The sequence below is a fragment of the Telluria sp. B2 genome (assembly GCF_051789535.1).
Lineage (GTDB): Bacteria > Pseudomonadota > Gammaproteobacteria > Burkholderiales > Burkholderiaceae_D > Telluria.
The window spans coordinates 2,604,898-3,061,352 of sequence record NZ_CP196525.1; the positions used below are offsets into that span (position 1 = coordinate 2,604,898).

Genomic DNA, 456,455 nt, shown 5'->3' on the forward strand with positions numbered 1-456,455 from the left:
CAGGTTCAGTTCACCCATCAGCCTGACGAAGTCGGCGCGGCTGCGATTGGCAAGGCGGGCATTGTGCCGTTTTTCCCAGCCGATCGTCGACACGACCTGTCCCTTGTAGTCGTGGCCAGGCCACATCCGGGTCTCGTCCGGCAAGGCGAACAGCTTGTTCGTCACGCTCTCGTAGAGCGCTTCGGCGCTGCCGCCCTGGAAGTCGGTGCGCCCGCAACCGTCGATCAGCAGGGTGTCGCCGGTAAACACATTGCCGCGCCAGGCATAGCTCATGCTGCCCGCCGTGTGTCCTGGCGTGTGCAGGACCAGGATTTCCTCGCCCTCGCCGAAGCGCAGCACGTCGCCGTCCTGGAGCTGGACCGGGGCCGGGGCTATGCCGCAGCCGCCCGGCACCGCCGCGGCAGCGCCGGTCATCTGGCACAGCTTGCCGGCCGAGGTGACGTGGTCGGCGTGCGCATGGGTTTCGAGTACGAAGCGCAGCTTCAGGTTCAGGCGCGCGAGATGCGCGAGGTCGCGTTCCCAGTGGCGCTCGACCGGGTCGATGATGACCGCTTCCGTTCCGCCGGGCGCGGCCAGGATGTAGGTGAAGGTCGACGATTCGGTGTCGAACAGCTGGACAGGGTTCGGGTTCATCGGATTCTCCAAAGGTGTGCTCTTTCATTTTCAGGACAGGGCCCTGGCGACCATGCCGACGGCCACCAGGGCCGACACGGCGGCAAAGGCCTTCTGCAACAAGGGGCCCGCCACCCGCGCAGCCAGTGAACGCCCGCCCAGCATGCCCGCCAGGGCGCCTGCCGCGAACGGGGCGGCGCGGCCCCATTCGATCGCGCCGTGCATGGCGGCCGTGGCGACGCCGCCGGCCGATATGATCGCGATGACCGCGAGCGAGGTCGCCACCGCCGGCTTGACCGGCAGGTCAGTGTAGCGCTGCAGGGCCGGCACCATGACGAAACCGCCGCCCACGCCGAGCAGGCCGGACAGGAAACCGGCTGCCGCGCCGGACATGGCCAGTGCGCGGGCGCAGGGGCGGGTCCAGACGAAGCGGCCGGTGCGCGATGCGCGCACGCATGCGGGAGCGCGCGCGGCCTGCACCGGGCCGGTTCCCGCCGCCTGCCGATAGGTCCTGGCGGCCACGTAGAGCAGGGTGGCGGCGAACAGCAGGCCCAGCCAGCGGCCGTCGACCAGGCGCGCGGCCTTCAGGCCGGCCGGCGCCAGCAGCATGCCGGCCGCGGCCACCAGCAGCGCGGCGCGGTAGCGCACCGCGCCGGCTTTCAGGCCGAGCACGGCGCCCAGCGTGGCCGCCATCCCGACGGCGAGCAGCCCGATCGGGGCGGCCTCGGCCACCTTGACGCCGGTGCCGAACACCAGCAAGGGCACGGCGAGGATGCCGCCGCCGGCGCCGGTCAGGGCGAGGATCAGCCCGACCGCGAGGCCGAGCAGGGCGCTGGTCAGCATGGCGCGCTCCGGTGTGCGCCGGATGCGGCAGAGGCGCCAGGGGCTTGGATGGGGGAGCGCATCGCTCAGGCCTTCAGTCCGGCGCGGCCGGCGGCGGCGCGATCGAGCACTTCGAAAATGCCCATGCCGGCCAGCATGGCGAGTGTGAAGAGCAGCGGCTTGAGGCCGCCGCTAGCCAGCGAGGCCAGCGCCGGACCCGGGCAGTAGCCCGCCAGGCCCCAGCCGGCGCCGAATGCGAGCGAACCGAGCACCAGGCGGCGGTCGATCCGCGTCGCGCTGGGCAAGTGCATGGCCTCGCCCAGCAGGGAGCGCTCGCGCCGGCCGGCGTAGCGGAAAGCGATGCTGCCGACCAGGATCGCGCCGCCCATGACGAAAGCCAGCGACGGGTCCCAGGCGCCCCCCAAGTCGAGGAAGCCCAGGACCTTGGCCGGATCGGTCATGCCGCTGACGATCAGGCCGATGCCGAACACCAGGCCAACGATGAGTGCCATCAGGATGTGCATGTCGTACTCCTTGTTTTGTCCGTCAACCAAGCAGGTGACGCGTGACGAAGACGGTGGCGAAGCCGGCCAGCATGAAGGCCAGGGTCGCGACCAGCGAGCGCCGCGAGCGCCGCGACAGGCCACAGACGCCGTGCCCGCTGGTGCAGCCGGCGCCATAGCGGCTACCAATGCCGACCAGCAGGCCGGCGGCCACGAGGGTGAAGCCGTCGGCCTCGACAGTGACTTGCGGCAGGGCTGCGGCCAGGCCGTAGACCAGCGGTGCGCCGACCAGGCCGGCCAGGAAGGCCAGGCGCCAGGCGACGTCGCCCGGGGCAGGGCGCAGCAGGCCGCCGACGATCCCGCTGATGCCGGCGATCCTGCCGTTGAACAGGGCAAAAGCCGCGGCGGCAAGGCCGATCAGGATCCCGCCGGCAAGCGAGGTCCAGGGCGTGAAATGGGTCCAGGCGATGTTCATGGTTTGACCCCTTCGGTCGGCAGGCAGAACTGCTGGTACAGCACCTGCATGACGGCCAGGGCCTCCGGACTGTCGATCTTGTAATAGATCTGCTTGCCCTCGCGGCGCGTGCTGACCAGGCGCTCTTCGCGCAGCACGCCCAGTTGCTGGGACAGGGTGGGCTGAGTGATCCCGAGCAGGAATTCGAGCTCGCTGACGCAATACTCGCCCTGCGTCAGCTGGCACAGCAGCATCAGGCGGTCGGGATTGCCCAGCACTTTCAGCAGGGAGCAGGCGCGTGCCGCCGCCGCTTGCATGTTTTTCAGGTTCAGGTGTGGTGTGTCGGCCATGTTGGCGCCTCCTTCGATCTGCTGGCGAACATCATATCTGCTCACAATATATCTTTCAATAGATCGTTGTTTTCCGGTCGGCCCGCATGGAGCCGGCCATGACCGCGGTTTTGTCGAGCCGGAATGGGATGAAGGAGCGTGGAGGGGAAGCGCGTGGCGGCGCGTCGGGGCGCGCCGCCACGCGCCAGGGCGAGCCCGCCTCGATGGCGGGCTCCCGATGCTTCAGCGGCGCAGGGCGCGCCTGACCAGCAAAGCGGCGCCCACGAGCGACAGCAGCACCACCGCCAGCGCCACCCAGCCCTCGTGCTCGTGGATCAGGTGCGGCATGCCGGTCTCGTGGGCGGACGCGGGCGCCGCGGCGACGGTGGCAAGGATGGCGGCGGAAGGTGCGGAAAAACGGGCAAGGCGCTGCGGGAGGTGGAACATGTTGACTCCTTCATGAGGTGGAAGAAGGGCGCCATCGCCGGCGCCCGGGAATCGTTCGCCGGTGTCAGGCGCCGCCGCCGCGATGGGCCCAGGCGGTGGTGCGCTTCTCGACGACGGCGAACAGTTCGTACATCGCCATGGCCATCGCGCCGATCACCATCAGGCCGGCAAAGGCCAGCGGCATCTTCATCGACGATCCGGCCGACACCAGCAGGTAGCCGATGCCTTCGTTCGAGGCGTTCATTTCCGATACCGTCGAGCCGACGAAAGCCAGCGTGATCGCCACTTTCAGCGAGGCGAAGAAGTAGGGCATGGCGCGCGGCAGGCCGACCTTCAGCAGCACATCGGTGCGGCGCGCGCCGAGCACGCGCAGGACGTCCTCGAGTTCCGGCTCCAGGGTCGCCAGCCCGGTCGCGATATTCACCATGATCGGGAAGAAGGAGATCAGGAAGGCGGTCAGGATCGCCGGCCCGGCGCCGATGCCGAACCAGACCACCAGCACCGGCACGAAGGCGGCCTTGGGCAGGGCATTGAAGGCGGTCATGAGCGGATAGGCGGCGGCGTACAGCGTGGGCGAGGAACCGATCAGGAAGCCGAGGGCCAGGCCGACGGCGACGGCGATGCCGAAGCCGGCCATGGTGACCCAGTAGGTGCGCCAGGCGTGGGCCGCGATCGGCCCGGCGTATTCGACCAGCGACTCGAGGATCGCGTAGGGGCTGGGGAAGATGAACTCGGAGACCGAGAAAGCGCTGCAGATCAGCTGCCAGGCGAGCAGGATCGCAACCAGCAGCGCCCAGGGCGCCAGGGTGTGGAGGGCTTTGTTGTTCATGCCAGGTCCTGTGATGATGTCAGCATTGATGCGTCAGCTGCCGCGTACGCGGCCGATGTGCCCGCGCAGTTCGTGCACGAGTTCGTTGAAGGCTTCGGTATAGGTCAGTTCCAGCGCGCGCGGCTGCGGCAGGGGATTGGCCTTGCGGGCGACGATGCGCCCCGGGCGCTTGCTCATCACGTACACGGTGTCGGCCAGGAAGGCGGCTTCGCGCAGGTCGTGGGTGACGAGGATGACGTTGAACTTGCGCTCGCTCCACAGGTCGCGCAGCACGCACCACAATTCTTCCCGGGTGAAGGCGTCGAGTGCGCCGAAGGGCTCGTCCAGCAGCAGCATCCTTGGCTCGTGGATCAGCGCGCGGCAGATCGACGCGCGCTGCTGCATGCCGCCGGAGAGCTGCCAGGGGTACTTGTCGGCATAACCGTCCAGGCCGACGGTCTTGAGCAGGGCCAGGGCGCGCTCGACGTGGCGCTCGCGCTCGCGCCGGAAGCTGGCGCGATGGGGTTCGACGATCTCCAGCGGCAGCAGGACATTGTCGAGCGTGGTGCGCCAGGGCAGCAGGGTCGGCGCCTGGAAGGCCATGCCCACGAACTTCAGCGGCCCGGTGACCGGTTGGCCGGCTATGCTGACCCGGCCGCGGCTCGGCGCCTTCAGGCCGGTGGCCAGTTTCATGAAGGTGGATTTGCCGCAGCCCGAAGGGCCGACGATGGCGATGAATTCGCCCGGCCTGGTCTGCAGGGTGATGTCTTCGACAGCGAACTCGTCGGAGTTATAGCCGAGAAAAACGTTTTGGAAATCGACGAAGATGTCGGACATGGAAAGGCTCTTCATGGCGTCCCCGCACAGGCGGGGACTGGTTGGCTGGGAATTATTTCGGGAAGACGGACAGTTCGGCTGTCGAGGGCAGGAAGGATCCGTTCCAGATCGCCTTCGGGTCCACGCGGTTCTTGGTCTGGTAGGTATCCGACACCTGGGAAGCCATCAGCGACATGCGCGCCGCGGACACCTGGCCGAAGCCTTCGGCGCGCGCATTCGGCGTGGCGATCGCGTCGGCAATGGCCATCTTCAGGCGCCGCAGTTCCAGCTTTTCGTCGACCAGGCCATCGCGCTCCTTGACCGCCTTGATCGCGGCTTCCGGATTGGCCATCACGTCGCGGGCCGCCCTGGCGAAGGCGCGCAGGAAGCCTTTCACCGCTTCCGGCTTCTGTTTGGCAAAGGCGTCGGACACGATGATGGCGTTGCCGTACAACTTGACGCCATGCTTCGGGTATTGCAGCACCGCGATGTCTTCATCCTTGATGCCGCGCGCGTTCAGGTTCAGCAGCGAGGTGAAGGTGAAGCCGGTGATGGCGTCGACATCCCCGCGCGCCAGCATCGTTTCGCGCAGCGGCGGGTCCATGCTGATCCAGGTCGCCTTTGCCGCATCGAGCCCGTTGGCCTTGGCGAAGATCGGATAAGCGCGGCGGCCGGCGTCGAATACCGGCGAGCCGAGCTTCTTGCCGGCCAGGTCGGCCGGACGCTTGATGCCGGACTTCTTCAGGGCGATGATCGCGGCCGGCGTGTCGTTATAGACCATCATGACCGCCACCGGCTTGCTCGGCGCGGCCGGGTTGTTGGCGGTGAACTCCATCAGGGCCGCCACGTCGGCGAAGCCCATCTCGTAGGTGCCCGAGGCGACCCGGTTGACCGCGTTCGCCGAGCCGCTGCCGGCATCGATGCTCACGTCGAGCTTTTCCTGGGCAAAGTAGCCCTTGCTCTTGGCCACGAGGAAGAATGCCGAGGGCCCTTCGAAGCGCCAGTCGAGCTGGAACTTGATCTTGGTGTCCTGGGCCAGTGCCGGCAGGCCCAGCATGCACAGCGCGAGGCCGGCGGCGAGTTTCGTTACGCGTGATGACATCATGGTTTTCTCTCTCAAGGGATACGTTGAAATGGCCGGACGCCCCCGTCCGGCAGGAATGCGGCGGCGGGCCGCGATCAGTAGCGGTGACGGATGCCGACGCCGAAGCTCGTCTCGCGCTCGTGGCCCGTGATCCTGTCGTTCATCGCGACCGCATACACGTCGGTGCGCTTGGACAGGAAGTAGTCGTAGCCGAGCGAGAAGGTGCTGCGCGTGCGCTCGGGCGCGCCCGCCACCTCGCGTTCTGTGCGCGCATACGCGGCGAGCACGCTGCCGCCCCCGGTCGGCACCCAGGCGCCGAGGCTCCAGGTCTTGTCGAGCGAGCTGCGCTCGCCGGTAGTGGCCGATTCGTTCTCGTTGCGCTGCGCCGTCGCCGCCAGCTTGAGGACCCGGAAGTCGTAGCTGGCGCCGACGAAGGCGGTCTTCTGCTTGTTGGCCAGGACGGTCGGGTTCGGATTGGAGACGTCGGTGTCGTGGTAGAAGGCGGTGAGGCCGAGCGGGCCGCTGAAGTACAGCAGGTTGGCGCCGACGTTGTTGGTGCCGGTGCTGCCGGGGGCTTCGCCGAACTGGTAGTGCAGGTTGGCGCTCAGGCCGCCGAACTTCGGCGTGCTGTAGACGACCTGGTTGCTCCAGCCGGTATCGGCCGCGTTGGTCGCGCCGCCCCAGGCGCCGCTGCCCGCCATGTCGGCGTGCAGCACCAGCGGCGAGAAGGTGAAGGAATCGCCGAAGGGATTGAACAGCACGGTCGGCAGGAAGTTGGGCGCCAGGCCGCGTCCGAGCTGCACCTTGCCGAAGCTGCCGGCCAGGCCGATGTTGGCGTCGCGCGAGAACAGGTTGTCGCCGTTGAAGCGGCCCGAGCTGCCGGTGTCGCCGCGGAAGAAACCGGTCAGGGCGAATTCCGCGCGCAGCCCGCCGCCGAGTTCCTCGCTGCCCTTGAAGCCGAACCAGGAAGTGGTCAGGCCGCCGCTGCCCAGGACCGTGCTGCGGCTCGGCGCGCCGCTGAACTGGCTCGAGCCGGCATACATGTCCACCAGGCCCATGGCCGTGACGCTGGTCTGCGCCGCCGCGCCACCCGCCACCGCACAAGCCATGGCCCCAAAGCACTTACCCAAAAATAAATGTGTTTTTGGCTGCCATAACCGGCGCGTTGCTGCGTTGGCTCCTGCTTGCAGTGCCCGCACTGCGGCGCACTCGCCGCCTTGCACCGCATCCGGTTCTGTTTGCCAAAAACTCACATTTATTTTTGGCCAAGTACTTAGCATTGCCTTGATTCTTTTCATTCTTATCCTTTAGTTGATGGTGGGGCAGGGTTACTGCGCGTTCGGCTTGCCCAGGGCCGTCCGCAAATCGAAACGCTTTGCCGGGCGCGCCAGCAGCCTGCAGGCGCACTGGCCAAGGTGACGCGTCATCTCTTCCTGTGCGCTGGCCTTGTCTTTCTTCTCGAGCGCATCGAGCACGGCCGCATGCTCGTCGAACGAGCAGGGCTGCTGTCCGGCCGGATTGGTGGCGGAAATCAGGAGCGTGGTGCGCGACACCAGGCGGCGCAGCGCGTCGACCACGAGCGAGTTGCCCGCCAGTTTCGCCAGCTCGATGTGGAACTCGGCGGACAGGCGGATCCATTGCGGGCGGTCGCCGCGCATGTAGGCGTCGCGTTCGCGCCCGACCAGCGCGCGCAGCGCGGCGAAGTCGGCCTGGTTAGACTTGTCGGCCAGCTTGTGCACGACCTGGGTCTCGAGCATCTGGCGCACCTCGAACATCTCGTAGGCTTCTTTTTCGCCCGGGCTGGCGATGTGGGCGCCGCGGTTGCGTGCGAGATCGACGAGGCCGTCGGCGGCGAGCCTGGCGAGCACGCGGCGCACGGTGTGCCGGGCCAGTCCGTAGATCTCGCCCAGGCCCTCCTCGGTCAGCCGGGTGCCGGCCGGCAGCCGGTGTTCCATGATCCCGTCGTAGATTTCCAGGTACATGCGTTCCTCCGGCAGGACCTGCGGGTCGTCTTCGAGGGGAGTCAGGGTGGCGGGTGCTGGCATGTCCATGGCAATGATTTGGAAAGGAATACTCCCTGCCTGAGCAATTAGCGTGCCAAAGTGCAAATATCTTTGTCGACAATCGCTGGGCGGGCCTGTCGCCACCGGCCCGCTTCATTGGGAAATCGCGCCTCGGTTGCCCCGTCCCGGTCCGCGCTGGACGGGCGCCGGCAGGGCCCGCCGCCGCCGGGACCCGGCGGGGATTGTGTACAAACGCGGAGCGCGAAGCTCACCAATTTGATGCGTAGGCGCACCATCGGAAAGCCGGGACCATGACCCGGATCTTTGATACGCAAAAAGAATCACAGGGTATTAATTCATATATTGGACATATCGTTGCTCATCGGGCACCCTGATGCTTTCATTCGCCAGCCGTTTCAGGAGCACCATGCCTACTTACCGTTCCCACACCACCACCCAGGGCCGCAACATGGCCGGCGCGCGCGCACTGTGGCGCGCCACCGGCATGAAGGACGGCGACTTCGACAAGCCGATCATCGCCGTGGTCAATTCCTTCACCCAGTTCGTGCCCGGCCACGTGCACCTGAAGGACCTGGGCCAGCTGGTGGCGCGCGAGATCGAGCTTGCCGGCGGCGTGGCCAAGGAATTCAACACCATCGCGGTGGACGACGGCATCGCCATGGGGCACGGCGGCATGCTGTATTCGCTGCCCTCGCGCGACCTGATTGCCGACTCGGTCGAGTACATGGTCAACGCCCACTGCGCCGACGCCATGGTCTGCATCTCGAACTGCGACAAGATCACGCCCGGCATGCTGATGGCCGCGATGCGCCTGAACATCCCGGTCGTCTTCGTGTCCGGCGGTCCGATGGAAGCCGGCAAGGTGGTCAAGGTCGTCAACAATGACAGGAAGGTCATCAAGCTCGACCTGGTCGACGCCATGATCAAGGCCGGCGATTCCACCGTGTCGGATGCCGACGTGGCCGAGATCGAACGCTCGGCCTGCCCGACCTGCGGTTCCTGCTCGGGCATGTTCACGGCCAATTCGATGAACTGCCTGACCGAAGCCCTGGGCCTGTCCCTGCCCGGCAACGGCACCATCGTCGCCACCCATGCCGACCGCAAGGAACTGTTCCTGAAGGCCGGGCGCCTGATCGTGGAACTGGCCAAGCGCCACTACGAAGGCGACGACTACTCGGTCCTGCCGCGCTCGATCGCCACCCGGGCCGCTTTCGAGAACGCGATGGCGCTCGACGTCTCGATGGGCGGCTCGACCAACACCGTCCTGCACCTGCTGGCGGCGGCGCACGAGGCGCAGGTCGACTTCACGATGGCCGACATCGACCGCATCTCGCGCCAGGTGCCTTGCCTGTGCAAGGTGGCGCCGATGACCGACAAGTTCCACATCGAGGACGTGCACCGGGCCGGCGGCATCGTCGCGATCCTGGGCGAGCTGGCGCGCGCCGGCCTGCTCGATACCTCGCTGCCGACCGTGCACAGCCCGACGCTGGCGGCGGCGATCGAACAATACGACATCCGCGTCAGCGACGATCCGGCCGTGCACCAGCTGTTCCGCGCGGCGCCGGGCGGCGTGCCCACCCAGGTGGCGTTCTCGCAGTCCGAACGTTTCGCCAGCAGCGACCTCGATCGCAGCCTCGGGTGCATCCGCGACCGCGCCCACGCCTACTCGCAGGACGGCGGCCTGGCGGTCCTGTACGGGAACATCGCCGAGAAGGGCTGCATCGTGAAGACCGCCGGCGTGGACGAAAGCATCCTGAAGTTCTCCGGCCGGGCGCGCGTGTTCGAGAGCCAGGACGCGGCGGTCGAGGCGATCCTGGGCACGAATGGAGCAAATCCCGTGGAAGCGGGCGACGTCGTCATCATCCGCTACGAAGGACCGAAGGGCGGTCCGGGCATGCAGGAAATGCTGTACCCGACCTCCTACATCAAGTCCAAGGGGCTGGGCAAGACCTGCGCGCTGTTCACCGACGGGCGCTTCTCGGGCGGTTCATCCGGCCTGGTAATCGGCCATGCCTCGCCGGAAGCGGCCGAAGGCGGCGCCATCGGCCTGGTGGAAGAGGGCGACATGATCGACATCGACATCCCCGCGCGCACCGTCAACCTGCGCGTGACCGGCGAGGAACTGGCCCAGCGGCGCGCTGCGATGGAAGCACGCGGCGCGGATGCCTGGCAGCCGGTCGGCCGCGAGCGCTACGTGTCGCAGGCGCTGCAGGCCTATGCCGCGCTGACCACCTCGGCCGACCGCGGCGCGGTGCGCGACCTGAGCCAGCTCAGGCGCTGAGCGTAACGCTCCGGCCAGGCCGCCCGCGCATGGGCGGCCATGCGCCGGCATCGGGGGCGCCGGCGCCCTCAGGCAAACGCCATCATGCCGGCGCCGGCCAGCGCGACCAGCCCAGCCCCCAGCCGCTGCAGGCGCGTGTTGGCACCAAGCTGCCAGCCCAGCGCCATCAGCCCCATGCTCGTGCAGATCGCGCCGGCCGCGGCCGCGAGACCGGCCACTTCCTGGCCGTGGGCGTTCCCATGTACGACGCTGAACGCGGCGGCCAGGCCCAGGCCGAGGTTCGCCGGCAGCCGCGCCGCGCCCAGGCCCATCAGGCCCGCCACCAGCACGCTTGCCGCCAGCAGCGGCTCCACCGCGGGCAGCGCGACGGGCAGGAGGGCGCCCGCCGCCAGGCCGGCGAAAACCGTGGCGGCCGCCTTGCGCGGGATGCCGGCGACGCAGCCCCACAGGCCCAGTCCCAGCATGGCCAGCCAGTGGTCCAGTCCCAGCAGGGGATGGCCGAGCCCATGGGCCAGGCCGCCGTCGCCGTGGCCGGGGTGGGCCCAGGCGCTGCCGGCGGCCATCAGGACGATCAGGATAGTCGAACGGTTCATGCTGCGTGCCCCTCCCGGGTGGCGTCCAGCAGGCCCTGCTCGCGGATGAAGGCGACGACCTCGTCCACGCCGGCGCCGCTGCGCAAATTGGTGAAGACAAAGGGCCGCTCGCCGCGCTGGCGGCGCGCGTCGGCGGCCATGATGTCGAGATTGGCGCCCACGTGCGGCGCCAGGTCGGTCTTGTTGATGATGAGCAGGTCCGAGCGCGTGATGCCCGGACCGCCCTTGCGCGGGATCTTCTCGCCGCCCGCCACGTCGATGACGTAGAGGGTCAGGTCCGATAGTTCCGGGCTGAAGGTGGCGGCCAGGTTGTCGCCGCCCGATTCGACCAGGACCAGTTCCAGCGCCGGGAAGTCCGCCTGCAGGCGGGCGATCGCTTCGAGGTTGATCGATGCGTCTTCGCGGATCGCGGTGTGCGGGCAGCCGCCGGTCTCCACCCCCATCAGGCGCTCCGGCGGCAATGCCGCTGCGCGCAGCAGGATCTCCATGTCTTCGCGGGTGTAGATGTCGTTGGTGATGACGGCCATGTCGTACTGGTCGCGCATGGCCCTGCAGAGCTGTTCGCACAAGGCCGTCTTGCCCGATCCGACCGGGCCGCCGACGCCAACGCGCAAGGGATTCGATTGCATACTGGTTCCTTTCAATATCACGACCGGTACAGCCGGCCGCTCTGGACTTCGTGGTACATGGAGAGTTGGGCCAGGCCCGGCGCCCAGCTCGACAGGTCGTCGTCGGGCAGGGCGCGCGCCCGGGCGGCGGCCGCTTCGATGGCCGGGCGCAGCGCCAATAGCAGGCGTTGCCCGGCCACCTGGCCCAGCGGGATCGACTTCACGCATACCAGCACCTGGTTCTCGGCCCACGAGAACAGCATCGCTAGCAGCGCTTCTTCATGCGGCACCTGCAGCGCCTCGACCGCCTGCGCCAGCGCGGCGGGGAAGCAGGTGTCGCGGGTGTGGGGTATTGCGCCGCCGGCCGGGACCAGCTGCAGTTCGATCAGCAGCCGGGTCAGCGAAAAGCCCATCTGCACCGTCTCGGCGCGCAGCTCGGCGCTCTCGCGCGAGGCCAGGTAGCGCGCGTTCCACTGCGCGAACGCGGCGCCGTCGCCGGCGCGGCAGGCCGCCAGCAGGCGCCAGAACACGGCGCCGTCCCAGCAGGCCTGCACGTCGTCCAGCTGGCGCGCCAGGTAGCGCGCGGCGCTGTCCGCGCAGCGCACGCGGCCGCGCTCGATCGCCGTTTCCAGGCCCTGGGAATAGCTGTAGGCGCCCACCGGCAGCGAGGGGCTGGCCAGTTGCAGCAGGTGCAGCAGGGCGCTTGCGTTCACGCGCGCTCCAGGTCGCCGGGGCGGTGAATCTTCTGGCGCAGCGGAACCGGGGCGAGCAGGTGGCGCGGTTCATGGTCATGACTGTGCGCGTGGCCACCGCCATAGGCGCCCGGTTCCGGCTGAAAGGCCGCCTGTTCCTCGGTCACGGTGGCGCCCAGGCCGGCGAGCATCTCGCGCAGCACCGGGTCGGCGCGGATGCGCAGGTGGCCGGCGCCGATCTGCACCTGGCCATGGCGGTTGCCGAGGTGGAAGGCGCAGCGCACCAGCGCCTGGGGATCGGGTGCGTCAATGCGATAGGTCGCTTCGGGCGCCGCGCGCACGCGCACCACCGCGCCTTCGGGCCCGGTGAGCAGGTCGCCGTCGCGCAGCACCGAGCCGCGCGGCAGGAACAGCGCGGCCGTCGCGCCCGAGGCCAGCGTGATGCGCAGGCGGCAGCGCTCGCGCTGGTCGTAGGGGAGCACCGCTTCATCGGTCACCTGAGCGGTGGTCCGGTCGGTTCGCTCCAGGCGGGTGTGCAGGGTCAGCATCGAATATTCCTCCTAACAAGCCTCAAAACAAAAAGTAGCGCTGCGCCAGCGGCAGCACGGTGGCCGGCTCGCAGGTGAGCAGCTGGCCGTCGGCACGCACCTCGTAGGTTTCCGGGTCCACCTGCATGACCGGGGTGGCCCCGTTATGGATCATGTCCGCCTTGGACAGCCCGCGGGTGGCGCGGACCGGCAGCACGGTCTTGGTGAGGCCCAGCCGCCCGGCGATGCCCTCGTCGAAGGCCGCCTGCGAGACGAAGGTGACCGACTTGGCGAGGGCGCCGCCGTAGGCGCCGAACATGGGCCGGTAGTGCACCGGTTGCGGCGTCGGGATCGAGGCGTTCGGGTCGCCCATCTGGGCCATCGCGATCATGCCGGCCTTCAGGATCATGGAAGGCTTGGCGCCGAAGAAGGCCGGCTTCCAGATCACCAGGTCGGCCAGCTTGCCGACCTCGATCGAGCCCACCACGTGCGCGATGCCGTGGGTGATGGCCGGGTTGATCGTGTATTTCGCGATGTAGCGCCGGACGCGGAAGTTGTCGTGGGTGGCGCTAGAACCGTCCGGGGCGGCCAGGTGGCCGCGCTGCAGCTTCATCTTGTGCGCGGTCTGCCAGGTGCGCAGGATGACCTCGCCGACGCGCCCCATCGCCTGCGAGTCCGAGGACATCATCGAGATCGCGCCCAGGTCGTGCAGGATGTCTTCGGCGGCGATGGTCTCGCGCCGGATGCGCGACTCGGCAAACGCCACGTCCTCGGCGATCGAGGCGTCGAGGTGGTGGCAGACCATCAGCATGTCCAGGTGCTCGTCGAGCGTGTTGACGGTGTAGGGACGGGTCGGGTTGGTCGAGGAGGGCAGCACGTTGGCCTCGCCGACGGCCGCGATGATGTCCGGCGCATGGCCGCCGCCCGCGCCCTCGGTGTGGAAGGTATGGATGGTGCGGCCCTTGAAGGCGCCCAGGGTACTTTGCAGGAACCCTGCTTCGTTCAGGGTATCGGAGTGCAGCGCCACCTGCACGTCGAAGCGCTCGGCCACGGCCAGGCAGTTGTCGATGGCCTGCGGCGTGCTGCCCCAGTCTTCGTGCAGCTTCAGGCCGACCACCCCGGCGCGGATCTGTTCTTCGATGGGCCCGGGCAGGCTGACGTTGCCCTTGCCCAGGAAGCCCAGGTTCATCGGAAAGGCATCGGCCGCCTGCAGCATGGAGTGGATGTGCCAGGGGCCGGGCGTGCAGGTCGTGGCCGCCGTGCCCACCGCCGGCCCCGTGCCGCCGCCGATCATGGTGGTGACGCCGCTGGTCAAGGCTTCCTCGATCTGCTGCGGGCAGATGAAGTGGATGTGGGTGTCGACGCCGCCCGCGGTGACGATGTTGCCTTCGCCCGCGATGATTTCGGTCGCCGCGCCGATGACCATGGTCACGCCGGGCTGGGTGTCCGGATTGCCGGCCTTGCCGATGGCGGCGATGCGCCCGTCCTTCAGGCCGATGTCCGCCTTCACGATGCCCCAGTGGTCGACGATGACGGCATTCGTGATAACGGTGTCCATGACCTCGGCATGCAGGCGTTGCGACTGGCCCATGCCATCGCGGATCACCTTGCCGCCGCCGAACTTGACTTCCTCGCCGTAGTGGGCGGCGGCGTAATCGTGCTCGATCTCGATGAACAGTTCGGTGTCGGCCAGGCGGATGCGGTCGCCCACGGTGGGGCCGTACATTTCGGCGTAGGCCTGGCGCTTGATGGTCGCCATCTCAGTTCTCCTCCAGGGACAGGGAGGGTAAGGCGCCCATCACCTGGCCGTTGAAGCCGTAGACTTCGCGCGCGCCGGCCAGGGCCACGAGTTCGACCGTGCGGTACTGGCCGGGCTCGAAGCGCACCGCCGTGCCGGCGGCAATGTCGAGCCGCATGCCGAGGGCGGCCGCGCGGTCGAACTGCAGCGCCGCGTTGACCTCGGCGAAATGGAAGTGCGAGCCGACCTGCACCGGGCGGTCGCCGCTGTTGGCCACGCGCAGGGTGAGGCCGGGGCGGCCGGCATTGAGCGCGATGTCGTCCTCGCGCAGCAGGTATTCTCCAGGGATCATCGATTGCGCCTCATACGATCGGGTGATGGACGGTGACGAGCTTGGTCCCGTCCGGGAAAGTGGCTTCGACCTGGATGTCGGGGATCATCTCCGGCACGCCCTCCATGACGTCGCCGCGCGCGAGGATGCGGGTGCCTTCGTACATCAGCTCGGCGACGCTGCGGCCGTCGCGCGCCCCTTCCATGATGGCCGCCGAGATCAGCGCGACCGATTCGGGATAGTTCAGCTTCAGGCCGCGCGCGCGGCGCCGCTCGGCCAGCAGGGCGGCGGTGAAGATCAGCAGCTTGTCTTTTTCTCTTGGTGTCAGGTCCATGTCGGCAGGATGCTAAGGTGGAGTCAGGTGGCCCAATCAGGTCGCCCAGATGCGGGGCAGGAGCGCAGGGCGGCCGATCAGGTGCGGACGCAGCAGCTGCCACATGCCGGTCATCACGCGGCGCGCATGCTCGCTGTCGCCGCACAGCAGGCGCGCGATGAACACGGACTTGAGCTGGCTGGCGCCGAGCGCGGGGTCGAGCGCGCGGATCTGGGCCAGCAAGGCGGCGGGCAGGGCCGGTCCGACCGCGGTGAGGGTGGCGCAGACCGTCGCGCCATCGAGCCCGAAGGGCCCGGCGAGGGCAGCGGAGCCGGCTTCGAGGCGCGCCTGCTCGTACCACAGCAGTTCGCTTCCGCACCAGAGTTCGGAATGCAGGCGCAGCCCGCCGCGTTCGAAGCGCTCGCCGCTGGCCTGGCGGCCGAAGCACAGCACCTCGCAGCCGATGTAGCGGGCCCCGGCGCCAAGCTGGACGACATGGCGCTGCACCGCGCGCGCGCCGTCGAAGTAGATGGTCTCCTGCGGCATCCACTCGAGCGCCGCGCCATTGCCGGCCGTCAGACTTACCGACTGATGGGCATGGCCGTCGTCATCATTGCAGCGATACCACTTGGTCGCGCCCGGCGAGGTCAGGAAGGCATGCGCCCCTGGCCCGACGCTGGCGGCGACCTGCAGCCGGTCGCCGGCGCGGATGCCCGCGGGAGGGTGCACCAGGATCGCGTGGACGGTCGCGGCGCCTTCCGGATACAGCGGCTTCTGAACCCGCAGCGGACCGTGGTGGCGGTTGCGGCCCACGATGCTGGCGCCGTCGCGCAAGGCAATGTCCAGCTCGAGGCTGGCCAGCCAGCCGGCGGGTGAATCGGTGTGGTGGGTTGGTGCATCTCGCATGCCCCGGTACGTAGCACTTTCCGTGCCACTGCAGGGTACATGCGCGTTGCGTGGCGGTGCGCCGCCTGGCGCCGGTGGTGCGCGGCGCACCCCGTTCGGGCGAAACGTATCGGCAGTGCATCCGGCGGGCGGTTTTGGTGCAGCCTCTTGCTGAAGATGCACCACTTTCATGCGCTAGGCTGAGCGAGGCAAGGGCGCCGGCAGAGTAAGAGAAGCAGTGTTTCCGGCGGCGCTCGAGTGTCTAGCAGAGCTGTGGCGATTCAGTGTGGCTTATTAGTTAGGTCGAGAGGGAGGCTTTAGCCAAAGAGATACCGTGGCCGAAAAAATTGGAGCTTTGACAACCAAATTATCACGACAATCGAATCTGCGCGCAACCTGTTTCGAGGAACGTCAGTAGCTAATCTTCTCGTTGGCGCCGCATGGCGTATGGTGGCTGAATCTGACATGATGCGGTCGACGTGCCCACCTTTGTGAATGCTGCCTTGCGCATGCCAGCCAACGCTAATAGATCCTCTCATTCAGGTAATTGCCTCACCTTAACGAGTGGCTCTGCGCTTGTAACAATGCACTCTATGTGTATAGTCTTCTCAGCGTTTCTTAACCGGGTACCGGTAGCGAGAAATGAACCGCCCCGGATTTTGTAGAGGCTCCATTGTTTGAGAGAATGGAGTCATGAAGAAGCAACCCAAGTATTCCCCCGAAGTCATCGAGCGCGCCGTGCGCATGGTCAGTGAGGCCGCCAGCGAGTACAGCTCGCAGTGGGCGGCGATCGAATCCATCGCAACCAAGATCGGCTGCACACCTGAAACGCTGCGTCGCTGGGTACGCCAGCAAGAGCGCGATACCGGCCAGCGCCCGGGGCCGACCACTGCCGAAGAGGAGCGCATCAAGGCGCTGGAGCGAGAAGTGCGCGAGCTGCGCAAGGCAAACGAGATCCTGCGTCTGGCGAGTGCGTTTTTCGCCCAGGCGGAGCTCGGCCGCCACTTCAAGCCGTGAGGGCATTTATCGACCAGTACCGCCATGCCTACGGCGTCGAGCCGATCTGCAAGGTGATGCAGGTCGCGCCGTCTGGCTACTGGCGCTATGCCGCGCAGCAGCGTAATCCTGCGTTGCGTTGCGCACGAGCCCAGCGCGACGACGTGCTGAGCGTCGATATCGAGCGCGTCTGGCAGGCGAACATGCAGGTCTACGGCGCCGACAAGGTCTGGCGCCAACTGCGGCGTGAGGGCACTGACGTGGCCCGCTGCACGGTGGAGCGCTTGATGCGCAAGGCCGGGCTGCGAGGCGTCATGCGTGGCAAGGTCGTGCGCACGACGGTGGCCGATGCGAAGGCGCCATGCCCGTTCGACCGGGTCAACCGCCAGTTCAAGGCGCAGCGCCCGAACCAGTTGTGGGTCAGCGATTTCACCTACGTCTCGACTTGGCAGGGCTTTGTCTACGTCGCCTTCGTCATCGACGTCTTTGCCCGGCGCATCGTCGGCTGGCGGGTGAGCAGTTCGATGCGTACCGACTTCGTGCTCGATGCGCTGGAACAGGCGTTGTACGCGCGTCAGCCCGAACGGAACGAGCTGGTCCATCATAGCGACAGGGGCTCGCAATACGTGTCGATCAAGTACAGCGAGCGCCTGGCAGAAGCCGGCATCGAACCCTCTGTGGGCAGCAAGGGCGACAGCTATGACAACGCCCTGGCCGAGACCATCAACGGACTCTACAAGGCTGAATTGATCCACCGCCGCGCTCCCTGGAAGACACGTGAAGCCGTCGAACTGGCCACGCTGGAATGGGTATCCTGGTTCAACCACCACCGCCTGCTGGAACCGCTCGGCTATATACCGCCGGCCGAAGCTGAGGCAAACTATTACGAGCAACTGAGCAGTCAAGCCATCCCGGCCTGACTCACACCAACCGGCCTCCACGAAAGCCGGGGCGGTTCAAAAAGCCGACAAGCTGAGGGCGTTTATGGTCGCACAGCGCGTTTCGCTCGATGGTGCAATAAGCCCGCCCAGCCGAGAGCAGACGATAATGAAATTGGCCTTACGGTAGATCAGTGGATCCTTGCTCAATCAGTTTAGTGAGACGTTCAAGAGGGCGCACGGTCGAGGCATCTCTTGGTTGGCAGAACGCGAAAGTTGTCAGAATTTGGGCCGACCTCTAGGGCTATGTACGTCAGCTTCGGGGGCGATAGCAGACGTACACGGCGGCAGTCCGGGCGCCAAGAGGGCGGCCGTGTTCGCAGGCGGACCGATGCCATGGCCCAAGCACTTCTCTCCGTAACCCTTCGGTCGCTTATAGGAGCGCGTCTTCCGGCCCACCGTGGATCGCCGATGGGCGGGCGATCGCGCATCAACGATCGTGCGGCCCCTGACGGGAGTTCTGTTTGTCCTCAGAACCGAAATACCTTGAGTACCTGCCGCGTGGGCTTGGCTACGGCAGCGGCATGACGTGCCGGCGTCGCCTGCACGAATGGATGCAAGGAGGTGTTTGGCAGAGCGTCCAAGAGGCAGTCCTGCGGCGACTCCGTGAGCACGAACAGGCCATATGGGATCGGGCCAGCGTCGATCCGGTCCAGGCACGCGCCCGACTACAGGACGGGCCGCCCGCCACGCTACCGCTATAATCGGCTCATCATTCCCTGCCGCGCCAACCCCGCCCGGAAAGCGAGCGACCCGACCCCATGCACTACGCCCTCGCTGCACGCACCTTCCTCTTCAGTCACTATTTCTACACCGGCCTGCGCATCGCCACGGGCATCGTCGGCCTCACCTTCCTGACCTACTTCATCGCCGACCTGCCGACCGCGATCGCCGTGGCGATGGGCGCCCTGTGCACCAGCCTGATGGACCTGCCCAGCCCCTTGCGCCACAAGTTCAACGAGATGCTGGCGGGCGTGCTGCTGTGCTCGGTGGTGGCGCTGCTGGTCAGCCTGAGTTCGCAGGTGGAATGGTTGCTGTTCACCGTCATCGTGCTGGTCTCCTTCCTTGCCAGCATGATGGTGGTCTACGGCAGGAAGGCGATGCCGCTGCAGTTCGCGGCGCTGTTCGTGATGATGCTGTCGTCCGAAGCCCCGGCCACGCCGCTGCAGGCGCTGCGGCATGGCGCGCTCTTCTTTGCCGGCGGCGCCGGCTACATGGCGTATGCCATGGTCGTCGTCTGGCTGCTGCAGCGCCGCCTCAAGCAGCAGGTGCTGGCCGAGGCGCTGTACGAACTGGTGGTGTATACGGGCATCAAGGCCGGCTGCTACGACCTGGCCAACAGCCTGCCCGCGCAGATGGAGAAGCTGGTGCGCGAACAAAGCGTGCTGGCCGAGCGGCAGCAGGCTTCGCGCGACCTGATCCTGCGCGGCAAGCCGGCACCAAGCGAGGCGATCCTGGTGCAGGTGCACTACGCCATGTTCGACCTGTACGAGCTGGTCCTGTCGACCCACACGGACTATGGCGTGCTGCGCCGGCATTTCGCCGGCGGCCCCATCCTGCCGCTGCTGGGCGAGCTGGTCGGCATGGCCGCGCGCGACATCGAGGCAGTGGCGTATGCGATGACGCGCGACCAGCCCTCGCGCTCCACGGTCGACTACCGGGACGCATTGCGCGCGCTCGATGAGGCGCTGCGGGCGCTGCCGGCGCCGCCCCCGGGCGAGGACGAGGAATTCGATGCGCACGCGGCCCTGCGCGCCACGGTCAACAATATCCGCGAGCTGGTCGCGATGATCGGACGGCTGCATGCCGCCAGCCAGGCGCGCGCATCGTCCGAGGGCGCGCTGCCGATGGTGCCGCATTCGGACATGACGCCTTTCCTCACCCAGCAGCGCTACAGCATCGGCATCCTGCTGTCGAACCTGCGCTGGAGCTCGCCGGTCTTCCGCTTCGCGCTGCGGGTGGCGATGGCGATCTCGGTCGGCCTCCTGTCGGCGCGCTGGCTGCCCTATACCTCGCACGGCTACTGGACGGCGCTGACCATTGCCGTGATCCTCAAGCCGAGCTTCAGCCTCACCCGCCAGCGCCGCACCGACCGCCTGGTCGGCACCCTGATCGGCTGCATGCTCACCGCCGTGATCCTGCATTTCGTCCACTCGCCCGCGCTGCTGATCGGCTTCCTGTTCGTCGCGACCGCCGCGGCGCCCACCTTCCTGTCCATCAAATACCGCTACACGGCGGTGGCCGCCAGCGTGCAGGCCCTGTTGCTGATCGGCCTGACGGTGCCGGTCGGCGCCAGCGCCATCGGCGAACGCCTGCTCGATACGTTGCTCGGCACCCTGATCGCCACCTTCTTCAGCTACGTGCTGCCGAGCTGGGAATACCAGAACCTGCCGCGGCTGGTCGATGCGGTGCTCGACGCCAACCGCAAATACATCGATGCGGCCGCCGGCATGCTTTTGAAGCGCACGGGCGACGACGTCCACTACCGGATCAGCCGCAAGCGCTTCATGGACAGCCTCGCCACGCTCAGCGCGGCGCTCGGCCGCATGCTCGACGAGCCGGCGGACAAGCAGCGCGCGCCGGGCGAACTGAACCGCTTCACGGTGCAGAATTACCTGCTGGTGGCCCACATGGCCGCGCTGCGCCTGCTGTTGCAGCGCTATGCGGAGAACCTGCCGTCGCGCGAGGTCGAGGCCGCGCTCGAGCGCATGTTTGCCGAGGTAAGGGCCAGCCTGGGGGCGCCGCCACAGGCCGGGCCGGCGTCGCCGGACGGGCGGATAAGCTGGATGGCGCAGTGGCCCGGCTGGGCGCCGCTGCAGCGGCGCCTGCGACTGCTGCAGCAGGATGCCGCGCGAGTGGCGCAAAGCCGCGCTGCGATCGGCAATGTGCTCGGACGGGGATGAGGACTGTCCTCTCGCGTGAGGACTTGACGCAGCCCGCTTCCGATACATTCGTGGGGTGTTTGATGCGCCGCCCGGCTCGAGCTGTACGAGGCGGTCCGCGACAACGGCGGCGCCGCGCCTGCAGGGCGGACCTCCCGCCGGACACTGCCTACCTCGCCATTCTGGGAGGTACGGATTCTCGTCCGCTGGCGCATAATGCCCGTGTTCCCCAAGGAGGAAGCGGATGCGCGACGCAGTCATCATCGGAGCCGGCCACAATGGCCTGGTATGCGCCTTCTACCTGGCCCGCGCCGGACTGAAGGTCACGGTACTCGAGCAGCGCGAAGTGGTCGGCGGCGCCGCCGTCACCGAGGAATTCCACCCGGGTTTCCGCAACTCGGTGGCGGCCTACACGGTTTCCCTGCTCAACCCCAGGGTCATCGCCGACATGAACCTGGCCGGTCACGGCCTGCGCGTCGTCGAGCGGCCGCTGTCGAACTTCCTGCCGCTGGACGACGAGCGCTACCTGAAGGTCGGCGCCGGCAGGACAGCCGCCGAGGTGGCGAAATTCTCGCAGCGCGACGCAGCCAGGCTGGATGCCTACGCCAGCCACCTGGACGCCGCTGCCGACCTGCTGCGCGAGCTGGTGCTGCAGACGCCGCCGAACCGGGTCGAGGGCGGCTGGCTCGCCGCGCTGCCCGAGCTGATCAAGGCCGGCAGGCTGGGCAACCGGATGCGCGCCTTGCCGCTCTCCAGCCAGCGCGAACTGCTCGACCTGTTCACCAAGTCGGCCGGCGACTACCTCGACGGCTGGTTCGACAGCGCGCCGATCAAGGCCGCCTTCGGCTTCGACAGCGTGGTGGGCAACTACGCCAGCCCGTACACGCCCGGGTCGGCCTATGTGCTGCTGCACCATGTATTCGGCGAGGTCAACGGCAAGAAGGGCGCCTGGGGGCATGCCGTCGGCGGCATGGGCGCCATCACCCAGGCGATGGCGAAGGCGGCCCAGGCGCTCGGCGTGGAAATCCGCCTGGGCGCGGGTGTGCGCGAGGTGCTGCTGGAGAAGGGCCGTGCATCCGGCGTCGTCACGTCAAAAGGCGAGCGCGTCGACGCGCGCGTGGTGGTCTCGAACCTGAATCCGCGCCTGTTGTACACCAGGCTGGTCGAGCCGGGCGCGCTTCCCGCCGACTTCCTGCGCCGCATGCAGGCCTGGCGCTGCGGCTCCGGAACCTTCCGCATGAATGTGGCGCTGTCCGAGCTGCCGAGCTTCAGCTGCCTGCCCGGCACCCAGGCGGGCGAGCACCACGGCAGCGGCATCATCATCGCCCCCAGCCTGTCCTACATGGAGCGCGCTTACATGGATGCGCGCACCGATGGCTGGTCGCGCGAGCCCATCGTCGAGATGCTGATTCCTTCGACCCTCGATCCGACCCTGGCGCCGCCCGGCCAGCACGTGGCCAGCCTGTTCTGCCAGCACGTCGCGCCCCAGCTGCCCGACGGGTCGAGCTGGGACGACCATCGCGAACGCGTGGCCGATCTCATGATCGACACGGTCGACCGCTGGGCTCCCAACTTCAAACGCTCGGTGCTCGGCCGGCAGATCATGAGCCCGCTGGACCTGGAGCGCAGCTTCGGCCTGGTGAATGGCGACATCTTCCACGGCGCGCTCGGACTGGACCAGCTGTTCTCGGCGCGGCCGATGCTCGGCTATGCGGACTACCGCGGTCCCGTCCCCGGCCTCTACACCTGCGGCGCGGGCACCCATCCGGGCGGGGGCGTCACCGGGGCGCCGGGTCACAACGCCGCGCGCGAAGTCCTGCGCGACGTCGCCAGGCGGCGCGCATGAGCCGCCGCGCGTCGTGCGCGGCGCTGTCCGCCGTCCTCGTGCTGGCCTGCGCGGCGGCGGATGCGGCGGCGGGTGCTGTCCGCGCGCCCGCCGACCTGGTCTACCGCAACGGCTTCGTCTACACCGTGGACGAGAAGGACAGCGTGCAGTAGGCGCTGGCCGTGCGCGCCGGACGCATCGTCTACGTCGGCCCGGATGCCGGCGCCGCAGGCTGGATCGGCAAGACCACCCGCGTCGTCGACCTGCAGGGGCGCATGCTGATGCCGGGACTGGTCGACGCCCACATGCATCCGCAATCGGGCGGCAGCCGCCTGCTCAACTGCAGCCTGGATTACCTTCGGCTCACGGTGGCCCAGTTCCGGGCGCGCATCCAGGCTTGCCTCGACCGCGACAGGAACAAGCATCCAAACAGGCCGCTGCTGGTGGTCAACTGGTTCCAGCAGGGCATGCAGCCCGATGGCACGGCGACCAGCGCCGCCACGCTCGATGCGCTCAGGACCACGCGCCCGGTGATCGTGCGCTCCTCGTTCGGCCATTCGGTGCAGATCAATTCGCGCGCGATCGCGCTGGCCGGCATCAAGCGCGACACGCCCGACCCGGCGGGCGGCAAGATCGTGCGCGACGCTAGAGGCGAGGCCACCGGCCTGCTGGAGGACGCGGCGCAGGACCTGGCGATGCGCCTGCTGCCGCCCTTGAGCGCGCGGGAGAACCTGGCGGCGTCAAAAGCGGCGCTGGATTCGATGCGACGCCAGGGCATCACCAGCTTCCTCGACGCCTGGACCGATTTGGAAACGATGACGGCCTTCGCGGCGCTGCAGCGCCAGGGCAGGCTGAGCGCGCGCGCCCACTTCGCGGTGCTGGTCGAATTGGAGAAAGGCGCGACCCCGCAGGGCGCCGTCGCCGCGCTGCTCGCGCAGCAACGGCGTTTCGACCAGGGCCCGACCCGGGCGGCTCCCTCGCTGCAGGTGCGCCACGCCAAGCTCTTCATGGACGGCGTGATCGCGGCGCCCGCGTTTACCGGCGCCATGCTCGAACCCTATTTGGTGAACAAGGGGACCGACGACAAGCCGGACTGGCAGCCCGGCCCCAGCAAGGGGCCGCCGGGCTACTTTTCCGCCCAGGACCTGGGCGCCACGCTGGCGGAACTTGCCCGGGCCGGTGTCGATCCGCACATCCATGCCGACGGCGACCGCGCGGTGCGCGAATCCCTGGACGCCATCGCGGCGCTGCGCGCAACGGACGCGGGGAAGGACGTGCGGCCAGCCATCGCCCACGCCGAGATCGTGGCGCCGGCCGACTACCCACGCTTTGCCGCGCTCGACGTGACGCCCGTGCTGTCCTTCCAGTGGGCCAAGCCGGCGCCGGACACCGTCGACGCCCTGGCGCCTTACCTGGGGCCGGCGCGCTACGCGACGGTCCAACCCCAGGCCGTGCTGCTGGGCGCCGGCGCCCGCGTGGCCTACGGCAGCGACTGGCCTGTCGATCCGCTCGACGCCTGGTTCGCCCTGAAGGTTGCCGTCACACGCAAGGCCGCGCCAGGGGCGGGGGAGCAATACGCCGGCCGCCTGACCGATCAGCCCGGCATGCCGCGCGCCGCCGTGCTGCGGGCGGCGACCATGAACGCGGCCTGGACGCTGCGCCAGGAAACCGTGACGGGATCGCTGGAGGCCGGCAAGCTGGCCGATTTCATCGTCCTCGACCGCAACTTCTTCTCGATTCCGGCAGAGGACATCGCCAACATCAAGGTGCTGCAGACGGTGGTCGGCGGCAAGGTGGTGTACGAGGCGCCGGCGCCGGGTCTGGCTGCAGCGGGCGCGGCAACGGACAACGAGCGCTGATCAATCCGCGTGCGGCGGTTCGCCGACCATGCCTGCCGTGACGGGCCCCGCCTCCTGCGCCAGGTAGTTGTCCTTGAGCCGGACGTAATGCTCGGCCAGGTAGCGTATGTGGGCGAGCTCTTCCGCGGTCAGGGGCCGGGCCTGCCGGGCCGGGCGTCCCAGGTAGAGATAGCCGCTGTCGAGCACCTTGCCCGGCGGGACCAGGCTGCCGGCGCCGAGCATGACCCTGTCGGCGACGACGACGTCGTCCATCAGGATAGCCCCCATGCCGATCAGGCACTCGTTGCCGATGGTGACGCCGTGCAGGATCACCGCATGGCCGATGGTCACGTGGTCGCCGATGACCAGCGGGGTACCGCTCGGATTGTTCTCGTTCTTGTGCGAGACGTGGCCGATGGTGAAGTCCTGGATGTTGGTGCAGCGTCCGACATGGATGTGGTTGACGTCGCCGCGCAGGACCGCATTGCACCAGATCGAACTGTCGCTGCCGATGCGCACCTCGCCGATGACTTGGGCCGACTCGTGCACGAAGGCCCGCGCGCCGATCGCGGGCGTGAAATCGAGGTAGCGGGTAATGGACATTGCCGGACTCCGGAGTGGCCTTGTCAGCTTAGTCAGCAGGATCGCGAATAAGTTCGGTCCGATTGAACGGCCGCACCTCCTCGGTCCGCTTCCCACCTTCCTGCCGGGGCGCCGGCTTTTCCGAATAGCCGGGGTGGTTGCAGATGTCCTTCAGCTGGCCGCTCCGATGGGCTGCGCAGGCAGGACTCAAGCCATGAGCTGCGCGACGATTTCCAGGGACTTGAGCCGCTTTGCCGGATCGAAGACGTCGCACACGATCATCAATTCGTCGGCGCCGGTTTCCGCGACGAGCTTGTTCAAGCCCGCGCGTACGGTGTCGCGGCTGCCGATCACGCTGCAGCCCAGCATCCGTCCCGCCTGGAATTTTTCCGCGGGCGTCCAGTAGGCATCGATATCCTCGACCGGCGGCTGCATCAGTCCGGGCACGCCACGGAAGAGGTCGGCAAACGCCATTTGCTGCGAGGTCGCCAGATAGTGGGCCTCCTCGTCGGTATCGGCCGCGATGACGTTCACGCCTACCAGTGCATAAGGCTGGTCCAGTTGCGTCGAGGGCTTGAAGTGCGAACGGTAATGCTCGAGCGCCTGGTGCAGCATCTGCGGCGCGAAATGCGAGGCGAAGCCGTAGGGCAGGCCCAGGTGGGCGGCCAGTTGCGCGCCGAACATGCTGGAGCCCAGGATCCAGAGCGGCACCGCGGTGCCCGAGCCCGGCACCGCCTCGATGCCCCCGACGGCGCCGTCGGGAGCAAGAAAGGCCTGCAGCTCGAGCACGTCCTGGGGGAAGTTCTCGGCGTTGCCCGGACTGCGGCGCAGGGCGCGCAGGGTGGTCTGGTCGGTGCCGGGCGCGCGGCCCAGCCCCAGGTCGATACGGCCGGGGAACAGGGTTTCCAGGGTGCCGAACTGTTCGGCGATCACGTAGGGCGCGTGATTCGGCAGCATGACGCCGCCCGCGCCGACGCGGATGGTGCTGGTGCCGGCGGCGATATGGGCGATCACGATCGATGTTGCGGCCGTGGTCACGGCCGGCATGTTGTGGTGCTCGGCCACCCAGATGCGGCGATAGCCCAGGCGTTCGGCATGCTGTGCCACGGTCCGGGCTTCGTCCAGGGCGCTGCGGCGGTCGGAACCCTGGCGTACACGGCCGAGTTCAAGAATGGAAAGTGGGGTCATGGTGAGTTCTCGATGGTGGGGTATCCGCGCTGCCGCAGCGGCCGCGCCGCAAGTACGGATGGCCGGGGCAGGGCGGGGCCTGCCCGTGACGATGCCCGCGCACGGGGGCAAGCCCGGCAGCGGCGCTGATGATCACCGGATGATAGTCGATTACGCGCATTTCCGCTGACTCCCGCAGACGACATGGCCGGCGGCCGCTCACCCCTCGGGCCGAACCCTGCGCTGGTCCGCTTTCGTGCCCGCCAGCTTTTCCCAGTAACCCGGACCGTTGTAGATCTCCTTCAGGTAATCGATGAAGTGGCGGATCTTTGCCGGCAGATAGCGCTGCTGCGGGTAGACCGCCTGGATCGGGTAATCGTGGACCGCGAATTCGTTGAGGACGGTGACCAGCTCGCCGCGCTTGAGCTCGGCCTGGATCTCCCAGGTCGAACGCCAGCCGATGCCCAGGCCCTGCTTCACCCAGTCGAACAGCAGTTCGCCGTCGTTGCAGGCCAGGTCGCCGTCGACCCGCACCGCGAACAGCTTGCCCTCGCGGTGGAAGGTCCAGCCGCGCTGCTGGCCGCCCTGCAGGTTGAAGGCCAGGCAGTTGTGGCGCACCAGGTCCTCCGGTACGGCCGGCACGCCGTGGCGCTCGAAATAGGCGGGCGTGCCGCAGACCACCCGGCGGTTGGGAAAGAGCGGGACCGCGACATAGTTCGGGTCGAGCACCTCACCGATGCGGATCGCCATGTCGTAGCCTTCGCGCACCAGGTCGACCACGCTGTCGGTGAAGTTGAAGGACATCTTCAGCTCCGGGTGGATGGCCCGGAAGGCCGGGGCGTGGGGCGCCACGTGCGAGCGGCCGAAGGCCGCCGGCGCCGACACGACCAGGTGGCCGCGCACGGTGCTGCGTCCCGCGCTGATGCTGTTCTCGGTGATCTCGAAGTCGCGCAGCAGCTGGCGGCAGGGCTCGAGGAACTGCTCGCCCAGGGCCGTTAGCGACAGGCCGCGCGTGGAGCGGTGCATCAGGCGCACGCCGAGCCGCCGTTCGAGCGCGTCCAGGCGCCGGCCCATCACCACCGGCGTCACGCCCTCCATCAGCGCGGCCGCCGCGAAGCTCCCTTTTTCGGTGACGAGGACGAAACTGCGGATCTCGGTGTAGCGGTCCATGGCTGCCTCACTCCATACTTTTAGTATCGACAGAGGCAATAGTAGCAGCAATTCAACATTTCCGGACCCGGCGCTATCCTGATTTGGAAGATCCGATCGATCCAAGGCAAGGGAGGCGCATATGGCCCGTATGAGGGCAATCGACGCGGCAGCGGCGGTGCTGCACAAGGAGGGGGTAGGCAAGGTGTTCGGGGTCCCGGGCGCTGCGATCAACCCCCTGTATTCGGCAATGAAGAAGAATGGCGGCTTCGACCACGTGCTGGCGCGCCACGTCGAGGGTGCCTCCCACATGGCCGAGGGCTACACCCGTGCGCGGGCCGGCAACATCGGCGTGTGCATCGGCACCTCCGGCCCGGCCGGCACCGACATGATCACCGGCCTGTACTCGGCCTGGGCCGATTCGATACCTATCTTATGTATCACCGGCCAGGCGCCGCGCGCCCGCCTGTACAAGGAAGACTTCCAGGCGGTCGACATCGAATCGATCGCCAAGCCGGTCACCAAGTGGGCGGTCACGGTGCGCGAACCGGCCCTGGTGCCGCGCGTGTTCCAGCAGGCCTTCCACATCATGCGCTCCGGCCGGCCGGGCCCGGTGTTGATCGACCTGCCTTTCGACGTGCAGATGGCGGAGATCGAATTCGACATCGAGACCTATGCCTCGCTGCCGGTCTACAAGCCGTCCGCCACCCGCGCCCAGGCCGAAAAAGCCCTGGCCATGCTGAACGCCGCCGAGCGCCCGCTCATCGTCTGCGGCGGCGGCGTGATCAACGCCGATGCGGCGGCGAAGCTGCAGGAATTCGCCGAGCTGGTCGGCGTGCCGGTGATCCCGACGCTGATGGGCTGGGGCGCGATCCCCGACGACCATCCGCTGATGGCCGGCATGGTCGGCCTGCAGACTTCGCACCGCTACGGCAACGCCAGCATGCTGGCCTCGGACTTCGTGATCGGCATCGGCAACCGCTGGGCCAACCGCCACACGGGTTCGGTCGAGGTGTACACGAAAGGGCGCACTTTCGTCCACATCGACATCGAGCCGACCCAGATCGGGCGCGTGTTCGATCCCGACTACGGCATCGTGTCCGACGCCGGCGCCGCGCTCGACCTCCTGATCGAGGTGGCGCGTGGCCTGAAGCTGATCCATGGCCTGCCCGACCGCAGCGCCTGGGTGGCCGAGTGCCAGTCGCGCAAGCGCACCATGCTGCGCAAGACCCACTTCGACAGCACGCCGCTCAAGCCCCAGCGCGTGTACGAGGAGATGAACCGCGCCTTCGGGCCGGAGACCTGCTACGTCAGCACCATCGGCCTGTCGCAGATCGCCGCCGCCCAGTTCCTGCACGTGTACAAGCCCCGCAACTGGATCAACTGCGGCCAGGCGGGCCCCCTGGGCTGGACCATTCCGGCCGCCCTGGGCGTGTGCGCCGCCGACCCCGAGCGCGAGGTGGTCGCCATCTCGGGCGACTACGACTTCCAGTTCATGATCGAGGAACTGGCCGTCGGGGCGCAGTTCAGGCTGCCCTACCTGCACGTGGTGGTCAACAACGCCTACCTCGGCCTGATCCGCCAGGCCCAGCGCGGCTTCGACATGGACTACTGCGTGCAGCTCGCCTTCGAGAACATCAACGCGCCCGAACTGGAGAGCTATGGCGTCGACCACGTGGCCGTGGCCGAAGGCCTGGGCTGCAAGGCCCTGCGCGTGCGCCGCGCCGAGGACATCAGGCCGGCCTTTGCCCAGGCGCGCGACTGGATGCGCGAGCACCGGGTGCCGGTCGTGGTCGAGATCATCCTCGAGCGCGTCACCAACATTGCGATGGGCACCGAGATCGATGCCGTCAACGAGTTCGAAGGGTTGGCCGTACAGCGCGAGGATGCGCCCACGGCGATTGCCAACGTTTGAAGGAGACAAGAGCATGCCAAGATTTGCCGCCAACCTGACGATGCTGTTCAACGAGCTGTCCTTCCTCGACCGCTTCGAAGCCGCCGCCAACGCCGGCTTCAAGGGCGTGGAGTACCTCTTCCCCTATGCCTACGACCCGGCAGCCCTGGCCGAACGGCTGGACCGCCTGCAACTGGTGCAAGTGCTGCACAACCTGCCGGCTGGAGACTGGGAAAAGGGCGAGCGCGGGATCGCCTGCCACCCGGACCGCGTCGGCGAGTTCCAGGACGGCGTCGGCCGCGCCATCGACTACGCCCGCCTGCTCGGCTGCAGGCAGCTCAACTGCCTGGCCGGGATCGTCCGCGCGGGCGCCGACCCGGACGTCGTGCACCGCACCTTCGTGGACAACCTGCGCTTCGCCGCCGACAAGCTGAAGGAGGCCGGCATCCGCCTGCTGGTCGAGCCGGTCAACACCCGCGACATCCCGGGTTTCTACCTGAACCGCACCGAGCAGGCCATCGCCATCCTCGACGAGGTCGGCTCCGACAACCTCTTCCTGCAGTACGACATCTACCACGCCCAGCGCATGGAGGGCGAGCTCGGCAACACGATCGAACGCCACCTGGGCCGCATCGCCCACATCCAGCTGGCCGACAACCCCGGGCGCAACGAGCCGGGCACGGGTGAAATCAACTACCCCTGGCTGCTGCGCCACATCGACCGCCTCGGCTACACGGGCTGGATCGGCTGCGAATACAAGCCGGCAGCCGACACCCGCGCGGGCCTCGGCTGGATCCAGGCGCTGGCCTGAACGACAACCAACAAGACATCAAGGAGAACGACATGGCAACGATCGGTTTCATTGGCCTGGGCATCATGGGCACCCCGATGGCAGGACATCTGCTCAAGCACGGACACCGCCTGTTCACCTACACGCGTGGCGAGACGCCGGCCTCGTTGCTCGAGGCCGGCGCGGTGGCCTGCGCCAACAGCGCCGAGGTGGCAAGACAGGCCGACGTGATCATCATCATGGTCCCGGATACGCCGCAAGTGGAAGAAGTGCTGTTCGGTGAATTCGGCGTGGCCGCCGGCCTCTCCGAAGGCAAGGTCGTGGTCGACATGAGCTCGATCTCGCCGGTGGCGACCAAGGATTTCGCGAAGCGCATCCGCGAATTCGGCTGCGACTACCTCGATGCGCCGGTCTCGGGCGGCGAAGTCGGCGCCAAGGCGGCCAGCCTGACCATCATGGTGGGCGGCAGCGAAGCGGCCTTCGACCGCGTGCGTCCACTGTTCCAGCTGATGGGCAAGAACATCACCCTGGTCGGCGGCAACGGCGACGGCCAGATCACCAAGGTCGCCAACCAGATCATCGTGGCGCTGACCATCGAGGCGGTGGGCGAGGCCCTGCTGCTGGCGGCCAAGGCCGGCGCCGACCCGGCCCGGGTGCGCGAAGCCCTGATGGGCGGCTTTGCTTCCTCGCGCATCCTGGAAGTGCACGGCGAGCGCATGGTCAAGCGCAACTTCGCGCCGGGCTTCCGGATCGACCTGCACCGCAAGGATCTGAACCTGGCCTTGACCACCGGGCGCCAGCTCGGCGTGGCGCTGCCGAACACCGCCACCGCCCAGGAGCTGTTCAACACCTGCGCGGCGCACGAGGGCGGCAGCTGGGACCATTCGGCCATGGTGCGGGCGCTGGAGATCATGTCCAACTTCTCGATCGGCCAGGAAGCCTGATGGACGCCGGCCACCGTGCACTGCTGGCGCGCATGTTCGAGGCCGCGGTCGACGCGGCCCAGCCGGCGCGCCGCATCCCGCTCTACCTGCCTGAGCCCCCAAAAGGGCGCACCGTCGTCATCGGCTTCGGCAAGGCCTCGGCGGCGATGGCCCAGGCGCTCGAGCGCCACTGGCCGGGACCGCTGACCGGCCTGGTGGTGACGCGCTACGGCTACGCCGTGCCCTGCGAACGCATCCGCATCGTCGAGGCCGCGCACCCGGTGCCGGACGCGGCCGGCCTGCAGGCAGCGCGCCACATGCTGGAGACGGTGCAGGGCCTGGGTCCGGACGACCTGGTCATCTGCCTGGTCTCCGGCGGCGGCTCGGCGCTGCTGCCGCTGCCGGGAGCAGGCATCACGCTCGAGGACAAGCAGGCCATCAACCGTGCGCTACTGGCCTGCGGCGCCAGCATCGGCGAGATGAACTGCGTGCGCCGCCACCTCTCGAGGATCAAGGGCGGACGCCTGGCGGCGGCCTGCCACCCGGCGCGCGTGCTGAACCTCCTGATCTCGGACGTGCCGGGCGACGATCCGGTCGACATCGCTTCCGGGCCGACGGTGGGCGACGCGACCACCTGCGCGGATGCGCTGGCGATCGTGCGCCGTTACGGCATCGAGCTGCCTCCAAGCGCGCGGGCGCTGCTCGAAAGCGGCCTGGGCGAAAGCATCAAGCCCGACGATCCGCGCCTGGCCCGGGTCACGACCCACCTGATCGCCTCGCCCCAGATGGCGCTGGAAGCGGCGGCGGCGGTCGCGCGCGCCGCCGGCGTCACGCCGCTGATCCTCGGCGACAGCATCGAGGGCGAGGCGCGCGAGGTGGCCAGGGTCATGGCGGGGATCGCGCTGCAGGCGCGCCGCCACGGGCAGCCGGCGGGCGCGCCCTGCGTGCTGCTGTCGGGCGGCGAGACCACGGTGACGCTGCGCGGCGGCGGGCGCGGCGGGCGCAACGTCGAGTTCCTGCTGGCGCTGGGAATCGCCCTGAATGGCGCCGCCGGCATCCATGCGGTGGCGGCCGACACCGACGGCGTCGACGGCGCCGAGGAGGTGGCCGGCGCATTCCTGGCGCCGGACACCCTGGCGCGCGCCTGGGCAGCCGGCATGCCGCCGCGCGACAGCCTCGACGACAACGACGCCCACAGTTTCTTCGGACGGCTGGGCGACGCCCTGGTGACGGGACCGACGCTGACCAACGTGAACGACTTCCGGGCTATTCTTGTCACCTGAGTTGTCACCTGAGGCCCCGTCTCCGCTTTTCTGCTTTCTGTCTTGCAGGTACGAGCCCACGCCCGTGCCTGTCTTTTTTCAGACCACAGGAGTCCCGATGCTACGCCAACGCCGTTCCCGCATCCTCGCCACCCTCGGCCCCGCCAGTTCCAGCCATGAGCGCATACTTGCGCTGGCCCTGGCGGGCGCCGACGTGTTCCGCCTGAACTTCAGCCACGGCAGCCATGCCGACCACGCCGCGCGCTACGAGGCGATTCGCGCGGTCGAGCGCGAAGTCAAGCGCCCGATCGGCGTGCTGATGGACCTGCAGGGCCCGAAGCTGCGCGTCGGCAGCCTGGCCGGCGGCAAGGCCCTGCTGGAAGCCGGCGCGCCCTTCCGGCTCGACCTGGACGCGACCGTAGGCGACGGCACCCGCGCCCAGTTGCCGCACCCCGAGATCTTCGCCGCGCTGCATCCCGGCGCGGAACTGCTGCTCGACGACGGCAAGCTGCGCCTGCGTGTCGATGCCTGCGGGCCCGACTACGCCGACACCACCGTGCTGGTCGGCGGCGTGCTGTCCGACCGCAAGGGCGTCAACGTGCCCGGCGTGGTGTTGCCGATCTCGCCGCTGACCGCCAAGGACCGGACCGACCTCGCCTTTGGCCTGGAGCTGGGCGTGGACTGGGTGGCGCTCTCGTTTGTGCAGCGCCCCGAGGACGTGCGCGAGGCGCGCGCCCTGGTCGGCAAGCGCGCCTGGATCATGGCCAAGCTGGAAAAGCCGGCCGCCATCGATGCGCTGGAGGAAATTGTCGCGCTGTCCGACGGCATCATGGTCGCGCGCGGCGACCTCGGCGTGGAGCTGCCGCCGCAGCAGGTGCCGGTCCTGCAGCGCCGCATCGTGCATGCGGCGCGCGCCGCCGGGCGCCCGGTGGTGGTCGCCACCCAGATGCTCGAATCGATGGTGGCGGCGCCAGTGCCGACCCGGGCCGAAGTCTCGGACGTGGCCAGCGCGATCTACGAAGGGGCCGATGCCGTCATGCTGTCGGCCGAATCGGCATCGGGCCAGTATCCGGTGGAAGCGGTGACGGTGATGGACGACGTGATGCGCGAGGTCGAGCGCGATCCGCGCTGGCGCACCGGCCTGGACGCCAGCCATACCCCGGCCGAGGCGACCACGGCCGATGCGATCTGCTGCGCGCTGCGCCGCGTCGCCAGCCTGATCGCACCGGCGGCCATCGTCGCCTATACCGCGAGCGGAGCGAGCTGCCTGCGCGCCAGCCGCGAGCGGCCCGCCGTGCCCATCCTGGCGCTGACGCCGGACATGGGCATCGCGCGCCGCCTGGCGCTGGCCTGGGGCGTGCACCCGCTGCGCTTCGCGGAAGCACCCACCCTGAACGAGATGGTGGCCGACGGCGTGCGCGCAGCCCGGGAGCACGGCCTGGCCGGGCCCGGCGACGACGTGGTGGTGGTTGCGGGCTTCCCCTCGGGGCATGCCGGCAGCACCAACCTGCTGCACGTGGCGCGGGTGGGTGATGTGAAGTAAAGACCTCGCATCAAAAGCAACGGGCGCCGCGAGGCGCCCGTTTTGTTTCAGTCTTTGCGTCGTAGGGTGGGCACCCCGTGCCCACGCGTTACGCGCGTATCCTTTCTGCGTTGGTCGACACTGATCGCCCGCCAACTTCAACCTCGGCCCGGTCTGCGTCCATCGCACACTTTGCGGGCGAAATATCGCGGCATGTGACTGCCGGCCACGTACGTAACGCGTGGGCACGGAGTGCCCACCCTACGACGCTTCAGCACGGGGTACAAAGAACAACGGGCGCCTCGCGGCGCCCGTTTTGTTCACTCCGTCCGGCTCAGTCCAGCAGATCGAACAGCGTACGCGCGACCACCTTGGTGGCGCGGCGCAGGTCTTCCAGGTCGATGTGTTCGTCGGCACGCTTGGCATTGCTTTCGCCGACCGTGCGCGGGCCGCAGCCGTACAGCACCGCCGGGATGCCGCGCTCGCCGAACAGGCGCGCGTCGGTGTACAGCGGGGTGCCTGCCGCCTCGACCGGTTCGTCGAACACGGCGCTGGCGTGGCGCGACAGGGCCTCGACCATGGGCTGGTTGCCCGGCAGGGGTTGCAGGGCATTGGCCAGCAGCAGGCGGCGGATCTCGATCGAGATGCCCGGGCAGTCGGCCACGGCGTCCCCGATCAGCTTGCGCAGCGCCGCTTCGACCTCGACCGGGTTCTCCTCGGGGATCATGCGGCGGTCGAGCTTGAGCACGACCTTGCCCGGCACCACGTTGGTGTTGGTGCCGCCTTCGATCAGGCCGACGTTCAGGTAGGGGTGGTTGATGCCCTTGACCTGGCTGCGGGTGCCCTTGTAGATGCGGTTCTGCTCGTAGAGCGCGACCAGGATGCGGGTCGCTGCCTGCAACGCGTCCACGCCCGTTTCCGGGACCGCCGCATGGCCCATCTTGCCGTTCACCGCGACTTCCATCTGCAGGCAGCCGTTGTGGGCGGTGACGACCTGGTAGCTGAAGCCGGCGGCGATCAGGAGGTCGGGCTTGACGATGCCCTGCTCGAGCAGCCAGCCCGGACCGAGTTCGCCGCCGAATTCCTCGTCGTAGGTGAAGTAGAGTTCGACGCCGCCCTTGAGCGGGGCGCCCAGGGCTTCGAGGGCGCGGGTGGCGAAGGTGAAGGTGGCGAAATCGCACTTGCTGACGGCGGCGGCGCGGCCATACAGCTTGCCGTCCGCGATCTCGGCGCCGTAGGGCGGATGGGTCCAGCCTTCGCCCGGCGGCACCACGTCGCCGTGGGCGTTCAGGGCCACGGTACGACCCGTATCGTTATATTTTCGGCGCACCACCAGGTTGGTGATGGTCTGTAGGCCGGCCTCCTGCACCACCGGCGCCGGGACCGCATGCTGCTCGGCCTCGAAGCCGAATGCGCGCAGCAGCTCGGTGGTGCGCTCGGCGTGCGGTGCGTTGTTGCCCGGCGGCGTGTCGGTCGGGACGCGCACCAGCTCCTGCAGGAAGCGCACCTCCTCGTCGAAATGGGCGTCGATCCAGGCGTCGAGGGTCTCGTAAGGGCTAGTCGTGGTCATGTCGGGTCCGTGGCAAGTTGGTGGAGGAGGGATTGGAAGGCAAACACGCACAGTTCGGTGTCGTCGTTGGTGACCGCTTCCAGCGGGTTGTGGCTGATGCCGGCGTTCAGGCCGCGCTGGAACAGCATGGCCTGGGGCATGATCTGGTGCAGCATCATGGCGTCGTGTCCGGCGCCGCTCGGCATGCGGAATACCGGCAGGCCGAGGCTGTCGACCGCGTGCTCCCAGCGTTGGCGCAGGGCGGGATCGCAGGGCGCGGCCGCGGCGCGCATCGATTCTTCGAGCGTGAATTCGAGGCCGCGCCGCGCGCAGATCGCGCGCAGGCGTTCCTGGATGTCGCGCGCGCAGGCGTCGCGCACGTCATTCGTGGTGGCGCGCACGTCGAGGCTGAAGCGGCAGCGCCCCGGCACCACGTTGATCGAACCGTTGGGCACTTCCAGCATGCCGACGGTGGCCACCAGGTCGGGGACGGCGGCGCCACGCTCCTCGACGTAGAGCACGAGTTCGGCGGCCGCGGCGGCGGCGTCGCGCCGCATCGTCATCGGCGTGGTGCCCGCGTGGCAGGCGGTGCCGACGATCTCGCCGAAGAAGCGCACGCTGCCGTTGATCGAGGTGACCACGCCCAGCGGCAGGTCGGCGTCGTTCAGCACCGGGCCCTGTTCGATGTGGACCTCGACGAAGCCGAGGTAGCGCGCCGGATCGCGCTTCAGGGCCGCGATGTCCTCGGCGCGCAGGCCGGCCTGTTCGAAGGCGGCGCGCATGGCGATGCCGTCGGCGTCCTGCTGATCCAGCCACGCGTGGTTGAACTGCCCGGTGAGGGCGCCCGAGCCGAGGAACACGGCCTTGTAGCGCTGGCCTTCCTCTTCGGCGAAGGCGACCACCTCGATGCCGTAGGGCAGGCGGCGTCCCTGGCGGTGCAGCTCGCGCACGCAGGCCATCGGCACCAGGATGCCCAGGCGGCCGTCGTACTTGCCGCCGTTGCGCACGGTGTCGTAGTGCGAGCCGGTGAGCAGGCGTTTCGCTTCCCTGTCCGTGCCATGGTAGACCCCGACCACGTTGCCGACGGCGTCGATGTTCACTTCGTCGAAGCCGCAGTCCTCGCGCATCCAGCGCGCCAGTTGCGCCGCGCAGGCGCGGTGGGCCTCGGTCAGGTAGGTGACGCACAGCTCGCCGCGTTCCGCGTAGCCCGGGTCGCTGTGCGCAGCCAACGCTTCTGCCCAGTCCCAGACCAGGTTGCCCAGCACCGGCTCGTGGCCGAACTTGTCGTTCAGGCGGATTTCGGCGATGCGGTGGATGTTGCGCAGGGCTTCGGCCAGCTCGAAGTCGGGCTGGTTGGCCAGGCGGCGTGCGAAAGTCGCGATGATCTCGCGCTTGGGCAGGCCGGCGCCGCGCGGGCCGCGCACGGCCAGGATGAAGGGGAAGCCGAACTTCGCGTTGTAGTCCGCGTTCAGGCGCTGGATGGTGGCGAATTCCTCGGGCGTGCAGTCGGTAAGGCCTGCCTTGTTCTGCTCGTTGGTCGATTCGGCGGTGAGCGACTTCGACACCATGGCCTTGCCGGCCAGCTCGGGGTGGGCCCGGATCAGGCCGAGCTTGGCTTCGCCCGGCGCCGTGCGCACCGCTTCGATGAGGGCGTGCTTGAGCTGCGCCAGGCTGGCGAAGGGGCGGCGCTGCCAGGCGCGCGCCGCGATCCAGGGCGAGTGTTCGTAGACGCCGTCGAGCAGGGCGGTGAATTGCGCCTCGTCGGCGGCGTTGAGACGGTCAAGAGTCAGCATGTCAGGGGTCAGCATGTTACGTCCAGAGAAAGGCCGTAGCCGGGTCGAAGGGATGGGTGCGCTTCCAGTGGCGCGCGATGTCGATGCGGCGGGCGACCCACACGCGCTCGTGCTGGCCGATGTAGTCGAGGAAGCGCTGCAGCGCGAGGAAGCGGCCCGGGCGTCCGAGCAGGCGGCAGTGCATGCCGATGCTCATGATGGACGGACGCTCTTCGCCTTCGGCGTAGTGCACGTCGAAGGCGTCGCGCAGGTAAGAGAAGAAAGGATCGCCGTGCGAGAAGCCCTGGGGCAGGGCGAAACGCATGTCGTTGCAGTCCAGGGTATAGGGCACGACCAGCTGCGGCGCCTCGCTGCCGTCGCTGCGAGGCACGCGCAGCCAGAAGGGCAGGTCGTCGCCGTAGTAGTCGCTGTCGTACTCGAAGCCGCCATAGTCGGCCACCAGGCGCCGCGTGTGCGGGCTGTCGCGTCCCGTGTACCAGCCGAGCGCGCGCTCGCCGGTCAGGCGTTCGATGGCCTCCATGCCGCGCGCCATGTGCTCGCGTTCGGTCGCCTCGTCCACGTTCTGGTAGCTGATCCAGCGCCAGCCGTGGCAGGCGATCTCGTGCCCCAGTTCGCGGAAGGCCGCGGTGACGTCGGGGCAGCGTTCGAGCGCCATGCCGACGCCGAACACGGTCAGCGGCAGGCCGCGCCGTTCGAACTCGCGCAGGATGCGCCAGACCCCGACCCGCGACCCGTACTCGTAGATGCTTTCCATGCTCAGGTGGCGCGCCGGGAAGGCGGCGGGGTTGAACATCTCGGACAGGAACTGCTCGCTGCCGGCATCGCCGTGCAGCACGCTGTTCTCGCCGCCTTCCTCGAAATTCAGGACGAACTGCACGGCGACGCGCGCGCGGCCCGGCCAGTCGGCATGGGGCGCGTTTGCGCCGTAGCCCTGCAGGTCGCGTGGATAGGTTGGGGTCATGGTCGGCTCGGGTTCAGGGTTGATGGGTCAGCGCTTCAGGATCTCGGCCAGGTCGACGCGCTGGGGGTCGAGGTTCAGGTTGTGCTGGACGTTGGCGAGGTGCTTGCCGACCAGGCGCACGGCGGCCTTGGCGTCGCGCCGTTCGAAGGCGTCGACGATGGCGACATGTTCGTCGAGCGACTCCTCGGCCGACTGGGTCGACTGGCGCATCAGCGCGATCAGGGAAGAGCGGGTCAGCAGCTCGTTCAGCATCTGGACCAGCACCCCGTTGCCCAGCATCTGCGCCAGCACGATGTGGAAGTCGGCCAGCAGGCGGGTGCGGCCCGATACCTCGGTGCCGGTCACGGCCGCGCGCTCGAGCTCGAGATGCGCGCGCAGCTGGCGGATCTGCTCGTCGGTGATGGTCGCGCACAGCTGTTTCGTGACCGCCGTCTCCAGGATTTCGCGCACTTCGAAGACGTCGCGCGCTTCCTCGGCCGTCGGCGTGGCCACGAAGGCGCCGCGCGCGGGCTCGAGCACCACCAGGCGATCGCGGCTGAGCTGGTTGAAGGCTTGCCGCACCACGGTGCGCGAGACCTTGAAGATGTCGCCGATCTTCTGCTCCGACAACTTGGTGCCGGGCATCAGGCGGCGGTCGGCGATGGCGTTCGTGATCGCGTCGACGATGCGCTGGGTGGCGCTGGCCGCCGGCGCGGCGGCCTCGTCCTGGGCCTTGAGGGCGTCGGGCGCATCGACCGGCGGCAGGACGATTTTCAGGGGCGGGCGGGGGCGGCTCATGCTCGGTCGGAGGCTCGTTTAAAAGAATAAATTGTTGACATCGTGTCTGAAGTGTATACACTTTTTTCAAAGTTGAAAACAAAAAGTGTATGCAATCCAGCCGCCCGACCAGGGCCGGCCCCATTCAACAAGGAGACTTATGGGACACCTCAGCACCCACGTGCTCGACCTCATGCACGGCTGCCCGGCCGCCGGCATGCGCGTGAGCCTGCAGCGGATCGACGGCGCCGGCGCCGCCGCCACCACCACCACGATCAAGACCCTCGAACTGAACGCCGACGGCCGCACCGATGGCGGCCCGCTGCTCGATGCAGCCGCCATGGCGAGCGGGCGCTACCGCCTGGTGTTTTCGGTGGCGAAGTATTTCCGCGCGCGCGGCGTGGAACTGCCGGAGCCGGCCTTCATCGACGAAGTGCCGATCGAGTTCGGCATCGCCGACGCGGCCGGCCACTACCATGTGCCGCTCCTGGTCAGCCCCTGGGCCTACTCGACCTACCGCGGTTCCTAGGTTAATTTCAAAAAGATAAAAAAACTGTTATGCAAACTTAGCAGGATCGTATACAGTTATTTTCGTCGCCGCGGAGCGCATCGGCACGCGGACCCAGTCTGCCGCCGATGGTTGCGATGATCGCCCCTCACAGAGCCCGCTGTGGTGATGGGACAGTACAGCGTTCATGGACGCCGTACTTCCTTTTCGCTTGAGGCTCTATGGAAACCTACCTGCTCGACTGGGTCAACCTGTTGCTGCGCTGGACCCACGTCATCACGGCGATTGCCTGGATCGGCGCATCCTTCTATTTCGTCTTCCTCGATAACTCGCTGAACAAGCCGACTGCGCCGGACCTGGTGCAGAAGGGCGTCGACGGCGAGCTCTGGGCCGTGCACGGCGGCGGCTTCTACCATCCGCAAAAATACCTGGTGGCGCCCAAGGCCATGCCCGAGAACCTGCACTGGTTCTACTGGGAGAGCTATGCCACCTGGCTGTCCGGCTTCGGCCTGTTCACGGTGCTCTACCTGTTCAATGCCGGCACCTTCATGGTCGACCGCACGGTCCACGACTGGTCGTCCGGCGCCGCCGTCGCCACCGCGCTCGGCTTCCTGGTCGCGTTCTGGTTCGTCTACGACATCATCTGCCGCGCCTTCGGACGCAGGAAGAACGGCGACCTGATCGTCGGCGCCTGTGTGTTCGTCTTCGTCGTCTTCGCCGCCTGGCTGGCCTGCCAGCTGTTCGCCGGCCGCGCCGCCTTCCTGCTGGTGGGCGCCATGCTCGCCACCGCGATGAGCGCGAACGTCTTCTTCTGGATCATTCCCGGCCAGCGCAAGGTCGTGGCCCAGCTCAAGGCCGGCCAGCCGGTCGACCCGATCTACGGCTGGCGCGCCAAGCAGCGCAGCGTGCACAACACCTATTTCACGCTGCCGGTGCTGATCGCCATGCTCTCGAATCACTACGGCTGGCTGTACTCGGGCGAGCACAACTGGGTCGTGCTGGTGCTGCTGATGCTGGCCGGCGCCCTGGTGCGGCACAGCTTCGTCGCCCGCCACAAGGCCCTGGTGCAAGGCAAGCGCGTGCCCTGGGAACATGCGATGGCCGGCGTGGCGGCCCTGGTGGCGATGGTGGTCTGGCTGACGCCCAAGCCCGAGCCGGTCGAGCCGGTCATGGCCGCTGCGCCCCAGGCTGCCGCCCCGGCAGGCGGCGCTGCAGCGGCAGCCCCCGCAGCTGCCGCCGGCGGCGCCACTGCCCACACGGTCAGCTTCCAGCAGGTCAAGGGCGTGATCGACCAGCGCTGCGCGATGTGCCACTCGGCCCAGGTGCAGAGCAAGGGCATCGCCTTCGATTCCCCGGCCTCGATCAAGCGCCACGCACAGCAGATGTACCAGCAGACCGTGGTGCTGAAGGTCATGCCACTGAATAACGCGACCCAGATCACCGCCGGAGAGCGGGACTTGCTCAAGCGTTGGTACGAAGAGGGCGCGCCGGTCGAGTAAGAACCTGGCCCCCACCGGATGGCGGGCCGGTACCGCGCGCGGTACTGCCTGGCCCTCGCCCGGCAAGCAGCATGCATTCTTTGGTTGCAGACATACGTCAATAATAATCAGGAGACAAGCATGAAACATCAAAGCCGCCATCCGGTGGACGAGCGGCTGCCGCTCGGGCGCTTGAGCGCGCTCGGCCTGCAGCACGTACTGGTCATGTACGCCGGCGCCATCGCCGTACCCTTGATCGTGGGACGCGCCCTGAAACTGTCGCCGGCGGAGGTCACGATGCTGATCTCGGCCGACCTGTTCTGTTGCGGCCTGGTGACCCTGATCCAGTCCTTCGGACTGGGTTCCTGGTTCGGCATCCGCCTGCCGGTCATGATGGGCGTCACCTTCGCCGCCGTCGGGCCGATGGTGGCGATCGCGAACGCCGTGCCCGGGGTCGACGGCGCCCGCGCCATCTTCGGCGCCGGCATCGGCGCCGGCCTGCTGGCGATCCTCATCGCGCCCCTGATGAGCCGCATGCTGCGCTTCTTTCCGCCCGTGGTCACCGGCACCATCATCCTGGTCATCGGCGTCAGCCTGATGCGGGTCGGGGTCGGCTGGGCCATGGGCGGCCCGGACTCGGCGGCCCAGACCGTCGACGTGGCGCGCCTGGCGACCATGGTGGACGACGCGAAGGCGGCCGCCGCGGCTTCGGCAGCGGCCATGCCGGAAACCGTCGCGGCCCCCGCACTGAAACTGGCCGGACCGGTCCCGATGACGCCGAATCCCGCCTACGGCGCCCTGGACGACATGGCGATCGCAGCCTTCGTGCTGGTGGTCGTGCTGGGGCTGGTCAAGTATGCGCGCGGCTTCGTCTGCAACATCTCCATCCTGCTCGGCATCGTGGCCGGCTGCAGCGTGGCTTATGCCGCCGGCAAGATGCACTTCGATAAAGTCGGCAAGGCCAACTGGTTCGAGCTGGTCACGCCCTTCGCCTTCGGCATGCCGACCTTCGACATCGTCATGATCCTCACGCTCACCGTCGTGATGGTGGTCGTCATGATCGAGTCTGCCGGCATGTTCCTGGCCCTGTCCGACATGACGGGCAAGAAGATCGACCAGTCGCAACTGGCGGCCGGCCTGCGCACCGACGCCCTCGGCACCCTGATCGGCGGCGTCTTCAATACCTTCCCGCACACCAGCTTCTCGCAGAACGTCGGCCTGGTCGCGGTCACCGGCGTGAAAAGCCGCTGGGTCTGCGTGGCGGGCGGCATCATCATGATCGTCCTGGGCATGCTGCCGAAGATGGCTGCGCTGGTCGAGGCGATTCCCCAGTTCGTGCTGGGCGGCGCCGGGCTGGTGATGTTCGGCATGGTGGCGGCGGCCGGTATCCGCATCCTGACGCGGGTGGACTTCCAGGGCAACCGTTTCAACCTCTACATCGTCGCGCTATCGATCGGCTTCGGCCTGATCCCGCTGGTGGCGCCGCGCTGGGCCCAGCAGATGTCGCACAGCCTGCATCCGCTGCTGGAATCCGGCATCCTCCTGACCGCGGTGGCCGCGGTGACGCTGAACCTGTTCTTCAACGGCACGCGCGGCGTGCCGGCCGCGAGCCATGAAGAACACGGCGGCATGGAACATTCCGTCGCACAGGTGAGCAAGGCATGAAGCGCGCTACCATGAATATCGTCAAGATCGCCGGCATCGCCCTGGGCCTCGGTGCGGCTTGCGCAGTCCAGGCGGCCGACTGGAGCGACACCTCGATCGGCTACCGCACCGGCAAGCGCTTCGCCGAGCCCTTCAATGCCAACGACATCAGCAAGGACATCATCCAGCTGAACCATGTCAGCGGCTACAAGTACGGGACCAACTTCGCGAACCTGGACGTGCTCCTGTCCGACAAGACCGATCCGTCCTCGAAGGGAGCGTCCTCGGGCGCGCAGGAGTTCTACCTGGTGTACCGGCATACGGTCGAATGGGGCAAGGTCGGCGGCACGCCGCTGCGCTTCGGCCCCCTGCGCGACGCCGGCCTGACCCTGGGCTTCGACGTCAACACCAAGAACGACGCCGGCTACAACTCCAAGAAGCGCATGGTGGTGGCCGGACCGACCTTCATGTTCGACGTGCCGGGCATGCTCAATATCGGCATCTACGGACTGTGGGAGAGCAACGCGCCCTACAGCAGCTTCACAGGAGTGGCCACGCCGCGCTACCGCTACGATACCCATCCGATGCTGGGCGTGGTCTGGGCCTTCCCGCTGGCATCAAACAGGCTGTCGTTCGAAGGCTATGCGAACTTCATCGGCGCCAAGGGCAAGAACGAGTTCGGACGGGACACCGCGGCCGAGACCAACATCGACATGCAGCTGATGCTCGATGTCGGCGTGCTGTTCGACGCCAAACCCAAGCGCTTCCGGGCGGGTGTGGCCTACCAGTACTGGAAGAACAAGTTCGGCAACGACAGCCGTACGATCCCCGGTGCCACTGCACGGACGCCGATGGTCAAGGCGCAGTATCACTTCTAGCAAGGCTGACCGCCTGCCGTCAGCTCTCCGCCGTGGCATAATCGTCCCGGGCGCGCACCGCGTGCGTACCCGGGAATTACCAGCAATATCGGCAATATCAGCCATATCAGGAAGGACAGGAGAGCCGATGGTATTCGAGAGCGCAGAAATTCTGATCAAGCCGGGCATGGAGGCCGAATTCGAGGCCGCCGTGCGCCAGGCAACGCCGCTGTTCCAGCGTGCCCGCGGCTGCGCCGGCATGCAGCTCCAGCGCGGCATCGAGAACCCGCGCGCCTACCGCCTGCTGATGCGCTGGGAAACGCTTGAGGACCATACCGTCCACTTCCGGGGCAGCGAGGACTTCCAGGAATGGCGCCGCCTGGTTGGCCATTGCTTCGACGCCCCGCCGAACGTCACCCACCTCGATACCGTGTTCGAAGGTTTCTGATCCGGTTCGTCCCATGTGCGTCAACTACCGTCCGCCCACGCCCGAACAGTTCGGCAGGTTCGGCACCATCGGCGCCTTCAGCGACCTGCCGGCCGACTGGCGCTGGCCGGAAGAAACCTGGAAGGACTACGTCGCGCCCATCCTGCGCGCGAGTCCCGGCAGGCGGCCCGAGGCCTGCCTGGCGAGCTATGGCATGGTCCCGCGGCGCCACATCCCGCCCGAGATCAAGCCCTTCGACACCATGAACGCGCGCGCCGAGTCGCTGGTCGAGCGGCGTTCGTTTGCCCCGGCCTGGCGCCGCCTGCAGCTGTGCGCGGTGCCGATGGCCTGGTTCTACGAACCCTGCTACGAGAGCGGGCGCGCCGTGCGCCATGCGATCGGCATGGCGGACGAATCGCTCTTCTTCGTGGCCGGACTGTGGCGCGACTGGCAGGAACCGGACGGCAGCGTCCAGTCCTCGTTCACCCAGATCACCATCAACGCCGACGACCACCCGCTGATGCGCCGCATGCACAAGCCGGGCGACGAGAAGCGTTCGCTGGTGATCCTGCCGCAGGACGAGGTCGAAGACTGGCTGGCCTGCCGCAGCACCGACATGGCGTACAGCTTCCTGCGCCATTATCCGGCGGAGCGCATGCGCGACTGGCCGGCGCCGGCCGCGCCGCGCGCCAGGGCGCCTGCACCGTCGCCGAACCTCGAGCTGTTCTGATCGCCCTTTACAATCGATGCCGGCTTCGCCCGGCTGCCTGAGCACATGGAGGACGGATGAAGCAACTGAAACGAGGAGAGCGCCTGCCGCTGGCGGACCATGCGCCGGCCGGCGCCCTGCAGGCCGGCCTGTCCGCAACCGGACTGCCGCTCGACTTCGCCTGTTTCGCGCTCGACGCCGGCGGCAAGCTGGTCGACGAGCGCTACATGACCTTCTTCAACCAGCCTGTCAGCCCCTGCGGCGGCGTGCGCAAGGCGGCGGTCGGCGCCGACGGCGAGGGCTTCGCCTTCGAGCTCGGGCGCCTGCCGGCGACGGTGGAGCGGGTCGTCGTCACCGCCAGCGTCGATGGCGGCGGCGTGATGTCGCAGCTGCGCTCGGGCCACCTGCGCCTGGTGGCGCAGGGCGGCGAGTTCGCGCGCTTCGATTTCACGGGCCAGGACTTCGCGGCCGAGCAGGCCGTCATGCTGGGCGAACTCTACCGCAAGGACGGGGGATGGCGCTTCATGGCGGTGGGCCAGGGTTTCAATGGCGGGCTGGCGGCCCTGGTGACGCATTTCGGCGCCGACGTGGAAGCACCGGCATCACCATCACCATCGCCGTCACCCGCCGCGGGCCGGCCGGCAGCTGTCGTCAGCCTGGAAAAGCGCGTCGAGCAGGCTGCGCCCCAGCTCGTCAGCCTGGTCAAGTCGGCCGGCGTGTCGCTGGCCAAGGTCGGGCTCGAGCAGCACCGCGCCCGGGTCTGCCTGGTTCTCGACATTTCCGGCTCGATGAGCACCCTGTACCGCAAGGGACTGGTGCAGCGCTTCGCCGAGCGCATCCTGGCGCTGGGCTGCCGCTTCGACGACGACGGGGAGATCGACGTCTTCCTGTTCGGCAGGAACGTGCACCGCGGCGCGCCCATGGGCCTGGGCAACTGGTCGGACTACGTTGGACGGATGATCGAGCGCCATCCACTGGAAGGCGACACCCGCTACGGCGCGGCGATGGAAGCGGTGCGCCGGCATTATTTCCCGGATTCCCGGGGCGGCGAACGCAAGCAGCCGCTCAAGGCCGCGCTGCCGGTCTACGTCATGTTCGTCACCGATGGCAGCACCTCCGACCAGCCGCTCACCGAGCGCCAGCTGCGCTGGGCCAGCCGCGAACCGATCTTCTGGCAGTTCATGGGCATCGGCAAGGGCAGGAAGTCGAAAGCCAAACGGCTCGCCAGTTTCGCCGACTCCGACTTCCCCTTCCTGGAAAAGCTCGACGATCTCGATGGCCGGCTGGTCGACAATGCCGACTTCTTCTCGGTCGCCAGTCCCGACGAGCACTCGGATGCCGAGCTGTACGACCTCCTGATGACCGAGTATCCCGGCTGGGTGAAGCAGGCGGCGCGGCACGGGCTGCTCGGCTGACGCCTCCTGTCAGGTATCAGCGCGCCTTGACGTCCCGTCTTGCGTCCCGCTCTGCGCCGGCCGCCTCCCGCGCGCCGATCGCGCGCAGCGGCTCCGGTGAAAACTCGATGGTCTGGGCCGGGAAGGCCAGGCCGATGCCGGCCGCTTCCAGACGCTCGTAGATAGCCAGCAGCAGCTCCTCGCGAATGCGCACGCTGTGTTCGAAGTCGAGCACCTCGATGTAGGCGAAAACTTCGATGTTGAAGGAACGTTCGCTGATCCGGCCGAGGTGGGCGCGGGCGCCTTCGCCGATGTACTCGTGTTCCTTCACGATTTGCTGGACGATGCCGATCGCCTCGCGCAGCCTGGCCGACGGCGCCCGGTAGTCGACCGCGATGACGGGGTTGAACAGGAAGCGCTCGCGCGGCGCGAAGTTCTCGATCTGGCGCGCCGACAGGTCGCCGTTGGGAATGGTCACCAGGGTGCGCTCCAGGGTGCGGATGCGGGTGGAGCGGATGCCGACGTCCTCGACCGTGCCGATGATGTCGCCGACCTTGATGAAGTCGCCGACCTGCGCCGGGCGGTCGGCAATCACGGTGACGCTGCCGACCAGGTTCTCCACGGTCTTCTGCGCGCCCAGGGCCAGGGCGATCCCCCCGATGCCCAGCGCCGCGATCCCGGTGGTGACGTCGATGCCGAAGGTGTCGAGGATGCCGATCCCGGAGAACAGCAGCAGGAGCACCTTGGCGGTGCGCCGCAGCAGGGTGATGACGGAGACGACCTGGCGGCGCTGGCGCTGCTGCATGCGCACGATCGCCAGTTCGGCGGTGGCGTCGACCAGGCGCAGACCGAACCAGACGAAGGCGACCACCGAGATGATGCCGGTATAGCGCAGCAGGGTCTGGCGCGCGACGATGGCGACCGGCAGCCGCTCGGCCCAGCCGAAGAACACGAAGACGGCGATCAGGAGGCTCAGGGGCGGCAGGGCCGCCTCGAAGAAGCGGTACAGGCCATTCGTCGCGGGGTCGGCCACCAGGCGCCGCATGACCGCGACCATGAGCGCCGCCACCATCCACAGGCCGCCGAAGATCAGCACGCCGAGACCGATCAGCAGTCCCCAGTCCTTCAGGGGCGCACCGGCAACGGTGAACTCTTCCTGCTGGCCGGCCTGGGCCGCCACGGTGCGCCGGGTCGCCGCGGCGATCTGCTCCATCGTGTCCTGCGAGATGCGCCAGACCTGCTTGCCCTCGTCCTCGCTGCGCGTCAGGAGCACCGGCACGCTCTTACCCTGGATGCCGATCTGGCCGACGTGCTCCTGGTCGATGGGCAGGTCGTCGTCGATGCGGCCCACAAGCTCGTTCGACAGCACGGCGTAGGGCTCCAGCGAACCGCCATTGTCCAGCAGGGCCTGGAAGGCGCGCGCTTGGCTGGCGGCGTTGACGCGCTGCCGGTTGCTGTTCGCGGGCAGGTCGAAATACTGGGCGGCGCGGTCGTAGTCGTGCTCGGCCAGCGCGCCGATCAGGCCCGAGATCATCGAGCGCGGGGTTTCCCGGCCAAGCGGGTCGGGCAGGACGGCGGGAGCGGCCGCGGCGGGGGCAGGCTTCTGGACCACGGGCAGGACGGCGCCCGCCGGCAGGCTCAGTGCGAGCGAAAGGAGAAGGAGGAAGCGGAGAAAAACGGTACGCATGCTTGAAACGTGTCCTTTACAGTGGGGCGCAGGCCGGAAGCGGCGCGGCTGCCTGGGGCCGGGCATGTAGGGAATACCCGCCGGCAGCGGCTGTCCGTCGGGCCTGCAAGGGCAGCCCCTGGGCAAAACCAGATCGCTGCGGATGTGCGCGCAGTGCCGCCGTGCCCGGTGTGGCCGAGTTGGCCGGGTTGGCCGCGTTGGCCGCGCGCGAACCGGCGCCGGCATGCAGCACGGGTCAAGGCTGCCCCGACGAGGGACAGCGGGATGTCTGGCGGCAAAGCTTACCATTCATGGGGCCGCCCGTCTGCACGCTTGCCGCTGGCCTCGCGGCTGCGCAGGGTAGTGCACGGCGCCCGCGTCCGGGTTATTATCACTATCTCATCCAACACAGGAACCGATACGCCATGACCACGTCCAGCTATCCCGATACCCGTCTCCTCATCGCCAACGAATGGTGTGACGCCGCAGGCGGCAAGACCATCTCGGTACTCAACCCGGCAACGGGGCAGGCGATCGGGACGGTGGCCCATGCATCGATCGCCGACCTGGACCGTGCGCTGGCCGCGGCGCAGAAGGGCTTCGAGACCTGGCGCGACGTGCCGGCCGCCGAGCGTGCCGCCACGATGCGCCGCGCCGCCAGCCTGCTGCGCGAGCGCGCTGGCGACATCGCGCGCCTGCTGACCCAGGAGCAGGGCAAGCCGCTGGTCGAGGCGAAGGGCGAGACGCTGGCCGGCGCCGATATCATCGACTGGTTCGCCGCCGAAGGCATGCGCGTGTATGGCCGCATCGTCCCGTCGCGCAACCCGAAAGCCCAGCAGCTGGTGCTGAAGGAGCCGGTCGGCCCGGTTGCCGCCTTCACGCCGTGGAACTTCCCGATCAACCAGATCGTGCGCAAGCTGGGCGCGGCGCTGGCGACCGGCTGCTCCTTCCTCTGCAAGGCGCCGGAAGAAACCCCGGCTTCGCCGGCGGCGCTGCTGCAGTGCTTCGTCGATGCCGGCATCCCGCCGGGCGTGGTGGGCCTGGTGTTCGGCGACCCGGCCGAGATTTCCGGCTACCTGATCCCGCACCCGGTCATTCGCAAGGTCACCTTCACCGGCTCGACCCCCGTCGGCAAGCAGCTGGCCGCGCTGGCCGGCGCCCACATGAAGCGCGTGACGATGGAGCTGGGCGGCCATGCGCCGGTGATCGTCGCCGAGGACGCCGACGTCAGGCTGGCCGTCAAGGCTGCTGGCGCGGCCAAGTTCCGCAACGCCGGCCAGGTCTGCATTTCGCCGACCCGCTTCCTGGTGCATAACGCCATCAAGGAAGAGTTCACGCGCGCCTTCGTGCAGCATGCCGAGGGCCTGAAGCTGGGCGACGGCCTGGCCGAGGGCACGACCCTGGGCCCGCTGGCCAACGCGCGCCGCGTCAGCGCCATGACCAAGGTTGTCGAGGATGCCCAGGCCAAGGGTGCGGTGCTGGCGCTGGGCGGCCAGCGCGTCGGCGAGGCCGGCAACTTCTTCGCGCCGACCATCCTGGCCGATGTGCCGCTGGAAGCGAGCGTGTTCAACGACGAGCCCTTCGGCCCGGTCGCCGCGATCCGCGGCTTCGACAGCCTGGAAGAGGCGATTCTTGAAGCCAACCGCCTGCCTTACGGCCTGGCCGGCTACGCGTTCACGCGCTCGATCAAGAATGCCCAGCTGCTGATGAACCGCGTGGAAGTGGGCATGCTGTGGATTAACCAGCCGGCCACGCCAAGCGCCGAGCTGCCCTTCGGCGGCATCAAGGACTCGGGCTACGGCTCCGAAGGCGGCCCGGAGGCGCTCGAGGCCTACCTGAACACCAAGGCGGTGTCGATGGTCGGCGTGTAAGGGCAGGGGAGAAAAAGACGGTCGGGGCAGCCCGGGGAAGCCCGCCGCCTGCCCCGGAGCGCGCCCTCAGGGCCGCTCGTCCACCACCTGGCTGATCTGCCGCACCGGCACGACGTTGGTGAAGTTGGCGAGGTCGGCCGCCAGTTCCGCGGCGTGCGGTCCCACGCCCGCCATGAGCGCCTCGACCGAGTCGCAATACACGTGACACATCGCGATGAAGGCCGGTGCGCTGCCCGGCGTCACGCCGCTCATTCCCTGGTCGATGCTGTAGCGCCTGCAATGCGCGCCCATGCGCTGCTTCAGCAAGGGCATGTGCACGTCCCGGTAATAGGCGTGGTCGAAGACTGCCTCGGCGCTGTGGGGATACATCACGCTCAGTTTGATCATCTCTGTTTCCTTTTCCTGGTTTCTGAAAAATACGTGACCGCCGTGCTCAGGCGGCCGGTTCACGAAAGACAAACTGCAGGATGGCGTCGATCCGCTCCTTCAGCTGTTGCGGAGACCACGGCTCGTCGATGCCGAGCGCGAGAATGCGCTGGCGCTCGGCGGCGGCCATGGTCAGCGCCAGGTCGGCCGTCATCAGCGGATCCTGCGCCGGACAGAAGTTCTTCCTGCACATGCGTTCGAGCCAGGCGGCCACCTGCTTCAGGCCGTGCTCGTTGCGGCTGAGGTAGTAGGCTTCGCCGATGGCGGGGAAGCGGCTGCGCTCGCGAATTGCCATTACATAGATCCCCACCGCCTGGGGGCCGCAGGCGAAGTTCACCCATTCCTCGAGGAAGCGCGCCAGCACGACGTGCGCATCGGCGGCGCTCGCCACCGGCAGGTCGAGCATGGTCGTGGCCACCCGGGCGCCACGCCGGATGATGTGGCCGATCAATTCTTCCTTGCTGGAGATGACGGTGTAGACGGTGCGTTTCGATACCTTGGCGCGCTGCGCTACCTGGGCCACGCTGAAGTCGGCGTCGGCCGCCTGTTCGTTGAGGATGTCGACCGCGGCGCCAATCAGGCGGTCGAGCACCTGGTCCGGCGTATAAGTGGCGGGCCGGCCGACCTTGGGGCGTTCTTCCTTGCTCATGCTGTCTCTTGTCTACGTTGTTAGTTATTTAATATTGTCAAAAAATTAGGAAACCATGCAGTTTACAAATCTATGCGGGAAGCATATCATACTGTTTGTAAACATTTCTTTAGGTTACTTATGAACACCTCTTCGAGGTCCGGACCGCTGCTGGCGATTACCGGATCCATTTTCATCCTCCTCGGCCTGGCCCTGCTTGGCGGCGGCATCTACCTGGTCAGCCTCGGCGGCTCGGCCTATTATGTCGTGTCCGGCATTGCCATGGTCGCCACCGGCGTCCTTGTGCTCAAGCGACGCCGTTCGGCCCTGGGCCTGATGGCCGCCACCCTGGCCGCCACCGTGATCTGGTCCCTGGTCGAGGTCAGGTTCGACTGGTGGCAACTGCTGCCGCGCCTCGACATCTGGTTTGTCGCGGCCGTCTGGCTGCTGCTCCCCTTCGTCGATCGCCGCCTGGCCAAGCCGGAAGAGGGCGCCGATGCCGGCCGCAAAGCCCTGCTGGCTTCGGTCGTCGTCACCGTGCTGGTCGCCGTGATCGCGCTGTTCCAGGACTACCATGACATCCACGGCGTCGTCGCTGCGGAGAACATGGCCGCCACCGGCACGCACGATGCCGCGGGCGTGGCCGAGAACGACTGGTCGGCCTACGGCCGTTCCGGCCACGGCGACCGCTACGCGCCCGCCGCCCAGATCACCCCGGCCAACATCGGCCAGCTGCAACAGGTGTGGAGCTACCACACGGGCGACTTCAAGGGGGCGACCGACCCAGGTGAAATCGCCAATGAAGTGACCCCGATCAAAGTGAATGGCATGCTGTATATGTGCACGCCGCACAATATCGTGATCGCGCTCAATCCCGATACCGGCAAGGAAATCTGGCGCCACGATCCGAAGATCAACCGCGACGCGGCCCATTACCAGCACATGATCTGCCGCGGCGTGTCCTACTGGGACGCCAACGCGCCGTCGCTCAACGGCGCCCCGCCGCGCGCCGACGCCGCCACCATGGAATGCCCGCGCCGCATCATCGCGCCGACCATGGATGGCACCCTCATCGCTGTCAACGCCGATACCGGCGAATCCTGCAAATCCTTCGGCGAGAACGGCGTGATCGACCTGTACAAGGGCCACCCGGTCAAGACCCGGGGCATGCTGATGCCGACCTCGCCGCCGGCCGTGTCGCAGAACATGGTGGTGATGGCCGCCAGCGTCACCGACAACGAGTCGACTAACGAACCTTCGGGCGTGATCCGCGGCTACGATCCGGTCACCGGCAAGCTGGTGTGGAACTGGGATCCGGCCCGTCCGGACGAGACCAACCCGCTGACCGAAGGCAAAACCTACGTACGCAACTCGCCCAACTCCTGGGGCGTGTCGAGCATCGACGAGAAGCTGGGCATGGTCTACATCCCGATGGGCAACGAAACGCCGGACACCTGGGGCGGCAGGCGCAACAAGAACGGCGAACGCTTCAATAGCGCCATCGTCGCCCTCGACCTGGCCACCGGCAAGCTGCGCTGGGTCTACCAGACCGTGCATCACGACATCTGGGACATGGATATCGGTGGCCAGCCGACCCTGGTCGACATCGATACCCCGAAAGGGAAAGTGCCTTCGGTGGTGGCAACCACCAAGACCGGCCACATCTTCGTGATCGACCGTCGCGATGGCTCGCTGGTCGTGCCGGCGCCGGAAAAGCCGGTTCCGACAACCAACGTCGCTGCCGGCGACTGGGTCTCGCCGACCCAGCCATATTCGGCCCTGAGCTTCCTGCCCGAGCGTAACATCAGCGAAGCCGACATGTGGGGGACCAGCCCGTTCGACCAGCTGGCTTGCCGCATCATCTTCAGGAACCATCGCTACGAAGGCCCGTTCACGCCGCAAACCGTGGGCGAAAAAGGCAAGGGCGCCATCATTTCCCCGGGCCCGCTGGGCATCTTCGAGTGGGGCGGCGCCACCGTCGACCCGGTCCGCCAGCTGTTGATCGTCAATCCCGATTACATGGGCTTCCTGGAGCGCCTGGTACCGCGGGAAAAAGCCAACGCCAAGGGCGGCACCGGCGGCGAGATGGGCCTGCAACCGCAGACCGGCCTCCCGTTTGCAGTCGAGATCAGTCCCTTCCTGTCGCCGCTGGGCTTCCCGTGCCAGGCGCCGCCTTGGGGCTATGTCGCAGCAGTCGACCTGAAGACCATGAAGAAAGTGTGGATGCACAAGAACGGCACCACCCGCGACAGCGCACCGGTGCCGATCTCCCTGCCCCTGGGCGTGCCCAGCCTGGGCGGGATGATGACCACCGGCGGCGGCGTGACCTTCCTCAGCAGCACGCTCGACTACTTCATCCGCGGCTACGATGTCAGCAACGGTAAGGAAATCTGGAAAGCACGTCTGCCGGCAGGCGGCCAGGCTACCCCGATGAGCTACGTGTCGGACAAGACCGGCAAGCAGTACGTGGTCGTCATGGCCGGGGGCCACGGTTCGCTCGGCACCAGGATGGGCGACGAAGTGGTTGCCTTCGCACTCCCCGACGGCGTCGCGGCTGCCGCCGCCAAGCCGGCCAAGCTCAAGTAAGCAGCAGCGCGCGGCGGCCTTGCCCGTCGCGCGCTTTTTATCCTTCCTCATTCCAATACACATCCACGCATGCATGGCGGAGCTCCGGTACCGGCCGGGCCGCCGCATTGCCGGAAACAGCATAGTATGAATACCATCTCGCGCAAGACCACCATCGCGGCCGCCGTCGCCGCCTTCTCCCTGGGCCTGCTGGCGCCCGGGCTGGCCGCCGCGGCCGACGCCAGTCCCTACCTGTTCGGCGACTGGAACGGGCAGCGCAGCCGCCTGGCTGCCGACGGCGTGGCTTTCGATTTCGGCTACACCTCGGAAGTCGCGCACAACACCTCGGGCGGCGCCCGCGACCTGACCCGTTACAGCGACCAGTGGGTGCTGGGCAGCACGCTCGACCTGGCCAGGCTGTGGGGCTGGCAGGGCGGCAGGTTCAAGGCCACCGTCACCAACCGTAACGGCAAGAACCTGAGCAACGACGCCCGGCTCGGCACCTTCCAGCAAGTCCAGGAAGTCTACGGCCGCGGCCAGACCTGGCGCCTGACCAGCTTCTACCTCGAGCAATCACTGCTCGGCGGCGACCTGACCCTGAAAGCCGGCCGCATGGCCATCGGCGCCGACTTCGCCGCTTTTTCCTGCGACTTCCAGAACCTGACGTTCTGCGGTTCGCAGCCGGGCAACCTGGTCGGCAGCTACTGGGCCAACTGGCCGGTCAGCGTCTGGGCTGGCGTCGCCAGGCAGAAGACCACGGAGCAAACCTACGTGCAGCTGGGCGTCTACCAGGTCAACCCGAGCTATGTCGACGATCTCTACGCCGTGCACAAGGGTATGCACCTGGGCAATCCGGGCGGCACGACCGGCGCCTTGATTCCTGTGGAATTCGGCTGGCAGCCGAAGGTCGGCCTGTATAAGGGCTTGCCGGGCAGCTACAAGATCGGCGCCTGGTACAACACGTCCGATAGCGCCGATCTGAAGCTGGACGCGCAGCGCCGTCCGCTGGGTTCCAGCAGCGTAGGCGCCCTCCAGCGCGACGGCGCCTACGGCGCCTACGTCAACCTCGAACAGCAGGTGACCGGCAGCGCAGGCGGCAAGGGCACGACCGTGTTCCTGAACGCGACCCAGGCCGACAGGTTCACCGCAGCCACCGATCGCCAGGTCGCGTTCGGCATGGAATACAAGGGCGCCTTCGACCGTGCGCGGGACATGATCGGCCTCGCCATCGGGGCCACCCACGCGAACGGCCGGCGCGCCAACCATCAGCCCAGCGGCGACGAAGCGCATCCACAAGCACAAACCGCCGTCGGCGACGGCTATGAGTATGCGGCAGAGGTGTTCTACAGCTGGTCGCCACTGCCTTCGGTCAGCATCCGTCCGAACCTGCAGTTCGTGAAGCATCCGGGCGCGAACACACGAAACGCCGATGCCGTGGTGTTCGGCCTGAAGTCCTCGGTCGCCTTCTGATACGCCGCCAGCCCATGCCGTCTCGCACCGGCAAGGCTGGCCGGCGCAGGAGGCCGGCCTCCTGACGCCCGTGGCGGTGGTCCGAGGGACGCCGGCGTTGCCGTATAGTGACACTTGGTCAGCCCATGGTGCTGCTTTCACCCAGGCAAAATTGACGGCGCCGCAAGCCTTGCTCTATGATTTATTGACATAAATTTCACAAAGCGGCATGCGAGACGCCTCCTCCACCCGGTTCATCCGCTTTCATCTCAAGATACGCCACCTCGTGCTGCTGGTCGAGCTCGGGCGCCATGCCTCGATCCTGCACGCGGCCGAGGCCGCCGGCCTGACCCAGCCCGGCGCCTCGAAGCTGATCGGCGAACTCGAGCATGCGCTCGGGGTTCCGCTGTTCGAGCGCCTGCCGCGCGGGGTGGCGCCGACCTGGTACGGCAAGGTCCTGATCCGGCGCGCCAGCGCCGCCCTGGCCGAGATGGATGCGGCGCACCAGGAAGTGATGCAGGGCCAGGCCGGCTTCGGCGGGCGTGTCAGCGTCGGGAGCGTCCTGTCCCCGGCAAGTTCGCTGGTGCCGCAGGCGGTCAAGCTGCTCAAGGAGCGCAACCCGCGCATCCAGGTCGCGGTGTCGGTCGACAACAGCAACGCCATGGTCGAGCAGTTGCGCGCCGGCGAGCTCGACATCGTCATCGGCCGTATCCACGACCCGGCCGCCGGTGTCGAACTCGATTTCGAGCCGCTCGCCGACGAGGTGCGCAGCCTGATCGTGCGCGCCGGCCATCCCTGGCTGGCGCGCACCGACCTGCAGCTCGAGGACCTGGTCAATGCCGCCTGGATCCTGCCGCCGCCGGGCCGCCTGCGCGACCAGCTAATGGCGCTGTTCATCGCCCGCGGCCTGGAGCAGCCGGTCGACATCGTCGAAACCCTGTCGCTGCCGCTGGTGATGCGGCTGCTGATGGACAGCGAGCGCGTGGTCGCGCTGCCACCGGGGCTGGTCCAGGCGGCGCTCGATGCGGGCACGCTGGCGGTGCTGCCTTTCGAGGTCAAGTTGCGCGCCGACGTCTACGGCATCGTGACCCGCAAGCGCCACCACCTGTCGCCCTCAGCCGAAGCGATGCTCGCGGCCCTGCGCGAAGCGGCCGGCCTGGCGCCCCACGCACGTCCGACGAATACGGATTTGGCATACGTCCGGTGAATTTCGTTATGGGAAAGCGCGGCCAGCCGTCCGTATGATCTCATCCATGCAATGCGCGGCCGGTGGCGATATGCCGGCAGCACGAACGACATGGAGCGAGGAAAAGGAGCAAGACATGTGGACATTTCCTGACGCAGCGGCTGCAGGCGAGGGCAGGGCATGACGAGGCTGCCGTATCCGTTGCCGAATCCGCTGCCGACCCTGTTTGCCGGCCTGTGCGCGGCGGCGCTGCTGGGCTGCGTGCACAGGCAACCGACCACGAGTTCGATCGGTAATTTCCCGGACCCCTTCGTGCTGCCCGACGGCGGCGGCTACTACGCCTATGGGACGAACGGCGACGGCATCAACGTGCCGACGCTGCATTCCACCGACCTGCAGTCCTGGCGCGCGCTGCCCGACGCGATGCCGAAGCTGGCGAGCTGGGTGCGGCCCGAGGTGCCGCACGTCTGGGCGCCGGAGGTGCTCAAGCTGGGTGAACGCTACGTGCTGTACTACACGGCGCACGACCTCGCCACCGACCGCCAGTGCGTGGGCGCGGCCGTCGCGGATTCGCCGGCCGGGCCTTTCGTCGACGACGCGGCCAAACCGCTGGTCTGCCAGGCCGAGCTGGGCGGCACCATCGACGCCAGCCCCTTCGTGGACCGCGGCCGCATCTACCTGTATTTCAAGAGCGACGGCAACTGCTGCCAGATGCCCACCCATATCTTTGCCCAGGAACTGAGGCCGGATGGCCTGGCCGTGGTCGGCCAGCCGACCCGGCTCCTCACCAATGGACGTGTCTGGGAAGGCAAGGTGATCGAGGCGCCGACCATGGTGCTGCGCGACGGTAAATACATCCTGTTTTACTCGGCCAACGATTTCGGCGACGGCTCCTATGCGGCCGGGTACGCCAGTTGCGCGGGGCCGCTGGGACCTTGCGAGCCGGTCGGCGACGCGCCCTTCCTGAAGAGCCACGCGGAAAGCCGCCTCTACGGCCCCGGCCACCAGGCCATCTTCAAGGTCGGCGCCCAGGACTACATCGCCTACCACGCCTGGGAACTGCGGGCCGACGGCAAGCGCGGCGAGCGGCGCTTCCTGTATATCGACAGGCTCGACTGGGTGGACGGCAAGCCGGTGGTGCGGGGCCCGACCCTGGTGAAATGAGGCGGGCACCGCGGGCGCGGCGGCGTACCCGGCGCGGGTCAGCCCGGATGCGGGCGATAATAGGGCGCATACGAAGCACGATGGAGCGGCCGGGACAGGCCAGCCATCCGTAACGACATGGAGACAGAGTGGTGCAACGCAGGCGTTTTCTCGGAACTTCGGTCCTGCTCGGCATGCTGGTCGCGCCGACGCTGACGCATGCGCAGGCGCGCGGGCAGGTCGAGGTCAGGATGTGGACGCTGCTCAGCGGTGGCGACGGCGCGCGCATGCGCGCCCTGATCGACGGCTTCAATGCCAGCCAGGGCGGAGTGCGCGTGGTCAGCACCACGCTCAAGTGGGGCGAGCCCTTCTATACCAAGCTGATCACCTCGTCGGTGGTCGGGGAGGGGCCGGACATCGCCACCGTGCACCTGTCGCGCCTGCCCAACCTCGCCGGCGGCGGCGTGCTGCGCCCGATCGGCGAGCGCGAGCTGGCGGCGGCCGGCCTGAAGGGCGGCGACTACTTCCCGCGCCAGTGGGAAAAATCGCGCTATGCCGGCGCCAACTATGCGATCCCGCTCGACCTGCACCCGCTGGTCCTGTACTACAACAAGACCCTGGCCGGCCAGGCCGGGCTGCTCGACGGTGCGGGGCGCCTGAAACCCATCGTCGGCTACGAGGCCTTGAGCGCCGCCTTCCGCGCGGTCAAGGAACGGACCGGGAAGGCGGGCCTGGCGATGGAATCGGGCCAGGGCTCGTATGCAATCTGGCGCCTGTGGCTGTCGCTGCTGGCCCAGCGCAAGGTGCCGCTGATCGAGAACGGACATTTCGCCTACGGCCGCGCCGGCGAGGAGGAACTGGCGAAAGTCAGCGCCTGGTTCACCAGCGGCTATGGCCCGGTGGGCCTGGATTACCCTGCCTCGACCAGCCAGTTCATGGGCGGCGGCGCGGGCTTCATGATCAACGGTGTGTGGGAGGTGCCGGAACTGGTGCGCACCACCAAAGCCGGCACGCTCGGCTTCGAATACGGCATCGTGCCGTTTCCGCGCCTGTACCAGGACGCCAGCGTCTGGACCGACTCCCACGCCTTTGCGATCCCCGCCAACGAAGGCCGGGCCATGCCGCCCGAGAAGGTGAGCGCGGTGCTTGCCTTCATCGCCTACGTCAGCCGGCATTCGCTGGGCTGGGCCGAAGGCGGCCACGTGCCGGCCTATCGCCCGGTGGCCGAATCGCCCGAGGCGCGTGCCCTGATGCCCAACGCCATGTATGCGCAGGCGGCCCAGAACGTGGTCTACGATCCGGACGGCTGGTACATGGGCGCCGCCGGACCGGTCGAGTCGATGGCCTCGAAGTTCATGCCGGGTGCGCTGTCCGGCCAGCTGACGCCGGCCGAGGCCCTGGAGATGTTCGAGAAGGAGGCCTTGCGCCTGCTGCGCAAGAAGCCGCCGCGCTACTGAGCAACTGAGTGAGCAACTGAGTGAGCAACCGGGTGAGTGACCGAAGGAGAAGCCGATCTTGAGACAAGCAGCGAGTCCGACCGAGGCGGCGCTGGCGCCGGCGCGTGCCGCCGGGCCTGTGCCCACGGGTTCCGTCCCCGGCTCTGTTCTGCAGCGTGGCGCGCGCGCCGAAGGCCTGCCCGCCATGCTGCTGCTGGCGCCCTTCGTGCTGGTCTTCCTGCTGTTCTTCCTGGTGCCGGCCCTGCACACCTTCTACCTGAGCCTGACCGAGAGCAGCCTGACGCGCACCAGCGCCTTCGTGGGCCTGGCCAACTATGCGACCCTGGTGCAGGACCCGTCGTTCTGGGCCTCGCTCTGGAACACCTTCTATTTCGCCCTGCTGACCGTGATCCCGCTCACCGCACTGGGCCTGGTGATGGCGCTGCTGGTGCACCGTTTCGTGAAGGCCCAGGCCTGGCTGCAGGGCGCCTTCTTCCTTCCTTATGTGCTGCCGATCTCGGTCATGACCCTGATCGCGGACTGGATGCTGCAGCCCTCGTCGGGCGTGATCAACCACCTGGTCGGCGGCCAGCGCGCCTGGCTGGCCGACGTGCACTGGGCGCTGCCGGCGGTGGCGATCGGCACCGTCTGGTGGACGGTGGGCTTCAACATGCTGATGCTGCTGGCCGGCCTGCGCAACATCCCGGCCGAGCTGTACGAGGCGGCCGCGCTCGACGGCGCGCGCGGCTTCACGCTGTTCCGGGCGATCACCTGGCCGGCCCTCAAACCCGTGCTCGGCACGGCGCTGCTGATCCAGCTGATCGCATCGCTCAAGGTGTTCGGCCAGACCTATATCCTCACCAGCGGCGGGCCCTACAACACCAGCCGCGTGACCCTGCACTACATGTACGAAACCGCCTTCACGCAAAGCGACGCCGGCTACGCGGCCGCGGTCGCGATGGCCTTCATGCTGGTGGTCATCGCCCTGTCCCTGCTGGCGCGCTTGCTGGCAAGGAGGGCTGCATGAGGAGAAATGTATGAGGAGAGGCGCATGAAGCAGCGCTCCCAGCTTGGCTGGACCGTCGTGGCGGTGACCGCGGCCGTGGTGCTGGCGGCCCTGTGGGCCTTCCCGCTGCTCTGGGCCCTGTCGACCGCGCTGCGGCCGGAACACGAGACGGTGTCGGCCGTGTTCCACTGGCTGCCCCAGACCTGGACCCTGGATGCCTTCCGCAAGACCCTCAGCGCCGGCAACATGCCGCGCTGGCTGTTCAACAGTGCGCTGGTGGCGCTGCTGGTCACCGTGGTGACGATGGCGATCAGCCTGATGGCGGCCTACGCCTTCTCGCAGCTGCGTTTCCGCGGCCGTTCGCTGCTGTTCGGCCTGGCCATGCTGGCCTTCCTGCTGCCTTTCGAGGCCTTGCTGGTGCCGCTGTTCCGCACCATGCACCAGCTCGGCATGATCAACAGCTACGCCGGACTGGTGTTGCCGCAGGTGGTGTCGCCGGTGGTGATCTACGTGTTCAAGCAGTTCTTCGACCAGATCCCGGCCGACTTCCGGGAAGCGGCCGTGATGGACGGCGCCGGCCCCTTGCGCGTGCTGTGGAGCGTTTACCTGCCGATCTCCGGCAACATCGTCTGGGCCATGGCCATCGTCACCTTCATCGGCGCCTGGAACAACTTCCTCTGGCCCTTCATCATCGTGACCTCGAACGAGATGATGACGATTCCGCTGGGCCTGACCCAGACCTACGACGCCTTCGGGGTGCGCTACGCCCAGCTGATGGCGGCCGCCCTGCTTGGCGCGCTGCCGGTCGGGCTGGCCTACATCGCGTTCCAACGCCGCGTGACCCAGGGCTTCCTGGCGGCGAGCGGTCTCAAAGGCTAAAAAAACAGGAGCAGACATGGCATCGGTCAGCCTACGAGGCATCAAGAAACAATACGACAACAACAGCGTCATCAAGGGCATCGACCTCACCATCGAGGACGGCGAATTCGTCGTCTTCGTCGGACCTTCGGGCTGCGGCAAGTCGACCCTGCTGCGCATCATCGCCGGACTCGAGGACATTACCGAGGGCACGCTGGAAATCGGCGGACGGGTCAGCAACGACATCGAACCGGCGAAACGCGGCATCGCCATGGTGTTCCAGAGCTATGCCCTGTATCCGCACATGAGCGTGTTCGAGAACATGGGTTTCGCCCTCAAGCTGGCCAGGGTGCCGAAGGCGGAAATCGCGGAGCGGGTGCGGCGCGCCGCCGAGATCCTGCAGATCGGGCACCTGCTGGAGCGCAAGCCCAAGGCGCTGTCCGGCGGCCAGCGCCAGCGCGTGGCGATCGGGCGCGCCATCGTGCGCAAGCCCGAAGTCTTCCTGTTCGACGAGCCGCTGTCCAACCTCGATGCGGCCCTGCGCGGGCAGACCCGCGTCGAGCTGGCGCGCCTGCACCGGGAATTGAAGAGCACCATGATCTACGTCACCCACGACCAGGTCGAGGCAATGACCCTGGGTACGAGGATCGTGGTCCTGAATGGCGGCCGGATCGAGCAGGTCGGCACACCCTCGGACCTGTACGAGCGGCCCGCCAACCGGTTCGTCGCCGGCTTCCTGGGTTCCCCGCGCATGAATTTTTTCGACGCGACGCTCGTCGCGCAGGACCAGCGCGGCGCCACCGTGCAGCTGGCGGGCGGGGCGCGGGTCCAGGTTGCAGCCGACGCCGCGCGCGCGCGGACCGGGGACAAGGTCACTCTTGGCGTGCGGCCCGAGCACCTGCAGATGGCCAGGCCTGGCAGCGGCGAGGGCGGCATCGGCGCCGCCGTGGCCCTGGTCGAATACCTGGGCGATGTGACCCTGGTCTATTTCCAGGTCGATGGGGTCAGCGAGATGGTGGCGGTCAAGTGCGATGCCGATACCGCGCCCCCGGCGCTGGGGAGCAGGGCGGAGCTGGTGTTCCCGGCGACGCGGGCCTTCCTCTTCGACGAGGCGGGCCAGGTGTTCGCCCCCGGCTGGGTGGAAAGCACCGCCGAACCGCTGCGCGCCAACGCGGCGCGCATGCCATGACGTTTTCGGATAGCTCCTGCGTGTTTCGTTATGGGTGACGGCTGGGCTGCTCTTCTAATATGTGTGTTGACACTGGCCGGCAGCGACCGGCAGGCAGGGTGCGATCACATTCATGGAAACCCAGGAGACAAGCATGATCCGACTGAAAGTCAAGCCGATCTGTGCCGCCATCATGCTGATGTCGGCGTACGGGGCGCCGGCGCTGGCGCAAACCACCACCGATAACGCGGGTACGGGCACGGAGGCGCAGGCCGTGCAGCCCGCGGCCGCAACGGGCGCCGAGCCGGCCCAGCCCTCCCAGCAGGCCGCCGCCGATGCCCAGCCGGTCCAGGCGGTCTCTGTGGTCCAGGTCACCGGCCTGCGCCAGAGCCTGCGTTCGGCCGAAAGCATCAAGCGCGACGCGCTGCAGGTGGTGGACGCGATCAACGCCGAGGACATCGGCAAGTTTCCCGACCGCCAGGCCGGCGACGCCCTGCAGCGGGTGGCGGGCGTGCAGGTCGGGCGCGACCGCGGCCAGACCAGCACTGTCATCATCCGCGGCCTGCCGGACGTGGCGACCACAATCGACGGCAACGAGATCTTTACCGCGGCCGCGCGCCGCTTGTCCTACGAGGACCTGCCGGTGCAGGCCATCTCGGGCCTGGACGTCTACAAGTCGGCGACCCCGAACCAGCTCGAGGGCGGCATCGCCGGCGCCGTCAACGTGCGCCTGCGCTCGCCCTTCGATTCGAAAGGCCTGAACTTCACCGGCTTCGTCGAAGACCGCATGCAGAAAACCAACGGCAGCAGCGCAACCGATGACAGGCACAATCCGGGCGGCGGTTTCTCGGTCAGCAACCGCTGGGACACCGGCATCGGCGAAATGGGCGCCTTGCTCGACGTCGCCGTCTTCCGCGAGAACTGGGCCTACCCGGTGCAATGGGTCGACCGGCCCACCAACGTGTTCTCGGTGAGCCCGGACGGCACCGCGACCCGGCTCGGCGATCGCGGGCCGTTCACGCCCGCCGCGCCCGGCGATGTGCTGGGCCAACTGCCCAACATCGGCGGCATCTACAACAGCGGCAAGCGCGAGCGCCAGAGCATCCATGGCGCCTTCCAGTGGAAGATCAGCCCCGAGCTCCAGGCCAGCGCCCAGTACCTCGGCATGGGTTACCAGGGCCGTAATGCGGTCAACTACATCCTCGACATCGTCACCTGGGCGCCGCGCCTGACCAACGTGGTGCTGGCGCCGGGAGGCAGCCACTGCAACACCCCGCAAGGCGTGATCTGCCCGATCATGTCGGCCGACGCGGCGGCGGCACAGTTCGACACCGGCCTCTACGACTGGGACCCGTATACCGCCACCAGCACCTGGGGCCAGAAAGAGCGTACACGGACGAATTACCTGAACCTCGCCCTGCGCTATGCGAGCGGCCCGCTGACGGTCAATACGCATCTGGCCTACACAAGGTCGAAATTCGTCAACGACACCGTCATCGTCGACCAGCAGATCCCGGGCGCCAGCTCCAGCGTGTATGCCGTCGGCGCCGATGGCCACGGCGGCTATAACGCGGTCACGACGCCGGGCAGCGCGAACGCTTTGCGCGACCCGAACCAGTTCGTGCTGCGCGGCCTGGTGCAGAACTGGAACGAGCAGGGCGGCAATCAATTTCAGTGGCGCGCCGACGGCACCTATCGCCTGGGCGGCGACGGCTTCTTCCGCGCCGTGCTGGCGGGCGTGCGCCTGTCACAGCGCAAGGCCAGCTACCACGGCGCCGAACGCGCCTCCGACTTCGATACCGATGTCCGGCCCACCCCGATCGGGCTGTTCGGACCCTCCTTCCAGCAGCTGGTGCCGGGCCTGGACCGCCTGGGCGGGCCATGGTACACGCCTTCGTCCGACTTCCTGATCGATAACGCCGACGTGGTGCGCAATGCCTATGGCCAGCCGAGCGGACGGGTGCCCGATGACCCGACCCGCCTGTTCGACCAGAAGGAGCGCAACGCGACCTTCTACCTGTCCGGGCGCTGGGAAGCCGAGTTCGCCGGCGTGAAGGTGAGCGGCGAGGCGGGCGCCCGCGTGCTGAAGGACAAGCGCAGGCTGCGCGGCCAGAACCGCATCGGCGACGTGGTGACCGATGTCAGCCTGTCGACTTCGGAAACCAATGTGCTGCCGAGCATCTCGGCCATCGTCAACTGGAACGATCAGTGGCAGTCGCACCTGTCGGCCGGCAAGACCCTGACGCGGCCGGGCTTCCGCGAGCTCAATCCCGCGCTCTCGCTGGTGCCGCCGACCGTGAACGCGCCCGGTAGCGGCAATGCCGGCAATCCCTACCTGGAGCCGACCCGTTCGAAGAACCTGGACGCGACCCTCGAATACTATTTCGCGAAGAACGGCTACGCCCAGATCGCACTGTTCCATCGCGACATCGACGGCTACCTGCAGAACTTCACGCTGGACGAATCCATCGGCGGCGTGACCTACCGCGTGACGCGGCCGCAGAATTCGGGCAAGGGCACGCTGCGTGGCGCCGAGCTCGGCGGCCAGAAGTTCTTCGACTTCCTGCCCGGCATGTGGAGCGACTTCGGCATCCAGGCCAACTACACCTGGATCGACGGCGACAATGAGACCCGGACCGACCTGGCCAGCAATGTCTTCACCAGGACCGCCCTGGTCGGCGTGGCCAAGCAGAACTTCAACGTCGCCCTGCTCTACGAGGGCAACGGCATCACCGGCCGCCTGGCGGCAACCCGGCGCGGCGACTATGTCGAGCAGATCGCCGAGCCGCCGTTCAACCAGGACCGCGTGGTCAAGGCCACAACCTTCGTCGACCTGAGCATCGGCTACGAGCTGACGCCCAACGTGTCGCTGCACTTCGACGCGATCAACATCACCAAGGCGAAATTCGAAAGCGAGCTGGGCCCCTACCAGCCGCGCGACATCCGCTATAACCCGACGACGTATGCGCTGAGCCTGCGCTACAAGATGTGAGGAAGAGGTAACGATTCGGAGTAATCGAGTTATCGCGTTGGCGCCAGCCGTCCGTCCATACGGCCGGTTGGCGCCTTCAGGAGAGAAAATTGGCACGAACCTACCAGAACCCGGTGTACCCCGAGATCTTCGCCGATCCCTTCGTGCTGAAACACGAGGGCGTCTACTATGCCTACGGCACCGCGCCCGGCAGCACCAATGGTCGCCAGATCCCGGTGCTGCGCTCACCCGACCTGGTCGACTGGGAGCCGCTCGGCCACGCGCTGGAGCCGACCGGCGCCTTGCATTACTGGGCGCCGGAAGTGGCGTTCCATGAGGGCCACTTCTACATGTACTATTCCTCGGGCTCGGCCGACGAGGGCACCGACCAGAAACTGCGCGTGGCCGTCGCCGACCACCCGGCGGGGCCCTTTGTCGACACCGGCAAGATCCTCGTGCCCGACCAGCCGTTCTCGATCGACGCCCATCCCTACAGGCACACGGATGGCCAGTGGTACCTGTTCTATTGCGTCGACTTCCTGGAGCTCACGGGCGACCACCGGATCGGCACCGGCATCGTGGTCGACCGCCTGCTGGACATGACGACGCTGGCCGGCGCACCGCGGATGGTGGTGCGCCCGCACCAGGACTGGCACGTGTTCCGCAAGGGCCGCCTGATGTACGGGCAGATCTACGACTGGCACACGGTGGAGGGCGCTTCAGTGCAACTGCACGACGGACAGGTCTACTGCTTCTACAGCGGCGGCGCCTGGGAGCGCGAGAACTACGGCGTCAGCTATGTCGTGGCCGATCATCCGCTCGGGCCCTATCATCGCCCGGGGGGCGGGCACGAGGCGCTGCTGATGCGCAGCCGTCCCGGCATCGTCGGCCCCGGGCACAATTCCTTTACCACCTCGCCCGACGGCAGCCAGACCTGGATCGTCTACCACGCCTGGGACACGGCGCAGACCGCGCGGCGCATGTGCATCGACCGGCTGGATTGGGACGCTGGGCGTCCATCCACATCGGGTCCCAGTTCCGGCCCACAGGCGGCACCCGCCAGGTAAGCCTGCCCGTCACCACGCATTCGAACAATCCGGCGCGGCTGTCTGTTGTGAATGGCAGGGCGCGCCTGCAGCGAGCGGGCCGCGGCAGGCGCCTGCGGCGCGGCGGCGTCCCTGCTGGCCGGGTCAGCGCTGGGGCGAGACGACCCTCTCCAGCAAGGCCGCGAGAGTTACGACAGGAACGATCAGCCAGGCCAGGTAGGCCAGCGAGGCACCGAACCAGCGCCGCAAGAGCGTGCGCGCGGCCAGCAGCACCAGGACCGCCAGGCTGGAGAACAGCGCCGCGCGCAGCAGCAGGGGGGGCATTCACTTGTCATCGTCGAACTCGTCGATCAGCTGGCGCAGTTCCTGGATGTCGGCCTGCGACAGCTTGCGCTGGCTGCCGAAGTGCGCGACCAGCGGCGCGATGCGCCCGCCGAACAGGCGCTGCACCAGGCTTTCGCTTTCGCGGGCCAGCCAGGCTTCGCGCTGCAGCACCGCGTGGTAGAGGAAGCGCCGTCCGTCCTTCGTGGCCGCGATCGCGCCTTTCTTGAGCAGGCGGTTGAGCAGGGTTTTCACCGTGGCGGTCTGCCAGTGCTGAGTTTCAAGCAGGGCGACGACGACCTGCTCGGCCACCACCGGCCCGGGCGCGCGCCACAGCACCTCCATGACGTGCGACTCGGCGTCGCTGATGTTGATTCCCGAGGTATTCGCCATGACAGCACCATTTACAGTTGTAATCGAACTCGATGATTACATCTGTAATTTATCGTGTCAAGCGCGCTGCGGAGAGCCCGCCATTGCGAACAGGTCTTTTTTCGTCGAAATGTCTCCCACTGCACGGTTCGCCCCGGATGGTTCCTGCACACTCGGTCCTATGCAAGGCCCCTGGGAAGACGTTTAAAATTGCCACATCGCAAAGGTGAGAGGAAAAAGGATGTCGACATCAAGCATGACCGTGGAACAGGGCATCCAGACAGCCGGGGTCGGCAGGTTCCAGTACCGCCTCTTCCTCATCTTCGGCCTGGTCTGGATGGCCGACGCCATGCAGGTCCTGTCGATCGGCTTCACGGCGCCCTCGATCGCGAAGACCTTCGGCATCGCCATGCCGCAGGCGCTCGAGACCGGGACCGTGTTTTTTGTGGGCATGCTGATCGGGGCTTTCGGCTTCGGCCGCCTTGCCGACCGCATTGGGCGCCGGCCGGTCCTGATGGCGGCGGTGCTGGTCGACGCCTGCTTCGGCGTGGCATCCGCCTTTGCCCCGGATTTCACCTGGCTGCTGGCGCTGCGCTTCCTGACCGGTATCGGCGTCGGCGGCACGCTGCCCGTCGACTACACGATGATGGCCGAGTTCCTCCCGAGCGACCGGCGCGGGCGCTGGCTGGTGCTGCTCGAATCCTTCTGGGCGGTCGGCACCATCCTGCTGGCGGTGCTGGCCCTGGTCGCGCTGCGCTGGGGGAGCGACGCCTGGCGCGTGATCTTCTTCGTCACCGGCATCCCGGCCCTGGTCGGCGTGGTCCTGCGCTTGTCGATTCCGGAGTCGCCGATGTACCTGAACCGCAGCGGCATGCCGGAGCAGGCGCGCGCGGTGCTGGAGCGTGTCGCGCGCGTGAACGGCCGCGTGGTGACGATTCCCGCGCTACGCCCCGAGAGTCCGGTGAAGCATACGCTGGCCGCGTTGTTTTCCAGCGAACTGCGGCGCAGGAGCGTCTGCCTGTTCGCGGCCTGGATGCTGATCTCGATCGCCTACTACGGCGTCTTCGTGTATCTGCCGGTACGCCTGAGCGCGGAAGGCTTCGGCTTCATGCGCGGCCAGGAATTCCTGATCGTGCTGGCGCTGGTGCAGCTGCCCGGCTTTGCACTGTCGGCCTATGGCGTGGAACGCTGGGGAAGAAAGCCGACCCTCATCGGTTTCCTGCTCCTGAGCGCCGTGGGCTGCATGTTCTACAGCTTTGGCAGCGCCACAAGCGTGGTGGTCGGCTCGACCCTCCTGATGAGTTTTGCCCTGCTGGGCACTTGGGGCGCCCTGTATGCCTTCACGCCCGAGGTCTACCCGACCGACCTGCGCGCCAGCGGCATGGGGACGGCCGGCGCGGTGGCGCGCTTCGGCGGCCTGTTCGCGCCGGCCATCGTGGCGCCGGTGATGGCGACCCACTTCACGCTGGCGCTGGCGATGCTGGCCGGGTTCCTAGCGCTCGGCGCGGCCGCCATCGGCTATGTGGACGTGGAGTCGCGCAACCGGGCGCTCGAGTAAGCGCGGCCGCCTCAGCCTTCGTTTGCCTGGCGCGTGGACATCCGGCGGCAAGCCTCGCCCAGCACCGTGACCAGCGCAACGCCGCCCGCCACGGTCAGGGCGCTGCGCAGGTCGGGCTGCAGCGCGCCCAGCGCGAACAGCAGGGTGGTCGCCTCGGCCGGTGGATGACGCGCCTTTGCCGCCGCCTGCAGGCCCATCGACAACAACACCGCCAGCACGGCGGCGGCCAGGCGCGGTCCGGACAGGGCGTGGGCGTCGGTCACGCTGGGAAGATCGACGGCGCCGGCGAGATGGACCGCCGCGATCCCGCAGGCCAGGCCGATCAGGTGGCCGGCGAACACGTTCCACGGCCTGGCGCTGGGCAGCGCCGGCGTGCCGGCCTGGATCGCGACGGTCGGCCCGAGGCTGGGGAACATCCAGGGCACGCCGGCCGCGATGGCGCCCAGCCCGACCAGGCCGAGCACGAGGGCGGCTGCAAGGGGCGGGGCGGCCGCGCGCGCGAGCTTGCCCGCGTCCATCAGGACGGCACGACCAGGGTCTGCGGCGCTGCTTGCCGGATCCGGCCGTGCAGCCACTCGAGCTGGCGCTTGTTCTGGTGGCGGGTGGTGGTAATCGCAGCTTCGAAGTCCTTGTCGTGCAGCGAGCGCGCGGCCTGTTCCAGGATGTCGAGCGAGATCATGCTCTCGTTGACCAGCAGCCAGAGGTCGTGCAGGTCGCGCAGCATGTCGAAGCCGCCCTGCTTGCGTTGCACCAGCAGGGCCTCGTCCAGCCGCTTCGGTTCGCCCTCGCGGCGCTCGCCGTAGTGCTGGACGAAGGGCTCGAGCGCATCGGCCGAGGCGCCCGACCACTGCGCGAACACGTGGCACAGCGGACCGATGTCCGGCTCGTCGGGGTGGGTGGTGCGGATCTGGTCGAAGGCCTTGACCAGGCGCCGCTCGCTGATCTGCAACAGGCCCAGGTAATCGGCGACGTGGGCGCGCAGCGGGCGTGCCTTGTCCCAGCCCTCGACCAGCGCGTCCTTGACCTGCTTCAGTGCATGCACGACGCCGGTCCCGGTCGACGCCGGATCGCTCACCCCGGGCGCGGCCGGGTCCATCCGTTCCGGCTGCGCTGCCGCGGGCGCCGCGATCTTCTCGATGCGCACTGCCGCATACTTGTAATGCGGCTGCTTGCTGACCGGGTCCCACTCGTAGATCGTCAGCTCGTTGGCGGCGCGCGCGCGTCCCGGCTCGTCCCAGTAGCCGAAGTGGAAGGGCACGAAGACTTCGCCGGCGCCGATATCGCCGAGCGTGGCGCGGGCCTCGGCGACGCCGCGGCGTGAGGTGATGCGGACCCAGTCGCCGTCTGCGATGCCGAGGCGTTCGGCGTCCTCGCGCGCGAGCTGGACGAATTCTTCCGGCGCCGCCGCGGCCAGTGCTGGCGCGCGGCCGGTCTTGGTGCGGGTGTGGAAGTGGTAGACCAGGCGGCCCGTGGTCAGGTAGAGGGGATAGTCGGCGTCGGGTTCTTCGAAGGGCGCCATGTGCTCGGCGCCCTTGAGGACGGCGCGGCCCGCCGGATTGCTGGCCCGGTATTCCTTCTCGGGCACTGGCGCGCCGGTGATCAGGTCGTGGCCGAAGCTCTCGCAGTAGTCGGCGTCGGTCGGGAAGACCAGGTCCTGGTAGATGCGCGGCAACCCGTCCGGGTGCGCTTCGTTGCAGGGCCAGGGAATGCCCGAGCCGCCGCTGAGCTTTTCGTAGCTCAGGCCGGTGTAGTCGCAGGGACGTCCGCGTGTGCAGGCCTTCCAGCCTTCGAAGGCTTCTTCGGGGGTGGTCCACTTGACCAGGGGCGCGCCGTCCTTGTCCCTGAAGTCCATGCGGCGCGCGAAGTCGACGAAGATGTCGAAGTCCGAACGCGCTTCGCCCGGCGGCTCGACCGCCTTGTGGCTGATGTGGACGGTGCGGTCGACGTTGGTGAAGCAACCGGTCTTTTCTCCCCACAGGGCCGCAGGCAGGACCACGTCGGCCATTTGCGCGGTCTCGGTCAGGAAGGCGTCCTGCACGACCACGAACAGCTCGGGATTTTCCAGGATCCTGCGCACGCGGTTCAGGTTGGGCAGGGACACGGCCGGGTTGGTGGCCTGGATCCACAGCATGCGGATCGATCCGGTCTCGCAGTAGCGGAAGATCTGCATCGCATGGGTGGGCGGGGTCCAGTGCGGGATGATGGCCGGGTCGACGTTCCAGACCCGCGCGAGGTCCTCGATGTGTTCGATGTTGTTCCAGTTGCGGAATCCCGGCAGGTCGCCGTCGGCGCCGGTTTCCCGGGTGTTCTGGGCGGTCGGCTGGCCGTTCATCTGCATGATGCCGCAGCCGGGGCGGCCGATGCGTCCCAGGACCAGGTTGATGTTGTTCACCTGGACCGCCGCGGCGGTGGCCTGGTTCGACTGGTAGACGCCCTGCAGGCAGCTCGAGAGCAGCATGCGCGAGGCGCCGATGATCCCGGCCGCGCGGCGCAGGTCGGCGGCCGGCACGCCAGTGATTTTCTCGACCCGTTCGGGCGGATAGGCCTCGACCAGCTTCGCCAGATCGTCGAAGCCCGTGGTGTGCCGGTCGACGAAAGCGCGGTCGGCGTGGCCGCCGGCGATCAGGAGGTGCAGCAGGCCATTGAGCAGCGCGACGTTGGTGCCGATCTTCGGCGCCAGGTGCAGGTCGGCTTCGCGCGCGGTCATGGTACTGCGCGGATCGATGACGATCAGGCTGGGTGGGTTGGCGGCGCGGCGCCGGTCCAGCACCCGCATCCACAGCACGGTATCGGTATTCGACATGTTGTGCCCGACCATCAGGATGCAGTCGGTGCTGTCGACGTCGTAGTAGGAGCCGGGCTGGCCGTCGCTGCCGAAGCTTTCCTTGAGCGCGGCGGCAGCGGTGGCGGTGCACAGGCGGGTATTGCCGTCCATGTGGGGCGTGCCCAGTCCGGCCTTGCCGATCATGCCCAGCGTGTAGTATTCCTCGAGGAAGAGCTGGCCGCTGGTATAGAAGCCGATCGCCCCGGCCGTGAAGTCGCGCTTGACCTGCCTGGTGCGCTCGACGATCAGTTCCATTGCTTCCTCCCAGCTCGCCCGTTCCAGGCGGCCGTGACGGCGGATCATCGGGTGGGTGAGGCGGTCCGGGCTGTTGTTGGCCTCCCAGCCGTGCAGTCCTTTCGGCCCCAGGCGGCCGCGGTTGACGACATCCTGCGCGCGTCCGCGCACCCCGACAATGCGTCCATCCTTCACGCCGATGTCGCAGCCGCAGCCGTTCGAGCACAGCACGCAGGCCGATTGCACCCAGCGCTCGGGCTCCTCGAGCGTGCGCTGGTCGACCCGCACGGGCCAGTCGCCTTCGCCCGCATATGGCGTGCGCTCGCCCCAGATGTCGGCAACGCTGTTCCTCGATTCCATGCTTCTCCTCCTGAATGAACCGTCCGGGCGACAAGCAGAGGCGCTGGCGCTCTCCGAGCGTGCGATCCGGAAAAACATTTATAGAAAAGTACTTGTCAATCCAGCATAGCCCTCCTGGCAAAGATGAGGCGCAAGATAGATGCAGCGTTCGTCGTCTGCGCGGCCTCCTTGCAGGTCGCGGAGTGGGGAGGGCGGCTTGCGACAGCGCCTGGCGCCATGCTGTCGGCCACCTCGTGGTCGCGTGGAACGCTGCCGGTGTCCGATGCTTTCTGCGCTGTCCGACCGCTCGACACGCGTGAATCCGGCATGTCGCATGTTCCATAACAAGGGGCTTGCGCGACACCCCGGCGGTTTGCTATAGTTCGCCTCCGCTTCGGCGCTGACGTAAAACATCAACGAAATCAGGTAGTTGATCTTGCAACAGCAAACTCAGGAAACTGAGCTGAAGCAAACGAGGGGTTGACGAGTATCGCAAAACATCGCATAATCTCACTTCTCTGCTGCTGACGAACAAAACGATTCGCAAGCGCAGCAAGGTAGTACAGAACAACGGTTCTTTAACAATTAACAGTCGATAAGTGTGGGCGTTTGATGAAGGTGCCAGCTGACTTGTTCAGCTGATTACTTAAAATATCAAATGTTCGCACAAAGTATTAAACGTTGTCTCAGCAATGGGATGACGGTCAGTATTTTGAGTGAGCGACTCCGCTAGCGATAGCGGATGACTCGAAAGAGTCAACAAACAGAGATTGAACTGAAGAGTTTGATCCTGGCTCAGATTGAACGCTGGCGGCATGCTTTACACATGCAAGTCGAACGGCAGCACGGGCTTCGGCCTGGTGGCGAGTGGCGAACGGGTGAGTAATACATCGGAACGTACCCAGAAGTGGGGGATAACGTAGCGAAAGTTACGCTAATACCGCATACGTTCTACGGAAGAAAGTGGGGGATCGCAAGACCTCATGCTTTTGGAGCGGCCGATGTCTGATTAGCTAGTTGGTGAGGTAAAGGCTCACCAAGGCGACGATCAGTAGCTGGTCTGAGAGGACGACCAGCCACACTGGAACTGAGACACGGTCCAGACTCCTACGGGAGGCAGCAGTGGGGAATTTTGGACAATGGGCGCAAGCCTGATCCAGCAATGCCGCGTGAGTGAAGAAGGCCTTCGGGTTGTAAAGCTCTTTTGTCAGGGAAGAAACGGTAGGAGCTAATATCTCTTGCTAATGACGGTACCTGAAGAATAAGCACCGGCTAACTACGTGCCAGCAGCCGCGGTAATACGTAGGGTGCAAGCGTTAATCGGAATTACTGGGCGTAAAGCGTGCGCAGGCGGTTTTGTAAGTCTGACGTGAAATCCCCGGGCTCAACCTGGGAATTGCGTTGGAGACTGCAAGGCTGGAGTCTGGCAGAGGGGGGTAGAATTCCACGTGTAGCAGTGAAATGCGTAGAGATGTGGAGGAACACCGATGGCGAAGGCAGCCCCCTGGGTCAAGACTGACGCTCATGCACGAAAGCGTGGGGAGCAAACAGGATTAGATACCCTGGTAGTCCACGCCCTAAACGATGTCTACTAGTTGTCGGGTTTTAATTAACTTGGTAACGCAGCTAACGCGTGAAGTAGACCGCCTGGGGAGTACGGTCGCAAGATTAAAACTCAAAGGAATTGACGGGGACCCGCACAAGCGGTGGATGATGTGGATTAATTCGATGCAACGCGAAAAACCTTACCTACCCTTGACATGTCAGGAATCCTCGAGAGATCGGGGAGTGCCCGAAAGGGAACCTGAACACAGGTGCTGCATGGCTGTCGTCAGCTCGTGTCGTGAGATGTTGGGTTAAGTCCCGCAACGAGCGCAACCCTTGTCATTAGTTGCTACGCAAGAGCACTCTAATGAGACTGCCGGTGACAAACCGGAGGAAGGTGGGGATGACGTCAAGTCCTCATGGCCCTTATGGGTAGGGCTTCACACGTCATACAATGGTACATACAGAGGGCCGCCAACCCGCGAGGGGGAGCTAATCCCAGAAAGTGTATCGTAGTCCGGATCGCAGTCTGCAACTCGACTGCGTGAAGTTGGAATCGCTAGTAATCGCGGATCAGCATGCCGCGGTGAATACGTTCCCGGGTCTTGTACACACCGCCCGTCACACCATGGGAGCGGGTTTTACCAGAAGTAGGTAGCTTAACCGCAAGGAGGGCGCTTACCACGGTAGGATTCGTGACTGGGGTGAAGTCGTAACAAGGTAGCCGTATCGGAAGGTGCGGCTGGATCACCTCCTTTCTAGAGTAGCACCGGAGCTAACGCTCGGCATCAAGCGCCTACGCTTATCGACTGTTGATCAGAACTATATTTAGCTGAAGCGAAAGCTTGAGCTAAGTGTAGTTTGCGTTCTTTAACAATCTGGAAGAAGTAAAGTTTTTTTAAGCGTGTAAGCGAATCAGGAATGATGAGTGAGCACACTTAGGGTAGTAATCAAAGTATCAACAAACATGCAATAACGCTGTACTCTTGATCCTGTAGCGTTCCCTGTTGTCAGCAGGGGCTAACGTTATAGGGACAAGCGAATAAGTGCACATGGTGGATGCCTTGGCGATTACAGGCGATGAAGGACGTAGTAGCTTGCGATAAGCTGCGGGGAGTGAGCAAACACACTTTGATCCGCAGATTTCCGAATGGGGAAACCCGGCCCTTTGGGTCATTGCATGCTGAATACATAGGCATGCAAAGCGAACGCGGCGAACTGAAACATCTAAGTAGCTGCAGGAAAAGAAATCAACCGAGATTCCCAAAGTAGTGGCGAGCGAAATGGGAAGAGCCTGTACGTGATAGTCGATCGGATAGTGGAACAGATTGGAAACTCTGGCCATAGCGGGTGATAGCCCCGTACACGAAATCCGGACGGTGGTACTAAGCGTACGACAAGTAGGGCGGGACACGAGAAATCCTGTCTGAACATGGGGGGACCATCCTCCAAGGCTAAATACTCGTAATCGACCGATAGTGAACCAGTACCGTGAGGGAAAGGCGAAAAGAACCCCGGGAGGGGAGTGAAATAGATCCTGAAACCGTGTGCATACAAACAGTCGGAGCGGACTTGATCCGTGACGGCGTACCTTTTGTATAATGGGTCAGCGACTTACATTCAGTGGCGAGGTTAACCGAATAGGGGAGCCGTAGAGAAATCGAGTCCGAACAGGGCGACAGTCGCTGGGTGTAGACCCGAAACCAGGTGATCTACCCATGGCCAGGATGAAGGTGCGGTAACACGCCCTGGAGGTCCGAACCCACTAATGTTGAAAAATTAGGGGATGAGCTGTGGGTAGGGGTGAAAGGCTAAACAAACCTGGAAATAGCTGGTTCTCTCCGAAAACTATTTAGGTAGTGCCTCAAGTATCACCATCGGGGGTAGAGCACTGTTATGGCTAGGGGGTCATTGCGACTTACCAAACCATTGCAAACTCCGAATACCGATGAGTGCGAGCTTGGGAGACAGACGTCGGGTGCTAACGTCCGGCGTCAAGAGGGAAACAACCCAGACCGCCAGCTAAGGTCCCAAAGATTGGCTAAGTGGAAAACGAAGTGGGAAGGCTAAAACAGTCAGGATGTTGGCTTAGAAGCAGCCACCATTTAAAGAAAGCGTAATAGCTCACTGATCGAGTCGTCCTGCGCGGAAGATGTAACGGGGCTAAGCCAGTCACCGAAGCTGCGGATATATTTCTCGTGATTTATCACTTGATCTATATGGTAGGAGAGCGTTCTGTAAGCCTGCGAAGGTGTCTTGTAAAGGATGCTGGAGGTATCAGAAGTGCGAATGCTGACATGAGTAGCGATAATGCGGGTGAAAAGCCCGCACGCCGTAAGCCCAAGGTTTCCTGTTCAACGTTCATCGGAGCAGGGTGAGTCGGCCCCTAAGGCGAGGCAGAGATGCGTAGCTGATGGGAAGCAGGTTAATATTCCTGCACCGTCGTATGATGCGATGGGGGGACGGATCGCGGAAGGTTGTCCAGCTGTTGGAATAGCTGGTTCTTGACTCATAGAAGGCGCTTAGGCAAATCCGGGCGCGGAATTCAAGGGGTCGAGACGGGTGGCCATGCGCCACGAAGCAATCGGAAGTGGTTCCAAGAAAAGCCTCTAAGCTTCAGTCATACGAGACCGTACCGCAAACCGACACAGGTGGGCGAGATGAGTATTCTAAGGCGCTTGAGAGAACTCGGGAGAAGGAACTCGGCAAATTGGTACCGTAACTTCGGGAAAAGGTACGCCCCGGTAGCTTGATCACTTTACTGTGTGAGGGCGAAAGGGTTGCAATAAACTGGTGGCTGCGACTGTTTAATAAAAACACAGCACTCTGCAAACACGAAAGTGGACGTATAGGGTGTGACGCCTGCCCGGTGCTGGAAGATTAAATGATGGGGTGCAAGCTCTTGATTGAAGTCCCAGTAAACGGCGGCCGTAACTATAACGGTCCTAAGGTAGCGAAATTCCTTGTCGGGTAAGTTCCGACCTGCACGAATGGCGTAACGATGGCCACACTGTCTCCTCCCGAGACTCAGCGAAGTTGAAATGTTTGTGATGATGCAATCTACCCGCGGCTAGACGGAAAGACCCCATGAACCTTTACTGTAGCTTTGCATTGGACTTTGAACCAATCTGTGTAGGATAGGTGGGAGGCTTTGAAGCGGGGACGCCAGTTCCCGTGGAGCCATCCTTGAAATACCACCCTGGTTTGTTTGAGGTTCTAACCTTGGTCCGTTATCCGGATCGGGGACAGTGCATGGTAGGCAGTTTGACTGGGGCGGTCTCCTCCTAAAGTGTAACGGAGGAGTTCGAAGGTACGCTAGGTACGGTCGGACATCGTGCTAATAGTGCAATGGCATAAGCGTGCTTAACTGCGAGACCGACAAGTCGAGCAGGTACGAAAGTAGGACATAGTGATCCGGTGGTTCTGTATGGAAGGGCCATCGCTCAACGGATAAAAGGTACTCTGGGGATAACAGGCTGATTCCTCCCAAGAGTTCATATCGACGGGGGAGTTTGGCACCTCGATGTCGGCTCATCACATCCTGGGGCTGTAGCCGGTCCCAAGGGTATGGCTGTTCGCCATTTAAAGTGGTACGTGAGCTGGGTTTAAAACGTCGTGAGACAGTTTGGTCCCTATCTGCCGTGGGCGTTGGAAATTTGAAGGGGGCTGCTCCTAGTACGAGAGGACCGGAGTGGACGAACCTCTGGTGTACCGGTTGTCACGCCAGTGGCATTGCCGGGTAGCTAAGTTCGGAAGAGATAACCGCTGAAAGCATCTAAGCGGGAAACTTGCCTTGAGATGAGATTTCCCGGAGCCTTGAGCTCCTTGAAGGGTCGTTCGAGACCAGGACGTTGATAGGCTGGGTGTGGAAGTGCAGTAATGCATTAAGCTAACCAGTACTAATTGCCCGTACGGCTTGTCCCTATAACCTTAGCAGGTACAGGTCAGGATACAGCGCTGTTTGTTGATACAGTTGCTACCCAATACTTCTTCCAGATTCAGAGTGGCGCTCGCATGGGTGAGCGAAACTCGTACAAGTCATGCCTGATGACCATAGCAAGTCGGTCCCACCCCTTCCCATCCCGAACAGGACCGTGAAACGACTTTGCGCCGATGATAGTGCTGCAACCAGTGTGAAAGTAGGTTATCGTCAGGCTAGTTAATTAGCAGTAAGCAAAAAACCCCGCAGAGTGATCGCTGCGGGGTTTTTTGCTTTTGGACTTTCGCTACGGGTCCTCGAGGCTTCCAGAAATGATCTTCATCTGACCTTCATGTATGCAAGCCTGCGCCAGCCCACGGCGCGGTCTTCGCCGCATGTGCTCAAGCTGCGCCGGTCCTGCCGTCCTTGATCTCCGTGTACAGCTTTTCCGTCAGTTTCAGCAGTTGGCTGCCCGGTCCTCCGCGGTGGTAAAGCTCTTGCCAGATCAGCTGCAATTCGCGCATCGCTTCCCGGGTCGACTTCTTTCTTGCGGCGATCAATGCCCGGCCATAACGCCCATATAACTGCCCGATCGAGACGCCTTCGTTTTCCACCAGGCGTTGGAAACGCAGTTCTGCTTCTTCCAGACACCTCCTTCGCTCATCCGCAAGCGTGCCCGGTCTCCTGCCTGTCTTTTCCAGTTCCTCCCGGCTCGGCTTTGCGTCCCCGGTGTTCCCTGGCTGTGACTTTCGCGGTCCGTTTTCTTCGGCGGCCTTTTTGTTCAGATCGTCTTCTTCCTTATCCAGAAGCGAGGCGGTCGCCATCAATGCAATCCCGATCCGCGGGCTTGTCTGGTATCCGTTTCCCTCGCCGCCGTAGTCTTCCGCGAAAGCCTCGGCCTTGCGGTAGTGTTCAAGCGCCCGCTTCGGTTGCCCTCGCATATGAAAATAGTCGCCTTGCATCATTTCGGTTCGCATACGGATCCATGGCGATAGCGGAGCAGGTGAGTGCAGCTTTTCCAGGCATGCCTCGGCTTCGTCCCACTTTTCACGCGCGCACTCGATACGGGCGCGCCAACAATGCGCCAGGGCGCGTAAATCAGGATCATCCTGTCGGGCCAGCGCTTTCTCGCCCTCGTCAATCGCAGCAATCGCCTCGTCCAGCATCATCTCTTCCGTTTGAGTCCAGGCCAGTGCATCGATCCTTAATAGCGCTGCAGTCGAGGCGGCCTGCTTTTGCTCGTCATCAGGCAGACGCTTGTTGTTGGCTTTCTGGTCGAGCATACCGATCGCGGCCACCAGCATCGCCTTGCGCTCATCATTGAGAAAGCGGCTATCCATATAGTGGGTCAGGACCATGGCGAAATCGACGATACGGCGATCGCCGCCGACCTCGCGCACCACATGCTTGATGATGCGCCAGTACGGGTCGACCTGCGACATCTCGTCTCTGACCAGCGCGTTCCAGTACTCGGGAATGATGACTTCCTTCCCGTCGATCACCGCTTTCGTCCGTCGTATGACGTTCTCGTCCTTGAGGAACTCGAGCAGGCGATTCGCCAGTCGCTCTTTGGCACCGCCTGGCCCATCCTTCAGGCGCAGGCGCAGTGCTTCCCTTGTGAGCCGGTGCAGGGTGTAGGAAGCGTCGGCCCCGTCGCGCTCCAGCAGTCCGGCCTTGACCAGGATTCCGGCGGCTTCGGCAAAGCGTGAACCGGGCATGCCTTCTCCCCCTGCCGCAAGGTGGAGCAGGCGTGAGGGAGCTGGCTCGGACTCGGGGAAAGCCAGCATGGCGGTCAGAATGGGCAGCGTGCCGGTGTACGCCTGCGAGGACGCCAGGAAGTCGACGGTGACATTCACAAGCGTGGCGAACACCTGGTCGATGTTCCTGCACGGATCCCCACGGAGCGGTTCCAGGGCTGCGCACAGATCTTCGATCGACTGGCGCATACAGGCGCGGACATGTGAACGGAAGGCCTTGGCGCTACGGGGCGGGGCTCCCGTGGAGTGGTCCGCCGAGGCTGACGGCTGCGCTTCGTCAGGTTCGTCCGGACGCTCCCTGCTGCATGCATCGAACCTCAGACTGATCAAGCCCAGGCCGAGCTTGATCGCCTGGGGGTTTCCAAAGCCGAAACGTGCAAGAATGTCGACCGCTTTCGTCGCCAGGCGGTTGTGAAGCACCTTGAGTTTGACCGCGTTTGCCTGCTCGAACGCGACATGCTTTGCCTCCGGCGGCTTCAGCTCTTCCAGTTGCACCACGAAGTCGTCGAGGATGAGACTGTGCGATGTGATCACAATCTTGCTTTTCGGGTGAGAAAAGATACGCAGGTTTTCCAACCACTTTGCGATCCTGCCGAGTTCGGAATCGGTACGCTCGAGGTCTTCTATCACGACCAGGACTCTTTCGTGCTGCAGAAGCCGCGTCACCTCCTGCATTTTGATGAACTCGCGCGCCGCCGCATTGCTGACCTCACTGGGCCGCTGCGCGCCAGGTATCATCGAGGCGGTCTGTATCGAGCTGGAGATCGCCCGCAGGATGCGGTCGAGCGTATGTCTGCAAGGATCCTTGCCTGTACCATTGCCTGGATCTGCCCGGATCCACACCGCGCAGGCAAATCCCTCGCACGCAAGCATATCGCTGCGGCTGCGAATCGCGTTCGCAGCTGCCGCAGCCACGATGGCGGTCTTTCCGATGCCTGGTTCTCCCTTCACGATCACCACCGGGAACTCGGAACGCAGACCGTCCTCGATCCGCTGCAAGGCTTCAATTCTCACCAGCGAACCCTTATGTCGGGGAATCTCGAAATTGTCGCCAACAATGAATTTTCTTTCCCGTACGAAATACTTGCGCCGCTCATAGTTGTGAAGCGCGAGCGCGAAATGGCGCAGCCACTCTTCTATCTTTTCGCTGGCCCCGGGTTTCCCGGGCTCCGCATCGATCTCGATCGCCTTGACACCTCGCCGCTTGAGGGCCGCAACCGCAAGCTTCGATGGCCTCAACTGCAGCGAGAACAGCAGAGGGCGTGTTGCACCGGATTGGGATGCTACCTTTCCGAGGATCATGCCGAGATCGATATCGCTGAAGCTATAGCCCAGGAACAGGACGGTACGGGTCTGGAGCTCCACTTTCAGCAGGTCGGCCACGGCCGGATTCCTGGTGAAGTAGCTGTAATAGTCGCCCGCCGTAAAGACGAGGGAGGAAGAGTCGTTGAGATCGCCATGTAACTTGACGATCGACAGCTTCGAGTTGTCGGACAAGCCGACTTGCGAGGCGTTCGCGATGACTGTCCGGTTCATCCCTTGCCGGTGAGAGGCCTGTTCCAGGAGGTCGTCGAAATTTGTCGTGTAGATCCGCTGCACCGGGAGACACACGATCAGTTCGTGCACCCGGGTGAGCTGGAACCGGACATCACCAAGCATCTTGCGCAAATGATTCTCCAGTTCCGATCGCCCGTAGAGCGTTTCGTAGAGATCCGCGACCTCCAGATACGACATGCATGGATCAATGCCCTTGCCCAACTGTCGTCGAAGTGGATCTATCAGCTCGCTCCAGAGGGGCATGCCTGAGCCTGAGGAAATTCCGGCGCCGACGAAAATCGTGCCGTTGCCACTGGCGAAGCGCTCAACAAGAACGGGGTCGATATCAGGATCGGCGGGCATACGGGTTCTCCTCCACAAAACCAAATATCGACTCCTTGCTCAGCCTAGGAGCCCGGCCGGGTCGATACTTGAGATGAATCAAACGTTTTATGACGCGACCGTGCTAGGGAGTAAGTTTCGCTGATGTGTCCGTGCTCCCGCCCTCGCGTAGAATACAGCGTCGTCCATTCGTACAGTTCGCCCTTGCATTCCGCCCTCAAGCCCATCATTCGCGCCGCCTTGTATTACCTGCTGTCGGTCCTGGCGATCGCACTCGTGCTCCTGGCGGGCAGTTACCTTGTCGATGGCATCAAGGGCGCGCTGTCCTCGCGTGACCGTCTCGCGCTGATGGCCGGCGTCCAGATCCAGGTGGATGCTTATCGGCAGGAACAGGTAGCCAGGCTGAGGATGCGACTTGGGGAGGCCAGGTGGCTGCCGCTGACCGCGGTCGACGACCGGATCCGCACCGTCACCAGGGAATTGGCGGAAACCAGGCGGGAGGAAGCCGGCGAACTGGCTTTCCTGCTGGACGCGGGCCCCGAACAGTATGCTGCGCAGCTGGCTTCGCGCTACCAGGCCAGGCTCGCGCGCGCCCTCCTGACGCAGGAACTGGGCTACCTCCAGCAAGTGCGCGCCCATCTCTTTGCCGTCCAAAGCCGGCAGGCTGCGCTGGATGAGCTGGGCCGGCTGCTGGAGCGGCACCGCGCCGTCTACGCCAGGCTGCTGCAGAAGCGCCAGGAGGTCGACCGGCTCGGCTGGGTCGATGCCCGGCGCATGCAATACCCCTGGGCCAGGAGCCCGAAGCTGGACAGGCTGGCCGCCGAAGTGCGCAGCCTGACGGCGGAGAACAACAGGGCGGCGGCTGCCTACCGCGCCCAGGCGCTGGCCCTGCGCCGCATGCAGACGGTGTCGGACCTGGGTGAATTCGCGCCCGACGGGCACGCGCTGGACCTGGCCCTGCGCCCACTGGCGGTACAGGTCGCCGAGGCGCGTGCGGCCGTTTCAAGCGACGTGCTGTCGCGGCTGGCCGCGCCGCTGCGCCAGGTCTTGCCCCTCGCCGTGGGCATTCTCGTTGCCGCCATTGCCGGACGCGCCGTGATCCGGGCCTTCTTCTATTTCGTGCTGGCGCCCCTTGCAACGCGCGGCGCTCCCGTGCGCCTGGACCGGGCGCAGCTGGGTCTGCAAGCCGGGCAGGGCGGGCAGGCGCCGCCTGCAGTGGCGCTCCTGTCGCCGTCCGCCGTCTCGCAGACCCTGCGGCTCGCGCCGGGAGAAGAGCTGCTGGTGCTCCCGAGCTACCTGCAAAGCGCTCCTGTCGGCGCCGCCCGCAGCACGCGCTGGCTGATCAGGGACAGGTCGTGGGCCAGCCTGAGCGCGGGCATGGCGATGCTCACCTGCGTCCGGACCCGCAACGCCGGAGAAGAGGTCGTGCTGTCGGCCAGCGACGACGGGCTGAGCGAGATCGCGCTGCTGCGCATCCCGGCCGGCCAGGCCCTGGCGATCCAGCCGCGCGCATTGGTCGGCGTGGTCGCGAGCCATGGCGGAGCCATCGACATCGGCTGGCATTGGCGCCTGGCTTCCCTGCACGCCTGGCTGACCCTGCAGTTACGCTTCTTCGTGCTGCGCGGGCCGCTCACGCTTGCGGTGCAGGGCAGGCGCGGGGTGCGGGCGCAGGAAGCGCGGGCGACACAGGCGCTCAGGCAGACTGCGACGCTCGGCTTCTCCACCGGGGTGGCCTATTCGGCCGTACGCAGCGAGCCCTTCCTGCCTTACCTGCGCGGACAGGCGCCCCTGCTGTACGACCGCTTTGGCGGCGCCGGCATCTACCTCTACGATGAGACACCCGGCGCCGGCAGGCCGGGCCGGGTGCGTCGCGGACTCGAAGGGGTGACCGATGCGCTGCTCAGGCTGGTCGGGTATTGACCCTGCGCCATCGGCTTGCTCCATGAAGTCGTGCCTTGCCGGCCGAACCTGCCCGACCGTGCTGATCATCTAGAAATGTAACTAACCAACATATAAAAACAAGATCGGAAAAACAACTCGACGCCGCGGACTGCGGCCAGAATCACAACACGCCACCAGGCCTCCAGGGCGGGGGGCCAGGGCGTCCGCCACGCAGCCAAACCTGAACGAGAAGTGGCGGCACGCCTGACCCGGCGGAGGAGAGAAGAGAGCACACCCGAATCGTGCAGATGCCTCTTCGGGACGCAGGAAGGCGGAGGCGAACGAACCGGCCGGAACGCTAGGGCTTGTCCTTGGGCTCGCGCAGGAGGCGCCTGAGCAGCTCGAGGTCGATCGGCTTGGTCAGGTGATGATCGAACCCGGCTTCGAAGGCGCGTTCGCGGTCCTTCTGCTGCCCCCAGCCGGTGGTGGCGATCAGTTTCATGGAAGGGCCCTCCGGCAGCTGGCGCAGGCGCCGCGCCAGTTCGTAGCCGTTCATGTCCGGCAGGCCGATATCGAGCAGGGCCACCGTCGGACGCGTGGCCGGCACCAGTTCGAGCGCATGGGCGGCCGAATGCGCGACCGCGACTTCGCAGCCGGAGGCCTCGAGCGCCATGGCCAGCGTCTCGGCCGCGTCCTGGTTGTCGTCCACCACCACGACCCTCGCCTGGGCCTGCACGGTCTCGGGCGAAGCCGGCGCTGACGGGCAGTCCGCGCCGGCGGCCAGCGGCAGGCGCACGATGAAGGTGCTGCCCTGGCCGGGCCCAGCGCTTTCGGCTGCGATGCTCCCGCCATGCAGTTCGACGATGCCGCGCACCAGGGCCAGCCCGATGCCCAGCCCGCCCCTGGAGCGTTCCAGCGCCGGTTCGAGCTGGGAGAACATGTCGAAGACGGTGGCGAGCGCCGAGGCCGGAAGCCCGATGCCGTTGTCGCGTACCCGGATCTCGGCAAGCGCCGGCTCGCAGTGCAGGTGCAGTTCGATCAGCCCGCCGTCGGGCGTGTACTTGGCGGCATTCGTCAGCAGGTTGAGGACGACCTGGGCCAGGCGGGTGGCGTCGCCGTCCACCATGACCGGACCATCGGCCACGAACAGGCGCAGGGTGTGGCCGGCCGACTGCATCGTCGCCGCCAGGTCCTGCGCCGCGCTGCGCACCAGCGCCGACAACTCCACCGGCTCGCGCCGTAGCTGCATGCGGCCCTGGGTGATCCGCGACATTTCCATCAGGTCGTCGACCAGGCGCGTCAGGTGGCGCAACTGGCGGTCGAATACCTGCAGCAGGCGTCCGTCCGTGGTCTGGCCGAAGCGCAGCGTGAACACGTCGAGCGCGCTGCGCATCGGCGCCAGCGGATTGCGCAGCTCGTGCGACAGGGTAGCCAGGAACTCGTCCTTGCGCCGGTCGGCCGCCGACAGCTGGGCATTGAGGCGGGTCAGCTCGGCTTCGGCGCTGCGCCGCGCCTCCAGGGCGCTTTCCGCCGCCTGGCGCGCCGCCAGCAGTTCACGCTCGTAGGCGCGGCGCTCGGATGCCTTGAACAGGGCCCAGTGGTAGACGGTACGGCCCGCGTGCTCGCGGCGCACGATGTTGATCAACATGGGCAGGCGCACCTGGTCCCGGTTGCGCAGGTCGACCTGGATCTCCGCCACCGAGCCTTGTACCTGCAGCAGGGGCTGGCAATGCGTGTGATAGAAGAGGCGGGCGCCCACGGGCAGCAAATCCTGCATGCGCCGCTTGCCGACGAGTTCGTCCTGTTCGTAGCCCAGCCAGGTGCAGGCCGGGCCGTTGACCCGCAGGATCACTCCGTCGGTGGTAGTCAGGAGCAGGGCGCAGGCGGCATCGTCGAACAGCGCCTCGCCGCCGGGCGAAGGATCGCTCACGGCCTCAGCGCAGGGTTTGCGCCAGGAAGGCGTCGATCGCGCGCGAGCTTGCGGTCGGTGCGCTCATGTGCGGGCAGTGGCCGACGTTTTCGATGACATGCAGGGTGCTGACCGGCAGGTGGCGGTGCAGGAAATCTCCCACGGCGCGGGGCGCCACGAGGTCGTCGCTGCACTGCAGGATCAGGGCAGGAACGGTCGAATGCGCCACATCCGCGCGGTGGTCGGACAGGAAGGTGACGCGCGCGAAGTGCTTGGCGATCGTGGGATCGTTGCTGCAGAAGCTGCGGGTCAGCTCCTCGCGCAGCTCCGGGCGGCCGGGCACGCCCATGATGGCCGGCGCCAGGCTGCTCGACCAGCCGAGGTAGTTCGAGTCCATGGTCTCGAGCAGCTCGTCGATGTCTTCGCGGCTGAAGCCGCCGACATAGTCGCCGTCGTTGATATAGCAGGGCGAGGGGCCGACCATGACCTGGGCGACGAAACGCTCCGGCGCCTTGATCGTGGCCAGCATGCCGATCATGGTGCTGACCGAATGGCCGACGAAGACGACCGGGCCAGTGGCGAACTCGTCGAGGATCTCGAGCAGGTCGTCGGCATAGCCGTGCAAGGAGGAATATTTATCGCGGTCGTAGGCCGACAGGTCGGAATTGCCGCTGCCGACCAGGTCGAATGCGATCGTGCGAAAACGGTCTGTATAGGCCGGGGCGAGGAAGCGCCACATGGTTTGATCGCAGCCAAATCCGTGGGCGAACACCATGGTTGCGGAACCATCGCCAGCGATACGGACGTTGTTACGTGCTTGTATGCGCGACATGAAAGATGCTCAATTGAGAATTTAACAATCGGATTATACATGATTAATTGTTGAGCAGGATTGTGCGTGCATATGTCGATCCTGCAGCACTGCTGGCTCCGGCAGGCCTGCACCTGTTTCGGGTTCTGTGCGCGGTCGGAAGGGCGGCGCTGTGGCGCGATTACATCAGGACAAACTGTATCGCTGTATCAGCCAGCACCAGGCTGCGGCGATTGCCCTCCTGAACGAGCAGGAAACACCGCAGTGGCGCAAGATGCGCGCCGAACTGCTCGACCTGCTCAAGGCGAAGAAGGCCGAGGTCGAGGTGACCAAGGCGGAACTGGTCGCCAGGACCGAGCGCCTGCTCGTGCTCAGCCTGGTGCTGGCGGGCTGCGCGATCGTCGTCGGCGCCGCTGTCGCCTTCTGGCTCACGCGCAACGTCATGCGCCAGCTGGGCGGCGAACCGGAGTATGCCGCCGCGATTGCCGGCGCCATCGCGGCCGGCGACCTGACCGCACGCATCGCGGTCGACGACCGCAACGGCAACAGCCTGCTTGCCGCCATGGCGCGCATGCAGCAGGGCCTGGCTGTCCTGGTGCGCCAGGTGCGCGACGGCACCGATGCCATCACCACCGCATCCGGCGAAATCGCCAGCGGCAACCTCGACCTGTCGAGCCGTACCGAAGAGCAGGCCAGCTCGCTGGAGGAAACCGCGGCGTCGATGGAAGAACTGACCTCGACGGTGCAGCAGAACGCCGCCAGCGTCCAGCAGGCCAACGCACTCTCGGCCAAGGCCTCGGCGGTGGCGAGCAAGGGCGGAGAAGTGGTGCAAGAGGTGGTCGCGACCATGGACTCGATCAATGCCTCGGCCAGGCGCATTGTCGACATCATCGGCGTCATCGACGGCATCGCCTTCCAGACCAACATCCTTGCCCTGAATGCGGCGGTCGAAGCGGCGCGCGCCGGCGAACAGGGCCGCGGCTTCGCAGTCGTGGCGTCCGAGGTGCGCAGCCTGGCCCAGCGCAGCGCCACCGCGGCCAAGGAAATCAAGGTCCTGATCGACGATTCGGTCGGCAAGGTCGATGCCGGCAGCAAGCTGGTGAACGTGGCCGGCGAGACCATGCAGGAAGTGGTAGCGAGCGTGAGGCGCGTATCCGACATCATGGGCGAGATCACCCACGCCGGCCACGAGCAGAGCGCGGGCATTGCCCAGGTCAACCAGGCGCTGTCGCAGATGGACCAGGTGACCCAGCAGAACGCCGCGCTGGTCGAGGAAGCGGCCGCGGCGGCCGATTCGATGCAGGCCCAGGCGCAGCAACTGCTGGCCGTGGTCGGCACCTTCAGGCTGGCCGACGGCACCGACGCCGCGCCCGGCGCCGGCTACGCCGGGCCGCGCCTTTCCCCGGGCCGTGCGCCGGCGCTTGCCGTCGAGGACTGACGCACCGGCGCCGGCCGCGGTCCCGCCCTGGCGGCTGCATGCGCGGCCGGCCCGGTCATCAGGGCCGCCGGCTTCCCGCTGGTCGCGCCGGTTGTGCTAGAGTGCCAGGCTCGCCGGGTTGCTTGAAACTCAGCCCACTTCCAAGCGAAGGCGCCGGCGCGTGCAGGGGCAAAGCCGGTGCACGCGCGCCTTCACGCTCAACTCCAAAGTCAGAGAAAACATGAGTAACACTACCGCCAGCCCGGAATTCTGGCAGCGCGTCGACGCCGTCATCAACCTGGTCAACGACCAGTCCGAAGCGAGTTCGCCGAGCGAAGCCGGCGCCTCCGCACTGTTCGCCGCGGCCCGCTTCAACGCCTTCCTGCTCGCGCAAGGCACCGGCAGCGCCGAGAACATGGCGCTCGAAAAAGAGCGCGCACTGGAGTATTTCACGGGCCAGTTCCGCGACATGCTGGTCGCGAATATCGACAACTTCATCGAGAACTACGCGACCTTCATGCAATCGAACCAGCAATAAGGCGGCTGGCCAGCAGTGCTGGCCTAGCGGTGCTGGCCTGTTACTTACTCGAACCAGGAAAAGCCGTCGCGCGCCAGCAGCGCGAACGAGGCCGCCGGTCCCCAGGAACCGGCCGCATACTGCTGCGGTTTCTCGCCCAGGGTCTTCCAGCCTTCGATGATCGGGTCGGCCCATTCCCAGGCCGCTTCCAGTTCGTCGCGGCGCATGAAGTGGGTCAGGCGCCCGCGCACCACGTCGATCAGCAGGCGCTCGTAGGCTTCGGCGCGGCGCTGCTGGAAGGCCGACTGCAGGTCGAGGTTCAATGCCACCTGCTGCATCTGCATGCCGCTGCCGGGCTGCTTGGCCATGATCTGCAGTTTGATCGCTTCTTCCGGCTGCAGCTCGATCACCAGGCGGTTGGTGACGCCGCCCGGGTTCTCCGGGAACAGCGGGAAGGGGGGATTCGCGAACTCGATCACGATCTTCGAGGAGCGGCGCGCCATGCGCTTGCCGGTGCGCAGGTAGAACGGCACCTTCGACCAGCGCCAGGTATCGATGTGGGCGCGCAGGGCAACGAAGGTCTCGGTGCGGCTTTCCGGCGGCACGTTCGCTTCTTCCAGGTAGCCTTTCACTTCCTCGCCGCCGGACACCCCGTGGCTGTACTGGCCGCGCACGGTGTCGCGCGCGATGTCGGCCAGGCTGAAGCGGCGCAGCGAGCGGATCACCTTCAGCTTCTCGTCGCGCACGGCGTCCGGCGAGAGCGAGGTCGGCGGCTCCATCGCCACGATGCACAGCAGTTGCAGCAGGTGGTTCTGCACCATGTCGCGCATTGCGCCGGTGCCGTCGTAGAAGCCGGCGCGGCTGCCCACGCCCACTTCCTCGGCCACCGTGATCTGCACGCTCGAGATGTTCGGCGCGCGCCAGATCGGCTCCAGGATCGAGTTCCCGAAGCGCAGCACGGTCAGGTTCTGCACCGTTTCCTTGCCCAGGTAGTGGTCGATGCGGTAGATCTGCGACTCGGCGAAGTGACGGCCGACGGCCTCGTTGATCTCCACCGCCGAAGCCAGGTCGCGGCCCAGGGGCTTTTCCAGCACCACGCGCGCATGCTTGTCGACCAGGCCGGCGGCGGACAGCTTGTCGCAGATGGTGGTGAACAGCGAGGGGGCGGTGGCCAGGTAGAACACGCGCTGGGCGCCGGCGCGCGAGGCCTCGGCCAGGGCGCCGAAGCTGGGCGCGGCCTGCACGTCGAGACGCACGAACTCGAGCAGGTTCAGGAAGCCGTGCCAGGTGTTCTCGTTGAAGTTCTCGCTGGCGATGAAGGGCCGCGAGTGTTCGCTGACATGGGCCAGGTAAGCCGTACGGTCGAACTCCTGGCGTCCGGTCGAGAGGATGCGCGTCGCGTTCGGCAGGTTGCCGTGCAGGTAGGCCATGTAGAGCGCGGGCAGCAGCTTGCGCATCGCAAGGTCGCCCATGCCGCCAAAGATGACCATGTCGAGAGGGAGTTCGGTGTCGGGAGCAGGTGTAGGCGTCATGTCGGCATTCTTCGTGTGGTTGAGCAGCCGCCCCTGTGTAGCAGGCAACGGCCATGGTGCAATGAGGCCGTAGGATATCACTAGCCCGGCGCTTCTACCGGACCTGCTTCTTTGCAGCACCTTGGTGCGACGCAGCGTCGATTACGATATAAAGCGCTATTGCCTTGGGGTGGCTCAATAAACATGCTGTTTAACCGGGATCTTTTTCAACGGATATTGCTTGGCAAACAGCAAGACCGTATGATCGTCCATCGTCCCGGAACCTGAAGGCGTGCTCATGCGATTTGATTTCTTTCAGCGGATATCACGCGCTCCGACCAATCCCCGTGTAGCGTCGAAGCCGCGCGAGTTCGACGTCGCCGACCTCTACCGCGGCCCGATCGCCGATACGGCCAGAGAAGACCTGCCGCTACGCGCCCTGGACGAAAAGCTCAGGCAAGCCTATTTCTGGATCGTCAACACAGCGATCATCAGCCCGCACTACGACATCGAGTACAACGACGGCCCCGCGCAGCGCTATGTTGTCGGCGACGCCAAGCGCTCGCTCACCCTTCCTTCGGCGCAAAGCTACTCGAGCTTCATTCTGCTGCCGCTACTGACCTTCGCGACGCGTCGCAAATGCCTGTTCGTGGGCGGTCCGGGGCGCGGCAAGACTGCCAGCGCGATCCTGATGGGCGTGCTGTCCGGCGCCTCGGTGCGCGACGTACGGCGCGCGATGCAGCACGGGCACCCGCAGATGACGGTGGCCGACCTGCTCGGCAATCCGCTACCCGCCGACCTGGTGGCCGCGCAAAGCATGAACGACATTCGTATCGCCTGGCGTTCCTGGTTGTCGATGCGGGTCAAGATCGTCGACGAATACAACCGCATACCAACTCGCACGCAGAGCGCGTTGCTGACCGTGATGGGTGATAACTATGCCGAGGTGTTGGGCCAGGTCTTCGAGTGCCCGCAATCGGCCTGGTACCTGACCGCCAACGACGAAGAGGGGGGCGGAACCTTCCAGGTGATCGAGGCGCTGCGCGACCGCATCGACGTCATCGTCCAGGCGCTCGCCTTCAATCCGCGCTTCCTGGGCGAACTGCTGCTGCGCATCGAAGAGAACGTGCGGCCCGAGGAGTTGATGCCGCGCGAGTTGATCTTCACCGACGAAGAAGTCGACGAGATGGGCGGTGCCATCCGCGACATCGAGGTGCCCGAGCAGGTCCGGCGGCGCCTGGAATTCTTCGCCAGCCAGTTCGAGCTGTGCGAGCCAGCAGCAGGCCAGTTCGAATACATGACCAAGGACACCGCACGGCTGGCGGGCACTCCCTGGCACGAACTGGCAGCCGCCGAGAACGGGCGCGACCGCCTGGCGGACCTGGGCTGCCAGACCCGGAATGGCCTGTCGGTGCGCAATCTGACGACCTTGCTGGTGTATGCCAAGGCGCTGGCCTGGTTCCGGGGCAATGCGCACGTCGAACTCGAAGACCTGCGCCAGGTGCTGCCGTTCGTCCTGCACGACAAGCTGCGTCCCGACCTCGACGCGCCGTTCTTCGGACTGCCGGAGAATGCCGCTTACCGGTCGGACCGCGTCGGCTGGCTACGCCGCCTGTTCGATCTCGCCAACGACGAATACACCCGCCTCGGTCTGGAACGCGACGACCCGGTTGGCGACCTGGCGGCGCAGTTCGCGCATGGCCTCGATGGCCTGTCCGAGCGCGAAACGCGCGCGCGCCTGGTGAAGATCGAAAAGCTGATTGCCGAAAAGGTCAAGGGCCGCAAGCTGTATGGCCACCTGTACGACGACCTGCTCAAGCTGAAGTACCTGCATCAACGCTACACGAATTACCTGACCTGGCTGCGGGCGCAATAAGATGATCTCTCCAGCCCTTGCCGGCGCCCTCGCTGCGCGGCGCGCCGATTTCAACCGCCGTACCCATGAGGCGCACCGGCGCTACCAGCAAGCTTTCGACGAGGCGGCGTTTACTGCTTTCCTGGTCGTCGAAGTCGACGGCGTGGTGCAGGCCGCCGCTCGCCTCGCAGAGGACCGGGTGCACGCGGTGGCATCGGCCGCCTACGACATCGCGCTGGAATTGAACGGCCTGAGCGGCGCGGCTGGAGCCGGAGGGGCGGCGTTCGTCTCGCAGGTGTGGCGCGAGCTGGCGCCGGCGCTGGCGCGCCTGGTGGCACTGCATCCGGAGCAGGTGCTCGGCATGTTGAGCAACGCCGCGCTTCATCTGACTTCGCTCGCCGGCGCGCGCAGCGCGCAGTGGCTGGATGAGATGATTGCGCTGGCGCCCCGTATAGAGACGCCCGCCGAGCTGCGCGCCGTCGGGCAGGTCCTGGCGTGGCGCGCCGGCGCCGCGCACTTCCGTGTGGGAGCGCTGGCCGCAGCGGATGGCTTGCCGGAAAGCCTTGCTCTGGCCGCATTTCCAGGGTACGGCGAGCAGGACTGGCGGGCGCTACGTTCGCGCCTGCAGGCCGACCCCTGGCACCGGCCAGGGCACGAGGGTGGGTGCGAGATCGGCGGCTTTACCGGACTGGGCGGCACTTTCGCAACTCCGCCGCAAGTGCGTGCCGGTGTGGACTGTTTCGTGGTCGAGTCGGGCGAGCGCCACTTCCTGTTGCTGGCCGATGCCTACGGTGCGATGCTGCTGACGGCAACCCCCGAAGAGTTCGCGGCAGCCGACCAGGACGCGCAGCAGCCCGGTGTCGAGGTCGCGAGCAATATGCTGCTCGTCGGACGACAGGCCATCGCGATCGACCTCCCGGCAGCAGGACTCAAGGCCTGCGCAACGGCAGCGACAATTGCCATTACCTCCCCCTATACGCATGCGATCCGGCTGGTGCCCCGCGAGGCTGGGCATGCTTGAACCGGGCCTGCATTCCACCGACGCCTTGCTCGAACGGTGGCGCCAGGCCTGGCCGCAGGCGCTGGCCTGCTGGAGCCGCTACACGCGCCTGCACGACGCGAGGCTGTGCGCCACCACGGTCGAGGCGGCCCAGGAAGGACTAAGCGGCAGTTTCGCCATGATCCGCCTCGCCGACCAGAGCGTCGTCATCGACTTGCAGGCAATCGGGGCGCTCGGCTTGCAGGAGCATGCGGTCGAGATCCTGGCCCACGAGATCGGCCACCACGTCCTGGCGCCGGGCACCGCGACCAGCCACTTCCGCATGCTGGCCCGGGTGCGGCGCGCGCTGCCTACCCTCGAGCGCCATGCCGCGATGGTCGCGAACCTGTATACCGATTTGTGCATCAATGATCGCCTGCAGCGCCAGGCCGGCCTGCGGATGGCGGAGGTCTACCGCGTGCTGGCGGCGAGGCAGGATGCCAGGGACGAGGCCGGCAAGCCGAAGGAGCAGGGAGCCGTCTGGACGCTCTACATGCGCATCTACGAGCACCTGTGGCGGCTGGACAAGGGGAGCCTTGGCGGCGCGCGTGGCGACGACGCGCTCGAGACCGACGCTTGGCTGGGCGCGAAACTGGTGCGCGTGTACGCTAACGACATGATGACCGGGGCCAGCAGGTTCTCGGCCTTGCTGCTGCCTTACCTGGTGCAGGACCCCGAGCAGCAAGGCCTGGAGAAGCATGTGCTGGACACGGGCGAAGCGGGCGCCGGCAGTTCGCCCGGCGGCCTGCATGAGCTCGCGCCAGGCGAAGGGGACGAGGCGATCCATCCGGCTGAGGACCGTCTGATCACGGACGCCGGGGGCGAGGCCAAGGGCGAACCGGTTGACGAGAACGAGGCGGGAAGCGCAGGGGGGCAGACCCGCGAGCCTTTCGAGTATGGCGAGATACTGAAGGCGGGCGGGGTCGAACTCAGCGACCACCAGATCGCAATACGCTACTACCGCGAACGAGCGCTACCTTATATGATTCCTTTTCCGCGCAAGCGCGTGGCCCAGGCCGCCGAGCCGCAAATGGAATCCGTGGAGACCTGGGACATCGGTGAACCGTTGGACGAGATCGACTGGATGCAGAGCCTGATGCTGAGTCCGACGCCGGTACCGGGCCTGACCACGGTGCGCCGTGTGTACAGCCGCGACACCGCAAACGAGTCCGATCCCTTGCCGGTCGACCTCGACCTGTACGTCGACAGTTCCGGCTCGATGCCGAATCCGCAGATCGCCACCTCCTGGCTGGCGCTGGCCGGCGCCATCATCGTCCTGTCGGCGCTGCGCGCGGGCTCGACGGTGCAGGTGACGCTGTGGAGCTCGAAGCAGGAGGTGCTGCGCACGAACGGCTTCGTGCGCGACGCCGACGCCGCTCTGCACGTGCTGACCGGCTTCTTCGGCGGCGGCACCTGCTTTCCGATCCATCGTCTGCGCGACACGTATGCGCACCACAATGCAAGCGGGCGCCAGCGTCCGGTGCACATCCTGATGATCTCGGACGACGGCATCACGACCATGTTCGACCAGGACGAGCGCGGCGCCAGCGGCTGGGACATCGCCGCCGCTGCATTGGCCGCAGGCGGCGCGGGCGGCACCATGGCGCTGAACCTGCCGGAAGACTGGGAAACCGGCGACCGGACCTGGTTCGGGCACGTGGCGCGCGACCTGAAACGTGCACGCGACGAGCAGGGCTGGCAGATCCACGCCGTTTCCGACATGGCCGGGCTGGCCGCGTTCGCGCAAGCCTTCGCGCGGCGCCATTACGGCGACACTGGCCAGCCTGCCACCCGTTCCCACATGTGAGTGCCAGATGAAGCATGATGGTCCCGACCTCGAACGCCTGACGCGGCGCCTTGCCGACACCCCGGTGGATTTCCTGGCCGAGCCGGCTATCGGTACCCGCGGCGGGGTTGCCGTTGCCGCGCTGGTAAACGACCTGCTGGCCCTGTACGGCGCACGCGCCTGCGCCGGTACCCTGGCGCGCTTCGAGGGATGGGATGCGCATGCCGACCGCAACCGCCTGGCGCTGGCGATGATCGTGGTGTGGCTGCTCGCCGACGAGTGGTTCCGTGACGCGCGGCTGGAGCAGCCGGCGCTGGTCGCCGTGCTGGACGAGACGGTGGCGGAGCTCGCCGGCGCCGCTCCCGCACACCGTTTCGTCAACGACCCCGAGCGCCGCGAAGAACTCGCGCGTTCGGTCCTCGCAGCGATCGACTACCGGCCGCGCGGCGAAACGCCGGAACAGGCCGGCGACCGCCTCGCAGCGATGAGCGGCACCGCACGCCGCAAGCTGATCGAGGCCAGCCGCGGATCGGAAAAGCGTGCCCGCGCCATCCGCGAGGCGCTGTTCAGGAAGGCGGCCGAGGAATCGGCCGACAAATGGACGCGCGAGTGAGCGAAACGGTATCGAACGACGCGCGCATGCATCGCGAGCGTTTCCCGACCTTGACGCCGGCCGGTCAGCGCATGCTCGATTTCATGCTCACGCATCCGCATGCCCCGATCTATCGCAACGCCAGCGGCAACCGCCTGCAGGCGTCGGAAGTGGAGATGGTGCGTGCATTCGAGCGCGAGACTGCTCGCGCCCATGTCGGCTGGACGCCCGATGCAATACCGGACTGGGCCTCCGGATTTGTCGCCGACACCTTCGCCACTGTCCCGTACTATCGCGCGCTCGGCTCGCCGCCGCTGCGCTTCAGCGATATCGCCCCGGTGTCGCGTGCCGATCTTGCGGCCGATATCGCACGCTTTGTGCCCGACCATGTCGATACCGGTCGCCTGATCAACTTCCAGACCACCGGCACTACCGGCCACCCGCTGGTGGTGGCCTCGCATCCGCTGGTGGCGGCGAAATACGCCGCCTTCCACAAGCGCGCGCTGCGCCGCCGCGGCATCGTTCCCCAGCATGGCGCCGGGCAGGTCGGCGTCGTCCTGCTCGGCTACCAGAAGCGCTGCTTCACCTATGTGTCGGTGAACCCGACGATGGACGAGTCCGGCCTGGCCAAGATCAACCTGCATCCTGGCGACTGGCGCGATCCGCACGACCGCGCGCGCTACCTCGACGCGCTGGCCCCGGAGATCGTCGCTGGGGACCCGATCTCGTTCGGCGAATACTTGGAACTGTCATTGACCACGCGGCCGCGCGCCCTGATTTCGGTGTCGATGATGTTGCATGCCGGCCTGCGCGCGCGACTTGAGGAACGCTTCGGCTGCCCGGTGCTGGATATCTATTCGCTCAACGAGGTCGGTCCGGTCGGCGTGTTCGACGCGGGGCTCGGCGGTCACCTGCTGTTGCAGCCGCGCCTGTTCGTGGAAATCCTCGACGCACAAGGAAACCCGTCCACGCCCGGCGTCGCGGGCGAGATCACAGTCACCGGCGGCTTCAATTTCTGCCTGCCCCTGCTGCGCTACCGTACCGGCGACTTCGCCACGCTGGCCCACGGGCCGGAGGGGCCGGTACTGGTCGGCCTGTCGGGGCGCCGTCCGGTGCGCTTCTTCGCGCGCGGCGCCTGGATCAACAACGTCGACATCACGCACGCATTGCGGCCGTTGCCGATCTCGCATTTTTCGTTTCACCAGGAAGCGGACGGAACTGTCATACTCGCGCTGGCCCGGAGCGCGATGGCGTACTCCGGGCCGGCACGTGCGGCACTGGCGCCCCTGTTCGGCGAACAGCAGATATGGGTGGTGGAACTCGTGGCCGACGACAAGACCTTGCAATATACCTCGACACTGGCAGGCGCCCACTCATGATCGGACCACTCGAAATTACCGCCAACGCCGCCGCCACGGCGGCGATCCTCCTGGCCGGACGCAACAGCATTCATACCTGGTGGACCGGCATCGTCGGCTGCCTGCTGTTCGCGCTCCTGTTCTTCCAGGCCAAACTGTATGCCGACGTGGTTCTGCAGGTCTTCTTCGTGGTCTCGAGCGTGGCCGGGTGGCGGCTGTGGCTGCGCGGCGAGCGGGGACAGGCGCTGGCGGTGTCCTCGGCGGATGCCCGCACCCTGGCATGGATCGTCCCGTTCGGCCTGGCCTGCGCCGCTGGCTACGGCGCACTGCTGCATTTCTGGACCGACGCCTATGCACCTTTCGCGGACTCGATGGTGCTGGTATTCAGCGTGATCGCGCAACTGCTGCTGATGCAGCGCCGCATCGAGAACTGGCCGTTCTGGCTGCTGGTGAATTCGATCGCGGTGCCGCTGTACGCCAGTCGCGGCCTGTACCTGACCGCCTTCCTCTACGCCGTTTACTGGATCAACGCCATCGTCGCCTGGATGCGCTGGCGGCGCCTGGCGCGGCAGCAGAAGCAGCAGCAGGCCGGCGCGCTGGCCGAAGCATGAGACGCTACCGCCGCGGCCTGGTGGTCGGCAAGTTCTGTCCGCTGCACCGCGGCCACATGCACCTCATTCAGAGCGCGCTCGATGCCTGCGAGGACGTGCTGGTCATCAGTTATACGAAGCCCGGGTTCGGGCGCTGCGATACCGAAGCGCGCGACGGCTGGCTTGGCGCCCTGTTTCCGCAAGCGGCGCGCCTGGTCGTCGACGATGCGCTGCTTGCCGCAGCTTTCCGCGGCGGGAAGATCGACCATCCGGCCGCGCTTCCGGCGAATGACGCGCCTGCCGACGTGCACCGTGCGTTCTGCGCCTGGCTGTGCTGGGCTTTCTGGGGTAGGGAAGTCGATGCGGTGTTCACCAGCGAGGATTACGGCGACGGCTTTGCTGGCGCCCTGTCGCAATACTTTTCGTCCCGGCTGGGACGCGCACATCATGTGCGTCATGTGTGCGTTGACCTGGGACGTGGCGCGGTGCCGGTATCGGGCACGCAGGTCAGGAGCGATCCTTCGCGTTACCGTCCCTTCCTCGATCCGCTGGTGTATGCTGATTTCGTCGACCGGGTCTGCATCCTGGGCGGAGAGTCGAGCGGCAAGACCACAGTGGTCGAGGCGCTCGCTGCCGCACTCTGCACGACCAGCGTTCCCGAAGTAGGGCGCACGCGCTGGGAAGAAAAGGGCGGCAAATTCATGTTCGAGGACATGCGCGCCATCGCCGAGGATCAGGTCGCCCTCGAGATTGCGCTGGCTCAGGAAACGCGGGGACCGCTGATCTGCGACGGCAGTGCGCTCACCACGGTGTTCTACAGCGAGGATGGGTACGGCCGGGTAGATCCGGTCGTTGCACGGCTGGGACGCCGACGTTATACGCATACCTTCCTTTGTGCGCCGGACTTTCCTTTTGTCCAGGACGGAACGCGACGCGACGCTGCTTTCCGCCAGCGCCAGCATGATTGGTACCGGCAGACGCTGGACATGGCGGGCATCGCATACACATGCCTGCATGGAACGCTTCCGGCGCGACTCGGTCAGGCCCTGGAAACGCTTGGCTGTCCCGGCGGCCCATACGACGTTCAGCGTCGGGTGGCCCTGGGGTGAACAAGCCCACACCGACTATTGTGTCTTGGCAAGGTGGACGTCGGAGGCGGCGCTGGAGTTGGCTGGTCCCGCGCGGAGGGCCGCGCCGGGACACATCCACTGTGCCATGGCATGACTTCTGCCTATTACCGCCCCTCGGGGCGGGTGCCCGTGCGCGGCAAATTTATTGTCGCTGCAGCTGCACTGGCAGCGCTGCCAATGGCGGGGCTGCATGCATGGGCGAGCTTTCATGCGGAACTCGGGGTTAGCGTGTTCACCGTGATCGTGGCGAGCAGTTGTCTGGCTTTGCTTGCCAAGGAGGCGGCGGCGCGGGGGAAGATTCGTAATCCGCGCTGGATGGGCGGTGCCGGCATGCCCGGGCGGCGAGTCCTTCGTCACGGTTGCCAATTGGGTAGCGGCTGCGCCGGTTAACGAAGCACAGCGCGGAACCGCGAAGATGCCCGCCATGCCGCCCGAGAAGGTGGGCGTTGTCTACCAGGCCGACGAGCCGGTGGTCGAGTTGTTGCGGGTGTCGGCCGAGGGAACCAGCCAGCTTGTCCGGCGTTGGGAAGAGACTGTACCCGCCCTGGTGCCTGAGGGCGGCCAGGCCGGCGCGAGGCAAGGTGGAGCGAGAACATAGCGGCAGCGCTCAGCCCTTGTACCGGATCGCCTCGATCACCAGCCCCAGCGCCCGCGACGACTGCCTGCGGCTCGGGTAGTACGCGAACAGCCCCGGAAAGCGCGGGCACCAGTCCTCCATCACGCTCACCAATCGTCCCGTGCGCAGGTGGGGTTCGGCCATCTCCAGCGGGATGAAGCCCAGGCCGCAGCCGCTCAGGGCCGCTTGCAGGATGTGCGGCGCCGTGGTGCACACGACCTGGCCGCGCACCCGCACCTCGAGGTCGCGGCCTTCGTGCCGCAGTTCCCAGGCATACAGACCGCCGCTGCTGGCCAGGCGCAGGTTGATGCAGTTGTGCTTCATCAGGTCCTGGGCCGAGGCGGGCGCGGGACGGTGCGCGAAGTAGGAGGGGGCGGCGACGATCGCCATCGGCATCTCCTCGGTCAGGCGCACCGCGATCATGTCCTTGTCGACCTGGTCGCCGTAGCGCACGCCGATGTCGAAGCGCTCGGCGGCGATGTCGACCAGGCGGTAATCGGAACTGAGCTCGACATGCAGGTCGGGGTAGAGCGGCAGCAGGGGCGCCAGGCGCGGCCACAGCAGGCTTTCGATCACGTGGTCGATGGCCGTGATGCGGATGGTGCCGGCCGGCTTGTCGCCCAGGTCGCTCACCGCCGTGATTTCCGCCTCGATCTCTTCCAGTCGGGGACCGACGTTCTGCAGCAGGCGCTCGCCGGCTTCGGTGGGCGAGACGCTGCGCGTGGTGCGGGTCAGCAGGCGCACCCCGAGACGCTCTTCCAGGCCGCGGATGATGTGGCTGAGCGCCGACTGGGTCATGCCCAGCTTGCTGGCGGCGCGCGTGAAGCTGCGTTCGCGCGCGACCGCGAGGAAGACCAGGATGTCGTTGATGTTGTCACGGGCCATGGATGGAATCTCGAAGAATGGGAAGCGGCCGACGCCGTTTGGTACGATAGTTTATGATACAGCGCACCGAATCGATGCGTCGATTCATGAGTCTGGCTCATAAGGGCATGCAATTTCGCCTTCGTTCTGCTTGCCCGTTTGCCAGTACCATCTCCCCCTGTTTCGACCTCGCGCCTGCTTGTCGCCAAGCCCGCGCCAGGTCTGCATAGCAACCATCCAAAGGACTCCACCATGACCGTCAAAGCCTACGGCGCCCACGCCGGCGACCAGCCCCTCGTTTCCCTCGACATCACCCGCCGCGAAGTCGGCGCCCACGACGTGCAGATCGACATCGCCTTCTGCGGCGTCTGCCACTCCGACCTGCACCAGGTACGCGGCGAATGGGCCGGCACCCTGTATCCCTGCGTGCCGGGCCACGAGATCGTCGGCCGCGTCGCCGCGGTCGGCGCCCACGTCAGCCGCCACAAGGTCGGCGACCTGGTCGGCGTCGGCTGCATGGTCGACAGCTGCCAGCATTGCGCCGACTGCGAGGACGGCCTGGAACAGTACTGCGACAGCATGGTCGGCACCTACAACGGCCCGACCGCCGACGCGCCGGGCCACACCCTGGGCGGCTACTCCGAGCAGATCGTGGTGCACGAGCGCTTCGTGCTGCGCGTGAGCCACGCCGAAGACCAGCTGGCCGCCGTGGCGCCGCTGCTGTGCGCCGGCATCACGACCTGGTCGCCGCTGCGCCACTGGAATGCCGGCCCCGGCAAGCGCGTCGGCATCGTCGGCATCGGCGGCCTGGGCCACATGGGCATCAAGCTGGCCCGTGCGCTCGGCGCCCACGTGGTCGCCTTCACCACCTCGGAATCGAAGCGCCAGGATGCGCTCGCCCTCGGCGCGCACGAAGTCGTGGTCTCGCGCGACCCGGGCGCGATGGCCGAGCAGGCCAAGTCGCTCGACCTGATCGTCAACACCGTCGCCGCCCCGCACGACCTGGACGCCTTCCTGACCCTGCTCAAGCGCGACGGCACCATGGTGCTGGTCGGCGCGCCGTCGACGCCGCACCCGTCGCCGCAAGTTTTCAACCTGATCATGAAGCGCCGCGCCCTGGCCGGCTCGATGATCGGCGGCATCCCGGAAACCCAGGAGATGCTCGACTTCTGCGCCGAGCACGGCATCGTCGCCGACATCGAGATGATCCGTGCCGACGACATCAATGCGGCCTATGAGCGCATGCTCAAGGGCGACGTCAAGTACCGCTTCGTGATCGACAGCGCCACCCTGGCCGCGTAATCCAGGAAAGGCAGCACCGTTTCATGGAACTTCGTCTCCCCGCCGAGATCGACAAGGCCGCGACTGCGGCCGCCCCCTCCGCCGGGCAGCGCCCGGCGGCCTGGGGCGCCGTCTTCGCCCTGTCGCTCGGCGCCTTTGCCCTGGTCGCCTCCGAGTTCATGCCGGTCAGCCTGCTGACGCCGGTGGCCGGCGACCTGGGCATCAGCGAAGGGCAGGCCGGCCAGGCGATCTCGGTCTCCGGCGCCTTTGCCCTGCTCACCAGCCTGTTCATGGCGCCGCTCGCCGGACGGCTCGACCGCAAGGTCCTGCTGCTGGCGCTGACGGGGATGATGATCGTATCAAGCACGGTCGCCGCCTTCGCGCCCAACTACACCTTGTTCATGGTCGGCCGCGCCTTCATCGGCGTGGCCATCGGCGGCTTCTGGTCGATGTCGGCGGCCACCGCCATGCGCCTGGTCCCGGTGGAGAAGGTGCCGCGTGCGCTCGCCGTCCTCAACGGCGGCAACGCGCTCGCCACCGTCGTCGCCGCACCCCTGGGCAGCTACCTCGGCGGGGTGATCGGCTGGCGCGGCGCCTTCTTCTGCCTGGTGCCGGTGGCGACGCTCGCCCTGGCCTGGAAGTGGCTGACCTTACCGCCCATGCATGCGGAAGGCGGCCAGGGCGTCGGCGCGGTGTTCCGCCTGCTGCGGCGTCCGGCCATCGCGCTGGGCATGGCCGGCGTCAGCCTGTTCTTCATGGGCCAGTTTGCGCTCTTCACCTACCTGCGCCCTTTCCTCGAGAGCGTGACCCACGCCGGTGTGACGACCCTGTCGCTGCTCCTGCTGCTGGTGGGCGTGGCCGGTTTCGTGGGCACGACCCTGATCGGCGCCTTCCTGAAGACCCAGCTCTACCGCACCCTGACCGTGATCCCGCTGGCGATGGCGGCCATTGGCGTGGGCCTGATGTTCTTCGGGCAGTCGCTTGGCGCGACCGCCGTCCTGCTCTGCCTGTGGGGCCTGGTCGCCACCGCGGCGCCGGTGGGCTGGTGGACCTGGCTGGCGCAAAGCCTGCCGCGCGACGCCGAAGCCGGCGGCGGCCTGATGGTGGCCGTGGTGCAGCTGGCGATCACGGCCGGCGCCACGCTCGGTGGCCTGCTCTTCGACAGCCGCGGCTACGTGGCCACCTTCAGCCTGAGCGCGGCCATCCTCGCCGTCGCCGCGCTGCTGGCGCTGCTGGCCGGGCGCGCCGCGCGCCGGGAGGGGTAAGCAGGCTTTTCTCTCCACTCACCCGAAGGACGTAAAGCTTCCTGGATGCCAGCTCGAGCTGCCCTCCGATGTATGGATAATGCTTCGCCGTAGTATGTGCGCAAACGCAGGTCGATCCCCTACATCCGAGAACAGGAGCTTGCCATGTCCAACAAACGTTCATTCTTCGCCACGCTGGCTGCGATTGCCTGGTCCTTTGTCGGCCTGCGCCGCAAGAAGGATTTCGACGTCGACGCCGACGGCGCTTTCAATCCGGTCTACGTGATTGTCGCCGCGCTGCTCGGGGTGGCTGCTTTCATCGGCTTGCTCAGGCTGGCCGTGCACCTGGCGGTTTCCTGACCCCGGCGGCTGGATCATTACATGAACATGCTGTTAAACGAAACCCTGGTTGCCTGGCTCGATGCGCATGCCGAGGCGCTCGATGCCGAAACAGGCTGCGGCGAAGAGCTGTTGCAGGTGCTGGCGGGAGCAGGCCTCCTGCGTGCCGGCGTGCCCGAAGAATGCGGCGGCACTGGCGGAACGACCAGCTCCGCGATCGCGGTGGTGGCGGAACTGGCCGGGCATTCGCTCGGCGCCGCCTTCGTCTACTGGGCCCAGCGCGCCGTGATCGAATGCCTGCTGGGAAGCCCGAACCGTGATCTGGCAAACGGGCTTCTGCCGCGCCTGATGGACGGCAGGCTTGCCGGTGCGCCGGGACTGTCGAACGCCATGCGCGCTTTGACCGGCTTCGACCGGCTGCAGATTCATCGTACTCCGGAAGGACTTGCCGGTATGGTGCCATGGGCAACCAACCTGCACCGGGAAGGCGTCGTCATCGCGGTGGCGGCCGATCCTGCCGGCGGCAGCCCGGCTGTGTATGCGATTCCGGGCAATGCGCAAGGCCTTGCGATACATCCGAATGCCGACCTGGCCGGCCTGCGCGCAACCCGGACCGGTTCCGTCCGGCTCGACAGGGTGGCGGTTGCCGACCGCTGGCTGGTCGACCAGGATGCCAGAACCTTCCTCCCGCGGCTGCGCCCCGCCTTCATCGCCTTGCAATGCGGGTGGGGGCTCGGCCTGGCGCGCGCCTGCCTGCGCTCGGCGCGCAGCGCGATCGGCGCAGCGCCATCGATCCTGCTGCCTGAGATCGACCAGCTGGAACAGGCGGTCGAAGACTACTGGTCCATGCTGTCGGAGCGCATCGATGGCGACGCCTTCGGCGGGCGCGCCGGCGACCTGTTCGCGGCGCGCCTCGGGATGGTCGACCTGGCGATCAGCGCCAGCGACCTGGAACTGCAGGCGCTCGGGAGCCGGGCCTACTCGCGCACAGCCGGCCAGGCATACGCGCGCCGCCGGCGCGAAGTGGCTTTTCTTCCCATCGTCACGCCGAGCATGGTGCAGTTGAAGACGGAGCTGGCCAGGTTGCGCGCATGAGCGCGCACCGGCAGCGCCGGCAAGCCCGGCGGCTCAGCGCCGGGCTTGCGGCTCGCGCATGCATACATGAACGGTCACGCAAGCCAGCAGCGCCGCGACGGCGGCCGCCAGGAAGGCATGCGCAAAGCCGGCGGCGAATCCGGCGCGGACGAGGACCTCGAGTCCGGGTGGCGCCGCCCCCGCAGCGGTCCCGGCAGCAGCCGCGGCATGCGACAGGTCGCCGGCCACGAGGCGTTCGATCCTCTCCGGCGACGCCTGCAGGCCAAGGCGCTCCACGCCATCGAGCAGCGTGCCGCGCACGCCGCCGGCCAGCAGCGAACCCAGGCCGGCGAAACCCAGCAGGATGCCGCTGAAGCGCGAGGTCGTGCTGATGCCCGACGCCATTCCCGCGCGCTCGGCCGGGACCGCGCCCATGATGGCTTTCTGGGTCTCGCCGTTGAGCAGGCCGCCGCCGGACCCCAGGATCGCCATCCCGAGCGCCGCCAGCAGGGGCGCGTCAAGCAGGTGGGCCGACCACATCATGACCAGGTTGCCGAGCGCAACGATGGCCAGCCCGAGCGCCAGGATCTGGTAACCGGGCATGAAGGCGGCCAGCCGCCGTCCGACCTGGGGCAGGAGCAGCATCGCCAGCGCGAACGGCAGCATGCCCACGCCGGCCTCGAGCGCGGTGGCGCCGTGCGCGTTCTGCAGGTAGAGTGGCAGCAGGGACGCCATCACCTGCGCCGACGCGGCGTAGGCCAGCATGGCGACGACGGCGCCGACGAAGCGCCGGTTCCCGAACAGCGCCAGGTCGAGCATTGGCGCCGCTGTTTGGCGTTCGACCGTGACGAACAGCGCGAACAGGCCGATCCCGGCCAGGAAGCGCAGCAGCACCGGAGCGCTGGTCCAGCCCTGCGCCGGACCGGTGATCAGGGCCCAGGTCAGTGCGAACATCGCCGCCGCGAACAGCACGATGCCGGGGAAGTCGAGCACGCGGCGCTCGGGATTGCGCGAGTCGGGCACCCAGCGAGCAACCGCGAGCGCCAGCGCGGCGCAGACCGGCAGGTTGATGTGGAAGGCCCAGCGCCAGCCCAGCCAGTGGCTGATGATGCCCCCGATCAGCGGCGACAGCACCATCGTGCAACCCATGATCGCGCCCCACACGGCCCAGACCCGGGCCCGCTCGCGCTCGCCGTGGAAGGCGTGTCCGATCACCGCCAGCGAAGGCGCGAGCAGGAAAGCGGCGCCGGCTCCTTGCGCCGCACGCGCCAGGTACAGCGCCCTGGCGGTCGGCGCGGCGCCGCATGCCAGGGAAGCCAGGGCAAAGATCGCCAGGCCGGCCAGCAAGACACGTTTGCGCCCGCTGCGGTCGGCGATGGCGCCGGCGGGCAGCAGCAGGGCCGCAAAGCATAGCAGGTAGGTGCTGACCACCCACTCGATGTCGGCAAAGGAGGCCTGCAGGTCGGTGGCGATGGTCGGCAGCACGATTCCGACCAGGTTGGTGTCGAGCACCGTCACCGCGCAGCCCAGGGAAGCGGTCAGCAGCAGCGGGGTGGTGGAGCGGGGCGCGGCTGTGGAATCGAGGGAAATGTGGCGTGTGTGCATCCGACAGTCTCTTCGTTAATTGACAACTACCATTACACTCGATTCCGGTATTTGTTTCATTAACCATAAAAGCTAAAATAATTCGGTTAGAGCGAATACTGACCAATACTGGCGATCTGGAGGTGGTGCTTGGAACTGCGGCATTTTCGTTATTTCGTGGCGGTGGCCGAAGAGCTGCATTTCGCCCGCGCCGCCGAACGGCTGGGCATCGCGGCGTCCACGCTGACGGTGCAGATCCAGGAGATCGAACGCGCGCTCGACGCCAGGCTGCTCCAGCGCACCAAGCGCAGCGTCAGCCTGACCGCTGCCGGCGAGCTCTTCCTCGACCAGGCGCGCGCCAGTCTGGCGCAGTTCGAGCGCGCGCTCAGCGTCGGGCGGCGGGCGGGGCGGGGCGAACTGGGGCGCGTCGAGCTCGGCTATGTCGGCTCGGCCGCCTTTGCCGGCATCCTGCAGCAGCACATGATGCGTTTTCGTGCAGCCTGGCCCGAGGTCCACGTGCAGACGAGGGAAGTGCGGATGGGGATGTTGCCGGGCCTGGTCGCCGACGGCCAGATCGATATCGGCTTCCTGCGCCTGCCGATGGCGCTGCCGGATGGACTGTGCGCGCAGCTGCTCCAGCGCGACCGCTTCTGCCTGGCGCTGCCCGACGACCACCGGCTGGCCGGGGCGAGCTCGCCGATCGACCCGGGCGCGCTGGCGCAGGACGGTTTCGTCGTGCCCGAGCAGGAGCTGGGGACGCAGGAACTGGGCCGGCGCGGAAGATTCACGCCGCATGTCGTGGCCACGCCGGGCAACCTGCTGGCGGTGCTGACCGAGGTCTCGATGCGGGTGGGCATCGCGGTCGTGCCGGATGTCGTCAGCGCGACCGTCCTGCTTCCCGGCGTCGTCTTCAAGCCGCTGGCGGGCGAGCCGATCACCTCCGAGCTCGCCGCCGTGTTTCGCCGCAACGAGCGCTCGCCCGTGGTGAGGAACCTGATCCGCCAGCTGGCGTCGGCAAGCTAGCGCGCCCGTGCGCCCGGCGCTGCCGCCTGTGCGGCCGCCGGCGCCGGTTCCCACCGCTGCGGCGCCACCACGTGCGAGGTGGCCGGCTCCTGCATGAAGTGCGGCGAGGTCATCTGCACGCCGTTCAGGTTGAAGACGTCGACGATCCGCCCGTGCAGGCGGCTGCGCAGCTCGACATGCTCGCGCGGCGAGGCCGCGCCGCCCTGGGCCACCAGCCGGTATTCGATATAGAAGTCCGACAGCGCCGTCTGCAGCACGAAGGGCGCGGGCTCGGGCAGGATGCCCTCGGTCTCGCGCGCCGCCTGCTGCAGCATGGCGTGCACCTGGCGCCAGGGCGTGTCGTAGCCGATCGCGACCGCCGCCTCCAGCGTGAACGCGGTGTCGCCGCCGGCGCGGGAGAAATTCTTCGTCGTGTTCGACAGCACCAGCGCGTTCGGCAGCGAGACCTCGGCGCCCAGCCCGGTGCGCAGGCGCGTCTCGAACATGCCCAGTTCCACCACCACGCCCTCGGCCTCGCCGATGCGCACGTATTCTCCCTTGCGCAGCGCGCGCGTGTACATCAGGATCAGGCCCGAGGCTCCCTGCGCGACCAGGCTGGAGCCGCCGATCGAGACCATCAGGCCGGCCAGCACGGTCACGCCCTGGAAGGCCGCCGTGTGCGAACCGGGCAGGTAGGGGTAGGCCATGGCCAGGGCGAACAGGACGATGGCGACGTTCACCAGGCGCCGGGTCGGCGGCGCCGTGTCCTGGTCGAGCCAGCCCACTTCGAGTTCGCCGCGTTCGACGCGCTTGAGCACCGAGCCGGCGGTGAGGATGGCCAGGCGCGCCAGCGCCGCGATCACCACCACCACGACAAGGCCCGGCAGGGCGCGGCCGATGCCGCCGGCGACGTCGAAGGCGGTCGCCGCCAGGTAGCCGCGCAACTGCTCGCCCCAGTCGTGGAAGTAGGGGATATGCCCGAGCAGGAAGGTCGCCCACAGGAAGGTGGCAAACAGGCGCGCCGACCAGACCAGCACGCTGGACGCCTGGCGGATGAAGCGCACGACGTGTTCGGCGTCGAGCAGGGCGACATTGCGAAAGCGCACCTGCTCGATGCGGCGGCCGACCGCGCGCTTGGTGTAGGCGCGCACCCGGCGGTGCAGCAGGCCCAGGCCGCGCAGCACCAGCCAGTAGGCCAGCGTCGCCGCCAGGCACCAGGCCCCGGCCACCAGCAGGTAGCGCGGGCTGCCCTGTTCGCGCCGCTCCTGCAGTACCTTGTCGAGGACCTGCGCGGCCTCCTGCGCGGCTTCCTCGGTGGTGTCGCCGGCCAGCATGTTGACGTCGCCCGGGGTCACCAGGAACAGCAGGCGTCCGTCCAGCAGCACCTGGGTGCCTTCGGCGATGGGATGGGTGGCGGTGCGCTGCGGGCCGCCCAGGGCGATGGCCTTGTCCAGGCGCTTGCGCGCGCCCTCGGCCCGGTCCTGGGCGGGAAAGCCGGCCAGGCTGGAGCGGAACACGAAAATGGTGCGGGCGCCGACGCTCAGCTGGGCTGCCGCGGCCGCCGCGGTTGCAGGGGCCGGCTGGACCGGCGCGCCCTGCGCGAAGGCGCCGAGCAGGAGGAGGATCAGGAGAACGAGAAGACGAACCGGGGCAAGCATGCGAATTGCTGATGGGTTTCTAATGGGAAAGCCCGCCATCATGCCATGCATCGCCCCGGCTGTCTGTGGCGTGAACGCCTTTCAGTCCGCATGCGCGATGCGCAGGCCGCCCTTGTTGTCCGGGAGCCAGACCTCGGCGAGGTCGGAACTGACGTCGAAAAAGCCCAGTCCGTGCTTCGCGGCGAGGCCGTACACCGCCTCGTGGGCCTGGTCGATCCTGTCCCAGTCGGAGAAGGAAAGATAGATCAGCGCGCGCCCGATCGTGTAGTCGGTGCCCGTTGCATCCTCCGGCGCCGTGGCCGCCAGTGGCGGGAACACGGCCGCCAGGTCGGCATAGAAGGCCTGCAAGGCGGGCGTGGCGACGGCGGGATCGTCGTAGCCGTGGTCCTCGTCCCACTCGGTCTGTTCGTCGTACCAGTCGAGGAAGGCGGGGCGTTTTTTCGGGGCCGCGTCGGGCGCGAATACCATCAGGTCGTAGCTCATGGATTCAGCGCGGCTGGCGGTCGAGGAGCGCGCCCAGGTTGTCGAGCGAGATCATGTGCGCGTACAGGCGGCTCATGATGCCCTTGCCGATCAGCATGCGCAGGTCGTCGGCCCGCAGGCGCTCGAGCAGCTGCTCTTCGACCCGGTACATGCCGGCCAGGTTGGTGATGGCGCCGTTCTTCGCGATCGCCTGGGCGCCGAAGGGGCGCAGCACGTCGAGTTTCCTGAGCAGGTCGCACATCTGCTGGGTGCGGATCAGGTCGGCTTCGTATTCGAGCACCAGGTGGCGCTGCGATTCCCACCACGGCTGGTTGGTCGTGCCGTCGGCTTCCAGCAGCGGCAGGCCATTCGCAGGGTCCAGCGCTTCGCTGGCCACGCAGACGATGCGCTCGTCCTGCTGCTGGCCGCCGCGGCTGACGGTCGCCATGCAGAAGGGATAGCGGCGCAGGTAGGCCGGCAGGTAGACGCCGTCCTGCCAGCGGCCCTCGGGCGTGACGAACAGGTTTTCGTTGTTCGCCAGGCCCACCAGCGCGACCACGCCGAAGCTCTGGCCGTTGTCGGCGCTGGCGAAGATGATCGGGTAGTGGCGGCTCGCGGGACCGATTTCGGCCATCGTCACCGGAACCGCATTGGTGCGGCGCAGGGCCGGCGGCACCATGCCGGTGGCCGGGCGGATGCGCTGGGTGTTGAGTACGGGTACGACTTCGCCGTAGCCGAAGGGAGGGGTGATCGAAAGCGAATTCATTTCTTGAGGCATATCGTTATCCTGAAAAAACTCCGGCCCCACGCAGGGGCCGGAGAGATCCTCACCTGGAGGAGGATGCGCCAGGTTTATTCTTCGGTGACGCCGTCGCGATTGCGGCGGTCGTTCTCCGAACCTTGCGCAGCGGCCTGGCTGCCGTCGGCAGCGTCGTTGCGCACCATGTTAACACCGTTACCGTCCATGAACAGTTTGCCGGTGATCTGTGTGCCGCGCACCGCCGGACCGCCTTCGCCGCCCAGCGCCGCCGGACGCGCGCCGGTCGACGTGTCCTGCACCACCTTGTTCATGTTCTGCAAGGTGTTGTCGGTGCGGTCCAGGTAACGGTCCACGTTGCTTGGCGGAACGATCAGGGTCGCCACGCGGCCGGTCGGCACGCTCCACGCACTCATCTTCGGATCGTGGTAGATGGTGTTGCCCGTGGTATCGAACACCATCTTCACGTCGCCGAGGTTGAGGCGGCCGTTGCCGGCCACGTGGATTTCGCCGGTGTGCTGCAACTGGCTGGCCCAGCCGTCCATGCCCGGCACGCAGGTGTCGGCCGGCGAACCATTGGTCCATGCTGAACGGTCGAACTCGCCACCGAAGCTGAGTTCGGCGCCCTGGGTCACGAACTTCTTCAGCGTGGACATGACATAGTTCGTGTCCGAAGTCGCATCGAAGTCCTTGTCCGAGTGCACGCCGATGATCCGGCGGGTGTCGAACGAGGACAGCTGCACGTGGCCGTTGCCGCTCGACAGCTTGAACGTCGCGTTGTCGGTCAGCTGGTCCGAGATCAGCTTGACGTCGGCGCGCGCGCCGCTGCCGGCCTGGGCGTCGATGGTGCCGTCGAGTTTGAGCTCGGTCGGCGCCGCCAGCGAGGCCAGCGCGTTGCCGCTGCCGCCCGCCACCACGTTGGCCGTCACATCCTTGGCCGTCACGGCGTTGCCGCGCACCGCGATGGCCGCGTTGCCCGTGCCGCCGGTGACGACCGACTTGACGGTGTCGTTCAGCACGACTTCCGAGTTGCAGCAGTTGCCTGCCTGGATGTCGATCGTCGCGTCGCCGGCATTGCCGAAGCTTGCCGCGCCGATGGTGGCGCCAGCTTCCTGCGTGATCGTGCTGGTGGTCGTGCCAGCTGCGGCGCCCTTGCCGGTCGTCTTCAGCGTGATCGAGGCGCTGCCTGCCGCAATGCCCAGGCCGAGGTTCTCGGCGCCGAGCTTGCCGTTCACGGTCATCGTGTTGCCGGCCTGGGCCAGCAGCGCTGCCGCGCCGCCGCCCTGGGCCTTCACAGTGACCGGACCGAGCTTCGCGTCGCCGGCCTGGGCCAGCAGGGTCGCTTGCGCGCCAGCCGCGTCGCCGCTGCCGGTGTTGCCGACCTCGACCGTGGCGCCGGTCGTATCGAGCGAGCCGGACGCCTGCAGCAGCAGGTTCGCGCCGCTGGCGTGGTCGGCGTTGCCGATGACGGTAGCGTTGCCGTCCAGGCTCAGGTCGCCGTTGCGGGCAACGATGACCGCGCCGGCCGACGCTTCGCCAGCGCTGACGGTGAAGTCGTGCACGCTGCCCGATGCGCCGGAGATTTCCAGGCTCGAGCCGCCCATCATGTCGATGGCGCGCAGCGTGCCGTCGAGCTTGAAGGCAGCGCTGTCGGCGGCATTGTCGCCGGCACCCGCTTCGACCGACAGGCGGGCGGCGCGGCCGACCGCTTCGATCGTGCTGGCCTTGTCCTGGGTGACGCTCGAACCTGCGCCGCCGGTGGTCGTGATGCCGACCAGGGCCGCGCCGGTGTGTGCGCCGTCCACGTCGCCGTTGGCGGTGGCGGCGGCAACGATGTTGCCGTTGATCGCCATCGCGCCATGGCTGGCCAGGTCGACCTGGGCCACGCCGTTGGTCGCGCCGCTCTTGATCACCGAGCCGGCGGCCTGGACCAGCGAACCGTCCAGTGCGCGCAGGTCGATGTTGGCATTGTGCGACGCCAGCGCGCTCAGCTTGCCGTCCAGGGCAAGCTTGCCGTTCGTTGCCGCCAGGTCGATACCCGCATCGGCGCCGGTAGCGGCGAGCTTGCCGTTGACGGCCAGGCCCTGTTCGCCGGTCACGTGCACGCCGGCCGCGCCATTGACCGCTGCCGCGTCCACCGTCGCATTGGCCGCGATGGCGGCGGCGCCGCCGGCAGCCAGGTTCAGCTGTGCGTCGCCCGCTACCGCGGTGGCCGAAAGGGCGCGCGTCACGTCCAGCTTGCCGCTGGCCGAAGCGTCCAGGGCAGCGCTGCCGCCCGTGACGCTGACATTGCCCAGCACGCTGCCGCCATGGTGTGCAAGCAGTTCGGCCGATGCGGCGCCGTCCAGGTTGGTGACCGACAGGTTCGCAGCGCGCGTGTCGAGCGAACCCGAGGCGGCCACCTGCAGGCCGGCGCTGCCGGCGTTGCCGATGACGAGACCGTTACCGTCGAGCGTCAGGTCGCCGTTGCGGGCGGTGATGACGGCATGCGCCGAAGCGTCGCTTGCGGTGACGGTGAAGTCGTGCACGCTGCCCGATGCGCCTGCCACTTCCAGGCTCGAGCCGCCGAAGGCGTCGATCGCACGCAGCGAACCGTCGAGCTTGAAGGCAGCGCTGTCGGCGGCGTTGTCGCCGGCGCCCGCTTCGACCGACAGGCGGGCGGCGCGGCCGACCGCTTCGATCGTGCTGGCCTTGTCCTGGGTGACGCTCGAACCTGCGCCGCCGGTGGTCGTGATGCCGACCAGGGCCGCGCCGGTGTGTGCGCCGTCCACGTCGCCGTTGGCGGTGGCGGCGGCAACGATGTTGCCGTTGATCGCCATCGCGCCATGGCTGGCCAGGTCGACCTGGGCCACGCCGTTGGTCGCGCCGCTCTTGATTACCGAGCCGGCGGCCTGGACCAGCGAACCGTCCAGTGCGCGCAGGTCGATGTTGGCATTGTGCGACGCCAGCGCGCTCAGCTTGCCGTCCAGGGCAAGCTCGCCGCCTGCCGCCGTCAGGCCGATGCCGGCATCGGCGCCGCTGGCCTTTACCTCGCCATCGACGGTGACGCCCCGGTCGCCCTGGACGTCGACGCGCGCCGCACCGTTGAATGCGGAGGCGTCCACGGTCGCGTTGGCGGCGATGCTGGCTGCGTCGCCGGCGCTCAGGCGCACTTCGGCCTGGCCTGCGCCAGCAGTGGCCGAGAGAGCGCCGGTCACGTCCAGCTTGCCGCTGGCCCTTGCATCGACACTGGCCGTGGCGCTGCCGGTAACGCCGAGCTTGCCCAGCACGCCGTCCCGGGCGACCAGTTCAGCCGTCGCGCCGGCGCTACTGCCGCCATTGTGGTTGCTCACGACCAGATCGGCAGCGCTCGTGTCGAGCGTGCCCGCGCTGCTCAGCGCAAGCCGGGCGCCATCGGCGCTGTCGGCGTTGGCGCCGATAGCGCCCTTGCCGTTCAGGCTGACGCTGCCGTCGGCGGCCAGACCGGTGATCGTCACCGATGCCGTGCCGGCGGCCGAACGGGCGCTGAAGTCGCCCACCGTGGCGCTGGCCGCGGTGAGGTCGATCGCGGCGCCACCGAACATGCCTTCGGCCTGGAGCGTGCCGCCCAGCACGAGGTCGGCGGCGGTCGGTGCGTCCGTCGCGCCGTTGCCCGCAGCGGCGACGATCATGCCCTGGTTGCCGCTGGCAAGAACGGTGGTGCCCGCAGCCTGGACGATGTCCGCGTCCTTGCCGCCGGTGGTGACCAGGTAGACGGCGGCGTCGCCGGCCGTCGAGGTGGCGCTCAGGTTCGCCGGCAGGGTCAGGGCGGTGTTTGCCGCGGCGACCAGCGTGGCGCTGCCGCCGAAGGCGCTGGCGCTGGTCTGGCCGATCGTGGCGGCGCCGGTTTCGGCCACCAGGATCGCTTCCGCGCCTGCGCCCGGATTGGCGCCGCTGCTGCTGACCGCGACGGTCGCGCCGCTCGTGTCGAGCGAGCCGCCGGCCTGCATGCGCAGGCTGGCGCCGCCGGCCAGTTCGCCGTTGGCGGCGACGAGGCCGGCGCCGTCCAGCGCCAGGTCGCCCGTGAAGGCGGCGATGGCGGCGCTGGCCTGGCCGTTGGTGGCGCTGACGGTGAAGTCATGCACGCTGCCCGCGGCGCCGCTGACGAGCAGGCCGGCGCCATCGGTATCGCCGGCGGCGCGAATGGTGCCGTCGAGCTCGAAGGCGGCGGTGTTGCCGTTGCTGCGGCCCGGTTCGCCGTTGCCCGCCGCGATCGATACGCGTGCCATGCGGCCGGTCGCCTCGATCGTGCTGGCGCCGTCCTGTGTGATGGCGGCATCGGCGCCGCCAGTGGTGACGAGGTCGATCCGTGCCTCGGCGCCGGCCGCGGCAAAGACCTTGCCGTCGACCGTCATCGCGCCCTGGCTTTCGAGCGCAACCTGGGCTGCGCCTTCGGTCGAGCCGCTGCGCAGCGCCTTGCCCGCAGCTTGGGTGAGCTTGCCGCCCAGTGCGCGTCCGCTGATGCCCGCATTCCGGCTTGCCTGGACCGTCAGGTCCGCGTTCAGGTCGACGTCGCCGCTTGCCGCGGCCACGTCGATGCTCGCATCCCTGCCGCTTGCGTTCAGGTTGCCGTCGACGGTGACGCCCTGGTCGCCCGTGACGTTCACGCTGCCCCAGCCATTGCCCGCCATGGCGTTCACGAGGCTGTCGGCGGCGATGCCGGTGTTGCCGGCCGCACCCACGCTGACCCTGGCGCTGCCGTAGAGCGCGTTGGTGGTGGCCGACAGCGAGCGGGTCACGTCCAGGTCCTTGCCGGCGGACGCGTTCAGGTAAGCCGTGGCGTTGGCGCTCACGTTCATCTCGCCGAGCACGGCGTCGCGGCCAGCGTACAGGTTCGCCGACGCGCCGGCCATCTCGCCGCCGTTGAGGTTGGCAACGGTGAGGGTCGCCGCGCTCGTGTCGAGCGCGCCGGCGCTGCTCACCGTCAGGTAGGCGCCGGTCGAGTCGTCGGCATTGGCGACCACGCGGCCGCTGCCGTCGAGGACGATGCCGGCATCCGGCGCCAGGCCTTCGATCGTGGCCGAGGCCAGGCCGCCGGCCGATTCGGCGCTGAAGTCGTGCACGCTGCCGCCGGCGGCGCTGATGGTGATGCTGGCCGAGCCGAGGGTGCCGCGGGCCTGGACGTCGCCGCCCAGCGCGACAGCGGCAGGGCCACCGTACTTCTGGCTGCCGGCGCTGATGCTGACCGCGCCGCGGTTGCCGTGCGCGGCGATGGTGACGCCGGCGTCCTCGGTGATGGTGGCCGATGCGTCGCCGGAGGTGCTCAGGTCGACGACCGCTTCGCCGCCGCGGGCCGTGGCGCGCAGGTCGGCAGGCACGCTCAGGCCCTGGCCCGCCGATGCCGACAGGTAGGCCGAGCCGCCTTCGGCGTTGACCGTGGTCTGGCCGAGCTTGAGGCTGCCCCCGTCGGCGCGCAGGTTGACGCGGGCATTGGCCGACGCGCCGCTGCCGGTGTTGGCGACCGTGACGGTAGCGCCATTGGTGTCGAGCGAACCGCTGGCCTGCGCATGCAGGTTCGCGCCGAACGTGTTGTCGGCCTGGCCGGTGATCCCGACCGTGCCGTCGAGGGCCAGGTCGCCGTTCAGGGCGCTGACCACGGCGATCGCAGGCGCCCCGGTGGCGCTGAGCTGCAGGTCATGCACGGTGCCGGTGGCGCCGGCGATCTCCACGCTGGCGCCGCCGTTGGCGCCGGCGGCGCGCACGCTGCCGGCGAATTCGAACGCGGCGGCCTGGGCGATGTCGTCGGCCGGACGGCTGGCGCCGGCACGCAGGATCACGTTGGCGCTGTCGCCTGCGGCCTCGATGACGGCGTCCTTGTCCTGCGTGATGGAGGCGCCGGCGCCGCCGGTGGTGGCGACGTCGATCAGCGCCATGCCGCCCGGCTGGCCCATCGGGTCGCCGGCGATGGCGTGGATGCCGCCGTCGAGCGCCATCGCGCCGCTGCTGTTGATCTGTACCAGGGCCAGGCCGCCGTTGGCGCCGGCGCGGATGGCCGTATCGGCTGCCTGGGCCAGGGCGCCGTCGGGCACGCGCACGCCGACGATGGCCTGGCGGCCGCCGAGGGCGCTGAGGTTGGCATTCAGGGCGATGTCGCCGGCGCCCGCGTCCAGGTTGATGCCGGCGAGGTCGCCTGCGACGGCGCTCAGGTCGGCGTCGAGGTCGATGCCGCCGCTGCGGGCCAGCAGGTCGATGTTGGCCTGGCCGCCGATGCCGCTGGCGGTGGCGTTGAGCTGGCCTTCGACGGCCAGGTGCTGGTCGCCCGCGATGCTGACGTGGGCGAAGCCCTGCTGGTTGCCGGCCGTGGCGTTCACGGTGGCGCCCGCGGCGACCGTGGCGGTGCCGGTGGCGGTCAGGACCGCCTCGGCGCGGCCCACGGCGCCGCTGGCGTTGACCGACAGCGTGCTGCCGGCGTCCAGGTCGGCGCCGGCTTCGGCGTTCAGGGTGGCGCTGGCGCCGCTGACGGACACGTTGCCCAGGACGTTGTCGCCGCCGGTGGCGTTCAGGGTGGCCTGTGCGCCGCCCTGGTAGTGGTTGTTGATGACCGAGATGTCGGCCGCGCTGCTGTCGAGCTTGCCAGCACCGGCCGCCCAGAACGAGGCGCCGCCGTAGCTGTCGCTGTTGGCCGTGGCGCGGCCACTGCCGTCGAGCACGAGCTTGCCCTCCGCGGCCGTGGCGCCGATCATGACCGATGCGCTGCTGCCGTTGGAATCGGCGCTGACGTCGTGGACCGTGCCGCCGGCGCCATTGATGGTGACGCTGGCGCTGCCCGCGTTGCCGCGTGCCTCGACCGTGCCGGCCAGCGCGAGTGCGGCGCCGCTGGCGGCGTCCGGCCAGGCCTGGCCGGCATTGATCCGGACGCTGGCCATGTTGCCGCTGGCGCGGATGCTGGTGTCGGCAGCCTGGGTGATGGCCGCCGCGCTGCCGCCGCTGGTGCCCAGGTTGGCCTGTGCATTGCCGCCCATCGCGACGGCCGTGACGTCGCCGTTCAGGGTCAAGCCCTTCTCGGCGTTCAGGGTCGCGTCGGCCGCGCCGCCCATGCCGTTGGCGCTCGCAGTGAGGCTGGCGCCGGTATCGAGCAGCAGCTCGCCGCCGATGCTCGCCAGGCTGGCCTGCGCCACGCCGGCGGGACCGGACTGGGTGGCCGCGAGCGAGTCGTGCGCCGTCAGGTCGCCGCTGGCGATCACGTTCAGGGTGGCGTCGCGGTAGCCGCTGGCCAGGCCGCTGCCGGCCAGGTCGAGCGCGCCATTGGACGCGTTGATGTGGGCGGACGCCGTTCCGGCGCTCGAGACGGCGCTGAAGTCCTGGACCGTACCCGATTTGCCCGAGACGTCGACCGAAGCCAGGTCCGAGGTGCCGCGTGCCTGCAGCGTGCCCTGCAGGTCGAAGGCGGCGTCGCCGTTGCCGGCGCGTACGCCGACGTTGCCTGCGGCGCCGCTGGCCAGGATGAGCGTGCCGGCGTCCTGCTGGATCTGCGCGTCGGCGCCGGTGCTGTTGACGTTCACGCCGGCCGCGCCGCCCTGGGCGGACGCCGTGAGGTTGCCGCCGAGCTCGACGCCGGTCGCGCCCGTCAGGCGCACGTTGGCCGTGCCGCGGTAGCCGCCACTGGTGGCCGCTGCCGAGCCGGAACCGTCGGCAACCGTGAGCTTGCCGTCCGTGCCGAGGTTGATGTCGGCGCTGCCCGCATTGGCGTTGGCAGCCAGTGCGCCGCCGGCCAGCAGGTCGCCGGTCGCGCTGGCGAAGACGGTGGCGGTGTTGTAGGCGCCGACGCTGATGGCGCCAAGCGCGGCGTCGCCGTTGTCTGCGCTGAGCGCAGCGCGCGCGCCGGCGTTGGCGCTCCAGCTGTCGTTGCGCACCGCGATCTTCGCGGCGCCGGCGTCGAGCGTGCCGGCGGCGTTGATGGCCAGCGATCCGCCGAGGGCGTCGTTGGCGTTGCCGGCGATGGTGCCGGTGCCGTCGACGACCAGCGTGCCGGCGGCATCGAAGGTGTTGACGGTGACGGTGGCGATGTTGCCGGTGGAGCTGGCGCCGAAGTCGTGGACGGTGCCGGAAGCGGCGTCGATCGTCACGCTGGCCGCGCCGGTGCTGCCCTGGGCCGCGACGCTGCCCTGGAGGGACGCGACGGCCGCGTTGGCGGCGTTCGGCGAGATGGCGCCGGCGTCGATGTCGACGGTGGCCGTGCTGCCCGCCGCCAGGATGCGGGTGCCGGCATCCTGGGTGATGGCGGCCTGCGCGCCGCCGGTGGTGGTCAGGACGACGTTCGCCGCGCCGTTGCGGTTGGCGACGATGGCCTCGACGTTGCTGCCGAGGTCCATGGCGCTGTCCGCGCTGAGCGTGGTGCTGGCCGAGTAGGTCGGCACCGACAGGTAGCGCGAATAGCTGTTCGAGACGAAGGTGTTGCCGGAGGCGGTGGCGCCCACGGTCTTGCCGTCGGCGGTGTCCAGGCGCTTGCCGGCGCCGCTGGCGGCCACGTTGACGGTCGCGGTCTTGTAGCCGCTGGCCTTGACGTCGCCGCCCAGGTCGATGTCGCCGTCCGTGCTTTGCACGTCGATCGAGGCGCTGCCGCCGTCGACCGTGTAGTCGTAGCCGTAGTTGTAGTAGCCCGACACGGTGTTGAGCCGCTGGTGGGTCGACGAGGCCAGGATGTCGCCGGCCTTGATGTCGGTGCCGGCCTTGAAGGCGATGGCGGCCACGCCGGCGCTATCGGGTCCGGTGACGGTGGCGCTCGATGCGCCGTCGACCGTCAGGCTGTCGGTGGCGGCGACGTCCAGGTAGGCCGAGCGGCCGCCCGAGACGGCGATGCTCTCCAGGTGCACCTCGCCGTTGTCGCTGCGGATGCTGGCGCGGCCATCGTGGCCGTTGTAGGCGTTGGTGACGACAGCCGGGGCGTCCGCCATGTCGACGTCGCCGTCGTAGTTGCGCACGGTCAGGCTGACGTCGGCGCTCTTCGCGCCGATCACGTTGACACCGCTGTCGATGGTGATCAGGCCATTGCCGGTGGCGCCGCCGGCGCTGCCGGCGGTGACGCTCATGGTGGCGCCGGCCAGCGAGTTGGAAGCGGCATTGAGCAGCGGGTGCTCGGCGACGACATCGTAGCTGGTGCCGCCGTTCAGGTTGACCGAGGCATTGTCGCCGGCCGCGATGTTGGCGCGCGCGGTCGAGGTCGATGCGGTGTAGTTGGTCGAGAAGCTGTCGTAGTAGTCGGTCTCGGCCTTGTACGAGGTGAATTTGTCGCCGGTGTTGTTCAAGCCGTCGGCCGTGTCCTGGTGGCCCCAGAAGGCGTCGGTGAAGGAGCCGCTGCCGGTATTGGAGCGGTTGGTCGAACGCACTTCCATGCCGTTCATGCTGACCGAACCGGTGGCCTTCACGTCCAGGGCTGCGCTCATGCCTTTCACGCCCGAATACTGCATGCCGGTCGTGGTCCAGCCGCCGGACGAGTCGGTGTAGGTGGAGATGTTCGGGCTGTAGGTCGAGGTGGCGCCGTTGATGACGGTATACGGGCCGAACTGCCAGATGTAGCGGTCGCCGCCGGCGCCCTTGACCGAACCCTTCAGGTTGTTGTAGGTGTTGACGGTCCGGTGCTCGGTCGAGCGGCCCTCGCGGTCGTAGGTATAGGTGAGGACGGTCTGGCTGCCGCTGGTGTAGTTGAAGTTGTTCACCATGTTGCGCCAGGATTCGGTTTCCGAATAGGCGGCAACGGCGTAGCCGTCGGCCTTGACGCGGGTTGCGCCCGTGATCGACACGTCGCCGCCGGCATTGATGCTGCCGGAGGCTTCGGTGCCGGTCGGGCGCCAGAAGTTGTGCCGGGTCGCGTTCGCGGTCTGCCAGTAGCCGCCCACGCTGGTGTCGAACACGGTGTTCTTGTCGGTGGCAAGGACGTTGACTTTGGCGGCGCTGACCGAGCCCTTGGCCTGGATGTCGAGCAGGGCGACGATCGGGTGGTCGGCCTGGCTGACCAGTGTCCACGGCTGCTGGCCGTAGTAGCTCGGGGCGGCATTGCCGGCCGTGGTCCAGTTGTAGTTGTAGTAGCCCAGGCCGGTGGCGTTCGAATTGACGGCGCCGCCGACGCTGACGCTGCCGTTGTCCGCGCGCAGCGACACCGAGGTGGTGAGCGCGCCGGCCGAGGTGTTGGTGATGTCCAGGTTGACGTCGCCGTCGACGGCGAGGTCGCCGCCATGGGCGCGCGCCGCGATGCCGAAGCTGGTATCGGACTGGGTGCCGATGGTCCTGGCGACGCTCAGGCCAGCGGCGCGGATGCTGCCCGACTCGAGGTCGATGCGGGTGCCGGCTTCCAGTTGGCCGACGTCGATGGCGCCGCTGACGATGTCTTCGCCGTAGCCGGTGGACATGGCGATGCCGCCGTCGACCTTGATCTTGTTGCCGCGGTTGGCGAAGCTGATGGTCGGGTTGCCGCTGCCGGAAGCGCGCAGGCTGAGCGAACCGCCGGCGCCGCCGTTGGAGCCGTCGAGCACGCCGTCGCTCAGGCTGGAAACGGTGATGCTGGCGTCCTGGCCGATCGCGGTCAGGTTGACGTTACCCGTGCGCAGCTGGGCTTCCAGGTTCTGTTCGTAGATGGTGCTCTGGTCTTCGGCGTTGGCGCCGGCGCCGTCGGCGATGGTGATCGCGGTCGGGTCCAGGGTCAGGGTGCCGAGCTCGCCGTTCGGCGCGCGCAGGTCGACCAGGCTGCGGTTCAGGACCTTGTTGCCCGACAGTTCGACCTGGCCGCCGTCGCCGCCTTCGGCGCCGCCGCGCGCGGTGATCTGTGCGCCTTCCTTGTAGCGGTTGGTGCCGTCGGCCCAGGTCATGACCGAGCCGGCGTCCGAGGTGCCGCTATCGGCGCCGCTGACGTCGATACTGCTGCCGGCTTCATGGGCGATGTCGCCGCTCGCGCGGATCTCCACGTGGCCGCCGTTGGCGCCGGCCTGGGCGCTGGCGTCGATGCCGCCGCTGTTGGCGACACTGCCGCCGCTGCCTTCGAGGTAGATGGCGCCGTCGCGCTCGACCGTGCTGCGGGCCTGGATCAGGCCCGAGTTGTTGACCACGGTGGCGGCGAGGTCCTGCGCCACCTCGGCGGTCATGATGACGCGGCCGCCGTTGGCCAGGATCTGGCCGCTGTTCTCGACGCCGGCCAGGTGGGCGACGGTGGCCTTGTCGACCTGGTAGTTGATCAGGCTGCTGCCGGCCATCTGCAGGGTCAGGGCGTCGCCCGAAGCCAGCAGGACAGTGCCCAGCTGGGCCGAGACCAGGCCCTGGTTGGCGACGTAGTCGCCGGCCAGCACGACGTAGCCGCCGCCGGCGTTGAGCGTACCCTGGTTGACGACGGTGGCGCGCTCGGGCGCGTTGGCGCCGCGCGCGAAGCGGTAGTCGCCGCGCATGAAGTCCTCGTCCTTGATGTCGAGGGTGGTGGCGACGATGCCGGCGACGTCGACCACGGCGCTGTGGCCGAAGAAGATGCCGTTCTGGTTGACCAGGAAGATCTGGCCGTTGGCGCTCAGGTGGCCGAGGATGGCCGAGGGGTCGGAACCGACCACGCGGTTCAGCGCGACCGAGTTGCTGTCGCGCTGGATGAACTGCACGTGGCCGCCCTGGCCGATCGAGAACGATTGCCAGTTGAGGACGGCCTTGTCCGAGCTTTGCTCGATGACGGTGTGGCTGCCGTCGGGGTTGGTGATGGTCGCGGCGCCGGCGACGACCTTGCCGCCGGTCGGCATCTGGGCCAGCGCCAGGGCCGGCATGGCGCCCAGCGCCAGCGCCAGCGCGCTCGGACGCTGCGCCCAGCTCATGATCGAGCGGACCAGGGGTTTTAGTTGCGGCAGGGCTGGCGACGACGTTTCGGTATGTTTGCTCATGGTTTGCTAATGCAGGTTGTTCTTGTGCGTCAGGATGCGGTAAGCGGTGGCGCTCTTCAGAAGCGGGTGGTCAGGTTGACCCAGACGCGGCCGTTCTTGCGCATGTCGCTGGGATCCAGGCTGCTGGTCGGCTTGGCGGCCAGCACTTCGAGCTGGGTGCCCTTGGTCGGGAAGAAGGTCGCGCCGATACCGGCGCTGCCGATCGCGTTCGACTTCGGCTGGCCCTCGACCGCCTCGACGCGCGAGACGCGGCCGCCGTCGGCGAAGACGCCGAACCAGCCCGGGGCGCCGAACAGCGTCGTGCGGTAGCGCAGTTCGACGCTGGCGAAGGCGCCGCGGTCGCCGCGCACGTCGGCCGACGGGTAGCCGCGCACCGAGGTCGGGCCGCCGAGGCTGAATTTCTCGGCGTCGGCCAGCGTGTCGGGCGTCCACTGGGCGGCGCCGGCGAGTTTCACATTCCAGGCAGGCGTCAGGTTGTAGAGGTAGGAAACCTCGCCGTCGATCTTGAACTTCTGGCCGACGTTCGAATGGTCTTCCTTGTAGCCATTGAAGTTGCTGCTGACGCGCAGGCCGGCGGTCGCGACGTTGAAGTCGTCGTCGATGTGGTTCCAGGCGGTGCCGGCTTCGAAAACCGAAACGCGGCTCTTCGACAGCTCGACGTCCAGCGCAGACTGCTCGCCGGCGAAGCTGCGCACGGCGAAGGTGCCGTACAGGTTTTCCTGGGCGCTGCGCAGGAACGGATGGATCACGGTGGCGCTGGCGAGCTGGCTCTTGCCCTTGATGTCGAGACGGGCCAGTTCACCGCTGATGCCGTAGTTGATGTGGGTGTAGCTCAGCGCCAGGCGGGTGCCCTGGACGTTCAGCGGCAGACTGTAGTTCAGGCCGCCCAGCTTGAGCAGGCCGTGCTCGGACACGCTGGTGCGCACGCCCAGCTGGTCGCCGATGCCGAAGGGGTTGTTCAGGTTGGCGCTGGCGTCGACGCGGGTGCGGCCGATTTCGGGACGGCCGTAGTTGTTCACGCTGACTTCGCCGTCGTAGGCCTTTTCGCTGACCAGGAATTCGGTGGTCGTGGTGCCGTATCCGAGGCCGGGAATCAGGACCGCGCGGGTAGTCAGGCCCGGCAGGTCGTTCAGGGTCAGCACACGCTCTTCCAGCGGCTCGACGCGCACGGCCTGGCCCAGCAGGGGGGCGCTCCAGCGCTGCAGGAAGGGCTCGCTGTAGAGTTCGTTTCCGGTGAAGGTGGTGCGGTCGATGCGGCCCTCGATCACTTCGATGGTCACGTTGCCGTCCTCGACCCGCTGCGCCGGAATCACGGCGCGCGCCACCGGGAAGCCCTGCTTGCGGTAGAAATCGGTGACCAGCCGGGTGATCCTGTGCAGCTCGAACAGGTTGAGCGGCTTGCCCGCTTCGGCATCGACCAGGCGGTGCAGGGTGGCGGCGTCGATCTCCTTGTTGCCGACGATGCGGAAGGCCTTGACCAGGGTGCGGGGCGCGTTCGGGTCGAGCTGCTGGCCATCGGCGGAACGCGGCAGGACCAGGCCGCTTTCCTTTTTCGGCGGCGGGATCGGGGACTCGGCGGCGCGGGTGGATTCGAGGACCGCGCCCGGCGTCGGCACGCTTTGTACAGGTACCTGGGATTGGGCGGCGGCGTCGAGCGCGAACATGCCGCTCAGGATCAGGACGACGACTTCGGCGATGACAGTTCGCTTGACCGGCGCGGAACGTGAAACGGAGGAAGAGAATTGCATAGTAGTGGCAAAAGGAGAACGAAATCGCACGCGCTTTTTGTTGGGCGAGCGAGGCCAGCGCGTAGCGTCGTACGCGAAAAAAATCAACTACCGGAATGAAGAGCCTGTGGTGAGGAGGACTTTGGCTGCTGCGAGCAAGGATCCAGGTCACCGTAGGACGAATCCTACCAAGTTCATTGAGATTCCATACGGAAACTTTCTACAGGCATAAGAATCTCCTGCAAAGAAAGAGGGCCTGTCTCTTTTTGTACACACAATGTTGCAGCGCATGCAATGCCGCAGCCGGTTCTTGTAGAGATGCCAAGACCGGTGCGGATGAGGCTGGCCAACCGGTGGCGGCAGCGTGGCGGCCCGGCGCGTTACCGTTTTTACCTCGAACGAGAGACGGGAAGATCGGCTTTGCCGCGGTGTGCGCGTACGTGGCGAACTGCGCTGGAAGCCGATGCGAAAGCGCGGAGACGGGGCAGTAAGTTGCTGCATCGCGCAACAGACCCTGCTACTTTTGAGAAAACAATCTACAACTTGGTGTTTCTTCGTGGCTACTATCGTATCTTCCAATTTAGTAGGATCAGTCCTACGCAAATTGAGGAGTAAACGAGCATCGTTTTGACTCCTGCTGAAAGCGGACTGATTCAAAGTGCCATGCCGGGGCGAAATTGCTACACATAATGTCCAGAAACTCCCACGCGCTGGCGCAATCATCTATTTGTTCGAGCGCAAATGACGGAGCGATGCCCGAGTTTGCTCAAACAGGTATGGACCAGGCAGCGGATCATCGGCTTATTCCCGCACCACCAAGGGTGCCGGGCTGCTTTTTCCTACCTGGAGGAATACATGCTTCGCGTTCAAGGAAACCCCCGATCCGGCGCCAAGGCGGCGTGGCGGCTGCCCTGCCTGTTTTTCGCGCTCGCCGCCGCCGCGGCTGTGGCGGAGCAGGCGAAGGCTACGCCCGGCGTGGACGACCAGTATGCTCCCGCGCACGCCAGCCGCACGACTTACCGCGTCGTCAACCTGGCTTCCGGCCCGCTCAGCACCATACCGAAGATCAACGCCAAAGGGCAGGTGGTATTCTCGATCAATCCCGGCCCGGCGTCGCGCGGCTACTTCTACGATGGCGCGGCCGTGCGGGACATCGGCACGCTGGGCGGTTCGGATACGCGCGCGTACGACCTGAACAATGCAGGGCAGGTGGCCGGCGGCTCGACCCTGCCCGATGGGCGCGAGCACGCCTTCGTCTGGACCGCGGGCGGCGGCATGATCGACCTCGGCGTCGTTCCGGGGGCCTATAACTCGCGGGCGCAGGCGATCAACAACCAGGGTGTCGTCGCCGGCGTCTCCGAGGCCACCTTTTTCGTGCGCGCCTTCCGCTGGAGCGCGGCGGACGGCATCGAGGATCTGGGGGCCTTCACTTCCGGCTTGGCAAGTTTCTCTAACGCCACCGCGCTCAACGACGCCGGCCTCATCGTGGGGAACTCGGATACCGCCGACATCGAGACCCAGATCTTTGCCTGGACACGCGCCAGTGGCCTGGTCAACATCGATACGCTCGACAGCAGGTATTCCGATGCCGTGGCGGTGAACGCGAGGGGGGAAGTAGTCGGCGGCCACATTCCCGCCGGCGATACGCTGCTATACCGCGCCTACATCTGGAGGCCCACGGACGGCATGCTCGACCTGGGAACGGCGGGCGGCACCGAATCGTTCTCCATGGCGATCAATGAGCGCGGCCAGGTTCCGGTCCTCGTCAATTATGCCGATGAGACCCAGCGCTCGATGTCGTGGACGCGCTCGGGCGGCATGCGCGACATCGGCACCCTCGGCGGACGCTTTACGCGCGCGTTCGAGCTCAACAACAAGGGCCAGATTGTCGGCTCTTCCAACAACAGGGCCGGCGAACGCCGCGCATTCGTCTGGTCTGCCGGCACCGGCATGGTCGACCTGAATACCCGCCTGCGCCATGCGCCCCCCGGCCTGGTGCTGGACGACGCCCTTGCGATCAACGACAGCGGCGCGATCGTCGCGACGACCAATGCCGGACTGGTGCTGCTCAAGCCGGGCCATGGCGGCAAGGACGGACACGCCGTCGGCCCCATCAAGGCGCCGGCACTGGTCAAGGTCGGGACGCCGCTGCAGGCGTCGGTGGCCTGGGTGGACGAGGACCGCGTCGGCACTCGCAGCATCGACTGGTCATGGGGTGACGGCAGCGGCGGCGCGAGCAAGATGCGCGAACTGGACGGGGTGGGCAGCGCCAGCGCCAGTCACAGCTATGCGGCCCCGGGTATCTATCCGTTGACGGTGACGCTGGTCGACCGCGTGGGACGCAGCACGGCGGTCCGCCTGGATGTCGTGGTGGCGGCGCCCGGCGGCGTCGCCGGCAGCGGCGCGGTGATGTCGCCGCCGGGCGCCTACGCGAAATCGCCGCTGCAGGCCGGCAAGGCCAGGTTCAGCCTGGTCGCGCCCGCCGCGGACGGCACGCGTGCGCAGGGCGGCCGGGGCCGGCTGCAGTTCGACCTGCCCGGCCTGAACCTGCGCAGCGACAGCCTGCGGCTGGTCGGGCGGCAGGGTGCCCGGCAGGTGTTCGAAGGCAGCGGCAGCATCGCCGGATCGGGAAACTGGCAGTTTCGCCTGGCGGCCACGGCCGGCGGACCGGCGGGCGCTCGGGGTAGCGCTCAGGGTAGCGGTCATGGGCGCTTCGCGATCAGGATCTGGCGCACCGATCCGGTGACGAAGGCCGAGGTAGTGGCCTACGATAACCAGCGCGCCGGCCAGGAAGCCGCTGCGCTGGTGGAGGGAGGCATCGTGAGCGAAGCCGCCGACTGAGCTGGGGCCCTGGCTCCGGGCGCCGGCGCCCGGCGGAAGCCGGAAGCCGCGCGTCCTCATTGCAGTCGATTACTGCACCTGCTCCTGCTCCACCGCCTCGATGCGCCGGATCGCCACCTTCGCGATGCGCCTGTCCTCGACGGCCAGCACCTCGTAGCGCAGGCCGTCCAGTTCGATCGCCTGGCCCGGTGCGGGCAGGGTCTCGAACCGGGCGAGCAGGAAGCCGGCCAGCGAGGTGTAGTCGTCGGCATCGATCACCAGGGCGTCGGTCTCCAGCACCTGCTCGAGCAGGTGCAGGTCGGCCGTGCCGTCGACTTCCCACAGCCCCGGCCCCTGGGGCCGCACTGCCGGCTGTTCGTCCTCGTCCGGGAATTCGCCGGCGATCGCTTCCAGGATGTCGACCGGGCTCAGCAGGCCCTGGACCGTGCCGTATTCGTCGGCCACCAGCACCAGCTGGCCATGGGCGCGCTTGAGCGTGTCCATCGCCTTCAGGACCCCGGCCGTCTCCGGCAGGATGATGGGCGCGCGCATCGGGCCGGCGTCCGGAGTGGCGATGGACCGGCCCTGGAGCAGGGCGCCCATCAGGTCCTTGGTGCGCGCGATGCCGACAATATTGTCGAGCTCGCCACGGCAGACCGGCATCAGGCTGTGCGGCGTGGTCTGGAGCTGGGCCAGGATCTCGCCCGGGTCGTGCTCGAGGTTCACCCAGGACATCTCCGAGCGCGGCGTCATGACCGAGCGGATCGAGCGGTCCGCCAAGCTCAGGACGCCGCTGACCATGTGGCGCTCCTCGGCCGCGAAGGCCTGCTCGGCGCCCGGGCCTTCGTCGGTCTCGGGCGCCGGTTCGCTGCGCTTGCGTTCGCCCAGCAGGCGCAGGACGCGCTGGGCGGTGCGCTCGCGCAGGGGAACGCGGGCCTCGTTCTTCATCAGGTTGCGGCGCGCGAACTGGTTCAGGGTCTCGATCAGGATCGAGAAGCCGATCGCGGCGTACAGGTAGCCCTTCGGGATGTGGAAGCCCAGGCCTTCGGCGACCAGGGCCAGGCCGATCATCAGCAGGAAGCTCAGGCACAGCACGACCACCGTCGGGTGGGCATTCACGAAGCGGGTCAGCGGCTTGGACGCGAGGATCATCACGCCGATCGAGATCACCACGGCGGCCATCATCACGCCCAGCTCGTCGACCATGCCGACGGCGGTGATGACGGCGTCGAGCGAGAACACGGCGTCGAGCACCACGATCTGGGCCACCACGGCGCCAAAGCCGGCGTAGACCTTCGATTCGCCCGGGGTGTGCGTCACGCCCTCGAGCCGCTCGTGCAGTTCGACCGTGGCCTTGAACAGCAGGAACAGGCCGCCCAGCAGCAGGATCAGGTCGCGCCCCGAGAAGTCGAAGGACCCCAGCGAAAACAGCGGCGTGGTCAGCGTGACCAGCCAGGACACGATCGTGAGCAGGCCCAGGCGCATCGCCATCGCCAGCGACAGGCCGAGCAGGCGCGCCTTGTCGCGCTGGTGCGGCGGCAGCTTGTCGGCCAGGATCGCGATAAAGATCAGGTTGTCGATACCCAGGACGATCTCCAGGAGTACCAGTGTCAGCAGGCCCACCCAGATGGTGGGGTCGAATAGCCATTCCATGTAAAACACCTCTTCAATTCAACACATGCGCGGACCGAATTCCAGGCAAGGCCATGTGCGGCTCGAGGAGCGGGCAGGACAGGGCTGGAGTCGGGCGACGAAGACCGGTCTTGCGGCGGCGCGGCATGCGGGACGCGCCGGCGAAAGCGGACCGGTTTCAAGGCCGCCGGGGCGGCGTCAGGCCGCGCGCGGCGGACGCAGGGGAGGCGCAATGGCGTGGCAGGGCCGGCGCGCATCGTGCGGCGCCGTGGCGACGGCGCGTAGCGCGGCCAGGCGCCGGCCGGCGTCGATGTTGACGATGTCGTGCAGGTCGATGCCGGGAGGCGGCTCGTCCGGATCGAGGTCGGAGGTGGTGTCGATGTCCAGGGCGGCGCCGCAGGCCGGATCGGCATGGGCGGCCGACAGCGTGGCTTGCGGTGTCGGGGCATCCTTTCCGGCCGTGGAGACAGACAGGGACAGCGCCAGCACGTTCAGGGGAAACAGCAGAACCAGGAAGAGGACGAGAAATCGTCTCATACGTTATCGGAAGACATGACGATGCCAGTATAGCATGCGGCTCCCGGGGGCCCTGCGAGAGGCTGGTCCTATGCGGACGGCATGAAATGCTCGGGAAGTGTTAATCGACGATATCTTTATGCTAAGGTGGCGGCTTGACTTGCTAAGGAGGCAATGCGCGCCGCTTTTCCCTGCTACCCGCTGCTCTTGCCATCCTCGTGTTCGGGGGCTGCGGCAAGAACGAAGGGGGCGGGACGCAGACCGCCGGCGGCGCATCCACGACGGCGGGGAAGATCGACTACTGGCCCATGCTCGGGCCGCTGCTGGCCGGCAGCTACACCGGCGGCTGCATGCGCCTGCCGCAGTCCGAGGTCTTGCGCGGCGCCGCGATCGTCCTGGGCGAGGACGGCAGGCTCAGCGCGCCTGACATCGGCGTCGATATGCGCGGTGCGCAGATGATACAGCTGGCCCGGGAGAGCAAGGCCGGCACGGTCAAGGTCAGCGCCATGCTCTCGATCGATGCCGCCAACGGCCCGGTCCTGAGCCTGAGCGACGAGGGCAGGCCGGATGGGGCCAGCGCGGTGATCATGCAAAGCGAAAGCCAGATCAGCTGCGGGAAGGGGGCACCGCTGGCGAAGCTGCGCGGCCAGCCGCTGTACAAGGTGGCGGCCAGGATCATCGAAGGCTCCGGGCGCACGCTCAAGTGCGGCAACCTGAAGACCAGGATGGAATGGAAGGATACCGGGTTCAAGGTGGCAAACGGGATCGTGACCCTGGGCGCCGAATCCTTCGACCTGCGCCTCGCCGGCAAGGAAAGCCTGATGCTGACCGCCGAGGAAAGCCAGCTCGCCTATTCCTTCAGCCTGCCGGGACGCCCGCTGATGTATGTCTTCTACGACGCGGCCGGCCAGGTGATGAGCGTCGAGGGGCGCACCGAGCATGAGACGACGCATGCCTGTCATATCGATGCCTGACTGAGCGACGCCTGACCGAGGACCAGCGCACGGCGCGCCCAGGCGCCTGCACCGGCCGGCACCTGCCGGCGCGGGGTCCGCCGTTCCTCAGTTTCCCTTATTGCGCGTCCGACTGCACGTCCGGCCGCGCATCCGCGAACGCCGCCAGTTGCGCGCAACGTGCGTCGATCGCGAGCAGGGTCGGGTAGCCCGACAGGTCGCATTCGAAGCGGCGCGCGTTGTAGAGCTGGGGCACCAGGCAGCAATCGACCATGGTCGGGGTGTCGCCATGGCAGAAGCGGCCGGTGGCCGGATCGCCGGCCAATTGGCGCTCGAGGGCTGCCAGGCCGAGCGCGACCCAGTGGCGGTACCAGGCGTTCTTCTGCTCGGCGCTGACGCCCAGTTCCTCGCCCAGGTACTTCAGCACGCGCAGGTTGTTGATCGGGTGGATGTCGGCGGCGATCGCCTGGCTCAGGGCCCGCACGCGGGCGCGGCCGCGGGCGTCCGCCGGCAGCAGCGGCGCGCCGGGCCGGGTCTCGTCGAGGTACTCGATGATGGCCAGCGACTGCGGCAGCACCAGGCCCTCATCCTCCAGCACCGGCAGCAGGTGCTGGGGATTGATGCTGTCGAAGGCGGCGCCGAACTGCTCGCCGCCGTTCTTCGAGAGGTGGACGTAGTATTCCTCGGCGGCCAGGCCTTTCAGGTTCAGGGCGATGCGCACCCGGTAGGAGGCCGAGCTGCGGTAGTAGGTATGAAGCTTCATGGGTGTCAGTTGTTGGTGGTGGGTTGGAGCGGCATCAGCGGCGCGGTCTCGCTTGCGGCCGGTTCCGCCGCCGGCTCGGCCCGGCCCTGCAGCCGGCCCATGGCCAGCAGGGCGAAGGCGGCCAGCACCGCGGGGACGGCGAGCATTAGGAAGATCGCCTGGTTCGACAGTTCCGCCGCCAGCAGGGCGCCGCCGACCATCGATCCCAGCACCGAGCCGCTGCGGCCGATCGCCGAGGCCCAGCTCACGCCGGTGGCGCGGCTGGTGGTCGGGTAGAAGGCCGCGGCCAGGGCGTTGGCGCCGACCTGCGAGCCGCTCACGCCGAAGCCCACGCCGAACACGGCCAGCACCAGCAGCGGCACGTTGTCGGTGACGATACCGACCGCGCCGATGCACAGGGCCGCGCAGCCATAGGCCAGGGCCAGCACGCGGTGCGGGCGGTAGCGGTCCATCCAGCGGCCCAGCATGATGGCGCCGGCGGTGCCGCCGATCTGGAAGGCCGAGCTGATGAAGGAAGCCTGCGACAGGCTGTGTCCTGCGCCGTTCAGGATGGTGGGCAGCCAGCTGGAGAGCAGGTAGATGATGAGCAGGCTCATGAAGAAGGTGGTCCACAGCAGCAGCGTTCCGCCAATCAGGCCGGGGCGGAACAGCTGGCTCACCGGTGAACCGGGCAGCTTGACGTCGCTGACGGTCAGCGGCGGCACGGCCCTGGCGCCGCCCGCGACGCCGCCTGCAATCTTCGCTGCGATGGCGCTGCCGTCGCGTCCGCGCAGCACCATCCAGCGCAGCGACTCGGGCAGGGCGAACAGCAGGACCGGCACCAGCACCAGGGGCAGCGCGCCGCCGATCATCAGGATGCCGCGCCAGCCGACAGTCGCCAGCAGTTGCGCGGCCACCAGGCCGCCCAGGGCCGAGCCGATCGTGAAGCCGCAGAACATCAGGGTCACCAGGCTGGCGCGGCGCGCCTGCGGGCAGTATTCGGAGGTGAGCGTGATCGTGGTCGGCATCGCCCCGCCCAGGCCCAGGCCGGTGAGGAAGCGCAGCACCAGCAGGGTCGTCATGTCGGTCGCGAACGAGGACAGCAGCGACGTCAGCCCGAAGAAGGCCACCGAGAGGATCAGGATCGGTTTGCGGCCGTGGCGGTCGGCCAGGGGGCCGAGCAGCAGGGCGCCAGCCATCAGGCCGAACAGGCCGGCGCCGAACAGCGGCGCCAGGGCGGCGGCGCTCAGCTGCCACTCGCCGCGCAGCGCCGGCGCGATGAAGCCGATCGAGGCGGTGTCGAAACCGTCGATCGCCACCACCAGGAAGCACAGCACGAGCAGGCGCTTCTGGAGTGGGGAAAAGGGATGCTGGTCGATGAACTGCTGGACGTTCTGGGCTTGCATGCTGGTCTCCTGGTGTGTCCATGCGGCCGCGCCCTGCGCCGGGGCGCTTGCGGCCGTCCTGTCTTACGCGGTTTACGCGACTTTCACGCTGATCGGCGTGAGTCCGTCGACTTCGCCGACCATGGTCTGGCCGCGCTGGACGGCGCCCACGCCTTCTGGCGTCCCGGTCATGATCAGGTCGCCCGGCTGCAGCTCGAACAAGGTCGAGAGCTGGGCGATGGTCTCGTTCACGTTCCAGATCAGGTGGGTGATGTCGCTCTTCTGCACGGTCTTGCCGTCGACCGTCAGTGCGATGGCGCCGGCGTTCACCGCGCCGCTATTCTCCAGAGCGGTGATGGGGCCGATCGGCGCCGAGTAGTCGAAGGCCTTGCCGATCTCCCAGGGCCTGCCCTGTTCGCGCATCCGCATTTGCAGATCGCGCCGGGTCATGTCCAGGCCGACGGCGTAGCCGAAGATGTGCTGCTGCGCGTCTTCCGGATCGATGTTGCGGCCGCCCTTGCCGATGGCGACCACCAGCTCGATCTCGTAATGGTAGTTCTCGGTGCGCGGCGGGTAGGGAATCTCCACCGTGGCGCCTGCCGGGACCGGGACGATCGAATGGGCGTCGTTCGGCTTGCAGAAGAAGAAGGGCGGTTCACGGTCCGGGTCGAAGCCCATCTCGCGGGCGTGGGCGGCGTAGTTGCGGCCGACGCAGTAGACGCGGCGCACCGGGAAGACCGCTTCGCTGCCGTTGACGGGCAGGCCGACGACGGCCTGGGGCGGGAAAATGTAGTTGTCGCTCATGATGGTCTCTTTCGTTTGCGTTATTCGGGGAGGAGTTCTTCGCGCAGCAGGCCGATGGCTTCCAGCACCGGACGGTCGGAAAAGCTGAACAGCACCACGTCTTCGGGCGCCTCGAAGCGCAGCGTGGCCCAGGACGGCACCACGAAGGTGTCGCGCGGCGAGAAAGCGTAGCGCTCGTTGCCGATGATGGCCGTGCCGCTGCCTTCGACCACGCTGTAGACCGTGCCGTCGGTGCTGCGGTGGGCCTGGCCCTTGAAACCGGCCGGGAGCAGCTGCATGCAGGCGCCGATGGTCGGCATCGGCGCGCCGCCGGTCAGCGGATTGATATAACGGAGTTTCACGCCGACCCAGGGGTCGATCTCCTGCTGGCGGCGCAGCGTTTCCAGGGCCTCGCGCGAGCGGGCATAGGGATAATTGAAGATCGGCGAGCTGGCGCGGGTGTGCAGCTGGCGTACCGGCGCCATGTTGTAGCCGTAGGCGGCCAGGCTGCGGCCCTCGGGGCGCGCCACCTGCTGGCTCGATTCTTCGCCGTTCTCGGCGAAGCCGCCGCTGAAGAAACGCGTGGTCGGGATGTCCAGGCCGTCGAGCCAGACCACCGGTTCGGCCACGCCGTCGATGCCGGGATTGCCGTGGTCATGCCAGGCCCAGGACGGCGTCAGGATGAAGTCGCCCGGGTGCATGGTGGTGCGCTCGCCGTCCACCGCCGTGTAGGCGCCCTTGCCCTCGACGATGAAGCGCAGCGCCGACTGGGTGTGGCGGTGCGCCGGCGCCACTTCGCCCGGCAGGATCAGCTGCAGGCCGGCGTACAGCGAGTGCGTGATCGAGGAGCTGCCCGGCAGCGCCGGGTTTTCCAGGATCAGGACGCGGCGCACGGCTTCCTCGGCCGAGATCAGCTCGCCTGCGCGCTGCAGGTGCGGGACGATGTCCCGGTAGCGCCACAGGGCGGCGTCGTAGCCCGGCGTGGGCTGCTTCGGCACCAGGGTATGCAGCGACTCCCACAGCGGGGTCAGGTGCAGGGACTGCATGTCCTGGTAGAGGGCGCGGCGTGCGCTTTGCAGATCGTTGTGCATCGTGTTCTCCTTGCTGTTCTTCTCGTAGCCGCTCACGCGGCCAGGCAGTTGTCCGCGTTCCAGCCGTACAGCCATTGCAGGGCGTCGTAGAAGCCGTCCTGGCCGCGGCCCTTCCACAGGTCGTTCCTCACCAGGCGCTCGACGCCGTGGGCGTGGTACAGCCGTCCCATCTCGCGCGCCGACAGCACCACGCGCGCGGTGCGGGCGATGCGCGACTGCTGGTACAGGGAAAAGGCGGCTTCCATGTCGTAGCCGCAGTGCCGGACCGCCGCGCCCAGCGTGACCGCGTCTTCCAGCGCCATGCAGGCGCCCTGGGCCAGGTATTGCAGGGTGGGGTGGGCGGCGTCGCCGAGCAGGGTGATGCGGCCCTGGGTCCAGTTGTCGACCGGGTTGCGGTCGGCGGTGCTCCAGCGGCGCCAGCTCGAGGGGCAGTGCAGGAGCTTCCTCGGCAGGGGATCGATGCCGGTGAAATAGGACAGCACTTCTTCCTTGCTGCCGTCGCGCACGTCCCAGACTTCCTGCTCGCGGCTGTGGAAGGTGACCACCAGGTTGTACTGGTCGCCGCTACGCAAGGGGTAGTGCACCAGGTGGCAGTTGGGACCGGCCCAGACCACGGGCGCGTTCCAGCGCAGTTCTTCCGGCATCTCGGCGGCGGGCACGACGGCCCGGTAGACCACGTGGCCCGAGACCCGCACCGGGTCGCCGACCACGACCTCGCGGGCGACCGACTTGATGCCGTCGCAGCCGATCAGGTAGTCGGCCTGGTAACGCCGTCCGTCGCGCGCCAGCACGGTGACGCCGCGCCCGTCCTGTTCGATGGTGTCGATGTGGCAGGAGGTGACCAGCTCGATGGCCGGGTTGTCGCGCACGTGTTCGAGGATGGCGGTGTGGATGTCGGCGCGGTGGATCACCGCATAGGGATTGCCGAAGCGCTGGCGGAAGGATTCGCCCACTTCGAAGGCGCCGACCTCGCTGCAGTCGACCGCGTCCATCATGACCAGGCGTTCGGTGAACACGGCGCGTGCGCGCACCGCTTCGCCCACGCCCAGCGCGTCGAGCGCGGCAAAGGCGTTCGGTGCGAGCTGAAGGCCGGCGCCGATCTCGCCCAGCGTGGCGGACTGTTCCAGCACCGTCACGGCCAGGCCGAGGCGCGAGAGCGAGAGCGCGGTGGCGATGCCGCCGATGCCGGCGCCGGCCACGATGACCGACGGTTTGCGCGCGCTCGCTGGGCAGTTAGTTGATTCCATGACGGTCTCCATACATCGCGTGAATGAACTGTAGTCTGCCGAAACGCGCGTATGCTGGATACTGATCGTTACCGATTGTTATAATCAGATTTTTCAATAATGGTGGCGGCCATGAAGCGTTTCGATCTCGAACTCCTGCTGATCTTCGACGAGATCTACAAGACGAAGAACGTCACGCGCGCGGCCGACAACCTCGGCCTGCCTCAGTCGACCGTGAGCCTGGGCCTTGGCAAGCTGCGCGAGCATTTCAACGATCGCCTGTTCAGCCGCACGGCGAAAGGCATGGAGCCCACTCCGCGTGCCGAAAACGCCATCGAGGACGTGCGCCGCGCGATCCAGGCCCTGCAGCACGCGCTGGCCGACCAGCCCGTGTTCGACCCGGCCGGCAGCAACCGCGAGTTCCGCATCTGCATGACCGACATCAGCGAGATCGTGCTGGTGCCCCGTTTGCTGAACTACCTGCGCGAGCATGGGCCCGGGATCCGGGTCGACATCTCGAAGATTTCGCCGGACAGCCCGCAGGAACTGGCCGACGGCACGGTCGACCTGGCGGTCGGCTTCATGCCCCACCTCGAGGCGGGCTTCTACCAGCAGGTGCTGTTCGACCAGCACTTCGTCTGCCTGGTCGCGAAACACCATCCGCGCGTCCGCGACAGCCTGGGCCTGGAAGCGATGACAGGCGAGGGCCACGTGCTGGTGCGCTCCTCCGGCACCGGCCATGCGATCGTCGACAAGACCCTGGCGGGCGCAGGCATCGGGCGGCGCGTGGTGCTGCAGCTGCCGAGTTTTCTCGGCGTGGCGCGCATCGTTGCCCAGACCGAGCTGCTGGCCATCGTCCCCTACCGCTATGGCGCGTCGATGATGGCCAGCGAAGAGGTCCGCATGCTGCCGGTGCCGCTCGAGCTGCCCAGCTTCCAGGTCAAGCAGCACTGGCACGAGCGCTACCATGCGGATTCCTCGAACCGCTGGCTGCGGCAGACAATCGCGGAGCTGTTCTCGTAAGCCCCGGCGATCGGTTATGCTTGTGGCAATAACGAAGAACCGACAAGGAGACACCATGCAATCGACCATCCTGAACCGCCGCGACATCGACTTCCTGCTCTACGAATGGCTGGAGGTGGAAGGCTTGAGCGCGCGCGAACGCTACGCCGACCACAGCCGCGAGACCTTCGACGCCGCCATCGACAGCGCCGCGCGCATCGCGACCGACCTGTTCGCGCCGCATAACAAGAAGAGCGACAGCCAGGAGCCGCATTTCGACGGCGAGAAGGTGACGATCATCCCCGAAGTGAAGACGGCGCTGGAAGCCTTCTGCTCGGCCGGCTTCATGGCGGCGGCCCAGGACTACGAGTACGAGGGCATGCAGCTGCCCTATGTGGTGGACCGGGCGATCGCGGCCTGGTTCACGGCGGCCAATGTGGCGACCTCGGCCTACACCTTCCTCACCATGGGCAATGCGAATACCCTGCTGAAGACGGCGACGCCGCGCCAGGTCGAGCGCTTCGTGCGCCCCCAGCTGGCCGGGCGCTTCTTCGGCACCATGTGTTTGTCCGAGCCCCAGGCCGGCTCCAGCCTGTCGGACATCACGACTCGCGCCGAACCCGATCCGGTCGAGGGACCCGAGGGCGAGCGCCAGTACCGCCTGCGTGGCAACAAGATGTGGATCTCGGCCGGCGAACATGAACTGGCCGAGAACATCGTGCACCTGGTGCTGGCCAAGATCCCCGGCCCCGACGGCAAGCTCATTCCGGGCGTGAAGGGCATTTCGCTGTTCATCGTGCCGAAGTACCTGGTGAACGAGGACGGTAGCCTGGGCGAGCGCAATGACATTGCCTTGGCCGGCCTGAACCACAAGATGGGCAACCGCGGCACCACCAACTGCCTGCTGAACTTCGGCGAGGGCAAGCACCAGCCGGGCGGGCGCGCCGGCGCGGTCGGCTACCTGGTGGGCGAGCCGCACAAGGGCCTGGCCAACATGTTCCACATGATGAACGAGGCGCGCATCGGCGTCGGCCTGGGCGCCACCGTGCTCGGCGTGACCGGCTACCTGCATGCCCTCGACTATGCGCGCAACCGTCCCCAGGGCCGCCATCCGGCCGAGAAGGACCCGGCCAAGCCGCAAGTGGCCATCATCGAACACACCGACGTGCGCCGCATGCTGCTGGCGCAGAAGGCCTATGCCGAGGGCGCGCTGGCGCTGATCCTCTACTGCGCGCGGCTGGTCGACGAGCAGCGCACCGGCGAGACGCCCGAGGCGCGCCAGCACGCCGGCATGCTGCTCGACTTCCTGACGCCGATCGCGAAATCCTGGCCGTCGCAGTGGTGCGTCGAGGCCAACAGCCTGGCGATCCAGGTCCACGGCGGCTATGGCTATACGCGCGAATACAATGTCGAGCAGTTCTACCGCGACAACCGCCTGAACCCCATCCACGAGGGCACCCACGGCATCCACGGCCTCGACCTGCTGGGCCGCAAGGTGGCTATCCAGGACGGCGCGCTGTTCAAGGCCGTGTCGGGGGAAGTCGCGGCCAGCATCGCGCGGGCGCGTGCGCTGGACAAGACGGACCTGGCCGCCTGGGCCGGCCGGCTGGAAGCGCTGTGGGCGCGCATCGGCGAGGTCACGGCAAGGCTCTACGGCGCGGGTGACATGAACAAGACCCTGGCCAACGCCAGCCTCTACCTGGAAGCGGTCGGCCACGTGGTGGTGGCCTGGATGTGGCTGGAGCAGGCGGTCGTGGCGGCGAAGCGTCCGGAAGACGATTTCTACCGCGGCAAGCTGCAGGCCTGCCGCTATTTCTTCAACTGGGAACTGGCGAAGGTCGATCCCCAGCTGGACCTGCTGGCGAGCATCGACACGACGACGCTCGACATGCAGGACGCCTGGTTTTAAGTAAGTGAATAGGTAAGTGAATCAGTAAGTGGATGTTTGATGGCAGACAGTTTTGAAATAAGCGACCAGCTCACGCTGAACGACATCGAGGTTGGCGCGCGCCTGGTCGAGGCCCTGGTGCACCACGTGAGCAGGAACGGGGCGGCGACGCTCTCCTATCCCGACTTGCTCGAGCTGGGACGCTTCCTCGATCCCAAGGATGCCGCCATGGCGCGCGCCGAGCCGCTGGGCACCGCGATGAAGCTGCGTTTCGTGGCCGAGTACTGCAAGGCGCAGGGCGCGCCGAACCTGGCCTGCCTGGCGGTGCATCCGGCAAGCGGGCGTGCGGCCTTCGCTTGCGCGGAGGACGTCGAGGCCGAACGGCAGGCGGTGGCCGCGTTCGACTGGCCGCAGGCGTTGGCCCGGCTTCCCGACTACGTGCGTGCGGCGCAGGGCCGCGTGCCGGTGCGCCTGAAACCGCGCAGGGAGCGGCCCGCCGAGGTGTCGTGGTACGCCTATTTCACGGCGCACCGCGAGGCCTGCAAGGGCGTCACGTCGGCGGACAAGAAGGAAGTCGTCAACCTGGTGATGGGCGGTCTTGATCCCGAGACGGCGCTGCGCCGCTTCCTGTCCGCCAAAGCCGCCTATGAAAGTGCGGCCGTCTAGCGCGCAGGGCTGCAAAAAATACCACGGCCCTGATGTACGTTTCTGGTTTGGTGTATCCTTCGCGCCGCATAACCTCCGCATTCAATTCCTGCGCCGGAGGGGAGCGTTGAAGAAGACAAACCAGAAAGACATACCGTGAAACAGAAACACCTGCAGTTCATGATCGCGCTGGCCCTGGCCGGCATTACCGCAAGCGCCGGCGCGTCCGGCTACCGCTTCGGTTCGCAAAGCGTCTCGGCGCAAGGCACCGCCGAGGCGAATGGCGCCGAAGCCGCCGACGCTTCCACCGTGTTCGCCAATCCGGCGGGCCTGTCGCGCCTGGAAGGCCGCCAGTTCGTCGGCGGCGTCACCGCCGTGCTGCCGCATTCGAGCTACCAGGATGCCGGCTCCACCCGCTTTACCGGCAGCCCGACCGGCGGCAAGGCCAGCCAGGACGACTACGCGCCGAGCGCCGTCGCCGCACCCTCGCTCTACTACAGCCATCGGATCGACAGCCGCTGGACTGCCGGTTTCGGCGCCTTCGTGCCCTTCGGCACCGACCTCGACTACGATCGCGACTGGGCCGGCCGTTATTCGCTCACCAGCATCAAGCTCGAATCGCTGACCCTGAATCCCTCGATCGCCTTCAAGCTGAACGAACAGCACGCCTTCGGCTTCGGCATCGACATCGACTACATGAAGGCCAGCCTGTCCCAGGCGGTCGACGTGCCGGGTACGATCCAGGCGGCCCAGCACAGCGGCACCGGCGCCGTCCTGGCGCGCCAGATCGCCACGCTCGGCGGCAACCCGGCGCTGCTCGCAGGCGCGGGCGACGCCTATGCAAGCGTGAAGGGCAAGGACTGGGGCGTGGGCTTCAACCTGGGCTACCTGTTCACGCTCGACGAGCACACCCGCTTCGGCATCGCCTACCGCTCCTCGATCAAGCACGAGCTGACCGGCAGCGCCGCCTGGGACTTCTCGACCGTCACTTCCGACGCCGTGGTCAACGGCGTGCTGCAGGGCGCCTCGCGCCGCCAGAATTCCGACGCCCGCGTCGCGCTGCGCACCCCGGAAACCCTGTCGCTGTCGGCTTTCCACCAGTTCGACCCGCGCTGGGCCGGCATGCTGGATGTGACCTGGTCGCGCAACTCGCGCATGCAGGACATCGACATCGAATTCGTCGGCACCGACGAAGGCGACGAAGTGATCCGCCAGCAGTGGAAGAACACCGTGCGCGTGTCGCTCGGCGCCAGCTACAGGCTGAACGACAACCTGACCCTGCGCGGCGGCCTGGCCCACGACAATGCGCCTGTGCGCAGCACCGAACTGCGCCATGCCGCGCTGCCTGACGCCGACCGCAACCAGCTGTCCTTCGGCGCCAACTGGAAGCTGAGCCCGACCTCGTCGATCGACCTGGCCTACAGCTACCTCGACTTCAAGGACGCCTCCGGCAGCTACACCAACAACTGCAACCCGGTCGCCGTCGGCTGCACCGGCAATGGCGAAACCACCCGCGGCACGTGGAAGACCCACATGCAGCTGCTGGGCGTGGCCTACAACCAGCGCTTCTAAGCTTCATCCCCTGGATGCGCAAAAGCCGGCGTTCCCGCAAGGGGCGCCGGCTTTTTCTTTACCCGTAGGGTGGGCGCCCCATGCCCACGCGTGACGCCTGCGTCGTGTTGGGGTTCAGTAGAGGCCGCGTCTGCTCGTCGTTTCAGTAGAGGCCGCGTCTGCTCGTCGTTTACGCGTGGGCACGGGGCGCCCACCCTACGGACCTTCGATGCATCGGAGAGTGGCAGACGGCGGTAGGGCGCCCGGCGCCCACCATATGGTAGCGCGAGGCGCGGCAGGAATTGGCGGAAGGCAGAAAGAGTCGAACTTACAGGAGAGCGGCTGACGCCCCCCACCGGGTTTGAAGCCCGGCCCCATCACCGGATGAGAATGCCTTCCATGGATTGGCGGCCCGATGCCGCCATGTTGTACGCCGCTAGCTGCCGGCGGGTGCGCTTGACACTGCCGGCGGCTCGGGCCAGCTGGCCTGCGGCCTCGGCAGGTGGGTATTGCGGACCCGGCGAGTATAGCCGACGCGGTCGAAAAACTCCAGAATCTGGATCGCCCGCTTGCGTCCCAGGCCGGTCGCGTCGCGGAAATTCGCCGCCTGCGCATCCGGCAGTTCGGCCACGATGCGCGCCAGTTCCGCCAGCGGCGCCGGATGGTAGAACAGGTCGTGCACCACCTGGCTGAGCTGGCCGGCGCGCGCGAGCTTGCGCAGCAGGGCGCGCACCGTGTCCTCGGGCAGGTTGTACTTGCCCGCCAGGTCGCGCACCCAGGGCGGATCGTAGCGCCCGGCCTGGATCGCCGGCAGCAGCCGTGCGGCGATGGCTTCCTCCGCCGGCGTCAAGGCCACGCTGTGCGAGGGCAGGCGCAGGCTGGCGCCGCTGCGCGCCAGAAGGTTGGCGTCGAGCATGCGCGTCACCAGCGCGCTCCAGATCGCGTCTGGCAGTTCCGGCGCCACCATGCGCTTCAGGCGCCACAGTTCCAGGCCCGGTTCGTCCGGCTGGCGCGCATGCCAGCCCGCCAGGCCGTCGAGCACGCGCGCTTCCAGCGGCGCGAGCATCTCGGGGGCCACCAGCAGGCTGTCGCCGCCGGCCAGCGGCAGGCGCAGGAACAGGTCGGGCAGGCGCAGCGCCTCGGGGGCGCTCCCGCTCAGGCGCACCAGGCTTGATGCGGCGAGGCCGGAAGGACTGGCGCCGACCAGCCGCGCTGCGTCGCCGTCGAGCAGCCAGGCTTCCAGCGCGGCCAGCCAGGCCAGGCGCGCCGGGCTGCGGCGCTTCCTCGCAGGCCCGAAGGGATCGAGCACCAGGCCGCCGCCGATGGTCTGGGTGGCCTGGGCATTGCGCACCACGAAGCGGTCGCCAGGCGCCGCATGCAGCGGCGCGTCGAACACCAGTTGCACCCGGGCGTGGCTGCCCGGCGCGAGCTGCTCGCCTTCGAGCGGCACCAGGTGGGCCGTATGGTGGGCCGCGCCGATGTGCACGTGGACCGGCGCCCAGGAGCCAAGGACCGGTGCGTCGGGCAGCAGCGACAGGATGGCGTCGAAGCGCTCGGAGCAGGCCGAGATGCGCGGATCGACGACCCAGCTGCCGCGTTCGATATCGTCCTTGGCCACGCCGGCCAGGTTCAGCGCCAGGCGCTCGCCGGCCTGGCCGCTCCCGGCGGCTCGGCCCTGGGCGTGGATCGCGCGCACGCGGGCCTGCTGGCCGCCGGGCGCGAGTTCGAGCAGGTCGCCGACCGCCACCCGGCCCGCGAGCGCGGTCCCGGTCACCACCGTGCCCTGGCCGGCGACCGTGAACACGCGGTCCACGCCGAGCCGGAACAGGCGCTCCTCGCCCTGGTTCGGCAGCGCGGCGGCCACCTCGGCCAGGTGGGCCAGCAGCGCCGCCACGCCGGGGTCGCCGGGGACCGTGGCCGCGGTCGGGAAGCGCGGCGCCCCGGCGAAGGGCGTGCCCTCCAGCAGGGCCGCGACTTCGCCTTCGACCTCGCGCAGGCGCGCTGCATCGACCCGGTCGGTCTTGGTCAACGCCACGCAGGCGCGGCGTACGCCGAGCAGTTCGAGGATGGCCAGGTGCTCGCGCGTCTGCGGCATGATGCCGTCGTCGGCGGCGACCACCAGCAGGGCCAGGTCGATGCCCGTGACGCCCGAGGCCATGGTGCGGATGAATTTTTCGTGACCCGGTACGTCGATCACTCCGAGCGTCGCGCCGCCGGGCAGGGGCGCATAGGCGTAGCCCAGCTCGATCGAGATGCCGCGCGCCTTTTCTTCCTTCAGGCGGTCGGTGTCGACCCCGGTCAGGGCGCGCGTCAGGGTGGTCTTGCCGTGGTCGATGTGGCCTGCGGTACCGACGATCATGCTGGCCTGTTCTCCGCTAGCTGCGCGAGTTGTTCGATGAAGGCGGCGACCTGATCCTGCTGCAGGCAGCGCAGGTCCAGCCACAGGGTGTCGTCGGCGATGCGGCCGACCACGGGGCGCGGCAGGGCGCGCAGGCGCCGCTCCAGTACACCGAGCGGATTGCCGCGCACGCCAGGCAGGGCGCGGACCGCCAGGCCGTAACTCGGCAGCAGTTCCACCGGCAGGGCGCCGCTGCCGATCTGGCTGTTCATCGGCGCGGTGGCCACCGTGTAGGCCTGGCCCAGGGCGGCCTGCAGCGGCGCGGCCAGGCTTTCCGCCAGTGTGCGCATCTCGGCGGCGGGGCGGGTCAGCAGGCGCAGCGTGGTCAGGCGCTGGGGCAGCAGGTCGGGCGCGCGGTACAGGTTCAGCACCGGCTCGAGCGCGGCCAGGGTCAGTTTCGAGACGCGCAGGGCGCGCTTCAGGGGATTCTTCTTGATCGCGGCGACCAGGTCGGCGCGGCCGGCGATGATGCCGCACTGGGGGCCGCCGAGCAGCTTGTCGCCGCTGAAGGTGACCAGATCCGCGCCGGCGGCGATGGTTTCCTGCACCGTGGTCTCGTGCGGCAGGCCGTAGCGTTCCAGGTCGACCAGGGTGCCGCTGCCCAGGTCCACGGCCAGCGGGATGTTCCGTTCGCGCGCCAGCGGGGCCAGCTCGGCGACCGTCACTTCCTTGGTGAAGCCGGTGATCGCGTAGTTGCTGCAATGGACCTTGAGCAGCATCGCGGCATTCGCACCGGCATATTCTTCGTAGTCGTGCAGGTGGGTGCGGTTGGTGGTGCCGACTTCACGCAGGGTGGCGCCGGCGCGCGCCATGATGTCCGGAATGCGGAAGGCGCCGCCGATCTCGACCAGTTCGCCGCGCGAGACGATCACTTCGCGGCCCGGGGCGATCGCGTTCAACATCAGCAGCACGGCGGCGGCGTTGTTGTTGACGACCGTGACCGCCTCGGCGCCGGTGAGGGCGCACAGTTGTTCCTCGACCAGGCTGTCGCGGTCGCCGCGCTTGCCGGTGTCGAGGTCCCATTCCAGGTTCATCGGCCAGCGCAAGGCGTCGACCACGGCCTGCACCGCCTCGTCGGGCAGCAGGGCGCGGCCGAGATTCGTGTGCAGGACCGTGCCGGTCAGGTTGAATACCGGACGCAGGCGCGACGCATTCGCGGCCAGCAGCCGTTCGCCGAGCCGGGCGACGATGCCCTCGGCCGAGGTGTCGGCCGGGGAGTCGGCCGGGGAGTCGCTCGCGGCGCCCGAACGCAGGCTGGCCCGCAGCTCGTCGAGCAGCACGCGCAGCGCCGCCACGGTCTGCTCGTGGCCATACTCGGCAAGCAGGTCCTGGCAGGCCGGCGCGCCCAGCAGGGCGTGCACGGCCGGCAGGCGCAGCGATGGTACGGCCGCTTCGCTCACGCGTCTTCTTCCTTCAGCCAGAGCAGGGGATTGCCGCTGGCGCGCGCATAGCCCGCCTCGGAGACGAGGACGTCGAGCAGCATGCTGGCCAGGTCGTCCGCCACAGGTTCGATGTGGAAGTCGTGCTCCTGGTTGAAGATCTTGCGGTAGGTCCAGCAGTCGTCGCAGGTCTCGGCGCGCGCGACCTTGGTCGGGTCGTTGGCCTTGTCCAGGGTCTTGCCCTCGGCGGCAGCGGCGACGTTGGCGGCCTGCGGGTCGGCATGCCTGTCGACCAGGCCCTGGTAGGCGACCTTGCCGTTCGCTTCGCAGCACGAGCATTTCACGCGCACCATGTGCCACTCGCTCTCGCAGCAGCTGCAGTGCAGGTAGCGGTAGCCCTGCGACTGGCCGCCGATGCGCACCGCGCTGGCGACCGGCTGCGAGCCGCACACCGGGCACAGGGTGCCGGTGACCAGGGGCTGGGCCCAGGCCGGGTCGAGCTGGGCGGCCATGATCGACCAGCTCACCTGCAGGGCGGCGGCCACGAAAGGCGCGCGCAGCGGGTCGATGCCGTCATGGTAGCCGCCGAGGATGGCGTCGGCCAGGCCTTCGAGTTCGGCCTCGCTCATGGCGCGCAGGTGTTCCAGCGCGGCGCCCAGTTGCGGCGAGGTGCTGGCAGCGGCGGTGACAGCGCCCTCCAGATGACCGAGCAGGCGGTCGAAGACGCTGCGCCACTCGGGCGGCCTGCTGCCGGTGACAGGCAGCGGCGGCATGTTGTGGTCGTGCGCCAGCTTGAGCGCCGCCTGCTCGGGCAGGGAGACGCCGGTGGCGCCGAGTTCGGCCACCACGGCTTGCTGGGCGTCGGCGACATGCGCCATCAGGCCCAGGTAGCCGCGCAGCGCGTCCTCGACGGGAATGCCCGGCACCTCGCCGGCCGCCAGTTGCCGCAGGCGCGCGGCGCGCGCGGCGAACAGGGTGGCGGGGTGAGGCAACAGCAGGCGGGGAATGGCGTTGTGATCGAGTGCCTCGATCTCGCCCGGTTGAAGTAGACGTTGTACCAACAGAATCTCTCGAAAAAGCAAGGCCGGGTCGCGCGTAGCGAACCCGGCCTATTTTAATGGAAGCTGAAAAAACGCGTCAGCGACGGGTCTTGCGCATCACTTCCTCGAACCAGCGCGGATGGTGCTTGCGCACCCAGCCGTAGGTCACGGTGCCGCGGGTCATGGCGCCCATGGTGCCCTTGACCCAGATACCGGCATACACGTGCACGATGATCGCGACGATGATCACGAAGGCGAAGAAGGCGTGCAGCAGGGCCGACACGCGGATCAGGCCGATCGGGAAGTAGCCCGAGAACCACTGGCGCCAGATCACGACACCGGTCAGCAGCAGGAAGGCCATCGCGACCACCAGCGTGAAGAACAGCATCTTCTGGCCGGCGTTGTAGCGGCCCACCTTTGGCAGCTTCTCCTCGTGGTTGGCGAGCACGTCCGGAATCTGGCGCAGCCACTGGGTATCTCCCGGCTCGAACTGGTTGTGGTGCCAGAAGCGCACCACCAGCACCGCGAACGAGGCGAACATCACGACACCGAAGAAGGGGTGCAGGATGCGGGTCCACTGGCCGCCGCCGAACAGCGCGGACAGCCAGGCCATGACCGGATGGAACATGGCCAGGCCCGACAGGCCGGCGAGGACGAAGCAGATCGCGGTGATCCAATGGTTGCTGCGTTCGTTCGCGTTGTAGCGCTCGATCAGCGGGTTGCCATCCTTATCATGCTTCATGCTTTTCCCCCTGCAGCTTGCGTGCCTCCGCCAGGGCCTCGGCTTCTTCTTCCTTGCTGACCTCGTTCGGACCGACACGGGTGTAGTGGAAGAAGCCCGCCACGGCGGCAGCGGCCATGCCCACCAGCGCCAGCGGCTTGGTCAGGCCCTTCCACAGGCCCACGGTCGGGCTGATGCTCGGGTTGTCGCGCAGGCCGCTGTACAGCGAAGGCTTGTTGGCGTGGTGCAGCACGTACATGACGTGGGTGCCGCCGACGCCGGCCGGGTCGTACAGGCCGGCGTTCTCGTAGCCGCGTTCCTTCAGGTCCTCGATGCGGCTGGCCGCCTGGATCTTCATGTCCTCCTTGGTGCCGAACATGATGGCCCCGGTCGGGCAGGTCTTGACGCAGGCCGGTTCCTGGCCGACGGCGACCCGGTCCGAGCACAGCGTGCACTTGTAGGCGCGGTTGTCCTGCTTCGAGATGCGCGGCACGTCGAAGGGGCAGCCGGTCACGCAGTAGCCGCAGCCGATGCAGTTTTCCTGATGGAAATCCACAATGCCGTTGGCGTACTGCACGATCGCGCCCGGCGACGGGCAGGCCTTCAGGCAGCCCGGGTCTTCGCAGTGCATGCAGCCGTCCTTGCGGATCAGCCACTCGAGGTTGCCGTCTTCCTTCTCGTGCTCGGCGAAGCGCATCACCGTCCACGACTTCGGGGTCAGGTCGATCGGGTTGTCATACACGCCCGAGTTGACGCCGACTTCGTCGCGGATGTCGTTCCACTCCATGCACGCCGTCTGGCAGGCCTTGCAGCCGATGCACTTCGATGCGTCGATCAGCTTGGCGACGCTGCCGCCGACCGGGGCTCTAGCGCTGGGCGGAGGCGTCGTCGTGGCCGACACGCGTTTGATATCCAAAGATTGTAGTGCCATTTCTTTTCTCTCCGGTCCTTAAGCCTTCTCGACCTTCACGAGGAAGGACTTGAATTCCGGGGTTTGCGAATTGCCGTCTCCGACCACCGGGGTCAGCGTGTTGGTCAGGTAGCCCGGCTTGGTCAGGCCCTTGAAACCGAAGTGCAGCGGAATGCCCACGGTGTGGGTTTCCTTGCCGTCGATCTGCAGGGCGCGGATGCGCTTGGTGACGATGACCTTGGCGACGATGTGGCCGCGCTTGGACGAGACTTTCACCTTCTCTCCGCTGGCCACGCCGATCTGCCTGGCCAGCGCCTCGCCGATCTCGACGAACTGCTCCGGCTGGATGATCGCGTTCAGGCGTGCGTGCTTGGTCCAGAAGTGGAAGTGCTCGGTCAGGCGATACGTCGTTGCCACCACCGGGAACTCCTCGGCCGTGCCCATCTCCTTGCGGTCGTTCGGGAACACGCGGGCGCCCGGATTGCTGGTCGCGCGCGGGTTGTTCGGGTGCATCAGGTTCTTGCCAACCGGATTCTCGAACGGCTCGTAGTGCTCGGGGAAGGGACCCTCGTTCATCATGCCGCGCGCAAAGAAGCGCGCCACCCCTTCGGGGTTCATGATGAATGGGTTCATGCCGTTGGCCGGATCTTCATCCAGCTTGAAGTCGGGCACGTCGGCGCCGGTCCAGCCCGCGCCATTCCAGCGTACCAGCACGCGTTTCGGATCGAAAGGCTTGCCCTTGGTGTCGGCCGAAGCGCGGTTGTACAGCACGCGGCGGTTCGCCGGCCAGGCCCAGGCCCAGTTCAGCGTATTGCCGATACCGGTCGGGTCGCTGTTGTCGCGGCGGCCCATCTGGTTGCCGGCCTGCGTCCAGGAACCAGCGAAGATCCAGCAGCCCGAGGCGGTCGTGCCGTCATCGCGCAGTTGCGCGAAGCTGGCCAGCTGTTCGCCTTTCTTGACGATGAGCTTGGTCGGATCCTTCGGATCGTAGACGTCGGCCAGCGCCTTGCCGTTGAATTCCATCGCCAGTTCTTCCGGCGTCGGGCTGTGTGGCTTGGCGTAGGGCCAGGTCAGGTTCAGGATCGGGTCCGGGAACTTGCCGCCTTGCGTCTGGTACGACTTCTTCAGGCGCAGGAACAGTTCCGACATGATCTCGATGTCCGAACGGGCCTTGCCCGGCGGTTCGGCGCCTTGCCAGTGCCACTGCAGCACGCGCGAGGACGAGACGAGCGAGCCGCGTTCTTCGGCGAAGCAGGTGGTCGGCAGGCGGAACACTTCGGTCTGGATCTTGCTCGAATCGACGTCGTGGAATTCGCCGTGGTTCTTCCAGAACTCGGCCGTTTCCGTTTCCAGCGGATCCATGACGACCAGGTACTTCAGCTTCGACAGGCCGGCCAGGACCTTGGCCTTGTTCGGCGCCGAGGCAATGACGTTGAAGCCCTGGCAGATGTAACCGTTCATCTTGCCCTGGTTCATCAGCTCGATGGCCTGCAGCAGGTCGTAGGGCTTGTCCAGCTTCGGCAGGTAGTCGAAGGCGTAGTTGTTGCCCTCGTTCGCCGCATCGCCCCACCACGACTTCATGAAGGAGACGTGGAACTTCTTGTAGTTGCTCCAGTAGCTGAGCTGGTTCGGACGCATGGCCTTCGGCGCGCGCGCGCCGATGTAGGCGTCGAAGTCCTGTTCGGCTTCGTTCGGCAGGGTCATGTAGCCCGGCAGCAGGTTCGACATCAGGCCGAGGTCGGTCAGGCCCTGGATGTTCGAGTGGCCGCGCAGCGCGTTCATGCCGCCGCCTGCGATACCGATGTTACCCAGCAGCAGCTGGACCATGGCGCCGAGGCGAATGGTCTGGGCGCCGGTCGAGTGGTGGGTCCAGCCGAGCGCGTACAGCACGGTCGCGGCGCGGCCAGGCACGGCGGTCGAGGCAAGGGTCTCGGCCACTTTCTGGAACTGCGCAGGCGCGACGCCGCAGATCTTCTGCACCATTTCCGGCGTGTAGCGGGAGTAGTGCTTCTTCATCAGCTGGTAGACGCAGCGCGGATGCTGCAGCGTCGGGTCGACCTTGGCGTAACCGTCTTCGCCAATTTCGTAGTTCCAGCTCGATTTGTCGGTGTACTTGCCGGCTGCTTCGTCGTAGCCGGAGTAGATGCCGTCATTGAACGCGTAATCTTCGCGGACGATGAAAGGCATGTCCGTGTAATTGCGGACGTATTCGTGTTGAATCTTGTCGTTCGTCAGCAGATAGTTGACGATCGCGCCCAGGAACACGATGTCCGTGCCGGTACGCGTCGCAACGTAGTAGTCGGCGACGGACGCAGTTCGGGTAAAGCGTGGATCGACCACGACCAGCTTGGCTTTGTTATGCGCCTTCGCTTCGGTTACCCACTTGAAACCACAGGGGTGTGCTTCGGCGGCATTACCGCCCATGACGAGGATCACATCGGCATTCTTGATGTCGACCCAGTGATTCGTCATCGCTCCACGGCCAAACGTCGGGGCAAGACCTGCCACCGTCGGACCGTGTCAAACACGCGCCTGGTTATCGAACGTGAGCATGCCCAAAGACCGGATGGTCTTGTGGGTGATGTAACCTGCTTCATTGCTGCCGGCCGAAGCGGCCAGCATGCCGGTGGTGAGCCAGCGGTTGACGGTCTTGCCGTCGGCGGTCTTCTCGACGAAGTTGGCGTCGCGGTCTTCCTTCATCAGCTTGGCGATGCGGTCGAGCGCCTGGTCCCAGGAAATCTTGGTCCATTCGCTGGAACCCGGAGCGCGGTATTCCGGCTCGAGCAGGCGGCTCGGGCTGTGGATGAAGTCCACCAGCGAAGCGCCCTTCGGGCACAGGGTGCCGCGGTTGACCGGGTGGTCGGGGTCGCCTTCGATGTGGATGATCGAGGCGGCGGCATTCTTGGCGCCATCGCCAAGGCCGTACATCAGGATGCCGCAACCGACGGAGCAGTAGGGGCAGGTCTGGCGGGTTTCAGTCGTGCGTGCCAGCTTGTACTGCCGGACTTCGGCGAGCGCCGTAGCCGGAGCGAAGCCAAGCACCGCCAGGCTGGAGCCCGCGATGGTGGCGCCTGAAACCTTCAGGAACTGGCGCCTTGACATCTGGTTCATTAACAATCCTTCTTAAAGGAAACGACGGTTTTCGAAGTTTAACACTTATAGAAGACTCGGGTCAGTGCTAAAATTTTCCAAAACCTAGAATTCACGCTCGAAAATGTGGTTTGTACGTATAAATTGTTAAATCTGGCGAAATGGCGCGTGATGAAAATAAACAATCGACAACGAAACGGCGATAGCGAGAGCCTTCCCCTAACGGCCGGATCCCGCAGCGTCTTGCGCATGCGGCAGGACGTCCTGACGCAGGCCGAGGACTGGGTGGTCGAGGAAGCGGCGGTGGCCCTGGTCTACAACGGCATCTCGCATGCGGTGATGATGGCCAGCCCGGCCGACCTGGAGGATTTCGCGCTCGGCTTCTCGCTCAGCGAAGGCATCATTGCCAGTCCCGCCGAGTGCTACGGCATCGAGGTCGAGAACACGCCGGCCGGCATCACGGTCCAGCTCGAGGTCGCCAGCCGCGCCTTCATGGAACTGAAGGAACGCCGCCGCACCCTGGCCGGACGTACCGGCTGCGGCCTGTGCGGCGTCGACAGCCTGGACCAGGTATGCCGTCCGCAGCGCACCCTGGCCCCCGCGCGCGGCTTCCATGTGGACGGCGTGCGCCGCGCCCTGGCCGCGATCGGCGCCGAGCAGATCCTCACGCGCCAGACCGGCGCCGCCCATGCCGCCGCCTGGTGCGCGATGGACGGCAGCCTGCAATTGGTGAGGGAAGACGTCGGCCGCCACAATGCCCTCGACAAGGTGATCGGGGCGATGGCGCGCAGCCAGGCAAAGCCGGAGGAAGGCTTCTTCCTGATTACCAGCCGGGTGAGTTTCGAGATGGCGCAGAAGGCGATCCAGGCCGGCGTTTCCGCCCTGGTCGGCATGTCCGCGCCGACGCTGGCGGCAGTCGAGCTGGCCGAGCAGGCCGGCATGACCCTGCTGGCCTTTGCGCGCGGACGCGACTTCGTCTGCTACAGCCACCCGCAACACCTCGGCCTGGACGGAAACGGGCAGGGCGCATGAGCGAGCATCTCTGGACCTGGCTGGCGGCGCGCCGCAACCATCCGCCGCGGCGCCTGCTGGCCCCGGGGCCCGATGCGGCGGCGCTCGATCGTATCTTCGAGGCGGCGGCCCAGGCGCCGGACCACGGCCAGTTGCGGCCGTGGCGCTTCGTTCTCGTTCCGGAGGGTCGCCGCGCGGATCTCGGGGCGGTATTCGAGCGGGCGCTGGCCGAGCGCGATCCGGGCAGCGACGAGGGAGCGCGCACCCGGGCGCGCGAGAAGGCCTTCCATGCGCCCTGCCTGATGGTGGCGGTGCTGGACGACGCCCCCAAAGGACCTGTCCCGACCGCCGAAAAGCTCGTGTCGCTGGGCTGCGCGGTCCAGAACATGCTGACCGCGGCCCAGGCGCTGGGCTATGCCAGCGGCCTGGCCAGCGGCGCGGCGATGGACAGCGCCGGCATGCGCGCATTGCTGCGCCTGGCTCCTCAGGAGCAGGCGATCTGCTTCATCGCTTTCGGCACCTCATCAGCGCCGCGGCCGCCGCGCGAACGGCCGCGGCCCGAGGAATTCGTTTCCGTTCTCTGATCCATGAGACCGCCTGGCGACGCGGCCCGATCACCGCATCGGGGAATTGCTGCGCATCACTGGATATCGGCCGGCCATGCTTTGCCGTCAAGATAAGCTCAAGTCCAGACCGAGCCTCCTGGCCAGGGCAAAGGTGCCGAGCACCAGGCCCACGAGCAATAGCACGAAGAGTGCGGTGATCTTGACGGTCGCGCGCAGCACGGCGCGCGTCTCCTCTTCCTTCCTCATTTCCTTCCTCTTCTTTTTCCCTTGATCGTAGTGCCACTTGATGGCGAAGAACATGCCCGTGCCTAACACGAGAAACTTGAACGTAACGGCGACGATAGGGAACCAGTCCATGATGTTGAGTATTTCCGGTGATTTGCCGAATGCAGATGAGAGGGGAAAAAGCGTCAGCGGCAGCCATGCAAGGATGGTGTTGCTGTACGCTCTGAGGCATACTACTTTAAAAGCAATTTCCATACATTGAGACAAAATGTCCCAGTTGAAAGCCATACAAGATGAGGAGCTGCCAATCTGGCTGCCGCGCCTGGCCGGGAACAAGGGGCCGCGTTTTCTGCAGATTGCCGATGCCTTGCAGGCGGCGGTGGCAGAAGGATCGCTGAAACCGGGCGACCGCCTTCCGCCGCAGCGCCTGCTGGCAGCACAGCTGCAGGTCGACCTGACGACGGTCACGCGCGCCTACGACGAAGCCAGGCGCCGCAAGCTGCTGGAGGGCCGCGGCGCGCGAGGCACTTATGTCGCGGCGCCGAAAGTCGAATTGACCTCGATCCTTGACCTGAGCATGAATACGCCGCCACCACCGGATGGCGTGGACTTCGACGACATGCTGAAACAGGGTCTGTCCCAGGTACTGATGAGGGCGGATAATGCATCGCTGATGACTTACCACCTGGGCGGGGGAAGCGACTCCGACCGCAAGGCTGGCGCCAAATGGCTGGCGCCGATGTGTGGACCCCTGGATTCCGGGCAGCTCGTTGTCTGTCCGGGGGCGCAAGCGGCGATCGCCGGATTGATCCTTGCGCTGACGGAGCCTGGCGATGTGATCCTGGCAGAGCCAATGGCCTATCCCGGCTTGCGTGCCGCAGCGACCCAATTCGGCCGGCAGATCATTGCGGTGGAAGCGGACAGGCACGGAATGCTGCCCGGGCTGCTCGAGGAGGCGTGCTGCCGGCACAAGCCTGCTTTGGTCTACCTCAATCCGACCTTGCAGAACCCGACCGCCATCACCATTCCGGAACACCGGCGCAGGGAGCTCGCCAGCATCGCGAAGCGCTGCAATGTACGCATCGTCGAGGACGATCCCTACTGGCTCCTTGCCGATGGCCCGCCACCACCGATTGCCACGTTTGCCCCGGAACAGGTGGTTTATATCTCGACCCTGTCGAAATGCCTGACGCCCGGCTTGCGGGTCGCCTTCGTGCTCCTGCGCGACCCGCACGAACGGGAACGTTTCCTGGCCGCGCTTAGATCATTTGCGCTGATGGTCGCTCCCTTGAGCGCCGCGCTGGCCACCCAGTGGATCCTCGACGGTTCGGCCGGCGGATTATTGGCGGGCGTACGCAAGGAGGCGCGCCTGCGTCACCGGATGACGCGGGATATCCTGGCGGGGCGCTACAGCGGCGCGGAAGACGGCCTGCATGTATGGCTCGAGTTGCCGGCGTATTGGAATTCCTCGCAGCTTGCGCGTGCAGCCGACAGCTATGGCATCGCCGTCACGCCGGCGGAGGCATTCGCAACAACCGGCAGCGGATCCGTGAATGCAATCAGGATCTCTTTGGGCAGCATCAAGGACCGTGGACGCCTGCAGGCGGGTCTTCAACGACTGTCTCATCTGCTTGCGCGGCCGCCCGGGTCATTCAGCGCTGCCGTGGTTTGACTGACCAGCAAACGCCGCGCTTCACCCGGGAGTTGCCGCCATGCGGTCGCACACTTGCATACTGCTGTTGGCGGGCGCCCCGGGGTTTCAGCGTTCCTCGTCGCGGTGGGTCTCGGTCGGCTCGGGCCAGCGCGCCGTCGGCAGGTGCCAGCCATGGTGGATCGCCGCCAGCCGCAGGCCCAGGCAGAGCGCGGCGCCGCCACAGGCAGTGATCGTCGTCGGCCAGCCCAGCACATGGCCGACCGCCACCACGGTGGCGCCGGCCAGGGCCGCCACCGCATAGATGTCCGACCTGAACACACCGGGCACGTTCGACAGCAGCACATCGCGCGCGATGCCGCCGCCGATCCCGGTCAGCATGCCGAGCAGGGCGGCCATCAGCGGATCCAGTCCGAACACCAGCGCCTTTTGCGCGCCCGCCACGCAGAACAGGGCCAGACCGACGGCGTCGAAGAACAGCACCGGGCTTTGCAGGCGGTTGATGACCGGATACCAGAAGAAGATCACCACGCCGGCCAGCAGCGACACCGCCAGATAGCGCCAGTCGCTGATCGCCGCCGGTGGCGTCGCGCCAATCAAGAGGTCGCGTACGATGCCGCCCGAGTTGGCGGCAACAAAGGAGAGCACCAGCACGCCGAAGATATCCAGCCGCCGGCGCGCGCCGGCAGTGGCGCCCGAGAGGGCGAAGACGAAGGTGCCGACCAGGTCGAGCGTGAGGACGAGGGTCTTGATCGCCGCGTCGACGTCAAGCGAGAGAACATTGAACACTTGTTTGGCCTTGGATTGCGGGGGAGGGCGCGGCGCGGCGGGCGCCGGCGGCCTGTACGGACAAGAGTGCAATGATAGCGCAAGGGCTCGGTATAACGGAAACGCGGACGCCCTGACGGAACGTGGATCGTAGGGTGGGCACCCCGTGCCCACGCGGAAGCGTGCTCGATGTTGGCGCATGACTCGTCGAGCACAACGCATTCACGCGGCGTGTCGAAAGCGCCCCGCGAACGCGCATTTGAACCCTTGGCTGGTTTGGTGTTGCGACTGCGGCCACGCCGCGGAGCGAATCGTCGCGGCAGCGGACTACGGACGAACAGGTAACGCGTGGGCACGGCGTGCCCACCCTACGGTCAGCGTCGTCGTCATAAAAAATGCCGGCGGCGATGCATGTCGCGGCCGGCGTTTTCAAACCGACGCTTTTAGAACGCGGCGATGCCGGTCTGTGCACGGCCCAGGATCAGGGCGTGGATGTCGTGCGTGCCCTCATAGGTGTTGACCACCTCGAGGTTGACCATGTGGCGGATGATGCCGAATTCGTCGGAGATGCCGTTCCCGCCCAGCATGTCGCGCGCGACGCGCGCCACGTCCAGCGCCTTGCCGCAGGAATTGCGCTTCATGATCGAGGTGATTTCCACGGCCGCCGTGCCTTCGTCCTTCATGCGGCCCAGGCGCAGGCAGCCCTGCAGGCCCAGTGTGATCTCGGTCTGCATGTCGGCCAGCTTCTTCTGCACCAGCTGGTTGGCCGCCAGCGGCTTGCCGAACTGGTTGCGGTCCATGGTGTACTGGCGCGCGGTATGCCAGCAGGCTTCGGCGGCGCCCAGTGCGCCCCAGGCGATGCCGTAGCGCGCCGAGTTCAGGCAGGTGAACGGACCCTTCAGGCCGCGCACTTCCGGGAAGGCGTTTTCTTCCGGGCAGAACACGTTGTCCATCACGATCTCGCCGGTGACCGACGAGCGCAGGCCGAACTTGCCGTGAATCGCCGGCGCGCTCAAGCCTTCCCAGCCCTTCTCCAGGACAAAACCGCGGATCGCGCCTTCGTCGTCCTTGGCCCAGACCACGAACACGTCCGCCACCGGGGAGTTCGTGATCCACATCTTCGAGCCGGTGAGCGCATAGCCGCCATCGACTTTACGGGCGCGGGTGACCATCGAGCCGGGGTCGGAACCGTGGTTCGGCTCGGTCAAACCGAAGCAGCCGATCCATTCGCCGGTGGCCAGCTTCGGCAGGTATTTCTGTTTGGTGGCTTCGTTGCCGAACTCGTAGATCGGGACCATGACCAGCGAGGACTGCACGCTCATCATCGAGCGGTAGCCCGAGTCGACGCGCTCGACTTCGCGCGCGATCAGGCCGTAGGCGACGTAGTTCATGCCCGGGCCACCGTACTGCTCGGGAATGGTCGGGCCCAGCAGGCCGAGCTCTCCCATTTCACGGAAGATCGAGGTGTCCATGGTCTCGTGGCGGAAGGCCTCGAGGATGCGCGGCTGCAGCTTGTCCTGGCAGTAAGCGGCGGCCGCGTCGCGCACCATGCGCTCTTCGTCGGTGAGCTGCTGGTCCAGCAGCAGCGGATCGTCCCAGTGGAATGCGGTTTTCTTGCTCATGTTGGTCTCTTTATTCAGGTTGATTTACATGTTCGGGTAGTTCGGCCCGCCGCCACCTTCCGGCGTGACCCAGACGATGTTCTGGGTCGGGTCCTTGATGTCGCAGGTCTTGCAGTGCACGCAGTTCTGGGCATTGATCTGCAGGCGGTCCTGGCCTTCGTCCGTCTTCACGAACTCGTACACGCCGGCAGGGCAGTAGCGCTGCTCGGGGCCGGCGTATTTGGCCAGGTTGACCTCGACCGGAATCGTCGGGTTCTTCAGCGTCAGGTGGATCGGCTGGTCTTCCGCGTGGTTCGTGTTCGAGATGAACACCGAGGACAGGCGATCAAACGTGAGCTTGCCGTCCGGCTTCGGATAGACGATGGGCTTGAAGTCCGAGGCAGGGCGCAGGCACTCGTGGTCGGCATGCTTGTGACGCAGCGTCCACGGGGCCTTGCCCTTGAACAGGATCTGGTCGATGCCGGTCATGATGGTGCCGAGATACAGGCCCTTGCTCATCCACGGCTTGAAGTTGCGCGCCACGTGCAGTTCCTCGTGCAGCCAGGACTGCTTGAAGGCTTCCGGGTAGCTGCTCAATTCGTCGTGCTGGCGGCCCGCTGCCAGCGCCGCAAAGGCCGATTCCGCGGCCAGCATGCCGGTCTTGATCGCGCCATGGCTGCCCTTGATGCGCGACACGTTCAGGAAGCCGGCGTCGCAGCCGATCAGGGCGCCGCCCGGGAACACGGTCTTCGGCAGGGATTGCAAACCCCCGGCCGTGATGGCGCGCGCGCCATACGAGATGCGCTTGCCGCCTTCGAAGTAGCCGCGGATCGCCGGATGCGTCTTGTAACGCTGGAATTCCTCGTACGGGGACAGGTAGGGGTTCTGGTAAGCCAGGCCCACGACATAGCCGACTGCGACCTGGTTGTTCTCCAGGTGATACAGGAAGGAGCCGCCATAGGTATCCGAAGGCAGCGGCCAGCCGGCGGTATGGATCACCAGGCCCGGCTTGTGCTTGCTCGGGTCGATTTCCCACAGTTCCTTGATGCCGATGCCGTAGCTCTGCGGGTCGGCATCCTTGTTCAGGTCGTACTTGGCCATCAACTGCTTGCCCAGGTGGCCGCGCGAGCCTTCGGCGAAGAAGGTGTATTTCGCGTGCAGCTCCATGCCGAGCTGGAAGTCCGAACCCGGCTGTCCGTCGCGTTTCACGCCCATGTTGCCGGTGGCGACACCCTTGACCGAGCCATCCTCGTTGTAGAGGATTTCCGCTGCCGGGAAACCCGGGAAGATTTCCACGCCCAGGCTTTCCGCCTGCTGGCCCAGCCAGCGCACCACGTTCGCGAGCGAGACGATGTAGTTGCCGTGGTTGGTCAGCATCTTCGGCATCATGAAGCCTGGCGTACGGATCGCCTTGGTTTCGGTGAGGAAGAGCATCCGGTCCTCAAGGACCGGCGTATTCAGCGGCGCGCCGAGCTCCTTCCAGTTCGGGAAGAGTTCATTGAGCGCGATCGGGTCCATCACCGCGCCCGACAGGATGTGGGCGCCGACTTCGCCGCCTTTTTCCAGCACGCAGACCGAAACTTCCTGGCCTTTTTCAGCCGCCAGTTGCTTCAGCCGGATGCTTGCTGCCAGGCCGGCAGGCCCGCCACCGACGATCACGACGTCGTACTCCATCGACTCGCGCGGGCCGTATTCTTCAATTAAGCTCATGTCGTCAGCTCCAGGATCTCAGCGCGCAAAGTACAGGTCGTGCAGGTGGTCGAGGCTGACCTCGGAGGCCGGCTGCGACAGCACCACTTTACCGCTTTGCATCAGGTAGACGTGGTCGGCCACGCCCACCGCGCGGTGGGTATTCTGCTCGACCAGGATCATGGTGCGCCCATCCTGCTTCAGGCGGCCCAGGATCTCGAACAGTTCGTTGACCATCACCGGCGCCAGGCCCAGCGACGGCTCGTCGATGATCAGGACCTTGGGGTCGCTCATCAGGCCGCGCGCCATCGCCAGCATCTGGGCTTCGCCGCCCGAGAGCGATCCTGCCAATTGCTTGCGCCGCTCGCGCAGGCGCGGGAACATCTCGTAGGAGCGCTCGAGGTTGGTCGAGGCGCCGGCCCGGTGCTGGGGCGCAAAGGCGCCCATCATCAGGTTTTCCTCGACCGTCATGTCGCGAAACACCATGCGGCCCTCGGGAATCATGGCCATCGAGACCTGCATCATGTCCCAGGTCGGCTTGCCGTTGAGCGGCTTGCCGTCCAGGACGATCGCGCCCTGCGACACCGGGATCAGGCCCATGATGGCGCGCAGCAGGGTGGTCTTGCCGGCGCCGTTCTGGCCGATGATGGTGGTGAGCTTGCCCGGCGCGATGGACAGCGACAGGTCCCACAGCACGTTGATGGCGCCGTAGCCCGCGCGTACGTTTTGAATCTCCAGCATCTCAGCCTCCGGTATAGCTCTTGATCACGGCCGGGTCGTTGAAGACCTCGGCCGGGGTGCCTTCGGCGATCAGGCCGCCGAAGTTCAGCACGGCCACGCGCTTGCACAGGTTGCTGATGGTCTCGATGTCGTGCTCGATGATGACGATCCCGACCGAGAATTTCTGGTGCAGGTCCTTCAGCATGTTCATGAAGTTGCGCTTGCCGTTGGTCTCCAGGCCGGCCAGCACCTCGTCCAGCAGCAGCAGCTTGGGATTGGTCGACAGGGCCTTGGCCACTTCCAGCGCCTTCAGTTCGGTGAGCGCCAGGCCGGTCGAGGCATCGCGCTCGGCCTTGGCGGTGAGGTTGGTGAAGGCCAGGATCTCGTCGATGCGCTTCCTGTCGACCGACCCGGTGCCGAAGCGCTGGGCCACTTCCAGGTTCTGGCGCACCGTCAGCTCGTGCATCGGCTGCGGGATCTGGAAGGTGCGGCCGATGCCCATGCGGGCGCGCTGGTACATCGGCGCGCGCAGCACGTCGGTGCCGTTGAACACGATGCGGCCAGTGGTCGGGCGCACCAGGCCCGAGATCGCATTGAACAGGGTGGTCTTGCCGGCGCCATTGGCGCCGACCAGGCCGACCACGTCGCCGGTGCCGACCGACAGCGTGACATCGTTGACCGCCGTGAGGCCGCCGAAGCGGACCGTGACGTTTTCAAGCTGCAGCATCTTTTTTCCTCATGAACTTGCGGAACAGGCCAAGCAGGCCGTCCGGGCTGGCGATGATCATCACGACCAGGACCAGGCCGAGCACCAGCTGGTGGCCGGTCGGCATGATGTTCTTCACGAACAGCTGGTCGACCAGGTAGACCACGACCGCGCCGATCAGGGGACCGGTGATGGTGCGGTAGCCGCCGAAGATGGCCGCCACGATCGGGATCGTCACCCACAGCGCGCTGAAGGCGTAATCCGGCTCGAGGAAGTTGATGTAGTGGGCGTTGAAGGCGCCGACCACGCCGCACATGAAGGCCGACACCAGCAGCATCAGCGCTTTCAGCAGGGTGTTGTTGACGCCCACCACGCGGGTCGCGTCCTCGCTGTCGTGCATGGCGCGCAGGGCCAGGCCATGCGGGCTGCGGCGGATGCGGTCATAGATCCAGGCGAACACCAGCACGATGGTCAGGATCACCAGGTAGTTGCCGATCTTGCTGGCGAAGTCGAAACCGAACAGGGTCGGCAGCTGCGGGATGCTGGCGATGCCGGCCGAGCCGCCCGTCACCGATTCCCACTCGGTGGCGAGGATGCGGAAGATGTGGGCATAGGCCAGGATCGCGAGCGCGAAGTAGGGACCGCGCAGGCGCAGCACCGGCAGCATCAGGATGGCCGAGACCACCGCGCCGACGCCGCCGAGCAGCAGGCCGAGGAAGATCGGCACGCCATGCTGCATGCTCAGCACGGCCGAGGTATAGGCGCCGACGCCGAAGAAGGCCGCGTGGCCGAAGCTCACCATGCCGCCCAGGTTGCCCAGCAGGGCCCAGGACAGGGCGATGCCGCCGATGACGAGCGAGGCGATCACCAGGCTCATCACGTAGGCGTCACCGCCCAGGAGCACCGGCACCAGGATGTAGGCCGCCACCAGGACGGCAAGCAAAAGTTTATTGGTTTTCATCCACGCCTCCGTACAGCACCGAACAGGCCGTTAGGCATGACGAACAGGACCAGCAGGAACAGGCCCATGCCGGCGAGTTCTTGCAGGGCCGAGCTGGCCAGGGTGACGGTGAGCGATTCGGCCACGCCCAGCAGGACAGCGCCGATCAGCACGCCCGGGATCGAGCCGATGCCGGCCAGGACGGTGATGATGAAGGCCTTCACGGTCAGCACGCTGCCGTAGGCCGGGGTGATCACGCCATAGCTGAACAGGGCGACGCCGGCGAAGGCGGCCAGGATGCCGGCCACGATGAAGGACACCAGTTCGGTCTTGCCGGGGTTGATGCCCATGAGCTTGGCGGCGTCGCGGTTGCTCGAGACGGCGCGCACGGCGCGGCCATACCAGGAGCGCGAGAGCCACCACCAGAGGGCGACGATCAGCACGATGCTGACGCCGAAGAACAGCACTTCGGAGCGCATCGAGTACAGTTCGCCGACGACGAAGGCTTCCTGCATCCAGCTCGAGCTGGTGGCGCGCACGTCGGCGCTCCAGATCATCAGGACCAGGTTGGTGAGGATTACGCCGACGCCATAGGTCAGGGTGAGCGAATTGATTTCGCGGTTGGTGCGGATCTTGCCGACCACGAAGTACAGCAGCGCCGAGGTGATCGTCACGACGATCACGGCCACCGGGATGGCGGTCAGCGGGTTCCAGCCAAGTTTCGATTCCACCGTGTAGGCGATATACGCCGCCAGCAGTACCAGTTCGCCGTGTGCCAGGTTGATCACTTTCATGGCGCCGAAGACCAGCGCCAGGCCAAGTGCGATGAGGGCGTAGGAGCCGCCCTGCAACAACCCGGAATACACGGCTTGTAAGATCAAGTCCGTCATTTATGCATTCCCATCGCTCAGTTCCCATCAAATTCATGCGGGCCGGGGAATCCGGCCCGCCTACTTCATGCTGCTGTCTTACCAGGGCACGCCCGGGAAGACCGGCTTGGCGGTTGCCGCTTCCTTCGGCCACACCAGTTCGACCTTCTTGCCCTGGTGCTGACCCATGCGCTGGGTGAAGTTCTTGTTGTCGCCGTTGGCGTCGAACTGCACGCGGCCGATCAGGGTCTGGCGGTCGGTCTTGCGCATTTCCTCGATCACGCCGCCCTTCTTGATGGTGCCCTTGTCGGCGGCGCGTGCGATCGCTTCGAACAGCAGCATCGACTGCACGTAGCCGAACTGGCCCAGGTAGTCGGGTTCCTTCTTGTGCAGCTTGGTGTAGGCGTCGCCGAAAGCCTTGCCGTCGGCGGTCGTGAAGTTCACCGGGAAGGGCAGGACCGCGGTGCCGTACACGTTCGGCATCAGGTCCGGGAAGTCAGCCGCCATCTTCGGGGTGGCCAGCGACCACACGCCGGCGATGGCCTTGACGGTGTTCGGCTTGAGCACGCGGGCGGCGCGCAGGATGCCGACGTACTCGTTCTCGTAGCCGACCATGGCGATGAATTCCGAGCGGTCGCGCAGCTTGACCTTGTTCAGGATGGGCTTGAAGTCGGTGATCGCCGGGTCAAAAGCGTGCATCGCGACCTTGATGCCCTTGGCGGCCAGGGTCTTCTCGACGTCCGCGGCCAGGCCGTGGGTGGCGTCCTTGGTCGAGTAGATGATCGAGACTGACTTCACGCCGAGGTCGCCGATCAGGCCGACCAGGGCCTTCTGGTAGCCCTCGGTATTATTAATGCGGAAGAAGTTCTTGCGGCCGGCTTTCACCAGGCCGTCGTCGACGCCGCCCGAGGTGATGTAGGCCAGGCCCAGCTTGTTCGCCGCGTCCGAGGCCGGCGAGATGTTGTTCGAGCCGTAGCCGCCGGTGACGGCGACCACGCCCTGGCTGGCCAGCTTCTCCACGGCAGCCACGGCTTTCGCCGGTGCCGATTCATCGTCCACGGTGACCAGCTTGATGGTGTGCTTGCCGTTGGTCTTGTTGAAAACCTCGGCCGCCACGCGGATGCCTTCCTGGGTGCCCATGCCGACGCGCGCCAGCGGGCCGGTCAGCGGGATCTGCACGCCGACCAGGAATTCGTCGGCGTGCGCCGAACCTGCGCTCATTGCTGCGCTCAGTGCTGCACCTACCGCGAGGGCGATTGTCTTTGCCTTGCTCATTGTCTCCACCTTTTCAGATTGTTGTCGATACTGGCTCCGTCGCCGGAACCCCTTCCTTGTGCCGTCGGGCCGGTGGCCCTCCGTCATCCGTTCTGCAAAATCGATGGCAAGCCGGGGGCGTTCACGCCCTGCGGGATGCCTGGCGTGCCTTTCCTTTCTTGCCGGGTCAGCGGGGCGTGGCCCCGCTTAATGTATGTGGCGGCCCATGCTCGTTTCCACGTTGCGCACCAGTTGCACCAGGCGCGGGCCCAGGTCCTCGAGCAGCTTGTCCTTCGGGAGCAGGAAAGCCGGTCCGCCGCAATTGAAGGACGTCGTCTTGGCGTTCTCGGGGTCGACCAGGGGCACGCCGACGGCGCTGATGTTCACGTCCCATAGACCCGAGGACAGCACGAAACCGCGGTCCTGGTAATCCTTGAAGCCTTGTTCGATGTCGGCCTTGATCTTCGGCCAGTTGGTTTCCGCATGCAGGCGGATGTGGTCCATCAGGAAGTCGCGGTCGGCCTGGGGCAGGCCGCACAGATAGGCTTTGCCCATCGCGGTGGTGGCCAGCGGGATGCGCGAACCGGCGTCGCGGCGCAGGCTGACGGCGGCGCTGCCGCGGCAGGCTTCGACGTACACCATGTCCAGGCGGTCGCGGATGCCGATGGCGACGCTGCACTGGGCGTATTCGGCCAGTTCCTGCATGGCGGGACGCGCGAGCTTGCGCACGTCGATGTTGGCGAGCAGGGTGTAGCCGAGGGCGAGCACGGGTGCGCCGAGCTGGTAGCGCCCCGCATCGGGCGAATAGGTCAGGTAGCCGAGCTTGGTCAGCGTATAGGTCAGACGCGAGATGGTCGGCTTCGGCATGCCGGTGCGCTTGGCCATCTCGCTATTGGTCAGTGAGGCCTCGCCGGGCCGGAAGCTGCGCAGGATCTCGAGCCCGCGCGCCAGGGCGGTCACGAATTGACGGTCCTTGGCGTTGTCTTCCTCAGTGAATGACTGAATTTCGTCCATCTCGATTGTCTCCATTGCCCAGCATCTGTGGCTGAGTCTGGAATTGATGATCACACACGAAAAACGGCAGTGTCAACTGTTTTGTGAAATGGTGGTTCGCACTGCGAAATGGCGAATATTTACGCTCCCATGAAACACGGGCAAAAACCGAGAAAAACGGTTTTTCGCGGGCCGAAATGGGTCGCGTCAAGACGTTTACATTCCCGCCAAAAATCGGTTATCGTTGACTTCGCTGCAAAATGCAAAACACAATTTCGCACAGCGAACCAACTACAAGACAAGGAGACAGGATTCATGAATTCCGGCGCAACTGCCCAGGTCGTGCGTGAACGGCATGGCGACATCCTTCTGGTAACCATCGATAATCCGCCCGTCAATGCCCTCGGGGTGGACGTGCGTCGCGGCCTGATGGAGGCAATCGAAGCCGCCGACGGCGACGCCGGCGTCAAGGCCATCGTGCTGGCCGGCGCGGGCCGCAACTTCCTGGGCGGAGCCGACATCCGCGAGTTCGGCAAGCCGCCGATGCCGCCGGCGCTGCCGGATGTCTGCAACCGCATCGAAGCCTCGGACAAACTGGTCGTCGCCGCCATCCACGGCGCGGCCCTCGGCGGCGGTCTCGAGATCGCGCTGTCCGCCCATTACCGCGTCGCACTGCCGAGTGCCAAGCTGGGCCTGCCGGAAGTCGCGCTCGGCCTGCTGCCGGGCGCCGGCGGCACCCAGCGCACGCCGCGCCTGGTCGGCGCCAAAGCCGCGCTCGACCTGATGCTCTCGGGCCGTCACGCCAGCGCCGCTGAAGCCGCCAAACTGGGCCTGGTGGACCGCGTCGCGCAGGGCGTCGCACATGGCGAGGATGCGGCCGCCGCCGGCATCGCCTATGCCAACGAGCTGCTGGCAGCCGGTGCGCCGGTGCGCCGCACCAGCGAAGCGAATGCGCTGTCGAACCGCGAAGAGCAGCAGGCCGTCATCGACGCCGCGCGCACCGAGACTGCCAAGAAATCGCGCGGCCTGTTCTCGCCCCTGAAGATCGTCGATGCGGTGCAGGGCGCCCTCGACCTGCCTTTCGACGAAGGCCTGGCCCTGGAACGCAAGCTGTTCCTGGAATGCCTGGACAGCCCGCAGCGCGCCGGCCTGGTGCATGCCTTCTTCGCCGAACGCGAAACGGCCAAGTCGCCCGAAACCCGTGACGCCAAGCCGCGCGCAATCGCCAGCGTCGGCATCGTCGGCGGCGGCACCATGGGCGCCGGCATTGCCGTGGCGGCCCTGGACGCCGGCCTGCCGGTGACCATGATCGAACGCGACGAGGAAGCGCTGGCGCGCGGCCGCAAGAACGTCGAGAAGGTCTATGACGGTCAGGTGAAGAAAGGCCGCATGACCGAGGAAGCCAAGGCCGCCGTCATGGCGCGCTGGTCCGGCAGCACCCAGTACGATGCGCTGGCCGGGGTCGACCTGGTGATCGAAGCCGTGTTCGAAGAGATGGGCGTGAAGAAGGCCGTGTTCGCGGAACTCGACCGCGTCTGCAAGCCGGGCGCCGTACTGGCCACCAACACCTCCTACCTCGACATCGACGAGATCGCCGCCAGCATCTCGCGTCCCCAGGACGTGATCGGCCTGCACTTCTTCTCGCCGGCGAACATCATGAAGCTGCTCGAGATCGTGGTGCCGGCCAAGGTATCGAGCGACGTCGTCGCCACCGCCTTCGAGCTGGCCAGGAAGCTGAAGAAGACCCCGGTGCGCGCCGGCGTCTGCGACGGCTTCATCGGCAACCGCATCCTCGCCGTCTACGGCCAGGCGGCCCACTACATGATGGAAGACGGCGCCTCGCCCTACCAGATCGACAAGGCCCTGCGCGACTTCGGCTACCCGATGGGTCCCTTCCAGGTGTCGGACCTGGCCGGCGGCGACATCGGCTGGGCCACCCGCAAGCGCCGCGCCGCCACGCGCGACCCGAAGGCCCGCTACGTCCAGATCGCCGACCGCCTGTGCGAGCGCGGCTGGTTCGGCCAGAAGACCGGCCGCGGCTACTACCTGTACCCGGACGGCGCCCGCACCGGCACCCCGGACCCGGAAGTCGAAGCCATCATCGAGCAGGAGCGCCAGCGCGCCGGCATCACCCCGCGCACCTTCACCGACGAGGAAATCGTGCGCCGCTACCTGGCCGCGATGATCAACGAGGGCGCGAACGTCGTGCACCAGAAGATTGCCCTGCGTCCGCTGGACGTGGACGTGACTTTCGTCCATGGCTACGGCTTCCCGCGCTACCGTGGCGGTCCGATGAAGTATGCCGACACCGTCGGCCTGCCGAAGATCCTGGCCGACATCCAGGAATTCGCCAAGGAAGACCCGCTGTTCTGGAAACCGTCGCCGCTGCTGGTGGAGCTGGTCGAGAAGGGCCAGGACTTCGCCAGCCTGAACCAGCTGAGCAAATAAGCTGAGCAAATAAGCTGAGCAGGCCAGGTGTATAAGCCTGGCAAATAAATCGACAGTTTAAATAAGTTAGTCTTATAAATCAGGAGACTCGCCATGCGCGAAGCCGTCATCGTTTCAACCGCCCGTACGCCGCTGACCAAGGCGCACCGCGGCGAATTCAACATCACTTCCGGCCCGACCCTGGCCGCCTTTGCCGTGCGCGCCGCCGTCGAGCGTGCCGGCATCGACCCGGCCCTGATCGAGGACGCCATCCTCGGCTGCGGCTACCCGGAAGGCACGACCGGCCGTAACGTTGCGCGCCAGGCCGTGATCCGCGCCGGCCTGCCGATCTCGATCGCCGGCACCACCGTGAACCGCTTCTGCGCGTCCGGCCTGCAGGCCATCGCCATCGGCGCAGGCCGCATCGTGGTCGACGGCGCTCCGGCCGTCATCGCCGGCGGCGTGGAAAGCATCTCGCAGATCCGCACCCGCGAAAAGGGCGACTCGGGCATCGACCCATGGATGCTCGAGAACAAGCCCGAGCTCTACATGCCGATGATCGAGACCGCCGACATCGTCGCCGCCCGCTACAACATCAGCCGCGAAGCCCAGGACCGCTTCTCCTTCGAATCGCAGCGCAAGACCGAGGAAGCGCAGCTGGCAGGTCGCTACAAGGACGAAATCGTCTCCTGCACCACTACCATGCAGGTCACCGACAAGGAAACCGGCGCCGTCTCGCAGCGCGAAGTGACGATCGACCAGGACACCTGCAACCGCCGCGGCACCACCTACGAGGGGCTGGCCAAGCTGGCGCCCGTGAACGGCCCGGACAAGTTCATCACCGCCGGCAACGCTTCCCAGCTGTCGGACGGCGCTTCGGCCTGCGTGATGATGGAGGCAAAAGAAGCCGAGCGCCTGGGCCTGGCCCCGCTGGGCGCCTTCCGCGGCATGGCCGTCGCCGGCTGCGAGCCCGACGAAATGGGCATCGGCCCGGTGTTCGCGGTGCCGAAACTGCTGTCGCGCTTCGGCCTGACCGTGAACGACATCGACCTGTGGGAGCTGAACGAAGCTTTTGCATCGCAGGCCATCTACTGCCAGCAGCGCCTCGGCATCCCCGACGAGCGCCTGAACGTGAACGGCGGCGCGATCTCGATCGGCCACCCGTTCGGCATGACCGGCGCCCGCCTGGCCGGCCACATCCTGTTGGAAGGCAAGCGCCGCGGCGCCAAGTACGCCGTGGTCACGATGTGCATCGCCGGCGGCATGGGCGCGGCAGGCCTGTTCGAGATTTACTGAGGATAGTCATGGACCTGAATTTCACCCCCCAAGAAGAAGCATTCCGCGAAGAAGTCCGCGCCTTCCTGGCCGAGAAGCTGCCGAAGCGCCTGAGCGACAAGGTTGCCAACGGCAAGCACCTGACCAAGGCCGACATGGAAGAGTGGCACGCGATCCTGAACGCGCGCGGCTGGCTGGCCAACCACTGGCCGGAAGAATACGGCGGCCCGGGCTGGACCGCCGTCGAGAAGTTCATCTTCGAGAACGAATGCGCGCTGGCGAATGCGCCGCGCATCGTGCCTTTCGGCGTCAACATGCTGGGCCCGGTCCTGATCAAGTACGGCAACGAGGCGCAGAAGCGCTACTGGCTGCCGCGCATCCTGGACGGCTCCGACTGGTGGTGCCAGGGCTACTCGGAACCGGGCGCCGGCTCCGACCTGGCAGCGGTCAAGACCACCGCCGTGCGCGGCACTGACGCCGACGGCGACCACTACATCGTCAACGGCCAGAAGACCTGGACCACGCTGGGCCAGCACGCCAACATGATCTTCTGCCTGGTGCGCACCAACCGCGAAGCCAAGAAGCAGGAAGGCATCAGCTTCCTGCTGGTCGACATGAACAGCCCGGGCGTCGAAGTGCGTCCCATCATCACGCTCGACGGCGAGCACGAAGTCAACGAGGTCTTCTTCACCGACGTGCGCGTGCCGGCGGAGAACCTGGTCGGCGAAGAGAACCGCGGCTGGACCTGCGCAAAGTACCTGCTGACCTACGAACGCACCAACATCGCCGGCGTCGGCTTCTCGGTGGCCGCGCTGGCGCGCCTGAAGCGCATCGCCGCGACCCAGACCCGCAACGGCAAGCCGCTGCTGGACGATCCTTCGTTTGCAAGCCGCCTCGCCCGCGTCGAGATCGACCTGGAAAACATGAAAACCACGAACCTGCGCGTGATCGCGGCGGTGGCCGGCGGCGGCGTGCCTGGTGCGGAAAGCTCGATGCTGAAGATCCGCGGCACCGAGATCCGCCAGGAGATCCTGTCGCTGACCCGCCGCGCGATGGGCGTGTATGCGCGTCCGTTCACCCAGGACATGCTCGACGCGGAGTACAGCGGCGAAGCGTTCGGCCCGGACTTCGCAGCCGCCGCGACGGCGCAGTACTTCAACAACCGCAAGCTGTCGATCTTCGGCGGCTCGAACGAAATCCAGAAAAACATCATCTCCAAGATGATCCTCGGACTGTAAGGGGAGACACATGAACTTCGAACACACTGAAGAACGGCGCATGCTGGCGGACAGCCTGAACCGCTACATCGCCGAACAGTACGACTTCGAGACGCGCAACCGCATCGCCGCGTCCGAACAGGGTTTCTCGCTTGAAAAGCTGGAGAAATTCGCCGAACTGGGCGTCATCGGCGCGCTGCTGCGCGAAGAAGACGGCGGCTTCGGCGGCGGCGGCTTCGATGTCGCCGTGGTCTTCGAAGCCCTGGGCCGCGGCCTGGTGCTCGAACCGCTGCTGGGCAGCGCCGTGCTGGCGGCCGAGGCGATCTCGTTTGCCGGCAATGCCGAACAAAAGGCCGTGCTGGAAGAAATCGCGGCGGGCGCCACCATCGCCGCCTTTGCCCACGACGAGCCGAACACCCATTACGAACTGGCGCGCGTGCAGACCACGGCCCGCCGCGAGGGCGAGGCCTGGGTGCTGGACGGCGTCAAGGCCGTGGTCCAGGCCGGCGAGCAGGCGAATGTCTTCGTCGTCTCGGCCCGCACCTCGGGCAATATCGACGACGAAGCCGGCATCTCGCTGTTCCTGGTGCCGAAGGACGCGCCTGGCGTTTCCGTGCGCGGCACCCCGACCATGGATGGCGGCCGCGTGGCCGACGTCAGCTTCGCCAACGTGCAGCTGACCGGCGCCGCCCTGCTGGGCGAAGAGGGCAAGGGCTATGCGGCGCTGGAACGCGCCGTCGGCCGCGGCATCCTGGCGCTGTGCGCCGAGGCCCTGGGCGCGATGGAAGCGGCCAAGGCTGCCACCCTCGACTACCTGCGCACCCGCAAGCAGTTCGGCGTGCCGATCGGTTCCTTCCAGGCCCTGCAGCACCGCATGGCCGACCTGCTGCTGGAAATCGAGCAGGCCCGTTCGACCGTCATCAACGCCGCCGCGGCCCTGGAGCTTGACCGCATCACGCGCGAGCGCGCCCTGTCGGCAGCCAAGATGAGCATCGGCCGCATCGGCACCCTGGTGGCGGAAGAGTGCATCCAGCTCCACGGCGGCATCGGCATGACCTGGGAACTGCCGATGGCCCACTTCGCCAAGCGCCTGGTGATGATCGACCACCAGCTCGGCGACGAGGACCATCATCTCGAGCGCTATATTGCGCTGGGTCGGCAACATCAGCGCGAGTCGGCCACGGCATGAGCGCCGCCGTGCTGGTGCGTACCGAGGGCGCCGTGCGCGTCCTCGTCAACAGCAATCCGGCGGCCCGCAATGCGATCCGGCCGGAACTGTACGACGAGTTGCCGGCCGCGCTGGATGCGGCCGCGGCCGACCCAGGCATCGGCGCCATCGTGCTGGTCGGCGACGGCGACTTCTTCTGCGCCGGCGGCGACCTGCGCCAGCTGGCCACGCGGCGCGAACTGCCGCCGCACGAACGCCGTGCGAAGATCGAGCGCCTGCATGGCCTGGTCCGCGCGATCCGCGCCTGCCCGAAGCCGGTGATCGCCGCCGTCGAGGGCGGGGCGGCCGGCGCCGGCATGTCGCTGGCCCTGGCCTGCGACATGCTGGTCGCGGCGCGCAACGCCTTCTTCGCGATGGCCTATGTGAAGGTCGGCCTGAGTCCGGATGGCGGCGCCACCGCTTTCGTCTCGCGTTTTCTTTCGCCGCAGCTGATGATGGAGCTGTGCCTGCTGGGCGAGCGCCTGGGCGCCGAACGCATGCATGCGCTGGGCGGGGTCAACCGCCTTGCCGAGCCTGGACAGGCGCTGGCCGAAGCCGTGGCGCTGGGCGCGCGCGTGGCCGAGGGACCGGCGAACGCCGGTGCACGCATCAAGCGCCTGTGCCAGAATGCCGGCGCTGCGACGCTGGAAGAGCAGCTCGACCTGGAGGCGGAGCTGATGGCCGAGTCCCAGGGCGACGACGAAGCGCAGGAGGGCATCGCCGCCTTCTTCGCCAGGCGCGCGCCCGATTTCGCGGCCTTGCGCTCTGGTGCTTCGAGGCAGGAACAAGAATAGCCATGCCGGCGCCGCGCGACAATGAGATCGCCGGCGCCGGCAGGCAGAGAAAAGTGGAGTGTATTGTGACTAGCAAATCGAATCTGCCGCTGGCTGGCGTGCGCGTGCTCGACCTGTCGCGCGTGCTCGCCGGTCCCTGGTGCGCCATGGTGCTCGGCGACCTCGGCGCCGAAGTCATCAAGGTCGAGCACCCCGAACGCGGCGACGACACGCGTGACTGGGGCATGCGCATCGGCTCGACCGAGACCGCCTATTTCAACAGCGTGAACCGCAACAAGCGTTCGGTCTGCCTCGACCTGAAGACGCCGGAAGGCCAGGAGATCGCGCGCGAGCTCGTGAAGAAGAGCGACGTCGTGATCCAGAATTTCAAGTTCGGCGACGTCGAACGCATGGGTCTCGGCTACGACGAGCTGAGCAAGGAACAGCCCGGCCTGATCTACTGCTCGATCACCGGCTACGACCGCACCGGTCCGGAAGCCACGCGTCCCGGCTACGACCTGGTGATCCAGGGTGAATCGGGCCTGATGGCCCTGAACGGCGAACCGACCCAGCCGCCGCTGAAGTTCGGCGTCGCGGCGGTGGACATGATGACCGGCATGTACGCGGCCCAGGGCGTGCTCGCCGCGCTCTACGAGCGCGAAAAGACCGGCACGGGACGCCATGTCGGCATGGCCCTGTTCGACTGCGGCCTGATGATCACGGCCTACTATGGCCTGGAGGCGCTGCTGCGCGGGAACGACCCGCCGCGCTTCGGCAACGGCCATCCCTCGATCATGCCGTATGGCGTGTACGAGGCCGGGGACGGTCCGCTGGTCATCGCGGTCGGAAACAACAGCCAGTTCCTGCGCTTCTGCACCGAGGTGATCAACCGCCCCGACATCGCGGCCGACGAACGCTTCAAGACCAACCTGACGCGCACCCAGCACCGCGACGAACTCATGCCGGAACTGCGGCGCGAGATCGCCGCCCGCAAGCGGCGCGACCTGCTCGATGCGATGAGCCGGGTCGGCATTCCCTGCGGCGAGGTGGCCGGCCTGCACGAGGCGCTGACCTCGCAGCGCGCCGTCGAGGGCGGCCTGGTCCAGACCATGCCGCACGAGGAAGCCGGCAGCGTGCAGATCCTGGCCTCGCCTTACCGTTTCAATGGCGAGCGCCTGCCGGTGCGCCGCGCACCGCCGAAGCTGGGCGAGGGCACCAGCGCGGTGCTGGCCGAGCTGCTCGGCCTGTCCGAGGACAGGCTGGCCGGGCTGAAGGAACGCGGGGTCGTGTAAGCCGGCTGCTTGCGGGCTGCCGGGTCCCCCCCGGCCGCTCGGCAGCAGGAACCCGGAGGCTCGAATCGCGCTCCAATGCCTTTGGCGGCGTATCACCGCGCCGCCCTTGGCTCTGGAGGAGCGCCAAATGAATCCGCTATCGAAACGTCTATCGCTTGCGGCACTGGCCGTGCTGTTGAGTGCCTGCGCGGCGGTCACCCCGCGCCAGGACCTGGTCGGCTCCGCCGCGCCGCCCGAATCCGCCACCCGTACCGTCACCATCACGCCGGACACCCGCCACGTCGACGTCGTTGGCGGCGATGTGGTGCGCTTTGCCGCCGGCGGCAAGGTCTTCGCCTGGGATTTCAATGTCAGCCCCCTCGTCACCGTGTTCGCACTGAACCAGGTGGCGCCGCCGGGCACGCTGGACCATGAGGTGCTGGTGTATGTGACGCCCGACCCGCGCTATTACGAACCGAGCCAGATCCCTGCGCTGAGCAGGCTCGCGAACGAGTAGGCCGGGCCGGTTTTGGAAGAGCGCCTGACAGGATGCCAGGCGCTCCCGCTCAGCCCGGGTCGGCCGACAGGCCCGCGGCATCTCCCGCCGCGGCCCTGGGCTCGCGCATGCGCAGCATGGCCACGAGCGAGACCGCCTTGACCGCGATCGCGATCCAGAACACCAGCAGGAAGCCGAAGTGGTGCGCCAGCACGCCGCCGAGCAGGGGGCCGGCGGCCATCATCAGGTGCGAGGCCGTGTCCGACACCGCGATCAGCATCGGCAGTTCCTGGTGGGCGCCGAACTCCAGCACGAAGTTCTGCGAGGCGAGCTGGTAGCCGCCCAGGCCCGCGCCCAGGCCGCAGAAGGCCAGCACGAAGAACGCCAGGCTGGTCGAGAACATCAGCGCCAGGGTCGAGAGCAGCCACAGGCCGACGCTGAGCAGGAACACCAGCCGGTAGCCGCGCGCGTCGGCGATGCGGCCCCAGAGCAGGTTGCTGGCGGTCTGGGCCAGGAGGAAGGACAGCGACAGGTAGCCGAGCGTGGCGCCCGAGAGATCGATGAAGCCGCCGGCGTGGATGGCGTAGAAGGGCGCCGCCGCCATGCCGAAGGCGGCCAGGGCGCGCGCGGTGAAGAAGCGCGCGAACTGGCGGTCGCCGCGCAGCATGGCGGGTACCTCGCGCAGGCGCTGGGCCAGGCTGGAGGCGGCGCGCACGGCCAGCGACTCCGGCTCGCGCAGGAAGCTCAAGGCCGAGATGCCGATGCTGGTGAGGATGAAGGCGACCATGAAGGTCGCCGCATAGCCGTTGCCGAAGGCGTTGGCCTCGACCAGGTATTTGCCGCCCAGCCAGGCCACGGCGGAGGCCGACAGGCCGCCGAGGAAGTTGCGCATGCCGCCCAGCTGGCCGCGCCGGTTGGCGGGGATGACTTTCGCGATCACGAAATTGAAGCTGACCGCCTGCATTCCCCAGAAGAAGCCGAACAGGGCCAGGAACACGCAGACCGCGACCAGGGCCGCGTCCCCTTCGAGGAAGAAGCCGGACAGGGCCAGCCCCAGCACCTGGGCGCGCATCAGCCAGCCGACGCCGAACACGACCGGCATCACGCGGCGCCGGTGTTCGATCAGGGTTGCGCTCCAGATCGAGGACAGCGCCATGCCGAGCGACTGGCCGGCCAGCGCCAGGCCGACCGTCAGGTTCGATTGCGACAGCAGGTAGATATAGGCCGGCACGAAGGTCGGCGCCGTCACCAGCCGGAAGCCTGTGACGCCGAGGAAGCCGTGCACCAGGTTGGCGGCGTAGTTGCGCGGCAGGTCGCGCGCGACCTGGGCGTCGTAGGCGGCCTGCGCGCCCTGGGCCTGCTCCTGTGCGGCCGCGTCGAGCGCCGGCGGCCTTGCCGTCATGCCGGCGTCTCCGGGCGGGTCATCGCTTGCCCATCCGCTCAGCCGCGCGTGCGCGCGACCGACAGGTCGGCGATGCGCTCCCACTGGGCCGCCACGTCGTCGGCGCTGGCCTGCGGGCCGAGCTCGACCCAGGGGCTTTCCATGATGGCGGCGAGGCTGAAGCTGCCGCCGGCCGCCTGCAGGATGGCGCCGCTGGGCGCGCCTTCGCTGCACAGGTAGACCACGCCCGGAACGATGTGTTCCGGTCCCAGCCTGTCGAGCTGCTCCTGCGGCATCAGCCCGGCCGTCATGCGCGTGGCCGCGACCGGCGAGATGGCGTTCACATGGATGTGGCGCTTGGCGCCTTCGATCTTCAGGGTGTTCATCAGGCCGACCAGGCCCATCTTGGCGGCGCCGTAGTTGGCCTGGCCGAAGTTCCCGTACAGGCCGGAAGGCGAGGTGGTCATCACGATGCGGCCGTACTCCTGTTCCATCATGACCGGCCACACGGCCTTGCTGCAGTTGAAGGCGCCCATCAGGTGCACGTCGAGCACGGCCTGGGCGTCGTCGAGTTCCAGCTTCATGAAGCTCTTGTCGCGCAGGATGCCGGCGTTGTTGACCAGGATGTCGATGCGCCCGAAAGCCTTCATCGCCTGCTCGACCATGGCGGCGACGCCCTCGCGGTCGGTGACGCTGGCGCGGTTGGCGATCGCCTCGCCGCCCATGGCGGCGATCTCGGCGACCACGGCGTCGGCGGCGGTGCCGGCGCCGCGCCCGTCGGCTGCGCCGCCCAGGTCGTTGACGACGACGCGCGCGCCGCGGCGGGCGAGTTCGAGCGCATAGCAGCGTCCGAGACCGCCGCCGGCGCCGGTGACGATGGCTGTTTTTCCTGCGAAGCTGATCATGGGTCTGGCCTTTTTTAGTGGTTGCGGTATGTCTTCCCGAAAATCATAGCACGGCAGACCGGGCTGGAAAAAGGAAGATGCGTCATTTTTAGAAAAGACAGTCTGTCCTGTTCGCAGTGCGGAATCGGGCGGTTTCCACAGGCGGGGCCGGGCTATAATGCCCGCTGCTCAACTGTCCCGGTGCCGCCATGGAAGAACCCGTCAACGCCAGCCGCATGACGCAACGCTATGCGAAGAAACGCGAGGCCATCCTGCACGAGGCGGCGCGCCTGTTCAACCGCAGCGGCATCAAGGGCGCGACGCTGTCGGACGTGGCTGGCGCCGTGGGCCTTTCCACCAACAGCATCACCTACTACTACAAGAAGAAGGAAGACCTGGTCGTCGCCTGCCTGCTGCGCTCGATCGAGACCGTGAGCGGCATCATCGCCAGCGCGGCGCACGAGCCCACCCCCGAACAGCGGGTGCGCAGCTTCGTCGTCCTGTTCCTGGCGCGCCTGGCCCGCACCGCAGCCGGCCAGGACGGCGAGATGATGACCTTCCGCGACGTGCACGTGCTCGGAAGTCCCCATTCGGAAGTCGTCTTCGCGGCGTATATCGAGATGTTCCGCGCCTGCCGGCGCCTGCTCGCAAGCGGCCCGATCAGGCCGGGCCGGCGCGTCGAACTCAATGCGCGCACCCACCTGCTGCTGACGCTCACGCTGTGGACGATGTCCTGGAGCGCGCGCTACGACCCCGAGGACTTCGCGCTCGCCGCTGACCGCATGGGCGACATCCTGGTCCAGGGTATCGGGTCGGCGGCCGCGCGCTGGCGGATCACGGCCCTCGACGAGGCGCTCACGGCGGCCCCGGGCGCCGGCGACAGCGCGCAGGACGCATTCTTGCGCGCCGCCACGGCCCTGATCAACGAGGCCGGCTACCGCGGCGCCTCGGTCGAACGCATCTCCGCCCGCCTGAACGTCACCAAGGGCGCCTTCTACCACCACAATCCCAGCAAGGAAGAACTGATCTCGGCCTGCTTCGATCGCAAGTTCACGGTCATCCGCGAGATGCAGCGCATCGCCATGGCGAGCCGGGCGTCGGGCTGGGACAAGCTGTGCGCCGTGTCGCGCGCCCTGGTGCGCTACCACTTTTCCGAACACGGGCCGCTGCTGCGCACCTCGGCCTGGAGCGAACTGCCCGACGAGATGCGCGAAGCCAAGCTGCTCGCCACCGCCCGGCTCGACCAGCGCTTCGTCAGCCTGCTGGTCGAGGGCATGCAGGACGGATCGATCCGCCCGCTCGACCAGGCGATCGCCGGCGCGCTGGTGAGCGGGATGGTGAACGCGGCCGTGCTGCTGGACCGCTGGGTGCCGGACGTGAACGGGGAGAACGCGATCGAGCTGTTCGTGAGGCCGCTGTTCGAGGGACTGCTGGCGCGGGATTGAGCTGCCCTTTCCAGCGTTTCGGGGTTTCGGTATTTCGCTGTGCGAGCCAAGGGCGGGCGCTGCTACATTTTTTCGTAAAAGGGGTATTGCACAGCCCGCGAATGCGCGATACCGTAGGGTGGGCGCCCCGTGCCCACGCGTGACGCTCGTATGGTGTTGGCGCATCAACGGGCCAACAATGTTCATCGTTCACGCGTGGGCACGTCATTGATGCCCCCGGCATCAATGACCCCACCCTACAACAGCACGCATAGCCGTGCCATTCACCAAGGAGGAGACACATGTCATTGTTCGACCTGAGCGGTAAAGTCGCCATCATCACCGGTTCCTCGCGCGGCATCGGCCGCGCGATCGCCATACGGGTGGCGGAGCAGGGGGCCAAGGTGGTCGTTTCGTCGCGCAAGGAGCAGGCCTGCGCCGAAGTCGTCGCCGAGATCAACGCGGCGCAGGGCGAGGGCAGCGCGATTGCCGTGCCGGCCAACATCTCGTCGAAGGAAGACCTGCAGCGCCTGGTCGACGCCACCAATGCCGCCTTCGGCAAGATCGACATCCTGGTCTGCAATGCGGCCTCGAATCCCTACTATGGCCCGATGTCGGGCATCAGCGACGAGCAGTTCCGCAAGATCCTCGACAACAACGTGCTGGCCAACCACTGGCTGATCGGCATGGTGGCGCCGCAGATGATCGAACGGCGCGACGGCGCCATCGTCATCGTGTCCTCGATCGGCGGCCTGCGCGGCTCGCCGGTGATCGGCGCCTATAACGTGTCGAAGGCGGCCGACATGCAGCTGGCGAGGAACCTCGCCGTCGAATTCGGTCCGCACAACGTGCGCGTCAACTGCATCGCGCCGGGCCTGATCAAGACCGACTTCGCGCGCGCCCTGTGGGAAGACCCGGAGCGCCTCAAGGAAGTCAACGAGCGCGCGCCGCTGCGCCGCATCGGCGACCCCGACGAGATCGCCGGTACCGCCGTCTACCTGGCCTCGCGCGCAGGCAGCTTCGTCACCGGCCAGAACATCGTGGTCGACGGCGGCGTGACCATCTGAGGAGGCGGCATGGACGAACTGCAGGCATTCCGCCGGGAGGTACGCTCCTGGCTGGAACAGAACTGTCCGCCGGAGATGCGCGTGCCGGCAAGCGGGGACGCCGACATCGTCTGGGGCGGGCGCAAGATGCAATTCGGGTCCGAGGCCCAGCGCCTCTGGCTCGAGCGCATGGCGGCCAGGGGCTGGACCGTGCCCGAGTGGCCGGTCGAGTACGGCGGCGGGGGCCTCTCGCGCGAGCAGGCCAAGGTGCTGCGCCAGGAGATGGCGGCCCTGGGCTGCCGCGTGCCGCTGCAAAGCTTCGGCATCTGGATGCTGGGGCCGGCGCTGCTCAAGTACGGCACCGAGGAGCAGAAGCGCGAACACCTTCCCCGCATAGCGCGCGGCGAGATCCGCTGGTGCCAGGGCTACTCGGAGCCGAACGCGGGCTCCGACCTGGCCTCGCTGCAGACCCGGGCCGAGGACCGCGGCGACCACTTCATCGTCAACGGCCAGAAGGTCTGGACCTCCTACGCCGACAAGGCCGACTGGATCTTCTGCCTGGTGCGCACCGACTTCACGGCCAGCAAGCACAAGGGCATCAGCTTCGTGCTGTTCGACATGGACAGCCCGGGCGTCTCGACCCGGCCGATCACCCTGATCTCGGGCAAGTCGCCCTTCTGCGAGACCTTCTTCGACAACGTGCGGGTCGAGAAGCGCAACCTGGTGGGCGAACTGAACGAGGGCTGGACCATCGCCAAGTACCTGCTGACCCACGAGCGCGACATGATCGGCGCCATGGGCGAGCGCGCCCGTCCGCCGGCGCTGGGCCAGTTCGCGGCCCGTGCGGTCGGCCTGGACGCGGCCGGCAAGCTCGACGATTCCATGCTGCGCACCGATGTCGCCCGTTTCGAAGTCGACGAGGCGGCCTTCCGGCTGCTCCTCGAGCGCAGCGGCGACCTGGCGCGCCAGGGCAAGGCGCATCCGGCATTCTCGTCCGTGCTGAAGTATTACGGTGCGGAGCTGAACAAGCGTCGCTACGAACTCCTGATGGCAGGTGGCGGCAGCGACGCGCTGGAGTGGGAGGGCGAGCGCAGCGGCGACGGCGAGCTGGCGCGCACATGGTTGCGGTCCAAGGCCAATTCGATCGAGGGCGGCACCAGCGAGGTGCAGTTGAACGTCATCGCGAAACGCATCCTCGGCCTGCCGGGCGCCTGAGCCCACACTTTTGGAGCGCATTCGGAGAACACTATGGCACTTGTACTGAACCAGGAACAGGACATGCTGCGCGAGAGCGCGCTGCAGTTCATGAAGGAGAGCGCGCCGGTGGCCCAGCTGCGCGCGCTGCGCGACGGGCGCAACGACGACGGCTTTTCGCGCGCGCTGTGGGCGAGCTTTGCGGAGATGGGTTTCACCGGCGTGCTGGTGCCGGAAGCCTACGGCGGGCTGGGGCTGGGCATGGTCGAAGCCGGCGCCATCATGGAGGCCATCGGCCGCAACCTGACGGCGGCGCCGTTCTTCTCGACGGCAGTGCTGGGCGCCAGCCTGCTGGTGCGGCACGGGAACGCGGCCCAGAAAGCGCGCTGGCTGCCGCCGCTGGCGCGCGGCGAACTGCTGGTGGCGCTGGCAGTCGACGAGGCGGCGAAGCACCGGCCCGAGCGCATCGGCCTGCGCGCCGAGCGCGACGGCGACGCTTACGTGCTGAGCGGCGACAAGCTGTTCGTGGTCGACGGCCACGTGGCCGACCTGCTGCTGGTGGCGGCGCGCACCGAGGACGGCGTCACGCTGTTCCTGGTGGAGGGCGATGCGGCCGGACTGCGGCGCGAGCGCAGCAGCATGGTCGACGCCCACAATGCGGCGCGCCTGGCGTTCGGGGGCGTGCGCGTGGGGCCTGATGCCGTTGTCGGCGAAGCCGGGCAGGGCGGCGCGCTGCTCGAGGGTGTGCTCGACATCGGCCGCGCCGCGCTGGCGGCCGAGCTGCTGGGCATCGCCGACGAGGTCTTCGAGCGCACCCAGTCCTATCTGAAGGAGCGCCGCCAGTTCGGCCAGATCATCGGCGAATTCCAGGCGCTGCAGCACCGTTCGTCCATGCTCTACTGCGACATCGAGCTGACCCGCGCGATCGTGCTCGGCGCCCAGCAGGCGCTGGACGAGGGCAGCCCGCAGGCGGCGGCCCTGGTCTCGGCGGCGAAGTCGCGCGCCGGCCTGACCGCGACCACGGCGGTGCAGGAAGGCGTGCAGATGCATGGCGGGATCGGCATGACGGACGAGTTCGAGATCGGCTTCTTCATGAAGCGGGCGCGGGTCGTCGAGGAACTGCTGGGCGATGCGCGCTATCACGCGGACCGGTGGGCGAAGCTGAGCGGGTATTGAGGTTACCGCCGTTTCGCTTTTTCGTAGGGTGGACACCTGTGTCCACGCGGTCGTGCTTCGGCATACAGCAAAGTCTCTCCATGCTGGCGTGCTCGGGTTGGAATGGCTATAGAAAACGCCGAAGCCGTACAGCGTGGACACAGGTGTCCACCCTACAAAGTCAACATCGAAAAGAAAAAGCCCGCTACTGCTTCCAGTAGCGGGCTTTTCATTTACCGGACGGCCAGGCAGGCCGCCCCGATCAATCACTTCGCCGCATTCAGCGCGCGCAGGAACTGCCCCTTGATCTTGCCGCCCTCCACGGTGCCCAGGATCACGTTGGCGATGGTGCCGCCCTTGGCGTCCAGGCCGTCGATGTCGTTCGGGTTGTACATCGCCGGCAGAGTGGTGTAGGCCTTTTCCATCTGGGCGCGGATCTTCTCGGCGTCGGTCGTGGTGCCGGCCAGCTTCATGGCGGCCACGGTCGCGTGCACGGTCGAGTAGTTCAGGCTGATCTCGGTGCTCGGATCCTTGCCGGGATTGAGCTTGCGGTAGCGCTGGGTGAAGGCGACCGCTTCCGGACGGTCGTCGTTCGCCAGCGGCATCACGCCGATCGAGCCTTCCAGCGGAGCGATGCCGCCGACCACCTTGGCCATCTCGTCGATCTTGGCCTGGTCGAGGATGATGAAGCCGCCCTTGAAGCCCAGTTCGCGCGCCTGCTTGGCCACCAGCGCGGTCGGCTCCGAGGCGCCGCCGATGAACATGACGTCCGGCTTGGCCTGCATGGCGCGGCTCACGCCGCTGTAGAAGTCGGTCGCCTTGTTGTAGGACATCGGGTTCTCGGCCACGATCTTGCCGCCGTTGGCTTCCCACACCGGCTTGAAGGCGGCCGCCCAGGCTTTCGCATAGTCGTGGTCGGCCTGGACCATGGCGACGTTCTTGCCGTGCTTGGCCATCATGGCCTTGGTGAACGGGGCGATGTAGCCGGTGAAGTCAGGCGGAATGCGGATGGTCAGCTTGTTGCCGCGCTCGGTCACCTGCGGCAGGCTGGTGTAGGCCAGCAGCAGCACCTTGGACTTCTCGTTGAAGGCCTGGACCGCGAACACGCCGCCCGAATGCGGCACCAGCACGGCGGCGGTCTTGTGCTGCTGGACCAGGCGCTGCACGTTGATGGCGGTTTCCGACGGATTGTACTTGTCGTCCAGCGCCACGATCTCGACCTTGTAGCGCTTGCCGCCGATTTCCAGCGGCTTGGCGTTGATCTCGGCGGCGGCCATTTCCATGCCGGACAGGACGTTCTTGCCGTACAGGGCGGCGCCGCCGCTCAGCGGTCCGGAGAAACCGATCTTGATGGTTTCCTGGGCGTGGGCGACGCCGCCGGCCAGGGCCAGCGTGGCGGCAGCGGCTGCCAGAAGGGTGCGGCGGGTCAGTTTGGCTTGCACTTTCATGGGGTGTCTCCTTGGTTTTGCTTTGTTGTGGGTGCTACTGTCGAATACTCCGTCGATACATGAAAACAGCTCAGGCGCCGCTCAGGCTCCGATGTAGGCCTTGCGCACCTGCGCATTGTTCAGCAGTTCCTCGCGTCCGCCTTCCATCACGATCCGTCCCTGTTCGATGACGTAGGCGCGGCTGGCGATGTTCAGGGCGGCGTAGGCGTTCTGCTCGGCCAGCAGCACCGTGGTGCCGGCCTTGTTGATGCGGGCGATGATCTCGAACATCTGCTTCACCACCAGCGGGGCCAGGCCCAGCGAAGGCTCGTCGAGCAGCAGCGCTTTCGGCCGGCCCATCAGGGCGCGTCCGATCGCCACCATCTGCTGCTGGCCGCCGCTGAGCGATCCGGCCGGGCTGTCCTTCTTCTCGTACAGGATGGGGAAGAGCTCGAACACTTCGTCCAGCGTGCGCTGGGTGCCACGGCTGTCGCCGCGGTGCACGTAGGCGCCCAGGGTCAGGTTCTTCAGCACCGACATGCCGGGGAAGAGCTTGCGGCCCTCCGGGCAGTGGATCAGGCCATCGGCGACGATCTGCGAGGGCTTGCGGCCGACCAGGTTCTGCGAGCCGAAGCGGATCGTGCCCGAGGAGGCGCGGTTCAATCCGCTCATGGTCAGGAAGATCGAGCTCTTGCCGGCGCCGTTCGAGCCGAGCAGCACCACCAGTTCGCCTTCGTCGGCGTGCAGGCTGACGTCGTGCAGGGCCCGGAAGCTGCCGTAGGAAAGGTTGACTTTGTCGAGTTTAAGCATGTTCGCTCCCCAGGTAGGCTTCGATCACGACCGGGTTGGCGCGGATCTCGGCGGGGGTGCCCTCGGCGATGCGCTCGCCGTAGTTCAGCACCAGGATCTTGTCGGCCAGGTTCATGATCATGTCCATCTTGTGCTCGATCAGGCAGACCGTCAGGCCGCTGTCGGCCATCTTGCGGATCAGGCGCGCCAGGCCCTCGGTCTCTTCCGGATTGACGCCGCCGGCCGGTTCGTCCAGCAGCAGCAGGCTCGGGTCGGTCGACAATGCCAGGGCAAAGGCGACCCGCTTCCTTTCTTCCTGGGAGATGTCGCCGGCGATGCGCGCTTCGATGTGCGACAGGCCCACGAAGTCGAGCGCGGCGCGCGCCTTCTCGCGGCAGCGGCGTTCCTCGTCTTTCAGGCGGCGGGTGCCGAGGATGGCGTCGATCAGGGTCGAGCCGGTGCGCAGGCGGTGGCCGACGATCAGGTTGTCCAGCACGGTGGCGGTGTCGAACAGGGTCGTGGTCTGGAAGGTGCGCGCCATGCCGAGGCGCGCCACCTGGTCGGCGCGCAGGCCGGTCACGTCCTTGCCGTCGAAGATCACCTTGCCCTCGGTCGGCGCGATCGCGCCGCTGATCAGGTTGAAGAAGGTGGTCTTGCCGGCACCGTTCGGGCCGATGATGGCATTGATGGTGCCGCGCGCGAAATCGGCGCTGACGTCGTTGACGGCTGCCAGGCCGCCGAAGCGCTTGGTCAGGTGGTCGATCTTAAGCATGCGAGGCTCCTTTCTTCGTCGCGATGGCGGGTTTGGCGGCTGGCGCCTGCGTCGGTGCGGCCTGCGCCGGTGCGGCCTGCGCCGGAGCCGCCTGCAGCGCCGCCTTCCTGCGCTGGCGGTTCTGCCAGGTGCCGACGATCCCGTACGGCAGGAAGATGACCAGCAGGACCAGCACCGGGCCGAACACCACGAAGCGGTATTCCTGCAGCACCTGCAGGTACTGGGTCAGCCACGGTACGGAGATGGCGCCGAGCAGGGGGCCGAGCAGGGTGCCGATGCCGCCCACCAGCATGTACATGGTCATGTCGAAGGTGTGCTCGACGCTGGCCACGCCCGGGCCGAGGAAGCGCACATAGCCGGCGTACAGGCCGCCCGCCAGGCCCGAGAAGAATACCGACAGCATGAAGGCCAGCAGCTTGTTGCGCATCAGGTTGATGCCCAGCGCCTGGGCCAGCTCGTCGCCGTTGCGGATCGCCATGAAGGTGCGGCCCAGCAGCGAATGGACGATGCGGTGCATGATCCACAGGCTGGCGACCAGGAAGAACAGCACCAGGTAGTACTGGGTGCGTGGTTCGGAGAAGTCGAGCGAGCCGATGCTCTCAGGTGCCGGGATGCCCATGATGCCGACCGTGCCGTGGGTGAAGCTTTCCCACTTCTCGATCACCAGGAACATGATGTAGCCCACGCACAGGGTGAAGATCGAGAAGAAGTGTGTCTTCAGGCGCAGCGACACGATGCCCACGAAGAAGCCGAGGGCGGCCGAGACCACGCCCGACAGCGCGAAGGCGACCCAGAACGAGACGCCGTGGTCGACCGTCAGGATGCCGACCGTGTAGGCGCCGACCGCCATGAAGCCGCTGTGGGCGAGGTTGTACTGGCCGGTGTAGCCGGTGATCAGGTTCAGGCCGATGGTGGCGATCGCGTAGATGTAGGCGGTCGACATCACGGTCAGGTGGTAGTCGTTACCGGCCATGAAGGGGAAGGCCAGCGCCAGCACCAGCAGCAGGCCCCATCCGGTTTTTGCGTTGATGAGCTTCATCAGTGTGCTCCTTTCGCGAACAGGCCCTGCGGACGCAGCGACAGGATCAGCACCAGCAGCGCAAAGGCGATGATGTCCTTGTAGTCGGTCGAGATGTAGAAGGCGCCGAAGGCTTCGGCAAAGCCGATGATCAGGCCACCGACGATCGCCCCGGGCACGCTGCCCATTCCGCCCAGCACGATGATGACGAAGGCCTTGGTGATCACCAGGTGGCCCATCGATGTGTAGACCAGGTTGATCGGTGCGTACAGCACGGCCGCCATGCCGGCCAGGGCGCCGGCGATCGCGAAGGTCAGCATCGCGACGCGGTTGGCGTCGATGCCGACCAGGGCCGCGCCCTCGCGGTTCTGGGCCATGGCGACGATGGTGGCGCCGGTCACGGTCTTCTTCAGGAACAGCTGCAGCAGCACCACCAGCAGGAAGGCGGCGCCGATGATCAGCAGGCGCTGGGCCGGCATGGTGATGTCGCCGAAGGTGAGGATCTGGTTATAGGGCGTGGCCATGCGGTGGAAGTCCGCGCCCCAGATGGCCTGGGCGCCGGCTTCCAGGAACAGCAGGATGCCGATCGAGGCGATCATGTGGTGCAGGTAGGGCGCCTTGCGCAGCGGGTGGAACACCAGGCGCTCGGACAGGACGGAAATGAGCGCCACGGTGACGGCGGCGCCCGCCATGCCCCACCAGTAGTTCAGGCCAAGCCTGTCGATGATGAAGAAGGCCGAGTAGGCGCCGGCCATGTAGAAGGCGCCGTGCGCGAAATTGGGTACGTGCAGGATGCCGTACACCAGCGTGAGCCCCAGCGCGACGAGGCTGTAGACGCCGCCCAGGGTGAGTCCGTTGAGGACCTGTTGCAGGAAAAGCTCCAAAATCTGTCTCCAATATTATTTGTGTGGTCGTGCTGCTTTTGGATGCCGTGCGAGGTGCGTGGTGCTCAGTCGAACATGATCACCCCTCGTGCATTGCGTCCTTCGGCCAGGTCGGCAAAGGCCTGCGGCGCTTCGTCGATGCGGTAGCGGCGCGTGATCAGTTCATCGAGCTTGAGGCGCTTCGCGCGGTACAGGGCCAGCAGGCGCGGGAAGTCCTGGCGCGGGCGGGCCGAACCGAAGTAGCTGCCGGTCAGCGTCTTCTCTTCGAAGGTCAGGCTGCCGGTGCGCACCGTGGTCGTGTCCTTCGGGTGGGCCACGCCGACCGCCACCGCCTTGCCGCCCTTGGCCAGGACGCCATAGGCCTGGGCCACGATTTCTCCCTTGCCGACGCATTCGAAGGCGTAGTCGGCGCCGCCATTGGTGAGTTTGCGCAGGACCTTGATCAGGTCGGGCGTGCCGGCGTTGACCGTGTGGGTCGCGCCGAACTCTTTCGCCAGCTCGAGCTTGGCGTCGGACATGTCGACCGCGACGATCATCGCCGCGCCGGCGATGCGGCAGCCCTGGATGGCGTTCAGGCCGACGCCGCCGCAGCCGAAGACCACGGCGATCGAGCCCGGCTCGACCTTGGCGGTATTCGTGGCCGCGCCGACGCCGGTCATGACGCCGCAGCCGACCAGGCAGGCGCGGTCGAGCGGCACGTCCTGGGCGATCTTCACCACGTTGTCGACATGCAAGGTGGCGTATTCGGCCATCACGCCGCAGCCGGAAAAGATGTTCAAGGGCTGGCCGTCCAGTCCGCGGGTGCGCACGGTGCCGTCGGGCAGGGAGATCGCCGCTTTCGCGGCCTGGTCGCACAACTGGGGGCGGCCGGTCTGGCACCAGCGGCATTTGCCGCACATGCTCACGAAGGAACTGAGCACGTGGTCGCCGACCGCGTATTCGCTCACGCCTTCGCCGACGGCCACGATCACGCCGGCGCCCTCGTGGCCGAGCACGAGGGGAGCGGGCATGGGAATCGTGCCGTTGGTGGCGGACAGGTCGCTGTGGCAGATGCCGCAGGCCGCCATCCTGATCATCACCTCGCCGCGCCGCGGGAACTCGACCTCGATCTCCTCGACCACCACCGGTTCCCCGGTGGTGCGGCAGACCACGGCCCGGGCGCGCTGGTACTTCGTATCACTCATGAATGCCATCCTCCTTGGAAAAAACGCGGGCGCGTCAGGCGCGGCGCGGCGTCCCGCATTGCCGGGATCGTGCGGTGGATGGGAAAACGGACGGGAGACCCCGGCCGTATGGTTGCTTCGTGCTCGACGAAACCTGAGCTGTAAACATGCTTCTGACTCCTGTGCGTGGGTTCCGGAGAACCCATGGTATTCAGATCATTCGTTTTGCTAGGTGAAACAAAGCGGTGTAAAATGGAACAAAAAAAGGATACGACACTTTTGCATCGGTAGCAATGATTTGTTCAGCAGTCACGTGGAACTGCATGGAACTGCACCTTGCCGGCGATGTGGGGACAAAAACGAAGTGCCGCTGGCTCAGGACCGCCTTGTGTTTGCGCAATGGTTCAGCCAGTTTGCCATGCGAAATCCATCTCGGAAAGAGCCTTTGCTGCAATAGCAGAAGAATTCGTATTCCTGCCGCGTATTCCTGCGGCCTTCATATCTGGGGTAAGCCATGCAACTGAGCGAAATGAACCGCAACACGGACGATGCCGAACCGGGCGAGAGCCCGGATGCGTCGAAGAACAACGAGGACCGCTACTACATCACGGCCCTCGCGCGCGGGCTCGAGGTGCTGGCCTGCTTCCGCTCGGCCGACAAGGGCCTGACCAACCAGCAGATCGCCGAGCGCTGCGGCCTGCCGAAGTCCACGGTCACGCGCATCACCTATACCTTGACCCGGCTCGGCTACCTGGTGCAGGAAACCGGCGGGCGCTACATGCTCGGCACCGCGACGCTCGGCTTGGGCAGCGCGATGCTGGCGCGCCTCGACATCCGCCAGCTGGCGCGGCCGATGATGCAGGAGCTGGCCGATTTTTCGGGCACCACGGTGTCGATCGCGATGCGCGACCGGCTGTCGATGATCTACGTCGAGGTCTGCCGCAGCACGGCGGCGCTGTCGCTGTCGCTGCAGGTGGGCTCGCGCATGCCGCTGGCGGTATCGGCCATCGGCCGCGCCTACCTGGTCAAGGCTTCCGAGCAGGAGCGCAAGGACATCCTGAGCCGCGCGCTCGAACTCGACGAACTGGCCTTCACCGCCATGAAGGAGGGACTGGAGCGGGGGCTGCGCGACTACGAGCAGTACGGCTGCACTACCTCGTTCGGCGAGTGGCAGAAGGACGTCAACGGCATCGCGGTCGGCTTCTTCCCGATCGGCGGCAGCCAGCTCATGTCGGTCAACTGCGGCGGGCCGTCGTCGAGCGTGTCGCAGGAGTTCCTGCTGGGCGAAGTGCGGCCGCGGCTGATCGAGATTGCGTCGCGGCTGGAGTCGTGAGCGCACCGGCATGCACGCAGGCCTGGAATTCCTGCATGCACGGGCAACGCGGCGGGCGCGGAAGGCCCGGAAACTAATCCGCTAACAAGGCAAAATAGATGCTGCCATATGCCAGCGCCGCTGCGAGCGTGGCCAGGCAGATGCCCAGTAGCGGATACCAGTTGATGGCGGATGTGGCTGGGGTGTCAACCTGAGGCTGATCGGAAACTTCTACTGCTTTAACTGCGGTCATGCGTGTGAGCGTGCTGACATAAAGACGTAAATTCTAACGGGTAACAATTTCCTTTTGGAAGAAATGTTTATAGAGAGCAATCTCTACCGCGTCTGCCAAGCTGGCGGCGCAGGCTTTCCTTCCCCTGACGAATCCTATGAATAAATCCATCCTGATCACCGGCGGCGGACGCGGCATCGGCGCGGCCTGCGCCACCCTCGCCGCCGAGCGGGGCTACCGCGTCTGCGTCAACTACCTGTCCGACGACGCGGCCGCCGCCGCTGTCGTCGACGCGATCGCCAGCCGCGGCGGCGAGGCCTTTGCGGTCAAGGCCGACGTCGCGGACGAGGAGCAGGTCGAGCGCCTGTTCCGCGCCGTCGACGAACGCTTTGGCCGCCTGGACGCACTGGTCAACAATGCCGGCGTGCTGTCGCAGCAGATGCGTGTGGAGCAGATGTCCGCCGCGCGCATCCACCGTATCATGGCGACGAATGTCGTCGGCAGCATCCTGTGTGCGCGCGAGGCGGTGCGGCGCATGTCGACCAGCCACGGCGGGGCGGGCGGCGCCATCGTGAATGTGTCCTCGCGCGCCGGCGTGCTGGGCGCGGCGGGCGAGTATGTCGATTATGCGGCTTCCAAAGCCGCCATGGACGCGCTGACGATCGGCCTGTCGAAGGAGGTCGCGGGGGAGGGGATCCGCGTGAACGGCGTTCGCCCCGGCCTGATCGAAACGGACATGCATGCGAGCGGAGGCGAGCCGGGACGTGTAGCGCGCCTGGCCGCCTCGGTCCCGATGGGACGCGGAGGCCAGGCCCTTGAAGTGGCGCAGGCGGTGCTGTGGTTGCTCTCGGACGCCGCCTCGTACACGACGGGGTCCTTCATCGAGGTGTCGGGCGGGCGTTGAGGCAAGCCGTCCGGTTCAGCCGACGCGCCCCATGAACGGCACCACGCCGAAGAGAAGCGCCGCCAACAGCATGATCAGCGAACCAGCGATGGCCCACAGCAGCGTGAAGCGCTGGTGGTCGCCGAACTCGACCTTGGACATGCCGACCAGCAGGTAGGTCGATGCCACCAGGGGGCTGAGCAGGTGGACCGGCTGGCCGATCAGCGAGGCGCGGCCGATTTCCGCGGCGCCGATGCCGTAGACGGCAGCCGCCTTGGCGAGGATGGGCACGATGCCGAAGTAGAAGGCGTCGTTCGAGATGAAGAAGGTGAAGGGAATGCTCAGCACCCCGGTCACGATCGCGAGATAAGGCCCCATCCAGTCTGGCACGGCGGCGATGACGCTCAGCGCGATCGCGTCCACCATCCTGGTGCCCTGCAGGATGCCCACAAAGATGCCGGCGGCGAAGATCAGCGAGACGACCGGCACCACGTTGGTCGCATGGTGGGCAATCCTTTCCTTCTGCTGCTCCAGGCGGGGATAGTTGAGCATCACCGCGACCGCGAAGAAGATCATGAACAGCACCGGCAGCGGCAGGACGCCCGCGACCAGCAGGACCAGCAGCAGCGCGGTGAGCAGGGCGTTCACCCAGATCAGTTTTGGCCTTGCGAGCGCCGGATCCGTCACGCTCACGTCCGGGTCCTGATCGGCGCCGCCGGCGACCGCGCCGCCGTCCTGCGCCACAAGGCCCGCCTGCACGACCCACTGGCCGGTGGTGCCATCCATCTCGCCGGCGGCGGCATGCCGGGCCCGGGCAGGCTGCAGGACGCTGACGTTCGATGCCGGGCGGGCGCCGGCATGCGCGGCCAGCTGCACCGTGCCGATGCGCTTGCGCTCACGCTTGCCCAGCACGTAGGCGACGAAGAGCACCCAGGCGATACCGGCGAGCATGGGCAGCAGCATGGGAACGAACAGCTCGTGCACCTCGACCCCGAGGGCGCTGGCCGCCCTGGCGGTCGGCCCGCCCCAGGGCAGGATGTTGAAGACGCCGCCGGCCAGCATGATGACGCAGGCCAGGATCAGCTGGTTCATGCCGAGGCGCCGGTAGAGCGGGAGCATGGCCGACACCGTGATCATGTAAGCCGTGGCGCCGTCGCCATCGAGCGAGACCAGCATGGCCAGCGCCGCCGTCCCGACCACGATTTTCATCGGGTCGCCGCGCACCATCTTCACCAGCCTGCGGATGACCGGGTCGAACAGGCCGGCATCGATCATGATGCCGAAGTAGAGGATCGCGAACATCAGCATGACCCCGGTCGGGGCCAGGTTCTTGATCCCGGTGAGCATCATCGGCCCCAGTTCCTTGCCGAAGCCGCCGATCAGCCCGAAGGCGATGGGCACGACGATCAGGGCGACCATGGCCGGCAGGCGCTTGGTCATGATCAGGAACATGAAGACGATGATCATCGAGTAAGCCAGGATGGTCAGCATGGGAATTCTCCTCACAATGCCCGCGGTCTCCCCGTGGGAGCGCAAGCGTCACTAAATGGTGTTACGGCGCGATGCCGCGGCGTGGGGTTGCGGGCGCGCGATGCGCCGCAGTCCGGTCGGAACCGGGCTGGATCAGGCGGGGAAGCGCGGCCGGGAACGCGCGCGCGAGGGCTGGCTGGTCATGTGGTCTCCGAATGTTGTCATCGTTATGTGCTGCTTGTGCTGCCGACTATAGGCGGGCGCGGCTTTCAATTAGCTTTCAGCGCGCCCGCGCGCGGCCCGGACGATCAGGTTCGGATGCGGGAAAGGCGGGACGCCGGGAGCGGCCCTGGCCGGGTCAGGCGCCCTCGGGCGGCGCGAACTGCACGCTCACCTTCAGCCCGCGCCCGTCCTCGCCCTGGCCGAGCGCAAGAACGGCGCCGTGCATGCGGGCGATGTCGCGCACGATGGCCAGCCCCAGGCCGGTGCCGCCGGGATTGGCCTCCAGCGTCGCCTGGGCGCGGTAGAAGGGCGTGAACACCTTGTCGTGCTCGGCGGGAGCGATGCCGGGACCGCTGTCCCGCACTTCCAGCAGGACGCCCGCAGGACGGCGTCCCACGCGCAGCTGCACGCTGCCGCCGGCCGGCGTGTAGCGGATCGCGTTGTCGACCAGGTTCGCCACCAGCTCGTGCAGCAGCAGCGGGTCGCCGTCGACGGTCGTGTCGCCTGCGCTCCCGCCGCCCTCGACGTCCAGCGCCAGGTCGATCCCTTTCTGCACCGCCGGCAGGGCCAGTTCCAGCCCGACCTGGCCCGCCACCGCCGCCAGCGCGACCGGGCTGGCCTGGATCCTGCCGCCGCCATGCTCGATGCGCGCCAGCGTCAGCAGGCGGTTGGCGAGGTGGACGGCGGAGTCGGTGGTGAGCGCGACCGAGCGCACGATCTCGCGCATGGCGGCCGGGTCGCTTTCCCTCAGGGCCAGCTCGGCCTGGGTCTTGAGCACAGTGAGCGGGGTGCGCAACTGGTGCGAGGCGTCGGCGATGAAACGGCGCTGGCTGGCGATCAGGTCCTGCATGCGGGTCATGGCGCCGTTCATCGCCACCACCAGCGGGCGCACTTCCTTGTGCACCAGCGCCGGATCGACGTCGGACAGGTCGGACAGCGAGCGCGTCTCGACCTCGTGCTTCAGGTCCATCAGGGGCCGCAGCACCAGGCGCACGGCGAACCAGACCAGGGTCGCCACCGCCAGCACCATCAGCGCCTGGCGCAGCAGGGTGCCCAGCAGGATGCGGCGCGACAGGGCGCGGCGCGCGTCGAGCGTCTCGCCGACCTGGATCAGGGCGATGCCGCGCATGCTGTCGTCGAAGACCGGCTGCAGCAGGGCCGCGATGCGCACCGGTTCGCCGTTGTACTGCGCATGGTAGAAGCGCACCAGGGCCGGATACAGGTCGGAACGCGGCACGTTCTTCGGCACCGGCGGCAGGTCGTCGTAGCCGGACACGGTTTCGCCGCGCAGCCCCGTGACCTTGTAGTAGATGCGGCCCAGGGTGTCGGTCTCGAAGCTGTCCAGGGCCACGTAGGGCACGTCGGCCACGACTTTGCCGTCGCGCACCGACACCCGCTCGGCCAGCGCGCGTGTGGAAGCGAGCAGCGAACGGTCGTAGGCGATGTCGCCGGCCTCCAGCGCGTCCTGGTAGAGCGACACCGCGTTCAGGGCGACCAGCGCGACCAGGGGCAGGATCAGCCAGCGCAGCAGCTGGTTGCGCAGGCTGCCCGGCGGGCGGGCAGCCTTCAGGGCCATGGCGCCGGTTTCAAGCGGGTTTTTCCTGCAGCAGGTAGCCGATGCCGCGCAGGGTCACGATGGCGGTATTGCCCTCGGGACGGCGTTCGAGCTTCTTGCGGATGCGGTGGATGTAGAGCTCGATGGCATCGAGGTTGGCGTCGTCCACCAGTGCGAACACCTCGTCGAACAGCTTTTCCTTGGACAGCGCGCGGCCCGGGCGGGCGATCAACGCTTCGAGCACGGCGTGCTCGCGCGGCGTCAGGGCCAGCGGCTCGCCGCAATAGTGGAACATGCGCGCGACCGTGTCGAAGCTGAGCTGGCCGCAGCGGTGCACCAGGGCCTCGTTGCCGCTGCCGTTGCCGAACCTGCGGCGCAGCAGCGCCTTGACCCGCGCCTCGAGTTCGGCCAGTTCGAAGGGCTTCGCCAGGTAGTCGTCGGCGCCCAGGTTCAGGCCCTGCACCTTTTCCTCCAGGCCGCCGCGGGCGGTCAGGATCAGCACCGGCGTGCCGCCGCGCGCTCCGCCGCGGGCGCGCAGGCGGCGCAGCACGTCCAGGCCGTCCATCTTCGGCAGCGTCAGGTCCAGGATCACCAGCGCGTAGTCCTGGGTGTGGAGCAGGGCGTCGGCGTCGGCGCCGCTGGCCGCGCATTCGACGGTGAGCTTGGCGTCGCGCAGCGCCCGGGATACCCAGTGCGACAGCTCGACATGGTCTTCGACTAACAGGATTCTCATCGCGCCAGTGTAAGCGCAAAGCTCGTCCTTCGGAAAGGCCGGGCGCGAGCGATTTTCCACAACGCCGCCCCAGGCCGCGCTGAAAGCGAACTGAAAGCTCGGCCCGCATATAGTCGGTTTCATAAGGCAGTAGCAGGCAGTACATAACGATGACAGTACCGGAGACAAGATGAAGAAATCGGCCCTCGCGCTCGCCGTCCTGGCAGCGCTTTCCCTGAATTACTCCGCCCAGGCGCAAACCAATGTGCAGGTCTATGGCCTGGTCGACGCCGGCGTGGAGAGCGTCAACCATGCCGCTCCCGACGGCGGCAGCCTGGTGCGCGTGGTCTCGGGCGGCAAGAACACCTCGCGCTGGGGCCTGCGCGGCAGCGAAGACCTCGGCGGCGGCCTGAAGGCCGTCTTCAACCTCGAGGGCGGCATCCTGATGGATACCGGCGCCTCGGACGGCCCGCTGTTCAAGCGCCAGGCGAACGTGGGCCTGGAGGGCGGTTTCGGGCGTGTGGTCGTCGGCCGCTCCTTCACCACGACCTACGACCTGGTAATCAAGTTCGACCCGATGGGCTTCGCCCCGAACTACTCCTGGGCCACCAGCGGCGGCGCCACCGGGCCGTCGAAGTACGGCATGACGACCGCCTTCGACAACCTGGTCAAGTACAGCGGCCGCAGCGGCAACTTCAGCTACGGCGCATCGGTCGGCCTGGGCGAGCAGGCGGGCAGCTCGGCGGACGGGCGCAAATACGCGCTCGGCGGCTCCTGGTCCGCCAACGGCCTGGGCCTGATGGCGGCCTGGGAGCAGGTCAGCGGCGCCACCCCGGCGGCGGGCGGGGAGCGCGACCGCACCAGCGCCCTGCACCTGGGGGCGGACTACCAGAGCGGCCGCTGGCGCTACACGGCGGGCCTGCGCAGCTACAAGTTTGACTCCGGCCGGGCCGCTAGCGCCGACCTGCGCGGCGACACCTGCTGGGGCGGCGTCACCTGGGCGGTCGACAAGATCACCCTGACCGGCGCCGTCTACCACATCAATACCCGGGAGCTGCCGGCGGCCCAGGATGCCGACCCGACCATGTTCGTGGCGCGCGCGATGGTTAACCTGTCCAAGCGCACCTGGCTCTACCTGTCGGCGGCCCACGCCAGGGCCGATCACGGCCAGCTGGTCGGCCTCTCGCGCGACGACGCGGGCTTTGCCGACACCCAGACCGGCGTCACCGCCGGCATCCAGCACCGCTTCTGAATTCGGCCTTAGAGCGCATCCCGGCCCGGGCGGCTATCATGCACACATGAGAATGCCGCGCACCTTCCTGATTTCGCTGCTGTTGCTGCTCGCGCCGTCGCTGGTGCTGGCCGCGCCTGGGGCCGCCGCCGCGGCGGGCGAGGCTGAATGCCTGGTGCCGTCCAAGCCGGGCGGCGCGATGGACCTGACCTGCAAGCTGGCCCGCGAGGCCTTGCGGGGCCAGCCCGGCGCGCCGCCGATGAAGCTGAGCTACATGCCGGGCGGCGTCGGCGCGGTGGCCTGGCATACCCTGGTGTCCCAGCGCCGCGCCGAGCCGAATACCCTGGTCGCGTTTTCCGGCGGCTCGGTATTGAACCTGGCGCGGGGCAAGTTCGGCAAGGCCAACCTTGAAGACGTACGCTGGGTCGCCGCCTTCGGCGCCGACTACGGCATGGTCGCCGTCCCGGCCGATTCGCCCTACCGCACGCTGGGGCAGCTCCTCGGCGCCCTGAAGCGCGACCCGCAGCGCGTACTGGTCGGCATGTCGGGCACCATCGGCAGCCAGGACTGGATGAAGATGGCCCTGCTGGTGAGCAAGGCTGGCGTCGAGCCGCGCAAGATGCGCTTCGTCGCGCTGGAAGGCGGCGGCGAGCAGTTCGTCGCCATGCAGGCCGGCTACGTGCAGGCCATTTCGGGCGACACCTCCGAGGCCCTGCTGTATGCGGGACGCGGCACGGTACGGGTGCTGGCGGTGCTGTCCGAACGGCGCCTGCCCGGCGTGCTGGCCGGGGTGCCGACCGCGCGCGAGCAGGGCTACGACGTGGTGTGGCCGGTGATTCGCGGCGTGTGGATGGGGCCGGGCGTGAGCGAGCGGGACTACCGGCGCTGGGTCGCGGCGTTCGACGGCGTGGATGCCAGCCCCGAATTCGCCCGCCTGCGCGAGCAGGCCGGGATGTATCCGTTTTCGCTGACCGGAGAGGCGCTGACCGGCTACATCAGGCAGTCGATCGCGGACTACAACCGGCAGGCCGCGCAGTTCAATCTGGTGCGCGAGCGCTAGCCGGCGGATGCATGCGGCGGCCGTTCAATACAGTCCGACCGGTTCGTTAAGAAACCAGGTGCTGGTCGACGAGCGGCGCGGCCAGCCTGGCGTGCGTGCAGCCAAGGTCGTGGTCGGCACCGGCGAACACGTGCAGCTTCGCTCGCGGAAGCAGGGCAGCCAGGCGCTCCCCGACCTTCACCGGACTGATCGGGTCCGCATCGCCCCAGAGAAGCAGCGTCGGCATATGCAGCGCGGGCAAGTGCGGCGTCAGGTCCTCATGGTAGCTGGTGAACCAGTCCGGCAATCCGGGATGCGCCGCGCGCATGGCCGGGCGCCAGTCCTCGGCGCCGAAGGGGCGCAGATCCATCCCGCCTGAGGTCACGGTCAATACCAAGTGAGTGACGAGCTCGGGCCTGCGCAGCGCGGCAAGCATGGCGACGACACCTCCCATCGATTGGGCAATGATGGCGCTGGGCTGGTCGAGTTCGGCAAGCACCCTGGACGCCAGGTCGTCGATGCCGCGAACGTCCGGGTCTCGCGGAACGCCGTTGGGCTCCTGTCCACAATCCTCAGTAGCCCGCCGCCAGCTGCTCCGGCGTCAGCGCATTCATCACCGCGAATACACCGCTGGCGCGCAGGATGCGCCGCGATCCCACCTGCAGGAAGCAGTTCGCGAACGCCACGCGTCCGCCCAGCTTCTGGATGTCGACATGCGCCTCGACCCAGTCGCCCGGGCGGGCCGCGTCGACGAAGTCGGTGCTGAGGTTGACGGTGACGAAGGACTGGCGCCCCTCGCAGTGCATGGTCAGGCCCAGGCCGAGCGCCGAATCGGCCAGGCTGGCCAGCATGCCGCCGTGGGCGATGCCGCGCATGTTGGTGTGCTGTTCGGTGATGCGCATCGCGATCACGGTGACGCCGTTCTCCCGGCTGCAGTACAGATCCCCCAGGTTGGCCATATAGGGGCCGCCGCGTTTCAGGCGCTCGAAGCCTGGCGGCACTTGTGTGTTGTTGTCGTGTGATGTCATGGTTATGCCTGTGTGCGCCGTTCTATAGTCGGCATGTGGATTTTGCACAGTAAAACACGCAAGGGTATGTGTCAACCCTGCAATACAGTGCGCAGGTACACACGTTTCGCTGCGCGGAAGGGTCATTTACTTCCATTTTCTCGGCTGCTACACTCGACCGGAGTAAAACGTGGTTTTACTGTGCGGTACATACAGACAAGAACAGGAGACATATGGCTTTCCAGTTTTCCGAACGCGCCCTCGAACTGCAGCGGCGCGTCAAGCATTTCATCGACACCGAGATCGTCCCCTGCGCGGCCGCCTACAAGGAAGAGGTCGATGCCGGGCGCAAGGCCGGCAACGCCTTCATCGTACCCCAGACCATGGAGCGCCTGAAGGCGAAGGCGAAGGAAGCCGGCCTGTGGAACCTGTTCCTGCCCGAGTCGGAACTGGGTGCGGGCCTTACCAACCTCGAATATGCGCCGCTGTGCGAACTGATGGGCCGGGTGCCGATCGCGTCCGAAGTCTTCAACTGCTCGGCGCCCGATACCGGCAACATGGAGACCCTGGTGCGCTATGCCTCGCCGGCGATCCAGAAAACCTGGCTCGAACCGCTCCTGGCCGGCGAGATCCGCTCGGCCTTTGCCATGACCGAGCCGGAGGTGGCGTCCTCGGACGCGACCAACATCACGGCCAGCATCGTGCGCGACGGCGACGAGTACGTGATCAACGGTCGCAAGTGGTTCACCTCGGGCGCGGCGGACCCGCGCTGCAAGGTGATGATCTTCATGGGCAAGACCGATCCGGACCACCCCGAGCGCCACCGACAGCAGTCGATGATCGTGGTGCCGACCGACACCCCGGGCGTGACCATCGTGCGCGACATGCACGTCTTCGGCTACGACGACGCGCCGCACGGCCACGCCGAGGTGCTGTTCGAGAACGTGCGGGTGCCACGCGACCATATCCTGCTCGGCGAAGGCCGCGGCTTCGAGATCGCCCAGGGCCGCCTGGGGCCGGGCCGGATCCACCACTGCATGCGCCTGATCGGGCGCGCCGAGATGGCGCTCGAGGCGATGTGCCGGCGCACGCTCGAGCGTGTCGCCTTCGGACGCAAGGTCGCCGACCAGGGCGTCTGCCGCGAGCGCATCGCCGAGTCGCGCATCCTGATCGACCAGGCGCGCCTGATGGTGCTGAACGCGGCCGAGATGATGGACAAGGTCGGCAACAAGGTCGCCGCGCGCGAGATCGCGATGATCAAGGTGATCGCGCCGAACATGGCCTGCAAGGTGATCGACTGGGCGATCCAGGCCCATGGCGGCGCCGGCGTCAGCCAGGACTTCGGCCTGGCCCAGGCCTATGCCAGCGCGCGCTCGCTGCGCCTGGCCGACGGTCCGGACGAGGTACACCGCAACGCGATCGCCAAGCTGGAACTGGCGAAGTATCGTTGAACCTGCGGCTGAACCGGACAGTAGCGGAGCGGTTCGCGCCGCCCGCATTACACAGGATGCAAGAAGGAGACAAGATGTCTGAGCGCCACCTGCCATTCTGGCCCACGGGCCTGCCGCGGCACCTCACCGTGCCGCAAACGAATCTGTACTACAACCTCGAGGTATCAAGCACGCGCTACCCGGACAAGACCTTCGCGATCTATTACGACACCCCGATCAGCTACCGCGAGTTCAGGGACGAGGTCGACGCCATCGCCGGTTTCCTCCAGAGCGAGTGCGGCGTGGAGCAGGGCGACCGGGTGCTGCTCTACATGCAGAACAGCCCGCAGTTCATCCTGGCCTATTACGCGATCCTGCGCGCCAACGCGGTCGTGGTGCCGGTCAACCCGATGAACCTGACCGAGGAGCTGCGCCACTATGTGAGCGATACCGGCGCCACCACCATCTTCGCGCCCCAGGACCTGTATGAGCAGGTGCAGCCGCTGGTCGGCGCCGGCCTGCGCCACGTCGTGGTCGCGGCCTATTCCGACTACATCGAGCGCCCCACCGACCTGAAGGTGCCGGACTTCGTGGCCGCGCCGCGGCGCGCGATCGCGGGCGAGGGCGTGGTGCTGTGGAGCGACATGCTGGCGCGCGGCTGCCGCCCCGGTCCCCTGAAGGCCGGCCCGGACGACCTGTGCTGCATGCCCTATACCTCGGGCACCACCGGCAACCCCAAGGGCTGCATGCACACCCACCGCAGCGTGATGTACAACACCGTGGCGGGGGTGCAGTGGTTCGGCGCCCAGCAGGACTCGGTGGCCCTGTGCGTGCTGCCCTTCTTCCACGTGACCGGCATGCAGGGCGGGATGAACGGGTCGATCTTCATCGGCGGCACCGTCGTGGTGCTGTCGCGCTGGGACCGCGACACGGCGGCCGAATGCATCCGGCGCTACCAGGTGAATTCGACCCAGCTGATCTCGACCATGGTGGTCGACATGCTGTCGAGCCCACGCGTGGCCGAATACGACCTGTCGAGCATCCGGCGCATGAGCGGCGGCGGCGCGGCGATGCCGGACGCGATCGCCCAGCGCATGCAGGATCTCATGGGCGTCAAGTACGTCGAGGGCTACGGCATGTCCGAGACCATGGCGCCGACCCACATCAACCCGGGCGAGCGTCCCAAGAAGCAGTGCCTGGGGATTCCGATCTGCGATGTCGACGCCCGCGTGGTCGACCCCGAGACGATGCGCGAACTGGCGGTGGGAGAGGTCGGCGAGATCATCGTGCACGGGCCGCAGGTGATGCAGGGCTACTGGAACAATCCGCAGGCGACCAGCGACACCTTTGTCGAGATCGACGGCAAGCGCTTCCTGCGCACCGGCGACCTTGGACGGGTCGACGAGGACGGTTACTTCTTCATGGTCGATCGCCTGAAGCGCATGATCAACGCCTCGGGCTACAAGGTCTGGCCGGCCGAGGTCGAGGCGCTGATGTACCGGCATCCGGCGATCCGCGAGGTCTGCGTGGTGGCGGCGCAGGACGAACGGCGCGGCGAGACCGTCAAGGCCGTGGTGGCGCTGAAGGACGGCTTTGCCGGCAGCGTGAGCGAACAGGACATCATCGACTGGTCGCACGCGAACATGGCGGCCTACAAGAGCCCGCGCATCGTGGAGTTCTGCGAGACCCTGCCGAAGTCGGCGACCGGGAAGGTGCAGTGGCGGGACTTGCAGGCGAAGCGGGCGGCCGTCACTGGATAAGGTAGGGATACACGTAGGGTGGGCGCCCCGTGCCCACGCGTGACGGCTGCTTCGTGTTGGCGTTCACAATGGGCCGCGTCTGCTCGTCGTCCACGCGTGGGCACGGGGGCGCCCACCCTACGCAACAATAAAAAAGCCGGCTGGGTGCAAACCCAGCCGGCTTTTGTTCGTCCCGAAGGGCGATCAGAACATGTGCATGATACCCACGGTCAGGCGGTTCGCCGAATCGCTGCCCACGGCGACGAAGCCCTGGGCCAGGTTGATGTCGGTTGCCTGCACGATGCGGTCGGTCGCAGCGTGGCCGTAGGAGAAGTAGGCGGTGCTGCGCTTGCTCAGCGCGTAGCGGGTGATGAAGATGTACTGCTGCGAGTCGTCCTTCAGGTCGCCCGAGCGGCGGGTGTTGTAGAAGGCGCCGGTCAGGGTGATGGCCGGTGCGACCGGGACGTCGACGCCGGCGCCGAAGACGCTGATCTTGCGGCCGGTGCTGTCGAGTTTGTTTTCCGAATAGGTCGACTTCAGCACGGCGCGCGACATGGTGTACTTGACGCCGATCGCATGCGAGTGCAGCAGGTCGGGACTGACCGCGATGTTCGTCGGATTGTTCTTCATGCGGGCATAGGCGCCGTACAGGTTCAGCGGACCGGCATTGTAGAAGGCCGAGGCGCCCACGTAGGAGTTGCGCTGCGAATCGCCCGCCTGCTCGCCGAAGGCGCGCATCAGCGCGAAGCCGAAGCCGCTGAAGGACGGCGAGACGTAGCGGATCGAGTTGTTCTGGCGCAGCGCGGTGCCGCTGCCGTTGGCGCCGTAGGCGCCGTAGACGCCGGCGTGGTTCATCGCGGAGAACAGCACGTTCGGGCTGGTGGCGGCGAAGGCCAGGCCCATCGGGTCGGCCATGCCGACCGACAGCACGCCCAGGATGTTCTGGCGGCCGAAGTCGATCGAGCCGAAGTTGCCGGTCAGGCCGACGGTGGCTTCGCGGTCGAACAGGCTGGTGGTCGGCGGGTTGCCGGTACCGACGCCGGCGGCGCCGGTGTCGTTGAGCAGGGTGCCTTCCAGGCCGAAGCGGGCCTTCAGGCCGCCGCCCAGGTCTTCCACGCCCTTGAAGCCCCAGCGTGACACCTGCATCTGGCCGGCTTCGACCGTGGTGCGGCCGCCGTTCGGGCCGTCATTGTTCACATGGGTGATACCGGCATCGACGATACCGTAGATGGTGACACTGGTTTGCGCCGACGCGGCGGACATGCAGGCGGCGAGCGCGGCCATTGCGATGATGTGCTTCTTCACTGATGCTGTCTCCTCTTTTTATGATGGTCGACCCCGGCGAGGCCAATCGCACTAAAGCTGCATAGCGGCACCGTTTCTCTTGGTGGAACTCAGCCGTCTATAGTGAAACTCTATTTTCATGTGACAACACTGTCAACAATTATTAATGCATCTACGATAGACAGTGTGGCTGAGCCGTATTTTTGTCTCGCGGCATCCACACGAATGGGAGAAAAGCCTCAGGATGAGGGAAAAAGGCGGGAAAACCGTTCTGCTGTGCGAAACTGCACGATGAGCTGTCGATGCACGCACATCGGCGTGGGGCGATGTCGGCGCCGGCGGCCGGGTGCGGCCGGCCCGCTTCAGGCGCCGGGCGCGCCGAGGAAGTCGCGCACGAGGCGCAGGACGAGCGCGGGCTGCTCGCGGTGGGGAACGTGGCGGGCGCCGGCCATGATCTCGACGTGCGCCGCCCCCGCGGCGAGCCTGGCCAGCGTTTCGGGGTGGCGCACCGAGCCGAATTCGTCGTGCTCGCCGTGCAGGGCGAGCAGCGGACAGCGTACCTGAGGCAGCACGCCGTCCAGCGACCATCCCGCGAACCCCGGGCCGAGCCAGGTTTCGGTCCAGGCATCGAGCACCCAGCGCGCCTTGTCGCCGTGGTAGCGGACCAGGCGCCCGAACTGGTCCGGATCCTGGAAACCGAGCCTGGCTTCGCGGATGCCGGCGTGGGTGCGCTCCTCGACGAAGGCCTGGGCCGATTCCGTGACCAGGGCGACGCAGTCATCGGGATGCAGCGCCGCGCAATGGACGGCCATGCCGCCGCCGACGCTGTGGCCGAAGGCGATGAAGCGGCGAAAGGCCAGTGCCCGCTGCAGCGCCGGCAGGACGAGCCTGGCTTCCTCTTCGATGAAACCCGGTGCGAGCGCGCCGCCGCGCGGATCGGAGCGGCCGAAGCCGAGGCGGTCGTAGGCGATCACGCGCCGGCCCAGCACCTGCGCCAGCGCGGCCGGAAAGTCGCGCCACAGTTCGACGCAGCCGAGGGAATCGTGCAGCAGCAGGAGGGGCGCTTCGCCGGCCTGGCCCTGGGCGTGCTGCGCCGCATGCCAGCTGCGCACGAAAAGGCGGCCTTGCGGGTGATCGACCCAGGTATCGCTGACCTGGATTGGGGTGTGCTCGGTAACTGTCATGAATGCGCGTGAGGCTGGTTCGACGTTGCGGGCGCGGGCGCCACGCCCCGATCATAACCCAGGCGCGTACAGCACGGTCCAGGCCGGCGTGGCCGGGCCCGGAAGCCGCACAGGAAGCAGGGACGGAAAAAAGCCCCTGCATGCAGGGGCTTTCGAGAGTACTACCGACCGGGGCGGCTTATTTCTGCGCCACGGTCTGGGCGGCGGCCTGGGCGACCACCGTTGCGGCTGCCGGCTCGTCCAGCGTGATCGCCTTCAGGCCCAGCGCCTCGCTGCTGTAGTGGCGGATGCGGTTGGCCAGGGCCGGGTCGTTGTTCAGCTTCTGGCCGTAGGACGGCACCATTTCCAGCATCTTGGCCTTCCAGGCCGGGGTTTCCAGCGTGTCCTTGAAAGCGGACTGCTTGAGCACCTTCAGCATGATCGGCGCGGCGGTCGAGGCGCCCGGCGAAGCGCCGAGCAGGGCCACGACGCTGCCGTCGGCCGAACTCACGACTTCGGTACCGAACTGCAGGATGCCGCCGTCTTTCGAATCCTTGATGATCTGCACGCGCTGGCCGGCGGTGGCCAGGGTCCAGTCTTCCATCTTCGCTTCCGGCAGGTAGTCGCGCAGCGAGGCCAGGCGGTCTTCCGGCGTGAGCATGACCTGTTCGATCAGGTACTTGGTCAGCGGGATGTTGTCGATACCGGCCTGCAGCATCGGACGGACGTTGCTGGTGCTGATGGCGGCCGGCAGGTCGGTCCAGGAACCGTTCTTCAGGTACTTGGTCGAGAAGGTCGCGAACGGTCCGAACAGCAGGGTGCGCTTGCCGTCGACGATGCGGGTGTCCAGGTGCGGCACCGACATCGGCGGCGAACCGACCGAGGCCTTGCCGTACACCTTGGCCAGGTGGGCGTTGACCAGCGCAGGGTTGTTCGTCATCAGGAACTGGCCGCCGACCGGCATGCCGCCGTAGCCTTTCACTTCCGGGATGCCGGTTTTTTCCAGCAGCGGCAGCGCGCCGCCGCCGGCGCCGATGAACACGAACTTGGCGCGCACGGTCTCGACCTTGTCCTTGGCGAGGTCCTTGATGGTGACGTTCCAGATGCCGTCGGCGCCGCGCTTGATGTCCTCGACCTGGGTGCGCAGGTGCAGGGCCACGCCTTTCTTCTCGGTCAGGTTCTTGACCATGGTGCGGGTCAGGGTGCCGTAGTTGACGTCGGTGCCGATGTCCATGCGGGTCGCGGCGACCTTCTGGTTCTTGTCGCGGCCGTTCATGACCAGCGGCGCCCACTGGCGGATCTCGTCATGATTTTCGGTGTACAGCATGCCCTTGAACAGGTTTTCCTTCTGCAGGGCCTCATGGCGCTTGCGCAGGAAGTTGACGTTGTCGTCGCCCCAGACGAAGGCGATGTGCGGCACGTTGTTGATGAAGGCGCGCGGGTCGGGCAGGTAGCCGTGCTTGACCTGGTAGGCCCAGAACTGCTTCGAGATCTCGAACTGTTCATTGATGTCGACCGCCTTCTTGGTCTCGACCTTGCCGTCCGGGCCTTCCGGCGTGTAGTTCAGTTCCATGAAAGCCGAGTGGCCGGTGCCCGCGTTGTTCAGCGTGTCCGAGCTTTCGGCGGCGACCGAGTCGAGCCGTTCGTACATCTCGACCTTCAGGTCGGGCTGCAGTTCGGTGAGCATGGTGCCCAGGGTGGCGCTCATGACGCCGGCGCCGATCAGGACCACGTCGACGGGCTTGTCGTTCTTGGGAGCCGGGGCCTTGCCGCATGAGGCGAGGAGCAGGCCGGAGAGTGCAACTACGAGTACTTTACGCATGGCGTTATTTCAGGATCAAAAAACTCAAAACTACGGTTGCCCCTGCCTGGGTGGACAGGGGTATTGCAAATTGGCGCTCAGGAGCGCCCGTTCAGGTTGGCCAGCAGCCGGGAATACAGGTCGGACAACTGGCGCAGTTCATCGGGGCTGAAGTCGTTGCAGGCCTCGATGACCATGTTCGACACCTCGGGGATGGCCTGTTCGGCCAGCGCGCGGCCACGTTCGCTCAGCTTGATCATCACGGCGCGCCGGTCGCCCGGCTTCGGGCAGCGCTCGACCAGGCCGCGCGCCACCAGTTCGTCGCACACGCGGGTGAGGTTGGCCGGCTTTTCGTGGCAGGCTTCGCTCAGTTCCGAGGCGCTCGAGCTTTCGTCGACGCAGCCATACAGGATGGCCAGCACGGTATAGCTCGAATCGGCGAGGTCGTATTTCTTGACCAGGGCATTGGTGCGGTCGCGGAAGGTCTTGTGCAGGTGATTCGTCATCCGGACCAGTCGCATCGCGTCCACGGGAAACCCTGGCATGCGCGCCTCGACGCGACGCAAACGTTGATCGGTTGGCCCAAAGTCACTCATCGTTATTCCTTGCAGAAAAGACAAAGAACGGATTGTAATCCGGGCGCAGGGGGCTCAGGGAGCTGCGGTGGCCGCGGTCGCGGCGGCAGGAGCGGCTTCGACCACGCGGGCCGATGCGCGGGCGCTGCGGTCGACCGGCAGGTTTGCGTAGTGCGCTTCGGTGATCGGGTAGGAGCCGTCGGCCTTGGCTTGTTCGAGTTCGGCCAGGACGCGGGCGCGCACCGGGTCGTTCGAGCTTGCAGGGCTGGTCGATGCGCAACCGGCCATCAGGGAAAGCAGCAGGGTAGGGATCAGGATTTTCGTGATCATTTTGTTCGCCAAATATCGTTGGATTGAAAGTTTGGCGGGCCGCCATCGGTCCGTCAGGACTAATTTTATCACTGAATAGTACATTCCTGAACTAAGTGATTCTACGCATTCTTGCCTGGCAAGAACATGTGGTCGAAATCGGAAAGCGATCCGGGCCCCGTGCGGAACGGGAACCCGGCGCGGCTGGCGCGACCGCCAGCCGGAAGGAAGACAGCGCTTGCGCGCCTCAGTGCGCGGCGGCCTCGTGGCTGTCGGGCAGGAACCAGTTCAGCAGCACGGCGCAGATGCCGCCCGTGGCCACGCCCGACTCGAGCACGTTGCGGATCGCGGCCGGCATGTGCACCAGGAATTCCGGCACCTGCGACACGCCCAGGCCCAGGGCCAGGGAGACGGCGATGATCAGCAGGGCGCGCCGGTCGAGCTGCACGCTGGCGAGGATGTTGATGCCGGCCGCGGCGACCGCGCCGAACATCACCATGGCCGCGCCGCCCAGCACCGGCTCCGGCACTGCCTGGATCACGCCGGCCACGCTCGGGAACAGGCCGAGCACCACCAGGAACAGCGCGATCCAGACGCCGATGTGGCGGCTGGCGATGCCGGTCAGCTGGATCACGCCGTTGTTCTGCGCGAAGATCGAGCTCGGGAAGGTGTTGAAGACGCCCGCCAGCAGCGAGTTGGCGCCGTTGAGCAGCACGCCGCCCTTGATCCGCTTCATCCAGACCGGGCCTGCGACGGGCTCGCGCGAGATCTTGCTGGTCGCGGTGACGTCGCCGATGGCTTCCAGCGAGGTGACGAGGTAGATCACGATCATCGGGATGAACAGCGACCACGAGAAGGACAGGCCGAAGTGCAGCGGCACCGGCACCTGGAAGGCCGGCGCTTCATGCATGCCGGTGAAGTCCAGGCGGCCGAGCCAGGCGGCCAGCGCGTAGCCGACCGCCAGCGCGATGACGATGGCGCTGCTCCTGAGCCAGACCACCGGAATGCGGTTCAGGATCACGATGATGGCCAGCACCACGCCGGACAGCAGCAGGTTCTCGCCGTTCGCGAAGCTGCCGTTGGACATGGCCGCAAAGCCCCCGCCCATGCTGATCAGGCCGACCTTGATCAGGGTGAGACCGATCATCAGGACCACGATGCCGGTCACCAGCGGCGTGATCATGCGCTTCACGAAAGGCAGGACGCGCGAGACGCCCATCTCGACGAAGGAGCCGGCGACCACGACGCCGAAGATGGCGGCCATCACCGCTTCCACCGGGGTGCCCTGCTTGACCATCAGCGAGCCGCCGGCGATCAGGGGGCCGACGAAGTTGAAGCTGGTGCCCTGCACGATCAGCAGGCCCGCGCCGAGCGGGCCGAAACGGCGGCACTGGACGAAGGTGGCGATGCCGGAAATGACCAGCGACATCGAGACGATCAGGTTGGTGTCGCGCGCCGAGACCCCGAGCGCCTGGCAGATCAACAGGCCCGGCGTGACGATCGGGACGATGATGGCCAGCAGGTGCTGGAGGGCGGCGAGCATGCCGACCAGGGGGCTGGGGCGGTCTTCGAGACCGAGGACGAGGTCGGCGCGAACCTGGGCCGAGGCGGGGACGGAGGGGGAAGCGGAGGCGGGCAGCTTGGGTTGGGTAGTCATGCGCGGGCACCGGGCAAAAACGCGATTTTACGCTGTTGCGCTTTCCATGGCTCATTTTTTGTCGCGGCCTGCGCCCTTCAGCCCGAGAACAGCTTCGCGAGCACCCCCCGGATCCACATGTTCGCCGCGTCCTTGTGGTACTTGCGGTGCCAGTGCTGTTTCAGGTCGAAGTTCGGGATCTCCAGCGGCGGCTCGATCAGGCGAATGCTGGCGATCTTGGCGAAGGATTCGCCGACCGCGTAGGGGACGGTGACCAGCAGGTCGGTGGAAGCGATGATGAAGGGGATCGACATGAAGTGCGGGGTTTCGAGCACGATGCGGCGCTCGATGCGGTGGCGCTTGAGCAGCTGCTCGAAGATTTCCTGGCTGCGTCCCTCGGCGCTGATGACGGCGTGGCCGATGCGCAGGAAGTCGTCCATCGAAATGCGGCTTCCCCTGATGCGGTGCCTGGCGTTGAGCAGGCTGATGAAGGAGTGGGTGAACAGGCGCTGCTGGAAGAAGTTGCGGGCCTTCAGGTCGGGGAAGTAGCCGACCGCCAGGTCGATCTCGCCGGCCTCGAGCCCCTCGGCGACTTCCTCGGGCGACGCCGTCACCGAGCGCATCCGCGCGTTCGGGGCATGCGCCTGCAGGTAGGCCAGCAGCTTGGGCAGGAAAGTCATCTCGCCGATGTCCGACAGCGCGAAGGTGAAGCGGCGCGTCGTCGTGGCCGGATCGAAAGCCGCGCCCGAGAGGACGTCGGTCTTCACCCGCAGCAGGATGTCCTTGGTCGGGGCGATCAGGGCCTCGGCGCGCGGCGTCGGCGCCATGCCGTGCGAGCCGCGCACGAACAGCGGATCGCCCAGCGCCGCGCGCAGCTTGTTCAGGGCGATGCTCACCTTTGGCTGGCTCCAGCCGAGACGGTTGGCGGCGCGGCTGACGCTGCGCTCCTCGGCGATCGCCAGCACCACCGGCAACAGGTTCAGGTCGAATTCGGTGTCGCTGTTCATATTTCGTTTTCGAATAAATGTTATGCGGCGAATTATCTTGAGAGATAACACAGCTTCACTATGATGGCAAACACGGTCGCTGGACAACAAGCCGACAACGATACCTACAACAGACAAGGAGACAGGCATGAATCGCTTCCCGATGGCGTCATGGTGCATCGCTTTATCCCTCGGCGCCGTGGCGGCGCACGCCAGCGCCGGCGCCGATACGATCAAGATCGGCGTCATCACCTCGCTCAGCGGACCGGCCGCCGAGAGCGGCGCCCAGATGAAGGCCGGGATCGATACCTGGCTGCGGATGCACGGCGCCACGGTGGCCGGCAAGCGCCTGGAGGTCATCTACAAGGACGACACCGGCACCCAGCCCGACATCGCCAAGCGCCTGGCCACCGAGCTGGTCACGCGCGACCGGGTCGACGTGCTGGCCGGCTTCGTCTTCACGCCGAACGCCATGGCCGCCGCCGGCATCGCCGACCAGGCCAAGAAGCCGATGGTGGTGATGAACGCCGCCGCCTCGGCCATCACCGCCCGTTCTCCTTATGTGACGCGGGTTTCCTACACCATCGCCCAGTCGGCCAAGCCGCTGGCCGAATGGGCCTACAAGACCGGCGCGCGGCGCGTCTATACCGTGGTGGCCGACTATGCGCCCGGCGTGGACGCCGAAGCCTGGTTCAACAACACCTTCACGGCCCTCGGCGGCAAGATCGTCGGCTCGGTGCGCATGCCGCTCTCGAGCGTCGACTACGGCGCCTTCGTCCAGCGCATCAAGGACGAGAAGCCCGATGCGATCCATGTCTTCCTGCCGAACGGCCAGCCGATGGTCTCCTTTACCAAGGCCTACCGCGAGAAAGGCCTGGACAAGGCGAATATCCGCTTCCTGGGCGGCGAAGGCTGGGGCGACGAGGATGTGCTGAAAGCCGGCGGCGATTCGCTGGTCGGCATCTATTCCTCGGGCTTCTATTCCTATACCCGGCCCGGTCCCGAGAACGCGAAGTTCGTCGAAGCCTTCGGCAAGACCGTGAACGGCAGGATGCAGCCGTCCTTCCTTGCCGCCGCGTCCTACGATGGCATGGCGCTGATCGCCAAGACCCTGGCCAGGACGAAGGGGGATGCCAGCGGCCCGGTCTTCATGGCGGCGCTGAAGGGCTACTCGAGCAGCAGCCCGCGCGGCACGGTGGCCATCGATCCCGCCACGCGCGACATTGTCCAGACCATGTACATCCGCCGCATCGACAAGCAGGGCGCCAGGCTGGTCGCGACCGAGATCGACCGCTTCGATGCGGTCAAGGACCCGGGCAAGGAAGCCAAATGAATCAACACGAGGAGCCGATCATGTTTCCACTGAACCGATGGTATGTCGCGGGCTTTGCCTGGGAATTGCAGGACAAGCCCCTGGCGCGTACGCTGCTGAACCACAAGGTCGTGATGTTCCGCACCGGGTCGGGCGAGGTCGCGGCGCTCGAGGACCGCTGCTGCCACAAGTCGCTGCCGCTGTCCTGCGGCACGGTCGAGGACCGCGGCGTGCGCTGCGGCTACCACGGCCTGCTGTTCGCGCCGAACGGCGCCTGCCTGGAGATTCCGGGCCAGGAACGCATCCCCGCCAAGGCCTGCGTCAAGTCCTTCACCCTGGTCGAGAAGGACCAGATCCTGTGGATCTGGATGCCCCAGGAAGCGGGTGCGGCGCCGACCACCGAGCCGCCCTCGTACTGGGTGCACAGCGACCCGCGCTACCGCTTCCGGGGCGACGTCTTCCATTACGACGCGCCTTACCAGCTCATCCACGACAACCTGCTGGACCTGAGCCACCTCGGCTATGTCCACCTGAAGACCATCGGCGGCAATGCGAAGGTGCACATGAACGCGGACCTGCGGGTCGAGGGCAGTGGCGAGCAGGTCAGGGTGCTGCGCTACATGCCGGATTCGGCGCCGCCGCCGACCTACCTCGGGGCCTGGCCGTTCAAGGGCAATATCGACCGCTGGCAGGAGGTCGAGTTCAATGTCAGTCACCTGAACATCTGGACCGGCGGTGCGGACGTGGGCACCGAGGACCTGGACGACCCGCAGCGCGGCGGCTTCCACATGCGCGGCTTCCACGCGATCACCCCCGAGACCGAGCACAGCGCGCACTACCTGTGGACCATGGCTTCGAACAGCCATCCGGACAAGCCGGACGTGAGCGACCTGGTGTACGAGCAGACGGCCCTGACCTTCTACGAAGACAAGGTCGTCATCGAAGCGCAGTACCAGAACATCCTGCGCTTTCCCGGCGCGCCCCAGGTCGACATCCACGTCGACGCCGGCCCGAACCGGGCGCGCCGCATCGTCGAGCGCCTGCTGAAGCAGCAGGCAGGCGGCGTCGCGCCACTGGCTGCGGTTGCGGCGCCGGCGCGCTGACAGCGGCGATCCAGCACGCATGCCGGCCGCGCCGCAGGATGCGCGGCCGCATGCCCGAAACGAGGACGAGAATGAGGATGAAAGCGTCATGAACATGCCATCGCCGCTGCGCGTCACCGTCCTGGCCAGGCACAGCGAGGCGCAGGACATCGTCGGTCTCGAGCTCGGTGATGCCGGCGGAGCGCCGCTGCCGCCGTTCACGGCCGGCGCGCACATCGACGTGCAGCTGGGGCCGGGCCTGACCCGCCAGTATTCGCTGTGCAATGCGCCGTCCGAGCGGCACCGCTACCTGATCGCGGTGCTGCGCGATCCGCGTTCACGCGGCGGCTCGCGCGCCATCCACGACAGCGTGCGGGTAGGCGACAGCCTGCAGATCAGCGCGCCGCGCAACCACTTTCCGCTGGTGCAGGCCAGGCGCTACCTGCTGTTCGCGGGCGGCATCGGCGTCACGCCCATCCTGTGCATGGCCGAGCGGCTGGCGCAGCTGGAGGCGGACTTTACGATGCACTATTGCACCCGCGCGCCCGAGCGCACGGCATTTCGCGAGCGCCTTGCCGGCTCGTGCTTCGCCAACCGGGTCCGCTTTCATTTCGACGCCGGTACGGAGCCAAGGCTGGACATTGCCGCAGCGCTGGACGCGGCCACGCCGGACACCCACCTGTACGTGTGCGGGCCGGCAGGCTTCATCGAGGCGGTCACGAGCGCGGCAGGAAGACAGGGCTGGTCGGGCGAACGCGTCCACGTCGAGCATTTCGGCGCCGCGCCCGCCGCAGACGCGGGTGCGGCGCCCTTCGAGGTGAAGATCGCCAGCACGGGCCAGGTGTGCAGGGTCGGCCCGGGCCTGAGCGTCACCCGGGCGCTGGAAGAACAGGGCATCGTCATCCCGGTCTCCTGCGAGCAGGGCGTCTGCGGCACCTGCGTCACGCGCGTGCTGCAGGGCGCGATCGAGCATCGCGACCAGTATTTCACCGACGAGGAGCGGGCGCTGAACGACCAGTTCACGCCCTGCTGTTCGCGCGAACAGGGCATGCTGGTGCTCGACCTCTAGCTTCCCGGGGCCGCGCGCTGCGCCTCCAGCCAGTCGAAGATTGCCGGCCAGATGCGCGCATGGGCGCTGCGGCCCACGAGCACGCCGACGTGCTGCAGGTTGACGCCGACGTCGCCGCCGTATTCGAGCAGGAGCTTGGCCGGGCTGGACGCGGCGTCGTGGAAGGGCAGCACCGACTGCGGCGGAATCACCTTGCTGCGCGGGTCGGCCACGCTCACCAGGGGCGTGCACAGGTCCTTCGGCCCGATCCTGCGGCTACCGACGCTCAGCTTGCCCTGCATGAGTTCGTCCTTGCGGTAGAGCGATTCGACCAGGTCCACGAACAGCTGGCCCGGCAGCGGGAACTCGTCGTGGGTCCAGCGCTCGACCCGCATGTGGGTGGCCATGGCCTGCGGATTGAAGAGCGACATGCTGCGGTCCAGCATGCGTTCCCACTGGAAGGCCTGGGGCTCGGCCATCGCGCTCATCATGTTCAGGAATACGCCCGGGACCTGGCCGAAGGTGTCGGCGATCTTGCGTGCATCGGGCACCTGCTTGATGAGCGGCGAGAAGCAGCAGGTGCCCGGCTCGAAGTGCAGCGGCGCCTCCAGCAGCACCGTGGCGCGCAGGGCCTCGGGGTGCAGGCAGCTGTGGATTGCGGCCAGGATGCCGCCCAGCGAATGGCCGGCAAGGTAGACGCGCTGTTCGCCGCTGTCGGCCTCGATCACCCGGCGGGCCTCCGTCAGCAGGCGGTCGCCGTAATCGGCCAGTCCATAGTCGAGCGTGCTGTCGGCCAGGGGCACCCATTCGGCCAGGTAGACCCGGTAGCCGCGCTCGCGCCAGCGCCGCACGACGCTGATGTCCGGCGCCAGGTCCCAGATGTAGGAACGCTTGATCGGCGCCGGTACCAGCAGCACGGCCGGGCCATCGTCGTCCGCGTCGCCGTAGCGGCGTACCTGCATGCCGGGCTCGGTGTGCAGGATGGTGTGGGGTGTTTCCTGTGGTCCGTAGCCGGCGCGGTCGTACATCTGGCCGCGCGCCTGGCGCGATCGGTCCATGTTCTTCAGGGTCGTTGCCCCGAGTGTCGAAAAGCTGCTCCAGTTCATTGCGTGCATGGCGTCCTCAACGGGTTTGGGTGGCAGCACTCTACGCCAGCTTGGGTGCGCTTCCAACCGTGTTCCAATTGAACCGGCGCTGCCTTTGCGCCGCGCTAAAGGCGCCGCCGCAGCAGGAGGTTCCTTGTATCGACATCAGCTTACCGCAAACAGGGATCCGTTACGGCGAGACCGGCAAGGCCGGTCGACGGCGCGCGGCGCGGGCCCCGCGTGGCGGTCCCGCGCCTGGCCGTTCGGGCCATATCACGCCTTGGCGCGCCGCTTCTGCGCCTCGGTGATGGTCCAGTAATAGATGGTGCGGCCGTCGACGGTTTCGGTCTTCTCGGCCGGCCATTCCGCGCCCATGTCGAAGGCATGGGACACCACCCGCGAGCCGACCTTGAGCTGCTGCCACAGGCGCGGCCGCAGCTTGGTATTGATGCTCGGCAGCAGGTAGAGGGTTACCACCGAGGCGTCCGACAAATCGGCCTCGAACAGGTCGCCCACCTTGAAGTTCACCTGTTTCTCGACGCCGGCCTTGCGCGCGTTCGCCCTGGCCTCGGCGATGCGGTTCGGGTCGAGGTCGATCCCGGTACAGCGCGCGCCATACTCCTTGGCCGCGGTGACGACGATGCGCCCGTCGCCGCAGCCGAGGTCGTAGAGCACGTCGTTCTTGCCGACCTTGGCCAGCGCCAGCATGCGGTCCACCACCTGCTGGGGCGTGGGCACATAGGGCACGTCGAGCGCGGGCGGGGTGGGGGCATCCTGGGCGAGCGGGCCGGGTCCGGGAAGCAGGCTGAGCCCAGTGGCGGTGGCGCCCAGGAGCAGGACATTGCGACGGCTGGTGGGGTGGTTCATCGACATTCTCCTTTGATGGACAAGGCGGAACAAGGCGGGACAGGCGGAACAAGGGGGGATTCGCGGGTCAGGGCGGGGTGGAGGCCCCTGCGCCGGCCTGTTTGCCGCGCAGCAGCGGCAACAGCAGCAGGCCGAGGGCGAGCACCGCCACGCCGATCCAGGCCGCGTTCAGCCCGCCGAGCGACTGGCTGAACACGTAGGACAGGCTGGACCAGAGCATCCAGGCGCAGGTGGCGCAGAACAGCAGCGGCACCAGGGGAAACAGGGGAACCTTGAAGGGCCGGGGCAAGTCCGGCTCGCGCCGGCGCAGCACGAACAGCGAAGCCCCGGCCAGCAGGAAGAACAGCCAGAACACGGGCGCCGTGAACTCGACCATGGCCTTGAAGCCGCTGCCGACCGCGCTGCCGATGCCGACCAGCACCAGGGCGGCGACGCCCTGCACCAGCATCGCGGCGGCAGGCGAACCGCGCTCGCCGTCCCAATATCCGAGGCGGCGCAGGCGCGGCCAGTCGCAGCCCATGGCGTAGCCGGTGCGGGCGCCGACGATCATGGTGGCGTTGATGGAGGTGAGGGCCGAGACGGCGACCAGCAGGGCGATCATGGTCTCGCCGATCGGCCCCAGGGTGGCGCGCATGACGTCGGCGGCGAGCGCCTCGGACGCGGCCATCCCCTGCATCCCGAGCACATGCCAGCAGGCCCAGGTGACGAGCAAATAGAGGCAGGTGATGACCAGGATCGACAGCGTCAGCGCCTTCACCATGCAGCGCCTGCCGTCGCGCACCTCGGCGCTGATGTAGGCGGCTTCGTTCCAGCCGCCGTAGGTGAGCAGGACGAAGACCATCGCCATGCCGTACGAGGCGCCGGCGCCGTTGGCCGGGCTTGATGCGGCTGCGGCGGGCGCGGGATCGGCCAGGAAGGCGGCGGCGCCGGCGATCAGCAGCAGGCCGCCGACCTCGAGCAGCGTGAGCCAGCCCTGGGTGGCGGTGCCGGTGCGGATGCCGCGCAGGTTGAGCAGGGTGAGCACCACGATGACGGCGCAGGCGTACAGCGTGGAACCGGTGCCGCGCGCCACGCCCGGCAGGGGCAGGGCCTGCTGCAGGTAGTCGCCGAACACGAAGCCGAGCAGGGCGATCGAACCGGTGGTGATCACCGAGAAGCGCGCCCAGCCGAACAGGAAGGCCACCGTGCGCCCGTAGGCGCGGCGCAGGAAGTGGTAGTCGCCGCCCGCGTGCGGATAGGCCGTGGTCAGTTCCGCGTAGCACAGCGCGCCGATGAAGGAAACCAGGCCGCCGAGCGCCCACAGCGCGAACATCGCCGTTGCGCTGCCGCTGAGGGAAGCGACGATCGCGGGCGCCTTGAAGATGCCTGCCCCGATGACCACGCCGACGATCAGTGCGACGGCCGCGCGCAGGCCGATGGTCGGCCTGGGTTGGGCCGCTCCGGGAGGTGCTGCGATGCGTACCGCTTCACTTGGGTCCATGGCAATCATGCTCGGCAAAGGAAGTTCGACCGCCCGATGCACGCCGAGTTCGCATTGTGCCGGACCGGATTGCGTGCGGTTCCGGTGCGCACCGCCCTGGCCGACGGCGGGCCCAGTATGTCATGAGGATTGCGTGCGCCCATCTGGACGCGCACTGGACGCGGCGTTTCCTGGATCGTCGGGGTGAGAGCGTCGCGGGGCCGCAACACCCGCCGGCTACGGCTCGCTAACGGCGTCCCACCAGGTGGGCGTGGAACAGTTCGCGGTCGGCGCCGGGGTTCATGGGGTAGCCGATCTTTCCGGCAATGATGTGGGCGACCGGCAGGCCGTCGCGAAACAGGATGCGGTTGCCGCCCAGCGCAGGCACCTTGTCGCCCGGCAGCAGGGTGCCGCAGAGGTTCAGCGGATCGATGCCGGACAGGCAGACCAGGGCGCCGTCGTGGGGGCGGCGCCGTACTTCGCGCAGCAGCGGGATCGCCTCGGGCAGCGCGAACTGTTCGCCCGAGAACCCGGCGACGAAGCGGCCGCCGCGGATCTCTCCCCGTGCTTCGAGCCGGTGGTAGACCGGCAGCAGTTCGCGCCAGGAGGGCAGCCAGGAGGCCTCGCGTTCGAGCAGGCGCCAGAACATCACGCCATAACGCCGCAGCAGGGTCATGGCGACGTATTCCAGGGTGTCCGGATCCAGCCGGCGCCGGCGCGGCGGCGTACCCGCGTCAGGCGGCGTGTCGTTCTCCATGCCCGCACGCCGCACCAGCGCCCAGCGCCCGGCTTCCTCCATGCCCGGGCCGGCGCCGCGGCGACGCTTGCGGTCCATGCTGGTGCGCTTGGCGGCCGGTTGCAGCATGGCGCGCATGCCGGCGAAGCTGTCGGCGTTGGCCAGGCCCAGGGTCACCAGTTCGCCCAGGGCATTTTCCAGTTCCACGGGCAGCATGCGCACCTCGTGCACCAGTTCATCGAAGAACAGCGCGCCGTGGCGGCGCAGGGCGTCGAGCACCCCGACCGCGCGCGGCGACACCTCGGGCGGGCCGGCCGGCTGGGGCAGGGCATGCCAGAGCGCCGTCTGGCGCCGCGGCAGCAGCACGATCGGGGTGCTGCGCACCGGGCCGCCGTTTGCCGAGCGCGGCGCGTCGATGCGGGTCCAGACCAGCTTGCCGGCGCGGCAGAGGTCGTCCAGCCACAGGATCGAGTAGTCCGGCATGCGCAGGGCCAGCAGGTCCGGCTCCCACGACCCGGCCGGCGCCGGATAGCCTTCGAGCTGGGCCAGCAGCCGGGGCAGCGCCTCCTGGCCCTGCCACCGGGTATCGGGCGTCAGGTGCTGCCAGTCGAACAGGAAGCGCATGAAGTCCTGCAGCGCGACCGGTTCGATCTCGCGCCGCAGCCGCCTGATGGTGTAGCGGTGGATGCGCGCCAGCAGGTGGCGCTCGCACCACTCTTCCTCCGCCGCGCCGGGCGTGAAGCGGCCGCGCATCACGTAGCCTTCGCTCTCGAGCTGCGCCAGGGCGATGGCGACGCTGCCGGCCGGCAGGGCAAGCGCGGCGGCGATGGCGGCGAGCGGCTGTGGCCCGCTCCCCGAGAGGCGGGCGCGCACCAGTTCCACCAGCGCGGTATCGAAGGTCCAGGGCTCGCCCTCGTTGCCGCGGTGGCTTTCGGGCACGACGAGCGGCGGCGCGATGGCGGCATCGGGATAGACCGCCTGCAGGCAGTCGAGGCGTTCGAGCGCCACCCAGAGGTCGACGGGACCGGCAGCGCCGCCCGGGCCGTGCATGCGCGTGGCGCGGCCGGCGTCCGCCAGCGCCTCCAGCCAGGCCGGCCAGCCTTCCTGGCGCTGCGCTTCCTCCTGCGTGATGCAGCCCAGGGCCACCAGCGCTTCCTGCACCTCGTCGGCGCTGCGCGCCTGGGGCCAGGCTTCCTCGGCCACGCCGGCGATCGCCTCGGGGTCGAGCGCGCCCAGGTCGTCGGTCGACGCCGGGTCGCTCCAGCGCCGGTTCAGGACCGCCTGGGTACGGCGCTCCTCCAGCGGAGCGTCGTCGAGGAAGGCATAGGGCCGGGCATTCAGGATCTCGGCCGCCAGCGGCGAGGGTGCGGGCAGGTCGCGCGCCAGCAGGCGGACCTCGCCCGCCTCCATGCGCCGCAGCAGTGCGAGCCAGCCCTCGCTGTCCATCGCATCGTGCAGGCAGTCGTCCAGGGTCTGGTCCACCAGCGGATGGCTGGGCAGCTCGCGCTCGCCGACGATGTTCTCCAGGCAGGCGGCCCCGTCCGGGAAAATGGTGGCCAGCAGGTCGTCGCTCTTCATGCGCTGCAATTGCGGCGCCACCTTGCGCCCGCCGGCAAAGCGCGGCAGGGCCAGGGCGGTCGTGGCGTTCCAGCGCCAGCGCACGTTGAACAGCGGCGCATCGAGCAGGGCCTGCACCAGGATCGGCTCGGCCGTGTTCGAGCGCAGGTAGCGCCAGACTTCGTCGAGCGGAAAACTGTGGCTGGTCGAGAGCGAGAGAATGATCGCGTCCTCGGTGGCCGCCGCCTGCAGCTCGAAGTTGAAGCTGCGGCAGAAGCGTTTTCTCAGCGCCAGGCCCCAGGCGCGGTTGATGCGGCTGCCGAAGGGCGTGTGCAGCACCAGCTGCATGCCGCCGGATTCGTCGAAGAAGCGCTCCATCACCAGCGTGTCCTGGGTCGGCAGGGCGCCCAGCGCCGCGCGCGCACGGGCCAGGTAGTCGACGATCTGGCTGGCCGCGTCTTCGTTCAGGGCCAGGTGTTCGACCAGCCAGCCGACCGCCCGCTCCAGCGCTGCAGTGTTGTCGGCCGGCGCGGCGGCCTTTCGTCGCCCGGCAGCCGGCTCCATCAGCTGACGCTCGACCTCGGCCCGCAGGCGCGCCACGCCGGCGGATAGTTCGTTGCTGCGCCCGGGCGCCTCGCCGTGCCAGAACGGGATATTCGGCGCCGCACCCTGGGCGTCCTCGACCCGCACCTTGCCCGACTCGATCTTCATGATGCGGTAGGAGGTATTGCCGAGCTGGAACACGTCGCCGGCCAGGCTCTCGACCGCGAAGTCTTCGTTGACGGTGCCGACCGACAGGCCCTGCGGTTCGAGCAGGACACTGTAGTCGGCATTCTCGGGTATCGTGCCGCCCGAGGTGACGGCCGCCAGCTTGCCGCCGCGCCGGCCGCGCAGGGAGCGGGTGGCGGCGTCGCGGTGGATGTAGGCGCCGCGCACGCCGGCGCGCGTGGTGTAGCCCTCGGCCAGCATGCGCAGCAGGGCGTCGAAGCTGCGCCGTTCCAGTTCCGCGTAGGGCTGGGCGCGCCGCACCAGCTCGAACAGGGCGTCCTCGCCCCACTCCCGGCAGGCCACTTCGGCCACGATCTGCTGGGCCAGCACGTCGAGCGGCGCGCGCGGGATGCGCAGGGCATCGAGTTCGCCGCGCCGCACGCAGTCGAGCAGGGCCGCGCATTCGACCAGGTCGTCGCGCGAGGTCGGGAACAGCCGGCCCTTGGGCGTGCCGCCGACAAAATGGCCCGAGCGCCCGACGCGCTGCAGGAAGGCCGCGATGTTGCGTGGCGAGCCGACCTGGCAGACCAGGTCGACGTCGCCGATGTCGATGCCCAGTTCCAGCGAGGCCGTGGCGATCAGCGCCTGCAGTTCGCCGCGCTTGAGGCGCTGCTCGGCGTCGAGGCGGTACTCCTTGGCCAGGCTGCCGTGGTGGGCGGCGACGTGGCCGGCGCCGAGGCGCTCGCCCAGGTGGCGCGCCAGGCGCTCGGCCATGCGGCGCGTGTTGACGAAGATGAGCGTGGTCCGGTGCAGCACCACCAGTTCGGCCATGCGGTCGTAGACCCGCTCCCAGACTTCGTTGGGCATCACGGCCTCGAGCGGCACCGGCGGCAGTTCCAGCCCCAGGTCGCGTGCGCGCACGTGGCCGACGTCGACCACGGCGCAGGTTTTGCCCTGGCCGACCAGGAAGTCGGCCACGGCGGACAGGGGTTTCTGGGTCGCCGAAAGACCGATGCGCACCGGCGCGGCGTTTCCGGACTGCGTCCCGTGCTGCGCGCACAGGGCGTCGAGGCGCTCCAGGCTGAGCGCCAGGTGGCTGCCGCGCTTGCTGCCGGCGACCGCGTGGATCTCGTCGACGATCACGGTGCGCACGGTGGAGAGCATGGCGCGCCCGCTGTCCGAACCGAGCAGCACATACAGCGATTCGGGCGTCGACACCAGGATGTGCGGCGGGCGGCGGCGCATGGCGTTGCGCTCGGCGGTCGTGGTGTCGCCGGTGCGCACGGCGCTGCGGATGCCATGCGGCGGCAATCCCATCGCCGCCAGTTCGCGGGCTATGCCCTCCAGCGGCCCCTTCAGGTTGACACGGATGTCGTTCGACAGGGCCTTCAGGGGCGAGACATAGAGCACCCGGGTCTCGTCCGGCAGCGGGCCCCTTACGCTGTCGCGCACGAGGGCGTCGATCGCTGCCAGGAAGGCGGTCAGGGTCTTGCCCGAGCCGGTCGGCGCCGCGACCAGCGTGGCGCGGCCGGCCTGGATCGGTGGCCAGGCACGCAGCTGGGCCTCGGTGGCGGCGGGAAAGCTGGTGGCGAACCAGGCGGCCACCGCCGGGTGGAAGTCGTGGCGCAGGCTGGCGGGGAGGGCGAGATCGTTCATGCGTAGCAGATGGGGTTGACCGGGCCGATGGCAAGATTATCCATCAATTGTTCCCCCGGCACGGCCGGCAAGGTGGCTACTTTCCAGTATCACCGATGGTTATCTTACCGAACTGTCACCGTGCTCGCCACCCTCGACGCGCAGCAGGACATCGTGCTCTGGAACCGCTGGATGACGGTGCGTTCCGGCCGCTCGGACGTGCGCTGCGCCGCGCCTAGCGGGCGCAACTGCGTGGTGGCGGACGGCGATGCCGTGCAGGCTTGAGGGCCGGTTAGTCCTGCGCCTTGGCACTGGCGCAGGCCAGCATGGCCTCGGCGATGGCATCCTGGCCGCCCGTGTGCAGGGCCCCGGCCGCGCCCCGCAGGTCGCGCACTTCCTTGTTCTGGCTGAGCTTGGACTTGCCTGCCAGGCGCGTGATCTCGATTTCGATGCCCACGATGGCCCCGAGCAGGGTATCGATGAATTCCCTTGGGCTGTCCGACATCTTCCAGGGCGCCGGCTGCGAGGCTTCATGGGTCTTCGTCAGCCGTCCGACCAGGGCGCGCACGAAGCGCTCGTCGTCGTGCACGCGGATGCGTCCGTGGGCATGGACCACCATGTAGTTCCAGGTCGGCACCTGCCTGTGCTCTTCGTGCTTGGACGGATACCAGTTGGGCGAGATGTAGGCGTCGCCTGCCTGGAAGATCACCAGGACTTCGTCGCCGTCCTTTACCTCGCGCCAGAGCGGATTGGCGCGCGCCACGTGGGCGCGCAGGACGCCGGGTGCGCCGGGCTGCGCGCTCAGCTCGAAAGGAAGATGGTTGGCGTCCAGGCCCTGGGCGCCGTGCGTGACCAGGGCGCCGAGAGGGTGTTGGCGAATCAGCGCATGCAGCGCGTCGAGGCGCGGTTCGTCGAAATGGGCGGGTAGGTACATGTCGGGTTTCCCTGGTTGCCGGAACGTCGATTATCGCGGTTTTCCTGCCCCGTGTGTCCGCGTGCCGGCTGGCGCCGCCATGCGCCCTTGCGCCACACTCCCGCCGTGCGACACGCAGACGAATCACGGCAACACCAGCCCAAGCCGCATCGCCCAGCCACACCATGCATGAGCGCGCCAGCATGGACGCGGCGCGCCCGCTCGCCGATACTCTTCGTCCGCGCAGCATCGCCGATATCGGGTATGCGCCTGTGCCGCGCCGGCGCAGGCATTACTTCGGCTGGTAGATCTGGTCGAACACGCCGCCGTCGGCGAAGTGGGTCTTCTGCGCGTTGGCCCAGTTGCCGGCGACGTCGACGATCGTGAACAGCTTTACCTGCGGGAAGCGGCTGGCATAGGCCTTGGCCGCCTTCGGCGTGGCCGGACGGTAGTAGTTGTTGGCGATGATGGCCTGGGCCTCGTCGGTGTAGAGGTAGTTCAGGTAGGCCTCGGCGACCTTGCGGTTGCCGTGCTTGTCGGCGTAGCGGTCGACCACGGCCACCGGGGGCTCGGCCAGGATGCTGACCGACGGGGTGATGATGTCGAACTTGTCCGGGCCCAGTTCCTTTACCGCCAGGTAGGCTTCGTTTTCCCAGGCGATCAATACGTCGCCGATGCCGCGCTCCACGAAGGTCGTGGTGGCGCCGCGTGCGCCGGAATCGAGCACCGGCACGTTCTTGTAGAGTTTGCTCAGGAATTCCTTCGCCCTGGCTTCGTTGCCGCCCGGCTGGCGCAGGGCATAGCCCCAGGCGGCAAGGTGGTTCCAGCGCGCGCCGCCCGAGGTCTTCGGGTTCGGCGTGATCACCGAGACGCCCGGTTTCACCAGGTCGTTCCAGTCCTTGATGGCTTTCGGGTTGCCCTTGCGCACCAGCAGCACGATGGTCGAGGTGTAGGGCGCGCTGTTGTGCGGCAGGCGCGCCTGCCAGCCGTGGCGCAGCAGGCCCTTGTCGACCAGGGCGTCGATGTCGTAGCCGAGGGCGAGGGTGACGACGTCGGCTTCCAGGCCGTCGATCACCGAGCGCGCCTGCTTGCCCGAGCCGCCGTGCGACTGCTTGATCTTGACGTTGTCGCCGGTTCGCGCCTTCCACGACCTGGCGAAGGCGGCGTTCACGTCCTGGTAGAGCTCGCGCGTCGGGTCGTAGGACACATTGAGCAGGTTGATGTCGGCGGCGAAAGCGGGTTGCAGCAGCGCGGCGGTGGCGAGCAGGGTCAGCAGTTTCTTCTTGATCATGGTGGTTCCAAAATGGTCATCAGGTAAGCCATACGTTAATGGCTCGCCGCACTGATGGGAACGAAGCTTTTGCTACATGCGTATCTGTTTTCCGTATATGGCCGACCAGCACCTCGATTTACGCCAATGCGTGCGCTACACTGCGCGCTTTGACCGAAACGAACCACACCATGGCCCTTCCGACCGAGCTGCGCGCGGGCGCGCTGGCATCCCTGCTCGAAACCGATCCCGCGGCGAAAACCCGCATGGTCGCGGAACTTGCCGAGCTGCACCGCAAGGGCGACGTGCAGGTGAGCAATACCGCATCGTTACATCCGGCCGGGGCGATTCCCGGCCGTCCAGACAAGCCCGAGCTGGTGCCGCCGCGCCTGGTCGGACGCCGCTCGATGGCGACGAACGAGGGACGCGCCATGCTGGTCCACGCGCTGGCCCACATCGAATTCAATGCGGTCAACCTGGCGCTGGACGCGCTGTGGCGCTTCCCCGGCATGCCGCACGATTACTACAGCGACTGGCTGCGCGTGGCGAGGGAAGAGGCCTGCCACTTCGCGCTGCTCTCGAACCACCTGGCCACCCTCGGCTACGCCTACGGCGACTTCCCGGGCCACGACAGCCTGTGGGAGATGGTCGGCAAGACCAGCGGCGACGTGCTGGCGCGCATGGCCCTGGTGCCGCGCACGCTGGAGGCGCGCGGCCTGGACGCGATTCCGCCGCTGCGCGCGAAACTCGCCCAGGCAGGCGACCAGGCGGCCGCACAAATCCTCGACATCCTGCTGCGCGACGAGGAGGGTCATGTGGAGATCGGCAACCGCTGGTACCTGTACCTGTGCGCCGAGCGCGGGCTGGAACCGGTCTCCACCTACGACGAGCTGACGGTGCGCTACAAGGCGCCGGTCCTGAAGGGGCCGTTCAACCTCGAGGCGCGCCGGCGCGCCGGTTTCAGCGAAGCGGAGCTGGCGCGCCTGGCCTGAAGAGCTGCGCCGAACCGAAAAGGCCCTACGCCGTTTCGCGCAGCGCCCTTGCGCTGGCCAGGTATTCGGTAACCCAGTAGAGCAGGGCGGCGCCCGGCAGGGCCATGCCCAGCAGCAGGACCGCATGCCAGCCGTACTGCGAAAACACCCAGCCGCCCGCCGCCGAACCGACCGCGCCACCGACGAAGAACAGGGAAAAATAGATGCCGTTCAGGCGGCCGCGCACTTCCGCGCCGAGGGCGAAGATCGCGCGCTGGCCCAGCACCATGTTCGCGGCCACGCCCATGTCGATGATGACGGCGGCGACCACCAGCAGGGCCAGCGCCAGGTCGCGCGAGGCCGGCGCAAAGAGGGGCAGGGCGAAGCCGGCGATCGCCAGCAGCAGGGCGCAGGCGGTGGCCGGCAGCGTATGGCCGCGGTCGGCCAGCTTGCCGGCGATCGGCGAGGCCACGGCGCCGGCCATGCCGACCAGGGCGAAGACCGCGATGCCGGTCTGCGACAGGTGGAAGGCGGGCCCGGCCAGCATCAGCGGCGTCACGGTCCAGAACAGGCTGAAGCAGCCGAACATCGCGGCCTGGTAGGCGGCGCGCCGGCGCAGCACCGGGGTAGCCGCGAATAGATGGCGCAAGGACCCGATCAGGGACCCGTAGGAGAGAGGCGACTCTGGCTGGCGCGGCGGCAGGCGGCGGCGCAGCACGAAGGCGAGCACCAGCACGATCAGGGCGGCGGCGCCGAACACGCTGTGCCAGCCGGCGTGGTCGGCCACCAGGCTGGCCGCCGGGCGCGCCAGCATGATCCCCAGCAGCAGGCCGCTGACGACCCGGCCGACGTTGTAGCCGCGCGTGTCGTCGCGCGAAAAGTGGGCCGCGAAGGGCACCAGCACCTGGGCCGCCACCGAGCCCAGGCCGATGCCGAGCGAGCTGGCGAGGAAGAGCCAGGCCTGCTGGCTGAAGGCGGCCGCCGCCAGGGCCAGCGCGGTGCCCAGCAGCAGGACGAAGACCAGGCGCCGGTTTTCCAGCAGGTCGCCGAGCGGCACGATGAAGAACAGGCCGAGCGCATAGCCGATCTGGGTGAGGGTGACGACCAGGCCGGCGGCGCCCGCCGACAGGCCGGTGGCGGCGGCAATCGGCCCGACCAGGGGCTGGGCGTAATACAGGTTGGCGACGATCAGGCCGGCGGCGACGGCCAGCAGGCGCACCAGGCCGGGTGCTATGTCGGCGGATGCAATGTCGGGGATGGGCGCCGACGCGTGCTTCATGGATTCTCCTGTGGACAGGCGCCGGATCGGCCTGTCATACAATGCATCTTATCCGATTGCGCAGCGAACCGTGCCGGGCCGACCCTTGTCGAGGCCGGCGCTGCGTGATTCCACCTGGAGTCAAGCATGAACCAACACATCCAACCCGTCGCGTTAGACAAGGCCTATCGGCTGCTGACCCACGGACCGACGGTCCTGGTCTCTGCCCACCACGCGGGCATCGACAACGTCATGGCCGCGGCCTGGGCCTGCGCCCTCGACTTCGCGCCGCCGAAACTGACCGTGGTGCTCGACAAGAGCACGCGCACCCGCGAACTGATCGAGGCCAGCGGCCAGTTCGTGATCCAGGTCCCGACCGTGCGGCTGCTGCAGCTGACCCATGAAGTAGGCACGCGCAGCCGCGCCAGCGAACCGGACAAGCTGGAGGTGTCCGGCGTCGAACTGTTCCGGCTCGGCGAGACCGGCATGCCCTTCGTTGCGGGCTGCTCGGCCTGGCTGGCCTGCCGCCTGGTGCCGGAGCCGCACAACCAGCAGGCCTACGACCTCTTCATCGGCGACGTGACGGCCGCCTGGGCCGACGAGCGGGTGTTCAGGGACGGGCGCTGGAACTTCGAAACCGCCGGCCTGGAATGGCGCAGCATCCACCACGTCGCCGGCGGACATTTCTATGCGATCGGCGAGCCGATGCAGGCCCAGGCCGACCCGGAAGCCTGAGTCCGGCGCCATAGTCGAATTTTTCGACGATAGGCGGGCAAACTACTCGCTTTCCGTTCCCGCCGCGGCGCCGCATAATGCACTTCATCGACAACACGGCCCCAGCGAAGAACGGTAGCAGCAACCCGCTTTGCGCAGATGTTCGAACACTTCGAACGGCCGATAACAAAGGAGCGTATCATGTTGAAAGTACGTAAAAGCGAAGAACGCGGCGTGGCCAACTTTGGCTGGCTGGACTCGAAGCACACCTTCTCCTTCGGCCACTATCACGATCCGGCGCACATGGGCGTGGGCCCGCTGCGCGTGATCAACGAGGACCGTGTCGCCGGCGGCGGCGGCTTCGATCCGCACGGCCACCGCGACATGGAGATCATCTCCTACGTGCTGGACGGCGCGCTCGAGCACAAGGACAGCATGGGCAACGGCTCGGTGCTGCGCTACGGCGACGTGCAGCGCATGAGCGCGGGCAAGGGCGTGGTGCACAGCGAGTACAACCACTCGCCGACCGAGCAGGTCCACTTCCTGCAGATCTGGATCCAGCCGAACCAGGTCGGCGCCCCGGCCGGGTATGAAGAGAAGCACTTCGACCGCGAATCGAAGCTGGGCCGCCTGCGCCTGGTGGCCTCGAACGACGGCCGCGAAGGTTCGGTGTCGATCCGCCAGGACGCCTCGCTGTATGCCGGCATCCTGGACGGCGACGACGAGGTCAGCTTCCCGCTGGGAGAAAAGCGCATCGGCTACCTGCACGTGGCGCGCGGCCAGCTGAACGTGAACGGCATCGCGCTGAAAGCCGGCGACGCCGTGCGCGTCGACGACGAAGCCGCGATCGTCCTGAACGGCGCCGACAACGCCGAAGTGCTGCTGTTCGACCTGCCGCACTGATTCGGGGACGGCGTGCCCGATCGAACACGCTGATGAAACGACGTAGGGTGGGCGCCCCGTGCCCACCAATTCAACCTACGTTTGCGAACCGGTGGGCACGGTGCGTGTTCAGCACAGAGACATAGGTAACACTTGTCTAGAGACATAGGTAACACCTTTTATGATCATTGCACAGCTAACAAGTGGAGTGTGCGATGCCTTGGAAGGAAAGTTCCCGTATGTCCTCTCGTCTTGAATTTGCCATGCTGGCGGATGCGTCTGACAGCAACATGACAGCGCTTTGCCAGTCTTTCGGCGTCAGCCGAAAGACTGGCTACAAGTGGCTCGATTTGTATCGGAAGCACGGCCCGGAAGGGCTGCAGGAGCGCTCACGCCGTCCTCTGTCGTCGCCCAAGCGATGCGGTGCCGAGTTGGAGGCGGCAGTATTGAACCTGCACGACAAGTATCCCTGCTGGGGTGCCCGCAAGCTCAAAGCACTGCTCCCCGAGACCGCGGGCAAACCGCATCCAAACACCATTGCTGCCATTTTGAGACGGCATGGGCGCCAACTAGTGCCTCATGTCAGCCAGACCAAGCCTGCCAAGGGACGCTTCGAACACGAGGAACCGAACAGCTTGTGGCAGATGGATTTCAAAGGCCATTTTGCCTTGACCAATGCAGCGGCCGGCCGCTGCCATCCGTTGACAGTACTGGATGATCACTCCCGCTTTTCGCTGTGTCTGGCTGCGTGCTCGGGCGAAGACGGCCCGCAGGCAAAGGCTGTGCTTACAAGGACGTTTCAAAAATATGGACTGCCGCAGCGCATTACCTGCGACAACGGTGCGCCTTGGGGAACAGCCGGGCATAAATCCATCTCGCGGCTCGAGGTGTGGCTGGTACGCCTGGGTATCCGCGTCAGCCATAGCAGTCCGCACCATCCGCAAACGCAGGGCAAGGACGAGCGGTTTCATCGAACGCTCAAGCGCGAACTCCTGGAGCGCTACGGTTATGGCTCGCTTGCCGCGTGCCAGGAGGCCTTCGATGCCTGGCGCGACCAATACAACCTGATTCGTCCCCACGAGGCACTGGGACAAAAAGCTCCCGCCACCCGCTACCAGCCCAGTGCGCGCAGTTTTCCATCCCACCTGCCGCCGATCGAATATGACGACGGCGACATCGTGCGTACCGTACAGCGGCACGGCCAGATCAATTTCAAGGGCCGCAGTTACTTTGTGGGTGAAGGTTTGTACCAAGAGCCTGTGGCAATCAGAGCGACGGATCAGGACGGCGTCTTCAACGTCATCTTCTGCCACCAACAGGTTGCACAGATCGACCTCACCAGCAGCTAAAATAGCACCACGCAGTGTTACCCATGTCTCTAGACAGGTGTTACCTATGTCCCTGTGCTAAACAGTGCGCCCACCCTAATGTGATGGACTCCACCCTCCTGATATCGGCATCATTGTGCCAAGCGTGCCAGATTGGGCTGGCACGCTAAAACAAGAGGGGGAGTCACCATGAATGCTAGCGCAAAAGTAGTTGGTTTGGATATTGCGAAGGACGTGTTCTTCGCGGTCGGGCTCGATGGAAACGGCAAACGGGTGTTCAAGAGTAAGCTTTCTCGAGACCAGGTGCTTGCGCAGTTCGCGCAGATGGCTCCGGCGATGATTGGTATCGAAGCGTGCGCGGGTTCGCATTACTGGGCACGCAAGCTCGTCGAAATGGGACACGACGCCAAACTGATTGCGGCCCAACACGTCAGGGCATATGTCACCGGTAACAAGAACGACATGAACGACGCTGCTGCAATTGCCGAGGCGCGCTCGCGTGGGGCAACCAAGTATGTGCCGATCAATACGGCTGCACAGCAAGATTTGCAGATGCTGCACCGCGCTCGCAGCGCCCTGATGACGGAACGGGTGGCGATGATCAACAGGATCAGGGCGTTTGCCGGGGAATATGGCCGGGTGTTTCCCAAGCGCGTGGAAAGATTCCGCGACGGACTGAAAGCATGGCTGAACGATCTGGACAATGGTTTGTCTGGTATGGCCCTGGAGACGTTCCGGGAGCTCAAGGCCCAGCTGGACGACAAGGACGAGAGGATTCAGGCGTACGACCGACGTTTGAACCAGGCAGCCAAGTCGGAACTGGCGAAGAAACTGATGGAGGTGCCGGGTGTGGGGCCGTTGACGGCAACGGCAGTGCAGGCAACCATCGCCGATCCGCGCCACTACAAGAGCGCGCGGGACTTTGCAGCGAATTTAGGCCTCGTGCCACGCGAGCATAGCAGTGGAGGCAAGCAGCGCCTGTATGGCATTACCTGCAGGGGCGACAGCTATCTGCGCACCCTGCTCATACACGGAGCGCGCAGTGCACTGAGAACAGCAAGCGGCAAGCCCGACAAGCTGCTGCAGTGGGCAACAAGGCTGGCAGAACGGCGCAGTTTCAACGTTGCCGCGACTGCGCTGGCCAACAAGATGGCCAGGGTGATCTGGGCGTTGATGGCGCATGGACGCCCGTACGTTCCGGCCTGGTCGAAAGACACGCCCAGGCCGGCCTGAAAAGACTGTCGATTAACTCAGCAACAGCAAGGAGCAACCGCCAAGTTTGCGACGAGAAGAAAGAATGATGCCAACAGGTTGGACCGGCGTCGGGTGAATCCGTAAACTGTAGTGGCCATCAAGGCCGTCACCCTATGAGGATCCTGACGCGCGTATCACATCAGGGCCAGAGCACTGGAAACGCTCAACATACAGGCCGAATAGATACAAGCAAACTCTTCCTAACGGCAGAAATTCAATCTTCTTCTTGCAAATCGGGTGGAGTCCATAGATACAGTACTGGTTGATTGATCGGTCAGCCGCGCGGCAGCATCCTCGACACGGTATCCGACCCGCGCAACCTCTCCTTCCACCACGCCAGCGCCGCCCCTTCCTCGCCGGTGCGCCAGGCCAGGTACAGCGTCTCGTCCGGCTTCGGTTCCTCGACCGTCTTGACGACGAAACGTCCCTGCGCCACATCCTCGCGTACCCAGGCTTCGGGCAGGAAGCCGAATCCCAGCCCGGCGCGCTGGAAGGCGTACTTGGTCTGCATGTCGGGCACGGCCAGGGTGTCCTGGCCGAACAGCAGGCCGACGGTGCGTGCCTGCAGCTGGCGCGCCGAATCGGACACCGACACCGCGCGCCAGGCCGCCAGGTCGGCCTTGGACAGGGGCCGGTCGACTGCTGCCAGCGGGTGCCCGGGCGCCACCACGAAGACGAAGGAAACGGTCGCCACCGGGATTGCACTGTAACCGCCGCCGGAAGGGCCGGCGCCGGCCGCGCCCACCAGCAGGTCGGCGCGGCGTTCGAGCAGGGCTTCCCAGGTCCCGGAGAGTTCTTCCTTCAGCAGGCGCAGGCGGGTCTGGTCGGCTACCTGGCAGAATGCCTGGATGTCGTCGATCAGCCCGCACGGCGCCAGCATCGAGTCGATCGCGATCGTGAACTCGGTCTCCCAGCCGGAGGCGACACGCCGCACGCGCCGCTCCAGGTCTCCCGCCGCTTTCAGCAGGTAGCGCCCTTCCTTCAGCAGTTCCGCGCCGGCCTGCGTGAGCGTCACGCGCGGCCCGAAGCGCTCGAACAACTGCACGCCCAGGTCTTCCTCGAGCTTGGCGACCGTGTAGGAAATCGTCGATGGCACCCGGAACAGCTCCTTGGCGGCGGCCGCGAAGGAGCCGCGCCTTGCGATGGTGTCGACCGTCAGCAGGGCGTCGAGGCTGAGTTTGAGCATGGGCAGGGCGCTGCCGGCATCAGAAGTAGAAGTTGGCAAAGGCGCCGACGTGGTCGCCCTTGAGCTTGCCGCCGTAGCGCTTTTCCTCGTACTCGTCGTTCACGTAGCGCAGGGTCACGCCGATCGAGGGCGTTGCCATGTATTCGAGCTCGGCGACTGCGCTGGTCGTGTTCTTGAACTTGTAGTCGCCGATGTCGCCGGCGCCGCTGCTGCGGAACTCGGCGCCGGTGACATAGCGCAGGCCGCCGCCGACGCGCACCTTCTCGGTGACGTGGTAGTAGCCCAGCAGTTCGAACGGAACGCGCTGGAAGCGCATGTCGCCGTTACGGGCGCTGGCGTCGTCGACGTGGTAGCCCACCGTGGCCTTCAGCGAGAATTCCGGGCTCACGCGATAGTCGATACCGGCCTGCACGGCGACCATGTCGCCGGCGCGCAGGTCGATCTCGTCACCGTCTTCGTAGTAGGCGGTGGCGATCTTGTCGCCGCCGAAGGTCAGGCCGGCGCCGAGGACGAAGCGCAGGGGCTTGGCAGCCACGGGCTGGTAGGCGACAGGCGTCACGACGGCTTCGGTGGTTTGCGCCTGCGCCGCGGCCATCGATGCGAGGGCGAGCGTCAGTGCGAGTGCGATCTTTTTCATGTGTTTTGTTGTGTTTGTTCTCGGGGCGGCACTGCGCGGGCTTGCGCATTCCGTAGGCGTCATTGTAAAGATGCAACTTTCCAATTGCAAACTTTGCAAGCGCAGGGGGGGCGGGAGTGTTGCCGGGGCGCCGCGCATGGGGCGCCCCGGCAGGGCGGCAGCGGCAGGACTGCCGCTGCGCGAGTAGGAGGCAGGCGCGGATGGGCCGCGCCGTGGTGCTTAGAACACGCGCTGCAGCCAGCCGTGGCGGTCTTCCGCGCGGCCGTTCTGGATGTCGAGCAGGGCGGCCTTCAGCCTGGTGGTCACGGGGCCGGCGCCGCCGTCGCCGATGGTGGCTTCGAAGTTGCTGCCCTTGACCTTGCCGATCGGGGTGACGACGGCGGCGGTGCCGCAGGCGAAGGCTTCGGTCAGGCGGCCGCTGGCGGCGTCCGCGCGCCACTGGTCGATCGAGTACGGCTCTTCGCGCACGGTCAGGCCGAGGTCGCGCGCCAGCACGATCAGCGAGTCGCGGGTGATGCCCGGCAGGATGGTGCCGCCCAGCGGCGGGGTCTGGATCGAACCGTCCTCGAACACGAAGAACACGTTCATGCCGCCCAGTTCTTCCACATACTTGCGCTCGACGGCGTCGAGGAACACGACCTGGTCGCAGCCCTGGCGGATCGCTTCGGCCTGCGCGGCCAGGCTGGCGGCGTAGTTGCCGCCGCACTTGGCTTCACCGGTGCCGCCGGGCGCGGCGCGGATGTAGTTCTCGGACACCCACAGCGTCACGCCGGCCGCGCCGCCCTTGAAGTAGGAGCCGACCGGCGACGCGATCACGCAGTACAAATATTCGCTGGCGGGCTTGACGCCCAGCGCCGCTTCGGTGGCGACCATGAATGGACGCAGGTAGAGCGCCGAACCTTCGGCTTCCGGGATCCAGTCGCGGTCCTCGGAGACCAGGGCGCGCACCGACTCCAGGAACAGCTCTTCCGGCAGCGGCGCCATGGCCAGGCGGACCGCCGAATTGCGGAAGCGGCGGGCGTTGGCGTCCGGGCGGAACAGGGCGGCGCCGCCCTGCGGCAGGCGGTAGGCCTTCAGGCCTTCGAAGATTTCCTGTGCATAGTGCAGCACCATGGTCGACGGATCGAGCGGCAGGTTGGCGCGCGCCTCGACCTTGCCGTCGTGCCAGCCACGGCCTTCGGTGTAGCGGATCGTGACCATGTGGTCGCTGAACGCGCGGCCGAAGCCCGGGTTCTGCAGCAGCGCCGAGCGCTCCGCGGGTGGCATGGGGATCAAGGATTTTTCGATCGACAGCGTCGATTGGCCTTCGTTGTTCATACAGTCTCCAGAAACGGCGGAATGGGCGTGGCGACGCCCGCAAAACCGACATTATCGGTCAATTCGGACGATTTGTTGTGCACTTCGTATTTCCGGCCGCAAATGCGGCGCCGTCTGCCGAATATTTTGCGTTGCAGAAAGTAATCCGGATTGGCGCTACAATGGGTTTTCACTTCCAGCATCGTGGCGCACCATGAACGACCAACACGGCAGACCCATCCACGAACTGAGCATGACGGTGCTGATGACACCGGACATGGCCAACTTTTCGGGCAATGTCCACGGCGGCACCATCCTGAAGTTCCTCGACAGCGTGGCCTATGCCTGCGCCAGCCGCTACTCGGGCTCCTATGTGGTGACGCTGTCGGTGGACCAGGTGATGTTCCTGGAGCCCATCCACGTAGGCGAACTGGTGACCTTCCTGGCCTCGGTCAACTACACCGGGACGAGTTCGATGGAGGTCGGCATCCGCGTCGTCACCGAGAACATCCAGCAGCGCACGGTGCGCCATGCGAACAGCTGCTACTTCACGATGGTGGCGGTGGACGAGCAGCGCAAGCCGCAGCCGGTGCCGGCGCTGATGCCGGAATCGGAAGACCAGAAGCGGCGCTTCGCCAAAGCCGAGGAAAGAAAGCGCGCCCGCCAGGCGCTGCACCCGAGGAAGCGCTAGCGCGCCCGGCGCGCCTGTATGCCAGGCGCCTTATTCGAGGTTCTCATGGTGGTCCGCCACACCCTGTTTCCAGTAGGCCGACACCCGCATCGCGTCCCTGGCGATGCCTTTTTCCTCGGCCAGCACGGCGCGCAGCCGGCGCATCGCCGCGGCTTCGCCCGCGCCCCAGGCAAAGCCTGCGCCGTCGGGGAGGGCCAGCGCGCGCACGCGTTCGACCAGGGCATCGTCGTCCTCGACCCAATCAACCTGGACATCCGCAGCCCCGCCGAAGGGCAGGCGGTCGCCGTCGCCCGCCGCGGCGACCACGATGGCGCGGCTGCCCGCCGGCAGTTCCTCGAGGCGGCGGCGCATCGCCGGCAGGGCGGTGGCGTCACCCGCGAGCAGGTACCAGTCGAACGCCATCGGCACGATCATCGAGCCGCGCGGCCCGCCGACGATGGCCTTGTGCCCCGGCCTGGCGCGGCGCGCCCAGTTCGAGGCCGCGCCCTCGCCGTGCAGGGCGAACTCGATCGTGAGTTCGCGCGCTTCCGGGTCGAAGCGGCGCGGCGTGTAGTCCCGCCGCACCTGCGTTCCGTCTTCGCCATCGAACATGAACTTCACGTGGTCGTCGAAGGACAGCGAGACGAAGTCGGCCAGCGCTTCGCCCTGGAAGGTGACGGCGACGAAATGCGCGCCGATCGGGGTCACGCTCGCGACGACCACTTCGCGCATGCGCAACTCATGGCGCACGCGCTGGACCTGGCGGTGATGTTGCTGTTCCATGTTTCACCCAATTAGTTGATAATGTCTCCTATTATGAGAAAACAAGTTGATAAAGTCAATCAAAATCCGTCCGGGCAGCCGTCCGGCACGGTCGGCGACGTGTTCGATGCCATCCATTCGATCATGCACCTCTACCGCTCGCAGCAGTTCCGCGCCTTCGCCGGCGGCGAGCACGAACTGACCCACATGGAGAGCAAGGTACTGCGTTTCTTCGCACGCGAGCCGGGCGCGACGCTGAGCGACCTGGTCGCGCATTCGGGACGCGACAAGGCCCAGCTGACGCGGCTGATCCGCGGTCTGCGCGACAGGGGACTGCTCGATGCGAGCGCGGACGAGGCCGACCGGCGCAGCACGCGGCTCTACCTGAGCGAGACGGGGCGGGCGCTGCATGCGCAGCTCGATGCGATCGGGGCGGCGTTGTCGGAGCAGGGCTTGAGCGGGCTGAGCGAGGGCGAGCGGGAGCAGTTGCATGGTTTGCTGCAGAGGGTAAGGAGCAATCTGGCGCGCAGTGCGGACGTAGCCTGAGCTGACGGTCTACGGCCGCGTCGGCTCGATGCAAAGGGTGAGACAGCGTGGGCACAGGTGCCCACCCTACGAAACCCTGGCGAATTGTGCAGGGTGGGCTCCCGAGCCTGCGCAGAAAGGGGCAGGCAATGATGCCACCGATGTAAGGCTCGCATACAATGCGCGCTATCCGACACGCCACGATCGAAACCAGCCATGGAAATCCTTCGCACTGCCCGTCTGTCCCTGCGCACCTGGCGCGAGGACGACATCGACCAGTTCGTTCGCCTGAACGCCGATCCGGCCGTCTACGAATACCTGCCTGGCCCCGTGAGCCGGCAGCAGGCGTCCGAGTTCGCCGCCATGCAGAACGCCCTGTACGAGCGCCACGGCACCTGCTACTTCGCCGCGACCTTGCACGGCAGCGACGTGCTGCTCGGTTTCGTGGGCCTGAAGCACCAGGCTTTCGACCAGCCCTTCGCGCCCTGTTTCGAACTGGGCTGGCGCCTGGGGACGGCCCACTGGGGACAGGGCTACGCCACCGAAGGCGCCCGCGCCTGCATCGCATTCGGCTTCGACCAGCTGCGACTGGAAGAAATCGTCTCGTTCACCGTACCCGGGAACGTGCGTTCGCGCCGCGTCATGGAACGCCTGGGGCTGCGCCACGACCCCGCGGCCGACTTCGCCCACCCGGCGCTGCCGCCCGGGCACCGGCTGTCGCGCCACGTGCTGTACCGGCTTGCCCGCCCCGCGCCGGGCTGATCGGGTTGATCTGCTGGGCTCGCTTCAGCGCACGGTGTCGATTTCGCGCAACCAGGCGTCGGTCGTGAGCAGGCGCGGGTCCTGGTCGGCGCTGTGCGTGCCAGGGACGTTTTCCATGCCGCCGACCAGCCAGCGGGTGCGGTAGGACGCCAGCGCGCGCGCCTGGTTGCCGCGCGGCCCGGCAGGCAGTGCGATGCGTGTCATGGCGCCAGTGGCGGTGTCGAAGCGCGCCAGCAGGGGCGCGCTGGTATCGGAGACACTCTCGCCGCCCGGGTTCTGCGTGTAGCCGGTGGCGCCGGCGAGCAGCACGGCATTCGCCGCCAGCGGCAGCAGGTCGAGGATGGCGTCGCCGCGATCGACGTCGACCCGGCGCCAGGAAAGCAGGCCGGTTGCGCCGCCCGTGCGCGCGACGTAGCCGTCCCAGCCGCTGCCGTCCGCCGCACGGGTGCTGCGCACCCGGCCTGCGACCAGTACCGTATCGTCGGCCCACCTGAGCGCGTGGACCTCGGATTTGCCGCCGTTGTCGATGGCCAGTGCGCGCGCGCGCATGCCCTGTTCGTCGAGCACGGTCAGCAGCACGCCGTCGGTGAAGCCGGCCGGCAGGGGCTCGTCGAAGGTCTGGCGGTGCGCGAGGGCCAGGTCGGAGCGGCCTGACACCAGTACGCCGACCGCCATGCGCCCGCGTGCGTCCATGTCCATGACCAGCTTCCAGTGATTGTCGACGCCTTCGAACGGGTCGTAGCTGCCGCTCGTCGGGCGGTTGCCGTCGAGGTAGATGCCGGGTTCGACGAGAGTGCGCCAGCGCTGCGTGAAGCGTCCACCGGCGTAGTCGAAGCGGTAGGCGACGACGCCGTTGCCGCCGCTGCGCAGTGCAAGGCCCAGGGCCGTGCCGGCGGGCGCGATGCGCACTGCGTCGCGGGTCTTCAGCGGCGCCATTGCGCTGCGGTCGCGCACCTCGCCCGGGAGACCGAAATACGGATCCTGGGCGAGGCCGGGGTCGCGCACGTCCTGCATCGCCAATTGCCCACCCTTGTCGTCGAGGCGCACCAGCCTGAGCGTCGTCCCGTTCGACAGCACGGCCGAGATCTCGCGCTGCGGATGCAGGGCGAAGTCGACCAGGGTCCAGCCCGGCGGCGGCGTCCACGCATGGGCCCTGGCGCCGGCGGCGTCCGAGATCTCGAGGCGGCGCTCCATGATGGTTTCATCCATGAAGCCGTGCGGCTTCTCGGTCATGGCCACCCAGGTCTCGCCCTCGCTGCGCAGCTTGACCAGCGACAGGCCCGGCAGGGGGATCGCCAGCTTGGCGGGCGGCGGCGGGACAGGCTGGGACGGCGCCGCATCGCCGCCGGTGCCGCCGCAGGCACTCAAGAGGGCCGCGGCGGACAGCAAGGCCAGCGATGCGGGAAGGCGGCGCAGGCGGGAAGGTGTGTCGGTGTCGGTGAGGGCGCGCATGTCGGCAGTCGGTCCAGGAAAGGAAAGCTGGACATTATCGCGAAGAAGCCGGACCGAAGCTTAGTAAAATTGTATTGACATGTCGCGCTCTGTCGCGCCACCCGCCGCCTTTGATGCGGGTCCAGGCCGGCAGGCCTGTCGGCTCGGACTACCGTTCCACGAAGTCGCGCATCGGCCGAGTCACTTCACGAGCCGCAGGTGCAGGATCGGATAGGGTTCGCCGAACCCATCGGTTGGCGAGCGTCCGTGCTGGCGAAAACCCAGGCGTTCGTAGAAGCCGCGTGCCTGGGTGTTGTCTTCGTTGACGTCGACCTGCGTCACGCCGAGCCGGTCGATGGCGAAGCTGGTCAGCAACCGGCCGGCGCCGCCGCCGCGCCGGGCGGGATCGACGAACAGCATCTCGAGCATGGTTCCGCTCGTGCCCATGAAAGCGTAGGCGCTTCCATGCTCGTCGCGGATGCAGTGAATCGGGGAAAAGCCGAGCAGGAGCTCGCGCACGACCGGCGCCAGCTTGATGATTGCCTCCTCAGGCAGGAAATGATGGGTCGCCCGTACCGACGATTCCCATACCTCGTACAGGCGGGAGGCGTCGGCGGCGGTGGCAAGTGCGATCTGCATGGTGCGGGCCGGTGTTCGCCGGGCGTCGGCCTCAGCGCGCCGGCACCCGCTGCTGGCTGCGCAGGTAGGCCAGCAGGTCGGCCACCTGCTTCTCGTTGCTCATGCCCCAGAAGCGCATTTTGGTGCCCGGAACCAGGTCGTCCGGGTCGTCCAGGAAGCTTGTGAGGGTCTTGTCGGACCAGACGATGTTCGAGCGCTTCATCGCCGTCGAATAGCCGTAACCCGGCAGGCTGCCGGCGCGGCGGCCGAAGAGGGCATTGAGCTGCGGACCGAAGCCAGAGTGCGCGGACGGGCCGACATGGTGACAGGACGAGCAGCGCGAAGCGAACAGCCGCTGTCCATTGTTCAGGTCTGCCGCGCCGGCGCCAAGGTGCAGGCCGAGCAGGAGGGTCAAACACAGTTTCTTCATCGTTCAGGTGTTTTTCAATCGGGACGCCGGGCTGCGGCCGGGCGGTAGGCGGCCATGAAGGCGGCCACGGCGCGCTCGGCGGCGCCCTCGATCTGCTCGGAAGATGGCGCATCGAGCGTCCGGTACAGCAGGCGTTCGCCCCATTCGGCATCGAGCAGGGCCTTCAGGTGGCGCGCCGCCAGTTCGCTGCCGGCCACGCGCAGGTGGCCGGCTTCCATGGCGTCGTGCAGCAGGGCCGCCAGCAGCGCGGTGACCCGGCCCGGACCGAGATCGTAACACTCGTTGCCGAGGCCTGCACGCGGCGCCTCGGCCAGAGTGAGGCGCCGCATGGCCAGCGCCTCGGGCGAGCAGGTGAAGCCGAGGAAGCGGCGCCCGAAGTGCGCCAGCGCCGCGCCGAGGTCGGCCACGGGTTCCTCCAGCGCCGCCCGCGCCACCTCGAATTCGGCCTCGGCCGCAACGAGGGCGATGGCAACCAGCAGCTCTTCCTTCGACTTGAAATAGCCGTACACGGTCGCCTTCGAATAGCCGACGCGGTTGCAGATGTCCGACATCGAGGCGCGGTCGAAACCGGACTCGTGGAACACGTCCGTTGCCGCATCCAGGATGGCCTGCCGCCTGGCTTCGCTCTTCTTCATGGGAGTCTCGCTGTCAAAAACGGCTGGTGCGGCAAGGATGGGCAGACGGGCGCTTGCGCGTGGCCTGCTTGCCGCCTTTATTGTTCCCGGCGCACGCGGGCCATGTTGTTCTGGCCGACGACCTGGAAGTACAGCGCGCCGAACATGCCGCGCTTGATGCGTACCTTCGGGTTATGCAGTTGCGGCAGCACGGCCGTGCTGCCGTCGACGATGCGCCAGACCTGGCCGTTGGCCAGCGTGATCCGCGTGTTGCCTTCCCAGCCGTCGAAGTCGCCGACGATGCTGCTCTCGAGGTACTCCGGCTCCTGCTTCTTCGCTGCCTTCTCCATGCCGAAGTTCTGTTCGGCCGCGCGGGCCGGCGCGGCGGCAAGGGCTGGGGCCGGTGCGGTCGAGGCGGCGGCAGGGGAAGCGACGAGCGGCGCGGCGCCGACCGGCATCGCGTCGTAGCAGGCAAGGCGCTGGGCGCTGTCGGGCAGCGCGCGGCATTTCAGGACGGTCGCATCGTCGGCGGCCGTGGCGGCGCCGGATGCGAGCAGAAATAGAGACAGGAGCGGGGACAGAAGCAGGGACGGGGGAAGGTGCGGAGCTTTCTTCATGGGCTTTCCGATAAATGGACGCGCCGCGCCAGATGCACGGCCGAGTCCGATTATATCGGTACGGTGCCCTCCGTGGCCATCGCCGCAACGACGACCACGGATCAGGGACTTTATGGCGCTTCTTACGCCGCGATGGCCGCGGGCGCCGCCTGGCCCTGGGCTGCCAGGTGGCGGTTCACTGCCGACAGCACGGCGCGGAAGGAGGCGGTCACGATATTGCTGTCGATGCCGGCGCCGAACAGGGTCTGGCCGCTACCGACGCGCAGCTCGACATAGCAGGCCGCGCGCGCATTCGCGCCCGAGCCGATCGAGTGTTCGTGATAGTCCATCAGGCGGATGTCCAGGCCGAGGGCGTTCACAAAAGCGTCGATCGGGCCGTTGCCGGCGCCGCGGCGCACGGCCTGCACCCGCTCGTGCATTGCGGTGATTTCGATCTGTACCGGCTGCTCGCCCGTGCTGTCTTCGGTCATGCGATGCGAGATGTAGCGGTAGGGCGCCTCGTTTTCCAGGTACTCGCGCTGGAACAGGGCGTGAATGTCGCTTGCCGCGATCTCACGGCCGCTGCTGTCGGCCAGCTGCTGCACGACGCGCGAGAATTCGATCTGCAGGCGGCGCGGCAATTGCAGGCCGTATTCCTGCTCCAGAAGATACGCCATTCCGCCTTTGCCGGACTGGCTGTTCACGCGGATCACGGCGTCGTAGCTGCGGCCCAGGTCCTGCGGGTCGATAGGCAGGTAAGGGACTTCCCAGATTGCATCGGCTTTCTGCTGGGCGAAGCCCTTCTTGATTGCGTCCTGGTGCGAGCCCGAGAAGGCGGTGAATACCAGGTCGCCGGCATACGGATGGCGCGGGTGCACCGGCAACTGGTTGCATTCCTCGACCAGCTGGCGCACGGCGTCGATATCGGAGAAGTCCAGGCCCGGGTGCACGCCCTGGGTGTAGAGGTTCATGGCCAGGGTCACCAGGTCGACGTTGCCGGTGCGCTCGCCGTTCCCGAACAGGCAGCCTTCGACGCGGTCGGCGCCGGCCATCACCGCCAGCTCGGCGGCGGCCACGGCGGTGCCGCGGTCGTTATGCGGGTGCACGCTGATCACGAGCGAATCGCGGCGTTCCAGGTTGCGGCACATCCATTCGATCTGGTCGGCGTAGACGTTCGGCGTCGCCGCTTCGACGGTCGAGGGCAGGTTGACGATCATCGGGTTCGCCGGCGTCGGCTGCCAGACGGCGCTGACGGCATCGACGATCTGCTTCGAGAAATCGAGTTCGGTGGTCGAGAACGATTCCGGCGAATACTCCAGGCCCCATTGCGTTTGCGGATGGGCCGCCACCAGTTCCTTGATCAGGCGTGTGCCGTTGACGGCGATCTGCACGATCTCGTCGCGTTCCATGCCGAACACCACGCGGCGGAATACCGGCGCCACCGAATTGTAGATGTGGACGATGGCGCGCTTGGCGCCGACGGCGGACTCCACGGTGCGGCGGATCAGTTCATCGCGCGCCTGGGTCAGGACGATGATGCTGACGTCGTCGGGGATGTGATTGTCTTCTACCAGCATCCGCACGAAGTCGAAGTCGGTCTGCGAGGCCGAAGGGAAGCCCACTTCGATCTCCTTCAGGCCGATCTTCACCAGCATCTGGAAAAAGCGCAGCTTTTTCTCCGGGCTCATCGGCTCGATCAGCGCCTGGTTACCGTCGCGCAGGTCAGTGCTCATCCAGATCGGCGGGCGGGTGATGGTCTTGCCCGGCCACTGGCGGTTTTCGAGGGCAATGGCGGGGAAGGGACGGTATTTGGCGGCTGGGTTGCTCAACATGATCGATGCTCCTGCTTGAAAACGATAAAAACGGAACTGCCTCGGAAGGCGGAATGTGGCGGGGGCTGCCGGACGGGCCACGGAACGCTAGGCCCGGCAACCGATCGGTAGGTTTAGCGCGCCCGGCAGGAGGCGCAGTGCAGCCGGCAACAGCAGTGCTGCCTTGCTGGTGAACGAAATCGTGGAGTGGATGAAGACTTGCATCGTACAACTTTCCTCTGACTACTTAGTGAATCCGGCAATGCGCCGGACGCGGCGGCGGTGATTACGCGCGTAGTAGTAGCGACGCTAGCGATAGCGCGCCAGCGGCAGGTAGGGAAGTCGGCAGATGCAGTTGGATAGACATTGACCTGACTGTAGGCCGAATATAGTTCGGTGTCAAGCCTCGGTTTTGTTGAACTGTTGCGTATGGACGAAATAAAGTTCCCTAGTCAGGGGGTAATACCGTTTAGTTAAGCTGGAAATAGCTTGGTTCGGGGAGGCATCGTAGGGTGGGCACTCCGTGCCCACGCGTTACGTGCGCCTCCTTCGTCTGCCGCCAGGAACTTCTCGCCCGCTAAGGTCAATCCTGGCCCGCTTCCATTGCACACTTTGCGGGCGAAATGTGGCCGCATGTGACTGCCGGCCACGTGCGTAACGCGTGGGCACTCCGTGCCCCCCTACGACTACGGTTTAACTGAACGGCATTACTAGCCAGGGGGCAATTGCCGGCACCCCTGGCGCGTTCACGACTGCGGGGGCTGGCTCAGGAACACCCAGGCCACGGTAATCACGACCATGCCGGTCGCCGTGATGCACGACCAGGTGAAGAACCAGGCCGACAGCAGGGTCGCCTGCAGCGCGCGCTCGAGCACGAAGCCGAGCATGAAGTCGAAGGCGGTCAGGAAGGACCAGCGGCGCAGGTAGACCGGCAGGTACTTGCTCATGCGCCGGTTGTGCTGGAAGGCGGCGTGGCGCTCGATGGCGTTGCGTGCCCGGCCGACGTCGGCGAACAGCCAGTCGAAGAAGATGAAGCGGTACAGCAGGGTGCGGAAGGGCAGTTCCGCGACCTGGCCATTCTGAACACCTTGGGCGCCGTGCTGGGGCTCCTGCGTTGTCATGCTCGCCTTTCCGGGACACCCGCGGCTGGCGCCGGGTTCCGACCGATGCGTTGGGGATGAGACGCCAGTATGCCGCAAGCAATGCCATCGCTACCGGGCCGCGTCAAATCGTGCGGAAACAAATGCTGGATGGCAACAGATACGCTGTGCAAGGGCAGGGGCGCCGGCCCTGCGGCTGGGCAAACCCGGCGCTAGCCGTTAGCATGGTGTTTTTGTTCCCAAGCATCAGCATGTTCCTGCACGACCCCATCAACCTCCGATCCATCCGCGAAGACGACCTTGACGCCGTCCTGGCCGTCCAGGCAGCCTGCTACCCGCCCGTCATGCAGGAAGCAAGCGAAGTGGTGCGCTCGCGCATCCGCGCCGCCGGCGCGACCTCGTTTGTCGCCGAGTGTGGCGGCAAGGTCTGCGCCTATGTATTCGCCTACCGCAGCAGCCAGGGCGCGGTCACGCCGCTGGACGCCCACTTCGCGGTGCTTGAAGAGGGCGACACGCTCTACATCCACGACCTGTCGGTATCCCCGGCCGTCGCCGGCCGTGGCCTGGCGCGCCAACTCGTCGAACGGCTGCAGCGGCTTGCGCGCGAAGAAGGGCTGGGTTACTGCGCCCTGGTGTCGGTGCAGGATTCGCAACGCTTCTGGGCGCGGCTGGGCTTTCGCGAGACCGTCTGCGCCGACGAGCCGGCGCGGCTGGCGCTGGCCAGCTATCCCCCGGTCGCCCTCTACATGTGCTGCGCCCTCGGCTGAGGACGCCGCACCCGGATGGCGCATCCTTGCTATAGTTGCTCCTTTCGCGCTCTCGACGCGCAGCAATATCGAACAATGAGGAACCAATGAAGAAGCACGCCATCGCCGCCGCCATCCTGTCCGTCGCCGGACTCGCCAATGCCCAGGAAGTCGTCAGGATCGGCCACTCGGCCGCCGTCACCGGTCCGGTTGCCTATTTTGGCAAGGACACCGAAAACGGCGCCCGCATGGCGGTCGAGGCACTGAACGCGCGCGGCGTGGCGATCGCCGGCAAGAAGGTGCGCTTCGAGCTGGTGGCCGAGGACGATGGCGGCGACCCGAAGCAGGCCACCAACGTGGCCCAGAAACTGGTCGACCAGCGCGTCAACGGCGTGGTCGGCCACGAGACCTCGGGCACCACGATCCCCGCCTCGAAGATCTACAACCAGGCCGGCATCCCGCAGATCTCGCCGTCGAGCACCAGCCCGAAATACACCCAGCAGGGCTTCAGCACGGCCTTCCGCGTGGTCGCCAACGACGTGCAGCTGGGCCAGGCGCTGGGCCGCTACGCGGTCAAGGACATGGGCGCGCGCCGCGTCGCCGTGATCGACGACCGCACCGCCTACGGCCAGGGCCTGGTCATGGAGTTTTCCAGGGGCCTGCGCCAGCAGGGCGCCACCATCGTCGCGCGCGAGTTCACGCACGACAAGGCGAGCGACTTCAGCGCCATCCTGACCAAGATTCGCGCCCAGAAGCCCGACCTGGTCTTCTTCGGCGGGATGAGCGCGGTGGCCGGTCCCATGCTGCGCCAGATGAAGCAGCTCGGCATGAACGTCAGGATGATGGGCGGCGACGGTATCTGCTCGGACGAGATCCACAAGCTGTCGGGCGGGGCCATGGCGGATGGCCAGGTGTTCTGCGCCGAGGCCGGCGGCGTGGATGCGGCCGGCAAGGCGGCGATGGACCGGTTCCGCGCCGACTACAGGAAGCGCTTCGGCATCGATGTCCAGATCAACGCGCCTTACGCCTATGACGCCGTGATGACGATGGCCGAGGCCATGGTCAAGGCCGGCTCCTCCGCGCCCGCGAAATACCTGCCGGTGCTGGCGAAGATCGAAACGAAAGGCGTCACCGGACCGATCGCTTTCGACGCGCGCGGCGACATCCGCGACGGCACCATCACCCTGTACACCTTCAAGGGCGGACGCCGTACGGTCCTGGCCGTCACCAAATAAGCCGGGCGGCCGCAGGCCGGCAAACTGAACTCGGTCTCGCGGCCGGTGGTCGAACACTGTCCGCTGCTGTTTTCGCCACACGTGGCGTCTTGCGCTTTGGTCAAGCGGCCGGCAGCATTACACTGTTCCCGGGCACGGGCGAGACCGCGCGCGCCTGTCGGGGCGTGCCGCGCCCCTGTTCGCCACCGGAGGCTCCCGCATGGACCCGTCGCCAGAGGCCGGGCCGGCCGCTCCCGGGCCGCTGCAGAGCCTGTGGACGCTGGTCGACAACCTCGATGCCTGCTTCTACGTCAAGGACGTGGATGGCCGCTACCTGTTCGCCAATCGCGCGCTCGGGCTGGTCTTCAATGCCGAGCCGTCCGCGATCGTCGGCCGCGGCGACGGCGACTTCGTCGACCTGACGCGTTGCGACACCATTATCGTCACCGACCGCGAAGTGTTCGCCACCGGCGCCAAGCTCGAGCGCGACGAGGTGCTCTACCTGCCCGAGCGGGGACGCCGGGTCTTTCGTACGGTCAAGCTGCCGCTGTTCGACGCCCAGCGCCATGTCATCGGGTTGTGCGGCATCTCGACCGACATCACCGAAGAGCGTCGCACGGTCGACGAGCTCATCAAACGGAACATCCTGTTCGACACGATTCTCTCCAACGTCGACAGCTCCATCTACATGAAGGACCGCGAAGGCCGCTACCTGTATGCGAACCGGCGCGTGCTGGAGATCATGGGTGTCGAGCTCGACGAGCTGATCGGACGCACCGATGGCGACTTCCTGCCACCCGAGATCGTCGGGCCGCTGCAGGAGAACGACCGCGCCGTGCTCGCCGGCCGGTCACAGGCGGTCGAGGAGGTGGTGACGGACGCCCGGGGCAACAGGCACGTGTTCTGGACGCGCAAGATCGTGCTCGACCTGCCAGGGCAACCGGTGTGCGTGCTCGGCCTGTCGACCGAGATCACGGAGCTGCGCGGCCTGCGCCGGCGGCTCGAACACGAGCGCGTGACCGATTCGCTGACCGGGCTGGCCAACCGCTTCAAGTTCGAGAGCACGCTCGACGAGCACCTGCTGGCGGCCGGCCCGGGCGCTCCGCGGCTGGCAGTGGCGATCTTCGATCTGGACCAGTTCAAGTACATCAACAACAACTTCGGGCAGGCGGTGGGCGACCAGCTGATCCGGCTGGTCGCCGCGCGCCTGCAGCAGTGCGGCGTCGGCATCGGCCACCTGGCGCGCCTGTCGGGCGACGAGTTCGCCTTTACGCTCCCGCTGACCGGATCGATCGAGGACCTGGCGCACGAGATCGAGGAGATCCGCGCCTTCCTGTCCCAGCCTTATCCGGTACTGCAGCAAGCCCTGCACCTGACCTTCAGCGCCGGCATCAGCCTGTCTGGCGTGGACGGCAACTGCGCCAACGAACTGCTGGGCCGGGCCGAGGCGGCCATGTATTCCGCCAAGGACAACGGACGCGACCAGTACCGCTTCTACTCGCGCTCGCTCGGCGCCACCGTGGCCGAGCGGGTGGCGCTCGAGCGCGACCTGCGCGCCGCGATGGGCTCGGGCGAATTCACCCTGCACTACCAGCCGAAGATGCGGCGCGACGGCACGGTGGCCGGTTTCGAGGCCCTGATTCGCTGGAACCGTCCCGGCGTCGGCCTGGTCGCGCCGGACCGTTTCATCCCCCTGGCCGAGCAGCTCGGCCTGCTGCTGGGCCTGGGCCGCTGGGTGATCGACGAAGCCTGCCGCCAGATCGCCCACTGGCGCACCGAGGGCATGGGCGAGGTGCCGGTGGCGGTGAACCTCTCGACCAGCCAGCTCACCAGCGCCGAGCTGCCGGACTATGTGTTCGAGACCATCCGCCGGCACGCGCTCGCGCCCGGCAGCCTGGAGATGGAACTGACCGAATCGATGATGATGTCCGATCCCGAACTGGCGATCGACATCCTGACCCGGCTCAGGCGCGGCGGGGTCACGCTGTCGATCGACGACTTCGGCACCGGTTTTTCGTCGATGGCCTACCTGCGGCAGTTGCCGGTGAATTACCTCAAGCTCGACCGCTCCTTCGTACAGAACATCGCCGACGACCCCAAGGATGCGGACCTGTGCGCCGGCATCATGGCCCTGGCCCACAAGCTCGACATGCACGTGGTGGCCGAGGGCGTCGAGACGAGCGAGCAGCACGCCGCGCTGGCGGCGGCCAACTGCGACCTGTTCCAGGGCTTCCTGTTCAGCCGGCCGATGTCGGCGGCGCAGGCGACGGAGTTTCTAAGGCGGTAGCGACGCGGTTTTCGTAGGGTGGGCTCTCGAGTCCACGCGGTCTCACCAGCGGCGAATCGGCGCCTTCATTATTGACCGGCTCGTCGGTGATACCACGGACCGCAAGCTGTGAAACAGCGTGGACTCGGGAGTCCACCCTACGAAGAACCAGGGGCCTCACCGCCTCATGCTCTCACTGACAACTGAAGCTCGCCGCCTCCTCGACGTTGCCGCTGCCCTTGTAGCGCGCCACCTTCGGATACGGGCACAGCGGCCGCGTACGGGTCGCCGACCACGCCGCCGGCAACTCGCCATTCGCGCCGCCGGCATTGCCCGCACCGCGCGCGCTGGCCAGCACGCTGTCGGGCGCCTGGCCTTTTTCGACCCAGTTCACCAGCGGCGTGAGCATGTCGAACTGGTCGGTCGCCGGCCCGCCCGAGCAGTGGTTCATGCCGGGCACGCGGAAATACCGCGCGAAGTTCGAGGCGTCGCCGCCGTTCGTCGCCCGTAGCGCCTCGTACCAGGCCGTGGTGTCGTCGCTCGAGAAGATCGGGTCGCTGGTGCCGTGGTAGACCAGCATCTTGGCGCCGCGGTTCTTCAGCGTGGACAGGTTGGCGCCGTCCGGCGGCGTCATGAAGGAAGTCCCGCTCTCGGTATAGGTGGCATTCGTCGCGTTGGTGCGCGCCAGCAGGCTGTCCAGGTTGGCGTTCAGGACGAAGTCGCGGCCGTTGAAGGTGGCCGGGTCTTCCGGCGGCACCGCCCAGATGAAGGCGACGGCCCCGGAATCGCGGTCGATCGGCGCGCCGAACTTCCAGCTCGCCCAGCCATTCGTGGCCAGGCCGGCGTCGTACGGGAAGCTGGTGTAGATCGTCTTGCCGGATTCGGTCTTCGCGCCCGCGAACAGGGCGGCGATGCCGGTCTTCTGGGCGGCGGACAGGCAGGTGCCGTTGCGCTCTCCGCTGCAGGTCGGCACGTCGCGTTCCAGGTTGAAGGCAGCCTGGCAGGCGCCCGTGTCCTGGACCAGGCCGTCGGCCGCGCCGTCGAGCGCATCGCACTTGCCCAGCACTGCGTTCGACACCAGCGCGCGCTCGGCCTGGGTGAAGCCGGTCGGCAGGTCGCCCGGGGTCGAGGCGAGCGAGGCATAGGTCTTGGCGCCGGCGATGTTGGCCAGCGCCGCCAGCGGCAGGCGGTAGCCTGGATTGCCGACCAGGTAGCCGTCGTACTGCTCGGCGTAGCGCGCCGCCGCCACCATGGTGTGGCGTCCGCCGTTCGAGCAGCCGCCGATGTAGGAGCGGTCGGGCGCCTTGCCGTAGGCGACCCGGATCAGGCTTTTCGCCATCGGGGTCAGCTTGGCGACGGCCTGGTAGCCATAGTCCAGGCGCGCCTGCGGGTCGATGCCGAAGAAGGGCGTCGGTGCGCCGTGGCCGGCGTCCGAGCTGATCACGGCGAAGCCCTGGTTCAGTGCGTTGTCGAGCGGTCCACCGCCGCCCACGGGACCTGCGGCCGTGACCACGCTGCCGTCGACGCCGCCGTTGGCCTGGTAGAAGAAGCGGCCGTTCCAGTTGGCCGGCAGGCGCATCTCGAAGCCGATCGCATAGCTCTTGTTGTCCACGGGGCTGACGCGGCGGAACATCTGGCCCAGCACCTGGCAGTGGGCGGCGACCGGCTTGCCGGCGACGGTCAGGGTGCCGGCCGCGATCTCGTTGGCGGCGGTAATCGTCGTGTCGGGAATGTTGACGCGGGTGACCAGTTCGGTGCAGGCGCCCAGGGTCGCGCCGACCGCCGGCGCCAGCTGGGGCAGTTGGGCGACCGGGGGCGGCTGCTGCGGCGCCGGCACCTCGTGGTCGTTGTCGTTGTCGCTGCAGCCGGCGAGACCGAGCAGGGTGATGGCGGCGACGGCGGCGCCGAGTGTTCTGGAATGCTTGAGGTGCATGTCTGTTCTCCTGTTGCGAACCGTATGAAGGGCGTGATGCGCGAAACGTCGGGACGAACCGGTCCAGCGCAGCCCGGGGACCGGACTGCGGCAGGACCTGCACTACAGGGTAAAAGAGGGAGACGCTTAGTCGGGCATCACGTCCTTGAGGACGCCGATCGGCTGGTTGACCAGCTTGCCGTTGACCTTCTTGACCTCGCGGATGTACATGTTCTGGACGATGTCGCGGGTCTTCGGGTCGATGCTGATCGGGCCGCGCGGGCTGTTCCACTTCATGCCCGACAGGGTCTTCACGGCGGCGTCGCCGGTGACCTTGCCGTTCAGCCTGCGCACGGTCTCGTAGATCATGCCCATGGTGTCGTAGGCGGCCACGGTGACGAAAGTCGGCGCGGGACGGCCCGGATTGGCGTCGGCATAGGCCTTGAGGAAGCTCTTGTTCGCTTCGTTGTCCAGGGCCGTCGAGTAGTTCAGCACCGTCACCGCGCCCAGCGCGCGGTCGCCCAGGGCTTCGAGCGTCGGGTGGTCGCTGGTCATGTCGCCCACGCCCAGGAACTTGATGCCGGCCTTGTCCAGGCCCTTGTCGCTGAAGGCCTTCAGCAGGCCGGCGCCGTCTTCCGCGCCAGGAGCGAAGAAGAACAGGGCGTCCGGCTTCTGGTCCTTCACGCGCTGGACGAACGGCGAATAGTCGGGGTTCGCCAGCGGCACGCGCGAGGAACCGACGATCTTGCCGCCCGCCTCCTGCAGGCCCTTGGCGAACTTGGCCTCGGCATCGTGGCCGGTGCTGTAGTCGGTCACCAGCGAATACACATTGCTGATCTTGTTCTGCGCGGTCCAGGTGCCGAAGGGCTCGGTCATCTGCTGCATCGTCATCGAGGTGCGCAGCATGTAGGGCGACTTCGCGGTGATGCCGGTGGTAACCGCGTTCATGACGATCATCGGCGTCTTGCCTTGCGTTGCCACTGGGGCCACGGCCAGCGCGCTCGGGGTCAGCGAGAAGCCGATCAGGAAGCTGACCTTCTCGCGTCCGATCAGCTCCTGGGCCGCGCGCTTGGACAGCTCGACGTTGCTGCCGCCGTCGTCGCGGTAGATGACCTGGATCTTCTTGCCGGCGACCGTATCGCCGTGCTGCTTCATGTAGGTCTTGATGCCGTCCTCGAAAGGCTTGCCGATGTTGACGAACGGTCCGGTCAGGGCGGCGATGACGCCGATCTTGATGGTGTCGCCATTCTGGGCGTAAGCGCCGCCGCTGGCGAAGGGCAGGAATGCAAGGCCGATGCAGGCCAGGGTCTTCAGTTTCATGTCGTCTCCTCGTTGTAGGTATAGGTGCCGCTAGCTGCTCTCAGTTGCTCACAATGGTCTGAGTCTCCGTTCCGTCGTACATCGCATCGACCAGGGCCGCGCGCCGGTTCAATACCGCGGCCTGGTTGATCGACCCCTTGTCGGTCTGCTCGCGGTGGTCGATCGAAGGCGGCTCGGACAGCAGCAGCATCCGTTCGATCCGCTTCGAGGAGCCGCTGGCGTCGACGTTCAGCGTGTCGAGCAGGCGCTTGAAGTGGCTGCGCACCGGTTCGCTGGCCAGCACCTCGGCGGCAGGCGTACCGGCCGGCAGGCCCGAGAGTTCGGTGCAGTGGTCCAGGCGCGGGAAGACCAGCAGCCCGATCGTGGCGCGGTTCAGGCCCGTCACCACCGCGTCCTGCACATAGGGTGCGCCTTGGCTGATGACGCGTGCGCGCAGCGGCCCGACGCTGACAAAAGTCCCCGAGCTGAGCTTGAAGTCCTCGGCGATGCGCCCGTCGAACATGAAGCCCAGCGTCGGCTGGCTCGGGTCGACGAAGCGCAGGGCGTCGCCGGTGCAGTAGTAGCCGTCCTCGTCGAAGGCCTCGGCGGTCAGGTGGGGCGCACGCCAGTAGCCCGGGGTGACGTGGGGGCCGTGGAAGCGCGCCTCGAGCTTGTCGCCGACCGGGACCAGCTTGACCTTGCAGCCGGGCGCCGGCACGCCGACGTAGCCCGCTTTCACGATCGGCCCGGTGCCGAAGGTGCAGGAGGGAGAGGTCTCGGTCATGCCCAGGCCGGTCATGATGCGGATGGTCTCGCCGCAACGCTTCAATGCCACCGCGTCGAGATGGTCCCAGCAGGCCTGGGACAGGCCGGCGCCGGCGCAGAAGAACAGCTTCACCTGCGAGAAGAAGTTGGCGGCCAGGACGTCGTCGGTTTCGAGCGCCTCGGCCAGCATCTCGAAGCCGGCAGGGATGTTGAAGTAGACGGTCGGTGCGATCTCGCGCAGGTTGCGCAGGGTGCGTCCGAAATCCTGGCGCGTGGCGCGGCCGTCGTCGATGTACAGCGTGCCGCCGTTGTAGAGCACGATGCCGACGTTGTGGCTGCCGCCAAAAGTGTGGTTCCAGGGCAGCCAGTCGAGCAGCACCGGCGGGGCCAGGCCGAGGAAGGGGAAGGTCTGGAGCAGCATCTGCTGGTTACTGCAGAGCATGCCGTGGGTGGTGATCACCGCCTTCGGTTTCTTGGTCGAGCCCGAGGTGAACAGGAACTTGGCGATGGTCGAAGGGCCGACCTGGGCGTTGCGCACGTCGATGGTGGTGGGTTCCGTCTCCAGCAGCGAGGCGAGGCTGGTCGCGCTGCGGCCCGCGACGTCGCCGCCGGCCAGGATCAGCTCCACGCCGTCCGGCAGCACGGCGTCGATGGCGCGCGCAAAGGCCTTGCCGTCCGACGCGTAGATCGCGCCCGGCGTGAGCTGTTCGATCAGGTCGCGCAGCTTGGCCGGATCGGTCGCCACCAGCGAGTAGGCCGGCGACAGCGGCGAATAGGGCACGCCCGCGTACATGGCGCCGAGCGCGAGCTGGAAGTGCTCGAGGTCGTTCCCGGACAGGATGACCAGCGGCCGGTCCTCGTTCAGGCCGCGCTCGAGCAGGGCCTGGCCGATGCGGCGCACGCGCTGCAGCACGTCGGCGTAGGACAGGCGAATCCACTCGCCATCCGGGCCGCGCTGCGCGACCAGGGTGCGGTCCGGGTATTTCTGCGCGCCTTCGACCAGGCGGTCGGTGAAGCGCGGCGGCACGGGCTCGAGCGGCGTGACGGCGTCCACGTGCCAGGTGTCGCCCACCTGGAACGCTGCGACCTCGGGATTCCCGAGCTCGACGTGGCGACGCTTCACACCGCTGCCGCCTGCCTCAATCGTCGATTGGGTCATGGCGGCCTCCGCTCAGATCGGGTAGTGGCGCGGGGTGGTCTGGACCGTGATCCAGCGCAGGTCGGTGAACTCGGCAATCGCCGCCTTGCCGCCGAAGCGTCCGTAGCCGCTGCCTTTCACGCCGCCGAAGGGCATCTGCGCCTCGTCGTGCACGGTCGGGCCGTTGATGTGGCAGATGCCCGACTCGATGCGCTGGGCCACCGCCATCGCGCGGCCGATGTCGCGGCTGAACACCGCCGAGGACAGGCCGTACTCGCTGTCATTGGCCAGGCGGATCGCTTCCTCGTCGGATTCAAAACGGAGCACCGAGACGATGGGGCCGAAGGATTCTTCCTGGTAGACCAGCATCTCGGGCGTGACCTTGTCGACGATGGCCGGCTGCATGATGTTGCCATCCACGCCTTGCTGCGCTTGCGTGACGCTGGCGCCGCGCTCGCGCGCGTCCTGCAGCATGGCCTCCACACGGTTCGCTGCGGCCGGGTCGACCATGCCGGCCAGCGGCGCATCGCTGCGCGCGGCCTTCAGGGTCGCGGTCTTGGCGGCCAGCTTGCGGGTGAACTCATCGGCGACCTTGGCGTCGACCAGGATGCGGTCGGCCGACATGCAGATCTGGCCCTGGTTGAAGAAGGCCGAGAAGGCGGCTGCTTCGACGGCGGCATCGAGATCGGCGTCGTCCAGCACCACGACCGGGTTCTTGCCGCCCAGTTCCAGCAGCACCGGCTTGAGGTATTTGGCGGCGGTCTGGGCGATGATGCGGCCGACCTTGGTCGAGCCGGTGAAGTTCACGCGGCGCACGGCCGGGTGGGCGATCAGGCGCTCCACGACCGTCGGCGCGTCGTCCGGGGCATTCGTGATGAAGTTCACCACGCCCGCCGGGAAGCCGGCGTCGACGAACACCTGGCCGATCAGGCGGTGCAGTTGCGGGCACATCTCGGAGGCTTTCAGGATCACGGTGTTGCCGCAGGCCAGAGGCATCGCCACCGCGCGCGTACCCAGGATCACCGGCGCGTTCCAGGGCGCGATCCCGACCACCACGCCGCAGGGCTGGCGCACGCCCATGGCGAGCGAACCCGGCACATCCGAGGGGATCACCTCGCCGGCGATCTGGGTCGTCATCGCCGCCGCTTCGCGCAGCATGTTGGCGGCCAGGGTCACGTTGAACTGGTACCACACCGGCGCGCCGCCGGCTTCCTCGACGGCCGCCTCGACGAACTGGCTGCGCAGGGCTTCCATCTTGTCTGCGGCTTTCAGCAACAAGGCACGCCGCGCGCCCGGCAGCATGGCCGACCATGCGGGGAAGGCCGCCTGCGCCGCGGCGATGGCGGCGTCGACGTCGTCGAGGGTGGCGGCGGCGGCGCGGGTGGCGACTTCGCCGGTGGCGGGATTACGGCGCTCGAAGCTGGCGCCGTTCGAAGCTGCGCGGGTTTCCCCGCCAATCAGCAGATCGGTCTGGAACATCAGAGGTCTCCTCTGGTTTATCGAATGAGAATGCGCTGGATAGAAGGCGGCCGCACGCAGGACGTGGGCCGCCACCATTATTATTGTTCTGTTATTCGCGTGCGGATTTTTTTCGCTGTTTCAGGCGTTCCGCTTGTAGGTCTGCAGGCCCGGCTTGATGGTCTTGTCGTCCAGGAACTGCTTCAGGCCTTCCTTGCGGCCTTTTTCCGGGTCGCGGTAGTTCGACTGGTCGGTCTTGGCGTAGAGGTAGTCCTCGCCTTGCTCCCAGGTCAGTTCGCGGCAGCGCTTGAAGCCGATCTTGGCGTAACGCAGCACCACCGGGTTCTTTTCCAGCAGCTTGTTCGCCAGTTCGATCACGGCGTTGCGCAGTTCTTCCTTCGGCACGCTCTTGTTGATCAGGCCCATGGCGGCCGCTTCCTTGCCGGTGAAGGTGTCGCCGGTCATGATGTAGTGCAGGGCGTTGCGGTGGCCCATGGTGTCGGCCACGGCCTTGCTGACCAGGTTGCCCGGCGGGATGCCCCAGTTCACTTCCGACAGGCCGAACACGGCGTCGTCGGCGGCAATGGCCAGGTCGCAGGCCACCAGCGGCGAGAAGGCGCCGCCGAAGCACCAGCCGTTGACCATGGCGATGGTCGCCTTGCTGTACATGCGCAGCAGCTTCCACTGCCACTGGGAACAATCGCGGCGGATGCGCTCCTGGGTGATCTCGGGCTTGCCGTCGGTCTCGCGGAAATACTCTTTCAAGTCCATCCCCGCGGTCCAGGCGTCGCCGGCGCCGGTCAGGACGATGACCTGGGCCTCGTCGTCGAGCTCGAGGGTTTCGAGCACGTCGATCATCTCGCGGTTCAGCGTCGGGCTCATCGCATTGCGCTTCTCCGGACGGTTCAGGGTGATCCAGCCGATACCGTTCTCCACATCCACCTTGACGGTTTGCCAGCGCGCTTCGTATTTGGACATACAATGTCTCCTCAGTAGAAATTTGTTATCAGGCTGCCTGATATGTGCCTTATACTATACGCACCTGATTCGCTTTACAAGTAGCTTTTTATGAACACTGCAAAAAAATTATCGGCGCCTATGAAGGCGCCTGGCCCTAGCGGTCTGGCCTACCTGGTCGGCCGTCTCGACCATGTGTTGAAGCAGCGCCTGCGCGACGCCCTGGCGCCCTGCGGCCTGAGCGTGCCGCAGTACACGGCGCTGTCGGTGTTCCGCGCCCACGGCTCGCTGTCGAACGCGCAGCTGGCCATGCGGACGATGACCTCGCCGCAATCGGCGAACGAGATGGTCAAGCAGATGGAGGGGAAGGGGTGGATTGCGCGCACGCCGGACCCGACGCACGGGCGCATCATCCAGATCGGGCTGACCGAGGCGGGCGAGGCGGTGCTGGCCGAGTGCGACGTCCACGTCGCGGACACCGAGCGCCAGATGTTCCCGGACCTGGATGAGGAGCAGAGGGCGACGTTGCAGGCGCAGCTGCGCGGGGCGGTGCGGGCGCTGAGCGTGCAGGGGATCTAAGACGCCTTCATGCCTTTTTTGGCTGGCAGTGCATGGTTCGCCAGTTCATCGGAAGGGAGCACCTTGACACCCTGGACGACAGGAACCGTCCGGACCAGCGCGAGTGCGACAGCCTTCGCCTGGACCGGCACGTAGCGCCCAGGCAGGAACGGCGACAGCAGGCGCGCAAGGGGAGCGGCAATCCTTTCGCCCCAGCGGACCGGCTGCTTCAGGCTGCCCCGATCGCCGAGCAGGAGCGAGGGATGCGCAATCACCAGGGTCGAAAACAGCGGCTCGAGCGCGTCCTCCAGTTCGCCCTTGACGCGGTTATAGAACACTGGCGACTTCGCGTCGGCGCCGACCGCGCTCACCAGGCCGGCGCGCGTGGCGCCTGCCGCGACGGCAGCCCTGGCCACCGCAAGGTTGGCCTCGAGGTCGACCGCCCGGAAGGCCTGCTGGCTCCCCGCGACCCGGATCGTCGTACCCAGGGCCAGGTAGACCTCGTCGACACTCGGCAAGGACGGCAGGGCGGCGAAATCGACGATGTGCACGTGCATCCTGGGATCGGACCGGGGGAGATCGCGCCGGCTGAGCACGTGGATGTCGCCCACGGCCTGGTCGGCGAGCAGGGCCTGGAGAATATGTCCTCCGACCAGCCCGGTGGCGCCGGCGAGCAGGACCCTGCGGGGATGGGGATAGTCAGGCATGCATCTCCTTGTTGGTTGGACTGGGCAGTGCCGGCTTGCCCGGCGCTTGCCGCCAGCTTAATCCATATCCCGGCCGGGCACTGACATTGGAGCCCGACCGTCGATTATGTCGGCTAACTTCAGCTAAACTAGGCGCATCCAGAACGGAGGCGAACGATGAAGACGGGGACACACCTGCGCACATTGAGCCTGATCCTCGCGGCGGCTTGCGCCAGCCCCGCGCCGGGCATGGCGGACGATAGTGTCCAGCGTACCGTCTCGCGTTCCGGCATCCCCGCATTCGACGAAGCCATGCTGTCCCCCGAATTCTGGATCCGCCGCCTGCCCGATCCGGATGCGGTGCTGCTCGACGCGCGCGACACCGCGGCCAAGCGCGCCCGCGTCCATGGTCCGGACGGCGGTTTCGTCGACCTGCAGCGGCTCCCGGCAAACGTCAGCCGCGAGCAGGTGCTGGAATGGATCAGGCAGGCCGGGCAGTCGGTGGTGAAGATCGGCGTCGACGAAGCTGGCAAGCCGGTGGCTGAATCGGCGCTCGCCGCCATCCGCCGCAATACCGCCTCCGATCGCATTGCTGCCCAGACGCCGGCGCGCTACGGCCTGAGCGTGCGCCGCGCCCAGCTGCGCATCCTGCCGACGGAGCGCATCTTCCACGCCGCCGCCGGCCAGCGCGACTACGAGAGCCTGCAGTCCGGCATGCTGTTTCCGGGCGAGCCGGTCGTCATCCTGCATACGAGTGCGGACCGCCACTGGCTGCTGGCGATGTCGAGCCAGGGCCCGGCCTGGGTGCGCGCGAATGACATCGCCGAAGGCCCGAGCAAGGAAGTATTCGGGTATGCGGCCCGGGCGCCCGGCCGGGTCGTCACCGGCGACCAGGTGCGCACCGTCTTCACGCCCGAGGCGCCCGAGGTGTCCGAACTCTTGCTGGACATGGGAACCGCCTTGCCGTTTGCCGATGTCCGCGCCGGAGAACCCGTGAACGGCGCGAGCGCCTATGCGTCCTGGGCCCTGGAAGTGCCGGTGCGCGGCGACGACGGCAGACTCGCCTTCAAGCCCGCCTTGCTGCGCCGTAGCGCCGACAGCGCGCCGGGCTACCTGCCGCTGACCCAGGCCAACATCATCCGCCAGGCCTTCAAGTTCCTGGGCGAGCGTTACGGCTGGGGCCACCAGTTCAATGCGCGCGACTGCTCCGGCCTGACGAGCGAGGTCTACCGCAGCATGGGGCTGCTGTTGCCGCCCAATTCGGGCCTGCAAGGTTCGAGCGCGGCTTTCCGGCACCGGCGCTTTACCGATCAGGACAGCCACGCCGACCGGGTGCTGGCCCTGAAGGGGGCGCAGGTGGGCGACCTGGTCGTCGTCCCCGGCCACGTGCTGATGATCATCGGCCACGTCGACGGCGAACCTTACGTGATCCAGGACGTGCCCTATGCGGTATTCAAGGACCCCGGAACCGGCCAGGTCCGCAAGACCAAGCTGAACCAGGTCGCGGTCACGCCGCTGCTGCCGCTCTACGCGGACGACAAGACCCTGTACGTGGATGCGATGACGAGCCTGGTGCACGTGACCGGGCGCTAGGCGCGACCGGGGAGCGCGGCGACGGCCTTGCGTGCCTTGCGCTACAGTCGGGCCATGCCAGCAGCCCAGGAACATCCCCGCACCCCGGACGGACGCTATTTCGTCGTTAAAGGCCGCCTTTGGCGCCTCAGTAACCCGCAGCTCGACCCCGGCCTGCGCCAGCAACTGGTCGACCAGTTGATGCGCGCCCGCCGCCAGGTCGGAATCGCCGTGAAAGCGGGCGACAAGGACGCCGAGCGCCGCGCCCGCGCCGAGGTCGACGCGGCCAAGCACGCCCTGGGCGAGCGCGGCCCCGTGTGGTGGCACGATGGCGCGCCCGACTACAACCGCAGGCTGGTGGCCAACACGCCATACGCCGCATGGTACGCGGCGCTGCCCGCCGGCGACCGCGATTGAGACCGCGGCCGAGGTCCGCTCATTGCGCTCAGCCCGCCAGCCCCAGGTCCGTCGTCATCTGCTCGCGCAGCAGGTACTTCTGGATCTTGCCCGTCACCGTCATCGGGAAGCTCTCGACGAAGCGTACATGGCGCGGGATCTTGTAGTGGGCGATCTGGCCCTTGCAGAAATCGCGGATCTCGTCGGCATCCGCTTCCATCCCGGGGCGCAGGATGATGCAGGCGCACAGCTCCTCGCCGAACTTCGCGTCCGGCACGCCGACGCACTGCACGTCCAGCACCTTCGGATGGCGGTACAGGAATTCCTCGACCTCGCGCGGGTAGATGTTTTCGCCCCCGCGGATCACCATGTCCTTGGCGCGTCCGACGATCGCCGCAAAACCGTTTTCGTCGATCACCGCCAGGTCGCCGGTGTGCATCCAGCGCGCCGCGTCGATCGCCTCGCGCGTCTTTTCCTCGTCGCCCCAGTAGCCCAGCATCACCGAATAGCCACGCGTGAGCAGTTCGCCTTTCACGCCACGCGGCACGATGCGACCCTCGGCGTCGACGATCTTGACTTCCAGGTGCGGGTGCACGCGGCCGATGGTCGACACGCGCAGCGCCACCGGGTCGTCGGTCGAACTCTGGAAGCTGACCGGCGAGGTCTCGGTCTTGCCGTAGGCGATCGTGATCTCGGACATGTGCATGCGGCTGATGACGCGGCTCATCACCTCGGCCGGGCAGGGCGAGCCGGCCATGATCCCGGTCCTCAGGGTCGACAGGTCGTAGTCGGCGAAGTCGGGATGGTCGAGCAGAGCGATGAACATGGTCGGCACCCCGTGCAGGCCGGTGCAGCGTTCGCGCTGCACGGTTTCCAGCACCGATTTCGGCTCGAAGCCTTCGCCAGGAAACACCATGGTGGCGCCATGCGTCACGCAGGCCAGGTTGCCCAGCACCATGCCGAAGCAGTGGTACAGGGGGACCGGGATGCAGAGGCGGTCGCGCGCGCCCAGCTTCATCGCCTCGCCGATGAAGAAGCCGTTGTTCAGGATGTTATGGTGGGTCAGCGTCGCGCCCTTGGGCGAACCGGTGGTGCCCGAGGTGAACTGGATGTTCACCGCTTCGTCGAACTGCAGCTCGGATTCCAGCCGCGCCAGCTGCTCCAGTTGTGCCGGCGCGGGCTCCGCCATCAGCGCGTCGAAGTTGAGCATGCCCGGGGTTTGCTCGCTGCCCAGGCGGATCACGTGGCGCAGATCGGGCAGCCTGGTGGAGCGCAACATCGACGGCCGGGCGTCGCGGATCTCGGGCACGACGTCCTGCACCATGCCGATGTAGTCGCTGGTCTTGAAGCTTGGGGACAGGATCAGGGCGGCGCAGCCGACCTTGCCCAGCACGTACTCGAGTTCGGCGCGGCGGTAGGCCGGGTTGATGTTGACCATGATGAGGCCGGCGCGGGCGGTGGCGAACTGCACCAGCACCCATTCGGCGCAGTTCTGCGACCAGATGCCGACCCGGTCGCCGGGCTGCAGGCCGAGCTTCAGGAGGCCGGCGGCCAGGCGCGTCACGCGCTCGTCGAATTCGCGGTAGGTCCAGCGCACGTCCTGGTGCGGGACGACCAGGGCGTCGTTGTCGCCGTGGCGCGCCGCGATATTCTTCAGGAAGAGGCCGATGGTGTCGCCGATGAGGGGCAGGTCGTGCGCGCCGTGCACGTAGCTGAGCTTGGATTGCATGTTGTCTCCATGTCGTTTTTGTCGAGGACGATGCCAATGAGGAGGCGTGCCCGGGCCGGGCGCTGCCGGGTCCGGGCAAGCGGGCCGTCTTGAAGCGGCCTCTTGCGCTGATGCTGGCGCCTATAGTACCGTTTTTCTCGGTGGAATCGGCGCACTCGGCGGCAATAGCCCTTCGTCCAGCAGTTCTTCCCAGAACACGGCCGGGATCTCGATGTGCAGCAGGGTGGCGTTGCGGCGCAGGTGCTCGGGGCTGCTGGCGCCCGGAATCGTGGCCGAGACCACCGGATGCGCCAGCCCGAACTGCAGGGCCGCGGCCGCCAGGTCGACGTTGTGGCGCGCCGCCACCTGGCGCAGCCGCTCGCGGTGGGCGCGCTGCCCGGGTTTGGCCGGCTGGTAGTCGTAATGGTCGCCGCCGGCCAGGAAGCCCGAGTTGAACGGCCCGCCCACCACCACGCTGGCGCCGCGTTGGGCGCACAGCGGGAAGAAGTCCTGCAGCGGCGTGGTTTCCATCAGCGTATAGCGTCCGGCCAGCAGGAAGACGTCCGGATCCGATGCCTGCAGTGCCCGCATGCAGGGCTCGACCGTGTTCACGCCCATGCCCCAGCCCTTGATGACGCCTTCCTCGCGCAGTTTCACCAGTCCCTCGAAGGCGCCGCCGCGGCCGGCCGCGATGCGGAAATGGTGCTCGAAGTCGTCGCGGCTGAAATGGTCGGGCGAGAGGTCGTGCACGTAGACGATGTCGATGTGGCCGAGCGCCAGGCGCTGCAGGCTGTCCTCGACCGAACGGCGCACGCCGTCGCCCGTGTAGTCGGCGACGCGCCTGAAGGGCATCGCGGACACGAAGGGACTCTGGATTTCGCCGGGGTGGTGGGGCACGAGGAGGCGCCCGACCTTGGTCGAGAGCGTGAATTCCTCGCGCGGACGGCGCCGCAGCGCCATGCCGAAGCGGTGCTCGGACAGGCCGGCGCCGTAGTGCGGGGCGGTGTCGAAGTAGCGGATGCCCGCTTCCCAGGCGGCGTCGACGGTGGCATGGGCTGCCTCGTCGCTCGTCGTGTGGTACATGTCGCCCAGCCCGGTGCCGCCCAGGCCCAGGCGCGTGATCGGTCGATAGCGCTGGTTCACCTTTGGTCCTTTCTTGTTCGGATAGTCGATGAGGGCGTGCCGCCCCGCCGGCTCATGCTACACCGGCAGCGCGGGCGCACGGTTGAAGGGCGAGGGACAAGCGACGCCGTCCGGTATTCATGTCGTACCGGCGGCATGCAAGGGGTATGAGAGAAATTTATCTAGACACTTTTAGCTAGACAATTTATTCTAGTTCGGCCAAGGCAAGAAGTAGCAGCACGCGTCGCCATGCCGCATGCCCGTCAACCCTCGCCGAAGCGCCACGGATGCCACGTATCCTTGTTTCCCTGCTCCTGTGCACCACGATGGCTGCCCACGCGGCCGACACCTTCACATTCACCAGCCCGCCCGGCCCGCACACTGTCGGCGTGAAGGTCGTACAGCAGTATGACCGCTCGCGCCTCTACAAGACGGCAGTCGACCAGTACACCGGCGAGGCGGCGCAGGGCGAACGGGCGCGTCCGGTCCAGGCCATCGTCTGGTACCCGGCCGACGCCGGCGGCAGGCGCCAGACCTTCCGCGACTACCTGGAGACCGGGCCGACCGAGGACGACTTCGCGCGCAGCCGCGCCGAAGTGAAGCGCCGGACGCAAGCCGGCATCGACGAGTGCGCCGGCACGCGCCGCGCCGCGCTGCTGCGCGACCTGTCCCGGCCGATGCTGGCGGTACGCGATGCCCCGGCGAGGAAGGGCAGCTTTCCGGTGGTGATCTATGCGCCCGGCTTTTCCGGAAACGCGTTCGAGAACGCGGACCTGTGCGAGTACCTGGCGAGCCACGGCTACATCGTCCTGTCCAGCGCTTCGCTGGACGAGCACAGGCGCACGCCGACGCTCACGGTCGAGGGCCTGGAAACCCAGGCCCGGGACATCTCCTGGCTGGTCGGCCATGCAGGCGCTCTGCCGCAGGCCGACGCGAGCAGGGTCGCGGTCGTGGGTTTCAGCTGGGGCGGGCTGTCGAACGTGGTCGCCGCCGCCCGGGATCGCCGCATCAGGGCACTCGTCAGCCTCGACGGCTCGCTGGACGGTTACTCGGAGCTCGTCGACGGCGGCAAGGACGCCGCGCGCAACGTGACGCCGGCGCGGGTTGCCGTGCCGCTGCTCTTCCTGGGATCGCGCCCGGCCGTTGGCGCTGGCGCGGGACCCGGAGGCAAGGCCCCGCGCAACGCTACCTGAAGCAAAGCACGCAGCCGCCAGGCGTTGCGGTGCCGTGAGCGCCGGGCGGCGAAGGGCGCCGGACTGGCGGCTTCCGGCGCCCGAAGCGCAGGCCTAGCCGCAGGTATAGCTCGCCGCCAGGTTCGGGTCGCCGCCCGTGTACACCGCCTTGAGCGGATACAGGCAGAGCGGCCGGCTGCGTGGCGTTGGCGCCGTTGCGGCCGTCTGCGCCGTCAGCGTGCCCGGCGCCGTGCCTTTCTCGACCCAGTCGGTGAGCGCCGTATAAAGCTGCTCGCGCGTGGGCAGCGGCACGTTCGCGTCGGGGTTGGCCGTGCCGTTCGAGAAGCCGTGGCCCATGCCGGGCACCAGGTAGAGCCGGTAGAAGGACTGCACGGCGGCGAGCCCGCCCATTTGCGCCAGCACCCGCTCATAGTAGTGGATGGTCCCCTGGGGGAAGATCAGCGGGTCGGCCAGGCCATGGTAGGAAATGAGCTTCGCGCCGCGGTCGCGGAACCTGGTCAGGTCGGGATTATCGGTATTGATGTAGCCAAACGCCGGATCCAGTGCCACGCCGCGCTCGAAGGCGTTCGCCAGCTGCGCATAGCTGAGGAAGCGCCAGCCGTTGGCGCCATTGCCGGTGGCGTTGATCAGTTGCGGTCCGCCGACGGTCGGGTTCTGCAGCTCGATCGCCACCCAGTCGGTCGAGATGGCGAACGGCGTCGGCCCGCCCAGTCCCAGCAGCGAGGTGCCGCGGGTCAGGCCGTACCACTTCTGCCTGTCGGCCAGCGTCGGGGCGAAGCCGTTATCAAGAGCTGGACTCGGCACGCTGCCGTCGTCCGTGATCCCGTACCACATCTTGTTGATCACGTTGGCCTGGACCGTCGAGACGCACGCGGGGCTGGTATTGACGCCGCCGCTGGCCGGGCACAGCACGTCGATGTCGACGGTCGGATCGTAGCGGCACTGGCCCGGATCGGGAATATAGCCCAGGTGCTGGCCGCCGACCACGTCGCAGGCGGCGATGGCTGCGTTCGAGACCAGGTTCAGCTGGGCTGGCGTCATGTTGGCGCCCAGGTCGCGCAATTGGGCAAGCTGCATGTAGAGCTGGGAAGTCTGGAATTTCGACCAGTTCATCGCCGGGGCGCCGGCCAGGATGCCGTCGAAATCCTCGGGATGGGCCTGCGCTTCCTTTATGCCCTGGCGCCCGCCGGTCGAGAAGCCGTCCCAGTAGGCATGGCGCGCGTCGCGGCCGTAGAAGGCCCTGGTGAGCGCCTTGGTCTTGAGCGCCATCTCGTGCAGGCTGCGCTCGGCGAAGTCGCGCCACAGCACCGTGTTGATGGTGCCGTCCGGGTTGATCGCGAAAGAGCCGCCGGGCGAAGCCGCATTGCTCACGTGCCCGGTGTCGGTGCTGGCCGATACCGCGCCCTCGACGCCGGCAATGGCGGCGGCCCCGGCGTCCCCGATCGCGGTAAGCGAGCGCTGGGCGCCGCCGGCCCAGCCTCCGCCGCCCAGCACGTGGATGCGGTTGTTCCAGTTGGCTGTCGTCGGCAGCCAGACTTCGATGCCGATGCCCGGCGAGGTGGACGGAGCGTCCGCCGGGCCTGGATTGCCGGGGCCGACATTGAGCTTGACCAGGCAGATGTCGTTGGCGGCGACCGGGGTGGAATCGGTGGCAGTGCCGGACAGCAGGATGGGATCGCCCTTGCGGAAGGCCTTGACCAGCAGGACGGTGGTGTTCGCATCCGGCCTGAATCCGCTCTTCATCGAGTCGTCGCAGGCCAGCAGGGCAGGCGGGGGAGGCGGCGGTTCGGGCGGCGGGTCGTCGTGGTCGCTGGAACAGGCCGACAGGCCGAGGAGGGCGGAGAAGATCGCGGTAAGCGGGAAAACCGGATGGCGCTTGCTGCCGTTCGTCGTGCGGTGCATGGTGTCTCCAGATGTCTGCGTTGGTCGTGCGCGCCGGAGCCGGCTCTGGGTGTGGCCGTTAGCCGGCGCCCTGCGTGAAGCCTGCGGGTCGGGTCCTCCCTGTCATGGAAAGCGGGCGTGCCGCGCGTCTCGGCGAGACGCGGCTGTCATCGATTCTGGCGCGCAGGTTTTGCGGGCGGAATGCACTTTTTCGTGTATCTCTTGGATTATTCTCGCCGTGCAGCGGCGTCGCTGAGCTGGCGCAAGCGGCGCGCGAGGAAGCTGGAGTGGGGCGCCGTAGGAAGCGGTCGCGGGAGAGCCGGGAAGGGGAGGCGGCCTGTTCGCCCGGATTGTGGGCATGCGTGTCCGGAACCGCCCGTGGACCCGGACGCCGCAGCGTCCGGGAAACCCTGGTTTACTTTTGCGACAGCACCCACTTTGCCAGGGTGTGCGCCTCGGCCTGGCTGACCTGGGGGTTGGCCGGCATCGGGACCGGGCCCCATGCGCCCGAGCCGCCCTTCATGATCTTTTGCACCAGCTTCGTTTCCGCATCCTTCTGGCCCGCGTACCTGCCTGCCACTTCCTTGTAGGCGGGGCCGACCAGCTTGCTCGCGACGGCATGGCAGGCCATGCAGTTCTTCTCCTTGGCCAGGTCGGCCTGCGCGAAAGCGCCGGTGGATGCGAGAAGGGACAGCGCGGGCAACAGCAACAGCGATCGTTTCATTTCTTGTCTCCGAATTTATGGTGTGCAGCCGTGGCTGCCGAGCTCCGATTCTAGCCCGCTCTTCTGACCCCGGGGTAAGTAGGTGGATACTACCAACGAGTTCGCTTTGGATGAAATAATCCGATGCAGGCGCAATAGCGTGACTGGCGCTCTAACAACTACACGGAGACACCATGAACATCATTCCCATTTCGCGCGCCGCCACGGCCTGCGACGAGCCCTCTGGAGAAGTCGTCAAGGTCAATGTCCCCCTGACGCGCCGTGGATTCCTGAAGGGCTCCGCCGTCCTGATGGGTTCCATCGCGAGCAGCAGCGTCCTGTTTACCCTGGCGCCCAGCCCCGCCTGGGCGCTGCCATTGAAACGGTTCACAAAAGACGAGGGCGCTGTGCTGATGCAGATGGGGCGCGTACTTTATCCCCACGACAAACTACCGGATGCGGTGTATGCGCTGCTGGCCAAGGACCTCGACGCCGGCGCCGCCAGGGACGCCGCCATCGCGGCCCAGCTGCGCAGCGGCATCAGGGAACTGGATCGCCTGGCAGGCGGCAGCTTCCTCCAGGCGGACGGCGGCAGGAAACTGAAGGCCGTCACCGACATGGAGGGAACGCCCTTCTTCCATACCGTCCGCGCCCAGGGCGTCACCTCGATCTACGACAACGACATGGCGTATGCGGTGTTTGGTTATCCCGGCGCGTCCTGGGACAAGGGCGGCTATATCACCCGCGGCTTCCAGGACCTGAACTGGCTGCCGGCGCCGCCGGAAGAAGTCAGTCCGCCGCCCTATATGGGGTAGAGGACGGGCTGAACGGCGCGCTGTACTTATATAAATAAATAAAGATCGCGGAGACAGGCATGGCAAAAATCAGTCACAAGGACGACTCGGTCGTCGTCATCATCGGGTCCGGCGCGGGCGGCGGCACCCTGGCAAACGAGTTGTGCCAGAAGGGCATCAAGGTCGTCGTGCTCGAAGCCGGCGCGCGGCAGTCGAACGCCAGTTTCATCAACGACGAATGGAAGGCCTTTGCCCAGCTGTCCTGGCAGGACAAGCGCACCACGTCGGGCAACTGGCGCATCGCCAGGGATTTTCCGAACCTGCCGGCCTGGATATGCAAGACCGTGGGCGGCACCACCACGCACTGGGCCGGGGCCTCGCTGCGGCTGCAGGAGCACGAGTTCAGGGTTCGAACCACCTATGGCGAGCTGCCCGATACGAACCTGCTCGACTGGCCGGTCACGCTCAAGGAGCTGGAGCCCTACTATGCCAAGGCCGAAAACAAGATGGGCGTCACCCGGACCAATGGCATTCCCGGCCTGCCCGGAAACAATAATTTCAAGGTGATGCATGCCGGCGCCACGAAGCTCGGCTACAAGGACTGCCATACCGGGAACATGGCGATCAACAGCGTGCCGCGCGACGACCGTGCGCGCTGCATGCAGCTCGGTTTCTGCTTCCAGGGCTGCAAGTCGGGTGCGAAATGGTCCACGCTGTATACCGAGATCCCCAGGGCCGAAGCGACCGGTAATCTCGACCTGCGTACCGAGTCGCACGTCGCGCGCATCGAGCACAACGCCAGGGGCAAGGTGACCGGTGTCGTCTATTTCGACAAGCACGGCAAGGAACAGCGCCAGAAAGCGCGCATCGTGTGCGTGGCCGGCAATTCGATCGAGACGCCGCGCCTGCTGTTGCTGTCGGCGTCGACCATGTTCCCGAATGGCCTGGCCAATTCGTCCGGGCAGGTCGGGCGCAACTACATGCGCCACCTGACGGGATCGGTCTTCGGCGTCTTCGACCAGCCGGTGCACATGTACCGCGGCACCACGATGGCCGGCATCATCCGCGACGAGGCGGTGCATGACCCGAAGCGCGGCTTTGCCGGCGGCTACGAGATGGAAACCATCTCGCTGGGCATTCCCTTCATGGCCGCCTTCATGAACCCGGGCGGCTGGGGCGGCGATTTCGCCTGGTTCATGGAACACTATACCCATATGGCGGGCATGTGGATCGTCGGCGAAGACATGCCCCGCGAAAGCAACCGGGTGACCCTGAATACCGAGGTGAAGGACCAGTGGGGCCTGCCGGTGCCGCACGTGCATTATGATGACCATGCCAACGACCTGGCCATGCGCGAGCACGCCTTTACCCAGGGCGAGCGCATTTACCAGGCGGCCGGCTCGATCAGGGCCATGCGCACCCCGCCTTACCCGTCGACCCATAACCTGGGCACCTGCCGCATGGGCGACAAGGCGGGTAACAGCGTATGCAACAAGTGGGGCCAGACGCACGATATCGACAACCTGTTCATTTCGGACGGTAGCCAGTTCACGACCAGCGGCGCGGAAAACCCGACGCTGACGATCGTGACGCTCGCGATCCGCCAGGCGGATTACATCCGCGAGCAGATGGCAAGGAAAGCGATTTAAGGGTCACCTCACCCGGTGGCGAACTTCGACACTCAAACTCCCAGGACCTGGATCTCGACCATGTGTGAATTTTTTGTTAGCGCCGACCCCATTCTCTACGAAGCCCGCACCCGCTCGCTGCGTATCCGCGGAATGATCACCAGCATCCGGCTCGAAAACCTGATGTGGGACACGCTGGCCCAGATCGCAGCCGAGGAAGGGCGCAGCACCAATGCCCTGATCACGACCCTGCACGACGAAATCATGAAAGCCAATGGCGAGGTCAGTAATTTTGCGTCTTTCCTGAGGGTGTCCTGCCTGCGTTACCTCCAGCGCAAGCAGCAGATGGGCAATGCGGAACTACCGGCAAAACGCGAGGCATGCGGCGGAGGAAAAACAGTCGTGTCGATTGCCGGGCGCTAGCCGGAGTCGCTGCAACGGCTTCCCGTGTCAGTCGATTTACTTTTACAACCTGAAGAACGAAGGCTTGATCAATGACGTTTAATACCGAAACCCAACCCGGCGTCTGCACCGACCTTGCGCCGGCCACCCGCGGCTTCGCTTTCAATCACTCGATGCTGCGCGTGAAAGACCCCGCGCGCGCGCTGGACTTCTATACGCGCATCATGGGCATGCGGCTGCTGCGCAAGCTCGACTTCCCGGAGATGAAATTCTCGCTGTACTTCCTGGCCCATCTCGACGAGGGCAGCCAGGCGCCCGAGGACGAAGGCGAGCGCACCGTCTGGACCTTCAGCCAGCGCGGCATCCTCGAGCTGACCCACAACTGGGGCACGGAAGACGATCCGGAATTCAAGTATCACGACGGCAACGCCCAGCCGCAAGGCTTCGGCCATATCTGCTTCTCCGTTCCCGATCTCGCCGGCGCCATCGCCTGGTTCGACAAGAACGAAGTCAGCTATGTGAAGCGTCCCGAGCAGGGAAAGATGAAGGACGTCGCCTTCATCAAGGATCCGGATGGATACTGGATCGAAATCGTGCAGCCGGTCCTGATGCAACATGTCGGCAAGCCGGCTGCAACGGATCCCGCCTGATCCCGGAAAGGCGAATCCATGATGCGGCAATCGGCAATCGACAGCGAACACCATGCGGATCATGTCCATGCCCCCAAGGTGCTTGCCATTCCGGCCTTCGAAGACAACTACATCTGGCTGATTCATGACGGAAAACACGGCGTTGTCGTCGATCCCGGCGACGCCGAGCCCGTCATCGAGGTGCTGCGCGCAACCGGGCTGCATCTGTCCGGCATACTGATTACGCATCATCACGGCGACCACACCGGCGGCATCCAGCGTCTGGCCGACCTGTACGGATGCGCGGTGATCGGACCGAAAGGCGAAGACATCGCGGGCCTGACCCGGCGTGTCGACGCCGGCGACGCCGTCGGGCTGCCCGGGCTTGGGCTGGATTTTACCGTTCTGGACGTTCCCGGCCACACCCGGGGACACATTGCCTACTACTGCGCGCAGTTCCGCTGGCTGTTCCCGGGGGACACGCTGTTCGCTGCCGGCTGTGGCCGGCTGTTCGAGGGCACGCATGAGCAGATGTTCCAGTCCCTGTCGCGACTTGCGGCACTGCCGGACGACACCCGGGTCTTCTGCGCCCATGAGTACACCCTGAACAACCTGGCCTTCGCGCTGGCGGCCGATCCGCACAATCCTGCCCTCATCGAGAGGGTGGGCGTGGAGGAAGCGAAGCGAAGAGACGGCCTGCCGACCATTCCGACCACGATCGCGATCGAAAAACGGACGAATCCATTCTTGCGCACGTCCGATCCCGATATTGCCAGGACACTGGCCATGCGCAGGCACATCGAAGCCCACGACCCGGTGGCTGTGTTTGCCGGGCTGAGAGACTGGAAAGACGTGTTTCGGGGATAGGGCGCCATTGGACTGCTCATGCTTTGCGGAGTGGCGAATCGCGGAATGACGCAGGCGGGACCGGAACCTGGCGTACCGAAGCGCAGGCCGGAGGGACCTTGCTTGAGGAGAGTAGCGGCCCCGGTGCACGATGCCGGGATGCGCCGCGCCGCGCGCCAAGGGGCGTCACGGGCGGCGGGGACGTCGGCTTACTTGCCCGGATCCTTCATGTTCGGGAACTGGTCGAATTCCACGTTGTAGGGCTGGCCGTTGACCTTTTCGACCCTGCGCACGTAGACGGTCTGGATGACGTCGCGGGTTGCCGGGTCGATCGTGATCGGGCCGCGCGGGCTGTTGATCTTCATGCCTTTCAGGACCGCCATCGCCTTGTCGCCCTCGATCTTGCCGTTCAGCTTCTGGCTGACCTGGTAGATCGCGTTCATGCCGTCATACGCGGCGACCGCCATGAAGTTCGGGCGTCCGCCCTGCGGGTTGGCGGCGGCGAAGTGCTTCAGGAAGGCGTCGTTCTCGGGCGACTTGTGGGCGGCCGAGTAGTGGAAGGTGGTAATCACGCCGAGGGTGTTGTCGCCCATGGCCGGCAGCACGTGGTCGTCGGTCAGGTCGCCGGTGCCGATCACCTTGACGCCGGCAGCGGCCAGGCCGCGCTCGCGGTAGCCCTTCATGAAGGCGATGCTTTGTTCGCCGGCGGGCACGAAGACGAACACGGCGTCCGGCTTGGCGTCCTTGATGCGCTGGATGAAGGGCGCGAATTCCGGGTTGCGCAGCGGGACGCGGATCGCTTCGACGATCTTGCCGCCGTTTTTCACCAGGCGGTCGCTGAAGGCCTTTTCGGCATCGATGCCGGGGCCGTAGTCGGCCACCACGGTCGCGACGTTCCTGATGTTGTTCTTCAGGGCCCAATCGCCCATCGGCGCCGAGATCTGCGGCAGGGTCATCGAGAAGCGTGCGATGTAGTCCGACTTGGTCGTGATGACCGACGTGGCGGCGTTCATGATGATCATCGGCTTCTTGGCCTGCTGGGCGATCGGCGCCACGGCCAGCGCTTCCGGCGTCAGGCCGAAGCCGGCCAGGAAGTCGACCTTCTCGCGCACCACCAGTTCCTGGGCCAGGCGCTTGGCGATTTCCGGCGAGGGGCCGGTGGTGTCCTTGTAGATCAGCTGGATCTTCTTGCCGGCGACCTTGTCGCCATGCTGGGCCATCCAGGCCTTGATCCCGCCCTGCATCTGCTTGCCGTAGTCGGCGAAGGGGCCCGAGAAGGCGGCGATCACGCCGACCTTGATGGTGTCCTGGGCCTGGGCAGGCAGGGCGAAGGCGCCGGCCACGGCGAGGGCCGCGATGGTCTTGAAAGTCATGCTTGTCTCCTGTTAATTGGTCTGGTGATCAGCCTCGATGCACCTGGGCGGCATCGTGTTGTTGTCGCAACCAGGTCGGCAATCGGCTCAAGCATATTGTTGACAAGGTTCCGTGACAACAATAGTATCGTTTTGGCGTTCGATTAACAACCTCTTGTTCGATAATCGAACGACGTATCGAAATCTGCCCAGTAGCTGATAATAAACCCAAGGAGACAACATGAAGAACATCCTGTCCAGCGCAGCCGCGCTGGTTTGCGGCCTGGCCGCCGCCACGTCCGCCCACGCCCAGACCTCGGTCCAGGTCTACGGTATCGTCGATAGCGGCATTGCCCATCTGACGAACGTCAACAATGCGGGCGATTCCAACACCAAGATTCCCTCGCTGACCAGCTCCTTCCCTTCGCGCATCGGATTCAAGGGCAGCGAGGACCTCGGCGGCGGCCTGCAGGCCTTCTTCGTGCTCGAAAACGGCCTGGCGATGGACACCGGCACCCAGCAGCAGGGCGGCCGCCTGTTCGGCCGGGCCGCCAACGTCGGCCTGAAGGGCGACTGGGGCACGCTGACGCTCGGCCGCCAGCAGAACATGACCTACATCTCGGGCTTGAAGACCGACGTGCTGGGTCCGAACCTGTTTGCCATCGGCAGCATCGACCCCTACCTGCCGAATGCGCGCAGCGACAACGCCATCGGCTACATGGGCAACTTCAGCGGCTTCGTGCTGGGCGCAACCTACAGCTTCGGCCGTGACGCATCCGCCGCGGGCGGTCCGGCCGCCACCAACTGCGCCGGCGAAGTGGCGGGCAATTCCAAGGCCTGCCGCCAGTACACCGGCCTGGTCGGCTACGAAACCAAGCAGTGGGGCCTGAACGCCTCGTACGACCGCCTGTACGGCAATACCGGCGCAGCCGGCGGCCTGACCAGCAGCAACAACGACGACATCCGCACCACCGTCAACGGCTACCTGATGATCGGCCCGACCAAGATCGGCGGCGGCCTGATCGATCGCGAAACGAACGCGATCACCGGCACCACCGAATCGCTGCTGTGGTACCTGGGCGTGAGCCACCCGATCAACAACTTCGTCATCGATGTCCAGGCCGCGGCCCGCAACACGAAGAATTCGGATGACGACGTGACGATGCTGGTGGCGCGCCTGAACTACGCGCTGTCCAAGCGCACCGTGGTCTACACGGCGATCGGCCGCATGGACAACGACGGCAATTCGGCGGTGGCGCTGGATGCCGGCGGCACCGTGGGTGTGGGCAAGACCCAGAATGGCGTCATGGTGGGCCTGCGCCACCACTTCTGAGGAGCGCCGCAAAAACCTTCCATGGCTGCGTTGCCCGGTCTCGCCGTACTAGCGTACTGTCTTCGACCGGGCGCCTTGCCCTGGAAGGTTTGTGCGACGCTCGACACTCTGCCTTTCAGGGCAGGAGCACCGACAGTTCCTGGGCCCCGCGCAGCAGCACCGGCAGGAACTCCTGCTGCATCCGCTCGACGCTGACGCGGCCGGCCTGGGCGCCGACGTTCAGCGCCGCCAGCACCTGGCCCGAGGCGCCGCGCACCGGCACCGAGATCGAGCGCAGGCCCAGTTCCAGTTCCTCGTCGTTGATGGCGTAGCCGTTCTGGCGTACGCCCGCCAGGATCTCGCGCAGGCGCTTCTGCGAGGTCACGGTCTTGTCGGTCAGCGGGCGCAGTTTCGTTTTCGCGAAGTAGGCATTGAGCTCCTCCGGCGGGAGGTGGGCCAGCATCACGCGTCCGAGCGAGGTGCAGTAGGCCGGCAGGCGGCTGCCCGTGTTCAGCGCCACCGACATGACCCGCGTGGCGGCGGCGCGCGCCACGTACAGCACTTCGCCGTCATCCAGCACCGCGAGCGAGCTCGATTCGCCCAGTTCGCGGCTGATGTTGTTCAGGTAGGGCTGGCTCGACACCGTGAGCGGCGTCGACGACAGGTAGGAATAGCCGAGCGTGAGCACCTTCGGGCGCAGCGAGAAGTTGTTGTGCTCGGCGCCGACGTAGCCGAGCTGCTGCAGGGTGTACAGGCAGCGCCGCACGGCCGCGCGCGGGATGCCGGTCTTCTGACTGATCTGGGCGATGGTCTGGGGCTTGCGCGAATCGCTGAAGGCGCGCACCACGGCCAGGCCGCGCGCCAGCGAGGTCATGAAACTGGGGTCGGTCAGGGCGTCGATCTGCTCGGCGATGCTGAGCTCGCGCTCTTCGCCGTTGGCCTCGATTTCCGGGCTGTCGGCCTCGTTTGAAGTGATCGCAGTATTTGTCATGGCGGGATTGTAATGCACGGATGGACGCTTCGATTGGTCTTTTTTCTTGACCTTTCGGCCAGGGTGCCACTACACTTGGTTGGGCGGTAATCAAACATCAGTGCGATTATCGAACAACGGCAACATCATTTCAAGTGCGCCGGCATGGCTGGTCGCACGACAAGGCGGAGACATGATCGACAAAACCTATGAATCGCTGGAACGTGCCGTCGCCGACGTGCACGACGGTGCGACCGTCATGATCGGGGGCTTCGGCAATGCGGGGATGCCCTCGGCACTGATCGATGCCCTCATCGCGCAAGGCGCGCGGGACCTCACCATCGTCAACAACAACGCCGGCAACGGCGACACCGGCCTGGCCGCCTTGCTGGCGGCCAAGCGCGTGCGCAAGATCATCTGCTCCTTCCCGCGCCAGGCCGATTCCCACCATTTCGACGCGCTCTACCGCGCCGGCGAAATCGAACTCGAACTGACCCCGCAGGGCAACCTGGCCGAGCGCATCCGCGCCGCCGGCGCCGGCATTGGCGGCTTCTTCACCCCGACCGGCTACGGCACCCTGCTGGCCGAGGGCAAGGAAACCCGCCTCATCAACGGCCGCCACTACGTGCTGGAGGCGCCGATCCACGCCGACTTTGCCCTCATCAAGGCGCACAAGGGCGACCGCTGGGGCAACCTCGTGTACCGCAAGACCGCGCGCAACTTCGGCCCGATCATGGCGATGGCCGCCAAGGTCACCATTGCCCAGGTAGCCGAGATTGTTCCTCTGGGCGAACTCGACCCCGAGGTGATCGTCACCCCGGGCATTTTTGTGCAGCGCGTCGTGAAGGAGGCAGTATGAGCATCGAACAGCGCTTTACCCGTGACCAGATCGCCGCGCGCGTGGCCCAGGACATCCACGAGGGCGCCTACGTCAACCTCGGCATCGGCCTGCCGACCAAGGTGGCGAATTACCTGCCTGCCGACCGCGAAGTCTTCCTGCACAGCGAGAACGGCCTGCTCGGCATGGGTCCCGCGCCCGCGCCCGGCGAGGAAGACGAGGACCTGATCAACGCCGGCAAGCAGCCGGTGACCCTGCTGACCGGGGGCAGCTACTTCCACCATGGCGATTCCTTCGCCATGATGCGCGGCGGCCACCTCGACATCTGCGTGCTGGGCGCCTTCCAGGTGTCGGAAAAGGGCGACCTGGCCAACTGGCACACGGGCGCGCCGGACGCGATTCCCGCAGTCGGCGGCGCGATGGATCTGGCCATCGGCGCGAAACAGGTGTTCGTGATGATGGACCACCAGACCAAGACCGGCGAAAGCAAGCTCGTGCGCGAGTGCAGCTATCCGCTCACCGGCGTGGCCTGCGTCAACCGCATCTACACCGACCTGGCGGTGATCGATGTCACCCAGGATGGCCTGCGCGTGATCGAGATGGCGCCGGGTCTCACTTTCGAAGAACTTCAGGCTGTAACGGGCGCGCCCTTGTTGGCACCTGTATTGGCCGCCGAACAAGGAGGAAAAGCATGACTGATGCCTACATTTGCGACGCAATCCGCACCCCGATCGGCCGCTACGGCGGCGCGCTGAAGGACGTGCGCGCCGACGACCTCGGCGCCATCCCGCTGCGCGAACTCATGAAGCGTAATCCGGGCGTGGACTGGACCCAGGTCGACGACGTCATCTATGGCTGCGCCAACCAGGCCGGCGAAGACAACCGCAACGTCGCCCACATGTCCTCCCTGCTGGCCGGCCTGCCGGCCGATGTGCCGGGTTCCACCGTGAATCGCCTGTGCGGCTCGGGCATGGACGCGATCGGCATCGCCGCGCGCGCCATCAAGGCCGGCGAAACGCAACTCATGATTGCCGGCGGCGTCGAATCGATGACGCGTGCGCCTTTCGTGATGGGCAAGGCCGAGACCGCGTTCTCGCGCCAGGCCGAGATTTTCGACACCACCATCGGCTGGCGTTTCCCGAACAAGCAGATGAAGCACCTGTACGGCACCGATTCGATGCCGGAGACGGCCGAGAACGTCGCGGTCGATTACAAGGTGTCGCGTGAAGACCAGGACCGCTTCGCGCTGGCGAGCCAGCAGAAGACGGCGCGCGCCTGGAACGAGGGCCTGTTCGCGGAAGAAATCGTCCCCGTGCTGATCCCCCAGAAGAAGGGCGACCACATCCGCTTCGAGCGCGACGAGCATCCACGCGAGACCAGCATCGAGGCCCTGGCCAAGCTGAAGGGTGTGGTGCATCCCGAAGGCAGCGTCACCGCCGGCAATGCCTCGGGCGTGAACGACGGCGCCTGCGCGCTGCTGCTCGCCAGCGGCGAAGCGGCAGCGAAGTATGGCCTGACCCCGCGCGCCCGCATCGTCGGCATGGCCACCGCCGGCGTGCCGCCGCGCGTGATGGGCATCGGCCCGGCGCCGGCTTCCAAGAAGCTGCTGGCCCAGCTCGGATTGAGCATCGGTCAGATGGACATCATCGAGCTCAACGAAGCCTTTGCATCGCAAGCGCTGGCCGTGTTGCGCGAACTCGGCGTTGCCGACGACGATCCAAGGGTGAATCCCTACGGCGGCGGCATCGCCCTCGGCCACCCACTGGGCATGAGCGGCGCCCGCCTGGTGACGACCGCCATGTACCAGCTGCACCGCACCGGCGGCCGTTACGCCCTGTGCACCATGTGCATCGGCGTGGGGCAGGGCATCGCGATGGTCATCGAGCGCGTCTGAAGCCGCCCGGCCATACGATTCATAAGAAGAGAAGCAGGAGACAAACATGCATTATCAACTACACGCACCCGGGAGGCTGCCATGATCGGCAACTTCATCGGCGTGCTCTTCGACGGCATCGCCTACGGCGCCCTGCTGTTCCTGATCAGTGTCGGCCTGTCGGTCACGATGGGCATGATGAACTTCATTAACCTGGCCCACGGCGCCTTCGCCATGGTCGGCGGCTACGTCTGCGTGACCCTGCTCAGCAAGCTGGGCCTGCCTTTCCTGGCGACGCTGCCGCTGGCCTTCGTCGCGGCGGCGGTCGTCGGCCTGGTGCTCGAGCGCACCCTGTACCGCCAATTGTACAAGGCGACCCACCTGGACCAGGTGCTGTTCTCGATCGGCCTGACCTTTATGGCGGTGGCCGGCGCTACCTTTCTCTTTGGCCCGACCCAGCAGCCGGTGCACCTGCCGGACTGGCTGCGCGGCCAGGTCCACGTGCTGGGCCTCGATCTCGGCTCCTACCGCCTGTTCCTGATCGGCGTCGTGATCCTGATTACGCTCGGCCTCTACCTGCTGATCGAGCGCACGCGCTTCGGCGCCCAGATCCGCGCCTCGGTCGACAACCAGACCGCGGCCGAAGGCCTGGGCATCAACGTCAGCCGCGTCTTTTCGCTGACCTTCGCGCTCGGCTCGGGCCTGGCGGGCCTCGGCGGCGGCCTTGGCATCGACGTGCTGGGCCTGGACCCGAGCTTCCCGATCAAGTACATGGTCTACTTCCTGCTGGTGGTCGCCGTCGGCGGCGCCGGTTCCATCAAGGGGCCGCTGATCGCGGCGCTGATCCTGGGCGTATTCGACGTCGCGGGCAAATATTATGTGCCGGAAGTGGGCGCCTTTGTCATCTACACGCTGATGGTCGTGCTCCTGATCCTGTTCCCCTTCGGCCTCGTACGGAGGAAAGCATGAACGCGTATTCCACTTCGGCCATGAAGGCCAAGTCCCAAACCGGCTCGCCGGACGCGCCCGGTGCTTCCATTGACCCCGCAAAGGCTGCCATGAACCACAGCGCACTGCACCTGCCCAACGACCGCTGGAAGCTGATGGAGATCGTCTTCTGGCTGCTGCCGGTCGCCTCCTACTTCTTCTTCCCGGACTACCTGGTGCTGGTCAGCCAGATCATCATCATCGGCCTGTTCGCGATGTCGCTCGACCTGATCCTGGGTTACGCGGGCATCGTCTCGCTCGGCCACGCCGCCTTCTTCGGGCTGGGGGCCTACACCGCCGGCCTGCTGTCGGTGCATGGCTGGGGCGAGCCGATCTCGGGCCTGTTCGCCGCCGCCCTGGTGGCGGGCGTGTTCGGCTTCATCGTCAGCTTCCTCGTCGTGCGCGGCCAGGACCTGGCGCGCCTGATGGTCACCCTCGGCATCGGCCTGATGCTGTTCGAGGCCGCCAACAAGGCGGCCTTCATCACCGGTGGCGTCGACGGCCTGTCGGGCATGGCGATGGACCCGCTGTTCGGCGCCTTCGAGTTCGATTTGTTCGGCAAGACCGCGTTCTGGTACAGCTTCGCCGTGCTCTTCATCCTGTTCGTGGCGATGCGCCGCCTGGTCAATTCTCCCTTCGGCCTGTCGCTGCGCGGCATCCGCGAGGGCGGGCGCCGCATGCCGGCGATCGGCGCCAACGTCGACCGCCGCCTGGTGGCCGTGTTCACCCTGGCCGCCGCGATCGCGGGCGTGGCCGGCGCGCTGCTGGCCCAGACCACGCAGTTCGTGGGCCTGGACGTGCTGGGCTTCCCGCGCTCGGCGGAACTCCTGATCATGCTGGTGCTCGGCGGCACCGGCCGGCTGTACGGCGCCCTGATCGGCGCGGCCGTGTTCATGGTCGCCCAGGATTACATCTCGGGCCTGGACCCGGCCTACTGGCAGTTCTACATCGGCCTGCTGCTGGTGCTGATCGTGCTGTTCGCACGCGGCGGCATCCTGGGCGGACTGGAAAAGATTTTCGCGCGCCTGACGAACAAACAGCAGCGCAAGGAGGCAGCATGACCGAAACCCTGCGTACCGAGGGGCTCTCCAAGCAGTGGGGCGGCTTCAAGGCGAACACCGACATCTCGCTCACTTTCGAGCCCGGCGCGCGCCATGCGCTGATCGGCCCGAACGGCGCCGGCAAGACCACCTTCATCAACCTGCTGACCGGCGGCTTCCCGCCGAGCAGCGGCAAGGTCTGGCTGGGCAACGAGGACATCACGAAGCTGGCGCAGCACGAACGCGTCAAGCGCGGCATGACGCGCACCTTCCAGATCAACACCCTGTTCGCCGGCATGACGGTGCTCGAATCGGTGATGCTGGCGATCTGCGAACGCCGCGGCCTGCAGAAGGTGTGGTGGAAGACGGTGGCGAATCACGCCGACGTGGTCGAGGAAGCGATGGCCCTGCTGGCCACCCTGAAGCTCACGAAGGAAGCCAACAGCATCACGCGCAGCATGGCCTACGGCAAGCAGCGCCTGGTGGAGATCGCCCTGGCCCTGGCCACGAAACCGAAGATCCTGCTGCTGGACGAGCCGGCGGCCGGCATCCCCTCGGCCGAGAGCCGCGAACTGTTCGAGGTCATCGCCGGTCTGCCGCGCGACGTGACCGTGCTCTTCATCGAGCACGACATGGGCCTGGTGTTCCGCTTCGCCGACCGCATCACCGTGCTGGTGGGCGGCAAGGTGCTGACCGAAGGGACGCCCGAAGAAATCGCGGCCGATCCGCGCGTGAAGGAAGTGTATCTGGGGGAGGCCGAACATGCCTGAACTGCTGGCTTTGGACAAGGTCACCGCCGGCTATGGCGAGTCGATCGTACTGGAAGACGTCTCGTTCACGATGAACGAGGGCGACAGCCTGGCCCTCTTGGGCCGCAACGGCGTCGGCAAGACCAGCCTCCTGGTGACGCTGATGGGCCTGACGCGCCTGCACAAGGGGAGTATCCGCTGGGCCGGCGGCGACATCGCGCGCGTGCCGACCTGGAAGCGTTCGCGCGTGGGCCTGGGCTGGGTGCCGCAGGAGCGCCACATGTTCCCCTCGCTCACCGTCGAGGAGCACCTGACGGTGGTGGCGCGCCCGGGACCCTGGAACCTGGCCAAGATCTACGAGATCTTCCCGCGCCTGCAGGAACGCCGCAACAACATGGGCAACCAGCTCTCGGGCGGCGAGCAGCAGATGCTGGCCATCGCCCGCGCCCTGATGACCAACCCGCGCATCCTGCTGCTGGACGAGCCGATGGAAGGCCTGGCGCCCATCATCGTGCAGGAACTGGTGCGCGTGATCCGCCGCCTGGTGGCGGACGAAGGCATGTCGGTGATCGTGGTCGAGCAGCACGCGCGCCTGGCGCTGTCGCTGACCTCGCGCGCCATCGTGCTCGACCGCGGGCGCATCGTGCACGATTCGGATTCGGCCAGTTTGCTGGCCGATGGAGAAAAGCTCGACCGGCTCGTGGCCGTCGCGTAACGTAGGGTGGGCGCTTCGTGCCCACGCGTGACGCATGAACATTGTTGACGGCATCAGGACGGCAGAAAACACGCCGACGTTGAGCGCAGTTCACGCGTGGGCACAGGGGCGCCCACCCTACGGGCACCATGCTTTATCAGCTTTCGCTACGCCCACCGATGGGCACACATATAAAAACGAGGAGACAAGATGTCTGAACTGAACACCACCCGCCGCACCATCCTGCTCGGCGCCGCCGTGCTCTCCGCCGGCCTGGCCTCCAGCGTCGCCAACGCCGCCGAGCCCCTGAAGGTCGGCCTCATCGTCCCGATGTCCGGCCCCTTCGCCTCGACCGGCAAGCAGGTCGACGCCGCCGTCAAGCTCTTCCTCCAGCAGAACGGCAACACGGTCGCCGGCCGCCAGGTGCAGGTGATCCTGAAGGACGACGGCGGCGTGTCGCCGGACGTCACCAAGCGCCTGGCCCAGGAACTGGTCGCGCGCGACAAGGTGCAGGTGCTGGCCGGCTTCGGCCTGACCCCGCTGGCCTTTGCCGCCGCGCCGGTCGCCACGCAGGCCAAGGTGCCGATGATCGTCATGAACGCCGCCACCTCGGTGATCCCCCAGCGCTCGCCCTACATCGTGAGGAGCGGTTTCACGCTGGCCCAGGTCACCGCGCCGATGGCCCAGTGGGCGGCGAAGAACAACATCAAGTCGGTAGTTACCTTTGTCTCCGACTACGGCCCCGGCATCGACGCCGAGAAGGTCTTCGTCAAGGACTTCACCAAGGCCGGCGGAAAGATCGTCGCGACGCTGCGCGCGCCGCTGCGCAACCCCGACTACGCGCCTTTCCTGGCGCGCGTGAAGGACGCCAAGCCCGACGCCGTGTTCGTCTTCGTGCCTTCGGGCGAGGGCGCCGCCGTGCTGAAGCAGTTCACCGACCGCGGCCTGGCCGCCGCCGGCGTCAAGCTGATCGCCACCGGCGACGTGCTCGACGACGACCTGATGCCGTCGATCGGCAACGCCGCGCTGGGCGTGGTCAGCAGCCACCACTATTCGGCGGCCCACCCGTCGCCGGAGAACAAGGCCTTCGTTGCCGCCTTCACCAAGGCCAACAAGGGCATGCGCCCGAACTTCCACGCGGTCGGCGCCTACGACGGCATGCAGTTGCTGTATGCCGCCCTGAAGAAGACCAACGGCGACAGCACCGGTCCGAAGCTGGTCGAAGCGATGAAGGGCATGGCGTGGAACAGCGTGCGCGGCCCGGTCAGCATCGACCCGGCCACCCGCGACATCGTGCAGACCGTGTACATCCGCAAGGCCGAGCAGGTCGACGGCGGCATCTACAACGTCGAGTTCGACAAGGTCGAGAAGTTCAAGGACCCGGGCGTGGAGTAAGGAGCAGTCTTCGGGCTCTTATCACCGGAGCCCGGAGCGCTTCCCGTAGGGTGGGCACTTGTGCCCACGCGGATTCAACCTGCCGATAGCAGCACAGGCAACAGCCCCACGTGCGTGTGCGAACGATCTCTGGTGACGACGCCAGTGATCACAAGGTGATACCGCGTGGGCACAGGTGCCCACCCTACGAAAACCGCGACGCCTCGTGGCCGGAAGATTCACGCCCCCCGCGCCACCTTCAACGCCAGCGGCGCCCGGCTCTGCTCGTTATTCTCCCTGACCAATTTCGCCAGCAGCGCCATGAACTGCGCCTGCTCGGCCTCGCTCAGCGGCGCCAGCAATCGATCGCGCAAGCGCTGCGCTCCCGGCACCAGCGCACGCAGCAGCCGCGTGCCCTCCGGCGTGATGTGCAAGGCCCGCTGGCGCCGGTTGTGGGGCAGGACTCTGCGTGAAAGCAGCCCCTTCTCCTCGAGCCGGGCGCAGACGGTGGCCCCGGTCGAGGTATCGATCGCCGCCAAGCCCGCCAGCGACACCTGGTCGATGCCCGGATGCTCGGCCAGCCGGCTCAGGATCGCATACTGCACGGGCGTGAGTTCGTCGCCCATCTCGTCGTAAAACAAGGACACCGAAATCTGCTGCGCGCGACGCAGCAAGTGCCCGGGGTGTTCGTACAAATCGAGCATCGAGCCCTGACTGTCGCGTGCATTTTCTGTCGGCATATTTCTTATCGATACGTGGTGCGGTGCACCATCAAAAAAGTTCGAAAACCCAGTTTACTTTGTCCTGCAAACGCGTGATACTTTTTTAAACATTCAGTGTACTGAATATTAAGCTCATAAATTATAGGAGACAAGGATGTTCCCCAAAAACGCTTGGTACGTTGCCTGCACCCCCGACGAAATCGAAGGCAAACCCCTGGGCCGCCAGATCTGCGGCGAGAAGATCGTGTTCTACCGCGGTGAGAAAGGCAAGGTGGCGGCGGTCGAAGACTTCTGCCCGCACCGCGGCGCGCCGCTCTCGCTCGGCTTCGTCCGCGACGGCAACCTGGTCTGCGGCTACCACGGCCTGGAAATGGGCTGCGAAGGCAAGGCCATCAGCATGCCTGGCCAGCGCGTGCGCGGCTTCCCCTGCATCCGCAGCTATGCGGTGGAAGAGCGCTACGGCTTCATTTGGGTCTGGCCGGGCGACAAGGCGCTCGCCGATCCGGCCACCATCCACCACCTCGAGTGGGCCGACAATCCCGAGTGGGCCTACGGCGGCGGTCTGTACCACATCAACTGCGACTACCGCCTGATGGTCGACAACCTGATGGACCTGACCCACGAGACCTATGTGCACGCGTCCTCGATCGGCCAGAAGGAGATCGACGAGGCGCCGGTGACGACGAAGCTGGAAGGGGAGCAGGTCGTGACCAGCCGCTTCATGGAGAACATCATGCCGCCGCCGTTCTGGCAGGCGGCCCTGCGCGGCAACGGCCTGGCCGACGACGTCCCGGTCGACCGCTGGCAGATCTGCCGCTTCAACGCGCCCAGCCACGTGATGATCGAAGTCGGCGTCGCCCACGCGGGCAAGGGCGGGTACAACGCGCCTGCCGAATACAAGGCGTCTTCCATCGTGGTCGACTTCATCACGCCGGAGACCGAGACCTCGCACTGGTACTTCTGGGGCATGGCGCGCAACTTCAAGCCGCAGGACGCCGAGCTGACCAAGACCATCCGCGAAGGCCAGGGCAAGATCTTCAGCGAAGACCGCGAGATGCTGGAACTGCAGCAGCAGAACATCCTGCGCCATCCGGACCGCAAGCTCCTGATGCTGAATATCGACGCCGGCGGCGTGCAGTCGCGCCGCATCATCGACCAGTGGCTGGCGCGGGAGCAGCAGCAACAGCAGCCGCAACAACAGCAGCAGGGGGCCGTGGCATGAGCACGATCGAGGTGAAGGTCGCGAACCGGACCTGCGAGGCCGACGGCATCTGCAGCTACGAGCTGGTGCGCACGGACGGGCAAGCCCTGCCGCCTTTCGAGGCCGGCGCCCACATCGACGTGCACCTGGCCGGCAACCTGGTGCGCCAGTATTCGCTCTGCAATGCGCCGGGCGAAACCCACCGCTACCTGATCGGCGTGCTGCGCGACACCGATTCGCGCGGCGGCTCCCAGGCCATGCACGACCACGTCGACCTGGGTTCGGTCCTGCAGATCAGCGAGCCGAAGAACCACTTCCCGCTGGTCGAGGCCAAGCGCACGCTGCTGCTGGCCGGCGGCATCGGCGTCACGCCGATCCTGGCGATGGCCGAGACGCTGGCGGCGAGAGGCGCCGCCTTCGAGATGCACTACTGCGCGCGTTCGCCGGAAAAGGCGGCGTTCAAAGAGCGCCTGGCCGGCTGCGGTTTCGCGGCGCAGGTGCAGTTCCACTACGACAGCGGCGAGGCCGCGCAAAAGCTCGACCTGCCCGCGCTGCTGGCCGCGCCGGAGCCCGACACCCACGTCTACGTCTGCGGCCCGCAGGGCTTCATCGACTATGTGCTGGGCACTGCCAGGGCCCAGGGCTGGCCGCCAGCCCAGCTGCACGTCGAATACTTCAGCGCGGCGGCGGTGGACACGAGCGGCGACCAGGCCTTCGACGTCAAGCTGGCCTCCAGCGGCAAGGTCGTGACCGTCCCGGCCGGGAAGACCGTCATCAAGGTGCTGGAAGAGCAGGGCGTCGTGATTCCCTATTCGTGCGAGGAAGGCGTCTGCGGCACCTGCCTGACGCGGGTGCTGGAAGGCGTGCCCGACCACCGCGACATGTACCTGACCGAGGAAGAGCAGGCGGCGAACGACCAGTTCACGCCCTGCTGTTCGCGTGCGAAGACGCCGTTGCTGGTGCTGGATCTGTAAGCGACGACCGTAGGGTGGGCACGGAGTGCCCACGCGTTACGTGCGCGACCTTGCACCCGCGACGGAGAGTCATCGCCCGCAAACATATGCGACTACGATGACGGGATTGCAGGCTAGGGCACAGCGCTGTTCGGGCGCCGGCGTCCCCGGCCCACGCTTGCGAGCGGCCGGCATACGCCAACGGAAGTGGACAGGCGCGTACCGCGTGGGCACGGAGTGCCCACCCTACGCCGGCCGTGTTGCGGTACCCGCGCCGCGCGTGACGTGCAGCATCCGGCTCGGCGCGCGCACCCTGGCGGTATGCCAGACGCCGCGCGGCACCACCACCGCGCCGCTGCCTTCCAGTGCCACCGTGACGATTTCGCCGCCCTGGTCGAGCAGCAGGTCGACCGCGCCGGATAGCAGGTAGACGAACTCGTCGCCTTCCGGATGCATTTCCCAGGTCGGCCAGTCGCGCGTGCAGTCGTACTCGCTGATCAGCCAGCCTTTGCCGTACTGCGCGATCTCGGAAGCGGGCAACTGCCAGAAGCTGTCGCCCGCGACTTCCTGTGCCTTGCCGTCCTCGGCGAGGTGGATATAGGTCTGCCTGGGATGAAGGACCATGGGGACTCCTGTGCCGACGGGAAGAAGTCCCTCATCCTATCATTACGAGCGGCGTGTCAGAGCCCGTCGATGAACGCTTCGACCGCTTGGCCGAAGGCCGCCGGCTGCTCGATCGCGCTCAGGTGCGAGGCCTCAGGCAGCACCACGAGGCGGGCGCCTGGAATGGCGTCGGCCAGGGTCTGGGCCATCGCCACCGGCGTGCCCTGGTCGAGCTCGCCGGCGATGACCAGGGTCGGTGCCTTCAGCTGCGCCAGGCGCGCGGTGGTGTCGACCTGGCCGACGGCATTGCAGCAGCCCACATAGCCGACCGGATCGGTGCTGACGACACGGCGCCGGAAGCGCGCCACGGTTGCCGGCTTCTGGGTCCGGAAGCCATCGTGGAAGTAGCGCCCCATGACCGCATCGGCGATCGCTTCGATGCCCTGTTCGCGCACGGTGGCGATGCGCTGCTCCCAGACGGCGCGCGCCGCCTCCGGATAGCCGCTCGTGGTATTGGCCAGCACCAGGGCCCGGACCAGGGACGGATGGCGCAGGGCCAGCTCCTGGCCGACCATGCCGCCCATCGACAGGCCGACCCAGACCACCGGTCCGGTATCGAGTTCGCGCAGCAGGCGCGCGGCGTCGTCGGCCAGGTCCATCATCGAATACATGGCGTCGGGCGAATCGGAGCTGCCATGGCCGCGGTGGTCGTAGGCGATCACGCGGCAGTCCTGGGCCAGCGCGTTGGCCAGCGCATCCCACATCGTCAGGTCGCAGCCCAGCGCATGGCTGAGGACCACGGTGTGGCGCGGCGCCTTGCCGCTCCTCGGTTCGCGCACGCTGTAGTGCAGCACCGGGCTGCTTTGCGTACGGCCTTCGCGGCCGATGCCGGTGTGGGCCGCGTCGGCAGGCGCGGCCGGTTCCAGCGTGTAGCCGATCTGCCCGCCCACCTCGCGCAGGATCTGCAGCGTGTGCGTGAAGGCGGTGTTCGCGGCCGGCACGCCGGCGTAGATCGCCGACTGCATCAGGATTTCCTTGATCTCGTCGGGCGTGAGGCGGCTGCCGTCCTCGCCCAGCAGGGCGGCGCGTACGTGCAGCTCGAATTCTTCCCAGCGTCCGAGGGCGATGGTGATAGCCAGGACGATCGCGCGCCGGGTCTTGTGGTCCAGGCCCGGGCGGCCCCAGATCTCGTTCCAGGCGTAGCGGGTGATGAAGTTCTGGAAGTCGGCGTTGAAGCCGGTGGCCTTGTCCAGCGAACGGTCGACCCAGGCGTCGCCGAGCACGTTGCGGCGGTTCTGCAGGCCGCGTTCGAAGTCATGGTCCAGGGGATCGAAACTCATACGTGTGATCTACTCGTAAAAAGGGTGGGTGGAGCCGAATGTGGCCATGCTCGCGCGCAGGGCCTGCAACTGGCCTTCGGCGAGACGGCGCGCCGGCGCGGCGGCGGTATACGGATCGAACAGGGAGGCCAACTGCTTCGGATCGACATGCGCGGACAGGCTGGCGTCGGCCTGCACGGCCTCCAGCAGCAGGACGTCCAGGCTGCGGCTGCCGCCGGCGGCGCGTCCGCTCAGGTCCTCGAGCAGGGCGTGCGCCTTCGGACGGCCGATGGCGCCGGCGAGGTAGCTCGAGGCGGCTTCCGCGAACACCAGGCCATGCAGGGAGGCGATATTGCCCAGCATGCGTTCGCGGTCGACCTTCAGGCCGGCCAAGGCTTCGTCCAGGGCGCGCAGGGCGCCGTGGGCCGACAGGAAGAGGTTCGGCCACTCGGCCAGCTCGGCCTGCCAGTTGCCCAGGCCCCGCTCGTGTTCCTGGTTCATGCAGGCGAGCAGGGCGGCCGCATGCTGGGGCGTGCGGCGCGAGGCCGCGATGGTGATCATCGAGGACACCGGATTGCGCTTGTGCGGCATGGCTGAAGAACCGCCACGCCCGCCGCCCGAGGGCTCGGCCAGCTCGGCGACTTCGCCCTGGGCCATCAGGCTCAGGTCGGTCGCGAGCTTGCCCAGGCTGCCGGTCAGGACCGCCACCTCCATGCCGAGGCGCACCCACTCGTCGCGCTGGGTATGCCAGGTGGCGTCCGCCACCTTCAGGCGCAGTTCGCCGGCCATGCGCCCGGCCACGGCCGCGCCGCGTTCGCCCATGACCGACAGCGTGCCCACGGCGCCGCCCAGCTGCAGTTGCAGCGCGCGTGCCGCCGCGGCCCGGATCTGCGCCCGTGCGCGCACCAGCGGCGCGAGCCAGCCGGCGGCCTTGAAGCCGAAACTGGTCACCTGGGCCGGCTGCATCAGCGTGCGCGCCAGTACCGGCGTTGCCAGGTGGCTTTCCGCCAGCCGCAGCAGGTGGCCGCACAGGTCGTGCAGGCCGTCGTCGAGCAACTGCAGGGCGTCGCGCGTGACCAGCACCATCGCGGTGTCGATCACGTCCTGGCTGGTGCTGCCCCAATGGACGTGGCGGGACGCCTCCTCGTCGTAGAGGGCGACGGTGCGGGTCAGCTCCTTGACCAGGGGGATGGCCAGGCTGCCCGCGCGCCGGCCCGCGACAATCAGGGCCGGGATGTCGTAGAGCTCGGCCTTGCACACGCCGGCGATCGCGGCGGCGGCCTCTTTCGGGATCAGGCCCTCCGCGGCCTGGGCCTGGGCGAGGGCCTGCTCGAAGCGGAACATGGCCTGCACGACCGCCGCGTCGTCGAAGGCGGCGATCATGTCCGTCGTGGTCAGGAAACTGTCGAAGATCGAAACGCTCACGCAAAGCTCCTGTTCTGTACCGCTTACGCGTAGTCGAAGAAGACCGTTTCCTTCTCGGTCTGCATCCAGATGTCCCAATGATACTGTCCATCCCCGGTCTTGCGCGCCAGCAGGGTGGCGCGGCGCGCCTGCGGCACCTGGTTCAGGATGGTCGATTCGGAAAGACCCGTGTCGTCCTCGAGGAAGACGGCGGTGAACTGGTGCTTGACCAGGCCGCGCGCGAACACGGTCACGTACATGACCGGCTCGCCGCGCGTGGCCGGCTGGGGCAGCGGGATGCGCATGCTGAATTCGCCGTCGGCGCCGCTGGGCGTGCGGCGGAAGCCCGGGATCAGGTGCTCGGGCTCGAGCGCGGCGCCTGCCGGTGTCCAGGCTTCGATCTGGGCGTCGTTGATCGGGTTGCCGTCGCCGTCGTAGATGACGCCGCTGACCAGGATGCTCGGGCCGTCGATCTTCTGGGCGCCGGGCGCCGAGGCGTCGGACGCCCATTTCCAGGCTTCGTGCGAGAACGGGCCGATGGTTTGCGAGGTGGTGATGTTGCTCGATTCGTTGGTCATGGCGTTCTCCTTACAGGCCCATCGGCGTGGCGTTGCGTCCGCGCAGGACGATATCGAATTCGTAGCCGAGCATTTCGCTGCCGACCGTGTGTTCCAGGCTGAAGCGCGCGATCAGGCGCTGGCGCGCGGCCTCGTCGGGCACGCTCTGGAAGATCGGGTCGTAGTCGAACAGCGGGTCGCTCGGGAAGTACATCTGGGTCACCAGGCGCTGGGCATACACATTGCCGAACAGCGAGAAGTGGATGTGGGCCGGACGCCAGGCCTTGTCGTGGTTGCCCCATGGGTAGGGGCCGGGCTTGATGGTGACGAAACGGTAGCGGCCGTCGTCGTCGGTCAGCATCTTGCCCAGGCCGTGGAAGTTCGGGTCGAGCGGGGCGGCGTGCTGGTCGCGGCTGTGCCAGTAGCGGCCGGCCGAGTTGGCCTGCCAGACTTCGATCAGCGAGTTGCGCACCGGCTTGCCGTCCTCGTCGACGACGCGTCCGGTGACGACGATCTTCTCGCCCAGCGGCTCGGATTCGCCGTGCACGGTGAGGTCGGCGTCGTTCGGCAGCAGGATGCGCGGGGCGGCGACAATGTTCTGCGTCACCGGCACCGGCGCCTCGATGCGCAGGTTCGGCTGCAGGGGGCCGCGCTTGACGGTGGATTTGTAGGCGGGGTAGATCAGTTCCGGCCAGATGCCCGGCTCGATGGTGTCGAATTTCACGGCGTGTCTCCTTGGTTTGGATTGTGCGATGCCGAAAAATGGTAGGGCGTTCGTCAGACCGCCACAAGCATTGGAAGTGCCGAGGCATTCGCTGTGCGCACGAAGTGTGCGATACTCGCACAAATCCTTGAGTTTTTGCTTACATGAGTCTGGAAAACGACGCAGCACCGGATCTTCCCGCCGAACGCGACCTCGTCGCCGGCCTGGAAAAAGGCCTGAAAGTGATCGAAGCCTTCGACCAGGAGCGCTCGCGCCTGACGATAGCCGAGGTGGCCGAAGCGACCGGCCTGACGCGCGCCGCCGCCCGCCGCTACCTGATCACGCTGACCCACCTCGGCTACATGCGCCACGAGAACAAGCTGTTCTCCCTGACGCCGGCCGTGCTGCGCCTGGGCCAGTCCTACCTGCATTCGGCGCGCCTGCCGCGCATCGTCCAGCCCCTGCTGTACCGGCTGGCGTATTCGCTGGGCGAGGCCGCCTCGGTCGGCGTGCTGGACCACGACCAGCTGGTCTGCGTGGCGGCGGTCAGCGCCGGCCAACTGGTGTCGGCCACCCTGCAGCCGGGCACCCGCGTGCCCGCGTATTGCACGGCGAACGGACGCATGCTGCTGGCCAGCCTGCCGCAGGAACAGATCGCGGGTTTCCTGGAGCGCGCCGCGCCCGAGCAGATCACCCAGCACACCATCGTCAACAGGGAGCGCCTGGCGCTCGAGATCGCGCGTGCCCGTTCGCAGGGTTATGCGCTGGTCGACCAGGAACTGGAACTGGGACTGCGCACGGTGGCGGTCCCGCTGCGTAACTTCCGCGGCGAGGTGGTGGCGGCGATGAATGTGAGCGTGCATGCCGGACGGCTGCCGGTGGAGCAGATGGTGGAGCGGTGCTTGCCGGCGATGATCAAGATCCAGGTGGAGCTGGGGGCGCTGCTCTAGCGAGGCGAGGGACTGTGCGCCTGGGGCAAGGCGGCGCGGCGGTTCAGATCCGTTCGTCCGGACGCAAGGTCAGCACCTGCACGCCATCGCGCGTCACCGCCACCGTATGCTCGAACTGGGCGGACAGCCTGCCGTCGCGCGTCGTCACCGTCCAGCCATCGTCATGGTTGTGCACCTCGGGCCTGCCCTGGTTCAGCATCGGTTCGATCGTGAAGACCATGCCTTCCTGCAGGACCAGTCCGGTGCGCGGGCGGCCCCAGTGCGGCACCTGGGGCGGCTCGTGCATTGCGCGGCCGATGCCGTGGCCGCAGTATTCGCGCACGACCGAATAGCCGTGCAGCCTGGCGTGGCGCGCGATGGCATGGCCGATGTCGCCGAGCTGGGCGCCGGGGCGGACGGCCTCAATGCCTTTCCACAGCGCCTCATAGGTCACCTGCACCAGGCGACGGGCTTCCGGGTCCACCTCGCCGACCAGGTAGGTCTTGCTGGAGTCCGCGATGTAGCCGTTCTTCTCCAGCGTGATATCGAGGTTCACGATATCGCCGTCCTCCAGGAATTCCGTCGTGGACGGGACGCCGTGGCAGACGACCTCGTTGCGCGAGGAATTCAGCACATAGGCAAAGCCATACTGGCCCTTGCTCGCCGGCCGCGCATGGAGCTCGTCGACGATGAAGCGCTCGACCAGGTCGTTGACTGCATGGTCGACATGCCGATCAGCTTCAGTCCGTCGAGGTAGCCGAAGACGCTCGCCAGCAGCCGGCCCGATTCCGCCATCAATGCGATTTCTTCCGGGCGCTTGATCATGCGGTCGCCCCGGCAAGCAGGGGCGCCTCGACCCCGGCGGCACGCAGTTCGCGCACGATGATCTCGTTGAAGCTCAGCGTGGGGTTCAGTTCGCTCAGCATGCCGATCTTGATCCAGAAGGCGGCCTGGGCGTTGATGGAGCGGTTGCCCACGGTGCTGGCCTTGCGGACCTGGTCGTGCAGCTCGTCGTCGATGTTCACGATGCCCATTTGTCGCTCCTATATATGATCCATATATGGAGTATATATAGGTGGCGCGCCCCAGCGCAATGCGTTTTCTCAGCCGCCGGGATGTCAGAGTGCGGGGAGGATCCAGTAGATCCAGAGCGTGAGGACGGCGTATGCCAGTAGAGGCGCCGCCAGGGCGAGCACGACAAGCCATTTCATGACAGTTGCGGTACGGGTGCGCAGGCCGGCGTGCCGCCTCACCAGGCGCCTGGACCACAGGGCGCCCGGTCCTGCGACCAGCAGCGCCAACATATAGGTGATACCGAGCACCGCGATCATGAGAAAGGCGTCTGAGCCTCCCGCCGCGCCCTTGTGTTGCTGGGCGTACGCGATGCCGGCGGCAACCCAGGAGGCGGCCATGAGCAGCGGCGCCAGTCCCAGCAGCATGAGGACGTTGGCGAGGTACAGCTTATGTTGGGCGATCATGGTGTGTTCCTCTGGACAGGAGCGTCTTGTGCCGCCATCCGGCCTGCGCCGACGCCTACCCATACAACGACGCACAAGACCGAAAGCGGCGTCAGGAAGACGAGCGGCACCGTCAATTCCGGGCGCCTGGCAGCGACGAAATGGCAACCCAGGTTGACCAGCAGCGGGATCAGGAGCCGCACGGCCGCATAACGGTTCAGGCGCCGCACGGCGTCGTTCGGTCCGTAGTCGACGAAGTTCAGCAGCTTGCGGTCCGGGGCGAAGAACAACAGCGCGGCGACGAAGGCGAAGACCAGGGCGAGGACAAGGAAGATGTCTTGCATGCGTTTGTTCCCCTAGTTGGATGATGGGCGCGCGCTGTCGTCCTGCGCCGCCCCCGCCTGCGTCTGCTGCCTGAACTCCTTCGGCGTCACCTTGACCAGCTTCTTGAACAGCCGGCTGAAGTAGGCCGGGTCCTGGAACCCCAGCTCGTAGGCGATGCTGGCGATCCCCGCGGGCACATAGGTCAGCTTGCGGCAGGCTTCGAGCATCAGGCGGTCCTGGGTGATCTCGAAGGCGGACTTGCCCGACAGTTTGATGCAGAGCCGGTTCAGCCGCGTCGGCGCTACGCGCAGCAGTTCGCAGTACCGGCCGACCTGCCACTGCTCCTTGTAGTGGCGCTCGACCTCGACCCGGAAACGGCTGAACAGCTCGAAGTCGCCGCGTCCCGAGGTATCGGCGATGCGGCGTTCGGCATGCACGCGCACCAGCATCAGCAGGGTGCTGCGCGCCAGCCATTCGAGCATCAGGGTGTGACCCTGGCGCGGCCAGGCCGCTTCCGCAATCAGGTTCTGCAGCAGCGCATCGATGCGCGCGCGCATGTCCGGCACGGACTCCAGGCCGATCGCCAGCGGCTGCACGAACAGCGGCGTGAACAGGTCGCCTTCATGGCCGGCGGCGGCGAACAGCATGTTCTGGTCGATGGTCAGCACGTAGCCGTGCGCCTCCTCCGAGAAATCGAAGCCATGGGGCAGCGAAGGGTGGATGGTCAGCGCGACCGGCGCGGCACACTCCCACAGGGCGCCGTCGATGTTCGCGCGAACTTGCCCGCCGAGTAAAAAAAGTACCTGAAACAAGCCCGCATGGGTATGGGTGTCGATGTGCCAGTCGTATTTGCGGCTGCGTGTCTCGATCAGCTCGATATGCACGCCTTCCGCGTCGGTGCCCCGCGTGAGCTCGCCATACAGGGCGAACTGGGGGATCTGGGCGGGCAGGGCGGCGTGGGGCGTCGGCATGGCTGGGAACGAAGTGTCCGCAAGGGAATGCAAAAATAGTACAAGTTTTTTCGGCTTTCATCCATTCATATCGCATCAGGCGCGCACTAAGCTGTCGATATACAAAACACAAACACGGAGACATATCATGCGCACCCAGGTCGCCATCATCGGCGCCGGTCCGGCCGGCCTTCTGCTTTCCCACCTGCTGCACCTGAACGGCATCGAATCGATCGTGCTCGAATCGCGCAGCCGCGCAGAGATCGAGGCGACGATCCGCGCGGGCGTGCTCGAACAGGGCAGCATGGACATCCTCAACGACGCCGGCGTCGGCGAGCGCATGCGCAAGGAAGGCGCCCTGCACCACGGCATCGAGTTCGCCTTCGGCGGCCGCCGCCACCGGATCGACCTCACCGAGCTGACCGGCAAGGCCATCACCGTTTATCCGCAGCACGAGGTCATCATCGACCTGGTGGCGGCGCGCCTGGCGGCCGGCGGGCAGATCCTGTTCGAATCGCACGAGGTCGCACTGCACGATCCGAGCACCGAGCGTCCCGCCGTGACCTTCGTCCACCAGGGCGAGGCCCGGCGCATCGAGGCCGATTTCGTGATCGGCTGCGACGGCTTCCATGGCGTGTCGCGTCCGGCCATTCCCGAGACCGCCCGGCAGGATTTCCAGCGCACCTATCCCTTCGGCTGGTTCGGCATCCTGGTCGAATCGGCGCCGTCCTCAAGTGAACTGATCTACGCCCAGCACGAACGCGGCTTCGCCCTGGTGTCGACCCGCTCGCCGACCGTGCAGCGCCTCTACTTCCAGTGCGACCCCAAGGACCACGTCGACAACTGGTCGGACGACCGTATCTGGGCCGAACTGCACGCCCGCCTGGAGCACAACGACGGCTGGAAGCTGAACGAGGGCCGCATCTTCCAGAAGGGCATCATCGGCATGCGCAGCTTCGTCTGCGCGCCAATGCGCTCGGGCCGCCTGTTCCTGGCCGGCGACGCGGCCCACATCGTGCCGCCGACCGGGGCCAAGGGCATGAACCTGGCGATCTCCGACGTCAAGCTGCTGTCGCAGGCGCTGGACAGCTACTACAAGAAGGGTAGCGAAGAAGGGCTGGACGGGTATTCGGAAGCCGCCCTGAAGCGCATCTGGCGTGCCGAGTATTTCTCGTGGTGGATGACGCGCATGCTGCATACCTTCGCGGACGCCTCGCCCTTCGAGCGCCAGGTGCAGCGGGCGGAGCTGGAGAACGTGGTGGCCTCGCGGGCGATGAGTACGGCGCTGGCGGAGAATTACGTCGGGGCGTTCTGAGCGGCTCGCCGATTCAACGGTGTGAGCGGTTGGTCGATTGTGGTATCGGTGGGCACGGGGCGCCCACCATGAGGCGCGTCCGCGGTGCTACCGTTCTTCCGTGACGGCGGTCAGCAGCGCCACCGCCTCGTTCGCCCCCATCTTCGCCGCGGCGTCCCGCGCCGACATCCCACCCGCATCGACCGCCAGTGGATCGGCGCCGCGCGCCAGCAGCAGGCGGGCGATGTCGATGCGGTCGAACATGGCCGCGATCATGAGCGCGGTCTTGCCGTTCGGACCGGCCGCGTCGACCTGGGCGCCGCTGTCGAGCAGCAGCGTGGCCACCGGCAGGTCGCCCTTGAAGGCGGCCCCGGCGAGCGGGGTCTGGCCGGCATCGTTCAGCAGTTCCGGATCGGCGCCGTGCTCGAGCAGCACGCGGGCGGCGTCGAGGTGGCCGTGGTAGCAGGCCAGCATCAGGAGGCTGTCGCCGCGCTCGTTGCGCAGGTTCGGCGGCAGTCCCTGGTCCAGCAGGGTGGCCAGCTCCCCGGCGTCGCCGGTCCGCGCGTGCTGGAACACCCGGCGCACGAAGGCCAGGGTGTCTTCGTCGAGTTCGCTCGGGTTGGCGGGGCGGGGCGGTTCCTGCGCTTGCATCGGGTTCTCCTGTTCGGTAAGCCTGCATTGACGACATCGCCCATTACATCACAGGCGCCGCCCGGGCGTCGCCCGCTCCCGCTCAGCGGGCCGGCGTGGTGTGGCGCGCCGGCGCCGCTGTCTTGCGCAGCAGGGGATAGGGATTGATCGCGCCGCCGGTTTCGTAGATGCCGTAGTGCAGGTGGGGCGGCGTGCCCGCCGCATTGCCGGTCGTGCCGACGTAGCCGAGGATGGTGCCGGGACGCACGCGCTGGCCGTTCTCGATGTCGGCGTAGCGGTCCAGGTGGGCGTAGTAGTGACGCTGGCCGCCGGGGCCGAGAACCCACACCACCTGGCCGCCGAGGCGGTTGGTGCCGACGCGCAGGACCACGCCCTCGGTGCTCGCGATCACCGGCGTGCCGCGCTTGGCGAAGATGTCGATGCCCTCGTGCCTGCGGCCGCCGCTGCGCGCGCCGCCCCAGGTGTCGCGCAAGGCCCGCGCCTCGACGCCGCGCACCGGCACCGGCAGGCTGGAAGGCGCCGGGAGCGACGCCAGGCGCATCGCATACAGCATGTTCTTGACGTAGGGGCCGACCAGGGCGTACGCGCCGACGAACAGGACGATCAGGACCAGGCTGCGCAGCAGTATTCGCATGGAGAGTCTCGTTGGCGGCGCCCGGCGCGGTGGCGAGCCGGGACGCAAGAACGCGCAGGCGCGCGGTGGTGGCCGGGCGCCTGCGCCTGTGTGGAGACCGGCGGCGCTGCGCCGCCGGCTGTCCTACTACCTACTACCTACTACCTACTACCTACTACCTACTACCTACTACCTACTACCTACTACCTACTACCTACTACCTACTACCTACTACTAACTGCTAACTGCTAACTGCTAACTGCTAACTGCTTACTACTTACTACTTACTACCTACTACCTACTACCTACTACCTACTACCTACTACCTACTACCTACTACCTACTACCTACTACCTACTGCTCCTTGCCCATCACGTCCTGGTCCAGGCTGCGTCCCGGCGGCCCGCCCTGGGTGGTCGGACGCTGAGAATCCGACGATTGTTGCGAACCGGATTGCTGGGAGCCCGACTGCTGGGACTGCCCCTGCTGGGAGCCGGACTGTTTCGACTGCGACTGTCCGCCCTGCATGTTGCCGGCCGAACCGCGGGTCCCGGTGCCGAGCGCCGGCGTGACATAGTCGTCGTCCGGCTCGGCGGCCTGCTTGTTGCCGGCACGGTTGCCGGAGTCGCGCGCCGAGGGCTTGCCGACGCCGCCGTCGCGCACGCCATCGTTCAGGTTGCCAGTGGTGCCGGTGATGCCCGCGCTGCTGGTGCCGACGCCGCTCAGTTCGTCGAAATTGTTGCCTTTCATGCCATGACCTTTGTTCTCGCCCATACTCGCCTCCCGCGTTCACGTGTCGATGCCTCGATGGTAACTTGCGCACTTGTAGGGACAATAGGAGAGGGGACGATGCGCCTGTAGGAACTGTCGGACGAGAGCTAAATTCAATCCGACGCCACGATTTTTCCGGCCGTGCTAGCCTTTCCTTTTGGCAACTTTTCGGAGGGCAAGCGTGCACACCCAGGTCAAGGATTCAGTGATGGAAGCAATCGGCAACACCCCTGTCGTCCGGCTCAAGCGCGTCTTTCCCGACGCACAGGTGGTCGCCAAACTCGAATACATGAATCCGGGCGGCAGCATCAAGGACAGGATGGTGAGGCACATGCTGCGCGGCATGCCGGCCGGCACCCGCCACGTGGTCGAAAGCTCCTCCGGCAATACCGGCGCCGCGCTGGCGATGGCGAGCGCGGTCTACGGCCTGGACTGCGACGTGACCGTGCCCAGGACCACCAGTTGCGAGAAAACGAAGCGCATCGCGGCTTACGGGGCGCGGGTGCACCCCTGCAGCGTCGATGGCGGGGTCGACTATCACACGGCGGCCGAGGAGATCGCCCGCGACTCCGGCGCCTACTACCTCGACCAGTACTGCTCCGATCTGAACCGCCAGGCCCATTACCGCGATACGGGTCCCGAACTGTGGGGGCAACTGGCCGGCGAGATCGACGTGTTTGTCTGCGGCATCGGTTCCGGCGGCACGATTTCCGGCATCGGCCGCTACCTCAAGGAACAGGACCCGAAGCTGCACGTGATCGGCGTCGAGCCCCTGCATTCGTCCTACCGCCGCCTGGTCACGGACGCCAGGGCCGAGGGCGAGTTCGCCACCGTGATCGAGGGCGTCGGCAAGCGCCAGCCCTCCAGCAGTTTCGACCCGGCGGTGGTCGACGACGTGGTCCAGGTCCCGGACGACGAAGCACTGGAATGGGTGCAGCGCCTGGCGCGGGAGGAGGGCATCCTCGCCGGCGGATCGAGCGGCTGCGTGAGCGCCGGCATCGCCAGGCTGCTGCCGCGCCTGCGCGGTGCGCGCATCGCCACCGTGTTTCCGGACTCCGGCGCGTTCTACCTGTCCAAGTATTTTTGACGGCGAGGGCGACGCGGGACGCCGCGCGCATGCTTGCGCCGGGCCGGTATTTTGCGCGCCGCAGCGTGCTCTACTGGACCGCCCAACCGTAGAATAGCGTTTGCAGCGATGTCTACTTCCCGGAAGGAAATGCCCATGTCTTATATGTTGCTGATCCAGGAGCCCGTCGGCCAGCGCGCCACGCGCACCGAGGCCGAGGGCCGCGCCCTGTACGAACGCATGCTGCGTTTCGGCGACGCCTTGCGCGAGGAGGGCGTACTGCTGGGCGCACAGTCGCTGGCGCCGCTTTCGCAGGCGGCGCGCGTGACGCTCGACGGCGGCAAGGCGCGGGTAATCGACGGCCCCTTCGCCGAGGCCAAGGAAATGATCGGCGGCTTCTATCACGTGAGCGTCGCCACGCGCGAGGAGGCGCTGGCGCTCGCCGCCCGCTGCCCGGCGGCCGAGTGGGCGACCATCGAAGTGCGGGCGCTGGCTCCCTGCTATCAAAGCTGACACCCGAAGCTGAAAAATTTTTTCGCATGACCTGTCGATTTCCGGCCCGCCCGTTCGTCGTGGTGTCGAAAGCCGGTTTTTCACGGGACTATCCGCCCCGGGCCAGGCAATCTTTCACATAGAGGAGAACGAACATGCGCTTCATGATCATCGTCAAGGCCACCCCCGAGTCCGAAGCCGGCGTCATGCCGGGCGAGGAACTGCTCAACGCCATGGCCGACTACCACCAGGAACTGGCGCGCGCCGGCGTCCTGCTCGACGCCAACGGCCTGCATCCGAGCAGCAGGGGCTGGCGCATCCGCTACAACGGCAAGGAGCGCACCGTGACGGACGGCCCGTTCACGGAATCGAAGGAAATGATCGCCGGCTACACCATGATCCAGGCCCGCTCGCGCGAGGAAGCCCTGGAATGGGCGCGCCGCTTCCCGAATCCGCGCGGCGAAGGGATCGATGCCGAGATCGAGGTGCGCCAGGTGTTCGAGCTCGACGATTTCCCCCAGACCGAGGCCCTCGAACGCTTCCACGAGCTGGAAGCGGCCCCGCAAGCGCAGGCCTGAACGCCGCCCCGCCTTCACGCTCAAGAAAGGGAACACCATGCACAAGCAGATTTTCGTCAACCTGCCGGTGAAGGACATCGACAGGACGCGCGCATTCTTCGGCAGCCTCGGCTTTTCCTTCAATCCCCAGTTCAGCGACGACAAGGCGCTGTGCATGGTCATCAGCGAGCACATCTACGCGATGCTGCTGCAGGAAAGCTATTTCCAGACCTTCACCACGAAACCGGTGGCGGACGCGCGGACCAGCACCGAGGTGCTGACCTGCCTGTCCTGCGACAGCCGCGAGGAAGTCGATGCCCTGGTGGCGAAGGCGCTCGCCGCCGGCGGCCGGGCGCCGAACGAGCACAAGGACTACGGCTTCATGTACTACCACGGCTTCGAGGATCTCGACGGCCACGTCTGGGAGCTGATGTACATGGACCCGAACGCGGTGCCACCCCAGGCCTGATGGAAGACCGCGCAGCAAAGGCGATCGGCGCGGTCTGGCGCATCGAATCGGCCAGGATCGTGGCCGGCGTCGCGCGGCTGGTGCGCGACCTCGGCCTGGCCGAGGAACTGGCCGGCGATGCGCTGGTCGCGGCCCTCGAGACCTGGCCCGCGTCCGGCGTCCCCGATAACCCCGGCGCCTGGCTGATGCGCACGGCGAAGAACGCCGCGCTCGACCGCCTGCGCCGCGACAAGGCGTTCCGGGAAAAGCTCCAGCAGATCGGGCCGGACCTGGAAGCGCAGGAGGCGCATGTTGTGCCCGACTTCGTGCCGGACTTCGTCGACAGCCTCGATGCCTCCCGCAACGACCTGGGCGACGACATGCTGCGCCTGATGTTCATTGCCTGCCATCCCATCCTCTCGCAGGAAGCCCGGCTGGCATTGACCCTGAAGCTCGTCGGCGGCCTGGCCACCCACGAGATCGCGCGCGCCTTCCTCGTGCCCGAAGCGACGGTCGCCCAGCGCATCGTGCGCGCCAAGCGCAGCCTCGGCCAGGCGAGGATTCCCTTCGAGCTGCCGCCGCCCGCGGAGCTGGCCGAGCGTCTCGGCACCGTGCTCGAGGTGGTCTACCTGGTCTTCAACGAGGGCTACACCGCGACCGCGGGCGAGGACTGGATGCGCCCGGCCCTGATCGAGGAAGCCCTGCGCCTGGGACGCATGCTGGCCCAGCTCGCGCCCACGGAGCCGGAAGCGCATGGCTTGATTGCGCTGATGGAGCTGCAGGCTTCGCGCGCGAAAGCCCGGGTCGACGCCTCGGGACGTCCGGTGCTGCTGCTCGACCAGGACCGGGCGCGCTGGGACGGCATCCTGATCCGGCGCGGCCTGGCGGCGCTGGCGCGCGCCGAAGGTCTCGGCGGGGAATCGGGGCCGTACGCGCTGCAGGCTGCGATCGCCGCCTGCCATGCGCGGGCACGTACTGCGGACGCGACCGACTGGGCGCGCATTGCCGCGCTCTACAAGGAACTGGCGCGGATCATGCCCTCGCCGGTGGTCGAGCTGAACCGGACGGTGGCGGTCGGCATGGCCGAGGGGCCGGCGGCCGGCCTGGCGCTGGTCGATGCGCTGGCGGGCGATGCAGCGCTGCGCGGCTACCAGTGGCTGCCGAGCGTGCGCGGCGACCTGCTGGAAAAGCTGGGAAGGCGGGACGAGGCGCGCGCCGAGTTCGAGCGGGCGGCGGCGATGACGGCGAATGCGCGCGAACGCGCCTTGCTGGAGGCACGGGCGAGCGCATTGTAAGGGAATCGGGCTGGCGTGCAGCCCGGCGCAGCGATTACTCGCCGTGGTGATGCTTCTCGTACTCGTCGGCTTCCGCCTTGGTCGCGTGGACGATGCCGTCCGGATGTTCCGGCGGGGTGTACAGGGTGTACAGGCGCATCGGCTCGGTCTGCGAAGTGTTGATGACGTTGTGCTCGGTGCCGGCCGGGATGACGACGGCGACGCCGTCTTCCAGCGCATGCTTTTCGCCGTCCAGGATGGCGACGCCTTCGCCCGCTTCCACGCGGATGAACTGGTCGTGGCCGGTATGGTGCTCGGTGCCGATCTCTTCGCCCGGCTGCAGGGTCATGATGACCAGCTGGCTGCGCTCGGTGGTGTAGAGGACTTCGCGGAAGTTGTTGCCCGCGAGCGTTTTTTCTTCGATGTTGATGCTATAGCCCGACATGATTTCTCCAAAATAAGTGGCGGCGCATCCATGGCGCCGCGCCATCTTGATTGTATAGCACGCAAGGAGAGGCCGTCGGTCGCCGCCTTTCCGTGCCGAGCATGGAAGAAACCAGGCCGCGCCCTCAGCGTTTCCAACCGCGTTCGCGGGCCGCGCGCTCGGCCTGGGCGTCGAGCGCCGCGCCCTCGATGCGCTCGTCGATGGCTTCCAGCACCGCCGCCGGCATCTCGCTGGCGGCCTGGCGGTACTCGGTGCCGGCGGCGCCGCCTTCCTCGAACACGGGAATGCGCCAGCCATCGCCTTCGCGGCAGGCCAGGCCGGCGCTGCCCTGGAGCTGGAAGCTGCGGCAATAGCCGCCGTCCTTGGTGGCGAAACTGGTGCCGATCCGCACCGGGCCCTGCGGCTGGGCGCTGGCCAGCTGGTCGCTGAGCGCGCCCGCCAGCGCTGCGCCGGCGACCAGGCGTCCATCCGCATCCGCGCTCACCCAGGTTTTGTCGCCGCCGGCCCCGCCCAGCCAGGCGCTGCCGGCAAGCACGCCGACCACCAGCGAGGCGGCGATGCCTCCCCATTGCAGCCAGGCCGGACGGCGCCCGGCGTTCGGCCTGCCCGAGGTTGCCGCGGCCGCGGCGGCCTGCCTGCGGGCCTCGCGTACGGCGTCGAGCGAGACCACGCCCGGGGCCGGGGGCGGCGCGGGGCGCAGGCGCTCGGGAACAGGTTCGTCCAGCACGCCGGCATAGGCGCCGAACACCTTTGCCCGCAAGGCGCGGTGGCGCTCGATGGCGGCGGCCACCTGCGGGTCTTCGCGCATCGCCCGCTCGACGGCGCTGCGCTGCGGCTCGTCCAGTTCGCCGTCGGCATAGGCCATCAGGGTTTCGTCGGAAAAGTTCATGTCATGGTCCTCGTTTCATCGGACAAGAGTTTCTGCAATGCGTCGCGCGCCCGCGCCAGACGGCTGGTCAGGGTGCCGATCGGGATCTCGAGCGCCTCGGCGGCATCCTTGTAGGACAGCCCGTCGACCAGCACAAGGCCGACCACCAGCCGGTGCTCCTCGGACAGCAGGCTCATCGCCTTCTGCACCGCGAGCCGCTGCTGGTGCGCCTCGGCCGAGTCGTCGCCGACCTGCTCGCCTTCCTCCTCGGGCGCGAAGACCTGGTCGCGGCGCACGCGGCTGCGCACTTCGTCGATCCAGGCGTTCTTCACGATGCGGAACATCCAGCTGTCGAGCCTCGTCCCTTCGGTAAATTGTTCGCTGCGGCCGAGCGCGCGTTCCATCGCGACCTGGACCAGGTCGTCGGCGTCCTCCCGGTGGAAGGTGATGGAGCGCGCGAAGCGGCGCAGGCGCGGCAACAGGGCGGCAAGGTCGGTGGCGAGCATAGGGATCACGTGGTTCACATCGCTGGGTTCACATCAACATAACGACGGCGGGAGGGATTTTATTCCATCGTCCAAACGTTTTTCAGTAAGAAACTTCGAAAGACCATTGAATGTATGATCTCGTCCATGACCCCACGCCGCCTTTTTTCTTCCCTGACGCTCTGCGCCGCGGCCAGCTGGAGTACGCCCGCCGCTGCGCAGTTGCGCCTGCCTTCCCTGGGCCTGCCGCAGATAGGCCAGCCGGGCCAGTCCGGCCTGGACAACCTGACCCGGCCGGCCGAGCGCCTGCTCGACCGCGCCGTCCCGGGCGACCTGTCCAGGCTGCGCCTGGACCAGGTCGGCCAGCTGCTGGAGCGCTACCCGAAGCTGGTCGAGCCCGACCCGCGCGGCGCGCCCGTCGTACGGCGCGAGATCCTGGCCAGTTCGCCCAGCCTTGATGCCTTGCGCGCGGCGCTGGCGCTCGGCATGACGGTGCTGCGCGAGCAGCGTTTCGAGGAACTGGACGAATCGCTGGTGGTGTTGCGCGTGCCCGACGCGCTGTCGACTGCCGAGGCACTGGAGCGCCTGCGCGCGCTCGACCCGGAGGGCGGCTACGACTTCAACCATCTGTATACAGGCAGCGGAGGCGCCGGCGGCGGCGCGGTGCCGGAAGGGGCGGCCAGCGCCGGCGTCGTCGGCCTGATCGACAGCGGCGTCGACACCGGCCATCCTGCGTTCGAGGGCAGCACCATCGAACGCTACGGCTGCGAGGGAGCGGTCCACCCGGCGCCGCACGGCACGGCGGTGGCGGCGCTGATGGTCGGGCGCGCCGGCCGCTTCGAGGGCGCCGCCCCGGGCGCGCGCCTGTACGCCGCCGACATCTATTGCGACAGCCCGGTCGGCGGTTCGGCCGAGCGCATCGTCGCGGCCCTGGCCTGGATGGCGCGCCAGAAGGTCGGCGTCGTCAACATCAGCCTGGTCGGTCCGCCCAACACGCTGCTGGGGCGTTCGGTGGCGGCGATGGTGGCGCGCGGCCACCTGCTGGTGGCGGCGGTCGGCAACGACGGCCCGGCGGCGCCGCCGCTGTACCCGGCCAGCTACCCGGGCGTGGTCGGCGTGACGGGCGTGGACCGCCAGGGCCGCCCGTTGCCCGAGGCGGCGCAGGGCCCCCAGGTGATGTTCGCGGCGCCGGGCAGCCAGATGGTGAGCGCGGCGCCGGGCAGGCCGCCTTACCGCCAGGTGCGCGGCACCTCGTTCGCGGCCCCGCTGGTGGCGGCCCTGTTGTCGACGCGGCTGCCCCAGCCGGACCGCCAGGGCGCGGCGCAGGCGATCGCGGCGCTGGCGCGGCAGGCAGACCATTCCGACCCGGCCGCGCGTCATGCGCTGGGTTTTGGCGTGGTCGGTGCGGGGCTGCGGATGGACCCCGCGCGCTTTCGTTGAAATTTTTTTCCAGGGTGATGGAATAAACGGTCGAGTCCGCTCGTTTTCCTGATAACGGCGCAGGATTGTCCCCGCCACTTACAGGAGAAACGAACATGAAGACCAAAAATATCGCTCGCTACATCGCCATCGCCCTGACCCTCGGCGCCGCAGCCTCGGCCCATGCCCAATTGCTGGGCGGCGGCGGAGGCGGTCTCGGCGGCTCGCTGGGCGGCATGATCGGTGGTGGCGGCGGCATGGGCGCGCGCATGGGCGGCATGGAACAGATGGGCGGCCGCGGTTCCCTGCTGGGCCAGCGCACCATCGAGCGCCAGGTCGAGGCTGGCGGCAGCGGCAGGGCCGAGGGCAGCGGCAGCGCACGCGCCGCGGCGCCCTCGGTGACGGGTCAGCTGGGCGGGGCCCTGGCCCGTGAATCCTCCGGCGCGGCCAGCGCCCCGCGTGACGCGGGCGACGCCGGCCAGGCAGGCGCAATCGCGCGGCCGGCATCGGCCTTGAGCGGCAGGCTCGCCGGCGCAGGCAGCGCGGGCGGCGCCGCCGGCGCGGACAACGCGCCTTCCGCCCCGGCATCCAGCAGGGGCGCACTCGGCGGCGCGCTGGCTGGACAAGCGGGCGCCAGCCGCTCGGCAACGGTCGGCGCCGGCCAGGGCAGTGTCGGCGGCAGCGCCCAGGGGCAGGGCGCGGGCGAGGCCTCGGTCGCATTGACGCCGGGCGTCTCGGCCGGGCAGGCGCGCGACCTGGCCGGTGCTGCCCGCGCCCATGCCGGGGCCGCGGCGGCGCCGGCGGTGGCGGGCGCCCGCAACCAGGCCGGCGCCACCCGCGCCTATGCGAGCGCCACGACGGCGAACGCCCGCGGTGTGGCCAACGGCACGGCCAGCGGCGCCGCCGGCGCGGCCGGTTCCGCGCTCGCAGGCGTGAAGGGCGCCGCGGGAAGCGCGGGCAGCGCAGGCCTGCCGGCTTCGGCCGCGCTGGGCGGCTCGGTCTCGACGGGCGCCAGCGCTTCCGGTTCGGGCGCAGGCGCGGGCAGCGACAGCGGCAGCGGCGCGGGCACGAACTGATCGCCTGGCCGGGCCGTTCGGCGGCATCGGATCGCATCCCGGCGACGCCCCTCCGCCGCCGGGGTGTGGTTTCATTTATAGCAAAGCCGAATGTCTATATAGAAAATTGATCGTTCTTGCTTGCCCGCATATGTCATATACTCCACGGTTCGAAAATTCAGCCGTTGGAGAAGTTCTTGAAAACCCGCCGCACATTCATCGCCTGCGCGATTGCGCTGTCCGCTCAACTGTCGTTCGCAGCGACCGCCCACGCCGACCAGCTGGCCGACATCCGGAAGAAGGGCGAGATCGTCTTCGGCGTGCTCGGCACGGACGAGCCGAACAGCTTCATCGATCCGAAGACCCGCGAACTGGTCGGTTATGAAATCGATATCGCGAAGGCCGTGGCGAAGAAGATCGGCGTCAAGCCGGTGTTCAAGCAGCTGTCGGTGGCTGCCCGCATTCCCGAGCTGCAGCAGGGCCACGTCGACGTGCTGGCCGCCACGCTCACCCACAACAAGGAACGCGAGTCGCAGGTCGACTTCGCGCTGACCCACTTCGTCACCGGCTCGAAAGTCATGGTGCGCGCGGCCAGCGGCATCACGGCGCTGCCCCAGATGGCGGGCAAGAAGGTCGTCACCGTCCGCGGCGGCACCCAGGAAACGAATATCCGCGCCGCCGTCCCGACGGCAAATATCGTCACCTTCGAGAACACCCAGCAGGCCTTCCAGGCCCTGCAGCAGGGCAAGGGCATCGCCTATGTGAACGACGAGTCCTCGCTGCTGGCCGACTACGGCAAGCTGGGCCCTGCGGCGAAGAACTTCACCATCCTGCCGACCAGTATCGGCGTCGAGTCGATCGCCCTCGGCCTGCGCAAGGGCGAGAAGAGCCTGAAGGGCGTGGTCGACGCCACCCTGCGCGAGCTCGAAAGCAGCGGCGCGGCCAACCAGCTCTTCAACAAGTGGTATGGCCCGGGCACCCGCCCGAACATCGCCAAGCGCGCCTTCACTATCCATACCGACAAGATCTGAGCATTGCCCGAGCACTGAGCTTTGACGTTTTTCGATCCCAGTATCCTGCAATCCGGCCAGTACCATGACTGGCTGGTGCAGGGCCTCGTCCTTTCCCTGCAACTGACGGCCGCCAGCTTCGTGCTGGCGCTGCCGTTCGGCGCGCTCCTGGCGCTGATGCGCAGCTCCCCGAACCGCCTGTTGCAGGGCGTCGCCGCCACGGTCGTCGAGGGCATCCGCAACGTGCCCCTGCTGGCCCACCTGCTGTTCTGGTACTTCGCCTTTCCCGAACTGCTGCCCGAACCGCTCAAGATGGCGCTCTACGACAGCAATCCGGAAGCGATCTGCGCGGTGATCGCGCTGAGCCTGTACAGCGGCGTGCACATGGCGGAGGACATCCGCAGCGGCATCCGCGCCGTCCCGCGCGCCCAGGTCGAGGCGGCCCGTTCGCTCGGGCTGGGACGCATTGCCGCCGTGCGCCTGGTGCTGATGCCGCAGGCGATCCGCATCGCCGTGCCGCCGCTGCTGTCGCAGACGGTGAACCTGTGGAAGGACACCAGCGTGGCCACCGTGATCGGCGCGGCCGAGATCATGTACCAGGCCGCGCGCGTGGAGACCGCGACCTTCCGCAGCGTCGAAGCCTTCACCTTCGCGACGCTCGCCTACCTGACGGTGTCGCTCATCATTTCCCTGGCCGCGCAGCTCTACCAGCGCCGCTTCCCGGTACGTACCGTATGAGGCCGGCATGCTCGAACTGATCCAGGAATACTGGCTGTACTTCCTCGTCGGCCAATACCCGAACGGGCCGCTCGGCGGCCTGACGCTCACGGTGCTGCTGTCCGGCGCCGCGCTGCTGCTGGCGATGCCGCTGGGCCTGCTGCTCGGCGTCGCGCGCGTCAGCCCCTGGCGCGCCGTGCGCTGGCCGACCGCCGTGCTGGTGCAGGTGGTGCGGGCGGTGCCGCTGCTGCTGGTCGTGTTCTGGGCCTACTTCTTCCTGCCGGCGGTGACCGGCGTGAAGACCGGGCAGGCCACCACGATGCTGATGACGCTGGTGCTGTTCGACGCGGTGTATCTCGCCGAGATCGTCGCCGCCGGCCTCAAGGCGCTGCCGAAAGGGCAGATGGAAAGCGCACGCTCGCTCGGCCTGAATTACGTGCAATCGCTGCGCCTCGTGCTGCTGCCGCAGGCCCTGCGCCACGTGCTGCCTTCGCTGGTCAACCAGCTGGTGGCGACCATCAAGGCGACTTCGCTGGGCTACATCATCGGCCTGTCCGAGGTGTCCTTCATCGCCACCCAGGTCAACACCCTGGTGTTCACCAAGGCGGTCGAGGTCTACATCATCCTCGCACTGACCTATTTCGTCCTGTGCTTCGGCCTGTCCCGGCTGGCATTCCTGCTCGAGCGCCGCATCGGCTCGGGCGCCCGGTTGTAAAGAAAGTTCGAACGATGATCGTTCTCGATAAAGTCAACAAGTGGTACGGCGACTACCATGCACTGGTCGACGTGACCGAAAGCGTCGCGAAGAACGAGGTCGTGGTCGTCTGCGGTCCCTCGGGCTCCGGCAAGTCGACCCTGATCCGCACCCTCAACCGCCTCGAGGAAATCGACGGCGGACGCATCGCCATCGACGGGCGCGACATCCACGCGCGCGGCCTCGACGTGAACGCGCTGCGCGCGGGCATCGGCTTCGTGTTCCAGCACTTCAACCTGTTTCCCCACCTGACGGCGCTGGAGAACTGCACCCTGGCGCCGATGAACCTGAAGCGTGCGACCAGGGCCGAAGCAAAGGCCTACGCGCTCGAACTGCTGGACGGGGTCGGCCTCGCGCACAAGGCCGACGCCTACCCGCACCAGCTCTCCGGCGGCCAGCAGCAGCGGGTGGCGATCGCCCGCGCGCTGGCCATGCGCCCGCCGATCATGCTGTTCGACGAACCGACCAGCGCGCTCGATCCGGAGATGGTGGGCGAAGTGCTCCAGGTGATGCGCAAGCTGGCCAGGCAGGGCATGACCATGGTCTGCGTGACCCACGAGATGGGCTTCGCGCGCGACGTGGCCGACCGCATCTGGTTCATGAGCGAGGGGCGGATCCTGGAGCAGGGAACCCCCGAGGCATTCTTCAGCAATCCGACCCATCCTCGGGCGCAGCAGTTCCTGGCGGACCGGAACAGCCGATAAACGTAGGGTGGGCACGCTGTGCCCACGCGGAACGCACCACACTGTTGGCGGGTTTTGGACCCGGACCGTGGATCATCGTCGGCGCTTCCAAATGATCATTCGAGCCGTTTCGACATTCCTGTGCCGCGTCTGAAACCGCGCTACCACGCGCCGTCTTCCGCGTGGGCACAGCGTGCCCACCCTACGGTCGCCGCCGCAGGCTTCGATCACGACTTCAACGCGCTCAAATCCAGCTCGACCCAGGTCGGCACGTGGTCGCTCGGCTTTTCGCGTCCGCGCACCTCATGGTCGGTGCCTGCGGCGCGCAAGGCCGGCGCCAGGCTGGGGCTGAGCAGCAGGTGGTCGATGCGCAGCCCGGCGTTGCGACCGTAGGCATTGCGGAAGTAATCGTAGAAGGTATAGATCACCTCGTCCGGATGCATGGCCCGTAGCGCGTCAAGCCAGCCCTGGTTGACCAGGCGGTGGAAAGCCTCGCGCGTCTCGGGCCGGAACAGCGCGTCGTTCACCCAGCGCTCGGGCTTGTAGACGTCGAGCTCGGTCGGCATGACGTTGAAGTCGCCCGCAATGACGACCTTCGCCCCGGTATCGATGAGCTGGGCTGCGCGCGCGATCAGGCGCTCGAACCAGGCCAGCTTGTAGTCGAACTTCGGCCCCGGCGCCGGATTGCCGTTCGGCAGATACAGGCCGCAGACGACGATGTCGTTCACCACCGCCTCCAGGTAGCGGCTCTGTTCGTCGTTCGGGTCGCCCGGCAGGCCGCGCGTGACCTCGACCGGATCCGTCCCGCGCGCCAGGATCGCCACCCCGTTCCAGCTCTTCTGGCCCTGCCAGATCGCGCCGTAGCCGGCGGCGTTGATTTCCGCCAGCGGGAAACGCTCCTGGGGCGCCTTCAGCTCCTGCAGGCAGGCGACATCCGGTTTTGTTTCTTCCAGCCACTGCAGCAGGGCCCCCAGGCGGCTGCCGATGCCGTTGACGTTGAAAGTGGCGATGCGCATGGATTCTCCGATGTGATGAGTTGATGGTGTTGTAGCGCAGCGCGGACTGGACAGGCGCACGGCAGCGTTATCCGCCGTGCATGAGGCCCGGCCGCTAACGCCGAGCGTGCGCGCGAGAATTTGCAAAAAAGATATTATTGGATTTTACACACCACCCATCGGAGATGCTCATGTTTAAAAATACCCTGCGCGCCCTCACTGCTTCCGTGTTGCTGGCCGCGACCGCCCAGGCTTCCGCAGGCGGCTGGGTTTACAAGACCCTCGACGTCGAGGGCGTGCTGGTCGAAGCCGTCGGTCCTTCCGCCCGCTGCCCGTCGAAGTTCGGCGGCACGATCAGCGGCCACGGCGAGAGCGAATTGATGGGCAAGGTGGTCTTCATCGCAACCGACTGCATCACCCCGGCCGGCCCGCTGTTCAACTTCAGTGGCGGCAAGTTCATCGTCATGACCACCTCGGGCGACCAGATTTTCGCCAACTACAGCGGCCAGTTCGTGCCGACCGGCGAAGGCGCGAAATACGTCTTTTCCGGCGCCAGCTTCCAGGTCACCGGCGGTACCGGCAAGTACGCCCGCATCACCGGCGGCGGCACCCTGACCGGCGGCGAAGACATGGCGACCGGCCAGGGCAACATCAAGCTGTCGGGCCGGGTGCTGTACCTGCAAAAATGATCGCGAGCCGGCGCCGCGGCGCGCCGGCAGCGGCCGCCTTTCAGCGGCGCGGGCGCGGCGACGGCGGCGCAACCAGCATCAGGCGCGCGCCGGGCGACTTGGTGCGCGCCTTCAGCCACGCCTGGGCGCGCTCGAGCTCATCGGGTTTGAGCGCGCGCTTGCAGCGGGCGCTCAGGATCGGCACCTGCTGCGCGCTGCCGTCCTCGGCGGCGGTAACCACCACGTTGCCCACCAGTACGTCGGTGCAGTCCGGATACTGGGCGCTCAGCTCGGCGGCAATGTCGGTGGCGGTCTTGTCCCAGGCCGCGCGTTGCGCCAGCTGTTCGCGCAATTGGGCGATCGTGGCGTCGCGTTCGCGCAGCCCGTTCTGGGTGTCGCGGAAGATCTCGGCGAGGATATCGGCTTTCAGCGTGGTCACGTCGACCCGGCTGTCTTCGGCCTGGTGCACGACCAGGCGGGTGCCGGCCAGGCCCGCGTCCGCCAGCTTCTTCTCGATCGCGCCGATGGCTTCGGCGGGCATGCGCACGCCGACCAGGGTCAGTTCGATCTTGCGGTCGAGCGCCGACAGGTTGGTATCGACCACGTGGGTCCGGGCGCCATGGAATTCCTGGCGGATGAACTGGCGGGCGCGGCTGTCGAAGACTTCGTTGTCGACCAGCTGGATCGCCAGGTAGATGCTGGGGAGGGCGGTCAGGGTGACCACCGCGATCAGGGTGCGCTTGACCCGGCGCTCGACGCGCGGGTCGACGAACTTGCGGTGCGGCAGGCGCAGGTATTCGATGACGATCACGGTCGATGCCGCAATGAACACGCAATTGATCGAGAACAGGTAGAAGGCGCCGCCGAACATGGCCCAGTCGCCGTTGGCCAGGCCGTAGCCTGCCGTGCACAGCGGCGGCATGAGGGCGGTGGCGATCGCCACGCCCGGGATCACGTTCGATTTCTCGCGCCGCGTCATGCCGATGATGCCGGCCAGGCCGCCGGCCAGGGCGATCAGCACGTCCCATAGCGTCGGCGTGGTGCGCGCCAGCAGTTCCGATTGCGCTTCCTGCAGGGGGGTGAGCAGGAAGTACAGGGTCGAGGTCGCCAGGCTGATCCCTGCGGCAATGCCGAGATTGAGCAGGGAGCGCCGGATCAGCGGAAAGTCGAAGATGCCGATCCCGTAGCCGATGCCGACGATGGGCCCCATCAGCGGCGAAATCAGCATCGCGCCGATGATCACCGCCGTCGAATTCGTGTTCAGGCCGATCGAAGCGACCAGGATGGCGAACATCAGGATCCACGGCGTCGCGCCGCTCAGTTCGACGCCCGCGCGGATGCTGCGGTCGATGACGTCGTCGTCGGCCTTGTCGTGCAGCAGGCTGAAGCGGTGCGAGACGGTCGGTGGCGGTTCGGGCGGGGAAGCGGGCGAGGCCGTATCGAGCAGGGCCTCGCGGTCGGGATGGCTCATGGATTCCTCCAGCGTGCGCAGGGCGGCACGGCGGAACGACAGGGGAAGAAAAGGACGCGGTACATGGGGGCTCCTTGCAGGCCGGGCGCGCTGACTGCGCCCGGACAACTGAAAAAAGCGATTGTTGCCGAAAGTCTCTATTTGTACAAATCTATTTCACTGGGTTGGTCATGCGAAAAGAGCGGCACTTGCCGGCGCAGGAAGACATCTCTCTCCCGGCGATGCCGCCGCTTCGCCGCTCTTTCACGACTACATTCCTACAAATGTAATTGCATCGTCGGTAATTATTCGCTACAATAACATGGGCGCCCAAGGCTCATGCCGTTCAGTCAAGCTGGAAATGGCTTGCTTCGGGCACGCATCGTAGGGTGGGCATTCCGTGCCCACGCGTTTCGTGCGCCTCCTTCGTCTGCCGGCAGGAACTTCTCGCCCGCTAAGGTCAATCCTGGCCCGCTTCCATTGCACACGTTGCGGGCGAAATGTCGCCGCATGTGACTGCCGGCTACGTGCGTAACGCGTGGGCACGGGGCGCCCACCCTACGAGTTTGTGAACAAATCCACCATGGCGGCGTTGCATCGTCTTGCCGTACGAGCGTACTGTCTTCGACGACGCGCCTTGCCCTGGTGTTTTTTCACAAACTCTACGACTACGGCTTAACTGAACGGCATGAGCGCCCAAGGGCTCCCTTTTTCTTTTCTCCAGACAAAAGCGGTCAGATGACAAAGACGGATCCGGGCGGCGCGCCGCCGGAAAGCGGCGAGCACGCTGCACGCAAGGGCGGGCGCGGGCATGACTGGCGCCATGCGATGCGCTCGGAATTCTCCGACTGGCAGCTATGGTGGGGCAGGGCCGTGGTGGTCGGCCTGGCGGTGCTGTCCGGCCTCGTCATCGTCGGCTTCACGGCGCTGGCGGAGCAGGCCGCGGACCTGTTCGATTACCTGCGTTCGACCTGGTGGTGGAGTCCCTTGCTGTGGACGCCGCTGGTGGCCGCTGCCATCGTCTGGTGCACCCGCCGCTTCGCCCCTGGCGCCGCCGGTTCCGGCATTCCCCAGGTCATGGCCGCCCTCGATTCCGGGGTCGACAGCGGTTCGCGCGGGCTGTTCGTGTCGCTGCGCCTGAGCCTGGCCAAGATCCTGCTGACCGCCGGCGGCCTGCTGGGCGGCCTGTCACTGGGGCGCGAAGGCCCGTCGGTGCAGATCGCGGCCGGCGTCATGCTGCAGGCGCGCCGCCTGATTCCGCAACACCGCAGTATCCACGTGCACGGCCTGCTGGTGGCCGGGGGCGCGGCCGGCATCGCCGCCGCCTTCAACACGCCGCTGGCCGGCGTCATGTTCGCCATCGAGGAACTGGCGCGCGCCCCCGAGCAGCGCAACAGCGGCCTGATCATCACGGCAATCGTGCTCGGCGGCCTGGTCGCGGTCTCGGTGTACGGCAACGCCACCTATTTCGGCGTGATCCGGGTCGCCCACCTGGACCTGGCCCTGCTGTTGCCGGGGCTGGCGCTGACCGTGCTGGCCGGCGTCGCCGGCGGCCTGTTCTCGCGTCTCCTGATCACCTCGCTGCGCGGGCTGGGGCACGACCCGATGAGCCGGCTGCGCGGGCGCCGCCCGGTCGTGTTCGCGGCGCTGTGCGGTCTGCTCGTGGCGCTGATCGGCCTGGTGACCGATGGCGCGACCTTCGGTTCCGGCTACGCCTCGACCCGCGCCATGGTCGAGGGCACGGGCGTGATGCATGTGGCCTATGCGCCTTTCAAGTTCCTGGCGACCTGGCTGAGCACCTGGTCGGGCGTCCCGGCCGGCATCTTTGCCCCTTCGCTGGCGATCGGCGCCGCCCTCGGCAACGACGTCGCGCTCGTGGTCTTCCATACCCAGGTGCCGGCCCTGATCGCGCTGGGCATGGTCGGCTTCCTGGCGGCCGCCACCCAGGCGCCGCTGACCGCCTTCATTATCGTCATGGAAATGGTGAACGGCCATGCCATGGTGCTCAGCCTGATGAGCTGCGCCCTGGTGGCCAGCTTTATCGCCCGCCTGATCAGTCCGCCCCTGTATCCGACGCTGGCGCGGCTGCAGCTCGAACGCATTCCCCGTCCCGCCGAGGCCCAGCCGCCTGCCGAGGCGCAGCCGCGCGCTTGAGTGCGGTCGTGCGGCGAGTCCTACAGCAAGGACGCCCGTGTGCCTATTGCAAGGGTTTGCCGGGCGCTTATCATCTTCGGAACAGCAACGAGACCGGAGATGATGATGTCTACTTCCACCGACAAGAAGGATGTACAGGGCCGTTCCTGGGACCAGATCACCAAGGACGGCACCAGCAGCGCCGGCAGCATGGGCACCGGCGGCACCGGCGACATCGGCAGCATGTCGGGCCAGTCCGGCGCGGGCAGCCAGCAGGATGCGCGTACCGACGACCTGCTGGCCACCGATTCCGACCAGGGCGGCGGCGCCGAGGGCTTCCAGAATCCCGACGGCAAGGGTGAACTGCAGACGGGCATGGAAGGCATCGGCAACCGCACCGGCAGCGGCGCCGGCAACCGCCAGTCCGGCGGCCAGCCGCAGGAAGGCCAGCTGAACCAGCAGGGCTCGGGCGGCATGCGCAGCACCGAGACCGACCGCGACCGGGACAATTCCGCACGCGAAGACCAGCAGAACCGCTGATCCGGCCCCAGGCCCCGGGACGCGCGGGCGGCAGGCTGGTCGTTACACTGGCGGCAGGGCGCAGGCGCCTGCCCGCCTGCGCGTTTCCCACATGTACGAGGAGACCCGCCACATGAGCGAACACATCGCGGAAGACAGCGCGCAACACAGCGTGCAGCACATCGGCATCGTCGCCTGTTCGGCCGAAGGCGCCGCGCTGTGCTACCGCACCACCTGTATCGAAGGCGCGAAGCGGCTCGGCCCGCACGCGCACCCCGAAGTCAGCATGCACACCCCGTCCTTCGCCGATTATGTCTCCTGCATCGAGCGCGGCGACTGGGAAGGCGTAGGAGAGCTGATGCTGTCCTCGGCCGGGAAGCTGGCCCGCGGCGGCGCCGATTTCCTGATCTGCCCCGACAACACCATCCACCAGGCGCTGCCCTTCATCGAGCAGCGCTCGCCCTTGCCCTGGCTGCACATCGTCGACGCGGTCGGCGAGCAGGCGCTGGCGCGCGGTTATCGCAAACTCGGCCTGCTGGGCACGCGCTGGCTGGTCGAGAGCGAGGTCTATCCGGCCAGGCTGGAAGCCCTCGGCATCGAGAGCGTGCGCCCGACGCCCGAACAGCGCGAGGACATCAATCGCCTCATCATGGACGAACTGGTCTGCGGGGTGGTGAACGCGGAGACCGTACCGCGTTTCCAGAGCGTGATCCAGACCCTGGCGGCCGAAGGCTGCGACGCCGTGGTGCTCGGCTGCACCGAGATCCCGCTCGTGATCAACAAGGACAACTCGCGCCTGCCGATCCTCGATTCGACCCGCCTGCTGGCGCGTGCGGCGCTGGAGCGGGCGATCGGGGCGAAGGAGGGCGCGCAGGCGCAGGACTAGACGCTCAGGCGACCGGGCGCGCCGCGCGCAGCGTCAGCTTCACGATCTCGCCCGACCGCCACAGGCGCATGCGCGGCCCCCAGCCGCCGGCGCCGCGGCTGACTACCAGCGACATCGGGCCGACCTGGTACTCGCCCATGTAGCGCGGGAAGCGCCGCTGGACCAGGAAGTTGAAGGGCCAGATCTGGCCGCCGTGGGTGTGCCCGGACAGCATCAGGCCGACGCCGCGCGCGGCGGCCTCCTCGACGACCGGGGTGGCGGGGATATGGCACAGCAGGATGGTGGCCGTTTCGCTTTTTTCAGGGACGACCGTGTCCAGCCCGCCCAGGTATTCGCGGCCGCCGCGCATGCTGCGGCCAATGTCGTCGATCCCCGCCAGCGCCAGGCCCGGCGCCAGTTCCACCTTCTCGTTGCGCAGCCAGCGAACGCCTCCAGCCGCGAATTCGGCGATGGTGGTGTCGGCGTCGCCATAGAACTCGTGGTTGCCGGTCACCGCCCACACGCCGCGCGGCGCTTCCAGGGCGCGCAGCACGGCCGCCAGCTCCGGCTCGCCGAGCGGATTGTCCTCGACCTGGTCGCCCACCATCAGCACCGCGTCCGGCTTCAGGGCGTTGATCTGGGCGACGCGCTCGGCCATCCAGCCGGAGCGGCGCTGGGCGCCCAGGTGCAGGTCGGTGACGGCCACCAGCACCATGCCGTCCAGGTTCGCCGGCAGGTTCTTCAGCGCCACCTCGTATTCGCTCACCGCCGGTGCGCGCACGGCCTGGAAGATGGCGAAGGCGCTCACCAGCACGCCGGCCGCCGCGCCGGCGGCGAGAATGCGCGGCGCCTGCCTGCGCCACCAGAAACCAAAGCCGGTCAGCAGGTCGGCCGCCAGCAGGCACAGGGTCATCAGGAACAGCACGCCGAGCCAGGTCATCGCGAACTGGCCGGGATACCAGCGCCAGTCGATGGCTTCGTCGCCGAGCTGCACGCCCCAGAGGTACACCAGCCAGAGGACCACTGCGCCGATCCACCAGGCGCGCGCCGGCACCCGTTCCCGCACGAAGGGGACGCGGTGAAGACGGTGGGCGACGTAGAAATGGAAGAGGGAACCGATGACGTTCAGGATGATCGAAAACATGCGCACGCTTCGCCGGCGCCGGCCGGCCTTGTCGGATGAATGGCGGCGCGCGAAACCGGGCGCCGGGAATCGGGCGATCTTAACCGATGCGCGCGGGTCCTGCCGGGGGCGCCCGTTTTCGCGGCCTCGGGCCGGCCGCTGCGGCCAGGATCTTGCGAAAGCGCGGGCATTCGAGGTGGCTCTGCGCGGAGCAGACGGCGGCGTGGCGCAGGCCGTCGCGCAGGGCGCCGAGCTTGCGGATGGTCCGGTCCAGGTCATCGGCCTTCGCTTCCAGCATCCGGCGGTCGATGGCGAGGCTGCCGTCGGGGCCGAACATCTGCGCGATCTCGGCCAGCGAGAAGCCCGAGGCCCGCCCGAGGGCAATCAGCGCCAGGCGTTCGATCACGCCCGCATCGAATACCCGGCGCAGGCCGTGCCTGCCGTTCGAGGCGATCAGGCCCTTTTCCTCGTAATAGCGCAGTGTCGACGCCGGCAGGCCGGAGCGCTTTGCCACTTCCCCGATGTCCATCGTTATCCCCTTGACTTCAAGTGCACTTGAGGTGGCACGATGGCATCCATCGATCAACCGGCGCAAACGGAGGCTGGACATGGAAAGCAGGAACGAGCGCGGGCAGGGTGGGCTGTGGAACGGCGGCGCCGGGAATGCCTGGGTAGAGGAACAGGACCTGATCGACCGGATGTTCCGGCCGGTCGAGGACCTGCTGGTGGAGGCGGTCGCGCCGGGACGGGCGCTGCGGGTGCTCGATGTCGGCTGTGGCACCGGCGCGACCACGCTGGCGCTGGCGCGGCGGCTGGGGCCTGGTGCGCACTGCACCGGGATCGATATCTCGGCGCCGATGGTCGACGCGGCCCGCCGGCGCGCTGCCGAGGAAACGAAGGAAGCGAAGGACACTGCGGCGGTGGACTTCGTGTGCGCGGACGCGCAGCGGCATGCCTTCGCGCCGGGGGGCGTCGACCTGGTCGTGTCGCGTTTCGGGGTGATGTTCTTCGACGACCCGGTGGCGGCTTTCGCCAACCTGCGCCGGGCCACGCGGACAGGCGGGGCGCTGCGCTTCGTCGCCTGGCGCGGGCCCGAGGAGAACCCCTTCATGACGGCGGCCGAGCGCGCGGCCAGGCCCTTGCTGCCCGACCTGCCCGAGCGCGTGCCGGACGAGGCGGGCCAGTTCGGTTTCGCGCGCGAAGCGCGGGTGCGCAACATACTCGAGCAGGCCGGCTGGGAAGGCCTGGCATGCGCAGCGGTCGATGTGCGCTGCGGTTTTCCCGAAAGCGAGCTGACTGGCTACCTCAGCCGTATGGGACTGGTCGGACGCGCCCTGGAAGGCGCGGACAATGCGCTGCGCGAGCGGGTGATCGCGCAGGTGCGTCCCGCCTTCGATCCCTTTGTCCACGAGGGCATGGTGTCGTTCATCGCGGCCTGCTGGCTGGTGACCGGGCGCGCAGGAGCGGCATAGGCTGCTCCTGCGCGCGCTGGAAGGCAGCGTCGGCTCAGCCGGCCGCCGCCCGGGCCGTCCCAAGGCCGGCCATGCGCTCGACGAAGGCGGCGGTCACCTCCGGCTGGGTCACCGGCAGCATGTGGCCGCCCTCGACCAGTTCCAGCTGCGCACCCGCGACCTTGTCGACCAGGGCCTGGCCATTCTTCTTCCAGTCCAGGATGGCGTCCTGGCGGCCGTAGAGCACGCCGACCGGGAGCTTCAGCTCGGCGTAGCGCTCCTGGACCGCGGGCATGCGCAGCGGGATCGCCTGCAGGTCGCTGGACGCGGCCAGGAACTGCTTCGGGCGCAGGCTGAGCAGGCCGCCGCCCTTGACCGCGAAGTCGGCGGGCACCGGTTCCGGCGCGAACACGTGCGCCAGGACCTTCTTGCTGCCGGCGATCGAAGCGGGCGTGGCCAGGGTCCAGGCGAACAGCTTCCTTACCCAGCGCGTCTCGATGGTCAGCGCCCTGAAGGCCTCGGGCACGGTGTCCGGCGCGTGGGTGAGCGGCGCCACCAGGGCCAGGGCGCCGACCGCGCCCGGATGCTCCAGCGCCAGCGTGAGCGCAATGGCGCCGCCGAGCGAGTGGCCGACCACGGTCGGGCGCTGCAGCCCCAGTTTGTCGACCAGCACCGCCAGCGCCTCGGCCTGGCTCGATACGTCGGCGCCATGCAGTTCCTCGCGCAGCGAGTGGCCCGAGCCCGGACGGTCGACCACGGCCACGCGGTAGTTGCGCGCCAGGCGCTCGACCAGCCCATAGTCGAAGTGGCTCATCTGGCCGCCCAGGCCGTGCACCAGCAGCACCGCCGGCGCCCCCGCGCCGGCGCTGTCGTGTACCCGCACGTGGAGGCGCCCGCCCGGCACCTCCACGAACTGGCCCTTCGCGGGCAAGTACTGTTCGATGCGGCGCGCGGTGCGGTGGGTGAACCAGGCCAGGCCAAGCAGCACCAGCGCGACCAGGGCAAGGAGGAAGAGCAATGCGTTCATCGGGAAGTCGCTTTCTTCAGGAGACGCCAGTAATTGACCGGCGAAATGCGTTCGAGGAGGGAGACGGCCTTGGCGTCGCTGCCGACCAGGATGCGGGCTTCGCGCCGCTCGATGCCGCGCGCGATGATCTCGCCGGCGGTTTCCGGCGGCAGGCGCAGGAGTTTTTCCGCGATCCTGCGGCCGCGCTCGATCTCGTCCTTCGGCGCGTCAAGCGGCACGCGGGCGCTGCGCGCGATCGAGGTCGCCACGCCGCCGGGGTGGACCACGCTCACGCCCACGGTGCTGCCTTCGAGCTCGTGGCGCAGCGCGTTCGAGAAGCCGCGCACCGCGAACTTGCTGGCCGAGTAGGCGGCCTGGCCCGGCGGCGAGACGATGCCGTAGATGCTCGATACGTTCACCACGCGCGCGTCGTCGCTGCGCCGCAGGTATGGCAGGAAGGCGCGCGTCATGCGCACCACGCCATGGAAGTTGATCTCCATGAGCCACTCGAAATCGTCCTCGGACACCTGCTCGAAGGTGCCGCCGAGCGCCACCCCGGCATTGTTCACCAGGATGTCGATGCGCGCGTGGGCGGCCTGCACTTCCTCGGGCAGGGCGCGCACCGCCTCGCGGTCGGCGACGTCCAGCACATGGGTGGTGACGCGCACGCCCTGGGCGCCCACCATCCAGGCGGTCTCCTTCAGGCCCTCGGCGTTGATGTCGGCCAGCGCCAGGTGGCAGTGGCGGCGCGCGAGCGCGGTGGCGGTGGCGCGGCCGATGCCGCTGCCGGCGCCGGTGATCACGGCGACCCGGTTCGATACGTTCAAGGCATGGCTCCTTTCGATCCGAAACGGATGACGCCGTCGGCGATGCGGCCGAAGCGGATCGTCATCATGTCCTGCAGGTAGTTCTGGTAGACCTGCCACGGGCGGCGCGAGCCCTGCTTCGGCAGCATGGCGGCGGCGCGCTGCACATAGCCCGAGGTGAAGCTGAGGAAGGGTTCGGGCTGCACGCCCGCTTCCGGCTGCACCACCGCGATCGCCTGGCCATGGCGGTCCATGTGGCGCAGCAGGCGGCAGACCCAGGCCGCGGTGAGGTCGGCCTTCAGGGTCCAGGACGCGTTGGTATAGCCGAAGGTCATGACGCTGTTTGGCATACCGGACAGCATCATGCCCTTGTACGACATCGCCTGGCTCGGATCGAAGGGCTGGCCGTCGACCACGATGGCGGCGCCGCCGAGGATGGACAGGGACAGGCCGGTGGCCATGACGACCACGTCGGCTTCCAGTTCCTGGCCGGACGCGAGCAGGATGCCGCGCTCGGTGAAGCGTTCGATGTGGCTCGTCACCACGTCGGCCCGGCCCTTGCGCATCGCCCGGAACATGTCGCCGTCGGGCACGACGCAGACGCGCTGGTCCCAGGGCTTGTAGCTGGGCGTGAAGTGGGTGGCGACGTCGAAGGAAGGCCCGAGCTGGTGGGCCGCCATCTGCACGATCTTCTGCTTGACCAGCTCCGGTCTGGCGCGCGCGATGCGGTACAGCAGCATCGATTCGAGGATCACGCGCCAGCGCGTGGCCCAGTAGGCCGCCTTCGGCGGCAGCAGCTTCTGCAGGCGCCGCGCGAAACGGTATTCGGACGGACGCGAGACGACATAGGTGGGCGAGCGCTGCAGCATGGTGACGTGGGCCGCCTCCTTCGCCATCGCCGGCACCAGGGTCACGGCGGTGGCGCCGCTGCCGATCACGACCACGCGCTTGCCCTTGTAGTCCAGGTCCTGGGGCCAGAACTGGGGCTGGACGATGCGGCCGCGATAGATGTCCTCGCCGTCGAAGGCCGGCCGGTAGGCATGGTCGTAGCTGTAGTAGCCGCTGCACATGTGGAGGAAGCGGGCGCGCAGGATGCGCAGCTCGCCGCTGGCCCGGTGTTCGACATGCACGGTCCAGCAGGCCTGCGCGCTCGACCACTCGGCGCGCACCACCTTGTGGCCGAAGCGGATGTGGCGCTCGATGTCATGCTGGTCCGCGGTCTCGCGGATGTAGTCGCGGATCGAGGGGCCGTCGGCGATCGCCTTCGCGGCCAGCCAGGGCTTGAAGGCATAGCCCAGGGTGTACATGTCGGAGTCGGAACGGATGCCGGGGTAGCGGAACAGGTCCCAGGTGCCGCCGATGGCGTCGCGCGCTTCCAGGATGGCGTAGCGCTTGCCGGGGCAGCGCGCTTGCAGCATGGCCGCGGCGCCGATGCCGGACAGGCCGGCGCCGACGATCAGCACGTCCAGCAGGTCCGGCGCGCCGTCCGTCTCGGGATGGGTATGCATGGTGTCTCGATTATCATTCTAATAAAGTGACACTCTACATTGTCAACATTGGGATGACAAGCCAGAAGTTGCCGGGACGGATAGCCGCTGTGTCAGAATAGCGGCATGACCCCAGAATCCACTCCGGCGCGCGCCTATCGTGGCGTGTCGCTCGATGCGCGCCGCGCACAGCGGCGTACCCGGCTGATCGAAGCGGCGATCGCCGTGTACGGCGAACGCGGCTATCGCCAGGCGACGGTGAAGGCCGTCTGCGAAGCGGCCGGCCTGACCGAGCGCTATTTCTACGAATCCTTCGAAAACAGCGAGGACCTGCTGGTTGCCTCGTTCAACGCCGTGACGTATTCGGTGTTCGGCGAGATCGCGGCAGCCGCCCAGGCGGCCGGCCGTTCGCGCCCGGCTCGGGCGCGCGCCATGCTGAGTGCCTACTTCGGCGCGCTGCAGCGCGACCCGCTGTCGGCGCGCGTGTTCCTGGTCGAGATCCGCGGCGTCAGCCGCGCGGTGGACAAGGCCTTCGATGCGGCGCTGCGCGTGATCGGCGCCGAGGTGGCGCGCCACGTCGCCGGGCCGGACGCGGTGGCCGACGAACTGCTGCAGGCGGGGATCGTGGGCGGGGTCATGCATATCGCCCTGCGCTGGATTGACCAGGGCTACCAGCCCCCGCTCGAGAGCGTCATCGAGACCGCGCTGCGCCTGGGGATGGTGCTGGCCGCGCCGGCGGGCGCGCGCAAGGCGCGCCAGGCCCCTGCGGCGGCTGCCACTTAGGGTGCACTCCTAGTCCTCGGCGAAGAAGTCGGCGTCCAGCACCAGCGCGCGCAGCGGCCGGCATTTTTCCTCGGCCAGCTCCGCCTTGCTGCGCAGGCGCCTGGCCTCGCTGCCCTTGCCGGCAGCGGCCGCCATGTCCGCCATCTGCTGCAACAGCAGGATGCGCTCCTCGACTGCCCGCACCAGGTCCCAGATGCCGTTGTCGATCGCTTCGTTGACCTCGACAAGCAGCGAGGTGGGCGAATACGCGTGGCCGGTATGGCAGCGAAACCGCACCATTCGCCCTTCCTCGATCTGCACGAGTACCCCATGGCATTCCGGACAGGTGTATTTCGATACCTGTCCAAGATTCATTACACCGGCTTGCATTCCGTTTCCCTCCAGGGCGACCAGGTTCTCGACCCGCTGGCCCGCACGCGGCGCATCGTTCCCGGGCAGGCGCCGGGCCGTGGCGACCTCCTCGGCGATCCGTTGCGCCAGCAGATGGGGGGCTCCGACGAGGTCCATTCTAGCGCGCCTGGACGCGCCCCGGCATCCGATGGCAGCCGCACGCGCTTGCACTCCTGGCTGCAAGGCATGGAAAAAAGATAAAATAACCAAAGGTCATCGAAGGATCGGACATGCTCGGTACGTGGAATATGCATAGGTGTAATAGTGGGGACGGGCCGCCGGCGGCCGGCCGTGGTGTGCCCGCCGTCGACGCGGAGGCGGCGGCATCGCCGGCGCTGTTGCCGCGGCTGCGTAAAGTGCTGGTCGTCGACGACGAGCAGGACCTGGCGGACATGGCCCAGGCCCTGCTCGGCGCGCACGGTCTCGCTGTCGTGGTCGCCTACTCGGCCCAGGAGGCCCTGCGCATGCTTGCCAGCGACAACGAGATCGATGCGGTCTTCTCGGATGTCGTGATGCCGGGGATGACGGGCCTGCAGCTGGCCGATGCGGTCACCGAGATGTACCCGAAAATCAAGGTCGTGCTGGCCTCCGGCTACACGTTGCCGGCGCTGCTGGCCGAGCGCGAGCGCCACTACCTGTTCGCCACCAAACCCTACCGGATCGAGACCATCCTCAAGCTGCTGCGCACCTAAAGCAGCCCAGGCGCCGTTCAGGGCGCCGCGCCGATACCGTCGATGACGGCGACCAGCGCGCGCATGTCGACCGGCTTGACGAAGTGGTGGTCGAAACCGGCGCTGCGCGAGAGCACCCGGTCATGCGCCTGGCCATAGCCGGTCAGCGCCAGGTAGAGCGCCGCGCGGTCGCCCTGCAGCGCGCGCAGGCGCCGCACCAGTTCGTAGCCGTCGATGTCGGGCAGGCCGATGTCGAGGATGAAGACCTGGGGCCAGTCGGCCTGGACCATCTCCAGGGCCTCGCGCGAGGATGCGGCGGTGGCCACCACGTGGCCGAAGGCGCGCAGCACCTCGGTAAGCGACTGGGCGGCGTCGAGGTTGTCGTCGACGACCAGGATGCGCGCCCGTCCGGCATGCGCCGCGGGCGCGGCTGCCGGCGCCGCCGTGGCGGGCCTGTCCAGCTTGTTGTCGGCCAGCCTGAGCGTGACGCTGAAGGTGCTGCCCTGGCCGAGTCCTGCGCTGCGCGCCTCGACGCTGCCGCCGTGCAGCTGGACCAGGCTCTTGACCAGGGCCAGGCCCAGGCCCAGGCCGCCCTGGGAACGGTCCGGCGTGCGCTCGGCCTGGGTGAACAGGTCGAACACATGGGGCAGCACGTCGGGCCCGATGCCGATGCCGGTGTCGCGCACGGCGACCGTCACGCTGCCTTGTCCGCGCTGCACCGACAGCGCGATGCGTCCGCCCTGGGGCGTGTACTTGGCGGCGTTGTTCAGGAGGTTGGCGAAGACCTGGACCAGGCGGGTGCGGTCGCCGTCGACCCAGCCGCCGCCCTCCACCTGCAGTTCGAAGGCATGGCCGCGCGCCTCGATCAGCGGGCGCGCCTGTTCGACCGCGCCGGCCACCGCCGCCCCGATGTCGACCAGGGTGCGGTCGAGCTGGACCAGGCCGCGCGTGACGCGCGAGACGTCGAGCAGGTCGTCGACGAGCTCGGTCATGTGGCGCACCTGGCGCCCGATGATCTCGCTCGAATAGCGCAGGCGGCGCTCGTCCAGGCCTGGCATGGCCAGCAATTGCGCGGCATTGCTGATCGGCGCCAGGGGATTGCGCAGTTCGTGCGCCAGCATCGCCAGGAATTCGTCCTTGCGCCGTGCAGCCGCGCGCAGTTCGGCTTCGCCCGTCTTCTGGGCATGGATGTCGGTCAGGGTGCCCATCCAGTCGCTCACCCTGCCGTCCTCTGCGGCGAAAGGCAGCGCGCGGCTGAGCACCCAGCGGTACTGGCCCGTATGGTGGAGCAGGCGGTGCTCGAATTCGAAGGGTATGCCGGCGGCGCGGCTGCGTTCCCACTGCGCGAGCAGGGGTTCGAGGTCCTCGGGATGCATGGCCGCGTGCCAGCCGTTGTCCTGCAGGCGTGCGGCCGGGATGCCGGTGAACTCGCTCCAGCGCTCGTTGAAGAAGAAAGCGCCGCTGTCCACGTTACTCGACCACACCATCTGCGGGATCACGTTGGCGATCGCCCGGAAGCGCCGCTCGCTGTCCCTGAGCGCCTTCTCGGCCGCCACCTGGGCGCTGATGTCCATGTGTGCGGCGACGGCGCCGGTCAGTTCGCCGCGTGCGTTGCGCATGGCGGCGGCGCGCACCAGCACCGTGCGCCGTGTCCCCGGGCTGCCGAAGGGCTCGATCTCGAACACCCCGGCGTCGCTTTCGCGCCCGGCCAGCACGCGCGCCACCGGCCACTCGTGCGAAGCAAGGGGCTGGCCGGCGTGCGGCCCTTCGGTATGCCAGCCCTTCCATACGGCGTATTCGTCGACCGAGCCGGGCTGGGGATACTCGCCCCAGATCGCATCGTTGGCGGCGTTCCCGATCAGCAGGCGGCCTTCGCGGTCGATGTAGAAAATGCCGACCGGCGCCGCTTCCAGCAGCGCGTCGAGGCGGCGCCTGTCGTTCTCGGCGCGCAGCGAGGCCGCCGAGGCCAGCTGCTCGCTCACGCGCAGCGCTTCGGCCTGGGCCTTGCGCTGGCTGATGTCGACCGCGATGCCGGCGAAGCGCCGTCCGCCGCCGGCCGGATCGGCGAACACCTTGCCGCGTGCGTTGACCCAGGCGTCATGGCCGGAGCGCTGGGGGATCCGGTACTCGATGTCGTACAGGGTTTCGGTGCGGATCGCGTGCTCGATCGCCGCCAGCACCCGTGGCCGGTCGTCCGGGTGGATCATGTCGGTGAAGCGCGCCAGCTCGGTGCCGTCGCGCGCCAGCGCCGCGTCGACCTGGAACAGGCGCGCGAAGCGCTCGTCGACATGGGTGGCGCCGGTCGCGAGGTCATAGCTCCAGGTGCCGATGTTGCCGGAAGCTTCGAGCGAGAGCGCAAGCCGCTCCTCGGCTTCCTTGTGGCGCGCCAGGGCCGCCATCTTGTCGCTCATCTCGACCACGGTGCAGATCAGGCCGCGGACCGCGCCCAGCTCGTCGCGCAGCGGGCTGAAGGAGAAGGTGAACCAGGCCAGTTCAGGGTAGCCGTGGCGCTCGAGGGTGACGGCGTAGTCCTCGAAGAAGAACGACTCTCCTTCCAGCACGCGGCGCACATACGGGGCGAGGGCGGGCCAGGACTCGGGCCAGACCGTGGCGTAAGGCGCGCCCAGGGCGGCGTCGGCCTTCTGGCCGAGCATCGGCACGTAGGCGTCGTTGAAAAACAGGGTCTGTTCCTCGCCCCAGGCGAGAAAAGTCGGAAAGGCCGAGCCGAGCACGATGCCAAGCCCGGTGCGCAGTGCCGGGGCCCAGCTCGATACTGGCCCAAGCGGATGGCCGGACCAGTCGCGTCGGCGGATGCGCTCGCCCATCGCGCCACCCTGGTCCAGGAACGCGTGCTGCTTGGTGCTGCTTTCCACGGCTGCCCTTGCTAAAAAATTTGCATTGTACACAGATGCTGGCGGCCATGCCGGCAGGCGGACGGGCGGTGGCGGCGGACATCCAGGGTACCCGATCGGCGGGGCGCAGCCATTCGTTCAGCGCTTGCAGAGCTGTCTTGCGTGGCTCTTGCACTCGCTGCCAACCGTGCGTGCCCGTTACGCACAGTCGCTTCATACTTCCTGGCTCCGACTACTCGCACAGGACCGGTCATGTCAACAGTCAATATGGATGAACTCGAACGGGCGGCCATGATGGTCGAGGATGGTGACGGTACGATCACGGCCCTGGTATCACGCGAAACAGGCATGATCCACCTCTTGAATGATGAGTACATGGACGAGGAGGCGCCCACGCCATCGGCGTCCGGCGGCTACGACGGCTACGTTCCCGTGCCGGCCGCGGGCACGCTCGGCATCGGAGACGGGCTCGTCCTTCGCTTCGCCGCCATCCACTTGGCCGAAGACCAGCATACTGTCCGCGATCTGTTCCAGAACCGCAATACTGAAGGCTTCGCTCGCCTGCTGCAGGAGCGCGGCGCGGCCGAAGCCTGGGAACGTTTTCACGACGAAACCACTCAAAGCACTCTACGGCGCTGGTGCGAAGCGAATGCTTTGCAACTGGCCGAGTGAGGAGGACCAGGTCAGACGGCCCGCATCCGGTTGTTGCCGCGCACGAGAACGTTCAACGGTCCATGGCCCCAGAAGGCACGATAGGTATTCCAGCCAAGCTCCATCACCGTGGATTCCTCGCGAAAGAAGGCGCCGACATTCCCGACCAGTCGGCCGGTCTCCTTTTCCTCGACAGCCCACCATCCGGCCCCATGTATGAGCCATAGTCCCGCCTGTGAACAGAAGATTCGCCATGCGGCAGGGCGGTCGGCCGGGACCAGGTGGGCCGAGCTTACCGGGTCGGCCAGATGCGCTGCGAATACGTCAAAGTCCTCCCGTCGATATTCACGAAGCACGAGCCGTTCCGTGTGAAGGTATGGAACAGAAGTGATGAAGTCGCTATTCATGAGCCAGACTCCATGTAACGGTGCCGGATAAGCCGTCTTGTCGGCTACAAGCTGCGATTCGCGCCAGTTTCCTGCAGGGCTAGGGTAAAACAGCCGATGGGCAGCAGGATCCCGTTTTGCGAGCGGCGCAGGCTCGGATTCTCGTGGTGTGCAAACCGTCGGCGCATTCAGCCGAACAGAAAAAGCCTGGCGAGGTGCTGCGGGACAGTGGTGACATCGGGTTCCCTTGTTGAATCGATGGACCTGCTCATCATCATCCCGTGTTTGCAGTGCGACAACATCTCTATCTGCCCGCGCGGGGCAAACGCTCAGTCCCAGCCCTTGTCGGTCTCGCTGTCGTAGTTCTTCAGGTCGCGCGCGAACATCTCGTTGAGTTCGTCGCGGGCGCGCTTGGCCATCGAGACATACTGTTCGCGGTCCTTGTAGTAGGGGTAGACCGCGTCGACGCTGGCCTTGTTGTGCTCGCGGAACTTGAGGGTGGCCTCGCGCGCGCGGTAGGCGCCGTAGCCGAGCTGGCACAGCACGCGCCGCCCGAGCTGCAGGGCCGATTCGAAGGTCTCGCGCTCGATCACGGTGATGCCGCGGTCCATCAACTGGTAGTAATGGGTGACGTTGCGCGCCCGCGCCAGGATCGGCAGGTCGGGGAAGTCCGCGCGCACCGCGTCGGCCAGCGCCAGGCTGTCGTCGATGTCGTCGATCGCCAGCACCAGGGCGCGCGCCTTGGCCGCGCCGGCGGCATGCAGCAGGTCGATCCGGGTGGCGTCGCCGTAGAACACCTTCAGGCCGAAGCGGCGCAGCAGCTCGATCTGGTCGGGATCGTGGTCGAGCACGGTCAGCCTGACCCGGTTGGCGATCAGGAGGCGGCCGACGATCTGGCCGAAGCGGCCGAAGCCGGCAATGATCACATGGCCCTCGTTGGCGTCGATGGCGTCGGGTTCCCGGCGGTTCTGGCCGCGGTAGCGCGGCTCGAGCACCTTGTCGTGCAGGAGCAGCAGCAGCGGCGTGGAGACCATCGACAGGGCGACGACCGCCACCAGGATGGACCCGGTCTCGGGCGCGAACACGCGCGCGGTGGCCGCCGCGCCGAACACCACGAAGGCGAACAGCCAGCGCTGGCCGCGCGCGATCCCGAAACGGAAGGACAGGGCGAACAGCACCGCCAGCTTGATCGCGAGAAAAGCCAGCACCAGGCCGAGGATCAGCCAGGGTTGCGAGAGGAAGACGCCGAAGTCGACCGACATGCCGACCGCGATGAAGAACAGGCCGAGCAGCAGGCCCTTGAAGGGCTCGAGGTCGGTTTCCAGCGCATGCCGGTATTCCGAATCGGCCAGCAGCACGCCGGCCATGAAGGCGCCCAGCGCCATCGACATGCCGACCCATTGCATCAGCAGGGAAATGGCGATCACCAGCAGAAGGGCAAAGGCGGTGAAGATCTCGCGCATGCCCGACTTGGCGATGATGCGCAGGGCCGGGCGCACCAGGTAGCGGCCGCCGACCACCAGCCCGAGGATCACGCCGCCGACCCGGGCCGCCTGGAGCCAGCCGCCTCCGCCGGCATGGTCCGCGGCGGCCACGCCCAGCACCGGGACCAGCGCGATCATCGGGATCGCGGCGATGTCCTGGAACAGCAGCAGGGCGAAGCCGGCCTGGCCGGCGGGGGGGGCCATCAGGTTGCGTTCGCCCAGGGTGGCGAGCGCGATCGCGGTGGACGAGAGCGACAGGCCGAGCGCGGCGATCAGGGCCACGCGCCACTCGATCCCGGCCAGCAGGGCGGCGCCGAACAGGGCGGCGGCCACCAGCAGCACCTGGGCCGTGCCCCAACCGAAGATCTGGCGCCGCAGCGACCACAGGCGGTCGGGTTCGAGTTCCAGGCCGATCAGGAACAGCAGCAGCACCACGCCGAATTCGGAGAAATGCAGGATGTCCTCGACTTCGCGGATCAGCCCGAAGCCCCAGGGGCCGATCGCCATCCCGGCCAGCAGGTAGCCGAGTACGGCGCCCAGGCCCAGGCGCTTGGCCAGGGGCACGGCGAGGACCGCGGCGGCCAGGTAGATCAGTGCGTTGGTCAGCAGGCTATGTTCCATGGGTGTGTGCTCCTGGTCCCGGCGTATTCAGGAAGTCCGCGAGGCGGGCGCGGAAGGCGGCGACGTGGGCGGCGACGGCTTCCTCGGAAGCGCCGTTGGCCCCATGCAGGATGTGCGGCGCCAGCCAGCGCATGCCGCACAGGGCGGCGGTCTGCTCGAAAGGCGGCAGGAAGTCCTCGAAAGGACGGCCGTGGCGTTCGCCCGGCGCGTAGGCGGCCAGCGGGCTGCCGGTGGTGGCGGCGAGCAGGTAGCCCTTGCCCTTCAGGGCCGTGGCGCCGGGACCGTAGGCCCAGCCGGGCTGGAGCACCGCGTCGAGCCATTCCTTGAGCAGCGAAGGCATGCTGTACCAGCGGATCGGGTGCAGGAAGACGACCAGCTCGGCCTGTTCCAGCAGCGCCTGTTCGCGCGGCACGTCGATGAAGAAGTCGGGGTAGGTTTCGTAGAGGTCGTGCAGGAGCACGCCCTCGAGCGAGCGGGCGGCCTCGGCGAGGCGGCGGTTGATGCGCGAGCGGTGCGGTGCGGGATGGGCGTACAGCACCAGGATGCGTGGATTGGTCATGCTTGACGAGGCTGTGGTGTTGCACAATTGTACAGGCAGGGCGGGGACCGCGTGGCGCTGCGCCCGCGATCGCGCCCGAGGTCTCGCGCGGCGTCCCGGCCGAGAGCGCCTACCAAGACCTCCATGGCTGCATTGCAGCTCCTCACCGTACAGGCGTACTGTCTTCGTCGCCGCGTCGGGTGGCCGTATCCCTTGCCCTGAAGGTTTTGTCAGGCGCGCCAAGATGGGCCGGTCATGGATGCGGCAAGGCAGCACCGCCTGTCGCCTGCTGTGCAATCGCCTGGCACAAAACGATGAGAAATAATCCTGCGGCCGCGCTATTTGCGCGCGCGAAAGAGCGGCTTCCGATCAATATTATTCAGCCAAATCGGCCTTAGCGGAAACGATTATCCGATTTCACATCGATATATCTAGGCAGGAAATTATTTCATTTTCGACATATATATTATCGGCGGATTAATGATGTGAAAAGAAAGATAATATTTCGATTGATTTGCGCCGGGTTTTATATCCTGCGAAACGAAGGATGAAAAAAAACCGGACTGCGCGGGCAGTCCGGTTCCGGATCGATCCGGCCAGTGCTGGCCGGAGTGCGCGTGTGGCTTAGAACGAGTAAGCGACGCCGGCGACGATCTTGGTGACGTCGGTGTCAGGCTTTTGCACTTCCAGGCGGGCGTTGATGACCGGGGTGAAGGCGTAGCCCATGCCGATGCCGTACAAGGCGTTGTTGCTGTGTTCCTTGGTCTTGACGCCGTTGAACTTCTCTTCGCCGTCGATACGGTTGTAGCCGATACGGCCGAACATGCTGAAACCGCCGCTCAGGGGAACGGTGCCGACCAGCGAAACGTCCATCTGGTCCAGGGTGTAGTCGGCGCCGGTGCCGAAGTCGCTGTCGACCAGGCGGTGGTAGCCGGCTTCGACGGCGACGTTCTGGTTGATGTTGTAGCCGACGAAGGCGCCGTAGCCGCCCTTGTCGTCAAAGCCCGACACCTTGGTCGAGGAAGCGTCGACACCGGCGTAGAACGGGGTCGGTGCGGCAGCGAAAGCGACCGACGATGCGGCAGCCAGGGCGGCTGCGATTGCGATTTTCTTGAACATATTTGATGCCTTTTCTTACGGTGATACAAAAGGGCCGAAACGCCATGTTTCGGCCGGGGCCGAATTATCGCACGAACATTCTATTTCTGCAGAGCAGCACGAAAACGCGTGCTCCAAAGCGCCCGAAAATGTTTATCGCGGGCGAGGCAAATAAATACAATCCGATGACATATTTGCCTGATCGACAATTGCAGAAAGAGGCGCTTCGACGGGAGGCATGGAATGCGCAGGAAGGAAGGAATACGGAGAATGCGCAAGTCCCGCATCATTTCCGGATAATCGGCCGTATTTAATTCGTTTAAAGGCTGGAAAAAGGAGAAGTGAAGAATAGGGGCAGGAAAGCGGAGATTGCTCTCCCCACTTTCCTGCCTTTGCAACCGGCGTGCAGAACGCCTCAGATATGCAGCGCGTGGCCGAGTGCGCGCAGCGCCGCTTCCTGGACCGCTTCGCCCAGCGTCGGATGGGCGTGGATGGTGCCGGCGATGTCTTCCAGCGTGGCGCCCAGTTCGATGGACTGGCCGAAAGCGGTGGACAGTTCCGCGACGCCGCGTCCGACCGCCTGCCAGCCGAGGATCAGGTGGTTGTCGCGGCGCGCCACGACGCGGACAAAACCGTCCGTCGATTCGATCGTCATCGCCCGGCCATTGGCGGCGAAGGGGAAGCTGGCGCCGATGGCATCGATGCCGGCCTTCGCGGCCTCATCCGGCGACAGGCCGACCACGACCACCTCTGGATCGGTATAGCAGACGGCGGCGATCGCATTCGGCGTGAAATGGCGGCGCTTGCCCGAAATGATCTCGGCCACCATTTCGCCCTGGGCCATGGCGCGGTGGGCCAGCATCGGTTCGCCGGTCAGGTCGCCGATGGCCCAGACCTTGCGCATCGAGGTGCGGCACTGGTCGTCGATCTTCACCGCGCGGCCGTTCATGTCGAGCTGCAGGCTCTCCAGCCCGAAGCCGGCGCTGCGCGGGCGGCGGCCCACGGCGACCAGCACGCGGTCGGCCGGCAGCACGCCTTCCTCGCCGTTCGCCGTCTTCACGCGTACGCCATCGCCGGCCGCGTTCAGGCCCAGCACGCTCGCGCCCAGGCGCAGCTCGACGCCCAGGCGCTTTAGCGAGGCCGCGACCGGCTTGGTCAGTTCGGCGTCGTAAGCGGGCAGGATGCGATCCGCTGCTTCCACCACCGTGACCTCGGCGCCCAGCTTGCGGTAGGCCATGCCCAGTTCCAGGCCGATGTAGCCGGCGCCGACCACGACCAGCCGCTTCGGCACGTTCTCGGGCGAGAGCGCCTCGGTCGAGGAGACCACCATGCCGCCGAAAGGCATGAAGGGCAGCTCGACGGGTTCCGAGCCGCTGGCCAGCAGCAGGTGCTCGCAGCGCACGCGCAGCAGTTCTCCATCGGTCTGCTTCACCTCGACCGTCTTGCCGTCGAGGATGCGGGCAAAGCCATTGATCACCTGCACGTCGTTCTTCTTGAGCAGGGCGCCGACGCCGCCGGTCAAGCGTTTGACGATGCCGTCCTTCCAGGCAACGGTGCGCTGCAGGTCGATCGCCGGGTTGCTGGCCATGATGCCGAGGGCCGAGCCGTCGGCATAGTGCCTGGCCTTCTCGAATTCCTCGGCCGCGTGGATCAGGGCCTTCGAGGGGATGCAGCCGATGTTCAGGCAGGTGCCGCCGGGTTGTGCAGCTTCGACCAGGATGGTCTTGATGCCGAGCTGGCCGGCGCGGATCGCGGCGACATAGCCGCCGGGACCGCCGCCGATGACGAGCAGGGTGGTACTGATTTGATTCATCGGCTCACTCCACGAACAGGGTTGCCGGGCACTCGAGGTAGCCGCGGATGGTCTGGATGAATTCGGCCGCCACCATGCCGTCGATCACGCGGTGGTCGAAGGACGAGGACAGGTTCATCAGCTTGCGCGCCACCATGGCGCCATCCTTGATGACGGGCCGGTCGATGATGCGGTTCACGCCGACGATCGCCACTTCCGGCCGGTTGATGACCGGCGTCGTGACGATGCCGCCCAGGGCCCCGAGGCTGGTGATCGTGATGGTCGAGCCGGTGAGTTCTTCGCGCAGGGCCTTGCCGCTGCGCGCCGCCTCGGCCAGGCGCGCCACTTCGGCGGCCGCCGACCACGGGTCGCGCGCCTCGGCATTCCTCACCACCGGCACCATCAGCCCGGCGTCGGTCTGGGCCGCGATGCCCAGGTGGACCGGGTTGTAGGTGGTGACGATGTTGGCGTCGTCGTCGAAGCGGGCGTTCACCATTGGATACTTGCGGATCGCCAGCACGACCGCGCGCATGATCAGCGGCAGCAGCGTGAGCTTGGGACGCTGGCCGGCATAGCGGGCGTTCAGCTGCACCCGCAGCGCTTCCAGTTCGGTGACGTCGACCTCTTCCACGTAGGTGAAATGGGGGATGCGGCGTTTTGCCTCCTGCATCTTCTCGGCGATCTTGCGGCGCATGCCGATCACCGGCATGGCCTGTTCGCCCTCGAGCACGGCGTAGCGGCGGTCGCCTTCGGCCGCTTTTTTCTGGCCGCGCGCCACATAGGCATCCAGGTCGGCGTGGGTGATGCGGCCGGCCGGACCGGAGCCGCTCACGTATTGCAGCTCGATGCCCATGTCCCAGGCGCGCTGGCGCACCGCGGGAGCGGCCAGCGGTTTTTCGCCGGCGGCGCGGCCATGGTGCGCAGGCGCGGCGGCCTGTCCGCCAGCCTGGGTATGGGCGGGGGCAGGCGTCGGCGCCGGGACCGGAGCAGGACGGGGCGGCGCGGCATGGGCCGGCGCCGCCGTTTCCTCGCTGGTCACGCTCGTGACGACCGTTTCCGGCTGGGCCACGGTGATCGGCGGGAATTCGTCGACCGTGTCCTTGCCGGGGGCGGCTATCGCCGCGCCGGCGTGCTGGCGCGCGGTAGTGCTGCCCGTGGCCGGAGCATCGCCGCTGTGGTTGCCGGCGCCCTCGACCTCGAGGCGGATCAGTTCCGCGCCGACAGCCATCGCTTCGCCCAGCTTGCCGCCCAGCGCAACGACGGTGCCGTTCACCGGCGAGGGAATCTCGACCGTGGCCTTGTCGGTCATGACGTCGGCCAGCACCTGGTCTTCCTTGACCGTGTCGCCCGGCTGCACGTGCCAGGCCACGACTTCGACTTCCGCGATGCCTTCGCCGAGGTCAGGCATCTTGATGACGTGAATACCCATTATTTCGCCTCCATCGCACGTTTGAACGCGGCGCCGACGCGGTCGGGGCCGGGGAAGTACGCCCATTCCTGCGCGTGCGGATAAGGGGTGTCCCATCCGGTGACGCGCTCGATCGGCGCTTCCAGGTGATAGAAGCAGTGTTCCTGCACCAGGGCGGCCAGTTCCGCGCCGAAGCCGGAAGTGCGCGTCGCCTCGTGCACGACCACGCAGCGGCCGGTCTTCTTCACCGATTCGACGATGGTGTCCAGGTCCAGCGGCCACAGGGTGCGCAGGTCGACGATCTCGGCATCGATGCCGGTTTCCATGGCCGCCGCTTCCGAGACCCAGACCATGGTGCCGTAGGTCAGCACGGTCAGGTCGGCGCCCGGCCTGAACACCGCTGCCTTGTCGAGCGGGACGGTGTAGTAGCCTTCCGGGACTTCACCCAGCGGGTGTTTGCCCCAGGAGACGACAGGGCGGTCGTGGTGGCCGTCGAAGGGACCGTTATAAAGGCGCTTGGGCTCCAGGAAGATGACCGGGTCGTCGTTCTCGATCGAGGCGATCAGCAGGCCTTTCGCGTCGTAGGGATTGGACGGCATCACGGTGCGCAGGCCGCACACATGGGTAAACATCGCTTCCGGGCTCTGGCTGTGGGTCTGGCCGCCGTAGATGCCGCCGCCGCAGGGCATGCGGATGGTCAGCGGCGCGGTGAAGTCGCCGGCCGAGCGGTAGCGCAGGCGCGCCGCTTCCGACACGATCTGGTCGGTCGCAGGATAGAAATAGTCGGCGAATTGGATCTCGACCACCGGGCGCAGCCCGTAGGCCGCCATGCCGACCGCGGTGCCGACGATGCCGCCTTCGGAAATCGGCGCGTCGAACACGCGGGTCTTGCCGTATTTGGCCTGCAGGCCATCGGTGGCGCGGAACACGCCGCCGAAGTAGCCGACGTCCTGGCCATAGATGACGACGTTGTCGTCGCGGCCGAGCATGACGTCCATGGCCGAACGCAGGGCCTGGATCATCGTCATTTGCGTTGTCGTGACCGGTTTTGAATCGTTATCGTCGCGTGCCATCTCACACCCCCAGTTGTTGACGTTGGCGGCGCAGGTGCTCGGGCATGTCCTTGTAGACATCCTCGAACATCGAGGCCGCGCTCGGCACCCGGCCGTCGGCCAGCGTGCCGTACTGTTCCGCTTCCTTCTGCGCGGCCAGGACCTCGGCCTCGAGTTCGGCCTGGACGCGTTCGTGCTCCGCGTCGGACCAGGCGCCGATCTTCGTCAGGTGCTGGCGCAGGCGGGCGATCGGGTCGCCCAGGGGGAAGCGCGACCAGTCGTCCGCCGGGCGGTAGCGCGAGGGGTCGTCGGAGGTGGAGTGGGGGCCGGCGCGGTAGGTCACCCATTCGATGAGCGTCGGTCCGAGGTTACCTCTAGCGCGCTCGGCGGCCCAGCAGGAAGCCGCGTACACGGCCAGGAAGTCGTTGCCGTCCACGCGCAGCGAGGCGATGCCGGCGCCCACGCCGCGCGCGGCGAAGGTCACGCTCTCGCCGCCGGCGATGGCCTGGAAGGTCGAGATCGCCCACTGGTTGTTGACGACGTTGACGATGCAGGGCGCCCGGTAGACGTGGGCGAAAGTGAGCGCGGTGTGGAAGTCCGATTCGGCCGTGGCGCCGTCGCCGATCCAGGCCGACGCGATTTTCGTATCACCCTTGATGCTTGATGCCATGGCCCAGCCCACGGCCTGGGGCACCTGGGTCGCAAGGTTGCCGGAAATCGAGAAGAAACCCTTTTCCTTGACCGAGTACATGACCGGCAGCTGGCGGCCCTTCATCGGGTCGCGCTCGTTCGAGAGCAGCTGGCAGATCATGTCGACCATCGGGTATTCGCGCGCCATCAGGAGGCTTTGCTGGCGGTAGGTCGGGAAACACATGTCCCCGTCCTTCAGGGCCAGCGAGTGCGCGGTGCCGATGGCTTCCTCGCCGAGCGAGGTCATGTAGAAGGACATCTTCTTCTGGCGCTGGCCGATGACCATGCGCGCATCGAAGATGCGGGTCTTCATCATGGTGCGCAGCCCGAAACGGAGCTGTTCGGGATCGATGTCCGGGGCCCAGGGACCGACGGCGTTGCCGTCGTCGTCGAGCACGCGGACCAGGGAGGAAACCAGGTCGGCGGTGTCGCCGAACTGGACGTTCACGTCGGGCCGGCGTACTTCGCCGGCTTTTGATAACTGCAGATACGAAAAATCAGTCTTGCAACCCGGGCGGCCGGTTGGCTCCGGGACATGCAGCGACAGAGGATGACCCTGGCTCATAATTCGCTTTCCCTTTGTGAGGTGATGTGCGGCAAGCGGAAATGATAAATCCTGCAAGCCCGCGCACGAGCATTGCAACGAAGTATTTTCGTGCTGCTGTGCAGCATGGGATGGGGTGAATCAGCCTTTGCCGAGGCGTTCGCGGACGGACTTGTTTCGCCTATCGACGCGTGGACGGCAGAGCCGTCCACCCTACGGGCATGTCGGATACGCTGGCGTCATTCGCCGTGTGCCGGAGGGACGTAGGGTGGACGGGTCCCCGTCCACGCGTCGATCGTTACCATTGGCAAATCGCGCACGCGCCGGCACCCACATCCACCATGAAGCTAGCACGCAGTCAGGCATCCAAAGGCGACCCCGGCCAAACGTGTGCGAATCAGAATTTACTCAAGACACCGCCTGCGCCGACCACCCGCCACCCAGCGCCCGGTACAGCGCGATCAGGTTCTCGATCTGTGTGCGCCGCAACGTGACCAGCGACAACTCCACCTGGTAGAGATTGCGCTGGGCGTCGAGTTGCTCGAGGTAGGAGGCATAACCGGCCTGGTAGCGGTCGCGCGCATAGCCGAGCGAGCGTTCGAGGATGGCGCGCCGCTGCATGGCGTGGCCGACCTGGTCCTGCAGGCGCGGGACCCCGGCCAGGGCATTCTCGACTTCCGAGAAAGCCGTCAGCACGGCGCGGCGGTAGGCGAAGGCCGCCTGGTCGCGCTGCGAGGCCGAGGCCTCGTACTGGGCCGTGAGCCGGCCGGCCGAGAACAGGGGCGCGAGCACGCTGCCGCCCACGCTCCAGATCCTGACCGGGTCGTAGTCGAGGGCGCTGACCAGCACGCTGCCGAGCTGGGCGCTCAGGTTGATCTGGGGCAGGAAGGCCTGGCGGCGCAGGGCCAGCGCAGTGTCGGCGGCCGCCAGCAGCAGTTCGCGCTGGGCAATGTCGGGCCGGCGCGCCAGCAGTTGCGAAGGCAGGGCGTTCGGCACCGGCGGCAGGTGCAGGTCCTGGAAACCCTTGCCGCGCGCCACGGGGCCCGGCAACTCGCCGGCCAGCAGCCGCACCGCGTTTTCCTGGCGCCGCACGGCCAGCTCGAGTTCGGGCACGGCCTGCAGCACCGACTGGTATTCGGACTGGGCCTGGGTCAGCTGGAGCTGGGAGATGTAGCCGACCCGGGCCTGATCAAGCGCGAGACGCAGGGCCTCGGCGCGCGAGGCGACAGTGGCGCGCGTGATGAAGAGCTGGGCGTCGAGGGCGAGCAGGGCAATGTAGTTCTGGGCGGCGCCCGCGGCCACGGCCAGGGCCGCGGCGTCGCGCTCGGCCTGGGTGGCGCGGTATTGCAGGCCGGCGGCGCGTATCTGTTCGCGGATGCGCCCGAAGATGTCGGGTTCCCAGCTGGCCTGCAGCGCCGGCTGGACCGCGCGCGAAGTGCTGGCACCGGTCGCTTCCAGCGAGCGGCCGGCCTGCACGCCCACGGCCAGGTTCAGGGCCGGCACGCGCGCGGCTTCCGCGGCCTCTGCCTGGGCACGCGCTTCGTCGACACGGGCAACCGCGATCAGGACGTCGCTGTTGCGCGCCAGCGCCGCTTCGACCACGGCGCTGAGCTGCGGGTCGCCGAAGCTGCGCCACCATTGCGGGTCGACGTTGGCCGTGCCCGCAAGCGGCTCGCGCCAGGACGCCGGGGCGGCCACGCGCGACAGTTCGGGCGCAGGCCGCAGGGCCGGCATGCAGCCGGCCAGCGCGCCGGCGCCAAGCGCCGCCAGCAGGGCGTGGAAACGGCGGCGCGGCATCCATGGCTTGGTCGTCGAGCGCACCCTCATCGCGCTCCCTCGCGCGGCTGGGCGCCGGTGTCGACTTCCGCCGTCACCGACATGCCGGGACGCAGGCGCCGCGCCAGTTCCTGGTCGGGGTCGATGGCGATGCGGATCGGCAGGCGCTGCACCACCTTGGTGAAGTTGCCCGAGGCGTTATCGGGCCTCAGCACGGAGAACTCGGAGCCGGTGGCCGGCGCGATCTGCTCCACGTGGCCGGTGAGGGTGGCGCCTTCGAAGGCGTCGACCGAGAAGCGCGCCGGCTGGCCGATGCGCATGCGCCAGGTCTGGCCCTCCTTGAAATTGGCCACCACCCAGAGCTGGTCGGGCACCAGGAACAGCAGTTGCGAGCCGGCCGTCACGTACTGGCCGCGCCGCACCGATGCTTCGCTCACCTGGCCGTCGCGCGGCGCCTTGATCACGGTGTTGGCCAGGTCGATCTTCGCCAGCGCGAGCTGGGCCTCGGCCGTGCTGACCTGGGCTTCCAGCCCGCCGCGCGCAACAAGGGTGGACTTGATGCGCTGCTGGGCGATGTCGATCTCGGCGCGCGCCTTCAGGACGTTGGCCGAGGCCAGGCGCGCCGAGGTACGCACCCGGTCGCGCTCGCTGAGCGACACCGAACCGCGTTCGGCCAGTTCGTCGACCCGGCCCTGCTCGGCGCGGGCGCGCGCCTCCTCGGCCTCTGCCGCGGCCAGGTTGGCGCGCGCCGAACCGAGCGAGGCCGTGTTCTGCGCCTGGGTCTGCTCGGCATTGTTCAGTTGGGCCACCGCGTTGGCGAGCTGGCCCTCGGCCTGGCGCACGCGTTCGGCGTAGATGCGGTCGTCGATGCGCAGCAGTTCCTGGCCCGCCTTCACGTACTGGAAATCCTTGACCAGGACCTCGCTGACGTAGCCGTTGACCTGGGGCGAGAGCACGGTGATCGCCCCGCGCACATAGGCGTTGTCGGTGCTCACCCGCGCGGTGTTGAAGGGCCCGATGTGCCAGGCCCACATGATCAGGGCGATGCCGACCGCCGCCACCACCAGCATGATGCCGATCGAGGCCGGCGTGGCGCGGATCTTCTTGGGCGGGGCATCGGGCGCCGGAGCCGGAGCCGGTGCCGCCGGCGGCGGTCCGGGCGGGGCGGCGGGCCGCGGGGGCGCCGCCTGCGCGCCCTGTTCCGGCGCGCCGTCGTCCGAGTCGCCCGGCGGCGGCGGATTGGCTTCGGCTTGCTCGGTTTCTTCTCGGGTCGGATGAGTCGGGTTGTTCATGTTTCTTCTGTCAGCGGTTTGCGGCGCCCGCGGGCGCCGGGTTGGCGGCGGCGGCTGCCTTGCGGTCGCGGATCGCGGCGCGCACCGCCACGAACAGCGACCAGAACAGGAACAGCAGGGCCAGGATGCCGGAGAGGGCAAAGACGTCGTTAAAGGCGCGCACGTTCGCTTCGCGCCGCGTGATCTGGGACAGCAGGGCCGTGCCTTGCGCGGCCCGCTGCACGGGATCGGTAATGATCGAGCGGTAGACCCCCTGCTGCATCTGCAGGCGCTGGGCCACCTGCGGGTCGGCCGGGTTGACGTTGGCCACCAGCTCGCTCGAGTACACCTGCTCGCGGTGCAGCTGGTAGGTGCTGAGCAGGGCCGAGCCGGTCATGGCGCCCAGGGTCTGGGTCATCGACAGCACCACCGTGAAGGTGACCACGTAGTTGGGACCGAATTTCAGCGCCTGGGTGATGCCGAGCAGGACCAGCGGTCCCATGAACATGCCGCTGCCCAGCGCCACCAGGAACTGGCTGAAGTAGAAGTCCTGCGGCCGGTCCAGGCTGGTGCGGCCATAGTCGAGCACCGCCGCCACGCCGAACAGGACGATGGCGGCGATCAGCTGGGGGATCAGGGTCTTGGGACTGAAGGTCAGCGCGCTGGCCAGCATGCCGACGATGGTCCCCACCAGGATCACCGCGAACAGCGGCTGCATCTGGTCCGGACCCATGCCCAGGGTGCGCAGCAGGCCCACCGCGCCATAGGTCTGTTCCGAGGTGAGGAAGCGGATCAGGAAGGCGCCGACGATGAAGCGCAGGATGCTGGGCGTGACCAGCCAGCGCGTCTGCAGGAGCGGATTGGCGCGGTGGTGCTCGACGTACAGCGCGCCGCTGATCAGGACCACGGCGCCCATCAGCAGCCAGGCCAGCCAGGTTTCGTCGAACCACCAGTGCGAATAGCCCTGGGCCAGGACCGCGACCAGCATCGCCGCGCCCGGGGCCATCAGGGCGAAGGTGAGGAAGTCGAGCTTCTCGAAGACCTTGATGTGGGCGCCCGGCGGCAGTTTCAGCACCACCACCGCCGCCAGCGAACAGAGCGCCAGGCCGGCCTCGAACAGATACAGGTTGTGCCACTGGCCGAACACCAGCAGCGTCGGCGAGAGCAGCCAGGCCAGGGGCGTGGCGAGCTGCGGGATGCCGACCCCGATCACGACCATCTTGCCGGTGTAGGCGCGCGGCGCCGCCTGCAGCATGTAGAGCATCGACAGGGTGGTGGCGGCGGCGCCGGCGAAACCGCTGGCGGCGCGCACCACGACCGCCATCGCGAAGCCGCCGACGAAGAGGTGCAGCAGGGTCACCGCCGCGTACAGGCCGAGGCCGATCTCGGTGAACAGGCGCATGCCGAACTGCTGGCGGAACTTGAAGACCAGCATGTTGGCGGTGACGTTGACCATCACGAAGGCGGCCGGCAGCCAGGCGCCCTCCGAAGGCGTCAGGCCGAGCTGGCCCTGGATGGTCGGCAGGTTGGCCGTGACCAAGGCGTTGCCCAGGCCGCCGGTGATCCCGACCAGCAGGGCCACGCAGGCGTAGGCCGCGCGCACCGCCGGGCTGTGATACGGCATCGCCGGCGAACCGGGCAGCGAAGGCTTTTCGTGCTCCTCCCAGTTCGGCGTTGGCTTGAGCAACTGGGCCATGCTAGCGTCTCCGCGCGGGCGCGGCCAGGCCGCCCCTGATCAGCTCGAGCGCGCGCCGCACCTGGGCCCGGCGCTTGGCCGGCGTGCTGCCGCTCAGGGTGGCGCCGAGCATGCCGCAGGCCAGGACGATGTCGCTCGGGCGCAGGTCGGGGCGGCAGGCGCCGCTGGCGATGCCCGCCGCCAGCGGCGCGCGGAACAGCCGCGCCAGGCGCTCGCGCCCGCTTTTCGCGGCCGGGTGGCCGGGCTCCACCGCGCGCCAGTAGTCGGTGACGGCGGGCGAGGCGACGATGCGCTGGGCCACCTGTTCGAGCAGGCCGAACAGGTCGCGGCCGGCGGCGCCGTCCTCCAGGCCCGCGAGCGCGCGTTCGAGCAGCGCGTCCATCAGGACCGCGCGGTCGGGGAAGTTGCGGTACAGGGTGGCGCGTCCGACCCCGGCGCGCGCCACCACCAGTTCGAGCGGCGCGGTCACGCCGTGGCTGGTGAACACGGCGTCGGCCGCGTCGAGGATCTGGTCGCGCCGCAGCGCAGCGTCGGATCTGAGCATCGTCGTCAAGTCGGGACACCTTTGTCCGGTTAATCGGAAGCGGACAATGATGACCGGCCTGCCGTGGCGCAGGGGCGCCGGGGACAGCTGGGGACCGGTTGTCGCTTTGCTACTAGAATACTGCGATGCGGCAGCGCCGAGCGCACGGCTGGATCGGCGCCGCGTCAGGCGGGCGCCCCGAAGCGGCGCTCGAACTCCTCGATCGGGATGGGTTTGCCCAGCAGGTAGCCCTGCAGCACGCGGCAGCCGTGGGCCACCAGGAAGTCGAGCTGTTCGCGCGTTTCCACGCCCTCGGCCACCACCGTCAGGTCGAGGGTGCGCGCCAGCGCCAGGATGGCGTCGACGATGGCGCCGGCGTGGGCGTCGCCCGGCAGGTCCTTGACGAAGCTGCGGTCGACCTTCAGTTCGGCCAGCGGGAAGCGCCGCAGGTAGCTCAGCGAGGAGTAGCCGGTGCCGAAATCGTCGAGCGAAAAGCGGATGCCCTGGGCGCGCAGGGCGTCCATCTTGGCGGTCACGTCCTCGATGTTCTCGGCGAAGACGCTTTCGGTCAGTTCCAGGCAGAGCCGGCCGGCAGGGGCGCCGCTGGCCTGGAGCGCATCCAGCACGCGCTCGGCGAAATCGATCTCGCGTAGCTGGTGGGCGCTGATGTTGACGGCCAGCGTCAGGTCCTTCAGGCGCGGATGGCCTGCCCAGCGCGCCAGCACGCGGCAGGCCTGGTCGAGCACCAGGTTCCCCAGCGGATTGATCAGCCCGCTGGCTTCGGCCAGGCCGATGAATTCGTCCGGCGGGACCAGGCCGCGCTCGCCGTGGCGCCAGCGCACCAGCACTTCGCCGCCTGCCAGCGCGCCGCCCGTATCGAACTGGGGCTGGCAGTGGAGCTCGAAATGCTGGTGGTGGATGCTGTCGCGCAGGTCGTTTTCGAGGTCGATCTGGCGGTCGGCGGCGGCCTGCATGCTGGGGTCGAAGAAGCGCACCGTGTTGCGGCCTTCGGCCTTGGCCCGGTACATCGCCAGGTCGGCCTGGCGCAGCAGCAGGTCGACGCTGGTGGCGGCCGGCCCGAACACGGCCACGCCGATGCTGGGCGTGCTCACGCTCGGGCGGCCCGCCAGCTGGTAGGGGTGCGCCAGGGCGGCGAGCAGCTTGCTGCCGATGACGTGGGACTCGTGGATCGCGGTGGATTCGGATTCGCCCAGGTTCTCGAGGACGACCACGAATTCGTCGCCGCCCAGGCGCGACAGGTGGTCGCTCTCGCGCACGGCGTGGCGCAGGCGTTCGGCCACCTGGCGCAGGAGCTGGTCGCCGACGTCGTGGCCGAGGGTGTCGTTGAGCAGCTTGAAGTTGTCGAGGTCGATGAACAGCAGGGCGCCGTACTGGCGCGAGCGCGCGCCGCGGGTGAGGATTTTCTGCAGCTGCTCGATCAGCAGGCGCCGGTTCGGCAGCCCGGTGAGGTAGTCGAAGTAGGCCAGCTCGTAGATGCGCTGCTCGGCGCGCTTGGTTTCGGTCAGGTCGGTATTCGTGCCCGACAGGCGCAGCGCGCGGCCGCTCGCGTCGCGCAGCACGAAGCCGCGCGCCAGCACCGGCACGTAGTGGCCGTCGCGGTGGCGCAGGCGCATCTCGAAGTGGTAGCTGCGCTCCTGCGACGCCACCACGCGTTCGAGGATGCCGTGCACGCGCGGCAGGTCGTCGGGATGGGTGAGCTGGCGCCAGCCGCTGTCGTCGCCTTCGCGCTCGCCTTCGTCGCAGCCGAGCATTTCCCACCAGCGTGCCGAGTAATACAGGCGGTTGGTGACCAGGTCCCAGTCCCAGGGCGCGTCGGTCGATCCCTGCAGCACCAGGCGCAAGCGCTCCTCGGACTTGTGCAGCGAACGCTCGAGCGCCTTCAGCGCGGTGCAATCGGTGAAGCAGACCACCACCTCCCTGAGCTTGCCGGCGCCATCGAATACGGGGTAGGCATTGCAGATCAGCCAGCGCAGCTCGGCGCCGGGCAGGCCGACCACGACATCGCTGACCATCTCGCCGCCGCGCAGGACGCGCGTGACCGGGTACTCGGCCGGCGGCATGACGCTGCCGTCCGCGCGCAGCACGTTCCAGGCGCCCGAGTCTGCCGGGTGGGTGCGCATCCGGTCGATCGCCTGCCCGAGCAGGCCGAGGGCAAAGCGGTTGGCATAGATGGCGCGCGAGTCGGCCGCGCAGACCACCACGCCGGCCGGGATGTGGTCGAGCAGTTCGTCGAAGCTGCGCTGCCGGCTGCCGTGCTGTGCAGGCCTGGCTTCGAACAGGGTGGCGACATAGTGCGTGGCGGCGCCGCCTGCGCCCAGGGGCAGGATGTGCAGGCCGGCCGGCTGGGCGAGGACGCTGGAGCGTTCGAGCGCCGCGCCCAGTTCGGCCAGGCTGCGGCCGACCACTTCGGCGTATGCAAGGCGGGTGCGCGCGAGGAAGGGCGCGCTGGCGCCCAGCACGCGTTGGCCGGCGTCGGCGACCACGCTGGCGCCGTCTTCCAGTGGTAGTTGTTCGTCAGTCTTCATGCCCGGCTTGCCGAAATGCTCAAGCGGGCATGGTAACCGCTCGCGCCGGCGGGCGGCGCAAGCGAGCCGTGCGCGCTAGCCGACCCGGCGTTGGCGCAGCAGGTAGCCGGCGCCCAGGACCGCCAGCCACACGGGAATCAGGTAGACCGAGGTGCGCAGGCCGGGCGTCAGGTACATGACCACCAGGATTGCAGCCAGGAACACCAGGCACAGCCAGTTCGAGAGCGGATGCAGCGGGCTCGGGAACAGGGTCGCACCCTTGCCCCCCGCGGCGCGGCTGGCGCGAAAACGCAGGTGCACCAGCGAGATCGTGGCCCAGTTGATGATCAGGCCCGACACCGCCAGGCCCATCATCAGCCCGAAGGCTTCGCCCGGCATGACGTAGTTGACCAGCACGCAGGCGAGCGTGGCCGCGGCCGACACGCCGAGGGCCGCGAGCGGCACGCCGCTGCTGGTGAGACGCTTCAGGAAGCCCGGGGCGTTACCCTGGCTGGCCAGGCCGTAGAGCATGCGCGTGTTGGCGTAGACGCCGCTGTTGTAGACCGAGAGGGCGGCGGTCAGGACCACGACGTTCAGGACGGTCGCCACCGCATTGCTGTTCAGGGCCGCGAAGATCAGCACGAAGGGGCTGCCGCCGCTGACCACCTTCTGCCAGGGGAAGAGCGAGAGCAGGATGAAGAGGGCGCCGACGTAGAAGATCAGCACGCGGTAGAGCGCCTGGTTGGTGGCGCGCGGGATGGTCTTTTCCGGATTGTCGGCCTCGGCCGCGGTAATGCCGATCAGCTCCAGGCCGCCGAAGGAGAACATGATCACGGCCATGGCCATCACCAGGCCCTGGACGCCGTTCGGGAAGAAGCCGCCGTGGCGCCACAGGTTGGCCACGCCCGCCTCGGGGCCGGCGCCGCCGGTGGCGAGCAGCCAGCCGCCGAACAGAATCATGCCGATCACGGCCACCACCTTGATGACGGCGAACCAGAACTCGAGTTCGCCGAAGGCGCGCACGTTGAGCAGGCTGAAGGAATTGATGACGAGGAAGCAGGCCAGGGCCGAGACCCAGGTCGGGATCTCGGGCCACCAGTACTGGACGTAGACGCCGACCGCGGACAGTTCGGCCATGCTGACCAGGATGTACATCATCCAGTAGTTCCAGCCGGTGACGAAGCCGGCCATGTGGCCGCCGTACTTGTCGGCGAAATAGCTGACCGAGCCGGCCACCGGTTCGGCCACCACCATCTCGCCGAGCTGGCGCATGATCAGGAAGGCGAACAGGCCGGCGACCGCATAGCCGAGCAGGACCGAGGGGCCGGCCATCTGGATGGTCTGGGCGATCCCGAGGAAGAGACCGGTGCCGATCGCACCGCCGAGGGCGATGAGCTGGATGTGGCGGCCCTTGAGGCCGCGCTTGAGTTGTTGCGTCGCTTCTGCCATTGCCGCTGCGCCAGTATGCAAAAGTCAATGATTCTAATGCATGTTGGCGATGCCGGCATGCAATTCGCGGCAGTGTCGGGGCGGCAGGTACAGGTTGTCCATCAGGGCCCGGGAGCCTGCCGGGCGCTGCGCAACACCCGGAGCGGCCCGCACCGGCGGCCGGCATGGCGCCGGCCCACGCTCATGGGCCGCCTCCTTCGCCCTTGGGACAATATAGCGCGTACAGGGTGCGCATCACCGCCAGCGCTTCCGGACTGGAGATCGTGTAGTGGATCTGCTTGCCTGCGCGGCGGGTCTGCACCAGGCCCTCGTCGCGCAGGACCGCGAGCTGCTGCGACAGGGTCGGCTGGGTGATCCCGAGCGCGGCCTCGAGCGCGCCCACCGCGTGCTCGCCTTCGGCCAGCTTGCACAGAAGCAGCATACGGTCGGGATTCGAGAGCACTTTCAGCAGGCCGCGGGCGCGTCCGGCGGCGGCGCGCATGGCCTGCAGGTCGATCGGGGCGGTGGTATCCATCATGCTTGCTGGTCCTTCATGGTGTGCGGTCGGCCGCTTGATCAATGGTCGTGGCATGGATTGTTGCTTCCCGGGGCCTAGCGCAGGGCCGCGAGGCGCTCGCGCAACTGGGCCGGGGAGAGTTCCCCCATGTGGCGCGCCGCCAGCCTGCCCTTGCTGTCGTAGAACAGCGTGGTCGGGTAGCCATTCACGTCGGTGGCGCGCGCGAAGCTGCGGATGGGGTCGAGCACCACGTTGGCCAGCTTCAGGCCCTCGCCGTCCAGGTAGCGCGAGACGGCCGCCGGCTGCTCGGCCTGGTTCACGAAGACGAAGGTGACGTCGGGATTGGCGGCCTGGGCCGCGCCGAGGGCCGGCATCTCGCGCCGGCAGGGCGGGCACCAGGTCGCCCATAAATTGACCACCATCGGCTTGCCGCCCAGTTCGGGCAGGCTGACGCTGCCGCCGTCCAGGCGCTTGAGCGCGACCGCGGGCAGGGGCGCGGCCGCCGGTCCGGCAAGCCGGGCCGCGAAGCCGGCGCCGGCCCAGACCGCGATGCCCGCCAGCGACGCCGCCAGCAGCGGGCGGCGCAGCGCGGGCTTGCGGCGCACCTGCTCGAAGCCGATGGCGAAGGCCACCAGCAGGCCGGCAAAGGCGACGAAGCCGCCGTCGCGGATGTCGAGCATCGACAGCGGCTGGACGGAATAGGTGTCGAAGTACTTCAGCACGAAGGCGGCGCGCGCCGCCAGGAAGCCCCAGACCAGCATGTGCCAGAGGGCCGGATCGGCGTCGACCGCGCGGCGGCGGCGCCACCACAGCACGGCGAGGTTGGCGGCGGCGACGCCGGCGAGGGGCACCAGTACGCGCACCGGGATGGCCAGCGGCCCGAGATTGACGGCATCCAAGCGTGTCTCCTGGAAAGTGTTTGCCAGGATGGTAACGCAGAAGTATTAACGGATCATTAAGAGCGCCTGACACAAGCTCCATGGCTGCGTTGCATCGTCTCGCCGTACAGGCGTACTGTCTTCGACGCTGCGTCGGGTGGCCGCATCCCTTGCCCTGAAGGCTGTGTCAGGCGCTCTATGGCAGGCCGAGGCGTGCGGCAAAGGGCGGGGCGCCTGCAGCCGCACGACGGCTCAGGAAATCGGCAGCAGCACCGCGCGCGCCGCCTTCACCAGGGCCGCGCCCATCCTTTCCAGGCGCGCCGGCTGGATGCGCCAGGCATGCCAGTACAGGGGCACGTCCACGTGCAACCGTGGCGCCAGGTCGACCAGAGCGCCGGACGCCAGCATGTCGGCGCACTGCTCCAGCGGCAGCATGCCGTAGCCCAGGCCCAGGCGGATCGCCTGCACGTAGGGGTCGCTCGCCGGTACGTAGTGGAAGGGGTAGCTGCCCTCAGGAAGGCCGACATGCTGGAGCAGGAAATTGGTCTGCAGCGTGTCCTTGCGGTCGAAGACCATCACCGGCGCGCGGCGTGCGGCCTCGCGTTCCAGTCCGGCGGGGAACCAGCGGCGCGCAAAGGCGGGCGCGGCCACCATGCGGTAGCGCATCAGGCCGAGCGGACTGACCGTGCAGCCGCGCATCGGCGCGGCCTCGCCCGATACGCAGGCCACGGCCTGGCCCTGTTCCAGCAGGGCAAAGGTATGGCCCTGGTTGTCGAGGACGAACTCGACCAGCAACTGTTCTTCAAGCAGGACCGGCGCCAACACGGGAAGCAGCCAGGTCGCCAGCGTGTCGTTGTTGACGGCCAGCGCGACCCGCACCGGCCCGGCGTCGCTGTCCAGCTCGGCCAGGAATTCCTCTTCCAGCAGGCTGCGCCGGCGCAGGAACTGCAGCAGGCGCATGCCGGGCGCGGTCGGGCGGCAGGGCCGGGCGCGCACCAGCAGCGGCGTGCCCATGTCCTGCTCGAGCGCCGAAATGCGCTGCGACACGGCCGAGGGCGTGATGCGCAGTTGCTGCGCGGCCCCCTCCAGGCTGCCGGTGTCGACGGCGGCGACAAAGGCCTCGCCGCGGCGCCAGTCGATCTGCATCCCGTTCTGCATGGATTAGCTCCGCTTAATCAAGTTTAGAAAGCATTAATATAATTGATGAGAGCCACCGCGGCGTCCATACTTCCGGCTCAAGCAAACAGAGCGGAGCCGGACAGATGTTGTCGATGTTTTCACAGCAGGTATTCATGCAGGGACTGGGACTGGGCGCAAGCCTGATCATGCCGATCGGCGCCCAGAATGCGCACGTGATCCGCACCGGCATCCGCGGGCGCCACGTGGCGCTGACGGTCGCCGCCTGCGTGCTCGTCGACGTCAGCCTGATCGCCCTGGGCATGTCCGGTTTCGGCGCCCTGGTCGAGGCGTCGCCGCGCCTGCTGGCGGCCTGCCGCTGGGGCGGCGCGGCCTTCCTCCTGTGGTATGGATTGCGCTGCCTCCTGAGCAGCTGGCGCGGCGGCGACGCCCCTGCGCTCGCCGGGGAAGCGCAGCCAGGGGGCGCGCACAGGGCGCTGGCCGCCGTGCTGGCGATGTCGCTCCTGAACCCCCACGTCTACCTCGACACGGTGGTGCTGCTCGGCGCCGTGGGCAGCAGCCTGGCGCTGGAGAACCGCAGTTCCTTCGCCGCCGGCGCGATGGCGGCCTCGCTGCTGTGGTTCACCGGACTGGGCCTGCTGGCGCGGCGCTTCTCGGGCGTGCTGGGACGGCCGGCGGTGTGGCGCGGGGTCGAAGCCTTTACCGGGGCGACGATGCTGGTGCTGGCGGGGCTGCTGCTGCGCGGCTAGCGCAAGGGCGCCCGGCTCAGCGCAACGAGCGCGACAGCACCGCGTGGCGGTGCTCGAAGAAGCGCTTCACGAACCAGCCGACCACCGGCTCGGCAAAGCGCGGCGTGAATTCGACGTTGTCGGTGACCACGGTGCCGTCCGGCGAGGGCGTGACGATGCGTTCGTGGCGCCACAGCCGCATCGACAGCAGCGGCGACTGCTCGACGAAACGCCGGCCCGGCTCGAGTTCGACGAAGGTCAGCTTCGACATGTCGATCGGGAACAGCCCGAGCAGCAGGAACTGGCAGCGGCAGATGGGTTTTTGCAGCGTCGTTTCCCTGCCGATGTGGGTCAGGTCTTTCGGGAAGGTCATCTTCAGGATCGGCCACATTTCCGACTTGATGCCCCGGATGGAAGTCGACCACGACCAGGCCTCGTCGACCGAGGCGGGCACGGTGGTCGCAAATGTGAATCGCTTAGTCATCGTCAGGCTCCAGGCGGTAGGTTCCAACCCAGTGTGCGCGGATCCGGAGAATGCTTCTGTTCGCTATCTCGCAATTCGTGTGAGCAAATGCACCATGTGTGAGGGACGCAACGACAAGAGCGGCCGGCGTGCCGGCCGCGTGTCTCAGGCCGTCCCGCCGTCGGCCGCGCGCTCCTCGCTCGGCGCCGGCTCGGGCGGCGGCGGGGTGTGCGTGACGAGCACGCGGTCGATCCGGTTGCCGTCCATGTCGACGATCTCGAACTTGTACTCGCCCCATTCGATGGTCTCGCCGGGTTGCGGGATGTAGCCGAACTGGTAGAGCAGGAAACCGGCCAGGGTGTGGTAGGCGCCGTTTTCCTCGGCGGGGAAGGCGACGCGGGTCTCGAACAGGTCACGGAAGCGGTCGAGCACCATGCCGCCGTCGAGCAGCCAGCTGCCGTCCTCGCGCTGCACGGCGTCCGGATCGTGCTCCTCGCCGATGACGGTGACATCACCCACCAGGGCGCTCATGACATCGGTCATCGTCACCATGCCCTGGATGTCGCCGTACTCGTCGACGATCAGGCCCAGCTCCGTGTTGTTCTTCTTGAACAGTTCCAGCGCGCCCATCGCGCTGACCGACTCCGGCACGTACAGCACGTCCTGCACGGCGGCGTCCACGTCGATCGCCTCGAGCGACCCGCCGCGCACCGCCTGTTCGAACAGGTCGCCGGTATGGATGAAGCCGACCACGCGCGAGCGGTCGCCGCGGCAGACCGGCAGGCGGCTGTACCTGCTCTCGGCGATACAGTGCAGGATCTGGGACCGGTCGCCTTCGAGATCGATGAAATCCATGTCCACGCGGGGCGTCATCAGGGCCTTCAGGTGGCGGTCGTCCAGGCGCAGGGCGCGCGAGACGATGTCGTACTCGGTCTTCTCGAACACGCCGGCGTCGGTGCCTTCCTTGATCATGCCGGTGATGTCTTCCTCGGTCGGCGTCTCGTCCTTGTGGCCGCCGATGCCGATCAGGCGGGTGATCGCCTCGGTGGTCAGGGCCAGGATCTTCACGAATGGCGACATGATCGTCGAGAGCAGGCGCAGCGGCGGGGCGATCAGGGTCGCCATCGCTTCCGGGTACTGCATCGCGATGCGCTTCGGGACCAGTTCGCCGAGGATGATCGAGGCGAAGGTGATGCAGACCACCACGATGCCGAGGGAGAGCTGGTAGGCATAGGGCTGGGCCGCCGGCATCGACTCGAACCAGGGCCGCAGGCGCGCCACCAGCGAGGCTTCGCCGAAGGCGCCGTTGAAGATGCTGATCAGGGTAATGCCGACCTGGACCGTGGACAGGAAGTGGCTGGGGTTGTCCGCCAGCCTCAGCGCCGCGTGGGCGCCGCGGCTGCCTTCCTCGGCCTGCTTTTCGAGGCGCAGGCGCTTGGCGGACACCAGCGCCAGTTCGGACATCGCGAAAACACCATTCAGGAGGATCAGGAAAAGGATGATCAGTATGTCGGTCATGGTGTAAAAGCGAGTCTCCAGCCGGCGGGCCGGGCCGGGTTCCGGGGCGCGGGGAATGCGCTGTTGGCATCATCGCATGACGCGCCGGACTGGCATCGCACCGCAGGAAACGGCCGTCCGACCCTGGCGGGCATGAAGGCCGCGTGCGATGATCGATACGTCGTGGTTCGCCAGGTGGACTGATCTTTTCAAGTGGAAACTGCCGGGTGCAGCCATGGGTCGGGCCATGCGGCGAACCCGGTTTCGGCCGATCCGGCGTTTCCGCGCTGCTAAGGAGAAAGGCAAATATGCCCGCTCGCAAGCTCTTTCGCGCACTGGCCTTCGGCCTGCTCGTGCTTCCGGCAGTCGTGCATGCCCAGCCGGTCGGCGACTTCCACCAGCACGTCTTCAGCGACGACACCATTGCCCTCATCGGTCCCGCAGCCGGCCTGATTCCATTGCGCGCGTACGACCTGGTCGCGCTCCTCGACAGCGCCGGCATCCGCAAGGCGGTCCTGCTGTCCACCGCCTACATGTTCGGCAGCCCGCGACGCCAGGTCGACAACGAATACGCCCGCGTCCGCCGGGAAAACGACTGGACGGCCGCCCAGGCCGCGCAGTTCCCGGACCGCCTGCTCGCTTTTTGCGGCTTCAATCCGCTGAAGGACTACGCGCTGGTGGAACTGAACCGCTGCGCCAGCATCCCGGGCCTGCGCCGTGGGATCAAGCTCCATCTCGGCAATTCGGATGTGCAGCTCGACAATCCGGCCCACGTCGAACGCCTGCGCGACGTCTTCGCCGCCGCGAACGCGAAGGGCATGGCGATCGTGGTCCACCTGCGCGCGAATATCGGCAAGAAGCGCCCCTACGGAGAGAAGCAGGCGAGGGCATTCCTGGAGCAGGTGCTGCCGGCGGCGCCGGACGTGGTGGTGCAGGTGGCCCACCTGGCCGGCACCGGGCCCGGCTTCGAGGACCCGCCGGCGCGCGAGGTGCTGGCCGTGCTGGCCGGGGCGGTGGAGCAGGGCGCGCCGCAAACGCGCAATCTCTGGTTCGACCTGGCCTCCATCGCCGACCGCGGCCTCACCTCCGATGCGGCCGGCCTGATGGCGCAACGCATCCGCCAAGTCGGCGTGGAGAGGGTGCTGTACGGGACCGATGCGGCCCAGGGCGGCAACCTGCGGCCGCGCGAGGCCTGGGCGGCGTTTCGGAGGCTGCCGCTGACCGAGGAAGAGTTCGCGCAGATCGCGCGCAATGTGCCGCCGTATTTCCGGTGATTTCCAGTGAAAGCCTGGCTTCGAACATAAGCATCCATGATCCTGCGGGTTCGCAAAATATGTAACTAACCAACACATGAAAATCAACAACCAAAAAAACACACGCTACGGACTACGGACATACCCATGCCACTCAAACAAGCCGCCAGGAGAGGGGCGGCCTCAGCCGATGACGGTGACGACCACGCGCCGCCGGTGCGGCGCGCTGCGGTGCTCCCATAGATAAATGCCTTGCCAGGTGCCCAGCAGAAGGCGGCCGCCGCCGATGGGCACCGTCAGGCCGGTATCGGTGAGCACGTTGCGCGCATGGGCAGCCATGTCGTCCGGGCCTTCGTCGTTGTGGCGGTAGGCCGGGTCGCCGTCGGGCGCCAGGCGGCCGATGATGGTTTCCAGGTCGCGCCGCACGTCGGGGTCGGCGTTTTCCGTGATCGTCAGCGAGCAGCTGGTGTGCTGCACGAAGACCTGGGCCAGGCCGCACCGGATGCCCGAGTCGCGCACGACCCGGGCGACTTCTTCCGTGATGTCGCGCGTGCCGCGGCCGCGGGTGGCGAAGTCGAGGATTTCCTGGTGCGCCATCGCTGCTCCGTTCAGGGCGTGGTCCGGAAGTTCTTGCGGATCCCGGCCCAGCAGTCCTGGTAGCTGCCCTGCAGTTGCGGCGAGGCGAGGGCCTGGGCGGTCGGGATCAGGACGTTGCGGGTCTCGAACATGAAGGCCATGGTGTCGGCCACCTTGGCGGGCTTGCTGGTGTCGGCATTGCTCGCCTTTTCGAAGGTCGCCGCGTCCGGTCCGTGTCCGCTCATGCAGTTGTGGAGGCTGGCGCCGCCCGGCACGAAACCTTCGGTCTTGGCGTCGTAGGCGCCGTGGACCAGGCCCATGAACTCGCTCGCCACATTCCGGTGGAACCAGGGCGGGCGGAAGGTGTCTTCGCCGGCCAGCCAGCGCGGCGGGAAGATGACGAAGTCGAGGGTGTCCACGCCCGGGGTGTCGGAAGGCGCCTGCAGCACCAGGAAGATCGACGGGTCCGGATGGTCGTAGCTGATCGAACCGATGGTATTGAAGTGGCGCAGGTCGTATTTGTAGGGGGCGTAGTTGCCGTGCCAGGCGACCACGTCGAGGGGCGAATGGCCAATCTTCGCGGCCCACAGGTTGCCGCAGAACTTGGCCACGAGTTCGAAGTCGCCCTCGCGCTCTTCATACCTGGCCACGGGCGTGAGGAAGTCGCGCGGGTTGGCCAGGCCGTTCGAGCCGATCGGCCCCAGGTCGGGCAGGCGCAGCAGGGCGCCGAAATTCTCGCAGACGTAGCCGCGCGCTTCGCCGTCCGGCAAACGGACCTGGAAGCGGATGCCGCGCGGGACCACGGCGATTTCCTGCGGTTCGAGCTCGATCGCGCCCAGTTCGGTCGCGATTTCCAGGCGGCCCTGCTGCGGGACGATCAGGAGCTCGCCGTCGGCGCTGTAGAAGAAGCGATCGAGCATCGGGCGATTGGCCGCGTACAGGTAAATGGCGCAGCCGCTCATGCTCTCGGGCGAGCCGTTGCCGGCCATCGTTACCAGGCCGTCGACAAAGTCGGTCGGGGCCTCCGGCATGGGCAGCGGGCTCCAGCGCAGCTGGTTCGGCGGCGGCGCTACCTCGTGCAGGTTGGCGACGATGCGGCCGTTGCCGATCTGCTCGAAGGGGCCGTGCATCGCCGCCGGGCGGATGCGGTAGAGCCAGGAGCGGCGGTTGTGGCCGCGCGGGGCGGTGAAGGCGGTGCCGGAAATCTGTTCCGCGTACAGGCCGTAGGGGACGCGCTGGGGCGAATTGCGGTGGCGCGGCAGGGCGCCGGGCAGGGCCTCGGTGGCGAATTCGTTGCCGAAGCCTGACTGATACTTCGTTTCGGTTCCGATGTTCTGGGTCATGCGCGTCTCCTCGCAAAGTGCGTCGATTATTGTGTCAATGAGCACTCTAAGCCAGCCGTTGGTATTTTACGACATGAATAGATGAATGTAGACTATTCAGCATATCAATACTGGACCCCTCATGATCGAGCCCCACGATGTCGACCTGAACCTCCTGTCCGTGTTCCAGGAAGTCTACCGCGAGCGTCAGATATCCGGCGCGGCGCGCCGCCTCGGGCTGTCCCAGTCGGCGGTGAGCAACGCCCTGGCCCGGCTGCGACGCCTGTTCGGCGACGAACTGTTTGTCCGCACCGGGCAGGGCATGCAGCCCACGCCGTTCGCGGAAGGCCTGGCCGAGCCGGTCGGCGCCGCCCTGGCCCAGGTGACGCTGGCCCTGAACCGGCGCAGCGGCTTCGATCCGCTCACGAGCAGGCGCCGCTTCACGCTGGCGATGACGGACGTGGGCGAACTGCACTTCATGCCCACCCTGATCGAGCGCTGCCGGCTGGCGGCGCCGCACCTGCAGCTCAGCTCGGTGCGCGCCGGCAGCATCGCCCTGAAGGAGGAGATGGAGAGCGGGCGCGTCGACCTGGCCATCGGCCCCTTCGAGGACATTTCCGAGGCCCTGTACCAGCGCCTGCTGTTTCGCCAGCCCTATGTGACGATGATGCGGCGCGGCCATCCGCTCACTCAGGGCAAGGTCGACCTGGCGCGCTTTGCCGAGGCCGAGCACCTGTTCGTCGACTCGCGCGAGAGCCCCTACGACCGCATCAACCAGCTGCTCGAGAAGGCTGGCGTGGGCGGCTCGACGCGCTTCCGGGTGCCGCACTTCACGGCCGTGCCCTATATCGTCGGCGGCAGCGACCTGGTGGTGACGGTGCCGCAGAAGCTGGCCGAAAGGGCCGGCCCGCCCTTCGGCCTGGCCTGGATCACGCCGCCGCTGGCGCTGCCGCCGCTGCAGACGAACATGTTCTGGCACCGGCGCTTCAACCAGGATCCGGGCAACCAGTGGCTGCGCACGCTGGTCGTCGACTCCTTTGCCCGGTAGCGCCAGCCCATGCTCGAGCTCGTCTATTCCCGGTGGCTTTGATCTGGCGCAAACTCTTTGGCCGAGGACCGGCGATGCTGATGGTTTGCCTGAGAGGAGATCACGATGCACCTGTATCCACGCGCCCGCGCGGCAGCGCTTGCCGCCCTCATGCTCGCCATCGGCGTCCCGTACGCCCTGGCCGACGAGACCTGCAACTCGCCCTACATGGCGAACCTCATCAAGGGACAGGAGGATTACCTCTACGTCTGGACCCTGGGCGTGAAGGGCATGGGCGACGGGTCCGACAAGCTCGTCACGCTCGACGTCAATCCGAAGTCACCCAAATTCGGCCAGGTGATCACCCAGGTATCCGTGGGCGGGCGCGGCGAAGCCCACCATGCGGGCTTCACCGACGACCGGCGCTTCCTCTGGGCGGGCGGGCTCGACGACAGCAAGATCTATGTGTTCGACATCCACAGCGACCCGGCCAGGCCGAAGCTGGTCAACACCATCAGCGATTTCGCCCAGCGCTCCGGCCTGGTCGGGCCGCATACCTTCTATGCGCTGCCAGGCAGGATGCTGATCGGCGCGGTCTCGAACGCCAGGGATGGCGGCGGGACCACCGGCATGGCCCTGTACAACAACAAGGGCGAGTTCATCCGGAAATACGATATGCCCACTGCGCCCACTGCGCCCAACGCATCGACCGCGCCCGGCCTGAAAGGGGCCGACGGCTATGGCTACGACCTGGCGATCAACCCGGCGAAGAACGCGATGCTGAGCTCCAGCTTCACCGGCAAGAAGAACTACATGACGCCGCTCGGCACCCTGATCAAGGACCAGGGAGCGATGAAGCAGTTCGGCAATACCATGGTGGTCTGGAACCTGAAGGCGATGCAGCCCGAGCAGGTGCTCAGCGTGCCGGGCGCGCCGCTCGAAATCCGCTGGTCGCTGCACCCGGGCGGCGACTGGGCGATCACCGCCACCGCGCTCACTTCGAAGCTCTGGCTGGTGAAGAGGGACGCCAGGGGCCAGTGGCAGGCGAAGGACGTCAGCGCCATCGGCGACCCGGCCAAGACCCCGCTGCCGGTCGACATCTCGATGCGCGCCGACGGGAAGGGCCTGTGGGTGAATACCTTCATGGACGGCACTACCCGCTACTTCGACATCAGCAACCCGGAAGCGCCGCGCCAGACTTACGCGAAGAAGACCGGTTCCCAGGTCAACATGATTTCCCAGAGCTGGGACGGCAAGCGCGTGTACGTGAGCTCTTCGCTGCTGGCGAACTGGGACAAGACCGGGGCCGACAACGAGCAGTTCGTGAAGCTGTTCGCCTGGGACGGCAAGGAGCTGAGCGAGAAAATGAACGTCGACTTCTACAAGCTCAAGCTCGGACGACCGCACCACATGAAGTTCGGCGCAAGATCGGGCCAGGTGACGGCGGGCCAGCCCGCGCCGGACACTGGCGCCGTGGACCGGGTAGCGGCCCGGTGAGGACCTGGTTCACCCGCGCAGGCGGGCGTGGCGACGCGGGCAGGGCGCCTGCCGCGCGGTCCGCCGCACTCGGCGCCCTTTTACTGGCGCTCGCCCTGGTCGCGGGTGGGCAGGCGGCCCGGGCAGCCCAGGCGCAGGGGCTGTCCGGCCTGCCGCCGCTCGGCTACCTGCCGCCCGCGCCCGGCACCTACCGCCTGGAGCGCATCATGAAGGCCCCCGAGGGCGTCGTGCTGGAAAGCGACGGCAGCGTGCGGCGCCTGTCGGAGTTTACCACCGGCAGGATCACGCTGTTCTCCTTCATCTACACCTACTGCACCGACGCGAAGGGCTGTCCGCTGGCTTACGCCACCCTGCACAGCCTGAAGCAGACCATCGAGCAGACCCCGACCCTGCGCGGCAAGGTGCGTTTCGTCAGCATGAGCTTCGATCCGGAACACGACACGCCGGTGATGATGCGCAGCTATGGCGGCAGCGAGGCGCGCGACCGGCGCGGCCTGGACTGGCATTTCCTCACTACCCGCAATGGCAGGGAACTGGCGCCGATACTCGACGGCTTCGGCCAGGACGTCTCGGTGGCCGCGCCCCAGGTCCCGGGCCAGCGCCTGCCCGTCCTCAGCCACATGCTGAAGGTCTACCTGCTCGACTCCGGCGGCACGGTGCGCGAGATCTATTCGACCTCGTACCTGCATCCGCAGGTGCTGCTCGGCGACATCAGACCCTGCTGCTGGAGCGCACCCTCGCCGGGAGGCGCTGAAAAAATCGCTTTCCTTTTGCCGGGCGTTCTCGGGTATGCTCCGCCGCGAGCATGCCGATTCGACATCAAAAACCGGACGCGACGCGCGTCGGCTGGCGTATCATTCCGGTCACGTCGAACCGGCCCGGCGCGTGCCAGGCATGCAACAGGGCCGGATCGCATGTTCGTCCGGCCGGCAGCATCATGCCGGCCGCATGGTTCCGCGGCGCTGCGCCCACGAGGCAGGGGCGCCGTCTGGAGGAGATAACAATTGCACCAAGAAGGAAATAACATGGCTGACCTGTTTGAGAATCCGATGGGCCTGATGGGCTTCGAATTCGTCGAGTTCGCGTCCCCGACCCCGGGCCTGCTGGAACCGATCTTCGAGGCGCTGGGCTTTACCAAGGTGGCTAGGCACCGTTCAAAGGACGTCACGCTGTATCGCCAGGGCGAGATCAACTTCATCATCAACAACGAGCCGAAGAGCTATGCGGCCTACTTCGCGGCCGAGCACGGCCCGTCGGCCTGCGGCATGGCCTTCCGCGTCAAGGATTCGCACGCGGCCTACAAGCGCGCCCTGGAACTGGGCGCCCAGGCAATCGACATCCCGACCGGCCCGATGGAACTGCGCCTGCCGGCGATCAAGGGCATCGGCGGCGCGCCGCTCTACCTGATCGACCGCTTCGAGGACGGCAAATCCATCTATGACATCGATTTCGAATTCATCGACGGCGCCCCCCGCCGCCCCTTCGGCCATGGCCTGAAGATCATCGACCACCTGACCCACAACGTCTACCGCGGCCGCATGGCCTTCTGGGCCTCCTTCTACGAGCGCCTGTTCAACTTCCGCGAGATCCGCTACTTCGACATCAAGGGCGAGTACACCGGCCTGACCTCGAAGGCGATGACCGCGCCGGACGGCAAGATCCGGATTCCGCTGAATGAGGAAGGCAAGGCCGGCGGCGGCCAGATCGAGGAATTCCTGCTGCAGTTCAACGGCGAAGGCATCCAGCACATCGCACTCTTGACCGACGACCTGATCAAGACCGTCGACGGCCTGCGCGCCGCCGGCGTGCCCCTGATGAGCGCGCCGCCCGCGACCTATTACGAGATGCTGGACGGCCGCATCCCCGGCCACGGCGAGAACCCGGCCGAACTGCAGGCACGCGGCCTGCTGCTCGACGGCACGGTCCAGGACGGCAAGCCGCGCCTGCTGCTGCAGATCTTCGGCGAACCGCAACTCGGTCCGGTGTTCTTCGAGTTCATCCAGCGCAAGGGCGACGACGGCTTCGGCGAAGGCAACTTCAAGGCCCTGTTTGAATCGATCGAACGCGACCAGATCAAGCGCGGGGCGATCAAGCAGGCGGAAGTGGCGTAAGACGCGGCTTCAGGTCTGGCCCGCGCCTTGTTTCCTACCGCGGCGTCCCGGTGACGCTGCGGCGTGCCCCTGTCGCACCGCGTGGGTTCAAGAACCCACCCTACGAAAACTTGTGGCAGGTGCCGGGCGTTTCGGGCTTGCCGCCGTTGTACCGCGTGGACTCGGGAGTCCACCCTACAAAGGCACAATGCGTCCGCTGGTTCGGTTTCGTAGGGTGGACACCTGTGTCCACGCGGTATGGCACGGTCGATTGCCGACATATCAGCCGTCATGGCGGCCCATGCCTGCTGCTGTCCGGCGCGTGGGTGCAGGCATCACCTACGTGTTAACGCGAATCGGCTTTCGCCGGGTGCGCGGCTATAATGCTGCCCGCTGAAAATCCGCCGCCTTCGCGCCGCCTACGCAGGCCCGGGGTAAATACGTGCCCCCACGCGCGCTACGGCCCGGCGGATTGTCGCGATATCATCCCTACCACGCCATCCATTCGGAGGACCGCCTTTGCTTCCCGCCTTCGCCATCCTGTTATTGTTCCAATGCCTGGGCGAAGGCGTCGTCTTCCTGCTCGGCCTGCCGGTACCGGGTCCGGTGGCGGGCATGATCCTGCTGTTCTGCACCCTCGTCGCCTGGCCGGCGCTGCAAACGCGCATCGAAGCGGCCGCCAGCGAACTGCTGCGCCACCTGTCGCTGCTGTTCGTCCCGGCCGGCGTCGGCATCGTCGCCGCAGCCGGCAGCGGCAGCGGGCACTGGCTGGCGATCCTCGCCTCGCTGGTGGTCAGCACCCTGCTGACCCTGGCCGTCACCGGCTACATCCTGCACAAGCTGGGTCCGGCGCCGGAGAAGGGCGGCGATGCCTAATTTTGCCAACCTCAGCCATTTCTGGGTCTATCTCTCGGCCTCGCCGCTGCTGGGCCTGACGATCACCCTGTGCGCCTACCTCGTCGCGCAGGCGATTTACGCGCGCTGCAAGTTCTCGCCGCTCGCCAATCCGGTGGCGATCGCCATCGCCCTGGTCAGCCTGGTGCTGCTGGCCAGCGACATGTCCTACCAGCGCTACTTTGCCGGCGCCCAGTTCGTCCATTTCCTGCTCGGGCCGGCGACGGTGGCGCTGGCCGTACCCCTGGCGCGCCAGCTTCCGCGCATGCGCCGCGCCTTCCTGCCGCTGGCCTGCGCGCTGGTGTGCGGCTGCGTCACGGCCATCGTGTCGGCGGTGGGCGTGGTCCTGCTGCTGGGAGGCTCGGAGGTGCTGGCGCACACGGTGGGGCCGAAGTCGGCCACCACGCCGATCGCGATGGCGGTGTCGGAGCGCCTGGGCGGCGTGCCGGCGCTGACCGCGGTGCTGGTGATCGGCACCGGGATCTTCGGCGCGATCACGGCGCGTTTCCTGTTCAATGCGATGAAGATCGATTCGCACGCGGCGCGCGGCTTCGCGCTGGGCCTGGCCGCGCATGGCGTGGGAACGGCGCGCGCCTTCCAGGTGAGCGCCGAGATGGGGGCCTTCGCAGGCCTGGGCATGGGGCTGAACGGCGTATTGACCGCCGTGCTCACGCCCTGGCTGCTGCCGATCGTCGTCCGCCTGGTCGGCTGAGGCGTTGCTGCCGGCTCGCGCGAGCCGGCCTTTCGCTTGTTTCGTTCTTCGCTATCCCGCTCAGCCGCCGTGCGGCATCGAGTTGGCGTTGGCCCAGGTGCGGGTGTTACCCATGGGGCTGCCCGGCTTCGTCACGAAAGCGCGCGCGGCGAACAGGGCGCTGGCCAGGCCGACCACCATCGCGGCGGTGCTGCCCGAGAAGCCGACAGCGTGGCTCTTGGCCAGCTTGCCGGCCTTCGGCGCCACCAGCTCCATGCGGCGCCTGGTCATCTGCGAGCCCAGTTCCGACAGGCGCGCCTTGCTCATCAGCGATTCAGCCTGGGGCAGCAGGGTGGTTTCCTCGTCGGCGACGTGGTGGATCACGTCGCGCATCAGTTCCATCATCAGGCGGTCGTGGCGCGGGTCGGAGCCGCTGGTGCGGCGCAGTTCGGCGATGATGCGGCGCATCTCATTGTGTTCCGGTTCGGCCTTGTGGACGAAGGGCTCGCCCTTGTCGAGCTGGCGCATCACCGGATAGAACACTTCCTCTTCCAGCGTCGCGTGGATTTCCAGCGCGGTGCAGATGGTTTCGGCCAGCGCTTTCTTGACGCTGGGCGCCTTGTCTTTCGTGTACTGGTGGAAGGTCACCATCACGTGCGAGTGATCGAAACGGATCATGTCGGTGATGGTCGGGCTGAGTTGGTTCAGAGAAAACATGTTCTTCTCCTAGTTGACGATTGACTAACATGCTAGCCCGTTCCGCTCGACGGTCGCGTAGGACTACGCCGTGTATCGGCGTCGGCGCAAGCCGCGCGCCGAGCAGGAAATCGCTCGACAATCCAGATTTCCGAACTGCAGCTTTCATGCATTCATCTGTGCTTAAAATTGGGCAATGTCGCGCCTGCCTGTACTGATCAGTTCTTAAACTGGATTTACAAGTTGTCACCTTTGTCCTACACGGAGACGGCAGCGCTTCTGATTACTCGAGCGCCAAGGCCTGCGAAGATGAGTCCACGTTCGACTGACGGCGCAAGGCCGTGCAGCCGTGTATGGATGGCGTCGCACGCTGTCGCGTGAACGCTTAGTTTCTATCTATCGGAGGAGTCGGAATGTTTGCACACAACAAGCGACTGCAATATACGGTCCGGGTCGCCGGACCGAACCCGGGTCTCGCGAACCTCATGCTCGAGCAGTTCGGCGGACCCCAGGGCGAGCTCGCCGCGGCGATGCGCTACTTCACCCAGGCCGTATCGGAAGACGATCCAGGCCGCAAGGACATGCTGTTCGACATCGCCACCGAGGAGCTCAGCCACCTCGAGGTGATCGGCCACATCGTCGCCATGCTGAACAAGGGCGCCAAGGGCCGCCTGGCCGAAGCCGTCGACAGCGAAGCCGAGATGTACCGCAGCATCACCGGCGCCGGCAACGACAGCCACATCACCCAGGTGCTGTATGGGGCGGGTACCCCTTTGACCAATTCCGCCGGCGTTCCCTGGACCGCTGCCTACATCGATTCGATCACCGAGCCGACCGCCGACCTGCGCTCGAACATCGCCGCCGAGGCGCGCGCCAAGATCGTCTACGAACGCCTGATCGCCTGTACCGACGACCCGGGCGTGAAGGAGGCGCTGGGCTTCCTGATGACGCGCGAAGTGGCGCACCAGAAGTCCTTCGAGAAGGCCTTGTACTCGATGGAGTCGAACTTCCCTCCGGGCAAAATGCCAGCCGACCCCCGCTTCTCCAGCGTCTACTTCAATATGTCGCAGGGCCCGGGCGAAATGCGCGGCCCCTGGAACCAGGGCGAGAAGTGGGACTTCGTCACCGATCGCGAGAAGCAGATGGGCGTCGACGGCGGCTCGGGCGAGGCCGAAGTCAAGCTGCCGGCCGAGGACGTCGAAGTCCTGAAGCAGATGCAGATGCGCACCATGTCCGATCCGTCCAAGGATCCGACCACCGGCGCCGAACTGGGTCTCGATCCGGCCTCGCCGAAAGGCGCGTCCGCCATCAGCAAGCCGTGACACATCCCGCCGCCAGCAGTGACGCACGTTCCGGTCACGGCGGCGTAGAATCGGCACCGTGATGTTCGACGCCCCGCCTCAGTGCGGGGCGTCGCGTTGGCGGCGCCGCAGAAAGGATTCCCCCGATGGACCCATATCCGCAAAAACTGCGGCAAAAGTCGCGCTGGACCGACGCGCTGGCGCGCGCGTTCACGTTCCGGCGCCTCGTCGGCCTGCTGATCTGCTCGGTGGGCTGCCTCTTGCTGCTCGGGAGCCTGGTCGAGCAGATCATGAACGCCAATCCGAAGATGCACGCGGCCCTGCTGGGCGGCGGGACGGCCGCCGTGGCCACCGCGCTCGGCACCCTGCCGGTGCTGCTGTCGCAGAATTTTTCGAAGCGGACCTATGACAGCTTCCTCGGCTTCGGCGCAGGGGTGATGCTCGGCGCGACCGCTTTTTCGCTGGTGATCCCGGCCCTGGCCGCGGCGAAGTCCGCCGGCGCCGGCGCCTGGGAGGCCAGCCTGCTGGCCGGCGCCGGCATCATGCTGGGCGCGGGCGCGATCCTGCTGCTGGGCCGGGCGATCGAGCCGTCTCATATCCTCGAGCGCGACGACGTCAGCGGCAATTCGCTGCGCCGCGCCTGGATGTTCGTCGCCGCCGTCGCCCTGCACAACATGCCCGAGGGCCTGGCGATCGGCGTGGCCTATGCCGGGATCGACCTGGAGAAGGCCAATTCGCTCACCACCGGGGTCTCGATCCAGGACGTGCCGGAAGGCCTGGTGGTGGCGCTGGCCCTGCGCACCGTCGGCTACAGCCGCCTGAGCGCCGTCGGCCTGGGTGTGCTGTCGGGCGTGGTCGAGCCCATCGCGGCGGCCGTCGGCGTCGCCCTCATCGGCATCTCGGCCGGCATGCTGCCGATCGCCCTGGCGGCGGCGGGCGGCGCGATGCTGTTCGTGATCGTGAACGACGTGATTCCGGAGATGCGCGAAAGCGGCAACGGCACGATGGCGACGATTGCCCTCATCTTCGGCTTCATCCTGATGACGGTGCTCGATACGGCGCTGGCCTAGGAACGGCGCGGCGACCCTACCCCGGATCGAAGTGCCGCACGAACCAGGCGCAGGCCAGCGTGGCGACCTGCTCCAGCGTGCCTTCCTCCTCGAACAGGTGTCCGGCGCCGGGCACGATCGCCAGTTCCTTCTCGCAGCGCAGCGCGGCCAGGGCCTGGCGATTCAGGTCGATCACCACCCCATCTTCGCCGCCGACGATCAGGAGCGTCGGCGCATCCACCTGCGCGAGCGCGGCGCCGGCCAGGTCCGGCCTGCCGCCGCGCGAGACCACCGCCGCTACCCCGCTGCCGCTCTCGGCCGCCAGGCGCAACGCGGCCGCCGCGCCGGTGCTGGCGCCGAACAGGCCCAGGGGCAGGGGAGCGCTCAGGGGTTCGGTCCCCAGCCAGGTCGCAGCCGCGTGCAGGCGCCGGCACAGCAGGGCGATATCGAAGCGGTTTTGCCCGATGGCGTCTTCCTGCGCGGTGAGCAGGTCCAGCAGGAGGGTGGCGATGCCGGCGTCGTGCAACTGGGCGGCGACGTAGTTGTTGCGCGGGCTGAAGCGGCCGCTGCCGCTGCCGTGGGCAAACAGGACCACGCCGATGGGCGTGGCGGGCAACTCGAGCATGCCCTCGAGTTCGACCGGGCCGGCAGGCACGGTCACCTGCATCTTGCGGGTCATGAATCGGGCCTCAGGCAAATATGGAGTTCGACCTGCGCCGGATAAAAAAATTCCGGCGGACTGCTGTCCGCCGGACCTTGTTACTGTGCGAATCTACCGCATATCGCTTACTGTCTTGCCTGCCTGCAGCGGTTCCTCAGTCGCGGATCTCCAGCTTGCGGTTCAGCGACAGCGCCGCCAGCGAGCCGACTGCGCCCGACAGCAGGTAGAGGCTGACATAGCCGAGGCCGAAGTTGGCCGACAGGCCGAGCGCGACCAGCGGGGCGAAGGCCGCGCCGACCAGCCAGGCCAGGTCCGAGGTCAGGGCTGCACCGGTGTAGCGGAAGCGCTGCTGGAAGTTCGAGGTGACGGCGCCGGCGGCCTGGCCGTAGGACAGGCCCAGCAGGCCGAAACCGATTAGGATGAAGGCGTTCTGGCCGGCGACGCCGCCGTCCATCAGCATGGGGACGAAGGCCGAGAAGATCGCGATCAGGGCTGCCAGGGTGCCCAGGGTGGTGCGGCGGCCGACCTTGTCGGCGACCAGGCCGGAGATCAGGATGCAGACGGCCGCGATTGCCGCGCCCCACATCTGGATGTAGAGGAAGTCGCTGATCGGGCGGGTGTCGTAGAGCTGGATCCAGGACAGCGGGAACACGGTCACCAGGTGGAACAGGGCGTAGCTGGCCAGGGCGGCCATGGCGCCGATGACGATGTTGGTGCCTTGTGCGCGCACCAGTTCGCCGACCGGGGCCGGATCGAGTTCATGGGCGTCGAGCAGGCGCGAGTATTCGGTGGTCGACACCAGGCGCAGGCGGGCGAACAGGGCCACGACGTTGATCGCAAAGGCCACGAAGAAGGGGAAACGCCAGCCCCAGACCAGGAAGTCGTCGGTTTGCAGGTTGTCGATCAGGTAGGCGAACAGGCCGGCGGCGATCAGGAAGCCGAGCGGGGCCGAGAGTTGTCCCAGCATCGCGTACCAGCCGCGCTTGTGCTCGGGCGCGTTCAGGGCCAGCAGCGAAGGCAGGCCGTCCCAGGAACCGCCCTGGGCCACGCCCTGGGCGATGCGCATCAGCGCGAGCAGGACGATGGAGGCGCTGCCGATCGAGGCATAGGTTGGCAGGAAGGAAATGACCACCGTGGCCGTGCCGATTAAAAATAGTGCCAGAGTAAGTTTTATTTCACGACTGAAGCGCTGCTGGATTGCCATGAATACAACGGTTCCCAGGGGGCGCGCGATGAATGCGAACGCAAAAATCGTAAACGAGTACAGTGTGCCCTCAAGCCGATCAGCCCACGGGAAAAAAACTGCTGGAAAAACGAGCACCGAGGCGATCGCGTAGACGAAGAAGTCGAAATATTCGGAGGCGCGGCCAATGACCACACCAACTGCTATCTCACCCGGTGAAATGTGCGCATCGCGGGCATTGATGTTGCGGGCTCCGCTGTGCGGGGCCGTGATTGGAGCGGCACCTGCGCCGCCGTACGTCGTCGAGCTTTGCATATCTTCGTCTCCAGGTAGGTCATGTCAACGCCTTCGGATCCCCTGGCCTGGGCAAGGGTGGGACAAAACGTCCAATGTGCAACGAAGGCCGTTAGCAGTACAGTAGCATGTTCTCATTCCCATGTAACGTTAGATACCTAGCATGATTCCTAAAATTGTCCGTCCCGGACTTTCCTTGCTCCTGCTTGCAGTGCTGTCCGGCTGCAACACGGTGGTGATGAATCCCTCCGGCGACATTGCCAAGCAGCAGGCAGAACTGATCACCATATCGGTCCTGCTCATGTTGATCATCATCATCCCGGTGATGATCCTGACCGTCGTCTTCGCCTGGAAGTACCGCAAGGGCGCGAACGCGAAATACGAACCGGACTGGGACCACTCGACCAAGCTCGAACTGGTGATCTGGGGCGCGCCGCTCCTCATCATCATCGCGCTGGGCCTGATCACCTGGATCAGCACCCACAAGCTCGACCCCTATCGTCCGCTGGATCGCATCGACGAACACCGCCCGGTCACGGCCGAGCACAAGGTGCTCGAAGTGCAGGTCGTGTCGCTGGACTGGAAGTGGCTCTTCATCTACCCGGAGCAGGGCATCGCGACGGTCAATGAGCTGGTGACCCCGATCGACACCCCGGTCCGCTTCAAGCTGACCTCGTCGACCGTGATGAACACCTTCTACATCCCGACCCTGGCCGGCATGATCTACACGATGCCGGGCATGGAGACGACCCTGAACGCCGTGCTGAACAAGACCGGCAACTACAAGGGCCTGTCGGCACACTTCAGCGGCGACGGTTTCTCGCACATGCATTTCGCCTACAAGGGCGTGACCGCAGGCGACTTCGACGCCTGGGTGCAGAAGGTCAAGGCTTCGGGCGGCGAACTGTCCCGCGCCGAGTACCTGACCCTGGAAAAGCCGTCGGAAAAGGAGCCGGTGCGTACCTACGGCGCCGTCCAGCCGGCCCTGTTCAACGCCGTCGTGAACCGCTGCGTGGCCGAAGGCGCCGTCTGCATGAACCAGCAGATGCACGCCGACATGCAACGCCACCGCGACGACGTCGCCATCCGCAACCTGCCGGCGGACGCCAAGCGTCAGCTCGCCGCGGCGACTACCGCGGCGGCGATTGCCGAGGGCGAAGTCTGCGAAACCCCTACTAATTCTGTGAAGAAGTAACCATGCAAGACTCATTTGACTTGACGAAGCTAATCTTCGGACGGCTCAGCTGGGACGCGATTCCGTTCCATGAGCCCATCCTGCTCGCTACCTTCGCAGGCGTGCTCGTTGGTGGCCTGGCCCTGCTGGCCCTGATCACCAAGTTCCGCCTGTGGGGCACCCTGTGGCACGACTGGTTCACCAGCATCGACCACAAGAAAATCGGCATCATGTACATGGTGCTCGGCCTGGTCATGTTCCTGCGCGGCTTCGCCGACGCACTCATGATGCGCGCCCAGCAGGCGATCTCGTTCGGCGAGAACGCCGGCTTCCTGCCGCCTCACCACTACGACCAGGTCTTCACCGCCCACGGCGTGATCATGATCTTCTTCGTGGCGATGCCGTTCGTGACCGGCCTGATGAACTACGTCGTGCCGCTGCAGATCGGCGCCCGCGACGTGGCCTTCCCGTTCCTGAACAACTTCTCGTTCTGGATGACCGCCATGGGCGCGGTGCTGGTGATGGCCTCGCTGTTCGTCGGCGAGTTCGCGCGTACCGGCTGGCTGGCCTTCCCGCCGCTGTCGGGCATCCTGGCGAGCCCGGGTGTCGGGGTCGACTACTACATCTGGTCATTGCAGATCGCGGGTGTGGGTACACTATTGTCAGGTGTTAACCTGGTCGTGACCATCATCAAGATGCGCGCGCCGGGCATGGACCTGATGAAGATGCCTGTCTTCACCTGGACCTCGCTGTGCACCAACATCCTGATCGTGGTTTCCTTCCCGATCCTGACCGCCGTGCTGGCCATGCTGGGCATGGACCGCCTGTTCGACACCGCCTTCTTCACGAATGACCGCGGCGGCAACGCCATGATGTACGTGAACCTGATCTGGATCTGGGGCCACCCGGAGGTGTACATCCTGATCCTGCCGGCCTTCGGTATCTTCTCGGAAGTCGTCTCGACCTTCTGCGGCAAGCGCCTGTTCGGCTACACCTCGATGGTGTATGCAACCTGCGTGATCATGGTCCTGTCCTACCTGGTCTGGCTGCACCACTTCTTCACCATGGGTAGCGGCGCGAGCGTCAACTCGTTCTTCGGCATCACCACGATGATCATCTCGATCCCGACCGGGGCGAAGATCTTCAACTGGCTGTTCACCATGTACCGCGGCCGTATCCGCTTCGAACTGCCGATGATGTGGACGGTCTCGTTCATGCTGACCTTCACCATCGGCGGCATGACCGGCGTGATGCTGGCCATCCCGGCTGCCGACTTCGTGCTGCACAACTCGCTGTTCCTGATCGCGCACTTCCACAACGTGATCATCGGCGGCGTCGTGTTCGGCGTGTTCGCCGGCATCAACTACTGGTTCCCGAAGGCCTTCGGCATCAAGCTGAACCAGTTCTGGGGCAAGGTCTCGTTCTGGCTGTGGTCGATCGGCTTCTGGTTCGCCTTCATGCCGCCTTACATCCTGGGCTTCATGGGCGTGACCCGTCGTACCAGCCACTTCGAAGATCCGGAACTGCAGCCGCTGTTCATGATCTCGCTGTTCGGCACCCTGATGATCGCCGGCGGTATCGCCGCGCTGCTGATGCAGATGTTCATGACCTGGAAAGACCGCGAGAAACTGCGCGACCACACCGGCGACCCGTGGGACGGCCGTACCCTGGAGTGGTCGACTTCGTCGCCGCCGCCTGACTACAACTTCGCGTTCACGCCGGTGGTGTACGACAACGACTCCTTCGCCGACATGAAGAAGAACGGCTGGAAGCGTCCGCTGAACGACTACGTGGCTATCCACATGCCGAAGAACACCTGGGCAGGTTTCGTGATCGCCGCGCTGTCGATGGTCGTCGGTTTCGGCATTATCTGGCACATGTGGCTGCTGACCGGCCTGGCCTTCGTCGCCATGATGGTCGCCATCATCGTCCACACGTTCAACTACAAACGCGATTACTACATCTCGGCCGAAGAAGTCACCCGTACCGAGAATGCACGTACTAAATTGCTGGAAGCCCATGTCTAACAATCACGCAACCCTCACTGGCGGCGCCGTCGGCGGCGCCGCCCGCGAATACCACGTTCGCGAGCATCATCCGGAGAACGGCACCCTGCTGGGCTTCTGGATCTACCTGATGAGCGACTGCCTCATCTTCGCCTCGCTGTTCGCGACCTACGCTGTCCTGGGCCGCAACTACGCGGGCGGCCCGACCGGCGCCGAGCTGTTCGACCTGCCGCTGGTGGCCATCAACACGGCCTTCCTGCTGGTGTCGTCGATCACCTTCGGCTTCGCGATGATCTCGGCCCAGGCCAAGAAGCTGGGCGCGGCCCAGCTCTGGCTGGGCATCACCGGCGTCCTGGGCCTGTGCTTCCTGGGCCTGGAACTGTACGAGTTCTACCACCTGATCCATGAAGGCGCAGGTCCGTCGCGCAGCGGCTTCCTGACCGCGTTCTTCTCGCTGGTCGGCACCCACGGCCTGCACGTGCTGTTCGGTATCGTCTGGCTGGTCACGCTGATGTTCCAGCTGGGCAAGCACGGCCTGTCGGCCGAGAACATGCGCCGCCTGTCGTGCCTGTCGCTGTTCTGGCACTTCCTGGACGTCGTCTGGATCTTCGTGTTTACCTTTGTCTACCTGATGGGAGTGCTGCCATGAGCGACCACCACACTCACGACGCCCTCCACGGCCATACCCATGGCGACGAGCCGGGCGTGCATTACAGCCTGAAGGACTACACGACCGGCTTCGTGCTGGCCGTGATCCTGACCGTGATCCCGTTCTGGCTGGTGATGGGCAATGTCCTGCCGCCGGAAACGACCAAGTTCGTGATCCTCGGTTTCGCCGCCGTCCAGCTGGTCGTGCACATGATCTACTTCCTGCACCTGAACGCGAAATCCGAAGGTGGCTGGAACATGATGGCGCTGATCCTGACCATCATCCTGCTGGTGATCGTGCTCTCGGGCTCGATCTGGGTCATGTATCACATGAACGCCAACATGATGCCCGGCATGGGCGACGCCGCCGCCGTGACCGGTCACGGCGCGCACGACATGCAATGATGTCGAAGCACGATCAGGCAGCCATCCGGCCGCGCAGCATGGGCCGGGTGATCCTCGCGATCCTCGGGCTGTTCCTGATCGTGCTGTTCGCGGGGCTGGGAACCTGGCAGGTGGTTCGCCTGCAATGGAAACTGGCCCTCATCGAACGGGTGGAGTCGCGCGTGCGCGCGGCTCCCGTTTCTCTTCCCCCGGCGAGCCGCTGGGCGGACGTTTCAAAAGAATCCGACGAATACCGGCGCGTACGCCTCTCCGGTCACTTCCTCTACGAATACACCACGCCGGTCCAGGCCGTTTCCGAACTGGGCGCCGGCTTCTGGCTTCTGACGCCCCTGTGCACGACCGACGGTTCCGTCGTTTTCGTCAACCGCGGCTTCATTCCCGCTTCCGGCAACACCGCCGCCACCTATCCCGCGCGCCGCGCGAATGGCGACCCGTGCGCTGCCCTTGAAGGCCCGCCCCATGCGCTGACCGGCTTGCTGCGCATCGCCGAGCCGGGCGGTGGCTTCCTGCGCGATAACGATCCTGCGCGCAACCGCTGGTTCTCGCGCGACGTCGCGGCCATTGCCGCCGCGCGCGGACTGTCCCATTCCGCGCCGGACGGCGCTCCCGTCATCGCGCCGTTCTTCGTCGACGCTGCGCGCGGCCAGGACCCCGCCGGGGCCCCGGACCGCCCCGTCGGCGGCCTGACGGTCATCTCCTTTCAAAACAATCACCTCGTGTATGCCGTCACTTGGTATGCTCTGGCCTTGATGGTTGCCGGTGCGTGGTGGTATGTTGCGCGCTTCGGTGCAAAAGGAGAGGCCGCCAGGGCCGGGAACGATGGCAGGAAAGCTTGATCTACTAACAAAAATAACGCCTTCGATCGCGTCCAGCGCCGAAGCCAGCGTCGAATACGCCGCCGGTCACAAGAACATGCTGCAGCTCATCGAGCTGCGCTGGATCGCCGTCGTCGGCCAGGTCACGACCATCGCCGGCGCGATCCTGATCTTCGACATCAACCTGCCGCTGGTACACATGCTGCAGGTGCTGGCCTGCCTGATCGCCTTCAACATCGCCAGCCACCTGCGCTGGCACGAGAAGAAGCCGGTGTCGAACGCCGAGATCTTCATGGCCCTGCTGGTGGACGTGGCCACGCTCACCGTGCAGCTCTATCTCTCGGGCGGCACCACCAATCCCTTCGCCTTCCTCTACCTGCTGCAGATCATTATCTCGGCGGTGCTGCTGGAAGCCTGGTCGACCTGGACCATCGTCGCCATCACCCTGGTCTGCCTGGGCCTGCTCGCGGTCTTTGCCCAGCCGCTCGCGCTGCCCTTCGACCATGCGCGCGGCATCGCCAGCCTCTACGTGCAGGGCATGCTGATCTGCTTCGCCCTGAACGCAGGCCTGCTGGTGATCTTCGTCTCGCGCATCAGCGGCACGGTGCGCGCCAAGGCGGCCCAGCTGGCCGAACTGCGCCAGCGCGCGGCCGAAGAAGACCATATCGTGCGCATGGGCCTGCTGGCGTCCGGCGCGGCCCACGAACTGGGCACGCCGCTGGCCACGCTGTCGGTGATCCTGGGCGACTGGAAGCGCATGCCGGAGTTTCGCAACAGCCCCGACCTGCTGGAAGAGATCGGCGAGATGCAGACCCAGCTCCAGCGCTGCAAGTCCATCGTCAGCGGCATCCTGCTCTCGGCCGGCAAGGCGCGCGGCGAGTCGGCGGTGCGCACGACCATCCACACCTTCCTGGACGGCCTGGCCGAGGACTGGGAGGACAGCCGCCCGGTGAAGGACTTCGAATACGAGAACCGTATCGTCGACGACATTCCCGTCGTCTTCGACTCGGCCCTCAAGCAAAGCATCGACAACCTGCTGGACAATGCGCTGGAAGCCTCGCCCACCGGCTGGGTGAGCCTGTCGGCAAGCGTCGAGGAGGGCATGCTGAACCTGGTGGTGACGGACCGCGGGGCCGGCTTCGCTCCGGCCGTGCTGGCCCAGTTCGGCAAGCCCTACCAGAGCACCAAGGGCCGCGCCGGGGGCGGTCTCGGCCTGTTCCTGGTCGTGAACGTCGCGCGCACCCTCGGCGGGGCCGTGGTGGCGCGCAACCGGGAGGAGGGCGGAGCGGAGGTGACGCTCACGATACCGCTGGCGGCGATCTCCCTGGGCGGGGAGGGCGAACATGTCTGATATGCCTGATGTGTCCGATCCTCCGGTCCTGCTCATCGTCGAGGACGACGAAGCCTTCGCCCGCACCCTCGGGCGCTCCTTCGAGCGGCGCGGCTACAAGGTCCTGCATGCTCCCGGCTACGAGGAAGCGGCCGAGGTCCTCAAGGAGCACAACCCCGGCTATGCGGTGGTCGACCTGAAACTGAAGGGGAATGCCTCGGGCCTCTCCTGCGTGCAGATGCTGCATGCGCACGACCCGGCGATGTTGATCGTGGTGCTGACCGGTTTCGCCAGCATCGGCACCGCCGTGGAGGCGATCAAGCTGGGCGCCTGCCAGTACCTGGCGAAGCCCTCGAACACCGACGACATCGAGGCCGCCTTCGGGCACGTGGCCGGCAGCACCGATGTCGAGGTCACCAACCGCTCGACCTCGATCAAGACCCTGGAGTGGGAACATATCCACGCGGTGCTGGCCGAAACCGACTTCAATATCTCGGAAGCGGCGCGGCGGCTCGGCATGCACCGGCGCACGCTGGCGAGGAAGCTGGAGAAGCAGCGGGTCAAGTGACCGGCCCGTTCGCGGCGGGTAGTGGACATGGGGTCCCGCGCGGCCCGGGTCCACCCTGCATTCACAACGGCAGCCGAACCTTCCGTAGGGTGGGCGCCCCTGAACTGACCCCAATAAGTTAGACACAACTTATTGGGGTGATATGGGTAAGCACACGGAGCAGTTCAAGATAACGGTTGTCCAGGACTATTTGTCTGGTCGGGGAGGCTACCGGGCTGTGGCTCAGCGCCATGGCATGGCCAATCGCTCGCTGGTGGAGCGCTGGGTAACAGCGTATCGACTGCATGGGGATGCTGGACTGCGCAAGAAGCGGAGCAGATATACGGCCGCATTCAAGCTGTCGGTACTACAGTACATGTGGGAAAATCGCCTTTCGATCACCCAGACCGCTGCCCGGTTCGATATCCGCGGTCATTCGACGGTAGGAGTCTGGGAGCGTGCCTATCAAGAAGGGGGGAGCGAGGCATTGGCTCGCCCTCCAACAAGCAGATCCGAGAAGATGATCATACCGACGACAAAGCCGGAAGTAGCGCATGAAGACAAGCGTAGCCGCGAAGAATTGCTGGCCGAGTTGGAGTACCTGCGGATGGAGAACGCCTACCTAAAAAAGTTGAGAGCCTTAGTTCAGGCAAGGCAGGAAGCGGAGTCTGCGAAAAAACCCAAGCGGTCCAAGAACTAAGGCAGCAATATCGACTCGACGGTCTGCTCAAGCTGGCAGGACTTCCTCGAAGCTCGTTCTATTACCGGCTCAAAGCGCAAGCTGCCGATGACAAGTACGGACAATTGAAAGCGACGATCAAGGACGTATTCGAGCGCCACAAGGGACGTTATGGTTACCGCCGTGTGACCTCAGCCATTCGCCAGCTTGGCGAACGCATCAATCATAAAACCGTACAGCGTTTGATGGGGCAACTGAAGTTGAAGTCCCTGGTTCGTCCCAAGAAATACAAGTCTTTCAAAGGCGAAGTGGGCAAGACGGCGCCGAACGAATTGCAGCGCCGGTTCGAAGCAAAGGCGCCAAAGCAGAAATGGGTGACCGACATCACCGAGTTTCATGTCGCAGGTGAAAAGCTTTATTTGTCGCCTGTGCTCGACCTATACAATGGTGAGATCATCGCTTTCGAAACGAACAGGCGCCCTCGGTTCGAACTGGTGACATCCATGCTGACCAAGGCATTTTCAAGACTTGGCCCGGAGGACAAACCAATGCTCCACTCCGACCAGGGATGGCAATACCGCATGCCCGCTTATCAACAGGCACTGACCGAGCATGGGATCGTGCAGAGCATGTCGCGCAAGGGTAACTGTCACGACAATGCGGCCATGGAAAGCTTCTTTGCCGTGCTCAAGACCGAGTTCTTCTACTTGGAAAAAATCACCAGCATCGATCAGCTGGAAGCTGGGATTGATGAGTATATTCGCTACTACAACAATGACCGCGGCAAGCTCAGACTCAACGGGCTGAGCCCTGTACAATTCAGGACTCAGCAATTGGCAGCATAGATCAACTGTCCAACTTTCTGGGGTCAGTTCACCCGTGCCCACCTGGATTGTTATCGGCTCCTGCGCCGGGGGCGACGATCCTGCCCCCAACGATCGACGCGTGGACGGCGCAGCTGTCCACCCTGCGGGTATCGTCGGCAAATTGCGGTGCTTGTGCCCTACAACCCCGCCAGCATCCTGCGCACCGCCTGATGCGCCTCCAGCCAGCCGCTGTCGACGAGCTTCGGGCGGCACTCGTGACACTCCTCGAAGGGATTGCAGGCGTGCGCCAGCTCGATGTACTTCGCACCGGTCACTGGTTTCGCCGCGCGCGCATCGCGCGAGGAGGGCCCGGCAGCCGCGTCCGCGCCGCCGGCCAGCCAGCGCGCGAAGGGTTCCAGTGCAACGCCATCCGGCACGTACCAGCTCTTCCTGGTCGGATTCCATCGTGCGCCCAGCGCCTTGGCTTCGTCTTTTTCCGCGTACGGAACCTTCAATACTTTCATTACCGCCTCATCTTTTGAAGCCGGTATTGTAAGCCCTGGTCGATCCGAGGACGTGTACCGGCCGCGGCTTGCGGCCTGCGCCGTAGACAACAGCATGGTCCCGGCCCGCTTGGCAGCCCTGCACGGCGGCCGCAGGATGTTCCTGCCCACCCACGCCACGCCGGGCGAATACCGCTTTCCCCTGCTGTTCGCGGCACTGTTCAACGGCATCGGCTTCCTCGTGCACCTGCTGCGCTGAGCGCGCCGCTCAGCCGCCCATCTTGCTCAGCGCGAAAGCGCACAGGAAGCCCGCCACCGTGATCAGCCCGGCGAAGTCGCGCGCCTCATCAAAAGCCTCGGGAATCATGGTATCGACCAGCATCGCCAGGATCGCGCCCGCCGCCACTGCGGTCGTGGCCGCCACCACGCCGCCCGACACGCCCTCGAAGGCGGTAAAGCCGACCAGGGCCGCCACGCCCGAGGCCAGCGCGATCCCGCCCCAGATCCCGAAGATGTAGCCGGCCGGGCGCCCGGCCTTCTTCATGCCGGCCGCGCTCGACAGGCCTTCCGGCACGTTCGAGAGGAAGATCGCCGCCACCGCCACCAGGCTGACCTTGCCGCCGCCCAGCATCGACAAGCCGATCACGATCGACTCCGGGATGCCGTCGAGCAGGGCGCCCACGGCGATCGCCAGGCCGCTGCCGCTGTCCTCGGCCTCGCTGGGCTGCTGGCCACCCGAGCGCTTGCGGTGCTTCGCCCCTTGGCGCGAGAGCAGCCAGTTCGCCAGCGTATAGACCGCCGCGCCGGCCAGGAAGCCGAGAGCGGTGGAAGCGAAGCCGCCGGTATGGTAGGCCTCTTCCATGAGCTCGAAGGACAGCGCCGAGATCAGGACGCCACTGCCGAAGGCCATGATCGCGGCGACCAGGCGCGCCGGCACCTTCAGCCAGTAGCCGGCCGCGGCGCCGATCAGGAGGGCCCCACCCGCCACCAGGCCCCAGAAGCCCGCCTGCAGCCATGCCGGAATGCCACCCATGCCACTCTCCCACGTTGTTGTGCTCGACAAAATGCTACCTGCAAGCGCGGGAAGGGCGCGTCCGCCTGCCCCCTGGCAGTTCACCAGGGCGTCATACGGCTGTGGTACATTCGGCACTTTTGCAGGAAAGCACTATGAGATCCAGCTCCCTGAGCCGTTTTGGAGCGCTGCTGCCGGCCGCCGTGCTGGCAGGCTGCGCCAGTTACGCGCCGGTCCCCACCCACACCGAAGCCGCCTTCGTGGTGCTCGGCGAGAACGGCCAGGCGATCGCCCGCGTCATCACCGCGGCGAGCGCCTGTCCGCCGCTGCAGGTCGACGGCCACCTGATGCCAATGCGGGTGCGCGTGCCCTTGTCGAGCATACCGGCGCGCCCCGGCCAGCCGCACACGCCGGCTTCAAACGCGGTGCTGACCTGCGAGGCGCCGATCCCGGCGGGCACATTCAGCGCCAGGGCAGGGGAGCAGGTATTGCCGGTGCCGAAGGCCGAGGCGAAACGCATCGTCGTCATCGGCGACACCGGCTGCCGCCTGAAGGGCAAGTTGTTCCAGGACTGTAACGATCCACAGGCCTTTCCCTTTGCACGGGTGGCGGCCAGCGCCGCCGAATTCAAGCCGGACCTCGTGATCCACGTCGGCGACTACCACTACCGCGAAGACCCCTGCCCAAGCGACCGCCCCGGCTGCGCCGGCAGCCCCTATGGCTACGGCTACGACGCCTGGGCCGCCGACTTCTTCACGCCGGCGCGGAAGCTGCTCGCGGCCGCGCCCTGGGTGCTCGCGCGCGGCAACCACGAGAACTGCTCGCGCGGCGGCCAGGGCTGGTGGCGCTACCTCGATCCGCGTCCCTTCGCGCCCGGCCGCGACTGCGACCTGCCTGAAAACGACGCCAGCGGCGACTACAGCGACCCCTATGCGGTGCCGCTGGGCGGCGGGGCCCAGCTGATCGTCTTCGATACCGCCAACACGAACTGGAAAGGCCTTCCGAAAACCGATCCGCGACGGGCGAAATACGCCGACACCTACCGCAAGGTCGAGCAGCTCGCCCACGGGGCGGCCTACAACATCGCGGTCGACCACCATCCGCTGTTCGCCTTCGGCGCCAACCGCGATGCGAAAACCGGCGCGATCACGCTGTTCGGCGGCGACCAGGGCCTGCTCGACGCCTTCGGCGACGTCGATCCGGGCTATTTCCCGCGTTCGATCAGCATGCTGCTGTCGGGCCACGTGCACCTGTGGGAGCAGCTCAGCTTTGCGAGCCCCCACCCAACCCAGTTCGTGGCCGGCTTCTCGGGCACGGCCGAAGACATCGTCCCCCTGCCGGCCAGCGTCCCGCCAGGACAGGCGCCGGCGCCCGGGGCCGTGGTCGAGGCCATGAGTTCCTGGATCGACGGTTTCGGCTTCATAACCATGGAGCGCAGCGGACCGGATGCCTGGAAAGTCGTGGTCTGGGACCGCGACGGCAAACAGAAGAACAGCTGCAGCGTGAAGGGCCGCCGCTCGCGCTGCGAACTGGCCCAAGTGAATTGATGGTCAATACATTCCAACAAATATAGTTGCCAAGGAAATATATATCGGGCAATATAGAGCCATCGGAGCCGCCGCCACGGTGGCTTTTCGATCAGCGATGAGGCGTTCATTCGTTTCTTTTGAGCCCCCGGCCAGCCCGGGGGCTATTTTTCGCGGGAGGCCCACCGCCCGGTGGTCCATGTCGTGCTCCCGCCCTTCCTGGAGGACACGCATGTTTGACTACTCCGATCTCGGCTTGCAACTCGCCTGGCCGCTGGCGATGACGCTGGCCTGGATGGCCGGCGAACTGATCTACCGCTGGACCGCGCTGCCACGCATTGCCGTCTACGGCCTGGCCGGTTTCGTGTTCGGCAACCTGGCCGCCGGCTACCTGCCGCCGTCCGAAGCCAAGAATTTCATGCTGCTCGCGAACCTGGGCTTCGGCCTGATCCTGTTCGAACTGGGCTACCGCATCAACCTGCGCTGGCTGCGCAACAACCCATGGATCGTCGCGACCTCGCTGCTGGAAGCGGCCTGCACCTTCGCCGCGGTCTACCTGGTCGCCCACCTGTGCGGCATGGATCGCCTGCCCGCCGCGCTGACGGCCTCGCTGGCCATGTCGAGCTCGCCGGCGGGCCTCCTGCGCGTGCTGAACGAGCAGGGCGCGGCCGGCCAGGTCACCGAGCGCGCCATGCACCTGACCGCGCTGAACTGCGTGATGGCGGTGTTCACCTTCAATATCGTGGTCGGCATCGGCGTGTTCCAGACCTCGGGCGACATCGCGCACGCGGCCGGCAGCAGCCTGCTTGTGCTGGCCGCGTCCGCCGGCCTGGGCGCGCTGTTCGGCGCCCTGGTGCCGCTCTGGCTGCGCATGATCGACGCCTCGCGCGACGGCACCCTGGCCTTTGCGCTGGCGGTGGTCCTGCTGGTCGCCATCACCTCGGTGCTGCCGCTGTCGCCGGTGCTGGCGGCGCTGACCTTCGGCCTGGTGGCGCGCCACCGCCGCATTTCGCTCAGTCCCGCGCAGCGCAACTTCGGCGTGCTGGGCGACCTACTGACGGTGTTGATGTTCTTCTTTGTCGCCACCAAGGTCCAGGTCGAGCACGTCAGCGGCGGCCTCGCCCTGGGCCTGCTGCTGGTGCTGGTGCGCGCGGTCGTGAAGGTGGCGGTCTGCACCCTGTTTGCGCGCGTGTCGGGCATCTCGGCGCGCAAGGGGGCGCTGTCGGGCCTGGCGCTCACGCCGATGGCGGTGTTCGCGATCATCCTGATGGAGCAGACCCGCTGGATCGGCGTCGACCTGTTCGACAGCCTGGCGCCGCTGGCCGCCGTGATGCTGCTGCTCGACGTCGCCGGCCCCATCCTGACCCAGCGCGCCGTCGTCTGGGCCAACGAAACCCGCACCGGAAAGGAGGCTTGAGATGGCACTCGAACGCTTCGCCCAATCGCAGTCGCTCACCATGGGCGTCGAACTGGAACTGCAGCTGGTCAGCCTGTCGGACTTCGACCTGGTTGCCGCTTCCCCGGACATGCTGGAACTGCTGGGCCGCGCGCCCTTTCCGGGGAACGTCACGCCCGAGATCACCGAGAGCATGATCGAGATTAATTCGAGCGTGCACACCCACCACGGCGAGCTGTTGGAGGAATTGCGCGAGATCCGCGACACCCTGCTGCGCGCCGGCGACCTGCTCAACGTGGGCGTCTGCGGTGGCGGCACCCACCCCTTCCAGCAGTGGTCGCAACGGAAGATCTTCTCGAAGCCGCGCTTTCGCGAGGTCTCGGCGCTGTACGGCTACCTGGCCAAGCAGTTCACGGTGTTCGGCCAGCACGTGCACATCGGCTGCGGCTCGGGCGACGAGGCGCTGTTCCTGCTGCATGCGCTGAACCGCTACATCCCGCATTTCATCGCCCTGTCGAGCTCCTCGCCCTTCCTGCAGGGCAGCGACACGCGCTTCAATTCGGCGCGCCTGAACTCGGTGTTCGCCTTCCCGCTGTCGGGCCGGGCGCCGTTCCTGCTGAGCTGGGATGCCTTCGAGCGCGACTACTTCACGCGCATGGAGAACACCGGCATCGTGAAGAGCATGAAGGACTTCTACTGGGACCTGCGGCCGAAACCGGAATACGGCACCATCGAGTTGCGGGTCTGCGACACGCCGCTGACGGTGGAGCGGGCGGCGGCGCTGGCCTGCTACCTGCAGGCGCTGTGCCGCCACCTGCTCGAACGAAACGAGCCGCCGCCCCTGGAAGACGACTACCTAGTCTACAACTACAACCGCTTCCAGGCCTGCCGCTTCGGCCTGGACGGCACCCTGGTGCACCCCCAGAGCCACGAGACGGTCTCGCTGCGCGAGGACATCCTGACGACGCTGCGCCACCTCGAGCCGCATGCGCGCGCCCTCGGCAGCGAAGCGGCGCTCGAACACCTGTACAACGAGACCCATACCGGCAGCGACGCCGCCTTCCTGCGCGCGGCCCATGAACGCGGCGGCAGCGCCGAGGCGATCGTCGACGCCGCGCTGCGGCGCTTCCGCGAGGGCATGCCGGAGTAAATCAGGGAAAGGGAGGGGCGCGGCGCAGTCCGTGCCCGCAAGGGTCGGGGTTCAGGGCTGGCCGAGCGGCACCTGGGCGTCGGCCTCGTCCACGCCCAGCGCCGCGATCAGCTGACCCAGGTCGTGTTCCAGGCGCGAGAGGGTGGCCTGGTCCAGGCTGGCCAGGGCGCCGGGCAGCACGCCGGAAAACGGCATCGGCGCGCGCTGCAGCACGGCGTCGGCGGCAGGCAGGGTGCGCAGGGCCACGCCGCGCCGGTCCAGTCCTTCGCGCGCGCTGGCGACCAGGCCGCGTCCGCTCAGGGTACGCACCAGGTTGCTGGCGGTCGACTGGTGAATGTCGAGCGCGCGCGCCAGTTCGGTCACGCCGATGCCGGGCGACTGCGCGATCACGGACAGGGCCCATAGCTGGGCGCCGCCCAGGCCGGCGTCGCGCTCGACCTGGCGAAAGTGGCTTTTCACCGAATTGAAGACGATGCGGAACTGGCGCAGGACGCGCGTTTCGGGGGCGAGCTCGCCAGGGTTGTTCTGTTCAGGCATGCCGACATCATAGCGGAAAGCGGCCCCTCGCAGGGCGGTCGCCTCGCACGTCCGCGCCCTGTGCACGGGCCGTGGTCGGCTATACTTGCCGCATAGAGAACCAATCAGGCGCAAGGACACCAGTGGACCAGGACGAGAAGACCGACAACGAATTACGTCAGCAGGCGAAAAACTTCTTCGGCGGGGCAGGCAGCAGGGCTCAAGCGGGCGTGCGCCGCGCGCACGGCATCCTGCAGGGGCGCCCGCGCTGGGAACAGGCGCTGCTGATCGGCCTGTGGACGGCGGCGGCGCTGCTGCTGGCCCTGCTGGCCTACCTCCTGATCCTGATCCCGCTCACCCCCGGCATCGACGACCTGAAGCAGGCCAGCACCGCGCGTCCGAGCGTGATCGTGTCGAGCGACGGCCGCGAGCTCGGCACCTTCGAGCAGGGCCTGCAGGAGCGCGTCAAGCTGTCCCAGGTTTCGCCGCACGTGGTGACAGCCCTGATCTCCACCGAGGACCATCGCTTCTACGACCACCACGGCGTCGACTTCACCCGCATCGCCGGCGCGCTGCTGGCCAGCCTGAAGGGCGACGCCCAGGGCGGCTCGACCATCACCCAGCAGCTCGCACGCAACATGTTCCCCGAGGAGATCGGCCGCGCGCGCAGCATCAACCGCAAGCTGAAGGAACTGATCACCGCGATCAAGATCGAGAACACCTACAGCAAGACCGAGATCCTGGAAGCCTACCTGAACACGGTGCCCTTCCTGTACAACGCGCGCGGCATCGAGATGGCCGCGCGCACCTACTTCGGCAAGCCCGCCGCGAAACTGGACGTGCTGGAGTCGGCGACCCTGGTCGGCATGCTGAAGGGGACCTATTACTACAACCCGGTCACCAATCCCGAGCGTTCGCTGGGCCGCCGCAACGTCGTGCTGGGACAGATGTACAAGCATGGCGCCTTCAGCGAGGCGCGCTTCAGGGCCCTGACCAAGCGGCCACTGCGCCTGCGCTTCGAGCGCCTGGCCGAGCGCAGCGGCCGCGACAACCACTTCACGGCCTACGTGCGCAAGTGGCTGCTCGAGTGGGCCGACGAGAACGAGTACGACCTGGCGCTCGATGGCCTGGTCGTCGAGACCACGCTCGACGCCGACCTGCAGCAGGCCGCCTTGCGCGCGGTCGAGCGCCAGGCCGGCGCCCTGCAGGCGGTGGCCGACGTCGAGTGGGCCAACTCCTGGCTGCCGAACTCCAGCTCGACCGGCATGTACACGGCGATGCGCGCGAGCGTCAAGCCCTTCGACTACTTCTGGCGCTCGCACGAAGCCCAGCTCGACGCCTTCGTCCGCGAATCGGGCGAATACCGGCGCGCCGTCGACGGCGGCGAAGCGCCGGCCGCCGCGCTCAAGCGCCTGAAGGCCGACCGCGATTTCCTGCGCGAGCTGAAGGAAGCCAAGTCGCGCCTGGAAGCCGGCTTCGTCGCCATGGACCCGACCACGGGCGAGGTCAAGGCCTGGGTCGGCAGCCGCGACTTCGCGCGCGACCAGTACGACCACGTGGCCCAGGCCGCGCGCCAGCCCGGATCGACCTTCAAGCCCATCGTCTACGGCGCCGCGCTGGAAAACGGCATCCCGCCCGAGCAGACCTATGTCGACACGGTGATGGAATTCGACATGGGCAACGGCAAGGTCTGGCGCCCGACCGACATGTCCGGCACCACCGGGCGCCAGATGACGATGCGCGAGGGCCTGGTGCACTCGAAGAACACGATCACGGCCCAGGTGATGCAGGACGTCGGCCTGCCCTCGGTCATCAAGCTGGCGCGCAACATGGGCATCCGCCAGAGCAAACTCGCCTCGGTGCCTTCGCTGGCCCTGGGCACCAGCCCGGTCACGCTGCTGGAAATGGTGAACACCTACGCGACGATTGCCGCCCAGGGCGAGTACCGCAAGCCCGTCTTCGTGCGCCGCATCCTCGACCGCGACGGCAAGGTCGTCGCCGACTTCGGCAGCGTGGCGCCCGAGCGCGCGCTCTCGCAGGCGACCAGCGTGACCCTGATCGACATCCTGCGCGGGGTGATCAACCGCGGCACCGGCACGGGCGTGCGCTACCGCTTCGGCGTGACCGGCGACGTCGCCGGCAAGACCGGCACCACCCAGAACAATGCCGACGGCTGGTTCATCCTGATGCACCCGAACCTGGTGGCCGGCGCCTGGGTCGGCTTCAACGACAACCGGGTGACGATGCGCAGCAACTACTGGGGGCAGGGAGGCCACAACGCGATCCTGCTGGTGGGCGACTTCTTCAGGACGGCGCTCGACGACGGCAAGATCGACAAGGACGCGCTGTTGCCCGGCGGGCGAAAGCCGGAGCCGAGGCGCATCCAGGAAGAGCCCGAGGAAGAGTTCATCGAGCCGGGCGAACTGTACGAAGGCGTGCCAGCGGACGAGGCGGTCGAGGTGCCGACGCCGGTGGAGGACGAGGCGGTCGAGGTCGAGACCGTGCCGGAAGAGGAGCTGTCGCCGCCGCCTCCGCCGCCGACGCCGGTGCCGTCGCCGCTGTTCTGATCGCAGCCTGCGTCGTCAACCGTATCTATGGACTCCACCCGATTTGCAAGAAGAAGATTGAATTTCTGCCGTTAGGAAGAGTTTGCTTGTATCTATTCGGCCTGTATGTTGAGCGTTTCCAGTGCTCTGGCCCTGATGTGATACGCGCGTCAGGATCCTCATAGGGTGACGGCCTTGATGGCCACTACAGTTTACGGATTCACCCGACGCCGGTCCAACCTGTTGGCATCATTCTTTCTTCTCGTCGCAAACTTGGCGGTTGCTCCTTGCTGTTGCTGAGTTAATCGACAGTCTTTTCAGGCCGGCCTGGGCGTGTCTTTCGACCAGGCCGGAACGTACGGGCGTCCATGCGCCATCAACGCCCAGATCACCCTGGCCATCTTGTTGGCCAGCGCAGTCGCGGCAACGTTGAAACTGCGCCGTTCTGCCAGCCTTGTTGCCCACTGCAGCAGCTTGTCGGGCTTGCCGCTTGCTGTTCTCAGTGCACTGCGCGCTCCGTGTATGAGCAGGGTGCGCAGATAGCTGTCGCCCCTGCAGGTAATGCCATACAGGCGCTGCTTGCCTCCACTGCTATGCTCGCGTGGCACGAGGCCTAAATTCGCTGCAAAGTCCCGCGCGCTCTTGTAGTGGCGCGGATCGGCGATGGTTGCCTGCACTGCCGTTGCCGTCAACGGCCCCACACCCGGCACCTCCATCAGTTTCTTCGCCAGTTCCGACTTGGCTGCCTGGTTCAAACGTCGGTCGTACGCCTGAATCCTCTCGTCCTTGTCGTCCAGCTGGGCCTTGAGCTCCCGGAACGTCTCCAGGGCCATACCAGACAAACCATTGTCCAGATCGTTCAGCCATGCTTTCAGTCCGTCGCGGAATCTTTCCACGCGCTTGGGAAACACCCGGCCATATTCCCCGGCAAACGCCCTGATCCTGTTGATCATCGCCACCCGTTCCGTCATCAGGGCGCTGCGAGCGCGGTGCAGCATCTGCAAATCTTGCTGTGCAGCCGTATTGATCGGCACATACTTGGTTGCCCCACGCGAGCGCGCCTCGGCAATTGCAGCAGCGTCGTTCATGTCGTTCTTGTTACCGGTGACATATGCCCTGACGTGTTGGGCCGCAATCAGTTTGGCGTCGTGTCCCATTTCGACGAGCTTGCGTGCCCAGTAATGCGAACCCGCGCACGCTTCGATACCAATCATCGCCGGAGCCATCTGCGCGAACTGCGCAAGCACCTGGTCTCGAGAAAGCTTACTCTTGAACACCCGTTTGCCGTTTCCATCGAGCCCGACCGCGAAGAACACGTCCTTCGCAATATCCAAACCAACTACTTTTGCGCTAGCATTCATGGTGACTCCCCCTCTTGTTTTAGCGTGCCAGCCCAATCTGGCACGCTTGGCACAATGATGCCGATATCAGGAGGGTGGAGTCCATCACATTAGGGTGGGCACCCTGTGCCCACGCGGAAGGCGGCACCGTGATGGCGACTGCAACGATCGAAAGAGAAGCGCCGCGTTGACGCTTCCGAGGCGTTAACGCGGCGCTTCCTTTTCGGTACCGGTCCGGGCCAACACAGATCCAGCTTCCCCGTGGGCACGGGGTGCCCACCCTACGTCCTGCGACCGTTCCTGGCTTACAGAATCGGCGTCCCGCCCGTCACCGCGATCCGCGCGCCCGAGATATAGCTCGCCTGGTTCGAGGCCAGCAGCACGTACACCGGCGCCACCTCGGCCGGCTGGCCGGGCCGCTTCATCGGCACCTGCTGGCCGAAGCTCTCGACCTGGTCCGGCGGCATGGTCGAGGGAATCAGGGGCGTCCAGATCGGACCCGGCGCCACCGAGTTCACGCGGATGCCTTTCTCGGCCAGCAGCTGGGCCAGGCCGGCCGTGAAGTTCGCGATCGCGCCCTTGGTGGCGGCATAGGCCAGCAGGGTGGGCTTGGGATTGTCCGAGTTGACCGAGGTGGTGTTGATGATGGACGAACCCGGCTGCATGTGCTTCACCGCGGCCTTGCAGATGTGGAACATGGCCGTGATGTTGACCTTGAAGGTATAGTCCCACTCCTCGTCCGGAATCTCTTCCAGCGAGTCGTGCGTCATCTGGAAAGCGGCATTGTTGACCAGGACGTCGATCCGGCCGAATTCCTGCACGGCGCGGTCCACGATGGCCCGGCAGTGGGCCGGTTCGGCCAGGTCGCCCGGCACCAGGACCGCCTTGCGGCCGGCTTCCTCGACCAGGCGCGCGGTCTCTTTCGCATCCTCGTGCTCGTTCAGGTAGGCGATCAGCACATCCGCCCCCTCGCGTGCGAAGGCGAGGGCGACGGCGCGGCCGATGCCGCTGTCGGCGCCGGTGATCACGGTCGCCTTGCCGGCCAGCTTGCCGGAACCCTGGTAGCTGGTCTCGCCGTGGTCGGCCTTGGGTGTCAGCTCCTTCTCGGTGCCGGGCGGTTGCTGTTGCTGCGTGGGCTGGTTCATCGAAACATCCTCCTTCGTTCAAACGTGGTTGGAACGGCAGCCCGAAGCGGGCGCCTACGCGCCTTGCGGCAGGCTGCGCAGGGCTGCCGGCGAACGCACCCGGCCCTCGATGGGCAGTTCGGGTGCGGCGTTCTCCGCCGGCTCCTGCAGCAGCAGCTGCTGGGCGCGCGGCGCGCTCGAGATGCCAAGGTCGGAAAGCATCCGCATCGCATCGAGCAGGATGGCCTGCTGGGTGTCCATGAACAGGTCGTAGTTCGCATCGAGCATGGTGTAGACGATCTCGTACTCGATGAAGTTCTGGTCGAATTTGCTCAGGTGGGCGCGGTCGAAGCGCGCCTTGTCGCGCTTGCCGATGATCTCCTTCAGCGCCGGCGGCACCCTGGCGGCCAGTGCCGCCGGCGTTTCCGGGTGGGCGCGCAGGTTGAACACGATGCGGCGCGTTTCCATGCGCTTGAAGTTCGATACCGTGTTCTTCAGCAGGTCGGCGTTGGCGATCACGATCTGCTCGCCGCTCAGGGCGCGGATGCGGGTCGTCTTCAGGCCGACCTTCTCGACCGTGCCCGAGGTGCTGCCCATCGAGATGAAGTCGCCGACCTCGAAGGGTTTGTCGATCGCGATCGAGAGCGAGGCGAACAGGTCGCCCAGCACGTTCTGCACGGCCAGGGCGATGGCGATACCGCCAATCCCGAGGCTGGCGACAAAGGTCGTGACATTGATGCCCAGGTTCGACAGCAGGGCCAGGGCGAAGATCACCCAGACGGTGGTCTGCAGCACCCAGATGATGAGGGTGTGCGCGATCGTGACCTGGGCATCGACGCCGGCCGGCGCATGGGTGCGGAAGTAGCGGCGCGCGGTGACCTTGATTGCGCTGTGCAGGTAGATGGCCAGCTGCAGGCCGAGGGTCAGGAACCACAGGTGGCCGACGCGCGCATTCCAGGGCGGAGGCAGGTCGAGCGCGGACAGGCCGATCAGGACGGCGGTGACGAAGACCACCAGGTTGCTGGTGCGCGCGAGCGTCTTGCGCAGCACTTCGGCGACCGGGCGGTGCGCCCACTCGTCGCTGAGCCGCTCCAGACGGCGGCGGAACAGCACCAGCACGCCGTGGATGGCGAGGAAGGCGGCGACGGCCAGCGCGAGGGCGAACAGGGCGTTGGGCAGGCTGATGTCGAGCGATGCGATAAAGGCGCGGATATCCACATTGGGCTCCTTTCATGAACGGGGGCGCAAGGGCGCGCAGGATGAACCAGGGCCGGGGCCAGGGGCGGCAGGCCGGCGTGGCCGGCCGCCGGTTCCACTGCCGCGGCTTGGGCCGCGGCGCGTGAGGGACGCGCGGGGCGTCCGGAGAGGGCGGAACTTAGTTGCGGCCGAGGTGCTCGCGCACGGCGTTGACCGAAGGGCCAACGGCTTTCACGGCGCGCTCGAGCTCTTCCTTGCTGACGCCGAGGGCTTCGGTCCAGTGACGCACTTCCCATTCTTCGTGCACGTTGATGCGGGAGCGGTCCTGGGCGCCGCGGTTTTCGAGATTGTCGGACATGATAGGCCTCCTATTGACGAGTTTGAAACGAATATGCCACCGGGCACAGGCGTGGTCGGTTAAGCATTTCACCTTGAGTTCGCATTTTCCTGGTGATTTCTTTTGCGCAGCTCTACAGGAAAGTTCCCTTTCATTAGCCCGTCCGTTTGAGCGAACTCAGCTAGTAGCCAATCTGCCGCCGTTTGCTTTCCAGCCGGACTCAGCAGTAAGTTTGGCGTAAGAAGCCCGTCCGAGGATCGATGAGTCGCCTGCGCACTATTTTGGTGCATCTTGGCAACTCATCCTGGAGGCAAACATGAAGATTCGCAAGGGGTACGGGCAGTCGCGCGGGCTTGCGCGCAGCCTTCTGTCCGCCGCGGTCGGCGCGGCCTTGTTGACCGCGTGCCAGTGGCCCGGAGGCGCCGTCGACCAGCTGAACGAGCTGCGCGGCCCGACGCGCGACCTGACGGTGGAACTGCGCGAGGGCACCAACATGGCGGCCGCGCCTTCGCCAGACGGACACCGCATCGTGTTCTCGGCGCAGGGCGCGCTGTGGGTGATGCCGGTGGGCGGTGGCGAGGCGCGCCGCATCACCGACTACCGCCTGGAGCCGACCGCCCCGGTCTGGTCGCCCGACGGCAAGCGCATCGCCTTCCAGAACTATGCGCCTGAAGGCAACTTCCACATCTGGACCATTTCCCCGGAAGGCCATCACGCCACCGAGATCACCACCGGTCCGTACGACGACCGCGAGCCGGCCTGGCTGCCCGACGGCAGCGGCCTGGTGTTCTCGTCGGACCGCAGCGGCGACGGCCAGTACAAGATCTGGAGCGTGGCGCTGGGCGGCGCCGCGCCGGTGCAGCTGACCACGGGCCCTGGCGCCGAGCGCAATCCGGTGGTTTCGCCCGACGGCACGCGCCTGGCCTATGTCGACGGCGCCAACGTGGTCACCGCGCCCGTCGCGGGAGGCGCGCCGACGGTCGTCGCGCCCGGCACCGCGCCGGCCTGGACCCCGGACGGCTCAGGCCTGGTCTACCAGAACGCGGCGCGCCAGCTGGTCGTCGCCGGCGCCCAGGTCACCGCCGATGAAGACATCTTCCCCTTCCCGGTGCGCTTCCTGCCGGACGGGCGTTTCCTCTACACGGCGGACGGGAAGATCCGCACCCGCGACGCGCTCGGATCGAATCGCGCGGACATCGATTTCCGCGCCGAGCTGAAGCTGCGCCGGCCCGTCTTCAAGCACCCGAAGGACCGCGGTTTCGACAACTTCGACACCCGGCCCGTGCGCGGCATCAGCGCGCCGGTGCTCTCGCCGGATGGCCAGAGCATCGCCTTCGTCGCCCTCAACGATGTCTGGATCATGCGCATCGGCGCCGACCCGGTGCGGCTCACCAACGACCCCGACCGCGACGCCAGCCCGCAGTGGACGGCCGACGGCGCCGCCGTCTATTTTTCCTCGGAGCGCGGCAACGCCGGCCAGCTCGCGGTCGACCAGATCGACGTCGCCAGCCGCACCCGCACCCGGCTGGCGGCGATTCCGGGCCGCTCGATGGTCACGCCCAAGCTGTCTCCGGACGGCGGACGCATCGCCTACACCACGCTGTCGGGCCAGCTCGAGATCTGGAACCGTGCAACCAGCACCCCGGAAGTCATCCTGCCCTCGGTCAGCACCCAGGTCAGCACCCCGCAATGGACGCCGGACGGCCAGCGCATCGTCCTGGTCGACAACGAGCGCATCAACAACCGCTTCCGCGAGGGCTACAACAAGCTGCGCGTGATCGACCTGGCCACGCGCAGCGGCACCTTCTACGCCGTGGCGCCGGTTCCGCGCCAGATCTCCGAGCGCGACGAGGGGGCGGCCGCGCTGTCGCCGGACGGGACCAAGGTCGCCTTCATCATGGATTCGCGCCTGCACGTGATGCCGCTCGGCCCCACCGGCGCGCCCACCGGTCCGGCACGGCAGGTCAGCGACGACATGGCCGACCTGCCGACCTGGGGCGGCGACTCGCAGACCATCCTGTACAAGTCGGCCGAGCGCGTGCGCACCGTGCGCGCCGACGGCAGCGCCACCCGGGAGATTCCGGTCACGCTGGCATGGCGCCAGCAGGTGCCGCAGGGCCGCACCCTGATCCACGCCGGCGCGCTGTGGGACGGCGTCGGATCGAGCCTGCGCAACGATGTCGACATCGTCGTCGAAGGCAACCGCATCGTCTCGGTGGCGCCGCACGGCGCGCACGAGGAGGGCGTGCGCGTGGTCGACGCCGGCGGCCTCACCGTCATGCCGGGCCTGATCGAGACCCACCTGCACCCGCTGACCCTGTACCAGGGCGGCCAGTTCGGCCAGATCGCCCAGCTCATGCTGTCCTACGGGATCACCACGGCGCAGTCGGTGGCCGGACCCCTGCACCAGAGCATCGAGATGCGCGAAGCCCTGGAAGCGGGCAACCTGATCGGGCCGCGCCTGTTCGTCTCGCCGCCGCTGTGGGAGGGCAACCGCCTGTTCTACAGCTTCGCGCGCACCCTGCGCACCCCGCAGATCGCGCAGATCGAGATCGACAAGGCCAAGCGCATGGATGCCGACTTCCTGAAGAGCTATGTGCGCGCGCCGATCCCGATCATGGAGCGGATCGCGCAGGGCGCCCTGGACCTCGGCGTGCCCAGCGGGACCCACATGGTGCAGCCGGGCGCGGCGACCGGCCTGGCCGGCACCACCCACCTGTCGGCGACCCAGCGCATGGGCTATGGCTGGTCGAAGTCCTTCGCGCGGGCGATCACCTACCAGGACGCGGCCGACGTCTACGGCAAGGGCGACTTCCACCTGATCGACACCCTGTTCTCCGCCAGCGCCCTGGCCGGGCTCGACCCGGGCATCGTCACCGATCCGCGCTTCATCCTGGTGCCGCCGAACTTCGTGACCGGGCTGCAGAACGCGCAACCGCCGACGGCCGCCCAGATCAGCACCATCGTCAACGACGCCACCCAGCAGGCCAAGGTGAAGGCGGCCGGCGCCCTGGTTGCCAACGGCACCGATTCGCCGCTGGTCGTGCCGGGCATCTCGCTGCACCTGAACCTGCGCGGCGTGGCCCTGGTGCAGGGCAACCTGGCGGCCCTGCAGTCCGCCACGCGCGACGCGGCCCGGATGGCCTTCGTGGGCGATGACCTGGGCACGGTCGAGAAGGGCAAGCTGGCCGACCTGGTCGTGGTGAACGGGAACCCGCTGGCGGACCTGCGCGCCGCCGCCGACGTGCGCCTGGTGATCAAGAACGGACGCGTGTTCACCCTCGACGAGATCCTGGCGCCGGCGCGCACGCCGCAGCAGCTCGCCGCCCGGCGCCTGGCCCTCGAGGCGCAGGAAAAGCTGTGCCGCGACGAGCCGCATCACTGCGAGGAGGCAGGCGGTCATGCGCATTAAATAAACTGCGACGGCAGTACTGGCTCCTCCATGGTGTTTTGAGGTACGCTTGTCGTATCGTTACCATGGAGGAACCACCGCATGACCTATGACACCGCTCAGCCTGAACGGAGCGCCATCGACGCGACGCCGGGCATTGTCGCACTCGACTTCGGCACCAACTGGTGCGGCTACTGCCGCGCCGGCGAGCCGGCCATCGAGACCGCCCTGAAGGATTACCCGCAGGCGCGCCACATCAAGGTCGAGGACGGCCCCGGCCGGCCGCTCGGGCGTTCGTTCCGGATCAAGCTGTGGCCGACGGTCGTGGTGCTGAAGGACGGCGTGGAAGTGGCGCGCGTGACCCGCCCCGACGGCGCCGACGCGGTGCGCGAGGCATTGGCCAAGGCCGTAGTCCAGGCGGCCAACCCATGAGCGCCCCGAAAAACCGCGCGCGCACGGTCCTGTTCGCAAGCCTGATCGGCACCACCATCGAGTTCTTCGACTTCTATATCTACGCCACCGCGGCGGTGCTAGTGTTCCCGAAGCTGTTCTTCCCGGCCGGGGACGCCTCCGCCGCGATGCTGCAGTCCTTCGCCACCTTCGCCATCGCCTTCTTCGCGCGGCCGATCGGCTCGGCCCTGTTCGGCCACTTCGGCGACCGCATCGGGAGAAAAGCCACCCTGGTCGCGGCCCTGCTCACCATGGGCATCTCGACCATCGTGATCGGCATGCTGCCGACCTACGCGGCGATCGGCACGATGGCGCCGCTGCTGCTGGCGCTGTGCCGCTTCGGCCAGGGCCTGGGCCTGGGCGGCGAGTGGGGCGGGGCGGTGCTGCTGGCGACCGAGAATGCGCCGCCGGGCAAGCGCGCCTGGTACGGCATGTTCCCCCAGCTCGGCGCGCCGATCGGCTTCTTCCTCTCGGGCGGCGTGTTCCTGCTGCTGACGCAAACCCTGAGCGAGGAACAGTTCTTCAGCTTCGGCTGGCGCATTCCCTTCCTCGCCAGCGCGATCCTGGTCGGCGTCGGCCTGTACGTGCGCCTGAAGATCACCGAGACGCCCGACTTCCAGGCCGTCCTCGACCGCAACGAGCGCGTCAAGGTGCCGGTGGTCGCGGTGCTGCGCGAGCATCGCGGCGCCCTGGTGCTCGGGACCCTGATGGCGATGTCGACCTTCGTGCTGTTCTACCTGATGACGGTGTTCGCGCTGAGCTGGGGCACGACCGCCCTGGGCTTTTCGCGCACCGAGTTCCTGGTGATGCAGCTGGGCGCCGTGGTCTTCTTCGGCCTGACCATCCCGCCGTCCGCCGTGATCGCCGACCGTTACGGCCGGCGCGCGGCGATGATCGCGGTGACGGTGGCGATCACGGTCTTCGGCCTGCTGTTCGGGCAGCTCTTCGTCTCCGGCCACATGGGGATGGTGCTGCTCTTCATGGTGCTCGGCCTGGGCCTGATGGGGCTGACCTATGGACCGCTGGGCACGCTGCTGGCCGAGCTGTTCCCGCCGGCGGTGCGCTATACCGGCGCATCGCTGACCTTCAACCTGGCGGGCATCCTGGGCGCATCGCTGGCGCCCTACATCGCGACCAAGCTGGCGACCGAGTACGGGATCGCCTCGGTGGGCTGGTACCTGTCGGCCGCGGCAGTGCTGAGCCTGATCGCCCTGCTGCTGACCTCGGGCGGCAGGACGCGCGAGCGCGTGCCCGAAAGCGCGGTGCAGGGCCGCGGATAAGGAAGTACTGTAATAAGGAAGTACTGTAGGGTGGGCGCCCCGTGCCCACCGGAACGATGAGCTATTGCGACGCTGGCATCTGGTGGGCACGGGGCGCCCACCCTACGGGGCAATGCGGGACCTGGAACGACCTTAGAACGAATACACCAGCGTCAGCGACGTCTGCGTATCCGTGTTCTTCTTATCCGTCGGCACATTCGTGTCGTTGCGGGCGCTGAAGGCGGCCTTCATCTGCATGGTGTCGTTGATCTTGGTGCTGAGCGACGACTCGGCGATCGAGTGCACGTTCGAGGTGCCGCGCTCGACGCTGAGGGTCTGGACAAAGGCCGCCGAGGGGCTGACCTGCCAGCGGAAACGCGCCGCGCCGCGCACCGTCACGCCGTTCTCGGTTTCGCCGGTCTCGCGCTGGCCCGTGAAGTAACCAGGACCGATCTCGACGTCGAGCGCCGTGGTGTCGCTGTTGTAGAGCTGCGAGCCATGGCCGACCGCGAACGAGGTGTAGCGCGTGTAGGCGCCGAACTTGTCGTTGACGTGCGAGCCGAGGACAAAGGCGCGGCTGCCTTCCTTCATCAGCTTGTAGGCGGCCTTGGCCGACAGCGCCCAGCGCTCGGCCGAACGCTGGCGGTAGCGTTCGCCGTCATCGTCGGTGATCTCGTCTTCCTTGAAGTAGCCGCTGACGATGTACTCGTTGCTCCAGTCGGCGGTCTCGTGGCGGGCGTCGATCTTGCCCGTGACCGAGGTGCCGGTGGTGTTGCCGGTGGTCGTGATCGCACCCAGCTCGGCCGAGGTGAACCAGCTTCCCTCGGGAATGGTTTCCGGACGCACAACGGACAGGCCGCTGTGGATGCTGCCGATCTGGGGGAGGTCGTCGGCGGCGCCGCCTGCGGCGGCGGCCATGCCATGCGCCGAGGCCAGGAGGACCAGCGCGTACAACGGGAATGATTTCATAAGCATGAGGACGGCTATGGCAAAGGCCCGGCCGGGAGGCCAGGCTTCTGCGCTTCATTCGTTCGGGGAAGGAGCGCCGGTGCACGCCGTGCGGCAAAGGGGCTCGGCCGACATTGTATCCCAGAAGCAGCACGAGCACGCCTTTCCAGGCGAACAGAAACCGCCGCGTGCGGCGCTTACGCGACTCAGCCGTAAGCGCCGCGGCAGGGCGTCGGGTGCCGGCTCAGGTGCCGATGTGGACGATCTTGAAAATGAACAGGGCTGCAATCACCCAGATCACCGGCTTGACTTCGCGCGCGCGGCCGGTGGTGAGCTTCAGGGCGGCGTAGGTGATGAAACCGAAGGCGATGCCCTCGGCGATCGAGTAGGTGAACGGAATCACCAGCGCCGTGATGGCGGCCGGGATGCTCTCGGTGGTGTCGCCCCACTCGATGTCGCCGAGGTCGCGCAGCATCAGGCAGGCCACGAACAGCAGGGCCGGCGCGGTGGCGTAGGCCGGGACCACGCCCGCCAGCGGGGCGATGAACAGGCAGGCCAGGAACAACACGGCGACGGCCAGGGCCGTCAGGCCGGTGCGTCCGCCGGCCTGCACGCCGGCCGCGCTCTCGATGTAGGCGGTGGTGCTCGAGGTGCCCAGCGCGGCGCCGGCGACGATCGCGCCGCTGTCGGCCAGCAGCGCCTTGTTCAGTCTTGCCATCTTGCCTTCGACCAGCAGGCCGGCGCGGCTGGCCACCCCCATCAGGGTGCCGGTGGCGTCGAACAGCTCGACCAGGAAGAAGACCAGTACCACGTTCAGGATGCCGACCGAGAGCGCGCCCGGGATGTCGAGCTTGAGGAAGGTCGGGTCGATCGAGGGCGGCGCCGAGAACACGCCCCTGAAGGTATTCCCGCCGAAGAAGAAGCTCAGCACGGTGACCACGATGATGCCGATCAGGATCGCGCCGCGCACCTTCAGGCGGTCGAGGGTGACGATCAGCAGGAAGCCGACGATGGCCATGATCGCTTCCGGCTTGTGCAGGTCGCCGGCCTTGACCAGGGTCGGCTCGCTGCCGACCACGATGCCGGCGTTCTTCAGCGCGATCAGGGCCAGGAACATGCCCAGGCCGACGGTGATCGCTACCCGCAGCGAGTGCGGGATGCCGTTCACGATGGCGCCGCGCAGGCCCAGCACCGAGACCAGGATGAACAGGCAGCCCGAGATGAACACCGCGCCCAGCGCGGCCGGCCAGGCCACGCCCATGCCCAGGACCACGGCGTAGGCGAAATAGGCGTTCAGGCCCATGCCGGGCGCCATCCCGATCGGGTAATTCGCATACAGGCCCATCACGGCGCTGCCGAGCGCGGCGACGATGCAGGTCGCGACGAACACCGCTTCCTTCGGCATGCCGGCGTCGCCCAGGATCGAGGGGTTGACGAAGATGATGTAGGCCATCGTCAGGAAGGTGGTAAAGCCGGCGAGCAGTTCGGTCCGCACGTCGGTGCCGCTCTCTTTGAGTTTGAAGTATTTGTCGAGCATTGTCGGCTGGGCTCCAGCGGTTGGGGCGCGGCGGCGCCGCGCATGGTTGGGATGGGCGAAGCATACACCCGTCGGGCATGTGTCGTCAGCAATGTTTCCCGACAAGCCCAGCCGAATGGCTATCATTTTCATCCAACGTAAATATTTTCTTTCCTTGATTTATGTTGCAACGTTGGTATCATCGATTTGCTGGCTGTCATGTCGACGGCCGTCAACCTGTGAGCCAGAGATGCAAATCAAGGCCTACCTGTACCTGATGGCTGCGGCAATCCTGGTCCCGGTGATCCTGTTCGCCGGGCTGACGCTGCGCCTGCTCGAACAAGCCGAAACCGAACAGGCGCTGGACGGACTGAGCGCAGCCGCGCGCAGCGTCGCGCTGCTGGTCGAGGACGAGCTGGCCGACGCCGAGACGGCGCTGCACGCATTGAGCGCTTCCCCGGCGCTGGCCAGCGGCAACCTGGCGGCTTTCCGCAGGGAGGCCCTGGCCGCCACGCGCGGTCCGGCCAGCTGGACCATCCTGATGGACGGGGAGGGGCACCAGCTCCTCAACACTCTCGTGCCCGCGGGTACCGCCTTGCCGCACGAGGGGCAGAAGGGCCTGTCCGTCCTGTTCGCGCAGCAGCGGGCGCTGGTCTCGAACCTGATGCCGGGCCGGGTCAGCGGCCGCCTGATGACCTATGTGGGGCTGCCGGTGACGATCGGCGAGCAGCGCTACGTGCTCGCCCAGGGCTTCAGCAACGAACACTTCCGCCGACACCTGGGCGCCGGCGTTCCGGCCGACTGGCAGGTCGACGTGGTCGACCGCGACGGCAGGCTGGTCTCGTCCAACCTCGGCTCGGTGGAGCTGGTCGGCCAGCCGGCGCCGCCGGCCCTGCTCGCGGCTGCGCGCGGCGCCGAGGAGGGCATCCTGGCGGTGCCGCTGCGGCGCAGCGACGAGGGGCGCGCCGCGTTCCACCGCGTCGGCTCCTCGGGCTGGACCGTGATGGCGGCGGCCCCGCTCGAGGCAATCGCGGCCGGGAGCGGGCGCGCCAAACGGATTGCCGCGCTCGGCCTGGTGGCGGCGCTGACCTGCGCGGCGGCGCTGTCGGCCTGGCTCGGCCGGGTATATGCGCGGTCGATGCGGCGCGCGGTCGATGCCGCCGCCGTCCTCGGGCAGGGCGGCGCGCCCGATCCCGGCCGCTCGCGCATCAACGAGATCGACGCCCTGCTGCAGGCCCTGCGCCAGGCCGGCGACGAACTGCGCCGCGCCCAGATGTTTCGCGAACACGCGGGCAACGAACGCCAGCACATGCTCGAGCGCGAACAGCGGGCGCGCCAGATGGCCGAGGAGGAAAACCGGGCCAAGGACCAGTTCCTGGCCATGCTCGGCCACGAGCTGCGCAACCCCCTGGCGCCGATCGCCAGCGCCGCCCAGCTGCTCAAGATGCCGGGGCTGGACCCGCACCGCGCGCGCTATGCCGGCGACGTGATCGGGCGCCAGATCGAACACATGAACCGCCTGCTGGGCGACATGCTGGACGTCTCGCGCGTCACGCGCGGCCTGGTCACGCTCAACCTCGAGGACGTCGACCTGCGCAACGTGGTCGAGCGGGCGGTCGAGCAGACCCGGCCGCTGATGGAAGAGTGCCAGCACCGCCTCGAGCTGCGCGTGCCGGCGCATCCGGTGCTGGTGCGCGGCGACCAGACCCGCCTGACCCAGGTGGTCGCCAACCTGCTGACCAATTCGGCCAAGTACACGCCGCCGCACGGGCACATCCAGCTGGTGCTGTCCGCCGCCGGCGACGAAGCCCAGCTGCAGGTGGCCGACGACGGCGAAGGCATCAGCGCCGAGCTGCTGCCGCGCGTGTTCGACCTGTTCTCGCAGGGCGAGCGCAGGCCCGACCGTCCGCAGGGCGGCCTGGGCCTGGGCCTGGCCCTGGTGCGCAGCCTGGTCCACCTGCACGGCGGCAGCATCGACGCCAGCAGCCCCGGACGCGGCGGCGGCAGCATCTTCACGATGCGCCTGCCGCTCAAGCAGGAGTTGCCGGCCCTGAGCGGCGTCGCCGCAGCGCTGCCGCGCCTGTCCGACGCCGCGCCGACGGGCCTGCGCGTCATGCTGGTGGACGACAACATCGACGCCGCGGTCAGCCTGTCGCTGCTGCTCGAGGCGGCGGGCGACCACCTGGTCTCGACTTACTACGATGCCGCCAGCGCCCTCGAATGGGCCGGCTTCGAGCGGCCCGACGCCTTCATCCTCGACATCGGCCTGCCCGACATGAACGGATACGAGCTCGCGCGGCGCCTGCGCGCGATGCCGCAGTTCGCCACGACCATGCTGATCGCGCTGACCGGCTATGGCCAGCTCCAGGACAAGACGCGTGCGCGCGAGGCCGGGTTCGACCTGCACATCGCCAAGCCGGCCGAACCGGACGAGATCCTGGCGGCGCTCGCGCAGGTGCGCGTAGCCGACATGCGGGTAGCCGACGTGCGCCTGTCCGACATCGAGCGCACCAGCTGAGCAAGGAGCCGGCGCGCGATGGACTGCTGGCGGCGGCGCCGATTTGCTAACATGGCGCCTTCATCACTCAGGATCGACCCCCATGCCGAAAAATAAGAAGCCCGTGCCGCGCAAGGCGGCGGCACCCGCCGAACCCGATACCGACGCGCTGGCCCAGGCCCTGGCCGACCTCGCGCTCGAGGTGGCCGAGGGCGAGGAGGACGAACCCGGCAACCCCGAACTGCTTGCCGCGCGCGAGGAGGAACTGGTGGTCGCGGTGCGCAAGGCGCTGCGCCGCAAGCGCGACGAGGTACTCTACGGCGCCATCGAGATCGCGCGCTTCACCGATCCGCACGCCTGCCGCCTGCTGCGCGGCCATATCGGCGAACAGGCCGCTACCCTGCACCTGCGCCGCGAAGGCGAGCCGGAACGCGAAATCGACGCCTTCCTGATCCCGCTGTTCGTGCGCAGCACCGGCGGCCTGGTGGCCGAGGAAACATTCGCCGACGACGTCGCCTACGAAGAGCTGGCGGCCAGCTTCGTGGCCGGGGACCTCGACAGCAAGGACGCACGGGTGGCGCTGGTGCGGCATGCCTACGACCTGGCCGAGATCGACCATATTTCGTTCAGCACCCTGCAGGAACTGCTGCGCGAGGCCGCTGCGAGCCTGGGGAGCAGGAAGCCGGCGCCGGCGCCGCTGCTGGAGGCCAGCATCCGCGGCTGGACCGGCGAGCGGGTGGCGCCCGACGAAACGGCCATGGAACTGCGCTTCCTGCTCGGTTTCTCGATGAAGCGCGCCGGCGATCCCTTCTACCAGGTGCCGGCTGACGAGATCGGCGCCGACGTCTATTTTGCCGACCGCATGCGCCGCTACCGCGCCTGGACCGAACGCGTGGCACCGCTGGTGCGTCGCTGCCTGGCGCGCGATCCCGAGCGGCTGTCGGTCAATTTCCTCTACCAGGATTTGTTCTACGGGGCGAAGGAGCAGGGCGTGGCCGAACTGGCGATCCTCGGGCTGCTGTCCGAGATCAAGGGCCTGCTGGCGGAAAAGGAGCTCGGGGCCGATGCCGTGCGCGCGGTGGTCGCGCCGGTCGACGGCGGCGAACACATCGTCCTGCGCGTGAACCTGTACGCCCTCGACGGCGGCCCGCCCTGGGGCGGCGTGAGCCGTGCGGTCGACCTGGCGGCCGATCTCGGCGCCGAGGTGGACGAACTGTGCGATGCGCTGACCAGCCTCGGCATCGACGACGTCTCGACCGCCGACGGCTTCAGCGAGGACGGGCATCCCGAGGGCGCCCAGCCCTATCCGGGCGACTGAGTCCGCCTGCGCCGGGCGGCTCTCGCTGCAGCGCAGCATTTCCCTCTGCGCTGAGCGGCCCATTCGTGGCCGCTACGTACCCGTTTCCCTTCCGCTATACCTACAGCCTGTCGCCGCCCTCGCGGCGGCGCCGCGCACACCTCAAACAGCCCCGGCAGCAGGGCAGAGCCGGGGCACACGCTTGCGCACGGCTTCTGTATGGATGAGTTTTCGTAGTTGTTTTTCTTGTATGAACGTAGGACTTTACCTACAGATGAGGCAATGCAACAACGGTCTCTCCTATGAGAGCGGATTTGTCTGGCGCACAAAATCATTTCCCTCAGCCAATGTTGCGATGCATAAATGAAAATAATGATAAATTTGCATGTTACGATTGCCGGGTTCGATGTCGGAAGAGCAGCCGCAGCGCATCGCGCCAGCGCTTTGCCGCCGGACCCCAAGATCAACTAGAACGCCCACGAGGCGAAAGGAAATCAACATGCCGACCCTTATCGTGTTTTGCCACCTGCGCTGGGATTTCGTGTTTCAGCGTCCCCAGCACCTGATGACGCGTCTGGCGGAACACTATGACATCCTCATCGTCGAGGAGCCGGTGCACACCGAAGGGCAGGTACACCTGAAGAAGACGGCCGTCGCGCCGAACATCACGGTGTGCCAGCCGCATACCAATGTCCCGCACCACGGTTTCCATGACGACCAGATCCCGGTACTGCAAAGCCTGCTGGCCGACCTGGTCCCGGAAGACGAGCGTCCGGTTGTCTGGTTCTACACCCCGATGGCGCTGCCGCTGCTGCAGGGCTTCAATCCCTCTCTCGTCGTCTACGACTGCATGGACGAGCTGGCCGCCTTCAAGAACCCGCCGAAGCAGCTGCTGCAGCGCGAATCGGCCCTGCTGAACATCGCCGACCTGGTCTTCACCGGCGGCCCCAGCCTGTACGAAGCGAAGAAGAACCGCCATGCCAACGCCCATTGCTTCTCGAGCAGCGTCGACGCCGCCCACTTCCGCCAGGCCAGGAACGCCGAGATCTCGCATCCGGAGCAGGCCAATATCCCGCATCCGCGCCTGGGCTTCTACGGCGTGATCGACGAGCGCTTCGACACCGAGCTGGTGCGCCGCATGGCCGAAGCCCATCCGGAATGGCAGATCGTGCTGGTCGGCCCGGTGGTCAAGATCGACCCGGCCGAGCTGCCGCGCGCCGCCAACGTCCACTACATGGGCCAGCGCACCTACCAGGAGCTGCCGCAGTTCCTGGCCGGCTGGGACGTCTGCCTGCTGCCGTTCGCGATGAACGAGTCGACCAAGTACATCAGCCCGACCAAGGTGCTGGAGTACATGGCTGCCGAGCTGCCGAGCGTGAGCACCCCGATCACCGACGTCAAGGTGCCTTACGGCGACGTGGTGGCGATTGCCGCGACCCCGGAAGAATACATCGCCGCCTGCGAGCGCATGCTGGCCCTGGGCGCCGACGAGAAGGCCGCGCTGGCCCAGCGCATGCGCGAGGTCGTCGCCAACACTTCCTGGGACAAGACCGCGGCCCGCATGCACGAGCTGATCAGCACCACCGTTCCGGGCAACAAGGCCAAGCCGGCCCCGGTCGCCGCCGAGACCGTCATCCCGGCGCGCGCCGAACCGCTGCCGGTGCAGGCTGCGTAAACCTCCGCTGCTCCAGTCAAACCCGCCCGGCCTATGGCCCGGCGGGTTTTTTCATGTCCATGAATGCACTCGTAGGGTGGGCACTCCGTGCCCACGCGTTTCGTTCGCATCCCTCATTGTTGGCTGAGAGATGCCGCTCGCACCGCCGAGCGTCGCCGGGCGCCATGTCGGATCACCAGTACTGCATGCCGTGCGGACGACACGTCGCCGTTGCGGACGACGGGAACGCGCGTAACGCGTGGGCACGGAGTGCCCACCCTACGTGTCCTGGACCATCGGGTTGTGCGGGCGTGCGCCGCCCCGACAGCTTCCGGTCAATGCCGGAACGAAGCCGGCGGCGGCACCACGGCCGGATGCGGCCGCTGGGCGGCGTCCTGGTCGGCCAGGCGCACGATCGACAGCGGATGGGCGAAGCGGATCTGTTCGCGCTCGAAGCGGCGGTAGATTTCGAGCAGGATCGCCTGCTGGGTGTCCATGTGCTTGATGTAGTCCGGACTCTGGAAGTGGTAGACCACTTCGAAGTTCAGCGACCATTCGCCGTAGTTGAAAAAGTGGGCGCGCTCGAAGGCCGCGCTGGGCTCGCTCGTGATGACCTCGCGGATCAGTTCCGGGACGCGCGCGAGTTGCTGCTCGCTGGTCCCGTAGGCCACGCGCAGCACGAAGGCGACGCGCCGCGTCTCCATGCGCTTGTGGTTGTGGATGCGGCTCTTGAGCAGGTCGCCGTTGGAGAAGATGACCTGCTCGCCGCCCAGGCCGCGCAGGCGCGTGGTCTTCAGGCCGATGTGCTCGACCGAACCGAGCACGTCGCCGACGATGATGAAGTCGCCGATCTCGAAGGGCTTGTCGAGCATGATCGAGAGCGAGGCGAACAGGTCGCCCAGGATGTTCTGCACCGCCAGGGCCACCGCGATGCCGCCGATGCCCAGGCTGGCCACCAGGGCCGTGATGTTGAAGCCGAAGTTGTCCAGCACCATCAGGAAGGCGATCACCCACAGGGCCAGGCGCAGCAGGAAGGTGACGACGGTGCGCGAGGACTTGCGCGGGGCATCGCCATTGGCGAGGTAGCGATCGCGCCAGGCGCGCAGCAGGGTGTCGCCCCAGATCGCCAGCTGCAGGATGATCGCGGTGATCGCCACCCGTGAGGTGATCAGGCGCTGCTTGTCGGTCAGCTCCAGCGCCAGGGCGCCCAGGTAGGCGGACACCGCCAGCATGCCGACGATATAGGTCTTGCGCAGCATCTTGGCCACCAGGTCATCGGCCACGGTATCGGTGCGGCGCGACAGCGCCTGCATCTTGTGCAGCATGAGGCGGCGCAGCCAGTGCAGCGCCAGCGTGCTGCCGAGGGTGATGGCGACCGCGATCGCCCAGCTTTCGAGGTCGTTGTTGAGGAAGGTGAGATCCATTGGGGCTCCGGTGTACCGCCGCTAAGGCAAGGCAAGCTGCCAGTGTGCGGCCCCTGCCGCGGGGAGCGCGCACAGTTGACATCCGGCAGCACGAGGCATACATTGCAATCTTTGCAATCACGCATTGCACTCTCGCCTTCGCCCGTCCTTGCCGCCACCGCCCGCCGAACACACCATGAGCAAATTCACCGTCTCCTGCGGCACCTTGATCGTCGACGGCGCCGGCCGGCTGCTGCTGGGCCACGTCACCGGCACCGCGGCCTGGGACATCCCGAAAGGCATGCAGGACCCCGGCGAGACCAGCCTGGAGGCGGCCATGCGCGAGCTGCGCGAGGAGGCGGGCGTGGCCTTTGCGCCCGAGCGTTTCGTCGACCTCGGCCAGTTCGACTACCGGCGCGACAAGCGCCTGCACCTGTTCCGGGTCGAGGTCGGGACGGAGCTGGGCGACCTGCGCCAGCTGGTGTGCACCAGCTTTTTCCCCCACCATGCCACCGGCCGGCCGACCCCCGAGATGGATGGTTTTCGCTGGGCCGCGCGTGCGGAGGTGAGCCAGTTGTGCTGGCCGCGCATGGCCAGCCTGCTGCTTACGCTGTCGTGGTAGTGGCCGCGCCCGGCGCGAGCGCGGCCGCGATGGCGTCGAGCGTGGCCGGCTTGGTCAGATGGCGGTCGAAACCGGCGCGGGCACTGCGTTCGCGGTCGGCCGCGCCGCCCCAGCCGGTCAGGGCAACCAGGCGTAGCCCGTCGTTGCGGCGGTCCCTGCGAAGCTCCGCCGCCACGTCGTAGCCCGACAGGCCGGGCATGCCCAGGTCAAGGAAGACCACCTGGGGCGCGAAGCCGGGCAGCATGCGCAGGGCCTGGTAGCCGTCGTTCGCCACCGCCGTGGTGTGGCCCATCGAGGACAGCAGGGCCGCCAGGGTGTCGGCGGCGTCGCGGTTGTCGTCGACCACGAGGATGCGCTGGCTCCCGGCATCCTGCGGCGGCACCGTCGCTGCCGAATCGAAGGGCGGGAGTGTCGGCGCGTCATCGAACGCCAGCGGCAGGCGCACCGTGAACCTGCTGCCCGCGCCCGGCCCCGGGCTGGCGGCCGTCACGCTGCCGCCGTGCAGCTCGACCAGGCTGCGCACCAGCGACAGGCCGATGCCCAGGCCGCCCTGGGCGCCCTTGTCGCCGACCTGGGTGAACATCTGGAACACACGCTCGAGCGCATCGGCGGGAATGCCGATGCCGTTGTCCGAGACCGTGATCACCGCGTCGAAGCCATCGCGCGCGGCTGCCAGCACGATCGCGCCGCCGCGCGGGGTGTAGCGGGCGGCATTGTTGAGCAGGTTGCTGACCACCTGGGTCAGGCGCGTCGGGTCGGCGTACAGGCGCACCGGTTCCGCGGGCGGGTCCAGCGTGAACGCATGGCCGGCCGCCTCGATCAGGGGAAAGCTGCTGTCGACCGCCGCCGACAGCACCTCGCCCAGGTCGATCCAGGCGCGGCGCAGCTCGACCTGGCCGCGGTTCACGCGCGCCACGTCCAGCAGGTCGTCGACCAGGTGCACCAGCTGGTCGAGCTGGCGGTCCATGATGGCATGCACGCGGTTGCGCGTGGCTGCGTCCGTGCTCGATTCGGCTCCGGCGCGACGCAGCAGCTGCAGGCCGCTGCGGATCGGCGCCAGCGGGTTGCGCAACTCGTGCGCCAGGGTCGCCAGGAATTCGGTCTTCAGGCGGTTCGCCTCGGCCAGGTCGGCCGCCAGGCGGCGCAGTTCCTCCTCGGCCGTCCGGCGTTCGGTGATGTCCTTGAACAGGACCGCGACGCGCCGGTCGCCGGCCGGGCCGATGCGCATCGCATACAGGTCGAACCAGCGGCCCAGGGCGCGGGCCTCGTTGACGAAGCGCGCCGGCTCGCCGGTCTCGACGACGCGACCGAAGATGTCGAACCAGTGCTGTTCGTGCTCGGGCGCGATGTCGCGCATGCGCCGGCCGACCGCGTCGACCAGCCCGGTCTGGCCGGCGAAGGCGGGGTTGGTTTCGAGGAAGCGGTAGTCGCAGGGACGTCCGCCGGCGTCGAAGATCACCTCGATCACGCACATCGCCTCGTCCATCGCGTCGAACAGCCTGCGGTAGCGCTCCTCGCTGGCGCGCAGCTGCTGCTCGGCCTCGAACTGGCGGGTGGCGTCGATCACCACGCCGGAGACCGAGGCTGGCCGGCCGTCGGGGCCCGCCGCGATCTGGCCGCGCGCGATGATCCAGCGCCAGCGCCCGCCCGGCGCACGCACGCGGAAGGTGGCGTCGTAGCCGGCGCCCTGGCGCAGCGCCGTTTCCAGGCGCGTGCGCGTGGCCGCCAGGTCGTCGGGATGGATGGTCGCGAAATACGCCGCCATCGGGGCTTCGGGCGGCACCACGTCGCCGAAGACCGCCGCCAGGCGCGCGTCGCCGTGCACGCGGTCGTTCATGATGTCCCACTCCCATACCGCGAGGTTGGCGGCGGCGAGGATGGTCTCGAGGCGCTCGCGCGCCGCGCCGAGCGCACGTTCGGCCCGGCGCCGCTCGGCGGCGGTGTTGAAGGCGCCGACATAGAAGCGGGCCTTGGCCGCGAGGATGGTCGGCGACACCGGCTCGTTCAGCACGGCGATGGCGCCGGCCTGGTACATGTCCTCGAGCGGGAAGCCGGGCGCCGAGGGTACGCCGAGCACGACGATCGGGGTATGGCTGGATCGGCGGTTGGCGCGCATCAGGCCGACGGTCTCGAGCAGGCGCGCCGCGTCGCCCGCATAGCCGACCAGGATCAGGGCGAAGTCGGTGGCGCACGCCTGGGCCAGCGCTTCGCTGGCCGAGCGGGCGCGCACGACGTCCTGGCCGAGCTGGGCGCCGACCTGGCCCACGGCCGGATCGGATGCTTCGCGTTCGCAGACGAACAGGATCAGGCCTGCGGGGCGTGGGGTCACCGGCCGGTCTCCGCGGTCGGCAGCGCTGGGGCCGCGGCGGGCGCGGACAGGTGCATGCAGATGGTCATCGATACGCCGCCCGGAACGGCATGGCCGCCGGCAGTCTTGTTGTACTCAGGATAAGAATGTAAAAGCGTCACGCGGAGATGTCAACCTTTCAAAGTTGCCATGCCTGTGCGCTTGCACTGTGACATTGTTTCCACAGGCGAGGCAATCGGCGCCGGCCGACGGTCGCGATGCCGATTTTTTCGGAGTAGCATGGCAAGGCGCCAGTGTGCGCAGGTGCATGCGACGCAGGTGCATCAAGACAGCGAGAACCGAGGAGACAGCAATGCAAGACGGAGCATACAGCGCCGACCCGTACGACGTGGCGACCATCATGGGGAGCCTCTACGGTGACGGCATCATCGCCTGCAAGGACGCGTTCGAACGGCCGTGGGTCCAGCGCCTGGGGCAGGACATCGCCACGCTGTTCGAGGAAGCGCGGCGCCAGCCGGGCGGCGCCCTGGAGCGCGGCCCCAGCCGCTATTACGTCGAGGTCCACCCGGAGCGCATCTCCGGTTTCGCCGACATCATCGGCCACCCCTGGGTCGTCGCGGTCTGCCGCGCGGTGCTGGGACCGGAATACCGCGTGGTCGAGGCCGGCTTCGACATTCCCGGGCCGGGTGCGCTGCACCAGCCCTGGCACCGCGACTTCGCGTCGCCGCCCGAGACCCTGGTCGGGCGCCGCCTGAATTCCCTGGCCTTCAATATCACCACCGTCGACGTGGACGAGGACATGGGCCCCTTCGAGATCGCGCCCGGCACCCAGTGGGACGACCTGGCGGGGGGCGACCCGATGTTCCCGCCGCGCGAGACCTGGCCGCGCTACGAGGCGCGCGCCCAGCGCAAGCTGCCGCGCATGGGAGACATCTCGGCCCGTTCGGCGCTGACCATCCACCGCGGCACGGCCAACGTCTCGGACCGGCCGCGGCCGGTTTTCGTGCTGGGCGTCGACGCGCCGGACGGACACAACGCCGACAAGCACGACCTGCAGCTCACCCGGTCCTATTACGAGAGCCTGGCGCCGGAACTGCGCCGCCACATCACCTGCCGCGTGGTGGACCGGCTCGAGCCCATCGTGCAGGCGCACACCATCGAAGGCCTGCGCATGGGCGTGACGATGTAAGCGCAGCCTGTACAGGCGGTCGTGGTCCGGCAGCGATGAGCAAAAAAAACGCCTGCGCGGCAGGTCGCGGCGCAGGCGCTGGGGAGGAGGGCGGCTTCAGGGCGTGCCCTTGTCCTCGCTCTCCGGTTCGGTGCTGACCGTGTCGGGCAGCGACTCCGTGATGCTGCCGGGCATCTGGCCGACGCGGCGGGCGTCGTCCGACTGCATGTCGAGGTTGACTTCCTCGGCCACCTCGAAGCGGCCGTCCTCGGCGCCTTCCTCGCCCGGCAGCAGGTTCTCCGAGCGGTTCAGGTTGTCGGTCTTGGACTGCTTGTCCTCGGGCTGGCCCTGCTGGTCGCCCTGTCCTGGCGTGGTCATGGTTTCCTCCGTATGCACATTGGGATCATGACTTCATTATCACCGAGACAAGCCGGGCCCGGCGCACGCTCCGTGCGCGGCCTGATTTGCCTACCCTTGCCTGCGTCCTATTTCGCGCGGCAGGTTCTTTTCCAGGATCGCCCAGATGATCAGGCCATAGGCCAGCAGGCGGATCAGGTAGTGCAGGGGCGAATCCTCGCCGCCGTTGTCGTGGACGGCCGAGTACAGGCGGTGCAGGCCTTCGATGAAGAAGGACAGCGCGAAATAGATGAAAAAGCGGTCGCCCGAATTGCGCCAGAAGCGCAGGAAGAACAGCGCGATGACGAGCGAGCCCATGGTGATGGCCCCGGTGAGCAGTTCGGTCATGTCATTCCCGTTCATGTCATTCCTTCTCGTAGATCAGGCCGTACAGCAGCAGGGCGACCGCGACCAGCGCGCTCACTAGGCGGGCGGGCAGGAAGTCGATGTTGGGGAAGACGATCTTGTCGAGCAAGAGGAACAGGTTGTTCAGTGTCATCACCGCGAAGCAGGACCCGCTCCAGAACAGCAGCCGGTGGCGGGTGCGCCGGTAGCTCGCGAACAGCAGCCAGGCGCAGGCCAGCGAGGTCAGGATGCACAGGAGGTAGATCGTTTCCGCCACTTACGAATCCTTTCGCAGTTTGAAGGCGTCGGCGAATTGTTGCGCCTTGCGGTCGAGGGTAGAGTGGATGAGCAGGGTGACTTCGACCAGCTGCCTGGCATACAGGTCGGCCAGCGCGTCGATGCGTTCGCGCAGGTGCTCGGAGCTGGGCTGGTACTGGTAACAGGCTTGCGGCGTGTCGGCGCAGGGACCGACCATGCCCGCACGGCACAGGTCCTCCAGCAGTGCGTGGGCGGTGCGCTCGCGTACGTAGAGGCGCTGCGCCAGCATCTCGCTGTGCCATTGCCGGGCCGGATTGGCGCGCAGCAGCAGCAGCGCTTCGAGGAAGGGTACGGACGGAATGCTGGTCAGCACAAAGCGCCGCAGGTCCTCCGGGATCGGGGCCTTTTCCATTGACGGTCGTTTGTTTCCGTTACGGAATGTTATCAAAAGAGCGCGTATTCTAGAGGATTCCGCTGGACAATGCACAGGCTATCGTGCGCCGGTCCAGCATGCTCGCATCCTGGGCTAGTGTGTGGGATTATGTGTCGGCTACAATGCGGCCCCGCCACACTCTTTCCGCTGCACACATGTTTCTCAGATTCTTCAGCGCCGCCCTCCTGGCCGGCGCGCTGCTCAGCCCCGGCCTGGCCGCCGCCACCGGCTGTCCCGACCACTACGCCGACGGGCGCGCTCCCGAGATCCGCAATCCCAAGCTGGCCACCGCCACCCGCGAGCTGTGCTACGGCGTGTTCGGGGTCATGCATTCCGGCGTCACCCGTACGCCCTTGTGGTCGGCCGAAAACCTGCGCGCCGAGAACGTCGAGTCGGCCCAGGGCATGAAGCGCGACAACGACTTCCACGCCGAATCGCGCCTGCCGCGTTCCCAGCGCGCGGAGCTGTCCGACTATGCGCGCAGCGGCTTCGACCGTGGTCACCTGGCGCCGAACGGCGACATGCCCGACCGCCGCACCCAGCGCGAGAGCTTCACGCTGGCCAACATGGTGCCCCAGGACAGCGACCACAACCGCCATATCTGGGCGCCGATCGAAGGCGCGGTGCGCAAGATGGCGAAGAAGGAAGGGCAGCTGTACGTGATCACGGGCCCGGCCTTCCTCGGCGCCAACCTGCGCAAGGTCGGCAACGTGATCGTGCCCAGCCACCTGTACAAAGTGGTGTACAGTCCGCGCCAGAAGCTGGCCGCCGCCTGGTTCACGGAAAACCGGGCGAACGCCGATATCCACGTGATCCCGGTGGCAGAACTCGAGCGCATCGTCGGCATCGAATTCCTGCCCTCGCTGAGCCAGAAGCAGAAGGAGCGCATGCTCAAGCTGCCGAAGATCCGCCAGAAGAAGGGGCGCTCGTCCTGAGCGCCGTCCCGAGAAAGGAATGCCATGACCGCAAAGAAGAAATCCGAGAAAACCTTCGTGCCGTTCGCGAACGAAGCCGATGTGGTGCACGTCGGCGACCTGATGCTCGAGAACCGCCTCGACCGCATCACGCTGTCGGGCGACGTCGACCTGACCCTGGACCAGGCCGGCCTTGCCCTGGCGCGCCGCCTGCACGCGCTGCTCGGCGAGATCGTCGGCAGGATGGAAGGCGCGCAGTTGCCCGAGCGCCTGCCGCCGCCGAACGTCGAACAGGTCGACAACCCCTTCAACTGATCCCCCTTCCGGGCGACGCCGATGCGCTCGCCCGGCCTCTCTCCGCCGCGGCCATCGTCTCCTCCCCGGGATGCGCCGCGTCCGTCCCGCGCTGGCCCCTCCGTTCCGAACGGCGCCGATCCAGACTGGCGCGGTGCGAAATCCAGTGCTTCAAAACCTCATCCGTTTATAGGGGTCAATGGTGCGCTAGCCCCCGGGTGTTTGGAGTAAGCTGATCTGGTCTCGCGTCAGCGACCTTACGGAGCCCAACCCGATGGCAGGAAACCCGTCAGACCCGACAGCACAGGATCCCTTGCGGATTCCCGTTGTCGCGGAACAGCTCGCGGTCGGCACCCGAACGGTGGACACCGGGCGCGGCGTCCGCATCCACAAGACCGTGGTCGAACAGCCGGTCACCATCGACGAGCGCCTCGGGCGCGAGGAGGTGGAGGTCAGGCACGTCCCGGTCGACCGCCTCGTCGCTCCCGAGGAGGCGCCTACCACCCGCCACGATGGCGACACGTTGATCGTGCCGATTCTCGAGGAAGTGCTGGTGGTCGAGCGGCGGGTACGCATCAAGGAAGAGCTCCATATCACCCGGGTCCGCCGCGAGGAACATCACCAGGAGTCCGTCGTCCTCAAGGCCGAGCAGGTCAACGTCGAACGCTTCGACGAATCCGGGTCCCCGCCAACGAAATGACCAATATATCTGGAGGAATGATCATGCAACATACTCTGATTGCCGTCTTCGACAACCATAACGATGCTACCAATGCGATGAACGAATTGCTCTCGTCGGGCTTCTCCCGCGAGGATGTGCGCCTGTCGCATGGCAACGAGGATCCGTCGATCGCGGCCTCTGGCACCACCACCATGGCCGACACCACCGACGCCGGCACCGAGCCGGGCATCGGGGCCAGCATCAAGAACTTCTTCAGCGATATCTTCGGCACCGACAACAACGAGCACCACGCCAAGTACAGCACGGCGATCGAACGCGGCAACCATGTGCTGACCGTGAACACCGACAGCGAGCCCGAAGTCGAGCGCGCCGCCGACATCGTCGAGCGCTACGGCCCGGTCGACATCGACGAGCAGTCTGAAAAATGGGCCAGCGGCGCCGGCATGGGCGGCAGCATGAACTCGGTCGGCGCGGGCGTCATGGGCGTCGGCGCAGGCGGCCTGCAGGGCTCGCCTTCGATGTCGATGCAATCCGACACCGACCGCCTGCCGCTGAACCAGCAGTCGCTGAACGACCCGAACCCGATGGGCACGACCTACCAGGAACCGATGTCCTCGAACGACGAACTGAGCCGTGGCACCTATGGCTCCGGCAGCGGCAACCTGCAGACCAGCATGGGCAGCAGCACCTCGCTCGGCCAGGGCGGCTCGGCTTCGGCCTCGTCGTCGCAAGGTTTGTCTTCGCAGGCTTCGTCGGCCTCGGGCACCTCCCTGCAGGGTTCGGCGCTCGAAGGTTCGGCCGCCGCGACCCAGGCATCGAGCCTGACCGGCTCCCAGCAGCGCGACACCAGCACCGCAGCGATTCCCGTGGTGCAGGAACAGCTCAAGGTCGGCAAGCGTGAAGTCCAGCGCGGCGGCGTGCGCGTGTTCTCGCGCGTGGTCGAAACCCCGGTGAACGAGTCGATCGGCCTGCGCGAAGAGCACGTGAACGTGCAGCGCCGGGCGGTGGACGAGCCGATCAGCACGACCGACGCCACCGCCTTCAAGGAGCAGTCGATCGAGATGCGCGAAACGGCCGAGGAAGCCGTGATCGAGAAATCGGCGCGCGTGGTCGAGGAAGTGATGGTCAACAAGGAAGTGTCCCAGCGCGAGCAGCAGATCCACGACACGGTGCGCCACACCGAGGTCGAGGTCGAACAGCTCGGCGCCGGTGCCGCCCGCTCGAGCATGATGAGCGACGACGACTACTACCGCAACCACTTCACCAGCAACTACGGCACCACCGGCGCCTCGTACGAGGACTATGCGCCGGCCTACAGCTACGGTTCTGAAATGGCGCGCAACCAGAAATACAGCGGCCGCAAGTGGGACGACGTCGAAAGCGACCTGTCGAGCGACTGGTCGACCCGCGCCGGCAGCTCGACCGGTTCGACCTGGGAAAAGATGAAGTCGGCGGTGCGCCATGGCTGGGACCGCATGACCATGGACGACGACGATTCCTACTACCGCAACCACTACAACGCCACCTACAGCAGCATGGGCGGCGACTACGACCAGTACAAGCCGGCCTACAGCTACGGTTCGCAGATGCGTAACAGCGACCTGTACCGCAACCGTCCATGGGACGAAGTGGAGCCCGACCTGCGCAGCAACTGGGAGAAGCAGCACGCCGGAAGCACCGGTTCGACCTGGGAAAACATGAAGGCGGCCGTTCGTCACGGCTGGGACCGCATGACCTCGTGATCTCCGCTTGAGGCCCGCCAGCCCCGGCTGGCGGCTCAGTGCCAACAAAACGGGCGCCCTCGGGCGCCCGTTTTGTTGGCGGCATGCGTTTCCACGCTTGCCACCTCGCTCAGTTTCGCTCGGTTAGCCGCGCTTACGGAAATTGGATGATCCTTAGCGCGGCTAAACTCGTATCACTCGGCGAAAGCCTGGGCTGCCGGCGTGATCTTCACGTTCTCGGCCTTGATCCCGAGCTTCATGTTGCCGATCGCCTGGTCTTCGTCCAGCACCGCCTGCGGCTTGGCCGCGTCGTACTTGATCGGCGAGAACGCATCCGACACCAGGGCCTGCTTGAGGCCGGCCGCGTCCTTGGTGATGAACACCACGGACAGGTTCGTTGCCGACAGGTGCTTGCGGATCGCCGCGTTGACGTCGGCGACGGTCAGCTTCGCCAGGCCTTCACGCATCATCTGGGTGAATTCCGGCGTGCCGTACCACTGCGAATCGAGGGCGTAGCCGAGGCGCTGGTCCTGGGTCGCGGTCATCACGAACACGTTCTTCATCAGGTAGCCGCGGGTGACCTCGAAGTCTTCCTGGCTCATGCCGTTGTCGACCAGCTTGCCCAGTTCCGACAGCGCCAGGCGCAGCGCGAAGTGGGCGTTTTGCGGCGCCACCGGACGGATCCAGACTTCGAACAGTTGCGCCTTGCGGCCCAGGTTGGGGCGCGGGAAGAAGCCGTACATGCCGCCGGGGAAGGCTTCGATGTAGGCGTAATCGCCGTAGTTCAGGCCGCGCAGTTCGCGCACGCGCTGGTAGAGCTGGCCGCTCGAGGCGCGGTGTTCGCCCAGCCAGGTCTTGGCCAGCCACAGCGCCGGGAAGTCCGGGTGACGGCGCGTTACTTCCAGCGGCAGGCCGAAGGAAATCGCGGTGGCGCGGGTGTTCTTCTCGATGATCTCGACTTCCAGGCCTTGCGGCTTGCGGCCCAGCGGCACGCCGGTGGCCGGCAAACCGCCGCCTTGCGGCAGGCGCGCCAGCCCGGTCTTCAGCGCCGCGATCATGGCGTCGCTGACGTCGCCCGAGATGCCGACGCGTACGGCGCCCTGCGTGTAGGCCTGGCGGTAGAAGGCCTTGACGTCGTCCAGGGTGATGGAGTCGATGCCCTTCACGGTGCCCAGCACCGGATGGCCGTAGCCGCTTCCGGCGTAGACATTGGCCTGCAGGCGCTCCTTGCCGAACTCTTCCTCGTTATTGTCCTTCAGGTCGAGTACCAGGGCGTTCTTCTGGGCGTCCTTCACGCGGCGGAAGTCCTCCTCGCGGAAACCCGGCTCGAGCAGCATCGGCAGCGCGATATCCAGGAATTCGCTCCACTTGTCCTTGTGGATGGAGCCGGTGAAGGTCGTCATTTCCTTGTCGACCTGGTCCGAGAAGCTGCCCGCGAGCGGGAACAGGGACTTGGTGATCTCGTCGATCTTGCGCTCGCGCGAACCGGCTTCGGCGACCATCGAGGCGGTCAGGGCCGCGAGGCCTTCCTTGCCTTTCGGATCGTGCGCGGAACCGGCCGCAAACAGCAGCTTGAAGCGCACCTGCGGCAGCGCCGACTTCTGTACCAGCACGTCGAACTTCGCGTCCGTGGCCTTCGGCGCCAGGGTGGCCAGCTTCGGCAGTGCCTCGATTCCCTGCGGCAGGGCGTCGTGCGCCAGGGTGGTCACGACCATGCCGTCGTCGACCAGGTACTTGCGCGCGGCATGCTGCAGGTCGGCCGGGGTCAGGCTGTCGACCAGGCGGTAGTAGCGGTTCAGGGTGCCGTAGGAACGGTTGAAGTGGACGTAGGAGGCCAGCGTGGCGGCGATCTGCTCGGTGTTGTCGAGCGAGCGCACCAGACCGTACTTGTTGGCCGATTTCGCGTCCGCCAGTTCCTTGTCGCTGACCGGGGTGTCGCGCAGGCTCGCGATCGTCTGCAGGATGGCGTCGCGTACGTAGAGCGCGTCGGCCGGCTTTTTCACGCGCGCGCCGATGGTGGCCAGGGTCGGATCGACGCGGTTCGGGGTGTAGTCGAACAGCTGGTCGACCTTCTGCTCGTCCTGCACCAGGCGCTTGTACAGCGGCGAGGTCGGGCCGAAGGAGAGCGAGAGCAGCATCGAGAGCGCGGCCTGGTCCTTCGCGGTGTCGGAGAAGGCCGGCGCGCGGAAGGCGACGGTCACCAGCGGCAGGGTCGGGGCCGGCCATGGCACATGGCGGTACTGGGCGCCGCGCGGTGCGGGTTCGGCCGGCACCGGCGCGTTGTAGCTGCCTTTCTGCCACTTCGACCAGTACTTCTCGACCAGGGCGATGGCCTTTTGCGGCTCGACGTCGCCGGCGACGATGATGGTGGTCTTCTCGGGGCGGTACCAGCGGTCGAAGAAGACCTTCGAGTACTCGTACTGGTTGGGCATGTCCTCGATGTCCTTGAGGAAGCCCATCGTGGTGTGCTTGTAGGTGTGGGTCGTGAAGGCGGCGTCGCGCTGGACCTCGAACAGCTTCTGCATCGGGTTCGCGCTGTTCTTGTTGTACTCGCCCAGCACGGCGCGCGACTCGGTCTTGAACGCCTCTACGGAATAGGACAGGTGCTGGAAGCGGTCGGCCTCGACCTTCAGCACGGTTTCCAGGTCTTCCTTGGCGAAGGTGGTGTAGTAATTGGTCAGGTCGTCGCTGGTGTAGGCGTTCTGGCGCGCGCCGGCCTGCGTGATGACCTTCTGGTACTTCTCGGGCGGATAGCTGGGCGTACCGCGGAACATCATGTGTTCGAAGAAGTGGGCGAAGCCCGACTTGCCCGGCTCGACCTCGTTGCGCGAACCGGTCTGCACGGGAATCGTCACCGACACCAGGTTCGGGAAGCCGGTCGGCACGACGATGATCTTCAGGCCGTTGGACAGGGTCTTTTCGGCGGCCTTGAAAGGCAGGACGTCGCCGGCGCTGGCTGCGGCGGGCCTGGCCGGCGCGGCCAGCGCCGGAAGCGCGATGCTGGGTGCGGACAGCGCGAGCAGCGCCATCGGGATAAATTTGGACACACTGGCTCCTTGGGAAAAAATCCAGCGCGAAGCATAAGATATTCCCTAAGGAATTAACAGCGTTATCAGGTATGCATGCCGGGCCGCAGGCAAACGGCGCCGCGCCCGGGCGGACCATGCGGCCCGCGCCTCAGACCGGCCCGTGGTCCGGCATCGGCAGGCTGATCCGGTTGCGCCCCAGGTGCTTGGCGCGGTAGAGGGCGGCGTCGGCGATCGCCACGAGCTGGCTGGCGTCGTTGTCCGGGCCGGCGATCGCGGTGGCGGCGCCGATCGACACCGTCACGTGCTGCAGCGGCGCATGGCCCGCCGCGCCGTACAGGGGCACGCGCAGCTGCTCGACCCGGCGCCGGATGCGCTCGGCGACGATGGAGGCGCCCTTGAGCGACTGGTTCGGCAGGATCACGGCAAACTCCTCGCCGCCGTAGCGCGCGACGAGGTCGTTGGCGCGCATCTCGCTGGCCACCGCGGTGGCGATGCGTTTCAGGCATTCGTCGCCGCCGAGGTGGCCGTTGGCGTCGTTGTAGGCCTTGAAGTTGTCGACGTCGACCATCAGCAGCGACAGCGGCTGGCGCTGGCGCAAGGCGCGCTGCCACTCGGCGTTGAGGGTGTCGTCGAAGCAGCGGCGGTTTGCCAGGCCGGTCAGGCCGTCGCGGGTTGCCAGCTTTTCGAGCGCGATCCGGGCCATTTTTTCCTCGGTGAGGTCGCGCAGCGACTCGACCACCGCCTTCAACTGCCCCTTCTCGTCCAGGATCGGGCTGGCGTCCGCGGCCAGGTAGCGGCGCTTGCCGGCGCGCGGCATGTCGCACCAGGTCTCGATCGACAGATGGGACTGCATGTGCGAGGTCTTGCTGTGGCGCGGGTAGATATGGCGGATTTCGTCGGTGCGGTTCTGCAGCACCAGGTCGGCCAGGGTCGGGCGCGGCTGTTCGTAGAAGCTGCGCCAGTGATTGTCGGTGCCGATGATCTCCTCGGCGGGCACGCCGGTGAGGCGCTCGCAGGCCCGGTTCCAGATCAGGACGTGGGCATTGCTGTCCAGCACAAACACCGGGATCGCCAGCATCTCCATTAACTGGTGAGCGAAAGCCAGATCCTTGCCGGGCGAAAGAAGGTTGGGTGTGCTTTCGATCAGGCGATGCAAGGTTGTGCTGGTCATGTGGCGGCCTTATCAGGTATCTGTTGAGCAATCTATTGATTGCTGACAAGAACCGATTCTGCTACCTCAAGTCTTCAGCTCCATTGACTTGCGGCAATAGTCACAGGATTGACTTCTCAGCCGGCCAGCACGCCATGCGGACCGGGTAAAACGATGGCAATCCGGCGGCCGCCACCGCCTCCGCTTTCCACCTGGAGGGCGCCGCCGACGGCGCGCAGGCGCTCGCGCAGGCTTGCCTGGCGGCGCGCGCCGCTGGCGTCGGCGGGGCCGTCGTCCTCGATGCTGAGTGTAATGCCGCCTGCGGCGCGGGTCAGGCGGACCCGCACCTCGGTGGCGCCGGCCGCGCGCGCCAGGTCCGACAGCGTTTCCTGCAGCACACGGTAGAGCAGGGCATCGAGCCCCGGCTCGGACGCGGCGGCGCTGTCCATCGGGTCGAGCTGGAAACAGTGCTCGATGCCGTTGATGCGGGTGAATTCCGACAGTTGCTCGGCGATGGCCCGGGCCAGGTCCTGGCCCGGGGCCAGCGGGCGCAGGTCGCCGACCAACGCGCGCAGCGAGCGCAGGGCCAGGTCGAGGGTGACGATCATCGCGCTCGCTTTCTGGTGGGTGGAGGGGTGGATGCCGCAGCTGGCCACCTGCAGCAGGGCCAGCTCGGCGCGCAGTGCGTACAGGGTCTGGCCCAGGTCCTCGTCGATATCGCGCGCGATGCGGCTGCGCTCGGCGTCGCGCGCGCCTTCCTGCTGGCGCAAGACCCGGGCCAGGATGGCCTGGGTGTCGGCCAGCGTCGATTCGAGGCTGGCGCGGGCTTTCTGCTCCAGGCAGAGCCGGGCGGCCATGTCGCGCGCCTTGTCGTCGAGATCGATGCCATGGCGCAGCAGCAGGCAGGCCCCGCCGGCGGCGGCCAGCAGCCAGACCAGGGCGCCCAGGGTGGACGACGGGAACAGCCCGCCCGGCATGCCGGCCGCGGCCACGCTGGCGCCCAGGATGAGCAGGGCGGGCAGGAAGCCCGCCGAGCGGGTGAGTGCTGTCTTCATGACGATCCTTCCGACGGGTTATCAGAACTTTCCGGCACTCAAGTTACTGCTTGTCGCCATTGCATACCTTGCAGATGGTCAATATGCGTGCTGTATGGCAATTCCAACAGCACCGCCGCTGGCAGGGCCCGGAGGTCGGCAAAGAGCCTTCCGCGCGGTTATAATGGAAGGTTGACGAGAGGCTTACTGTGACTTACAGCATCAAAGAGATTTTCTATACCCTGCAGGGCGAGGGAGCCCACGCCGGGCGTCCTGCCGTGTTCTGCCGTTTTTCCGGCTGTAACCTGTGGAGCGGCCGCGAGGCGGACCGCGCAAGCTCGATCTGCCAGTTCTGCGACACCGACTTCGTCGGCACCGACGGCGAGCGCGGCGGCAAGTTCCGCGACGACGCCAGCCTGGCCGCCGAGATCGACAGCCTGTGGCCGGCCACGTATGCGCCATCGAAGTACGTGGTGTTCACCGGCGGCGAGCCCCTGCTGCAGCTGGACGCGGCGCTGATCGAGGCCATGCACGCGCGCGGCTTCACGATCGCCATCGAGACCAACGGCACCCTGCCGGTGCCGCCCGGCGTCGACTGGATCTGCGTCAGCCCGAAGATGGGCTCGAAGCTGGTGGTCGAGAAGGGCAACGAGATCAAGGTCGTGATTCCGCAGGCGAACCAGGACCTGGCCGCCTACGAGCACCTGGACTTCGAGAACTTCTTTGTCCAGCCGATGGACGGCCCGCTGGCCGCCCAGAACACGCGCCTGGCCATCGAGACCTGCCGCCGGAATCCGAAGTGGAAGCTCAGCCTCCAGACCCATAAATTGCTACAGATACCATAACAGAGTAAAAAGCTGATGCTGACCATTACCCGCAAGCTCGAATTCGACGCCGGCCACCGGATTCCCGACCACAAGAGCCAGTGCCGCAACCTGCACGGGCACCGCTATACCCTGGAGATCACGCTGGTCGGCGCGGTCATCCAGCTCGATGGCAATTCCGACAACGGCATGATCATGGACTTCTCCGACATCAAGGCGCTCGCCAAGGAGCACCTGGTCGACGTCTGGGACCATGCCTTCCTGGTCTACGAAAAGGACGACAGGGTGCGCGAGTTCCTCGCCAGCCTGCCCGGCCACAAGACGGTCGTCATCGACCGCATTCCGACGGTCGAGAACCTGGCCCAGGTCGCCTTCGAGATCCTGAAGGCGGCCTATACCGACCGCTACGGCACCGGCCTGCGCCTGCACAAGCTGGTGCTGCACGAGACCCCGAACTGCTGGGCCGAGATCACCGATGCCTGATACCGTGCCACCGGCAGCGTTCGAGGCGGATCCGGCGCAAGCCCAGGCCGCGCAGCCGGCTGTCGTACAGTCGGCCAATGTGGACTCGGCTGCCGCGCAGCGCGACGCCGCCTTCATGCGCCTGGCGCTGGCCCAGGCCGAGCGCGCCCGCCTCGAAGGCGAGGTGCCGGTCGGCGCCGTTGTCGTCAAGGATGGGGAAGTGGTGGCGGTCGGCTACAACCAGCCCATCGGGCGCCACGACCCGACCGCCCACGCCGAGGTCAACGCCCTGCGCGCCGCCGCCGAAAAGCTCGGCAACTACCGCCTCCCGGGCTGCGAACTCTACGTGACCCTGGAACCTTGCGCCATGTGCTCGGGCGCGATGATGCATGCGCGCCTGGCGCGCGTCGTGTATGCGGCCAGCGACCCCAAGACCGGGGTGTGCGGCTCGGTGCTCGACCTGTTCGCCCACGCGCAGCTGAATCACCATGCCGAGGTCATCGGCGGCGTGCTCGCCGAGGACGCCAGCGCCATGCTGAAAGGCTTTTTCGCCGAACGCCGCGCGGCCGCACGCCGCATCGTGGCATCGTAAACACAGGCGCACGCACGCCTGTGCGAGCGCCGCCGCCGTGCTGAAAATGCTATGCTGGTTCTCGCGCTGCCGCCTGGCAGCGGAAGGAGACCAGCCTTGTCTTTCGCTCTGTCTTTAGCGTTGTTTTCAGCTCCGTGTTCAGCGTTGTCCTCAGCGTTGTCTTCCTTTAGCAAGCGCCGGCGCCGTGCAGGCCTGCCGGCCCAGCCGCCATGCCGACGCTGACCGCCAATGGCATCCGCATCGCCTTCGACACCGCCGGGGACGCCAAGTCCACGCCGGTGCTGCTGCTGCACGGCCTGGGCATGCAGCTCACGAACTGGCCCGACGCCTTCGTCGACGGCCTGGTCGAGCTGGGCTTCTACGTGATCCGCTTCGACAACCGCGATTGCGGCTTGTCCACCAAGTTCGACCGCGCCGGCAAGCCCAGCCTGGTCTGGAGCTGGATCAAGTCGCGCCTTGGCCTGCCGTTCAAGCCGCCTTACGGACTCGAGGACATGGCCGAGGACGCCCTCGGCGTCCTGTCCGCACTCGGGATCGCGCGCGCCCACCTGGTCGGCGTCTCGATGGGCGGCATGATCGCCCAGATCCTGGCTGCCCGCCATCCGCAGCGCGTGCTCAGCCTCACCTCCATCATGTCGAGCAGCGGCCGGCGCGGCCTGCCGGGCCCGACGCCGCAGGCACGCCAGGCCCTCCTGAGCCGGCCGGACGACCCGAAGGACGTGGAAGCCATCATCGACCAGGCGGTCGCCTTGCAGAAGGCGGTCGGCAGTCCAGCCTACCCGACGCCCGACAAGCAGCTGCGCCGGCGCGCCGCGCGTTCGCTGCGGCGCTGCTATTGCCCGGCCGGGGTCACGCGCCAGATGCTGGCCGTGGCGGCCGCGGGCGACCGCAGCGAACTGCTGGCCTCGATCACCGTGCCGACCCTGGTGATCCACGGCGCTTGCGACCCGCTGGTGCCGCTGGCCTGTGGCGAAGACACGGCCGCCCAGGTGCCGGGCGCGCGCCTCGAGGTCATCGAGGGCATGGGCCACGACCTGCCGGCCCAGCTCAACGAGCGGATGCTTGCCTTGATCGACGCCCATGCGCGCGGTAAGATGGCTCCCGACTCAACACCGCGCTTCTTCGTCAAACAGTGATCACCTCCCGACTCGGCGTCGCGATCGTCGCGCCCGCCGGCTACACGCCTGACCAGGCCGCGGTCGCGCGCGGCATCGCCCGCCTCGAGGCCCAGGGCTGCCTCGTCCACAACTATTACAGACCCGACGCCGTGCACCAGCGCTTCGGCGGCACCGACGAGGCCCGCCTCGGCCAGCTCTACGATGCGGCCGACGATCCCGACATCCAGCTCGTGATGGCGGTGCGCGGCGGCTATGGACTCACGCGGCTGCTGCCGCGCATCGACTTCGAGCGCCTGGCCGCCAGCGGCAAACTCTTTGTCGGCTATTCCGACATCACCGCGCTGCAGATGGGCCTGTATGCGAAGACTGGCGTGCTCAGCTATGCGGGGCCGCTGCTGGCGGGGGACTTCGGCGCCGAGGAGCCTTGCGACTTCACCTTGCAACAGTTCTGGGACTGCCTGGCCGGCCCGGCCCACCGCATCGTCGAGCAGGCCTGCGGCAATCCCCAGGTGGATGTTTCGGGCACCATTTGGGGCGGCAACCTGGCGATGCTGACGTCGCTGCTCGGGACCGAATGGTTCCCGCGCATCGACGACGGCATCCTCTTCGTCGAAGACATCGCCGAGCATCCCTACCGGGTCGAGCGCATGCTGCTGCAACTGATGCAGGCCGGGGTGCTGGAGCGCCAGCAGGCCCTCGTGCTGGGCGACTTTTCCGGCTACCGGCTCGGCGCCCTGGACAATGGCTACGATTTCGATGCGATGCTGGCGCATTTGCGCGCAACGCTGTCGATCCCGGTGCTGACCGGCCTGAGCTTCGGCCACGTGCCGCGCCGCGTGACGATTCCCTTCGGCGCCCAGGCACGGCTCCAGTCGGGCGAGACGGGCTTCACGCTCGCGCTGTCGGATTACCCGACGCTGCGCTGCGCCTGAAGCCGGGCAGGTAGGCCGCCTTGCCTTGCGTCCGCGTGCGGCTCGTCCGTTGCCAAGGCGTCCATCTTTTCAGTCCCCGCATCCGCCAGCTGCCTTCCTGGATGGTAAAATAGACGGTTAATCGCAATCTTTGCGCAAACTTCGCTTTAAAGGTTTCTACCCGTGCTCAGTACAGCCAATATCACGATGCAATTCGGCGCCAAGCCGTTGTTCGAGAACATTTCCGTCAAATTCGGCGAAGGCAACCGTTATGGCCTGATCGGCGCGAACGGCTGCGGCAAGTCGACCTTCATGAAGATCCTCGGCGGCGACCTCGAGCCGTCGGCCGGCAACGTCAGCCTCGACCCGGGCGAGCGCCTCGGCAAGCTGCGCCAGGACCAGTTCGCGTACGAGGACGTGCGCGTGCTCGACGTCGTCATGATGGGCCACACCGAGCTGTGGAACGCGATCGCCGAGCGCGACGCCATCTACGCCAACCCGGAAGCCACCGACGACGACTACATGAAAGCCGCCGAACTGGAAGGCAAGGTCGCCGAATACGACGGCTACTCGGCCGAAGCGCGCGCCGGCGAACTGCTGCTGGGCCTGGGCATCGGCACCGAGCTGCACCAGGGCCCGATGAGCGCCGTGGCGCCGGGCTGGAAGCTGCGCGTGCTGCTGGCCCAGGCCCTGTTCTCGGATCCGGACATCCTGCTGCTGGACGAACCGACCAACAACCTGGACATCCACACGATCCGCTGGCTGGAAGACATCCTCAACCAGCGCAACTCGACGATGATCATCATCTCGCACGACCGTCACTTCCTGAACCAGGTCTGCACCCACATCGCCGACATGGATTACGGCACCCTGAAGGTCTATCCGGGCAGCTACGACGACTACATGCTGGCCTCGACCCAGGCGCGCAACCAGCAGCTGGCCAACAACGCCAAGGCCAAGGAAAAGGTCGCCGAACTGCAGGACTTCGTGCGCCGCTTCTCGGCCAACAAGTCCAAGGCCCGCCAGGCGACTTCGCGCCTGAAGATGATCGACAAGATCAAGATCGAGGAATTCAAGCCGTCCTCGCGCGCCTACCCGTTCGTGCGCTTCGAAGGCGAGAAGAAGCTGCACCGCCTGGCGGTGGAAGCCGAGGGCCTGACCAAGTCCTACGACCGCACGCTGTTCAAGAACTTCTCGATCATGGTCGAGGCGGGCGAGCGCATCGCGATCATCGGCGCCAACGGTGCGGGTAAGACGACGCTGCTGCGCTGCATTGGCGGCGCCGACATCACCGGGCTGGACGCCGACCAGGGCCGCGTCAAGTGGGCGGAAAACGCCAACGTCGGCTACATGCCGCAGGATCCGACCGAGGAATTCGCCACCGACGCCAATCTCACCGACTGGATGGGCCAGTGGACGAAAGAAGGCGACGACGACCAGGCCGTGCGTTCCATCCTCGGCCGCCTGCTGTTCGGCGGCGACGAGGTCAAGAAGTCGGTGCGCGTGCTGTCCGGCGGCGAAAAGGGCCGCATGATGTACGGCAAGCTGATGCTGGGCCGTCACAACGTCCTGCTGCTCGACGAACCGACCAACCACATGGACATGGAATCGATCGAGTCGCTCAACATCGCGCTGGACAAGTACGAAGGCACCCTGGTCTTCGTCTCGCACGACCGCGAATTCGTCTCCTCGCTGGCCAACCGCGTCCTCGAAGTGAAGGAAAACGAAGTGGTCGACTTCCGCGGCAGCTACGAAGAGTACCTGAAGAGCCAGGGCATCGATTAAGTACCAGGGTGGACGGCGCAAAACAGTCCACTGGGCTGTTTTCCCGTCCACGCGTCCAACCGGCGTCGGCCTGCCGCGGTGCGGGCCGACGCAAGCATGTGAGATGAATATTCGCATGAACATCCCCATCAAGACCTTCGAATACGACCACCCCCAGGACGGCGCCGCCTGCACCGCCCACGCCTGGGCCAAGGTCCCCGCCACCCCGTCGCTCGAGGAAAAACGCGAACTGAAGGAGCGCATCCGCCGCCTGCTGAAGGAAAAGGAAGCGGTCCTGGTCGCCCACTACTACGTCGACCCCGACCTGCAGGACCTGGCCGAGGAAACCGGCGGCTGCGTCTCCGATTCGCTCGAAATGGCGCGCTTCGGCCGCGACCATCCGGCCAGGACCCTGGTGGTGGCCGGTGTGCGCTTCATGGGCGAGACCGCCAAGATCCTCAGCCCGGAAAAGACCATCCTGATGCCCGACCTGGAAGCGACCTGTTCGCTCGACCTGGGTTGCCCGGCCGAGGAATTCGCGGCCTTCTGCGACCAGCATCCGGACCGCACCGTGGTCGTCTACGCCAACACCAGCGCCGCCGTGAAGGCGCGCGCCGACTGGATGGTGACGTCCTCGATCGGCCTGGACATCGTCAGGCACCTGCACGAGCAGGGCAAGAAGATCCTGTGGGCGCCCGACCGCCACCTGGGCTCGTACATCCAGAAGCAGACCGGCGCCGACATGCTGCTGTGGCAGGGGTCCTGCCTGGTGCACGACGAGTTCAAGGGCATCGAGCTCGACCTCCTGAAGGCCCAGCATCCGGATGCGAAAGTGCTGGTGCACCCCGAGTCGCCGAGCAATGTAGTGGCCCAGGCCGACGTGGTCGGCTCGACCACCCAACTGATCAATGCCGCCCAGACGATGGATGCTACCACCTTCATCGTCGCCACCGACAACGGCATCCTGCACAAGATGCGCATGGCCGCACCGGGCAAGACCTTCATCGAAGCGCCGACCGCCGGCAACAGCGCGACCTGCAAGAGCTGCGCGCATTGCCCGTGGATGGCCATGAACGGCCTGAAGAACCTGGCCGACGCATTGGAAAACGGCGTGGAAAGCGGCACGAACGAAGTCTTCGTCGACACGGAAACCGGCCGCCAGGCCGTGCGCGCGATCGACCGCATGCTCGATTTCGCCGCCGCCAAGAAAGCGAAGGCGCTGCCGCAAGGCGCGCTGGAGAACAATACCCAACTGTTTTCGGGAGTAGGCCCCGCATGACGACCGCATCGACTAATCTACGCAATCCCCACGACCAGTTCGACGAAAAGCTGCAGGCCGCTTTCGAGCAGAACATCCTGGCCGCGCTGCTGGAAGACGTCGGCACCGGCGACCTGACCGGCCTGCTCGTTCCCACCGAGCCACGGGCGAAGGCGCGCGTCATCGTGCGCGAGGAAGCCGTGCTGTGCGGCGCACCCTGGTTCGAGGGCGTGATGCTGGCCATCGACCAGGACATCGAGATCGCCTGGCAGTACGCCGAAGGCGACCTGATGACGGCGGACAGCGTGGTCTGCACCATCGAGGGCTCGCCCCGCTCGCTGTTCACCGCCGAACGCGCCGCCCTGAACTTCATGCAGCTGCTCTCGGGCGTGGCCTCCGCCACCCGCAAGTATGTGGACGTGATCGCGGGGACGAACGCCGCCATCCTCGACACCCGCAAGACCCTGCCGGGCCTGCGCCAGGCGCAGAAGTACGCGGTGCGCGTCGGCGGCGGCAAGAACCAGCGCATGGCCTTGTACGACGGCATCCTGATCAAGGAGAACCACATCGCGGCCGCCGGCGGCGTCACGCGCGCGCTGGAGAACGCGAATGCGCTGAATGCCGGCCGGGGTGCCAACGTTCCGGTGCAGATCGAAGTGGAGACCATCGCCCAGCTCGAGGAAGCGCTGGCGGCCGGCGTGCAGTCCGTCCTGCTCGACAACTTCGACCTCGACATGATGCGCGAGGCGGTCAAGGTGAACGCCGGCAGGGCGCTGCTGGAAGCCTCGGGCGGCATCAATTTGCAGACCGTGCGCGCGATCGCCGAGACCGGCGTCGACCGCATCTCGATCGGCAGCCTGACCAAGGACGTGCGCGCAACGGATTACTCGCTGCGTATCGTCGGCTGAGCGGGCTTCGGCCAGGGACAAGAAAGGGCGGGCGATCCGATGGACGCCGCCCTTTTTTCATTGGCTGGTGAAGCTGCGCCTCAGACCCCGCTTTCCCCGGCCCGCGCCAGGGCCTCGGCGCGCGCGCTGCGCAGCACCACCGGCTCGCCCACCTGGTTCGCAATCGCGTCGACGGCGCGCGCGACCAGTTCCGGATGCGCGTAGTGCACCATGTGACCCACGCCCGGCTCCAGCGTCAGCTCGCTTTCATGGCCTGTGGCCTGCAAGGCCTCATGCAGGCGCTCGGAGTGCTTCGAGCCCCTGACCATCTTGTCCTGGGTCCCGGTCAGGATCTGCACCGGTACGCGCAGCTGGCCGTAGCGCTTCGAGAGCGAGATCGCGGCCGGCGCCATCAGCGCGGCCTCGGCGCCACTCGCACGCAGCTGCTTGGGGCGCAGCAGCATCCAGACCGGCAGCTCCCGGAAACGCTCGGACACCTTCATTGGCGAAAACACGTGCTTCGAGAGCAGCGGCCAGAGCAGGCGCGAGACCAGCGGCGAGATCGTGTGGCGCATGATGTCGCCAAGGACGGGAATGGCCGGCTGCGCCACGATCGGCACGTCGGGGCGCAACGTCGGATAGTAGTAGCCCGACAGCAGCACCAGGCCGCGCACGAAGTCGGGCACCTGCAGGCCCATCGCCATGGCCACCATCGTGCCCCAGGAGTGGCCGACCACGATGGCCGAATCGATCTTCAGTTCCTGCAGCGCGTGATGCAGCAGGCGCACCTGGGCGTCGGGCGTCCACACGGTGGTGCGCGGCCGCTCGCTGTAGCCGTAGCCAGGGCGGTCGAAGGCGATCACCCGGTAGCGGTCGGCCAGGCTGTCGACCACGCCGCTGGTCTCGAAATCGTTGGCGACCACGCCGTTGCCGTGCAACAGCACCACCACCGGGCCGCTGCCGCGTTCGACATAGTGCAGGCGCACCCCGTCGACCGCGACGAAGCGTCCGCGCGGCGGGTTCTGGCGTTCGGCCTGCGCCGTTTTCGCGCGCACGTAGAAACAGGATGCGGCCAGGGCCAGGCCACCGACCAGGGCCTTGCCTTGCCAGTTGCTGCGTTCGGTGCGAGTCGATGTCCTCACAGTTCCCCCTTTTCCTTGATTTCGCTGATCGGCAGCGGCGCGTTATCGGCGCGCAGCAGTTGGGCCACCCGCGGCAGCAGGGCCTCGGCCGACTCCTCGAGCTTCAGGGAGATCAGGTGGTCGGCACGGGTGCGCCCGAGGTTGACGGCGGCGATCGGCTTGCCGCTCTCGGCCGCCAGGCGGCAGAAGCGGAAACCCGAATACACCATGAGCGAGGAGCCGACCACCAGCAGGCCGTCGGCTGCCTCCATTTGGGCCAGCGCGCAGCCCGTGCGCGGCGGCGGTACGTTGTCGCCGAAAAAGACCACGTCCGGCATCAAGGTGCCGTTGCAATGCGGGCACCAGGGCAGGTGGAAATCCTCCAGCGCCTCCGGCTCGACCTGGGCGTCGCCGTCCGGCAGCGGCGTGGCCATGGCGCCGGCCAGTTGCGGGTTCGCCTCGACCAGTTGCTGCTGCACGAAAGCGCGCGGCATGCGGGCGCCGCAATCGAGGCAGACCACTGAATGGATGTTCCCGTGCAGTTCCAGTACCACGTGGCTGCCGGCCTGCTGGTGCAGGCCGTCGACGTTCTGCGTGAGCAGCGAGCCGATGCGCCCGGCGCCTTCGAGCGCGGCCAGTGCCTCGTGCCCGGCATTCGGGCAGGCCTTGGCCAGCACCGGCCAGCCGATCATGCTGCGCGCCCAGTAGCGCCGCCGCACCAGCTCGGAGCGGCGAAATTCGGGGCCCTGGATCGGCTGGCGGCCGCGGCGCACGCCATCGCGGTCACGGTAGTCGGGTATGCCCGAGGCGGTCGACAGCCCGGCGCCCGTCAGGACCAGGGTCTTCGGATGGCGCGCCAGGAATTCCGCCAGCTGATCGGCCAGCCTGCCAGCCGCTTCTGCTGTCCTGTCATGTATCGTGAAACCTTCAGCCATCTTGCTTTCATCCTCCTGTCCGCTGGGATCGTAGCATTCTTGCCGGGTCGGCTAACACACGTTTCCTGTAGGCGAAACCCCGCTTCGGCTGTGGGACAAGCCGCCGCGATCCGGTACTAGCGCGCCGACACCGCGATGCCGCCGACGATCAGGAGGAAGGCCAGCGCATGGTAAAGGTGGGGCGCCTCGCCCAGGAAGCTTGATGACAGCAGGGCCGTGAACAGCGGGGTCAGGTTGATGAAGAAGGAGCCCAGGGTCGGTCCGGCGCGCTGCACGCCCGCGCCCCAGCAGCGCATGGCCAGGATGGCCGGGCCGATCGCCACGTACAGCAGGGCTGCCACCACCTGCCAGCTCCAGGCGACCTCGATGCCGCCGACGAGCGCCTCGGCACCGGACAGCGCGCCGCACCACAGCACGCCATAGCCGACCTGGACCAGCAGGAAGGCGGCCCAGTCGGCGCGCACCGCCGGCACGTCGGGCTGCTGCATCAGGAGCCAGCTGTAGAAAGACCATGCGATCGTCGCCAGGATCATGTAGAGGTCGCCCGCGACCAGGCGCAGCGCCGCGAGCTGGTGGATGTCGCCGCGGCACAGCACCACCAGCACGCCGACGATGGAAAGGACCGCGCCGGCGATCTGGCGCGGCCTGACCTGCACCTTGAAGAACAGCCGGCCGACCAGCAGCATCCAGACCGGCATGCCCGAGGCGACCAGGGTGACGTTGATCGGGGTCGAGCTCTGCAGCGCCAGGTATTGCAGGGAGTTGTACAGGCCGATACCGAACAGGCCGAGCAGGCTGTAGCGGCGCCAGTTCGCCAGCGCGCCGCTGCCCTGGCGCAGGGCGGCGCGCCCGAGCGGCAGCAGGATCACCAGGGCGATGGTCCAGCGCAGCAGGTTCAGCGTCATCGGCGGCACGGCGTCGCGCACCAGGCGCCCGACGATGGCGTTGCCGGCCCAGAGCACGGGCGGCACGGTCAGGAGCAGGGCGGTCGAGGCGGTGAGTCGTCGGTTCATGGGCAGCAGGGAAAACGGCCCGCGGGACGGCGGGCCGGGAAAGGAAGGATACCGGACTTCAGCGCCGCGACGGCGTCAGCACGCTCGGCAGCGCCTTGGGCAGGGTGTCCGGATAATCGCGCGAATAATGCAGGCCGCGGCTTTCGTGGCGCGACAGCGCGCTGTTGACGATCAGCGAGGCGACGTCGACCAGGTTGCGCAGCTCCAGCAGGTCGTGCGTGATGCGGAAGTTGCGGTAATACTCGTCGATCTCTTCCTTCAGCAGCGCGATGCGGTGCTGGGCGCGCTCCAGGCGCTTGGTGGTGCGCACGATGCCGACGTAATTCCACATGAAGCGGCGCAGCTCGTCCCAGTTGTGGGCGATCACCACCTCCTCGTCGGCGTTGGTGACGCGGCTTTCGTCCCAGGGCGGCAGCGTCGGGTTCTCGACCGTCGGCGCAGCCGCGATCTGGCTGGCGCAGGCGCGGCCCACGACCACGCATTCGAGCAGCGAATTGCTGGCCAGGCGGTTGGCGCCGTGCAGGCCGGTGCAGGCCGTTTCGCCAACCGCGTACAGGCCGGGGATGTCGGTGCGTCCGGCCAGGTCCGTCACCACGCCGCCGCAGGTGAAGTGGACCGCCGGCACGACGGGAATGGGTTCCTTCGTGATGTCGATGCCCAGTTCCAGGCAGCGCGCGTAAATGGTCGGGAAGTGCTCCTTCAGGAACTCGGGGCTTTGATGGCTGATGTCGAGGTGGACGTAGTCCAGGCCGCGCTTCTTCATCTCGAAGTCGATCGCACGCGCGACCACGTCGCGCGGCGCCAGTTCGCCGCGCTCGTCGTGGGCCGGCATGAAGCGCGTGCCGGCCGCGACGCCGGCTTCCGCAGGCAGCTTCAGGACGCCGCCCTCGCCGCGGATCGCCTCGGTGATCAGGAAGGATTTCGCATACGGGTGGTAGAGGCAGGTCGGGTGGAACTGGATGAATTCCATGTTCGACACGCGGCAGCCGGCGCGCCAGGCCATCGCGATGCCGTCGCCGGTGGCGGTGTCCGGATTCGTCGTGTACAGGTAGACCTTGCCGGCGCCGCCGGTGGCCAGCACGGTGTGCTCGGCCTCGAAGGTCAGCACCTTGCCGCTCTTTTCGTCCTGGACGTAGAGGCCGTGGCAGCGCGGCTGGCCGACCAGGCTAGGGGTGCCGCCGTGTACGCCCTTGCCGGTGAGCTTGTCGGACGTGATGACGTCGATCGCGCAGTGGTGTTCGAACAGCGTGATGTTCGGGTGCGCGCGCACCTTCTGTTCGAGGGTGACCTGGACCGCGTGGCCGGTGGCGTCGGCGGCGTGGATGATGCGGCGCTGGCTGTGGCCGCCTTCGCGCGTCAGGTGGAAGCCCAGCTCGGCGGAGGCGTCGCGGGTGAAGGGCACGCCCTGTTCGATCAGCCATTCGATGGCCGCGCGTCCGTGTTCGACGATGTAGCGCGTGGCCGCCTCGTCGCACAGGCCGGCGCCGGCGACCAGGGTATCGGCGATGTGCTGGTCGTGGCTGTCGCCGGAATCGAGCACCGCGGCGATGCCCCCCTGCGCCCAGTTGCTCGCGCCGTCGAGCAGTTCACGTTTCGAGATGATCGCGACCTTGCGTGTTTGCGCGAGGTGCAAGGCGACCGACAAGCCGGCCAGACCGCTGCCGACAATTGCGACATCAAATTTCATGACAACTCTACTATTTGTACAGAGGCATCACTATAGTCGATTTGGGCCTTCCGCGTCCTGTCCCTGGGCCGTTTTCAGCCCGGTTTTCGCCGGTGTCTACCAGGAGGTCAGCCAGCTCGCGCTGGCCGCGGCCACGGCTTCGCGCCAGGCGCTGCGGCTGAAGGCGCCGTCGGCGCCGGCGATCTCGACCCGCCGGCAGCGCGCACGCTGCACTTCGAGCAGGCGCGCGCCCTGCTCGACGAGGGGCTCGCCACCGGCCAGGACCAGCAGGATGTGGCCCTCGTAGGCATCGAAGGCGCGCGCCAGATCGGGCGCAAGCGCCGGCCCGCGCAGGCCGAAGCCATGGCGCAGCACCGGCAGGTGGCGGCGCAGCAGGCTGGGAGCGTATTTGCCGATGGTGCGCAAGGTGGCGCCGTTGGCGGGGCGGCCGGCCTGGGCCAGCTCGGGATTGAACAGCGCCAGCCCGGCCACCCGCGGGTCGCCGGCCGCGTACATGGCCGCGCTGGCTGCCGCATCTCCGGCAGCGAGGATGACAGATTCTTTCATTTCGGGTACATGGATGAAAAATTCTTTCATCGCGCTGGCGATGTCGGCGCCGCCATCCTGCTCGCAGGTCCGGCCTTCGCTGTCGCCGGCCCCGAGGCGGTCGAAGCGCAGCACCGCGATCCCGCGTCCCGCCAGCAGGCGCGCGAGCAGGGTGAACTGGCGGTGGCTGCCGGTGCGGTACTGGCGGCTGTCGGCCAGCATCAGGAGGCCGCGCCCGAGCGGCCGTTCGGGCACGTCGACGATGCCGATCAGGGCATTGCCCCCGCACTGGAAGCGCAGGGCGCGTTGTTCGAGTTTCATGGACAGTCTCCCGCGAACAGCATGGTCGTGGCCTCGCGCAGCTCCGGGCAGTCGAGGTGGCCCGCCGTGTTCGCATCAGCGCTCCAGCCAGGGCTGCCGTCGAACTGGCGGTAGTACAGCGCGACGCCGGCCTCGGCCCAGTGCTCCTTCATGCGCGCGGCGCCCGCCTCGGCCCGCTGCGGCGCCGGGCCGCCGTAGCCGAACCAGTGGATGGTGCAGGGCGGCAGCGCGATCTGTGCGGCGTCGCAGGCGTCGATCGCCTTCACCAGCGGCACCGCCACTTCGTAGCCGGCGACCTCGATCACGCCGTGCACCGCGAGCTGGGCGCGCAGGGCCGAAGTGCTGCGCGGCGCGCCCGGGGCCGGATCGCGCAGCTGCTCGGACAGGCGCAGGAACTGGTTGATGCAGGTGCGTCCGCTCAGGTAGGGTTGCCAGAGCAGCAGGCGGCGCGGCTTGAGGGCGGCGGCGACGTCGAGCGCGAGCAGGCCGCCCAGGCGCAGGCCCCACAGGGTCAGCGGACCGGTGCCGCGCTCGGCCAGCCAGGCGGCGGCCAGCTCGAGGTCGGCGCGCCAGATCTGCCAGCGCCCGGCGTTGAACTCGCCGCAGCTGTCGCCGCAGCCGAACAGGTCGATCTGCAGCACGGCGTAGCCCAGTTCGGCAAAGGCGCGCGACTGCATGGCGGCCATGCGCCGGGTGCGATTCAGCTCCTCGGCAAAGGGATGAACATACAGAATGGCGCCGCGCGGCGCGACCTGGGGATTGGGCGCGTGGTACAGGCTGAAACGCGTGCCCGGCTCAGCGTCGAAAAAGAACGGTTCCACGCGCGGCGTGGTCAACAGCGGAGCATTCATGGCGCTGGCGTCTCCTGCACTGGTGCGGCCCGTCGCGGCGGTGCGCGTGTCGAAGCCGGGTTATCGGTGTCACGATCATGCATTTATGTCAATTTGACATGCTGCCCCCGGTGTTGTGTTGACTGACGACAGAGACCTTCAAGCAATATCCATTGACGCTTGTCAATGAACCCGAGGCAGATTTTCTCAATGATGAATCTTTACGCATTGCATCTTTGGAGGAGACATGGCCCAGCTGATCCATGAACTGGTCGAGCAGGCGGCAAGCCGCACACCATCCGCCACCGCCTTGCGCCAGGGCGCGGCGCGCGTCAGCTATTCCGGGCTGGCCGCCGCCGCCGCAGCGGTCTCCGGCGCGCTCGCCGGCGGCGGTGTCCAGCCCGGCGAAAGGCTGGCCGTCTGCCTGGCGCCCAGTCCCGAGGCAGTCGCGGTGCTGCTGGGCGCCTCGCATGCCGGCTGCGCCTTCGTTCCGCTCGACCCGGCGCTCGAACCCACGCGCTGCGCCGCGCACCTGCGCCACAGCGGCGCGCGCGTCCTGGTCACGGGCGCGCGGCAGCTGGCGGCGCTGGCCCCGGCCCTGGGCGACTGCGCGGCGCTGCGCACCGTGGTCGTCCTCGGCGGCGGCGCGCCGCGCGGCCTAACCCAGCGCGCCGTCGCCTGGGAGGAATGGCTGGCCGGCGCCGGCAAGGGCCCTGCGCGCGCCACGGTTCCCGCGCTCGGCGCCTTGCTCTACCAGGCGAACGAGACTGGGGAGCCGGTGGCGACCGCGCTCTCCCAGATCAACCTGATCGCGGGCGCCGCCTCGACCGCACGCTGCCTGGGGATGGTGCCGGGCGACCGCATCCTGGCCGCGCTGGCGCCGCACCATGACTACGGCCTGAATGCGCTGCTGGCGACGCTGTCGGTCGGCGCCACGGCCGTCCTCGAGGCGCCGGACTCGCCGCAGGCGCTTGCGCAGCTTCTCGAGCGCGGCGAGATCACCGGCCTCACGGCGGCCCCCGCCACCTGGGAGGCGTTGGCGGACGCTGCCTTCGGCCGGGCCGCCGACTGCCTGCGCTACATCGCCAGCGCCGGCGGCAGCCCGGGGCGCGCGGCAACCGAGGCCCTGCGCCGCACACTGCCGCGCACCCGCATCCACCTGATGTACGACGTCGGCGACGCCTGCCGCTCGACCAGCCTGATGCCGTCCCAGCTCGACGAACGGCCCGGTTCGATCGGCCGCCCGATGCCGTATTCGGACTGGCTGGTGCTGCGCGGGGACGGACGCGAATGCGCACCCGGCGAAGCCGGCGAACTGGTGCAGCGCGGTCCACTGGTGACGCTCGGCTACTGGAACGACCGCCAGCGCAGCGCCGCCCAGTTCCGCAGCCTGCCGGCCCTGCCGGGCCTGGCGCCGCGCGAGAACGGCCGCTGGCCGGGCCTGGGCGCGCGCAAGGACATGGATGGCTACCTTTACCTGGTCGATGCGCGCAGCGACACCATTACCACCGGCGGCTACCGGGTCAGCCCGCGCGAAGTCGAGAACATCGTGGTCGGCACCGGCCTGGTGGCCGAAGCGGCGGCGGTCGGGGTGGCCCATCCGGTGCTGGGCCAGGTGATCGCCGTGCTGGCAACCGCGCGGCCCGGGGCGCGCCTGGATTCGACGATCCTGTTCGGCGCCTGCCGCGCCCGGCTTCCCCATCACATGCTGCCGGCCATGGTCGACGTGCGCCGCGCACCGCTGCCGCGGGCACACGACGGCCAGATCGACCGCGCCCTGCTGGCAGGCGAACTGGCCCCGCTGTTCGCGGAGACCGCGCCATGAGCGGCCTGTGCGGATGGTTCTCGCGCGAGCCGGCGGCGCTGCCGATCGCCGAGATGGCGGCGCCCCTGCACCGGCCGCCCGCGGCGCCCCTGCACCGGCCGCCCGCGGCGACGGTGCGCTGCGGCGTCCACGCCATGGGGGCGGTGGCGCTGGCCGGCGCCCAGTTGTACCAGGAGGACGGGCTCCTGATCGCGCACTGGGGCGACCGTCCCGACACGCTCGCCCGCCTCTGGCGTACCCACGGCGCCAAGGCCTGCGCCGCGCTGTCCGGGCACTTCGCCTTTGCGATCCTGGACGAGCGGCGCGCCGAGGCCCTGCTGGCCGTGGACCGCTGCGCGACCCGCCCGCTGTACTACCAGATGGTGGGCCGCACCCTGCTGTTCGCCAGCAGCGCCGAAGCCCTGGCGCGCCATCCCGGCGCCGGGCGCGAGATCGACCCCCAGGCCGTCTACGACTACCTCTACCTGCACGCGGTGCCCGGGCCGCGCGCCATGCTCCAGGGCCAGCGCCGGCTCGCGCCCGGCGAATGCCTGCACCTGCGCGACGGCCGCGCCGAGCGCATGCGCTACTGGCGCATGCGCTATACCGAACACGCGCTCGGCACGGCGCCGCAGTCGGAACTGGCCGACGCGCTGACATGCGCCGCCGACGGCGGGCGCGACGGCCCGGGCGCGGCCGTCCTGCTCGGTGGCGGCGCCGGCAGCGCGGCCCTGGCCGGCCTGCTGCAGCGCGCCGGCGGCCAGCCGGTGCGCACCTACGCCGTCGGCTTTGCCGGCGAGGCGCCGGCCGCACTCGAACCGGCGCGCGCCAGCGCGCGCAGGCTGGGCAGCCGCCACGCCGAGGTCATGGTCGGCCCGGCCGACGTCGTCGCCGCGGTGCCGGTGCTGGCCGCTTGCAGCGACGGCCCCTGCGGCGATCCGGCAGCCGTGATGCTGCTGGCGGCGGCGCGCATGGCGCGCGCCGACGGCGCCAGCCAGCTGGCCGGCGCCCAGGGCGGGGCCCAACTGTTCGGTTGCGGCCGGCGCCAGGCCTCGGTCGCCCGGCCGGGGCGTTACGAGCGCCTGCCGGGTGCCCTGCGCCAGCTCGCCATCGAGCCGCTCCTGTTCCGTCTGGCGGTGCGCGTACCCGGGGCGTTCGCGCGCCTGCGCGAACGCATCGAGCTGTCGCTGGCGCCGGTACCGACCCGGCTGCGGCGCGCCAACGCCTTGCTCGGCTATGGGCCCGTGGTATTCGAGCCCTCCTTCCTGGAGCTCGTCGATCCGGAGGCGCCTGCGGCCCTCGAGGCGGCGGCCTGGTGGGGCGCGCAGGCGCGCAGCGCGGTCAACCGCCTGGTCGAGCTGGAAATGCGCATCGACCTGCCTTGCCGCGTGCTGCCGGCGTTTGCCGGCGCCTGCGCGGCGGCCGGCATCGACGCTTCCCATCCTTACCTGAACGACGCGGTGGTCGCAATGGCGGCGCGGCTGGCGCCTCGCCACAAGGGCGCGGACGCGCCGCGCAAACTGTTCGGCGCAGCCCTGCAGGAGCTGGTGCCGGGCCAGAGTTGGCGCAGCCCGGGCGCGCCGGTCCTGCCCTTGGGGCGCTGGCTACAGACCGACGCGGGCCTGCGCGCGCTCGCCTGCGACAGCCTGTCGGACCTGGCGCGGCGGCGCATCGTGCGGCGCGACTTCATCGACCTGCTGCTGTCGCGCCGCCTGCCGGAAGATCCGGTACTGCATGGCCGGACGGTGTGGACCCTGATGATGCTCGAGCAGTGGTTTGCGCGCCAGCGCCACGACGGCTGCGCCCATGGCGCCCGCCAGGACGCCGCCGTACCGCTGGCCGGGGTGCCCTGAGGCTGCGCCGCTCAGGCGCTTGCCGCTCGCGTGCGTCATCCTGCCGGCCCGGCTAGCGTCGCGCCGGCTCCGCCTGCTGCGCCAGCGCGTCGTAGACAGCGATATAGCTGCGCGCCATTGCGGGCAGGCTGTGATGGGCGATCACCTGGCCACGCGCGCGCGCGCCATGGCGCAGGCCCATCTCGGGAATGCGGCAGTAGTCGGCGATCGCAGCGGCCATGACCTCGGGCGACATCGGCGGCACCAGGATGCCGGTCAGGCCGGGCTGGACCAGTTCCTGGTGCACGCCGACCGCGGTCGCCACTACCGGCAGGCCGCTGGCCATCGCCGCAAGCAGGGTGTCGGGCGCGCAGGCGGCCAGCGCGGGCAGGACCATCAGGTCCATCGACCGCATCAGTTGGGCCGTGTCCTGGCGCCGGCCGGGCAGCCAGGCGCGCTCGGCCGCGCCGGCGCGCTCCAGCATGCCGCGGCATTCGGCGCGCATCGGGCCGTCGCCGACGATCAGGAGCCGCAGCCGCTGGTGGGCGGGATGCGGCGACGAGATCAGGCGCAGGAAGGCTTCCACCAGGGTGAGTTCGTTGCTGGCGCCGTCCATGGCGCCGATGCTGCCGATCACAAACGCATCGTCCTGCATGAACCCGGCGGGTCCGACCGCCGCGTGCGGGCCCAGGCGCGGATGGAACTCGACGCTGTCGACGCCGGCGGAGATATGCGTCACACGCGCCGGTTCGGCGCCGACCTGTTCGATCAGCCAGCGTTCCTGCTCCGCGCTGGCCGCGATGAAGTGCTTGACCAGGCCGCGCAGGACGCGCCGCACCAGGCCGGTCCTGGCGCGGCGCGGTAGCGGCGGCGGAAGCAGCAAGGATTCGCGGGCCACTTCGCCGTGCACGCGCAGCCTGACGCCGGCCAGCGCGGCGACCAGTTGCCCGTCCAAACTGCCGGGGCTGCGGGTATGGACCAGGTCCGGACGCAGGGAACGCAGCGCCCGGTACATGCGCAGGTAATAGGCCGGATCGAGCCCCGCACGGCGCTTCAGCTCGACCACTTCCACGCCGCGCTCGCGCAGGTGGGCGTGGAAGGCGCTATGTTCGCCCAGGCACAGGACGGCATGGCGGTAGCGCTCCGCCGGCATATGGGCGATCAGGTCGAGCAGCGCGGCGCCGGCCGCGTCCAGTTGCGGCACCAGGTGCGCAACCAGGCGTGGCGGCTCCAGGCCGGGCGCAATGGCGGCTGCGGCTTGCTTGTCCATGGCATGGTCAGCCGACGCTGGCGACGGAGTGCGCGGCGCCGCCCAGCAGGGCTGGCAGGACCGCCAGCCGGAGCTGCCAGTCGTGCTCGCGCAGGACCCGGGCCCGCGCCGCGCGCCCGACCGCGATCGGGTCGTCGACGCCGGGCAAGCCGGCAGCGGCGCCTTTCCCATGCGTGAGCAGCGCTGCGATGCGCGCGCGGAAGTCGGCGGCGCCGGCCGCGACATAGGCCTCGGGCAGATGGTGGCAGGCCAGCCCGGCGAGCGTGCGCGGCGCGGCCAGCACGGCCTTTTGCAGCGACATCGCGGCCAGCACCTGCAAGGCGCCGACGTGGGAGGTGCCGGGCGGCGCCAGGACCAGGGCGGCGTGCGCGAGCCAGGGCCGCGGGTCGGCGACGCTGCCCGTCACCACCACGCCCGGCACGCGCGCCAGGCTGCGCACGCGCGCATCGGGACGCGGCCCCACCAGGTAGAAAGCCAGCGCCGGGTCGGCCACGCGCAGCGGCGCGAATACGTCGTGCACGAACCACTGCGCCGCTTCGATGTTGATCCTCTCGTCCATGGCGCCGGCCAAGACGATCGCGCGCAAGCCCGGACGATACGGAGAGCGATGCAGGATGTGCGGCGAGTAATAGTCGGGATCGACGCCGCTGGCCAGATGCCGGGCCTTGTGCGCCGACTCCGGCGCGAACAGGCGAAAGCGGGCGACGTCGGCGGCGGTGGCGAACAGGGCGTGGTCACAGGCGGCCCCGGCGGCGCGCTCGCGCGCCAGCAACTGGCGCGCCTGGCGCCGCCACAAGACCGTAGTCGGCCAGCGGCGCGAGGCGCCATGGCGGCGGCGCTGGTCCGATTCCAGTTCGACGAAGTCGATCACCCGCACCGGCCCCGGCGGCAGCGCTTCCAGGTAAGGCCCCATGCCCGCGCCGGCCGCCAGCACCGCCGTGACCGGTTGACGCGCGCACAGGCGCGCGGCCCAGGCGGCCAGCACCGGGTCGACTTGTGCGCCACCGCCGCGTACCCGCTGCCGGAGACCCGGCGGCGCGACGAAGCAGGTTTCATGGCACAGGGCGCGCACGCGCGCGAACTGGCTGCCTTCGCGGGCAGGATCGGCCACGCAGCCCAGGTGCACGCGGAAGTGGCGCGCCAGGAAGCGCAGCATGTGAAACCAGCGCAGGCTTTGCGCGCTCCCGTCCGGCCGCGGCAGGCTGGGCGCGAGCACCAGCAGGTCGCGCGTGGGCATGAGGGGCGCCGTGGACGCGTTCATGAGGCCACCCGTTGCAGGAACGGCGGGTGCGGCCGGGTCGACTGACGGCGGTGATCGAGCTTCATCGCGGAATCTCCAGTGTAAGCCTGGCGGTGGGCGCCCAGCGCGGTGGCGTCTGATGACGCCGTCACATGAGGCTGTCGGATGATTATATGGCCGCGAAAACGATGCATTTTGTTACCCATTTTTTAGTTGACACCCGTCAAGAGTCGGGTGGCGCCGGCCGCGCGGAGACGCTACGCCAGCCGGAAATCGATCAATGCTTGTGGCAAATTTCTCTTGGTTTTGATCTATGTTTAAATGGCAAATATTTTGGATCGAGGAAGGGAACCGCCCTACGGCTGAGCTTGTCTGACTGGCACCGATACCGTTTTCGCCGTCTTCGCCAATATCGGCGCGACGCCACCCAGGAGGAACGAGCATGCTGGTTGATGAAATGCCCATCGCAACATTCGAGAGCGCGGCTGTGACGGCGCGCCCCAATCCACCCCGCCAGGGCGCGCAGCGCGCCCCGGACACCACCCGGCCCCAGCTGTTCAACGTGCGCCTGGCCACCTCAAGCGGCCGGCGCGACGACGCCGGCGTGCTGCTGCGCCGCATGTATGCCTGGCGCGGTTATGCCGTCGAGCCGGGCGAACGCAGCGATGGCGCAAGGGTGACCTTCTACGCCGAGACCGACGGCGACCTGGTCGGCACGATGAGCCTGTGCCTGGACCTGCATGGTCGCCTGCCGGCCGACGAGAACTTCGCCGACCGGCTGGCGCCGCTGCGCCGCGCCGGCCGGCGCCTGTGCGAGCCCTCGCGCCTGGCGATCGACCGGGGCATGTCGAAGCGGGTCTTCGCAGCCCTGATCCACATCTCCTACCTGTATGCCCACAAGCTGCACGGCTTTTCCGATTACGTGATCGAAGTCAATCCGCGCCACGTCGCCTTCTACCAGCGCATGCTGGGCTTTGCCGACTTCGGCGGCGAGCGTCCCTGCAGCCGGGTCGGCGCGCCCGCCGTGCTGCTGCGCCTGCCGCTGTCCCACATGGGCGCCCAGATCCGGGAATGGGGCGGGCGCTTCGACGAGCCCGGCGCCGAGCGCTCCTTCTACCCTTACTTTTTCCCGGTGCGCGAGGAAGCCGGCATCACGGCGCGCCTGGCCGCGCTGTGCGACGGCGAGGAGCGGGCATGAGCAACCTGAGCGAACTGCACGGTGTCGGACACGGGATCGGACCCGGCACGGGACTCGGCGCAGCCCTCGAAGCGATGGCGGCGGTGGTCGGCCCCGTCCACCTGCTGGCCGACGAGGCGACCCTGGCGGCCTACGCGCGCAGCACCGCGGCGCGCGCTGTGCGGCCGCTGGCGGTGGCGCGTCCGTCCAGCGCCGACGAGGTGGCGCGACTGGTACGGATCGCCGGCGCGCACGGTCTGGCGGTCTATCCCGTCAGCACCGGCAAGAACTGGGGCTATGGCGACGCTTGCGCCGTCGGCGCCGGCCAGCTGATCCTCGACATGTCGCGCATGAACCGCATCCTGCGGGTCGACCCGGAATTGGCCTATGCCGTGATCGAGCCCGGCGTGACCCAGCGCCAGCTGTCGGACTTCCTGCGCGCCCAGGGCTATCCGCTGTGGGCCGACTGCACCGGCGCGGGCCCGGATACCAGCTACATCGGCAACATCATGGAGCGTGGCTTCGGGCATTCGCCCTATGGCAACCGGCTGCAGCACGTGGCCGGGATGCAAGTGGTGCTGGCCAGCGGCGAGCTGCTCGAGACCGGCTTCGGCCACTACCGCCAGGCCAAAGCCGCTCATCTCTTTCCCTACGGTGTGGGACCTTTCCTGGACGGCCTCTTCACCCAGTCGAACATGGGGATCGTCACACGGCTGGGCATTTGGCTCATGCCCCAGGCCGAATGCGTGAACCATTTCCTGTGCAGCGTGCCCGCGCATGCCGACATCGCCCAGGTCGTCGACGCCCTGCGTCCGCTGCGCCTGGACGGCACCTTGCGCAGCATCCTGCACATCGGGAACGACATGCGCGTGCTGTCGGGCGGGCAGGTGTTTCCGCGCGAGGCCGTGCCCACGGGGGCGCGCCTGCCGCCCGGACTGCGCTCGCAACTGCGGACGGCGGGCGGCGTCGGCGCCTGGATGGTCTCGGGCGCCCTGTACGGCAGCGACGCCCAGGTGGCGGCGGCGCGCAGCGCCCTGCGGCGGGCCTTGCGTCCGACACGCGCGCGTGCCCACTTCGTCACCGCGCGCAGCCTGGAACTGGGCGCGCTGGCCGGGCGCCTGCTGGGCAAGACGCCGCTCGGGCGCCAGTTGCGCGCCCGGGTCGCGCTCGGCGAATCGCTGTTCGAGATGAACCGGGGCGTGCCGAACGGGCGCTTCCTGGCCGGCGCCTACTGGCGCCGCCGCGGCGGCCTGCCGGCCGCCTTCCCGGAAGCGGCCAACCCCGCGCGCGACAATTGCGGCCTGCTGTGGGTATCGCCGGTGCTGCCGCTGCGCGGCGAAGACCTGCTTGCCGTCCATGCGCTGGCCGAGGCCCAGTTCGAACGGCATGGCTTCGACCTGTTCGCCACCTTCAGCATGATCAACGAGCGCAGCCTCGGCGGCGTGCTGACGATAGCCTACGACAAGGACGATGCCGAAGAGACGGCGCGCGCGCGGGCCTGCCACGACGCGGTTTTCCATGAGATGTTCGACGCAGGCTATATTCCCTACCGCGTCGGCAGCCACTCGATGGCGGCGCTCGACCCGACGGGAGACAGCTACTGGCGTACCGTCGCCGCGCTGAAGACGGCGCTCGATCCGCAGGGCGTCCTGGCGCCCGGGCGCTACCAGCCGGACGTGGCGGCGCAGATGGGGTGAGCCGGGTCAGGCCGCCCTGAGCCGATCCGGCGCCGCGGTGCTTTTCCTCAGAAGCCGATGCGGCGCGCCGGCAGCGTGCGCACCACGCCGCGAAAGTCCACCGTGTGGAGCGTGACCGGCCGCCGCCAGACCCGCTCCATGTACTCGATGACACGCTCGGCCTGCTGCAGGTCCAGGCCGCGGCCGTCGTGCTGGAAGTCGTGGCGCAGTTCCAGGCTGCCGTCCGCGGCGAGCCCGGTGACCGCGATCCACGGGGCGCCATAATTGTACTTGGGCGCCAGGATCGCCTCGCGGATCGCGTGGATGTCGCGGTTGGCGAGGCGGGTTTCGCCGTCGCGGCGCGTTTCGTGGACGAACAGGTCGAGCCGCTCGGCCAGTTCCTCGTCGAGGTAGTTGCGGATGAAGCCGAAGTCGTCCTCCTCGCGCATGATGTCGCGCGCCGCCGCCAGTCCCTTGCGCTCGATGATGTGCTCCCACATCGAAAAGCCGAGATGATAGGGGTTGAGCGAAAGCGCGAGCTGCTGTCCGCTGGCGTAAGGACGCACGACATCGGAATGCGACTTGACGGCCGCAAGATACAGTTCATGCGGCAGGAAGCCGGCTTCGCGCAGCAGGCGCGCATGCCAGTAGGAGGCCCAGCCTTCGTTCATGATCTGGCAGGCGAAGATCGGGTGAAAGCAGAAGGCTTCTTCGCGCACCGCCAGGAAGATGTCGCGTTCCCACTCGGCCAGTTCCGGCCCGTACTGCGCGATGAACCACAGCAGGTCGCGCTCGGGCCGGGGCGGCAGGGGCGAACGCCGCGCGCGGGTGTCGCGTTCCGGCGGAATCGGCTCCCCGGGCAGATGGGCATAGCGGTCGTGGAAGGCGTCGGGCGCCGCTTCGGCCGGCGCGTCCAGGAATTCCGGATAGCGCGGGCGGTGCAGGGGCTGGTCGACGTCGATGTGCGCTTCGAGCGCGAGCGCGGCGTCGAGCACGGCCTCGACCCGCTCCTGCCCATGGGCGGCGAGCGCCGCTTCCAGCCGGTGCGCCCGTCCGGCGCTCTGTTCCAGGATGTGGCTGCCGGCCATGTCGAGGAAGCGCCTGAACAGCGCGTTGTTCTTGGCAAAATCGGCATGACCCAGCACGTGGGCGGTGACCAGGGTGTTCTCGGCCAGAGAATTATGCTCGAGCATGAAGGCGCGGCAAGGCTCGCCCGGGAACATCACCTCGAAGATGCGCGAATGCCCCATGTGCTGGCGCACCAGCTGGTGGATGTAGCGTACGCCGAAGGACCAGTGGCGCATCCGCACCGGTAACCCGTACACGGCGATCTCGAGCATGAAGTTGTGCGGCACCATGTCGAAATGCACGGGGGCGAAATCAAGGCCGAGTTCGACCGCCAGCGCCTCCAGGCGCGCCGCGTAATCGGCCAGCCGGGCGTCCCGTTCGCTCATGCGTGCGCCTCCCCGGCGCCGGCGTGCTCGCCGAAGAAACGGCGCAGCGCGCGCCAGACGTCGTCGCCATTGGACAGGACGCTGGCGCCGACCGGCAGGCCGCGCGTTTCCAGGTCGGAAAACATGCGCCGCATCTCGGTGTCGAGCGAACGGGTGACGCCCGGCAGGGTCTCGACAAAGCCGAGATAGTTGAACATCCCCGCCAGTTCCTTCAGGCTCTGGTGGGTAGCGCCGCGGTCCTCGGTGAAGTTCTCGCCATCGGAAGCGTAGAACAGGTAGAGGTTGGTCTGCCCGGCCAGGCGCTCGCGGCGGACGATGTCGAGCACGAGGCGGAAGGCGCTCGAGGCGATGGTGCCACCGATGCCGCTGACCTGGAAGAAGTCGGCCTCCCCGAATTCCCAGGCCTGGGTGGTATGCGCAACGAAGCGCGCGCCGACCTTCGCATACTGGCGCCGCAGGCCCTGCAGGGCAAAAAAGAAGAAGGATTTGGCCAGCTTGCGCTCGAGCTGGGTCATGCTGGCCGACACATCGACGACGAAAAAGATCAAGGCGTTCGTGGCGGGACGAGGCCGGTTCACGAGCTGGCGAAAGCGGAGGTCCTCGTCGGTGAAAGGAAGCGGATCGTCCTGTACGGCGCGGCGCTTGATTGCCTCCTTGAGCGTGCGCCGCCGGTCCAGGCGCGAGCGTGCGCCGCGCTTGTCCCAGCCCTCGCGCACCAGTTCGGTGTCGTCGATGCCGGGGCTGGGCCGGGGTTTCAGGTCGGGCAGGCGCAGGTCTTCCCACAGCCAGTCCATCACCTCGTCGATCGAGAATTCCAGCAGCAGGCGCACTTCGCCGTCCTCGTTGCCGCCGGCGCCGCCGGCATCGTCGTCGTCCTCGGCCTGGCGCAAAACATCGCCCGGTTCCCCCGGCCCCTGACCGGCGCCGCTCGAGATCCGCCCTTCGGCCAGCCGAAAGCGCGCATGTTCGAGCATGCGCACCGGCACCTGGACGCTGCGTTGCTGCGGCCCGGAAATGAAGTCGGGCCCGGCGATCAGGTCCGGCAGGTGTTCGCGCACCGCCTCGCGCACCTTCTCGTTGTGGCGCAACCAGTCACGCGCGCCGCGCGAGAACAGTTCGTACCACTCGGTGCTGATGGTGAACGCCACGGCAGTGCCTCATTCCTGGGCCAGCAGGGTGGTGACATAGTTCAGCGCCTCGCGCGCGCTGTGCGCATCATAACCGTACTCGTCGACCAGGCGCTTCTCGACGGCCGAGATCTTGGTGCGCACCTCGTCGTCCGGGCGCTTGGCCGAACTGACCAGGCGCAGCACGTCGCGCCTTTGCTCGAACAGGTACTGCTGCACGGCGTCGTTGAGCTGGATATGGCTGTCCAGCCCGAATTTGACGCCGCGCTTGTAGGCGCCCATGGCCTTGCGCACGACTTCCTGGCGGAACGATTGTTTGCCGGACTCGGAAATGTGAATTTTTTCCTCGACCGCGCGCAGGAAACGCTCGTCGGGCCGGCGCTCCTCGTTGGTGATCGGGTCCTTGATGGTGCGGTTGTCGAGCATCGCTTCGACCTCGTCGAGGTATTTGTTCAGCAGTTCGAGCGCTTCCTGCTCGAACGAGACGAACAAGGCCTTGTGCACGTCCTGCTTCACCCAGCGGTTGTAGAAATCCTTGCGGGTCAGCACGAGATAGTCGACCCATTTGCGCTTGCGCCGCGGCTCGATGCGCGCGTCGTTCTCGATTGCGTCCTTCAGGGCCAGCAACACGTCCATCGTCGACAGGCTCTTCTGGTTCGAGCCGATGATCGCGTTCGACAGCGCATTGATGACGAAGCGCGGCGACACCCCGGCCAGGCCTTCGTCGGGCGCCTTGTCCTTTTCTTTGACACGGCGGATATCGGCGCGGTTCACGCCATCGACTTCCTCGTCGGCATGAATGCGCACCTTCCTGACCAGTTCCACCTCCTTCTCGTCGCCGTCCTGGATGCGCGACAGGATCGCGAACACCGCCGCCGCATGCAGCACATGGGGGTCGAGATGGACGTCGCGGAAGGCGGGCGCGGCCGAGGAAATCAGCTTGCGGTAGATGCGTGCCTCCTCGCGGTAGTTCAGGGTATAGGGCACCTGGATGATGACCATGCGGTCGAGCAGGGCCTCGTTTTCGCTCTCCTGCAGGAATTTGCGGAATTCGGCAAGGTTGGTGTGCGCCAGGATGGTCTCGTCGAGGTAGATGAGCGGGAAGCGCGCCACCTTCACGTTCTTTTCCTGGGTCAGTGTCAGCAGGAGGTAGAGGAATTCGCGCTTGACCTTCAGGATTTCGATCATTTCCAGCACGCCGCGACTGGCGGCGTAGACCGCGCCGGACCAGGACCAGGCCCTTGGGTCGCCCTCGTCGCCGTATTGCGCCACTTTCGACAGGTCGACCGAGCCGACCAGGTCGGCCAGGTCGGCCGTGGTAGGGTCGTGCGGCGCATAGGTGCCGATGCCGCTGCGGCCCGCTTCGGAGATGAAGAAGCGCTCGACCGGCATGCGCAGGAAGTCGCCGTCGAACTGGTCCTCAAGGCGTGCGCGGCAGTGCGGGCAGGCTTCGCCGGCGATGTCGATGCCGTAGGTATTGCGGAAGGCCGCCCGCATGGTGTGCGGAATCAGGTGCAGCGGCGACTCGCGCACCGGACAGCCGGCGATGGCGTACAGGGCGCCCTCGTCGGTGTGGCTGTATTCCTCGAGGCCGCGCTTGAGCAGGATGACCAGGGTCGACTTGCCGCCGGAGGGAGGCCCGAGCAGCAGCAGGAGGCGGCGTCCGACCTCGGAGCCGCTCGCGGCCGCCTTGAAGTAGTCGAGGACGCGCTCGAGCGCCTCGTCGATGCCGAACAGGTCGTCCGCGAAGAGGCGGCAGTGGGTCTTGCCCGGTTCGTCGACACAGGTCGCGCGGATCATGTCCCAGATATATTGATGGGAGGTGCGGGCAATGCGCTGCGGCTGCTCGGGCAGGATGCTGGCCATGAACTCGGAGAAGGTGCCGGCCCAGTGGCCGGCCCGATGCTCCCTGGTGAACAGGTCCAGGCTATGCAGGAAGTTGTCGTGCCCGTCCGAATGCGCCGGACGCGCGTCGTCGCCTGGGTGCGTCACGTTTCCTCCGTTTCAAATGTGCGCGAAGAAGCGGCCCGGCCGGCCGCGCGAAGCCACAGTATCGGTGGGCACCGCTTGACGCGCCTGAGGCGCATCAACGTGCGCGACCGAACCTTGGGTGGCAAGACTGGCCTAACAGCGGCCGGGAAGAGCAAGCACTGTGCACGGAACGCGCAGGCGCCGCGGCCGTGGCGTGCTTGCGTTCGCCGCCGCACCGATGATCCGTCCACGGCCGACTAGGATGGCGCTTTAGTCAACTCTCAAGGGAATGCCATGTCCACAACGAACGCCTCCGCCCAGGCTGCCGCGCTGGCCGACAAGATCCGCTCGATGCGCTTCGCGATGTTTACCACCGTCGACGAGCACGGGCACCTGATCAGCCACCCGATGACCAACCAGGACACCGACGAGCAGGGCGGGCTCTGGTTCTACACCTCGATCCATACGCCGCTGTGGCAGAACATCGCGCTGCAACCGGAGGTGAACGTCAGCTTCGCCCAGCCGGACGACAGCCTCTATGTGTCGATCAGCGGCACCGCCGAGCGCGTGGTCGACCGGGCGCGCATCCACGCCCTGTGGAATCCGATGGTCCAGGCCTGGTTCCCGCACGGCCCCGACGACGAGCACGTGGTGCTGGTGCGCGTGGCGCCGCACAGCGCCGAGTATTGGGATTCGAACGACAGCAAGATGGTGCGCCTGTTCCAGATGGCGAAGGCGGCCGTGACGGGCACCACGCCCGACGTCGATCCTGGCGAGCACGGCACCATCAGGCTGGAAGAAGGTCAGTCCGGCCGCGCCTGAGGCGGCGAGCCGGACGGCGTTTCATCGGGAAGCGTCGGTCCGGTCCTGAGAGGCCGGCGGCAGGTCGGCTTCGGACTGGTTGGCGCCGCTTTCCGGCGAACCGAGTCCGGTGCCGGTACCGCCGCCCTGGCCGGAACGGGTGTCGAAAGCGCCGCGGGCGCCGCTTTGCATGCTGCTGTCGTCCGGCTCGGAAGCATTCCCGGCTGGTCCGGCCGGCGCAGAACCCGGAGCCGGGCGCGCGTTCGCGTCCCCAGCCCCGCCCACGTCCTGGTTGGCGGTGAGCTGCTCGCCGCCGCTGCCGCCCGTCTCGCGCTGGGTCTCGTGACTCGGCGTCGCGCCGCTCTGGCCGCTGGTGACGCCGCCGACACCGATCGTGGTGGATGGGTCGTCGCCCTGTTTACCGCTGGTATCCGTTGCTTGTGAATTCATCGTATCCTCCGTTTAAGTCCTGACCCTATTGCGTCCTGAGCCGATTATGCCCACTGGATGAGAGCACGCCATCGGCGGGTTCAGCAAGACCGTGTAGGACCACGCCGCAAGCGTCAGCGGTAGCGCTTGTAAACGCTGGCCGTACCGTCCTTCTTCACCAGCATCACCTCGTATGGTTCGCCATGGGCGGCCTCCATGCCCGGCGAACCCATCGGCATGCCGGGCACCGCCAGGCCCGCGGCGGCCGGACGGGTCGCCAGCAAGCGCTTGATGTCCGAGGCCGGCACATGGCCTTCCACCGCGTAACCCTGCACGTGGGCGGTATGGCAGGAGCCATACTGGTCGGCGATGCCGAATTTCGCGCGATAGTCGCCCGGATCGGCCACGTCCTGAGCCTTGACCGTGAAACCGTTCGCTTCCAGGTGCTTGACCCATTGCTTGCAGCAGCCGCAGCTGGCGGTCTTGTAGACCTCGATGACGGGTTGGGCGGCGCCCGCCGTGAGGGGCAGGGCGATCAGCGCCGGCAGCAGCGCGCGCGAAAGGGGTCCGAACAGCATGGTTTTCTCCAATAAGTGCATCAGGGCCCCGGCCGGGAGCGGCACGGCGGGCAAGACGAGATCCTACACCACGCCCCGGCGCGACGCACGGCTGGACTGTCCCTCGCGACATCAAGCCGCCGCCTGCACATTCGTAGTATCTTTATGGAAACGACACGAAAGCGGCGCAGTTCGCTCGACCTGGAGACTACACATGACCTCGCATCCCAGCGCCGGCGCATCGGGTGCCCCCATCCTGCCCGCGACCAGCCCCGATGCCCCGCTCGACACCGTCATCATCGGCGCCGGCTTCGGCGGCGTGTGCATGGGCGCGGCCCTGCTGCGCGCCGGACAGCAGCGCTTTCTCATCCTCGAAAAAGGGCAGGATGTCGGCGGTGTCTGGCGCGACAACACCTATCCCGGGGCCGCCTGCGACGTCCCTTCGCACCTGTATTCCTTTTCCTTCGCGCCGAATCCGGACTGGTCGCATACCTTCGCCACCCAGCCGGAGATCCATGCCTACCTGCGCGACTGTGCCCGGCGCTTCGGCCTGATGCCGTACATCCATTTCGGCCAGGCCTTGTCCGAGGCCCGCTACGACGAGCGCCGCGCTATCTGGGAGCTGACGACCGGGGACGGCGCCCGCCTGCATGCCAGGATCGTGGTGACGGCGACCGGCCTCCTGAGCCGTCCGGCCATGCCGCGTATCGAGGGCATGGGCGCCTTCCGGGGCCGCGCCTTCCATTCGGCCCAGTGGGACCACGCTTTCGACCTGGGCGGCAAGCGCGTGGCCGTGATCGGCACCGGCGCCTCGGCCACCCAGTTCGTGCCGGCGATTGCGAGCCAGGCCGGGGAGCTGCTGGTCTTCCAGCGCTCGGCTTCCTGGCTGAAACCGCGCGGCGACCGGCCCTATCCGGCCTGGCGCAAGCGGCTGTTCAGGCGCCTGCCGGCCCTGATGCGGCTGCACCGCGCGCTGATCTATACCAGGTATGAATCGCGCGCCCTGGCCTTCACCCGGTTCAAGGGACTGATGCATGTCGCGGTCGGCCGGCCCTTCCGCCGCATGCTGGCGCGCGATATCGCCGATCCGGCCCTGCGCGCGCGCCTGAGCCCGGATTACCCGATCGGCTGCAAGCGCATCCTGCTGTCCGACGATTACCTGTCGGCGTTTGCCCGGCCGAATGTCAGGCTCGTGACCGACGCGGTCGGCGTGTCGTCGCGGACGGGATCGAGACCGCCGACGGCAGGCTGCATCAGGTCGACGCGATCATCTACGGCACCGGCTTTGCCGCCACCGACTTCCTGGCGCCGATGCGTGTCACCGGTCGCGACGGACTGGACCTGAATACCGCCTGGCGCCAGGGCGCCCAGGCTTACCTCGGCACCACGGTGCCGGGTTTTCCGAACTTTTTCATGCTGTATGGCCCGAATACCAACCTTGGCCACAATTCCATTGTTTACATGTTGGAGAGCCAGGTCGCGCACATCATGCGAGCCCTGGCCGCGATGCGCGCCGCGAAAGCGACGAGCGTCGAAGCCAGCCCGGCCGCGCACCGCCGCTTCAACAGCGCGCTCCAGGCGCGGCTGGCGGCAACGGTCTGGAACGGATGCAACAGCTGGTACCTGGACCGTCATGGCCGCAACAGTGCGAACTGGCCCGGATTCAGCTTCAGCTACCGCTGGCTGGCGCGTCATGCCAGCCTGGCCGCCTACCGTTTCGCCGCTCCTTTGCCGGACCACCCCGGCGGACTGCGCATCGCCGCGCCGCGGGCAGTGATGGAACGCCTGCAGGCCGGCTTCCAGCGCGCATTCCTGCGCTGCTGCTTCCGCCCGCTGATCGGGCCGCCCTTCAAGGCCGGCACCCAGCGCGCCATCGTGGGCCTGCTCGCGCCGCTGATGCCGGGCGTGGCTGGCGTACACTGCCGCCGCCAGCGCTACCACGGTGTCCCGGTGGAGATCCTCGCCCCGGAAAGCGCTACGCCCACCCCGGGCCGGCGCGGCGTCATCCTTTACCTGCATGGCGGCGCGTTCTGCCTCGGCAGCCCGGCCACCCACCGCAGCATCACGACGCGCCTGGCGCGCGACGCCGGCCTCGCTGTCTGGGCGCCCGACTACCGGCTTGCCCCCGAACACCCGTATCCGGCCGCGCTCGACGATGTCCAGACCTGCTACGAGGCCTTGCTGGAAAGCGGTGTCGCAGCGCACGAGATCGTCCTGGCCGGCGACTCGGCCGGCGCATCGCTGGCGCTGGCCCTGGCGCTGCGCCTGCGCAATGCCGGACTGGCCTTGCCGGCCGGCCTGGCGCTGGTGTTGCCGGTTGCGGACCCGGGCCTCGATGGCGGAACCGTTGCCGCCAATGCGCGCATCGATCCCATGGTGCGCAAGGCCTGGGTCGCCCAGGGCCTGGCCTGGTATGCCTGCCCGCCGCGGGAGGGCGCCCATGCGCCGCTGGCAAGCGCACTGGATGGCTTGCCGCCGATGCTGGTGCAGGTTGGCGACCAGGAAATCCTGCATGGCGATTCGACACGCCTGGCGGCGCATGCGGGGCGCTGTGGCGTATCATGCCGGCTCGAGGTCTACGAGGAGCGCTGGCATGTGTTTCACCTGCAGGCGTTTTACCTGCGTTCGGCCCAGGACGCGATCGCGCGCCTGGCCGGATTTGCAGGCGATTGCATCGCGCGCGGCGCGGCGCCCGCCGAGAGCAGTGCCGGCCTTGCCGCCCCGGACCAGGTCAAGACACATTGATGCGCGGGCAGGCGGCGGCGACCGCAACTGCACCGTGCACTGCCAGGGGGAACGCACCGCATGATGTACGCATTCGCCGCCGCGGCGGTCCTGTTGCTGCACCTGGCGTTCGTGCTGTTCGTCGTGTTCGGCGCCTTGCTGGTGGCGCGCTGGCGGGGGCTCGCCTGGCTACACCTGCCGGCCGCGGCCTGGGGTTTCTTTGTCGAAGCGAGCGGGCGCGGCTGCCCGCTGACGCACTGGGAAAACCTGCTGCGCATGCGTGCCGGACTGGAAGGATACGGCGAAAGCTTCGTCGCCCATTATCTGCTGCCGCTGCTGTACCCGGGCAGCCTGACACGGGAACTCCAGCTCGGACTGGCGGCCGGAGTCGTGGTCGCCAACCTGTTCTTCTATTCCTGGGCGTTCCTGCGGCCGGCATCGCGTACCGGCCGCCGCCCTTAGCCCGGGGTAACGTGCGGTCGCCACGCCGAGCCGGTGTTATCCTCATCCGGAGGGCAGCGGCCCGGTTCCTGGAGACACCCATGACAATGACGGTAGGCGATTTTGTTCTGCAACGGCTCGACGAGTGGCAGGTCAGGCGCATCTATGGCTATCCCGGCGACGGCATCAACGGCATCCTGGCCGCGATGCGCCGCCAGGACCGCATCGCCTTCGTCCAGACCCGCCACGAAGAGCTGGCCGCCTTCATGGCTTGCGCCCACGCCAAGTATACGGGCGAGGTCGGGGTCTGCATGGCCACCTCCGGCCCGGGCGCCATCCACCTGCTCAATGGCCTGTACGACGCCAAGCTCGACCACCAGCCGGTGGTCGCCATCGTCGGCCAGCAAAAGCGCGCCTCGCTCGGCGGCAGCTACCAGCAGGAAGTCGACCTGGTCACCCTGTTCAAGGACGTGGCCGGCGCCTTCGTGCAGATGGCCACGACGGCAGGGCAGATCCGCCACCTGGTCGACCGCGCGATGCGCACCGCGCGCAGCGAGCGCTGCGTCTGCTGCGTGATCATTCCCTCCGACCTGCAGGATGAAGAGGCCGTGCCGACACCGCCGCGCCAGCACGGCAACGTCCTGTCCGGCATCGGCACGCTGTCCTTTGCCGAGGTGCCGCCCCAGGGGGCGCTGAGGCAGGCGGCCGACATCCTCAACGGCGGCCAGCGCGTTGCGATCCTGGCCGGGGCCGGCGCGCATGGAGCGGCGGACGAACTGGTCCAGGTTGCCGGGCTGCTGGGCGCCGGCATTGCCAAGGCGCTGCTCGGAAAAATGACCGTGCCCGACGAGCTGCCATTCGTGACCGGTTCCATCGGAATCATCGGCACCCGCGCCAGCTTCGACATGATGAACGAGTGCGACACCCTGCTGATGGTCGGCTCGAGCTTCCCGTATTCGGAATTCCTGCCGGAAGAGGGCCAGGCGCGCGGTGTCCAGATCGACATCGACCCGAAGATGGTGAGCCTGCGCTACCCGATGGAAGCGAACCTCGTCGGCGACGCGAAGGCGACGTTGCAGGCCCTGATCCCGCTGCTCGAGCGCAAGCAGGACCGCAGCTGGCAGGAGAAAATCGAACGGAAGGTGCGCGAGAGCTGGCAAACCCTCGAACGCCAGGCGATGCAGGAGACGCCCGAGCTCAATCCCCAGCGCGCCTTTCGGGAACTGTCGCAGCGCCTGCCCGAGGACGCCATCCTGGCGGGCGACTCGGGTTCGACCACCGCCTGGTATGCGCTCGACATCCAGGCCCGTTCGCGCATGATGGGCTCGCTCTCCGGCGGCCTGGCCACCATGGGCTCGGCCATGCCGTATGCCTTCGCCGCAAAGATGGCGCATCCGGAGCGGCTGGTGGTGGCCATGGTCGGCGACGGGGCCATGCAGATGAACGGCATGAACTGCCTGATCACGATCGCGCGGCACTGGCAGGACTGGGGCGATCCGCGCCTGATCGTGCTGGTGCTGAACAACCGCGACCTGAACTTCGTGACCTGGGAGCAGCGCGGCATGGCTGGCGAGCCGAAATTCGAGGCCTCCCAGCGTTTGCCTGACCTGGCCTATGCCGATTACGCGCGCCTGCTCGGCCTGGACGGCGCCCGGGTCGAGCGTCCCGAGGAACTCGTCCCGGCCCTCGAGGCCGCCTTTGCGGCTAAGAAACCATTCGTCCTCGATATTGTCAGCGAGGCGAATATTCCTCCCTTGCCGCCTCACATTACCCGCTCCCAGGCCAGGCAGTACTTCGAGGCCATCGAAAAAGGCGAGCCGGAAGCCGATGCCGTACGGCGGGCGCTTGCTCAACAGGGGTTGACGGAGCAATAATGCGCATGTGCTGGCTTATTGTTATCGCTCGAGACGCACGCGTGTAAGAACGCGGCGGCGAACGGGGTAGGTCGATAGGCGCCTTGCTGCATCGCGGGCGCTTTCTTTTTATCCAGTGATGGCTGTACCGGGTGCCGCCGGCGCGAACCGCAGGCGGAGGAGGGTACGCGTGCGTGTAGCATGGCCGGCGGAAAACAGAAAAGCTGCAGGGAAGCGGGAAAGGCGCGCCGGACACGGACTGGCGACCTTCCGAGAGGAGACGATAATGGATAACCAGGAGAACACGTAGTGAGTATTTTTAGGACGAAAAACCTCGATGCCATGGTGGCGGGCAGCCGCACCCCGGGCGGGCTGAAAAAGGTCCTCGGGCCGATGGACCTGATCCTGATGGGTATCGGGGCGATTGTCGGCACGGGTATCTTCGTGCTGACCGGCACCGGCGCGGTCACGGCCGGCCCGGCGCTGACGGTTTCCTTCATCATCGCCGCCATCGCCTGCGGCTTCGCCGCCCTGTGCTATGCGGAATTCGCTTCCAGCGTTCCCGTCGCCGGTTCGATCTACACCTACTCCTATGTCACCCTGGGCGAAATCGTCGCCTGGATGATCGGCTGGGACCTGCTGCTCGAATACGGCCTGGCCACCTCGACGGTTGCCGTGGGCTGGTCCGGCTACTTCCAGTCGCTCCTGAAGGGCATTGGCATCGTGCTGCCGGAAGCCTTGCGCGCCGCCCCCGGCGCGGTACCGGGCGTGGCCACCGTCTTCAACCTGCCGGCCTTCCTGATCATGATGGTCCTGACCTTCATGCTCTCGCTCGGCGTGCGCGAGTCGGCCCGTGTCAACAACATCATGGTGCTGATCAAGACTGGCGTGGTGCTGCTGTTCATCTTCGTCGGCATGAATTATGTCAAGCCGGACAACTGGACGCCATTCATGCCCTTCGGCGTCGGCAGCGTGATGAGCGCGGCCGCCCTGGTGTTCTTCGCCTTCATCGGTTTCGACGCGGTCACTTCCGCCGCGGAAGAAGTCAAGAACCCGACCAAGGACCTGCCGATCGGCATCATCGGCTCGCTGGTCGTCTGCACCATCCTGTATGTCCTGGTCTCGGGCATCATGACCGGCATCGTGCCGTTCCCGAACTTCAAGGGCGTCGACCACCCCGTGTCGCTGGCGCTGCAGTACGCCGGCCAGGATTGGGTCGCCGGCTTCGTCGACCTCGCCGCCATCCTCGGCATGAGCACCGTGATCCTGGTCATGGCCTACGGACAGACCCGCATCCTGTTCGCCATGTCGCGCGACGGCCTGCTGCCGAAGAAGTTCTCGACCGTGCACCCGAAATACGGCACCCCGTATTTCGCCACCTGGATGGTCGGCATCATCTTCGGCCTGATCGCCGCCGTCGTCCCGCTGGACGTGCTCGCCGAACTAGTCAACATCGGCACCCTGGCCGCGTTCTCGCTGGTCTCGGTGGCCGTCATCGTGCTGCGCAAGACCCGTCCCGACCTGCCGCGCGCCTTCCGTTGCCCGGGCGTGCCCGTCGTGCCGGCCCTGGCCATCCTCTTCTGCCTGGTCCTGATGTCGTTCCTGAGCTGGCACACCTGGTTGGCCTTCGCCATCTGGCTGGTGCTGGGACTGGTCGTGTACTTCGGCTACGCGCGTTCGCGCTCGCTGCTGAACAAGCCGCACTGATCCGCGCCGGCGCCAGCCGGTGCATGCGGGATCGGGAAACCGGCCGCCGGCGATGCCGCGGCCGGTTTTTTTACGCCGGGGTTGCCGTGCCCTGGACTTCGAACGGCGCCGGGGACTCGGTGAAATCGTCCAGTGCCGCGGCCCGGGCCCCGAGCCCGGTCATGCGTTCGATTGCCCGTTCGCCGTCACCTGGAGCGACATCGACGGCGCGCATCGCCTCAGGCACGATGACGACGTCGAAACCGTTCTCGCGCGCATCGATCACCGTGTTCAGCACGCAATAGTCGGTCGCCAGGCCGCAGACGAACACCCGCGTCACGCCGTGCTGGCGCAGATGTTCGGCCAGGGCGGTGCCGTTGAAGGCGGAATAGGCGTCGGCGTCGGCGCTCTCGGCTTTCGAGATGATCACCATGTCGGCCGGGAAGGCCAGCTCTTTCGAAAACGCCGCGCCTTCGGTATCGGCCACGCAATGCGGCGGCCAGGGTCCGCCGCGGGCGGCAAAGGAGCAGTGGTTCCCGGGGTGCCAGTCGCGCGAGGCGTAGACCGGCAGGCCGCGGGCGGCAAACAGGCCCATCAGGGTGTTGACCGGTCCCAGGACCTCGTCCCCACCGGGCACGCCCAGGCTGCCGCCGGGCAGGAAGTCGTATTGCATGTCGATGACGAGCAGGGCGTCGGTCTCGTTCAGCTGGATCGGGTTCATGTGCATGCGCTCTCTGGTTAATTGAAGCATCAATCTTTGGCACCAAACAAAAGGGTAGCACGGCGCCGCCGCAGGCGTATCGCGGATGACCTGCTTTTGCTATACTGTATATTCATACAGTACACATGCAGCACCCATGACCAAATTCATTCCGCTAGACCTCGGCCCAAGCGCTTCCGACGAAGGCGCAAGCGCACCCAGCGGCCGCCTCGACGTCAAGATGTTCCGGGTAGCGGACGACCCGATCACCGAAGCCCAGACCGACGTCGAGATCGCGCGCGAGTTCATCGCCAACGGCGAGCTGACGCCGAAGTCGATCGCCAACTCGCAGAAGGAGCTCTACCGCTTCCTGACCTGGTGCCGCGAAGAAGCGAAAAAGACCTTGTCCCAGCTGAACGTGGCCGACCTCAACGCCTACAAGGAATTCATGCGCAATCCGCCGCCGGACTGGATCTCGAAGACCAAGTGGCCGCGCAGCGATCCGCGTTATCGTCCCTTCACCGGGCCACTGTCCGACCCGAGCCGGCGCCAGGCCATGATTGCGGTCAAGGGCCTGCTGGCTTTCGCCGAACAGACCGGCTACCTGCGCCGCAATCCCGGCGCACTGGTGCGCAATGTGCGTACGCCCACGGCGAGCCGCATCACGCGCTACCTCACGCCCCAGGCGATCGAGCTGGCCATCGCCACCGTCTCCGCGCGCCTCGCCGATTCGCCGCCAACCATGCGCCGGCGCGAGCGCGACCGCTTCCTGTTGATCGCGTTCGCCCAGACCGGCGCACGCCTGAACGAGATCGTCGGCGCCTCCATGGGGTCGATCTACAGCGAGGGAGGAGGGCGCTGGTGGCTGGACGTGGTCGGCAAGGGTAACAAGCCGCGCCGGCTGCCGGTGCCGCCCCAGATGCTCGAGGCCTTCCGGCGCTACCGCGAGGCCTTCGGCCTGCCTGCCGAAACCAACCGCGCCGATCGCATGCCGCTGGTCCTGTCTAGCCGCAGCCGGGCAATCAGCCGCCTTTCCGACGAAGCAGCGGGCGAAGCGCTCAAGGCGGTGTTCGCCGAGGCCGCGCTGCTGGCGGAGCGCCAGGGCGACGGCGACTCGGCGGCAGCCTTGCGCCATGCCTCGGTGCACTGGCTGCGCCACAGCATGCTGACCAACCACGCCAACAACGGGGTACAGCTGAAGACCCTGCAGGACACCGCCGGCCACGCCAACATCGCGACCACGGCCGCTTACCTGCACAAGACCGACAACGAACGTCATGACGAGATCATCAAATCGGGCGGGAACGGTTGATTCCGGGCGAGGAGATCCTGTAGGGCGTGTGCAGGTCGTGGCCCTGGCAAGGCCGGGCAGGGCGCCAGTCCGTGGGGCACGTTCGTCCCCGTCAGGTGGCGTGTGCCCACGATGCGAGCGCGTCAGGGCGGAAGGACACGGCCTCCTGATGTTCGGTATGCCGGCACAGGGTTGGGGCGGGGTCGGCATACCCCGTCTCCCTGAACGCGGGCCTTTGCGAAGGAACGGCGCCAGGGCCATACGCGCTCTCGGCTCGACTGGCAGGAGGGCATGCCGTGGTGTGCTCCCGCGCCTGTTTGTCGCCGGTGGTTTCGCGGCAGCGAGTGCGTTTTCCTTCCGTGGTTGCTGCCGTATCGATGTCGGAAGGCGCAACGCCAACGCGCCGGCGGCCAGGACCAGGCGCCGACGGCCGAGGTCGGACAGCGCGTAACAAACCGTCACAGAGCGCGAATAACCAACTCGACATTAGCATATATATTGTCGAGTTCAGGATCGGGAGGCCGAATCGATGAGGGGAGACACCTGCCCGGCAGGCCGCAGGCAATCCAGTATCGCTTCAGATCCCGGTACATGGTTCTCGACGGCCAGCACTATGCTCCCAGGAGCTTTCACCGATTCCCTCCGCTCCTCGTCCTGGTGCCCGGCCAATTGCCGCGCCCTTCACCCGGCATACAGGCTTTCGCTCGCCTGTTGGTGCCTGCGGGCGGCAGCAGGTCGACACTGGCGAACCACAGTCCTGGCGTGCCGAAACCTGCACCTCGACCAGGCATTCGGAGCGCCACCATGCCCGGGATGCCACAGGCCCCGTTGTTGAGCGGAATCCGGAACGCCTTCCCGGAACGCTGGAAGGCGCTGTAGCGCCTTGCCGCCAGCTTGCTGACGAATGAGGCGACCTAGATCCGGTCCAGGCATTGTGGCCGGATTCGCTCCGTCGACAGTCGATCCTGCAAGCGCTGGCCCTGCGGGACCAGGTGCCCGGACGACTCCGACAAGCACGATCTTGGCTCGGACGCTGTGCGGTTTGCGCCGTGGCCGCTCTGTTTACAGCCCCGGTTTGACGGCGCTGCGTGCCTGTCCAAACTCGGACCAGTGTGCACACGATCGTGGCAAACAGCCGCCGGCACTGCGCGCGCAATAGCTTGCGCCGCTCCTGGATGGCTGCAGGCAGTACTGGCGTGTCAGGGCTGCCTGCAGCAAGGTCAAGTTCGCGTAGCAAGGGTCGCCGCTCCAGGAGGCGACGGCAATTCCCGGAGCCATGCAATTCACCCGCGTCCACGGTACGGCCATTTGTTCTGTAGGCGTAACGTCCGATTGCTGGACGTCCGGCGAACTAAATCTGACACCCCTGTATCCAGGCTAACTACTTGATTTTTCTAGGGTCTTCTGCTCTGATGTCTCAAAATTAGTTCGCTTTGCCGCGAACTAATTTTGAAACTTCGCGAACGCGCGAACTAATTTTGGGACTCGCCGATGCTTATGGTTGGCGGGCCGCTGCAGCCTGGACCGTTCCAGCGGCATGCGGGCCAGCTGAAAGGGTCTGTATGCGTTGTTCGAGCGTTTCAGGCAGCACTCTTCATAACGATCCCTCCAGGTTCGAGGCCATACACCCAAGGTACTTCACTCTGGCCATCTTGCGCAGCCTCAATCGCGCGACTCGCAGACTTCTCAACCTAAATGGAATGTGACGATCTTAGATTGAGACGATCAAACGACCATGTTGGCGGGTCGATGCGGTCGCGCGAAAATGATCTGGAACAAAATGATTCACTAAGTTAAGATTGATGCAAAATTAACGTTTGGTTCAGGAGATGGCATGTCCGTTCCACTGCGCTTCGCAAGTCCCGCTGACAATAGTCGTCCGCATGGAAGCCATCGTTATGATGTTTTTGGTCCCAAGATACAGCGGCAGTTGGCCCTCTTCGGACGCGATGCGCTCGATGCATGGACCCTGCTTGAGGCGGATTCGGATGTCATAGCCTACTGCGAGCGTCCGCTTAGTCTCCCAGACCTTAAGCGCAAACGGGTAGTCGATTTTTGGGTTTGCCGGAAGGAACGAGAAGAATTCGTTTTTTTGCTACGCCCCAGCGAACTGTCATCCGGTTTGGATCATCCTTCTTCAATCCCTGCGTTCAAGGCTTGGGCTGCTAGCTTTAACATCACACCGACCTTTGTCAACCCAGAGGATCTTGGGTCCCAAAAAATGTTGCTGGCAAACTGGGAGTCTTTCCTCTGCGACCTCGCCGCCTTTGGGAAATACATACCAGAAACGTTATCGAACCGGGTTGCCAAAGCGCTTCCTTCCTCTAAAACGTTGACCGAACTCGAACAGCATTTCCCTGAAGAGGACCCCGTACTGTTGCGTGTCGCCGTCTTGTCCTTGCTACATCGGGGGCGTGCGGTATGCAGCACCTTGGGTAGCGAAATGTTCTCGTCCGGTACTGTGATCGAGGCTAAATAATGAAAGAGCTAGTCTACGGGGCGTTGAAGTTTGACAGATTCTCGATACCTGAGCACCTGAGTGACCTTACGAGTTGGCCGGCCGTAGATCAGATGGCACTTTCGGAGGACGCCCGCTCGTCCTTCAAACAAATTTGTGAAGCTATCACAATCTTCCTGACAGACCCGCATACTCCTGTCTCGATCATTCTAGAGACTACCGGAGTAACCAGGGCCTCACTCTACCGCGCGCTTGCCCGTTGCTGGAAAAAGCACCCCGATGGGCGAATCTATGGGTTCCGAGGTGCCATTCCTTATAGTCGGCTGAAGGCTTACGAACGAACCGCAGCAATAAAGGAGGAGATGTTCGGGCACGGTGGCTCATCCGGGGCATTCCAGCGCTTGTTGCGTGACTACCCGAAAATCGAGAAGCTTTTAAGCAAGCATGCTGAGAAGCGCAACCAAAAGATAAAGTCTGCACGCGAAGTGCGCAAGCCGCTTCGAGAGGTCCACGATCTATTCCTCAAAGCGTGTCGTGCAGAAGGGATCAAGCCAAACGAATATCCGTTCACAGAGAGTCGAGTCGGATTTCGGTCGCTGCAAAAGTATTTCAAGAAGGCGGCAGAGAAAGAATTTGGAGAAGCAGTGGCCAACGCGGGTGGCCTGCGATCAGGCGCGCCCGTAAGCGGTAAAGAACAGGCGCCCGCCGCTACACGCGCGTTCGAGGTCGTTGAGTTTGATGGACACAAAATTGACCTGCGCCTAACGGTGAAATTAAAAGATCCCTTCGGGTTCGAGCAGTGTCTCGAACTTCATCGCATATGGATTCTTGTCCTGCTCGATGTCTATTCGAGAAGCGTGATCGGTTATTCACTCGCCCTCGGAAAAGAATATAACAAGGACGATGTGGCAACTGCGCTGCAGTCAGCACTCAACCCATTCGTCCCACGCGCCTATACTATTCCTGGGCTCCAAATAAAAGCCGGGGGAGGTTTTCCATCGTCAACGGTTCCTGAGGCTGCGTATGCCTGCTGGAACTGGTTGCGCTTTGACGGCGCAAAGTCACACCTCGCTGTGGATACGCAAATCAGGTTAAATCAGATCATTGGTTGCTGGTCGGACAATGGGCCGGGGGGAGAACCAAACGATCGCCCTTTTATTGAGCGTTTTTTTCATCTCATCTCACTTCATTTCGCGCATCGACTGCCTGGCACTCTAGGAAGCGATCCATCGTCAATAGAGAAAGCGCTCGGCGATCCTGGCTCAGATATTTCTTTGTTAGTGGAGTATCACGAATTAGAGGAATTGATCGAGGTTCTTCTTGGAAATTATAACGGTGAGCCTCACAGCGGCATTGGTGGACGCACCCCATTGGAAGCGGTCGCATATTCCGTGAAGCGGCCGGGATACTTACGAAGGCTTCCTGTCTTTCTGCGATCAAGTCTCTGCCTTTTACAGGAAGCTCGGATTGTTACAGTGAAGGGGTCGCTTCGTAACGGCGTTCGTCCACACATCAATTTCTCGAATGCTCGATATACCAACGAAGTATTGGCAGGGAACGCCGGATTGATCGGCAAAAAACTGCGTATCTATTACGACGTCCGAGACATCAGAGTTGTAAAAGCGTTCTTCGAAGATGGATCAGAGCTTGGTATTTTAACCGCCGCTCGCCCATGGTGCTTTACTCCGCACTCACTTCGGGTGCGACAGGAAATATATCGATTGATAGCCGAGAAAAAACTACATATACGCGAAGGTGAAAACCCGATTGAAGTGTGGGAGAAATACAAATGGAGCCAAGCTCGAACGAATAAGAAGGCGGCAAATGATCTGGCGAAAGCCCATGTAAACGTCTCGTTGCTCCCGTCGGCAGCGACTCCGGTTCCGCGGGTCCCGGCGAAAGAAATCGTCAATCCGGAATCCAATGCAAGCAACCAGGAACAGAAAGGAAATGCCGCCGAATCACGTTCCCCCGACCTCACCCCGGCGCAACCACGGGTCCTGAAAATCCGTCGTACTGTCACCTTCTAGGAGTTGCTGTGATTACCTATCTGCGGCCCGTCACCTTTGCTGAGCATCCGGTAACACAGCAGACTTACATTGTTCCGACGCCCTCGATCGATGCGCTGGCCGAGCGTGTCAAGCGCCTGATTCGCCTTCGCACTCCTGGCGCCATCATTTATGCGTATCCCCGTTTCGGTAAAACGTACAGTATCCGCTATGTCATTAATGTCTTGCAGGCTGACTATCCGGAATCGGTTTTCATTAGTTTTGGCTGCGAATTTAAAAAAGCGCCATCGGAGGATGGTTTCTTCGCAAATCTTCTCGAAGCAGTAGGACATAAAGGTGCGGCACCCGGCTCCGTAACCAAGAAGCGTATAAGGCTGATTGAGAGGATATGTGAACTGGTCGACAGATCGGGGCACAATTGGGTTGTGTTTTTTGGGGATGAAGCACAGAAACTCGGGGTGACGGAATACGAATGGTTGCGTGATGTGCACGACAAGCTGGAAAGAAGAGGGATACGCATGATTACTTTTTTGGTGGGGCAGCCGCAATTGCTTCATCAGAAGACGGCCTTACGCCAAAGTAACCACACTCAGATCGTGTTACGTTTCATGATCGTAGAAATGCGCTTCGACGGACTTTGTTGCGCCGAAGATATTGCTACTTGTTTAGCGGCATACGATGAAGCCTGTTTTCCGCAAGGTTCTGATTGGACCTTCACAAGGTTCTTCTATCCCAATGCTTTCGACAATGGACTTAGGCTGCTTGATCAGGCAAACGTGGTATGGGACGCCTTTTGCACTGCGCACGCCAATGCCGGTTTCACTTCTGACATAGAGATCCCAATGCAGTATTTCGCTCATACTGTAGAGATCGCGCTTTCGGAAAACAAGCATCTTGACGCACCAAATTTTCGATTTAGCCGGGATATCTGGAACAAGGCGATCAAGGATTCCATGTATGTAGAAGCCCAGGAGGAACTTCGTTTAGGCCTGCCTGCGACGGATCTAGCTGCAAAGAAGCGTAATGAAGAACGCGCGAATAATTCTTGATACTGTTCGGCCGCCGGTTGCAGGTTGGACATGGCGCGAGGATTGGTATAGCGGTATTGACTCAAGCTTCGGGCTGCTCCTGAAATTTGCTATGCTGAACGCGCTCTCCGCTCGAGAAATTGCGAAAATATTCGTAAGTGCAAATTCCGGGAGGCGGGCGGCGATATGTGGTCGACCTGATGTTGACCTCCGAAGCTCGGAAGTATTCGATCTTGACGAGATGAGCAATATTTTCAGGCTTCATCAGACTCAGGTGCGCTCAGCGTTTGTCCAAGAAATTCTGCCTGACGGAAGGTTAAGATCAAGTGATCACCTGCGTTGGTGCGAGTTATGCCTGCAACGCGGGTTTCACCCTGCAATCTTTCAAGTATCGATGGCGGCGTATTGCCCAATTCATCGGACTGCTATTCGCTCGACATGCCCTCACTGTAGTGCGGAAATTCCTTATAGGCTCAGGTCCGACATATTTTCGAAACCCTTTGCATGCCCGCATTGTGGAATCGATTGGGCGCCGAGATTGCGGGCTCCGCGTGCGAACATCCTTGTTCCTCGGATAAAAGAGCATGGTTTCGTAACTAAGCTGCAACGTTTTTTCCAATTCGAGGATCGTGTGCTTACTTCGAAACTCGAAATCGGCAAGAAGGCCCTCCAGCTTGCTCAGGGTGAGATTTCCTTCTCCCCACTCGAACGCTCCGGTTACATCTCAAGATACCTCGGATTCGTATCGCATGTACTTGAAGAAACGGGATACGATAAAGGCAGTCAGCAGTTGCATCTCAACATGGAACGTGTTGAACGCTGTGAGCGAGGTGTCTCACGTACAGTTCTATTTGAAGACGACGATCCGACCATGCACGATTCCTCAGAGGCTGACCAATCAGTCGCGTATACGGTCTCGTCCAAGAGTGATGCGGAGCTCGCGAGCTTAAAGACCGTGTATCGAGCGGTGCGTCGACGACTATGGCGGCAATTAGTAGGTACTCATCGCCGTTGTGTTGTTAGCGCCGCGCAGCATCTCTGGTGGCGTGTAGAGGGGGAGATCACCGCCAGTTTCTGCCCGGTCGCTGAGGCTTTTATCCGCTGGAGGATGATTTGGGAGGGCTGTGGCACCCCACGCTATCTCTTTAGAGAAAGCGATCTTGAGATGTACGGTATTGTCGGCTGGCTGTCAGCTCGGGCTTCTCCTTGTCCGCCGCATTGGTCAACGGCGACGCAAATTTGGGTGCTCGCCCATATATTCTCGAGTGCTTGCATTGAAAGTTTCCGCGAGCTGTTAGCCGTTGCTCAACAAAACTCAGAGAGGGGTAAAACCTATTGGCTGCGCCAGCGCACCCCTTCCCGCTACGATACATACTGGGCGGTCGGAGGGGCCGACTGTGCCGACCGTCCAACTTATGTATATGTGCGCGCGCCGATGCCGGCCTTTTATCCACGAATCGCTGAAGATACCCGACGGGCTCATTTGGAAAAACACATGGCACACTTGGCGACGATCTATCGATAGCTTTAGACCACCAGCTACAGAGCGCGACCGCAGCCGCATCCCTCCCACATACACAACAGGTCATTGTTGACCTGTGATAAGTCAACGTCTCCCCAACACCGCTGAGTACACTCGTCGTTCGCCTATTGTCTGCTTATACATAGCATGGGTATCGACGAGTCCCGTGAAGAACCTGACGCCCCGGCGTCTGTTGCCCAGGTCATCGCAGAAGCTTGGCACACCAATTTTACGTTGAATCTGGACAGGGAAGAGTCAGCCTTTCTTGCTGGGATTCATGCGTACTTGATCGACGCCCGTGAGCCGAGCCTGGACGACGAGACTCTCCGCCGCATTTTTGCACCCGTGTATGAACTGGCGCAGTCAGGTACTGACAGCGAGGCCCAGCGCGCAACACGGATGATAGGGCGACTCAGGGCACAGGGCATCCTGCTACGCACCGACTTTGGCGGGCTCACGAGCGAAGGCGAATATACGCTTTCGCAGCTCGGTCTTGCACTGGGGCGCTCCATGGAAAAGGAGCGGGAACTGACCAAACGAAACCTGTCTTTCATGCTGATGCATATGCGGACGGTTTTGGTACAAGTACTGAACGCAGCGGCCACAGCGGACACGGAACAGGAGTGGGAAGGCCAGGTAGTCTGGCCTCTCCGGGACATAGTAGCCGAACTGATCCGCATGGTCGACCAACGGCAGCGCGGCCTGGATGCAGCGCACAAGGCACTACGAAAGGAAATTACAGAGCTTGTCGACAGTGAATGGGCTGACGCTATCGACACGTGCGTAGCAATGATCCGGCGGGTCGACCGCACCTTGCGCGAATTGAACGAAGTTCTGAGTGAACATGTCGAGCACCTTGACCGTCAGTTGTTTGAACTCTCCGCATACGCCGATCGACATCCCGACCTTCCAGTGCTGCTGGACCGCACCCGTACTCAGCTGCTGCGCCTCCAACTCTGGAGTACCCGGCGCTACGAGGAGTGGCATGGCTACTACCGGAACGTGCAGACGTTCATCCGCGACGTCGTCCAGACCGACCCGAACAATATGTTGCGTGGCCGTATGACGGAACAGATCCGACAATTTCAGGACCGGCCATACGGACTAGTGCTCGTTGCTCCCGAACCGTTTCTGCACCTGCGCGATGTGACCCGTGTCGCCGCCTCAGCACCGTTATCGGTGCCTCAAGAAGTCCTCTCCAATCAGAAGCTGGCTGAGTATGCGAAGCCGCCTCTAGATGAAATCGATCTGGCTGTGGCTGCGCTTGTAGCTCGCCTGAAAGAGGAAGGGGAACTAGATATTGTGGCAGCGGTACGGGAAGTCGCCCCGCACTTCACCGAAAACGAGTACTTCCAGCTGCTGATGCGAGCCACGCCTATATTGCTGGCGCACGGCGCTACCTTGGAGCGAATTCTCGAGCAAGCATGGTGCCCCTTGTCGGAACGCCTGCACGCCCAGTCGCTCGAGCTGCACCTGCGTCAGCCGACGGCGCAGTCCGGGTTCGAGCTTATCGACATGCCGGCCACGTCGTACCCGGTCCCTACAGATGAAAGCCCGTTGCCATGACTTATCAGTCCCTGGAGCAGGTTATAGCTGATCCGCTGTTTTCGCGAGTCGACCTGGATCTACGTCGGGGCAGGCATATCGGGGCCGATTGCGACCCTTTCATGTTTGATTTCCTGACGACCGCGAAACCCTTCCTCGACAGTTTTTATGGAAGATACGACGCCACGCTCCTGGCACGCGAAGAAGGATACTTCTACCTTCTTCCTGACCGCCTGGCAGTACCTCCGCCTCTCGGGCAGCGTAAGCTCGGCGCCATGGACATGCTGGTTGGCCAGGCGTTGGCCCTGATGCGTCTGGATCCGAAGTGGCTCGAGTCGAACCTGCGCATTCCACAGCTAGCTGTCCTCGAACTGCTGCAACAAATCCTGGGCGAGGAGCGGTTGTTGCGGGTCATACCACGCCGCCGCGGCAGGGACGTGGACCAGGATGCACGCAAGCTGCGCGAAGCCTTTGCCGCTTCAGTCCGATCCCTCGAGCGGCAGTATTTCATTAAGTGTGAGGGGCGAGGTGAGGCGACCCTGGTCAGGCCATTGGTCGCCATCATGCGCTTCGCAGACCCGGTGCGGACTTCCGAAGAACTCGGCGACGCCTTGGAAACCCTGATCGCCGACGGCCAGATAGCGGATGGCGGCGACGATGCAGATTCGGATCCCGACGCCTGAGAGGAATGCAAATGAAGCTGTTTCGTGCTTATGCAAAGCGTCTCGTCGTCGCAAACTGGAAGGGCATCATCTTCCATTCGTTCGACCTTGACCGCCATGTAACCGGGCTTGAGGGCCAGAACGGGTCCGGCAAAACGACGGTCATGGCGGCGTACGTAACCGCTATTCTGCCGAACCAGAAACTGCTTTCGTTCAAGAACATCGGCGGGAACGCGCCGGGAACACGGGGCGATGGAGGGCTATGGGGGCGTCTCGGGGCGGACGGAATCAATTACTCGCTGATCGAATGGGTTACGCCGCGAGGCAAGAAGCTCTGGGCTGGTGTCGCGATGACGCGCGGGACGCTGCCCTCGATCGACATCAAGCCGCTGACCGTCCACGACCTTCCCGCCGATGCCAGTCCCTATGACGTGCTGCTCCTTCGCGAGGGCGCGGGAGCCATCGTGCCGCCGTTGCCGCGGCTGCGCGAACATGTCGCGATGCACGGCGGGCGGTTGGTGGTGCACAAGTCTCTCGCCGATTATATGAAGACCTTGTTCGATCACGGTATCACACCGATGCCGATGACGACCCACGACGAACAGGAGCGTTTCTACCGCGTCTTGTCCACATCAATGGAAGGATCGGCGCTGGCTACGCTGATCAAGACCGGGTTACGTGACTATTTGCTTTCACCGGATCCTTCGCTTGAGAGGCGCGTGTCGCTCATGCGCGAGAGCCTGGAGCAATGCAGGCAGACGAAACGGGAACTGGAGCGCGCACAGGACGCGCATTCGGAGATCAGCGAGTTGTTCGACGCCGCCTGGAAAATGGCATCGTATGCCTATTTCGGCGCGCGGGGACGCTATGAGCAGGAAACCAGGGTCTGGAAGGAACAGGTAGCCACGAACAATACCGCGAAGACGCAATATTTCTCCGACCAAGCCAGAGTGGCGCACCTACGCGAGCGCGCGGAAGAGCTGAAGGTCGAACTTGCGGCGGCCAAGGCAACCGAAGAAGCGCGCAGGCAGGAATTACAAAATGCCATAAAAGCCCGATCATTGCGGGTTGATTTCGTGGGCGCCGAGCAGGAGCAAGGACGCCTTGAGGTGCAGGCCGATCAGGCACGCTTAGCCTGTGACCAGGCTGAAGCTGCGGAACTGCACGCGACCCAGGCGTTGCAGCGTGCCCAGGATGAGCACACCCGTATCGCGGAAGAGCTGGCAGACACGCAAAAAGCCGTGGAAGGCCTGATCCGGCGAGTGACAGAGTTTCGAATGGCCCGTGACTTGTTGTGCGCAGCACAGAAGGCAATGAGCCCGGTAAAGCTGGACCGTGATAACGCCGTCCTGGTAAAGCAGCGATTGGATGACCAATACGAGGACGAAACCCGCGCCCAGACGGCGACACAAGTCGAGCTCGACGCGCTGAGCGACCATTTGACGCGTTTCGAGATCCTGCTTGGGAAGTTACAGATATTGGCTCGGGCAGAGAAGTGGAAGGAACCGAACGCAGACACTGCTTACGAGCAAGCCTTGACACTCGAGGCGATACGTCGGGAACACAATGCCCGTGTGGCTCAAATGGACGGCCTGCAAGTTGATCTGGCACGTTCCCGGGATCTGGCGAGGCAGCAGGCCGAGGCGCGACAGCAGGCTGCTGAGCTCCAGATTACTGGCAGTGCAGCGTTGTCCGAACAGCTAGCTCTCGAGGGCGCACAGCTCCAGCAACTGGAGAACGAAAACGCCCGCCTGACAATAGAGATCTCCGAAACGCAGGATGCTCTGGTCGAGGCTAAGGGGCGCCTTCCGGCATTGGAAGAACTGGTGCGCCGCTACACTCAGGCGCGAAGCTGCCGGGAGCTTCTTGCCGAAGCCTGTCCGGAGTGGGCAGCGCTATCAGAGGCAGATAGCCTGGTTCAAGCCGCAGGAGCAGGCCGGCGCGCTCTTGAAGACACTGAAGAGCGTCGGCGAAGTACCGAATCCAGGCTGCACGATACAGCCGATCGCATTCGCGGTCTGCAGCATCACGCAGGCCTGCTTGATCCACGGCTCGGAGCCGTGGCCGAGCACGTCGAGGGGCGTTTGCTGGCTGGCCGGTTCGACGAACTGCCGGCGCAAGATGCGGCGTCTACGCAGGCGCGCCTCGGTATGTGGACTGAGGCAATTGTGGTGGAAGCACCCGAACAGGCGGCCCACCAGGCGGCGGAACTTTGCGACCGCCCCGACACGTTATTGTTCGTGTCGGAGCAAGCCTTGCTCGCCACACAGCAGGGGCACAGCCTCGAAGACAGTGAACTTGTCGTGGAATCGCTAGACGGGGAAAAGGCGGCTCGTTTGACGCGACGTCCGCAATATCCCGTGCTCGGCCGGAGGGCGCGGGAGGAAGAAATCGCGCGCCTGCGTGGCGAGCGAGGCAGTCTCGAAAACGAACTTGGACAGCTGCGCGAGCAGTCCCGCGTTTTGAAAGAAGGCCTGCAACTGGCAGAGAGGCTGCTTGGGTTTGGGCCGGCGGCCTGGGCTCTGGACCCGACTCCCACCCTGGCCGCGGAGCAAACTGGCGTCCGTACCCTTACGCAGGCGATCGCAGCGCTGCGTGCGAGGAGCGCTGGTTTAGCAGAGGCGGCAGCATTATCCAACAGGCGGCGGCAACGCATGATGGCGCTAGAAGCACGGCGCAGCCTGCTCGATCTGCCCAATCACGACGATGAAGCGGCAAGACTCATGAGTCAACTTGAGTCGGCACGTTTCGCGAAGACCTGGCTAGGGCAGCACGGCGCCGCGGTACGGCAAGTCCTGGATGGCCTGCCGATCCTCGCCAAGGTCGTCGATGCAGGACAACGAACACGACTGGAGCAAAGTCTTGAACGCTACCGCCGGTCGCGCGACCGTCTGGGCTACCAGCGCGAAGCCCTTGCCGGGCTACTGAGCGTCATCGACCATCTCGAACGGGAAGAGGACGAGCGAATATATTCCGAGAAGAGTAGTGTGATCGCGGCTCTTCAGACAAAAATGGAGCCGGCGAGAGGCTACATGAGGGCGGCCGACGAGACACTGCAAACCCGGCGCCGCGAGTTCGATGCGGCACGCACGGCCTACTCCCACGTATCATCCGCACTCATTCAAGCGGTTGAACGATGCAAGACGCTCGCCGAGGAACTGGCCGGAACCGGGGTGCAGGGTACGGACGAGGAGGTCGCCCTTGCCCAGAAAGCGAATGAGGCGGGACGAGCGCACGTCAGCCGACTAAGTGCCGAGCATGACGAGACGAACAATTCGTTTATCGAGGGGCGTACTAACCTGAAAATGCTGGAAGAAAAGGTTGTGGCGCAACGGCAGCTCGCCTCAGAGAGACTTTCGGCGCTGCGCTTTGAGCGCCGCGCACAACGTGAGCTCGACCGGGTGGTGGGCCAACTGGGGTTGCGCGGCCGAATCGACTCCGACCTCAACCGCCAACAGCACTTTCCTACAGGCAGCCAGATCAACGCTTTCCAATCGTCCAAGGAACAGCAAGCATTGCTGTTCGAGCGGCTGAAGGAGTGCCCCGACGTTGTGCTTGACCTGAAGCGGATCGACGGGTTCAGCGAACCGGCCGGCGAGCGGCGCGCAGTTCAGACCTTACGTGCGTGGGAACGTGTGCGTCGACATATCGAGCAACGCATTCCCCGGAACATCGCCAGCGCTGACGACCCACAGATCGCCTTGGCCCAAATGTCGGAAAAAATGAGCGAGCTGCAGCGAACGCTTGCAGGGCAGGAGGAGGACATGCGTACACGGTCTTCAGGGCTGGCAGACGGCATTACAGCGCGCCAGCGATCAGCAAGATCGTTGGTTATCCGCCTCAACCGCGAGCTAGGACAGGTGAATTTCGGATCCATAAGGGGACTGCAGATCACGATCACCACTCCAGACGACATGACAACGATGCTTGCCTGCTTAAAGCGTGATAGCAGCCTGTCGTTGTTCGATTCCGGCTTGCCGCTGGAGGAAACGCTGGAACGACTTTACCGACGCGAGACCGGCGGTACGATTCAGGGGGCCCGGTTATTCGACTACCGAAACTATCTGCACCTGAAGCTGGAAGTGAAGCGCATCAACGGAAAATGGGAGGCCACGAGCGATGTTTCGACGGGTGAAGCGATCGGAGCGGGCGCAGCTGTGCTCGTGATGATTTTGCGTACGTGGAACGAGGAGGCCAACCGAATCTCCGGTTCTGCTGGCTATGCAATGCAGCAGATCTTGCTTGATGAAGCGAACCGGCTCGATGAGCAGGCACTCGACACACTTACGGAGTTCTGCCAGCGAATGGATGTCCAGGCCCTTGTGGCAGCGCCCGGGCTTGAAAAACCCCGGCGCTCGACTGTTTTCCAACTCAGCCGTAGCTTGCGCGGCAAAGACGAGTATGTAACGATCCGCGGCACCAGGATAACCGCGTGAAGTGGGACAACGACGAGTTGCGAGCGGCAGCATTAAGGCTCCTTCTGTCAGGAACAGTTAAGGTGAGCAAGGCTGCGGCGCCGCTGCTGGAGGAGTTGGAGGAGCTTGGCCTGGTCACGCCGTCCGCGCGAAAGGGTGAGTTTCTGTTGCCGTCCCGGCAACAGGAAAAACTGCGCCAATACTTGGCCGCACGTTGGACCCAACTGGGCGAAGCGGAGTTGGCTTTCGCTTGTCGTTCAAATGCGATCACGGCAGGGGCGCTACGCAAAATGAGGCGGTCACCGCTTAAGCTGCCGCATGGAATATGTGAGCTAAATCGCAAGACCTGGTCCGCATGGGCGGGCGCGCATTCCAAGTCAGGCTCCAAAGGGCCGCCGGACGGTATCGTCCTGACAAGCGATGACGGCTTGAGGTTGCGTGCCAATGTCGGCTTGCAAATCGCTAGCGAGGAGGGACTCCTGCTTCCGATTGATGGCCTGCAAGCGGTGTTCGGGGAAGTCCTGGTTCCGGAACGGGCATTCGGACGTCGTTGGCATGTGGCAGGTGTGATGCCCCAGCTCATCTTGACCGTTGAGAACATCGGCGCGTTTGTCGATTTTCCGGCACCACCATGGCTGCTTCTGGTGCATGCCCCCGGGCGAAACACGGCGCTAGCGACCCGCTTTATAGCTCGCGTCCCGGCAGACATTCCTTGGGCCCATTTTGGAGACCTGGATCCGACTGGACTGGACATCGCCTTGTCGATTCGTAGCCACGGCCATGGCCGGCCGGCCGTGCCGTGGATTCCGAAGGCCGCGTCCGAGCTACTCGAGTCACACAGCTTGCCCCTCGATTCGCCCTGGCCCGAACGGGCTTGGCCAAGCGCTCTCCAAGAGAACCCAGTGCTGAGATGGCTGTCGGAGCGCCAGCGTTGGCTGGAGCATGAGGCCGTAGTCCTGCTTCCAGGCATTGCAGAAGAGCTGGAAGAATTGGCACGGCCTCGCGGAACGGAGCATCCAAGCAAAAGTTAAAGATTCAATATTCAGGGAATCGGCGAGGAAACTCCACATG

At 66.8% G+C, this 456,455-nt stretch carries 389 protein-coding genes, 1 tRNA gene, 3 rRNA genes, 2 pseudogenes and 1 other annotated feature (2 of these 396 only partly in view); of the genes and pseudogenes, 192 read left to right on the plus strand and 203 right to left on the minus strand.

The features are described 5' to 3' along the window. From ACSUZJ_RS11640 to ACSUZJ_RS11690, 11 genes are all read right to left on the minus strand, one after another. Positions 1-633, minus strand: the 5' portion of a protein-coding gene (locus tag ACSUZJ_RS11640) for an MBL fold metallo-hydrolase (protein WP_499416246.1). The gene continues 69 nt to the left of window position 1, outside the view; the window shows 633 of its 702 coding nt (coding positions 1-633); its start codon is at positions 631-633; its stop codon lies off the left edge, out of view. Positions 634-663: 30 nt separating this feature from the next. After that, the gene (locus ACSUZJ_RS11645; RefSeq protein WP_499416248.1) at positions 664-1,455 is read right to left on the minus strand and encodes a sulfite exporter TauE/SafE family protein; all 792 of its coding nucleotides are present in this window, start codon (positions 1,453-1,455) and stop codon (positions 664-666) included. Positions 1,456-1,520: 65 nt separating this feature from the next. Beyond that, the gene (locus ACSUZJ_RS11650; RefSeq protein WP_499416250.1) at positions 1,521-1,958 is read right to left on the minus strand and encodes a YeeE/YedE family protein; all 438 of its coding nucleotides are present in this window, start codon (positions 1,956-1,958) and stop codon (positions 1,521-1,523) included. 22 nt (positions 1,959-1,980) lie between these two features. Further along, positions 1,981-2,412: a YeeE/YedE family protein gene (locus tag ACSUZJ_RS11655; protein WP_499416252.1), complete on the minus strand. Its 432-nt coding sequence runs from the start codon at positions 2,410-2,412 to the stop codon at positions 1,981-1,983. Beyond that, positions 2,409-2,741, minus strand: coding sequence for an ArsR/SmtB family transcription factor (locus ACSUZJ_RS11660; protein WP_499416254.1), 333 nt, complete (start codon positions 2,739-2,741; stop codon positions 2,409-2,411). The genes ACSUZJ_RS11655 and ACSUZJ_RS11660 overlap by 4 nt, the downstream gene beginning before the upstream one ends. A 222-nt stretch (positions 2,742-2,963) precedes the next feature. Continuing rightward, the gene (locus ACSUZJ_RS11665) at positions 2,964-3,167 is read right to left on the minus strand and encodes a hypothetical protein (protein ID WP_499416256.1); all 204 of its coding nucleotides are present in this window, start codon (positions 3,165-3,167) and stop codon (positions 2,964-2,966) included. Positions 3,168-3,231: 64 nt separating this feature from the next. Next, positions 3,232-3,996 carry an ABC transporter permease gene (locus tag ACSUZJ_RS11670; protein ID WP_499416258.1) on the minus strand — a complete coding sequence of 255 codons (765 nt, stop codon included), beginning with the start codon at positions 3,994-3,996 and terminating at the stop codon, positions 3,232-3,234. A 33-nt stretch (positions 3,997-4,029) separates the two neighbouring features. Then, positions 4,030-4,812 carry an ABC transporter ATP-binding protein gene (locus ACSUZJ_RS11675; protein WP_499416518.1) on the minus strand — a complete coding sequence of 261 codons (783 nt, stop codon included), beginning with the start codon at positions 4,810-4,812 and terminating at the stop codon, positions 4,030-4,032. Between the two features lie 52 nt (positions 4,813-4,864). Next, positions 4,865-5,848: an ABC transporter substrate-binding protein gene (locus tag ACSUZJ_RS11680; RefSeq protein WP_499416520.1), complete on the minus strand. Its 984-nt coding sequence runs from the start codon at positions 5,846-5,848 to the stop codon at positions 4,865-4,867. 122 nt (positions 5,849-5,970) lie between these two features. Then, positions 5,971-6,984, minus strand: coding sequence for a porin (locus tag ACSUZJ_RS11685; protein ID WP_499416260.1), 1,014 nt, complete (start codon positions 6,982-6,984; stop codon positions 5,971-5,973). A gap of 219 nt (positions 6,985-7,203) precedes the next feature. After that, positions 7,204-7,926: a GntR family transcriptional regulator gene (locus ACSUZJ_RS11690; protein ID WP_499416262.1), complete on the minus strand. Its 723-nt coding sequence runs from the start codon at positions 7,924-7,926 to the stop codon at positions 7,204-7,206. Positions 7,927-8,305: 379 nt separating this feature from the next. Here ACSUZJ_RS11690 and ilvD point away from each other — a divergent pair, with 379 nt between their 5' ends. Beyond that, on the plus strand, positions 8,306-10,180 hold the full coding sequence (gene ilvD, locus ACSUZJ_RS11695) for a dihydroxy-acid dehydratase (protein ID WP_499416264.1): 1,875 nt from the start codon (positions 8,306-8,308) through the stop codon (positions 10,178-10,180). 68 nt (positions 10,181-10,248) lie between these two features. Here the strand turns inward: ilvD and ACSUZJ_RS11700 are convergent, their stop codons facing one another. From ACSUZJ_RS11700 to ACSUZJ_RS11735, 8 genes are read right to left on the minus strand one after another with little or no spacing between them, the layout of a single operon-like run. Beyond that, on the minus strand, positions 10,249-10,773 hold the full coding sequence (locus ACSUZJ_RS11700; RefSeq protein ID WP_499416266.1) for a HupE/UreJ family protein: 525 nt from the start codon (positions 10,771-10,773) through the stop codon (positions 10,249-10,251). Then, on the minus strand, positions 10,770-11,402 hold the full coding sequence (gene ureG / locus ACSUZJ_RS11705) for an urease accessory protein UreG (protein ID WP_499416268.1): 633 nt from the start codon (positions 11,400-11,402) through the stop codon (positions 10,770-10,772). Before ureG ends, ACSUZJ_RS11700 begins: the two co-directional genes overlap by 4 nt. A 17-nt stretch (positions 11,403-11,419) precedes the next feature. Then, entirely contained in the window at positions 11,420-12,094 is a 675-nt protein-coding gene (locus ACSUZJ_RS11710; RefSeq protein WP_499416270.1) for an urease accessory protein UreF, read from the minus strand. Then, positions 12,091-12,621 carry an urease accessory protein UreE gene (ureE, locus tag ACSUZJ_RS11715; RefSeq protein WP_499416272.1) on the minus strand — a complete coding sequence of 177 codons (531 nt, stop codon included), beginning with the start codon at positions 12,619-12,621 and terminating at the stop codon, positions 12,091-12,093. The genes ACSUZJ_RS11710 and ureE overlap by 4 nt, the downstream gene beginning before the upstream one ends. A gap of 22 nt (positions 12,622-12,643) precedes the next feature. After that, positions 12,644-14,359, minus strand: coding sequence for an urease subunit alpha (gene ureC, locus ACSUZJ_RS11720; RefSeq protein WP_499416274.1), 1,716 nt, complete (start codon positions 14,357-14,359; stop codon positions 12,644-12,646). Position 14,360: 1 nt separating this feature from the next. Continuing rightward, on the minus strand, positions 14,361-14,690 hold the full coding sequence (locus ACSUZJ_RS11725; protein WP_499416276.1) for an urease subunit beta: 330 nt from the start codon (positions 14,688-14,690) through the stop codon (positions 14,361-14,363). A gap of 10 nt (positions 14,691-14,700) precedes the next feature. Continuing rightward, a complete protein-coding gene (locus tag ACSUZJ_RS11730) occupies positions 14,701-15,003 on the minus strand; it encodes an urease subunit gamma (protein ID WP_499416278.1) in 303 nt (100 codons plus the stop codon). A 36-nt stretch (positions 15,004-15,039) separates the two neighbouring features. Then, a complete protein-coding gene (locus tag ACSUZJ_RS11735; RefSeq protein WP_499416280.1) occupies positions 15,040-15,888 on the minus strand; it encodes an urease accessory protein UreD in 849 nt (282 codons plus the stop codon). Positions 15,889-16,560: 672 nt separating this feature from the next. Here ACSUZJ_RS11735 and ACSUZJ_RS11740 point away from each other — a divergent pair. The 5 genes from ACSUZJ_RS11740 to ACSUZJ_RS11760 all read left to right on the plus strand — a co-directional run bounded on the left by ACSUZJ_RS11740 (position 16,561) and on the right by ACSUZJ_RS11760 (position 24,367). Continuing rightward, a protein-coding gene (locus tag ACSUZJ_RS11740) for an IS3 family transposase (protein WP_499414155.1) occupies positions 16,561-17,783 on the plus strand; the annotation gives its coding sequence in 2 pieces (ribosomal slippage) (positions 16,561-16,849 and positions 16,849-17,783; 1,224 coding nt in all). Then, positions 16,839-16,955 (plus strand) — a sequence feature (AL1L pseudoknot). (Overlaps the previous gene by 117 nt.) Positions 17,784-18,562: 779 nt before the next feature. After that, complete coding sequence (locus ACSUZJ_RS11745; RefSeq protein WP_499416282.1) at positions 18,563-20,704, plus strand: FUSC family protein; 2,142 nt, start codon at positions 18,563-18,565, stop codon at positions 20,702-20,704. A gap of 223 nt (positions 20,705-20,927) precedes the next feature. Further along, positions 20,928-22,529, plus strand: coding sequence for a phytoene desaturase family protein (locus tag ACSUZJ_RS11750; RefSeq protein ID WP_499416284.1), 1,602 nt, complete (start codon positions 20,928-20,930; stop codon positions 22,527-22,529). Further along, entirely contained in the window at positions 22,526-22,681 is a 156-nt protein-coding gene (locus ACSUZJ_RS11755) for a hypothetical protein (protein WP_499416286.1), read from the plus strand. The genes ACSUZJ_RS11750 and ACSUZJ_RS11755 overlap by 4 nt, the downstream gene beginning before the upstream one ends. A gap of 9 nt (positions 22,682-22,690) precedes the next feature. Further along, complete coding sequence (locus ACSUZJ_RS11760) at positions 22,691-24,367, plus strand: amidohydrolase (RefSeq protein WP_499416288.1); 1,677 nt, start codon at positions 22,691-22,693, stop codon at positions 24,365-24,367. On the opposite strand, the gene ACSUZJ_RS11765 is transcribed toward ACSUZJ_RS11760, so the two are convergent. The 3 genes from ACSUZJ_RS11765 to ACSUZJ_RS11775 all read right to left on the minus strand — a co-directional run bounded on the left by ACSUZJ_RS11765 (position 24,368) and on the right by ACSUZJ_RS11775 (position 27,265). Continuing rightward, positions 24,368-24,949 (minus strand): gamma carbonic anhydrase family protein, encoded by a 582-nt coding sequence (locus ACSUZJ_RS11765; protein WP_499416290.1) that lies wholly within the window; start codon positions 24,947-24,949, stop codon positions 24,368-24,370. 186 nt (positions 24,950-25,135) lie between these two features. After that, a complete protein-coding gene (locus ACSUZJ_RS11770) occupies positions 25,136-26,116 on the minus strand; it encodes an LLM class flavin-dependent oxidoreductase (RefSeq protein ID WP_499416292.1) in 981 nt (326 codons plus the stop codon). Positions 26,117-26,314: 198 nt separating this feature from the next. After that, positions 26,315-27,265 carry a LysR family transcriptional regulator gene (locus tag ACSUZJ_RS11775; protein ID WP_499416294.1) on the minus strand — a complete coding sequence of 317 codons (951 nt, stop codon included), beginning with the start codon at positions 27,263-27,265 and terminating at the stop codon, positions 26,315-26,317. Positions 27,266-27,386: 121 nt separating this feature from the next. Here ACSUZJ_RS11775 and gcl point away from each other — a divergent pair, with 121 nt between their 5' ends. From gcl to pyk, 5 genes are all read left to right on the plus strand, one after another. Continuing rightward, complete coding sequence (gcl, locus tag ACSUZJ_RS11780) at positions 27,387-29,159, plus strand: glyoxylate carboligase (protein WP_499416296.1); 1,773 nt, start codon at positions 27,387-27,389, stop codon at positions 29,157-29,159. A gap of 13 nt (positions 29,160-29,172) precedes the next feature. Further along, the gene (hyi, locus tag ACSUZJ_RS11785; protein ID WP_499416298.1) at positions 29,173-29,949 is read left to right on the plus strand and encodes a hydroxypyruvate isomerase; all 777 of its coding nucleotides are present in this window, start codon (positions 29,173-29,175) and stop codon (positions 29,947-29,949) included. Positions 29,950-29,981: 32 nt separating this feature from the next. Next, positions 29,982-30,872: a 2-hydroxy-3-oxopropionate reductase gene (locus ACSUZJ_RS11790; RefSeq protein WP_499416300.1), complete on the plus strand. Its 891-nt coding sequence runs from the start codon at positions 29,982-29,984 to the stop codon at positions 30,870-30,872. Beyond that, positions 30,872-32,134, plus strand: coding sequence for a glycerate kinase type-2 family protein (locus tag ACSUZJ_RS11795; protein ID WP_499416302.1), 1,263 nt, complete (start codon positions 30,872-30,874; stop codon positions 32,132-32,134). Before ACSUZJ_RS11790 ends, ACSUZJ_RS11795 begins: the two co-directional genes overlap by 1 nt. Before the next feature lie 97 nt (positions 32,135-32,231). Beyond that, positions 32,232-33,656: a pyruvate kinase gene (pyk, locus tag ACSUZJ_RS11800; RefSeq protein ID WP_499416304.1), complete on the plus strand. Its 1,425-nt coding sequence runs from the start codon at positions 32,232-32,234 to the stop codon at positions 33,654-33,656. Between the two features lie 313 nt (positions 33,657-33,969). Here pyk and ACSUZJ_RS11805 read toward each other — a convergent pair whose 3' ends face one another. The 4 genes from ACSUZJ_RS11805 to ACSUZJ_RS11820 are packed head-to-tail and all read right to left on the minus strand — an operon-like array spanning position 33,970 to position 38,715. Further along, entirely contained in the window at positions 33,970-35,205 is a 1,236-nt protein-coding gene (locus ACSUZJ_RS11805) for an ArgE/DapE family deacylase (RefSeq protein ID WP_499416306.1), read from the minus strand. Next, positions 35,202-36,992, minus strand: a complete 1,791-nt coding sequence (gene uraD / locus ACSUZJ_RS11810; RefSeq protein ID WP_499416308.1) for a 2-oxo-4-hydroxy-4-carboxy-5-ureidoimidazoline decarboxylase — start codon at positions 36,990-36,992, stop codon at positions 35,202-35,204. Before uraD ends, ACSUZJ_RS11805 begins: the two co-directional genes overlap by 4 nt. Before the next feature lies 1 nt (position 36,993). Next, positions 36,994-37,938 (minus strand): allantoinase PuuE, encoded by a 945-nt coding sequence (gene puuE, locus ACSUZJ_RS11815; RefSeq protein ID WP_499416310.1) that lies wholly within the window; start codon positions 37,936-37,938, stop codon positions 36,994-36,996. Positions 37,939-37,965: 27 nt separating this feature from the next. Continuing rightward, entirely contained in the window at positions 37,966-38,715 is a 750-nt protein-coding gene (locus ACSUZJ_RS11820) for a GntR family transcriptional regulator (RefSeq protein ID WP_499416312.1), read from the minus strand. A gap of 139 nt (positions 38,716-38,854) precedes the next feature. Between ACSUZJ_RS11820 and uraH the strand changes: the two genes are divergently transcribed. From uraH to ACSUZJ_RS11855, 7 genes are all read left to right on the plus strand, one after another. Further along, positions 38,855-39,223: a hydroxyisourate hydrolase gene (uraH, locus tag ACSUZJ_RS11825; RefSeq protein ID WP_499416314.1), complete on the plus strand. Its 369-nt coding sequence runs from the start codon at positions 38,855-38,857 to the stop codon at positions 39,221-39,223. A gap of 200 nt (positions 39,224-39,423) precedes the next feature. Next, positions 39,424-40,701 (plus strand): urate hydroxylase PuuD, encoded by a 1,278-nt coding sequence (locus ACSUZJ_RS11830; RefSeq protein WP_499416316.1) that lies wholly within the window; start codon positions 39,424-39,426, stop codon positions 40,699-40,701. 120 nt (positions 40,702-40,821) lie between these two features. Beyond that, positions 40,822-42,345 carry a nucleobase:cation symporter-2 family protein gene (locus ACSUZJ_RS11835; RefSeq protein WP_499416318.1) on the plus strand — a complete coding sequence of 508 codons (1,524 nt, stop codon included), beginning with the start codon at positions 40,822-40,824 and terminating at the stop codon, positions 42,343-42,345. Beyond that, entirely contained in the window at positions 42,342-43,202 is an 861-nt protein-coding gene (locus ACSUZJ_RS11840) for an outer envelope protein (protein ID WP_499416320.1), read from the plus strand. The genes ACSUZJ_RS11835 and ACSUZJ_RS11840 overlap by 4 nt, the downstream gene beginning before the upstream one ends. A gap of 127 nt (positions 43,203-43,329) precedes the next feature. Further along, positions 43,330-43,629 (plus strand): antibiotic biosynthesis monooxygenase family protein, encoded by a 300-nt coding sequence (locus tag ACSUZJ_RS11845; RefSeq protein ID WP_499416322.1) that lies wholly within the window; start codon positions 43,330-43,332, stop codon positions 43,627-43,629. A 13-nt stretch (positions 43,630-43,642) separates the two neighbouring features. Beyond that, entirely contained in the window at positions 43,643-44,338 is a 696-nt protein-coding gene (locus ACSUZJ_RS11850) for an SOS response-associated peptidase (protein WP_499416324.1), read from the plus strand. Between the two features lie 56 nt (positions 44,339-44,394). After that, on the plus strand, positions 44,395-45,732 hold the full coding sequence (locus tag ACSUZJ_RS11855) for a VWA domain-containing protein (RefSeq protein WP_499416326.1): 1,338 nt from the start codon (positions 44,395-44,397) through the stop codon (positions 45,730-45,732). A 16-nt stretch (positions 45,733-45,748) separates the two neighbouring features. Here ACSUZJ_RS11855 and ACSUZJ_RS11860 read toward each other — a convergent pair whose 3' ends face one another. Next, a complete protein-coding gene (locus tag ACSUZJ_RS11860; RefSeq protein ID WP_499416328.1) occupies positions 45,749-47,398 on the minus strand; it encodes a mechanosensitive ion channel family protein in 1,650 nt (549 codons plus the stop codon). 404 nt (positions 47,399-47,802) lie between these two features. Here ACSUZJ_RS11860 and ACSUZJ_RS11865 point away from each other — a divergent pair, with 404 nt between their 5' ends. After that, entirely contained in the window at positions 47,803-49,248 is a 1,446-nt protein-coding gene (locus ACSUZJ_RS11865; RefSeq protein WP_499416330.1) for an NAD-dependent succinate-semialdehyde dehydrogenase, read from the plus strand. Between the two features lie 66 nt (positions 49,249-49,314). Here ACSUZJ_RS11865 and ACSUZJ_RS11870 read toward each other — a convergent pair whose 3' ends face one another. Further along, positions 49,315-49,635 (minus strand): EthD family reductase, encoded by a 321-nt coding sequence (locus ACSUZJ_RS11870; protein WP_499416331.1) that lies wholly within the window; start codon positions 49,633-49,635, stop codon positions 49,315-49,317. A gap of 46 nt (positions 49,636-49,681) precedes the next feature. Continuing rightward, positions 49,682-50,323: a TetR/AcrR family transcriptional regulator gene (locus tag ACSUZJ_RS11875; RefSeq protein WP_499416333.1), complete on the minus strand. Its 642-nt coding sequence runs from the start codon at positions 50,321-50,323 to the stop codon at positions 49,682-49,684. Between the two features lie 120 nt (positions 50,324-50,443). On the opposite strand from ACSUZJ_RS11875, the gene ACSUZJ_RS11880 reads away from it, so the two are divergent. From ACSUZJ_RS11880 to ACSUZJ_RS11925, 10 genes are all read left to right on the plus strand, one after another. Continuing rightward, the gene (locus ACSUZJ_RS11880) at positions 50,444-52,888 is read left to right on the plus strand and encodes a membrane-bound PQQ-dependent dehydrogenase, glucose/quinate/shikimate family (RefSeq protein ID WP_499416335.1); all 2,445 of its coding nucleotides are present in this window, start codon (positions 50,444-50,446) and stop codon (positions 52,886-52,888) included. A gap of 126 nt (positions 52,889-53,014) precedes the next feature. Next, on the plus strand, positions 53,015-54,337 hold the full coding sequence (locus tag ACSUZJ_RS11885) for a carbohydrate porin (RefSeq protein WP_499416337.1): 1,323 nt from the start codon (positions 53,015-53,017) through the stop codon (positions 54,335-54,337). 208 nt (positions 54,338-54,545) lie between these two features. Continuing rightward, entirely contained in the window at positions 54,546-55,523 is a 978-nt protein-coding gene (locus ACSUZJ_RS11890; protein ID WP_499416339.1) for a LysR substrate-binding domain-containing protein, read from the plus strand. A gap of 159 nt (positions 55,524-55,682) precedes the next feature. Beyond that, positions 55,683-56,666, plus strand: coding sequence for a glycoside hydrolase family 43 protein (locus ACSUZJ_RS11895; protein WP_499416341.1), 984 nt, complete (start codon positions 55,683-55,685; stop codon positions 56,664-56,666). 131 nt (positions 56,667-56,797) lie between these two features. Continuing rightward, entirely contained in the window at positions 56,798-58,102 is a 1,305-nt protein-coding gene (locus tag ACSUZJ_RS11900; protein WP_499416343.1) for an extracellular solute-binding protein, read from the plus strand. A 58-nt stretch (positions 58,103-58,160) separates the two neighbouring features. After that, positions 58,161-59,108, plus strand: coding sequence for a carbohydrate ABC transporter permease (locus tag ACSUZJ_RS11905; protein ID WP_499416345.1), 948 nt, complete (start codon positions 58,161-58,163; stop codon positions 59,106-59,108). A 24-nt stretch (positions 59,109-59,132) separates the two neighbouring features. Next, the gene (locus tag ACSUZJ_RS11910; protein WP_499416347.1) at positions 59,133-59,966 is read left to right on the plus strand and encodes a carbohydrate ABC transporter permease; all 834 of its coding nucleotides are present in this window, start codon (positions 59,133-59,135) and stop codon (positions 59,964-59,966) included. Between the two features lie 16 nt (positions 59,967-59,982). Next, positions 59,983-61,134, plus strand: coding sequence for an ABC transporter ATP-binding protein (locus ACSUZJ_RS11915; protein ID WP_499416349.1), 1,152 nt, complete (start codon positions 59,983-59,985; stop codon positions 61,132-61,134). Positions 61,135-61,267: 133 nt separating this feature from the next. Further along, the gene (locus ACSUZJ_RS11920; protein ID WP_499416351.1) at positions 61,268-64,105 is read left to right on the plus strand and encodes a TonB-dependent receptor; all 2,838 of its coding nucleotides are present in this window, start codon (positions 61,268-61,270) and stop codon (positions 64,103-64,105) included. 89 nt (positions 64,106-64,194) lie between these two features. Continuing rightward, positions 64,195-65,151 (plus strand): glycoside hydrolase family 43 protein, encoded by a 957-nt coding sequence (locus tag ACSUZJ_RS11925; RefSeq protein ID WP_499416353.1) that lies wholly within the window; start codon positions 64,195-64,197, stop codon positions 65,149-65,151. 123 nt (positions 65,152-65,274) lie between these two features. On the opposite strand, the gene ACSUZJ_RS11930 is transcribed toward ACSUZJ_RS11925, so the two are convergent. Next, positions 65,275-65,454, minus strand: a complete 180-nt coding sequence (locus ACSUZJ_RS11930; protein ID WP_499416356.1) for a M56 family metallopeptidase — start codon at positions 65,452-65,454, stop codon at positions 65,275-65,277. Next, positions 65,455-65,844 carry a BlaI/MecI/CopY family transcriptional regulator gene (locus ACSUZJ_RS11935; RefSeq protein ID WP_499416358.1) on the minus strand — a complete coding sequence of 130 codons (390 nt, stop codon included), beginning with the start codon at positions 65,842-65,844 and terminating at the stop codon, positions 65,455-65,457. Between the two features lie 220 nt (positions 65,845-66,064). On the opposite strand from ACSUZJ_RS11935, the gene ACSUZJ_RS11940 reads away from it, so the two are divergent. Then, positions 66,065-67,381 carry an MFS transporter gene (locus tag ACSUZJ_RS11940; RefSeq protein ID WP_499416360.1) on the plus strand — a complete coding sequence of 439 codons (1,317 nt, stop codon included), beginning with the start codon at positions 66,065-66,067 and terminating at the stop codon, positions 67,379-67,381. 11 nt (positions 67,382-67,392) lie between these two features. Here ACSUZJ_RS11940 and ACSUZJ_RS11945 read toward each other — a convergent pair whose 3' ends face one another. Then, positions 67,393-67,899 carry an HPP family protein gene (locus ACSUZJ_RS11945; RefSeq protein WP_499416362.1) on the minus strand — a complete coding sequence of 169 codons (507 nt, stop codon included), beginning with the start codon at positions 67,897-67,899 and terminating at the stop codon, positions 67,393-67,395. Next, the gene (locus tag ACSUZJ_RS11950) at positions 67,899-70,799 is read right to left on the minus strand and encodes a molybdopterin oxidoreductase family protein (protein ID WP_499416364.1); all 2,901 of its coding nucleotides are present in this window, start codon (positions 70,797-70,799) and stop codon (positions 67,899-67,901) included. Before ACSUZJ_RS11950 ends, ACSUZJ_RS11945 begins: the two co-directional genes overlap by 1 nt. A gap of 751 nt (positions 70,800-71,550) precedes the next feature. Here ACSUZJ_RS11950 and ACSUZJ_RS11955 point away from each other — a divergent pair. The 3 genes from ACSUZJ_RS11955 to rrf all read left to right on the plus strand — a co-directional run bounded on the left by ACSUZJ_RS11955 (position 71,551) and on the right by rrf (position 76,479). Next, positions 71,551-73,081: ribosomal RNA gene (locus ACSUZJ_RS11955) — 16S ribosomal RNA — on the plus strand. 274 nt (positions 73,082-73,355) lie between these two features. Beyond that, a 23S ribosomal RNA gene (locus ACSUZJ_RS11960) occupies positions 73,356-76,247 on the plus strand. A gap of 119 nt (positions 76,248-76,366) precedes the next feature. Then, positions 76,367-76,479, plus strand: a 5S ribosomal RNA gene (gene rrf / locus ACSUZJ_RS11965). Together the 16S, 23S and 5S rRNA genes form the textbook arrangement of a ribosomal RNA operon. A 164-nt stretch (positions 76,480-76,643) precedes the next feature. On the opposite strand, the gene ACSUZJ_RS11970 is transcribed toward rrf, so the two are convergent. Beyond that, positions 76,644-79,898, minus strand: coding sequence for an SIR2 family protein (locus tag ACSUZJ_RS11970; RefSeq protein ID WP_499416366.1), 3,255 nt, complete (start codon positions 79,896-79,898; stop codon positions 76,644-76,646). A 183-nt stretch (positions 79,899-80,081) separates the two neighbouring features. On the opposite strand from ACSUZJ_RS11970, the gene ACSUZJ_RS11975 reads away from it, so the two are divergent. Next, positions 80,082-81,797, plus strand: coding sequence for a hypothetical protein (locus tag ACSUZJ_RS11975; RefSeq protein WP_499416368.1), 1,716 nt, complete (start codon positions 80,082-80,084; stop codon positions 81,795-81,797). A 319-nt stretch (positions 81,798-82,116) separates the two neighbouring features. Here the strand turns inward: ACSUZJ_RS11975 and ACSUZJ_RS11980 are convergent, their stop codons facing one another. Both ACSUZJ_RS11980 and ACSUZJ_RS11985 read right to left on the minus strand, forming a co-directional pair. After that, a complete protein-coding gene (locus tag ACSUZJ_RS11980) occupies positions 82,117-83,688 on the minus strand; it encodes a hybrid sensor histidine kinase/response regulator (RefSeq protein WP_499416370.1) in 1,572 nt (523 codons plus the stop codon). A 4-nt stretch (positions 83,689-83,692) separates the two neighbouring features. Then, positions 83,693-84,442, minus strand: coding sequence for an alpha/beta fold hydrolase (locus tag ACSUZJ_RS11985; RefSeq protein ID WP_499416522.1), 750 nt, complete (start codon positions 84,440-84,442; stop codon positions 83,693-83,695). Between the two features lie 208 nt (positions 84,443-84,650). Here ACSUZJ_RS11985 and ACSUZJ_RS11990 point away from each other — a divergent pair, with 208 nt between their 5' ends. Next, positions 84,651-85,916, plus strand: coding sequence for a methyl-accepting chemotaxis protein (locus ACSUZJ_RS11990; protein ID WP_499416372.1), 1,266 nt, complete (start codon positions 84,651-84,653; stop codon positions 85,914-85,916). 220 nt (positions 85,917-86,136) lie between these two features. After that, the gene (locus tag ACSUZJ_RS11995) at positions 86,137-86,433 is read left to right on the plus strand and encodes a DUF3144 domain-containing protein (RefSeq protein WP_499416374.1); all 297 of its coding nucleotides are present in this window, start codon (positions 86,137-86,139) and stop codon (positions 86,431-86,433) included. 44 nt (positions 86,434-86,477) lie between these two features. Here the strand turns inward: ACSUZJ_RS11995 and zwf are convergent, their stop codons facing one another. After that, complete coding sequence (gene zwf / locus ACSUZJ_RS12000; protein ID WP_499416376.1) at positions 86,478-87,944, minus strand: glucose-6-phosphate dehydrogenase; 1,467 nt, start codon at positions 87,942-87,944, stop codon at positions 86,478-86,480. A gap of 277 nt (positions 87,945-88,221) precedes the next feature. Here zwf and ACSUZJ_RS12005 point away from each other — a divergent pair, with 277 nt between their 5' ends. From ACSUZJ_RS12005 to ACSUZJ_RS12040, 8 genes are all read left to right on the plus strand, one after another. Beyond that, the gene (locus ACSUZJ_RS12005; protein ID WP_499416378.1) at positions 88,222-89,799 is read left to right on the plus strand and encodes an AAA family ATPase; all 1,578 of its coding nucleotides are present in this window, start codon (positions 88,222-88,224) and stop codon (positions 89,797-89,799) included. Position 89,800: 1 nt separating this feature from the next. Beyond that, positions 89,801-90,799, plus strand: coding sequence for a hypothetical protein (locus ACSUZJ_RS12010; RefSeq protein WP_499416380.1), 999 nt, complete (start codon positions 89,801-89,803; stop codon positions 90,797-90,799). Then, positions 90,792-92,624, plus strand: coding sequence for a vWA domain-containing protein (locus ACSUZJ_RS12015; RefSeq protein ID WP_499416382.1), 1,833 nt, complete (start codon positions 90,792-90,794; stop codon positions 92,622-92,624). The genes ACSUZJ_RS12010 and ACSUZJ_RS12015 overlap by 8 nt, the downstream gene beginning before the upstream one ends. 7 nt (positions 92,625-92,631) lie before the next feature. Next, on the plus strand, positions 92,632-93,216 hold the full coding sequence (locus ACSUZJ_RS12020) for a hypothetical protein (RefSeq protein WP_499416384.1): 585 nt from the start codon (positions 92,632-92,634) through the stop codon (positions 93,214-93,216). Further along, on the plus strand, positions 93,213-94,574 hold the full coding sequence (locus ACSUZJ_RS12025) for an acyl-CoA synthetase family protein (RefSeq protein ID WP_499416386.1): 1,362 nt from the start codon (positions 93,213-93,215) through the stop codon (positions 94,572-94,574). The genes ACSUZJ_RS12020 and ACSUZJ_RS12025 overlap by 4 nt, the downstream gene beginning before the upstream one ends. Beyond that, positions 94,571-95,164 (plus strand): nicotinamide riboside transporter PnuC, encoded by a 594-nt coding sequence (pnuC, locus tag ACSUZJ_RS12030; RefSeq protein WP_499416388.1) that lies wholly within the window; start codon positions 94,571-94,573, stop codon positions 95,162-95,164. The genes ACSUZJ_RS12025 and pnuC overlap by 4 nt, the downstream gene beginning before the upstream one ends. Further along, complete coding sequence (locus ACSUZJ_RS12035; RefSeq protein ID WP_499416390.1) at positions 95,161-96,252, plus strand: AAA family ATPase; 1,092 nt, start codon at positions 95,161-95,163, stop codon at positions 96,250-96,252. The genes pnuC and ACSUZJ_RS12035 overlap by 4 nt, the downstream gene beginning before the upstream one ends. A gap of 111 nt (positions 96,253-96,363) precedes the next feature. After that, complete coding sequence (locus tag ACSUZJ_RS12040) at positions 96,364-96,663, plus strand: hypothetical protein (protein ID WP_499416392.1); 300 nt, start codon at positions 96,364-96,366, stop codon at positions 96,661-96,663. 217 nt (positions 96,664-96,880) lie between these two features. Here ACSUZJ_RS12040 and ACSUZJ_RS12045 read toward each other — a convergent pair whose 3' ends face one another. Then, positions 96,881-97,774: a LysR family transcriptional regulator gene (locus ACSUZJ_RS12045; RefSeq protein ID WP_499416394.1), complete on the minus strand. Its 894-nt coding sequence runs from the start codon at positions 97,772-97,774 to the stop codon at positions 96,881-96,883. A gap of 231 nt (positions 97,775-98,005) precedes the next feature. Between ACSUZJ_RS12045 and ACSUZJ_RS12050 the strand changes: the two genes are divergently transcribed. From ACSUZJ_RS12050 to ACSUZJ_RS12065, 4 genes are all read left to right on the plus strand, one after another. Beyond that, the gene (locus ACSUZJ_RS12050; RefSeq protein ID WP_499416396.1) at positions 98,006-99,055 is read left to right on the plus strand and encodes an NAD(P)-dependent alcohol dehydrogenase; all 1,050 of its coding nucleotides are present in this window, start codon (positions 98,006-98,008) and stop codon (positions 99,053-99,055) included. 23 nt (positions 99,056-99,078) lie between these two features. Continuing rightward, the gene (locus ACSUZJ_RS12055) at positions 99,079-100,299 is read left to right on the plus strand and encodes an MFS transporter (protein ID WP_499416398.1); all 1,221 of its coding nucleotides are present in this window, start codon (positions 99,079-99,081) and stop codon (positions 100,297-100,299) included. A 144-nt stretch (positions 100,300-100,443) separates the two neighbouring features. Further along, the gene (locus ACSUZJ_RS12060; RefSeq protein ID WP_499416400.1) at positions 100,444-100,638 is read left to right on the plus strand and encodes a DUF2970 domain-containing protein; all 195 of its coding nucleotides are present in this window, start codon (positions 100,444-100,446) and stop codon (positions 100,636-100,638) included. Between the two features lie 21 nt (positions 100,639-100,659). Next, positions 100,660-101,712 carry an acyl-CoA dehydrogenase family protein gene (locus ACSUZJ_RS12065; protein ID WP_499416402.1) on the plus strand — a complete coding sequence of 351 codons (1,053 nt, stop codon included), beginning with the start codon at positions 100,660-100,662 and terminating at the stop codon, positions 101,710-101,712. Positions 101,713-101,745: 33 nt separating this feature from the next. On the opposite strand, the gene ACSUZJ_RS12070 is transcribed toward ACSUZJ_RS12065, so the two are convergent. Continuing rightward, on the minus strand, positions 101,746-103,296 hold the full coding sequence (locus tag ACSUZJ_RS12070) for an MFS transporter (RefSeq protein WP_499416404.1): 1,551 nt from the start codon (positions 103,294-103,296) through the stop codon (positions 101,746-101,748). A 129-nt stretch (positions 103,297-103,425) separates the two neighbouring features. Here ACSUZJ_RS12070 and ACSUZJ_RS12075 point away from each other — a divergent pair, with 129 nt between their 5' ends. Beyond that, entirely contained in the window at positions 103,426-104,298 is an 873-nt protein-coding gene (locus ACSUZJ_RS12075) for a LysR substrate-binding domain-containing protein (RefSeq protein WP_499416406.1), read from the plus strand. On the opposite strand, the gene ACSUZJ_RS12080 is transcribed toward ACSUZJ_RS12075, so the two are convergent. From ACSUZJ_RS12080 to ACSUZJ_RS12100, 5 genes are all read right to left on the minus strand, one after another. Next, entirely contained in the window at positions 104,295-105,935 is a 1,641-nt protein-coding gene (locus tag ACSUZJ_RS12080; protein ID WP_499416408.1) for a mechanosensitive ion channel family protein, read from the minus strand. The genes ACSUZJ_RS12075 and ACSUZJ_RS12080 overlap by 4 nt on opposite strands. Positions 105,936-106,016: 81 nt before the next feature. Next, positions 106,017-106,418, minus strand: a complete 402-nt coding sequence (locus ACSUZJ_RS12085; RefSeq protein ID WP_499416410.1) for a hypothetical protein — start codon at positions 106,416-106,418, stop codon at positions 106,017-106,019. Positions 106,419-106,422: 4 nt separating this feature from the next. Beyond that, positions 106,423-107,163 (minus strand): SapC family protein, encoded by a 741-nt coding sequence (locus tag ACSUZJ_RS12090; protein ID WP_499416412.1) that lies wholly within the window; start codon positions 107,161-107,163, stop codon positions 106,423-106,425. An 86-nt stretch (positions 107,164-107,249) separates the two neighbouring features. Next, complete coding sequence (locus tag ACSUZJ_RS12095; protein WP_499416414.1) at positions 107,250-119,018, minus strand: two-partner secretion domain-containing protein; 11,769 nt, start codon at positions 119,016-119,018, stop codon at positions 107,250-107,252. Positions 119,019-119,074: 56 nt separating this feature from the next. Beyond that, entirely contained in the window at positions 119,075-120,766 is a 1,692-nt protein-coding gene (locus ACSUZJ_RS12100) for a ShlB/FhaC/HecB family hemolysin secretion/activation protein (RefSeq protein ID WP_499416416.1), read from the minus strand. A 954-nt stretch (positions 120,767-121,720) separates the two neighbouring features. On the opposite strand from ACSUZJ_RS12100, the gene ACSUZJ_RS12105 reads away from it, so the two are divergent. After that, entirely contained in the window at positions 121,721-123,586 is a 1,866-nt protein-coding gene (locus ACSUZJ_RS12105; RefSeq protein WP_499416418.1) for a PKD domain-containing protein, read from the plus strand. A 69-nt stretch (positions 123,587-123,655) separates the two neighbouring features. Here the strand turns inward: ACSUZJ_RS12105 and ACSUZJ_RS12110 are convergent, their stop codons facing one another. Beyond that, on the minus strand, positions 123,656-125,218 hold the full coding sequence (locus ACSUZJ_RS12110) for a TerC family protein (protein ID WP_499408399.1): 1,563 nt from the start codon (positions 125,216-125,218) through the stop codon (positions 123,656-123,658). 177 nt (positions 125,219-125,395) lie between these two features. Further along, positions 125,396-125,734, minus strand: a complete 339-nt coding sequence (locus ACSUZJ_RS12115) for a hypothetical protein (protein WP_499408401.1) — start codon at positions 125,732-125,734, stop codon at positions 125,396-125,398. Positions 125,735-125,931: 197 nt separating this feature from the next. Between ACSUZJ_RS12115 and ACSUZJ_RS12120 the strand changes: the two genes are divergently transcribed. After that, positions 125,932-126,687 (plus strand): hypothetical protein, encoded by a 756-nt coding sequence (locus ACSUZJ_RS12120; protein ID WP_499408403.1) that lies wholly within the window; start codon positions 125,932-125,934, stop codon positions 126,685-126,687. Between the two features lie 97 nt (positions 126,688-126,784). Here ACSUZJ_RS12120 and maiA read toward each other — a convergent pair whose 3' ends face one another. From maiA to ACSUZJ_RS12145, 5 genes are all read right to left on the minus strand, one after another. Next, positions 126,785-127,429: a maleylacetoacetate isomerase gene (maiA, locus tag ACSUZJ_RS12125; RefSeq protein WP_499408407.1), complete on the minus strand. Its 645-nt coding sequence runs from the start codon at positions 127,427-127,429 to the stop codon at positions 126,785-126,787. A gap of 5 nt (positions 127,430-127,434) precedes the next feature. Beyond that, the gene (locus tag ACSUZJ_RS12130) at positions 127,435-128,814 is read right to left on the minus strand and encodes an MFS transporter (protein WP_499408409.1); all 1,380 of its coding nucleotides are present in this window, start codon (positions 128,812-128,814) and stop codon (positions 127,435-127,437) included. A gap of 72 nt (positions 128,815-128,886) precedes the next feature. Next, positions 128,887-129,597, minus strand: coding sequence for a fumarylacetoacetate hydrolase family protein (locus ACSUZJ_RS12135; RefSeq protein WP_499408411.1), 711 nt, complete (start codon positions 129,595-129,597; stop codon positions 128,887-128,889). A 20-nt stretch (positions 129,598-129,617) separates the two neighbouring features. Then, positions 129,618-130,667 (minus strand): gentisate 1,2-dioxygenase, encoded by a 1,050-nt coding sequence (gtdA, locus tag ACSUZJ_RS12140; protein ID WP_499408413.1) that lies wholly within the window; start codon positions 130,665-130,667, stop codon positions 129,618-129,620. A 32-nt stretch (positions 130,668-130,699) separates the two neighbouring features. Further along, the gene (locus ACSUZJ_RS12145) at positions 130,700-131,914 is read right to left on the minus strand and encodes a 3-hydroxybenzoate 6-monooxygenase (RefSeq protein ID WP_499408415.1); all 1,215 of its coding nucleotides are present in this window, start codon (positions 131,912-131,914) and stop codon (positions 130,700-130,702) included. Positions 131,915-132,025: 111 nt separating this feature from the next. Here ACSUZJ_RS12145 and ACSUZJ_RS12150 point away from each other — a divergent pair, with 111 nt between their 5' ends. The 4 genes from ACSUZJ_RS12150 to ACSUZJ_RS12165 all read left to right on the plus strand — a co-directional run bounded on the left by ACSUZJ_RS12150 (position 132,026) and on the right by ACSUZJ_RS12165 (position 137,000). Further along, on the plus strand, positions 132,026-132,916 hold the full coding sequence (locus tag ACSUZJ_RS12150; protein ID WP_499408417.1) for a LysR family transcriptional regulator: 891 nt from the start codon (positions 132,026-132,028) through the stop codon (positions 132,914-132,916). Positions 132,917-132,971: 55 nt separating this feature from the next. Then, positions 132,972-134,804: an acyl-CoA dehydrogenase gene (locus ACSUZJ_RS12155; protein WP_499408419.1), complete on the plus strand. Its 1,833-nt coding sequence runs from the start codon at positions 132,972-132,974 to the stop codon at positions 134,802-134,804. A gap of 39 nt (positions 134,805-134,843) precedes the next feature. Further along, entirely contained in the window at positions 134,844-135,449 is a 606-nt protein-coding gene (locus ACSUZJ_RS12160) for a hypothetical protein (protein WP_499408421.1), read from the plus strand. 135 nt (positions 135,450-135,584) lie between these two features. Then, positions 135,585-137,000 carry an OmpP1/FadL family transporter gene (locus ACSUZJ_RS12165; RefSeq protein ID WP_499408423.1) on the plus strand — a complete coding sequence of 472 codons (1,416 nt, stop codon included), beginning with the start codon at positions 135,585-135,587 and terminating at the stop codon, positions 136,998-137,000. Between the two features lie 282 nt (positions 137,001-137,282). Here ACSUZJ_RS12165 and ACSUZJ_RS12170 read toward each other — a convergent pair. From ACSUZJ_RS12170 to fdnG, 7 genes are all read right to left on the minus strand, one after another. Then, positions 137,283-137,378, minus strand: a tRNA-Sec gene (locus ACSUZJ_RS12170). Between the two features lie 37 nt (positions 137,379-137,415). Further along, the gene (gene selB, locus ACSUZJ_RS12175) at positions 137,416-139,338 is read right to left on the minus strand and encodes a selenocysteine-specific translation elongation factor (RefSeq protein ID WP_499408425.1); all 1,923 of its coding nucleotides are present in this window, start codon (positions 139,336-139,338) and stop codon (positions 137,416-137,418) included. Next, entirely contained in the window at positions 139,335-140,777 is a 1,443-nt protein-coding gene (gene selA, locus ACSUZJ_RS12180; protein WP_499408427.1) for an L-seryl-tRNA(Sec) selenium transferase, read from the minus strand. The genes selB and selA overlap by 4 nt, the downstream gene beginning before the upstream one ends. Continuing rightward, positions 140,774-141,817: a formate dehydrogenase accessory protein FdhE gene (gene fdhE / locus ACSUZJ_RS12185; RefSeq protein WP_499408429.1), complete on the minus strand. Its 1,044-nt coding sequence runs from the start codon at positions 141,815-141,817 to the stop codon at positions 140,774-140,776. The genes selA and fdhE overlap by 4 nt, the downstream gene beginning before the upstream one ends. A gap of 76 nt (positions 141,818-141,893) precedes the next feature. After that, entirely contained in the window at positions 141,894-142,538 is a 645-nt protein-coding gene (locus ACSUZJ_RS12190; protein ID WP_499408431.1) for a formate dehydrogenase subunit gamma, read from the minus strand. Then, positions 142,528-143,448, minus strand: coding sequence for a formate dehydrogenase subunit beta (gene fdxH / locus ACSUZJ_RS12195; RefSeq protein ID WP_499408433.1), 921 nt, complete (start codon positions 143,446-143,448; stop codon positions 142,528-142,530). The genes ACSUZJ_RS12190 and fdxH overlap by 11 nt, the downstream gene beginning before the upstream one ends. An 18-nt stretch (positions 143,449-143,466) precedes the next feature. Continuing rightward, positions 143,467-146,538, minus strand: a complete 3,072-nt coding sequence (gene fdnG, locus ACSUZJ_RS12200) for a formate dehydrogenase-N subunit alpha (RefSeq protein ID WP_499408435.1) — start codon at positions 146,536-146,538, stop codon at positions 143,467-143,469. A 228-nt stretch (positions 146,539-146,766) separates the two neighbouring features. Here fdnG and fdhD point away from each other — a divergent pair, with 228 nt between their 5' ends. Both fdhD and ACSUZJ_RS12210 read left to right on the plus strand, forming a co-directional pair. Next, complete coding sequence (gene fdhD / locus ACSUZJ_RS12205; protein ID WP_499408437.1) at positions 146,767-147,549, plus strand: formate dehydrogenase accessory sulfurtransferase FdhD; 783 nt, start codon at positions 146,767-146,769, stop codon at positions 147,547-147,549. Further along, positions 147,546-148,112: a nitroreductase family protein gene (locus tag ACSUZJ_RS12210; RefSeq protein ID WP_499408439.1), complete on the plus strand. Its 567-nt coding sequence runs from the start codon at positions 147,546-147,548 to the stop codon at positions 148,110-148,112. Before fdhD ends, ACSUZJ_RS12210 begins: the two co-directional genes overlap by 4 nt. Before the next feature lie 87 nt (positions 148,113-148,199). On the opposite strand, the gene ACSUZJ_RS12215 is transcribed toward ACSUZJ_RS12210, so the two are convergent. Continuing rightward, complete coding sequence (locus tag ACSUZJ_RS12215) at positions 148,200-148,451, minus strand: hypothetical protein (RefSeq protein WP_499416524.1); 252 nt, start codon at positions 148,449-148,451, stop codon at positions 148,200-148,202. Between the two features lie 136 nt (positions 148,452-148,587). Between ACSUZJ_RS12215 and ACSUZJ_RS12220 the strand changes: the two genes are divergently transcribed. Beyond that, positions 148,588-149,991 (plus strand): aminotransferase-like domain-containing protein, encoded by a 1,404-nt coding sequence (locus tag ACSUZJ_RS12220; RefSeq protein WP_499408441.1) that lies wholly within the window; start codon positions 148,588-148,590, stop codon positions 149,989-149,991. An 87-nt stretch (positions 149,992-150,078) separates the two neighbouring features. Here ACSUZJ_RS12220 and ACSUZJ_RS12225 read toward each other — a convergent pair whose 3' ends face one another. The 9 genes from ACSUZJ_RS12225 to ACSUZJ_RS12265 all read right to left on the minus strand — a co-directional run bounded on the left by ACSUZJ_RS12225 (position 150,079) and on the right by ACSUZJ_RS12265 (position 159,531). Then, entirely contained in the window at positions 150,079-150,759 is a 681-nt protein-coding gene (locus tag ACSUZJ_RS12225) for a trimeric intracellular cation channel family protein (RefSeq protein WP_499408443.1), read from the minus strand. A 422-nt stretch (positions 150,760-151,181) separates the two neighbouring features. Beyond that, positions 151,182-152,360, minus strand: coding sequence for an acyl-CoA dehydrogenase (locus ACSUZJ_RS12230; RefSeq protein WP_499408445.1), 1,179 nt, complete (start codon positions 152,358-152,360; stop codon positions 151,182-151,184). Between the two features lie 24 nt (positions 152,361-152,384). Beyond that, the gene (locus ACSUZJ_RS12235; RefSeq protein ID WP_499416526.1) at positions 152,385-154,013 is read right to left on the minus strand and encodes an electron transfer flavoprotein-ubiquinone oxidoreductase; all 1,629 of its coding nucleotides are present in this window, start codon (positions 154,011-154,013) and stop codon (positions 152,385-152,387) included. Between the two features lie 54 nt (positions 154,014-154,067). After that, positions 154,068-154,769 carry an ABC transporter ATP-binding protein gene (locus ACSUZJ_RS12240; protein ID WP_499408447.1) on the minus strand — a complete coding sequence of 234 codons (702 nt, stop codon included), beginning with the start codon at positions 154,767-154,769 and terminating at the stop codon, positions 154,068-154,070. 1 nt (position 154,770) lies between these two features. Continuing rightward, positions 154,771-155,475, minus strand: coding sequence for an ABC transporter ATP-binding protein (locus tag ACSUZJ_RS12245; protein WP_499408449.1), 705 nt, complete (start codon positions 155,473-155,475; stop codon positions 154,771-154,773). Next, positions 155,462-156,415, minus strand: a complete 954-nt coding sequence (locus ACSUZJ_RS12250) for a branched-chain amino acid ABC transporter permease (protein WP_499408451.1) — start codon at positions 156,413-156,415, stop codon at positions 155,462-155,464. Before ACSUZJ_RS12250 ends, ACSUZJ_RS12245 begins: the two co-directional genes overlap by 14 nt. Further along, positions 156,412-157,284: a branched-chain amino acid ABC transporter permease gene (locus ACSUZJ_RS12255; RefSeq protein WP_499408453.1), complete on the minus strand. Its 873-nt coding sequence runs from the start codon at positions 157,282-157,284 to the stop codon at positions 156,412-156,414. Before ACSUZJ_RS12255 ends, ACSUZJ_RS12250 begins: the two co-directional genes overlap by 4 nt. 78 nt (positions 157,285-157,362) lie before the next feature. Continuing rightward, positions 157,363-158,484, minus strand: a complete 1,122-nt coding sequence (locus tag ACSUZJ_RS12260; RefSeq protein WP_499408455.1) for an ABC transporter substrate-binding protein — start codon at positions 158,482-158,484, stop codon at positions 157,363-157,365. Between the two features lie 240 nt (positions 158,485-158,724). Next, complete coding sequence (locus ACSUZJ_RS12265; RefSeq protein ID WP_499408457.1) at positions 158,725-159,531, minus strand: IclR family transcriptional regulator; 807 nt, start codon at positions 159,529-159,531, stop codon at positions 158,725-158,727. A gap of 294 nt (positions 159,532-159,825) precedes the next feature. On the opposite strand from ACSUZJ_RS12265, the gene ACSUZJ_RS12270 reads away from it, so the two are divergent. The 7 genes from ACSUZJ_RS12270 to ACSUZJ_RS12300 all read left to right on the plus strand — a co-directional run bounded on the left by ACSUZJ_RS12270 (position 159,826) and on the right by ACSUZJ_RS12300 (position 168,197). Beyond that, positions 159,826-161,958: a 3-hydroxyacyl-CoA dehydrogenase NAD-binding domain-containing protein gene (locus ACSUZJ_RS12270; RefSeq protein WP_499408459.1), complete on the plus strand. Its 2,133-nt coding sequence runs from the start codon at positions 159,826-159,828 to the stop codon at positions 161,956-161,958. Positions 161,959-162,051: 93 nt separating this feature from the next. Beyond that, the gene (locus ACSUZJ_RS12275) at positions 162,052-163,233 is read left to right on the plus strand and encodes an acetyl-CoA C-acyltransferase (RefSeq protein ID WP_499408461.1); all 1,182 of its coding nucleotides are present in this window, start codon (positions 162,052-162,054) and stop codon (positions 163,231-163,233) included. 8 nt (positions 163,234-163,241) lie between these two features. Beyond that, positions 163,242-164,450 (plus strand): acyl-CoA dehydrogenase family protein, encoded by a 1,209-nt coding sequence (locus ACSUZJ_RS12280; protein WP_499408463.1) that lies wholly within the window; start codon positions 163,242-163,244, stop codon positions 164,448-164,450. Positions 164,451-164,460: 10 nt separating this feature from the next. After that, a complete protein-coding gene (locus ACSUZJ_RS12285; RefSeq protein WP_499408465.1) occupies positions 164,461-165,618 on the plus strand; it encodes an acyl-CoA dehydrogenase family protein in 1,158 nt (385 codons plus the stop codon). Further along, on the plus strand, positions 165,615-166,430 hold the full coding sequence (locus tag ACSUZJ_RS12290; protein ID WP_499408467.1) for an oxepin-CoA hydrolase, alternative type: 816 nt from the start codon (positions 165,615-165,617) through the stop codon (positions 166,428-166,430). The genes ACSUZJ_RS12285 and ACSUZJ_RS12290 overlap by 4 nt, the downstream gene beginning before the upstream one ends. A 65-nt stretch (positions 166,431-166,495) precedes the next feature. After that, positions 166,496-167,701, plus strand: a complete 1,206-nt coding sequence (locus ACSUZJ_RS12295; RefSeq protein WP_499408470.1) for a CaiB/BaiF CoA transferase family protein — start codon at positions 166,496-166,498, stop codon at positions 167,699-167,701. Positions 167,702-167,828: 127 nt separating this feature from the next. After that, complete coding sequence (locus ACSUZJ_RS12300) at positions 167,829-168,197, plus strand: CzcE family metal-binding protein (protein WP_499408472.1); 369 nt, start codon at positions 167,829-167,831, stop codon at positions 168,195-168,197. Between the two features lie 49 nt (positions 168,198-168,246). Here ACSUZJ_RS12300 and ACSUZJ_RS12305 read toward each other — a convergent pair whose 3' ends face one another. Both ACSUZJ_RS12305 and ACSUZJ_RS12310 read right to left on the minus strand, forming a co-directional pair. Next, positions 168,247-169,578, minus strand: coding sequence for an MFS transporter (locus tag ACSUZJ_RS12305; protein ID WP_499408474.1), 1,332 nt, complete (start codon positions 169,576-169,578; stop codon positions 168,247-168,249). Positions 169,579-169,616: 38 nt separating this feature from the next. Beyond that, positions 169,617-170,462, minus strand: coding sequence for an SDR family NAD(P)-dependent oxidoreductase (locus tag ACSUZJ_RS12310; RefSeq protein WP_499408476.1), 846 nt, complete (start codon positions 170,460-170,462; stop codon positions 169,617-169,619). 188 nt (positions 170,463-170,650) lie between these two features. Here ACSUZJ_RS12310 and ACSUZJ_RS12315 point away from each other — a divergent pair, with 188 nt between their 5' ends. The 4 genes from ACSUZJ_RS12315 to ACSUZJ_RS12330 all read left to right on the plus strand — a co-directional run bounded on the left by ACSUZJ_RS12315 (position 170,651) and on the right by ACSUZJ_RS12330 (position 175,281). After that, the gene (locus ACSUZJ_RS12315) at positions 170,651-171,886 is read left to right on the plus strand and encodes a TetR/AcrR family transcriptional regulator (protein WP_499408478.1); all 1,236 of its coding nucleotides are present in this window, start codon (positions 170,651-170,653) and stop codon (positions 171,884-171,886) included. Positions 171,887-172,167: 281 nt separating this feature from the next. Continuing rightward, the gene (locus ACSUZJ_RS12320) at positions 172,168-172,932 is read left to right on the plus strand and encodes an SDR family NAD(P)-dependent oxidoreductase (RefSeq protein ID WP_499408480.1); all 765 of its coding nucleotides are present in this window, start codon (positions 172,168-172,170) and stop codon (positions 172,930-172,932) included. A 9-nt stretch (positions 172,933-172,941) separates the two neighbouring features. Next, positions 172,942-174,126, plus strand: a complete 1,185-nt coding sequence (locus ACSUZJ_RS12325; RefSeq protein ID WP_499408482.1) for an acyl-CoA dehydrogenase family protein — start codon at positions 172,942-172,944, stop codon at positions 174,124-174,126. 33 nt (positions 174,127-174,159) lie between these two features. Continuing rightward, complete coding sequence (locus ACSUZJ_RS12330; protein ID WP_499408484.1) at positions 174,160-175,281, plus strand: acyl-CoA dehydrogenase family protein; 1,122 nt, start codon at positions 174,160-174,162, stop codon at positions 175,279-175,281. Positions 175,282-175,526: 245 nt separating this feature from the next. Here ACSUZJ_RS12330 and ACSUZJ_RS12335 read toward each other — a convergent pair whose 3' ends face one another. The 6 genes from ACSUZJ_RS12335 to ACSUZJ_RS12360 all read right to left on the minus strand — a co-directional run bounded on the left by ACSUZJ_RS12335 (position 175,527) and on the right by ACSUZJ_RS12360 (position 181,334). Next, on the minus strand, positions 175,527-176,708 hold the full coding sequence (locus tag ACSUZJ_RS12335) for an ABC transporter substrate-binding protein (RefSeq protein ID WP_499408486.1): 1,182 nt from the start codon (positions 176,706-176,708) through the stop codon (positions 175,527-175,529). An 81-nt stretch (positions 176,709-176,789) separates the two neighbouring features. Beyond that, complete coding sequence (locus ACSUZJ_RS12340; protein ID WP_499408488.1) at positions 176,790-177,497, minus strand: ABC transporter ATP-binding protein; 708 nt, start codon at positions 177,495-177,497, stop codon at positions 176,790-176,792. Further along, positions 177,490-178,248 carry an ABC transporter ATP-binding protein gene (locus ACSUZJ_RS12345; RefSeq protein ID WP_499408490.1) on the minus strand — a complete coding sequence of 253 codons (759 nt, stop codon included), beginning with the start codon at positions 178,246-178,248 and terminating at the stop codon, positions 177,490-177,492. Before ACSUZJ_RS12345 ends, ACSUZJ_RS12340 begins: the two co-directional genes overlap by 8 nt. Next, positions 178,241-179,287: a branched-chain amino acid ABC transporter permease gene (locus ACSUZJ_RS12350; protein WP_499408492.1), complete on the minus strand. Its 1,047-nt coding sequence runs from the start codon at positions 179,285-179,287 to the stop codon at positions 178,241-178,243. The genes ACSUZJ_RS12345 and ACSUZJ_RS12350 overlap by 8 nt, the downstream gene beginning before the upstream one ends. Then, entirely contained in the window at positions 179,287-180,150 is an 864-nt protein-coding gene (locus tag ACSUZJ_RS12355) for a branched-chain amino acid ABC transporter permease (RefSeq protein ID WP_499408494.1), read from the minus strand. Before ACSUZJ_RS12355 ends, ACSUZJ_RS12350 begins: the two co-directional genes overlap by 1 nt. 65 nt (positions 180,151-180,215) lie before the next feature. Then, positions 180,216-181,334 carry a zinc-binding dehydrogenase gene (locus ACSUZJ_RS12360; protein WP_499408496.1) on the minus strand — a complete coding sequence of 373 codons (1,119 nt, stop codon included), beginning with the start codon at positions 181,332-181,334 and terminating at the stop codon, positions 180,216-180,218. Positions 181,335-181,842: 508 nt separating this feature from the next. On the opposite strand from ACSUZJ_RS12360, the gene ACSUZJ_RS12365 reads away from it, so the two are divergent. Next, the gene (locus ACSUZJ_RS12365; RefSeq protein ID WP_499416528.1) at positions 181,843-182,646 is read left to right on the plus strand and encodes an IclR family transcriptional regulator; all 804 of its coding nucleotides are present in this window, start codon (positions 181,843-181,845) and stop codon (positions 182,644-182,646) included. A 73-nt stretch (positions 182,647-182,719) separates the two neighbouring features. On the opposite strand, the gene ACSUZJ_RS12370 is transcribed toward ACSUZJ_RS12365, so the two are convergent. Next, positions 182,720-182,878 carry a hypothetical protein gene (locus ACSUZJ_RS12370; RefSeq protein ID WP_499408498.1) on the minus strand — a complete coding sequence of 53 codons (159 nt, stop codon included), beginning with the start codon at positions 182,876-182,878 and terminating at the stop codon, positions 182,720-182,722. Between the two features lie 136 nt (positions 182,879-183,014). On the opposite strand from ACSUZJ_RS12370, the gene ACSUZJ_RS12375 reads away from it, so the two are divergent. Next, on the plus strand, positions 183,015-183,761 hold the full coding sequence (locus ACSUZJ_RS12375) for an SDR family oxidoreductase (RefSeq protein WP_499408500.1): 747 nt from the start codon (positions 183,015-183,017) through the stop codon (positions 183,759-183,761). Between the two features lie 15 nt (positions 183,762-183,776). Here ACSUZJ_RS12375 and ACSUZJ_RS12380 read toward each other — a convergent pair whose 3' ends face one another. The 3 genes from ACSUZJ_RS12380 to ACSUZJ_RS12390 form a co-directional block, all read right to left on the minus strand. Continuing rightward, a complete protein-coding gene (locus ACSUZJ_RS12380; RefSeq protein ID WP_499408502.1) occupies positions 183,777-185,231 on the minus strand; it encodes a CitMHS family transporter in 1,455 nt (484 codons plus the stop codon). Between the two features lie 337 nt (positions 185,232-185,568). Beyond that, positions 185,569-187,008: a sensor histidine kinase gene (locus ACSUZJ_RS12385; RefSeq protein WP_499408504.1), complete on the minus strand. Its 1,440-nt coding sequence runs from the start codon at positions 187,006-187,008 to the stop codon at positions 185,569-185,571. 10 nt (positions 187,009-187,018) lie between these two features. Further along, complete coding sequence (locus ACSUZJ_RS12390) at positions 187,019-187,720, minus strand: response regulator (RefSeq protein WP_499408506.1); 702 nt, start codon at positions 187,718-187,720, stop codon at positions 187,019-187,021. Between the two features lie 169 nt (positions 187,721-187,889). Here ACSUZJ_RS12390 and ACSUZJ_RS12395 point away from each other — a divergent pair, with 169 nt between their 5' ends. Both ACSUZJ_RS12395 and ACSUZJ_RS12400 read left to right on the plus strand, forming a co-directional pair. Next, positions 187,890-188,951, plus strand: a complete 1,062-nt coding sequence (locus ACSUZJ_RS12395) for a porin (RefSeq protein ID WP_499408508.1) — start codon at positions 187,890-187,892, stop codon at positions 188,949-188,951. A 46-nt stretch (positions 188,952-188,997) separates the two neighbouring features. After that, positions 188,998-189,990, plus strand: a complete 993-nt coding sequence (locus tag ACSUZJ_RS12400) for a tripartite tricarboxylate transporter substrate binding protein (RefSeq protein WP_499408510.1) — start codon at positions 188,998-189,000, stop codon at positions 189,988-189,990. Between the two features lie 46 nt (positions 189,991-190,036). Here ACSUZJ_RS12400 and ACSUZJ_RS12405 read toward each other — a convergent pair whose 3' ends face one another. Further along, on the minus strand, positions 190,037-190,468 hold the full coding sequence (locus tag ACSUZJ_RS12405; RefSeq protein ID WP_499408512.1) for an alpha/beta fold hydrolase: 432 nt from the start codon (positions 190,466-190,468) through the stop codon (positions 190,037-190,039). 73 nt (positions 190,469-190,541) lie between these two features. Beyond that, positions 190,542-190,997 (minus strand): PaaI family thioesterase, encoded by a 456-nt coding sequence (locus ACSUZJ_RS12410; RefSeq protein ID WP_499408514.1) that lies wholly within the window; start codon positions 190,995-190,997, stop codon positions 190,542-190,544. Positions 190,998-191,209: 212 nt separating this feature from the next. On the opposite strand from ACSUZJ_RS12410, the gene ACSUZJ_RS12415 reads away from it, so the two are divergent. Both ACSUZJ_RS12415 and ACSUZJ_RS12420 read left to right on the plus strand, forming a co-directional pair. Continuing rightward, complete coding sequence (locus tag ACSUZJ_RS12415; RefSeq protein ID WP_499408516.1) at positions 191,210-192,427, plus strand: acyl-CoA dehydrogenase family protein; 1,218 nt, start codon at positions 191,210-191,212, stop codon at positions 192,425-192,427. Between the two features lie 74 nt (positions 192,428-192,501). Continuing rightward, positions 192,502-194,166 carry a long-chain fatty acid--CoA ligase gene (locus tag ACSUZJ_RS12420; RefSeq protein WP_499408518.1) on the plus strand — a complete coding sequence of 555 codons (1,665 nt, stop codon included), beginning with the start codon at positions 192,502-192,504 and terminating at the stop codon, positions 194,164-194,166. 183 nt (positions 194,167-194,349) lie between these two features. Here ACSUZJ_RS12420 and ACSUZJ_RS12425 read toward each other — a convergent pair whose 3' ends face one another. The 7 genes from ACSUZJ_RS12425 to ACSUZJ_RS12455 all read right to left on the minus strand — a co-directional run bounded on the left by ACSUZJ_RS12425 (position 194,350) and on the right by ACSUZJ_RS12455 (position 201,920). Continuing rightward, complete coding sequence (locus tag ACSUZJ_RS12425; protein ID WP_499408520.1) at positions 194,350-195,450, minus strand: porin; 1,101 nt, start codon at positions 195,448-195,450, stop codon at positions 194,350-194,352. Positions 195,451-195,791: 341 nt separating this feature from the next. After that, positions 195,792-196,613, minus strand: a complete 822-nt coding sequence (locus ACSUZJ_RS12430) for an alpha/beta fold hydrolase (protein ID WP_499408522.1) — start codon at positions 196,611-196,613, stop codon at positions 195,792-195,794. Between the two features lie 178 nt (positions 196,614-196,791). Next, positions 196,792-198,414: a malate dehydrogenase (quinone) gene (gene mqo / locus ACSUZJ_RS12435; protein ID WP_499408524.1), complete on the minus strand. Its 1,623-nt coding sequence runs from the start codon at positions 198,412-198,414 to the stop codon at positions 196,792-196,794. A gap of 77 nt (positions 198,415-198,491) precedes the next feature. Further along, the gene (locus ACSUZJ_RS12440; protein ID WP_499408526.1) at positions 198,492-198,938 is read right to left on the minus strand and encodes a MarR family winged helix-turn-helix transcriptional regulator; all 447 of its coding nucleotides are present in this window, start codon (positions 198,936-198,938) and stop codon (positions 198,492-198,494) included. Between the two features lie 105 nt (positions 198,939-199,043). Further along, complete coding sequence (locus ACSUZJ_RS12445; RefSeq protein ID WP_499408528.1) at positions 199,044-199,298, minus strand: DUF4148 domain-containing protein; 255 nt, start codon at positions 199,296-199,298, stop codon at positions 199,044-199,046. Between the two features lie 226 nt (positions 199,299-199,524). Continuing rightward, positions 199,525-200,934: a nucleobase:cation symporter-2 family protein gene (locus ACSUZJ_RS12450; protein WP_499408530.1), complete on the minus strand. Its 1,410-nt coding sequence runs from the start codon at positions 200,932-200,934 to the stop codon at positions 199,525-199,527. Positions 200,935-201,011: 77 nt separating this feature from the next. Continuing rightward, positions 201,012-201,920 carry a LysR family transcriptional regulator gene (locus tag ACSUZJ_RS12455; protein ID WP_499408532.1) on the minus strand — a complete coding sequence of 303 codons (909 nt, stop codon included), beginning with the start codon at positions 201,918-201,920 and terminating at the stop codon, positions 201,012-201,014. A gap of 127 nt (positions 201,921-202,047) precedes the next feature. Between ACSUZJ_RS12455 and ACSUZJ_RS12460 the strand changes: the two genes are divergently transcribed. The 3 genes from ACSUZJ_RS12460 to ACSUZJ_RS12470 all read left to right on the plus strand — a co-directional run bounded on the left by ACSUZJ_RS12460 (position 202,048) and on the right by ACSUZJ_RS12470 (position 205,362). After that, positions 202,048-203,232: an ABC transporter substrate-binding protein gene (locus tag ACSUZJ_RS12460; protein WP_499408534.1), complete on the plus strand. Its 1,185-nt coding sequence runs from the start codon at positions 202,048-202,050 to the stop codon at positions 203,230-203,232. Further along, positions 203,229-204,314 (plus strand): Rieske 2Fe-2S domain-containing protein, encoded by a 1,086-nt coding sequence (locus tag ACSUZJ_RS12465; protein ID WP_499408536.1) that lies wholly within the window; start codon positions 203,229-203,231, stop codon positions 204,312-204,314. The genes ACSUZJ_RS12460 and ACSUZJ_RS12465 overlap by 4 nt, the downstream gene beginning before the upstream one ends. Positions 204,315-204,402: 88 nt before the next feature. Continuing rightward, positions 204,403-205,362, plus strand: coding sequence for a PDR/VanB family oxidoreductase (locus ACSUZJ_RS12470; protein ID WP_499408538.1), 960 nt, complete (start codon positions 204,403-204,405; stop codon positions 205,360-205,362). Here the strand turns inward: ACSUZJ_RS12470 and ACSUZJ_RS12475 are convergent. The 4 genes from ACSUZJ_RS12475 to ACSUZJ_RS12490 form a co-directional block, all read right to left on the minus strand. Next, positions 205,359-206,456: an alpha/beta fold hydrolase gene (locus ACSUZJ_RS12475; RefSeq protein ID WP_499408540.1), complete on the minus strand. Its 1,098-nt coding sequence runs from the start codon at positions 206,454-206,456 to the stop codon at positions 205,359-205,361. The genes ACSUZJ_RS12470 and ACSUZJ_RS12475 overlap by 4 nt on opposite strands. 243 nt (positions 206,457-206,699) lie before the next feature. Continuing rightward, a complete protein-coding gene (locus ACSUZJ_RS12480; protein ID WP_499408542.1) occupies positions 206,700-207,293 on the minus strand; it encodes an SAM-dependent methyltransferase in 594 nt (197 codons plus the stop codon). Positions 207,294-207,360: 67 nt separating this feature from the next. Continuing rightward, positions 207,361-208,773, minus strand: coding sequence for an APC family permease (locus ACSUZJ_RS12485; RefSeq protein WP_499408544.1), 1,413 nt, complete (start codon positions 208,771-208,773; stop codon positions 207,361-207,363). 226 nt (positions 208,774-208,999) lie between these two features. Next, entirely contained in the window at positions 209,000-213,409 is a 4,410-nt protein-coding gene (locus ACSUZJ_RS12490) for a DEAD/DEAH box helicase (RefSeq protein ID WP_499408546.1), read from the minus strand. A gap of 27 nt (positions 213,410-213,436) precedes the next feature. On the opposite strand from ACSUZJ_RS12490, the gene ACSUZJ_RS12495 reads away from it, so the two are divergent. After that, a complete protein-coding gene (locus ACSUZJ_RS12495) occupies positions 213,437-213,673 on the plus strand; it encodes a hypothetical protein (RefSeq protein ID WP_499408548.1) in 237 nt (78 codons plus the stop codon). A gap of 7 nt (positions 213,674-213,680) precedes the next feature. Here the strand turns inward: ACSUZJ_RS12495 and ACSUZJ_RS12500 are convergent, their stop codons facing one another. Together ACSUZJ_RS12500 and ACSUZJ_RS12505 are read right to left on the minus strand one after the other, a co-directional pair. Further along, positions 213,681-214,322 (minus strand): FMN-binding negative transcriptional regulator, encoded by a 642-nt coding sequence (locus ACSUZJ_RS12500; protein ID WP_499408550.1) that lies wholly within the window; start codon positions 214,320-214,322, stop codon positions 213,681-213,683. A 271-nt stretch (positions 214,323-214,593) separates the two neighbouring features. Further along, positions 214,594-215,592, minus strand: a complete 999-nt coding sequence (locus ACSUZJ_RS12505; RefSeq protein WP_499408552.1) for a sulfate ABC transporter substrate-binding protein — start codon at positions 215,590-215,592, stop codon at positions 214,594-214,596. A gap of 170 nt (positions 215,593-215,762) precedes the next feature. On the opposite strand from ACSUZJ_RS12505, the gene ACSUZJ_RS12510 reads away from it, so the two are divergent. Next, on the plus strand, positions 215,763-216,563 hold the full coding sequence (locus ACSUZJ_RS12510; protein ID WP_499408554.1) for a ferritin-like domain-containing protein: 801 nt from the start codon (positions 215,763-215,765) through the stop codon (positions 216,561-216,563). Between the two features lie 25 nt (positions 216,564-216,588). On the opposite strand, the gene ACSUZJ_RS12515 is transcribed toward ACSUZJ_RS12510, so the two are convergent. Further along, positions 216,589-217,821: an MFS transporter gene (locus tag ACSUZJ_RS12515; RefSeq protein WP_499408556.1), complete on the minus strand. Its 1,233-nt coding sequence runs from the start codon at positions 217,819-217,821 to the stop codon at positions 216,589-216,591. 126 nt (positions 217,822-217,947) lie between these two features. Here ACSUZJ_RS12515 and ACSUZJ_RS12520 point away from each other — a divergent pair, with 126 nt between their 5' ends. The 4 genes from ACSUZJ_RS12520 (at position 217,948) to ACSUZJ_RS12535 (ending at position 221,957) form a co-directional block, all read left to right on the plus strand. After that, positions 217,948-218,535: a flavin reductase family protein gene (locus ACSUZJ_RS12520; RefSeq protein ID WP_499408558.1), complete on the plus strand. Its 588-nt coding sequence runs from the start codon at positions 217,948-217,950 to the stop codon at positions 218,533-218,535. A 180-nt stretch (positions 218,536-218,715) separates the two neighbouring features. Continuing rightward, the gene (locus ACSUZJ_RS12525; RefSeq protein ID WP_499408560.1) at positions 218,716-219,417 is read left to right on the plus strand and encodes a pirin family protein; all 702 of its coding nucleotides are present in this window, start codon (positions 218,716-218,718) and stop codon (positions 219,415-219,417) included. Positions 219,418-219,611: 194 nt separating this feature from the next. Further along, on the plus strand, positions 219,612-220,745 hold the full coding sequence (locus ACSUZJ_RS12530) for an IS481 family transposase (protein ID WP_499408562.1): 1,134 nt from the start codon (positions 219,612-219,614) through the stop codon (positions 220,743-220,745). 168 nt (positions 220,746-220,913) lie between these two features. After that, positions 220,914-221,957, plus strand: coding sequence for an IS110 family RNA-guided transposase (locus tag ACSUZJ_RS12535; protein WP_499408564.1), 1,044 nt, complete (start codon positions 220,914-220,916; stop codon positions 221,955-221,957). Positions 221,958-222,252: 295 nt separating this feature from the next. On the opposite strand, the gene ACSUZJ_RS12540 is transcribed toward ACSUZJ_RS12535, so the two are convergent. The 4 genes from ACSUZJ_RS12540 to ACSUZJ_RS12555 all read right to left on the minus strand — a co-directional run bounded on the left by ACSUZJ_RS12540 (position 222,253) and on the right by ACSUZJ_RS12555 (position 225,300). Continuing rightward, the gene (locus ACSUZJ_RS12540; RefSeq protein WP_499408566.1) at positions 222,253-223,164 is read right to left on the minus strand and encodes a LysR substrate-binding domain-containing protein; all 912 of its coding nucleotides are present in this window, start codon (positions 223,162-223,164) and stop codon (positions 222,253-222,255) included. A 19-nt stretch (positions 223,165-223,183) separates the two neighbouring features. Then, positions 223,184-223,801, minus strand: a complete 618-nt coding sequence (locus tag ACSUZJ_RS12545; RefSeq protein ID WP_499408568.1) for a hypothetical protein — start codon at positions 223,799-223,801, stop codon at positions 223,184-223,186. Positions 223,802-224,020: 219 nt separating this feature from the next. Further along, positions 224,021-225,118, minus strand: a complete 1,098-nt coding sequence (locus ACSUZJ_RS12550) for a branched-chain amino acid aminotransferase (protein ID WP_499408570.1) — start codon at positions 225,116-225,118, stop codon at positions 224,021-224,023. Continuing rightward, positions 225,115-225,300: a hypothetical protein gene (locus ACSUZJ_RS12555; RefSeq protein WP_499408572.1), complete on the minus strand. Its 186-nt coding sequence runs from the start codon at positions 225,298-225,300 to the stop codon at positions 225,115-225,117. Before ACSUZJ_RS12555 ends, ACSUZJ_RS12550 begins: the two co-directional genes overlap by 4 nt. Positions 225,301-225,311: 11 nt before the next feature. Here ACSUZJ_RS12555 and ACSUZJ_RS12560 point away from each other — a divergent pair, with 11 nt between their 5' ends. Beyond that, entirely contained in the window at positions 225,312-225,788 is a 477-nt protein-coding gene (locus tag ACSUZJ_RS12560) for an acyl-CoA thioesterase (protein ID WP_499408574.1), read from the plus strand. Positions 225,789-225,818: 30 nt separating this feature from the next. Here ACSUZJ_RS12560 and ACSUZJ_RS12565 read toward each other — a convergent pair whose 3' ends face one another. Beyond that, entirely contained in the window at positions 225,819-226,550 is a 732-nt protein-coding gene (locus ACSUZJ_RS12565) for a siderophore-interacting protein (RefSeq protein WP_499408576.1), read from the minus strand. 33 nt (positions 226,551-226,583) lie between these two features. Between ACSUZJ_RS12565 and ACSUZJ_RS12570 the strand changes: the two genes are divergently transcribed. Together ACSUZJ_RS12570 and ACSUZJ_RS12575 are read left to right on the plus strand one after the other, a co-directional pair. After that, the gene (locus ACSUZJ_RS12570; RefSeq protein ID WP_499408578.1) at positions 226,584-227,075 is read left to right on the plus strand and encodes a MarR family winged helix-turn-helix transcriptional regulator; all 492 of its coding nucleotides are present in this window, start codon (positions 226,584-226,586) and stop codon (positions 227,073-227,075) included. A 195-nt stretch (positions 227,076-227,270) separates the two neighbouring features. Next, positions 227,271-227,816: a GNAT family N-acetyltransferase gene (locus ACSUZJ_RS12575; protein WP_499408580.1), complete on the plus strand. Its 546-nt coding sequence runs from the start codon at positions 227,271-227,273 to the stop codon at positions 227,814-227,816. 24 nt (positions 227,817-227,840) lie between these two features. Here ACSUZJ_RS12575 and ACSUZJ_RS12580 read toward each other — a convergent pair whose 3' ends face one another. From ACSUZJ_RS12580 to ACSUZJ_RS12610, 7 genes are all read right to left on the minus strand, one after another. Then, positions 227,841-229,268 (minus strand): hypothetical protein, encoded by a 1,428-nt coding sequence (locus ACSUZJ_RS12580; RefSeq protein ID WP_499408582.1) that lies wholly within the window; start codon positions 229,266-229,268, stop codon positions 227,841-227,843. A 180-nt stretch (positions 229,269-229,448) separates the two neighbouring features. Then, entirely contained in the window at positions 229,449-229,886 is a 438-nt protein-coding gene (locus tag ACSUZJ_RS12585) for a GNAT family N-acetyltransferase (protein ID WP_499408584.1), read from the minus strand. A gap of 31 nt (positions 229,887-229,917) precedes the next feature. Continuing rightward, positions 229,918-230,280: a c-type cytochrome gene (locus ACSUZJ_RS12590; protein ID WP_499408586.1), complete on the minus strand. Its 363-nt coding sequence runs from the start codon at positions 230,278-230,280 to the stop codon at positions 229,918-229,920. Between the two features lie 29 nt (positions 230,281-230,309). Beyond that, the gene (locus tag ACSUZJ_RS12595; RefSeq protein ID WP_499408588.1) at positions 230,310-230,930 is read right to left on the minus strand and encodes a TetR/AcrR family transcriptional regulator; all 621 of its coding nucleotides are present in this window, start codon (positions 230,928-230,930) and stop codon (positions 230,310-230,312) included. Positions 230,931-231,007: 77 nt separating this feature from the next. Then, positions 231,008-231,526, minus strand: coding sequence for a hypothetical protein (locus ACSUZJ_RS12600; protein ID WP_499408590.1), 519 nt, complete (start codon positions 231,524-231,526; stop codon positions 231,008-231,010). 122 nt (positions 231,527-231,648) lie between these two features. Continuing rightward, entirely contained in the window at positions 231,649-233,340 is a 1,692-nt protein-coding gene (gene leuA, locus ACSUZJ_RS12605) for a 2-isopropylmalate synthase (protein ID WP_499416530.1), read from the minus strand. A 722-nt stretch (positions 233,341-234,062) separates the two neighbouring features. Next, complete coding sequence (locus ACSUZJ_RS12610) at positions 234,063-234,437, minus strand: hypothetical protein (protein WP_499408592.1); 375 nt, start codon at positions 234,435-234,437, stop codon at positions 234,063-234,065. Between the two features lie 230 nt (positions 234,438-234,667). Here ACSUZJ_RS12610 and ACSUZJ_RS12615 point away from each other — a divergent pair, with 230 nt between their 5' ends. The 3 genes from ACSUZJ_RS12615 (at position 234,668) to ACSUZJ_RS12625 (ending at position 238,663) form a co-directional block, all read left to right on the plus strand. Next, positions 234,668-235,183 (plus strand): GNAT family N-acetyltransferase, encoded by a 516-nt coding sequence (locus ACSUZJ_RS12615; protein WP_499408594.1) that lies wholly within the window; start codon positions 234,668-234,670, stop codon positions 235,181-235,183. An 86-nt stretch (positions 235,184-235,269) separates the two neighbouring features. Beyond that, positions 235,270-236,397, plus strand: a complete 1,128-nt coding sequence (locus tag ACSUZJ_RS12620) for a branched-chain amino acid ABC transporter substrate-binding protein (RefSeq protein WP_499408596.1) — start codon at positions 235,270-235,272, stop codon at positions 236,395-236,397. Positions 236,398-236,596: 199 nt separating this feature from the next. After that, positions 236,597-238,663: a putative bifunctional diguanylate cyclase/phosphodiesterase gene (locus tag ACSUZJ_RS12625; protein WP_499408598.1), complete on the plus strand. Its 2,067-nt coding sequence runs from the start codon at positions 236,597-236,599 to the stop codon at positions 238,661-238,663. A 172-nt stretch (positions 238,664-238,835) separates the two neighbouring features. On the opposite strand, the gene ACSUZJ_RS12630 is transcribed toward ACSUZJ_RS12625, so the two are convergent. From ACSUZJ_RS12630 to ACSUZJ_RS12650, 5 genes are all read right to left on the minus strand, one after another. Next, complete coding sequence (locus ACSUZJ_RS12630) at positions 238,836-240,575, minus strand: tannase/feruloyl esterase family alpha/beta hydrolase (RefSeq protein ID WP_499408600.1); 1,740 nt, start codon at positions 240,573-240,575, stop codon at positions 238,836-238,838. Positions 240,576-240,701: 126 nt separating this feature from the next. Then, the gene (locus ACSUZJ_RS12635) at positions 240,702-241,874 is read right to left on the minus strand and encodes an ABC transporter substrate-binding protein (RefSeq protein ID WP_499408602.1); all 1,173 of its coding nucleotides are present in this window, start codon (positions 241,872-241,874) and stop codon (positions 240,702-240,704) included. 40 nt (positions 241,875-241,914) lie between these two features. After that, entirely contained in the window at positions 241,915-243,777 is a 1,863-nt protein-coding gene (locus ACSUZJ_RS12640) for a feruloyl-CoA synthase (RefSeq protein WP_499408604.1), read from the minus strand. A 12-nt stretch (positions 243,778-243,789) separates the two neighbouring features. After that, the gene (locus tag ACSUZJ_RS12645; protein WP_499408606.1) at positions 243,790-245,235 is read right to left on the minus strand and encodes an aldehyde dehydrogenase; all 1,446 of its coding nucleotides are present in this window, start codon (positions 245,233-245,235) and stop codon (positions 243,790-243,792) included. A 120-nt stretch (positions 245,236-245,355) separates the two neighbouring features. Further along, the gene (locus ACSUZJ_RS12650; protein ID WP_499408608.1) at positions 245,356-246,192 is read right to left on the minus strand and encodes a p-hydroxycinnamoyl CoA hydratase/lyase; all 837 of its coding nucleotides are present in this window, start codon (positions 246,190-246,192) and stop codon (positions 245,356-245,358) included. A gap of 90 nt (positions 246,193-246,282) precedes the next feature. Here ACSUZJ_RS12650 and ACSUZJ_RS12655 point away from each other — a divergent pair, with 90 nt between their 5' ends. Next, the gene (locus tag ACSUZJ_RS12655) at positions 246,283-246,750 is read left to right on the plus strand and encodes a MarR family winged helix-turn-helix transcriptional regulator (protein ID WP_499408610.1); all 468 of its coding nucleotides are present in this window, start codon (positions 246,283-246,285) and stop codon (positions 246,748-246,750) included. Here ACSUZJ_RS12655 and ACSUZJ_RS12660 read toward each other — a convergent pair. Beyond that, on the minus strand, positions 246,747-247,436 hold the full coding sequence (locus ACSUZJ_RS12660; RefSeq protein ID WP_499408612.1) for a Rossmann-fold NAD(P)-binding domain-containing protein: 690 nt from the start codon (positions 247,434-247,436) through the stop codon (positions 246,747-246,749). The genes ACSUZJ_RS12655 and ACSUZJ_RS12660 overlap by 4 nt on opposite strands. Positions 247,437-247,592: 156 nt before the next feature. Here ACSUZJ_RS12660 and ACSUZJ_RS12665 point away from each other — a divergent pair, with 156 nt between their 5' ends. Beyond that, positions 247,593-249,008: an SH3 domain-containing protein gene (locus ACSUZJ_RS12665; protein WP_499408614.1), complete on the plus strand. Its 1,416-nt coding sequence runs from the start codon at positions 247,593-247,595 to the stop codon at positions 249,006-249,008. 54 nt (positions 249,009-249,062) lie between these two features. Further along, positions 249,063-249,404: a hypothetical protein gene (locus ACSUZJ_RS12670; RefSeq protein ID WP_499408616.1), complete on the plus strand. Its 342-nt coding sequence runs from the start codon at positions 249,063-249,065 to the stop codon at positions 249,402-249,404. A gap of 28 nt (positions 249,405-249,432) precedes the next feature. On the opposite strand, the gene ACSUZJ_RS12675 is transcribed toward ACSUZJ_RS12670, so the two are convergent. Both ACSUZJ_RS12675 and ACSUZJ_RS12680 read right to left on the minus strand, forming a co-directional pair. Continuing rightward, complete coding sequence (locus tag ACSUZJ_RS12675) at positions 249,433-251,112, minus strand: AMP-binding protein (RefSeq protein WP_499408618.1); 1,680 nt, start codon at positions 251,110-251,112, stop codon at positions 249,433-249,435. Positions 251,113-251,232: 120 nt separating this feature from the next. Then, positions 251,233-252,234 carry an aldo/keto reductase gene (locus ACSUZJ_RS12680; protein ID WP_499408620.1) on the minus strand — a complete coding sequence of 334 codons (1,002 nt, stop codon included), beginning with the start codon at positions 252,232-252,234 and terminating at the stop codon, positions 251,233-251,235. A gap of 266 nt (positions 252,235-252,500) precedes the next feature. On the opposite strand from ACSUZJ_RS12680, the gene ACSUZJ_RS12685 reads away from it, so the two are divergent. Beyond that, positions 252,501-253,406, plus strand: coding sequence for a dienelactone hydrolase family protein (locus ACSUZJ_RS12685; protein ID WP_499408622.1), 906 nt, complete (start codon positions 252,501-252,503; stop codon positions 253,404-253,406). Between the two features lie 93 nt (positions 253,407-253,499). Here the strand turns inward: ACSUZJ_RS12685 and ACSUZJ_RS12690 are convergent, their stop codons facing one another. Together ACSUZJ_RS12690 and ACSUZJ_RS12695 are read right to left on the minus strand one after the other, a co-directional pair. Further along, positions 253,500-255,308 (minus strand): tannase/feruloyl esterase family alpha/beta hydrolase, encoded by a 1,809-nt coding sequence (locus tag ACSUZJ_RS12690; protein WP_499408624.1) that lies wholly within the window; start codon positions 255,306-255,308, stop codon positions 253,500-253,502. A 394-nt stretch (positions 255,309-255,702) separates the two neighbouring features. Continuing rightward, positions 255,703-256,011 carry a c-type cytochrome gene (locus ACSUZJ_RS12695; protein WP_499408626.1) on the minus strand — a complete coding sequence of 103 codons (309 nt, stop codon included), beginning with the start codon at positions 256,009-256,011 and terminating at the stop codon, positions 255,703-255,705. A gap of 173 nt (positions 256,012-256,184) precedes the next feature. Here ACSUZJ_RS12695 and ACSUZJ_RS12700 point away from each other — a divergent pair, with 173 nt between their 5' ends. The 5 genes from ACSUZJ_RS12700 (at position 256,185) to gloB (ending at position 260,310) form a co-directional block, all read left to right on the plus strand. After that, the gene (locus ACSUZJ_RS12700; RefSeq protein ID WP_499408628.1) at positions 256,185-256,805 is read left to right on the plus strand and encodes a twin-arginine translocation signal domain-containing protein; all 621 of its coding nucleotides are present in this window, start codon (positions 256,185-256,187) and stop codon (positions 256,803-256,805) included. Positions 256,806-256,864: 59 nt separating this feature from the next. Further along, positions 256,865-258,433, plus strand: coding sequence for a GMC family oxidoreductase (locus tag ACSUZJ_RS12705; protein ID WP_499408630.1), 1,569 nt, complete (start codon positions 256,865-256,867; stop codon positions 258,431-258,433). A 60-nt stretch (positions 258,434-258,493) separates the two neighbouring features. Then, positions 258,494-258,835 (plus strand): ribbon-helix-helix domain-containing protein, encoded by a 342-nt coding sequence (locus ACSUZJ_RS12710; RefSeq protein ID WP_499408632.1) that lies wholly within the window; start codon positions 258,494-258,496, stop codon positions 258,833-258,835. A 71-nt stretch (positions 258,836-258,906) separates the two neighbouring features. Continuing rightward, positions 258,907-259,464: a lactoylglutathione lyase gene (gene gloA, locus ACSUZJ_RS12715; protein WP_499408634.1), complete on the plus strand. Its 558-nt coding sequence runs from the start codon at positions 258,907-258,909 to the stop codon at positions 259,462-259,464. 18 nt (positions 259,465-259,482) lie between these two features. Then, a complete protein-coding gene (gene gloB, locus ACSUZJ_RS12720) occupies positions 259,483-260,310 on the plus strand; it encodes a hydroxyacylglutathione hydrolase (RefSeq protein ID WP_499408636.1) in 828 nt (275 codons plus the stop codon). 188 nt (positions 260,311-260,498) lie between these two features. On the opposite strand, the gene ACSUZJ_RS12725 is transcribed toward gloB, so the two are convergent. Further along, positions 260,499-261,662, minus strand: coding sequence for an ABC transporter substrate-binding protein (locus tag ACSUZJ_RS12725; protein WP_499408638.1), 1,164 nt, complete (start codon positions 261,660-261,662; stop codon positions 260,499-260,501). A 220-nt stretch (positions 261,663-261,882) separates the two neighbouring features. Between ACSUZJ_RS12725 and ACSUZJ_RS12730 the strand changes: the two genes are divergently transcribed. Then, positions 261,883-262,974, plus strand: a complete 1,092-nt coding sequence (locus ACSUZJ_RS12730; protein ID WP_499408640.1) for a porin — start codon at positions 261,883-261,885, stop codon at positions 262,972-262,974. Positions 262,975-263,089: 115 nt separating this feature from the next. Here ACSUZJ_RS12730 and ACSUZJ_RS12735 read toward each other — a convergent pair whose 3' ends face one another. Beyond that, a complete protein-coding gene (locus ACSUZJ_RS12735; protein WP_499408642.1) occupies positions 263,090-263,944 on the minus strand; it encodes an IclR family transcriptional regulator domain-containing protein in 855 nt (284 codons plus the stop codon). Positions 263,945-264,116: 172 nt separating this feature from the next. On the opposite strand from ACSUZJ_RS12735, the gene ACSUZJ_RS12740 reads away from it, so the two are divergent. From ACSUZJ_RS12740 to ACSUZJ_RS12775, 8 genes are all read left to right on the plus strand, one after another. Continuing rightward, positions 264,117-264,782, plus strand: a complete 666-nt coding sequence (locus ACSUZJ_RS12740; RefSeq protein WP_499408644.1) for a 3-oxoacid CoA-transferase subunit A — start codon at positions 264,117-264,119, stop codon at positions 264,780-264,782. Further along, positions 264,779-265,456: a CoA transferase subunit B gene (locus tag ACSUZJ_RS12745; RefSeq protein WP_499408646.1), complete on the plus strand. Its 678-nt coding sequence runs from the start codon at positions 264,779-264,781 to the stop codon at positions 265,454-265,456. Before ACSUZJ_RS12740 ends, ACSUZJ_RS12745 begins: the two co-directional genes overlap by 4 nt. Next, the gene (gene pcaF / locus ACSUZJ_RS12750) at positions 265,453-266,655 is read left to right on the plus strand and encodes a 3-oxoadipyl-CoA thiolase (protein WP_499408648.1); all 1,203 of its coding nucleotides are present in this window, start codon (positions 265,453-265,455) and stop codon (positions 266,653-266,655) included. The genes ACSUZJ_RS12745 and pcaF overlap by 4 nt, the downstream gene beginning before the upstream one ends. Before the next feature lie 81 nt (positions 266,656-266,736). After that, positions 266,737-267,603 carry a branched-chain amino acid ABC transporter permease gene (locus ACSUZJ_RS12755; protein ID WP_499408650.1) on the plus strand — a complete coding sequence of 289 codons (867 nt, stop codon included), beginning with the start codon at positions 266,737-266,739 and terminating at the stop codon, positions 267,601-267,603. A gap of 89 nt (positions 267,604-267,692) precedes the next feature. Continuing rightward, positions 267,693-268,682, plus strand: a complete 990-nt coding sequence (locus ACSUZJ_RS12760) for a branched-chain amino acid ABC transporter permease (RefSeq protein ID WP_499416532.1) — start codon at positions 267,693-267,695, stop codon at positions 268,680-268,682. Beyond that, positions 268,679-269,431, plus strand: coding sequence for an ABC transporter ATP-binding protein (locus tag ACSUZJ_RS12765; protein WP_499408652.1), 753 nt, complete (start codon positions 268,679-268,681; stop codon positions 269,429-269,431). Before ACSUZJ_RS12760 ends, ACSUZJ_RS12765 begins: the two co-directional genes overlap by 4 nt. Then, the gene (locus tag ACSUZJ_RS12770) at positions 269,424-270,125 is read left to right on the plus strand and encodes an ABC transporter ATP-binding protein (RefSeq protein ID WP_499408654.1); all 702 of its coding nucleotides are present in this window, start codon (positions 269,424-269,426) and stop codon (positions 270,123-270,125) included. Before ACSUZJ_RS12765 ends, ACSUZJ_RS12770 begins: the two co-directional genes overlap by 8 nt. A 189-nt stretch (positions 270,126-270,314) precedes the next feature. After that, on the plus strand, positions 270,315-271,499 hold the full coding sequence (locus tag ACSUZJ_RS12775; RefSeq protein ID WP_499408656.1) for an ABC transporter substrate-binding protein: 1,185 nt from the start codon (positions 270,315-270,317) through the stop codon (positions 271,497-271,499). A 218-nt stretch (positions 271,500-271,717) separates the two neighbouring features. On the opposite strand, the gene ACSUZJ_RS12780 is transcribed toward ACSUZJ_RS12775, so the two are convergent. Beyond that, positions 271,718-272,218 (minus strand): MarR family winged helix-turn-helix transcriptional regulator, encoded by a 501-nt coding sequence (locus ACSUZJ_RS12780; protein ID WP_499408658.1) that lies wholly within the window; start codon positions 272,216-272,218, stop codon positions 271,718-271,720. Between the two features lie 136 nt (positions 272,219-272,354). Between ACSUZJ_RS12780 and ACSUZJ_RS12785 the strand changes: the two genes are divergently transcribed. Together ACSUZJ_RS12785 and ACSUZJ_RS12790 are read left to right on the plus strand one after the other, a co-directional pair. Then, complete coding sequence (locus ACSUZJ_RS12785) at positions 272,355-273,422, plus strand: aromatic ring-hydroxylating dioxygenase subunit alpha (RefSeq protein ID WP_499408660.1); 1,068 nt, start codon at positions 272,355-272,357, stop codon at positions 273,420-273,422. Beyond that, positions 273,419-274,375, plus strand: coding sequence for a PDR/VanB family oxidoreductase (locus ACSUZJ_RS12790; RefSeq protein ID WP_499408662.1), 957 nt, complete (start codon positions 273,419-273,421; stop codon positions 274,373-274,375). The genes ACSUZJ_RS12785 and ACSUZJ_RS12790 overlap by 4 nt, the downstream gene beginning before the upstream one ends. Positions 274,376-274,600: 225 nt before the next feature. Here ACSUZJ_RS12790 and ACSUZJ_RS12795 read toward each other — a convergent pair whose 3' ends face one another. The 5 genes from ACSUZJ_RS12795 to pcaH are packed head-to-tail and all read right to left on the minus strand — an operon-like array spanning position 274,601 to position 278,961. Further along, positions 274,601-274,978: a cupin domain-containing protein gene (locus ACSUZJ_RS12795; protein ID WP_499408664.1), complete on the minus strand. Its 378-nt coding sequence runs from the start codon at positions 274,976-274,978 to the stop codon at positions 274,601-274,603. A gap of 56 nt (positions 274,979-275,034) precedes the next feature. Next, positions 275,035-276,297 carry a bifunctional 4-carboxymuconolactone decarboxylase/3-oxoadipate enol-lactonase PcaCD gene (gene pcaCD, locus ACSUZJ_RS12800; protein ID WP_499408666.1) on the minus strand — a complete coding sequence of 421 codons (1,263 nt, stop codon included), beginning with the start codon at positions 276,295-276,297 and terminating at the stop codon, positions 275,035-275,037. Between the two features lie 9 nt (positions 276,298-276,306). Further along, a complete protein-coding gene (gene pcaB, locus ACSUZJ_RS12805) occupies positions 276,307-277,701 on the minus strand; it encodes a 3-carboxy-cis,cis-muconate cycloisomerase (RefSeq protein WP_499408668.1) in 1,395 nt (464 codons plus the stop codon). Between the two features lie 23 nt (positions 277,702-277,724). Continuing rightward, positions 277,725-278,258 (minus strand): peptidase associated/transthyretin-like domain-containing protein, encoded by a 534-nt coding sequence (locus ACSUZJ_RS12810; protein WP_499408670.1) that lies wholly within the window; start codon positions 278,256-278,258, stop codon positions 277,725-277,727. A 10-nt stretch (positions 278,259-278,268) separates the two neighbouring features. Next, positions 278,269-278,961: a protocatechuate 3,4-dioxygenase subunit beta gene (gene pcaH, locus ACSUZJ_RS12815; RefSeq protein WP_499408672.1), complete on the minus strand. Its 693-nt coding sequence runs from the start codon at positions 278,959-278,961 to the stop codon at positions 278,269-278,271. A 143-nt stretch (positions 278,962-279,104) separates the two neighbouring features. Between pcaH and ACSUZJ_RS12820 the strand changes: the two genes are divergently transcribed. Beyond that, on the plus strand, positions 279,105-279,890 hold the full coding sequence (locus ACSUZJ_RS12820; RefSeq protein WP_499408674.1) for an IclR family transcriptional regulator domain-containing protein: 786 nt from the start codon (positions 279,105-279,107) through the stop codon (positions 279,888-279,890). Positions 279,891-279,933: 43 nt separating this feature from the next. On the opposite strand, the pseudogene map reads toward ACSUZJ_RS12820, so the two are convergent. The 5 genes and pseudogenes from map to ACSUZJ_RS12845 form a co-directional block, all read right to left on the minus strand. Next, positions 279,934-280,694, minus strand: a pseudogene (gene map / locus ACSUZJ_RS12825) (type I methionyl aminopeptidase). Then, positions 280,691-280,903 (minus strand): ParD-like family protein, encoded by a 213-nt coding sequence (locus ACSUZJ_RS12830; protein WP_499408676.1) that lies wholly within the window; start codon positions 280,901-280,903, stop codon positions 280,691-280,693. Before ACSUZJ_RS12830 ends, map begins: the two are co-directional and overlap by 4 nt. 84 nt (positions 280,904-280,987) lie before the next feature. Beyond that, entirely contained in the window at positions 280,988-281,347 is a 360-nt protein-coding gene (locus ACSUZJ_RS12835) for a hypothetical protein (protein ID WP_499408678.1), read from the minus strand. Beyond that, on the minus strand, positions 281,344-281,670 hold the full coding sequence (locus ACSUZJ_RS12840) for a hypothetical protein (RefSeq protein WP_499408680.1): 327 nt from the start codon (positions 281,668-281,670) through the stop codon (positions 281,344-281,346). The genes ACSUZJ_RS12835 and ACSUZJ_RS12840 overlap by 4 nt, the downstream gene beginning before the upstream one ends. A gap of 12 nt (positions 281,671-281,682) precedes the next feature. Next, positions 281,683-282,621 (minus strand): helix-turn-helix domain-containing protein, encoded by a 939-nt coding sequence (locus ACSUZJ_RS12845; protein WP_499408682.1) that lies wholly within the window; start codon positions 282,619-282,621, stop codon positions 281,683-281,685. Positions 282,622-282,748: 127 nt separating this feature from the next. Here ACSUZJ_RS12845 and ACSUZJ_RS12850 point away from each other — a divergent pair, with 127 nt between their 5' ends. Continuing rightward, complete coding sequence (locus ACSUZJ_RS12850; RefSeq protein WP_499408684.1) at positions 282,749-283,915, plus strand: 4-hydroxybenzoate 3-monooxygenase; 1,167 nt, start codon at positions 282,749-282,751, stop codon at positions 283,913-283,915. Between the two features lie 87 nt (positions 283,916-284,002). Here the strand turns inward: ACSUZJ_RS12850 and ACSUZJ_RS12855 are convergent, their stop codons facing one another. From ACSUZJ_RS12855 to ACSUZJ_RS12865, 3 genes are all read right to left on the minus strand, one after another. Beyond that, positions 284,003-284,545, minus strand: a complete 543-nt coding sequence (locus ACSUZJ_RS12855) for an ankyrin repeat domain-containing protein (RefSeq protein WP_499408686.1) — start codon at positions 284,543-284,545, stop codon at positions 284,003-284,005. Between the two features lie 82 nt (positions 284,546-284,627). Next, entirely contained in the window at positions 284,628-285,179 is a 552-nt protein-coding gene (locus tag ACSUZJ_RS12860) for a M23 family metallopeptidase (RefSeq protein WP_499408688.1), read from the minus strand. A gap of 333 nt (positions 285,180-285,512) precedes the next feature. Continuing rightward, positions 285,513-285,908 (minus strand): hypothetical protein, encoded by a 396-nt coding sequence (locus ACSUZJ_RS12865; protein ID WP_499408690.1) that lies wholly within the window; start codon positions 285,906-285,908, stop codon positions 285,513-285,515. A gap of 229 nt (positions 285,909-286,137) precedes the next feature. Here ACSUZJ_RS12865 and ACSUZJ_RS12870 point away from each other — a divergent pair, with 229 nt between their 5' ends. The 5 genes from ACSUZJ_RS12870 to ACSUZJ_RS12890 all read left to right on the plus strand — a co-directional run bounded on the left by ACSUZJ_RS12870 (position 286,138) and on the right by ACSUZJ_RS12890 (position 289,787). After that, positions 286,138-287,016, plus strand: coding sequence for a PLP-dependent cysteine synthase family protein (locus ACSUZJ_RS12870; protein WP_499408692.1), 879 nt, complete (start codon positions 286,138-286,140; stop codon positions 287,014-287,016). Between the two features lie 135 nt (positions 287,017-287,151). Then, positions 287,152-287,508 carry a YciI family protein gene (locus ACSUZJ_RS12875; RefSeq protein ID WP_499408694.1) on the plus strand — a complete coding sequence of 119 codons (357 nt, stop codon included), beginning with the start codon at positions 287,152-287,154 and terminating at the stop codon, positions 287,506-287,508. 134 nt (positions 287,509-287,642) lie between these two features. Further along, positions 287,643-288,065, plus strand: a complete 423-nt coding sequence (locus ACSUZJ_RS12880) for a YciI family protein (protein WP_499408696.1) — start codon at positions 287,643-287,645, stop codon at positions 288,063-288,065. A gap of 37 nt (positions 288,066-288,102) precedes the next feature. After that, a complete protein-coding gene (locus tag ACSUZJ_RS12885; RefSeq protein WP_499408698.1) occupies positions 288,103-288,513 on the plus strand; it encodes a VOC family protein in 411 nt (136 codons plus the stop codon). Continuing rightward, on the plus strand, positions 288,513-289,787 hold the full coding sequence (locus tag ACSUZJ_RS12890; protein WP_499408700.1) for an RNA polymerase sigma factor: 1,275 nt from the start codon (positions 288,513-288,515) through the stop codon (positions 289,785-289,787). Before ACSUZJ_RS12885 ends, ACSUZJ_RS12890 begins: the two co-directional genes overlap by 1 nt. A 34-nt stretch (positions 289,788-289,821) precedes the next feature. On the opposite strand, the gene ACSUZJ_RS12895 is transcribed toward ACSUZJ_RS12890, so the two are convergent. From ACSUZJ_RS12895 to ACSUZJ_RS12905, 3 genes are all read right to left on the minus strand, one after another. After that, positions 289,822-290,211 (minus strand): cupin domain-containing protein, encoded by a 390-nt coding sequence (locus ACSUZJ_RS12895; protein ID WP_499408702.1) that lies wholly within the window; start codon positions 290,209-290,211, stop codon positions 289,822-289,824. Between the two features lie 124 nt (positions 290,212-290,335). After that, the gene (locus ACSUZJ_RS12900; protein ID WP_499408704.1) at positions 290,336-291,100 is read right to left on the minus strand and encodes an anti-sigma factor family protein; all 765 of its coding nucleotides are present in this window, start codon (positions 291,098-291,100) and stop codon (positions 290,336-290,338) included. Further along, a complete protein-coding gene (locus ACSUZJ_RS12905; protein WP_499408706.1) occupies positions 291,097-291,585 on the minus strand; it encodes an RNA polymerase sigma factor in 489 nt (162 codons plus the stop codon). The genes ACSUZJ_RS12900 and ACSUZJ_RS12905 overlap by 4 nt, the downstream gene beginning before the upstream one ends. A 126-nt stretch (positions 291,586-291,711) precedes the next feature. Here ACSUZJ_RS12905 and ACSUZJ_RS12910 point away from each other — a divergent pair, with 126 nt between their 5' ends. The 6 genes from ACSUZJ_RS12910 to ACSUZJ_RS12935 all read left to right on the plus strand — a co-directional run bounded on the left by ACSUZJ_RS12910 (position 291,712) and on the right by ACSUZJ_RS12935 (position 297,223). Further along, on the plus strand, positions 291,712-293,004 hold the full coding sequence (locus ACSUZJ_RS12910; RefSeq protein WP_499408708.1) for a S8 family serine peptidase: 1,293 nt from the start codon (positions 291,712-291,714) through the stop codon (positions 293,002-293,004). Between the two features lie 95 nt (positions 293,005-293,099). Beyond that, positions 293,100-294,059 carry a hypothetical protein gene (locus tag ACSUZJ_RS12915; RefSeq protein ID WP_499408710.1) on the plus strand — a complete coding sequence of 320 codons (960 nt, stop codon included), beginning with the start codon at positions 293,100-293,102 and terminating at the stop codon, positions 294,057-294,059. A 176-nt stretch (positions 294,060-294,235) separates the two neighbouring features. After that, entirely contained in the window at positions 294,236-295,069 is an 834-nt protein-coding gene (locus ACSUZJ_RS12920) for an ABC transporter substrate-binding protein (protein WP_499408712.1), read from the plus strand. 21 nt (positions 295,070-295,090) lie between these two features. Beyond that, entirely contained in the window at positions 295,091-295,786 is a 696-nt protein-coding gene (locus ACSUZJ_RS12925) for an amino acid ABC transporter permease (RefSeq protein WP_499408714.1), read from the plus strand. Between the two features lie 7 nt (positions 295,787-295,793). Continuing rightward, on the plus strand, positions 295,794-296,480 hold the full coding sequence (locus ACSUZJ_RS12930; RefSeq protein WP_499408716.1) for an amino acid ABC transporter permease: 687 nt from the start codon (positions 295,794-295,796) through the stop codon (positions 296,478-296,480). 14 nt (positions 296,481-296,494) lie between these two features. Then, the gene (locus ACSUZJ_RS12935) at positions 296,495-297,223 is read left to right on the plus strand and encodes an amino acid ABC transporter ATP-binding protein (protein WP_499408718.1); all 729 of its coding nucleotides are present in this window, start codon (positions 296,495-296,497) and stop codon (positions 297,221-297,223) included. 206 nt (positions 297,224-297,429) lie between these two features. Here the strand turns inward: ACSUZJ_RS12935 and xth are convergent, their stop codons facing one another. Further along, positions 297,430-298,218: an exodeoxyribonuclease III gene (xth, locus tag ACSUZJ_RS12940; RefSeq protein ID WP_499408720.1), complete on the minus strand. Its 789-nt coding sequence runs from the start codon at positions 298,216-298,218 to the stop codon at positions 297,430-297,432. A gap of 170 nt (positions 298,219-298,388) precedes the next feature. On the opposite strand from xth, the gene ACSUZJ_RS12945 reads away from it, so the two are divergent. After that, positions 298,389-298,886, plus strand: coding sequence for a hypothetical protein (locus tag ACSUZJ_RS12945; protein ID WP_499408722.1), 498 nt, complete (start codon positions 298,389-298,391; stop codon positions 298,884-298,886). 40 nt (positions 298,887-298,926) lie between these two features. Here ACSUZJ_RS12945 and ACSUZJ_RS12950 read toward each other — a convergent pair whose 3' ends face one another. Further along, on the minus strand, positions 298,927-300,336 hold the full coding sequence (locus ACSUZJ_RS12950; protein ID WP_499408724.1) for a DUF389 domain-containing protein: 1,410 nt from the start codon (positions 300,334-300,336) through the stop codon (positions 298,927-298,929). A gap of 717 nt (positions 300,337-301,053) precedes the next feature. Between ACSUZJ_RS12950 and ACSUZJ_RS12955 the strand changes: the two genes are divergently transcribed. From ACSUZJ_RS12955 to ACSUZJ_RS12965, 3 genes are all read left to right on the plus strand, one after another. Next, positions 301,054-302,469, plus strand: coding sequence for a chloride channel protein (locus ACSUZJ_RS12955; protein WP_499408726.1), 1,416 nt, complete (start codon positions 301,054-301,056; stop codon positions 302,467-302,469). A 99-nt stretch (positions 302,470-302,568) separates the two neighbouring features. Continuing rightward, the gene (locus tag ACSUZJ_RS12960; RefSeq protein ID WP_499408728.1) at positions 302,569-302,988 is read left to right on the plus strand and encodes a hypothetical protein; all 420 of its coding nucleotides are present in this window, start codon (positions 302,569-302,571) and stop codon (positions 302,986-302,988) included. Positions 302,989-303,100: 112 nt separating this feature from the next. Further along, positions 303,101-303,853, plus strand: a complete 753-nt coding sequence (locus ACSUZJ_RS12965; RefSeq protein WP_499408730.1) for an aspartate/glutamate racemase family protein — start codon at positions 303,101-303,103, stop codon at positions 303,851-303,853. Between the two features lie 4 nt (positions 303,854-303,857). On the opposite strand, the gene ACSUZJ_RS12970 is transcribed toward ACSUZJ_RS12965, so the two are convergent. After that, entirely contained in the window at positions 303,858-304,976 is a 1,119-nt protein-coding gene (locus ACSUZJ_RS12970) for a metallophosphoesterase (RefSeq protein WP_499408732.1), read from the minus strand. Positions 304,977-305,055: 79 nt separating this feature from the next. Then, positions 305,056-305,484 carry a helix-turn-helix domain-containing protein gene (locus ACSUZJ_RS12975; protein WP_499408734.1) on the minus strand — a complete coding sequence of 143 codons (429 nt, stop codon included), beginning with the start codon at positions 305,482-305,484 and terminating at the stop codon, positions 305,056-305,058. A 79-nt stretch (positions 305,485-305,563) separates the two neighbouring features. Between ACSUZJ_RS12975 and ACSUZJ_RS12980 the strand changes: the two genes are divergently transcribed. Further along, positions 305,564-306,427, plus strand: coding sequence for a class I SAM-dependent methyltransferase (locus tag ACSUZJ_RS12980; RefSeq protein ID WP_499408736.1), 864 nt, complete (start codon positions 305,564-305,566; stop codon positions 306,425-306,427). A 34-nt stretch (positions 306,428-306,461) separates the two neighbouring features. On the opposite strand, the gene ACSUZJ_RS12985 is transcribed toward ACSUZJ_RS12980, so the two are convergent. From ACSUZJ_RS12985 to ACSUZJ_RS12995, 3 genes are read right to left on the minus strand one after another with little or no spacing between them, the layout of a single operon-like run. Further along, positions 306,462-307,433 (minus strand): alpha/beta fold hydrolase, encoded by a 972-nt coding sequence (locus tag ACSUZJ_RS12985; protein WP_499408738.1) that lies wholly within the window; start codon positions 307,431-307,433, stop codon positions 306,462-306,464. Continuing rightward, on the minus strand, positions 307,430-308,239 hold the full coding sequence (locus ACSUZJ_RS12990) for an SDR family NAD(P)-dependent oxidoreductase (RefSeq protein ID WP_499408740.1): 810 nt from the start codon (positions 308,237-308,239) through the stop codon (positions 307,430-307,432). The genes ACSUZJ_RS12985 and ACSUZJ_RS12990 overlap by 4 nt, the downstream gene beginning before the upstream one ends. Next, positions 308,236-309,726, minus strand: coding sequence for a flavin-containing monooxygenase (locus ACSUZJ_RS12995; RefSeq protein ID WP_499408742.1), 1,491 nt, complete (start codon positions 309,724-309,726; stop codon positions 308,236-308,238). Before ACSUZJ_RS12995 ends, ACSUZJ_RS12990 begins: the two co-directional genes overlap by 4 nt. Positions 309,727-309,831: 105 nt before the next feature. Here ACSUZJ_RS12995 and ACSUZJ_RS13000 point away from each other — a divergent pair, with 105 nt between their 5' ends. Continuing rightward, positions 309,832-310,488: a TetR/AcrR family transcriptional regulator gene (locus tag ACSUZJ_RS13000; protein WP_499408744.1), complete on the plus strand. Its 657-nt coding sequence runs from the start codon at positions 309,832-309,834 to the stop codon at positions 310,486-310,488. 9 nt (positions 310,489-310,497) lie between these two features. Here ACSUZJ_RS13000 and ACSUZJ_RS13005 read toward each other — a convergent pair whose 3' ends face one another. Further along, the gene (locus tag ACSUZJ_RS13005) at positions 310,498-310,995 is read right to left on the minus strand and encodes a hypothetical protein (protein WP_499408746.1); all 498 of its coding nucleotides are present in this window, start codon (positions 310,993-310,995) and stop codon (positions 310,498-310,500) included. A gap of 179 nt (positions 310,996-311,174) precedes the next feature. On the opposite strand from ACSUZJ_RS13005, the gene ACSUZJ_RS13010 reads away from it, so the two are divergent. After that, positions 311,175-311,570: a response regulator gene (locus tag ACSUZJ_RS13010; protein WP_499408748.1), complete on the plus strand. Its 396-nt coding sequence runs from the start codon at positions 311,175-311,177 to the stop codon at positions 311,568-311,570. Positions 311,571-311,587: 17 nt separating this feature from the next. Here ACSUZJ_RS13010 and ACSUZJ_RS13015 read toward each other — a convergent pair whose 3' ends face one another. Then, the gene (locus ACSUZJ_RS13015) at positions 311,588-314,422 is read right to left on the minus strand and encodes a PAS domain-containing protein (protein ID WP_499408750.1); all 2,835 of its coding nucleotides are present in this window, start codon (positions 314,420-314,422) and stop codon (positions 311,588-311,590) included. A gap of 231 nt (positions 314,423-314,653) precedes the next feature. Here ACSUZJ_RS13015 and ACSUZJ_RS13020 point away from each other — a divergent pair, with 231 nt between their 5' ends. Next, positions 314,654-315,073: a hypothetical protein gene (locus tag ACSUZJ_RS13020; RefSeq protein WP_499408752.1), complete on the plus strand. Its 420-nt coding sequence runs from the start codon at positions 314,654-314,656 to the stop codon at positions 315,071-315,073. 11 nt (positions 315,074-315,084) lie between these two features. On the opposite strand, the gene ACSUZJ_RS13025 is transcribed toward ACSUZJ_RS13020, so the two are convergent. The 17 genes from ACSUZJ_RS13025 to ACSUZJ_RS13105 form a co-directional block, all read right to left on the minus strand. Further along, positions 315,085-315,459: a GNAT family N-acetyltransferase gene (locus ACSUZJ_RS13025; RefSeq protein WP_499408754.1), complete on the minus strand. Its 375-nt coding sequence runs from the start codon at positions 315,457-315,459 to the stop codon at positions 315,085-315,087. Positions 315,460-315,767: 308 nt separating this feature from the next. Next, positions 315,768-317,543: a glutathione-regulated potassium-efflux system protein KefC gene (kefC, locus tag ACSUZJ_RS13030; RefSeq protein WP_499408756.1), complete on the minus strand. Its 1,776-nt coding sequence runs from the start codon at positions 317,541-317,543 to the stop codon at positions 315,768-315,770. Further along, a complete protein-coding gene (kefF, locus tag ACSUZJ_RS13035) occupies positions 317,533-318,102 on the minus strand; it encodes a glutathione-regulated potassium-efflux system oxidoreductase KefF (RefSeq protein WP_499408758.1) in 570 nt (189 codons plus the stop codon). Before kefF ends, kefC begins: the two co-directional genes overlap by 11 nt. Before the next feature lie 603 nt (positions 318,103-318,705). After that, positions 318,706-319,200, minus strand: a complete 495-nt coding sequence (locus ACSUZJ_RS13040; protein ID WP_499408760.1) for a porin family protein — start codon at positions 319,198-319,200, stop codon at positions 318,706-318,708. 394 nt (positions 319,201-319,594) lie between these two features. Continuing rightward, positions 319,595-320,992 (minus strand): dihydrolipoyl dehydrogenase, encoded by a 1,398-nt coding sequence (lpdA, locus tag ACSUZJ_RS13045; RefSeq protein WP_499408762.1) that lies wholly within the window; start codon positions 320,990-320,992, stop codon positions 319,595-319,597. A gap of 4 nt (positions 320,993-320,996) precedes the next feature. After that, a complete protein-coding gene (locus ACSUZJ_RS13050) occupies positions 320,997-322,400 on the minus strand; it encodes a dihydrolipoamide acetyltransferase family protein (RefSeq protein WP_499408764.1) in 1,404 nt (467 codons plus the stop codon). Continuing rightward, positions 322,400-323,407, minus strand: coding sequence for an alpha-ketoacid dehydrogenase subunit beta (locus ACSUZJ_RS13055; RefSeq protein WP_499408766.1), 1,008 nt, complete (start codon positions 323,405-323,407; stop codon positions 322,400-322,402). Before ACSUZJ_RS13055 ends, ACSUZJ_RS13050 begins: the two co-directional genes overlap by 1 nt. A 46-nt stretch (positions 323,408-323,453) precedes the next feature. Then, the gene (locus ACSUZJ_RS13060) at positions 323,454-324,686 is read right to left on the minus strand and encodes a 3-methyl-2-oxobutanoate dehydrogenase (2-methylpropanoyl-transferring) subunit alpha (protein WP_499408768.1); all 1,233 of its coding nucleotides are present in this window, start codon (positions 324,684-324,686) and stop codon (positions 323,454-323,456) included. Between the two features lie 387 nt (positions 324,687-325,073). After that, positions 325,074-326,492 (minus strand): efflux transporter outer membrane subunit, encoded by a 1,419-nt coding sequence (locus ACSUZJ_RS13065; protein WP_499408770.1) that lies wholly within the window; start codon positions 326,490-326,492, stop codon positions 325,074-325,076. Then, a complete protein-coding gene (locus ACSUZJ_RS13070; protein WP_499408772.1) occupies positions 326,489-327,733 on the minus strand; it encodes an HlyD family secretion protein in 1,245 nt (414 codons plus the stop codon). Before ACSUZJ_RS13070 ends, ACSUZJ_RS13065 begins: the two co-directional genes overlap by 4 nt. A 10-nt stretch (positions 327,734-327,743) precedes the next feature. Beyond that, positions 327,744-329,408 (minus strand): MFS transporter, encoded by a 1,665-nt coding sequence (locus tag ACSUZJ_RS13075; RefSeq protein ID WP_499408774.1) that lies wholly within the window; start codon positions 329,406-329,408, stop codon positions 327,744-327,746. A 1-nt stretch (position 329,409) separates the two neighbouring features. Next, positions 329,410-329,952, minus strand: a complete 543-nt coding sequence (locus ACSUZJ_RS13080; RefSeq protein ID WP_499408776.1) for a TetR/AcrR family transcriptional regulator — start codon at positions 329,950-329,952, stop codon at positions 329,410-329,412. A gap of 164 nt (positions 329,953-330,116) precedes the next feature. Beyond that, a complete protein-coding gene (locus ACSUZJ_RS13085) occupies positions 330,117-332,477 on the minus strand; it encodes a putative bifunctional diguanylate cyclase/phosphodiesterase (RefSeq protein ID WP_499408778.1) in 2,361 nt (786 codons plus the stop codon). Between the two features lie 75 nt (positions 332,478-332,552). Continuing rightward, positions 332,553-333,905, minus strand: a complete 1,353-nt coding sequence (locus ACSUZJ_RS13090) for an amino acid permease (protein WP_499408780.1) — start codon at positions 333,903-333,905, stop codon at positions 332,553-332,555. A gap of 181 nt (positions 333,906-334,086) precedes the next feature. After that, complete coding sequence (locus ACSUZJ_RS13095; RefSeq protein WP_499408782.1) at positions 334,087-334,422, minus strand: ArsR/SmtB family transcription factor; 336 nt, start codon at positions 334,420-334,422, stop codon at positions 334,087-334,089. Between the two features lie 74 nt (positions 334,423-334,496). Continuing rightward, on the minus strand, positions 334,497-335,300 hold the full coding sequence (locus ACSUZJ_RS13100) for a prolipoprotein diacylglyceryl transferase family protein (protein ID WP_499408784.1): 804 nt from the start codon (positions 335,298-335,300) through the stop codon (positions 334,497-334,499). A gap of 231 nt (positions 335,301-335,531) precedes the next feature. Further along, the gene (locus tag ACSUZJ_RS13105) at positions 335,532-336,425 is read right to left on the minus strand and encodes a LysR family transcriptional regulator ArgP (RefSeq protein ID WP_499416534.1); all 894 of its coding nucleotides are present in this window, start codon (positions 336,423-336,425) and stop codon (positions 335,532-335,534) included. Positions 336,426-336,571: 146 nt separating this feature from the next. Between ACSUZJ_RS13105 and ACSUZJ_RS13110 the strand changes: the two genes are divergently transcribed. Further along, positions 336,572-337,165 carry a LysE/ArgO family amino acid transporter gene (locus ACSUZJ_RS13110; RefSeq protein ID WP_499408786.1) on the plus strand — a complete coding sequence of 198 codons (594 nt, stop codon included), beginning with the start codon at positions 336,572-336,574 and terminating at the stop codon, positions 337,163-337,165. A gap of 16 nt (positions 337,166-337,181) precedes the next feature. On the opposite strand, the gene ACSUZJ_RS13115 is transcribed toward ACSUZJ_RS13110, so the two are convergent. Continuing rightward, entirely contained in the window at positions 337,182-337,628 is a 447-nt protein-coding gene (locus ACSUZJ_RS13115) for an Rv1443c family protein (RefSeq protein ID WP_499408788.1), read from the minus strand. A gap of 144 nt (positions 337,629-337,772) precedes the next feature. Then, on the minus strand, positions 337,773-339,125 hold the full coding sequence (locus ACSUZJ_RS13120; RefSeq protein WP_499408790.1) for a hemolysin family protein: 1,353 nt from the start codon (positions 339,123-339,125) through the stop codon (positions 337,773-337,775). 287 nt (positions 339,126-339,412) lie between these two features. Here ACSUZJ_RS13120 and ACSUZJ_RS13125 point away from each other — a divergent pair, with 287 nt between their 5' ends. Beyond that, positions 339,413-340,378 carry an amidohydrolase family protein gene (locus ACSUZJ_RS13125; RefSeq protein WP_499408792.1) on the plus strand — a complete coding sequence of 322 codons (966 nt, stop codon included), beginning with the start codon at positions 339,413-339,415 and terminating at the stop codon, positions 340,376-340,378. 162 nt (positions 340,379-340,540) lie between these two features. Here ACSUZJ_RS13125 and ACSUZJ_RS13130 read toward each other — a convergent pair whose 3' ends face one another. Continuing rightward, positions 340,541-340,954, minus strand: a complete 414-nt coding sequence (locus tag ACSUZJ_RS13130) for a secondary thiamine-phosphate synthase enzyme YjbQ (RefSeq protein ID WP_499408794.1) — start codon at positions 340,952-340,954, stop codon at positions 340,541-340,543. 11 nt (positions 340,955-340,965) lie between these two features. Next, positions 340,966-342,276, minus strand: coding sequence for a homogentisate 1,2-dioxygenase (gene hmgA, locus ACSUZJ_RS13135; protein ID WP_499408796.1), 1,311 nt, complete (start codon positions 342,274-342,276; stop codon positions 340,966-340,968). A gap of 121 nt (positions 342,277-342,397) precedes the next feature. Here hmgA and ACSUZJ_RS13140 point away from each other — a divergent pair, with 121 nt between their 5' ends. The 6 genes from ACSUZJ_RS13140 to ACSUZJ_RS13165 all read left to right on the plus strand — a co-directional run bounded on the left by ACSUZJ_RS13140 (position 342,398) and on the right by ACSUZJ_RS13165 (position 348,475). After that, entirely contained in the window at positions 342,398-343,303 is a 906-nt protein-coding gene (locus ACSUZJ_RS13140; RefSeq protein ID WP_499408798.1) for a LysR family transcriptional regulator, read from the plus strand. 105 nt (positions 343,304-343,408) lie between these two features. Beyond that, positions 343,409-344,779 (plus strand): methanethiol oxidase, encoded by a 1,371-nt coding sequence (mtoX, locus tag ACSUZJ_RS13145; RefSeq protein ID WP_499408800.1) that lies wholly within the window; start codon positions 343,409-343,411, stop codon positions 344,777-344,779. Next, a complete protein-coding gene (locus ACSUZJ_RS13150) occupies positions 344,776-345,780 on the plus strand; it encodes an SCO family protein (protein ID WP_499408802.1) in 1,005 nt (334 codons plus the stop codon). The genes mtoX and ACSUZJ_RS13150 overlap by 4 nt, the downstream gene beginning before the upstream one ends. A gap of 24 nt (positions 345,781-345,804) precedes the next feature. After that, positions 345,805-346,890 carry a 4-hydroxyphenylpyruvate dioxygenase gene (gene hppD, locus ACSUZJ_RS13155; RefSeq protein ID WP_499408804.1) on the plus strand — a complete coding sequence of 362 codons (1,086 nt, stop codon included), beginning with the start codon at positions 345,805-345,807 and terminating at the stop codon, positions 346,888-346,890. Positions 346,891-347,388: 498 nt separating this feature from the next. Further along, entirely contained in the window at positions 347,389-347,745 is a 357-nt protein-coding gene (locus ACSUZJ_RS13160; protein WP_499408806.1) for a CidA/LrgA family protein, read from the plus strand. Continuing rightward, positions 347,738-348,475, plus strand: a complete 738-nt coding sequence (locus tag ACSUZJ_RS13165; protein ID WP_499408808.1) for an LrgB family protein — start codon at positions 347,738-347,740, stop codon at positions 348,473-348,475. The genes ACSUZJ_RS13160 and ACSUZJ_RS13165 overlap by 8 nt, the downstream gene beginning before the upstream one ends. Before the next feature lie 60 nt (positions 348,476-348,535). Here the strand turns inward: ACSUZJ_RS13165 and ACSUZJ_RS13170 are convergent, their stop codons facing one another. Further along, the gene (locus tag ACSUZJ_RS13170) at positions 348,536-349,171 is read right to left on the minus strand and encodes a hemerythrin domain-containing protein (RefSeq protein ID WP_499408810.1); all 636 of its coding nucleotides are present in this window, start codon (positions 349,169-349,171) and stop codon (positions 348,536-348,538) included. A 392-nt stretch (positions 349,172-349,563) separates the two neighbouring features. Here ACSUZJ_RS13170 and ACSUZJ_RS13175 point away from each other — a divergent pair, with 392 nt between their 5' ends. Beyond that, entirely contained in the window at positions 349,564-350,472 is a 909-nt protein-coding gene (locus ACSUZJ_RS13175) for a manganese catalase family protein (RefSeq protein WP_499408812.1), read from the plus strand. 125 nt (positions 350,473-350,597) lie between these two features. Continuing rightward, positions 350,598-351,521: a ZIP family metal transporter gene (locus ACSUZJ_RS13180; RefSeq protein ID WP_499408814.1), complete on the plus strand. Its 924-nt coding sequence runs from the start codon at positions 350,598-350,600 to the stop codon at positions 351,519-351,521. Between the two features lie 16 nt (positions 351,522-351,537). Here ACSUZJ_RS13180 and ACSUZJ_RS13185 read toward each other — a convergent pair whose 3' ends face one another. Then, on the minus strand, positions 351,538-352,179 hold the full coding sequence (locus ACSUZJ_RS13185) for a dienelactone hydrolase family protein (protein WP_499408816.1): 642 nt from the start codon (positions 352,177-352,179) through the stop codon (positions 351,538-351,540). Between the two features lie 136 nt (positions 352,180-352,315). Continuing rightward, entirely contained in the window at positions 352,316-353,659 is a 1,344-nt protein-coding gene (locus tag ACSUZJ_RS13190) for an MFS transporter (protein WP_499408818.1), read from the minus strand. Between the two features lie 142 nt (positions 353,660-353,801). On the opposite strand from ACSUZJ_RS13190, the gene cyoA reads away from it, so the two are divergent. From cyoA to ACSUZJ_RS13230, 8 genes are all read left to right on the plus strand, one after another. Then, positions 353,802-354,833 carry a ubiquinol oxidase subunit II gene (cyoA, locus tag ACSUZJ_RS13195; RefSeq protein ID WP_499408820.1) on the plus strand — a complete coding sequence of 344 codons (1,032 nt, stop codon included), beginning with the start codon at positions 353,802-353,804 and terminating at the stop codon, positions 354,831-354,833. 2 nt (positions 354,834-354,835) lie between these two features. Continuing rightward, on the plus strand, positions 354,836-356,839 hold the full coding sequence (gene cyoB / locus ACSUZJ_RS13200) for a cytochrome o ubiquinol oxidase subunit I (RefSeq protein WP_499408822.1): 2,004 nt from the start codon (positions 354,836-354,838) through the stop codon (positions 356,837-356,839). Further along, entirely contained in the window at positions 356,832-357,467 is a 636-nt protein-coding gene (gene cyoC, locus ACSUZJ_RS13205; protein ID WP_499408824.1) for a cytochrome o ubiquinol oxidase subunit III, read from the plus strand. Before cyoB ends, cyoC begins: the two co-directional genes overlap by 8 nt. Then, positions 357,464-357,871, plus strand: coding sequence for a cytochrome o ubiquinol oxidase subunit IV (gene cyoD / locus ACSUZJ_RS13210; protein WP_499408826.1), 408 nt, complete (start codon positions 357,464-357,466; stop codon positions 357,869-357,871). Before cyoC ends, cyoD begins: the two co-directional genes overlap by 4 nt. Then, a complete protein-coding gene (locus ACSUZJ_RS13215) occupies positions 357,868-358,707 on the plus strand; it encodes an SURF1 family protein (RefSeq protein WP_499408828.1) in 840 nt (279 codons plus the stop codon). The genes cyoD and ACSUZJ_RS13215 overlap by 4 nt, the downstream gene beginning before the upstream one ends. After that, the gene (locus ACSUZJ_RS13220) at positions 358,691-360,037 is read left to right on the plus strand and encodes an ATP-binding protein (protein ID WP_499408830.1); all 1,347 of its coding nucleotides are present in this window, start codon (positions 358,691-358,693) and stop codon (positions 360,035-360,037) included. Before ACSUZJ_RS13215 ends, ACSUZJ_RS13220 begins: the two co-directional genes overlap by 17 nt. Beyond that, on the plus strand, positions 360,030-360,584 hold the full coding sequence (locus ACSUZJ_RS13225; RefSeq protein WP_499408832.1) for a response regulator transcription factor: 555 nt from the start codon (positions 360,030-360,032) through the stop codon (positions 360,582-360,584). Before ACSUZJ_RS13220 ends, ACSUZJ_RS13225 begins: the two co-directional genes overlap by 8 nt. Before the next feature lie 142 nt (positions 360,585-360,726). Continuing rightward, positions 360,727-362,087, plus strand: a protein-coding gene (locus ACSUZJ_RS13230) for an IS3 family transposase (protein WP_499408834.1) whose coding sequence is annotated in 2 segments (ribosomal slippage) — positions 360,727-361,203 and positions 361,206-362,087 — 1,359 coding nt in all. Because the reading frame shifts where the segments join, the coding sequence is not laid out codon by codon here. Between the two features lie 158 nt (positions 362,088-362,245). Here the strand turns inward: ACSUZJ_RS13230 and ACSUZJ_RS13235 are convergent. Beyond that, positions 362,246-362,572: a DUF5710 domain-containing protein gene (locus ACSUZJ_RS13235; protein ID WP_499408836.1), complete on the minus strand. Its 327-nt coding sequence runs from the start codon at positions 362,570-362,572 to the stop codon at positions 362,246-362,248. A 94-nt stretch (positions 362,573-362,666) separates the two neighbouring features. Here ACSUZJ_RS13235 and ACSUZJ_RS13240 point away from each other — a divergent pair, with 94 nt between their 5' ends. Further along, positions 362,667-362,810, plus strand: coding sequence for a hypothetical protein (locus ACSUZJ_RS13240; protein WP_499408838.1), 144 nt, complete (start codon positions 362,667-362,669; stop codon positions 362,808-362,810). A 9-nt stretch (positions 362,811-362,819) separates the two neighbouring features. On the opposite strand, the gene ACSUZJ_RS13245 is transcribed toward ACSUZJ_RS13240, so the two are convergent. Next, complete coding sequence (locus tag ACSUZJ_RS13245; RefSeq protein ID WP_499408840.1) at positions 362,820-363,584, minus strand: ZIP family metal transporter; 765 nt, start codon at positions 363,582-363,584, stop codon at positions 362,820-362,822. 134 nt (positions 363,585-363,718) lie between these two features. On the opposite strand from ACSUZJ_RS13245, the gene ACSUZJ_RS13250 reads away from it, so the two are divergent. The 3 genes from ACSUZJ_RS13250 (at position 363,719) to ACSUZJ_RS13260 (ending at position 367,635) form a co-directional block, all read left to right on the plus strand. Next, entirely contained in the window at positions 363,719-365,110 is a 1,392-nt protein-coding gene (locus ACSUZJ_RS13250; RefSeq protein ID WP_499408842.1) for a metallophosphoesterase family protein, read from the plus strand. Positions 365,111-365,321: 211 nt separating this feature from the next. Then, the gene (locus tag ACSUZJ_RS13255; protein ID WP_499408844.1) at positions 365,322-366,506 is read left to right on the plus strand and encodes a cation:proton antiporter; all 1,185 of its coding nucleotides are present in this window, start codon (positions 365,322-365,324) and stop codon (positions 366,504-366,506) included. Between the two features lies 1 nt (position 366,507). Beyond that, complete coding sequence (locus tag ACSUZJ_RS13260) at positions 366,508-367,635, plus strand: YbdK family carboxylate-amine ligase (protein WP_499408846.1); 1,128 nt, start codon at positions 366,508-366,510, stop codon at positions 367,633-367,635. Between the two features lie 51 nt (positions 367,636-367,686). Here ACSUZJ_RS13260 and ACSUZJ_RS13265 read toward each other — a convergent pair whose 3' ends face one another. Continuing rightward, positions 367,687-368,172 carry a MarR family winged helix-turn-helix transcriptional regulator gene (locus ACSUZJ_RS13265; RefSeq protein WP_499408848.1) on the minus strand — a complete coding sequence of 162 codons (486 nt, stop codon included), beginning with the start codon at positions 368,170-368,172 and terminating at the stop codon, positions 367,687-367,689. Between the two features lie 122 nt (positions 368,173-368,294). On the opposite strand from ACSUZJ_RS13265, the gene ACSUZJ_RS13270 reads away from it, so the two are divergent. Then, a complete protein-coding gene (locus ACSUZJ_RS13270) occupies positions 368,295-370,718 on the plus strand; it encodes a penicillin-binding protein 1A (protein WP_499408850.1) in 2,424 nt (807 codons plus the stop codon). 296 nt (positions 370,719-371,014) lie between these two features. Here ACSUZJ_RS13270 and ACSUZJ_RS13275 read toward each other — a convergent pair whose 3' ends face one another. The 4 genes from ACSUZJ_RS13275 to ACSUZJ_RS13290 form a co-directional block, all read right to left on the minus strand. Further along, on the minus strand, positions 371,015-372,058 hold the full coding sequence (locus ACSUZJ_RS13275) for an IS110 family RNA-guided transposase (protein WP_499408564.1): 1,044 nt from the start codon (positions 372,056-372,058) through the stop codon (positions 371,015-371,017). A gap of 284 nt (positions 372,059-372,342) precedes the next feature. Next, positions 372,343-373,182, minus strand: a complete 840-nt coding sequence (locus tag ACSUZJ_RS13280; RefSeq protein WP_499408852.1) for an SDR family oxidoreductase — start codon at positions 373,180-373,182, stop codon at positions 372,343-372,345. A 54-nt stretch (positions 373,183-373,236) separates the two neighbouring features. Beyond that, positions 373,237-374,379: a mechanosensitive ion channel family protein gene (locus tag ACSUZJ_RS13285; RefSeq protein WP_499408854.1), complete on the minus strand. Its 1,143-nt coding sequence runs from the start codon at positions 374,377-374,379 to the stop codon at positions 373,237-373,239. Positions 374,380-374,536: 157 nt separating this feature from the next. Next, a complete protein-coding gene (locus tag ACSUZJ_RS13290) occupies positions 374,537-374,716 on the minus strand; it encodes a DUF3606 domain-containing protein (protein ID WP_499408856.1) in 180 nt (59 codons plus the stop codon). A 295-nt stretch (positions 374,717-375,011) separates the two neighbouring features. On the opposite strand from ACSUZJ_RS13290, the gene ACSUZJ_RS13295 reads away from it, so the two are divergent. From ACSUZJ_RS13295 to ACSUZJ_RS13305, 3 genes are all read left to right on the plus strand, one after another. After that, positions 375,012-378,107, plus strand: a complete 3,096-nt coding sequence (locus ACSUZJ_RS13295; protein ID WP_499408858.1) for an amidohydrolase family protein — start codon at positions 375,012-375,014, stop codon at positions 378,105-378,107. A gap of 81 nt (positions 378,108-378,188) precedes the next feature. Continuing rightward, complete coding sequence (locus tag ACSUZJ_RS13300) at positions 378,189-378,518, plus strand: thioredoxin family protein (protein ID WP_499408860.1); 330 nt, start codon at positions 378,189-378,191, stop codon at positions 378,516-378,518. Then, complete coding sequence (locus tag ACSUZJ_RS13305) at positions 378,515-379,816, plus strand: MFS transporter (RefSeq protein WP_499408862.1); 1,302 nt, start codon at positions 378,515-378,517, stop codon at positions 379,814-379,816. Before ACSUZJ_RS13300 ends, ACSUZJ_RS13305 begins: the two co-directional genes overlap by 4 nt. 132 nt (positions 379,817-379,948) lie before the next feature. On the opposite strand, the gene ACSUZJ_RS13310 is transcribed toward ACSUZJ_RS13305, so the two are convergent. Next, positions 379,949-380,770 (minus strand): DUF481 domain-containing protein, encoded by an 822-nt coding sequence (locus ACSUZJ_RS13310; protein ID WP_499408864.1) that lies wholly within the window; start codon positions 380,768-380,770, stop codon positions 379,949-379,951. A 217-nt stretch (positions 380,771-380,987) separates the two neighbouring features. Continuing rightward, positions 380,988-382,280, minus strand: a complete 1,293-nt coding sequence (locus ACSUZJ_RS13315) for an NCS2 family permease (protein WP_499408866.1) — start codon at positions 382,278-382,280, stop codon at positions 380,988-380,990. Positions 382,281-382,509: 229 nt separating this feature from the next. Here ACSUZJ_RS13315 and ACSUZJ_RS13320 point away from each other — a divergent pair, with 229 nt between their 5' ends. The 3 genes from ACSUZJ_RS13320 (at position 382,510) to ACSUZJ_RS13330 (ending at position 387,728) form a co-directional block, all read left to right on the plus strand. Further along, positions 382,510-384,777 (plus strand): hybrid sensor histidine kinase/response regulator, encoded by a 2,268-nt coding sequence (locus tag ACSUZJ_RS13320; protein ID WP_499408868.1) that lies wholly within the window; start codon positions 382,510-382,512, stop codon positions 384,775-384,777. Between the two features lie 82 nt (positions 384,778-384,859). Continuing rightward, a complete protein-coding gene (locus ACSUZJ_RS13325; protein WP_499408871.1) occupies positions 384,860-386,074 on the plus strand; it encodes a hypothetical protein in 1,215 nt (404 codons plus the stop codon). A 478-nt stretch (positions 386,075-386,552) separates the two neighbouring features. Continuing rightward, a complete protein-coding gene (locus tag ACSUZJ_RS13330; RefSeq protein ID WP_499408873.1) occupies positions 386,553-387,728 on the plus strand; it encodes a glycosyltransferase family 1 protein in 1,176 nt (391 codons plus the stop codon). A 314-nt stretch (positions 387,729-388,042) separates the two neighbouring features. On the opposite strand, the gene ACSUZJ_RS13335 is transcribed toward ACSUZJ_RS13330, so the two are convergent. Beyond that, entirely contained in the window at positions 388,043-389,131 is a 1,089-nt protein-coding gene (locus ACSUZJ_RS13335; RefSeq protein WP_499408875.1) for a mechanosensitive ion channel family protein, read from the minus strand. Between the two features lie 175 nt (positions 389,132-389,306). On the opposite strand from ACSUZJ_RS13335, the gene ACSUZJ_RS13340 reads away from it, so the two are divergent. Continuing rightward, complete coding sequence (locus tag ACSUZJ_RS13340; protein WP_499408877.1) at positions 389,307-389,732, plus strand: NUDIX hydrolase; 426 nt, start codon at positions 389,307-389,309, stop codon at positions 389,730-389,732. On the opposite strand, the gene ACSUZJ_RS13345 is transcribed toward ACSUZJ_RS13340, so the two are convergent. After that, entirely contained in the window at positions 389,716-392,061 is a 2,346-nt protein-coding gene (locus ACSUZJ_RS13345) for an ATP-binding protein (protein WP_499408879.1), read from the minus strand. The genes ACSUZJ_RS13340 and ACSUZJ_RS13345 overlap by 17 nt on opposite strands. A 331-nt stretch (positions 392,062-392,392) precedes the next feature. On the opposite strand from ACSUZJ_RS13345, the gene ACSUZJ_RS13350 reads away from it, so the two are divergent. Next, complete coding sequence (locus tag ACSUZJ_RS13350) at positions 392,393-393,229, plus strand: phytanoyl-CoA dioxygenase family protein (RefSeq protein ID WP_499408881.1); 837 nt, start codon at positions 392,393-392,395, stop codon at positions 393,227-393,229. Between the two features lie 96 nt (positions 393,230-393,325). On the opposite strand, the gene ACSUZJ_RS13355 is transcribed toward ACSUZJ_RS13350, so the two are convergent. From ACSUZJ_RS13355 to ACSUZJ_RS13370, 4 genes are all read right to left on the minus strand, one after another. After that, positions 393,326-393,586: a hypothetical protein gene (locus ACSUZJ_RS13355; RefSeq protein WP_499408883.1), complete on the minus strand. Its 261-nt coding sequence runs from the start codon at positions 393,584-393,586 to the stop codon at positions 393,326-393,328. Between the two features lie 90 nt (positions 393,587-393,676). Next, a complete protein-coding gene (locus ACSUZJ_RS13360; RefSeq protein ID WP_499408884.1) occupies positions 393,677-393,967 on the minus strand; it encodes a DUF5985 family protein in 291 nt (96 codons plus the stop codon). Between the two features lies 1 nt (position 393,968). After that, on the minus strand, positions 393,969-394,226 hold the full coding sequence (locus tag ACSUZJ_RS13365) for a DUF5985 family protein (protein WP_499408885.1): 258 nt from the start codon (positions 394,224-394,226) through the stop codon (positions 393,969-393,971). Next, complete coding sequence (locus ACSUZJ_RS13370; protein ID WP_499408886.1) at positions 394,227-394,619, minus strand: hypothetical protein; 393 nt, start codon at positions 394,617-394,619, stop codon at positions 394,227-394,229. It lies immediately after the preceding gene. Between the two features lie 176 nt (positions 394,620-394,795). On the opposite strand from ACSUZJ_RS13370, the gene ACSUZJ_RS13375 reads away from it, so the two are divergent. The 4 genes from ACSUZJ_RS13375 to ACSUZJ_RS13390 all read left to right on the plus strand — a co-directional run bounded on the left by ACSUZJ_RS13375 (position 394,796) and on the right by ACSUZJ_RS13390 (position 398,272). Then, a complete protein-coding gene (locus ACSUZJ_RS13375) occupies positions 394,796-395,575 on the plus strand; it encodes a DNA/RNA non-specific endonuclease (protein ID WP_499408887.1) in 780 nt (259 codons plus the stop codon). A 24-nt stretch (positions 395,576-395,599) separates the two neighbouring features. Continuing rightward, complete coding sequence (locus ACSUZJ_RS13380; protein WP_499408888.1) at positions 395,600-395,869, plus strand: hypothetical protein; 270 nt, start codon at positions 395,600-395,602, stop codon at positions 395,867-395,869. Between the two features lie 253 nt (positions 395,870-396,122). Next, positions 396,123-396,548 (plus strand): YsnF/AvaK domain-containing protein, encoded by a 426-nt coding sequence (locus tag ACSUZJ_RS13385; RefSeq protein WP_499408889.1) that lies wholly within the window; start codon positions 396,123-396,125, stop codon positions 396,546-396,548. Between the two features lie 23 nt (positions 396,549-396,571). Next, the gene (locus ACSUZJ_RS13390; RefSeq protein WP_499408891.1) at positions 396,572-398,272 is read left to right on the plus strand and encodes a YsnF/AvaK domain-containing protein; all 1,701 of its coding nucleotides are present in this window, start codon (positions 396,572-396,574) and stop codon (positions 398,270-398,272) included. 173 nt (positions 398,273-398,445) lie between these two features. On the opposite strand, the gene ACSUZJ_RS13395 is transcribed toward ACSUZJ_RS13390, so the two are convergent. From ACSUZJ_RS13395 to ACSUZJ_RS13405, 3 genes are all read right to left on the minus strand, one after another. Then, positions 398,446-401,298, minus strand: a complete 2,853-nt coding sequence (locus ACSUZJ_RS13395) for a M16 family metallopeptidase (protein WP_499408893.1) — start codon at positions 401,296-401,298, stop codon at positions 398,446-398,448. A gap of 130 nt (positions 401,299-401,428) precedes the next feature. Further along, positions 401,429-402,364, minus strand: a complete 936-nt coding sequence (locus ACSUZJ_RS13400) for a GGDEF domain-containing protein (protein WP_499416536.1) — start codon at positions 402,362-402,364, stop codon at positions 401,429-401,431. 203 nt (positions 402,365-402,567) lie between these two features. Further along, positions 402,568-403,485: a sensor histidine kinase gene (locus ACSUZJ_RS13405; RefSeq protein ID WP_499408895.1), complete on the minus strand. Its 918-nt coding sequence runs from the start codon at positions 403,483-403,485 to the stop codon at positions 402,568-402,570. Positions 403,486-403,673: 188 nt separating this feature from the next. On the opposite strand from ACSUZJ_RS13405, the gene queE reads away from it, so the two are divergent. From queE to nadC, 8 genes are all read left to right on the plus strand, one after another. Continuing rightward, the gene (gene queE / locus ACSUZJ_RS13410) at positions 403,674-404,309 is read left to right on the plus strand and encodes a 7-carboxy-7-deazaguanine synthase (RefSeq protein WP_499408897.1); all 636 of its coding nucleotides are present in this window, start codon (positions 403,674-403,676) and stop codon (positions 404,307-404,309) included. A 15-nt stretch (positions 404,310-404,324) separates the two neighbouring features. Then, the gene (gene queD / locus ACSUZJ_RS13415; RefSeq protein ID WP_499408899.1) at positions 404,325-404,771 is read left to right on the plus strand and encodes a 6-carboxytetrahydropterin synthase QueD; all 447 of its coding nucleotides are present in this window, start codon (positions 404,325-404,327) and stop codon (positions 404,769-404,771) included. Beyond that, on the plus strand, positions 404,764-405,342 hold the full coding sequence (gene tadA / locus ACSUZJ_RS13420) for a tRNA adenosine(34) deaminase TadA (protein WP_499408901.1): 579 nt from the start codon (positions 404,764-404,766) through the stop codon (positions 405,340-405,342). The genes queD and tadA overlap by 8 nt, the downstream gene beginning before the upstream one ends. A gap of 209 nt (positions 405,343-405,551) precedes the next feature. Continuing rightward, positions 405,552-406,478 carry an alpha/beta fold hydrolase gene (locus tag ACSUZJ_RS13425; protein ID WP_499408903.1) on the plus strand — a complete coding sequence of 309 codons (927 nt, stop codon included), beginning with the start codon at positions 405,552-405,554 and terminating at the stop codon, positions 406,476-406,478. Further along, positions 406,475-407,392, plus strand: coding sequence for a muramoyltetrapeptide carboxypeptidase (gene ldcA / locus ACSUZJ_RS13430; protein WP_499408905.1), 918 nt, complete (start codon positions 406,475-406,477; stop codon positions 407,390-407,392). Before ACSUZJ_RS13425 ends, ldcA begins: the two co-directional genes overlap by 4 nt. A gap of 162 nt (positions 407,393-407,554) precedes the next feature. Continuing rightward, positions 407,555-409,156, plus strand: coding sequence for an ABC-F family ATPase (locus tag ACSUZJ_RS13435; RefSeq protein ID WP_499408907.1), 1,602 nt, complete (start codon positions 407,555-407,557; stop codon positions 409,154-409,156). Between the two features lie 115 nt (positions 409,157-409,271). Continuing rightward, the gene (nadA, locus tag ACSUZJ_RS13440) at positions 409,272-410,414 is read left to right on the plus strand and encodes a quinolinate synthase NadA (protein WP_499408909.1); all 1,143 of its coding nucleotides are present in this window, start codon (positions 409,272-409,274) and stop codon (positions 410,412-410,414) included. After that, positions 410,411-411,301, plus strand: a complete 891-nt coding sequence (nadC, locus tag ACSUZJ_RS13445; RefSeq protein ID WP_499408911.1) for a carboxylating nicotinate-nucleotide diphosphorylase — start codon at positions 410,411-410,413, stop codon at positions 411,299-411,301. Before nadA ends, nadC begins: the two co-directional genes overlap by 4 nt. Before the next feature lie 80 nt (positions 411,302-411,381). Here the strand turns inward: nadC and ACSUZJ_RS13450 are convergent, their stop codons facing one another. The 6 genes from ACSUZJ_RS13450 to ACSUZJ_RS13475 all read right to left on the minus strand — a co-directional run bounded on the left by ACSUZJ_RS13450 (position 411,382) and on the right by ACSUZJ_RS13475 (position 417,733). Next, entirely contained in the window at positions 411,382-412,422 is a 1,041-nt protein-coding gene (locus ACSUZJ_RS13450; RefSeq protein WP_499408913.1) for an alpha/beta fold hydrolase, read from the minus strand. After that, positions 412,419-413,336 (minus strand): NAD-dependent protein deacetylase, encoded by a 918-nt coding sequence (locus ACSUZJ_RS13455; protein ID WP_499408915.1) that lies wholly within the window; start codon positions 413,334-413,336, stop codon positions 412,419-412,421. Before ACSUZJ_RS13455 ends, ACSUZJ_RS13450 begins: the two co-directional genes overlap by 4 nt. A 116-nt stretch (positions 413,337-413,452) precedes the next feature. Continuing rightward, the gene (locus tag ACSUZJ_RS13460; protein WP_499408917.1) at positions 413,453-414,349 is read right to left on the minus strand and encodes a DMT family transporter; all 897 of its coding nucleotides are present in this window, start codon (positions 414,347-414,349) and stop codon (positions 413,453-413,455) included. A gap of 58 nt (positions 414,350-414,407) precedes the next feature. Then, entirely contained in the window at positions 414,408-416,036 is a 1,629-nt protein-coding gene (gene nadB / locus ACSUZJ_RS13465) for an L-aspartate oxidase (protein ID WP_499408919.1), read from the minus strand. A 96-nt stretch (positions 416,037-416,132) separates the two neighbouring features. Beyond that, complete coding sequence (locus ACSUZJ_RS13470) at positions 416,133-416,882, minus strand: serine aminopeptidase domain-containing protein (RefSeq protein WP_499408921.1); 750 nt, start codon at positions 416,880-416,882, stop codon at positions 416,133-416,135. Then, positions 416,879-417,733: a hydrolase 2, exosortase A system-associated gene (locus ACSUZJ_RS13475; protein ID WP_499408923.1), complete on the minus strand. Its 855-nt coding sequence runs from the start codon at positions 417,731-417,733 to the stop codon at positions 416,879-416,881. The genes ACSUZJ_RS13470 and ACSUZJ_RS13475 overlap by 4 nt, the downstream gene beginning before the upstream one ends. 226 nt (positions 417,734-417,959) lie before the next feature. On the opposite strand from ACSUZJ_RS13475, the gene ACSUZJ_RS13480 reads away from it, so the two are divergent. Continuing rightward, positions 417,960-419,537 carry an AMP-binding protein gene (locus tag ACSUZJ_RS13480; protein ID WP_499408925.1) on the plus strand — a complete coding sequence of 526 codons (1,578 nt, stop codon included), beginning with the start codon at positions 417,960-417,962 and terminating at the stop codon, positions 419,535-419,537. Then, positions 419,534-421,369 carry an asparagine synthase-related protein gene (locus tag ACSUZJ_RS13485; RefSeq protein WP_499408927.1) on the plus strand — a complete coding sequence of 612 codons (1,836 nt, stop codon included), beginning with the start codon at positions 419,534-419,536 and terminating at the stop codon, positions 421,367-421,369. Before ACSUZJ_RS13480 ends, ACSUZJ_RS13485 begins: the two co-directional genes overlap by 4 nt. Positions 421,370-421,421: 52 nt before the next feature. On the opposite strand, the gene ACSUZJ_RS13490 is transcribed toward ACSUZJ_RS13485, so the two are convergent. Next, complete coding sequence (locus tag ACSUZJ_RS13490; protein WP_499408929.1) at positions 421,422-422,618, minus strand: glycosyltransferase; 1,197 nt, start codon at positions 422,616-422,618, stop codon at positions 421,422-421,424. A 7-nt stretch (positions 422,619-422,625) separates the two neighbouring features. Beyond that, positions 422,626-423,879 (minus strand): glycosyltransferase, encoded by a 1,254-nt coding sequence (locus ACSUZJ_RS13495; protein WP_499408931.1) that lies wholly within the window; start codon positions 423,877-423,879, stop codon positions 422,626-422,628. Positions 423,880-424,300: 421 nt separating this feature from the next. Between ACSUZJ_RS13495 and ACSUZJ_RS13500 the strand changes: the two genes are divergently transcribed. Continuing rightward, positions 424,301-425,056: an N-acyl amino acid synthase FeeM domain-containing protein gene (locus ACSUZJ_RS13500; RefSeq protein ID WP_499408933.1), complete on the plus strand. Its 756-nt coding sequence runs from the start codon at positions 424,301-424,303 to the stop codon at positions 425,054-425,056. Further along, entirely contained in the window at positions 425,053-426,732 is a 1,680-nt protein-coding gene (locus ACSUZJ_RS13505) for an FAD-binding oxidoreductase (RefSeq protein WP_499408935.1), read from the plus strand. The genes ACSUZJ_RS13500 and ACSUZJ_RS13505 overlap by 4 nt, the downstream gene beginning before the upstream one ends. Before the next feature lie 47 nt (positions 426,733-426,779). Here ACSUZJ_RS13505 and ACSUZJ_RS13510 read toward each other — a convergent pair whose 3' ends face one another. From ACSUZJ_RS13510 to ACSUZJ_RS13520, 3 genes are read right to left on the minus strand one after another with little or no spacing between them, the layout of a single operon-like run. Then, entirely contained in the window at positions 426,780-428,165 is a 1,386-nt protein-coding gene (locus ACSUZJ_RS13510) for a SpoVR family protein (RefSeq protein WP_499408937.1), read from the minus strand. Beyond that, positions 428,162-429,313: a DUF444 family protein gene (locus ACSUZJ_RS13515; protein WP_499408939.1), complete on the minus strand. Its 1,152-nt coding sequence runs from the start codon at positions 429,311-429,313 to the stop codon at positions 428,162-428,164. Before ACSUZJ_RS13515 ends, ACSUZJ_RS13510 begins: the two co-directional genes overlap by 4 nt. Positions 429,314-429,322: 9 nt before the next feature. Further along, a complete protein-coding gene (locus ACSUZJ_RS13520; RefSeq protein WP_499408941.1) occupies positions 429,323-431,284 on the minus strand; it encodes a serine protein kinase in 1,962 nt (653 codons plus the stop codon). A 273-nt stretch (positions 431,285-431,557) separates the two neighbouring features. Between ACSUZJ_RS13520 and ACSUZJ_RS13525 the strand changes: the two genes are divergently transcribed. Further along, positions 431,558-432,085, plus strand: a complete 528-nt coding sequence (locus ACSUZJ_RS13525; protein WP_499408943.1) for a pyridoxamine 5'-phosphate oxidase family protein — start codon at positions 431,558-431,560, stop codon at positions 432,083-432,085. Positions 432,086-432,106: 21 nt separating this feature from the next. On the opposite strand, the gene ACSUZJ_RS13530 is transcribed toward ACSUZJ_RS13525, so the two are convergent. Then, a complete protein-coding gene (locus ACSUZJ_RS13530; RefSeq protein WP_499408945.1) occupies positions 432,107-432,514 on the minus strand; it encodes a hypothetical protein in 408 nt (135 codons plus the stop codon). Between the two features lie 113 nt (positions 432,515-432,627). After that, on the minus strand, positions 432,628-433,071 hold the full coding sequence (locus ACSUZJ_RS13535; RefSeq protein ID WP_499408947.1) for a DUF411 domain-containing protein: 444 nt from the start codon (positions 433,069-433,071) through the stop codon (positions 432,628-432,630). Between the two features lie 193 nt (positions 433,072-433,264). On the opposite strand from ACSUZJ_RS13535, the pseudogene ACSUZJ_RS13540 reads away from it, so the two are divergent. The 4 genes and pseudogenes from ACSUZJ_RS13540 (at position 433,265) to bcaP (ending at position 439,775) form a co-directional block, all read left to right on the plus strand. Next, a pseudogene (locus ACSUZJ_RS13540) lies at positions 433,265-435,795 on the plus strand (alpha/beta hydrolase fold domain-containing protein). 60 nt (positions 435,796-435,855) lie between these two features. Then, positions 435,856-436,236, plus strand: coding sequence for a DUF2784 domain-containing protein (locus ACSUZJ_RS13545; RefSeq protein ID WP_499408949.1), 381 nt, complete (start codon positions 435,856-435,858; stop codon positions 436,234-436,236). Positions 436,237-436,316: 80 nt separating this feature from the next. Further along, positions 436,317-438,089 carry a thiamine pyrophosphate-requiring protein gene (locus ACSUZJ_RS13550; protein ID WP_499408951.1) on the plus strand — a complete coding sequence of 591 codons (1,773 nt, stop codon included), beginning with the start codon at positions 436,317-436,319 and terminating at the stop codon, positions 438,087-438,089. A 288-nt stretch (positions 438,090-438,377) separates the two neighbouring features. Next, on the plus strand, positions 438,378-439,775 hold the full coding sequence (gene bcaP, locus ACSUZJ_RS13555) for a branched-chain amino acid transporter BcaP (RefSeq protein ID WP_499408953.1): 1,398 nt from the start codon (positions 438,378-438,380) through the stop codon (positions 439,773-439,775). A gap of 70 nt (positions 439,776-439,845) precedes the next feature. On the opposite strand, the gene ACSUZJ_RS13560 is transcribed toward bcaP, so the two are convergent. Further along, a complete protein-coding gene (locus tag ACSUZJ_RS13560) occupies positions 439,846-440,481 on the minus strand; it encodes a nicotinamidase (protein WP_499408955.1) in 636 nt (211 codons plus the stop codon). A gap of 130 nt (positions 440,482-440,611) precedes the next feature. On the opposite strand from ACSUZJ_RS13560, the gene ACSUZJ_RS13565 reads away from it, so the two are divergent. The 9 genes from ACSUZJ_RS13565 to ACSUZJ_RS13605 all read left to right on the plus strand — a co-directional run bounded on the left by ACSUZJ_RS13565 (position 440,612) and on the right by ACSUZJ_RS13605 (position 456,415). Continuing rightward, the gene (locus ACSUZJ_RS13565; RefSeq protein WP_499408957.1) at positions 440,612-441,766 is read left to right on the plus strand and encodes a tyrosine-type recombinase/integrase; all 1,155 of its coding nucleotides are present in this window, start codon (positions 440,612-440,614) and stop codon (positions 441,764-441,766) included. Positions 441,767-443,579: 1,813 nt separating this feature from the next. Next, positions 443,580-444,224, plus strand: a complete 645-nt coding sequence (locus tag ACSUZJ_RS13570) for a hypothetical protein (RefSeq protein WP_499408959.1) — start codon at positions 443,580-443,582, stop codon at positions 444,222-444,224. Then, complete coding sequence (locus tag ACSUZJ_RS13575) at positions 444,224-446,233, plus strand: Mu transposase C-terminal domain-containing protein (protein ID WP_499408961.1); 2,010 nt, start codon at positions 444,224-444,226, stop codon at positions 446,231-446,233. The genes ACSUZJ_RS13570 and ACSUZJ_RS13575 overlap by 1 nt, the downstream gene beginning before the upstream one ends. A gap of 8 nt (positions 446,234-446,241) precedes the next feature. Further along, complete coding sequence (locus ACSUZJ_RS13580; protein ID WP_499408963.1) at positions 446,242-447,261, plus strand: AAA family ATPase; 1,020 nt, start codon at positions 446,242-446,244, stop codon at positions 447,259-447,261. A gap of 610 nt (positions 447,262-447,871) precedes the next feature. Further along, positions 447,872-448,765: a hypothetical protein gene (locus tag ACSUZJ_RS13585; RefSeq protein WP_499408965.1), complete on the plus strand. Its 894-nt coding sequence runs from the start codon at positions 447,872-447,874 to the stop codon at positions 448,763-448,765. Between the two features lie 144 nt (positions 448,766-448,909). Then, on the plus strand, positions 448,910-450,328 hold the full coding sequence (locus tag ACSUZJ_RS13590) for a hypothetical protein (RefSeq protein WP_499408967.1): 1,419 nt from the start codon (positions 448,910-448,912) through the stop codon (positions 450,326-450,328). Beyond that, positions 450,325-450,990, plus strand: coding sequence for a chromosome partition protein MukE (locus ACSUZJ_RS13595; RefSeq protein ID WP_499408969.1), 666 nt, complete (start codon positions 450,325-450,327; stop codon positions 450,988-450,990). Before ACSUZJ_RS13590 ends, ACSUZJ_RS13595 begins: the two co-directional genes overlap by 4 nt. 11 nt (positions 450,991-451,001) lie before the next feature. Further along, complete coding sequence (locus ACSUZJ_RS13600; RefSeq protein WP_499408971.1) at positions 451,002-455,405, plus strand: ATP-binding protein; 4,404 nt, start codon at positions 451,002-451,004, stop codon at positions 455,403-455,405. Next, positions 455,402-456,415: a Wadjet anti-phage system protein JetD domain-containing protein gene (locus ACSUZJ_RS13605; RefSeq protein ID WP_499408973.1), complete on the plus strand. Its 1,014-nt coding sequence runs from the start codon at positions 455,402-455,404 to the stop codon at positions 456,413-456,415. The genes ACSUZJ_RS13600 and ACSUZJ_RS13605 overlap by 4 nt, the downstream gene beginning before the upstream one ends. Positions 456,416-456,419: 4 nt before the next feature. Here ACSUZJ_RS13605 and ACSUZJ_RS13610 read toward each other — a convergent pair whose 3' ends face one another. Beyond that, positions 456,420-456,455 carry the 3' portion of a hypothetical protein gene (locus ACSUZJ_RS13610; protein WP_499408975.1) on the minus strand. It continues 834 nt past the right edge of the window, so the window shows 36 of its 870 coding nt (coding positions 835-870); its start codon lies beyond the right edge, outside the window — the gene reads right to left on this strand; the stop codon is at positions 456,420-456,422.

Coding starts and splice junctions, on each gene's coding strand:
- ACSUZJ_RS12645 (WP_499408606.1), bottom strand. CDS start 245,235: ATGTTCCAGACCGATCTGCTGATTGGCGGGGAAACCCGCGCAGCTTCG.
- ACSUZJ_RS12460 (WP_499408534.1), top strand. CDS start 202,048: ATGAATCGCTTCCCGATGGCGTCATGGTGCATCGCTTTATCCCTCGGC.
- ACSUZJ_RS13470 (WP_499408921.1), bottom strand. CDS start 416,882: ATGAAACTCGAACAACGCGCCCTGCGCTTCCAGTGCGGGGGCAATGCC.
- gloB (WP_499408636.1), top strand. CDS start 259,483: ATGATGCGGCAATCGGCAATCGACAGCGAACACCATGCGGATCATGTC.
- ACSUZJ_RS13550 (WP_499408951.1), top strand. CDS start 436,317: ATGACAATGACGGTAGGCGATTTTGTTCTGCAACGGCTCGACGAGTGG.
- ACSUZJ_RS12530 (WP_499408562.1), top strand. CDS start 219,612: ATGCCTTGGAAGGAAAGTTCCCGTATGTCCTCTCGTCTTGAATTTGCC.
- ACSUZJ_RS13460 (WP_499408917.1), bottom strand. CDS start 414,349: ATGAACCGACGACTCACCGCCTCGACCGCCCTGCTCCTGACCGTGCCG.
- ACSUZJ_RS12740 (WP_499408644.1), top strand. CDS start 264,117: ATGATCGACAAAACCTATGAATCGCTGGAACGTGCCGTCGCCGACGTG.
- ACSUZJ_RS12130 (WP_499408409.1), bottom strand. CDS start 128,814: ATGCAAGCCCAGAACGTCCAGCAGTTCATCGACCAGCATCCCTTTTCC.
- ACSUZJ_RS12285 (WP_499408465.1), top strand. CDS start 164,461: ATGAACTTCGAACACACTGAAGAACGGCGCATGCTGGCGGACAGCCTG.
- ACSUZJ_RS12365 (WP_499416528.1), top strand. CDS start 181,843: ATGAACCGCAACACGGACGATGCCGAACCGGGCGAGAGCCCGGATGCG.
- ACSUZJ_RS12555 (WP_499408572.1), bottom strand. CDS start 225,300: ATGCTGGAAGTGAAAACCCATTGTAGCGCCAATCCGGATTACTTTCTG.
- ureE (WP_499416272.1), bottom strand. CDS start 12,621: ATGCTGACCCTGCACACCCGCCTGGAGCGAACCGACCGGACCACCGCT.
- ACSUZJ_RS13390 (WP_499408891.1), top strand. CDS start 396,572: ATGCAACATACTCTGATTGCCGTCTTCGACAACCATAACGATGCTACC.
- ACSUZJ_RS12945 (WP_499408722.1), top strand. CDS start 298,389: ATGTTTAAAAATACCCTGCGCGCCCTCACTGCTTCCGTGTTGCTGGCC.
- ACSUZJ_RS11950 (WP_499416364.1), bottom strand. CDS start 70,799: ATGGAATCGAGGAACAGCGTTGCCGACATCTGGGGCGAGCGCACGCCA.
- kefF (WP_499408758.1), bottom strand. CDS start 318,102: ATGACCAATCCACGCATCCTGGTGCTGTACGCCCATCCCGCACCGCAC.
- ACSUZJ_RS12610 (WP_499408592.1), bottom strand. CDS start 234,437: ATGACAACGCAGGAGCCCCAGCACGGCGCCCAAGGTGTTCAGAATGGC.
- ACSUZJ_RS11875 (WP_499416333.1), bottom strand. CDS start 50,323: ATGAGCAAGGAAGAACGCCCCAAGGTCGGCCGGCCCGCCACTTATACG.
- ACSUZJ_RS13180 (WP_499408814.1), top strand. CDS start 350,598: ATGGACCCATATCCGCAAAAACTGCGGCAAAAGTCGCGCTGGACCGAC.
- gcl (WP_499416296.1), top strand. CDS start 27,387: ATGGCCCGTATGAGGGCAATCGACGCGGCAGCGGCGGTGCTGCACAAG.
- ACSUZJ_RS12380 (WP_499408502.1), bottom strand. CDS start 185,231: ATGCTGACCATCCTGGCTTACTCGATGATCATCGTCTTCATGTTCCTG.
- ACSUZJ_RS13590 (WP_499408967.1), top strand. CDS start 448,910: ATGGGTATCGACGAGTCCCGTGAAGAACCTGACGCCCCGGCGTCTGTT.
- mqo (WP_499408524.1), bottom strand. CDS start 198,414: ATGCGTAAAGTACTCGTAGTTGCACTCTCCGGCCTGCTCCTCGCCTCA.
- ACSUZJ_RS11890 (WP_499416339.1), top strand. CDS start 54,546: ATGCGAGACGCCTCCTCCACCCGGTTCATCCGCTTTCATCTCAAGATA.
- ACSUZJ_RS12890 (WP_499408700.1), top strand. CDS start 288,513: ATGGAAGACCGCGCAGCAAAGGCGATCGGCGCGGTCTGGCGCATCGAA.
- ACSUZJ_RS13190 (WP_499408818.1), bottom strand. CDS start 353,659: ATGCAAAGCTCGACGACGTACGGCGGCGCAGGTGCCGCTCCAATCACG.
- ACSUZJ_RS11670 (WP_499416258.1), bottom strand. CDS start 3,996: ATGAACAACAAAGCCCTCCACACCCTGGCGCCCTGGGCGCTGCTGGTT.
- ACSUZJ_RS12640 (WP_499408604.1), bottom strand. CDS start 243,777: ATGACCCAATCGACGATTGAGGCAGGCGGCAGCGGTGTGAAGCGTCGC.
- ACSUZJ_RS12370 (WP_499408498.1), bottom strand. CDS start 182,878: ATGACCGCAGTTAAAGCAGTAGAAGTTTCCGATCAGCCTCAGGTTGAC.
- puuE (WP_499416310.1), bottom strand. CDS start 37,938: ATGACCCCAACCTATCCACGCGACCTGCAGGGCTACGGCGCAAACGCG.
- ACSUZJ_RS12485 (WP_499408544.1), bottom strand. CDS start 208,773: ATGGACCCAAGTGAAGCGGTACGCATCGCAGCACCTCCCGGAGCGGCC.
- ACSUZJ_RS13360 (WP_499408884.1), bottom strand. CDS start 393,967: ATGAACGGGAATGACATGACCGAACTGCTCACCGGGGCCATCACCATG.
- ACSUZJ_RS12550 (WP_499408570.1), bottom strand. CDS start 225,118: ATGAACAACGAAGGCCAATCGACGCTGTCGATCGAAAAATCCTTGATC.
- ACSUZJ_RS12095 (WP_499416414.1), bottom strand. CDS start 119,018: ATGAGCAAACATACCGAAACGTCGTCGCCAGCCCTGCCGCAACTAAAA.
- ACSUZJ_RS13050 (WP_499408764.1), bottom strand. CDS start 322,400: ATGGGTATTCACGTCATCAAGATGCCTGACCTCGGCGAAGGCATCGCG.
- ACSUZJ_RS13115 (WP_499408788.1), bottom strand. CDS start 337,628: ATGACTAAGCGATTCACATTTGCGACCACCGTGCCCGCCTCGGTCGAC.
- ACSUZJ_RS12050 (WP_499416396.1), top strand. CDS start 98,006: ATGACCGTCAAAGCCTACGGCGCCCACGCCGGCGACCAGCCCCTCGTT.
- ACSUZJ_RS13310 (WP_499408864.1), bottom strand. CDS start 380,770: ATGCTTATGAAATCATTCCCGTTGTACGCGCTGGTCCTCCTGGCCTCG.
- ACSUZJ_RS12690 (WP_499408624.1), bottom strand. CDS start 255,308: ATGCACCGCACGACGAACGGCAGCAAGCGCCATCCGGTTTTCCCGCTT.
- ACSUZJ_RS12430 (WP_499408522.1), bottom strand. CDS start 196,613: ATGACAGTTACCGAGCACACCCCAATCCAGGTCAGCGATACCTGGGTC.
- ACSUZJ_RS13025 (WP_499408754.1), bottom strand. CDS start 315,459: ATGAATAGCGACTTCATCACTTCTGTTCCATACCTTCACACGGAACGG.
- ACSUZJ_RS13225 (WP_499408832.1), top strand. CDS start 360,030: ATGTCTGATATGCCTGATGTGTCCGATCCTCCGGTCCTGCTCATCGTC.
- ACSUZJ_RS12305 (WP_499408474.1), bottom strand. CDS start 169,578: ATGACGGCAAGGCCGCCGGCGCTCGACGCGGCCGCACAGGAGCAGGCC.
- ACSUZJ_RS12350 (WP_499408492.1), bottom strand. CDS start 179,287: ATGAAGCTCATCAACGCAAAAACCGGATGGGGCCTGCTGCTGGTGCTG.
- ACSUZJ_RS11765 (WP_499416290.1), bottom strand. CDS start 24,949: ATGTCCATTACCCGCTACCTCGATTTCACGCCCGCGATCGGCGCGCGG.
- ACSUZJ_RS12340 (WP_499408488.1), bottom strand. CDS start 177,497: ATGCTTAAACTCGACAAAGTCAACCTTTCCTACGGCAGCTTCCGGGCC.
- ACSUZJ_RS12230 (WP_499408445.1), bottom strand. CDS start 152,360: ATGAGCAAGAAAACCGCATTCCACTGGGACGATCCGCTGCTGCTGGAC.
- ACSUZJ_RS13170 (WP_499408810.1), bottom strand. CDS start 349,171: ATGTTTTCTCTGAACCAACTCAGCCCGACCATCACCGACATGATCCGT.
- ACSUZJ_RS11795 (WP_499416302.1), top strand. CDS start 30,872: ATGGACGCCGGCCACCGTGCACTGCTGGCGCGCATGTTCGAGGCCGCG.
- nadA (WP_499408909.1), top strand. CDS start 409,272: ATGAACATCCCCATCAAGACCTTCGAATACGACCACCCCCAGGACGGC.
- pcaF (WP_499408648.1), top strand. CDS start 265,453: ATGACTGATGCCTACATTTGCGACGCAATCCGCACCCCGATCGGCCGC.
- ACSUZJ_RS11805 (WP_499416306.1), bottom strand. CDS start 35,205: ATGACCACGACTAGCCCTTACGAGACCCTCGACGCCTGGATCGACGCC.
- ACSUZJ_RS12265 (WP_499408457.1), bottom strand. CDS start 159,531: ATGGACGAAATTCAGTCATTCACTGAGGAAGACAACGCCAAGGACCGT.
- ACSUZJ_RS12585 (WP_499408584.1), bottom strand. CDS start 229,886: ATGCAGATCGCACTTGCCACCGCCGCCGACGCCTCCCGCCTGTACGAG.
- ACSUZJ_RS12665 (WP_499408614.1), top strand. CDS start 247,593: ATGAAGACGGGGACACACCTGCGCACATTGAGCCTGATCCTCGCGGCG.
- ACSUZJ_RS11745 (WP_499416282.1), top strand. CDS start 18,563: ATGCACTACGCCCTCGCTGCACGCACCTTCCTCTTCAGTCACTATTTC.
- pyk (WP_499416304.1), top strand. CDS start 32,232: ATGCTACGCCAACGCCGTTCCCGCATCCTCGCCACCCTCGGCCCCGCC.
- ACSUZJ_RS13280 (WP_499408852.1), bottom strand. CDS start 373,182: ATGAACCAGCCCACGCAGCAACAGCAACCGCCCGGCACCGAGAAGGAG.
- ACSUZJ_RS12335 (WP_499408486.1), bottom strand. CDS start 176,708: ATGAAAGTGCAAGCCAAACTGACCCGCCGCACCCTTCTGGCAGCCGCT.
- ACSUZJ_RS12085 (WP_499416410.1), bottom strand. CDS start 106,418: ATGAGCTACGACCTGATGGTATTCGCGCCCGACGCGGCCCCGAAAAAA.
- hyi (WP_499416298.1), top strand. CDS start 29,173: ATGCCAAGATTTGCCGCCAACCTGACGATGCTGTTCAACGAGCTGTCC.
- cyoD (WP_499408826.1), top strand. CDS start 357,464: ATGAGCGACCACCACACTCACGACGCCCTCCACGGCCATACCCATGGC.
- lpdA (WP_499408762.1), bottom strand. CDS start 320,992: ATGAATCAAATCAGTACCACCCTGCTCGTCATCGGCGGCGGTCCCGGC.
- uraH (WP_499416314.1), top strand. CDS start 38,855: ATGGGACACCTCAGCACCCACGTGCTCGACCTCATGCACGGCTGCCCG.
- ACSUZJ_RS12600 (WP_499408590.1), bottom strand. CDS start 231,526: ATGAAGAAAGCTCCGCACCTTCCCCCGTCCCTGCTTCTGTCCCCGCTC.
- ACSUZJ_RS12420 (WP_499408518.1), top strand. CDS start 192,502: ATGTCTGAGCGCCACCTGCCATTCTGGCCCACGGGCCTGCCGCGGCAC.
- ACSUZJ_RS12020 (WP_499416384.1), top strand. CDS start 92,632: ATGAAGCATGATGGTCCCGACCTCGAACGCCTGACGCGGCGCCTTGCC.
- zwf (WP_499416376.1), bottom strand. CDS start 87,944: ATGACGCCTACACCTGCTCCCGACACCGAACTCCCTCTCGACATGGTC.
- ACSUZJ_RS12745 (WP_499408646.1), top strand. CDS start 264,779: ATGAGCATCGAACAGCGCTTTACCCGTGACCAGATCGCCGCGCGCGTG.
- ACSUZJ_RS13525 (WP_499408943.1), top strand. CDS start 431,558: ATGTCCACAACGAACGCCTCCGCCCAGGCTGCCGCGCTGGCCGACAAG.
- ACSUZJ_RS13425 (WP_499408903.1), top strand. CDS start 405,552: ATGCCGACGCTGACCGCCAATGGCATCCGCATCGCCTTCGACACCGCC.
- ACSUZJ_RS12090 (WP_499416412.1), bottom strand. CDS start 107,163: ATGAATTCGCTTTCGATCACCCCTCCCTTCGGCTACGGCGAAGTCGTA.
- ACSUZJ_RS13575 (WP_499408961.1), top strand. CDS start 444,224: ATGAAAGAGCTAGTCTACGGGGCGTTGAAGTTTGACAGATTCTCGATA.
- ACSUZJ_RS12440 (WP_499408526.1), bottom strand. CDS start 198,938: ATGCCAGGGTTTCCCGTGGACGCGATGCGACTGGTCCGGATGACGAAT.
- ACSUZJ_RS13405 (WP_499408895.1), bottom strand. CDS start 403,485: ATGAAGACAGCACTCACCCGCTCGGCGGGCTTCCTGCCCGCCCTGCTC.
- ACSUZJ_RS12935 (WP_499408718.1), top strand. CDS start 296,495: ATGATCGTTCTCGATAAAGTCAACAAGTGGTACGGCGACTACCATGCA.
- ACSUZJ_RS11665 (WP_499416256.1), bottom strand. CDS start 3,167: ATGTTCCACCTCCCGCAGCGCCTTGCCCGTTTTTCCGCACCTTCCGCC.
- ACSUZJ_RS12415 (WP_499408516.1), top strand. CDS start 191,210: ATGGCTTTCCAGTTTTCCGAACGCGCCCTCGAACTGCAGCGGCGCGTC.
- ACSUZJ_RS11995 (WP_499416374.1), top strand. CDS start 86,137: ATGAGTAACACTACCGCCAGCCCGGAATTCTGGCAGCGCGTCGACGCC.
- ACSUZJ_RS12735 (WP_499408642.1), bottom strand. CDS start 263,944: ATGACAAATACTGCGATCACTTCAAACGAGGCCGACAGCCCGGAAATC.
- ACSUZJ_RS12400 (WP_499408510.1), top strand. CDS start 188,998: ATGAGAATGCCGCGCACCTTCCTGATTTCGCTGCTGTTGCTGCTCGCG.
- ACSUZJ_RS12325 (WP_499408482.1), top strand. CDS start 172,942: ATGGACGAACTGCAGGCATTCCGCCGGGAGGTACGCTCCTGGCTGGAA.
- ACSUZJ_RS12615 (WP_499408594.1), top strand. CDS start 234,668: ATGTTCCTGCACGACCCCATCAACCTCCGATCCATCCGCGAAGACGAC.
- ACSUZJ_RS12455 (WP_499408532.1), bottom strand. CDS start 201,920: ATGAACAGCGACACCGAATTCGACCTGAACCTGTTGCCGGTGGTGCTG.
- ACSUZJ_RS12360 (WP_499408496.1), bottom strand. CDS start 181,334: ATGAGTGATACGAAGTACCAGCGCGCCCGGGCCGTGGTCTGCCGCACC.
- ACSUZJ_RS11675 (WP_499416518.1), bottom strand. CDS start 4,812: ATGTCCGACATCTTCGTCGATTTCCAAAACGTTTTTCTCGGCTATAAC.
- ACSUZJ_RS13480 (WP_499408925.1), top strand. CDS start 417,960: ATGGCCCAGCTGATCCATGAACTGGTCGAGCAGGCGGCAAGCCGCACA.
- ilvD (WP_499416264.1), top strand. CDS start 8,306: ATGCCTACTTACCGTTCCCACACCACCACCCAGGGCCGCAACATGGCC.
- ACSUZJ_RS13275 (WP_499408564.1), bottom strand. CDS start 372,058: ATGAATGCTAGCGCAAAAGTAGTTGGTTTGGATATTGCGAAGGACGTG.
- ACSUZJ_RS12520 (WP_499408558.1), top strand. CDS start 217,948: ATGAACCAACACATCCAACCCGTCGCGTTAGACAAGGCCTATCGGCTG.
- ACSUZJ_RS13215 (WP_499408828.1), top strand. CDS start 357,868: ATGATGTCGAAGCACGATCAGGCAGCCATCCGGCCGCGCAGCATGGGC.
- ACSUZJ_RS13005 (WP_499408746.1), bottom strand. CDS start 310,995: ATGGACCTCGTCGGAGCCCCCCATCTGCTGGCGCAACGGATCGCCGAG.
- ACSUZJ_RS13125 (WP_499408792.1), top strand. CDS start 339,413: ATGCCCGCTCGCAAGCTCTTTCGCGCACTGGCCTTCGGCCTGCTCGTG.
- ACSUZJ_RS13455 (WP_499408915.1), bottom strand. CDS start 413,336: ATGGCTGAAGGTTTCACGATACATGACAGGACAGCAGAAGCGGCTGGC.
- ACSUZJ_RS12830 (WP_499408676.1), bottom strand. CDS start 280,903: ATGGGCATCGTGAACATCGACGACGAGCTGCACGACCAGGTCCGCAAG.
- ACSUZJ_RS13355 (WP_499408883.1), bottom strand. CDS start 393,586: ATGACCACGCCAGGACAGGGCGACCAGCAGGGCCAGCCCGAGGACAAG.
- ACSUZJ_RS12955 (WP_499408726.1), top strand. CDS start 301,054: ATGACAAAGACGGATCCGGGCGGCGCGCCGCCGGAAAGCGGCGAGCAC.
- ACSUZJ_RS13000 (WP_499408744.1), top strand. CDS start 309,832: ATGACCCCAGAATCCACTCCGGCGCGCGCCTATCGTGGCGTGTCGCTC.
- ACSUZJ_RS12300 (WP_499408472.1), top strand. CDS start 167,829: ATGAATCCGCTATCGAAACGTCTATCGCTTGCGGCACTGGCCGTGCTG.
- ACSUZJ_RS13095 (WP_499408782.1), bottom strand. CDS start 334,422: ATGATGGATACCACCGCCCCGATCGACCTGCAGGCCATGCGCGCCGCC.
- ACSUZJ_RS12985 (WP_499408738.1), bottom strand. CDS start 307,433: ATGAACGCATTGCTCTTCCTCCTTGCCCTGGTCGCGCTGGTGCTGCTT.
- ACSUZJ_RS13080 (WP_499408776.1), bottom strand. CDS start 329,952: ATGCTCAGATCCGACGCTGCGCTGCGGCGCGACCAGATCCTCGACGCG.
- ACSUZJ_RS13500 (WP_499408933.1), top strand. CDS start 424,301: ATGCTGGTTGATGAAATGCCCATCGCAACATTCGAGAGCGCGGCTGTG.
- ACSUZJ_RS12795 (WP_499408664.1), bottom strand. CDS start 274,978: ATGGTCCTTCATCCCAGGCAGACCTATATCCACCTCGCCGAGGACGGC.
- ACSUZJ_RS11865 (WP_499416330.1), top strand. CDS start 47,803: ATGACCACGTCCAGCTATCCCGATACCCGTCTCCTCATCGCCAACGAA.
- ACSUZJ_RS12015 (WP_499416382.1), top strand. CDS start 90,792: ATGCTTGAACCGGGCCTGCATTCCACCGACGCCTTGCTCGAACGGTGG.
- ACSUZJ_RS12490 (WP_499408546.1), bottom strand. CDS start 213,409: ATGAACGATCTCGCCCTCCCCGCCAGCCTGCGCCACGACTTCCACCCG.
- ACSUZJ_RS13490 (WP_499408929.1), bottom strand. CDS start 422,618: ATGGACAAGCAAGCCGCAGCCGCCATTGCGCCCGGCCTGGAGCCGCCA.
- ACSUZJ_RS12505 (WP_499408552.1), bottom strand. CDS start 215,592: ATGATCAAGAAGAAACTGCTGACCCTGCTCGCCACCGCCGCGCTGCTG.
- ACSUZJ_RS12710 (WP_499408632.1), top strand. CDS start 258,494: ATGTGTGAATTTTTTGTTAGCGCCGACCCCATTCTCTACGAAGCCCGC.
- ACSUZJ_RS12235 (WP_499416526.1), bottom strand. CDS start 154,013: ATGGAGTACGACGTCGTGATCGTCGGTGGCGGGCCTGCCGGCCTGGCA.
- ACSUZJ_RS12250 (WP_499408451.1), bottom strand. CDS start 156,415: ATGAAAACCAATAAACTTTTGCTTGCCGTCCTGGTGGCGGCCTACATC.
- ACSUZJ_RS12315 (WP_499408478.1), top strand. CDS start 170,651: ATGGAAGAACCCGTCAACGCCAGCCGCATGACGCAACGCTATGCGAAG.
- ACSUZJ_RS11870 (WP_499416331.1), bottom strand. CDS start 49,635: ATGATCAAACTGAGCGTGATGTATCCCCACAGCGCCGAGGCAGTCTTC.
- ACSUZJ_RS12650 (WP_499408608.1), bottom strand. CDS start 246,192: ATGTCCAAATACGAAGCGCGCTGGCAAACCGTCAAGGTGGATGTGGAG.
- ACSUZJ_RS12110 (WP_499408399.1), bottom strand. CDS start 125,218: ATGGAATGGCTATTCGACCCCACCATCTGGGTGGGCCTGCTGACACTG.
- ACSUZJ_RS11685 (WP_499416260.1), bottom strand. CDS start 6,984: ATGGCTTGTGCGGTGGCGGGTGGCGCGGCGGCGCAGACCAGCGTCACG.
- ACSUZJ_RS12515 (WP_499408556.1), bottom strand. CDS start 217,821: ATGAAGCACGCGTCGGCGCCCATCCCCGACATTGCATCCGCCGACATA.
- pnuC (WP_499416388.1), top strand. CDS start 94,571: ATGATCGGACCACTCGAAATTACCGCCAACGCCGCCGCCACGGCGGCG.
- ACSUZJ_RS11700 (WP_499416266.1), bottom strand. CDS start 10,773: ATGAACCGTTCGACTATCCTGATCGTCCTGATGGCCGCCGGCAGCGCC.
- ureC (WP_499416274.1), bottom strand. CDS start 14,359: ATGGCGACCATCAAGCGCCAGGCCTACGCCGAAATGTACGGCCCCACC.
- ACSUZJ_RS12810 (WP_499408670.1), bottom strand. CDS start 278,258: ATGACCAACGAATCGAGCAACATCACCACCTCGCAAACCATCGGCCCG.
- cyoC (WP_499408824.1), top strand. CDS start 356,832: ATGTCTAACAATCACGCAACCCTCACTGGCGGCGCCGTCGGCGGCGCC.
- ACSUZJ_RS12565 (WP_499408576.1), bottom strand. CDS start 226,550: ATGGAACAGCAACATCACCGCCAGGTCCAGCGCGTGCGCCATGAGTTG.
- ACSUZJ_RS12695 (WP_499408626.1), bottom strand. CDS start 256,011: ATGAAACGATCGCTGTTGCTGTTGCCCGCGCTGTCCCTTCTCGCATCC.
- ACSUZJ_RS11855 (WP_499416326.1), top strand. CDS start 44,395: ATGAAGCAACTGAAACGAGGAGAGCGCCTGCCGCTGGCGGACCATGCG.
- ACSUZJ_RS12255 (WP_499408453.1), bottom strand. CDS start 157,284: ATGACGGACTTGATCTTACAAGCCGTGTATTCCGGGTTGTTGCAGGGC.
- ACSUZJ_RS11940 (WP_499416360.1), top strand. CDS start 66,065: ATGTCGACATCAAGCATGACCGTGGAACAGGGCATCCAGACAGCCGGG.
- ACSUZJ_RS11885 (WP_499416337.1), top strand. CDS start 53,015: ATGAATACCATCTCGCGCAAGACCACCATCGCGGCCGCCGTCGCCGCC.
- ACSUZJ_RS12880 (WP_499408696.1), top strand. CDS start 287,643: ATGCGCTTCATGATCATCGTCAAGGCCACCCCCGAGTCCGAAGCCGGC.
- ACSUZJ_RS12995 (WP_499408742.1), bottom strand. CDS start 309,726: ATGCATACCCATCCCGAGACGGACGGCGCGCCGGACCTGCTGGACGTG.
- ACSUZJ_RS13290 (WP_499408856.1), bottom strand. CDS start 374,716: ATGTCCGACAATCTCGAAAACCGCGGCGCCCAGGACCGCTCCCGCATC.
- ACSUZJ_RS13305 (WP_499408862.1), top strand. CDS start 378,515: ATGAGCGCCCCGAAAAACCGCGCGCGCACGGTCCTGTTCGCAAGCCTG.
- ACSUZJ_RS11910 (WP_499416347.1), top strand. CDS start 59,133: ATGAAGCAGCGCTCCCAGCTTGGCTGGACCGTCGTGGCGGTGACCGCG.
- selB (WP_499408425.1), bottom strand. CDS start 139,338: ATGATCGTCGGTACCGCAGGCCACATCGACCACGGCAAGACCACCCTG.
- cyoA (WP_499408820.1), top strand. CDS start 353,802: ATGATTCCTAAAATTGTCCGTCCCGGACTTTCCTTGCTCCTGCTTGCA.
- ACSUZJ_RS11650 (WP_499416250.1), bottom strand. CDS start 1,958: ATGCACATCCTGATGGCACTCATCGTTGGCCTGGTGTTCGGCATCGGC.
- ACSUZJ_RS12525 (WP_499408560.1), top strand. CDS start 218,716: ATGTTGAAAGTACGTAAAAGCGAAGAACGCGGCGTGGCCAACTTTGGC.
- ACSUZJ_RS12080 (WP_499416408.1), bottom strand. CDS start 105,935: ATGCTTGCCCCGGTTCGTCTTCTCGTTCTCCTGATCCTCCTCCTGCTC.
- ACSUZJ_RS13330 (WP_499408873.1), top strand. CDS start 386,553: ATGCCGACCCTTATCGTGTTTTGCCACCTGCGCTGGGATTTCGTGTTT.
- nadC (WP_499408911.1), top strand. CDS start 410,411: ATGACGACCGCATCGACTAATCTACGCAATCCCCACGACCAGTTCGAC.
- ACSUZJ_RS12845 (WP_499408682.1), bottom strand. CDS start 282,621: ATGCCGACGCCCCACGCCGCCCTGCCCGCCCAGATCCCCCAGTTCGCC.
- ACSUZJ_RS13325 (WP_499408871.1), top strand. CDS start 384,860: ATGCCGAAAAATAAGAAGCCCGTGCCGCGCAAGGCGGCGGCACCCGCC.
- ACSUZJ_RS13505 (WP_499408935.1), top strand. CDS start 425,053: ATGAGCAACCTGAGCGAACTGCACGGTGTCGGACACGGGATCGGACCC.
- ACSUZJ_RS12395 (WP_499408508.1), top strand. CDS start 187,890: ATGAAGAAATCGGCCCTCGCGCTCGCCGTCCTGGCAGCGCTTTCCCTG.
- ACSUZJ_RS12470 (WP_499408538.1), top strand. CDS start 204,403: ATGAACATGCCATCGCCGCTGCGCGTCACCGTCCTGGCCAGGCACAGC.
- ACSUZJ_RS12980 (WP_499408736.1), top strand. CDS start 305,564: ATGGAAAGCAGGAACGAGCGCGGGCAGGGTGGGCTGTGGAACGGCGGC.
- ACSUZJ_RS13300 (WP_499408860.1), top strand. CDS start 378,189: ATGACCTATGACACCGCTCAGCCTGAACGGAGCGCCATCGACGCGACG.
- ACSUZJ_RS12915 (WP_499408710.1), top strand. CDS start 293,100: ATGAAGACCAAAAATATCGCTCGCTACATCGCCATCGCCCTGACCCTC.
- ACSUZJ_RS11850 (WP_499416324.1), top strand. CDS start 43,643: ATGTGCGTCAACTACCGTCCGCCCACGCCCGAACAGTTCGGCAGGTTC.
- ACSUZJ_RS13130 (WP_499408794.1), bottom strand. CDS start 340,954: ATGGCGCACCAGGAAATCCTCGACTTCGCCACCCGCGGCCGCGGCACG.
- ACSUZJ_RS12040 (WP_499416392.1), top strand. CDS start 96,364: ATGACTTCTGCCTATTACCGCCCCTCGGGGCGGGTGCCCGTGCGCGGC.
- ACSUZJ_RS12410 (WP_499408514.1), bottom strand. CDS start 190,997: ATGACATCACACGACAACAACACACAAGTGCCGCCAGGCTTCGAGCGC.
- ACSUZJ_RS12480 (WP_499408542.1), bottom strand. CDS start 207,293: ATGAACCACCCCACCAGCCGTCGCAATGTCCTGCTCCTGGGCGCCACC.
- ACSUZJ_RS12595 (WP_499408588.1), bottom strand. CDS start 230,930: ATGAAGAAGAGCGAAGCCAGGCGGCAGGCCATCCTGGATGCGGCAACG.
- ACSUZJ_RS12785 (WP_499408660.1), top strand. CDS start 272,355: ATGTTCCCCAAAAACGCTTGGTACGTTGCCTGCACCCCCGACGAAATC.
- ACSUZJ_RS13020 (WP_499408752.1), top strand. CDS start 314,654: ATGTCAACAGTCAATATGGATGAACTCGAACGGGCGGCCATGATGGTC.
- ACSUZJ_RS12635 (WP_499408602.1), bottom strand. CDS start 241,874: ATGAAACTGAAGACCCTGGCCTGCATCGGCCTTGCATTCCTGCCCTTC.
- ACSUZJ_RS12450 (WP_499408530.1), bottom strand. CDS start 200,934: ATGACTACCCAACCCAAGCTGCCCGCCTCCGCTTCCCCCTCCGTCCCC.
- ACSUZJ_RS13240 (WP_499408838.1), top strand. CDS start 362,667: ATGGTCCCGGCCCGCTTGGCAGCCCTGCACGGCGGCCGCAGGATGTTC.
- ACSUZJ_RS13485 (WP_499408927.1), top strand. CDS start 419,534: ATGAGCGGCCTGTGCGGATGGTTCTCGCGCGAGCCGGCGGCGCTGCCG.
- ACSUZJ_RS12475 (WP_499408540.1), bottom strand. CDS start 206,456: ATGCACGCAATGAACTGGAGCAGCTTTTCGACACTCGGGGCAACGACC.
- ACSUZJ_RS12160 (WP_499408421.1), top strand. CDS start 134,844: ATGGCAGACAGTTTTGAAATAAGCGACCAGCTCACGCTGAACGACATC.
- ACSUZJ_RS12660 (WP_499408612.1), bottom strand. CDS start 247,436: ATGCCTGACTATCCCCATCCCCGCAGGGTCCTGCTCGCCGGCGCCACC.
- ACSUZJ_RS12975 (WP_499408734.1), bottom strand. CDS start 305,484: ATGGACATCGGGGAAGTGGCAAAGCGCTCCGGCCTGCCGGCGTCGACA.
- ACSUZJ_RS11845 (WP_499416322.1), top strand. CDS start 43,330: ATGGTATTCGAGAGCGCAGAAATTCTGATCAAGCCGGGCATGGAGGCC.
- ACSUZJ_RS12215 (WP_499416524.1), bottom strand. CDS start 148,451: ATGGACTGGTTCCCTATCGTCGCCGTTACGTTCAAGTTTCTCGTGTTA.
- ACSUZJ_RS13565 (WP_499408957.1), top strand. CDS start 440,612: ATGACCAAATTCATTCCGCTAGACCTCGGCCCAAGCGCTTCCGACGAA.
- ACSUZJ_RS13165 (WP_499408808.1), top strand. CDS start 347,738: ATGCCTAATTTTGCCAACCTCAGCCATTTCTGGGTCTATCTCTCGGCC.
- ACSUZJ_RS12220 (WP_499408441.1), top strand. CDS start 148,588: ATGTCCCAGTTGAAAGCCATACAAGATGAGGAGCTGCCAATCTGGCTG.
- ACSUZJ_RS13400 (WP_499416536.1), bottom strand. CDS start 402,364: ATGGAGATGCTGGCGATCCCGGTGTTTGTGCTGGACAGCAATGCCCAC.
- ACSUZJ_RS13140 (WP_499408798.1), top strand. CDS start 342,398: ATGATCGAGCCCCACGATGTCGACCTGAACCTCCTGTCCGTGTTCCAG.
- ACSUZJ_RS13530 (WP_499408945.1), bottom strand. CDS start 432,514: ATGAATTCACAAGCAACGGATACCAGCGGTAAACAGGGCGACGACCCA.
- ACSUZJ_RS13375 (WP_499408887.1), top strand. CDS start 394,796: ATGTTTCTCAGATTCTTCAGCGCCGCCCTCCTGGCCGGCGCGCTGCTC.
- ACSUZJ_RS12765 (WP_499408652.1), top strand. CDS start 268,679: ATGACCGAAACCCTGCGTACCGAGGGGCTCTCCAAGCAGTGGGGCGGC.
- ACSUZJ_RS13245 (WP_499408840.1), bottom strand. CDS start 363,584: ATGGGTGGCATTCCGGCATGGCTGCAGGCGGGCTTCTGGGGCCTGGTG.
- ACSUZJ_RS13370 (WP_499408886.1), bottom strand. CDS start 394,619: ATGGAAAAGGCCCCGATCCCGGAGGACCTGCGGCGCTTTGTGCTGACC.
- ACSUZJ_RS12580 (WP_499408582.1), bottom strand. CDS start 229,268: ATGCGCGCCCTCACCGACACCGACACACCTTCCCGCCTGCGCCGCCTT.
- ACSUZJ_RS11840 (WP_499416320.1), top strand. CDS start 42,342: ATGAAGCGCGCTACCATGAATATCGTCAAGATCGCCGGCATCGCCCTG.
- ACSUZJ_RS12700 (WP_499408628.1), top strand. CDS start 256,185: ATGAACATCATTCCCATTTCGCGCGCCGCCACGGCCTGCGACGAGCCC.
- ACSUZJ_RS13595 (WP_499408969.1), top strand. CDS start 450,325: ATGACTTATCAGTCCCTGGAGCAGGTTATAGCTGATCCGCTGTTTTCG.
- ACSUZJ_RS13060 (WP_499408768.1), bottom strand. CDS start 324,686: ATGAGCCAGGGTCATCCTCTGTCGCTGCATGTCCCGGAGCCAACCGGC.
- ACSUZJ_RS13510 (WP_499408937.1), bottom strand. CDS start 428,165: ATGAGCGAACGGGACGCCCGGCTGGCCGATTACGCGGCGCGCCTGGAG.
- ACSUZJ_RS11835 (WP_499416318.1), top strand. CDS start 40,822: ATGAAACATCAAAGCCGCCATCCGGTGGACGAGCGGCTGCCGCTCGGG.
- ACSUZJ_RS13535 (WP_499408947.1), bottom strand. CDS start 433,071: ATGCTGTTCGGACCCCTTTCGCGCGCGCTGCTGCCGGCGCTGATCGCC.
- ACSUZJ_RS12560 (WP_499408574.1), top strand. CDS start 225,312: ATGAACGACCAACACGGCAGACCCATCCACGAACTGAGCATGACGGTG.
- ACSUZJ_RS13340 (WP_499408877.1), top strand. CDS start 389,307: ATGAGCAAATTCACCGTCTCCTGCGGCACCTTGATCGTCGACGGCGCC.
- ACSUZJ_RS12755 (WP_499408650.1), top strand. CDS start 266,737: ATGATCGGCAACTTCATCGGCGTGCTCTTCGACGGCATCGCCTACGGC.
- ureG (WP_499416268.1), bottom strand. CDS start 11,402: ATGCAATCGAATCCCTTGCGCGTTGGCGTCGGCGGCCCGGTCGGATCG.
- ACSUZJ_RS12465 (WP_499408536.1), top strand. CDS start 203,229: ATGAATCAACACGAGGAGCCGATCATGTTTCCACTGAACCGATGGTAT.
- ACSUZJ_RS13570 (WP_499408959.1), top strand. CDS start 443,580: ATGTCCGTTCCACTGCGCTTCGCAAGTCCCGCTGACAATAGTCGTCCG.
- ACSUZJ_RS12865 (WP_499408690.1), bottom strand. CDS start 285,908: ATGAAAGGCAACAATTTCGACGAACTGAGCGGCGTCGGCACCAGCAGC.
- ACSUZJ_RS12545 (WP_499408568.1), bottom strand. CDS start 223,801: ATGAAAAAGATCGCACTCGCACTGACGCTCGCCCTCGCATCGATGGCC.
- ACSUZJ_RS13090 (WP_499408780.1), bottom strand. CDS start 333,905: ATGGCAGAAGCGACGCAACAACTCAAGCGCGGCCTCAAGGGCCGCCAC.
- ACSUZJ_RS12345 (WP_499408490.1), bottom strand. CDS start 178,248: ATGCTTAAGATCGACCACCTGACCAAGCGCTTCGGCGGCCTGGCAGCC.
- mtoX (WP_499408800.1), top strand. CDS start 343,409: ATGCACCTGTATCCACGCGCCCGCGCGGCAGCGCTTGCCGCCCTCATG.
- ACSUZJ_RS13260 (WP_499408846.1), top strand. CDS start 366,508: ATGGCACTCGAACGCTTCGCCCAATCGCAGTCGCTCACCATGGGCGTC.
- ACSUZJ_RS13120 (WP_499408790.1), bottom strand. CDS start 339,125: ATGACCGACATACTGATCATCCTTTTCCTGATCCTCCTGAATGGTGTT.
- ACSUZJ_RS13265 (WP_499408848.1), bottom strand. CDS start 368,172: ATGCCTGAACAGAACAACCCTGGCGAGCTCGCCCCCGAAACGCGCGTC.
- ACSUZJ_RS12275 (WP_499408461.1), top strand. CDS start 162,052: ATGCGCGAAGCCGTCATCGTTTCAACCGCCCGTACGCCGCTGACCAAG.
- ACSUZJ_RS12780 (WP_499408658.1), bottom strand. CDS start 272,218: ATGCCGACAGAAAATGCACGCGACAGTCAGGGCTCGATGCTCGATTTG.
- ACSUZJ_RS11735 (WP_499416280.1), bottom strand. CDS start 15,888: ATGCGAGATGCACCAACCCACCACACCGATTCACCCGCCGGCTGGCTG.
- ACSUZJ_RS12150 (WP_499408417.1), top strand. CDS start 132,026: ATGAAGCGTTTCGATCTCGAACTCCTGCTGATCTTCGACGAGATCTAC.
- ACSUZJ_RS13110 (WP_499408786.1), top strand. CDS start 336,572: ATGCAGGGACTGGGACTGGGCGCAAGCCTGATCATGCCGATCGGCGCC.
- ACSUZJ_RS13250 (WP_499408842.1), top strand. CDS start 363,719: ATGAGATCCAGCTCCCTGAGCCGTTTTGGAGCGCTGCTGCCGGCCGCC.
- ACSUZJ_RS12310 (WP_499408476.1), bottom strand. CDS start 170,462: ATGATCAGCTTCGCAGGAAAAACAGCCATCGTCACCGGCGCCGGCGGC.
- queD (WP_499408899.1), top strand. CDS start 404,325: ATGCTGACCATTACCCGCAAGCTCGAATTCGACGCCGGCCACCGGATT.
- kefC (WP_499408756.1), bottom strand. CDS start 317,543: ATGGAACATAGCCTGCTGACCAACGCACTGATCTACCTGGCCGCCGCG.
- ACSUZJ_RS12850 (WP_499408684.1), top strand. CDS start 282,749: ATGCGCACCCAGGTCGCCATCATCGGCGCCGGTCCGGCCGGCCTTCTG.
- ACSUZJ_RS12840 (WP_499408680.1), bottom strand. CDS start 281,670: ATGCAAGACATCTTCCTTGTCCTCGCCCTGGTCTTCGCCTTCGTCGCC.
- ACSUZJ_RS12770 (WP_499408654.1), top strand. CDS start 269,424: ATGCCTGAACTGCTGGCTTTGGACAAGGTCACCGCCGGCTATGGCGAG.
- ACSUZJ_RS12100 (WP_499416416.1), bottom strand. CDS start 120,766: ATGCAATTCTCTTCCTCCGTTTCACGTTCCGCGCCGGTCAAGCGAACT.
- ACSUZJ_RS12245 (WP_499408449.1), bottom strand. CDS start 155,475: ATGCTGCAGCTTGAAAACGTCACGGTCCGCTTCGGCGGCCTCACGGCG.
- ACSUZJ_RS12210 (WP_499408439.1), top strand. CDS start 147,546: ATGAGCGAGCATCTCTGGACCTGGCTGGCGGCGCGCCGCAACCATCCG.
- maiA (WP_499408407.1), bottom strand. CDS start 127,429: ATGAAGCTTCATACCTACTACCGCAGCTCGGCCTCCTACCGGGTGCGC.
- ACSUZJ_RS12910 (WP_499408708.1), top strand. CDS start 291,712: ATGACCCCACGCCGCCTTTTTTCTTCCCTGACGCTCTGCGCCGCGGCC.
- ACSUZJ_RS12390 (WP_499408506.1), bottom strand. CDS start 187,720: ATGAGAATCCTGTTAGTCGAAGACCATGTCGAGCTGTCGCACTGGGTA.
- cyoB (WP_499408822.1), top strand. CDS start 354,836: ATGCAAGACTCATTTGACTTGACGAAGCTAATCTTCGGACGGCTCAGC.
- ACSUZJ_RS12385 (WP_499408504.1), bottom strand. CDS start 187,008: ATGGCCCTGAAGGCTGCCCGCCCGCCGGGCAGCCTGCGCAACCAGCTG.
- uraD (WP_499416308.1), bottom strand. CDS start 36,992: ATGCTGACCCCTGACATGCTGACTCTTGACCGTCTCAACGCCGCCGAC.
- ACSUZJ_RS13040 (WP_499408760.1), bottom strand. CDS start 319,200: ATGTTCAAGAAAATCGCAATCGCAGCCGCCCTGGCTGCCGCATCGTCG.
- ACSUZJ_RS12725 (WP_499408638.1), bottom strand. CDS start 261,662: ATGACTTTCAAGACCATCGCGGCCCTCGCCGTGGCCGGCGCCTTCGCC.
- ACSUZJ_RS13055 (WP_499408766.1), bottom strand. CDS start 323,407: ATGACGATGATCCAGGCCCTGCGTTCGGCCATGGACGTCATGCTCGGC.
- ACSUZJ_RS12540 (WP_499408566.1), bottom strand. CDS start 223,164: ATGCTCAAACTCAGCCTCGACGCCCTGCTGACGGTCGACACCATCGCA.
- ACSUZJ_RS12675 (WP_499408618.1), bottom strand. CDS start 251,112: ATGCAATCCAAGCTCAGCTACGTGCACGGCGCGCACGACCTGCCCCTC.
- ACSUZJ_RS11820 (WP_499416312.1), bottom strand. CDS start 38,715: ATGAGCCGCCCCCGCCCGCCCCTGAAAATCGTCCTGCCGCCGGTCGAT.
- ACSUZJ_RS12705 (WP_499408630.1), top strand. CDS start 256,865: ATGGCAAAAATCAGTCACAAGGACGACTCGGTCGTCGTCATCATCGGG.
- ACSUZJ_RS12855 (WP_499408686.1), bottom strand. CDS start 284,545: ATGCAAGCGCAGGAACCGCCCCGCCCCGCCAACCCGAGCGAACTCGAC.
- ACSUZJ_RS12535 (WP_499408564.1), top strand. CDS start 220,914: ATGAATGCTAGCGCAAAAGTAGTTGGTTTGGATATTGCGAAGGACGTG.
- gloA (WP_499408634.1), top strand. CDS start 258,907: ATGACGTTTAATACCGAAACCCAACCCGGCGTCTGCACCGACCTTGCG.
- ACSUZJ_RS12510 (WP_499408554.1), top strand. CDS start 215,763: ATGGCCCTTCCGACCGAGCTGCGCGCGGGCGCGCTGGCATCCCTGCTC.
- ACSUZJ_RS11750 (WP_499416284.1), top strand. CDS start 20,928: ATGCGCGACGCAGTCATCATCGGAGCCGGCCACAATGGCCTGGTATGC.
- ACSUZJ_RS11970 (WP_499416366.1), bottom strand. CDS start 79,898: ATGCCCGCCGATCCTGATATCGACCCCGTTCTTGTTGAGCGCTTCGCC.
- ACSUZJ_RS12280 (WP_499408463.1), top strand. CDS start 163,242: ATGGACCTGAATTTCACCCCCCAAGAAGAAGCATTCCGCGAAGAAGTC.
- ACSUZJ_RS12290 (WP_499408467.1), top strand. CDS start 165,615: ATGAGCGCCGCCGTGCTGGTGCGTACCGAGGGCGCCGTGCGCGTCCTC.
- ACSUZJ_RS13335 (WP_499408875.1), bottom strand. CDS start 389,131: ATGGATCTCACCTTCCTCAACAACGACCTCGAAAGCTGGGCGATCGCG.
- ACSUZJ_RS12010 (WP_499416380.1), top strand. CDS start 89,801: ATGATCTCTCCAGCCCTTGCCGGCGCCCTCGCTGCGCGGCGCGCCGAT.
- ACSUZJ_RS13295 (WP_499408858.1), top strand. CDS start 375,012: ATGAAGATTCGCAAGGGGTACGGGCAGTCGCGCGGGCTTGCGCGCAGC.
- ACSUZJ_RS13235 (WP_499408836.1), bottom strand. CDS start 362,572: ATGAAAGTATTGAAGGTTCCGTACGCGGAAAAAGACGAAGCCAAGGCG.
- ACSUZJ_RS11935 (WP_499416358.1), bottom strand. CDS start 65,844: ATGGCGAATACCTCGGGAATCAACATCAGCGACGCCGAGTCGCACGTC.
- ACSUZJ_RS12045 (WP_499416394.1), bottom strand. CDS start 97,774: ATGGCCCGTGACAACATCAACGACATCCTGGTCTTCCTCGCGGTCGCG.
- ACSUZJ_RS12060 (WP_499416400.1), top strand. CDS start 100,444: ATGTCCAACAAACGTTCATTCTTCGCCACGCTGGCTGCGATTGCCTGG.
- ACSUZJ_RS13320 (WP_499408868.1), top strand. CDS start 382,510: ATGCAAATCAAGGCCTACCTGTACCTGATGGCTGCGGCAATCCTGGTC.
- ACSUZJ_RS12760 (WP_499416532.1), top strand. CDS start 267,693: ATGAACCACAGCGCACTGCACCTGCCCAACGACCGCTGGAAGCTGATG.
- ACSUZJ_RS13255 (WP_499408844.1), top strand. CDS start 365,322: ATGTTTGACTACTCCGATCTCGGCTTGCAACTCGCCTGGCCGCTGGCG.
- ACSUZJ_RS12950 (WP_499408724.1), bottom strand. CDS start 300,336: ATGAGCCATCCCGACCGCGAGGCCCTGCTCGATACGGCCTCGCCCGCT.
- ACSUZJ_RS12500 (WP_499408550.1), bottom strand. CDS start 214,322: ATGTACCTACCCGCCCATTTCGACGAACCGCGCCTCGACGCGCTGCAT.
- ACSUZJ_RS11725 (WP_499416276.1), bottom strand. CDS start 14,690: ATGATCCCTGGAGAATACCTGCTGCGCGAGGACGACATCGCGCTCAAT.
- ACSUZJ_RS11915 (WP_499416349.1), top strand. CDS start 59,983: ATGGCATCGGTCAGCCTACGAGGCATCAAGAAACAATACGACAACAAC.
- ACSUZJ_RS12330 (WP_499408484.1), top strand. CDS start 174,160: ATGGCACTTGTACTGAACCAGGAACAGGACATGCTGCGCGAGAGCGCG.
- ACSUZJ_RS11920 (WP_499416351.1), top strand. CDS start 61,268: ATGATCCGACTGAAAGTCAAGCCGATCTGTGCCGCCATCATGCTGATG.
- ACSUZJ_RS12190 (WP_499408431.1), bottom strand. CDS start 142,538: ATGAAGCATGATAAGGATGGCAACCCGCTGATCGAGCGCTACAACGCG.
- ACSUZJ_RS11690 (WP_499416262.1), bottom strand. CDS start 7,926: ATGGACATGCCAGCACCCGCCACCCTGACTCCCCTCGAAGACGACCCG.
- ACSUZJ_RS12655 (WP_499408610.1), top strand. CDS start 246,283: ATGAACACTGCAAAAAAATTATCGGCGCCTATGAAGGCGCCTGGCCCT.
- ACSUZJ_RS12620 (WP_499408596.1), top strand. CDS start 235,270: ATGAAGAAGCACGCCATCGCCGCCGCCATCCTGTCCGTCGCCGGACTC.
- ACSUZJ_RS12320 (WP_499408480.1), top strand. CDS start 172,168: ATGTCATTGTTCGACCTGAGCGGTAAAGTCGCCATCATCACCGGTTCC.
- ACSUZJ_RS12570 (WP_499408578.1), top strand. CDS start 226,584: ATGAGAAAACAAGTTGATAAAGTCAATCAAAATCCGTCCGGGCAGCCG.
- xth (WP_499408720.1), bottom strand. CDS start 298,218: ATGCGCATCGCCACTTTCAACGTCAACGGCATCGGCAGCCGCCTGGGG.
- ACSUZJ_RS12900 (WP_499408704.1), bottom strand. CDS start 291,100: ATGAACTTTTCCGACGAAACCCTGATGGCCTATGCCGACGGCGAACTG.
- pcaCD (WP_499408666.1), bottom strand. CDS start 276,297: ATGAGTTTCGATCCCCTGGACCATGACTTCGAACGCGGCCTGCAGAAC.
- ACSUZJ_RS12240 (WP_499408447.1), bottom strand. CDS start 154,769: ATGCTGGAGATTCAAAACGTACGCGCGGGCTACGGCGCCATCAACGTG.
- ACSUZJ_RS12630 (WP_499408600.1), bottom strand. CDS start 240,575: ATGCACCTCAAGCATTCCAGAACACTCGGCGCCGCCGTCGCCGCCATC.
- ACSUZJ_RS11830 (WP_499416316.1), top strand. CDS start 39,424: ATGGAAACCTACCTGCTCGACTGGGTCAACCTGTTGCTGCGCTGGACC.
- ACSUZJ_RS11775 (WP_499416294.1), bottom strand. CDS start 27,265: ATGGACCGCTACACCGAGATCCGCAGTTTCGTCCTCGTCACCGAAAAA.
- ACSUZJ_RS12860 (WP_499408688.1), bottom strand. CDS start 285,179: ATGCGAATACTGCTGCGCAGCCTGGTCCTGATCGTCCTGTTCGTCGGC.
- ACSUZJ_RS11860 (WP_499416328.1), bottom strand. CDS start 47,398: ATGCGTACCGTTTTTCTCCGCTTCCTCCTTCTCCTTTCGCTCGCACTG.
- ACSUZJ_RS12895 (WP_499408702.1), bottom strand. CDS start 290,211: ATGTCGGGCTATAGCATCAACATCGAAGAAAAAACGCTCGCGGGCAAC.
- fdxH (WP_499408433.1), bottom strand. CDS start 143,448: ATGGCACTACAATCTTTGGATATCAAACGCGTGTCGGCCACGACGACG.
- ACSUZJ_RS13175 (WP_499408812.1), top strand. CDS start 349,564: ATGTTTGCACACAACAAGCGACTGCAATATACGGTCCGGGTCGCCGGA.
- ACSUZJ_RS12885 (WP_499408698.1), top strand. CDS start 288,103: ATGCACAAGCAGATTTTCGTCAACCTGCCGGTGAAGGACATCGACAGG.
- ACSUZJ_RS13475 (WP_499408923.1), bottom strand. CDS start 417,733: ATGAATGCTCCGCTGTTGACCACGCCGCGCGTGGAACCGTTCTTTTTC.
- ACSUZJ_RS12005 (WP_499416378.1), top strand. CDS start 88,222: ATGCGATTTGATTTCTTTCAGCGGATATCACGCGCTCCGACCAATCCC.
- ACSUZJ_RS12730 (WP_499408640.1), top strand. CDS start 261,883: ATGAAGAACATCCTGTCCAGCGCAGCCGCGCTGGTTTGCGGCCTGGCC.
- ACSUZJ_RS13385 (WP_499408889.1), top strand. CDS start 396,123: ATGGCAGGAAACCCGTCAGACCCGACAGCACAGGATCCCTTGCGGATT.
- hppD (WP_499408804.1), top strand. CDS start 345,805: ATGGCTGACCTGTTTGAGAATCCGATGGGCCTGATGGGCTTCGAATTC.
- ACSUZJ_RS11755 (WP_499416286.1), top strand. CDS start 22,526: ATGAGCCGCCGCGCGTCGTGCGCGGCGCTGTCCGCCGTCCTCGTGCTG.
- hmgA (WP_499408796.1), bottom strand. CDS start 342,276: ATGACCCAGAACATCGGAACCGAAACGAAGTATCAGTCAGGCTTCGGC.
- fdhD (WP_499408437.1), top strand. CDS start 146,767: ATGCGGCAGGACGTCCTGACGCAGGCCGAGGACTGGGTGGTCGAGGAA.
- ACSUZJ_RS11770 (WP_499416292.1), bottom strand. CDS start 26,116: ATGACCCCACTTTCCATTCTTGAACTCGGCCGTGTACGCCAGGGTTCC.
- ACSUZJ_RS11730 (WP_499416278.1), bottom strand. CDS start 15,003: ATGGACCTGACACCAAGAGAAAAAGACAAGCTGCTGATCTTCACCGCC.
- ACSUZJ_RS11930 (WP_499416356.1), bottom strand. CDS start 65,454: ATGCCCCCCCTGCTGCTGCGCGCGGCGCTGTTCTCCAGCCTGGCGGTC.
- ACSUZJ_RS12260 (WP_499408455.1), bottom strand. CDS start 158,484: ATGAGCGCAGGTTCGGCGCACGCCGACGAATTCCTGGTCGGCGTGCAG.
- ACSUZJ_RS12670 (WP_499408616.1), top strand. CDS start 249,063: ATGCCAGCAGCCCAGGAACATCCCCGCACCCCGGACGGACGCTATTTC.
- ACSUZJ_RS12820 (WP_499408674.1), top strand. CDS start 279,105: ATGAGTCTGGAAAACGACGCAGCACCGGATCTTCCCGCCGAACGCGAC.
- ACSUZJ_RS12905 (WP_499408706.1), bottom strand. CDS start 291,585: ATGCTCGCCACCGACCTTGCCGCCCTGTTGCCGCGCCTGCGCCGCTTC.
- ACSUZJ_RS12575 (WP_499408580.1), top strand. CDS start 227,271: ATGGAAATCCTTCGCACTGCCCGTCTGTCCCTGCGCACCTGGCGCGAG.
- ACSUZJ_RS13065 (WP_499408770.1), bottom strand. CDS start 326,492: ATGAGGGTGCGCTCGACGACCAAGCCATGGATGCCGCGCCGCCGTTTC.
- ACSUZJ_RS12685 (WP_499408622.1), top strand. CDS start 252,501: ATGCCACGTATCCTTGTTTCCCTGCTCCTGTGCACCACGATGGCTGCC.
- ACSUZJ_RS13560 (WP_499408955.1), bottom strand. CDS start 440,481: ATGCACATGAACCCGATCCAGCTGAACGAGACCGACGCCCTGCTCGTC.
- ACSUZJ_RS12965 (WP_499408730.1), top strand. CDS start 303,101: ATGAGCGAACACATCGCGGAAGACAGCGCGCAACACAGCGTGCAGCAC.
- ACSUZJ_RS13070 (WP_499408772.1), bottom strand. CDS start 327,733: ATGAACAACCCGACTCATCCGACCCGAGAAGAAACCGAGCAAGCCGAA.
- ACSUZJ_RS13495 (WP_499408931.1), bottom strand. CDS start 423,879: ATGAACGCGTCCACGGCGCCCCTCATGCCCACGCGCGACCTGCTGGTG.
- nadB (WP_499408919.1), bottom strand. CDS start 416,036: ATGAAATTTGATGTCGCAATTGTCGGCAGCGGTCTGGCCGGCTTGTCG.
- ACSUZJ_RS12625 (WP_499408598.1), top strand. CDS start 236,597: ATGGACCCGTCGCCAGAGGCCGGGCCGGCCGCTCCCGGGCCGCTGCAG.
- ACSUZJ_RS13545 (WP_499408949.1), top strand. CDS start 435,856: ATGATGTACGCATTCGCCGCCGCGGCGGTCCTGTTGCTGCACCTGGCG.
- ACSUZJ_RS12970 (WP_499408732.1), bottom strand. CDS start 304,976: ATGTTTTCGATCATCCTGAACGTCATCGGTTCCCTCTTCCATTTCTAC.
- ACSUZJ_RS12270 (WP_499408459.1), top strand. CDS start 159,826: ATGAATTCCGGCGCAACTGCCCAGGTCGTGCGTGAACGGCATGGCGAC.
- ACSUZJ_RS11655 (WP_499416252.1), bottom strand. CDS start 2,412: ATGAACATCGCCTGGACCCATTTCACGCCCTGGACCTCGCTTGCCGGC.
- ACSUZJ_RS11985 (WP_499416522.1), bottom strand. CDS start 84,442: ATGGTGTTCGCCCACGGATTTGGCTGCGATCAAACCATGTGGCGCTTC.
- ACSUZJ_RS12790 (WP_499408662.1), top strand. CDS start 273,419: ATGAGCACGATCGAGGTGAAGGTCGCGAACCGGACCTGCGAGGCCGAC.
- ACSUZJ_RS13350 (WP_499408881.1), top strand. CDS start 392,393: ATGCAAGACGGAGCATACAGCGCCGACCCGTACGACGTGGCGACCATC.
- ACSUZJ_RS13105 (WP_499416534.1), bottom strand. CDS start 336,425: ATGCAGATCGACTGGCGCCGCGGCGAGGCCTTTGTCGCCGCCGTCGAC.
- ACSUZJ_RS12930 (WP_499408716.1), top strand. CDS start 295,794: ATGCTCGAACTGATCCAGGAATACTGGCTGTACTTCCTCGTCGGCCAA.
- ACSUZJ_RS12375 (WP_499408500.1), top strand. CDS start 183,015: ATGAATAAATCCATCCTGATCACCGGCGGCGGACGCGGCATCGGCGCG.
- ACSUZJ_RS12155 (WP_499408419.1), top strand. CDS start 132,972: ATGCAATCGACCATCCTGAACCGCCGCGACATCGACTTCCTGCTCTAC.
- ACSUZJ_RS12115 (WP_499408401.1), bottom strand. CDS start 125,734: ATGAGACGATTTCTCGTCCTCTTCCTGGTTCTGCTGTTTCCCCTGAAC.
- ACSUZJ_RS11790 (WP_499416300.1), top strand. CDS start 29,982: ATGGCAACGATCGGTTTCATTGGCCTGGGCATCATGGGCACCCCGATG.
- ACSUZJ_RS11680 (WP_499416520.1), bottom strand. CDS start 5,848: ATGCTGGGCCTGCCGGCACTGGCCCAGGACACCAAGATCAAGTTCCAG.
- ACSUZJ_RS11660 (WP_499416254.1), bottom strand. CDS start 2,741: ATGGCCGACACACCACACCTGAACCTGAAAAACATGCAAGCGGCGGCG.
- ACSUZJ_RS12035 (WP_499416390.1), top strand. CDS start 95,161: ATGAGACGCTACCGCCGCGGCCTGGTGGTCGGCAAGTTCTGTCCGCTG.
- ACSUZJ_RS12065 (WP_499416402.1), top strand. CDS start 100,660: ATGAACATGCTGTTAAACGAAACCCTGGTTGCCTGGCTCGATGCGCAT.
- ACSUZJ_RS12875 (WP_499408694.1), top strand. CDS start 287,152: ATGTCTTATATGTTGCTGATCCAGGAGCCCGTCGGCCAGCGCGCCACG.
- ACSUZJ_RS12145 (WP_499408415.1), bottom strand. CDS start 131,914: ATGGAATCAACTAACTGCCCAGCGAGCGCGCGCAAACCGTCGGTCATC.
- ACSUZJ_RS13085 (WP_499408778.1), bottom strand. CDS start 332,477: ATGAAGACTGACGAACAACTACCACTGGAAGACGGCGCCAGCGTGGTC.
- ACSUZJ_RS13380 (WP_499408888.1), top strand. CDS start 395,600: ATGACCGCAAAGAAGAAATCCGAGAAAACCTTCGTGCCGTTCGCGAAC.
- ACSUZJ_RS11945 (WP_499416362.1), bottom strand. CDS start 67,899: ATGGACGCGGGCAAGCTCGCGCGCGCGGCCGCCCCGCCCCTTGCAGCC.
- ACSUZJ_RS11895 (WP_499416341.1), top strand. CDS start 55,683: ATGACGAGGCTGCCGTATCCGTTGCCGAATCCGCTGCCGACCCTGTTT.
- ACSUZJ_RS13600 (WP_499408971.1), top strand. CDS start 451,002: ATGAAGCTGTTTCGTGCTTATGCAAAGCGTCTCGTCGTCGCAAACTGG.
- ACSUZJ_RS13185 (WP_499408816.1), bottom strand. CDS start 352,179: ATGACCCGCAAGATGCAGGTGACCGTGCCTGCCGGCCCGGTCGAACTC.
- ACSUZJ_RS11880 (WP_499416335.1), top strand. CDS start 50,444: ATGAACACCTCTTCGAGGTCCGGACCGCTGCTGGCGATTACCGGATCC.
- gtdA (WP_499408413.1), bottom strand. CDS start 130,667: ATGCACAACGATCTGCAAAGCGCACGCCGCGCCCTCTACCAGGACATG.
- ACSUZJ_RS12960 (WP_499408728.1), top strand. CDS start 302,569: ATGATGATGTCTACTTCCACCGACAAGAAGGATGTACAGGGCCGTTCC.
- ACSUZJ_RS13315 (WP_499408866.1), bottom strand. CDS start 382,280: ATGCTCGACAAATACTTCAAACTCAAAGAGAGCGGCACCGACGTGCGG.
- ACSUZJ_RS12775 (WP_499408656.1), top strand. CDS start 270,315: ATGTCTGAACTGAACACCACCCGCCGCACCATCCTGCTCGGCGCCGCC.
- ACSUZJ_RS12835 (WP_499408678.1), bottom strand. CDS start 281,347: ATGATCGCCCAACATAAGCTGTACCTCGCCAACGTCCTCATGCTGCTG.
- ACSUZJ_RS12870 (WP_499408692.1), top strand. CDS start 286,138: ATGGAAGCAATCGGCAACACCCCTGTCGTCCGGCTCAAGCGCGTCTTT.
- ACSUZJ_RS13075 (WP_499408774.1), bottom strand. CDS start 329,408: ATGGCCCAGTTGCTCAAGCCAACGCCGAACTGGGAGGAGCACGAAAAG.
- tadA (WP_499408901.1), top strand. CDS start 404,764: ATGCCTGATACCGTGCCACCGGCAGCGTTCGAGGCGGATCCGGCGCAA.
- ACSUZJ_RS12055 (WP_499416398.1), top strand. CDS start 99,079: ATGGAACTTCGTCTCCCCGCCGAGATCGACAAGGCCGCGACTGCGGCC.
- ACSUZJ_RS12070 (WP_499416404.1), bottom strand. CDS start 103,296: ATGCACACACGCCACATTTCCCTCGATTCCACAGCCGCGCCCCGCTCC.
- ACSUZJ_RS11645 (WP_499416248.1), bottom strand. CDS start 1,455: ATGCTGACCAGCGCCCTGCTCGGCCTCGCGGTCGGGCTGATCCTCGCC.
- ACSUZJ_RS12445 (WP_499408528.1), bottom strand. CDS start 199,298: ATGATCACGAAAATCCTGATCCCTACCCTGCTGCTTTCCCTGATGGCC.
- ACSUZJ_RS12495 (WP_499408548.1), top strand. CDS start 213,437: ATGGCAAGATTATCCATCAATTGTTCCCCCGGCACGGCCGGCAAGGTG.
- ACSUZJ_RS12135 (WP_499408411.1), bottom strand. CDS start 129,597: ATGAGCGACAACTACATTTTCCCGCCCCAGGCCGTCGTCGGCCTGCCC.
- ACSUZJ_RS13220 (WP_499408830.1), top strand. CDS start 358,691: ATGGCAGGAAAGCTTGATCTACTAACAAAAATAACGCCTTCGATCGCG.